The following is a 449708-nucleotide window of genomic DNA, read 5'->3' on the forward strand; positions in this document are numbered from 1 at the left end:
CCGGACGCGACCGCCCACGTCCGAGCGCTGCTCGAAGACTGTCACGTCTCGGCCCGACTCGGCCAGGTGCCGGGCGGCGACCAGTCCGGCGAGCCCGCCCCCAGCGACGACGACATCTGTCATACCTCCCAGTTCGGCCGCCCGGGACAAGAGCGTGCTGAAGCGGGACCGGACCACACTTGGTTGTCCCGTCCACAGAGAGAACCATGGAGACGACTGCGGCGTTTCGCGGCCTTATCTGCACGGCGTGTGGCGAGGAAACCGACAGCACGAGCGACCGCTGTCCCGACTGCGGCGGCGTTCTCGTCGGCGACTACGGCGTTCCGGACCTGACGCCTGCGGACCTGCCAGACACGACCGGACCCGGCCGCTACGAGCCGCTGCGGCCGTTCCCGCAAGACGCGACCGTGACGCTCGGCGAGGGGGCGACGCCGCTGGTCCCGGTTCCGGATCTGGCAGAGGAACTCGGCGTCGACTCGGTGTACGTCAAAGACGAGGGGCGCAATCCGACGGCCTCATTGGGCGACCGCAAGCTCTCGCTCTCAGTCACTGCCGCAGCGCAGCGCGGGGCCGAGCGCGTCACGACGCCATCGACCGGTAACGGCGCACAGGCCAACGCCGCCTACGCGGCCCGCGCGGGCATCGAATCGAAGGGGTTTGTCCCCTCGCGGTGTCCGTTCCTCAACAAGGCGATGGTGAACGTTCACGGCGGCGACATGCGCGTCGTCGAGGGCCGGTACGACGACGCCGTCTCGGCCTTCGAAGAGGAACGAGCCGAGGCGGCCGACGGCTTGATCCCGGTCGCGCCCGGCCATCCCTTTCGAATCGAGGGAGCCAAATCCGTCGCGTTCGAGACGGCCGACGACCTCGACTGGACGGTCCCCGACGCCGTGGTCCACCCCACCAGCCACGGCGAGACGCTCGTCGGCCTCGAACGCGGCTTCCGGGCAGCGGCCGACAGCGGGCTCACGGACTCAGTGCCACGAACCTACGCCGCACAGCCGGACTCGACGGCCGCCATCGCCGACGCCGCACGCGAGGGGGCGAGCGAACCGGCCACCATCGAGCACCCCGACACTATCGTCGGCCCGCTGGAGGTGCCCGACCCCGCCGCCGGCGCAGCGGCGCTGGACTCGCTCGACCGCTCGGGCGGCGACGGCGTCGCCGTCTCGGACAAGGACATCCTGGCCGGTGCCGTCGACGGCTGTGAGATGGGACCGGAGACCGGCGCGACCGGGGGGACGGCAATCGCCGGCGCGAGAGCGTTGGCTGACGAGGGAGCTTTCGACGATGACGACGTCGTCGTCCTCGTGAACCCCGTCGCCGGAAGCAAGGAGGCGGACCTGCTGCGCAGTCACCTCATGAGCCAGGGTATCTGAGGGCGCGGTCGGCCGGAACGCTGGCCGTCGTGGCACACCACCGCATACTTCGGTGTTGTTTAGCCCGTCGTGGCACTACCCAGACCCGATGCGCACCGCAGCGTTCAGCGAACTCACTGGCCCGGACGGCGTCTCGATTGTGAACCAACCGACCCCCGAACCCGGACGTGGCGAGGCGGTGGTCTCTGTCGAGGCGTGTGCGATCAACCGCCACGACCTCTGGGTTCTCGAAGGGGATTCAGCGATGGTCGACACGGATGACCTGCCGTTCGTCAGCGGCCTCGATGTCGCCGGAACCGTCGACGCCGTGGGCGAGGGCGTTACGGCTGTCGAACCCGGAGACCGTGTGGTGCTCTGCCCGAACGAGACCTGCGGGACGTGTCGCTACTGCCGTGAGGGGCCGGAGAACCTCTGTGAGAACTTCTCGCTGTACCACGGTGGCCTCGCCGAGGCGGCCCGCGTGCAGGCCGACCGCCTCGTCAGGCTCCCCGACGGCGTGGAGACGGTCGACGCGGCTGCCCTCCCGACAGCCTACATGACGGCCTTCCATATGCTCCGCCGGATTGAGGCCGGTCCGGGGGACCTGGTGTTCATCCCGGGCGTCACCGGCGGTGTCGGCGTCGCAGGCGTGCAACTCGCGTCCGTTCTCGGTGCTCACAGCGTCGGGACCTCGTCCTCACAGGCGAAACTGGAACGTGTCGAATCGCTCGGCCTGGACTACGCCATCGAGAGCACCGACCCGGACGAGATTCGAGCGGCGGTCACCGACATCGGAACCGTCGACGGCGTGCTCAATCACCTCGGTGGCGAGTACACGCAGCTCGGTCTTGACGTTCTCCAACGTGGCGGCAGCATGGCCGTGTGTGGACGGACGGCCGGTGGCACATCCGAGATCGATATTCCCGACCTGTTCCTCGGCCACAAACGTATCATCGGGAGTACGATGGGGACCCAGGGCGACCTGGAGCGACTCGTCGGCCTCGTCGCCGACGGCGACCTCACCCCGGAAATTGATGCAACGTACCCGCTCGAAGAGACCGGTACGGCGTTTGCGGCGATGCAGGACCGCGATGGCGTCGGGAAGCTCGTCGTGACGCCGTAGTCACCCCAGCGACCCGGGACGGTGTTTCTCCGGACCGATTCCGGTGGAAACGGGGCAAATGTGTGGCCGTCAGTTCATCTCTCAGTCTCCGCCGATCACCGAGCGACGATGACTGGAACGGGTGAGTTACGGAACACTTTCTGGGCGACGTTCCCGACGACCAGTCGATCGGCCAACGCGCCGCCGTGACTTCCGAGTACGACCGCATCGAAATCGTCGGCTCTATTCAGAATCGCCCGAGCCGGATGTCCCAGTTGTACCTCGGTGGTGATTTCGACATCGTACTCGGCAGCGATCTCCCGAGCGTCGTCGAATACCGCCTCCGAACGCTCCTCCGCGGCCGCTTCGATGTCGTCCGAAAGAGCCAGTGCCGTGGCCGCTCCCCCCAACGGTGACGGTCCGCCCACGACGTGTAAGACAGTAATCTCCGCCCCAGGGTGGTTCTCAAGGGCGTACTCGAGCGCCCGCTGGGCCATCTCCGAGTCGTCCATCGGAACGAGAATCTGTGAGATCATATCCCGACTACGATCAGGTGGCTGATAAAACGGTGGTGCGCTTGTCTCATACTGTTGGCTGTAACTATTTCAAGATATTCGCCACCCTGAGGTGGCGAAATTCTTCACAGATGTACAGCCGACAGTATCAGGATAAGCGACGTATTACTACTGTGGTGATCTTCTATCTCGCTACGGCTTTTGTCGGGTACTGTGTCGGTTGAACGAGGTGTGCGAGATGCAGCACGCGTACGCGGCATAAGATGATTCTCGAATGGACGACGCTACTTCGTGGTGAGAATCGAACGTAGTGTTAAATCAATAGCCTGTCAAACTGTGTCCATGAGCCGAACGATCGACTCGATTCTCGTGCCGACCGACGGCAGTGACGGCGCACGGATCGGTGCCCGGCGAGGTATCGATCTCGCTGCCACAATCGGTGCCGACCTCCACGTACTGTCAGCGGTTGACTCCCGTGACATCGAACCGGATCTGAATTCTGACGGGCAGACTGACCGGGAGCGTCTCCTCGAAGCGGAGGCAGAACGAGCGGTGGATTCCATCGCCAGACTCGCCCGGGCACATCTCTCTGGGCACATCACGACCGCTGTCGAGTCGGGCATCCCGTTTCAAGTGATCAACGACTACGTCGATACCCACGATATTGATCTCATCGTTATGGGGACACAGGGGCGGACAGGGTTCGAACGGGTTGTCCTCGGGAGTGTCGCAGAAAAGACGCTCCGGACCGCAGATGTCCCGATTGTCACGGTAACGCCGGACGGGGACATCGTCGAAATCGGCGACCAGCGGTACGACAACGTTCTGCTCCCGACTGACGGCAGCGAGGGCGCAGAACTCGCGATCGAGTGGGGAATCACGCTAGCTGAGGTGTTTGACGCAACGATACACACGATGTATTCCGTCGATACGAGTCGCTTCGGCGGCGTTGAGGGGGCAGCCGAGATTCACGACGCGCTTGAGCAGACCGGCCAGGAGGCACTCGAGACGGTCCATGAGCGTGCCAGAGATGCAGGCGTCAGTGTCGCGGGTAATATCGCAAGCGGCCCGGCTGCACGCGCTATCCTCTCCTACAGCGAGGAACACGATATCGACCTCATCGCGATGGGAACACACGGTCGATCCGGCCTCACGCGATATCTGACCGGAAGCGTCACTGAGACGGTTGTCCGTAATGCGGCTGTACCGGTCTGTTGTGTCCCGATGCAGTGACAGGTGTTCAGTCTCTCCCTACGATGCGCGCTGTCTCGACGCACCAGACGCGTGCTGTTTTGCAGTGGTGTACGCTTCCCGGACACGCTTGAACTCGTCCTCGTTGCCACCGTGGTCCGGGTGGACCTCCTTGACGCGCTCGCGGTAGGCCGATTTCACGTCGTCCAGCGACGCGCTCTGGGTCAGGCCCAGTTCGCTGAACGCCTGCACTGTCGGGTGTGGTTCCTCCTCAGGGTCCGGACCGAGGTTGACTTCGGGCGTCTCGAAGGGCAGGCGCGCGCCGAGGTAGACGCCGGGCATCTCGTGTTCGACCAGTACGGGAACAGTCGGCGACCGTTCGATGCGGTAGTACGCCCGGGCGTCGAACGTGATCGCCACGTCCCGTTTCGGCAGGTAGAAGGCGACGTGTTGCCCCTCGACGAAGTGGTTCTCGGCGAACTGCTCGTCGATGGCGGTGAGGTACTCCCGCAGCTCCGCCCGGCGTCGCATCTCTCCGCCGTCGGTCGCCTGCCGGTTCGGCCGCTCGGCCGGAAACACGCGGTTGGCGAGGACGAACAGCCCGGCGACGACGAGGGTTCCGGCGACACCGAGGACGAGCCCGAGGAGCAGCCACTCCGGTAGGACGCCCGGTTCTGTCTGCACGCCCCTCCGTTAGGCTCCAGTGGTAAAGAAATTCCCGCTCTCCGGTAGCAACGACTCCGAGGTCACCAATACCGAGCCACGGGAACGGCAATCTGGCTCAGCCGATATACCTGAGGTCCTCGTCGGCGGGCGACGGGGAGTTCTGCTGTTCCATCTCCTGAATTTTCCGGACGACCTCCTCCATCTCGTCGGCGCGGTCCTCAAGCGAACTGTAGTCGACCTCGAACCCGATGACGTCCTGAAGGATTTCGAGGACGGCCTGCGCGCTCTTGGGATCGACCAGGTAGCCCGACGTTTCGCCCATGAGACAACTGGCCGGCACGTCGCGGCGCTTGCTCAGGCCCAGCAGCAGGCCGGAGACGCCGACGATACCGCCCGCTGGTTCGTCCTCGCGGAAGGCCACGCCAGCGTCCTCCAGCGTTTCCTTGAAGTCTTCGGTCGTCGTCGCGCCGAGTACGTCGTACTCCTTGATGAGTTCACCGGTCGGGACGCCGCCGAGGGCGAACACCCGCTGGACGCCGAACTCGTCGGCGATGTCGAGGAACGTGTCGGTCAGGCCGTAGTGGCCCTGGTTGTCCTGCGCCTGGTGGTCCCCGGAGAGCACGAGCAGGTCCTGGCCCTCCTCTGGCGTGACAGCGTGGAACTCGGCGCAGGCGAGTTGTGCCTGGCCGTCATCGATGCTGACCTGCGGTGGGAAATGCGTCGAGTAGACGCGGCGGACGAGCTCGCTTTCGAGCTCCTCCAGCAGGTGTTCTGCGGCGAGTTTGCCGACGTGGCCGACGCCGGGCAACCCCTCGACCAGTACCGGCTCGTCGAGGTCGGGGTCCGCTACGCGCTCGATGTCGAATTCGTCCATACGGCTTATTCGCGGCTGCGGCGCTTAAGAGAACGTCGATACTCGCCGTAGCTGTCTTCGGGCGAGAACGGCGCGGGTGCACTGTTGACCGCCTCGAGCCCGCACTCCGGACAGGTGTCGTCCAGCGTGTACACCGGCCGGTCGTGTTCGGATTCCCAGGCGGCACAGACGCGGATGTCCGATTTCATCGGTGGTGAATCACTGGAGCGACGATCGACTTACTCGTCGTCTTCGCTGCGCTCGCGGTGGAACTGCCCCGAACCACCGTGTTGCTCGACGACCTTCGCGGCGCGGTCCGCACTCTCTTCGAGCGCGTCCTCGGCGGTCTTGTAGTCGGGCGCTTGTACCTGAATGCGGTACTCGGGTGAGCCGACGTAGGTCACTTCGAGTTCGATCTCGTTGGGGACCTCACCGTTGCCCTCCGCGGCCTGGAGCGCTTCCTTGATGACGTCGACGCCGTCGCTTTCGGGACAGGACAGGTCGACGTAGCCGGTGACCTGCACGTACGGCACGGAGACGTTGTTCCGGGCCGTCTGGACGATAGCGTCGATCTCCTCCTCGGAGAGGTCGACGTCTTCGAGGGCGTCGTTGCCGTGGATCGCCGCCGACTCGAACCCGTCGTACATCGAGCCGAACTCCGCCAGCAGCTCGTTGGCGATGGCGGCGTAGGTCTCGTCGTCTAAGTCCTCGCCGAAGGCCAGTTCCATCCAGTTGTCGGCCTTCTGCTCGTTTTTCCACTCCTGAATCTTCTCTTTTCGCTGGTGGTCGTTGACGTCCTTGATCGAGAGGTCGATCTGCTGGGCGCTCTCGTCGACGTCAAGCACCTTGGCAACGACTGTCTGCCCTTCGTTGACGTGGTCGCGGACGTTCTTGATCCATCCGCTGGCGACCTCGGAGATGTGACAGAGGCCGCGCTTGCCCTCGTACTCGTCGAGGTCGACGAACACGCCGAAGTCCTCGATCTCGTCGATCTTGCCGACGACGAGTTCGCCCGGTTCGGGCCAGCCGCTGTATTTCATCCTATCGGGCCTCGACAACGGCGGTCACTTCGCCTTCGATGTCGGCCTTGCCGCCCGTCGGGCGGGCGATAGTGTGGCCACAGACGGCGCACGAAACTTCGCTCGCGGCCTTCTCGAAGAGGGTCTGTTCGTTCTCGCAGTCGGGGCATTCGACGGTGATGAAGCTTCCTGCCATCGTTACTCCTGGAACTCCAGTCGGCCGGCGCGCCATCCTTCGCGGAGGTGGGCCTTCCCACACTCGCCACAGCGGTACTTGAGGTCCGTCTTCTTGGTGGGCTTGTCGCCACCCGGGACCTTCGAGAACTTCCCGTCGTTCCCGATACCGGAGTTGCGCTCGCGCTGGCGGTCGATCCACTTCATGCCGGTCTGACGGCCGCTACGGACTTTTTCGACCTCGTGTTCCTGGTGCTCGTTACAGTGCGGACAGTACGTGTTGAAGCGTCGTGGCATCTGCATAGATATCGGCCTTACCGAGCGATTTGACGTGGCCGCTTAAAACCCGTTTGGTTCGCACCTGCTGTGTGCCCCACAGTACCGTCCCTGTCACCGACTAACCGCCATATTCAGCCCGTCCGCGTTCCGCCACTGCTCCGGCTACTGGAACCGGGCTGACGGTCCACTAGATTCGATTCGGACTGCCCCGAACACACCTGATTCCGAACCCGAGAGCAGTTCGAGATTCACCGCTTCGCCAGCAGAGAGCGACCGGAGCTTCGTCGCCAGTTCGCTGTCGATGTAGTCCACAACCTCGTAAGTCTCGTCGGCTTCGACGTCCCGGAGTTCCATCCGTCCGTCGTCGTCCATCGGGCTGACGACGACCGAGGCCCGCTCGCACGACCGCTGCTGTTGTTTCAACATACACGACTGTCGCTATTCCGGATATATAAATATCCGCTATCAGGATGTTAACCATCTAAACACTATCGGCAAGAGTATAAGGTCATTCTAGTCACAGGTAGTTCACCTGTCGCCCGCTGTCGGCTAGTGCGCTGTGTCGCAATCGGCTTCGAAGTCACTAAGTACGCTGTTGGCAAAGGAACGGGCATGAAGAAGCTCATTATCCACGGCGACCCGGGGCTGCGAAAGGGCGGCCGCATCGAGTACGAGGACGAGGAGTACGAGGTGTTCTCAGTTTCGCGGCAGGGCGACTGGCATGGCCCGGACCGACCACAGCTCTGGTGTACCATCGGCTCGGAGGACGAGGAAGAGACGTTCAAACGCCAGGAGTACATCCCGATGCATCTGGACACAGACGACATCGAGGCCGAGGCCGTCACCGTCCTCCGCGAGCGCGCGCCGCCGAACGCCGAGTCCTGATCGGCCCGACACTGCGCGCTGAGTAACTGCCGTTCGCCCGCAGCAATCCGCTCTCCGTTTTCAGAAGTACTCCGGTCGCACCTGATAGATCGTGACGCCGCCGGCTCGTTTCGCTACGGTCACGCCCTGTAGCTGGTCGACAGTCACGTCACCGTAGCGGGCTCGTTCGGCCGGGCCGACGTAGACGTAGCGCACGTCGTAGGCTTCGAGGAGGCGACGCTGCTCGGCCGGCTCGCCCGTGTAAATCGTCGCCACGTCGTCGACGCGGCGGTCATACACCGTGTCGTTGCGGTACTGGGCCTCGTGAGTCCAGCCGGCGACGGTCGGCAGGCCGGTCAGGCTCGACGGTGCGCTTGCGCCCTCACCGTCGTCAGCATCCCACTGGTAGCTCGCCGGTGCGGCCGTGACGATGGTTGGCCGGCCCTGAGTGTTGTCGTCAAGCCACCGAATCGCCTCGGCTTCCTCGGGATGGTCGTCGTCGAGATAGGCCAGCCCGTCCAGTGTCGGATCGCCCGCGGCCTCGACGTGGTTCGAGAGGGCGAACATGCCGTACAGCGACGCCGAACAGACCAGCAGGGCGACGAACGTACGGACGCCGATGCTGGTCCATGCTCGCGCGCGGTCGTCGGTCGGCCGCCAGCGGGTGAGCAGCCACGCTAGCACGGGGCCGGCGGCGACCCCCCAGAGCACCCACACCTGCATGTACGTCTTGAAGACGGTGTTCATCCGGCCGATGTTCTCCCTGACGAAGACGAACTCGACGAGGAGAACGAGGCCCGCACCGGCGAGAATCAGCACGGCTTCGAAGCCAACGGGCCGGTCGCCGCCGTCAGCGAGCGCCGGAACCGCGTCGACGGTACGGTCAAGTGTCGGCGAGCGCGCGAACAGCCACGCGCCGAGCAGTAGCGGGACGAGCAGCCCGACCGCTGCGATGTCAAGTGTGGCCGCAAGCGCCGCCGTTCCGACGGTGACGAGACCGACGATACGGGCCGTGCTCCGGCCAACGGCACGGCCGGTCTGGGCGTACAGGTACAGCCAGAACGGGGCGACGAACAGGCCGTGAACGGCCAGGAGCTCCAGCAGTGAGGTTCGGTCGGGCAGGACGGCAATCTCGCGTCCGCTCGCCGGGCCGAGCCAGAACGGGAGCGACCAGAGCAGTCCCAACGCGATCACGACAGCAGCGACGGCCAACCCCAGTCCGATTCGGACGCCTTCCTGGCTCGCTCCGTTCAGCCGGAGCCGCTGTCCGACGTGCTTCGGGAGGAGCGTCGTCGGGTCGGCCGGCGCGACGGTGACCGTCAGCAGGGCCAGCCCGCCCATCGACGGGAACGACCAGGTGTTCGTCACGGCCATGATGCCGGCGACGGCCGGGAGCGCGCCGAAAAGCAGCGCGAGCCGGCGTCGGCGTTCCGCGGCCGGCGTCTGGTAGTAGCTGAAACAGAGCGCGGCGGCTAGCAACAGGAAGCCCGTGCTCATCATGTGGGCGTGCATGTCGCCGTTGAGCCAGGCGAACAGCGGGAACTCGTCGATGACCAGCGCAGCGCCGGGCTCGTACGTTCCGAAATCGGCCGCGCTGTCCTCGATGACGCGGCTCGCATCCCAGTAGCTGAACGAGTCCGGCCCCGCCGCGAGCCCCTCCAGTTCGTAGCCGGCCCGCTCGGCGACGGTCTGACTCAGCTCACCGGGCAGAAGCCAGATGACGAACTTGGCGGGTGTCGACAGATTGCTCGCGATGCCGACACAGAACGCTGTGAGGCCGGCGGCCAGTCGTCGCGGGAGGCCGCGTTCGCTCGCGACAGCGCCAGCCAGTCCGTACGCCGCCGTAACAAGCGTCGCGTAGAAGCCCGCCAGCGCGAGATTGTACGCGAACTGTCCCGCGGTTCCCGTTATTCTGGTGAGGATCGCCGCAACGAGGTGGCCGCCGTAGTAGTACGCGACCGGTTCGCCGGCGAACCACATGTCCTCTAGCGGGAGGCTGTCGGCCCGCACGAGCGACTGCAACAGGCCGAAATCGAGGAACTTCTCGCCGCCGATGGGGACGATTGCCGGGTCGAGCGCCCGGATGCCGACGAGAAACAGGAACGCGACTGTGAACACGCCGGCCGTCTCGGCGTACGAACGGGCGCTCGGTCCGCCGTCGGCCCGCCAGACAGCCAGCGTACTCACGGCGAGAACGGCGATGCCGAGCCAGACGCCCAGCGTCAACGAGAGGCGACCGACAAAATAGGTGATTATCCATAGTATCGAGACGGCGACCGGGACGCCGAATGCGAGTCCGCGGTCGGCGAAGCGAGGGAACAGCAGTCCAGCGACGGTCCCGCCAGCGTACAGTAACAGGAGGTAGAGGGCGAGCCAGGTGGCGAGGAGCCCGTATTCCATCAGTGAAGGGACCGGTTCGCTGGCCTATACGCTTTTTCGTTGCTCCCGGACTTATGACCTGATTAGGGACCGGTAGCTTCGAACTGTTTTTACTTCCGCCTGTCCGATTACTCGGCAATGTCGCCGACCGTTGGGGTTGTCCTCCCAGCCTACCGTCCCGACATGGACCAGCTCGGGACCTATATCGCCGCTATCGACGATGCCCTCAATCCGCGGACTATTGTCGTCGAACTCGATGCGCCACGAGACGGCGTCCCTGCACAGCTCCGTTCGCTCCCGGCAGCGGTCCACACTGTGCCCTACCGTCGCGGGAAGGGCGCAGCGATCACCGCCGGGTTCGAGCGACTGGAGACCGACGTGTTGGCCTTCGTCGACGCCGATGGGTCGACACCGGTCCGCTCGCTCGAACGGATACTGGACCCGGTCACCGACGGCCGAACGGACCTCGCTGTTGGCTCCCGCCGTCACCCGGACGCGACGGTCGCCACCCATCAGACGTTCGCCCGGCGGTTCCTCGGCGACGGCTTTGCGTGGCTCGCCGGCCGGTTGCTCGACGCGCGGCTGTACGACTATCAGTGCGGTGCGAAAGCCATCGACGCAGCCGCCTGGGAGCGCGTCCGTGACCATCTGTACGAGCCCGGCTTCGCGTGGGATGTCGAACTGATAGCTATCACCGCGGCGCTGGACCTGTCTATCGAAGAGGTCCCAATCGAGTGGGAGGACAAGCCCGGCTCGACGGTGTCTCCGATACGGACGTCGATAGACCTGCTTGAGGCACTGTTGACAGCCCGCCACCGGTCGAAGCAACTGCGCGATGATCGCTTCCACACGGCTCTGGCCGATCACCTCGACGAACCAACTGCCCTTGTCGAGAAAGACCGATGATGGACATCGAACAGCAGGTTCGCCGCGTCGTTCCCGACCGGTTCGAGTCACTCGTGTCGGGCGTCCGGTTCGGCCAGTTCGTCTCCGTCGGTGTCGTCGGCGCGATCAGCGACAACACGGTCCTCGCCGTACTTGGCCTGGCGTTCGGCGTCAGCGATATGTGGGCCAAAGCCGCCGGCGTCGAGACGGCCATTCTGGTGATGTTTCTCGTTAACGAACACTGGACGTTCGCCGGCCAGGGTGACACCGGCCGCCGTTCGTTCGCCAAACGGCTCGGGAAATCCCATCTGGTCCGGTCCGGCGGCGTCGCGGTACAGCTCGCCGTCTACTGGCTGCTTACGCAGTGGCTGACGGTTGAACTCGTCGTCGCCGGAACTGACCTGTGGTTTATCGCTGCGAGCCCGCTCGCGATTGGAGTCGCGATGCTGGTCAACTACGTCGCCGAGAGCATCTTCACCTGGCAGGTCCACGCGGACGAGTGAGAATAGCGCGTTACTAACTCACGGACGGCACTCGAATCACAACCCTTAATGAGGGGACCGGACTACGAGAAGGTAGCGGGATGGGATAGCCAGGAGATTCCGGCGGGCTCATAACCCGCAGATCGGTAGTTCAAATCTACCTCCCGCTATATTCTGTCGCTCACAAATCCGTGAGCGACTGGAGAAGTCCAGTAGATTTGACCGAGAGAACACCGAGCGATAGCGAGGTGGTCGCGTTGTTCAAATCTACCGCCCAATGTTCTCGCGCTGCAGACTGCTTTCAGCCTGTTCACCGCTATTGCTCCCTGCTGTACCCTTCTCCGGCCGCTGTGAGTGTTCGGTACAGCGTGGCGACCAACGCCGCGACGAGCAGCACGCCAAGGACTTGTGCAGCCGTATTCTGCGTCTCGAATGCCCACGGGAGCGACAGCGCTAAAAACCCGATAGAGACGATAAGTCCGGCGAGTGTCGTGACGGTGACTAACAGATACCGGGCAGCACGCTGAAATGAACCGCCGCGGTCCAGCGTAGCGAGCCCGTGTCGCTGTACCATCGCCCCCTCCAGCGCCAGCCAGAGTGCCAGCAGTGCGGTCACGCTGAAGCCGATGGTTCCAAGCGGGTCCGGAACCGCGACTCCTATTATATCGGCGATGATTCTGCCTGCGAGGACGAGTAGCCCGAGCGTCAGTGGCCCAAGCAAGACAAGTGAACTAAACAGCGCGGCGAAATCCTTTGTGAGGGACCGAATGGAGGGGGACACAACAGCCAGTGTCGGCTCAGGTTTTTGTAAGCCTACTGGTGACTACTGGCGGCTCGCCCTCGCCTCGCTACAGGAACCGTATCAACAGCCGCTCTAATCGTCGCCGTGCTCGTCGACGATGGTGACCTCGCCGTCGATGACCTGAACGTTGATCAGCGTCTTGGCGTCGTACCCCGCCTCGTCGAGCTTGTTCGTTCCGTCGGCTTTCTTGATGACACAGACGATGTCGCGGATGTCCGCGCCGATGTCTTCGAGCGCGCCTGTGAGTCCGGCCAGCGTCCCACCGGTCGAGAGCACGTCGTCGAGCACAAGCACCCGGTCGCCCTCGTACACATCGTTGACGTACATCTCGCTCTCGGAGTAGCCGGTCACCTGAGACAGCGATACCTCGCCGTCGAGTCCGTACTGGCGCTTGCGGACGACGACGAGTGGGATGTCGGTCATCAGCGAGACGGCTGTGGAGATGTGGATACCCATCGCCGCCGGTGTGACGATCTTGTCGACGTCGTCGAGTTCTGCCTTCCGAATGATCTTGATGACGATTTCGCGCAGAAGTTCCGGTCGAAGCATCGGGACCCCGTCGCTGATGGGGTGGACGAAGTAGTGATAGCCTTCCTTCTCGATAATTGGCGCTTCGAGTAGGGACTTCTTGAGTCGGTCCATGCCGTCGGTACTACAAGCCCGTACTAAAATTCTCCGTCACCGACTCAGTAGAGTGCCAGCAACTCACCGAGCGCTCGCATCATCGGCAGGAGGTGCGAATCACCCAGTGCGTAGTACTCGACGGTGGTCAGGAGTAGAAACACCGTCGCAACGCCCGTTGCGGCACCGAGAAGCACTGCACCGGCCTGCCCGGCTCGGTCTTCGGAGCGACCACACAGTGCCCAGATACCGAGTGGAATAGCGATTCCAAGCGCGAGCAGCGCGTGCAACTGGAACGCTTCGCCGATGCCGTTCACCGTCAGCGCGACGAACACTACGGTCACCTGCCCGCCGATCAACACTGTCCCCGCAACTGTCCAGAGGAACACGTCCCAGTGGTCCGCGAGGCTCCCGCGTACCGCTGGGAGCCGCACGAACAGATACACGCCGAGCGGATAGAGCGGGAACAGATACCGGGCAGTCACCTGCGCGTGCAGCGGCAAGCGGCTGTTGTACAGCAGGACGACGCCGACGAACGCCGTTATGGCGAACGCGTCCACGACACGGTCGGCGCTGAGCGTTCGGTCGGCCATCGACGAGGGCAAACGCAGCCGTCGGAGGACTGGAAGCGCGCCGAGCATAGCAACGAGTACCGGCGCAGATTCGAGCAGCGAGAGATTGACGGATTCCTCACCGGTGTTATCGAGCGCACCGTCCGCGCTTCCCGACCGCACGAACGCGTGGTACACGTCATCTGGTTGTTGCTGGAGCGTTTTGAGTCCCGAAACGAGTTCGCTGCCAAGCAGCAGCAGTGGCCGCACCCCGCTTTCCACAGTCCCGAGCAAGGGTGCCAGCGGCGTGAGCAATCCACCGGACCCGCCACTGCCGCCACCACCGCTCGTGCCGCCTGTTCCGTCTCCCCCGAGGGAGCCGCCACCGGAGATCAACCTCGGGGGTTTGATCGGCGACCCGGAGATGGCGATATTAGTGAGGATGAACGGCAGCAGGGAGAGGGCGAAGACGATGCCGATACGAGCAAGCGTTCGTGGGCTGTTGTCCGGGGCTGTCGGGATATCGACCAGTGCCAGGGCGACACAGAGCAGGAGCGCTTCCGGAGCGTGTACCCACGCGTACAATCCCACCAGCGCATATGCGAGCGCGCGGAAGGTTCGCCGCTGCGTGATAACCGGCCCATCCGCTGGCTTGCGGCTCCGATAGAGGCAGTACGCGATGCAGACGACCACCGTCCCGGTGACAGCGTGGCGCTTTGGCACCGTCGCCCAGAAGGCCAGCGGTGTCCCGGCTGTGAGCACCACGGCGCTCAGGAGCCCCAGCCGGCGCGTGTGCATCCGACTGAGAAGCCGATAGAAAACCACCGGTGTGAACGCCGCAATGAGGAGATGCGTCAGTTGCAGCGCGTACAGATGGGTTCGGCCGGCGTCGAGTGGCTGTGCCAGCGCGACGTTCAGCCCGAACAGTCCCAGCACGGCAACGGTACCGCCGTAGAGGACCCAGTCGCCGTCGGTGTAGTGACTGCACTGGACCACCAGTGCCAGCAGCGCGAGCGACCAGAGCGCGACCAGTGCAATCCGGAGTTCGACGACAGCGGTGAGCAGGTCGAGCACGAACACGGCCGGCAACGAGAGCACGATGACACCGTAGTTGCGCGCGTACCACTGGCCGCCGTACCTGCTCGCCCCCGGCGTATCGAGTCCGGGGCCGTAGGCCGCCTCGGTCATCGCTAGCTGTCCGTTCGAGAGGCTATACAACCCGTTCGCCAGCGTGTAGGAATCGTTTATCAGGAACGCCGTCCGCCACAACAGCCCGAACAGCACGACCGTGGCGAGAAACACAGCCAGGCCGAATCGGTCGCCAAACAGCACCGAATACACCGTCTCGCGGGTGTTCGACAGCGTGGGCGTCCGCTGTCGGAGACGCCCGACGAACTCCGTCGCCGTCATTCGACCACCGATATCGTGACGTTGCGCGTCGCCACCACGCCGTGACCAGCCTCGTCGCGCTTGCTCACGGTCACTGTTCCGTTGTACTGTTCGCGCTCTATTTCCCCGTCGGTGAACGTGTCCGACGCCAGCGTCAGCGCGTACGTGTCCCCAGCTGAGTCGTCCAAGAAGTGATTCGTCGTCCGCGTGTACCCCAGTTCCTCGATTGTGAGTTCGTAGACGAGTGTCGGCCGTCCGGTCCGATTCGCGAAGTGTACGCGGACCGGCGGCACGTTGAGGTAGTAGCTCGCCGCGCCGTAGGACCCTTTCTCAATCGTTACTTCCTCCGGCATTTCAACTGTGGAAACCGTGACGTTGCCCGATTCGAGCGCCACAGGATCTGGCTCCGTTGCCAGTGTCACGCCGGGGACCAGCGGGCCGGAGAGCAGTGTGACGCCGAGTATAATGGCTATCACACTGGTGATAACAGCCCGCGTTCTTTCCATTGTTACCAGTCACTAGATATCTGGGGATAAAAGTATCGTGACGACTTCTCGGGTTTGAGTCTAGGTCAGCGGCTCTGACACCAGAGGTTGTCCTCTGAGTGGTTGCCCGATCTATTAGAAGGGACTGAAAGGAGATTCCCATGTCTGAGATGACATAAGCACTGCAGCAAAGCGGGAGGGGAGCGAGTCGTAGTAGCCCAGTGTCTCGGGAGATCTCCGGCTTTAGGTCTGTTGTTATCAGAAAATGACACAGCGCTGCTGCTCAGTGGCTGAAAAACAAAGAAATGGTGGCGGATTATGCGTCAGGACCGGTGTCCTGTGCGAGCGTAGCAGAGGTGTCGCCTTCTGGCGGTTCGTAAACAACTCTGAGGTCGTACGAATCGGAAGCCGCGATCACCATACTATTTCCGGCAGAGACCTCACTTCCACTCGCTCCAAACGCATCAGAATCGTCCCAAGATTCATCTCCATCTTCAAAGTCTATATCCGATGAATCGAGCCCATTCGAGCCTGTAGCCTCTATTCCACTACCTCTAGTATAGAGGCTTCCAGCTTCAATAGTATCTCCACCGTCGTGGGTTACTGATAGGTATCCGTATCCATCATCGGCTTTTGAGGCATCGTAATCCCATGAGAAGCTAGCCTGTGGCGTGGCCTGCTGCGCCTGGTCACCGAGACCAAGCACAAAGGAGGCGATTACTGCGGCCAGAATGACCGTGATTGCGACCATCAGGATGACCCCGATGACCGGCGACACTGCGTCGTCGTCGTGGATGAGTTGTTTGATATCCATGGTTTGTTCGACGCACACCGCGAGTGTGACCCGAGTAGGAACCCCCTATACATCGAAGGATTTCCTTACCGGCTCGCGGGGTGTGCTGACTCAACCACATGAGATGTGCCCACTTATACACACAACACGTTTTAGCCGTTCAACGTCGGCTTGAAAGCCTTCAAGGCTGGCTGTACCGCCGAAATTCGATAGGCGGTGCGTGGATAGTTCAGCGGTAACTGAGACAAACGAAACAGCGCAAGCCGTGAAACAAACTGGGTGTGTCAGTCGTCCGATTCGGCTTCCTGTGCCACATACTCGGTCAGTGTCATCTCACGACCGGCGTAAGTGTGATAGCCCGCCGAGACGCTGAGTACGACCGCGATCAGCGTGGCCCAGACCAGCGGCGGAATTGCCGTGAACGGATAGACGCCGACCCAGAGGATCGTCACGATTGCCAGACTGACCGCGCCGAGCGAGAGGTAATACTCGCGCCAGGGGAACTCGCTTCCCGGCACGATTTCGAGATAGACGGTGAGTTCCTCCGTGTGTGCAGTCTTGGAGATCGTCCCGTTTTCATCGTCGTAGTCGATGATACCCGTTTCGTCCATCCGCGGGAGATGGGACTGCTGTAACGTGGTGTAAACGCGCTTCCGTTGCGCGCTCGTAACCTCGGTATCCGGGCACTCGTACTCCTGTGCGGCGACGTGTGACGCGAGGTCGCCGAGCTGTACTGGCCCGTCGTGTGCCCGTAGATACTGCAACGTGTAGCGACGCCGTTCGTTCTGCAGGACGTCGAATATCTCGCCTTTGGAAAGGTCAGCCTCCGTAGCGGAGTCCGACCGTTCTACCTGCTTACTCATATCATATTCTCCAGTTCCCCACCACCCATCGCAGGGAATACAGCCAAACTCAGAGTGTTCATCAGTTATAAACTCACGGATTTCACTGCCGGAAAAAACGATATGTCGCGAGCTTATGCGTCAGGTCCGGATGCAGTGGCGAGCGTTGCGGAGTTGTCGCCGGTAGCCGACTCGTAGACGACGCTGAAGTCGTAGCTATCGTCAGATACCATGACAGCGACTCTGTCTCCTGCAACGACTTTGCTGTTACTGCTGGCGTTGGCGTCTGGCCACTTATCATTGTTTGCGTCAATCTCATTGGCAGCACCATTGCCTGTGTCGAATCCACTTCCTCTGAAGTAGAGGTTGCTTGCCTTGATCGAATCACCGCCGTCGTGAGTTACCGTAACTTCGCCCTTGTCTGAGTCGTAATCCGTACTAAAGCTAGCCTGTGGAGCCGTGTTGCTGACCTGATCGCCCAGACCGAGGACGAATGTTGCGATAACGGCCGCGAGGATGACCGTGATTGCGACCATCAGGATGACCCCGATGACCGGCGACACAGCATCGTCGTCGTTGAAGAATCGTTTGAGTTCCATTGTTGTGTCCGCACGCATCAACAGGTCGCCCTGTTATGCCGTGCTTATCGAATCGTAGCTATGGAGATATATAAGTCTGCACCTGTATTATCAGAGACTGTAATCACCTCACCTGCTAACAACTATTTTGGGGTGTTTGAACCCAAATATCCCTGACTGTGCCCTCAATTATCACAGAAGATGTTTTTAGAACATCATGAAAGGACCAGCAGTGCCACCGTAACGAAGACCGCGAGGATGAGGATGCTGAGTCCGATACCGGCCCGCATCGGATGTACGAGGCTGTCGTCGTCGCGTAATCGGGCAATCACGTCGTTCGGGGAAGTCACTGTTCGCGTAACGACGGTCGTCGCCTGAACCACTGTGCGGTCCACGGCGGCATACAGTTCGGTCACGCCGACGACGAGGCCGCGGGAGCCATAGAAGACGGCGGGGTTGTACAGTTTATCAATATCCGGGACGCGGCCGAGCTTCGAGAGGGGCTTCTTTGTCACCGCGAAGCCGATCAGCCCGAGGACAGCGAGCACGACTCCTTCGATGAGATGGGGGATGGTGTAGGTCTCGTAGACGTGGTCGACGACGGCCCCGCTCGTCACGTCGAACGGAAGGATGGTGAACAGGGCTGTGTCGTACACACCGTAGATGATACAGAGCGCGGCTACGGACACCATGGCGACGCTCTGGAGACGGTTCGCGTCCGGCATGCTCCCGTCGTACTCGCCGTGGAAGAACGCGTAGTAGCCGAACTTGATGAACGACATGAACGTGCCGACGCCGCCCAGCAGCAGCATCCACTCGAGCGTATAGAACTCACCGAGCGGGAGCGGTCCCTTGCCGAAGGTGTAGTGGCTTCCAGAGATGATGATGCCCTTGCTGACGAAGCCGTTGAAGCCGGGGAAGCCGGCGATAGACAGCGCAGCGACGGAGAACGCCCCAGCGGTGATGGGCATCTCTCGCCAGAGGCCGCCGAGTTTCTTCAGGCTCTCCGTGCCGGTCCGGTAGATGACGACACCGGCGGTCATGAACAGCAGGCCCTTGTAGAGGATGTGGTTGAATACGTGCGCGAACGCGCCGGCCTGAGCGAGCGGCGAGCCGATACCGACGCCGGCGACCATGTACCCGACCTGGGACTGGATGTGATAGGAGAGGAGCCGCCGCATGTCGTTCTGGAACAGTGCGAACAGCGCGCCGAAGATGGCCATCGCACCGCCCATATAGGCGATGGCTTCGTGGCCGTTGGGGAACGCGCGGTACATACCGTAGACGCCGGTCTTGGTCGTGAACACGCAGAGGAAGACGCTGGCGGCGATGTGCGGGCGCGGATAGGTGTCGGGTAGCCATGCATGCAGGCCGATGAAGCCGACGTTGACGCCGATACCGATAGCTGCCAGCGCGGCGGCCAGCCCGGACGAAATACCGGCCGTCTCCGGGCCACCCGGTACTGATGCGAACAGGAACGTCTCCACCTCGACGTAGTGCCGGAGGATGGCGGCCATCAACAGCGTGCCGCCTAGGCCGTGCAGCAGTGCGTACCGGAAGCCGGCCCGGACCGCCTTGCCGCCGTAGTGCCACACCAGCAGCGTGCTGGTGACGGCCATCAGCTCCCAGAAGAAGATGAGTGTGAGCCAGTCGCCGGCGAACACGGCCCCGAAGCTCGTCGCAACATACGAAAGCGCGAACGCCGTCTGTGTGGTGTCGGCCTCACTGGCGTAGGAGTAGAGGACGGCGACGGCGGCGATGAGGCCGAAGATGATGCCCATCAGCCGGGAGAACGGGTCGACGTTCAGGAGGACGGCCTCAAAGCCAAGGAAGCTGTCTACATGGAGGTGTGCACCCTCAGGGACCACGACTGCCCATGGCACCGCCAGCGCCGGGACGAGCGCACCGACGGCGTGCCCGGCCCGCCGCGGGAGTCGGGACACGACGATTGCCAGCGCGAGCAGTATGACCACCGGCGGAACCGTCGTCAGCATCGACATTAGACGACCACCCCCGGGAGATTCTCGACGATAGTATCGACGATTTGCAGGAAGATCGCCGTGTGTGGCACCGTCCCCAGCAGGAGCGACAGCGTGGCTGCGGTGAGTATCGGCCCGAGCATAAACCACGTACTCTCGCCGCCGCGCCAGCCGCGGTCGTCCCAGCCGCCCGCGGGCGGGCCGCCGTGGTGTTCGTGTTCTTCGTGGTGCTTGCCGAGATGGTCGACGTGCTGTGGGTCCGGAACATCGCCCTCGTCGGAGTGACCGTCGGCAGCGCCCGATTCGTGGTCCTCACCGCCGTCGGCCCGAACCTCGTCTCGCCCGCCAAGTGGTCCCCCGATGAGCGGCTTCTCGTCGTGGCTCTCCGGCGACTCGAAGTACGCCTGGTAGACGATGGGCCAGAAGTACGCGATGTTGAGTACGCCCGAAACCAGCAAGGCTGCGGCGAAGATGAGCCCGCCATCGAGGCTCAACGCGCCGATGACGAGATACCACTTGCTGACGAACCCGGCGACCAGCGGAATCCCGGCCATTCCGGCCGCAGCGACGGCGAAGGCGGCCATCGTCAGCGGCATCCGCTTCCCGATGCCGGCCATGTCGCTGATGTCGTCGGTGTGGGTCTCGACGTGGATCGCGCCGGCACAGAAGAACAGGGTGAGCTTCATGAACGCGTGGGCGGGGATGTGGAGCAGGCCGCCGGTCAGCGCCTGTCCGTGGAGTAGACCCAGTCCCAGTACGATATAGGAGAGCTGGCTTATCGTCGAGTACGCCAGCCGCCGCTTGAGGTTGTCCTGTCTGAGCGCGATGATACTCGCTGTCAGGAGGGTAAAGGCCGCAATCGCGGCGAGCGGGAGGCCGACGCCGAGTTGCTCCATCGTTCCGGTTCCGTACACGTCGAGGACGACCCTGGCGATACCGAACACGCCGCTTTTGACGACGGCGACGGCGTGCAACAGTCCGGACACCGGCGTCGGCGCGACCATCGCGTCCGGGAGCCAGGAGTGCATCGGCATCAGTGCGGCCTTGACGCCGAAACCGGCCGCAAGCAGGGCGAAGGCCGCCCGCGCTAACGTCGGGTCGGCCGTCGCGAGCGCTTCGATACCGCCGGGCGTGAAAGCCGTCGTCCCGGCGAGGACGAACACGAGGACGGTCCCGCCCAGCACAGCGACGCCGCCGCCGAAGGTGTACGCGAGGTACTTCCGGCCGGCGGCGCGGGCCTCGTCTGTCTCGTCGTGGGTGACGAGCGGGTACGTCGACACCGTCAGCAGTTCGTAACAGACGAACAGCGTCAGCAGGTTCGACGCGAAGGCGACGCCGATAGCCGACGCGAGGCTGGCGGCGAAGGAGGCGAAGTATCGGGTCTGGGCGTGTTCGTTCAGCCCGCGCATGTAGCCGATGCTGTAGAAGCTCGTGACGATCCACAGCAGACTCGCGAGCAGGCCAAACAGCAACCCGAGCGGGTCGACGCTGAACGCCAGTTCGATTCCAGTGGCGAACTGTCCGATTGCGAACTCGTACTCTGTCCCGCTCAGGACGCCAGGGACCATGCTCGCAATGATCCCGAACTTCGCGAACGCGACGAATAGGGTCACCCCCTCCCGTACGTTTGGTCGGCCCTTGAGCGAGAGAATCGCGGGGATGGCCACCGCCGAGACGAGGATTGCCAGGATTGGGCGTAGCGAATCAGTCATTGGTTTAGAAGGGGTGGAAGTGTGTCCTCAAGCATTGCTTGTAACTCCGGTACGGCTGCGGTCAGCGCGACCGCGAGTGCGGCCGCGATGACGACGACGGCGATCATCCCGAACGAGACCGCCTGTCCGCTCCCGTCCGTCACGGGAGCCTCAGCAGGTGTCTCCTCCGAGTGGATGGTCGCCTCGGCGAAGTAGAGCCGCTCGACGAGGCGGGCGAAGTACGCGAGCGTCAGCAGGGTACTCGCGAGTAACACGGCCACGACGGGCCAGTTCTCGGCGTTGACCGCGCCGAGGACGATGTACCACTTGCCGACGAAACCGACCGCCGGCGGCACGCCGACCATCGCCAGCGAGAGCACGGCGAAGCAAAACGCCGAAATCGGGACGCGGCTCCCCATCCCGGCGTAGCCGTTCACCGTCGTCGCGCCCGTCTTACGCTCGATGACCCCCGTTGCCGCGAACAGCCCGCCTTTCATCACTGCGTGGCCGAGCAGGTGGACGGTCGCGCCGACGACGGCCAGCGGGGTCGCGATGGCGAATCCGGCGACGACGAGGCCGAACTGCGACACCGAAGAGTACGCGAGCATCCGCTGGACGCTGTCCTGTGAGACGGCGAGTGCGCTCCCCGCGATGATGCTCACGCAGGCCAGGCCGACCAGTGCCCAGCGAGCGACGGGCACGGCCGTCAGGAACTCAACGGTGAACACGGAAAACAGCAGGCGAGCGAGCGCGTACGCCGAAACCGTCGAGACGAGCGCCGAGATGAACGCGCTCACGGTGTCCGGCGCGTTCGCGTACGCGTCTGGCTGCCAGGTGTGCAGCGGGAACAGGGCGACTTTCACCGTCAGCCCGCCGATCATCAGCCCGAACGCGGTCAGGACGAGCGTCGAGTCGTAGGCCGCCATCTCCCCGAGTTTGCTCGCCAGATCGGCCATGTTGAGCGTCCCCGTCGCCGCGAGCAGGTAGCCAACGCCGAGCAGATACAGCGAGGCCCCGACGGTCCCGATGATGAGGTACTTCAGCGCCGCGACGGCGGCGCTCGCGTCCCGGCCACTGGCTACGAGGCCGTACGCTGCAAGCCCCGTGATTTCGAGGAACACGTAGAGATTGAACACGTCGCCGGTGACGGTCATCCCCGTCAGGCCGGCGACCAGCAGCAGGTACAGGCCGTAGAAGGCGTTCGAGTGCGGGCCGGCCTGTCGGGCGTACGCGAGCACGCCCAGTGACACGACGGCCACGAGCAGGGCGACGGCCCCGAGAGCCCGTCGACGACGAGTTCGATGCCGTACGGGGCGGCGAAACCACCGACCGCGTAGGAAACGGTCCCGCTCGTACTGACGGTCCACGCCAGCAGGCCGGCCAGACCGGCCTGGCCGACGAGCGTCAGCGTCGCGACTGGCCACCCTGCCCGGTCGCTCACGAGGCTGGCGACCAGCGGCACCGCGCCGCCGATAATCGGCAGGACCACCAGTAACACAGGGAGTTGTTCAATCATAGTAGAGCTGTTTGAGTTTATCTTCGTCCAGCGTCCCGTACTCGGTGTAGATGCGGATGATAAGCGCCAGCGCCACGGCGGTCAGGCTCACCCCGACGACGATAGCGGTCAGGATGAGGACGTGTGGCAGCGGGCTCACGTAGGGGCCGCCGCCCTCCTTGATTATCGGCGGATCCCCGCCGGCCCGGAACGCGAGCGTGATGAAAAACAGGAAGATGCCCGTCTGGAAGATGTTCATCCCGATGACCTTCTTCACGAGGTTCTGGGACTCGATGAGCATGTAGAGGCCGATACCCAGCAGGAGCATCACCGCGAAGTAGTTGTAGTGTGAGTTCAGCAGTTCAAACATTAGCTCTCATCCTCCGGTGAGTCGACGGCGTGGCCGAACCCGGCCGCGAGCAGGAAAAAGAGGCCGATGGCAACGCTGGCGACGATACCACCGATGGCCAGTTCGACGAGCTCGATGGCGTAAGCGACCACATGCGAGATGAACTGTTCGTACAGGTGGTATTCGAGGAAGTTCCCGCCCAGGAGCATCGTTCCCAGACCGATTGCTGCGAACGTGAGCACGCCGCCGGACGCGAGCGCGGCGACGACGCGGACGTCGAGCCACTCCCGGGCCGCATCGATGCCGTAGGCGAAGGCGAGCATCATCACGACCGACCCGGCGATGACCCCGCCCTGGAATCCCCCGCCGGGGGAGTTCGCGCCGTGGAACATCACGAACAGGGCGAAGGTGAGGACGAACGGCGACACCACGCGGACCGTCGTCATGATGATCGTGCTCTCGACGTACAGTCCGGTTCGCTCGTCGCTACTCATGCGAACACCTCCTGTCTGAGGACGGTCAGTGCCGCCACGCCGGCGGAAAAGACTACGACCGCCTCACCCAGCGTGTCGAATCCACGGTAGGCCGCGAGCACGGCCGTCACACCGTTTTTGACTTCCGTGTCCGCGTATGCGTTGTCGATGTAGTGCTGTGTTACCTCGCCGCTGACGACGGGGTTTGCCGCGCCCTCCGCCCCAACGGCGGGCAGCGACGGGACCGTCGCTATCATGACGACGACGAACGCGCCGACCAGGACGACGGTCGGGACGCTGATCGACTCGAACAGGCCGTTTTCCTGTGGCCGAACGGTGTTTGCCAGCGCCAGGATGAACAGGATCGTCATGATGCCGGCCCCGACAGCCGCTTCGGTCAGCCCCACGTCAGGGGCCTCAAGCATCACCCAGATAATGGAGATGCCGAGGCTGTAGGCGGCAAACGCCATCAGCGACGCCAGCACGTCACGGAGTACGGCCGCGCCGATAGCACAGCACAATACGAACACCAGCAACACTCCCTCGATGAGCGAGAGCGTCATGACTCGCCCTCCTCATCGCCGGCAGTCCACGGCTCGATACCCTGGTCCTGTGCCGCCCGTGCGACGGCGTGGGCGGCGGTGGGGTTCGTTAGAAACATAAACACCAGCAGGAAGACGGCTTTGATCGTCGCGAGGTCGGTCTGAATCGCGAGCGCGGCGGCCCCGATAGCGAGGACGGCACCCAGCGTATCGCTCTTCGAGGCCGCGTGCGTCCGAGTGTACACGTCCGGCAGTCTGACGATGCCGACCGAGGCGACGCCACCGAAGAACGCACCGACCAGTGCGAGTACGACGATCCCCCACTCCAGCGGCGTCATAGCACACCCCCGTGTTCGACGTTGAACTTCGAGAACGCTATCGAGAGCAGGAAGTTCAACAGGGCGTACACGAGCGCGATATCGAGGAACAGCGGCTTATCGAGCGCGCCGGAGACGAGCGCGATAGCGATGACGGTGTTCGTCCCCATCACGTTGACCGCGATGACTCTGTCGTGGTCCGTCGGCCCCGCGAACACGCGGTACAGCGACACGATAGCGAACAGGACGAACGCGCTGGCGATCGCCAGCAGCGCCGCCTCGAACTCAATCATCGTCGGCCACCTCCGGGTCGTCGATATCGCTCTCGATTGTGCCGTCGCCGTCCCCCTGCCCCCGTTCGCGCGGCGAGGGAATCGCTGCGGCCTCCCGGCCGTAGAAGACGAACCGGACGGCCCGTTCGAGGCCGCCGTCGAACAGGTCCTCGCGCGCACTTCCGGTGAGCGAGTGGATATCGAACGCCTGTTCGGAGACGCTGACGGTGAGCGTCCCGGGCGTCAGCGTGATGCTGTTTGCCAGCGTCGTCACCGGCCCGTCTCCCCAGATGGCCGCCTCCAGTTCGACCATCTCGGGGTCGATTGGCAGCGACGGGTGCAAGACGACGTAGGCGATTTCGAGGTTCGCAATCGCGATCTCTTTGAGGAGGTACGGGATGTAGAGGGCCATCCGGGCGAACTGCCCCGGAACCCGTGTCAGCGACGGCTGGCGACTGAACGCGATCGGCGCAAGCAATGCAGTGACGATAGTCGCCGTTATCGCGCCAGTGAGGAAATCCAGCGGTTTGTACGAACTCAACAGCAGATAAAACAGGTACGACGCCCCGAAAATGGTGAGATACTTCGGGAGCGTCGCGGCGCGAGCGAGCGCGGTCGACCGCGCCGGCCGCTCGACGGGTGCGGTCTCGACGTCGATATCGCCCCGGACGAGTTCGACTTCGAGCGGCCGGAGCATCGGCGTCGTGCCGCCCGGGTTGAACTCCGGATCGAGGACGACCCGTTCGATGCTGTGTTCGTCGGCGTAGGCCAGTATGACGTCGGCGTAATCGCCGGGGCTGAACAGGTAGCGGTCGGCACCGATGACGCCCAGTTCCACGTCGAGGTTCGACGGTGGGTCAGCACCCAGATCCTCGTCGAGCCAGACCTCGATGCGGTCGAGCAGGTCTTTGGCCTGGCCGAGTTCCGTCTGCGCGTCGGGGTCGACGGCGCGCGTGCTTGCGACGGCGACGAGATGCAGGGATACCTGTTGCTGTCCCTCTCTGGCCGCCGATTCGGCCTGTTCAATGGCGTAGGCGACGGTGTTACGGACCGTCACCGAATCGGCTACTGGCACGAGCAGGCGACGGGGTGGTAGTACAGTCACAGTATCTGTTTAGAAACTCCGAATAGCGGTTCGTCGGGCAGTACTGTCGTTATCGGACCGGAGCAACGGAACACGCAAAACTATTTCGTAATCGGTTACGCGGTCAGCCACGACTGGACAGATGGTCACCGATTTCGTCGGCGACACGAGCGCCGAGTCCCTCCTTGTCCCCGACGTACTCCGTGGCCGTGTCCGCGTCGACGAGCAGGGCGCGCGTCTCGTCGGCCCCCATCACGCTCGCGTCGTTGGCGACCACGAAAGTCAGCCCGGCCCGCTCGCGTATCTCGCGGGCGCGCTCGATCAGCGTCTCGTCGTCACCCTCCGTTTCGACCTTGAACCCGACGATAGGGAGGTCGGGGTGGGCCGACCGAACGGTGTCGATGAGCTTCGGCGTCGGTTGCAGCGTCAGCGTCAGTTCCGCCTGCCCGCTCTTGATTTTCTCCGGTGCCTGCTCGACGGTGTAATCCGAGATGGCGGCCGCCGAGACCAGCGCGTCGGCCGAGTCGGCGACCCGACGAACGGCCTCGGTCATCTCCGCGGCTGATTCGACCTGCTCGACGGTGGCGTACGGCACGTCTGGCCCGTCGTGGACGAGCGTCACGTCGGCCCCGCGGGCGTAACAGGCCCGTGCGACTGCCCGGCCGGTCCGCCCCGATGAGCGGTTCGAGAGCGTCCGCACCGGGTCGACTGACTCCGTGGTCGCACCTGCGGTCACGACGACGTGTTCGTCTGCAAGCGGCCGGTCGTCCGCGGCCCGTGCAGTCGCCGTGACGATGGCCTCCTCCGTTGCAATCTTGGCTTTCCCTTCCTCGATCCGCGGGTCCACGAAGTCGACCCCCCAGGACTCGACGCGGTCGATGGCGTCCAGCACGCCGGGGTGGTCGTACATCGGTTCGTGCATCGCCGGCGCGACGACGACCGGCACGTCCGCGCCGAGAGCGGTCGTCGCACACGTCGTCACAGGTGTGTCGTCGATGGCTCCCGCAACCTTCCCGACGGTGTTTGCCGTCGCCGGTGCGAGCAAGAGCACATCCCCCCAGCCCGAGCGCCCGCAGAGGTCGACGTGCTCGACACTGCCCGTGATTTCGGAAACAACCTCGTTGTCCGTGGCGAACTCGAGTGCCCACGGGTGGATGATGCCCGTCGCGCTGTCGGTCATCACGGCCCGGACGGACGCCCCCTGTCGTCGGAGTTCGTGTGCGAGCTCCACCGTCTTGACGGCCGCGATAGACCCCGACACCCCCAGGACGACGTTGACTCCGGTCAGCATACCTGCCGGTTCGCGGTGCGGGGGTAAAAGCCCCTGTCTCTCCGGCGGGCCTAGTCGCCGTCAGTAGCGGGCTGCTCGTTTCGCGTACCACTCCTGTCGCTGCTGGTACGTGGTCCCCCGTCGTGGGCGTTCAGCGCGAGGGTGAAGGCGGCTATCGCAAGCAGGACCAGTCCGAGCGCGACCACCGAGCTGAGCGAGAGCCCGGCCGACGTGGTCGGAACCGCGACCGGGATGAGCACGTACCTGACGAGCATCACGAGCAGGATAGCCCCGGTGAGGACGGCCGCAGTGCCGGTGACGTGGACGAACTCGCTGTCCGTCGTTTCGGCGTCCCGGCCCAGCTGGTGGCCGATACTGCTGGCGTGCGCGCCGGCGTCCCAGACCAGCAGCGCCGCCGCGCTCCCGACGAGAACGAGTATCGGTGCGAGTCCGCGCTCCGCTCCGAGCAGCGTCATGACGAACAGGAGTCCGCTCCCGGCCGCGAATCCCGCCACACGTCGGGACAGCAACTCCGCACCGACTAGTTCGGACAGCACCGTGACGAGTCCACGAAGGACGACGACCGAAACCAAGACGCCGAGAAGGACCACGGTCGCCGAGCCGTAGTGGCCGCCCCCAGTATAGGTCGGTGCTACCCGCCGGGTCACGCCAGCGGCCGTAAGGACCAGCGCGCCCAGCAGCAGCACCACTGGGAGCACGATACTGCCGGTCTGCCGCGCCAGCAACCGTCCGGGGTTGTCCCCCAGCCACTGTAGCAGCCACTGCCGGAGCCGTTCGACGACGAGGATACTCAGTAACGCCAGCAGTCCGGCTACAAGGGGGAGGTGGAGCGGACCACTGAGAGCGACCCGCAGAGACGGCCCGACCACCGGAAGGCTGCCGAGGAATCTGTCGAACAGTCCCTGCGCCGTTGGGACAAACGCGACGAGCAACTGCAGGCCCACGGCGGCTTTGACGTAGCGGTCGACGTCCCACCAGCTCGTCCCCAGCAGGTCCAGTCGCCCGAGCGTCCGGTCGGCCGTCGCCGTGGGTGCCGGAATCCACGATTCCAGCGTCTCCGTGACCCGGTCCAGCAACAACAGGGCGAGGAGGACACCAACCTGTAGCGTCACGAAGCCCACGAGCGGCTGGACCGAGAAGCCGGCAACGACACGGACGAGCACCCAGGGCAGCCTGACGGCAGCGGCGACGGCACAGACGATTGTGGCGCAGATACCGACCACCAGTACCACGAAACTCTCGTCGAGCATCGCCGTGAGTTCGTCCGTCGCGTCGGTCGGCGGCACCAGTCCGCTACTCGCGTCGATGACGACGAGTGTGGCGGCCAGCGGGAACCCGAGCGCCACGACGAGCGACCAGTAGTCAGTCGCCAACAGCGCGGTTCCACAGAACACGCCCGCGCCGATGACGACGGCAACGCTGCCGCCGGCGATGCGTTCGTGGGTATCGCTACGGAGCGCCCAGACCCCAGCTGCGATACAGAGCCCGCCGACGAAGCCGGTCAGGACTAGTATCGGGTCCACGACAGCGACGGCAAGGGCGAGCGAGACGAGCACCGCGACTGTTCCGGCCAGCGCCGCGCTCGATGCCGCCGGCCGACTGTCGAGTTCCGTCATGCCCACCGCTCCGTTGCGCGAATGAGGGCTTTGGCGAGCGGTTCCGCGGGCGTCCAGTCGACGACCCGAACCCTCCCTCGAAGGTCGTCGAGGCGGGCCGTTCGGTCGATTCGTTCGACGGTACTGCCCGGACTGTCCCCGGTCGTCATGTCCGGGCTGACGACCGTGACCGCGTGCCCGTACGCGGCGAGCCGTTTCGCCGCATCGGACGCCCGGTCGTCGAGCAGGGGCGTACAGAACACGACCTGTGACTCGCTCGGTATCGAGCGGTCGAGTGTCGCCACCGCGTCGCCGCCGTCGGCGATACCGTACCGGTCTGCCGTCTCGGTCGATGACGACATTCGCCGGGCGCCAGTGTCGAGCAGCGACGAACTGCGGGTCCCTGCCGACCCAGTGACCGACCCGCTCACAACCGTCTCCAGAAACGCCTCCAATCGCTGTTCCTGTGCCCGATTGGCCGACGGCTGGAGCGTCTCACAACTGTCGTAGACGGCGGCGCCCACGCGGTTGTCCATGTCCAGTAACGCCGAGCCGACCTGCTGGGCCGCGTAGGCACAGAACTGGACAGCCGTGGGCGTGCCCGTCTCGCCCGCAACGGGGTGTCGGGAATCCACGAGCGTGATGACGGTGGCCGCCCGCGTCTCCTTGAATTCGACTGTCGCCAGCTCGTTGGTCTTCGCGAGGCGGTTCCAGTCGACGCGGTTCATCGGGTCCGAGGACTGGTGCTCGCGGATGGCGTAGAAAGCGAGGCCGTTCCCGCCGGCGTCCGTCGGCACGCGTCCGGACTGGGAGAGCGTCTGGCCCGAAAGCGGGACGGTGTCCACACTGGCACTGCACGAGAGCGTCGTCTCGACGGTGACCTGCTCGGCGAACTCGACAGTCCCGGTCAGGTTCCGGCAGACGACCGCTACGTCGGTGAACGCGTGGTCGCCGCGTCGGGCTTCGACGGTGTAGGTGACCGAATCCGACGCTCCGGCTTCGAGGTGGGTGCCAAAGCGCGGGGAGCCGTCCACGACTTCGAGCCGCTCGGGGACGCCGTCGAGGACGCGAACGTCGGGCAGGGTCGCGTCCCCGTCGTTCGTGAGCGTCAGCGTCACTGTCACTTCCGAGCCGGGGAGCGGGTCGGCCGGTTCGACGTGACGCTCGACTGTGAGCGTCGGTTCGGGGTCGCCGATGGCCGCCTGATAGGCCGCGTACACAAGCGCCACCGCCGCGACCATGAAAATCGCCGGGTTCCCGGTGACGATTCCGGCCCCGCCGGCCACCAGCGCGGCCGAGACACCGACGTTGCGCTGTGTGGTCTCTCGGGTGCTCATGCACCCTCACCTCGCTGGAGCCGGCGTATCTCGGCTGCCGCAGCCTCGACTTTCCGGTCGAACCCCTCGCCGCTGGCCCAGTCCCGTAACTGCATCTCGATTGGCGGGTCAGGCGCGTCCGGACCGCCGAGGAAGGCGGCCGCCCGGCGGTCGTCCGTCCACGAGCCAGTACGGACGTCCCGGGCCGCCGCCTCCGTCGACATGTCCGCCGTTTCGACCAGCACCTGTCTCGCGGCCTCGCGGAGCCTGTTCCTGACTTCGGACGCATAGCTCGCTTCGAGGCCGTTGTAGGGGTCGACACGCCCGTCGATTTTCGCGAGTAACTCGTCGATATCCTCGCCGACCATATCGCCGGATTTCGCCTGTGTCGCCTCGGGTTCCAGCAGTTCGTCGAGCAGTTCTGCCGGCTCGTCGTCTGTACCGTCGTCACGATACGGGTCACGCGGCTGGCTCCCTTTCACTGGCGGGAGGTCCGACTCCTGTGTCAACACGACAGTATACAGACCGAAGAGGCCGATTACGACGGCTCCGATACTTGCACCGAGCCGGAGCCGTCTAGCCGTCCCGCTGCCGACATCTGGGAGGACTGAGGGAAAAGTAACGACGAACACCGCCCCGGCAAGTGCGACGAGTCCCAACAGCGTGTGCCGGACGAACTTGCGCCCCGGCGTCGGGCGTTCGACGCTGACGTCGATGGTTGCGCTGGCGGTCTCACCTTGTCGTGACTCTGAATCGCTCATCAGTCGTCACCTCCGCCGAGGAGCTGTCTGAGGGCGTTCCGGGCCGATTCGGCTCGGGCACCGGTCGCCGACCGCCCGCCGTACTCGACCTCGCGGAAGAGGGTTGTTAGCCGTCGAACGGGCTCTGCCGGAAGTCCGCTGTCGATAGCCCGGCGGGCGTACTCGCCGGGCGTCGCCGTCTCGGGGTCCGACACGGAGACGCGGTCGGCCAGTAGCGCCCATGCCTCTTGGATGGACAGGCTATCGATGTCCGGGCCGTCGTCCGCCTCTGCCGTCGATTCGGTGGCCGTCGACTGCCGCTGCTCCGAGTCCGACGAACCAAACAGCGGCGGGCTATCGACGCCACTTCGGACTGAGGCGAGGAAGCCGCCGGTCCCACCGAAGCCCCTGAGGGCTCTGAACGGCGCGACCGAGAGCGACCCGAGCGTACTCGGCAGGCCGGCGACCCCTCGCAGTGACATCGTGCCGACCGACCCGATTCCCGTCGCCAATCCGGTCAGGACACCGCCGGAGACGGCGCTGATACCGGCCCCGACTCGTGAGAGCGCCGACGACCCCGAGAGCAGCGCGGCGGTCGTTACCTTCGGAATCCGGCCGATGGTCCGCCCAACCGCGCCGTTCGAAACCGCCGAGACGACTGTCCCGGCCAATCTGTCGAGGAGCGGGTGCAGGAGGAATCCGGCGTCTGTCGACCCGTCGCGTTCCGGGTCTGATGCCGCCCGGATGACACCGACCGCGACGGCGCCGAACCCGCCGATAAGCGCCAGCCCGAGCAGTTTCACCAGAACTGGGGACCCGCTGTCTTCGCCCTCGCTGGCCGCCGGCGTCGCTGTCGCCGTCTCCGTCGGCGTTGGCGTCGCTGTCGCTGCCGGCTCGTCGCTCGTCCTCGGCGTCGTCTCTGCCCCATCGCTCGTCGCTACCGGCGTCGGCCCACTGTCGACGTCGTCGGGTGCTGTTCCGTCGGGCGTGACCGGCTCGCTCGCTCGGCTGTCGAGGGGACCGCTCGACTCGAACTCGACACCGAGCGCGCCGGGAAACAGCGCCGTGCCGAACAGGACAGCGACCGCACAGAGGAGGGCGAGGGCGGCACGAACCAGCTTTGTTGACACTGTAGCACCGTTTCCGGTGACAGGATAAATATTTTCCCTCACTGCTGGACTGTCCGAACAGAAAACCTTTCATCCGCTGTGGGTATAGCAGAACTACCTCTATGCGGACACTGACTCGCCGGATGCTGTGGACTCTCCTGCTCCTCCTCGCCGTCGACATCGCTGTGGTCGCGACCGCGGCGGTGCTCCTGACACCCTGGCTTGCGCCGGTGCGGGATGCTGTCGCGGCTCACCTCCCGTTCGGTGGGGCGTCGGCACGCATCGCCTGGTGGGTGGCTGTTCTCGCCCCTGCCCTCGTCGCGTTTGTCTGGGCACAGCTGCGATACACCAGAGCCCAGACAATGGCCGAGGTTGACGCTCGCATCGTCGGTCCCGAGGAGTACCCCGACCTCCACGAACGGGTGCAGCGGCTCGCGCAACTGGCCGACCTCACGCGGCCACGGATTGCCGTCGCAGACGCCGACGTGCCAAACAGCTTCGCCATCGGGACGCTCGGCGGCGCGACGGTGGTCGTCAGCGAGGGACTGCTGGCGACGCTCGGAGGTGACGAACTCGACGCGGTGCTGGCCCACGAACTCATGCACGTCGCCAACCGCGACGCGACCGTCATGACGCTGGCCAGTTTCCTCCCGTCGCTGACAAACGGCGAGTACGACCCGCTTGATGACCTCCTCCCCGGCGGGAGCGGGAGTCGCTATGCGCTCGGGCTGGTCGCGCTCGGCTTCGCGTACGTGTGCAGCGCCCGGGTGCTCGCGGCCCCCGTCGGAAGCCTCTCGTTCACGCTTGGTTTCCTGTTCCTGTTCGCGGTGACAGTCCTGTTCGGCGGCGTCGCGCTGGGCGTGTTCACTGCCCCCGTCGTCGTCCTCGGCCGGTCGCTGTCACGCGCTCGGGAGTTCGCCGCCGACCGGAGCGCGGCCCAGTTGACCGGCGATCCTGCCGCGCTCGTCGGGGCGTTAGAGACACTCGAAGGAGATGACGACCGCCCGAGGACCGACAAGCGCTCCGCGTACGCTGGCGTCCGCGGACTGTGCTTCCTCCCACACGGGTTCGACACGGCGGCGTCGAGCGATTCCCTGTCTATCGAAGCGCGGTCACACCCGCCGACAGCCGAGCGAATCGAACGGCTGCAGTCAGTTGCACGCTCGCTCGAAACGGGGTCAGTCTGAATCCTGATCGACGCTCGGGTGCATCGTCGGCTCGCCCGGCATCGGCTCCTCGAAGTACCGCCGCATGACTTCCAGTGACTCCTGTTCGCGTTTCTTGCGCTCCGCCTCGTCGATTTCCTCGCAGCCCGGCGGAACCGGGCGGTCGCGGCCGGTGAAATACCCCTCCGGTGCGGTCCAGTCGTGATAGAAGTCGATGTCTGAGTCCTCTATCAGTGTCAGCCCGACCTGTGCGCCGTGGCCCGCGGCGACGATGGTCTGGTGGTGCTGCTCGGCCAGCCGGCCGGCCGCGTACAGCCCCTCGATATCGGTCCGGCCCTGCTCGTCGGTCGAGATGAACTGCTTCGACCCGCGGTCGATGAGCGAGAGTTCCAGCCCCTCCAGATACGACGGGTCCGACCAGGACGCGGCGATGAGGTGCGTCGCGTCGTATGACTCGCCGTCGGTACAGGTTACCTCGAAGCCCTCCGCAGTTTCCGTCACCTGCTCGGCTTCGCCGTCGATGAACCAGACGCCGGCGCGCCGCGCCTGTGCCCGCATGAGTTCGAGCAGGAGCCGTGGGTTGATTCCCGCCGGGAACCCCGGGTAGTTCTCCAGGTGAGCATTGCGGTTCAGTATCGACTCACCGGTCGAGATAATCCGAGTCGACAGGTCGGCGCGAGCGGTGTATATCGCCGCCGAAAGTCCGGCGACGCCCCCGCCCACGATGATGACTTCTTCGCGGTCGGTTGGCATAGACAGATGTTTTCGATGGGGGCCAAGAAACGTGCCGGTTTGAGACCTATAGACGGAGAGCGGTCAGTAACGGCCCCGTCAAGGCACACACCGGGCGATACAGTTTCTGAGACTACCCGAAGCCTCATAACGATACACCTACTAAAGGCGTCGTAATGACCGACACCGTCGACGAGGTCGATATGCCGTACGACGATGACGCGTCTCAGCAACAGAAGATCGAGGCGCTGCAGGAGCGGCTAGAGGTGCTCGAATCGCAGAATGAGGAGATGCGCGACAAGCTGCTGGACGCGAACGCGGAAAACAACAAGTACCAGCAGAAGCTCGAACGGCTCACGCACGAGAACAAGAAGCTCAAGCAGTCACCGCTGTTTGTCGCGACCGTTCAGGAACTCTCCAGTGACGGCGTGATTATCAAACAGCACGGCAACAACCAGGAGGCCCTGACAGAGGTCACTGACGAGATGCGCGAGGACCTCGAACCCGACGACCGCGTCGCCGTCAACAACTCGCTCTCTATCGTCAAACAGCTCGACGACGAGACCGACGTTCGCGCTCGCGTGATGCAGGTCGACCAGTCGCCGGATGTCACATTCGCCGACATCGGCGGTATCGAAGAGCAGATGGAGGAGGTCCGCGAGACCGTCGAGATGCCGCTGAAGAGCCCCGAGATGTTCGAAGACGTCGGCATCGACCCGCCGAGCGGCGTCCTGCTGCACGGTCCGCCCGGCACCGGCAAGACGATGCTGGCGAAGGCCGTCGCCAACGAGACCGACGCGACGTTCATCAAGATGGCCGGCTCCGAGCTGGTCCACAAGTTCATCGGCGAGGGCGCAAAGCTCGTCCGCGACCTGTTCGAACTGGCCCGTCAGGAGGAGCCCGCCGTCGTCTTCATCGACGAGATCGACGCCATCGCGGCCAAGCGGACGGAGTCGAAGACCTCCGGCGACGCCGAGGTCCAGCGGACGATGATGCAACTGCTCTCGGAGATGGACGGCTTCGACGACCGCGGCGACATCCGTATCATCGCCGCGACGAACCGCTTCGACATGCTCGACCGCGCCATCCTCCGCCCCGGCCGCTTCGACCGCCTCATCGAAGTGCCCAACCCCGATGTCGAGGGCCGCAAGCAGATCTTCCAGATCCACACCCGCAGCATGAACGTCTCCGACGACGTGGAGTTCGAGGCGCTGGCCGAGGAGATAACGGACGCCTCCGGTGCTGACGTGAAGGCCATCTGTACCGAGGCCGGGATGTTCGCCATCCGCGACGATCGCACCGAGGTCACGATGGCTGACTTCCACAACGCCTGGGAGAAGATCCAGCAGGAGGAGACCGACGACGAGGACGTCTCCCGGACCTTCGCCTGATTCGGCCACGCTTCTATCGGATTTCCCGCCGTTTTTCCGAGTCAGCAGCCACCGCTCCGGCTCGCAATCGCGCCGCTGTTCCCGCCCGTTTCAGAACACAGTTACCACTCCGGTCCTGAACTGTTGCTATGGCCGTCGCAGACACACTCCAGTCGCGTGCCCGCGCTCGTCCGCGGCTCGTCACCGCTGTCGTCTCGGTCGTTGGCTACGCGCTCGTGTTCGGCGCGTTCGGTGGCGTATTACCCCTCCCCGAGTTCTCGAACGACACCGTCATCCTGCTGGGTGACGCAATCGCCGTCGTCAACAGTATCGCCTTGCTCGCAATCGTCGCCGGCGTCTACTTCATCAAGAACGACCAAGTACAGAAACACCGCGCAGCGATGCTAACCGCCTTCACCCTCATCATGGTGTTTCTGGCGCTGTATATTCTCAAAGTCGGCGGCGGCTTCGAGAAGGAGATCGTCGCCGAGGGGATCGTCTGGACGGCGTACATCGTGATGCTCGCCATCCACATCCTGCTGTCCGCGGTGTCCGTGCCCGTCGTCGTTCACGCGGTCGTGCTCGGGCTGACACACTCTCCCGCTGAACTCAGGGAGACGATTCACGCTCGCGTGGGCCGCATCGCCGTCTCGGCCTGGGGGCTGAGCCTCTTTCTCGGACTCGTGACCTACGTCATGCTGAACCACATCTACGGCTGGGTCCCCCGGTAGGCGACGACCCTCCCGGTGCGTGCGGTGGCGAACGATTTTGCCGGCCGCCGTCGTAGGCCCGGGCAATGACCACAATCAAGGACAGCGTCCACGACCACATCGAGATTCAGGGCGTCGCGGCGGCGTTGCTCGATACACCGCCGGTCCAGCGGCTTCGGCACATCTCCCAGCTCGGCACGGTGACGCTAGTCTACCCTTCGGCGAACCACACTCGATTCGAGCACTCGCTGGGTGTTTATCACCTCGCGGACCGGGCACTATCTCACCTCGGCATTGAGGGCCAGCAGGCCGAACGGGTCCGCGCCGCGGCACTGCTCCACGACGTGGGACATTCGCCGTACAGCCACAACGTCGAGGCGCTCATCCACCGTCGGACAGGCAAGTACCACGACGACGTGGACGAACTGCTCGGTGACGGTCCTGTCGCGCGGGTGCTCTCGGAACACGGCCTCAACCCGGACCGCGTGGCCGGCCTCGTTGCTGGCGAAGGCGAACTGGGCCAGCTCGTCTCCGGCGAACTGGACGTCGACCGGATGGACTATCTGGTCCGTGACGCCCACCACACGGGCGTGCCCTACGGGACCATCGACCACGAGCGGCTGGTCCGGGAGCTGTGTTTCGTTGACGGCGAACTCGTCTTGGACGAGGGGAACGTCCAGACGGCCGAGTCGCTTCTGCTCGCGCGGGCGCTGATGAACCCCACCGTCTACCAGCACCACGTCGCCCGCATTGCCAAGTCGATGCTGCGCCGGGGGACTGAGGAACTGCTCGCCGCGACTGACACGACGGCCGAGGCGCTTCGCCGATGGGACGACAACGACCTGCTCGTGGCGCTCCGACAGTGTGACGCGACGGAAGCGTACGCCCGGCGGCTGAGTCAGCGGGACCTGTACAAGCGCGCCGTCTGGGCGGAGTGGGGTGCCGTGCCCGACGAGATTCTGGCGGCCGACCACGACGCGGTCGGCGCGATGGAGCGGGCTATCGCCGACGAAGCGAACGTCGACAGCGACGCTGTCGTGCTCGATATCCTGCCCGAACCGTCGATGACCGAGTCGAGCAGCCGTGTCCTCGTCAACGGCGACGTCCGCCGGCTCGGCGAGCAGTCGACCCTGGTTAACGCCATCCGCGCCGCCCAGCGCGACCAGTGGCGACTCGGCGTCTACGCGCCGGCGGACGAGAGCGAGCGGGTCGGCGCGGCGGCGATCCGCGAACTCGGACTTGATCTCGACGGGGCCAGAGTCCGGGACGTGCGGACGGGTATCCATGCGACCCTCGATGAGTTTAACTGAGAGAACGGGCGAAGGGAGAGTATGATTCTCGAAGGGACGATTCTGACGGGCCGGTCGTTCGAGGCCGTCGAGGGCCGCGTCGTCGTCGAGGACGGGGAGATAACCGCCGTCGAGGAGACCGCGGTCGACAGCAACGACATCGTGGTGCCGTCGTTCGTCAACGCCCACACGCACATCGGCGATTCAATCGCCAAGGAGGCCGGAGAGGGGCTCTCGCTGGAAGAACTGGTCGCGCCACCGGACGGCCTGAAACACCGGTTGCTCCGCGATGCGAGCCGGGACGAACTGGTGGCCGCGATGGCGCGGACGCTGTCGTTCATGCAGCAGTCCGGGACCGGCGCGTTCATCGAGTTCCGGGAGGGCGGCGTGGAGGGCGTCCGCGCGATACAGGAGGCGCTGGACGGGTCGGACCTCGACAGCGTGATTCTCGGACGCGAGACGACCGATGCAATGGAATTAGCCGACGGCTTTGGCGCGAGCGGGGCCAACGACAGCGAGTTCGGGGCGGACCGGCGCGCGACCCGACAGGCCGGGAAGCTGTTCGGCATCCACGCGGGCGAGGTCGATAGCTCCGATATCAACCCCGCACTCGACCTCGACCCGGACTTCCTCGTCCACATGGTTCACGCCAAGTCGCTGCATCTCGAACGGGTCGCCGACAGCGAAATCCCCGTCGTCGTCTGCCCCCGGTCGAACATCGTGACCGACGTTGGCCGCCCGCCGGTCGAGGAACTGGCCGAGCGGACGACAGTCGCGCTCGGGACGGACAACGTCATGCTCAACAGCCCGTCGATGTTCCGCGAGATGGAGTTTACCGCGAAGCTGCACGACATTTCCGCCCGTGAGGTACTGCGGATGGCCACAGTCAACGGGGCCGAAATCGCTGGGCTTGGCGGCGGTCTGGTCAAGCCCGGGCAGCCGGCACGCCTGCTCGTTCTCGACGGGGATTCGGACAACCTCTCCGGGGCGCGAAACCCGGTTCGGGCTGTCGTTCGCCGGGCGGAGACGGCCGACGTTCGGCGGGTCGTCCACCCCGGGACGGAATAATTCTTATCACTGCGGGAATAGTATCCTTGGGCGATGCCCTCCACCACCGACCGCGCCCTGAGCACACCACTGAAGATACTCCTGTATGGCCTGCTCGGCGTCGTGTCGCTGATTGTCGTTCTTGCCGCTGTGAGACTCGTGTTCGGACTGTTCTGGGGCCTTGTCGGCCTCGCATTCGGTATCGTCTCCCTGGCGGCTACTATCGGGGTGCTGGCGGCTATCGGCTACGCCGTGTACTGGTTTGCGTCGAGACTCATCGGTCAGGACGAGGCGACGGCGTCGACCACTGACGTGTCACAGACGCAGGCCACGCACACAGCAGGTGCGCCCAGTGCCGACGAGACAGACTCCGTCGAACGACTCTCCGAACGCTACGCCAACGGGGAGATAACCGAAGCCGAACTGGAACGACGGCTCGAACAGGCCCTCGACGAACCGGCGCTGGATGGCTCCGGGGCAACAGAGTACGAACGGGACCGAGAGCTGAACTGAGCTCTATCCTGCTCGATTGTTGTATGTTGCCTGTTACCAAACTATATCCCTTCAGCCAGACAATAGTACAGCATGTACGACAGGATACTGGTGCCGACAGACGGCTCGCCGGGGTCAGAAGCGGTACTCACACACGCTGAAACACTTGCGACGACCCACGACAGCGAGATTCACGCGCTGTACGTCGTCGACACCGGCCGGTTCTCGACGCTCCCGCACGAACCGACGTGGGAGAGCGTCACCGATTCGCTCCACCGCGAGGGCGAGATGGCCCTGGACATGGTGGAGCGTCTCGTTGCCGACGATGTGACTGTCACGCGAGCCACGGCCGAGGGAAGCCCGAGCCGGGAAATCATCGACTACGCGAGCCAGCACGACTGTGACCTCATCGTGATGGGGACCCATGGACGCGGCGGCATCGACCGCCTGTTGCTGGGAAGCGTCGCCGAACGGGTCGTCCGGTCGGCCCACGTCCCGGTCGTCACTGTTCCGGTCGAGACGACGCCACAGGATATCTCGGAGGACGAACAGCCTACCGGCGTCCCACAGTGACGTGTCTCCTGTCGTCGCCCTCACTCCGTAACCGGACGGAGATGTTCGCAATCTCCCGCTGAAACGATTTTTGTCCCGGACTCTGTCTCGATGACGAGCGCGCCCGGGAACTGGATATCTACGGCTTCGCCCTCGATGGGGCCGCCCGGCGTCTCGACCCGGACCTGTTGTCCCAGCGTCGTCGCGTACTCCCGCCACGCCTCGACGACCTGCTCCGTGTCCTGGCGCAGCGAGTCGAACTCCTCCAGCAGTCGCTGGGTGAACAGCCGTCGGTCGACCGGCTCGTCGCGCTCGGCCGAGAGACTCGTCGGGTTCGCTTCGTCGGGCAAGTCCGCGGGGTCGACGTTCGCGTTGACGCCGATGCCCACGACGACCCACGAGACGCGGTCGGCCTCGCCTTCCATCTCGGTGAGGATGCCGACTAGCTTGCGTTCTTCCTCGCCGCGCCGGACGAGCACGTCGTTGGGCCACTTGATGCTGGCGTCGATGCCGGCCTCGCGGGCCGCCCGCGTCACCGCGACGGCCGCCGCGAGCGTGAACACCGGCGCGTGGGCCATCGGCACGTCGGGCCGGAACAGCACCGAGAGCCAGGCCCCGCCGCTCGGTGAGTGCCAATCGCGGTCGAGTCGCCCCCGGCCGCCGGTCTGTTCGTCGGCCAGCACTACGACGTCCGACGCCCCCTCCGCCGCGAGGTCGCGGGCACGAGCGTTCGTGCTGGGGATGCTGTCGTGGTACTCGACGGAGAACGGCGCGTCGAGGCCGTATTCGACCGCGCTCGCCCCGAACTCCGGTACCGAATCGAGGACGTAGCCCGCATCGTCGCTGCGGATCTCGAACCCCTCGTCACGCAGGGCTTCGACGTGCTTCCAGACCGCAGAGCGGGAGATGTCCAGTTCGTCGGCGAGGGTCGGCCCCGAGACAGGGCCGTCTGCCAGTGCATCGAGTACCCGGTGGCGTGTCTCGTTCATGGAGGGGGCTTCGACCGGCCGGAATAAAAGGCGTCTGCAGCGCGCGGCGGGCAGGCCGCTCGCTCACCCGATCACAAAGAGCAAGTCGCCCATGTCGACGGATTCGCCCTCGCTGACGGCTACGTCGTTGACAGTGCCGCCGCGTTCGGCGACAATGTCGTTTTCCATCTTCATCGCTTCCAGCACACAGAGGACGTCGCCGGCCTCGACCTCATCGCCTTCCTCGACGTTGACCTCCAGAATCGTCCCCTGCATCTCCGCGGCGACTTCCTGCCCTTCGGCGGCGGTGGCACTGCCGCCTCCGCTGTCTGAACTACTGCCGCCCCGTGGCCGCTGTGGCTGGCTCCCGCCGTCGGCGTCCACGTCGCCGACGTTGATCGGGGGTGCGCCGCGCTCTTCGAGGTCGACTTGGAACCGCTTGCCGTTGACTTCGACGGTGAACTCGCGTTCGACGACTTCCTCGTCCTCGTCTCCGTCGGATTCGGTGACTGTGCCCCACTGCTCCTGCGCCTCTTCGATACGCGTGCGGTCGAGGTGTTCGTCGAGGTACTTCGTGGTGTGTGTCCCGGTGACGAACTTCTCGTCGGTGAGCATCAGGCGGTGGAACGGAATGACAGTCGGGATGCCTTCGATGTCGAAGTCCTTGAGCGCCCGTTTCCCGCGCTCGATACACTCCTCACGGTCCCCGCCGTAGGTGATGAGCTTCGCGATCATCGAGTCATAGTCCGTGACGAGGTCGTCGCCCTGCCGGAGCGCGTCGTCGAGGCGGACGCCGATACCGCCCGGCGGGTCGTAGGTGTCGAGGCTGCCGCCGGTTGCGGGCGCGAAGTCGTCAGCGGCGTTCTCGGCGTTGATGCGGAACTCCATCGCGTGACCTTCGATCTCCACGTCGTCCTGCTCGAAGGTGATCTCCTTGTCCATCGCCACCCGCAGTTGCCACTTGACGATGTCGATGTCGGTGATCTCCTCGGTGACGCAGTGCTCGACCTGAATGCGGGTGTTAACCTCGAGGAAATAGAAGTTCGCCTCCTCGCCGAGCAGTTCCCCTTGCTCGCGGTCGGTGTCCTCTTCGACGAGGAACTCGACAGTCCCGGCGTTGTAGTAGTCCGATTCGCGGACGCCGCGGCGGGCGGCGTCGCCGATTTTCTCCCGGAGAGCGTCGTTCAGGGCCGGCGATGGCCCCTCCTCGATGACCTTCTGGTGGCGGCGCTGGAGCGAACAGTCACGCTCGCCCAGATGCCGGACGTTGCCGTGGTGGTCGGCGATGATCTGGACCTCGATGTGGCGGGGGTTCTCAAGATACCGTTCGAGATACACCGAATCGTTCGAGAAGTACGCCTCTCCTTCCCGCTTTGCGCTTTCGAGTTGTTCCTCGGCTTCCTCAGGGTCGTGGACGATTTTCATCCCGCGGCCGCCACCGCCACCCTCGGCCTTGATGGCCACCGGGAAGCCGTTTTCCTCGCCGAACTCGACGACTTCCTCGGGGTCATCGACCGGGTCGGTCGTCCCGGGGACGATGGGCACGTCGGCCGACTGCATGATCTTGCGGGCCTTCGTCTTCTCGCCCAGTGCCTCCATCGACTCGCTCTCGGGGCCGACCCAGGTGACGCCGTCCGTCTCCTGGACGCGCTCCGCGAAGTCGGCGTTCTCCGCGAGAAAGCCGTACCCCGGGTGAATGGCGTCAGCGTCGGCCTGCTTGGCCGCGTCGATAATCGCTTCCTGGTCGAGGTAGGAGTCTGCGGCACGGGCCGGACCGACGTTGTACGCCTCGTCCGCATACCGGACGTGACCGGCGTGCTTGTCGGCATCAGAGTAGACGGCCACTGTGCCGATGCCCAACTCCTCGCATGCGCGCATCACGCGCACCGCTATCTCCCCGCGATTAGCGACGAGCACCTTATCGAACATACGCCCTCATACTGAGAGTCGGCCCATAAAACTATGCGCAGATAGCGGCCAAAATTACATATATAATCATGTTAGTATGGAACATGACCACAAACCGACTCAGGGCGTCGCCGAGCAACTGACAAAAAACTGTCCGCGATTAGAACCGTTCGGCGCGGCCGGCAGCGCTCCAGGGGTCGGTCGGCGCGTCCGAGCGAACCCGAACGGACCGCTTCTGCGTGGCTTCAACGCGCCCGGAGAACGACCACTGTCTGCCGTCCCAGGAGTCACCGTCGTCTGCCGCCGCAGCCGCCGCGGCCGCTGCTGCCGCACGCTGGCGGTCGGTGAGGTGTGCGCCGATAGCGACGGCGATAGCAGCCGCTTCGGCCGTCGACGCGTCGTCGAGTTGGGCGGCGATTTCTGCGACCAGGTCTGCATCGACAGCCGAGTCAGTGTCAGCCGCCATCGTTACAGTGGGATGTTGCCGTGCTTGCGGTCGGGCTGGTCCTTGCGTTTCCCCCGGAGGAGGTCAAGGTCGTCGATGAGCCGCGGGCGGGTTTCCTGGGGTTCGATGACATCGTCGACGAACCCGCGCTTGGCCGCCGTATAGGGGTTTGCGAAGGCGTCGCGGTACTCGTCGATGAGTTGTTGCCGGCGGGCCTCCACGTCGTCGGCGTCTTCCAGTTCGTCGTCGTAGAGGACGTTGACCGCGCCCTTCGGCCCCATCACGGCGATTTCGGCGGTTGGCCAGGCATAGTTCATGTCTGCGCCGATGTGTTTCGACGCCATCACGTCGTAGGCTCCGCCGTAGGCCTTCCGCGTGATGACGGTCACCAGCGGCACGGTGGCCTCGGAGTAGGCGTACAGGAGCTTCGCGCCGTGGTTGATGATGGCGTTGCGTTCCTGGTCCTTGCCGGGCATGAACCCGGGCACGTCGACAAACGTGAGAATCGGGATGTTGAACGCGTCACAGAACCGAACGAAGCGTGCGCCCTTCCGCGAGGCGTTGATGTCGAGCGTGCCGGCGTTGACTCGCGGCTGGTTGCCAACGACACCGACGCTGTGACCGTCCATGCGGGCGAACCCGATGACGATGTTGCGCGCGAAGTCCTCAGCCACCTCGAAGAAGGAGTCCTCGTCGACGATACGCCCGACGACATCCGTCATGTCGTAAGGTTTCTGTGGCGCGTCGGGAACAGCCGATTTCAGTTCCTCGTCTCGGCGTTCGGGGTCGTCCCAAGGTTTGACCCGCGGCGGGTCCTCGACGTTGTTCTGCGGGAGATACGAGAGGAGGTAGCGGATGTCGTCCATCGCGTCCTTTTCATCGGCGGCCGTGAAGTGGGCCACCCCGGACTCGGAGGCGTGGGTCTTCGCGCCGCCGAGTTCGTCGAAGCCGACCTCCTCGCCGGTCACTGTCTCGATGACGTCGGGCCCGGTGATGAACATGTGGCTGGTCTCCTCGACCATGTAGACGAAGTCCGTGATCGAGGGGGAGTACACCGCGCCGCCGGCACACGGCCCCATGATGGCCGAAATCTGTGGGACGACACCGCTGGCTTGCTGATTGCGATGGAAGATATCGGCATAGCCCGCCAGCGAGTCGATGCCCTCCTGAATCCGCGCGCCGGCGGAGTCGTTCAGCCCGATAATGGGTGCGCCCGTCTCGATGGCCTTGTCCATCACCTTACAGACCTTCTGGGCGAACGCCTCGCCCAGCGACCCGCCGAAGACGGTGAAGTCGTGGGCGAAGACGTACACCCGGCGGCCGTCGACTTTGCCGTAGCCGACGACGACGCCGTCTCCCGGTACTTTCTTTTCGGCCATATCGAAGTTCGTCGAGCGGTGTTCACGGAGCGAGTCGATCTCGACGAAGGTGCCGTCGTCGAGGAAGTAATCGATGCGCTCACGCGCGGTGAGTTTCCCGCGGTCGTGTTGCGCCTCGATTCGTTCCTCGCCACCACCTCGTTCGGCCTCGGCTTTTCGTTCCCGAAGGTCCTCGACACGGTCATCGTGGCTCACGCGATATCACTTCTCCCGGACCGGAGCATATCCGACTCCTTGCGGGCATCCGAGAAAAGCGTTATCAAACTTAACCATTATTTCTCGTATTCGATAACGGAAACCGGCGGAGTTTTGAGCGACGGCCCGTTGCTTTCGCGCGTGAAGAACGTCACGGCCCGCCAGCACAACCCCTTTGGCTTCGACGCACCGTGTGAGCCGTTTGTGCCGGGGTACGGCGACGCCAACGCCCACTTCCACGTCATCGGTGACCACCCCGGCGTCCACGGTGGCGCAACGTCTGGCATCCCGTTTACCGACAACGCTGCGGGCGAGCGCCTCCAGCGGGCGCTCGTTGAGGCCGGACTGCTCGCCGAGGCTGGCACGCCGCCAACCGTCGAGAAGACCTACCTGTCGTACCTGTACATGTGCGGCGGCGACCGGCCGACAGACGCGGATTACGAAGCTCTGGAGCCGCTGTTCGACACGGAACTCCGGGCCATCACTGCCCACGTCCTCCTGCCTGTCGGCGAGCGGGCCACGCGACACGTGTTCGCGAACACGACCTCGGAGCCGACCGAATCGATCGACATGGACGCGCTGCACGCAACCGAGGTGCCCGGCAGCGGCTGGCTCGTCTACCCGATCAAAGAGCCCGCGGAGTGGAGCGACGACGACGAAGACGCCCTTGTCGACGTCCTAACTGCGCTACTGAAGACCGACTATCGCCGCGAGGCGGACCTCGGGCGGTTCCTGCCGAACGACGACCCGTATCTGGTCCGGTAGCGGTTCTATTGATTCTTACAGCGGCTCCGACGATCAGAAACAGTGGCTACAGCGCCCACTCGTCCGAGAGCGGTTCCGCGGACGCCCAGTACGCGTCGAACGCCTCGATAGCCCACTCGCGGACGGCCGGCGCGGTCGTATCGATCGACGCCTGTAGAACGCCGTTGTCGTCCCGCAACAGCAGATGGACCACGTCGTCGGCGATCATCACCGCAAGTGGCACACCGTCGGTTCGCACCCGGACTGACGCGTCCGGTTCGGCACGCAGCGATTCGAGTCGTTTCCGGAGTCGGTCGTCCGCCGCCAGTGCGTCTATCGCGCCGGGCGAGAACACGCCCGAGAACCGCTGTTCGCCGGCGGTGACCCGTTCCTGAACGACTCGAATCGCCTGGTCGTTGAACGCATGGGAGAACGTCCGGACTTCCTCGGCATCTCGAAGCAGGTCGAGCAATCGCTGGACCGGCGCGTTCGGGCGCGTCTGACTTGGAACGGTTATCGTGGCGTCGGCCAGATGTTGCAGGTCGAAGGCCATCGCATCGGTGGGGAGATACTGGACGATGTCGCGCAGCCGCTGCTCGGTTTCGAGGCTACCGAGGAGGTCGGTGAACCCGTTAGCAACGATGCGGCCCGTCGCCGTGGCGACGTACTCGCCCCCTGTTCGGCGAATCCACGACCGCTCTTCGAAGTCAGCGATGATCCGGCCGAGCGTCGCCTGTGACGCGCCGGTTTCGGCCGCCAGTTCCCCGCGTGAGTGTGGCTCCGTGGCCAGAAGCCGCAACACCTCGACCCGGTTTGACGAGAGCGCGAGGAACTCGATCTCTTCGAGCGCCGATTCCATACCGCCACGTTAGGAAGTCCGTCCTAAATCGCTTTCGTAGTCTGAAATAATTTCACACCGTGCACATCCGCCACGGGTGTTCGGCCGTTTCGCGTTATGTAATATTTTCTAAACGGGCCTATAAGTATCGATACCGTACTGTAGAGTACGATGATTCAGGTTTCTCCACGCGTTCTCTCTGTCGGCTGTGCAGTCATTTCAGAACCCAAATACGAGGTGGCGGTATGATTTCGCGCCGCACCCTCGCCCTCGCTGCGGTCGCCAGCGTCCTGCTCGGCGGGACCTTCGTCGGCGCGAAGGCCGGCCTGTCGTATCTCCCGCCGCTTCTGTTCGTCGCCCTCCGATTCGACATCGCCGCCGTCGTGCTCCTCGGCTACATCGGCGTGACCCGATCACGGGACGAACTGCTCCCGCGAACCCGTGGCGATGTGCTGGCGATTCTCTCGACGGGGCTATTCGCCCTCGGCCTCGCGAACGCGCTGCTATTCGTGGGCCAGCAGTCCGCCACCAGCGCGGTCGCCGCCATCGTGTTCAGTCTCAACCCGATACTGACGCCGGTGTTCGCCGCTATCCTGCTCTCCGACGAGCGGCTCTCGGCCCGCGGCGGCCTCGGCATGGTTATCGGCCTGCTCGGCGTCGGTCTCGTCGTCAGCCCCGACCCAGCGATGCTCCTGAGCGGCGGCATCGGCAAGCTCGTTCTGTTCGCCGGCGCGACCAGCGCCGCGCTGGGCAGCGTCCTCATCCGGTGGTCCGGCGGCGGCCTGTCGAGTACAGTCCGGACCGCGTGGGCGCTCCCCGTCGCCGCTGCGCTCTGTCACGCGCTGAGCATCGGCATGGGCGAATCGGCGGCCACGGCGGTCTGGTCTCCGACTGCGATAGCGGCCCTGCTGTACGTCGGTATCTTCTCCGGGGCAATCGCCTACATCGCCTACTTCGGCCTGCTCGATGTCACCGGTGCGATCCAGGCTAACCTCATCTTCTACGTGGTCCCCGTCGTGTCGACGCTCGGCGGGTGGGCCGTGCTCGGCGAGGCTATCACCCCGACTGCAGTGGCCGGCTTTCTGACCATCTTCACCGGGTTCGCGGTGCTTGGCAGCGAGTCGGTCGATATCCACGCACTGCTCCCGGGTACCACCGACGAGGGTGACACCGCCCCCGAGAGTCTCGGGATTGCGGACGAACCGCGCGGGTTCGAATCCGACTGAAATCGGCTAGTAGGGTGTCGTATAGCTGCTGTCTAGTTTAAATAGTTAGTACACCGAGTCCACCAGTCATAGAAATTCAGCAACGCATTCATACCGCCATCATGTGTCTACAATGGTGTGAATTTCAACGAAAACGGACGCATTCGACAGCTCTTGATACCGATAGGCGGATTGGCTCTGGTCATTCAGTCGATAGCGTTTGAATCTACGTTTGAAATCGTAGAAAGTCCCGGTGTTTCCGGGACCCTCAGAGACGTGCTGAGCGGTGGTCTGTTGCTGGTGGCAACGGTCTGCCTCTTCGGTGGCGTGTATCTACGTCTACGCGAAGCGTGACAGAGACACAGCCCTATGGTACAGTCTACTCAGACTCCCGCGGCCGAAAAATACCATTCTGTGAAAGATTGTCTGGACCCGCGTCGGACCACTGCGACTGTTTTTCGCAGCAACCGCACACACTGGGCGGTCACCGCGAACTGCCGAAAAGAAGGTCCGCCGGAAACCGATACCGTACGTCGGTTATATCGGCGGGATGATCGCCGGGTCCTCGGCGAGGAACAGCGTCTGCAGGCCGAGCGCCAGCGTCAGGATGACACCGAGGATGACCACCGTTCGGACCATCCAGAGCCAGGTCGGGCCGAACGCCCGGAGCCCACCCGTTCCCTGTCGGAGCTCGGCAACTGCGCTGGAGGAGAGCACCCAGCCGACGAACACCAGAACGAGCAGCACCGACAGCGGGAGGAACAGCTTGTACGCGAGCGTGTCGAACCAGCCGAACCACGCCAGGTCCCAGGCTGACGGCAGACCCAGAGCGAACAGCCCAACTCCGAGAATTGCCGACAGCTGCACTCGCGAGTACGGCGTGTTGTCGACACCGTAGGAGACTGCAACTTCGAGCAGGCTGATCGCGGAGGAGATCGCGGCGATGAGGACAACGCCGAAGAACACGATACCGAGGAGTCGACCCCCGGGAAGCTGTGGGAACGCCGACGCCATCGCGACGAAGATGGCGGACGGGCCGCTGGTGTCGGGACTGATGTTGATGGCGAAGAGAATCGGGAACACGACGAGACCCGCCAGCACACCGACGAGCGTGTTCGTCACGACGATGATGCCACCATCGACCGGGAGGCTCTCGTCGTCACCGATGTACGAGGAGTAGGTGATCATGGCTGCCATCCCCAGCGAGAGGGTGAAAAACGCCTGTCCAACCGCGAACGGGATCAGGTCGCCGGCGTTCGCCGCCAGCGTGGAGAAGTCCGGCGAGAGGAAGTAGCTGTAGCCAGCGCCTGCTCCCTCGAGTGTGGTGACCCAGGCCGCCATCCCGATCATGAGGATGACGATGCTGGGGACCATCACCTTCGTCGCCTTCTCGATACCGTCCTCGACACCCACTGCGACGATGCCGACACAGATTAGCAGGAACAGCGCCTGCCCGGCGACAGCTTCCGGCCCACTTGAGATGGCTCCGAAGTACTCCGCGGAGTTTCCGAAGTATGCGCCCGTCGCGCTACCGAGGATATACCGCATGACCCACCCTCCGACGACGTTGTAATACGAGAGGATCCAGAATCCCGTAAAGACGCCCAGGCCACCGACGACCCGCCACTGCTTGAACCCGAGTTCTGCGAACGCGTCGACGGCATTACGGTTCGTTCGCCGACCGATGATGAACTCCGCCAGCATTGCCGGGAAGCCGATGAGCAACACGGCGGCGAGGTAAAAGACGAGGAACACTGCGCCGCCGTTTGTCGCGGTCTTGAACGGGAACTGCCAGATGTTTCCGAGACCGACTGCGCTACCGATCGCTGCGAGAAGGAACCCGAGCCGTGAGGCCCACGTTTCTCTGTCACTCATTGTGATGCGGCATATTCTTTTGGGGTATAAAAACCACCGTGATTCCGGTTCGCAATACCATCCGATAGTATGACCAGTCTGACATCATTTGCGACGGCGAACAGCAGCAGCCGAGAGGTCCACACTGACACCTCCTTGCTGGTCATTTCTCGACAGCGCGGATATGTGGCTTCGAATACACCGATCTGCCAACATCCGGGATCTGTGTCTCAAATAATCAAAAACAAATCCACGGTGAAAATTGTTGGGTTTGATTCATGTTCGCCGCGTACTGTGGAACGTAGGGACCGAACCCCCGGTTCTCGGACAACAGACATGGACTATTCAGATACAGAGCGGATTGTTGATGAATCGCTCGAGTTCCCAGCGACGCATACGGCTGTGATTGAACAGATCGGTGCCATTGAAATAACGTCTCCCTCCGGTAACTCGGTGACTATTCAGGAGACGTTAGACCCGGTCGAAGAGGAGAGTTATCTGACCGCGGATGCGCTTTACACCTCGATTATCGGCAATCTCGACGAGACATTCATTGGACGCAAGTACTATGATGATCGCGGGGGATTGCAATCGGAACTGAGATCAGAGACGAATCTACCGTCTCCTTCTGACGATTGCTCCCGCTCATCCGGACCCCCGGTCGTCGTTCTGGACACGATATCGGTGGGTGACCAGGCAATCGCACTGATACCCTAAATAGTCAAACGTGAGTGGAGTGGTTCGTGCTGTCGGTGGAAGACGCTGTCCGACGGTCTAGCTAACAGTATCAGACCTCGCCGTACACCGGCACCGCTGCGCCGCTGGTCACGGTGGCGGCGTCCGAACAGAGGAACAACATCACGTCCGCGATGTCTTTCGGGTCGACCCACGTTTCGAAGTCGGAGTCGGGCATCATCTCGCGGTTCATCGGGGTGTCGATGACGCTCGGCATCACGGCGTTGGCTCGCACGGCCCCGAGGTTCTCCGCCGCGATGGTCTCGGTCAGGAGTCGGACACCGGCTTTCGATGCGCGGTAGATACCGTCGCCGTCACCGCCCTCCAGTGACGACCGCGCGGAAACTGAGACGATTGCGCCCTTGGTCTCCCGCAAGTGTGGAACCGCGTGTTTCGACGCCAGAAACATCGTCTTCAGGTTCACGTCGAACAGGAAGTCGAACGTGTCCACGTCCGTCTCGTGGATCGGTGTGCCACCCCGCCACGTTCCGGCGATGTTCAGCAAGTAGTCCAGTCGCCCGTGTTCGTCGACGACTGCGTCGACAGTCTCGGCGACAGCCTCCTCGTCGCTGAAGTCTGCCTGGTAGAAATCCACGCTGTCGGGATCGGACAACAGGAAGTCCTCGGTATTCGGTTCGATGATGTCGCTTCCACAGACGGTCGTCCCGGCTTCGAGGAACGCGTTTGCGACCGCGCTGCCCAGCGCCCCGCCGACACCCGTAACCAGTGCTATCTCACCGCCGAAATCAAATTCGACTGACATACATCTGTCAACGGATAGCAAGGGGATAAATGCCAATCCCCGGAAACGCGAGGACCGGGCCGGTAAACCGACGACGGGGTCCGCAGTAGCCGGTCTACGGCATGACGACGAGTTTGCCGAGGAAGCTGTCGTTCAGTACGTCGTTGTGAGCGGCCGGGACGTCGTCGAGGTCGTACCGGCGGGCGACGACCGGCGTTAGGTCGTCGTCGGCCATGAGCGTCGCCAGTCGGGAAAGCACCGCGCCGAACTCCGGTGTGTTGAACATCGAGACGTGGTGAACGCTGAGGGCTTTGGCCCGGCAGCGCGGGACGTTCTCGAACGTCGCCGCGAGGTCGGTGTTCCCGATAGCGGCGATTCGAGCGCCCTGGGCGGCCACCTCGGCATCGAATGCGAGATAGTCGTCGAGCCGGTGGTCGAGAATCACGTCCGGCGCGCCGGCGTTGACCACCGCGTCAGCGAGGTCATCACGGCTGTAGTCGAACACGTCGTCCGCGCCGAGGTCGGCTAGCTGGTTGTGGTAGGCCGGTGAGGCCGTCGTCGTGACCTGCGCCCCGTTCGCCGCAGCCAACTGGACTGCAACGTGGCCCACACCGCCGCTGCCGCCGTGAATCAGCGCCCGCTCGGCCGGTTCCAGCGAGCAGGCGTCGACGAGCGTCTGCCAGGCGGTGACGCCGACGAGCGCGACGGCCGCCCCCGCCTCGGCGGACACCCCGTTGGGGAGCCGCGCCAGATGCGATTCGGGAACAGTGACGTACTCCGCGCAGGTCCCCTGGAGCCAGTTCCCCAGCCCGGTCGCGAACGCCCGGTCGCCCTCGGTGACGGTGGCCACGCGCTCGCCGGTCGCGGCGACGGTCCCGGCACAGTCGGAGCCGGGTATCCAGGGCAGTTCGCCCGGCTCGTAGTCGCCGGCCCGGAAGTACGTATCGACCGGATTGACCGCCGCTGCCTCGACTTCGAGCAGGACCTCCTCCGGACCTGGTGTGGGTCGTTCGATGTCGTCGACGCGGAGCACGTCCGTCCCGCCGTACTCGTGGAATCGTACAGCACGCATTGGGGTATGCGTCAGGTGGTATCGGGAAAACCTTTCCCCACAGACTGAGCGGCCCCGAATACGCTTCTCAACATATCGCGGTATGTTGAGTGACAGCGCCGACAGCGAACGAGTTGGGTCAGTACTCATATCGGCGACTACGGAAGATATTATCAGAAAAACACAACTAACCAACGTTAGCCGTGCTGGGGCCGAAGGGTGTCCACAGTTGGTAGTAGCGTTTATCATCGGTGAAAATTGCGTAACAACCCTTTATTAGCACGTTTGCGTAGCACTGGATGATGGAATCAGATAGGGACTCGCCGCTCCCGAGTTTTATTGCTGGCAGTTACGCTGCTAGACTCGGGTTGGCGCTTTCATTCGCGATAATTGTTATTATCGCCGCCGGGGTCCTGACAAGCGTGCAGGCGTCCGCCACTCTCGAGGAAGACGTTGCGGACGACATCACGGCGCTGTCAGAGACGCAGGCCGCACAGTTGGACGAATGGTTGACGACATCGCAGCGGGATGTCCGATCAACGTCGCGACTCCCCGTGTTCACTGACGGGACGAACACGGAGAAACAGCAACGGCTGGAGGAGTTACGGTCCAACGAGGAACTCCCGCCCGGTGTCGTCGCAGTGCACTACTTCGACACCGAGACAAACGAGATTCGCGCCAGTTCGAATCAGGACTTCATCGGAGTCAACGCTGCCGAGCAGGGCGCACCGTTCGCTACGGACCCGCCGCAGTTCGACGGTCCCGACGACACGCATGTGACGGAGCCGTTCTCTGTCTCGGTCGTCGACCATCCGATAGTTGCCGTCGTTTCGCCGGTCCCCGGTGACGAAGACAGAGCGCTCGTGTACATGATCGACCTCCGGGAGAAGGCCGATCAGATATCGAACCAGCGCGATGGGTCGTTTACCACGGTCGTCAACACTGACGGCGAGTTCGTCTCCCACCCCAACACCTCGATGATCGGGTCGACAGCACCGATCTCGGAGATGGAGTCGAACCCGCTGGGGACGCTCGAACCCGGCGAGAGCGCCTTCCACGAAACGGACAGTATGCTGATGGGACTGAACCGACTCGAATCACAGGACTGGGTCGTTATGGTCCACGCTGATCGCCAGAACGCGTACGCCCTGAGCGACCAGATCAACTCCGACCTCATCGGGCTCATTTTGCTTGCCGTCGTCAACCTCGGACTCATCGGAGTCACGATCGGCGGAAACACGATCGCTTCGCTGCGACGGCTTTCGGTGAAGGCCGAAGCGATGGCCGAGGGGGAACTCGACGTCGACCTCAGCACGTCACGCGAGGACGAGTTCGGAACGCTGTACGCCGCCTTCGACAATATGCGGGCGAACCTCCGGATGCAGATATCCGAAGCCGAAACCGCACGGCAGGAAGCCGAGGAGGCCAAAGAGCAGGCACAGACGGCCCGTGAGGACGTCGAATCCGAACGCAACGAGATGGAGGCGCTGACCGGCCACCTCGAACTCAAGGCACAGCAGTACAGCGACGCGCTCGCCGCCGCCGCTAACGGTGACCTCACCGCACGGGTAGATACGGACAGTATGAACGAGGCGATGGCGGAGGTCGGCGAGGACATCAACACGACGCTGGATGCGCTCGAAGACACCATTGCCGACATGAAGGCGTTCGCGGCCAACGTCATCCAGTCCAGCGACCGCGTCAACTCGAACGCGGAGCGGGTCGACCAGGCCAGCAAGCAAGTGTCGAAGTCGATAAACGAGATTTTCGAAGGCACGACCGAGCAAAACGAGGGGCTGGAATCGGCGGCCGCCGAGATGCAGAACCTCTCGGCGACTGCACAGCAGGTCGCCTCCTCCGCTCAGCAGGTTGCCGACACGTCCCAGTCGGCCGCCGAAGTCGGTGAGGACGGCCGCGAAGCCGCCCAGGAGGCCATCGCGGAGATGAGCGCCATCGAGGACGAGACCGGCGAGACCGTCGAAGAGATCAACGCGCTCGACGACGAACTCGACGAGATCGGCGAGATCGTCGGCGTCATCACGAGCATCGTCGAGCAGACGAACATGCTCGCACTGAACGCCTCCATCGAGGCCGCCCACGCTGACGGTGACGGCGAAGGGTTCGCCGTCGTCGCGGACGAGATCAAGGGCCTCGCAGAGGAGACCAAAGAGGCCGCCGCCGACATCGAGCAGCGCATTGCGGGCATCCAAGAGCAGGCCGGCGACACGGTCGAGACGATGGAGTCGACCAGTAACCGGATTACTGAAGGCGTCTCGACGGTCGAGGAGACCGTCGACGCGCTGGAGACCATCGTCGAGTACACGGAAGAGGTCGACACCGGCATCCAGGAGATCGACCGGGCGACCGAGGAACAGGCCCGGACCGCACAGGACGTGATGGGTACCATCGACGACCTGACGACGATCAGTCAGCAGACGGCGACGGAGGCAGATACTGTGGCTGGCGCGGCACAGGACCAGTCCGCGTCCATCGACGAAGTGTCGGACTCCGCGACGGAACTCAGGCAGCGGGCTGACGACCTCGAATCGCTACTGGACCGCTTTACCGTCGAAAGCTCGGCCGGGACGGACACCGACAGCACGGCTGTGGTGGGGGACGACTAACAATGGCAACCATAACGACCTGGTTCACGCTGGGACTACTGGGTGAACTGCTCGGGACGGCCGTGCTGGCATACGGCTACACGCTCGTCCCCGAAGAGACGCGGAAGCGCTACCTCCTGTTGATAGCGATTCCCGGTATCGCCATCGTCGCCTACGCCCTGATGACGCTCGGCTTCGGAGCGATTCAGAGCCAGGGCCACGCAGTGTACGTGATTCGCTATATCGACTGGCTGTTGACGACGCCGCTCAACGTCTGGTTCCTGGCGCTCCTTGCCGGTGCAAGCCGGGAGGACACGGTGAAACTCGTCGTCCTGCAGGCGTTGACTATCGTCTTCGGGTTCGCCGGCGCGGTCACGCCATCGCCGGTCAGCTACGTGCTGTTCGCGGTCGGCGCGGCGCTGTTCGGCGGCGTCATCTATCTCCTCTACGGGAACATCGCGGTGGCTGCGAAGTCGACCCTGTCCGACATAGAGATCAGCCTGTACCGCACGCTCCGGAACTTCGTCGTCGTCCTCTGGATGGTGTATCCGGTCGTGTGGCTGCTCGGTGCGGCAGGAGTGGGCCTCATGGACGTCGAGACTGCGACACTCGTGATCGTGTACCTCGACGTGGTCACGAAAGTCGGCTTCGGCGTCATTGCCTTGCTGGCAATGATGGACCTCGGCTCAGTCGGCGAGAGTGCCGAGGAGCTGACGGCGGTTGCAGGGGACTAGCGAGGGGCGCGAACGAAGCGAGGGGCGCGAACAGAGTGAGCGGCCCTCGTTGTCGCGAGCGGGGAGGAACGATCCGCGAGCAGTGAGCGGCCCTCGTTGTTGCGAGCGGCGACGGAAGGAGCCGTGAGCACTGAGTCGCCCTCGAAAATGCGAGCGGGGAGAGCGACCCGCAAGCACTGGGTCGGCCTCGTTGACGCGGTCGGCGGCGGAAAACCCGCGAGCGGTCCCGACTTTGCGAGAAACTCACGGCACGTCGTTGTGTCGCCTCAGCAGTGCCGGTCTTTCAGGACCGGTCCTCATTGACGCCACCAGACGGTTCTGCTTCGTCAGTCGCGTCGGTTGCCTCGGTCTCGTCTACGCTATCGAGTGCCTCCGGAAGCTGGTTCTCAATCAGCCAGAACGTCAACCGGTAGACGCCGTAGCCGAGCAGGACGAACAGCACTAAGTCGATGAGATACAGTTCGACGAACTCGAGGAGCGAGATTTCGCTGAGCGCGAGGTCACCGGACAGGATAAGAAACTCCAGCGTGGCGACGACGAACAGCGCGGGTGCAAAGAGGATCACGAGTCCGATAACGAGAATTGCGAGCCGTTTCTGTGCGGGCGAGACAGGCATACCTACGGTATTGGCGTCCAGACAGATAGTTCTGCACGCCTACCCAGCCAGTACCGGGCGGCTACGTTACACGACAGCTGTCAGCGCAGCGAATAAACGGCGACCAGAGAACGACGCTACTGCACAACAGGGAACGCGCCCGGTCAGTGGATGCCCATCGCTTCGATCTGCTCCTGATACCGGTTGCGGATGGTGACCTCTGTCACTTGGGCCACGTCGGCGACCTCGCGCTGGGTCTTCTTTTCGTTACACAGCAGCGAGGCGGCGTAGATGGCCGCGGCGGCGTAGCCGGTGGGTGATTTCCCCGAGAGCAGGCCCTGCTCGGCGGTGGTGTCGATGATCTCGTTGGCCTTGGACTGGACTTCCTCGGAGAGTTCCAGTTCGGAGGCAAAGCGGGGCACGTACTGCTTGGGGTCGACCGGCTCCATCTTCAGTTCGAGTTCCTGGGCGACGTACCGATACGTCCGCCCGATCTCCTTCTGCTCGACCCGGGAGACGTCCGAGACCTCCTCCAGGCTCCGTGGGATACCTTCCTGTCGACAGGCCGCGTACAGACAGGCCGTGGCGACGCCCTCGATGGACCGACCGCGGATGAGGTCCTCGTTGAGCGCGCGTCGGTAGATGACCGACGCGACCTCTCGAACCGACCGTGGCACACCGAGTGCGCTGGCCATGCGGTCGATCTCCGACAGCGCGAACTGCAGGTTCCGCTCGCCGGCGTCTTTGGTTCGGATGCGTTCCTGCCACTTCCGGAGGCGGTGCATCTGGCTCCGCTTCTCCGAGGAGAGCGACCGACCGTAGGCGTCCTTGTCCTTCCAGTCGATCTGTGTGGTCAGCCCCTTGTCGTGCATCGTCTGGGTCGTGGGGGCTCCGACGCGTGACTTGGACTGGCGTTCGGAGTGATTGAACGCCCGCCACTCCGGCCCGCGGTCGATGTTCTCGTCCTCGATGACGAGGCCACAGTCCTCGCAGACGAGTTCACCACCGCCGTCGCTAGATATGGACTCCGACTCACACTCGGGGCAGGTCTGCTGGCCCGTGCTCTCGGACTCCTCCTCGCGTTCCTCCTGGTCAGAATCCCGCTGGCGCGTCGGCCGTTCCATGTGTTCTTTTACGGAGAAAAGCCAATCACGTATAAATGTTTGGGCGAGACCAACAGTTTTGCCTGATCTGGATGCTGGCCGCGGATGCTAGCTGGAATAATCATGTTAAATTTAGCTAGAACTGTCTATGTTTCGAACGAGCGGTGGGTGTAACCGGCTGACACACCCGGTTCACACTCCGCGATGATGCTGGAGCGCGGACGGATCGGTAGCAGTCGACCGGCATATCGCGCTCTTTTAGTCCGGGACTCTCCCACTCTGACGTATGAGCAAGGTCAATATCGGGCTTCGTGGCTGGCGCTTCGACGAGGACGTACTCGGGCCGGACGGACGGGTCCGGCCGCTCAAGACGATGGAACCGGAAACCCGCCAGCGGCTGCTGGTGCTCGCAGAGCGGGTCGTCGACCCCTGTGACGCCTGCTGGCTGATTCACGGCGACGAAGACATCGAGCAGTGCAACGTCGCGGATGCTATTTACGGGGAGCCGATGGGCGAGGTGGTTGTCTGTTCGGACCACGAGACGGATTTCATCTACTGGTTCCGCGAGGAGGGCGGCGAGGCCCACGCTGGAGAGACGGACCTGGCCTCGGCCTTCCACGAGTGGTTCCTCGACGGGAACCGCGCCCCCGAGGGATATGTCGGCCTCGAACACGTCGAGGAGGACCCGACAGCGCTGCCGGAGGCCCCCGACAGGGACGAAGCGATTCCGGGACTCGAAGAGGAAGTCGAGCAGATGGACGAGGAAGACCTCGACACAATTGATATGGACCTGAGCGACCTGGACGTATGATTTCGGTCGCCGTCGTCGACGCGGAGACGCCGGGCAACGTCGGCACCATCGCCCGGTCGATGAAGAACTTCGGCCTGTCGGAGCTGTTACTTGTCGACCCGCCGGAACTGGACCCCGATGGCGAAGCGTACGGCTTCGCCGGACAGGCCCGCGACGACATCCTCCCGAACGCCCGGACGGTGACGTTCGACGAGATCGTCGAGAACTACCACACCGTCGCCTGCACGGCGACGACGAACGAGGACCCCGCCAACCACGTCCGGTATCCGGCGACGACGCCGGCCGACCTTGCCGACTCGCTTCAGGATGTCGAGGGCGACATCTGCGTCGTCTTCGGCCGCGAACGGGTCGGGCTCTCGAACGACGAACTCGCACGGCTGGACGTCGTCTGCTCTATCCCGGCCAGCGCGTCGTACCCGGTGTTGAACCTCGGTCAGGCGGCTACAATCGTTCTCTATGAACTGCGTGAGCTAACTGTTGCCGAGACCCAGCACCCCGAGGAGCTGCATACGCTCGCCGAGACGCCGGCGGTCGAGGGCCTACACGAGGAGTTCGACCGATTCCTCGGCGCTATCGGTCACCCCGAAGAGAAACAGCACAAGGCTCGGCGGCTGTTCCGGCGGGTGCTCGGGCGTGCGCAACCGACCGGCCGGGAGACGAAGACGCTTCGCGGTCTGTTTCGGCAAGCCCGACAGCGAATCGAGCGTGCCGAAGACGACTGAGGGTCAGTCGAGCTTTTCAGACCCAGTGTCGGAGTCGAACAGCGAACCGATGACGGCGTCGTGGGCCTTCCGCAACCGGTAGTGTAAGGTCGGCGCGGAAATGTCGAGTGTCGCAGCCAGTTCCTCCGCGGAGCTCCCTCGAGGCCAGTCGTAGTAGCCGCGTGCGTAGGCAGTCTTGAGTGCGGCGGCCTGTTTCGGCGTCAGCCGGTCGCGTATCCGCGTCTGGAAATCCGTGGCCGTCGAGACTGGCTGGTCGACGTACTGCTTGCTCCGCAGTTCTGTCCCGGGCGCGATCTCTTGAATCGCCTCGACGACGGCGCGGACGTTGATGTCCGGTGCCATCTCCGCTGTGAACCGCAGGTCGCCGTCCGCTGCGACGGCCCGCCGCACGGCCCCGCCGTAATCTGCGAGCGTGTCGAGCGGCGATGCGGATATCTCGTCGAGCGCGACTTCGAGCAGGGGCGCTCGGTTCTCCGCCGCCGTTTCCACGACGGTACAGGACTCGACCGAGGGCGTCTCAGTGAGCGCCTGACACACCCGGTCAGTGTCCACACCGCTGATGCGAACGTAGTGGAGGCAGTTCCCGGAACTGGTCGGGACGCGCCGTTCGAGCGTAAACGAACAGTCGAGCATCGCTGAGAGGCCGGCGAAGGCGTCATCGGAGTCCGGCGTCAGGAATTCGAGTTCGACCGTTGTCGCCGCCAGCAGTGACTGCTGACTGTGGACTCGCTGGATAGAAAGCGCGATAAGTCGCCCTAGATCGGCCAGGATACTCGACTCACGACAGCCAATCGTGGCTTCTGTCGATGCATACACCATCAGGACGCCGTACGTGGTCTCGCCAGTTGTCAGGGGAACAGCCGCGACGGAGCAGCGGTCTGCGAGTAGTGGGCGGTCCATCCCGGTGTCCGAGGGCGTCGACACGTCGGTGATATCCTCGACGACCTGTACCTCGCCGGTGTCGATGGCATCGATGGCGAGACTGTGCTCGCCGGGCGAAATATGCTCCGGCGTTGCCGTGTCAATCCCAGCGGCGGCACTCAGTGTTATCCTCGTGGCACTCCCGCGGCTCCCGGCCCACACGGCCTGGTACAGGTCCGATTCAGTGAGATGCGTACACACTGCCGATTCGATTTCCTCACGCGTCTGTGTGTCCTGTAGCGCCTTCGCGATCTCTCTGCCCAGCACGTTGAGCCGCTGTGTCTGTTCGAGTTCGTCACGCTGTCGTTCGAGTTCGGCCTGTCGGTCTTTGTGCGCAGTGATGTCTCGGGCGACGAAAATGACGGTATCGAGGTCGTACGTGCGGCTTTCCAGCGGCGCGACCCGCGCCTCGAACCACCGCTTGCCACCGGGAAGCTGCAGTTTGTACTCCACAGATTGGAACGACCCGGTCCGCAGGGCTGCACGAACGGTCGCCAGTAGCGAATCAGCGGTGTCGTGGGGAAGAAACTCGTGTAGCGTCTGACCGACAAGCGTGTCCGTATCGTCGACCGTCACCATCGTCTCGGGATCGGTCGGACAGTCGAGAAATCGCCCTTCCGCATCAATGATGAAACTGGGGTCTGGGAGGGCAGTATTCAACGCGCTTCGCTGTTCCGTGTGGCGCTGTCGTTCGAGTTCGTAGCCCGCCCAGTCCGAGAGCAACCGGACGAACGTCAGATCCCACTGCGTGAACACTGTCTCGCGTGGTTCCAGCCCGTAGAAGCAGAACGTCCCGTACACGGCCCCATCGACGACGACGGGCGCGCCGATGTAGTTCGCGATTCCCCACTCCGGGTCAGCGAGGTCCGGCGCGTCCGCAGCAACGTCACTGATCGCGAGCGGTTCGCGGTGTTCGACGACGTGTCTGCAGTTCGGGAGGTCCTCGATGCTGGTCGTGCTGCCGGCTTCGAGGTCGGCAGTCGCCGGTGCAGTGACTGCCTCGAACACGTACTCGTCACCGTGGACCCGGGAGAGCGTCCCAAACGACGTATCGAGCGTCTCACAGCCGAGTTCTAGCAGCGCGTCGAGTTGTTCTGTGAATGTCCGGTTCGCGTCGGTACAGATATCGTAGGCCGCTTCGAGCACTGACTCCCGTTGCTTGCGGGCCGTGATGTCGATATGTGCGATGGACGCATACGTCTCCCCGTCGATAGTGAACGGGGCGGCGTACAACCGGAACCACCGTTGCGATGACGGGGCGTGACATGGATATTCAAGTTCGAACGTGGGTTGTTCGCCAGCGAGGACGGTTCTGATCCCGTCGGCTGCCTGTTGCCCGGTCGCGTCGTCAGCCATGTCAGCGACGTCGAGGTAGTTCACGCCCAGCGTATTCGGTGTCAGCTCTGTTCCGTTTGCCCGGCCGAACTCGCTCCACGTCTCGTTCGTCGAGAGGATCACCCCGGACTCGTCTACGATCGCAAACATGAGTGGTAGTGTATCCATGGCTGGCCCGTACAGGGCTGGGATATCATGGCCATCCATGACACTTGGGACCATGAGTCAAAGTGTGGCGGCGAGCTACTTAACGCCCGGTGTCTAGTTAGAATAGTAATATTTTCTCGGGGAACACGTCTGTGGTGAATACTATGCAGAAATCGAACTCCAGAGCTCTATTCGGGCTGATTTGAACACAAACTTGGCAAAACAACTACCAGATATTCACATACTAACCAATTACCGATTGACCCAGATATATCACCCATGAATCCGATTCGTCCCGATTTATTCTAGGGGCCTAGAGAGAGTGCTTAGGACAGTTACCGCTGTATCGAGGCACAGGATACTCAACATCTCACTATGGATTCCACTGCCAATCCGGTTCGCGTCGAACTGTTCGTCCGGTCCCTCTGTCCGGGAGATGCAACGCAACAACAGAACTACCTGATTGACCGGTTACAGGCTCTCGAGGACGCGGGCTATATCGAGGATCTGTCGATATTAATCTGGGGGCGCCGGATCGAACCGCGGCTCGCACAGCGGACTGCGGAGGGACGACACCTGTTGGAGCGGCTTTCCATGTTCGAACAGTGGGAGCGCGACGCCGATGCCTCGCTTGCCGCCTTCGACTGGGAGCACCCGCTGACGAACATGGTTTCTGACGAATCGGTCAGCGTGATCACGCTGCCGACGCTTGCCCTCGCCGAATACGTTGATGATGACCTCACGCACGTCGCCCCCTGTACGCGGGATGGAACGGTCCACCGCGTCACCGACCGTGTCAACCGTCTCGCGGATGCCGCAGACCTAGCCGACGAACTCGAGCACGAGCGTACCGTGGTACAATAGCGTTCGAACCGCCCCAAACCTGCCACGATAGCTGTCCCCATCCAGCACCATACCAATCAAAATGAATACGAAACAAACTGAGATCCCCGACTCGCTTCCGCTGGACGACCGACTGTCGCTCCTGTCGTCGCACTACCGGCGGTACCTCCTGTACGGGCTTTCACAGTACACGACGCCGGTTTCACTAGCCGTACTCACGGATACGGTGACCGAATTCGAACACGGGACACCGGCCGAACAGCACCGCGACGAGCGACTCAAGATTTACACGGCCCTCTATCACAACCACCTTCCGCGGCTGGTCGATGCCGGTGTCGTCCAGTACGACCAATCGGAAGATATGGTCGATATCGGGCCGAACGCGCCGGCCCTCGTCCCGTTGCTCGAGTCGACGATCGAACACGACCTGTCCGCGAGCGGTAATGGCCTCTCATCGAACGCCGTCGATATCGACTCTTTACGCCCCGAACGGAGCAATTAAGCCCGCTTCTGTATCTCCGAGCGCAACACGTCGCTAACTGTATCGCCGTCAGCTTTGCCACGGAGTGCGCCCATGCACTCGCCCATCAGCGCCGAGAACGCCCCCATCCCCTCTTCGGCGATCTGGTCCTCGTGGCGCTCGACGACCTCGACAACGGCGTCCCGGACCTCCGACTCGTCGACGCCGCCCAGTCCTTCCTGCTCGACGGCTTCCTGGGCCGTCAGCGACGGGTTCTCTGCGAGGGCTGTCAGGAGGTCCTCGATCCCCTCACGCGGCACGTCTCCGCCATCGACCAGCAGGATTGCGCCCCACAGGTGCTCGTCGGTGAGGTTCCCGACGGGCACGTCGTCGCGGCGGAGTTCGGTCAGCGTCGACTCCAGCGTCCCGGCGGCCAGCGTCGGGTCGACGCCCTCGCCTTCCACAAGCGCCTCGAACAGCGGCCACCGCTGGCCGTAGGCGACCTGTTCGGCGAGGCCGGAGCCGAGGTCGAACTCGCTCTCGTACCGGTCGACCTTCTGGGTGAGTAGCTCCGGAGTCTCGACTTCGGTCACGTCGGGTTCGACCGGTGGCACGTCCGTCTCGGGGTACATCCGGGCCGCGCCGGGGAGCGGTCGGAGGTACCGCGACGTGGCGTCCTCGTTCGCGTCCCGCGTCTCCTCGGGGACGCCTTCGAGCGCGGTCTCGGCCCGTTCGGCAACGGCGTCGATAGCCAGTTCGGCGGTCTCCGGGTCGTCGGCGACGATGGCGACAGCGTCCTCGGGACCTGCGCCGACGGCGTCCCGAAGTGCCTCGACTTCCGCCTCGGTGACGCCGTAGGCCGGGAGTTCGTCGGTGTGGAAGATGCCGCCCGCGCCGTGGCGCTTGGCGTGGTCGGACAGCTCCGTCCCGAGCCGGCGGTCGGGCTGAATCTCGCGGCCGACCAGGCCGTCGAAGCCCGAAAGCAGGAGGCCCTGTACCTCGCCGCCCGAGGAGAGCGCGCCTTCGATGACGCCCGACTCCGTGTCTTCGAACACCCCGGTCACGTCCTGTGGCTCGCCGACGGCGGCGTCGCGTCCGGCGAGTTCGTCGGCGATGTCCAGCAGTTCGACCTGCCGGCGGACCTCGTTGCGGACGAGGTCGTCGATGTCGTCGAGGCTCTGGACGCCCTTCAGTTCGATTCGTGCGCCCTCCTCGATGGAGACGTTCACGTCCTGTCGGATGGTCCCGAGGCCGCGCTTGACCTTCCCGGTCGAACGGAGGAGCATCCCGATTCGCTCGGCGGCCTCGCGGGCCTGCTCGGGCGAACTGATGTCCGGCTTCGTGCCGATTTCGACCAGCGGAATGCCGAGCCGGTCGAGCGAGAACCGGACACCGTCGGCGGTCTCCTCGACGCGCTGGCAGGACTCCTCCTCCAGTAGCATGTCCTCGATACCGACCGGGCCGGCGCTCGTCTCGATGGCCCCGTCGTTAGCGACCAGCATCGACCGCTGGAACCCCGTGGTGTTCGACCCGTCGACGACGATCTTGCGCATGACGTTCACCTGGTCGACGACGGACATATCCAGTAGCTGGGCGATTTCCAGCGTCGTCTCCATCGCCTCGCGGTCGACGCGGTGGGGTGGCTCGTCGTCCTCCTCGACGAGGCAGGTCGTGTCGTAGGCCAGGTACTCGAACTCCCGGTCGACCATGCTCTCCTCTAAGGCCGCCTGGTCGATCTCCCCGAGCTCGCTCTTTGTCGGGTGCAGATAGCGGGTAAAGGAGCGCTCGCTCTCCTCGGGTTCGCGGATCGTCGTCGGACAGTCACAGAACAGCTTCGTCGCGGTGTCGAGTTGCTGGTGGATCTCTAAGCCGGCGACGAGCCCCAGCTCCTCGTAGTCGTACTCGGTCATTGTCGAGGTGTCCGGGACCGGGGGCCAAAAAACGCACCCTTCCCGCGCTCGCCGCCGTGCTTTTGACGCTCTCTCCCTCACTGTCAGTATGCGCTGGCTGTCGACAGCCGCGGTGGCCGTTCTGCTCCTGACAGCCGGCTGTAACGCCTTCGTCGGCGCTGACACCGCCGATCAGGGTACTGTCACGCCGGCCCCGGTCCCGACAGCAGCGGAGTCGGACACGGCAACGATGCTGGACCCGCCGCCCGGCGTTACCACGGAGCGCCTCGAAAACGTCGCGCTCCTGTCCGCCGCCCACCGGCAGGCACTCAACGGCACTACCTACACTCTGAACGAACGCTACACCGAGCTCACAATCGGGAACGACAGCAGCTCCGTCCGGCGCACCGAGACTGTCGCCGTCGAATCACCGACGCGGTATCGCGACGAGATGGTCAGACTGACGACTGACTCGAACGGGACCGTCGAGCGGTACGAGCAGTCGACCTACGCCGACGGCACCAACTGGTACGAACGACGGGACGACGGCACCGTCGAGCGCCAGCGCGGCGAGGTCCGTTTCAGCCGCGACAAGTACGCTTACCGGACGGCGTTCTACCTGAATCGCTACGCCGTGGTCAACCAGAGTTCTACGACCGTCGTCACCAGTGACGGCAGCCAGGCCTACCGGATTCGCGGTTCGGGCGGTGAGATTCCGACTACAGAACGGCTGGAGGAACTCCGAATTGAACTGCTGGTCGAACCCGCGGGCCTCGTCCGCCGATTCAGCGTTTGGTATCGCACCGAAGACCGCATCGTCGAATACAGCTTCTGGTACGAGGACATCGGCGAGACGACGGCGGAGCGGCCGGCGTGGCTCAACGAATCAACGCCGATGAACTGAGTCGGGCCAGCACGCGGCACCGCGCATCCAGCGGCTAGAGACGGTCCGTTTCCGTTCGAACTTCGTCGGTTCCGGACGTGCTCCCGGCCCGGTCGTCGTAGTACTTCCGGCCGATGAAATCGTCGTCGAGGTTCCCGACGAGGGAGTTATACAGCCCCTCTGCGGACTGGTACGTGGCTTCGCTGGTCCGAGCCAGCACCTCACTCATTTCGACGGAGTCGCCGTTCTGGGCGACCAGCTCGACGTCGCCGAGCTGGTGGACGATAGTGGTGTGGTCGGCGGGGAACTCACAGGCCTGGTCGAACAACTGCAACGTTTCCGAGTAACGCATCTGTATCACATACTCCGTTTCATAATTAAAAAACATTATGAATTTGGATTGTTCGGTGATCACCCTCGCCGACCAGATCCGGTTGTTGAGGCGAGACCTGATATTTCGATCCACTTGCGCGGGAAAACATATCACACACCGTGACATACGTTTCCATATGACAGTCAGACCGGCAACTCCGGATGATGTGACGGCAATCAACCAGGTTGCGACGGCTGCCTGGGAGACGGATTACCCGTTGCTCACCCAGGAAACAGTCGAAGACGGCGTTGGCGACTGGTATTCGCCCGAGCAGATCGAATCGGAACTGGTCGAATCGCAGACGCTCTTGTTCGTCGCCGAGCGCGAGGGGCGCGTTGTCGGGTTCGCACACGCAACGTGGCACGAGACCGACCGCGTGGGGTACATTCTCCGGCTGTACGTCCATCCCGACTACAGGCGCGAGGGAATCGGCCGGACCCTGCTAGAACGGACCTGCGAGGAACTGTTCGAGCACGACATCGACCGGATCAACGCGATGGTCCTTTCGGCGAACGAGCCCGGAGCCGAGTTCTACAAGGGGTTCGGGTTCGAGTTCGCCGACGAGAGCGAAACCGAAATCGGCGGCGAGCGCTACCCCGAGAGCCGCTACGTCCTTGCGGACGAGTTGCGGGTCTAGAAGCATCAGCCGTGGTGGCCCAATGCTGTTTCCCGCGGTGACGGCTGTCCGTCGGCACAGAACCGACCAGAAAACAGAGACACAACAGGGGACACTGCTGTTCGCGGCTCCCGCTGTCGTCGCTCGCATTTCCGAAGGCTTCGCTCAGCCTTCGCTACTCCATCACGGCTCCTCACGTCGCCGTTCCGGTACGAGGGCCGCTCACTCCGTTCGCGCCCCTCGCTACTCGTCGCCGAGGATACCACGCTTCGTCATCTTCTCGGGGTCGAGCACGTCGTCGACCTCGTCCTCGTCGAGGTACCCCTCTTCGAGGACGACCTCGCGGATAGTCTTCTCCTCGGCGAGTGCTTTCTTCGCGACCTTGCTCGCCTTGTCGTAGCCGATGGCGGGGTTGAGCGCCGTCGCCAGCGCCATGCTCTGCTCGACGCGTTCGGCGCAGTGCTCGGCGTCGGCCTCCAGTTTGGCGACGAACTTCTCGCCGAACACCGCGCTGCTGTTGGCGATGAGCTTGGCCGACTGCAGGAAGTTCGAAGCCAGCACGGGCTTGTAGAGGTTCAGGTCGATCTGGCCCTCGGCAGCGCCGGCCGAGACGGCGGCGTCGTTGCCGACGACCTGCTTGTGGACCTGATTGACCGCCTCGGCGACGACGGGGTTGATCTTCCCGGGCATGATCGAGGAGCCGGGCTGGTTCTCCGGCTGGTCGATCTCGCCGAGACCGTTGCGGGGCCCGGACGCGAGCAGTCGGAGGTCGTTTGCGATCTTGTTCAGCGAGCCGGCGACCGTCCGGAGCGCACCGTGGGCCTCGGACATCGCGTCGTGGGCGGCCTGGGCCTCGAAGTGGTTGTCGGCCTCGCGGAACTCCAGGCCGGTTTCCTCGCTGATGTACGCCGCCGCTTTCGCCGGGAACTCGGGATGAGTGTTCAGGCCGGTCCCGACCGCGGTTCCGCCGAGGGCGAGTTCGGCGAGGCGACCGTGCGTGTCCTGCACCCGGGAGATTCCCTTCTCGACCTGCGTGCGGTAGCCGCCGAACTCCTGGCCCAGCGTCACCGGGGTCGCGTCCTGGAGGTGGGTTCGACCGGTCTTGACGACGTTCTCGAACTCGTCTTCCTTGGCTTCGAGTTCGTCGCGAAGCGTCTTCAGGCCGGGAATCACGTCCTTCTCGACGGCCTCCAGCGAGGCGACGTGCATCGCCGTCGGAATCACGTCGTTGCTGGACTGACCGAAGTTGACGTGGTCGTTCGGGTGGATCTCGCGGGTCCCGATGTCGCCGCCGTACAGCTCCGTGGCGCGGTTGGAGATGACCTCGTTGGCGTTCATGTTCGAGGACGTGCCTGACCCGGTCTGGAACACGTCGACGGGGAACTGGTCGTCGTGTTCGCCAGCGATGACCTCGTCGGCGGCCTCGACGATACAATCCGCCTTATCTTCCGGTATCGTTCCGAGGTCGCGGTTCGCCTGCGCGGCCGCCTTCTTGACGACGCCGAGCGCTCGGATGAACCGCCGCCCGAAAGTCACGTCGCTAATCGGGAAGTTCTCGACGGCGCGTTGCGTCTGTGCGCCCCAGTACGCGTCGGCTGGCACCTGCATTTCACCCAGACTGTCCTGCTCTGTCCGGTACTCGTCGGTCATACGTCCGGGGGGTGGTCCGCCCGGTCGTAAAACCCACCGGTACGAGTCGGGACACCACTCGGCACAGGCCTGGGGCTGCCGGGACAGTCGCTCACTGCGCACCACGGGTCCCCGGTCGGACAGCGGAGACCGTAGGGCTCAGAACCCGTGACCTGGATAAACGTGTATTATCATTCGGAAATATTAAGTAGAATCTCTCTCCACTTACCATGAGTTCGACGCCACAGAGACGTTCATGACTGATGCCCCCACAATGTCCGGTGACGGCGGTGTGTCGCTGCCGTCGTCGGCTGTCGGGGCCCGATGGGACACCGACGGACGTAACACATCGCGAACACTCGCAGCCGGTGTACCCGCCGCGTTGCAACCGCTCGCCCGCTCGGCACGACGACGGGATGGCACACCCGTCATCTGACGGTACCACGCCGCCTGCCAGCCTGTGTTGGTGCGACAGGCTGGCCGGGTCGCGTGGTTACGCGCGTGCTGGCTGGCGAGACTGTGTGACTGACGACACATCCGTCGGGACGATGGACGGCGAACTCACGTCGGCGAACCACTGAACAACCATGCGCGAGATACTCAGTAGACTCCTCGCCACCGGGGGTAGGCTCCGGTCGGCGGTATCGAGAGACGAATCGGACGGCGACCAACTGGCAACAGACGGGGGGGCGACCGTGAAGACGACCCGGGGCGACTCGCTCCGGAACTCACTGCCGGTCGAGTGGGAACTCGTCGAATCCGCCCCGTTCTGGCTCCCACCAGTCCTGTTTGCGGGCTTTTTCGTCTACGGCGCTATCGCCTGGAACTTCCTCCTGTCGCTGACCGATTACAACGGCCTCGGCGGTGCACAGTACGAGACCTTCGACCTCAGTATGTACAGCCGTATGCTGAACGACGGGGCGTTCTGGCAGGCGGCACAGAACACGGTGGTGTTACTCGTCGTGTTCACCGTTCTCTGTCTGGCGCTTGGCCTGTTCGTGGCCATCCTCATCGACCAGCAGATACGCTTCGAGAACACGTTCCGAACGATATACCTGCTCCCAATGAGCCTCTCGTTCGTCGTCACAGCGACGATGTGGGCGTGGGTGTACAACGCCCGCAACGGCGTGCTCAATCAGCTCCTCCGAGTGTTCAATCTCGAAGGTGCCATCGTGGGACTACTCCGTCCGGCCGGGGTCAACGCCGAGGTCATTCAGTGGCTCTCCTGGAACACGACCGCCTTGGCGGCGGTCATCTTCGCGCTCATCTGGCAGTTCAGCGGCTACGCGATGGTCGTCTTCCTCGCCGGCCTTCGAGCAATTCCGACCGAACACTACGAGGCCGCGCGGGTCGACGGTGCGTCGACGGTTCGGATGTATGCGCGGGTAATCATCCCGCAACTCCGTGCCTCCGCGGTGTCCGCGTCGGTGGTGCTGATGGTGTTCGCGCTGAAGGCGTTCGACTTCATCTACGCGCTCCGTGGCTCACAGCCGGGGGCGAACATGGACATTCTGGCGACGATGATGTATCGGGTCGCGTTCGACAGCCTCCAGTGGGCGTACGGGTCAGCCGTCGCTATCGTGCTGTTTGCCCTCGCGCTGCTGGTCATCGGCCCGTACCTCTACAGCGAATACCGACGGGGTGAACTATGAGTATCAGAGGCGGCAATTTCATCGACGAACTCCGCAGTACAGAGAACAGTCGTATCGGCCTGTATGCCCTCCTGCTGGCGGGTATCGCCTTCTACCTCTTCCCGGTAGAGACGGCCGTGATGACGATGTTCAAGACCGAGAGCGCGTTCGCCCGGACGCTCCCGTTCGCGCCGCCGGGCACTGACGGCTTCACGCTTGAAGCGCTCAGCACCGCCTGGAACACGCTCCGGCCGGGACTTATAAACTCGCTGTTGATGGCGATCCCGGCGACGATTATGTCTGCGCTGCTTGGAAGCCTGACCGCGTACGGACTGACGACGATTAGCTGGCGCGGCCAGGTCGGCGTGGTCGTTCTCATCATCGCGGGCATCTTCATCCCCTACCAGGCCGTGCTGGTCCCGCTGGCACAGTTCTGGTTCCAGGTGTTCCCCGGACTAGTCGAGGGTTTCGTCAACACTCTCTTCGGCTTTATTACGGGCGGCAGTTGGCAGTATCCGAGCCGTAACGGCTACGTGCAGTTGCTGCAGCTGTCGGTTACCCACGCGGCATACGGGATTCCGATCTGTACGCTGCTGTTCCGGTCGTACTACCAGAGCATCTCCGAGGAGATGATCGAGGCCGCTCGCCTCGACGGCGCGAGCGCGTTCAGCATCTACCGCAACATCATCCTCCCGCTGTCGCTGCCGATGTTCGCGGTGACGCTCATTTACCAGTTCACGCAGGTGTACAACGACCTGCTGTTCGCGCTGGTGCTCATCAACGAGCCGGCCTCGCAGGTGGCGACCCAGCGCCTCGCGGCGCTCACTGGCGGGGTCGTCCAGTCGTTCAACACCACGATGGCAGGCGCCATCGTCGCAGCACTTCCGACGCTGCTCGTCTACATCGTGTTCGGCGAACAGTTCGCGAAAGGCGTCGCTGGAGAGTAATCACGGAGGTATTCACAATGGCACAACTCACACTGGACGAGGTAACGAAGACGTTCCAAGACGACGACGGCGAAATCATCGCGGTTGACGAGGTATCGGTCGACATCGAGGACGGCGAGTTCCTCTGTGTCGTCGGCCCATCGGGCTGTGGGAAATCGACGACCCTGCGGATGATCGCTGGGCTCGAAGACATTACGCGCGGCGAGATCCGGCTGGACGGCCAGATAATCAACGACCAGCCGCCGGCCCGCCGGAACGTGGCGATGGTGTTCCAGTCCTACGCCCTGTACCCGCACATGACCGTGCGGGAGAACATGGCGTTCGGGCTGGAGGAATCGACGGACATGCCCGACGACGAGATCAACGAGCGCGTCGAGAAGGCGTGCAAGGATATGGGCATCTTCGAACTCATCGACCGCAAGCCCGGAGAACTCTCGGGCGGCCAGCAACAGCGTGTCGCGCTGGGGCGGGCTATCGTCCGGGACCCCGAAGTGTTCCTGATGGACGAGCCGCTGGCGAACTTAGACGCGAAGCTCAAAGCCGAGATGCGGACTGAACTGCAGGAGCTCCAGCAGGATCTCGACGTCACCACTGTCTACGTCACCCACGACCAGACGGAGGCAATGACGATGTCCGACCGCATCGCCATTCTCAACGACGGCGTCCTCCAGCAGTGTGCGACGCCGCTCGAGTGTTACCACGAACCGAACAATCTCTTCGTCGCTGGCTTCATCGGCGAGCCGTCGATGAACTTCTTCCCGACGACTCTGGAGGGGTCGACGCTACGGGGCGAGTGGTTCGAGTACGAACTCAGCGACGAGACGGTCGCCGAAGTCGAGGGGACGACCGACATCACGCTCGGCATCAGACCCGAAGACATCGAGTTCGTCCAGACTGACACCGGCCCGAACGTGTTCGATTCCACGGTCAACGTCGTCGAGCCACGCGGGAACGAGAACACGGCCCACCTGCAGTTCGACGAGTCGATGGACGACCAGTTCATCGCGACGGTCGGCGGCATGAAACAGCTCAAGGCCGGACAGCGCGTCAAAGTCCGGTTCCCCGAGAACGCGATTCACCTCTTCGACACGGCCAGCGGTGAAGCCATCCGGAACCGCACGCTCGACGAGATCGAAACGGTCGAGTCGGTCGTCTGAGCTGAAATCGTCCGCGGTCGTTTTTAGTGCGCTATTGGTCAGTCGTGGGTTTTCGCTGTCACGCCCAGCGGTCTAGCCCCGTCTGGACGACCGACTCGTCGATGCGCTCGAACCCGCGAGCGACCTCGTCGGCGTCGACCTCCCACTTATCGGTGACGAACGCGCGGGCGGCGTCGACGTCCGGCTCGATGCTGTCCGGAATCTCGTAGTCGTCGGTGACTTCGGGGTCGAGAAACAGGTTCCGGATGCGGTCGGCGTGGTCGATGTGTTCGTCCCGGGCTTCGAGAACGGCGTAGAGGTCGCCATGCTCGTGGAGTTCCGTCACGGCGGTCTTGGGACCGATACCGGAGATCCCCTCGTTGAAGTCCGTCCCCATCAGGATGGCGGCGTCGACCAGTTGCTCCCAGGTGAGGTCGTGCTGTTCGAGTGTCGCCTCGAAGTCCATCAGCTCGGGGTCGCCCTTCGACGTAATCTGGCGGAGCGTCATCGGCGCACCGAACAGGAGCGCGTCATAGTCCTCCGTCCCGACGTAGTCCACGTCGCCCCGCCGGGCCATCACCGACGCCTGCCCTTCGCCTTCAGCGGGGGCGTCGACGATAGGCACGTCGAGCAGTTCCAGCAGGTCCCGCGTCGTGTCGACGATGGTATCGGTCAGCCGCTGCGTGCGGGAGTCAAGCTTGGCGACGCGGGTGCTGTCACCCGCTTCCCGGGCTGCCTCCAGTTCGGACTCGTACTTCTCGCGTTGCTCGCGGCGTTTCTCGACCTCGTCGTCTTTGAGGTCCGTGACCGCGCCGTCGAAGACGAACACCGGCGTGAGGTCGTGTTCAAAGAACTTCGGTAGCCCCTGGATGACGCCGATGAGGTTCGCCACTTCCTCGCCGTCACTGGTGGTGTACTTCGACTCGCTGGTGAACTTCACCGTCGTCGTCAGATAGCGATAGAGCCAGTTGTGGGCGTCTACGGCGACGACGCTCCCGCCGAGGTCGCCGAACGACACGTCCGACAGCGCCGCGAGCGACCGTAAATCAGCGTTTCCCATTGGCAGGCCTTTGGCCGACAGCCGCTTGAATCTCTCGGAGATGGGACGACTCTACAGGCCAGTCGACTCGATCGGGCCGATCAGCCTGATGTGGTTGTCCGTCCGGACGGCGGTTCGGCCCAGTCGTCGAGGACCGACGGCGGGTCGGCGTCGGCCTTCGCCGCGAGAAACGACTCTTCCTCTGGCGAGAGATCGCGCTCCCGAAACAGGTCCAGACCGGCCTGATACCGTTCGGTACTGCGGTCGCCCGGCCAGACGAGGTCGAGTTCGGCCATCCCCGACTCCGCGCCGCTGAAGCAAAACCCGGCCCGGTAGGCGGCCTGGTAGGAAAACGGATTGTTGACACCGATGGACACGCGCTCGAAGCCCCGCTCCGTAGCGCGGTCCCGAACGAACCGGAGGAGGCGGGCACCGAGCCGGTCGCCCTGCCGGTCCTGCCGAACGGTGATATACCGGACACAGAGCGTGTCGGGGTCGGTCCGGTCGGCGTCGAACGCGGCCGCGGCCACCACGCCATCGTCCCCGACGACGGCCTTCCCGGTCGAGGTCATCACGAACTTGCCCGCGTACGCGAACTGCTCGTGATCTAGCCGGAGCCGGTGGCCGTCCTCGGGCCAGCCGAGCAGCGTGAACTCCATACACCGACACTGGGGCCGCCCACTGTAATCAGTGCTGGTCCCTGTTCTAAGGCACCAACCGCCGTCGTCGAATCCGGGAGAGCGAAGTGGCCGGAGCCGGAACTACCTGTATGAGCGTCTCGACGGTGGGGAACGGTCGTATCGAACTGTCCGCCCGGACGGCGCTGGTGGCCGTCGGCGACCTGCTGGCGATTGCCCTGTTCGTCGGTATCGGTGAGCTGACCCACGGCATCAATCCGATACTGAGCCCGGCTCGATTCGCTGGGACGCTGACGCCATTTTACGTCGGCTGGCTCCTCGTCGCCGGACTCGGGGGGCTGTACACCGCCGCGGCGACCGGAACGGTGCGGGCGGCTCTCGGCCGCACTATCGTGGGGTGGGTACTGGCAGTCGGTATCGCGCAGGGGCTCCGTTCGACGTCGATGTTCCCCGGCAATGCGGCAGTGACGTTCGCGCTCGTCTCCGTGCTCGTCGGTGGCACACTGTTGCTGTGCTGGCGCGGTGCGATTGCAGTCGCAAAATAAGCGGCCTGTAACAGAGCTGCGGTGTCGCTGACGGACTATCGCAGGTCGGCGACTTCGAGCGATTCTGTCGACTGAATCCATGCCTGGTGGTTCTCCCGGTCGTAGATTACGAACTCTTCGTCGCCGATGTTCAGTTCTGCGTATCGTCGTTCTTGCTCGTCGGTCGCGGCGTCCGTCGTGTTGTCCGTTGCGTTCGTGCTCATTGTCTCGTTTGGGAATCGGCGTTCCGTTTTTCTCCGATTCAACGTATCTTGGCGTACCTAATAAGCACATGGACCCAGTTATCATCGGAGAAAATAGGGGGCATTACCACACCATGAATCACCTAATCCAGTTCTCAAATTCTGAAAACAGGTGAGTCGGTGGGCTCTATCCCGAGAAACAGATAACCGTCACAGCAGACATCGCATCCCGGCCGGCAAACACCGCATTCCAGCTTTGTGGTGAAATATCATATCCTGCGTACGGCTGCGGGCCAGCAACAACAGGTCGTCCATGCCCTTATATTGTGAACCGTCCACAAGAATAGGCATATATTAATCTTTCCCCAAAATCCAACTCATAACTTATGAGTTTGTTACTCAGCGGGTACTGAATAAATTCTCAGGGGCCATTGAGTGTATTATCCCGTATTTTAGGGAAACATTCATATACTCCGCTATCGTAGACTGATTCATACTTATGACGGGATATTACGACATCATTCTTGGACTCATTCCGCTCGCCATGGCCGGCATCACCGCCTCTCTGTTCGTTGTCGGCTTCGAACTGACGACGGCGATTCCGCTGGCCTCTGTCGTAACAGTCGGCCTCATCGGCCACGCGATGTTCGTCCGTGCCCCCGTCGACCCGGTTCCAAACGACACGTCGACCCAACAGAGCCCGCAGTCGGACCCGCTACAGACTGCGGACTAGGCGCTTTCCTGTCCGTCTACTCTCCCGTTTTCGATAGATATCCGTAACCGGTCGTACAGATTGGCACCGCCGGGCAGTATAAGAGTCGGTCGCCCAAACGACGGAGTATGACGACAGATGCGACAGCGCTGTTCCTGCAGAGCGACGAAGTAGCTGACCTCGCTGAACCCACCGAGTACGTCGACGCCGTCAGAGAGGGGTATCGCCAGCGTGGCGAAGGTGCCCCGGCGACTCCCAGAACAACGCTGTTCTCGGACGAGCCCGCGGGAATGTTGACGGGCTATCTCGCGATTCTCCCCGACACCGGTGCGATGGGCGGGTACACCTACGCAGCCGGTTTCAGCGGGCAAGATGCACACTTCACGCTCCCGATTTTCGACGCCGACAGCGGTGACCCGCTTGCTGTCCTCGACGGTGCGAGCATGAACCCCCACAAGACTGGCGCGGCCGGGGCGGTCGGTGTCGACGCACTGGCCCGTCGGGACGCCAGCGACCTCGCAGTCATCGGCAGTGGCGCACAGGCTCGCGGCCAGGTCCGTGCGACGGCGACAGTCCGAGATTTCGACCGCATCGAGGTGTACTCCCCGACGGCCAGTAGCCGCGAGTCCTTCGCCGCGGAGATGAACGACGCGCTGGACCCGACAGTGGCTGCTGTCGCGTCCCCGGCCGCAGCAATCGAGGGGGCCGATGTCGTTATCACGGCGACCAGCGCGAGCGAACCGGTGTTCGACGGCGATCTACTCGAGCCGGGAACTCACGTAACCGCGATGGGCCAGTACCACCCCGAGAAGAACGAACTGGACGCGACGACGATCGAACGCGCCACGTACGTTCCGGACTTGCGCGAGCGGGTGACACAGGACGCCGGGTCGTTCATTAACGCCCTCGATGCGGGCGTCATTGACGAGGACCACGTCCACGCCGAGCTAGGTGATATCGTCGCCGGCAACGCGCCCGGGCGGCAGTCACCCGAGGAGATTACAGTCTTCGACTCCGGCGGCACAGCCATCGAAACCGTCGCCGCGGGCCACATGCTGTACGAGCGGGCGAAGGCAGAAGGCCGGGGTGAGGAGATCGATTTCGCGCCCGCGAGCAAGGCCCTGACCGGACGGTAGCGGCTGCAGGAGAATTAGAGGTACGGGCCGAGACCGAGGGCGTCTATCAGACTAATACCGGCGGCGAGTGCGCCGACGATGTAGCCGGCGATGGTTCCACCGTTCAAGAGTGGGAGTCCTGCGTGTGCGCGCCCCTTCAGCACCATCCACAGCAGTATCGCCAGGCCGACGTAGGACCCGAGCATCGCGGTCAGCGCCGGCAACGGGACGCCGAACACTGACAGTACGTCCGACGAGGCGAAAAAGGCGGCGCTGGCGACGAGTATCGACGGGATGATGGCGTCACCGAGACCGATAAACAGCGCGTCGCGCTCTAGCGGGTCGGCGTGAACGTCAGCAGTTTCGTCTGCTTTGCCAGTCTCTGTCGCGTCGTCGGGACGCTCCGCCGGCTGGCTCCCATCCGCAACCGCCGGACCGTCCGCGTCGGCTCCGTGTTCTGTGGTCGCCGGCTCCTCGGCCGCGTCGTCCGCCGCCGTTGCGTCGTCGTCAGTCTCGTCTTCTGCTACCGAATCCGCCGCCGTTGCGTCGAGATAGGAGTACGACAGCGTCATCGGGATCACGAGGACGACGGGGACCTTGAGGTCCATGACGCCCGAGGCCAGCGTGAGCATGTGCTCAGTCCCGTAGACGCTGATCGCATCGTACACGGCGAGTACAGTCAGCAGGACGAGCGCTGGCAACACCCCGAAACTGATGCCAAACAGGCCGGCTGCGGCAGCACCCATCACCGCACCGGCGGCGTCGATGACGTACCACTCGGGATAGACCAGCAGTGCCGTCCCCAGGCCCAGCGCCAACAGGACGGCAACGACGTTGAGGCCGGCGTACGTGAGCACCGGCGGGACCAGCACCTGAAACACGTACAGGGAGAGCCAGGCCGACGAGAAGACGATGAGCCCGCGAATGAGCTGGTCAACGTCGTAGCGGAAGGCAAGCAACATAACTGCCGTTGCGACCAGAATCGCCCCGACGTACATGAGGCTGTTCGTGGGGTCAGACGGGTCTTCGACGGCCTGGTACCCAGCCGATTCGAAGGGCTGGACCAGCGCCAGCGCGCCGAGTTGGACGAACAGGAAGATACCAGCGATAAGGCCACAACCGCCGAGGATTCGCCACCGTCGCTCCATGCACACACGTCCTGCAGGAACCGGTTTGAGCGTTACGAAGCAGATGTTGACAGACGTCGGCGGTTCGGAGGGCTCTTACCGCGCGTACAGGACTGTGCCGACCAGCGCTGGGAGATGCACGCTGTCGTTCGGCGAGACAGCGAGATACGGGCGCTCGACCGGACCGAACACGTCGACGACGGAGCCAACCGTCTGGAGTTCCTCGTTGACCACGTCGGTTCCCACGGACGCGTACTCGTCGTCGGGTGCCCGGACGACGGCCAGTCCCTGTGCGACCCGCGAGACAGTGCCGATGCGTTTCATTCACGTAGCGCCTGCATGTAGGCCGCCACAGCCCCGAGCAGGTCGCTTTTCGTCGCGTCGTCCGCGTCCTTGACGACGACTCGCCCGCGGGCTTCGTACTCGCGTGGATACGTCTTGTCCCGCTCGATGACCGCGTCGTAACCGACCTGCTGGACGGCTTTAGCGATCTCGTCGACAGTCGGGTCCTCGACGGCCAGATCCAGTGACACGCGACGCCCGTCGCTGCGCGAACGGTTGGCGTCGAGTGCCGCCGGCCAGATAACGTTCTCGACCATACCGGCAGTGGCCGCCCGTGGCATATATGGGTTATCGTCACCGGCGACAGTAGACGAAATGAAAATCAGATGAAGTATATGAAGAATCAAGCTTACATACCTCTGTAATCTATCCGTCGTATATGGTAAAGAAAGGGTTACTCGCTATCGCCGCCGTGGTGCTCCTCGTGGTCTTGGGGACGGGAGTGCTTGTCGGAGCACAGTTCGCGGGCGGGACAGCGGATACGACGACACAGACAACTGACTCACAGAGCGACGACGGTAGCGGTGGCTCAACGACGACGGCGACGGCGGGCAATAGCACTACGCCAACACCGACGCCAGGAGCAAACGGGACGGCGACACCGGCCGAGACTGCGACCCCGAAACAGGAGTCGATCCCGGCACGGAAGTTCAATGAACAGAACGTCTCCGACTACGTCCGGCAGTTCCTCAACGAGGAACGCAAGGCTGCAGGTGTCCCAGCGTTCGAGTCGGGACTCCGGACTGAAGAGGATCTGAACGAGATGGCAAAGGGCCACAGCGAGCAGATGGCCGTCGAAGGGCAGGCGATCCACAAGATCGACGGTGTCTCCAGCAAAGACCGATACGAAAACACCGGGCTCTATGACCGGTGTACGTTCGACTCTGCGGAGGGTGAGTACATAGAGCAACCGGACCGAAACCGGTTCGAGGCGGTTGAGCAGACAGTCGCCGGACAAACGTACGAAGAGGACGGCAAAGAGCGGTTCCACGCCACCGACAAGGAAGTCGCCAGAAAGATCGTCGACGACTGGATGGCGTGGCCGGACTACCGCGAACGGCTCACGCTCCGCAACGCTAATCTCGTCGGCATCGGCGTGGAGATAACCGATACCGGCAACGTGTACGCGACTGCCAACATCTGCGGATAGCGGTCGGACTGGACGACCGACGCGGCAATTGTTCTGACCACCGGGCTGCTCGTGAGTGCTGTCTTGCTGCCACCGTCCTCTCTCTGTTCAGATTCTACGCTTTTCGTCCAAATGCAAGCAGCGCCGTCGCTGTCTCGTTGTTCTCTGTGGTCGGGGAATCGCTGGTGGCAGTACTCAATCCGTCTATAGCGTTCCCCGGCATGCTGCTGCCCCTCATAGCGTGGCTAAACCAGTGGCTGTTCTCCTGCCCCTCACAAGACCCTTACACAACCGGTCTCACCAGCTATCATGCATCGCCGACAGTTCCTCTCAATCTCAGCACTTTCCAGCTCTCTCTCCGGTTGTGTTGAGTGGAATTTTGACGGTACTACCGAAAACAACTCTTCAGCACCGAAGGCGACAGAAACGCCGAACGACACTGCCACTGAAACCGGGACGCCGCCTTCCGATGTATCGACACCGGAATGTTGGCCGTCGATGTGTGCCGGATCGAAACTCGTGGCAGTCCAAGTCGCAGGTGATTTTTCGGGCGACGTTGTGCTAACTGCCACCTGTCAGAACAAGGAGTTTTCAGTTCAACCAGGCGAATCAGTCCGGATCAACCGCGAGGCGGACGCTGAGGTCTGTGGAATCAGATTATATATCGACGGCAAGCACGCATTCAGTGATAGGGTTAGCAGCCACCAAAGCCTGAACCTGACAGTTGATTCGAGTGGCGAAGTGACTGAAAGATGGGTCGTTCAGTAACGGACTGACAGGCCGCTTCAGCGCGGTACTTCAATCTGACCGTGACTCCCATTCACCCTGCCGGAAATTCGTGATCTGCTGGCTGAGAATAATCTTCCGTAACCCGGCAGTTCTCGAAGGGAAAAGACGCCCAGTTACCGCGCTACTTGTCGCTGCCTTCGGAGTCGTCGCCGCCGCTCTTTTGCTCTGCCAGCCAGTCCTCGTACTCGTCCTGCGGGACGACCTCAACGGTCCCGAGCATCTGTGAGTGACCAGAGCCACAGTACTCGGCACAGTAGAGCTGGTACGTGCCGGTGTTACCCGCGTTGGTTCGGAGACGGTTGTACTGGCCGGGGAACGCGTCGGATTTCAGTCCAAGTCCGGGAACGTGGAACGCGTGTAGCCAGTCAGTCGACGTAACCCGCAAGGATACGTCCTGATTAGCCGGTATCTTCATGTTCGTCGTGGTGGTCACCTCCGCCTCGCCATCCCAACTCGATTCGTTGTAGTAGAACGTCCAGCCGTACCGCTGGGCTTCGACGGTAATGAGTTCAGTGTCCTGTTCCTGTAGTTCGGCCTGGTCACCGGCCTCGGCGGTGACGTACGGGCTCGCCATCACCTGGTAGGAGGCGACCCCGACGAACAGGAGAATGATCGCCGTCGCGATGGTCCAGGTGACTTCGAGTCGGCGGTTCTCCTGCGTGGGAAGCGCCTCTTCCTGATTACGGAACCGCCAGACAGTGTAGATCAGAATCCCTTCGACGAGGACCGTAATCGGGAGAGCGACGTACAGGAGGTTCATGTTCAGCCCCCAGATGAGGCTATCCGTCGTCGAGTCCTGAATCTGTGCGGCGGCGGCCGGCTCGGCGGCGAGCGCGAGCAACGCAGCACCGAACAGAGCGACCAGACCGGCGCGTTTCCGGGTCATGGATGCGGCTTAGGATTTCGGGGATAAATAACTGCTGTCTTCGCCGCAGGCTCCCGATTTGTAGCGATAGGGCAGCGGAACGGCTCCGGACGGAGACAGCGGAATCGCGAGGTCTAAGTGGCCAGCATCGAAGGATACAATAATGGCAGAGAGCCGGACCTTCACCGGGCTGCTCGCCGCGACCGCCGTCGGCGTGTACTTGCTAGTTCTCGCCGGCGCGACGACAACGCTCACCGATGCGGCAGCAGCCTGTACTACATGGCCGCTGTGTGACGGACCGGTCGACGTGACGAACACGGCCCTGCTGGTCGCCTGGGGACACCGACTCGTCGCAGCCGCCGTCGGACTCTTCGTGGTGGCTGTGGCCGTTATCGGGCTCCGATCCAGCTGTCGCGGCCGCGTCAAGGCAGCTATCCTCCTCGGCACCGCGCTGTACCCGGTCCAGATAGCGCTCGGTGCCGTCGTCGCGACGAGCACCGAGACGGCGCTCCCCGGCGCCCACCTCGCTCTGGGGATGGGTATCTTCGGCTCGTTCGTGCTGGCTCTGGCGTGGCACCTCGAAGCTGAGACGGGCAGTGATGACGAGACCCCCGTGAAGAACCCGACACTCGCGCCGGAGCCAGCCGACGACGGTCCGGCACGGTCGCCGACGCTCTCCACCCGCGAGCGCATCGTCGAGACCGCATCGGCGTACTTCCGCCTGATGAAGCCCCGGCTGATGTGGCTCCTGTGTCTGGTCGCCGCGGCCGGAATGGCACTCGCCGCCGGGCAGACGCTCACTGTTCGGACGGTGTTGCTCACGCTCGGGGGTGGCGTCCTCTCTATCGGCGCGTCGGGGACGTTCAACCACGTTCTCGAACGGGACATCGACAAGCGCATGGACCGGACCTCGGACCGTCCCATTGCGACCCATCAGGTTCCGGTCCGGAACGCACTGACTTTCGGCCTGCTCCTGTCGCTCGCCTCGCTGTGGCTGTTCTGGCAGGTGAACGCACTCGTAGCGGTCCTCGGATTGACCGCGATTGTGTTCTACAGCGTCATCTACACGCTCGTACTGAAGCCCAACACCGTCCAGAACACCGTCATCGGCGGGGCCGCCGGCGCGCTGCCGGCGCTCATCGGCTGGGTCGCCGCTGACGGGTCGGTCGGCCTCCCGGGAATCGTCCTCGCCGTCGTCATCTTCCTCTGGACGCCAGCGCACTTCTACAATCTCGCGCTCGCGTACAAGGATGACTACGAGGCGGGCGGCTTCCCGATGATGCCGGTCGTCCGCGGCGAGACCGAGACGCGCAAGCACATCGTCTACTATCTCGGGGCGACGCTCATCGCAGCAGGTGTTCTGGGCGTGCTCACGCCGCTTGGCTGGCTGTACGCCGTCACGTCGGTGTTGCTGGGTGCAGTGTTCCTCTGGGCCGTCATCCTGCTCCACCGCGAGCAGACCGAAGCGGCGGCGTTCCGGGCGTTCCACGCGTCGAACGCCTACCTCGGGGCGGTCCTGATCGCCATCGTTGTTGATGCACTCGCACTATGAGTACCACGACAGCAACCTTCAGGGATGTAATCCCGGACACACGCTCGCTGGTGACCTGGGCAGCCGTATTGAACGCGGAGGCCATCCTCGTTCTGGGCTACGTCCTCAACACGGCCCAACCCGCAACGGATCCGTTCCTGCTGCTGTTCCCGTTCATCTGGCTCAACATCGCCGGTCTCGTTGTCCTGCGGGTACGCCCAGAACTGACAAGCCGCCGGCGAACACTCGGCAGTGCGGTTCTCGCCCTGGGCTACCTGCTCGTGCTGGGGTACGTCGGCGGCGTGTACGGCACAGGCGGTCAGGGAACTGGCCTCCGGCTGGTCACACAAGCCCCGCCCGGGTTCTCGCCGACGGTCGTGTTCAGCGGCGCAACCCTGAGCGTGGTGCTCATCCCGTGGAAGATCGCCGGCTATCTGGCGCTTTCGTACCTGGTGTTCGTGACTGCTGTCGATGCAAGTGGCGGCGCAGTGGGCGGCATCGTCGGCCTCTTTTCGTGTGTCTCCTGTGTCCTCCCGATTATCGCGTCGATACTGGGCGGGTTCGTCGGCGTCGGGGCGACGCTGTCACAGGCGGCACTGTCCCAGTCGTACGGCCTCTCGACGGTAGTGTTCATCACCTCGGTCGGACTGCTGTACGGCGTCCACCGCTTTGACGTGACGCTCGTCGGTCGGCTCCGAACGCTGGTCGACCGACCATAGAGCTTTCACGCAGACAGCCGTGAAAGCCGGTATGAGCTCTGTCGAAATCGAATACTGCGTCCCGTGTGGGTTCCGCGAGCGAGCAGTAGATGTTCAGCAGGCGATTTTATCCGGACTGGAGCTGGAACTCGACAGCGTTCGGCTCGTCATGGGCGACCACGGCGTGTTCAGAATCAGTGTCGACGACGAGACCGTCTACGACAAAGCCGAGGCCAGTGAGGAGTTCGACGTGGACGCTATCGTACGCGAGGTCCGGTCGCACGTCATGTAACAGGGTATCGTGATGTCAGTGGAATCCCGTGCCGGAGCTGCCATCGGTTTGCGAAGATCTACCGCACAACAACCTATTTATTGTTCTGCCGTGACATATTCGGCAAATGGCGACGAAAACTGAGTTCTGTGATCACTGCGAAGACACCCAACCAGTCGTCACGGACAAGCCGTGGCTTCCGGCCGTCTGTCTGAGATGTGGCCGTAACGTGTAGCCGATAGTCGCGCGAGAACGGAACTGCTTTCGGCCACCCGACCGGACGAGGGCGCATGGACGAGGTACTGGTCGCGTCGGATGTCGGGCGGCGCTACGGCGATACGGTTGCACTCGACGGCGTTTCGTTGACGGCGACCACCGGAGAGGTGCTCGCGCTGGTCGGTCCCAACGGGGCTGGCAAGACAACGCTGGTACGGGCGTTGACCGGAACGACAGACGCGACCGGCGAGGTTCGGCTGTTCGGCCAGTCGCCCAGAACGGTCGCCCGCGACCGAATCGGTCTGCTGCCACAGTCGTTTTCGCCCCACGAGCGGCTGACGGCGCGGGAGCTGCTGGAATACTACGCCGGTCTGTACGATGACACTCGCGATGTCGAAGCCGTCCTTGACGATGTCGGTCTGACCGACACTGCCAGCACGACATACGAGAACCTCTCGGGTGGCCAGCAGCGACGGGCCTGCGTCGCGACGGCGCTCATCAACGACCCGGACCTCCTTGTGCTGGACGAACCGACCACCGGCATCGACCCGGCCGGTCGGCGTGACCTCTGGCGACTGCTGGAGGGGCTTGCCGACCGCGGCGTGACGATACTCGTCACGACCCACTACATGGAGGAGGCCCAGCGGCTCGCGGACCGCGTCGGCCTCCTCGCCGACGGGACACTCATCGCACTCGACTCGCCGGACCAGCTCGTGGCCGAACACGGCGGCGACAGCCAACTCATCGTCGACGGAACCTTCGACGAGGCCGCCGTTTCAGCCATCGACTACCCGGCGGAGACAGCGATCCGGAACGGCCGGCTGGTCGTCTACGGCATCCGCCCGGAGTCCATCGGCAACATCACCGAGCAACTGGGCCAGGCGGGCATCGAGTACGACAGCCTCACCTGGAAACAGCCTGACTTAGAGGACGTGTACCTCGAACTCACCGGAACGGCTGTCGGCCAGCGCGGTGAACCGCGCCGGACAGAGCCGGCGGCAGGTGGTGTCCAATGAGCCGACTGGGGCGACTCGCATCGGAGACGCGCGCGGCGTCGCTGGCTTTCCTCCGGCGACGGACAGCCGTCTTCTTCACCTTCTTCTTCCCGGTCATCATTGTCGTCATCTTCGGCGTGCTAGTCCAGACCCAGCCGGGCGGCGGCGGGCTGTTCACAGAGCCGCCGAGCTTCTACGCGCCGGGCTATCTGGCCGTCGTCGTCCTGTTTACGCCACTCTCCCGCGTCGGTAGCGAGGTGGCGCGGCATCGGGACGGCAACCGCTTCGAGAAACTGGCAACGACGCCGCTGACCCGAACCGAGTGGCTACTGGCACAGACGTTTGTCAACGTCGTCATCATCGGCATCGCCGGCCTCATCATACTCGGCATGATGGTGTGGCTGACCGGCGCGACCATCCGCCCCTCTGTGCTCCTACTCCCCTTTGTCGGCCTCGGCGTCGCGCTGTTCTGTGCCGTCGGTGCGATGCTGGGCAGCCTTGCGGACTCACAGGACGGCGTCATCGCGGCGAGCAACGGCCTCGCGCTCCCGCTGCTCTTCCTCTCGGAGACGTTCGTCCCACAGACCCTCCTGCCCGCGTGGCTCCCGACCTGGCTCTCGCCGCTGACGTACTTCTCGCGTGGCGTCCGTGCGGCGACAACCGGAACCGGTGAAGCACTCGCCCCACTCGCCGTTCTCACAGTCTGTGCCGTCGTCGGCTTTGCCGTCGGTGCGCGGCTCCTCCCGCGGACGGACTGAGCACCGACGGGGCCTTTTACAAGCGTGCGACCGACGACAGCAGACTGGACAGCTCCGCTTCAGTCGCGTTCCCCGATTCGATAGCGTCTTGCGGGTCACGGCCCATCTCTTGGACAGTTTCGATGGCGCGGTCGGGGCCGTAGTCGTAATGATACACCAGCCACGCGGCGAGTACCTGTCCGGTGCGGCCGATGCCGGCCAGGCAATGAACGACGACCCGCTCTTCTGTCTCACAGGCGTCAACCAGGAACGGCAGAATATCGTCGTGGAGGCGGTCTTGGGGGATGAGTTGGTGGTCGGGAACCGGTACGTGGCGGACTGATGACGCTCCGAAGGCCTCCCGATAGCGCTGGATGTTGGCCCCAGCGTCGTCGAGCTGTTGTCCGGGAAGCAGACAGCAGACCCGCTCGATGTCGTGTGCCTGCATATGTGCGATCCAATCGTCGAGAGCGTCCTGATGCGTGGCGGCCGAATGCCAGCCCGGCGCACAGGACCCGTAGACGTACTCTTCGTTGGAGGCTGCAGGCGCGAAGCGGTGTGGATTCACGATGGGCATAGCACCCGTTACCCTGCCTATCCTACCGATACCCTTCACTCTACCCACCCAATTCTCAGCTGTGATTCTCTGAATAGAACACTGTCTCCGCCAGACTGCTTTCCAGCTCCGACCAGTTTCAGTGGCCACGTTTATACTGTCAGTTCCCCCTACGTCGAGACATGGTGACGTTTCTCGCCGGCGGGACGGGAACGCCGAAGCTCCTCGCCGGTGCCGACGACGTGTTTTCGCCGGCGGCGACGACTGTCGTCGCCAACACCGGCGACGATATCGAACTGGGAGGCCATCTCGTGTGCCCGGACCTCGATACCGTCCTGTTTCTCGACGGTGAGGTCCTCGACCGGGAGACCTGGTGGGGTATCGCCGACGACACCGCCGAGACACACAGTGAACTGACGCGGCTCGCCGACGCCGCCGGGCTGGATAGTGGTCCTCGATACCTCCCCGACGACGCGCAGACTGAGGGCCGAAGTATTGCCCGCTGGCGCCGCTTCTCCGGCGTTGCGGAGTTCATGCACATCGGCGACCGGGACCGCGCGGTCCACGTCACGCGCACCTCGCTCCTAGACGAGGGCCAATCACTCACAGCCGTGACGCGGACGCTCGCCGACGCGTTCGGGTTGGACCGGACACTGTTACCGATGAGCGACGACCCGGTCGCTTCCATCATCCACACGCCGAGCGGTCCGATGCACTTTCAGGAGTGGTGGGTCGGTCGGAACGGGGAGCCGCCGGTCGAAGATGTTGAGTTCAGGGGCGCAGAACGGGCCAGCGCGACGGATGCCGTCCTGACCGCACTTGACGATACGGTTGTCATCGGCCCGTCGAACCCCGTGACCTCGCTCGGGCCGATGCTCGCCATCGATGAGTTCGAGCAGGCGCTACACGAGACAACGGTCGTCGCCGTCTCGCCGTTCATCGAGGACACGGTGTTTTCCGGGCCGGCGGCGGACCTGATGGCCGGCGTCGGGCTGGAGCCCAGCACTGGCGGCGTGGCCGAGGCGTACCCCTTCGCTGACGCGTTCGTACTGGACGACGACGATTCCACGCTGCTCGACGTGCCGGTCGTCAGAACCGATACGACCCTCGACGACGCGGCCGACGCTGAACGGGTGAACCGTGCCGTCGAAACAGCTCTCTCGGAGGTGGCCTGATGTTCGAGCCGCGACTCGCCCTCGCGAGTCTGAGCGGCGAGGCCGACGCGTCGTGGGCCCGCACGGTCGAGTCCCACGTCGGGTGTGCGTTCCTCGGCGGTATCGCGCTCGACGACCGGACCCGCGAGGCCGCCCGAGCGATGACGGACCGCGACCGCTCCGAGTTCCTGCCCGATGACCCGGTCGCGTTCGTCGACGACCAGCTCGGCGCGCTTGCGGACGCACCACTGCGCCCGGCGTTCAACGTCCGGAGCGCGACGCTTGGCCCCGTCGAGCGTGTCGCCGCCGTCTGTCAGCGCCACGACGCCATCATCGAGATCAACGCCCACTGTCGGCAGGACGAGATGTGCGCCGCGGGTGCCGGCGAGGCGCTGCTCCGGGAGCCGGAACGACTGGCGGCGTTCGTGGAAACAGCAGCGTCGACAGGGGCGACGGTGTCGGTGAAGGGCCGTGCCGAACTCGATGGCGTCTCGCTCCCAGCCGTCGCTCAAGCCATCGAAGACGCTGGTGGAGACCTGTTCCACGTCGACGCGATGGACTCCGAGTCGGTCGTCGCCGACGTGGCCGACGCCACCGACCTGTTCGTCGTCGCGAACAACGGCGTTCGAGGGAGAGAGACGGCACGGGAGTACCTTTCGTACGGCGCTGACGCCGTCAGCGTCGGTCGCGCGAGCGACAAGCCGGAGACGCTCGACGAGATCCGAGCGACGACAGCGGAGTGGTTCGCGTCGGAGGTGCCACTGTGAGCGAACGGTCGGTTGCACAGAACGCCCAGCTTGCACTGCTGCTGGAGGTCTCCGGGACGCCGAAGCCCGGCAACGTCGACCGCGAGCGGGAGTACGATGACCTGCGGTTCGAGCATTTCATGGCCGGGGCTGTGGGGGCGCGGCCGGGGCTTGACCGCGCGGCTGCCGCCGACCCTATCGGTCCCGCGTTCGAGACAGCCGTCGAAGGGATGGCCGCCCAATCCGGCGGGAACACCCAGTTCGGGGCCCTGATGGTACTCACGCCCCTTGCCGCCGCGGCCGCGGACGGGCGACTGTCACCATCCGATGTCGATGCTGTGGTTCATGAGACGACCGTCGAGGACGCGGCGGCGTTCTACCGCGCCTTCGAACATGTCGACGTGGCCGTCGACGACCCGCCGGACGGACTGGAACCGCTCGACGTTCGTCGCGGGAGCGACGCCGTTCCGGACCTCCGGGCGCGCGGGCTGACGCTGCTCGACGTGATGCAGTCCAGCGCGGATGTCGATGGCGTGGCCGCCGAGTGGGTGTCCGGTTTCGAGCGCGTGTTCGAGGCCAGCGAGTGGCTACTGGAGGGGTCTGGCCCAGTCGCTGACCTCGCATCGGACGTGTTCATCGAACTGCTCGCGGCGGAACCGGACACCTTCATCGTCACGCGGCAGGACCGCGAAACCGCTGAGGAGGTCCAGCGACGGGCACAGGCTGTCCTCGAGGGTGCGGAAACCGCGACCGGCCTCGCCGAGGAGTTCGTCGAGCGGGACATCAACCCCGGAACGACTGCTGATCTCGTTGCGGGCGCGCTGTTCGTCGCGCTCGAACGGGGGCTCGAAGTGTGACCAGGGATTCCTCTGGAGATGGCGGCCCGGACTCCGGTGGCTCCGGGACGGAGTGGCCGGTCGCCCTTTCCGGCGTCTCCGAGACCGTCGTCACTACGCTTGGACCAAACGACCGCTGGAACGTCGCCGCACTGGGTGTCCATGCGCCGGACGGCGACGGACCAGCCACGGCGACGACGTGGGGCCGGACCCGGACCTGGCGGAACTTCCGGGAGCGTGGGGGCGGCTACGTCCAGTTCACGCGCGACCCGGTCGACTTCGCCGAGGCGGCGCTGTCGGTCCGCGAGGAAGACGTCCCTGTCCTCGATAGCGTGGACGCGTGGGTCGAAGTCGATGTGGAGCGGCGTGACTCTGGCTCGAAGGGGGACACCCAGTGGGTCGAATGGGCGCTACACCCCGTCGACAGCGCCGTCACGCGGCGGGTCGTGCCGACGACGAACCGCGGCCACGCCGCCGTCGTCGAGGCGACCGTCGCGGCCTCGCGACTTGACGTGCCCAGCTACGACAGCGAGACGCTGCTAGACCGTCTCGCGTACTTCGAGTCCGTGGTCGAAACGGCCGGCGGCGAACGCGAGCGAGCGGCTTTCGAGCGCGTACGCGACCTGATCGATGCCGAGTGGTAGGGACGCCGCACGGAATGAGGGGCACACAGGCGACACACGACGACCCGTGACAGACTGTGTCGCACTCTCGCGGACCCTGCCACGGCGACGTTCAGCGCACGGTAACGGATCGTTCCACCCCTACTGATAAACGTTCGCGTGCGTGGTCCGTTCCGAACCCTTTTTGAGTGCGACCAAGCAAGTAGCGCGCATGGCAATCAAACCCGCCTACGTCAAGAAGACCGGGACGCTCCTCATGGAGCGATACCCTGACGCCTTCGGTGCAGACTTCGAACACAACAAAGACGTCGTCGAGGAACTGACCAACATCGAGTCCAAGGGTGTCCGCAACCGCATCGCCGGCTACGTCACCCGGAAGATGAACAACCCGGTCGAAGCGTAATTCGGTTCTTTCTCTCTGTTTCTTGCCGGTGACTGAGCCGCTGCTGTATCGGCTCTGAACCCTTACTGCTCTGGCTGGGCGCGCTGGCTGTCGCTCTGTCGCTTTCGGTGGATAATGCCCTGCATGTTGGCGGTGCGGGCGGCGATGTCGCGGAACGACTCGCCGACGTCGCTGTCCTCATCAAGGACGAGCGGTTCCCCGGTCGCGCCCCCTTCCCTGACTTCGGGGTTGAGCGGGATCTCCCCGAGGAACGGCATCTCCGTCTCGTCGGCGAACTCGCGGCCGCCGCCGCTGCCGAAGATGTCGTGCGTGCCGCCACAGTCGGGACAGACGAACGACGACATATTTTCGACGATGCCAAGCACTGGCGTCTCGTGGCGACCGAACATCCGGAGCCCCTTCCGGGCGTCATCGAGGGCGACTTCCTCCGGCGTGGTGACGATGACAGCCCCGGAGACGGGCACTTGCTGGAGCATCGTCAACTGCGTGTCGCCGGTCCCCGGCGGCAGGTCGACGACCATGTAGTCGAGTTCGCCCCAGAGCACGTCGTCCCAGAGCTGCGTGAGGACGTTGTCGACCATCGGCCCGCGGAAGATGACCGGGTCGTCCTTGCCGACGAGGAAGTCCATGCTCATCAGCTTCATCCCGTGTTTCTCGACGGGGATGATCTCCTCGTCCTCGGTTGCGCGGGGCGATTCGTCGGCGTCGAGCATCCGCGGGACGTTCGGCCCGTACACGTCGGCGTCGAACAGGCCGACGCGGGCGCCGAGCCGCGAGAGGCCGGCGGCGAGGTTCACCGCGACGGTGGACTTGCCGACCCCGCCCTTCCCCGAGGCGACCGCGATGACGTTCTTGACCTTCGGCAGTGGGTCTTCGGCCTCCGGGACACCGCGGTCGACGCTCGCGGAGAGGTCTATCTCACGGTCGATGTCGCCCATCGCCTCGCGGACCTCGTTCGCGATGCTCGTCTCCGTCGGCGAGTACGGCGCACCGAGCGCCAGGTCGATGCTGACCTCGTCGTCAGTCACGTCGATGCTGTTGATCAGCCCGAGTGAGACGATGTCGGCTCCCAGATCCGGGTCCTCGACCGTTCGCAGGCGCTCGCGTACGTCGTCTGTATTCATGCACAGGAGTAGGTCCCGGAGGTGCGATAAGGATTGTGACCCGTCGAATGCGGGCAGCCCGCTGCCCCGGCCCCGCAACAGCGGATAAGTTCTAAGGTCACTCTCGCGTGCGCGAAGAACACATCTCTCTATGGATGTCGAAACACGTAGACGCTCTCCCCGTCCAACTCGGCGCGCAACTCGCCGCTGTCGTGGTCGAACACGAACCGCTCCGGCGTCCCGGCAAACGAGTGGAGCGGCATCCCGGTGTCTATCGTACCATCGGGAGCCACTGCGACGTGGGTTCGGCCGCTGAAGTCGGCCCGGAGCGTGCCGTCGTCCGTTTCGGTAACCGTGCCGGACCCTGCGAACCGTTCCAGGTGGTCACGGACCGCTGTTCGGTCGGTCGGGTCGACGCTGTTGCCGCCGTCAGTGATGCACCGACGCATACGCCGACATGGGCGCCTAGCGACGAATGTGTTGTGCTGGCACCTGACAAGTGCAGCGATGCTTGCGATTCCATGTCTCTGTGGGTATGTCCCGAAGTCACGCTGTCGGGCCCCTTCGTTGCGTTTAAATACAACCCCGGAATAGAATCGGATAGACTCGTGTAGGGGGACCGGCCCCCGAGTCCGCGTGCTGCGGGCGCGAGTGTCATAGAACGCGTGTCGTGGTAGCCAAGCCTGGCCCAAGGCGCAGGGTTGCTAACTCTGTGGCGTACAGCCTCCGGGGTTCGAATCCCCGCCACGACGCTCACCCATCAGTACCTACATATGAGTGCAGAAGACCCCAACGCGGGCGAGGACGCGGATGCCGAAGAGGAGGAGGACATCCGCTATTTCGTCCGTATCGGACAGACAGACCTCGACGGGACGAAATCCGTCGAGCGAGCACTGACAGAACTGAACGGTATCGGCCACCGGGCCGCCCGAATCATCACCCAGAAGGCGGACGTGGACCGGCGCGCGGTCTTCGGCAAGCTCGACGACGACGTCATCGAGCGCGTCGTCGACCACGTCGAGAACTTCGCCGACGAGGTGCCCGAATGGATGGCCAACCACCAGAAGGACTACTTCACTGGTGAGACCACCCACGAGACTGGCAACGACCTCCAGCTCACCCGCCGGCAGGACATCAACCGCATGAAGATGATCGACTCCTACCGCGGTGTCCGCCACAAGCGCGGCCAGAAGGTCCGTGGACAGCGTACCAAGTCCACCGGCCGGACGGAGGGGACCATCGGCGTCAACGTCGAGGCGATCAAAGAGGAGCAGGCTGAGGAAGCCGCCGCGGAGGATGACGAATAATGGCGCTTGGTTCGAACACGAAGTTCTACGAGACGCCGAATCATCCCTTCCAGGGCGAGCGAATCGCCGACGAGGCCAACCTCATCGGCCGCTACGGCCTGAAGAACAAAGAAGAGCTCTGGCGCGCACAGTCCGAGCTTCGTGGCTACCGCCGTGAGGCCCGGAAGCTGCTGGGCAGCGCCGGCGAGCACGAGACCGAGTCCGAGGAGTTCCTCGCTCGGCTCAAGCGCTACGGCATCCTCAACGAGCAGGACCAGCTCGACGACGTGCTGTCGCTCGACGTGACCGACGTGCTTGAACGTCGCCTGCAGACGGTCGTCTACCGCAAGGGCTACGCGAACACGCCCGAGCAGGCCCGCCAGTTCATCGTCCACGGCCACATCGTGCTGGACGACGCTCGTGTCACCCGACCCGGCATGACGGTCGAGACCGCCGTCGAGAGCTCGGTCGGCTTCGACGAGCACAGCTCGCTGTCGGACGAACTCCATCCTGAGCGCGCGGAGGCCCAAGAATGAGCGAAGAAACCGAAGACATCTGGGGCATCGCCCACGTGCACGCATCGTTCAACAACACGATTATCACCATCACCGACCAGACCGGCGCTGAGACGCTCGCGAAGAGCTCCGGCGGGACGGTCGTCAAGCAGAACCGCGACGAAGCGTCGCCGTACGCGGCGATGCAGATGGCCGAGGTCGTTGCGGAGAAAGCCCTCGACCGCGGCGTCGAGGGCGTCGACGTTCGGGTCCGCGGTCCCGGCGGCAACCTCCAGACCTCGCCCGGTCCGGGTGCGCAGGCGACGATCCGCGCACTCGCCCGAGCGGGCCTGGAGATCGGTCGCATCGAGGACGTCACGCCGACCCCGCACGACGGCACTCGTGCACCCAAGAACTCCGGATTCTAACCAATGACACAGGACTACGAGGTTGAGTTCGTCGAACGCGGCGAGCGCGAGGCCCGCATCCTCGTGCGCGGCATCACGCCGGCATTTGCCAACGGCATCCGGCGAGCGATGGTCGCGGACGTGCCGACGTTCAGTATCGACACCGTCCGCGTCATCGAGAACACCAGCGTGATGTTCAACGAGCAGATCGGTCTCCGACTGGGACTGGTCCCGCTGACGACCGACCTCGACGACTTCGAGATCGGCGACGAGGTGACGCTGTCGCTGTCCGTCGACGGGCCGAGCACGGCCTACTCCAGCGACCTCGTCTCCTCGGACCCGATGGTCGAGGCGGCCGACGACAACATCCCGATCATCGATCTCAAGGAGGGCCAACGTCTCGAAGTCGAGGCCGACGCCGTCCTCGACACCGGTCGGGAACACGCCAAACATCAGGGCGGCGTGGCCGTCGGCTACCGACACCTCCAGCAGGTGGAGGTCGTCGGCGACCTCGGCGAGTTCGAGGACGACGACCCGAACATCCTGCGTGGCGTCATCGAAGAGCAGGCGGCCGAACACGCCGCCGGCGACGCCACCAACGGCGAACTCGTCGCGACAGACGAGTTCGACAACGACCTCCGGAACCGCTACCCCGGCAAAGACGTCGAGGTCTCGGACGTGCCGAACGCGTTCGTGTTCCACGTCGAGACGGACGGGTCGTTCACCACCGAGGAACTGGTCCTGCGCGCGGTCGAGACGCTGCGTGACCGCGCGACCGAACTGAAAGACGCAGTCCAACTGTAACGACACAATGCCCCGACACACCCCACCACTACCGATGACCGCCCGCTCCCCGAGCGCGAGGACCGAAAGGGGTTTTACGGGGCACGCAAAACGAACAATCGCACGCAGGGATAGCCAAGTTTGGCCAACGGCGCAGCGTTCAGGGCGCTGTCCCGTAGGGGTCCGCAGGTTCAAATCCTGCTCCCTGCACTTTTCCCACAACGGAGGAATCATATGAGTAAGACGAACCCGAGACTCAGTAGTCTCATCGCCGACCTGAAGTCAGCCGCCCGCAGTTCGGGCGGTGCTGTCTGGGGCGACGTCGCCGAGCGCTTAGAAAAGCCACGGCGCACACACGCGGAAGTCAACCTCGGCCGTATCGAACGATACGCCCAGGAAGACGAAACCGTCGTTGTGCCCGGCAAGGTGCTTGGCTCCGGTGTCCTGCAGAAGGACGTCACCGTCGCCGCTGTCGACTTCTCCGGAACCGCCGAGACGAAGATCGACCAGGTTGGAGAGGCTGTATCACTCGAACAGGCAATCGAAAACAACCCAGAAGGCTCCCACGTCCGGGTGATCCGATGAGCGTCGCAGAATTCGACGCGGATGTCATCGTTGACGCCCGCGACTGTATCATGGGCCGCGTCGCATCACAGGTCGCCGAACAGGCTCTCGATGGCGAGACGGTCGCCGTCGTCAACGCCGAGCGCGCTGTGATCACCGGCCGAGAGGAGCAGATCACAGAGAAGTACAAGAAACGTGTCGACATCGGTAACGACAACGGGTACTTCTACCCCAAGCGACCGGACGGCATCTTCAAGCGCACCATCCGTGGCATGCTGCCCCACAAGAAGCAGCGTGGCCGCGAGGCGTTCGAGAACGTCCGTGTCTACCTCGGCAACCCGTACGACGAGGACGGCGAGGTCCTAGACGGCACGTCGCTTGACCGACTGTCGAACATCAAGTTCGTCACGCTGGGCGAGATCAGCGAAACGCTTGGAGCGAACAAGACATGGTAACGAACACGTCTGGCAAGAAGAAGACCGCCGTCGCCCGCGCGACCGTTCGCGAGGGCGAGGGCCGCGTGCGTATCGACTCGCAGCCGGTCGAACTCGTCGACCCCGAGCTGGCGCAGCTCAAGATGCTGGAACCGTTCCGCATCGCCGAGGACGACCTCCGCGGCGAGGTCGACGTCGAAGTGTCCGTCGAAGGTGGCGGCGTCATGGGGCAGGCAGACGCCGCCCGAACCGCCATCGCTCGCGGGCTCGTCGACCACACCAACGACGCCGAACTCCGTGACGCGTTCATGGAGTTCGACCGCTCGCTGCTGGTCAACGACGTTCGCCAGTCCGAACCCAAGAAGTGGGGCGGCCCCGGTGCGCGGGCCCGCTACCAGAAATCGTACCGCTAAGGTGATACAGGTATGATGGTACCGGTTCGGTGTTTCACGTGCGGTAACGTCGTCGGCGAGCACTGGGAAGAGTTCAAAGCACGCACCCGCGAGGCCGAGGAGCCCGAGAACCCGGAGAAGGTCCTCGACGAACTCGGCGTCGAGCGGCACTGCTGTCGCCGGATGCTCGTCTCACATAAAGACCTCGTCGACATCGTCTCACCCTACCAATGAACGCACAGGAAAGCCGCTACGAGAAGGCCCGCAAACTCGGCGCACGAGCGCTGCAGTTGGCTCACGGTGCTCCCGTGCTCATCGAGACGGAACACACCCAGCCGATACTCATCGCCGCCGAGGAGTACGACGCTGGCGTCCTACCGTTCACGGTCAACAGGAGTGATTAACGATGACGCTCATCACTGACATCCGACTCCGCCGCGTCCTCGACTCCCGCGGGAACGCGACTGTCGAGGCCGACGTTCTCACTGAGAGTGGGGGCTTCGGTCGTGGCAAGGCACCGAGCGGCGCAAGCACGGGCGAGTACGAGGCCATCGAACTCCCCGCTAACGAGGCCATCGCCAACGCCCGTGAGGATGCGCTCCCGCGGCTCATCGGCGAGGTCCACGCTGGGAACCAGCGTGACGTCGACGCGGCGCTCCACGCCGCCGACGGTACCGACGACTTCTCCGGCATCGGGGCCAACAGCGCGGTCGCCATCTCGATGGCGGCCGCAAAGGCCGGTGCCGACGTGCTGGGCGCACCGCTGTACCAGCACCTCGGCGGCACGTTCCGGGGCAACGAGTACCCGACGCCGCTGGGCAACATCATCGGCGGCGGCGAACACGCCGCGGATGCCACGAACATCCAGGAGTTCCTCGCGGCCCCCGTCGGCGCGCCGAGCGTCGAAGAGGCCGTCTTCGCCAACGCCGCGGTCCACCAGGAGGTCCACGACATCCTGGCCGACCGCGACCTGCCAGCGGGCAAGGGCGACGAAGGAGCCTGGGCACCGTCCGTTTCGGACGACGAAGCGTTCGAGATTATGGACGAGGCCGTCGAGACCGTCGCCGACGACTTCGGCTTCGCTATCTCGTTCGGCCTCGACGTCGCCGGCGCAGAACTCTACGACGCTGACGAGGACGGGTACGTCTACGATGACGGCGTCAAGTCCACCCAGGAGCAGATAGAGTACATCGCCGGGAAGGTCGAGGAGTACGACCTCGTCTACGTTGAGGACCCACTCGACGAGAACGACTACGAGGCATTCGCCGACCTGACCGCACAGGTCGGTGACCAGACGCTCGTCTGTGGCGACGACCTGTTCGTCACGAACGTCGAGCGCCTGCAGGCCGGTATCAACGCCGACGCCGGGAACTCCATCCTGATCAAGCCGAACCAGATCGGGACGCTCACCGACGCTGTCGACGCCATCGAACTGGCGACGGCAAGCGGCTACGAGTCCGTCGTCTCCCACCGCAGCGGCGAGACGGAAGACACGACGATCGCACACCTCGCTGTCGCCACTGACGCACCGTTCATCAAGACCGGCGCGGTCGGCGGCGAGCGCACAGCCAAGCTGAACGAACTAATCCGTATCGAGGACAACGCAGTATGAGCGGCAACGAAAAAGAAGGTCTCGACGCGTCCGATTCCGACTTCGACCCGTCCGACGAGGACGACGAAGCGGTCGACGCGGAGACCGAAACGGAAGCCGAACAGCCCGCCGACGACGCCGCAGAGGCGACAGAGGCCGAACCAACCGATGCCGACACGGAGGCCGACGAAGCGGCCGACGCCGACGAGGCCGCCGGCCCACAGCTGGACGAGGACGTCATGCCCGACGAGCAGTCGGAGGCCGACCTCCTCATCCCCGTCGAGGACTACCTCGGCGCCGGTGTCCACATCGGGACCCAGCAGAAGACCCAGGACATGGAGCGGTTCATCCACCGCGTCCGGACTGACGGGCTCTACGTGCTGGACGTCTCGATGACCGACGAGCGCATCCGCACAGCCGCGGACTTCCTGGCCAACTACGAGCCGGAGCAGATCCTGGCCGCGTCGTCGCGCCAGTACGGCCGGTTCCCGGCCGAGAAGTTCGCCGAAGCGATCGGCGCGCGCGTCCGCACCGGCCGGTTCATCCCCGGCACGCTGACCAACCCCGACTACGACGGCTACATCGAGCCTGACATCGTGGTCGTCACCGACCCGATCGGTGACGCCCAGGCTGTCAAGGAGGCCATCACGGTCGGCATCCCGGTCATCGCGATGTGTGACTCCAACAACACCACGTCGAACGTCGACCTGGTCGTCCCGACGAACAACAAGGGGCGCAAGGCGCTGTCGGTCGTCTACTGGCTGCTGGCCAACGAGACGCTCGACCGCCGCGGTGCCGAGCCGACGTACGGACTCGACGACTTCGAGTCCGACATCTAACGTCGCTGAACTGTTTCGTTTTCTCGCTGTCGAAGTGCGAGTGGCGATGCCAGTATCGCCAACACAAGACCTACCACAAGCCCCGGAGTAGGGCTGGCAAATGGCAGAGGGAGACACACTCGTTAACGCGATTATCGGTGCCGTCGCAACCGCTCTGCTGAGTGGATTCGTCCCGCTTGCGCCGCTACTCGGTGGTGGCATCGCCGGCTATCTCGAAGGCGGCGAGCGAGACGACGGCGTCCGTGTCGGATTGCTGTCCGGCGCCGTCGGGCTGGCGATATCGCTGGTCTTCTTCGTGGTCGTGTTCGTCTTTCTGGCCGCATTTCTGGCATTTGTGCCCGAAGCACTGGGCGTGTTCGGCGCGGTGGGACTGCTCGTGCTCGTCCTCGGAACAGTCATGACGGCCGCGTATTTCCTCGGCTTGAGCGCGCTCGGCGGCTGGCTGGGTAACTACGTCAAGCACGACACGACCATCGGCGACTGACTGGCCAGCCGCGCTGTCGGTAACTACATCACGGGGGACGCCACTACCGAGAACGCATATGCGTGAGTCGGTGACCAACGCCGGTATCGGGGCGCTCGTCACGGTTGCGCTGTCGTTCGTTCCCTTTTCGTCGGTGGCTGGGGGTGCCGTGGCCGCGGCGAACCACGGCGGCAGCTACCGGACGGGGCTCTGGCTGGGAACGCTGGCCGGCGTCTGCGCGATGGTTCCCTTGCTTGCCCTCTTTCTCCCAGCGCTGTACATCGCCGGCCTCCTCGGGTTCGGGATTCCGCCCGGCGCACCGGGGTACGACTTGTTTCTGGCGCTCGTGTTCACGTTCTTTCTGCTGTACACTGTCGGTCTCAGCGCTCTCGGTGGTCTCGGCGGCGTCTGGATATCGGCACACACCGACTGGGACCTAGACGCCAACCGCTGGCTCTGAATGCACGTGAACCGCCCGCTGCCCGACATTTGGCATGCCATTCAAGCGTGTCCGACACTAACGTCAGCCGATGTCAAAGACGCCGCCCGGACCGAAGGGCGAACCGCTGTTCGGCAGTAGCCGCACGTACGCTCGGGACCCGTTCCGGTTCATCTCGGCGCTGGAGCGAGCATACGGCGATGTCGCCCGCTTCGACATGGGGCCGATGGATACGGTCATGCTGTGTGATCCGACGGCAATCGAGCGCGTACTGGTCTCGGAGGCCGACCAGTTCCGCAAGCCCGACTTCCAGGGCGACGCGCTGGGGGACCTGCTAGGTGACGGACTGCTGTTGAGCGAAGGGGAGACGTGGGAGCAGCAGCGAAAGCTCGCCAACCCCGCGTTCTCGATGGCTCGGTTGTCGGGGATGGCCGACCGCATCACCGACCACGCGGAGGACCGGATCGCCGACTGGTCCCACGGCGACGTCATCGACGCCGAGCAGTCGATGACCCGGGTCACGCTGGACGTAATTCTGGACCTGATGATGGGCGTCGAGCTTTCCGAGCAGCGAGTCCGGACCATCGAGGAACAACTGTTGCCGCTTGGCCAGCGGTTCGAGCCGGACCCTATCCGGTTCGCCATGCCCCAGTGGATGCCGATGCCCGACGACGCCGAGTTCGACCGCGCCGTGCGGACGCTGGACGAGGTGCTGGACGACATCATCGCGGTCCGTGAAGAATCGCTTGGGACGGCTGAGGACGGCCCGATGGATTTCCTGTCGGTGCTCTTGCGTGCACGCGACGAGGGGAACCAGTCGCCCGAGCAACTGCGCGACGAGATGATGACCATGCTGCTTGCCGGTCACGACACGACGGCGCTGACGCTGACCTACACCTGGTTCCTGCTGTCGGAACACCCCGAAGTCGAACAGCGGGTCCACGAGGAACTCGACGACGTCATCGGCGACGACCGGCCGGGGATGGAGCACGTCCGCGAACTGGACTACCTCGAATGGGTGATTCAGGAAGCGATGCGGCTCTACCCACCGGTGTACACCATATTCCGGGAGCCGACCGAGGACGTGACGCTGTCGGGCTACGAGGTCGAGGCGGGGACGACGCTGATGGTTCCTCAGTGGGGCGTCCACCGCTCCGAGCGGTTCTACGACGACCCAGAGACGTTCGATCCGGAGCGCTGGAAGCCCGAACGAGCCAGCGAGCGCCCGCGGTTCGCCTACTTCCCGTTCGGTGGTGGCCCGCGCCACTGTATCGGAAAGCATCTTGCCATGCTCGAAGCACAACTCATCACCGCGACGACGGCTAGCCAGTACCGACTGGAGTTTCAGGGGGAGACGCCTCTGGAGTTGTTGCCGTCGCTGACCGCCCATCCTCGGCAGGAAATGTCGATGCGCGTGCAGGAACGGTAGCGCGGACTCCGATGTGACCACTCCGGTGTCGTCGTCGCCTCACAGTGCGGGATCGACGTGACAGGGACTTGGTCATCAGCTATTTACTGCAGAACCCCGTGTAAGCGTACAAGAACAGCGGACTGAACGTCTCTCCGGTGACCGATTTCAGCCGCGGTCACGGTGGGAGGGCCCCGTTCACAGCCGACTACTCGACCATCATGACACTGCTGCAGAACACCACTGGCGGCAATCGTCCCGCGCCGTTTGCAGTTGTCCTGCGACCGGACCTGTCCCGAGACAGTTCCCAGAGCCATATCACTCCGACTGCTCTTGAGCAGGGAACGATATCTATCCCGGCGCAATGGCCAGACTCGAACGGGATACCGAATGACGTCTGAGACCGCTGTCAACGGGGACGACAGGGTTCAGGTCCTCTACGTCGGCACCGATTCGGACGACGCCGAAACGCTGTCGACGGCGCTCGAACGCGAGAACGGCCGTTTCACGGTCGAAACGGTGCGCACTGCTCCCGAGGCTGTGGCGAGGCTGGCTGACGATACCGTAGACTGTCTCGTCTCCGACTACGACCTGCCCGAACGGAACGGTGTCGAGCTTCTGGAAACGGTCCGTGACGAGCATCCGACCCTCCCGTTTATTATCTACACTGCCCGGGGGAGCGAGGCGGTCGCCAGCGAGGCGATTTCGGCCGGTGTCACGGACTACCTCAGGAAAGAGCCGGGCACCGAACAGCATGTGGAGTTGACGAACCGAATCTTTGACGCCGTCGAGCATCACCGCTCACAGCAGGCGACCACCGAGCGGAACCGAGCGCTCCGGAGCTACGAGCGGATGGTCAACTCCATGCAGGAGGCAGCCTGTATTTACGATGCGGAGGGGCGGTTCGAAATCGTCAACGAGACCATAGCAGAGTGGTACGACACGACGCGCGCTGCGCTCGAAGGACAGACCAGTAGACTCGTTCCGCGTATTCGAACCGAGGGTGAGAGAGACCGCTACCAGGAACTGCTCGACGGAACGCGGGAGCAGCTTAGCGGCGAAATCGAAGCGGAGTTCCCCGGCCACGGACACGCGGTGGTCGCGTACCAGCTAACGCCGCTGGTCGTCGATGGTGTTATCGACGGCATCGTCGGCGTCGCTCGGGACGTCACCGACCGGAAAGAGCGCGAACAGAAGCTACTCCGGAACAAACGCGCGATAGACGAGGCCCCGGTCGGTGTCGTTATCACCGACCCTGGCCAGACGGACAATCCGCTGATCTACGCCAACGACCACTACCGCGACCTGACTGGCTATTCGCTTCCGGAGTTACTCGGGAAGAACTGCCGAATGCTACAGGGCGAGAACACCGATCCGGAGTCCGTCGCTACAATGCGGGACGCGATTGACGCAGAGGAGCGGGTGACGGTCGAACTCAGGAACTACCGGAAGAACGGGACCGAGTTCTGGAACAGGGTTCGGATCGCGCCGGTTCGAGACGACGACGGGACAGTCGTCAACTACGTCGGGTTCCAGCAGGACATCACGGAGCGGAAACGACGCGAGAAACGATTAGAGGAAACGTCGTCGCGGCTGGAAGCCCTCTTCGAGAATTCACCGGACATGATCGACGTGCTTGACGCCGACGGGACGATCTGCGACGTGAACCAGCGGTTCTGTGCGGAGCTGGGGTACGACGAGAGCGAGGTGATCGGGCGGTCGATCTGGGAGTTCGACCTGACGTTCGACGCCGAGGACGTGCAGACCCAGCTTTCCGGGTTCAGTGTCGACGAGCGCCGGAAGTTCGAAGGCCTGTACGAACGCCGCGACGGGTCGACGATGCCGGTCGAAGTACATCTGCTCCGACTCAGCCTCGACGGCAAGGACCGGTTCCTGGCGATCAGCCGTGATCTCACGGAGCGCAAGGAGCGCGAGCAGGAACTCGAACAGCAAAACGAACAGCTCGAACAGTTCGCCAGCGTCGTCAGCCACGACCTCCGGAACCCGCTGACTGTCGCTCGCGGCCAACTCGAACTCCTGCGAGAGGAATCCGATAGCGAGCATATCGACGCCATCGACGGCGCACACCAGCGGATGGATACACTCATCGACGACCTGCTCACGCTCGCACGCGACGGCGCGTCACCCGCTTCGCCCGTCGTGGTTGACCTCGAACCGTTCGTCCAGACGTGCTGGCAAAACGTCGACACGAAAGCCGCGACGCTCCGCACTGACATAGACCGGCCCATCCGCGCCGACGAGAGCCGCCTCAGACAACTGTTCGAGAATCTCGTCCGCAACGCGGTTGAGCACGGCGGTGACGGCGTGACCGTGACCGTGGGCGAACTGGCCGACGGCTTCTACGTCGCGGACGACGGTCCCGGTATCCCTGTGGCCGACCGCGGGGACGTGTTCGATGCCGGCTACTCGACGGCGGTCGAAGGGACCGGCTTCGGCCTGAGCATCGTGAAACAGGTCGCTGACGCCCACAGCTGGGCGGTCCGCGTCGGCAGCGGCAGCGACGGCGGCGCCCGGTTTGAGTTCACCGATGTCGACACTGTCTCTGAGTAGTATCCCGAGGGTCGTCCTGACCATCGACTCCGAAAACGCCTAACGCCCTGGGTGCACACGAGCGGGTATGGTCACGTCGAGCGCTCCCGGGAAGGTGTACCTGTTCGGGGAGCACGCGGTCGTCTACGGTGAGCCGGCGGTGCCCTGCGCCATCGAGCGGCGAGTGCATGTGACGGCAACCGAGATCGACGAGGGGTTGCGAATCCACGCGAACGACTTGCAACTGGACGGCTTTACCGTCGAGTACTCCGGTGACGGGGAGAGCCATCCGGACGTGGACGTCGCCGAATCGCTCGTCGAAGCCGGCATGGGGTACGTCAACGAGGCAGTGGCACAGGCCCGTGACGCGGCCGACGCGCCGGAAGCGGGCTTCGAGATTTCCGTCGAGGGCGACATCCCGCTCGGGGCGGGGCTGGGGTCGTCTGCCGCGCTCGTCGTCGCGGCGATAGACGCGGCGACCCGGGAACTCGGCGTCGAACTGCCGGCGAGCGAAATCGCCGACCGCGCCTATCAGGTCGAACACGAGGTACAGGACGGGCAGGCCTCGCGGGCGGACACGTTCTGCTCGGCGATGGGCGGGGCGGTCCGCGTGGAGGGCGACGACTGCCGGCGGCTGGACGGCATCGACACCCTCCCCTTCGTCATCGGCTACGACGGCGGGGCCGGCGACACCGGCGCACTGGTCGCCGGCGTCCGGACCCTCCGCGATGAATACGACTTCGCTGCCGACACCGTCACGGCAATCGGCGATATCGTCCGCGAGGGCGAAGCGGTGCTGGAAACGGGCGATTACGAGCGGCTCGGGGAACTGATGGACTTCAACCACGGACTGCTCTCGGCGCTGGGCGTCTCCTCGCGGTCGCTGGACTCGATGGTGTGGGCGGCCCGCGACGCCGACGCACACGGCGCGAAACTCACCGGAGCCGGTGGCGGTGGCTGTATCGTCGCGCTGGACGAGACGGACGACGCGCTCACGGCGCTGAAGTACACGCCGGGGTGTGAGGACGTCTTCCGGGCCGAACTGGACACCGACGGGGTCCGGCAGGAATGACGGCCGTCCTCAAACTCGGCGGGAGCGTCATCACGGAGAAAGACGAACCCGAGACGGTCGATACGGCCGCTCTGTCGGCGGCGGCGTCGGCTATCGCCGAATCGGCAGTCGGGGAGGATATCGTCGTCGTTCACGGCGGCGGGAGCTTCGGCCACCACCACGCCGCCGATTACGGTGTCAGCACGACCGCGGGGACCCACGACGTGGACGGCGTACAGGCCATCCACGGCGCGATGTGTCGGCTCAACGCCGCCGTCGTCGATGAACTCACTGGGCAGGGAGTTCCGGCTGTCCCGATCCACCCGTTCTCGGCGGCCACACGCGACGCCGACAGTGACCTTTCGCTGCCGACGGCGCAGGTCACGACGCTGCTCGACGAGGGGTTCGTCCCGGTCCTCCACGGCGACCTCGTCGCACACGCCGGTGCGGGCGCGACGGTTCTGAGCGGCGACGAACTGGTCGTCGAACTCGCGCCCGCTGTCGACGCGGACCGCGTCGGCGTCTGCTCGACTGTTCCCGGCGTCCTCGACGAAGACGGGACCGTCATCGACCGCATCGAGACATTCGAGGCCGTCGCATCGGCGCTGGGCGGGAGCGACGCGACGGACGTGTCGGGTGGGATGGCCGGCAAGGTCCGTGCGCTGCTCGCCCTCTCGGCCCCCGCCGTCGTGTTCGGGCCCGACGCACTCCCCGCGTTTCTCGCCGGTGAGAGCCCGGGAACGACTATCGCTGGTGATGACGACTGGTGAGACTGCTACTACTGTCGTCGACTGGCCCGTTCCAGAAAGCGATTTAGTCCATAGTGTGCCCAGGCTGGCTGATACAGGGTATCTCTGCCCAGGTCTGGCAGACTGATAGCTTAAATATCACTTCTTCGGCTGTCGTAACATATTTGTCCTCTGTTATCAATTATGCGACTATGTCTGCAGTAGGTCTGACCGACGTCTATCGATACGGAACGAGGTTTCTCGGGACATTGCTTGTCGTCGCCGGCGTCGGTGGCGGCCTCATCGCTGCAGGGTACGTGCTGATACAGAACGGCTCTCTCGACTCGTTCTCGGGGACGCAAGGCTATCGCGCGGTACTCGGCGTCGTCGTCGGTGCGCTCGGTGGGCTCCTGTTGCTCTCCGGCCTGCTCGGCCTGAGCCACAAGCTCATCGCCGACGCGACGATGGCGGGCACGCTCGCGGCCCAGACAGCACAGCGTGGTGCGAGTGACGTGGCAGCCGCCAGTCCACCAGCGAGCGACCAGGCAGCAACTGAAACTGCCGATGATAGCGCGTCCGCGGCGACCGAATCGGATTCGGAGTCGGAAGAACCGACGACGGAGTCGGCCGAGACTGAACCGGCGGTTTCTCAGGAGACGGAACCGGCTGCCGACTCAGCGACTGTCGAGCCGGCAACGGCCGAACCCGAGGTATCGGAGCCGGTCGCTGACTCCGAGCCGGACGCGGACTCGTCCGGAGACTCGGGGATCCACGCGTCCCAGGAACCCTCCGACCCATCCGACGGGACAGTGGCGTCCGCTACGTCCGACGCTTCGGCGGCCGGGACTGATGACGCACCGGTGACGGCAGCCGACGAAGATCCGCTGGCGGATGCTGACCCGGCAACAGCTGATGACCCGGTAGCAGGCGATGATCCAGTGACAGACAAGGACCTTCTGGACACCGACGACACTTCAGGACCACCGTCGACCGACGACACGATGGCCGCGGCGACAGACGACACGATGGCCGCGGCGACAGACGAAGACGAAGTGGAGACGGCCCAGAACGAACAGCTATCGAACCAACAGCCGGCGGAAAACGTTGCTGGACCGGAATCTGAAGCAGTGGACGACACCACTGCGGAGCCATCCCCGACGGACCTCGCCGGTGAGACGGAAACGGTAGAGCCCCAGTCTGAACCCAGCGAGCAGTCGGACCGCGACCTGCTCGCCGAGGACGCCGCCGAGGAACCAGAATCGAGCACGGAACCACAGGAGTGGACTCCGCCGGACCCTGCGGAGTTCGACACGCAGAGCGAGGAACCCGCTGCGGCTGACGACTGGGGAGCGGACGAACCAGTACCGGCCGACGACTGGGAAACCGAACCTGAAGCCGATACCGGACCCACTGCTGTCGGATCACCAGATGACGCCGAGGCGGACCAGCACGACGCCGTGACCGAGGACACCCGACTACTCGACGAATCCGGTAGGGCAGACACGTCCAGTGGCCCGCGGACGACGGACGACCTGTTCGGTGGCGGCACTGCTGACGAGCAATCCGATTCCCGGGCCGACGAGAGCGTACAGGGCGAGGTGGAGTCACAGGACGCGGACGCGACTGACGACGAGGACACGACGCTCGCGGACGACGGTGTCACTGGTTTCGACGTCTCCAGTGACGACGACCCGCTCTCGGACCCCTTAGACGACGAGTAGCGACGAACCCACACCGTTTTAAGAAGCGCCGTTGTAGTCCGGAGTAACCGAGCGCACGGCCGCTCGCGGACTGCGGTTCGGCGGCCGGCAGACGGCGGATGTAAGTTGCGGGACGGAAGTCCCTCCCACTGCGGTTGCACAGGCTACGGGCGTACCCGACTGGCCTGGAGCGCCGACGCGGATGAAGTCGCCTACATTGCAGATACCGTCGTTGCCGTGCCCCACCGGATGCCCGCGGCCGGCTTTCCACTCGGAGCTACAACCATGGAAGTCGAAATTGCGACAATTGGCGGTTACGAGGCTGTAGGCCGACAGATGACGGCCGTCCGTGCAGGGGACGACGTCGTCATCTTCGACATGGGCCTGAACCTCTCGAAGGTACTGATTCACGACAACGTCGAGACGGAACGGATGCACTCGCTGGACCTCATCGACATGGGTGCCATCCCGGACGACCGGGTCATGTCCGACCTGGAAGGCGACGTGAAGGCCATCGTGCCGACACACGGTCACCTCGACCACATCGGCGCGATATCCAAGCTCGCCCACCGCTACGACGCCCCCATCGTCGCGTCGCCGTTCACCATCGAACTCGTCAAACAGCAGATCAAGAGCGAGGAGAAGTTCGGCGTCCAGAACGACCTCGTCAAGATGAGCGCCGGCGAGACGATGTCCATCGGCGAGCGCAACGAACTGGAGTTCGTCAACGTCACACACTCCATCATCGACGCGATCAACCCCGTGCTTCACACGCCGGAGGGCGCAGTCGTCTACGGGCTCGACAAGCGGATGGACCACACGCCGGTCATCGGCGACCCCATCGACATGAAGCGGTTCCGCGAGATCGGCCGCGAGGGCGAGGGCGTCCTCTGTTATATCGAGGACTGTACGAACGCGGGTAAGAAGGGCCGCACGCCCTCCGAATCCGTCGCTCGTCGCCACCTCAAAGACGTCATGACCAGCATTGAGGACTACGACGGCGGCATCGTCGCCACGACGTTCTCCTCGCACATCGCCCGTGTCAAGAGCCTCGTCGAGTTCGCTGACGACATCGGCCGCCAGCCGGTGCTACTGGGCCGCTCAATGGAGAAGTACTCCGGCACGGCCGAACGACTCGACTTCGTCGACTTCCCGGAAGACCTGGGAATGTACGGCCACCGGAAGTCCGTCGACCGGACGTTCAAGCGGATCATGAACGAGGGCAAGGAGAACTTCTTCCCCATCGTTACCGGCCACCAGGGCGAGCCCCGCGCGATGCTCACCCGGATGGGCCGCGGCGAGACGCCCTACGAGCTAGACGACGGCGACAAGGTCCTCTTCTCGGCCCGGGTCATTCCGGAGCCGACCAACGAGGGCCAGCGCTACCAGTCCGAGAAGCTCCTGGGCATGCAGGGCGCGCGCATCTACGACGACATCCACGTTTCGGGCCACCTCCGCGAGGAGGGCCACTACGAGATGCTCGACGCGCTCCAGCCGAAGAACGTCATTCCGGCCCACCAGAGCCTCGAAGGGTTCGCACCGTACGTCGACCTCGCGGAAAACATGGGCTACAAAGCCGGGCGGGACCTCCACATCACCCGCAACGGCAACATGATCCAGCTCACCGAGTAAATCGATGTCCGAACGCCATCAGCAGGTCGAAGACGCGATTGTCGCCCGACGAGACCGGGTCAACGACGCCCTCCCCGAGGACCTTCCGGTGCAGAAGCCGGACCACCTCTACGAGGCGTCGCGTTACCTGCTGGACGCGGGCGGGAAACGGCTCCGCCCGACGGTCCTGCTGCTGGTCGCGGAGTCGCTGCTCGACGTCGACCCGCTGACGGCAGACTACCGTGACTTCCCGACGCTCGAGGGCGGGCAGGCCGATATGATGTCGGCCGCCCTCGCTATCGAGGTCATCCAGACGTTCACGCTTATCCACGACGACATCATGGACGACGACGCGCTCCGACGCGGGGTGCCCGCCGTCCACAAGGAGTACGACCTCTCGACGGCGATTCTCGCCGGCGACACGCTGTACTCGAAGGCGTTCGAGTTCCTGCTCGATACGGGCGCGGCCCCCGAGCGGACCGTCGAGGCGAACAAGCGACTCGCGACGACGTGTACCCGCATCTGCGAGGGCCAGTCCCTCGACATCGAGTTCGAGCAACGCGACGTCGTCACGCCCGAGGAGTACCTGGAGATGGTCGAACTCAAGACGGCCGTGCTGTACGGCGCGGCCGCCTCGATCCCGGCCACGCTGCTCGGGGCCGACGCGGAGACCGTCGACGCCCTGTACAACTACGGGCTCGACGTGGGGCGTGCGTTCCAGATTCAGGACGACCTGCTGGACCTGACGACGCCCTCTGAGAAACTCGGCAAGCAGCGCGGGTCCGACCTCGTCGAGAACAAGCAGACGCTGGTGACGCTGCACGCTCGCCAGCAGGGCGTCGACGTGGGCGACCTCGTCGACACGGACTCTGTCGAGGCCGTTTCGGAAGCCGAAATCGACGACGCCGTCGAGCGTCTGCGAGAGGTAGGGTCAATCGAATACGCCCGCCAGACCGGGCAGGACCTCATCGCGAGCGGCAAGCAGAACCTCGAAGTCTTGCCGGACAACGAGTCCCGGTATCTGCTCGAAGGCATCGCGAACTACCTCGTCGAGCGCGACTACTGAGCGCTCCGACAGTCCGTTTTTCCCGCGTCCTTCGACCCTGAACAGTGCTGGTCAGCAACTAAGACCGGTCAGCCCCTAGGCAGTCGTGTGACTCGGTTCCTCCTCTACGGCGGCAAGGGCGGCGTGGGCAAGACCACAGTTGCGGCGGCGACCGGTCACCGGCTGGCAACAGCGGGCCACGAGACACTGGTCGTCTCCACCGACCCCGCACACTCGCTGGCCGACGCCGTCGAAACCGACGTCGGCGGCGACCCGACGGAAATCAAGTCGGGGCTATGGGGTGTCGAGATCGACCCACAGACCGGTATCGACCGCTACCGGTCGCTGTTCGAGGCGCTGGCGTCGGAGTTTGCTGACGCCGGCATTCGGATGGACGAGGACGAAATCGCCGACCTGTTCACGACCGGCGTGATGCCCGGCAGCGACGAACTGGCGGCCATCGAGGGCATGGCGACGTACATCGAGAGCGACCGCTGGGACCGCGTGGTGTTCGACACTGCGCCGACCGGCCACACGCTCCGCCTGCTCGACCTCCCGTCCGTGATGGACCGCGGCGTCGCGACGGCGATGGACCTCCGGGATCAGGTCCGCCGGAAGGTCAACACCGCCCGGACCATGATGTTCGGCCCGATGGCGAACCGGCGCGACGACGGCCCGGACGACTTCACCGCGATGCGCGAGCGGATGGAGCGGGTCGGGATGGTCCTGCGGGACCCCGAACAGACGGCGTTCCGGGTCGTCACGATTCCGGAGACGATGGCCGTCCGCGAGACGGAGCGCTTGGTCGGGAAGCTCCGGGAGTTCGAGGTGCCGGTGACGACGCTGGTCGTGAACAAGGTCATCGAGGACGCCGGCGACTGTCAGCGCTGTCAGGGGAAGCAGGTGGTACAGCAAGAGTCTATTGCCGCGCTTCGGGAGTCGCTGCCCGACCTTGACGTGTGGACGATTCCCGACCAGTCCGGCGAGGTGACTGGTATTAGCGCGCTGGACAGGGTTGCGGAGTCTCTGGTGGATGTGAAGTGACCTGTAAAGACGAGCATCCGCGCGAGCGAAGGGAGCGCGGTTCACCGGAACCGAACTTAGTGAGGTTCCGGCCTTTTTCGCCCACGTTTTTCAAGGAGTGGTGGCGAGCATCGCGAGCCACCCGACGATGAAAAAGGTGGTCCGACGGCGTTTTGACCCTCCCAGTCGCAGGTCCCGGTAATGGACGACGAGCTGCGAGACCGAATCACGGAGGCGGCGGAGACGAACGCGCTCCTCAACGCGGTCAAACACGACAGCGAGGCACAGGTCGGGGCGATCATGGGGCCACTCATGGGCGAGAACCCGGAGTTCCGCGAGTACGGCGACGAGATTCCGGGCGTTATCGCCCCGGTCGTCGAGCGGGTCAACGGCATGGATGCCGAGGAACGCCGTGAGCGGCTGGCGGAGTTAGCGCCGGACAAACTCGAAGAACTGGAGAGCGAGGACGAGGGTGAAGACCACCCGCTGCCGGACCTGCCCAACGCCGAGGAGTACGACACCGTCCGGATGCGCGTCGCGCCAAACCCCAACGGGCCGTGGCACATCGGCCACGCGCGGATGGCCGCTGTCGTCGGGACGTACAAACAGCGCTACGACGGGGAGTTCATCTGCCGCTTCGACGACACCGACCCCGAGACCAAGCGGCCGGATCTGGATGCCTACGACGCAATTCTGGACGCAATCGACTATCTCGGCTTCGAACCGGACGACGTGGTCAACGCCAGCGACCGCGTCGAGACGTACTACGAGTACGCTCGCAAGCTCATCGACAAGGGCGGGGCCTACACCTGCTCGTGCCCGCAGGGTGAGTTTTCGGACCTGAAGAACAACGGCGAGGCCTGCCCCCACCGGGAGAAGGACGCCGAGACCACGCGCTCGGAGTTCGAAGCGATGGTCGACGGCGAGTACGACAGCGGCGAGATGGTGCTGCGGGTCCGGACCGACATCACCCACAAGAACCCCGCGCTGCGAGACTTCGTCGCCTTCCGGATGGTCGACACGCCCCACCCGCGCGAGGCGGCCGAGGAGTACCGCTGCTGGCCGATGCTGGACTTCCAGAGCGGGCTCGACGACCACCTGCTTGGCGTCACGCACATCATCCGCGGCATCGACCTGCAGGATTCCGCGAAACGCCAGCAGTTCGTCTACGACTACTTCGGCTGGGAGTACCCCAAGGTCATCCACTGGGGCCACGTCCAGGTCGACGAGTACGACGTGCCCCTCTCGACGTCAAGCATCGCCGAACTCATTGAGGACGGCGAACTGGCGGGCTGGGACGACCCCCGCGCGCCGACCGTCGCCAGCCTCGAACGGCGCGGCATCCGCGGCGAGGCCGTCGTCGACGCGATGATTCAACTGGGCACGTCCACCTCCAACGTCGATCTGGCGATGTCGTCGATCTACTCGAACAACCGCGACCTCATCGACGACGACTCGGACCGGGCGTTCTTCGTCCGGAACAGCGACGACCACGGCGGCCTCGTCGAGCGGCAGGTCGTCGGCGGGCCGGACGCCGGCGAACCGCCACTGCACCCGGACTTCGAGGAGCGTGGCCGCCGCGAGATTCCGGTAACCAGCGGGGTCGTCGTCGAGGGTGACGACCTACCGAGCCACGGCGAACGGATCTGGCTCAAGGGGTACGGCTGTGTCCGCCACACCCGCGACGCTTTCGAGTACACCGGCGACGACATCGACGCCGTCCGCGAGGAGGGCGTCGACGTGATTCACTGGGCACCGGCTGATGGGCCACAGGTCCGCCTCCGGACGATGGACGGCGACGTGTCAGGCGTGGCCGAACCGGGACTGCGCCACTACGACGCCGACGAGGTGGTTCAGTTCGAACGCATCGGCTTCGCCCGCCTCGACGAGGTCGCGGACGACCCGGACACGGAGTCCGTCGCGTACTTCACCCATCCCTGAGGCCGCCGTCACGACGACTCTGCGGTCGGTTCTTCGCCCTGTGTCTCGATCTCGACGCCGCTGAACTCGAACTGGGCGCCGCCGTCCTCGCTGTCGGTAATTTTCAGTTCCCAGCCGTGGGCCTCGGCAATCGTCTCGACTATCGACAGGCCGAACCCGGTGCCGTCATCGTTCGTACTGTAGCCCGATTCGAGAACGGCGTCGCGCTGGTCCGGCGGAATCCCCGGACCGTCGTCGGCGACGTAGAAGCCGTCCGGCGTGGCTCCGAGCGTTATGGTGACCGCCCCTGCCCCGTCGGCCGCTGGCCCGGATTCGGGAGTAGCACCGTCTCTGCCGTGTTCCACAGCGTTTCGTACGAGGTTCTGGAACAGTTCGACGAGGCGGTCGGGGTCGGCCAGTACGCGCTCCGGCGGGTCCCGAATCCGGCGCTCGGCCGCGCTCGTTGGCGCGGCGTCCCACGCTCGAGCGAACGTGTCTCGGAGCGACACCGGTTCGGGGTCGCCGATGTCACGCCCCTCGCGGGCCAGCGTCAGGGTGTGGTCGATGAGCGTCTCCATCCGATTGAGGGCGTCCGTTGCGGCCGTTATCGACTCGCGTACGTCCGCCGAAGCGTCCTGTGACGCCAGTTCCAGATGGCCGCTGGCGACCTGCAAGGGGTTCCGGAGGTCGTGGCTGACGAGGCTGGCGAACTCGTCCAGCCGCTCGTTCTGGAGTTGGAGTTGTCGCTCCCGCCGCTTCTGGTCGGTGATGTCCGTGATGACGGAGACGCTACCGACCACAGAACCACTGAGGCCGCGAATCGGGGCAGCAGCGAGGCTCACGTCGACGTGGCTCCCGTCTTTTCGCTGGAGTTCCGTTTCGTGGCCTGCCAGACGCTCGCCCTCGAGTACCTGCGCATGAAGCTCGATGGTCTGCCGTCGATTTTCGGCCGGGATAACGGGGACCGTTTCGCCCAGAACCTCGTCCGCAGACCAGCCGAACAGCTCTGTCGCGGCGGGGTTCCAGACCTCGACGACCCCGTCGGTGTCCATCGCCACAATCGCGAGCGGGGCGGCCTCGACGAGCGTCTCTAGGCGCTCGGTCGTCACTGCGAGTTCGGACTCGATTTCCTTTCGCTGTGAGATGTCACGGACGATGCCGACGCGGCCGGACTCACCGCTGGCCAGTTCGATGTCCGCCGCATCGACTTCACAGGGGACCTGTTCGCCGGACGCGGTCCGGATCAGGAACTCTCCCGGCTCGTCGTCCATCGGTTCGGTTTCCATCTGTCCCAGCACCGTCTCGAAGCGTTCGCCGACGAGACTGTCCTCGACGGTACCGACCAGTTCGGCGAACGGGTCGTTGTACGTGACGAACCGGTCGTGCTCGTCGAGGACGTAGACGGGTTCGCTGACGCCCTCGAAAATCGTCTTGTACTGCGCCAGCCGCTGTTCGCGCTGCTTCCGCTCCGTGACGTCCCGGAGGACGACGAGCCGGCCGACGAGCCCGTCGAACCGGTTGGTAAACGGTGACACTTCTAGTTCGACGAACCGCTGCTGGCCGTCCACGGAGAGCGCGAGTTCCGACCAGTCTGACTGCCCACTGTCGTCGACCGCGACTTTGTCCCAGGTTGGGATGACGGCGTCTACTTGCTGGCCCACGAGCGTTTCCTCGGGGCCAGCGAGGAGGGTTTCGGCCGCTGGGTTCGCGTGGCTGATACAACCGTCGACGTCCAGAACGAGCGTTCCATCGCCCATCTGCTCGACGATGGTCTCCTGGGCGGCTGGCACCGGGTCGAGTGTCTTGAACGTGTAGAGCCCGGTCGTCATCGCTATCCCGGAGACCCCCCAGGCGAAAATCGTGGCGTCTTCGGGTATCTGTAGGAAGTACTGCTGGGTCAGCGCAATGGTCCAGGGAGCCAGCGCCGCGACGAGGACGGCAGCGGCCTGTGTTCGGTACAGGTGTCGCGAGCGGACGAACAACTGAACGAGAACGACTGTCCCGGCGAGTGCCGCAATCAGAATCGTCGCCATGTGGGCGACGAACACCGCTGTGAGGCCGGTCCCGGGCGTCACCACCAGCGACCCCACGGAGCCGCTGGGCGGGAGGTCGAACAGCGATACGCCCGGAAAGACGAGCACGGCCATCAGCATCAGTAGATCAAGCGACAGTAGCCCGACGGCCCGGCGCGTCACCGCCCGGTCGAAGTCGGCGTACTGCAACGCGGCGTGCAGCCAGGAGATGGCGACTGCACCCTGCGCGATGGTCGCGACCTGTCGGGCAAGCAACTGGGTCGACAGCGTCGTCGCGGTGATGTCGACGGCGTAGCTGGCAGCACCGACTGACAGAGCGAGGTGAAACACCACCATCGGCGTCCCGCCAGGGTCCTCCCGCTTGCGCCACGCGAGCAGTGAAAACACCGCGGAAAGGCCCGTCAGGACCCACAGGGCCGTCACGAAGCGGCCGTACATCGTTCCAGTAACGATACTCCTATTCCCACTTTATCTTATCGATAGATGGGTATTATTAGTAAAAAATACGCTTGCCTGTAGTCGGTCTCCTCATTACCCGAATCATACCTTCTAACCCGACTGGGGCCTACTTGCAGTGGTTATTTTAAACTCTCGATGAGCTGAATTACTGTTTGTTGTCATATACCATGGTTAGTAAGATTTTTTACGAACTGCAACACTAGTGTCAAATGGGCACGAGGTGATGGCCAATGGCACTGCCAACAACCACACCGAGTTCCTGGATGCGCGGTCTTGACCTCCCGTCCCGCCTACTCGAAACCGGTAGCGACGACTACGAACTGTACGAAGAGGACGACGAGTTCGTCCTCAACGTCGAGCTCCCGGGCTTTGACGTCGAGGACATCGACGTCTCCTGGGACGACGGCATGTTGAACATCGCCGCCGAACGTGAGGACGAACAGCGCGGCGAGCGTCGGACGTACCACCGACGCTTCCGGTTCCCGAAGCGGGTCGACGACGAGGGTATCGCCGCGAACTACACCAACGGTATCCTCAAGGTGCGCCTGCCCGTCGAGGTAGGCGCGACGGCCCGCGGCAAGCAGATCGAGGTCGAAGGCTGACCGTCGGGCCACAGGCGTACCGCCCGAGAACCGAGCTTTTTCGCTTCGTTCAGAACGATGCAACTGACTGTCAGGCCACTCAAGAACAGAGAGCCGGGGAGTGGGATGGCAGTCATCGACCGGCAGCCTCCGGCGGACAGCGAGTTCAGCAGCGGTGACTTCGTTCGCCTGCAGGAACGCAGCAGTGACCAGTCGGCTATCGCGACCGTGTGATCCAGCGACTGTGGTGGCACTGGTCGGTGCTGAGGCGTCGTTGGACGCCCGCGATGCCGACGCCTCGCTCGACCACGGCGTCGAGAGCGAATAGCGTCGGGCTTATGTCCGCGACGGCCCGACTGTAGCCCGTGACAGATACCGCTCCCGAGTCGGTAACCGTCCAGCGGGATATCCCGTTCCACGAGATGGACGGCGTGACGCTGACGCTTGACCTGTACGACTCGCCAGCGGCCAGCGGCCCGAAACCGGTTGCCGTGCTCGTCCGCGGCGGCGCGTTCACGTCCGGCGACAAGGGCGAGTTCGCACGGCACGCGCTCGACCTCGCGGCGGACGGCTTCCTCGTCATTGAGCCCCAGTACCGCCTCGCGCCGGAGTGGACGTTCCCGGCGGCGTTGGTCGACGTGAAAGCCGCTATCGAGTGGGCCAGAACGGAGGGCGAGAGCTACGGCGCGGACACTGACCACATCGTCGGCGTCGGCCACTCGGCGGGCGCGAATCTCGTTGTCTTGGCAGCGCTGACGGCGGATGAACCTGGTTTCGAACCCGAACTGTACCCCGGCGCGTCCTCGGGACTGTCGGCTGTCGTCGGCTACGCCGGCATCTACGACTTCCACGCACTCGATAACGCCGCTGACGACGAAGCCGACGCGCCCCACCGCGCGTATCTCACCGGCGGACCCGACGACGAACCCGCGGCCTACGACCTCGCCTCGCCGGTCGGGCAGGTGAACACCGACGCCCCGCCGACGCTGTTGCTCCACGGGACCAACGACGACGTCGTCCCGCCAGCCCAGTCCGAGCTACTGGCCGACGCGCTCGGGCCGATGACCGATGTCGTCCACGAGACGGTGCCGTCGGATCACGGCTTCCCCTTCCACGGGGCGAACTACGATGACGTGTACGAACGGACCGTCGAGTTCATCCGGCGGGTCGGAGTCGGCGGTCCGGATACCGGTGACGCGGCCGGTGCAGGCGAGAGAACCGGCTTGCCCGGCGGCAACCTGCCGGGACCGGCCGACCGTATCGATGATCTCGGACCGGGGGACACTCGGGCCCGGATCGCCGCGACGGCCCCGGATTCTGACGGTCAGGTCGAAAAGTTAAGTAGCTCCCAAAAGTGAGATAAGATACCAATGGCCATAGATCCGGAGTTCGAGGAGAACCGCGACGTTGTCGAACAGCACGACGGACACGACGTTTGGGGGCCGGTCGACGAACCCGAGGAACTGGGTATCCACGGGACACACGTCGCCGTCGACTTCGATATCTGCATCGCCGACGGCGCGTGTCTGGAGGATTGCCCTGTCGACGTATTCGAGTGGGTCGACACGCCGGATCATCCGGAGAGCGAAATCAAGGCCGACCCCGCCCACGAGGAGCAGTGCATCGACTGCATGCTCTGTGTCGACGTGTGTCCGGTCGATGCCATCGACGTGGACCCGGGCCGCGCCGGTCGCATCTGAGCTATCGGACCCCCTGTTTCCGCGGGATTACAGCATTCCACACCCTAAATATAAACGCCCCATAGCTGTCAGGCTGTCGTCATACAGCGTGTTACCTGGATTCTACAACCCCTGAGACAGATACGCCTACCTGTCATACAGATTTGTAAACATACATTTATTATAGATTCTTGTGTGAGATACACTCACGAGGGTCGTGATACCATGCACACAGTCGTTATGACGAAAGGCGTTCCGGACTTCCGCGAGGGACAGGTATCGTTCGACGAGGATGGCCATCTCGAACGCGGGAAGACACCGACGGTGATGAACCCCAACGACAAGCACGCGCTTCGGGCGGCGTTCCAGACGAAAGTCCGCAACGGGGGGCACGTCTCGCTGATGAGCATGGGGCCGCCGGGATACAAAGAGGTCTTACAGGAGGGGATGCGGGACGTGTACGCCGACGACCTCTATCTCCTCTCGGACCGCGAGATGGGGGCCGCAGATACGTGGGCCACTGCGATGACTGTCGCCACTGGCCTCCAGAACCTCGACGACCAGCCGGACTTGGTGTTTGCCGGGTTCAAAACTGCTGACGGCGAGACGGGTCACACCGGCCCACAGACCTGCTGGTGTCTGGACTGGCCGATGATTACCCACGTCGTCTCGCTCGACATCGACGAGGACGCCGGTACCGTCCGGGCCAAGCGGCTGGTCGATGGCGACATCTCCGAGATCGAGACGGTCGAAGCGCCGATGCCGTGTTTCATCGTCGCTGACCCCGAGTTCGAACCGACCTACCGGAAGGCGAGCCACCGGCTGAACCACAAGGACCTCCGAGAGGAGACCCAGAAGCGGGCCGAAGAGTACGAGGACTATCTCACGGTCTGGGACCACGAGGACCTCAATCTCGACCCGGACTACATCGGGCTCGACGGATCCCCGACCATTGTCTCCGGTGTCGACCCGATTCCGAAGGCTCCCTCCGAGCGTGAGGCGACGATTATTGAAGCCGACGACAGCGAGGCGCTGGAGCCGATACTGGACGAACTTACGCCGTACGCGGTAGGTGACTGACCATGCCTGACATCGACCCCACGGAACACGAGATCGCCGAGCTAGGCCCGAAAATCAAGGACGTCGACGACGCGGACGAACTGCGGGCGATGCTGGCGCTGGAGGAAGACGGCGAGGATCGAGTCCCGGTCAAGACGCTCATCGAGGACCGCATCGAGAAAGTCGAGGACGAGGGCGACGGCGAGATGGACCCGGAAACCGTCGACCTCGCTGACCTCACGGTTGCCGACGTGGCGAACATGGTTCGAGAGGTCGACGACGGCGACGTGCTCAGAGACCTGCTCGAACGCGAGAAAGCGGGCCAGGACCGCAAGACGGCGAAGTCCCAGATAGAGAGCCGCATCGGGTCCGTCGAAGGGACCGAGGAAGCCGAGGGTGAGGAGACGGCGGAAGTCGAGTACGTTCCGCCGGAGGAGAAGTATCCCGAACTCGACCACCCGACCAACGACAAACAGTGGGTCGAAGGGACCGTCGGGGCAGAGTACCGCGACATGTGGGTGTACTGCGAGACCCAGGCCGGCGAACTCGTCGACGTCTCGAAGGAGATGCTCGGGAAGGCCCGGGAACTGATGGACACCTACAACGAGGACTACGATGAGGACGAGCGCGTGGTCGCCGTGCTCATCGGGGCCGACGCGAGCGACCACGTCGAGGACGTCATCGCCTACGGCGCGGACCTCGTCGTCTACCACGAGGACCCCCGTCTAGAACGGTTCCGTCACCAGCCATACACCGAAATCTTCTGTGACATGGCCCGGTCCGGTGGAGAACTGGCTGCGGAGGGCCGCGAAGAGGTGGCGTGGAAGGACTACCACGAGCCGCGCTACGCTGTCTTCCCGGCGACGAACAACGGCCGGGACCTCTCGGCGCTCGTCCAGGGTGAACTTGACTCCGGGCTGGCGTCGGACTGCTCGGGGCTGTACATCGAGAGCGCGATGATCTCCAACCCCGCGAAAGTCGGCACCGCCGGTGACAAGAAGGAGTTCGAACGGGTGTTGCACATGAAGCGCCCGGACTTCTCCGGGTTCGAGTACTCGACGATTCTCTGTATCGACAAGCCCAACCGGGACTTCCACCCGCAAGGGGCGTCGGTGATTCCGGGGAGCTTCGAGATGCCTGACCCAGATTACGAGCGCGACGGCGAGGTCGTCGACTACGAGATGGACCTCGACGAGGACTGGTTCAAAGTCGAGGTCGAGGAGTACGACCGCCTCTCGGGCGGTGTCGACCTCACCGGCAACGACGTCATCGTCGCCGTGGGTCGTGGTATCGGCGACGACCCGACGCGGGGCATCGAGCAGGCGCTGGACCTCGTGGACGCCTTCGAGGACGCCGACCTGGGGCTCTCGCGGGGCGTCATCACCTCGTCGTACTCCTTCGACGGTCACGTCGAGCAGTACGTCACCGAGGAGCGCCAGATCGGCGAGTCCGGACAGGAGGTCGAACCCGACGTGTACATCGCGGCGGGCATCTCCGGCGCGATCCAGCACAAGGTGGGCTGTGACGAGTCCGATACAATCATCGCCGTCAACACCGATCCGGATGCCGACATCCGGGACTTCTCGGACTACCTCATCGAGGGCGACCTGTTCGAGGTGCTCCCGCGGTTGACCGAGGCCGTCGAAGCCGGTGAACTCGGTGCGATGATGGAGGCCAGCGATGACTGACGCCTACGAGGAGTACGAGGCGGTCGTCGTCGGTTGCGGACCGGGCGGAGCGGCCGCGGCGGCGACCCTCGCACGGAACGGCGTGGAGACGCTGGTGCTCGAACGCGGCGTCGACGCCGGCTCGAAGAACGTCTCGGGCGGGCTCATCTACGCGGAGGAGTCGGCCCCTTACACCATCGACGGGCTGTTTCCCGACTTCCGCGAGGAAGCGACGGAGCGGCCGGTGACGGAGAACCTCATCCACAACATCGCCGGCGACAAGGTGAAATCCTTCGACATCGGCGACCTGCACCACCACGACACGGCGTGGGCCGACGCGGTGTTGCGCCGGAAGATGGACTCCTGGCTCGCCCAGCAGGTCCACGAGCGCACCCGGGAGACCGGCGGCGGCCTGCTGACCGAGGTCCACGTCACCGGCCTGCTCCGCGAGCGGGGCGAAATCGTCGGCGTGACGACCGAGGAACTAGACCCAATCAAAGCCGACCTCGTGGTGGCGGCCGACGGCGTCAACTCCGAACTCGCCCGGGACGCCGGGCTGATGGACTGGGAAGAGCCCGAGGAGTGGTTCCAGGGCGTGAAGGCGGTCGTCGACATGGAGCCCGAGGTCATCAACGACCGGTTCGACGTGGCTCCCGACGACGGCGCGGCCCACCTGTTCTCGGGCGACCTGTTCGACGGCGTCCGTGGTGGCGGCTTCCTCTACACCAATGAGTCCTCGCTGTCTATCGGCACCGTGTTCCACCTCGATTCTATCGCTGAGGAACGGGCGGAGCCCCACGAACTGCTCGACAGCCTGCTCACGCATCCGCTCATGGCCCAGTGGCTCGGCGACGAGTACGACGAGCGCGAGTACAGTGCGAAACTGGTTCCGGACTCGAAGAAGGCGGCCCATCCCTCCCCGCACAAGGACCGCCTCGTGCTGGTCGGCGACGCCGCCGGTCAGATGCAGGCTCAGGGCCCCATCATCAAGGGGATGAACCACGCGGTCACCGCCGGGGCGCTGGCCGCCGAGGCGTTCGCCGACGCGAGGGCACGCGGGGACACGTCTCAGGCCGGCAAACTGTACGAAAAGAAACTCCACGACGAGGGCGTGATGGACAAGCTCCGGCCAACCGGATACAAGGTGTTCGGACAGCTCGGCGAACTCGGCCCCGTCGACGACCTCTCGAACGCTATCGCCGAGTCCGCCGTCGGCCGGTTCGGGGTCCGCGCGGCAGGCGGACTGCTCGAACGGGCCTACTCGTCGCCGCGCATGGTGTCGATGATCCCCGACACCAAACTGCCCTACGTGACGCTGCCAACGGTCATCGCGGAGGAACTGGGCGAGCCCGTGACCGACGAGAACACCGTCTCGCCGCCGGACCTGGCCGACCGTATCGGCGACCTGACCTACGACGTGGGCGACCCGCACATCGAACTGGTCGACAAGTCCTTCGAGGCCTCGGGCACCGCCGTCACGGCCTGCCCGGTCAGCGCCGAGGACTTCGGCGGTGGCTGTTACCGCGACGAGATGGTCCAGACCAACGGGACCAAGGAACACCTCGTGAGCCTCGATACCCAGCCCTGCGTCGAGTGTGGCACCTGTGCCATCGTCGCCGACACCGAGTGGGAACACCCCGCCGGCGGCAAGGGCGTCGAGTTCAAGCAGGGGTGACCTGTTCGGTGATGAGCGGCCAGTACGACGACCGGATTCGGGCGCTCTCCCGCCGGGCCGAGCAGGTCCACGAGTCGCTGGACCCCGACCCGCCGGACGAGGAGCGAGCGATGGAACTGTTGCGTGAGGGGTTCGGTCCAACGGTGGCTCTGTACTGCGAGGCCCGGACCGGCGGGTCGTGGGTCCGGTTCTCCGAAGCGGAGTTTGAGCGGCTCGAACGGACGATGAACGACTGGCTGGACTGCTACGCCGCCTGCTACGGCGTGGAGTTAGCCGGCACCTACAGCGTCAGAGCGGCCGCAGAACTGCTCGTCGACACGCATAACGCCCGTGACGTGGCAGTCCTTCTGACCGGCGTTCCGGAGCAGTAGCGACCGTTTACTGGGAAGTACATGGTTTTTGATAAAGGATTAAGTACTGTCTCGTGGTAGCAGATACCATGGAGTTAACAGAGCCACTGCAGTTCGACCACGAGGACCGACGGGACATCTACGAGTACATCGAATCGCACGGGTCAGTTGAGCCACGAGCCGCACGGACGTCGCTGCAGATGGACCCGCGCCCGTTCGGCCATCACGTCGCGATACTCAAACGGGACGGCGTGCTGGCAGAAATCGACGGGGAACTCCGCATCGCGTACAACGACACCGTCGAGGAGGAGTTCGAGGCCGACGACATCGAGTTCACCATTCGGCAGGCCCGTCAGGAGGACCTGACCGGCCTTGTCGGGGCCATCCGAGCCGCTATCGGCGGCGGCGAGTACGTCGACGCGGAGACCGTCGCCGACGTGGTGGACAGCGAGGGCGTGCTGCTCCGGCACAACGAACTGGAGTCGCGCATCTTCTTCGTCGCCTGCATCGACGACGACGTTGTCGGGTGGGTCCACCTCAAACACCCTGAAGTGGAGAAACTCAGCCACACCGCAGAGCTAACGCTGGGCGTGCTTGACCGCTATCGGGGTCACGGCATCGGCTCCCAGCTGCTCGCCCGGGGCACCGAGTGGGCGGCGTCGAACGGCTACGAGAAGCTGTACAACTCTGTCCCATCGACGAACGAAGACGCGATCGAGTTCCTCGAAGGCCACGGCTGGGACACCGAAGCCGTCCGTGAAGACCACTACAAGTTCGGCGACGAGTACGCCGATGAGGTGATGATGGAGATCGACCTGTAGCGCGCTACGTCCGCCCCAGCGCCCGAATCGTCGTTCGAGCAAGCTCCCCGTCGACCTGCTGTGGCACAGTTAGCAGAAGCCGGTCGATGACAGCCCTGTCCGCAATTCTATCCCGTTTCTCCTGTGCCTGTTCCGGCGTCCCGGCGATGCCGAGGTCAGCCGTCATCTCGTCAGTGACGAGCTCCGTCGCCTCCCCGCGGTCACCCGCTTGCCAGGCGTCGGCGATGCGCTCCGCCCGGTCCGGATACGTCTCCGCGACAGCCCGGCGATACCCCTCGCCGCTGCCGACGTAGTAGGCGATGTGCTGACGGAGTTCCTCGGTCGCCCGCTCGGAATCCTCGTGGACCACCGCCGGCACGTACGGTGCGACGGTAATCTCGCTCGGGTCGCGGTCGGCATCGCGTGCCGTCTCCACGATGTAGTCGAACGCCGACTCCAGTTCGGAGAACGGGATCATGTGTGGGAGCCAGCCGTCGGCGAGTCTGGCGACGACTCGCCTGTTCGCCGGCCCGAGCGCGGCGTGGTACACCGGCACGTCGCGGTCTAGCGGCGGAACCCCCCTCACCGACGCAACCTCGCCGTCGTGGGTCACCCGCTCGTCGCTCGTCATGAGCTGTTTGACGATGTCGATGGTTTCGTGGGCGCGACGGACCGGTCGCTCGAACTCCATGCTGTGCATGTTCTCGATGGACCGGGCTGTACTCGTTCCCAGGCCCAGCACCGCTCGCCCGTCTGAGACCCTGTCGAGGGTCGTCGCTGTCATCGCCAGCACGGCCGGCGACCGCGAAAAGACGTTGAGTATCGCGCTGCCGATTTCGATGTCCTCTGTCCGTGTCGCAATGTCTGTGAGTTCGACGACGGAGCTGGCACCCCACAGTTCGTTCAGCCAGACCGAGTCGTAGCCCCAGTTTTCGGCCTCGACAGCCAGGTCGATTGTGCTGTGGTCCTCGACGCGTGGCACGACGACTCCCAGATGCATGGTGTAACCGACCGCTGGAACCCTAATAAAGAATCGTGTTGATAACTCGAAGCTGTTCTTCTCTACTCCGGCAGGCTCACTCCTGGCCGATCATGCGCTCCTGTTCCTGCCAGTACTCCTCGCGGAGTTCGTACTTCTGGATTTTCCCAGTCGCCGTTTCAGGAAGCGAGTCCCGGAAGTCGATGCCTGCGGGGACCTTGTAGCTCGCGACGCGTTCCCTGAGAAATTCGAGAATATCCTGTTCGGTCACGTCGCTGTCGGCCGTCGGAACGACAATTGCCATCGGCGTCTCGCCCCAGTCTTCGCTCGGAGCCGGAATGACTGCGGCTTTCAGGACATCGGGGTGATCGTACAGTTCGTCTTCCAGTTCGATAGAGGAGATGTTCTCGCCGCCGGAGATGATGATGTCCTTCCGGCGGTCCATGATCTGTATCATCCCGTCCTCGTCCCACGTCGCGAGGTCGCCGGTGTGGAAGTACCCCTCGACGCGGTCGTTGAACGCCTCCTCGGTAATCTCGGGCTTGTTGAGATAGCGGTCCATCACCTGGTTGCCCTGCACCACGACCTCGCCGATGGCCGTCCCATCGTGTGGCACGTCGGTGCCGTCCTCGTCGACGACCCTGATGTCGGTACACAGCGCCTCGGACCCCTGCTTGACCTTGAGTTCACGGCCCCGTTCGGCGATGCGCCGCGGGGAGTTGCTGGTCGTGATGATCGGGGCCGTCTCGGTCAGGCCGTAGATGTGGATGATGCGCCAGCCGAACTCGTCTTCGACGCGTTCGATAGTCGCCGTCGCCGGCGCGCTCCCGGCTGTCGCGATCCGCACGTCGCGGTCGCCCTGTGTCACGACGTCGCCGTCGTTAGCCCGGTAGTGCTGGATGAGTTTGTTCAGCACCGTCGGCGCGCCGCACATGAACGACACGTCGTACTCACGGACCCGGCGGAAGGTGTCCGCGGCGTCGAAGGTCCGCTGACAGACGTGGGTGCCGCCGGTCCCGGTGATGGCGTAGGTGTGGCCCCAGCCGTTGCAGTGGAACATCGGGAGCGTCCAGAGGTACGTGTCGTCGTCGCGTATCTCCATGTGCTGATTGAGCACCAGCGCGTGCCAACTCTCGGTCCGATGGGTTCTGACCACGCCCTTCGGGTCCCCCGTCGTGCCGGACGTGTAGTTGATGCTGGCGTCGTCGTCCTCGGCCATGTCCGGCCGGTCCGGTTCGGCTGTCGGCTGCCCGTCGAGGATACCGCTGTAGGCTTCCCATTCCCCGTCGATACGGTCGGGCTCGTAGCCGATGAACGTCTCCGCAGGGATGTCGTCCCGTACTGGCTGGACCTTCTCTGCGAAATCGTAGTCAGCGATTACCGTTGCGGCTTCACAGTCGTTCAGAATATACTCGATTTTCGCGGGATCGAGCCGGTAGTTCAGCGGGACGAACACCGCGCCGAGTTTGTTCGTCGCGTACAGCGTCTCGATGAAGTAGTGTGTGTTCGGCGCGAGGACGGCCACGCGACTCTCCTTCGAGACGCCCCGCTCCGACAGTGCGTGTGCCAGCCGATTGACCCGCTCGTTTACCTCAGCGTACGTGTACTCGGTACCGTCATGGGCGACAATACCGGTTACGTCGTCGTAGATGTCCGCTGCACGGTCGATGAAGTCGGTGGTGAGCATCTCGCGTTTCATGATAACATGCCTCACTTGTCGTATTCAAACCCAATTATTATTATATTTTCTTCGTGAACGGTTGACAGCCCTGATTAAATACCTTCGTGTGAACTACTACGGCTATCGGGAGAACAACAGTCTACGGCCACTCGTCCTCGTGGCCGTCCATCGGCGCGGGGACGACGCCGTCCTTCTGCGCCCAGACACGAGCGTGGTCCGGACACACTTTGCGGTTGGCGTCCCAGGGGATGTGGAGTTCGACCGCGGCCTCGTTCTCGCAGTCGTCCTCGGCACACCGAGTCATAGGAGCGCGACGGCGACCATGGTGACCAGTATCGACGCGGTTAGCAGGGCCTGGACGACGCCGGAGGCCAGCATTCCGGCGGTCGTCACGAGCGCGGCCTTCGCGCTCCCGCGAGCGTCCTCCTGCCGGTAGAACTCGACGACGAACACCGTGCCGGCGACCCCCAGCAGGATGCCGAGCGGGCCGGTGACGAAAAAGAGGACGAGCGCCACGAGGCCGGCCAGCACCGCCGTCCAGTTCGACGCCCCGCCGACGCGTGCGGCGACGGCACCGCCCGCTATGTCGACGGCCCACGTCAGCAGGCCGACCAGCGTCAACAGGACGAGCAGGACCGTCCCGGGTTCGGTCATCCCGCTTGCGACCCAGTAGAGATAGACGCCGGCGAGCGAGACGAGCGCGCCGGGGACCTGGGGCGTAAGGCTACCGATGACGCCGCCGACCAGGAGCACAAACGCGAGTACAAACAGCAGCGTTTCGAGGCCGAGCAGGCTCATTGGTGTCTATCGAGTTCCTCCTGTACCCAACCGTCGCCGTACAGACGCGTCAACCTTTCGACTATTCCGCCCAGCGTTCGCATACACTCCCGCTCAGAGACGAACGCCAGTTCCTCGGTAACGGCCGGCCACGGCTGCGCTTGCAAGACCTTTCGGACAAGCAGGCGCTCCTCCCGTGGCGAAAGCGCGGCTGGGTCGGCCGGGTCTGAGAGGTGTCGCCGGCTGAGTTCACGGAACGGCTTCGGGTTCGTGTCGAGAACCGACGCACCGCCGGGGACGCCGGCAACTAGCCGCCATTCCCACTCAGAGAGGGAGAGGGACGGTTCGCTGTCAGTCGCTCGTAGCACTGCCCGAACCACGTCGGGGTCGCAGTCGTCGAGCGAGTCTGACAGCACCGCCGCGATGCGGTCCTGAAACCATCCACCGTGTCGGGTCGAGAGCGCCGCCCCGTCGTCGGAACAGGGGTCCAGCATCACGACGGAGTACTCGCCACTGGTCGCGTTCCGCGAGGTGGCGAGGTGCACGGTACTGTAACCGTTGTCCGCCCAGAAGCGGACGAGTTCCGGCGTCGCACCGTAGCTGACCCCAAGCCAGTCCACTTGGTCGGCGAACTCCGTCTTGATTTCCGAGAGGAGTTCGGAGCCGAGCCCGCGGGACCGGACCGCGGCGTGGGTCGCGATGCGGAGGACCCGCTGGCCGACCGGAATCCCGGCGGCCTCGTCCCGGAGCTGCGTCGACAGCACGTCCGGGAGCATGTTCCCACGGACCCGCCCGCCCTCGTACATCGTGGCTCGCGTGTCTGCCGAGAGCCCGCCCTCCTGTGCCAGCAACGCCACCGCGACGACGTGGCCCCCGTGGGTCAGCGCCCGAACGGTGAGATTGGGCGCGTCGAGCAGCCGGGCCAGGTCCGAGGGTTCCGTCCGGTAATGTGCCAGCACGAGCAGGCCGAAGACCTCCCGGAGCAGGTGTTCGTCGGCGAGCAGGTCAGCCGTCGAGAGCCGGCGATACTGTACGCTCTCCGGCGTCGCATCCGCGATGAGTTGGTCGGCTGGCGGGCGGGCGTCCAGCAACAGCGCCCGGAACGCCCACACCTCCACGGGGTCGGCGTCGCTGTACCTGATCGGTGTCATCATCGACACGTCGGTAACCGTGTGGTCGCTCTCCGCGAGTCGATCCCGGAACCGCACGGAGAAGCCCCGGCCCGCCCCCTCGTAGCCGTGGACGGTCGTGGTAAAAGCGACCGCCGGAGCATCGAGGTACTGTTCGAGTCGCCGGACCGGCAGGGCCGCGGCCTCGTCGACGATGACCACGTCGGGGTCGTCCGGAAGTGCCGCGGCTTCGTCCGGCGGTGCGTACCACACACAGCCCGCCCCTGCAACGTCGAGCCGCTGTGGTCCGGATGCCTGGTCGCGCGTGAAATCAGCGCCGAGCGCCTCCAGCAGGTGTGCCGCCCGGGTGAACACCTCGCCGGTGCTCCGGTACTGCGGCGCGGTCACCAGTACGTCCCGCCCCTCGACGGCGAGGTTTCCGGCGGCCAGTCCGGCGGCGCTGGATTTCCCCCGGCCGCGGTCGGCCTCGACCACGACTGCCTCGCCCTCGTTCCGCAGCGTCTCGAACGCCTGGACTGCGTCCCGCTGGTCGTCGGTGAGACACTGGGCGTAGGTCTCGGAGCGGAACCACGAATCAGCGGGCGGTGTCGGTGCCGGAACCGGGCGGCTCGGTGGCGGGTCCGTCAGGCCGTCCTGCTCTATTGTGTCTGTGTTGGCGTCCACGATGGCGATGCCCCGGTGCGCTCGCAGCGTTTCGACGAACCGCTGGCGGAAGTGGCCGGTCACGTCCTCGACCCTGAACGGCGGGACCGCGAGGGAGCCATCGAACCCGTCCCGCTCCTCGGGCCATCGGTCCAGCGGCGGCGCGAGGAGAACGTAGAGGCCGCCGCCGTCGACCGCGCCGACGGTCCGCCCGACCGCGTCCGGCCGCAGTTCCTCGTGCGCATCGACGACGACGGCCGTCCGGGTCCGCCCGAGGAGTTCCTCGGCGCGGGACTGCTCGTGGTGTTCACAGTCGAGGAACGGCTCCGGCCCGACGACGGTCGTCTCAGCGCTGGGGATATCCGCAGCGTCGAGGGCTGCCCTCGCTCGCTCCCGCGTCCGGTCGGGGTCGCCCGCCAGCACGAGCAGTCGCCGCTCGTTTGCGCGGCGGGCCTCGGCTCGGAGCGAGCGCGCGATGTCCATACCGGTGGTGGCGGACGCGCCAGTATGGACTTGACGGTCACGGCGCTATCGAGGTACGCTTTTACCGGATCGGACACAGTCGCCGGCATGGCACCCCTCCAGACCCCGCTCTGCTCTGCGATAGGTATCGACCACCCAGTCGTACAGGCACCGGTCGGGAGCGTCTCCACACCGGCACTGGCTGCGGCAGTCGCGGACGCGGGCGGCCTCGGGATGCTGGCGATGTCGTGGCGCGACGCCGACGCGATCCGTGATGCGTACACGGCGGCCGCGAGCGCGACCGACGGCGTGGTCGGTGTCAACGTCGTCCTCGACGAGTCGACGGGCGTCCTGTTCCCGTCGGCCTGTCTCGACGCCTGTCTGGACGCTGGCGCGTCGGTGGTCTCCTTCTCCTTCGGCGATGCTGGGCCGTACATCGATCGGGTGCACGAGGCTGGCGGAACAGCACTGGTAACGGTCGCCAGCGCCGCCGAGGCCAGGGCTGCCGTCGATGCCGGTGCCGATATCGTGGTCGCGCAGGGCCGGGAAGCCGGCGGCCACGTCCAGAGCGACGTGACGACTTTCGCCCTGCTCCCGCGAGTGGCCGACGCCGTCGACGTACCCGTCGTCGCGGCCGGCGGTCTCGGCGACGGTCGCGGCCTCGCGGCGGCGCTGACACTTGGGGCTGACGGCGGCTGGTTCGGCACTCGGTTCGTGGCGACCACAGAATCGGGGGCACACGAGACCTACCGGGAACGCATCGTCGACGCGCCCGAGACGGCGACGCGGTTCACCGAACTGTTCGACCGGGGCTGGCCGGACCAGCCACACCGGGTACTCGAAACTGATGAGGTCAGGCAGCAGGCCGGTGCCGATTCAGGTGGGGAAAGCGACGGTAGCGATTCCGAACAGATCGCACAGATGCCAGACGGCGAGCCGATCAGTCGGCTTGCTGATATGCCCCCGCTTGCGGGCATGACCGGCGACGTCGAAGCCCTGCCCCACTACGCCGGTCAGAGCGCCGGCCTCGCACAGAACGTTCGGCCCGCCGGTGAGGTGGTTGCCCGTCTTGTCTCCGACGCGAGGGCTGCGCTGGCCGATGCGTCGGCGGCCGTAAAGTAGGCAGACCCACCGACAGCACCCGTGTGCCGGCCTGGCACGCGATTTCGGCTTCGAAAGCGCTTTTAGGGCCGGTGGCACAGAATGGGGTACAGCCTGCGCCGAGTTGATGATGCTCCCAGCCTTTTCAGGATACACACCATCACGGTGTGACGGGCCCCGCGGCCCGGACACGGCGGGGGAGCCTGAGCTCGCGCGCAGGAGGTGAACATACAAATGCCAGTATACGTAGATTTCGACGTTCCCGCGGACCTCGAAGACGACGCCCTCGAGGCGCTCGAGGTCGCCCGGGACACAGGCGCTGTAAAGAAGGGTACAAACGAAACGACCAAGTCCATCGAGCGCGGCTCCGCCGAGCTCGTCTTCGTCGCCGAAGACGTCCAGCCCGAGGAGATCGTCATGCACATTCCGGAACTCGCCGACGAGAAGGGTGTCCCCTTCATCTTCGTCGAGCAGCAGGACGACCTCGGACACGCCGCCGGGCTCGAAGTCGGCTCGGCCGCCGCAGCCGTCACCGACGCCGGTGAGGCTGACGCCGATGTCGAGGACATCGCCGACAAGGTCGAGGAGCTTCGGTGAGGTGACCTCGGATGAGCGCTGAGGAATCCGAAAGCAGCGGTTCCACGCCCGCCGAGGTTATCGAAGTCGTGGGCCGGACGGGGATGCACGGCGAGGCCATGCAGGTCAAGTGCCGCATCCGCGAAGGCGAGAACCAGGGGCGCATCATCACGCGCAACGTTCTCGGTCCGGTCCGCGAAGGTGACGTGCTCCAGCTCCGCGAGACGGCTCGCGAGGCCGACACCATCGGAGGGCAGTAACCATGCCCCGGACACGCGAATGTGACTACTGCGGCACAGACATCGAACCCGGCACGGGCACGATGTTCGTCCACAAGGACGGCGCGACCACGCACTTCTGTTCCTCGAAGTGCGAGAACAACGCCGATCTGGGCCGCGAGGCCCGCAACCTCGAATGGACCGACACTGCCCGCGGCGAAGCCGGTGCGGTCGAGACAGAGGTTGAAGACGAAGCTGAAGAGGCGGAAGCAGAGCCGGCAGCTGATGCCGAGGAAGCTGACGCAGACACCGACGAGGAAGCGGCTGCGGACGAAGCTGACGCCGACGACGCTGACGAGACCGACGCGGACGAAGACGTCGAGGACGAAGAAGCCGAGGAGGCTGAAGCGTAATGTCCGAGCACGAGCGCACGTTCGTGATGGTCAAGCCCGACGGCGTCCAGCGCGGCCTCATCGGGGACATCGTCTCCCGTTTCGAGGACCGCGGCCTGAAGATGGTCGGCGGCAAGTTCATGCAGATCGACCAGGAGCTCGCTGAGGAGCACTACGGCGAGCACGAGGACAAGCCGTTCTTCGACGGGCTCGTCGACTTCATCACCTCCGGTCCCGTGTTCGCGATGGTCTGGGAAGGTCAGGACGCGACCCGGCAGGTCCGCACCATGATGGGCGAGACTGACCCGGCCGAGTCGGCTCCCGGCACCATCCGCGGCGACTACGGCCTCGACCTCGGTCGGAACGTCATCCACGGCTCCGACCACGAGGACGAGGGCGCAAACGAGCGCGAAATCGAGCTGTTCTTCGACGAGGACGAACTCGTCGACTGGGACCAGATCGACGCGCCCTGGCTGTACGAGTAACGACAGATCGGCTGTCGCGTTTTTTCGAGCACAACCACCTTGAGGGCGGCGTCCGTACCGCTCAGTATGAGCCTGACGCTCTACCAGCTCGACGGCTGTCCGTACTGCGAGAAGGTCGCCGACCGACTGGACGAACTCGACATCGACTACGACAGCGTCTGGGTCGAGGCGCTGCACTCAGAACGTGACGAAGTGAAGCGGGTCTCCGGCCAGCGGGGCGTCCCGGTGCTGGTCGACGACGACCGCGGGGTCACGATGGCCGAGTCCGAGCGCATCCTCGAATTTATCGAGACGACCTACGCGCCCGAAGCCCAGTCGGTGTAGAGGTAGCGGGCGGCCGCGCCGAGGCTCGCAAATATCAGTGGGAGGAAGAACATCAGAATCAGGAGCCACAGCACCGCTGGCGCGGCCTGTCCCTCGCCCCCGCCGTCGAACATAACTGTCCGGACGAATACGAAGCTCCCGATAAACCCAGTGACGACGTAGCCAAAGCCGATGCCGGTCCCGACGAGCGCCGCCTCTTCGAGCAGGCTGTCCGACCGGGAATCGCCGCGGTAGCGTTCGAACAGTGCGCCGACGGTGAGCAGCGAGACGATTGGTATCAGGAAATAGACGATAGGGGGGATGCTCGCGTTCTCAACACCGTACAGGACGTTCCGCGCGGCCGAGCCGTACACCTCGGCACCTGTCGCAGTCACCAGTGTCGGCACATGATGGGCGTTGTACAGCACGAACCCGTACTGGATCAGCCGGTCCGACAGCTCCTGCAGGCCGACCTCCGGCGGGCCGACGAGAAACAGCAGCGTGACGAGCAGATACTCGACAGCCAGCGTCCCGGCGGCGACGCCGGCAGCCCGGAGCCACGGAAACGTTCGGAGGCTCTCAGCTAGCAGGTGACTCTCCGGCTGTGGCTGCTCGGCAGCGGCGGTCGGTGGCTCGTCCACCAGCGACTCGTCGACCGGCGCCCCGGCCCCCTCGTTGTCCGCCTCGTCGGTCCCGTGTTCAGTCACGTCTAGCCGTATCAACTTCAATGACGGAAAAAAGGGTTCCGGTGGTCGCTACTCCGACTCGAAGTCGAGCGCCGCGCCGTTGATGCAGTATCGCTTCCCGCTCGGCTCCGGTCCGTCGTCGAATACGTGGCCTAGATGACCGCCACACTCGGCACAGACGACTTCCGTTCGCTCCATCCCGTGGCTGTTGTCCGCCTGTGTCTCGACGTTGCCTTCCTGATACACGTCCCAGAAGCTCGGCCAGCCAGTCTCCGATTCGAACTTCCTGTCGCTATCGAACAGTTCTGTCCCACAGCCGGCACAGGTGAACACGCCCTCGTCTTCTACGTCGATGAGGTCGCTGCTGAACCGCGGCTCTGTTCCGGACTCGCGGAGGATTCGGTACTCCTCGTCGGAGAGAATTTCGCGCCACTCTTCGTCGTTGTCCGGGAGTTCTCCTTCGGATTCACTCATGCGCCACCGTATGCACCCCAGCGGTAAAAACGTGAAGCCAGGGGTGGGATTTGAACCCACGAACTCTCGATTACAAGTCGAGTGCTTGGACCACCCAAGCTCCCCTGGCGCGGTTGCATACCTGCGTTGTGTGGGGACCGTTTAGAGAGTATCGTTTTCGGTCGGCTTTTCGAGCTCGATCCGGTGTGGTGCGTAGCCGTGTGCTCGGTAGAACTGTCGGGCGGATTCGTTGTCCGCCATCGCCTCCAGCGCGAGGATATCCGCACCGGCTTCGCGAAGTAGTTCCTCCGCCGTATCGAGCAGTTCGCTACCGACTCCCTGACTCCTGTGGACCGGTTCCACGAAGATGTTCTCGATGATACCCCGCGTCTCGTCTTGTTCGTACCGGCCGCTGTCGATGGTCACCATGACGAACCCGACGATCTGCCGGTCTATACGGGCGATACGGACGTTCTCGGCGACAACGCGCTGTACGACAGTCTCCCGGACCGCAGTCCGGTTCCGGTCCCCGAACAGATGTGACCCGTGGGTACGTTGGCTCTCCGCCAGTCGGACCCACAGGTCGACGATGGTGTCCACGTCGTCCATCGAGGCGGTGGCGATTTCCACGGTGGTGCTCCGTGTCGTACGGTCAAAACAGTTCGGCTACGCCGCCGTATCCGTCCGCTGTGAGAGGCGGGGCCGGCTGGCGTGGGTCAGACGTCACGACAGTCCGCACAGAGGAGTTGCCCGTTGAACGACGCCAGGTCCCGTGTAAACGTGCTACAGGCGGAACAGATGCCCTGATTATCGAACGAATCCTCGACGGCGGACTGCATCCCGTCGGTGGTGGCTTCCTGCCCAGTTGTCGCAACCGGCGAGGGCTGTTCGACGACGTCTGTCGACTCGCTCTCTAATCGTGCAGTCGAGAGGATATCGTGCTCAGTCAGCGTCCCGAGCGGCTCTCCGTCAGCCGTTACTAGGAGGAACTCGGCGGACCGTGTCGCCATTCGGTCCCGGGCCGCCGGGAGTCCAGCATCGGGGCCAATTGTCGGAATGGATTCACGCATCACGTCGCCGACGGTGGCAGTCTCCGGGTCACCGCCGTCGACGATGTATGCCAGTACGTCTCTGTCCGTCGCGACACCGACCGGTTCGTTCCCCCGTAACACGAGAATCGGATGCTGGTCCTCTCGGATCAGCAACTCCGTCGTTTCGAGGAGGTCGTCGGACTCGCTTGCGCCGACGTACTCTCTGTTCATAACCTCCCGCACAGTGACCTCACCGTTCATGTGTCTAAGTACCACACGACCGGTCTAAAAGATACCTCCACTACGTTTATATCGCGTGGTTCACAACTTACTCGGTTGTCTCGGTTTCGATGGTAACGGCCTCGCCAGTCGCCCGACAGGTCTCTAACGCGTGCTTGGCGTCCATCCCGGCCGTAGCTGCCGTCCGCCCGCGTCCGACACCGACTTTCAACTCTACATCGACCGCGTCACGGACGTGGTTGATTGCGTCGTGGTAGTCCGCCTCGTCCAGGTCCGGACAGACCGCGATGACGTTGTCGCCGCCGACGAAAAACGACAACGAGTCGTGGGCTTCGCGCATATACTTCATGAGCGCCGCGTACCCCTGCTCGATCTGGATGAACGTGTCGAACTCGTTGAGCTGGTCGGTGTACTTCTCGGTGGCGTCGTCGACATCGAAATGCGCGAGTTGCACGTCTGTGGGCTTCCGGAACTCCTCGTCGATCGTCTGACCGCGTAGCACTTCTCGCCGGCCCTTGTCCTGTGCGCTACCGGCCTCCTGTAGCTGCTCTGTTGCCGTTCCCAGCGCCGAGACGGGTGTCGTTCCCGTCGCGACCGAGAGGCTCATCGTCACCGGGTAGCGATTGCCGACGGACTCCTGAATGAGTGCGTGTGCCGCCTCGTCCAGTCCGTTCGTCACGGCGATCATGTTGTCGAACCGCGAGAAGAAGATGTAGCCGTCGCGGTTCCCGAACAACTGTGCGAGGTCAGCGTACAACCGGGACTGGAGCGTCTGCAGGTCGACTTCACGGCGGGGCTCAGGCGTCACAGTCCACGGCCCGTAGTTATCAATCTGTATATGGGTGATCTGGGTGTTGGTCACTGTCCATCGTTCGTTTAGAAGCAACGGGTATTGCTCTGTCGAAATTAACCGGCAGAGTGGACTGAAGGCCGGTCCGGCCGGTGTCGGACTCCGGACATGCGAGCCGATTCAACGGGGGTCAGTCGGCACCGCGTCGGGGCGCTGTATCTCGACGGTCCCGACCATCGAATCGTATGTTACGATATCTGTTGCCGTCAGTTTCGGGAGGTGTTCGGTGAACAGTTCCTCGGTGAGTTCGTCCCTGTCAGTGTCAGGGACTGCCGCTGGCTCGATGTCACGCTGGGCCGCCAGAACCGCCGCCGCGAGGTCTGCTACGACAACCGGTTCACCGCGGTCTGCCAGTATCGAGAGCACACGACGGCGAGTGTCGTCCGACAACAGATCGGCAACAACCTCCTCGGGGAGTCCCTGCTCGGTGCGGTCGCCGCTTGAAGATGTCGTCGCCATACGCGACGCTACATCGGCCTCCCACAAGTATGTGTCGTGCCCACACACTTCGCAGTCAGGCCTGTTCGAGTCTGTACGGCCACCAGTCCGCTTCGCGCAGCGCGCGCCCGAGAGATTTGTGGAAGTCCGGGAAGTCTTCGAACTCCTCCTGATCGACGTATTCGAAGATGTCCGCCACGCTGACGACCGTCTCGTAGTCGATCCGAACCGGGTGGTCCCCGTACTGTTCGACGTATTCCTCGGCAGTCAGTGGGAAGTCCTCGTCCTCGTCGACTTTCTTCGCCAGCACAGCGTGGCCGTACTTGCGCCGGCCCTCGCTTCCTTCCTCACCGTCCGGATCGTGTGGCCAATCCATACGCGGTTCTCTGGACACTGGCACAAAAAGGGTTTCTCTCCCCGCCTACAGTTCGAAGCCGCTGTCGTTCCGGCTGCCACCCCGTCGGAGGAGCACGATGACGACGCCGAACAGGAGCAACGCACCGAGAAGTCCGCCGATGACCAGCACTGTACTGAGGCCCATGACCGTCGCCGGGAGCGGCCCGAGTCCGCCGTCACCGTCACCCGCGGGTTCGGTCTGGACTGCTGGCTCCGTTCCCGTCGGCTCTGTCTTCGGCTCGGCACCGCCGTTCTCGTCGGTCTGGAGCTGGCTCTCGGTTACTTTGATTTCACCGGCGTTGGCGTCGTTGAAGCTGATCTGGAACGTCCCCGGCGTCGTCACGACCGTCGACAGCGTCACGGTCTGTTCGGTGTCTGCCGGCACAGTCACTGAGGTCTGGTTGACGACCTCGTCGTCTACCCGCATCTGCGCGTCGTACGTGCCTGGGGCACTGCCGGCGTTTTCGACAGTCCCTCTGACGCTGACCCGATATCCGTCTGTCGCCTGTTCGCTGACGACTGACGTTCGTGTGACGGAGAACGACGGCTCAATTTTCCCGATGGCGTAGGCCGTCGTCCCTGCGGTATCCGCCTCGTAAACGATACGGTCGGGCTGCTCCGTGGCGACGGTCGTTTCGGCGGCTTTCCAGGATCCGTTGATGCGATGATACACGCGGACATCCTGTGGTGCTATTCCGGCTGACTGGAGTGTTGAGCGGTCCAGCGCGAACTGCATCGACGACGGCTCGACGCCGTCCGACGACCCGACAGTCACCACACCGAACACCGATGCGTCGTCACCGGACGGTACCGCAAGGTCTGCCGCGCTGGGATCAGTGTACTCGGTCACGTCCTGCGTGAATGCCTGCCGTGATGCGTTGACCGTCCAGGACTGGACGGCAAAGGATCGGTTCGTTTGTTCCGATACGTTCAGTTCGTAGGGTTCGTTCGTCGGGACTGTCCCACCGCGTATCTTGAGCTGCCGCGTAGTCGAGTCCGTACGCGTTGTCTCGACTAGTGCCGGCTTGACCTTGACTCGCCCAGCTGATTTCCCTGGGCTCTGGACCTTAATCCTGTACGTTCCGGGGGCATCGAACTCCAGTGCCCGCGTCCGCTCGACCGACGAGTCGGCGTCGACGACCACCCGTTCGGTCGCTCTAGTCGTGCCGTTTACTACGTACTCGATACCCATCGCACCGCCCGAACTGCCGGTGTTATGGACCGTTGCGGTAACGTTTACTGATTCACCGGCCAGTATCGTGTTCGCGTCTTTCGACGCGCCGGACACGAACAGACTCGGTTCAGCAACAGCGGGGCCCGCTACCGTGGCTGCGAGGAGGAGAGAGACGACACAGACGATTGGGAGGCCCGGAAGATGCTGTCTTGGGGACCTATCTTCACGTACCATTACACGGATATAATCCGGACCACCGACATAAAACCGCCCGATTGCTTCGATTCGGTAAACTGTGCCTACACATCGGAAGGCAGCGAATTCTGTCCACCTCTTCTGTAGGCTCTTAGACTGGACCGAACGTTGCTGTAGTTGCATTCGAACCAGAGCAAGACGGTCGCACTCACTGTGTGCGCTGCGACTTGCAGGGTTCAAACCGCCAGTACATACCGATGGCTCCTCGCGCATTTGCTCGGAGCAATACGGTGGGACTGGGATTTGAACCGAGCCAAGACGGTCCTGCTCACGCCGTTGCGAGGGCTGCGACTCGTCGGCTTCAAATCTCAGCTGGTGCACTTGCCACTCACGGTTTGTTCGTGGCAAAATACGGTGGGACTGGGATTTGAACCCAGGAATCCGTGAGGATACCTGCTTTCAAGGCAGGCGCAATAGGCCGCTCTGCCATCCCACCGCAGTCGGGCATACTGCGTGGGCCTTCTAAGACCTGTCGGTCTCTCGGACCACGGTCGGCTCGCCGTCGTTGTCGACAACACGGATTCCGAGGTCATCGAAGAACGTCATCGTCCGTTCCGGTACGACCCGACCAGCTCGGTTCCGGGCGCGTAGCAGCGGAACCATCGTTTTGAGATCCGATTGCGTTTCGAGGACCGGCGTTGACGGGAGAAAGTCCACGTCGAGGCCGGCATCCGCGGCGCGCTCGCCGATGGTTTCGACCGCCGGGGTGGCGTAGCTGTCCTCGAAATCTATCGGCTCGCCGAAACCCGCGTAGTAGACACGGCCGCCCTCAGCAGGGCCGAGTACCACGCCGCTGGATCGGAGTTTCATCGCCGCGCTGTCGATGAGTTGGCGGTTCAACAGTGCCGCTGTCGGTTCGACGGCGGCGACGGTTGCGACGTCTTCCCGGTTGAGGAGGTGTGTGACAGTGTTCCCGACCCGACCGGCGAACGTCGAGCCGACCTGTACCTCGAACCGGGCGTTGCCCGGTGATTCGAGGGCCTCTGTCACTGGCTCTCGCACCGCGGTCTCGGGGTCTACGCCGTCCGGGACCTGCTCCGAGGCACGGTAGTTCACCAACAGCTCGGCCCCGCTGATCTCCACCGCACGACAGACGTCGAGCAGCATGGCTTCGTACAGCTTGGCCGCCTCGGCGTCGTCAAAGAGGTCGCCCGCCAGGTCCTGTAACACGAACCCTTCGACTGGCGGATCAGCCAGTACAGTTACCGTAGTCATACTGTCTTCTCGGCCCGACTGTGATTAGTCGCTTGTGTTCCGACGCAGCTACAGAACAATTATAAGATGTGAGCAGTATTTGATAACTAAGAGAAACTATATGGAGCAATCCCAGACCTACAGATGTGACGGATGTGGGTCGGAGTACCGGGTTCTCGGGGAGCCACGACCCAAGATCGTATGCCGCGACTGCGAACGCGAAGCCACGTTGTCCGGGACTGCGGCGGCACAACGGGCGTACCATATCGGCTACACGCGGTATCGCGAAGCGCGCCGGCAGCTATCCGACGCGCTGGCGACCGTCGAAGACGGGGAGATGGCGCTCGCTCGCGGTGGGTTCGACAGTGCCGCGGCGGACTTCGAGGAAAGCGTCGAGGAGTTCACGACGACTGTTCGCGAAGCGGACGACGACTCGCTGACCGAGTTAGCGGAACGGGCGCGCAAGAAAGCGACCTGTCTCTGGCAGGCCGCCGAGTGGCTCAGCGGCATGACTTACGCCAGCGAACAGGGCGAATCGACACAGGCGAGCCAGTACCGCCACGACGCCGAAAACCGGCTACAGGCGGCAACTGAGTACGGGACAGTGTCGAGCCCGGAAGAGTTGCTCCAGACCGCTGAGACCGAAGTCCAGTCCGATACCTGACTACCGCCCGCGTCGGCCCTTCGTCTGCCGGTAGTCCTGTCCGAGCGTCTCGCTGAGGTGCTCCAGAAACGCTGTCCGTTCCGCATCGGTCTGTTCACTCGGCGGCATCATCGGAAGGATCTCGAATCCCCGACCGCGGATCGTCGTCGCGTGCCGGTCCTCGATGTCGAGTTCGTCCTCGCTCATCGTCGTGTATTCGAAGGCTAACTCTTCGAGGGGACGCTGGCCGACCGGTAGCAATATCTCGGGATTTATCATCCGTATCTCGCTGTTGAGATACGGTTCGCAGTTGACGACCTCTTCGTCGGTTGCGTCCCTTTCGGGATGGCGACAGCGGGTCACGTAGGTCAGGAAGGTGTTCTCTAACTGCGGCCTGTCGGCGTCCGGGTCCGAGCACATGTCGACTGCGGCGAGGATGTCGAGCAGTTCGCGCTCACTCTCGCCGGTGAACGGGATGCCGGACTCATCGGCCCCGGCCGCAGGCGAGTCGCCGAGGACGATGAACTCAGCGCCCACGTCCCCGTAGCCGTGGACGACGTTCTCTCGCGTCTCACACAGTGCGGGGCAGTTCTGGCACTCCTCGTCCATCCCGAACGGGTTCGACTTGGATTCCTGTTGGGCGTCCATCTTACTCGTCGTCGAGGGTCTTGGCGTGGGTGTCCGCGTCCTCGGGGTCGTTCTGCGGACTGGACGGGTGGTAGTCGGTGTCGTACTCGCCCGGTCGGTCGTCGAGCCGGTCGGGGTTGATGCGGCCGCCGAGCAGCATGAAGTCGAGGACCGTACAGGCCAGCATGGCCTCGACGACCGGGACCGCCCGCGGCGGCAGGACCGGGTCGTGGCGGCCGGTGACGGTAATTTCCTTGCCTTCGCCCGTCTCCCAGTCGACCGTCTTCTGGGTCTTGGGAATCGACACCGGCGCGTGCCACGACACCTCGCCGTAGATTGGCTGGCCGGTCGTGATGCCCCCCTGGATGCCGCCGTGGTCGTTGCCGACAGGCGTGGGGTGGCCGTCCTCACTAAACTCCCAGTTCTCGGTGTACTCGCTGCCCTTCGTCGTCCGGGCCTCGCGGCCGATGCCGTACTCGAAGTCGTTGACCGCCGGAATCGAGTACATCGCCTGGCCGAGCCGGGACGGGAAGCTATCGAACCGTGGCGCGCCGAGGCCGGACGGGACGCCGCGACATTCGAAGTAAATCGCGCCGCCGATGGAGTCGCCCTCCTTCTGGTGCTTGTCGGCCAGGTCGCGCATCTCCTTGGCCGCGTCGGGGTCGGCACAGCGGACCTCGTTTTCCTCGCTGTGTTCGAGCATGTCCTCGAAGGTCACCGGGCCGGCCTCGACGTCGCCGATCTGGCAGACGTGGGCCTTGATCTGGACGTCGTAGTCGGACTGTTCGAGGATCTGCTTGGCGACGCCGCCGGCGGCGACCCAGTTGACTGTCTCGCGGGCCGAGGACCGGCCGCCGCCGCCCCAGTTTCGGGTCCCGAACTTCGCGGAGTAGGTGTAGTCGCCGTGGGACGGTCGCGGAGCCGTAATGAATGGCTCGTACTTGCCCGAGCGGGCGTCCTTGTTCTCGATAACCATTCCGATGGGCGTGCCCGTCGTGTACCCGTCCTGAATCCCGGAGTTAATCGTCACCTTATCCGGTTCGCCCCGGGAGGTGGTAATCATCGACTGGCCGGGCTTGCGCCGGTCGAGGTCTTTCTGTATCTCTTCCGCTGAGAGTTCGACGCCCGCCGGGACGCCGGAGACGGTACAGCCCATCGCCTCCCCGTGGGACTCGCCGTAGGTCGTCATGCGGAACAGACGACCGAACTCGTTGCCGTTCATTACAGTGGTGTCGGGGTTGGGGGCATTTGAACCTTGTAGATGTGGCCGGTGCTTGTCCCGCTATAGGCGACGATAGCGTCGGTATCCCCGCTATCTACCGCTCGACGGCCGCGCCGAGCGAATCGAGCACGTCGAAGAAGTCCGGGAAGGACACGTCGACGTGTTCCGCGCCGGTCACAGTTGTCTCGCCGTCGGCGACGAGGCCGGCGACGGCCAGCGACATGATGATGCGGTGGTCCGCGCGGCCTTCGACGGTCGTGCCGATGAGGTCACTGTCCGCGCCGTAGACGAACAGTTCGTCCTGGTGTTCCTCCACCTCAGCGCCCATCTTCGTCAGTTCTTCAGCCATCGCGCTCACGCGGTCAGTCTCCTTGTACCGGACGTGCTCGGCGTCGGTAATTCGGGTGACGCCGTCGGCGGCGGCCCCAAGCGTCGCGATGGTCGGCAGGAGGTCCGGCGTGTCTTCGACGCCGACCTCGATACCGGTTAGCTCGGACTGCGTGACGGTGATTTCGCCGGTTTCCTCGTCCCAGTCGAGGTCGGCCCCCATCCGGTCGAGGATGTCGACGATGGCGGCGTCGCCCTGAGCGCTGGGGAACGCCGACGTGACGCGCAGGCCGTCCTCGGCGGCGAGCGCACCGGCCGCGAGCAGGTAGCTCATCGACGAGAAGTCCCCGGGGACGTTGTAGTCGCCGCCCGCTGGCGTGTAGGACTGACCGCCCTCGACGGTGAACCCGGTATCGGTCTTCTGGGCGTTGATGTCGAACGCGTCCAGCACCTCCAGCGTGATATCGACGTACGGCGACGATTTCAGCTCGGTCGTCAGGTCGATATCGATGCCGTCCGGCGAGACGGCCCCCGCCATCAGCAAGGCGGTGATGTACTGCGAGGACACGTCGCCGGGAATTTCGACCCCGCCGCCGTCGATGCCGCCGCCGACCACGAGCGGGGCCTGCCCGTTCCGGCGAGTCGATTCGGCGTTGCCATCAAGTTGTTCGGTGGCGTCGAGCAGTGGCCCCTGGGGACGCGACCGGAGGGATTCGTCGCCAGTCAGTACCGCGAGATTGTCCTGCAGTGCGGCTGTCGCGGTGACCAGTCGCATCGTCGTCCCGCTGTTGGCACAGTCGATCACGTCGTCCGGCGTCTCCGGCCGGCCGTCGAAGCCCGTGACTTCGACCGTCGACTCGTCTTCAGCCAGTGAGACGCTCCCGCCGTAGGCCTCGACCGCTCGCATTGTGGCCTTCGTATCCGCACTCACGAGCGGGTCGTGGACGACCGCGCCGTCGGCGTAGCCCGCAGCCAGCACCGCCCGGTGCGTGTAGCTCTTCGACGGCGGTGCTTGCGCCGTCCCCTCGACCGTCGATTCGGTAATCGTGATGTCCATGCCCGGTCGGTAGCGGGCGTTCGACAAGAGGCTACCGCTCTCTCACCCCACCGACGGTGGGAGCAACGACCTTGTGGCTGGCAGCGGTACCACCGCTATGGTCCCAGCGATGGACGGCGCGACCGTTGTCGTCACGGGTGCGAGTAAAGGTATCGGCGAGCAGATAGCCCACGCGGTAGCGGGAGCGGGCGCACATACGGTCATCTGTGCCCGCGACGCGGAGGCGCTCGAGCGTGTCGAAGCCGATATACGGGATGCAGGCGGCTCCGTGACCGCGATTCGGACGGACGTGCGCGACGAGTACGACGTGGAACGACTGGTCGAAACTGCCACACGAGACGGTGACGGCGCAATACAGTACGTTGTCGCTAACGCCGGCGTCTACCACGGAACCGCCGGCGAGACACCGCTTACCGAGGAATCCTACGCCGCCTTCGACGACCACCTCCGGACGAACGCTCGGGGCGTGTTCTCGACGATCCGCGAAGCCGTCCCACACCTCGGTCCGGACGCCCGCATCGTCGTCCCGACGGGCGTCGTCGCCCGCGAAGGGATGCCCGGATACGGTTCCTACGCAGTCTCGAAGGCCGCCGCGGAGGCCGTTGCCCGCGGGTTCGCCGCCGACCTCGACATCCCGGTCGGTGCAGTCGACCCCGGACAGGTCGCGACGGACCTCTCCGGCGACGGCGGACGCGACCCGGAATCCGTCGCCGAAATGGTCCTCTGGGCGCTCCGGGACGCTGACCCGTCAGCACTGGACGGCGGCGTCATCGACTGGGGCGACTATCGGTCGGCGACCCGGTGACCGCCACCGATGGGTTTATTAGCAACAGGCCGGTGATTGTAGATAATGTCTATTAACTCAACCTCAGTTTTTAATAACGCTGGCCGAATCTCCACCGCCGGCCTCGCGAGTGTTGTCGGCCTGGTGATCCTGTCCGGCGTCGCAGTCACCGGCGGGGCGAGTAAGGTTCTGGTCATCTCCTGGGTCGCGTTCGTGGCAATGGCACTGGGCGCGTGGCTTGGGGCGCGGGCCGATGAAACGAACCCCTACCGACTGGTCTGGGGCTACGGGCTCGCGAGCGGGGCGATGGTCACCTCGGCGGCCATGTTCCTCGTTCCACAGGCGATGGGACTGGGCGGCCAGGCCGGCGCAGCGCGTATCGGCGGCGTCGGCATCGCCGCCGGACTGGTCACCGGCTACGGCACCCACACTATCGGCCACCGGCTGACCCACGTCGAGACTGCCTTCGACATGACGACGCTCGCCATCGCTGCCCACGCGCTCTCAGCCGGGCTGGTCATCGGGCTGGTCTACGCCTCGATGCCCCAACTGGGTATCCTGCTCGGGCTCGCTATTGTCTCACACAAGGGACCGGCCGGCTACGCTGCTGCCCGGCGGCTCGGACGCAGCGGCAAGTCCGCCACCGCGCTGTTACTCCCCGCGGCCGGCGTCGGCCTGACGGCGATCCCGTCCGCGCTCCTGCCGGTCCCGGAGTCCGCCCTTCTCAACGCAGTTATCTTCGGGTTCGCCGCCGGCATCTTCCTCCACGTCGCGATGGACTTCCTGCCGAACTGCGAGGCCGGCAGCGAGATCGACGAGGTCTGTGAACTCCACGACCACTCCCACGACCTGCTCGACGAACTCCGTACGCACGCCGTCGCGTCGACGGTGGTCGGCGCTGCCGTCATCGTGCTGGCGTGGGTCGCCATCTGAACGCGTGTTCGTCGTCACCGCACGGGCATAGTCACGGACACACTCGTCCCGTCGGTATCGACCCGGATGTCGATATCGCCACCGACGTAGCTGACGAGCCAGTACGCGAACCACAGCCCCAGCCCGGACCCGTGTTCGAGCGGCTTCTCTTCCGCCGCCTCGATGACCCGCCGCTCTTGATCCGGGACCCCTGGCCCGTTGTCCACAATCGTCACTGTCGCTGTCGAGTCGTGGCGCTCCGTCCGGACGGTGACCCGCGGTGCCGATGCGTCGGAGTGCTTGATACCGTTCTCGATGAGTTCCTGCAACGCTGGGACTACCTTTGCATCTATCGCGGACGACGAGACGGAGTCGCTCTCGACGACGAACTCGGCGTCGGGGTATGCTGCGGCCAGCCCGTCCGTGATGTCACTGAGGACGTCTTCGAGTTCGCGCTCGACATCGTCGGTAAGCGAGTCCGCGAGCAGTTCCTGTACGTGGTGCGCTTTCTCGCTGATGTCGAGCAGGGACTGCACGTTCGCTTTGATCGTCTCGAGGTGGTCGAGAGCGGCGTCGTCATCCACTAACTCTGACAGAATATCCGCACGTCCACTGATCGTCGTTCCGTTGTTCCGGAGATTGTGCCGGAGAATCCGATGGAACACGGTGAGCTGTTGCTCGCGCAGTCGGCGACCGGTGATTTCGTCCTGCATCCCGACGAACCCCTGGATCGTCCCGTCCGCGTCCTGAATCGGGGCGATGGTCTGGTTGATGATGAACCGCTCGCCGGACTTGCGCTCGTTTACGATCTCGCTCGTCCAGACCTCGCCGCGACAGATCGTGTCCCAGAGCCGTTCGTAGAACTGTTCGCTCTGTTCACCGGACTTGAGTATCCGCGGTGTTCGACCGATTGCCTCTTCGGCGCTGAATCCGGTGAGTTCCTCGAACGCCGGGTTGACGTACTCGATGACGCCGTAGGTGTTCGTTATCAGAATCGCGTGGCCCGCATGCTCGACGGCGTTCCTGAACCGCCGGAGTTCGCTGTTTTGTTCTCTGAGGTCCGCAACGAGGTCCTCGGTGTGGCTGCGCCGGGCGAGGAGGTTCGCGATGGTTCGAAAGAGCGCCTGCGTGTCCAGCGGCGCTGTCATGATATCATCGACGACGAGTGGCTGCTCGGCCGCGTCGATATCGGGCAGGTCAATCCTGACTGGCGTCCCCTCACGACGCACCAGAATCACGGGGCAAAACACCGGATCTGCCCGGTGTTTGTACTGCTCTATCGACTCTCTGTACTTCGGAAACGACGACTCGTCGACGATGTGGAGGTCGACTTCCCGGAACTCGTCGTCCGTGATCGGCGTGTGGTGTTCGGCGACGACGGAGGCGAGTGCCTCCCGGTTGCCGTCGCCGGCCAGCAGTAATTGGACGTCGGCCATCGGTGGTTAGCGAGTGGATGAGCGTCCGCCGCTGTCTCCATGCCGTTCGGGCACGCCCTCGAACACGCCGTGCATCCCCGAGACGGGGTCGCCGACCTGAAGGCCGTCGGCGGTTATCTCGAACCGGCGGGGGACCGCCTCGAACCCGCCGACGCGCTTTTTCAGCGCGCCGACGACTCGCTGGAGTTCGCCCCCGACCTCGATGTAGTTCTCGAAGACGATGTTGTCGGCGAGGTAACTGACGTTCTCGCTCGTGGGTTCGTGAAGCCCCGTCACGTCCCTACGCTGGTCGATCAGGATCACAGCGGTGTTCCCGCGCGTGAGATGCTGTGTCAGGGCGTGGAGCCGCCGACGCAGTTCCACGTCGTCCTGTCCGTGCTTGATCGCGTTCTTGTAGCCCGCGATGCCGTCGATAACCACGAGTTCGGCCCCGCGCTCCGCGGCCTGTGTCTTCACGCGGTTCGCGAACTCCTCGGGCGACATCGCCAGCGACTCGATCTCCTCGACGAGAAGTGTCCCCTCGTCACGCAACTCCGAGAGCGGTATCCCGAACGTCTCACAGCGGTGTGTGAACGTGTCGATGGATTCGTCGAACAGGTAGGCAAGCGCCGGGGACCCGTCTGCCGCTGCGGAGGCCAGGAACTCCGTCGCCGTCGTCGACTTGCCGACGCCGGAGGGGCCACTGAGAATCGTCACCGTCCCGCGTTCGAGTCCGCCATCGAGGAGCGAGTCCAGTTCCGGCACGCCGGCGGAGAACTGCGTTGGGTCGAACGACCGCGTCCGCTGTTCCGGTTCGAGCGCGGGATACACTTCGACGCCGGATTCCCGGATTTCCATCCCGTGTGAGCCGTCCTGTTGGCCGATGCCGCGATGCTTGCGCAGTCGAATACGCCGACCCGCCTTCTCATCGCCGTAACTGAGCGAGATGATGCCGTCACTGAGCGACCGAAGCTGGCTGTCCATCTGATTGCTCGGCGTCTTGGTCGCCAGCACGGTCGTCTCCCTGTCTTGCAGAAAGCGCGCGAAAGAGATGATACGCTTCCGAAACTGGTACTCGGTCGGTTCGAGATACTGGAAGTGTGTGATCGGGTCAATGAGGACGCGGTCCGGGTCGACCCGCTCGATAGCCTCGCGGATATCCGAAATCAGGTGGCCGTCCTCGACGTCTCTGGGCTTGACCACGTCGTACGATTCGGCCTCCATGAAAAACTCCGAATCGGGGCCGACATCCAGAAACGTCGCGTCGGCGATATCGATGCCGAGTTCGGCAGTGTTCGCCAGTAAATCGGCAGCCGATTCTTCGGCGTGAATGAACAGCACGTCGTCGCCCGCTTCGAGCCCCGCTTCGAGAAACTGCGTGCCAAGCAGTGTTTTCCCGGTCCCGGGCGGTCCGATAACGAGATACAGCCGCCCTTCCACAAGCCCGCCTCTGAGAAGCGAATCAAGGCCTGAGATCCCGCTGGAAAGCCGCGTGAACTGCCGCAAAGGAGAGGGCATAGAGAGAGTATCGGATGGCGGGTAATAAGCATCTCGCGAGAACGCGGGCGTGCCAACCGAGGACAGTCCACGAAACACCGATTCGCGTCTCCTCGCTCTTTCGACTAACGTGAGCGAAAAAGCGACCACTCGCGCCGCTCGTGGTCGTCTTACTCCTCGTCGAGTAACTGCTCGGCCAGAATCGGGACAAACGTCCGCAATCCACCTTTTTTACCATCGGGTGTGCTCCCTGTGGTCACACACCACTCGATAAAAAACGTGGGCGAAAAAGCGACCACTCGCGCTGCTCGTGGTCGTCTTACTCCTCGTCGAGTAACTGCTCGGCCAGAATCGGGACGAAGGTGCCGATGTCGGTGACCATCCCGACTGCCTGTGCGGAGCCACGGTCGAGGAGCTGTGTCACCGTCGCGGGGTTGATGTCGACGCAGACGACCCGCGTCGTCGAGGGGAGACAGTTCCCGACGGCGACCGAGTGCAGCAGCGTCGAGAGCATCAGCACCATGTCGGCCTCGTGGGCCTGCTCCCGAATGGCGTTCTGGGCCTCGACGGCGTCGGTGATGGTGTCCGGGAGCGGGCCGTCGTCGCGGATAGAGCCCGCGAGAACGAACGGCCGGTCGTTTTCGATGCATTCGTACATCACGCCGGAGCCGATGGTGCCGGACTCGACGGCCTCCTCGATGCCGCCCTCGCGGATGACCTCGCTGATGGCGTAGATGTGGTGCTTGTGGCCGTGGCGGGGATGGTCAAGGCTCTCGGTGTCCATGCCTAGCGAGGTCCCGTAGATGTCGCGCTCGATGTCATGGACGGCGAAGCCGTTGCCGGCCGAGAGCATATCGACGTAGCCCTCCCGGACGAGGCGGGCGAGGTCCTCGCGCGCCCCGGAGTGGATGAGGGCTGGCCCACAGACCGCCATCACTTTGCCACCCTCCTTTTTCGTCTCTTTGATGGCGTTCGCGATCTTGCGGATGGTCGACTCCGAGGGCCGCTCGGAGGAGACGCCGCCCTGCATGAAGCCGAACGCGCCGCCCGAATCGCGGGGCCGCTCCGGCGGCTGGACCTTGATGCCGGTTTCGTCGGTGACGACCATGTCGCCCTCCTCGATAGCGTTCAGGACCTTGGTGTAAGCTCGGGGGTAGTCTCTCGGTTCCTCGTCGTCACCGTTCGACTGTTCCGAGGCGCGGTGCGCTTCGCCGTCTTCGACGACCACGGCGCAGTCCATCTCCATGTCCTCGACTTCGATCCACTCGCCGCTGTGGCGGATGAACGTCGGGTGGTTCGTCGTCGAGTAGAACCCGTGCGGGACGACCTGGTCGTCGGGTGCGGGGACGAGCGTGGCGTCTTTCGGGTCCGAGGGGTTGACGCCGTGCTGGTGGAGTTCGTGAACAATCGACTGCAGTTGGTCTTCGTCGTCAGCCTCGACGAGCATCCGGGCGTAGGACTCCTCGTCTTTGTGACGGCCGATATCGAACTCCTGAACGGAGAAGGAGCCGCCCAAATCCATGATGATGCCGAAACAGGACTGCATCATCCCGGAGTCGATGATGTGGCCCTCTAGTTCGACTTCGCGAGAGACGGTCATGGCCAAGACATGGAGACAGGTGTGTAAGACGGTTTTGGGTCTGCACCACTCCGGCGACCCGGCTACCGCCCGTCAACGTGTCGTTGCACGGCCCACGACTCCCCCTCGCTGTCCTCACATAGCCGCTCGAAGAACCGCTGTAGCCCGTCGGACTCTGTGGTCGGCAGGACGTGCAGTCGGACCGTCCCGTCGCGGACGGCAACGCGGAACACGTCGGTCGTCTCCTCGTCGCGGACCAGCCACAGCGGCATCGGCAGGTCGTGGAAATCACCGTAGCGGTACGGTCCGGCCTCGAGGATGTCGACGACTGTCTCGGCGAGTTCCGGCGTCGCCCGCTCCCGATCCGGGACAAGTCGGAACTCCGTCCCGCCCTCGTATTCGACCCCGCTCCCGTGGGGAAAGCGCCGCTGTGGGTGTGCGGGGATGCTGAACGAGGGGTCCGTGGTCATCTGTCACGTAGTTGGGCGCTTTCGGATTTAAATTCGCGGGCCATGCAGGGCTCGATGGTATAACCTCCCCTGCGTCTGTGGCGTCGATCCGACGCGGTCTAGCATGACCGGTGGCGAACTAAAGTCATGAGAGTGAATTGTCTTCGGAGTGAGGAATCAGTATGCGCGTTAGTCTGGCGGTGGTAGACCGTCTCGTCGCGAACGGCATCGATACCGTCTTTGGCATCCCGGGGAAGCAGTCCCTCCCGCTGAACGAGGCCATCGGCAAGCGAGACGACATCCGTTTCGTCGTGGCACGGCACGAAACTGCGGTCTCACATCAGGCCTGGGGCTATGCAGAGACGAGCGGGCAGATAGCGAGCACTGTTGTCGTTCCCGGTCCGGGCGATATGAACGCGATGAACGGCCTGAAAAACGCGCTGAACGACTGCACGCCGCTGGTGCACTTCGCCATCGAAACCGAGCCGGCGCTCCGGGGCGGGGATGCGATTCACGAAACCCCGCCGGACACCTACGACAACGTCGTCAAAGAGAACATACTACTGAAGAACCCCGAGACGACAGCGGCGACGATCGACCGAGCGGTACAGATCGCCAAGACACCTCCGAAGGGGCCAGTCAGAGTCGGACTCCCCAAGAATTACTTGCAGATGGACGTGCCAATCGCTGGTGCAAGCACACCTTCGGCTCCGTCCACCAGCACCGTCCCGGAGCAGGCGGTTGCGGAAGCCGCTGAGCACCTGCTCGCGGCCGAGATGCCAGTTATCATGGCAGGCGGTGGTGTGCGAGCGTCGGGTGGGACGGCGGCGCTCCGAAGCCTCGCCGAGCGACTTGACGCGCCCGTCGTGACGACGTACAAAGGCAAAGGCGTGTTCCCGGAGGATCACGACCTCAGTGCCGGTGTCCTGAGCGGGAGTGCAAGCCCAGAGCTACTGGACTGTCTCGCCGACTCCGACGCCGTACTCGCCGTCGGCTCCGACCTCGACGCACACGGGACACGCGGGTGGTCCGTCGAACTACCTGAGACGCTCGTTCACGTCACGATTGACGCCGACGACCTCGGCACGGGCTATGACCCGACTGTCGGCATCCTCGCAGATGCCGCGGACGCGATGACGGCGGTCGAGAACAAAATCGCGGCGGCTGATACCGCTCCTGCTACGAAGGCGGACGGCACCGAACGCGCACAGGCTGTCCGCGATGCCACTGCGCGTCGTATCGAACCGCTCGTGGATTCGGAACCACCGCTCACCTCCGTCCATGTGCTGCAAACTCTCCGGGACGCAGTCCCTTCGGATGCTATCACGGCCGTCGACGCCGGGGGGTTCCGCGTCTGGGCGCTGAACACGTTCGAGGCGTACGGGCCGCGCAGCTACGTCAACCCCGGATCGTGGGCGACGATGGGAACCGGACTGCCGTCGGCGATTGGGGCACAGCTAGCCAATCCGGACACGCCCGTCGTCGCGTTGACCGGTGATGGCGGCCTCATGATGTGCGTGCACGAGCTCCACACTGCGGTCGCCGAGGACCTCCCGATCACCGTCGTCGTCCTCAACAACGACGATTACGCGATTATCAGTGAGGAGGCCGGCCGGAGTTACGACCTCGACCACCAGGCGTACGGATGGGACACGACGCCGATTGACTTCGGAACCGTCGCTGCCGGAATGGGGATGGAAGCCGTGCAAGCCGACACGCCGTCCGAAATCCGCACGGCGGTTCGCGAGGCGGTGCAGACGGACGCGCCGACGCTCGTCGAGGTCAGGACCGACCCGACGGAGCCACAGGCGAGCGAGTGGATGAGCGAGTAGTGGATTTATCCAGCGGGAACGCCAAAAGCAGGTCATGTGTGGCCGCTACAGTTTGTTCTCTCCTCGCGAGGAAATTGAGACGCGGTTCGACGCCGAGTTTTCCTTCGACTACGGGTCGCGATACAACGCCGCTCCGAGCCAAGACCTGCCGGTCATCACTGCCGAGTCGTCCGGCACAATCAAGCGGATGGAGTGGGGACTGATTCCGTCCTGGGCTGACAACCGCACGGACCACGGGCACATCAACGCCCGCGCCGAGACGCTGGCGGAGAAACGTTCGTTCGCCGAGGCCTACGAGGCTCGCCGCTGTCTTGTCCCTGCCGATGGGTTCTACGAGTGGGTCGAGACGAGCGACGGCAAGCAACCGTATCGCGTGGCGCTGCCGGACGACGACCTGTTCGCGATGGCGGGGCTGTACGAGCGGTGGGAGCCGCCACAGCGCCAGACCGGACTGGGGGAGTTCGGCGCGAGCGGCGGTGATTCCGGCGGGGAAGACGATATCGTCGAGTCGTTCACGATTGTGACGACCGAACCGAACGACGCCGTCGCTGACCTCCATCACCGGATGGCCGTCATCCTCGACCCGGCTGAGGAGTCGACGTGGCTGCGCGGCAGCGCCGACGACGTGTCCACACTGCTTGACCCGTACGACGGCCCGATGCGGACCTATCCGGTTTCGTCAGCGGTTAACAGCCCAGCCAACGACTCGCCGGACCTCATCGAACCAGTCGGGTAGTGACGGCTGGGTAACGGCGCTACTCGCTCGGCGTGTTCTGGCGCTTGAACTGGTGCAACATCTTCCAGAGCGTCTCTTCTTCGACCTGGTTTTCGGCGGCGGATAGCTGGCGGTACAGGCCCTCAGAGACGGTAATCTCGGGCATTACTGGAACGCTCGTGTGGAGGCAACATAAGCTTCTGGAGACTCGGAACCGAGTGAATGTATCCGCCCCACAATATTCTGGGTACGTCGTTACGGGGGCTAATCGCCTTCTCCCGGTGTATGCAGTCGTACGCCCAGCGAGACGACGGTACTGTCGCGTCCAGTGTGACTGAGCTCATCGGCGACACGCCGCTGGTCTGTCTCGACAGCTTCGCGGACAATCTGCTCGGCAAGGTCGAAGCGGCCAATCCTTACTCCGTCAAGGACCGCATTGCGCTGTACATGGTCGAGGCGGCCGCCGAATCAGGCGACCTCCCCGCCGACGGGACGGTCGTTGAAGCGACCAGCGGCAACACCGGCATCGGGCTGGCCGCTGTCTGCGCTGCACGGGGGTATGACTGCGTGCTGACGATGCCCGAATCGATGAGCGAGGAGCGCCGGCAGTTGCTGTCGGGGCTCGGCGCGGACCTCGAACTCACGCCAGCTGACGGCGGCATGAGCGGGGCAATCGAGCGCGCGAACGAACTCGCGGACGCGCCGGGTACTGTCCGCGCCCGGCAGTTCGAGAACGAGGCGAACCCGCGTGCCCACCGCGAGACGACGGGTCCGGAGATATGGGCCGATACCGACGGCGACGTGGACGCCGTCGTTGCCGGCGTCGGGACCGGCGGCACGATCACCGGTATCTCGGAGTACATCGAGGAGGAGGTCGGCGCGGATCTCACATCGGTCGCCGTCGAGCCTGAACAGTCCAAACTGCTCTCGGCGGATGCCCCGGACAGCCACGACATCCAGGGTATCGGTCCCGGGTTCGTTCCGGACATCCTCCGGCGCGATCTCGTCGACGAGGTGCGGACCGCGAGCAAGGCGGAATCCATGGAGGCGACCCACCGACTCGCCAGCGAGGAAGGGATTATGGTCGGCATCTCCTCCGGTGCGGCGCTGCACGCGGCCGCGGAGTACGCCACCGAGAACCCCGACGAGACGGTGGTCGCCGTCCTGCCGGACACCGGTGAACGATACCTCTCGACGGACCTGTGGGACTAAGCGAGAACCGTCGCTGCGATGCGGCGAAAACAGCCTTCAGGCGACCCGGCCGAACGCCAGCGTGCCGCTGATGCTCTCGATGTAGGCTTCGACGACCTGCCCTTCTCGCGCTCCGGAGACGAAGATGGTGTACTTCCCTTTCTCGGCGACGCCGTCGCCCTCGCGGCCCGTGCCGGTGATCTTGACCTCGTAGGTCTCGCCCTCTTCGAGCGTGGGTCGGTCCTGCTGGGTGTTCGAACTCGCGCCCTTGGCGACCGGGCGGAACGCACCGCAGGCCTGACAGCGCAGCATGTCGACGCCGTCCTCGTTCTTGAGGACGGTGTCGGGCAGGCCACACTCGGAACAGGTGACGTACTCGGCGACGTACGCGTCGATGGCGGCCTCGAAATCAGCGGTGTCGAACGACCCGTTGTAGCGGGCTTCGCCGCCGTCGAACTGACCGTTGGTCCCGAACTCGCGCTGGATGGCTCGGTGGAGATGCTGGGCGTCCCGCGAGACTGCGTCGGCGATTGCCTCTAAGTTCGTCAGGCGTGTGAACGCACCGTCGGTCTGGCCCTCGGGGTCGGGAATCGAGAGCCGTTCGCCGGCTTCCCGGGGTTGGTCTGGTAGTACGTCGTACGCACGCTGTAGGGCGGACTCGTAGTTCATACATCTTAGACGGTGCTGGCACGTAAATGGATTCCGTCACATCTGTGATCTCCTATCGGCCAATGATATTAATACTGAGAGTGGATAATTGATTGACATGGATCAGCACGAACAGCCTGTGGAGACGCCGGGACTCGCGTCCGAGCGACTCGATACGCTATTACGGGCGCTGGCAGCCGAGCCCCGGCGGATGATATACACTTACCTCGCCGAACACGACTCGGCCTCAATCGCGGAACTCACTGACGTGGTCGTGGGCTGGTCCAGCGCGCGTGGTCGAGACACCGACGCCCGCAACTGGGACGATACCCGCACGTCGCTCCACCACCGCCACCTCCCTGTTCTCGATGACGCTGGCGTTATTAGCTACGACGCTGCCCAGCGGACCGCGACGCTGGCATCGCTGTCGCCATCCACGGCCGAGGTTCTGGCGACGATAACCGATCTGGATACCGCCGAGACAGACCACGAGGACTGATCGTGGGCCGATGACAGTTCGTACCCTCCTCCGACGCTTCGAGGACTCGGACGTGGAGATAACTGTGTACGGTCCGCCCGCAACGAAGACTGTGGTAGAGCGTCTGGCAACTCAGGGAATCGACGCCACCTGGCGGAAACTCCCGACTGGACACCAGAACGCGTTTGTCGTCGTCCGCCGCGACGGCGCGTTCGCCGGGACACCGCCACTCACAGCGCTGCAGGCGTTCTTATGTAAGCCGACGACAGAGCCCGACGACAGCAGGGTGCCTGACAGTGACCCGGACCGGCAACTTCTCTACTCGGCGCTCGCGAACACGCTCCTCGCATCGCTCACGCCGGCACAGTTGCTCGCAACGTCGCACGAGTTCGAGGACAGGGCCTACCGCGTCGGGGAGGGAACGCTTCGAGTGAGCTTCCAGTCGCTCTCGATCTTCCGCTCTCAGCGCGCCCGATACCAGACGCTCGCCAGCGACACGGACCTCGACATCCACGTTTACGGACGAGACGACTGGGAGCCGCCAGCGATTCCCGGAATCTCGTTCCATCCGCTCACAGACACCGTGCTCGAACAGGTGTGGCTGCTGGCGTTCGACGCCGCCGGCGACGACCAGAACAAGTGTGCACTCGTCGCCGAAGAAACCGAGGACGGACCGTTTCGTGGTCTCTGGACGTACAACGCACGGCTGGTCGACGAAATCATGACGGCGGTTGTGGCTGTCGACGAGTAGCAACTGACCACGAGTCGGCCCGGAAACACCCAGCGGATGCTATGCCGGACATGACAGCGGGACCCGAAGTCCGAGGCCATTACGCTCGATAGCCGTTCCGAAGGGCCGAGAGCGCTCCCGGAGTGTCTCACGAAGCCACTCAGCCACCGCTTCGTCGGCGCGTCCGACCTGTGTGTACGCGTTCTCGACCGGCGTGAGTTCGAGCGCGGCCAGCCGGCCGTCCTCGATATGGAGTTCGAACAGGAAGCTCCGGTCGTTGCGGTAGCCGTCCTTGACCGCGTAGTCGTCGACGAAATTACCGGTGTCGTACATGATGGGGCGACCGCGGTACACCTCGACCCCCTGGATGACGTGGGCGCTGTGGCCGTGGACCACGTCGGCCCCGTTGTCCACCAGCCAACGGGCGAAGGCCTGCTGTGTCTCGCCCGGTTCGGTCACCCAGTTCGGCCCCCAGTGAGCGGTGACGACGAGCAGGTCGGGGTCGGCGTCGCGGGCCGCCGCCAGCGCGCCCCCGACGCGGCGGCGAGTCAGCGGGTGGTTCGGGTCCAGCGGTGCGTATGCCGTGCCGGGACTGTCGCCGTCGGCGGCGTAGCTGGGTGACTGGTCAGTGACGGCGACGACGGCGATCGAGAGGTCGCCGATCTCGACGAACGCCGGCTCGAATGCTGTCTCGCTATCGACGCCGGCCCCGGCTGAGGCGATGCCAGCGTCGGCGAGGTGAGCCGGCGTGTCCGTGAGTGCCGCCGGTCCGAAATCGAACAGGTGGTTGTTCGCCAGTCCGGCACAGGAGACGCCGGCGCGGTCCAGCGCGGCCACGGCCCATTTCGGGCTCGCTCGGAAGTGGAACGTACGGCCGGGCCGCGGTTCGCCGCGGTCCGAGAGACAGCATTCGAGGTTCGCCACCAGCCCGTCGAGTGACTGGAGTTCGTCGAGCATCGACCCCCAGACGGCCGTCGGTCCGTCGGGGGCATCGCGCCAGCGTTCGTCGACGCTCCGGCCCAGCATCACGTCGCCGACGAACCCGAGGCGTAGTGACGCGTCCGTCGGGACAGACGGCGGACACGACACGTCCGCGTCGTCGTCGGCACCTAGACACCCCGAAACGGCGGTGAGGCTCCCGAGTGCGGGGCCGCCGCTGGCGAGGACGGTTCGGCGGGTCGGTGCCACAGTGAATAGAACATCGGCTGGGACCGCCTTGAATTTCAGTGACGTAAAAACCATCCAGGGTGTGTCGTATTGAGACACACTCCGGACGGTTACTTTTAGTTACCAATCCTCTATCCAGGTATGTCAAGCGACACTGCACGGGACTACGACGGGGACGAAGAGTGTACGACCACGGAGTCGTTCGCCGACCACGGCCTCGACGACGGCAGCGTCCTCATCAGCCGGACGTACAACCGAATCGCGGCGGACGGCGAACCCACGTTCGAACCGCCCTCGGAGTTTTTCGACACGCTGGAGGCGGCGTTCATCTGGGCCTACATCGGCACGATTGACGAACCTGGCGTCCCGCCCCATGTCGAAGCGGCCATCGAAGACGCTCGGGAGTTCACGCGCCAGGAGTTCGAAGACGACCCTGACGTGGACCTTCGAACGGACGTGATTCCGACGTTCTACCAGCAGGTCGCCGGCTTCCACTGCGCCTATCGAGATTAAAAGAGCAACCGCAGGCGGACTGTTGGGTGGACCGCTCTATTCGAGGTGGTGATAGTCGAGTTCGTAGCCGACGTCGACCGCCTCGCTGACTTCGTCGCTCGGTTCGGCGACGCCGCGAGTCGTCAGTTCGAGCCCGGTATCGCCGCGGTCTACGAGGATGTTCCGCCGCCACTCGGGGTCCACGTTGGGCGCGTCGGTGCGGTAGTGCGCGCCGCGGGACTCGTCGCGCTTGCGTGCGCTCAGCAGCAGGGCCTCGGCAACCGTGAGGCTGAAGAACAGATCGACGGCGAGTTCGAACGACAGGCTGGTCCGGTCGCCGTCGATACCGATGTCCCCAGTCCGTTCGCGAAGGGCATCGAGCGCGGCGAGGCCGTCCGACAGTGAGTCGCCGTTACGGAGAATACCGGCGTGCTCCCACAGCAGGTCGCCGAGGTCCGCGAGTAGCCCTCCGGGCGTCTCGTCTCCGTCCGACGCCGCCAGTTCCTGCAGCGACCGGAACTCGCGCTCGGCGATGGCACGCTGACCAGCCGGCAGGGCGTCGTCGCGGTCGTCGTCTGTCACCTGCGCCGCGACGTGGTCGCCGACGAGCGCGCCGATGGCGACCGTCTCCGCCAACGAGTTCCCGCCTAGGCGGTTCGCGCCGTGGACGCCTGCGACCGTCTCGCCGACAGCGTAGAGCCCACTGACGCCGGTTTCCCCGGTCTCGAAGTCGATGTCGACGCCGCCCATCGAGTAGTGGGCGGTCGGCGCGACTTCCATCGGCTCCTCCGTGATGTCGACGCCGAGGTCCATGAACCGCTCGTACATCCGCGGCAGTCGGGACTTGATGTACTCGTCGTCGCGGTGGGAAATGTCCAGATAGACGCCGCCGTTCTCGGTCCCACGGCCCTCGCGGAGTTCCTGTGCGATGGCACGGGCCACCACGTCGCGCGCGTCGAGTTCCATCTGGTCCGGCGAGTACTCCTCCATGAACCGCTCGCCGTCGGCATTGAGCAGCCGACCGCCTTCCCCGCGGACCGCTTCGGTGACGAGGCGGCCGTCCCAGTCCTCGCCGTAGCGGTCGCCGACCATCCCCGTTGGGTGGAACTGGACGAACTCCATGTCCATCAGCGACGCGCCGGCTTCGAGCGCCAGCGCCGGGCCGTCGCCGTTGTTCTCCTCGTCGCGCGAGGAGTGGCGGTTATACAGCGCGGAGGAGCCACCCGCCGCCAGGACGACGTGATCCGACTCGAAGAGGATGAACTCGCCGCTCTCCATGTCGTAGCCGGCCGCCCCGTAGACGCGGTCGCCGTCCGAGAGCAGCCGCGTGATCATCACGTTGTCGCGGTAGGGAATTTCGAGCGACTGGGCCCTGTCGACGAGCGTGTCCAGCATCGCCTCGCCCGTGCGGTCACCGACGAAGCAGGTCCGGCGGAACGACTGCGCGCCGAAGTAGCGCTGATTGATCTTGCCGTCTTCGGTCCGATCGAAGGGGGTCCCCCAGTCATCGAGTTCCCGGATGCGGTCGGGCATATGCTTGGTCGTCAGCTCGACTGCTTTCGGGTCGTTGATGAAATGGCCCTCGTCCAGCGTATCGGCGGCGTGAATCGTCCAGTCGTCCTCGGGGTCGAGCGATCCCAGCGAGGCGTTGATGCCGCCGGCGGCCCACGTCGTGTGTGCGTCGCCGTGATCCCGCTTGCCGATGACCAGCGGCTCGACACCGTTCTCGGCGAGTCCGATAGCGACCCGCGCCCCGGCAGCGCCAGCGCCGACGACCAGCACTGGTACCGACACCGTCTCGTAGTCGACCGCCGGGCCTACGTCGGTCGCCCGACCGTCGGCAGCCTGCTCGCCGTCAGCGGATGGCTTCTGTGGTGTCATCGTCTAACGTAGGGGCTGTGGACTTATCAGGGCTTCGCGCGCACGCGCACGAGAAAGCCGCCAGCGTTCAGTCACGATCACACATTCACGACTGCTGGCAGCGCAAGGCCGATTAGTCCTCGCCTGCCGTCACCGACCCGCCACCACCGGACTGCACAGTCGTCTCTTCCGCGCCAGTTCGATCCGCATAGACGATCTGCCAGCCAGTGACCCCCATGAACAGGAGCACGAGCGGCGAGAGAAAGCCGAAGAAGTAGTACGGCGCGTATTCCAGCGTCGGGACGCCGAGCGTCCCGGCCATGAACAGACCGCCGCTGCTCCACGGGATGAGCGCACTCGTGGTCGTTCCCGACGCTTCGATGGCTCGGGAGAGATTCTGACTCTTGAGCCCCTGTTCGTTGTACAGATTACCGAGCGTCATCCCCGGGACCACGATACTCACGTACTGTTCTGCTGCGAGAATGTTCATCGAAACAGCGGAAACAGCGGTCACGCCTGTGAGGCTCGCGACGTTGTGACAGAGTCGCCCGAGATGGTGAGAGAGGACCGCGAGCACGCCGGCTCGTTCGAGCAGTCCGCCCAGCGCGAGCGCGGCAATCGCAATCGTCACGATCCACGCGCCGCCGGTCAGCCCCCCGCTCTCTAGGAGTCCGTTCACGAGTTCCATGCCCGTCTCCGGCGCTGTTCCGGACTGTGCGGCCGACCAGGCGGCACCGAACCCGGTTCCCTGCACGAGCATCGAGGTTGCGACGCCAGCGAACACGCCCGTTCCGAGCGTCGGCAGTGCGGGGATGCCACGCAGCGCAAGCCCGAAGGTCACAACGACCGGTAAAAATACGAACGGCGAGACGACGTACGTGCCCTCGATTGCCGCCTGGATGGACGCAACCCGGTCAGTAGGAATGGCCCCAGCGGCCCGCAGTCCGAGGCCGGCGTACAGGAGGACGGCAATCGTGAACGCGACGAGCGTGCCGGCCCGCATCGCGTTGATGTGTTCGTACAGGTCCGTGTCTGTCACTGCGGCGGCCAGGTTCGTCGTATCCGAGAGCGGGGACTGCTTGTCCCCCGTGTAGGCCCCGCTGAGGATGGCACCGGCGGTCATCGGCTCGGAAATACCCAGTCCCGAACCGATGCCGATGAGCGCCACCCCGAGTGTCCCGGCCGTCGTCCAGGACGAGCCGACGGCGAAGGAGATTATCGCAGAGAGGATGGCCGCTACTGGGAGAAACACTGTCGGCGTGAATAGCTCTAAACCGAAGTACATGAGGCTGGGAATCGTGCCCGCCTGAATCCACGACGCGATGAGCGCGTAGACGGTGAACATGATGAGAATTACCCGCATGCCCATGAGCAGGCTGCTGGCGATCCCGTCGTACAGGTCTTCCCACGTCAGCCCGAGGTGATACCGTGCGAACAGGCCGGTGAAGGCGATCCCCCAGAACAGCGGGAACTGTGGGTCCAAGTCGAAGGCAATGAGGCCCACACTGAGGAACACAATCATTCCCGCAATCGGCACGAGAGCGGCACCCAGCGACGGCCGCTCAGACGGGTCGATATCGTCGAACAGCCGGGGTTCGAACTCGACCATCACTGCACCCCGTCGCGCCTAGCTGGCCGGACTCCGACATGGCTTTGGTTTGAAGCTGGGTGTTCCCGCCAGCCCTGTCGACACGCTCCGATACGCCTCTGCCGACCACCTGCGACGGCCCCGCGTGTCATATTTATATCGGCGATAACCACAGGTGGGTTAAAACAGGCTCCATTCCGGCGTGGGCGTGAGGATTGGTAGCTTACTACTGTCTGTCGACAGTGTGTGCGTCCGCCGGGTCGAAGCCGACTGTCACCGTGCCCGTCGGCGGGTCTTCGGCTCGTAACAGGATTTCTCGACCCTCCCAGTCGAGATGAACGCGCGTCGTCTCCCCGAGGAACTCCGCGCTCGTGACGGTCGCCGTCAGCGCGTTCCGGTCGGCATCGAGGGTAAGCCGCTCCGGTCGCACACAGAACGTGAGCCGGTCCCCGGCCGAGACAGCGGCCTCCGGGTCGCTGTCACCATCCAGGGCCACTGAGAGCGTCGTACTGTCGACCGTCACGTCCGCGATGGATCGTCCACTCTCGTCGCTGGAATCGTCAACCCTGTCGGTCGACCGAACTGCCGTCACCTCACCGCTGAGGACGTTGTTGTCGCCGACGAAGGTGGCGACGAACTCTGTCGCCGGCTCGCGGTAGATGGTCCGCGGCGGCGCGACCTGTTCCGGCGTCCCGTCTCGCATGACTGCCACGCGGTCTGAGACAGCTAAGGCCTCCTCCTGGTCGTGGGTGACGTAAATCGTCGTAATGCCCAGTTCCTGTTGAATCTCGCGGACCTGCACGCGCAACCGTTCCCGGAGCTTCGCATCCAGGGCGCTCATCGGCTCGTCGAGCAGGAGCACGTCGGGGCCGGGGGCCAGCGCGCGGGCCATCGCCACCCGCTGTTGCTGGCCGCCGGAAAGCGTGTCTGGGTCCCGGTCCTGCATACCGTCGAGGTCCACCAGCTCCAGCAGCTCACGAACCCGCGCTTCGTCGCTGCCGCCGCCGGGCGGGTCGGAGAACGAGAGGCCGTAGGCGACGTTCTCCCCGACGGTCATGTGCGGGAACAGCGCGTAGTTCTGGAAGACGACGCCCACGTCGCGGCCCTCCGGCGGGACGCCGGTGACGGACTCGCCGCCGAACCGGACTTCGCCCTGCGTCGGGTCCTCGAAGCCGGCGATGAGCCGGAGCGTCGTCGTCTTCCCGCAGCCGGAGGGGCCGACCAGCGTGAAGAACTCGCCGTCCCGAACGGAAAGCGACAGGTCCTCGACGGCGGTCGTCTCGCCGTAGCGTCTGGTGACGCCGTCGAGTTCGACGGCCGGCGGGGCGGTCCGGTTCACGGCAGCACTGTCCGACGGCGACTCCTTAGAACCCAACGTCGTCACCCCCCAGCCGGTCGATGAGCAGGAAGCTCGCGCTGGTGACAACGAGCAGGACGACGCCCATCGCTGTCGCGGGACCGAGACGGCGGCCGATGAACCGCTCGATGGCGATGGGCATCGTGAACTGGTTCGTTCCCGAGGCGAGGACAATCGTCGCCGAGAACTCCCCGATAGAGATAGCGAACGCAAAGGCGGCCCCAGCGATGACCGCTGGCCACACGAGCGGCAGTTCGATGTCCAGCAGCGCTCTGGCACGCGGCGCGCCGAGCGCGCGGGCGGATTCGACCAGCGTGTGGTCGACTCCCTCGAGTCCGGGCGCGACCGTCCGGACGACGAACGGGTAGCCGGCGACGGCATGGGCGGCGACGATGGCGAGGCCGCCGCCGACGGCGAGACGAGTGTCGCCGACTTCGACGCCGAAGACGAGGCCTCGGAGCAGGCCGAGGCCGACGACGATGCCAGACACGGCCAGCGGGGCCATCGCCACGGCGTCGACGAGCTTCCGACCGCGGTAGTCTCGGGTCGTGAGGACGGCCACGACGACGCCCATCGGCAGGGCAACGGCGAGCGAGGCGACCCCGAACAGCAGTGAGTTCCTGACCGCATCCCACGGCTGGACCTGGAACGCTGCGCCGGTCGTCTGGCGGTCGATGAGGAACTGATAGTTCGCCAGCGTCAGCCCCTCCGGGCCGCTGAGGCTGGCGAGCACCATGCTCGCTATCGGCGCGACGAACACCGCCAGCGCGACGACGGCGTAGACGGCGAGCCCCAGCCGGGGGAGCAGTTCCCGGACCGAGAACGACGGCGGTGTCAGCGGCCGCCGCGGAAGCGGTCGAATCCCCCGCGACCGGACAGTATGCTTGGCCTCGTACCGGAGGTACGCGTACAGCAGCCCCAGCGAGATGCCGAGTTCAATCAGCGCGAGGGCGGCCGCCTCGGCGTACTCCAGGTCTCGGATGAGCCGGTAGACGAACACCTCGACGGTCGCCAGCTGGAACCCGCCCAAGGCGAGGACGATGGGGAACGTACTGAAGGTGAACACGAACGTCAGTGCTGCGCCCATCAGCACCGACGGGTACAGCTGCGGGGCGACCACGTCGCGGAACGCTCGGACGGGGCTCGCGCCGAGGCTCCGGGCCGTCTCGACCGCACTGGCGTCGACGGACTCCCAGGCAGCGGTGGTCACCCGCGCCACGAGGGGCGCGTTGTAGAACGCGTGGGCGACGATGACCGCCTCCAGCGTGAACAGGAGGTTGACCTGTCCCAGACCGAGCGCGCCGAGGACGGCGTTCAGCGTCCCGTTCCGGCCGAACGTGGCGACGAAGCCGACGCCGACCATTATCGACGGCAGGACGAACGGGAGAATCGTCAGCGACCGGAGCGTCCGCCGGCCCGGGAACTCATACCGAGCGAGCAGATACGCCGCCGGCAGGCCGAGAGCGACGCTGGCGACGGTCGAGAGAGCCGCCTGATACGCCGTGAAGCCGATGACGCCCAGCCGCCGGTCCGGCGACAGTGCGTCCTCGATGACGCTCGCTATGGGTTCGCCGGCGAGCAACCGCGCCGGCTCTCCGAGGTAGAACGGGTCCCGCAGTATCGAGACGAACACCCGGCCCGTCAAGCGGCCGTCGACGAGGACGCTGTCGATGAACACCGTCGCCACCGGGTAGTAGAAGATGCCAAGCAAGAGGGCGATAGTTGCGACCGCGAGCCCGACGATTGCCCGACGCTCGATAGTGTTGCGGACGGTTCGGCCTCGCTTGCTGGATGGACTACTCGCTGTCTCTGTCATCTTTTCGCTGTCGGCACCATCCGCGCCGCCGTCGAAATCTCGGGCCACAGTCGGTCGTCGTTAGTTCGAGGCGAACTGCCGTTCCCAGTCGGAGATCCAGCCCGAGACGGAGCCCTTGAGTTCGTCGTAGCCGAACGTGACCGGCTCCGGGGGCTCCTGAGCCAGTTCGGCGTAGTCCTCGGGGAGGTCGGCGGATTCGGTCGCCGGGAACTGGACGTTCCGGACAGCGATTTCGCCCTGAATCTCCGGGCGCAGCAGGAAGCCCATGAACTCCCGGGCGAGGTCGGGCGTGTCCGCTCCATCGAAGACCGCCATCCCTTCCGGGTTGGCGTAGCCCTGGTCGTTCAGGAAGCGGATCTGGTGTTCTTCCAGATTGGCGTCGTTCTGGTCCGCGAACACCTGGTCGGTGGAGTAGGAGACGACCATCGGCGCTTCGCCGCCCGACCACGCGCTGTAGGCATCGCTCCAGGAGCCAAGCACCCGAACGTCGTTGTCCTGCAGGTCGCTCCAGTAGTCCAGATAGCCGTCCGGGCCGAACTGCTTGACCGTGTGCAGCAGGAACGCCCGGCCGGTAGCCGAACTGGCGGGGTTCTGCGTGATGAGGTCGCCGGCGTGTTCCTCGGCCAGCAGGCCGTCGAAGGTCTCCGGCGCTGTGGTCTCCGTGCCGTCGAACACCAGACTGATGTAGCCGGTGTCGTAGGGGATCGCCCGGCCGTCGGGGTCGAACTGCAGCCCCGGTTTGATGTCGTCCTGGCCGGCCACGTCGCCGACCCCGGCGAACAGCCCGTCGTCGAGGTTCTCGTCGACCCGGACGAGGTGGTCCGTGTTCAGCCCGAGGTACATGTCGGCCTCGATGTCGACGCCGGCGTTCCGGCGTTCGATGTAGTGGTTGACCTCGTTGCTCGGCGTCTGCCAGATCAGGCGGGCGTCGAACTCCTCCTCGAAGCGCTGTTTCACCCACGCGCCCGGACTCGTCGACGGCGAGTCGACGAAGGCGCTGTAGGTTCCGACGACGAGCGTTTCCTCTACATCGCCGGCGTCGCCGGTACTCGTTCCGGTCGCAGTCGACTCGTCCGTACTCGATGCCTCGGTGCTCGACTCGTCGCTACCGCCCAGCCCGGCACAGCCGGCAAACGAGACGGACACTGTCACACCGGCCGCTGTCAGGAAGGAACGTCTATCCATTACTCCGTGGTCACACCCAGTGGTACTTAACGCCGGTGTTCCCGAATCCTAACGCGTCACCCCTCAAAACACCGCAACAGCCGTTATCACCCCGCGGTACTGCAGGATGGTGACGGCGTTGTAAGCAACGACCGCGAGCGTCACCACGGCGAACAGGGCGAGAAACACCGTCGCGTTGTGTTCGGAGAGCAGTCGCCACCCGGCGACCAGCCACAGCATCGCCCCGAACTTCACCAGCCAGAGGCCCGCCAGCCCGAACTCCGCGAGCATCGTGCTGACGACGACGTTCCCCTCTTGCAGTCCGACCGTGAGCCCAGTCATCGTCAGGAGGATGTCCCCGACTGTTGCGACGAGGATGACGGTCCAGAGTACTGCATGTGTGTGCGACAGGTGGTGTTCCCACCAGAGTGTCACCGCACTCTCGTCCGTCTCCGGGTTCGCTTTGCCGGGCATCACCGACATATTGGACGGAAACAGCATGAATACTCGGGCCAGTCGTGTCGACGAAGGGACTGTTTTATTTTCGCCGTCGTGGAATCTCCCTCCAATGAATATCGTCGGCAAGTGCCCGCCGACCACAGCCAAGCTCGACGCCGCGGCCGACCGAGGCTTCGACAGCGTGGAACTCCACCTCCGGCCGTCGGACCTCGACGACGTCGGGGCTACAGCGGCGATGGTCAAACAGTCACCCGTCTCGGCGGCGTCGGTCCACACGCTTCACGCCCGCCCGGACGATCCGGAACCGTTCCGCCGGAGCGATGCGCTTGCCGAGCGACTCGACGCTTATCTCGTTGTCCACAGCCAGTACGCCCAGCACACGCACACCGCCCTGCTGGACAGCTACGACTTTGCCGCCCCCTGCGGCTACGAGAACAACCCTGGCGCGAGCCAGTTCTCGCTGGCGAATCTACTGCTCGACCGCAGCCACGATCTGGTGCTCGATACGGCCCACCTGTTCATGTCCGAGCCAGCGTATCTGGAGTCACTTTCGGACCTCTTGAAAAGCTACGGCGACCAGATTCAGGTCGTCCACTTCACCGACGGAACGCTGTTGAACGACGGCCTCCCCTTCGGCGACGGGGAGATACCCCTCGAACGAACAGCCGAAATTTTGGCTTCGGAGTTCGACGGCAACGTCGTGCTTGAGGTCATGCCCGACGACCAAGCCGACGCCCGCCAGCGCGTGCTGGAGTGGCTCGACTAAGCGGCGATGGCGGCCGTGGTCTGGGAAAAGGTCATTGAGACTGACGAATCCTTGTTCCGTCAGTGAATCATGGCTCAGACACACCTTTTTGCCAGTCCGCACCGAGTGTGGTGATACGACATGGCAACCGACGTGCTCGATAGGGCGTACGACGACCAGGCGCAGGCGCTGGACGCCGATGGCGAGATCGTCGACCCGGACCTCATCCCGGACCTCTCTGACGAGAAACTGGTTTCGATGTACCGCGATATGCGCTTTGCGCGGCAGTTCGACGAGCGGATGATAAGTCTCCAGCGGCAGGGTCGGCTCGGCACCTACTCCTCGCTGGCGGGCCAGGAAGGGTCTCAGGTCGGGTCGACGTACGCGCTGGCCGACGAGGACACAATCTTCTATCAGTACCGGGAACACGGCGCGCTCGTCGCCCGCGGGCTCCCCTGGGAGTACGTCCTCTACTGGATGGGCCACGAAGCGGGCAACGCCGCTCTCGGCGACGTGAACGTGTTCCCGCTGAACATCTCCATCGGTGCACACCTGCCCCACGCCGTCGGGTGGTCGTGGGCGGCAAAGCGAAAGGGCGACGAGCGCGCCGGTATCGTCCACTTCGGCGACGGGGCCACCAGCGAAGGGGACTTCCACGAGGCGATGAACTTCGCCGGCGTGTTCGAGACACCAACGGTGTTCTTCTGTAACAACAACCAGTGGGCTATCTCCGTCCCGCGGGAGCGCCAGACCGCCAGCCAGACGCTGGCGCAGAAGGCCGACGCCTACGGCTTCGACGGCGTGCAGGTCGACGGGATGGACCCGCTGGCGACCTACACCGTCACCGAGGCCGCACGGGAGCGGGCCGTGGGAGCCGACGGACAGGAGCGGGGACCCGTTTTCATCGAAGCCGTCCAGTACCGCTTCGGCGCACATACGACCGCCGACGACCCGGACGTGTACCGGGACGACGCGGAGGTCGAGCAGTGGCGCGAACGCGACCCGCTGGACCGCATGGAGCAGTTCCTCAGGAACTGCAATCTGCTGGACGACGAGAAGATCGACGTGATGGACGACACCATCGACGAGCAACTCGGCGAGATTATCGACAACGCGGAGGCTCACGCCGCTGAACCGACGGATCTCTTTACCGACGTGTACGCCGAGTCCACGCAGAACATCGACGAGCAGCAGGAGTACTTCGAGGCGCTCCGCGAACGCCACGGCGACGACGCCTTGCTGGAGTCAGAGTAGCCGACCGAGCCTGTTATTGCCGTCCCGTCGCTTCCGTCTACTGTGACAGAGTGGCCACCGGTGGACCCTGCCGACGCAACGGCCGTTGCACAGCAGCGTGACGAACTGGTCGCGGCGGTCCGGGACCACGCCGGACAGGTCGCCTACCAGCTCGCCCGGCTGGAAGGCGGCGACTACGGGCAGGCGGACATCGAGACCGACCGCGGCGAGTGGACCGTCAAGTACGAGGGCGGCGATCTGGAGTATCTGCGGTTCTCGCCGTCGCGCGGCTCGGACACGTACGTCATCTCGACCAAACAGCCACCCGAGCCGGAGCCGCTGGCCGCCGCACTCGCCGACTACGACGCCTTCGTCGAGGGGTTCAACGACTACGTCGCGTCGCTCGACGGCGTGCTCGACGACGTATCGACCGAGTTCCCGGAAATTGCCACCACCGACGGCGTCGTGGCCGAGCGCGACCGTGTCCTCGGCCGCATCCGCGAGATTTGCGACCAGATTGCCCGGGAACTCCAGCGCTACGAGGGCGGCGACTACGGGACCTTCACCGACCGAATCGGCGGCACGCGCTGGGAACTCAAATGGGACACCGACGGCGCGTCGTACCTCCGGGTCGGCGGGAGCAACGGGCTCTATCTCCTCTCGCAGTACGAACCGCCGTCGGCCGCCGACATCCGGGAGTACGCCCCCCAGTTCGCGGATTTCGTCGACGCCTACAACGACCACGTCGACGAACTGGAATCGGACCTCGGAACCGTTGAACTCTGAGTCGGAGCGGTCTGTCCTGCTCTCGGTAGCGTTCCGCTCGGTGAGCGTGTGGTGTGTCAATTCGGCCAGCGCTGTCATTTTCGCATAATCGCTTTACTGAAGTCGAATTACCGTAGAATACCACCGAACAATATGTCGGCAGGGTTTTCAGGGGGCCTCACCCAAGCCGGAGGTATGAGTTCGACCGAAACCGTCGACAGTTCGGCTGTTAGCAAGGGAACACTCGGTGAATACGCCGAAGCGATGGGGCCGTCCTGGATCGCGGGTGCAATCGCCGCCGGCCCGGCGACGATTGCCAGCCTCGTCACCGCTGGCGGTGCGTTCGGCTACAGTCTCCTGTGGGTCGTCGTCCTCTCCGCGGGGGCGGGAGCGCTGGCCCAGTACCTCGCGATGCGGCTGGGACTGCTGACCGAACGGGGCATCGTCGCCGTCGTCGAGGAGCACCTCGGCGACGCGTGGGCGTGGCTGCTGGTCGGCGACGCGGTGCTTGCGGCCGGCGTGGCACAGCTCGTAATCATGAAGACTGTCGCCACGGTCTCGGCGACGGTGACCGGTATCGACGCGCGAATCTGGGGCGTCGCCTGGGCGCTCATCCTCGCGGCGGGCCTGGCCGGCGGCGGCTACCGGTTCCTCGAACTCGCCGCGAAAGTCCTCGTCCTGCTCGTGGTCGTCGCGTTCGTCGCCAGTCTGTTCGTCGTCCCCATCGACGCCGGCGCGGCGGTGACCGGACTGATTCCGTCCGTCCCGTCCGGGAGCGCGCTGGTCGCGGCCGGCATCCTCGGCGGCGCGGTCCACATCACGCTCATCACGATGCACTCCTACACGATGCGAGCGCGGGGCTGGACCCGCGAGGACTACGACCTCGCGACGGTCGACGTGGGGGCGTCTATGCTGGTGGCGTTTGGCATCTACAGCCTCGCCATCTTCCTGGTGACGGCGAGCGTGCTCACTTCCGGCGACCTCACGACGGTCGGCGCTGCGGAGGCCCTCGGTCCATTGGTCGGCGACAGCGCTCGCTGGCTGTTCCTGCTCGGCCTCTGGGGCGCGGCCGTGTCGACGCTTGGCGGCAACACCATCGTCCCGCCGTTCCTGCTCGCCGACAAGCTCGGCTGGGGCACCACTATCGAGGACAGCCGCTACCGCGGGCTACTCGTCGCCGTCGCGCTGCTCTCTGCCCCGGGCGCGTTCATCGGCGGGAACGTGCTCGGCCAGCTCGTCCTCGTGCTTGCCCTCGGCACCGTCGGCACTCCGTTCGTCATCGCCCTTGTCCTCTATCTCCTGAACTCCGACGCGGTTCCGGAGTCGAACTCGCTGGCGGCGAACGCCGGCGGGCTGGCGCTCATCGCAGTTTCGGGCGGGCTCGCCGGGAACTTCGTCGTCGAACAGCTCGGCGGCGGCGTCGGCCCGCTCTCCGGGTTCGTGCTGGCGTTTGCCATCGTCCTCGGCCTCGCCATGGCCGGCCTCGGCGGGAAGTTCCTCCGGGAGGAACTCCTCGCGTGACCGGCGTTGGATTCCCACTCTCTGGGTCGACGCTCGTCACCGGTCCCTCCAACGCCGGCAAGACGCGGACGACCGCTGCCGCCATAGAGGCATGGCTCGACCGCGAGGGCACCGAGGGCGTTGTCGTCCTCGATTTCGCGCCCGAAATCGAACTGGACGGGACTGTATTAGGCGGCCGTCTTGATCGATTTATCAGCGTCCCGGAGTCGGTCTGGGTCGGCCGGATCGACGCCAGTGCGCCCCGCGCCGAGAGCGAGACGGCCGAGCAGGCGGTCGCACTCGCCCGGGAAAACGCCCGCCGTGCCGAGCGACAGATTGACGCGCTCCCGGAGAATCCCCGCGCGGTGTTCGTCAACGACGCGACGATTCCGTTCCAGCACGACGCCGCTGCGGTCAGCCGGCTCACCGAATACTGTAAAAAGGCGGACGTAGCCGTCCTCAACGCCTTCGACAGCGACGAACTGGGCGTCGATAATCCGGTGTTCCGGGCCGAGCGGGACGCGCTCGATAGGCTCCGGCGCTGGGCCGACCGGATCGTCGATCTGTCGTAGCGTCCCGTCGAACGGTGACCGGACGCGTCAGCGGCTGGCTACGACCCGCCGCGTTTCCGGAACCAGACGCGCTCGCCGACCGGATCTTCGTCGTCGCCGATGTCGAGCCGACTGACGAACAGGTCGCGAATGGCCATGGTGACGACGAGTTCAGTCGGCGCACCGGACTTGTTTTCGACGGTGACGACACAGTGGCCGTCTCGCTCCGCTATCTCGGTGATTGTACCGACGGTCCAGCTGTCGCGGTGGTGTGACGGTTCCTGCGCGTGAATGCGGTCGTGATTCATCGGGACTGCTGTGAGTTATCTCACCGGTTCCACTCGTAGAACCACCACGCGCCGCCGAGCACCATCAGGCCGATACCCAGCGTGGAGGTGGCCGGCTCAGGGATGATGAACAGTACGAGCCCGATGAGTACCATCCCGACCGGTTCGAGTTCGTCGAGATACTGGATGATGTCCATACGCGGTAGTTCACCCGCCTGCCGTATAGAGGTTCGTCCGGCTATCGGGGAGTGAGAACGAACCGGGAACGGCGACTGGATCAGCGGAAGCGGAACGTTTCGAGGTTCTCCGGCGCGAAGGTCCGGATGTTCTGGTCGTGGTACAGCGACGAGGAGAGGTCCTGTGTCGCGGATTCGTCGCCGTGCACGCAGAGGATTTTCTCGGGTCGGGGGTTCATCGTCTTCACGAAGTTTTCCAGCCCCTGTCGGTCGGCGTGGCCGGAGAAACCGTCGACTGTCTCGACGGTCATCTCCAGTGGGACTTTCTCGCTGCGCCCGCTGCCGCCGACGGGTACCTCGTCGATGCCGCGCTGGATTCGGTTGCCGAGCGTTCCCTGCGCCTGATAGTCGACGAAGGTAAGCGTCGAATCCGGGTCGGGGCCGAGCTGTTCGAGCCAGGACATGACCGGCCCGCCGGTGAGCATCCCCGAAGTAGAGAGGATGATAGCGGAATCGCCATCGGCGATCTCCTGTCGTTCCTCGTCCCCGCCGTCGATGTGGTTGAACTGATCGGCCAGGAACGGGTTCTGGTCTTCGTCGAAGATACGGTCCTGCAGACCGTCGCGGAGATACTCGGGGTAGGTCGTGTGAACGGCCGTCGCCTCCCAGATCATCCCGTCGAGGTGGACCGGCATCTCGGGGATGTCGCCGTTCCGCATCGCCTCTTCGAGGACGAGCATGAGTTCCTGTGACCGCCCGACGGCGAAGGTCGGAATGAGCACTTTCCCGTCGCGGTCGTAGGCGTTCTGGATGATCTGTTTGAGCTTTCGCTCTGAGTCTTCCTGATCGGTCTGGTAGTCGTTGCGGCCGCCGTAGGTCGACTCCAGCACGAGCGTTTCCACCCGCGGGAAGTCGTTGACCGCGCCGTCGAACAGGCGCGTGTCGTCGTAGTGGATGTCGCCGGAGAAGGCGACGTTGTACAGGCCGTCGCCGACGTGGAAGTGACACACCGACGAGCCCAGAATGTGGCCGGCGTTGTGCAGCGTCAGTTTGATGTCGGGCGCGATGTCGGTCACGTCGCCGTACTCCAGCGGGATGGTGTGTTTGATGGCTTCGCGGACCATCTCGGAGTCGTACGGCGGGGTCCGACCGTCGTCCGCGGCAGTGTCCAGATAATCCAGCGTCAGCAGGCCCATCAGGTCCCGCGTCGGCTCGGTGCAGTAGATTGGGCCGTCGTAGCCGTACTCGAACAGCAGCGGGACCAGCGCGGAGTGGTCCAGATGCGCGTGGGTCAGGACGACGGCGTCGATGCCGTTGGTCCCGGCCCCGAACGCCTCCGGAATGTCCAGATACGGCTGCTCGCCGTTGGCACCGGGCTTGTTACCGCAGTCGATGAGGATTCGCGTGTCCGGCGTCGAGAGGATAAAGGCGGCGCGGCCGACCTCTCGGCAGCAGCCCAGCGTCGTGATGCGGACGTACTCGTCGTCGGACATCGGCTCGCGGTGGATCTGCCGGCCGACGCGTTCGAGGATGTCCCGGCGGTCCTCGCGCTCCTGTTTGAGGAAGTTCCGGACGTTCTCGACCGTCGAGGACTCGATGGGGGGCGTTCGAACGACTTCGGGCGTCCAGCCGACCTCTTGCGTGATGTCACGCAGGGTCGAGCCGCGCCGGCCAATGACGACGCCGGGCTTCTGGGCCTGGACGACGACTTCGCCGGTGTCGGTGTGGAAATTCAGGTCCATGACGCCGGCCTCCTCGGGGATGAGTTCCCGAATCGCCTCCTCAGCCTCGGCTGGCGGGGCCAGTACGTCCGGGTCCGGGCGGACCGTGATTCGCTTGCGGAGTTTCGACGCGAGCCGGCGAACGAGGTCGCTGTTCGCGGCGAACTCCTTCGGGTCCCGCGTGTATATGACGAGTTCCGGTCCCTCGTACGTGACATCCGAGACGGAGATACGGCGCGGGACTTCCTCGTCGATCGTTGCCTTCACGTCTTCGAGTTGCTTGTCTACAGTGCTCATAGCTCAAAACGGGGTGTCATCCCGGTAGCGGGGCCGTCCACGGCTGGCGCGGGCCGACCTGGTGCCGCGGGATGTACGCTCTCTAATAAAGTCATCAGTTATCGGTGAGTTGCCTCCGGACGTGGAGAGATGTCCGGAAAACCGTCCTCTATTTCTCAGTATTCCCCTCGTGTTATAAAAGCCTTCGCAATACGGAGGGTAGGGGGCCGGACCGTGGTCGACGCGCTGTTGCCCAAAGGAGTAAACGCACACCGTGTGAGACGCCGCCATGCGACTGACACCGGACACAGTCCGCGACGAGTACGAATGGGTACAGGACCGTCGTAGCGACGTCGTCCCGCTGGTGAACGAAACGCGAGCCCATCTCGGGTCCCAGTTCGACGTCGACGTCGAGCCGCTCACAGACGACGCCTACACGGCCGCCATCGACGAGGTGTTCGCCGACGGCGACCGTGCGGTCAACGTCGCCGCGCTGGTTCATCTGCTTCGAGAACTGGACGTCGAGAGCGATTACCCGGGCTTCGTCGTCGACGAACTGCTGGGCCGTGAGCTGGCAGCGATGATTGCCGGCGAGCAACCGCTCCGGCTGCTCGCGGAGGCCACCTTCCACGTCGCAGATGTTCGGACGCACGGAAACGACGGGGAGGCGGCGGGCGCTGATGACCTCGACGCCGCACTCGCGGCCGGGGTCCAGACGCGGGTCCCGGGCTGGCCGTGGCAACAGACAGAGAGTCCGTTCGCCGTGGAGTGAGCCGTGGTCCGCTCTCGCAACCGAACGACTGGTCGAGGCGGTCAGCTACCCGAAAACGAGAACGAGGGCGTCGTCAGGAACGCCGTCTCGTACCCCTCGTGGCGGGACACCTGTGGCGGGGCGACGACGTCGACACCGACAGACGGCTCCTGGGTCGCCGTCTCGACGACTGCGCCGTAATGATACCCGAGTTCGGGGTGGACCCCAGCGGTCAGCGCGTCGTCGAACACCGTTTCGCCGTCGGCCTCAACACTCCCGTCGAGGGACATCATCGGGAGGGGAACGCGGTTGTACGGCGTCCGAGCCGAGACGGCGAGATACGACTCGCCATCGGAGAGGAACGCGGCGTCCTGTACCCACGTCACGGCGTACACGCCGTCGCTCCCTTTGTCCGTCCCGAGGACCGTTCCGGGCAGGGCCGACACTTCTGGGACCTGCGATGTCGGTACCATGTCCATGTTCATCAGGTCGACCGCCCCGCGCTCGCCCTGCGAGTCCGGGAACTCCTCGAAGGAGAGCTGGTCGCGGGTGGACTGTGCGAAGTCGAACTCGACCGTTGCCTCGCCGGCCTCGCCGAACCGACCGTCGAAGCCCCCAGTCGGCGTTCCCCCATCCCGTTGACGCGGACGGAAAGCTGGTAGACACCGTCGCCGTCGAGCGCGTAGTTGTCGCCGTAGTGAAAGCCCATGTTCTGGGAGATCATCGGCCACGGGGACTTGTCGGCGACCGTCTCGCCGTCGCGTTCGATGGTGATCGAGAGGCCGGCAGACACCGGCAGGACCATCTCCGTCTCGGGGTCCCAGATGGTCGCCATCAGGTGGACGCTGTCCTCGCTCCGGATGTCGACCTTCTCGGCCGTCGTCCCGGTGACCGTCCAGAAGCGGTGGGGAAAGGAGTAGCTCAGCCCGACCATGTACTCGCCTGCCTGTGCCATCCCAGCCATCCCCATTCCCTCAGCGTGGGTGGGGCGATACGTGGCGTCGGGGCGGTTCTCGACCAGCGGCGGGGCGCGTGTCGACTGGGAACTCAGCGAACCACACCCCGCCAGGACCGTCGTGCCGGCGAAAGCGGCACTGGCGAGGAACTCTCGGCGATTCATGGACCGCCTTTGGGTCCTCATCTGAAAGACCGTTCTGGTACGATAGCCGAATGTCGTGGCGAGACCGAAACGGCACAAGATATTTGCTATCGGTCGGTGCAATCCCGGCCGTGTCCTCCAGAATCGCCCGCACTGCGGTCCTCGGCTTCGTCGTCCTGACCGCGGGATGTTTCGGCGCGCCGTCGCCGGGGTCACCGGCCTCGTCAGAAACAGCGACGACCGCTCCGCCCCTGACAGGGACTGTCGAGTTCCATGACGGTCCGAAGGACCCGCCCGACCGACCCGCGACACTGAACGAGTCCTCCGCCCGTGAGTTCGTGTCCGAGTACCAGTACCGGACCGTCTACAACGGTCTGTGGCAGGGCGAACACACCGAGATGAGCCTCGATTGCCGCGTCGACAACGTCACCGAGCGGTCGTGGGGGTACGACGTCGTCATCACCTGTACAGGGTCGTCGACGACCGACCCGCCGGCCGGCTCAACGGCGACGGACGGCCCGATATCCGACTACTTCACCCAGTCGTATCGCTACAGCGTCAGCGCCGATGGCCTATCCCGTGAATCAGTCGAGAACCGCGACCCGGTATCCTGACGGCACCAGGCCAGTCAGGCCGGGTCGGCCGGCGGGAGCGCCCGCAGGGCACGCGGCGGGAGCAGGTAGTTCCCGCGCCGAGTGACTGTCATGTACTGGAGAATGCCGTTGTTAACCCGCTGGCCGACAGCCGAGTCGGTAGCGACGTCCGTTCCGTTCATCGCCTGTTTCGTCGCGACGAAGTCGGCGATAGAGCGCTGCAGCGAGAGGAAGTGCAGCCCCGCTTCGCCGCCGTCGGTCGAACTGAAGTCCCGGCGGAGGATGGTCGGTGTTCCGTCGTCCCTGACGCGGGACATCTTCTGTGCGTGACCGACGACGCCCTCCCGTCGGCCGCTGTCGACCACGTCCTCGGGACACTCGCCGGCACCGTTGTCGGTGCCGAGGTTCTCGCCGACGCCTTCGACCCTGTCCTCGTCAGCGTGGGCCGGACAGAACATCTTCGAGACGCGCTGGTCCCGAGAGTCCTGTTCGTACCACTGCTGGAGTTGCAGTCGGATCTTCGAGAGGTGCTGGGTCGCGCCACCGGCGAACGGTCCCGAATCGACCGTTACGCGGTCCTCGGAGGCCTGGTTTTCCTTGAACCCGGACTTGAACCCCATGAACAGCGGGGCCTCTTCGGGGACCGGGTCGGAGTCCGGAACCCCGTCGACGTCCTGGTTCTCGGCGGGCAGACCGGCGCCGACGAACCCCGTCCGTCGCTCTGCCTCGCGCAGGACGCCCTCGAAGGTAGCGCTCATCTCGTGGTCGTTCGCAGTGTCCCGATTCCCCTTCAGTGCTTCTTCGGCCTCGATGACGGCTCGCTCGTCGTCACTGGCGAGGTGCAGGAGCGCGTCGGGCGTGTCGAGTTCCGGGTCTTCGAAGGGGGCAAGCGCCATCGGCTCTGGCAGGTCGACGCCGGCTACGTCGGCTTCAAAGCGGTCGAAGTAGGCCGGGCTGTACCCGAGCGTGAACAGTAGCCCCTCGTTGCTCCACTCGTAGGCCTGTTCGAGGTCGCGGAGCGCCGTATCGACCTGCTCGCGGCCGGCATCCGTCGGCGTTCCGTCGCCGGTGTAATCCAGCAGCAGGAGGACGTGGTGGCGCGACAGTCGGTGGTTCCCGGCGTCGTCGGTCGCCAGCGACGCGTCCCAGGCGTGCTGACGCGCCGGGAGAGACGAGGGGTCGTCGGTTCCCTTGGGTACCGTCCCCGACCCGCGGTCGAGACAGGCGGCCAGCGCCGCGGTGCCGCCGATGGCGACGGCGCTCTTGGCGAACTCGCGTCGGGAAATTCCGCGTTCAGTCATCACCCACCCTATGGACTGCCCGTGCAATTGGGTTGTGGTACGGGACTCGAAATCAGCCACTGTCCGCGGATAGTCGAACTAGCTGCTCTCGAAGAGTCGGTCGAGTAACCGGGTGAAGCGGTCCGACAGGCGGTCGGGGGCCGTGGGGTCCACCGTCGCGAGCAGCTCGACCGTCTGGTCACGCCGACAGAGCGCCAGCGTCACCCGTCCACCGTCCCGACGCTTTTCGACGATATCGTGTTCGACCAGGCCGCTGAGGTGGTGTTCGAGCGTGCTCCGAGCGATGTCGAGGTGGTCGGCCACTTCGCCGGGGCGAGCGGCTTCGCGCTCTACGAGCGTGACAAGAACGTCTCTCGCCGTTTCGCGACGGAGGAAGGCGATGGCGTGGCGCTCCCAGGGGTCGAACGACGCCGTGTAGTAGTGCGTGCGCCCGTTGATCGACTCGCTGGTGATGCGGTCGAGTCGGCCCAGATGGTACTGTACCTGTCCCGTTGCGAGGTCCAGCGCCCGGGTTAGCTCCCGGAAGTGAACTCCCGGATTGGACTCGATGTGCCGGTAAATCCGCGCTCTGGTGTCGCTCATAGCCCCTCCTCGTCGAGGCGTTTCTCGACTGTCCGGGCGTAGTACACTGCACCGAGGACGAGGACGACAAAGAGGGTATCGAGCGCGTGTTCGAGGAAATGGTGGGTCGGTCCTGAGACCAGTGCGAATCCGGACAGCAGCGCGATGAGTGGGCGGGCAAACAGCGCGGCGAGTGCGAGCACAATCAACAGATACGCACGCGTCCCGCGCTGGCGGTACGCGACCAGGGCAAGCCCACACAGGACCGCCCCGGCCACAGCGGAGAGGACGACGACGGCGGCGATGTCCCAGCTCCCGGCACCGAGATGGCCCCCAATACTGAGCGGTTTCATCAGGCGTTTACTTCGGAACCACGGTGCCTCAGTCGTTCGGTTTTGCGCGACTTTTTTATCGGACCGCTGAGACGTGGCGGTATGGACTGCATCGGCTTCATCTGCGAGCCTGAACACCCGGTGTTCGGTGCCGTCGCAGAGCGGCTCTCCGCCCGGGGGTTCGACGTCCAGTTTCTCCGCCCCGGAAACCCGGTGGCCAGAGCCGATATCGACGACCTGGCCGCACTCGTCAACACGACGCTCCGGCCCGAGTCGTTCAGCGCCCTTCGCTACGCCGACAGGGTCGGCGTCGAGACGTGGAACGGGTTCCTGCCGACGACGGCGCTGGCCTGCCGACTCGTCGCCCTCCACGGGCTGGAGCAGGTCGGCTGTCAGGTCCCGACCGTCTGGTTCGAAAAGCCGGATCACGACTACATCGCCCGGACTCGCTACGCCTGGGACGGGATACCGGCGAACAGTGACGAGGGCGATTTCTACCAGGCCCGGGTTCGGGAGGAGCCGGTGGAGTACAAGTACTTCGCCGTCAACGACGGCCGCGAAACCCATCTGCGGGCGATTCAGGTCCGGTCGGAAGTGTCCGGGCTGGACCACGTCATCAGCGAGGAGACTGTCGAGGTGACGCTCGCGGCCCGCGTCCGGGAGTTGCTGGACCGCTTTGGCGCGCGGGCACTCTGTGTCGAGTTCGTCGAGAGCAAGGAAGGGTTCTACGCGCAGGCTGTCGACCCCGCGCCGGGATTCACCGGGACGGGAATGGAACGCCGTGTCGCTGACTCTATCGCCTCGCTGACGACAATCGGTGCCTGAGTGTCGGCGCGGGGTGCGTTTGACAGCGCTGGCTCTGTTACCAAGGCACAAGATTATACAGGTTCACCGACGTGGTAGCGACCGGAGCCTTTCATGAGCACGTTCGTCCATCTCATCGCGGACTACGGCCCGGCCGATCCGGCATTCTCGGAGGTCGTCCACCGTCTCACTGCCGCAGACCCGACGATTACCGTCCAGTCGACCGAGGTGCAGCCGTTCTCGACGGTCGCCACGGGGTTCTGGATCGCACAGCTGGGCGCTCACAATCCCTCGTTCGACGACCTGCTGATTTACTCGAACACCGCGCCACGAACCACGGAATCGACGCCGGAGCGGGCCGACACCGGCGGGCCCCTGTGCTATCTCGAACTGGACAACGGCGTCCCCGTCGTCGCCGTCGACGCCGGCTACAACCTCTCGTTTATCGCCGGCCGCGCGACGACCTTCCGCGAGATCGAACTGCCGGCCGACACCGGCCAGTTCCGCTCGCGGGACGTGTTCCCGCGCCGGGTCGCCGAAATCGCGAACGGGAACCGCTCCTCGCTCGGGGCGGAGCGCTCACTCGACGACGTCCCGGCCCCGCCCGAGTCCGTGGTCTGTCACGTCGACGGGTACGGGAACGTCAAGACCTCGATTCGAACCTCGGAGTTCGAACCCGGTAGTGACACAGTCGCTGTCGAACTTAACGGCGCATCCCGAGAGATCGTCGTCAGGGACGCTGTATCGGACGTTCCGGAGGGGTCCCTCGCTATCGTCCCGGGGTCGGCTGGAGGTGGCGACCCGTATCAGGAGCTGTTCTTGCGCGGCGGCTCCGCGGCATCGGCCTTCGGTACCCGGAGCCCGGAGACAGTCTCTCTATACGGGCGGAATAGAGCTGAGATCGACCTCCGCTACGATGGTCCTCGCGGCGCGAAGCGGGGCATCGAACTGGTCCGGTCGGCGTGCCAGCGGCTCACCACCCTTCGGGGAGTTTATTAGCTCCGTGGGCCACGACACACCTAATGAGTGGCGAGCAGGAACTCGGCATTACCGAGAGCAAGGAGCATTCACCCGGCGAGTGGTACGCCGAGGTCGTCCAGAAGGCCGGCCTCGCGGACTACGCCCCCATGGGCGGGTTCATCGTCACGCGACCACGCGGCTACGCCATCTGGGAGCGTATCCAGAACAACCTCGACGGCTGGTTCAAGGACACCGGCGTCCAGAACGCCTACTTCCCGCTGTTTATTCCCGAGAGCTATCTGGAGAAGGAGAAAGACGTCGTCGAGGGGTTCGACCCCGAGGTCGCGTGGGTGACCCACGGCGGCCACGATGAACTCGAAGAGCGCCTCGCGGTTCGGCCCACCAGCGAGTCCATCATCGCGCCGTTCATGGCCCAGTGGACCCGCTCGCACCGGGACCTCCCTTTGCGGTTGAACCAGTGGTGTTCCGTTGTCCGGTGGGAGGCCACCGAGACGAAGCCGTTCTTCCGCACTAAGGAGTTCCTCTGGCAGGAGGGCCACACTGCCCACGCCGACGAGGACGGCGCGTGGGAGGAGACGATGACTCGTCTAGACCAGTACGCTCGCCTCTACGAGGAGGTCATGGCGATGCCGCCGCTGAAGGGCCGCAAGCCCGAGCACGACAAGTTCCCCGGGGCACACACCACGACGACCATCGAGACGCTGATGCCCGACGGCAAGACCGTTCAGGCCGCCACCTCTCACTATCTGGGGACCTCCTTCGGCGAGGCGTTCGACATCACATACGCCGACGCCGACGAGGAGGAGAACACCGCCCACACGACCTCGTGGGGGCTGTCCTGGCGCGCGATGGGCGCGCTCATCATGACCCACTCCGACGACCAGGGGCTCGTGCTCCCGCCCGCGCTCGCACCCGATCAGGTCGTCGTCGTCCCCATCTGGCAGGAGGACAACAAGGACGAAGTCATCGACTACGCCGCCGACCTCGCTGCCGAACTGGACGAGGCCGGCGTCCGCGTCGAACTCGACGACCGCGAGCACCGCAATCCCGGCTTCAAGTACAACGAGCACGAACTACACGGCGTTCCTCTCCGAATCGAAATCGGTCCCCACGAGGTCGAGGACGGGGAAGCCACGCTGGTCCACCGGCCCGACGGTGAGAACGCGACCGTCGACCGCGAGAGCATCGCTGACACCGTTACCGACCACCTCGACACTGTCCACGCCAAGCTGTACGCCGACGCCGAGGAGACGCTGGAGGGCGAAATCCGCGAGGCTGAGTCCCGTGAGGAGATTCTGGGCACTATCGGCCAGCACGGCGGCTACGTGAAGTGTGGCTGGTGTGGCGACGCGGACTGTGAGGAACCGATCAAAGACGCTATCGCGGCCGAAATCGTGATGGTTCCCCTCGACCGCGACGAGGAGCCGATCCACGACGACTGCGCCATCTGCGGTGAGGACGCCGAGGAGACGGCGTACTTCGCGAAGAGCTACTGAGAAGGCGGGTGCTTACTCCGGTATCCGGTCCAGAAACGCGCCGGCTTCGGCCCGGCCCGTTTCCATGAGGTCCTCGATGAACCGAGGGTCGCGGTCGCGCTTCGAAGCTGCTGTCAGCTTTTCATCGAGTCCCAGTCGCCGTATCTCGATGTGTTTGAAATCGTCCGGGAGATACCCCTTTTCGACCCATTCGTTGACCTTCCGGACGAAGAACAGCTCCTGATTCAGCGAGAGATTCCCCGATAGTTCCTGCCGGCGGTCGGTGATCTCCGCAAGCGATGTCGGTCGGTCGTCGCGGGTCTGTGGCTCGATCTGGATGACCCAGATCTCGTCCGGTTTCGGTCGGTCGCTGGTCAGGAACTCCCGGATCGGTGGGTTCTGTGAGAACAGGCCGTCCCAGTGCCAGTGACCGTTCAGTTCGACGGCTTTGTACAGCAGCGGGAACGCGGCCGAGGCCAGCACCGTCCTCGCTGTGATGGCATCGTCGGTGAACGTCTCGAACACGCCGCTGTTGACGTTGACCGTGCCGACGGTCACATGCGGTGGTACCTCGTCGGCGAGACTGTCGAACTCGTCGAACTCGATGTGGCGGTCGAGCAGCGATAGGAACCAGTCGTGGCCGACCGCTCCTGGCGTCGCGTAGGGCGAGATGTCGGCCGCAGGGACCATGAGATTCTGTAGTCGCTTGCGCCAGACGAGCGACTCGTTCAGCAGGACCGAGGGCGGTGTCGTGGCGGCGACGTCACACCAGACGTCTCCCAGCAGCTTCTCGGCGTCGTCGGGGCCATCACTGAGCAGTCCGTACCAGGCCGTGACCGCACAGAGCGCGCCACCGGAAGTACCACTCAACCCCACGAGATTGTACTCGTTGTCGACAGTTGGTAGGAGTCGTTGCAGCACACCGGCGGTAAACGCACTGTGGCTGCCGCCGCCCTGACAGGCGATGGCGACGCTGGGTCCATGACCAGACATGGTTTAATTCATATACGAGGGGCTTGCATAGATAGTTGCCGGCCCACCGATACTGCCGGCTGTGAGCCGGTGAAGTGTCTTGCCACCTCTGGGTAGCGGGCATCTTCACTAACACAGCCGGCAGTATGAAGGAAGGATGGGGTCGGGGAGCGTGTGACATTTTCCTCCGTGCCCCCGATGACCACTGCTGTCTCTATGTATATAAATCGCCGTCAGACTACAGTCATACAAACGCCAAACGGCGAACAGATACCGTCGTGGGAACCGTGGATGTATCGCCCATTCTGGGTCATCAGCGGTGGGCCGACAGCCCCGACGTGATCGACCAGTCGGGATGCGGCGTCGGGGAGACAGCGAGCGACTGGTTGGGTGGTGCATTCGTCGGCGCGAGCGCAGAATATTAAGACCTTATATATTTCTCTGCATCGCTGCAATCGGTAAATATCCGGAACCAACACGGTTATACCTCGCCCTATGTTATCGGCTGTCATGGACGACGTGTTTGTCGGACGAATTATGTCATCGCCTGTCACCACTGTTGCTGCTGACGCGAACGCGAAAGCGGTCGCCAAGCGGATGCTCGACGAGAACATCAGCTCTGTTGTTGTCGTCGACGCTGACGGAGCGTTGTTGGGGATTCTCACCTCCACGGATTTCGTCGAAATCGCCGCAGAAGGTGGCGATACGACGGCGCTAGACGTGTCTGACTTCATGACGACGGAGCCGGTTACAGTAACGGCAAACGACCCCATCGAGGCGGCCGCAAGCCTGATGCTGGACCACAGTGTCCACCACCTCCCTGTCGTCGATGAGACGGAAGGAGTCGTCGGAATGTTGACGACGACTGACATGACGGCCTACGTTTCGGGTATCGAGCAGTCATCCGCTCCTGTGCTCAGCTGAACAGCGTGTGAACCGCCAGCCTGCGGACGACCGTTTATAAACCATGATACAGCCCCAACAATCGTTATAAATATATACTCCCTAATGTGGGGTTAAACAACACTAATACCATTAGGATTACCCTCTTATAGTGGCATCCCCAGTCGTGAAACACATGGTTGAGCGACAGACAGGTCTCTCTGCAGGCGACGCCGGGCTTGCAGATCCCACGGACGAACGGTCGAACTGTGGCGTCGGGGTCGTCATGGACCTCGACGGCCAGAGCGACCACTGGGTTGTATCGGACGGACTCGAACTCCTCGACAACCTCGAACATCGAGGGACGACAGGAGCCGAGCAAGATACGGGCGACGGAGCGGGCATCATGCTCCAGATCCCCCACGAGTTTTTCGCTGCCGAAGTCGACGCCGACCTGCCGCCTGCCGGCGAATACGCCGTTGGCACGCTCTTTCTCCCGAAAGACGACGAGGTCGCCGGGAGTCTGAAGGACCTCGTCGAGACGGAACTCGCCGCAGAGGGCCTGGACGTCCTCGACTGGCGCGACGTCCCGACTGACAACAGCGACCTCGGCGCGACGGCGCTCGAATCTGAGCCGGACATCGTCCAGTTTTTCGTCACTTCCGCGACGGGCAAGACCGGCGACGCCTTCGAGAATCAACTGTATATCGGCCGCCGGTCGCTCGAAAACACCGTCAAGGAAGCGAAACCACCGGGTCACGAGCGCTTCTATGTTGTCTCGCTCGCGACCGACGTAGTGGTGTACAAAGGCCTGCTCAAGGCCGAACAGCTCGAAGACTACTACCCTGACCTCGAAGACGAGCGGCTGCAGTCCACGTTCGCGATGGTCCACGCCCGCTTCTCGACGAACACGCTGGGCGCGTGGCACCTTGCCCACCCCTACCGCCGTGTCATCCACAACGGCGAGTTCAACACGATTCAGGGGAACATCAACTGGATGCGCGCTCGGGAGACCGACATCCAGAGCGACGAGTTTGAGGGCGACTTAGAGAAGATCAAACCGATCATCGACGATCCCGAGCAGTCAGACACTGCGAGCGTCGACAACGCGCTCGAACTCCTGCTTCAGGGCGGCCGCGACCTCCCCCACGCCCTCCGGATGCTCATCCCCGAAGCCTGGCGCGGCGAGATGAACGACGTGACCGGCGACCGGCGCGACTTCTATGACTACCACGCCTCGCTGGTCGAACCGTGGGACGGCCCGGCGCTCGTCGCAGCCACTGACGGCGACCGCATCGGTGCCGTGCTGGACCGGAACGGTCTGCGTCCGTGTCGCTACGACGTGCTGGCGGACAACACGCTCGTGATGTCCTCCGAAGCCGGCGCGCTGGAACACGACGCCAGCGAGATTCAGGAACGCGGCCGGCTCCAGCCCGGACAGTGTTTCCTCGCCGACCCCGAGGAAGGCCGCGTCATCCCCGACGCGGAAGTGTTTGAGGACATCACTGACGACAAGTACGGCGAGTGGGTCGCCGAGGAACAGGTCAGTCTCGACGAAGTCGCCGACCGCGAAGACAACGAGCCACAGGACCCCGCGGACGCGCTCCGGAGTCACCAGGCCATGTACGGCTACACGTACGACGAGGTCGACCATCTCATCGAGCCGATGGCCGAGAAGGGGAAAGACCCCGTCGGCTCCATGGGCGACGACACGCCGCTGTCGGTGCTTTCGCAGTTTAACCGCCCGCTGTTCACCTACTTCAAGCAGCTGTTCGCGCAGGTGACGAACCCGCCGCTTGACTACATCCGCGAGGAACTCGTCACCTCGCTGGAATCCCGGCTGGGCCATCAGCGTAACATCCTCGACGAGAGCCAGGGCCACGCCCGCCAGCTCGTGCTTGACTCGCCAATCCTCACTGACGAGGAGACGCAGTCTATCAAGGACCTGAACGCCAACGGCATGTCCACGAAGGTCATCGATATTACCTACAAAGAGGGCGACGACCTTCGGCAGGCCGTCGAAGACGTGCGGGCCGAAGCCGACGCCGCTGCCAAAGAGCACGACATCCTCGTGCTCTCGGACCGTTCGGCCAGCGAGGACCGCGTGCCGATTCCGAGCCTGCTGGCCGTCGGTGGCGTCCACCACCACCTCGTCCGCAACGGCCTCCGCAACCACGTCGGGCTCGTCGTCGAGTCCGGCGACCCGCGTGCGGTGCATCACTTCGCGACGCTCATCGGCTACGGCGCTGGCGCGGTCAACCCCTACCTGGCTTACCAGACCATCGAGGATCTGGTCGCTGGACCGGACGGCGCGGACCTCGCCGACGCCATCGACGCCTACATCACCGCCGTCGAGGACGGCCTTCTGAAGACGATGGCCAAGATGGGTATCTCCACCGTGGAGTCCTACCAGGGCGCTCAGATCTTCGAGGCCGTCGGCCTCTCCTCGGACTTCATCGCCGAGTATTTCGAGGGGACGACCTGCCGAACGGAGGGTATCGGCATCGAGGAGATCGAGGACGACCTCACCCAGCGCCACGAAATCGCTTGGAGCGAGGAAGAGCCGGAGATGCCCCGCCAGGGCGAGTACGAGTTCCGCTCGAACGGCATCCACCACCAGTGGAACCCCAACACGGTCGGCAAGATCCAGCAGGCTGTCCGCATGGGTGACTACGACACGTACAAGGAGTTCGCCGAGCTGGTCAACGACCAGAACGAGGAGCTCCAGACGCTCCGTGGCCTGCTTGAGTTCGACTCCGACCGCGAGTCCATCCCCATCGAGGACGTCGAGCCGGTCGAGGACATCGTCGAGCGCTTCGAGACCGCGGCGATGTCGCTCGGGTCGCTATCGCCCGAGATGCACGAGAACAACGCCATCGCAATGAACCGGCTCGGGGCCAACGCCAACACCGGCGAGGGCGGCGAGCCGCCCGAGCGGTTCGACACCGAGAAGGAGTGTACCACGAAGCAGGTCGCCTCCGGCCGCTTCGGCGTCACCTCGGATTACCTCGCGTCGGCCGACGAGCTCCAGATCAAGATGGCGCAAGGTTCGAAGCCCGGCGAAGGCGGCCACCTGCCCGGCAAGAAGGTCAACGAGATGATCGCCCACGTCCGGTACGCGACGCCGGGCGTCGGCCTCATCTCGCCGCCGCCGCTGCACGACATCTACTCCATCGAGGACCTCAAGCAGCTCATCCACGACCTCAAGGCCTCGAACCCCGAGGCCGACATCAACGTCAAGCTGGTCTCCGAGGACGGCATCGGGACCATCGCGGCCGGCGTCGCCAAGGCCAACGCCGACGTGGTCCACATTTCGGGCCACGACGGCGGGACCGGCGCGTCACCGAAGACCTCCATCAAGAACGCCGGTCTCCCCTGGGAACTGGGCGTCTCCGAGGCCAACCAGATGCTCCGGGCGACCGGCCTGCGCTCGCGCATCAAGGTGACCACCGACGGCGGCATGAAGACCGGCCGCGACGTGGCCGTCGCCGCCCTGCTCGGTGCCGAGGGGTACACCTTCGGGACCGCGTCGATGGTCACCTCCGGCTGCGTGATGGCCCGACAGTGCCACGAGAACACCTGTCCGGTCGGCATCGCAACCCAGAACGAGAACCTCCGGGAGCGGTTCCCCGGCGAGCCACAGCACGTCATCAACTACATGACGTTCGTGGCACAGGAACTGCGTGAGATTATGGCTGAACTCGGCTTCGAGACGATAGACGAGATGGTCGGCCGGCCGAGCGTGCTGGCACAGCGCGACGACGTGTCCCAGCCGAAGGCCCAGAAGCTCGATCTCTCGGGAGTCATCGCGGAGCCGGCCGACAACGACGGCCGCTACAAGCAGCGCGAGCAGACCCACGAAGTCGACGAACAGCTCGACTGGGACCTCATCGACGCCGCCGAGGACGCCATCTACGACGGTGATCCGGTCGCTATCGACACCGAGATCAACAACGTCAACCGTGCGGTCGGGGCAACCCTCTCGAACCGCATCTCCCGCGAGCACGCAAGTGACGGCCTCGCGGACGACACTATCCGGGTCGACTTCGACGGCACGGCCGGCCAGTCCTTCGGTGCGTTCCTCGCACAGGGCGTGACGATGGAACTGACCGGGACGGCCAACGACTACGTCGGCAAGGGGCTCTCCGGTGGGAAGCTCATCCTGAACACGCCGGACAACGCTCCCTTCGACCCGGCGGAGAACATCGTCATCGGCAACGTCGCGCTGTACGGCGCGACCCAGGGCGAGGCCTACGTCAACGGCATGGCCGGCGAGCGCTTCGCCGTCCGAAACTCCGGGGTCAAGGGCGTCGTCGAGGGCGTCGGCGACCACGGCTGTGAGTACATGACCGGCGGCGCTATCGTCGTGCTGGGCGAGACGGGCAAGAACTTCGCGGCCGGGATGTCCGGCGGCGTCGCCTACGTCTACGACCCCGACGGCGAGTTCGCAGAGAAGGCAAACACCGGCATGGTGTCGCTGGCTGATACGCTCGAAGGCAAGGACCGCCAGATGATTACCCGACTCGTCGAGAACCACGCCGCCTACACCGACTCCGACCGCGCGGCGGAACTGCTCGATGACTGGGACGCCGAAGTGGAGAACTTCACGAAGGTGATGCCCGACGCCTACGCCGAGGTCATCGCCGACCGCGAGCGCGACGACGTGCGCAACGAGCCGCCGGCCAAGGCCGCGCCGAGTGCCGAAGCCGCCGAGGCTGACTTCGCCGCCTCGACAGACGACTGAAGCGCCACTGTTCGACGTTTTGTCTGTCGTCAAGGGCGCTGTTTTTCCGCCACAATCGAGCCGCGTTCTGTGGTCGTAATGTGACACCGTGACAATCAATCGCTGGTCCTATAGCTGTCGGGCCAAAGTGCTGGACATGGTCCCCGTACAACCACCCGTCGTATCGCATCGGAGCACAGCATGAGTGACATCCCCGGTCCTGACCCCGATTCCGGGTCGGACATCGATATCGATGTCGGCCGTGGCCTCCGCATTGCCGTCAGCGTCGTTGTCGCCCTCGCTGTCGCAACGGCGCTGTTCGGTGGCTATCATCAGGTCCCCGAAGGCCACGTCGGCGTCCAGAAATCGTTCGGCGCGGTAACCGGCGATCAACTCCAGCCGGGCGCACACATCATCGTGCCTGTCAAGGACTCGGTTCAGGACGTGGAAATCCGACCCCGGACCTACACCATGGCCAACACTGAGGGCGAAGGCGACAGACCGTCACAAGCCGATGCGGTGACCGTTCAGACCATCAATGGGACGACGGTCGACATCGACATCACCGTCCGGTACAAGATCGAAGAAACAGACGCGTCGGGATTCGTCACCGAATGGCGGACCGTCGGCCAGGCGGAGGAGCGACTTATTCGACCGTCTGTCCGGTCGCAACTCCGGAATGAGGCCGCAGGTATCCAGACGAGCGAGATATACACCAACGACGGCCGCGAGCGACTCGGCGCGGCGGCACAGCAGAAACTCGAATCCGCGTTCGAGGGCGAAGCGCTCGTCCTCGAAGAAGTACAGGTTCGTACCGTTGACCTCCCGGACTCGTACGATCAGGCGCTCAACGACAAGGAAATCGCAAAGCAACGCGTCGAAGAGAAGAAATTCGAGATTCAACAGGCCGAACGCGACAAGGAACGGCAGGAGATTCAGGCCGAAGCCGACGCCCGAGTTATCGAGATTCGCGGTGAGGCGCTTCGGGAGAACCCAGTTGTGCTGAAACAGCAGTACGTCCAGAGCATCGACGATTCGGATAAGGTCATTCTGGCGACTGACGACGAAGGAACACCCATCATCCTGCAGACTGGCAGGAGTAGCGGCGGAAACACTTCCAGTGCCGATACGGGGTTCTCGACAAACGTGACGAACGCAACGGGCGGGAACTGACCGCAGGCAAGAAGGAGCGCCTCGTTCGTTTTTGTCCCGCTGTGCCGGGTACCTGTCGAGTCATGCAGTTAATTCCTGTCGGATAATAACCGCGTTCGACGGGGTGTGCACGACTCGGACGGTTACCGTGTCGCCCGACTGCAAGTCACAGTCCCCGCCTGCGATTCGGAAGATGATAACGTCACCAGGGCGGAACTCGTCTGTAACCAGTGCCCCGGTATCATCGGCACCGCGCTCCGTGAGCGAGCCAGTGCTCTCGTCGAAGAGATCATCGCCCTCGATGTTGTCACTCTGTGGCCGGTCACCGGATTTCGCCGGCAGATTGACTAACCGCCCGTGCTTTTCAGTTCCGTCACCGCTACAGTCGGCACTGACTGCCACTTCGATATCCGAGACACGGACGACATCTCCAGCAACGTGCGTGATACGGACGATGCCCCCGTCGAACCCATCCTGTGCGGCGAACTCACCGTCTGATTGGCCGATTACGGGCGCTGTATCATCCAACGTCTCCGCGAGGTCAACCGTCGCCATAGACAGCACTGCCGCGAGAACGACAGTTACCGCCACGAGAAGGATAACTGAAATGACCGAAGAGACAGCACGCAACTGACCCGTCACTGGGTCTGCTACTATCCGGTTACATAAAAACACCCGCAACGGGACTGGCGTGAGACGTCGTCTTGAACCGTACATTGCCGGTTCTATCATCGCATTCTGCGGAGAAACCGGTCGTCTTGCCGCCCCGGCAAACAATCGGTATCGACTGTCGGACCTGCGGCAGACTCCGGCGGTGAGCCACACTGTTTTGCTGATCCCGTCCGAGCACAGCGTATGGACAGCGTCCTCGTCATCGGCGGCGGCAGGTTCATCGGCCGACACACGGTCACCGAGTTCCGCGACGCGGGCTACGACGTGACGATGCTCACCCGCGGCCAGCGCTCGAATCCGTTCGCGAACTCCGATGTCACTCACATCAAGGGCGACCGGAACGAGCGGGACACACTCGAAACCGCCCGCAAGCAGATCGATCCCGACGTAGTCGTCGACTGCGTAGCGTATTTCCCGGAAGATGTCCGGGCGGCGACCGACGTGTTTGCCGACGTCGACGCGTACGTGTATATCTCAAGTGGTGCGGCCTACGGCGTCGAACGGACGCCCAAGCGGGAGGGGGAGACGCCGCTTGCGGGCTGTACCGAGGCGCAGGCGACAACCGACAGCGCGGAGACCTACGGGCCACGGAAAGCTGAAGGCGACCGCGAGGTGTTCGCCGCCGCGGAGGACGGCGTGCGGGCGATGAGCGTCCGGCCGACCGTCGTGTACGGCCCCTACGACTACACCGAGCGGTTCGCCTACTGGGTGGACCGCGTGGCCGAGTACGACCGAATTGTGGTACCTAGCGACGGCCTCAGTCTGTGGCAGATGGCCTACGTCGAGGACGTGGCGAGCGCGCTTCGCCTCGTCGCGGAGCGAGGGACGGCCGGCGAAGCCTACAACGTCGGCGACGAGCACGCGCCGACGCTCCGGGAGTGGGTTGACCTGCTCGCCGGAGTACATGACACGTCCGTCGAGACCATCGGCGTCGGCGAGCGTGAGCTCGCGGCGGCTGGACTGGACCCCGACGACTTCCCCATCTACCGCGACTCGCCGCATCTGCTGTCGACGGCGAAGCTCCGCGACCTGGGCTGGTCGTCGACGCCCCACGAGACGGCGCTGGCCGTGACCGTCGCCGAGCATCGGGAGAACGACCGAACCGGCCGGGAGTTCGGCCCGGACCGAGACACGGAAGCGACGCTTATCGACCGCCTGACCGGGTGATCACTACGCCCGGCGGAGCGTCGTGTGCTTGACCTCGTAGTCCTCCAAGAACGCGCCGTATCCGCCGACAGCGATGTGGTCTTGTCCGGTGTCGACGACCAGCGAGTTCTCGAACCCGAAGTCGCTGTTGTGCGGTTCGACGAGGTTCTGTCGGACATCGACCACCTCGCCGGATATCACTTCGAAATCGTCGTCGGAGCCTGTCGGCCGCGCGTACAGGTCGGCGACGACGGACTCGCCGGCCCGGAGCGCGAGCGTGGTCGTGAACACGACGGGGCGGAACATGTCGTACCGGGCCGGAAGCGATGGCGGCCGCGAAAGGAGGACCTCCTCACCTATCGGCCAGTAATTGCCCAGGTAGGAACCGACTAACACCGCCGCGACCGCCTCCTGCGTGAACGTGATCGCGTTCGTCTCGTCGTGGTCCCAGCTGAGCATCGTCGACGGCGAGACGAACCCGCGCTGCTGGTCCGTCGCAAGCAACGAGGGCGCGCCGTCGAGGCCGAGACGGACGGCGTTGGCGACGCCCTCCAGGTCCAGTTCCATCGTAGCCGCGTCGTAACTCGACAGCGTCAGGAGCACGAGGATGCCCCGCTGCCGGGCACGGCGGAGCGTGTCGCGGATCTCCGGGAGCCGACGGGCCGGGACCTGGAGCACGACCTCGCATTCGGCGGCTTCGATGTGCTGTTTCAGGCGCTTGATGATGGTCGGTCTGGATTTGACCACCTCGAAGGAGTTGTCGTCGGCCGAGTTGTCCTCGTACCGGGTCTGCACCGCCGTTTCCAGCGTGTCGAGTTCGCGTCTCAGCGTTCCGAAGGCCTCCGACGGGGGCGTCGCACGGATGACCGTCGGCGTCCGGTGGTCGTCGACGGTGACGAAGCCGTCCGCGGCCAGCGAATCACAGATGTCGTACACGTAGCTCTTGGAGACCCCCGCTGTTTCAGCCACCGTCCGGACTGTCGCCGGTCCCGTTTCGACGACAGCGAGGTAGGTTTCCGCCTCTGTCTCGGAGAGTCCGTACTGTTGGAGTCGGTCCCGGACGGCCGCGTTGGGTTGGCGTGTGGAGTCAGGCATAACTGTCCCGCTCAAACCGTGTTAGCTGGCTTCGTGTCATTGGATCGCTGTTTCAGATAGCATCACTGAGTATATATAATGATTTGTGGGCGTGCGAGCGGGCCGGCGTGCCTCTGGACGTGGCGGTTCTTTGATGTCCGGTGGCCAGCGGAAACACTGCGGAGTCGGTCGCGGGAACCGTCTCAGGAACGCTGCCGAACCTCGTCGAGCAGGTCGACGACGTCTTCCATGGTGGGGTCGCGGCTGGTGTTGTCGCCGTTGCCATTTCCGTTCCAGTTGTTGCCGTTGTTTCCGCTCCCGTTCCCATTGCTCTGACCGGGGTTGCCCCCTGACCCGTTCGGGAGGCCCGGAACAGGGTCCGGTTCGGTGATGCTCGCCGTGTTCTGGACGGTGAGCGTGGTCGTCGGGCCGTCCTGGCCGACAGTGAGTTCGTACTCGCCGGCTTCAACGACCTTCGGGGCGACTCCGAGCACGTCACCGGGGACGATTTCTAACGCCGTCAGGTCGGCGGTCACGTCCACCGTGGCTGACTCGCCGGAATCCAGCGAGACGCGCTCGTAGCCGAGCAGCCGGCGCATCGGCTGGAGCACCGAGCCGTAGGACTGGGTGTTGAACACCTCGACGATGTGTTCGCCGGCCATGTCGCCGGTGTTCGTCACCTCGACGCCGACGGTCACTTCGGACTGGTTGGCCGGGTTGCCGACGGTGGGCTGTGTGACCGAGACGCTCCCGTACTCGAAGTCGGTGTACGAGAGGCCGTGGCCGTACTCGTATATCGCGGTATTGTCCGTCCCACCCGTCGATGTCGGCTCGTAGCGGTTGTACTGCACGGGCGTGGTACCGACGTTCTCGGGCCAGCTGAACGGGAGTTTCCCGGACGGATTGTACTCGCCGACCAGCGTCTCGGCGATGGCGACCCCGCCGTCGCTGCCGGGCTGGCCGGCAAACAGGAAAGCGTCGAGCCGGCTGAACGTCTCCGGGGACCCCCGCGGCGCGCCGGCGAGCATGACGCCGATGATCGGCGTCGAATCGTCGGCGGACGCGACGACGGTATCCAGAAGCGCTTGCTGGGACTCGTCGAGTACCAGTTCGTCACGGTCGCCGAAGCCTTCGTTGTGGGTCCCCTCGCCGATAACGACGACCACGGCGTCGGATTCGGGGGTCGCCGACTCGACCTGTGACCGCTGTTCATCGGTGAAATCGAAATTCCCGTTCTCGTCGCTCTGCTGGTTCTCGCCGTCGCCCTCGCCGGCCCACCAGGTGGTGTTCTCATATGAGGTGGGGACGTGGGTGAGACTGCCGACGCGGGATCGCAGCTCTTCTTCGAGGAGATTCTGGCGGGGATACGGGCCGCCGGCGCTGGCCCCCTGCCAGCCCAGCGTCCAGCCGCCGTGTTGCATCAGCGCGCGGGTGTTGTTGCCGTCGCCGTCGACGCCGGGGCCGGTCAGCAGGACGCTCTCGTCGCCCGACAGCGGGAGCGTGTCCGCGTCGTTTTTCAGGAGGACCAGCGACTCCTTGGCCATCGTTTCGGCGGTCTCCTGTGCGCCGCCGAGCACGTTGCCGATGCGGGACTCGTCGACTGTCGGCTGCTCGAACAGGCCGAGGTCGGCCTTCAGTTCGAGGATGCGGCGGACCGCTTCGTCGATGCGCTCCATCGGAATCGCGCCGTCTTCGACGAGACCGACCACGGTGTCGATGAACTGGACCGGTCCCGGCGCGTCGCCGCCGTTGCCAATCATGTACATATCCACGCCGGCGTTGATGGCCATCTCGGTCGCCGTCTCGAAGTCTGGCGCGTAGTCGTGGTTCGTGAGCATCCGATTCAGGTCGTCCCAGTCCGAGACGACCATCCCCTCGTAGCCGTAGGTGTCGCGGAGCAGCGTCGTCAACAGCCAGTGGGAGGCGTGGGCCGGAACTCCGTTTATCGACCCGCTGTTGACCATCACCGTCCCGGGTTCGGACTCCAGCGCCTCCCGGTACGGCGGGAGGATGTTCGTCCGGAGGTCACGCAGCGACGTCGAGGCCGGTGCGCGGTCGTTGCCGTTGTTCGGGACCGAGTAGGCCGCGAAGTGTTTGACACACGCCGTCAGCCGGTCGTCGTCCTCAAGCGCTCGCGCCCGCGCTCGCGAGACATCTGCTTCGAGTTTCGGGTCCTCGCTGATGCCCTCGAAGAAGCGGCCCCAGCGGGGGTCCCGCTGGAGGTCCGTCGTCGGTGCGAACGTCCAGTGTGCCCCCATCGACGCCGTCGCGTCGCTCGTGTGCCGTTCGGCCTCCGCGATCAGACTCAGGTCGCGCGTCACACCCATGTTCAGCCGCTGGGGGAACACCGTTGCCCCCTCCAACAGGCCGTTTCCGTGTGTCGCGTCGACGCCGTAGAGGAACGGAATGTCGTGGTCGGCGTTGTTGAGGTTGTACTTCTGGAGAGCGTTGATGCCCTCGACCACGCTACTGGCGTCGAAGCTCGGCGGCTCGGCCCCACCCGAGAGGATCGACCCGACGCCGAGTTCGCTGAAGTACTCGCCGACCGTGTCGACCCCGAAGCTGTCGGGGACGTTTGATCCCTCCGGCTCCGCCTCGAAGGAGCTGATCGCGACCTGTGTCATCTGGGCCGCTTTCTGCTCCAGTGTGAGGTCGCCGATGAGCGAATCGACGTCCGGTTGCGCCGCGGCGGTCCCAACACCTGCGCCGGTGGCGGCCGCTGCCGTGGCCACACCGGTCGCTTTCAGAAATGTCCGCCGAGACGCCCGCATACCGTCGTCAGTCGTGTCATGTGCCATGACAGGCGCACCCAAACAGTGATGTTAATAATTGTTTTTGGAAAACTGGCGTGTAATTGTTGTCAAAAGATTTCGGTTACTGCACAGTCGGACCGCCAGTTGCACCTAAACTGTTTTCACGCGTGCCCGGAGACAGGCAACCATGTTCGAGAAACGCACCTGGATTCGCCTCCCCCGGAACGTCGTGGTCGGGCACGGAGTCCTCGGGCAGACGATAGAGGCCGTCAGCGAACTCCACCTGACTGGCCGGCCGCTGGTCGTCTCCAGTCCGACGCCGCACGATGTCGCTGGCAAGCAGGTCGTCGCACAGTTCGAGGACGAGGGGTACGACCCATCCGAGATCGTCATCGAAGAAGCCAGTTTCGACGCCGTCCAGCAGGTCATCGACCACGCGAGCGACATCGACGCGGGCTTCCTGCTTGGTGTCGGCGGTGGGAAAGCTATCGACATCACGAAGATGGCGGCCGACGACCTGGGACTGGGCTTCGTCTCGGTCCCGACGGCCGCGAGCCACGACGGCATCGTCTCCGGCCGCGGCTCTGTCCCCGAAGGTGATACGCGCCACAGCGTCGCTGCCGAACCACCACTGGCCGTCATCGCCGACACCGAGGTGCTGGCGGAGGCCCCCTGGCGGCTGACCACTGCTGGCTGTGCCGACATCATCTCGAACTACACTGCGGTTCGGGACTGGCAGCTCGCCCATCGCCTGAAGAACGTCCACTACTCGGAGTACGCCGGCGCGCTCTCCCAGATGACCGCCGAGATGCTCGTCGAGAGCGCTGACTCGATAAAGCAGGGGCTCGAGGAGTCATCCTGGATTGTCGTGAAAGCGCTCGTCTCCTCCGGCGTCGCGATGTCCATCGCTGACTCCTCCCGGCCGGCGAGCGGCGCAGAACACCTGTTTTCCCACCAGCTGGACCGACTCGTCCCCGACGGCGCGCTCCACGGCCATCAGGTCGGTGTCGGCTCGATCATGACCGAGTACCTCCACAGCGGCCAGAAAGGCAAGTGGCGAGACGCCAGAGACGCGCTGGCGGCCATCGGCGCGCCGACGACGGCAGACGAACTTGGTATCGACGACGAGACGGTGATCGAAGCGCTGACCACAGCTCACCAGATCCGCGACCGCTACACGGTGCTCGGGGACGGTATGAGCGAAGAGGCGGCGATCGAAGCGGCGACGGTCACCGGCGTTATCTAAACCAGTTCCGCGACCGCGACATCGCTTGAGTCGTCCCATCGAATCGACGCTTCGGCCTCAGCGACCGTCTCGGCGTCACTGCCGCCGGGCGCGGCCCTGTTGATTTCGGCGTCGAACACGATACTGAGTCGATACACCGTCTCGGCGTCCGGGTCTGCCTCGTTTCGCACACCACAGATGGTCGCCCGAACCGCGTCCCGAATGGTACACGAGACGCCGGCTGTTTCGGTGACGACTCGTTCGGCCGCTGCCGCCGGCCGCTCGGCCCCCTGTGTCTGTCCCTGTGGTATCTCCCAGGACCCGTCGGCGTCGCTGAGTAGCACGTCGCCCGACTCGTTGTGGACGAACGCGTGTACGTCCACCTGTCCTTCCCGTGAGCGCTCGACAGCACGCTGGTACGCCTCCGAACCCACCGAAAAGGTGGTCTGGTCCACCGGCGTCGAGCCGAACTCCTGTTCGAGCCGGGCGAGGCGTTCCTGCACCCGCGCTCGCGAGCGCTCGGCTATCTCCATACGAAACGGTGCTTCGGCAGCGTAATAAATCCGCCTGAACGCCCTCACAGTTTGAAACTACCCTGTGCGCCGGCTGTGATCCCCCGTAATACCGTCCGTCACAGCATTCGGCCGGACCTCTCAGACGTGCTCGTTGAGGAACTCGACGACAGCGGTGTAGGCCTCGATGCGGTTCTCCCGCTTGCTGATGCCATGTCCTTCGTCGTCGAAGACGAGCTTCTCCACGGGAACTCCCCGTTCGGCCGCCTGCTCGGCGATTTGCTCGGCCTCGCCGACCGGAACACGCGGATCGTTGGCCCCGTGGAGGACGAACAGCGGCGCGTCGATGCGGTCGACGTTGTTGATCGGCGAGATGGATTCGAGGAACTCCCTGTCCTCGTCGAGAGAGCCGTACTCGGCCTCGCGGAGTTCGCGTCGCCAGTCACCGGTGTTCTCCAGAAACGTCACGAAGTTGGCGATGCCGACCACGTCGACGCCGGCCGCCCAGAGGTCGGGGTACTCCGTCAACGCCGCCAGCACCATGAAACCGCCGTAGGAGCCGCCCATCGCCACGATTCGGTCGGGATCGACAGCCGAGTGATTGTGGAGCCAGTCGACGCCGGCCCGTAGGTCCTTTACCGAGTCCATCCGCTTTTCGACGTCGTCGAGGTGCGTGTAAGCCTTTCCGTAGCCGGTCGACCCGCGGACGTTGGGCTCGAAGACCGCGTACCCCCGCGAGAGGAAGTACTGGGTCAGACCGGAGAACGAGGGGCGGCGCTGACTCTCCGGGCCGCCGTGGATGTCGACGATGACGGGCGTGTCGCCGTCAGCACTGGCCCCGTTCGCACCGTTCGGCAGGGAGAACAGCGCTGGAACCTCTCGCCCGTCGAAGGAGTCGAACCGGACGACCTCTGGCTCGATGAACGTCTCGCGCGGGATGCCGGCCGTCGAAGCGGCTGTCCACTGCTCGCTCTCGCCCGTCTCGGTCTCGACGACGAACACGTTGGTGTTGACCGTCCGTCCGGTGACGCTAACGGCGAAACGCTCGGCATCGGGGCCCCAGGCGACGCCGCCAGCCAGCCCGCCCGGCAGGTCCGGCGTCGGGAACGTCTCGATGGTCGTCGGCCCCGTCAGTTCGCCGACGGTGAGTTCGTTGTAGCCGTCGACGTTGCGCGAGTACACGAGACGGCCGCTGTCCTTGTCAAGCGCGACGCCGTCGATGTTCCACTGGTCGTCCGAGCGCACGATGTCGAGGTCGCCGTCGACCGAGAGGCGGGCCAGTTCGAGCGTGTCGCTCTCGGCGTCGGTGACGAGATACACCGCATCGCCCTCCGGCCCCCACGACGCGCTCGTGTACCTGACCTTCCCCTCGTGTGGCGTGAGATGGCTGAGGTCTTCGCTATCGATGTCCAGCACGTAGATGTCCTGGTCGAAACTGGAGTGGGCTTCGCTGACCAGCAGGCGCTCGCCGTCGGGCGAGAAGCCACCCACCGAGAGCCAGCCGTCGCCCTCCCAGACCAGTTCCGCGTCGTCGCCGGTTGCGTCGCGGTCCTGCACGTAGATGTCGAAGACGGCTTCGTCGCGGCGGTTCGACGCGAACGCGAATCGTTCGCCGTCGGGCGACCAGCCGCCCCAGCGGTGTTTCGCGTCGGGCATCCCGGTGAGTTCGTGGACGCGTCCGTCCGCGTCGAGCCGGTATAGCTGCGCCCGCTCGTTCCCGCCCTCGTCCATGCCGAAGACGAGTTCCTGGCGCTCGGGCGAGTAGTCGACGAAGCTCACGGTGTCGTCATAAAAAGTCAGTTGCTCGGGCCAGCCCTGTGGCTCGGTAAGCGACCAGGCCTGGGCGACGCCGGTCGTATTCATCAGGAAGGCGAGCGTCCCGTCCGGCGCGAACGAACTGCCGTAGGCGCTCCGGACGTTCAGATAGCGAGAGAGGTCGTACGCGGTCACAACCGGAGGGAGGGCAGGGACCGGCAAAACCCTTTGTGGCGGCCGTGGTCTGATTCAGCGGAACGCGGCGGCTGTTATCCAGCTAGTCGCTTGAGTGGCTCCTCACCCTGCCAGCGGGCGTACGCGTACGAGGCGACGAGGAGGATGCCACCCAGTACGAGGAACGAGAGGGTCCGGGCGAGCGTATCGAGCCCCTGCGTGTCGTAGAGGAACACCTTGGTCGTCACCAGGCCGAGGACGACGACGCCCTGGAGTCGACGACTGCGGTCGTCCAGCGCGAGGCCAACCCCGACGAACGCGAGCCCCAGGACGGCCCACGCAACCGACAGCCCCGCCCCCGAAAGCTCCAGTCCCAGAAGCACCACCGCGAGCCCGGTCGCCGTCCAGACGTACGGCGCAGCCACCGAGAGTTCGCGGTCAGTGCTTGGCACCGTCGTCGATGCGCCGCCGAACCTCCGACCGAGCGCGTAGAAGACCGCGATTCCCAGCAGGTATGCGGCTGGTCGCCCCATCGCGGTCGCCAGCGGGTCCGCGAGCGAGAACGCCGGTAATTCGGTCGCGTCCACGGCGAGCAGTTTGGCGACGGTCCCGACGGCGACGAGGTGCCCGCCGATACGAACTGCCCTCGCGTCGCGGCGAGATCCGAGCGCCAGCGCCCCACAGAGCAGGAGGAGGAGCCCAGCGGTCGCGAGGAACGGGTCGGCCCCGAGGACGACGCTGACGGCGAGTAGCACGACGGCCAGCACCCCAGCCGCGCTGTCTTGCTGTCCGAGACGTGACTCCGTGACGGCGTAGACGCCGCCGAGAGCGAGTCCGACTGCGCCGACAGCCACCCCGTCCGGCGCTGTCGGGATGAGTCGACGAACGACGCCTTCCAGCAGGATCGCGGCGAACACGGCATTGAGCCCGGTCGTCGCTTCCACCAGTCGGCGGTGCCATCGGTCCGTTCGGTCGCTTGCACGGAGCACGTACACACCAGCGGCGTAGACGGCGAACATCGCGACGAGAACAGCGGTGGCAACCGCTTCGGGTGGCTCTAGCCTGTTCATCCAGGCGATGTGGAGCACGTAGGCCGGGAGGACGCTCCCGAGGACGAGCCGGCTCCACGGCCGGACGGCGGCGATGGTCACCAGCCCGGCCGTGAGAAGCACGACGTAGGCCGGCGAGACGACGAAGGACGCGGCGTCGAGTCCGACGTAGGCCGTGACGTATCCCAGCAGGAACGCCTCACCGGCAACGGCCGGCGCGTGGTCCCGCACCGAGAGAACCGCGGTGGCGGCCACGAGAGCCGTCAGGACGAGCAGGACCGCCCACAGCGGCGCTCCGATGGCGGCGCGGTACGACTCGAAGCCGTAGGCCGCGTAGACGCTGAAATACGCGATGGCGAGGCCGGTTCCCGCGACGAGCCGGCCCCATCGGTCGTAGCCCTGCCGCTCGGCGGCGTACCGACCGCCCGCGAGCAGTATGAGCCCGCCCGCTGTGCCGGTGAGCACACGCCCGAGGGGGCCGAGGTAGCCCGCTTCGATGGCCAGACGAATGAAGAAGACGACGCCGACCACCAGCGCGAGCCCGCCGACCCCGCCGAGCCACTTCATCCCGATGTCGCGCTCCCAGTTCCGCTCGTCGACAGGCGCGTCGCTGTCGGCTGTCTCGCCGGTCTCTGGCGCTGTCTCCGAACCGTGTGTGGCCTCCGATTCGGGAGCCGCCGTGTCCGCTTCAGTGGTTGCAGTTTCGTCCCCGACAGACGGAGGCGGGTCGGTGTCCAGTTTCGATTCCAGGGCGGTGATTCGTGTCTGGAGGGCATCGACCTCGGCGCGGAGGTCCCGTACTTCCGCTTCGAGGTCGTCATCATCGCTCATACACTGACACGTTGCAGAGTCGCTGTAATAAACATCCAGTCGAACGACAGTTCCGACGGCCAATCCGCCATCTGTCGCCGTCAACCGCGAACGGGTGGATTTTTGAGCGGCCACGTCGTCGCACCTGTATGCGTGTCGCGGTCGTCGCCATGGAGACGAGTCAGTACCGGGACACAGTGGGCCGGACCCGGCTGGAGCGGGTGGCTACCGAACTCGCCGCTGCCGGTCACGACGTGACCGTGTTCTGTTCGCAGTGGTGGCCGGGATTCGACAATCAGCGCGAGCGCGACGGCGTCACGTACCGCGCCGTCACCGTCTCGCCGACCGTCCCCTCCTTCTGTGTCCGCCTTCCGGCCATGCTCGCCCGGTTCCGCCCGGATGTCGTCCACGTTCACCCGACGCCGTCGTCGGTCGCACTCGCGGCCAAGACCGGTGCAACGCTGTCTCGCGCGCCGCTTCTCACGGAGTGGTATGGGGACGAAGACGTGCCCGAAAGCCGCCGGGCCAACCTCGCGCTCCGCGCGTCGGACTGTCTCGTCACCCCCTCCGAACTCGTCCGCACGCGGGTCCGCGAGCGGGGAGCGACGGCGGACCAGACCGCGATTCTCCCACAGAGCATCGACATGGATCTTGTCCGGGAAGTCGACCCCGACGAGGAGATCGACGTGGTGTACGCCCACCGGCTGGACGGCAGCGCGAACGTCGAGTCGCTGCTGCTCGGACTGGCGGAACTCAGACAGAAGGGTTGGTCGGCGACGATCATCGGCGACGGCCCGGAGCGGGAGTACTACGAACAGGAGGCGGCCGACCTCCGCATCGACGACCGCGTGACCTTCGCCGGCGCGTGCGACATCGAGGAGCGCGTCTCGATCTACAAGGGCGCGCACGTATTCGTCCAGACGGCGTTCCGAGAGTGTTTCGCAACGGACCTCCTCTGGGCGATGGCCTGTGGCTGTATCGGTATCGTGGAGTACCAGGCCGAGTCGTCGGCCCACGAACTCATCGAGCAGCGCGACCGCGCCTTCCGGGTGACGAACCCGCAGGAAATCGCCGACAAAATCGCCGAATCGGCCGACTTCGAGCGCCGGACCGTCGACGAGTCCTGTGCCGAGTTCGACCACGCACAGGTCCGTGCAGAGTACGAGGACCTGTACGAGTCACGTATCGAGGAGACCGGTCTTTTCTAATCGGAACGCCGTTCAGACGCGCTGACGACGGGGACAAATCGCCACCAGTCAGTACGGGATGACGCGGAACCCTTCGGGGAGCACCAGCCCGAACACGAGGAACAGCGCGGCCGCGATACCTGCCGCGATGAGAGCGTAGGGCGCTTGACTCCGGACGTGGACCATGTGGTCGCTCCCGCTCGTCGACGACGCCAGAACGGTCGTGTCGCTGATGGGCGAGGTGTGGTCGCCGAAGATGCCGCCGCTGAACACCGCGCCGAGGACGAGCGGGAGGTTCGCGCCCGTCGAGAACGCGAGCGGGATGGCGATGGGGAACATGATGCCGTAGGTCGACCACGACGAGCCATCGGAGAAGCTAACAAAGGAAGTCACGAGGAAGACGCCCACCGGAATGATGAACGCCGGCACGCCGCCGAAGACGTTCGTCACGAACGACGAGACGCCCAGTATCGTCACCGCGTTCTGGATGGAACTGGCAAACATCAGGATGACAGCCGCGAGGAGGATGCCCTTGAAGCCGACCATCATCGCATCGGTAGCATCGTCGTTGGACGGGATGTCGCCCTTCCAGCGATACAGCAGGAAGGCGAGGATGAGTGCCGAGAAGGACGCGAGACCCAACTGGACGCCGCCGATGTTGAACGCCCACGGGCCGCTCGGCGGCGTGATGAGCTGCCAACTGCCGAGCTGGAGCAGCGTGGCCCCCATCCCTTCCTTCCCCTTGACGTAGATGACGGGGCTGGCCCGCCAGAACATCGCGCCGAGGCCGACGACGATCATGGTGAGAATCGGCCAGGCGAAGTTCCGCCAGTCCGGCGTCGCGGTCTCTGACACCTCGTACTCGTCCATCTCCGCGGAAATCATCGGGTCGGCGTCGTCGCCGACGACTTTCCCCTCGTTTCTCGCTCGGGATTCCTCCGTCCCCATCCCGTAGATGTTTGGCACGACCTGCCACGCGACGAGTCCCGCGAGACCGAGCGCGATCCAGGAGTAGAAGCCGGTAAACAGCGTGTTGAAAAACAGCGGCCAGACGGCACCGGTCGCCGCGGTGACCTGCTCGCCGCCGGTGTTCACGAAGTTGGTCATGCCCGAGGGCAGCGTCCCCTGCTGCTGTGCCTCGACGAGGCCGCCTCCGATGAAGCCGACCATCGCCGCTCCCCACGTCGAGTAGAACGCGAGCCGGGACGCCGGGGACCCCGCTGAGTCGACGTAGTAGGCCAGTTTGGCCCGCGAGACGTCGAACTTGTCGGTCAGCGGCCGCATCATCGAGCCGACCACGAGGCAGTTGAAGTAGTCGTCGATGTGGATGGCGATCCCGGCCAGGAACGCGGCCTTCTCGGCGTCTGCGGCGGATTCAGCCCGCTCCACCAGCGCCTCCAGCACGCCCTGTATCGCCCCAGCTCGGATCATCAGTCCGATCAGCCCGCCGATGGCGAAGATGGCGAGCAGAACGTTCTTGACGTACCATTCCCCGAACAGCGGGGCCGTGGCGATGATTTCCGGCACGAGCTTCAGCCCGAAGAGCGCTCCGAGTACGATGCCACCGACGCCGACCGTCCAGGGACTCCCGTCTTCTGCCTGTGGCTGAACGGTCGCCACCTCACCGCCGGCGGTGATCAGATCGGACGGGACCCCGACAGCCTGGGGGTGTAATGCGCCGACCAGCACGCCTGTGATGACGATGCCCACGAACAGCCCGATAAGAGCGTCCCGGGTGTACCAGGCGAGACCGATGGCGACGAGCGCGGGCACGATCGACCACGGTCCAGCCGCGATTCCCTCAACCATGCCGGCAGGTCTAGGTGGCGCTATATTAAGGTATGTATTCACACCCGCGTCAGGGACGGTCCAGACGAAACCCGTTTGAGCGTCGGTCCCCTCCATTTGGTAGTGACAGTCGAGGAGCCAGCAGACCGAGACGAGGACTCGGACCCCGCAGAACTCGAACTCGACGCCGTCTACGACGCTATCGATGCCGTCGGCCGCCCACATCTGACGGCGACGGAGTTCTCCCGGAAAACGGACCTGACGCCAGACGAGGCCCGGGAAGCACTGGATCGCCTCGCCGACGACGGCGACATCGAGCGCCAGGACGTGTCCGAGGTCGAGTCCGTGTGGTACCCGGCGGACATCGCCGAGGTGACAGACCGCGAGCGCGTCGTTCTGTTCCCCGACCGCCGCGAAGTGGTCGTCGAACACCCCGACCAGTTCACGCGGGCGCAACTCTCACAGTTCGCGCGCCTGCAGGACACCAACCGTTCGGGTGGGTACGTGTACGAACTCCGCGAGGAGGACATCTGGGCCGCGCCACACGAGTCTCTAGATGCCCTCCTGACGACGATGCGGGACGTGCTGGGCGAGCGCTCGCCCCACCTCGAAGAGTGGGTGACGAGCCAGTGGGAGCGCGCCCGGAAGTTCCGCCTGAAGACCCACGAGGACGGCTACGTCGTACTCGAAGCCGAGAGTGACGACCTGATGGGCAACGTCGCCCGGCCGAAACTCGACGACGACCACCTCCGGGCCCCCATCTCGGATTCGGAGTCGTGGGTCAACGAGGACGCGACCGCCGAGATCAAGCGCACGCTGTACGAGGCGGGCTATCCGGTCCGGGACGACCGCGACTTAGAGACCGGCGACGCCATCGAGATGGACCTCCGCCTGCGCCTGCGGGATTACCAGCAGGACTGGGTCGAGCGGTTCACCGAGCAGGGGTCGGGCGTGTTCGTCGGCCCGCCGGGGTCGGGCAAGACCGTCGCCGCGATGGGGGCGATGGCCGCTATCAGCGGTGAGACGTTGATTCTCGTCCCCTCGCGCGAACTCGCGACCCAGTGGCACGACGAACTGGTCCGGCACACGACCCTGACCGACGACGACATCGGCGAGTACCACGGCGGCGAGAAGAACATCCGGCCGGTCACCATCGCAACCTACCGCACCGCGGGGATGGACCGCCACCGGAAGCTGTTCGACCAGCGCAAGTGGGGCCTCATCGTCTTCGACGAGGTCCATCACGTCCCCTCGCCGATTCACCGCCGGAGCGCGGACCTCCAGACCAAACACCGCCTGGGTTTGACCGCCACGCCGACCAGAGAGAGCGACGACGAGGAGGAGATATTCACGCTCATCGGCCCGCCTATCGGCACCGACTGGGGGAAACTGTTCGACGAGGGCTACGTGGCCGAACCCGAGGTCGAAATCCGCCTCGTCCCGTGGGGCAACGAGACGGAGCAGTCCGAGTACAGTTCCACGTCGGGCCACGACCGCCGGCAGGCCGCCGCCAGCAACACCGGGAAAATCGACGAGATACGCTACGCACTGGCTGAGAACCCGGCCGCGAAGGCGCTCGTGTTCATCGAGTACCTTGACCAGGGCGAGGCCATCAGCGAGGCCATCGACGCACCCTTTATCAGCGGCGAGACGCCACACGCACGTCGGGAGAAACTGTTCGACGAGTTCCGCCGGGGCGAACTGAACACGCTGGTCGTCTCCCGTGTCGGCGACGAGGGTATCGACCTGCCCGACGCCGAACTCGCTCTCGTCGCGTCTGGACTGGGTGGGTCCCGTCGGCAGGGCGCACAGCGGGCCGGACGGACGATGCGCCCGCCGGCGACGCCCGGATGGTTATTCTCGCGACACGCGGGACGACGGAGGAGGACTTCGTCCGCCGGCAGATGCGCCACCTCGCTTCGAAGGGCATCCGCGTGACCGAGACGGAGGCCGAGGCCGTCGAGCCGCCCGAAGTCGAGGAGTAAGCCAGACGCGCTGACTGTGGGTCGAGCTTATTCCGTGTCGGTATCGAGCCGGCGCGCGGTCTCGGCCACGTCCCGAATCTTCGCCGTCTGTTCTTCGTTCGTCGCCGCGAGGTCGTCCAGTTGTGCCGTCATGTCGTCGATGCCGCTCGACAGTTCGTCGATCATGCTGGCCACCTCCTCGGTCGACGCCGCCTGGTCGTCGGTGGCCGCCGAGACCTCCTGGATGCCCTGTGCTGCCTCGTTGACCGCCGACACGATCTCTTCGAGTTGTTCGGCCGCCGTCTCGACCTGATCGATGCCCTCCGTCACCTGCTCTGTCACGGTTTCGAGGCTCTCGACGGCGTCGACGGTCTCGTCTTGGATCTCTGTGACGGTGTCCTCGATCTGGTTCGCGTGTTCCTGTGAATCTCCGGCGAGCGTCTTGATTTCGTCGGCGACAACGGCGAACCCGTCGCCCGCCTCGCCGGCGCGTGCGGCCTCGATAGACGCGTTCAGCGCGAGCATGTTGGTCTGGTCCGCGATGTCGTTGATCACCTCGACGATGTCGTCGATCTCGTCGGCCTGCTCCCGGAGGCCGGCGATGTCTGTGGAAACCGTATCGACAGCGTCGTCGACGTCGTTCATCATGGCCGCGGCCTGCTGTGCGGCTTCGTTCCCGCGTTCCGCCTTTTCCTCGGCCGATGTGCTGGTACTCGCGACTTCTTCGGCGGTCGAGGCGATCTCCTCGATGGTTGCGCTCATATCCGCGACCTCGCCCGCCACCTCGTCCATCGACTCGGACTGTGTCTCGGCTGTGTCGGTGATTTGTTGGTTCGTCTGGGCGACCTCCTCGGCTGAGGCGCTCAGTTCGTCGATGGGCTGCTGGAGTCCGCTCTCGACCTCCTCCATCAGCGCCTGCTGGTCATCGATTGCCGATTCCAGACGCTGGCTGTACGAGTCGATGTAGGTGTCCATCGCCACCTGCTGATCGAGGTTGAGGAGTTTGAACACGGACAGCGCCCGCGCCTGCATCTCTTCGAGTGCCTCGTCCCGGGCGGCGTCGCCCGACTGTAGGTCCTCGACGATTGTCCGCAGGAAATGTTCGAAGTAGATGCTGTAGGCCCCGAGATAGATCTTCGGGCCGAGGTCGAGCATGTCGTGAATCTTCCCGATACGGGCCCGGTTCTCGAAGTACTGTTTGTCGTAGCTCCCGGCGACGAGGTCGCGGAGGTACTGTGACTGTGTGTTTTTGAGCTGGTCGACCGACTTGGTGGACCGCCCGAAAATCTCGATGGTTTCGTCAAACGATTCGAGGTGATCGTAGAAGTCGTCGACGACAGATTCGGCCCGGGCGTTCGTCTTCGCTTCCATCGCGGTCAGATTGTTGATGTCCGACTCGTCGAATCCGGTAAACTCCTTCCGCCAGCGTATCTCCCCGGCGTCCAGTCCGATACGATCGGTAAGCGTGCTACCGTCGACGCGGGACCTCTCAGATTCAGTGATACGTTTCCGAGAGCCCGTACTCTCGCTCTGGAATGCCATGGCGGGGAGTCGACCCACACAGGGGTTATATGTTCGCCCCTAATTCTCATCATTGAGAAATATAAAACAGAAAATCAAAATTTAGGGTTAGCAGTCACGTCCGGCGATTCTCTCCTTGCTGTTTGGCTATTCAAATCAGTCTTTGAATTTCTGTGGATCACTGGCCGCCTCAGCGACCCGAACCGCGGCAACGTTCTCCGGGACGTCGTGGACGCGAACGATGTCGGCCCCCCGTTCAGCCGCCAGCGTCGTCCCGGCGATGGTCGCCTCCAGACAGTCGCCCGCTTCCTGTCCGACCAGCCCGAACAGGGACTTGTGGGAGTGCCCGACCAGGATTGGACAGCCGAGTGCCTCGAACTCCGGAAGTCGGTCGAGCAGTTCGAAGTCCTCCGTGGCAGATTTCCCGAAGCCGATGCCCGGGTCGACGATGATCTGGTCGCGGTCGAGTCCGGCCTTTTCCGCGAGCAGGACGCGCTCCGTCAGCTGGTCGATGCAGTCCCCCACCACGTCGTCGTAGTGGATGTCGCTGTCGGGGTCGACCGGCGTCTCGATGGAGTGCATCACGACCACCGGCACGTCGTACTCGGCGGCGACGAGGCGCATCTCGGGGTCTTCGAGGCCAGACACGTCGTTCAGGATGTCTGCCCCGGCGTCGAGTGCTGCCCGCGCGACTGGGGCCTTCCGCGTGTCGACGGAAATGGCGACGTCCAGCTCCGAAAGCGCCTCGATGACCGGCACCACGCGGTCGATCTCCTCCTCGACCGGGACCGGTTCGGCACCGGGCCGGGTCGACTCCCCGCCGATGTCGAGGATATCCGCGCCGTCCTCGACCATTTGCTCGGCGCGGGCGACGGCGTCCTCGACGGCGTTGTACTCGCCGCCGTCGTGGAAGGAATCCGGGGTGATATTGCAGATACCCATAACGGCTGTGCCGTCATCCCAGGGATACGCTGCCGACGTGTCTGGCTCGGACTGTTGGATGGACAGCGCCCCCCGCAGTTCGTCGGCGAAGGACGCGAGCCCGTAGGGCTGGCCGTCCAGCTTCTCCGCGAGGCGCTTGTACTGGGCCATCGTCGCCATCATGACCACGTCGGTTGATTCCTCCTCTCGGCCGTCCAGCCCAGAGACGGCACATTCGCCGCCCAAGGACAGCAGTTCCTCCTTGAGATACTGGGCCTGTCGCGGCTGGACGCGGGTACGCAGGACGCGGTGGACGCCCTTCCCCCGCATCCGCCAGCCCCCGGTATCGGTGACGTGGGCGCTCTCGATGGTCTCGCGGGCCTCGGCCAGCGAGTCGACCTGCTTGGGGATCAGCGAGCGCGACCAGTCGGTCCGGGCCTCCCGGACGGCGTACAGCGACCCGGTCACGAGGACCGCATCACCGGAGTCCGCGGCGTCGAGTGCGATATCGAGCGCCCCGGATACGTCGTTTCGCGTCTCGATGGTGGCGTCGGTCGCGTTCTCAACGGCGGTCGCGACGACGTGGTGAGACTCCGCCCGGTCGACGTTGGGCTGGCAGGCGACGACGTGGTCCGGGTCCGGTAACGCCGCGGCGATGCGCTCGTGGTCCTTGTCGACCATCGCCCCGATGACGACGTGGAGGTCGTCGTAGTCGAACGAGGACAGCGTCTCCGCGGTGCGCTCGATGCTCCCGGGGTTGTGTGCCCCATCGAGGACGACCAGCGGCGACTCGTTCATCACCTCGAACCGACCGGGCCAGTGGGCGTTTCGCAGGCCGCGTTCGAGATCGGACTGCGAGACGTCCGCGACCTGCCGGCACAGTGTGGCTGCGATTCCGGCGTTCTGTGCCTGATGTGCGCCCAGCAGCGGGAGGGAGGTATCGACGCTCCAGTCCGGGCCGTCGACCGAGACCGACCCCTCCAGCCCCTCACGACCGCCGTAGTTCACGGATATATCGGCCTCGCTCTCGGCCGGGCTCTGGTCTGTCTCGACGGCGCTCCCAACGGTCACGACATCGTCGGTGAACTCGCGGACGGCCGCGAGCGCGTCGCCTGTCATCCCGGTCACCAGCGGATTGCCGTCCGGGGCGACGTGGGCCTTGTCGTGGGCGATTTCCTCGACGGTATCGCCGAGGATGTGGGTGTGTTCGAGCGTCACGGACGTGACGGCGCTTGCGACCGGATCGACCACGCTCGTGGCGTCGTACCGGCCGCCGATACCGACCTCCAGCACTGCAACGTCGACGTCCTGGCGGTCGAACTCCCACAGCGCCATCGCAGTCATCGTCTCGAAGAAGGTGGGCGAATCATTGGCCGCACCCTGCTCGGTCACGTACGTCTGAACCGATTCGACGAACTCGACGAGCGCGGCCTCGGAGAGCTTCCGGCCGTTGATACGGATTCGCTCGCGCACGTCGTCGAGATGCGGGGACGTGTACAGTCCGACATCGAGGCCTGCTTCCCGCAACGTTCGTTCGACCATCCGCGCGGTGGACCCCTTCCCGTTGGACCCCGCAATCTGGACGCAGCGAAGCCCCTCCTGTGGGTCACCGAGCGACGATAGCAGGTCCTGCGTGGCATCAGTACCGGGTCGCGAGGCGAACCGGCGCAACTCGAAGAGGAAGTTCGCGGCCTCGTGGAACTCCATGGTCGGGCTATCGGAGCCGCTCGCTTTAGCCTGTCGGACTGTTGCGTGTGTCCGGCGCGAAGACGCCCCGAACAGCCTGCTTACCCAACTGGTCTCCCACTGGCCTGCCGGCGACAGTTACGCCTGGTCGCTACGCTCGCGCGTGGCCCACCGACCGAGCGCGCTCGACAGAATCAGGAACGCGGCACCCAGCAGCGGTGCCGGGTCGATCTTCGCTTCCGGTCGCTCGTCCGTGTCCGTCTCAGTGGGCTCCGTCTCCACTTGCTCCAGAGTGTCCGTCTCGGTCTCTGACTTGGGAGCGCCAGATAGCTCCGTACCCGTCCCAGTATCCTGCCGCCGGGACTCGGACTCAGTCCGTGGCATCTCTGTGGCCAGCGACGTTTCCTGCGCCTCTGGAGCCGGCGTCTCCTCGGCGTCTTCTACCGCTGCTGTCGGCTCGAACTCCGTCTCGGCCGGTGATGGCGTGTCGACGCTCGGTTCAGCCGGTGGTGGCGTGTCGTCTGGACGTTCCGTGGCCCATTCCGACGCGTCCTCGTCGGTGCTCCCGGCATCGGTTCCATCGGCGTTGCGGCGGCGGTACCACCAGAGCCCAGCCGTTGCCGCGCCGAGCGCGATGAGGGACAGCCCCGTGCCGAGCAGCCCCCACTGTCGCCACAGCGACCCGAGGCGGTCCGTGAGACTGGGGCCGGAATCCTCGGCCCCGTCCGGCCCCGCCGGTCCCGGTGATGGGCCAGTAGTGGTATCGTCGACAACGGCGACGCCGGGAGCGGCGTCGAGCGCCGAGGCGATGGCGTCTCGCTCCACCTCGACTTCGAGAAACGTGGGTGCGTCCATACGTGACCCGTCGTCGGGCGACTATGTAAAACCCGCTCAGGCTATTCCCGGGCGGGCTCGTACTCGGTGTCGGTCGCCGCGGTCCGCGGTAGGTCGGTCTCCATGTCGACGGCGTCCAGCAGTTCAGAATCCGGGTTCTCTGACTCGCCGAGAAGCGCCTGCAGTTCCCGCTCGTACTCGGCCTCGGAGAGGTCCCCCTCGACGTACCGGCGCGTCAACGCCTCGTGTCGCTCCTCGACTGTCGGCTCCGGCGGTGCGAACACGTCGGAGAGGCCGAGCGACGCGAGCGGTGGCACGACTGATTCGAGACGGGTGAGCCCACCAGCGACACGCTGACTCTTCGGTACCGACGCCCGCCGGGCCAGCGCACGGACCAGCGCGACCGAGAAGACGATGTCGACGCCCACTAGGAGCAATGTGCCAAGCAGGAACCCGGCGAAAGTCTGGATGACCGCGCCGCCGCCGAGAAGCGCCCCGACTGTCGCGACGACACCGACGATTCCCAGCCCGACAGCGCCCAGCGTCGTCAGAACGACGGCGGCGAACAGAAGCAGCAGCCGGTTATCTCTCACCCAGTTCACACCAACGATAGCCGGAGGCCGTTGAAATGGTTTGTGTCAGCGCTCGTTCTCTCGCGACTCCGGATCGCTTTGGGGAATTTCGTCGGTCGCCGGCACGTACGAGCGGCCCGAAGCGGACCACCCGCCCCAGATCCACTCCCGGATGGTGAGCTGGCGCTTGGACCCCTGATCTCGCGCTGTTTCGAGCCGCCGTTCGGTCGTATGGAAGTAGTTGACGACGGTCACGAGCACGACGCCGCCGACGGAGTTGCCGAGAAGTACCGGGAGAACGAACTGCCAGAGGCCGACAGACAGCGCCAGCTCGCCGATGAACACCAAGTAGAACATCTCCGTCGCGGAGACGACGACGTGATAGAGGTTTCCGAAGGGAATCGCCAGGAAGGCGATGTAAATCAACACGAGCCGGGAGATGCTGTCCCGCAGCGAGTAGTCGACCCAGACGACGCCGGCGACGATGAGGCCGGCGAACACCGCCTTCGAGAACAGCGTTAGCTGAGAGGTCGCGATAGCTTTCTGGGCGAAGCCGGCGGCGGCCGCCGCCGCGTCGGCGGAGAGAACGTCGGTCGTCGCCAGCGCGAGCGCGCCGAGCATCCCGCCGAAGAGGTTCGAAATCAGGACGACGACCCAGATACGGAGCAGCGACGGGATGCTCGCCAGCCGTTCGAGGACGAGCGCGACCGGTGGGAGTGTGTTCTCCGTGTAGAGCTGATAATCCCCGAGAATGATGAAGACAAACCCGAGTGGATACAGGAGCGCGCTCAATATCGGGTCGCCGCCGGTCTTCGCGTACAATGACGCGTACAGCATGAACGTCACTGTGATAGCGAACCCGCCCGCGACGCCGGCGAAGAACATCTCGCGAGTCCCGACTGTCACCTCCTCGTCGGCCGCGACGATGATGCGCTGGAAGATCTCGTCCGCGGAGAACCGGTCACGGATGACACTCCCACCCGCTGGGGCACCGCTCCGAGAGACGTCCACAGCGTCGCGGACAGCTTCCTCCCTGTCGTTGTCGTTTGCCATCGGGAGCGGGTTCTAAAGCCTCGACAAAACCTCTTTCGTTGCCGGCTACCGGTTGCGCTGCGGTCCCGCTCAGTCGTGCCGGAACCACCGATAGACTCGTGCCACTCGTCTACCGAGGCTCAGACACGCTCTCGCTACCGCTCAGTCGTGTCTGAACGACCGCTGCCCGGTGAACACCATCGCCATGTCGTGTTCGTCCGCGGCCTCGATGACGCTCTCGTCGTTCTTCGAGCCGCCGGGCTGGATAACCGCCTCGATGCCGGCGTCGGCGGCCTCTTCAATGCCGTCCGGGAACGGGAAGAAGGCGTCCGAGGCCATCACCGCGCCCTCGGCGTCCTTCCCCTCGGCGTGCTCGTCGGCCTTCATCGCGGCCAGCCGGACGGCGTCGACCCGGGACACTTGCCCCATGCCGATGCCGACCGTTTCCGTCCCGTCAGCGAAGAGAATGCCGTTGGACTTGACGTGTTTGAGCGTGTGCCAGGCGAACAGCATCGACTCGATCTGCTCGTCGGTCGGCTCGCGCTCGGTGACGACTTCAAGATCGTCGACTGAGAGGTGCTGGGTGTCCCGCTCCTGAACGAGTCGGCCCCCAACGAGGGGCTTTTCGGTCAGGCTGTCGGTGACCTCGAAGTTCTCGGACCGACCGGACTCGCCCGTCCGGCCGTCCCCGGGGCTCACATCCAGCACGCGGAGATTCTCCTTCTCGAACAGTACATCGAGCGCGGCGTCGGTGTAGCCGGGCGCGACGACGACCTCCTTGAAGGAGTCGATGATCTGTTCGGCGGTGGCGGCGTCGCACTCGCGGTTCAGCGCGACAATACCTCCAAAAGCACTCATCGGGTCCGTCGACAGTGCCTTCTCGTAGGCGTCGGCCACGGAGTCGGCAGTCGCACAGCCGGCCGGGTTGGTGTGTTTGATGACCGCCGCGGCGGGCTCCTCGAACTCCTTGATGAGGTTCAGCGCGCCGTCGGCGTCGTTGTAGTTGTTGTACGACAGCGCCTTCGCACCCTCGTTGAGCTGGTCGGCGTGGACGACGCTGGCCTCCGAGACGGTCGTGTCAGTGTACAGCGCGGCGTTCTGATGGGGGTTCTCTCCATAGCGCAGACTCGATTCGAGGTCATCCGAGACGATGCGGCGGGCAGAGAAGTCTCCGCCCTCGTCGCCCTCTACTGAGACCGTGCCTGCATCCCAGTCGATGGTGACGCGGTCCTCGGCGAACCACTCGATGACGCGCGGGTAGGCGGTGAACTCGCCTTCATAGAGCACGCGCTCTTTGAGACTGTCCTCGTCGTCACCTTCGAAGACGGGAATCGGTTCCTGCGTGACGATGGGGCCGCCGTCGACGCTTTCATCAAGGACGTGGACGGTACAGCCCGTCACCTTCACGCCGGCGTCGAGGACCTGCTCGTGAGCGTTCGCCCCGGTGAAGTTCGGCAGCAGGCTTGGGTGGACGTTCAGCGCGGTCGGTGTCTCGTCGAGGAACGTCTCGCTGAGGACGCGCATATACCCGTCCAGCGTGACGAGGTCGAAGTCGTACTCCGAGAGCGCGTCGAGAACGCGCTCCTCGTGGGACTCGCGCGACTCGTCCGCGTCGTGCTCGACGACCTCGGTCGGGATGCCGCGCTCGGCGGCTGCTTCGAGCACCGGCGCGTCGGCGTCATTGGTCAGAACGACGGCGAACTCCGCCCCGCCCGGGGCGCGGTCCGCGATGTTCATGAGATTTCGGCCGCGGTTACTGGCCATACCGGCGAGTTTCATGTGGGACTGACCGACCGGACCGTGCAAAGTTGTTGCGAAACCCCCGGCCGGTCTGTGGCGTGCGACCGAGCCACATTAGCTATGTCTGTATTCTCGGCGTGTACCGGTTCGGTGCGCATTTGTAGCCCGCCGCCAACTCGCCCGTATGGCGAAGCTACGGTGTCAGCGCGCGGGTGCGGTCGCCGCCGTCGGTGGTGTCGTCTGGGTTGGCTGGGCCGTGGTGCTGTCCGCGACCGGTCAGACCGAAATGAGTACCTCCATCCTCGCCGGAACCGCCCTCTCCGCACTCGGTGTCGTAGCCGGTCACTATGCCATTGAGGATTTCTACGGCGCACGGATGAAGCGGCCAGGGACCATCGGTGCGTGGGCCGGCGGCCTCGGCGGCCTCGTTTTCGCCGTCGGACAACTGGTCCGCCTCCTCTCCGGTGGTGGCGAGGCGGTCATCGCGGTCGGCGTACTCGTGCTGGTCAGCGGGTCGTTACTGGTCACCGTCGGTCTCGTCAGGACGCGCATCCAGCCGCCGTGGCTGGGCGTGTTGCTTGGCCTCGGGACTATCGCGTTCCTCGGGTTCGAAGTCCAGCCAGCGGCGGCAACCGTCTACGGCCTCGCGTGGGTCGCACTTGGACAGGACCTCTATCGCTTTGACCCACCGGATGGCCGCTTTGGCGATGCCGACGGCGACTACGGCTGGCTGAGTTGAGGATTGGCCGCTAGCGGGACAATCTCTTCACTCCCTGTCGAAGGTATTTCGATGTGGATGAAAATATGGTTACTTGATATATGTCATCGGCTTCGGCAGCAGCGGCAGTTATTTAAAATTATTCTGGACTTAGATTGACGCAGCCGAGTAACCACAATATCAGGGGTGCGGACCTCCTCGCTCGCGAAGATATTGTAGCTCAAAAACCATAATATTCATTAGTAAGATATCCTATGTTAATAGTGTAATGCAAGCAGTACTACTAGAAGAGTTTCAGGAGCCGCTAACAGTACAAGAAGTCGAACGCCCCGAACCGGAGCCGGACGGTGCCGTCGCCGAGGTCATCGGCTGTGGTATCTGTCGGTCCGACTGGCACTGCTGGCAGGGGGACTGGGACTGGTTCGGGTACCGGCCTGACCCGCCACACGTCCTCGGTCACGAGCCGACAGGCCGGATTGTCTCTGTCGGCGAAGACGTCGAAAACATCGAGGAGGGACAGGAGGTCGCCATTCCGTTCAACTTCGCCTGCGGGAACTGCGACCTCTGTCGAAACGGGCGGGAAAACATCTGCGAGAACCACATCGGTCTCGGGTTCATGAACCAGGCACCCGGCGCGTTCGCCGAGGAGGTCCACATTCCCAACGCCGACCTCAATGCCGTTCCGCTCCCGGACGACATCGATGCGGAGTCAGCCGCCGGCATGGGCTGTCGGTTCATGACCTCGTTCCACGCGATGGCCCACCGCGCACCGGTCAGTGCCGGCGACGACGTTGTTATCCACGGCTGCGGTGGCATCGGGCTCTCGGCGGTTCACATCGCGAACGCCCTCGGCGGCAACGTCATCGGAGTCGACCTGATGGACGAGAAACTGGAGCGCGCGGAAGACCTCGGCGCTGTCGCCACCGTCAACGCACAGGCGGTCGACGACCCCGCAAAGGAGGTCAGGGACATCACTGACGGCGGGGCCGACGTGTCCGCAGACGCCCTCGGTATCGCAACGACCTGCCAGAACGCGGTGAACTCGCTCCGCAAAGGCGGCACGCACGTCCAGATCGGACTGACCACCAGCGAGGAGGCGGGGATGGTGTCGCTCCCGACCGACGAGTTCGTCGCCAAAGAAATCGATTTCAAGGGCTCACTCGGGCTCCAGCCATCGCGGTACAGCGAAATGCTGGACATGGTGGAATCGAGCAAACTCGACCCGACGGCGCTGGTCGAGGACACGGTCGACATCCACCAGGTACCCGACGAACTGGCCGCGATGAGCGACTACAACACGGTCGGTATCCCGGTCTGCAACGAGTTCAGCAACTAACGACGCGGCCTCCTCTTTCACCCGAATCCCCGCTCCCCACCTTTCTCGCCGTCACACCACGCCTCGCTGCCGCACCGCGTCGCGGTTGCGGGAGAACGACACGCTTTTTCGCGCCTCCCGCGCACACTCGGGTATGACCGAGAGAGGGCCACTGGCCGCCGTTTCGCCGCTCGACGGCCGATACGCCCGCTACACCGAACCGCTCGTCCCGTACGCCAGCGAGCGGGCGCTGATGCGCGCCCGCGTGGAAGTCGAAGTCGAGTATCTCATCGCGCTTGCCGACCTCGACGCCACGCCGCTGTCAATCGACGACGGCCAGCGCGCGACGCTCCGGGCGCTGTACGAAGGGTTCGACGACGAGGACGCGAGCGTCGTCAAGCAACTCGAAACCGAGGGCTACGGCGAGTACGCGGCGACCAACCACGACGTGAAGGCCATCGAGTACTTCATCCGGCTGGGGATGCCCGACGACCTCGACGCCGCCAACTGGATTCACTTCGGCCTGACCAGCGAGGACGTGAACAACCTCGCCCAGCGGCTGCTCGTCAAGCCCGCCGCCGAGGTGGTGCTGGTGCCCGAACTCCGCGAGATTCGGGATACGCTGGTGGAGATGGCCCACACCTACGCTGACGTGCCGATGCTGGCCCGCACACACGGCCAGCCTGCGACGCCGACGACGTTCGGCAAGGAGATGGCCGTCTACGCCTCGCGGCTGGGGCAGGCCATCGGTCGTGTGGAGCGTGCTGCTGAGGGCCTCTCCGGAAAGCTCGCCGGTGCGTCGGGAACCTACGCGGCCCACGTCGCCGCCTACCCCGACGTGGACTGGCCAACGTTCGCCGAATCCTTCGTCGGCGACCTCGGCCTGGAGCACGAACCGCTGACGACGCAGGTCAACCCCTGTGACGACCTCGCGGTCCTGTTCGATGCGCTCCGGGGCGCGAACAACATCCTGCTGGACCTCGACCTCGACGTGTGGCTGTACGTCTCGGACCGCTATCTCGGCCAGGAAGCCGTCGAGGGCGAAACGGGGTCCTCGACGATGCCCCACAAGGTCAACCCAATCGACTTCGAGAACAGCGAGGGGAATCTCTCGAAGGCCAATTCCGACCTCCACTTCCTCGGCGACTACGTCACGAACTCCCGGCTCCAGCGGGACCTCTCGGACTCGACGGTCAAGCGCAACATCGGGGCCGCCTTCGCCCACTGTCTCATCGGCTACAGCAAGTGCCAGAACGGGCTGGCGAAGGTCGTCCCCAACGAGCAGGTGATGCGCGACGACCTCGCCGCGACGCCGGAGATCATCGGCGAAGCCGTTCAGACGATCCTCCGGCGCGAAGGGTACGCCGACGCCTACGAGCAGGTCAAAAAGGCCACTCGGGGCCGCGAGGTCACCATCGAGGACTTCCACGATATGTTTGCCGACCTCGACGTGAGCGACGAGGTCCGGGCCGAACTGGAGGCGCTGACGCCGACCGATTACACGGGGATCGCGGCGCAGCAGGCCGACGACATCTGAGCGCCGCTGTCTCGCCGGTGCTGTTTTCGGGTCGACGTACCACCGCGGGGAACGCAACTATCACGAGTGTGGCCGCCTTCGTCAGGGGTAGATGGTCCTCGGCACTGACACCCGGGTCCTGACGCTCGCGTTCGCTCGGATGGCGGACGCGCTGGGCAACTCGTTTCTCATCATCGTGCTCCCCCTGTACATCGCCAGCGGACAGGTGTCGCTCGCCGGTATCGCCGGCCAGCAGATACTCGGGTTCACCCTCCAGACGGAGACGCTCATCGGTCTGGTGCTCTCCCTGTTCGGCCTGTTGAACAGTTTCGGCCAGCCTTTCACCGGGCGGCTCTCGGACCGGACCGGTAAGCGCCGGATTTTCGTCCTCACCGGGCTGGTGCTGTTCGCTATCGGCAGCGCGGCCTACCCGTTCCTCTCTTCGTACTGGGCAGTCCTCGCTGCGCGGGCGTTTCAGGGCCTTGGCGCAGCCTTTACGATTCCAGCGACGGTCGCGCTGGTAAACGACTACGCGGCGAGTGACGCCGAGCGCGGCGGGAACTTCGGCGTGTTCAACACTTTCCGGCTCATCGGCTTCGGGTTCGGGCCGATAATCGCCGGCGTCGTCATCACCGGCGGACTCGCCGCGAACGACGTGGTGACCTACCGATTCGCCGGCACCGCGATATCCGGCTTCACCGCCGCCTTCGCCATCGCCGTGCTGGGCGCTGTCGTGAGCTTCGTCCTCGTGTGGGCCCTGATTCAGGATCCACCGGTCGATGCCGAAGCGGGCAAAGACCTCTCGATAGCGATTCTGGACCGAGAGGGGGAGGGGCTCGATTCAGTGTTCGTCCTCGGTATCGGCACCTTCCTAATGGCGGCCACTATCGCCCTGTTTGCCACGCTCGAAGGGCCAATTCGGATGCGGCTGGACGAGTCGACCCTGTTCTTCAGCGTCCAGTTTGCCGCCGTCGTCATCGCGAACGTCGTCTTTCAGGTACCCATCGGCCGAGCGAGCGACCGGTTTGGTCGACGGCCGTTCATCGTCGCCGGGTTCGTCATCCTTGTTCCGTCGGTGTTCGCACAGGGTGTCGTGACAGGCCCGTGGAGCATGCTTCTGGCGCGGTTCGTCCAGGGCATCGCCGTCGCGCTCGTGTTCGCCCCGTCGCTCGCTCTTGCCGGTGATCTGGCCGGCGCGAGAGGGTCCGGGACGACGCTGTCTGTCCTGACAATGGCGTTCGGTCTCGGCGTCGCTATCGGGCCGCTGGCGTCGGGCCTGCTGTACAACTTCGGGTCGTTCAGCACGCCCTTCACTGCCGGTGCCGCGCTCGCGTTTGTCGGTCTCGTTCTGACGTACACACAGGTCGAGGAGACGCTGGCCCTCGGGCAGGAACCCGACCAGCCGACACCCCAGGACTGAGCCGGTGACGCAGCCACCCGCTCGGTCGGCCGCCAGCCCGGTGACGACTGACCGGAATGATTAGGATGTACGATTCCGTATAGTGTGGTATGTTCACAGACCGCTCGGATGCGGCGCAACAGCTCGTGGCCGCGCTGCGCCGGCGGGATGTCGTCGGCGATATCGTCGTCACGCTCGCACCGAACGGCGTCCCGGTCGGCAACGTGGTCGCTGACGCGACTGGACTTCCAATGGATGTCATCGTCATACAACGTATACGCGCGCCAAACCACCCTGAGTTGACTATTGGGGCCGTCGCGCCGGGCGGCTTCTCGTGGATTAACAGCCCGATGATGCGGTTCCTTGACGTGAACTGGGAGTACGTGCAGGAGGCGAAGACGCACGCGAGCGACACTGTTGAGTCACGAGCGGTCAACTACGGCGAGACGTGGGGGCCGCTTGACGTGGCCGGCAAACGGGTTCTGCTGGTCGATGATGGGATTCCGACGGGGCGGCGATGCGTGTCGCAATTCAGCGTCTGCGAAAGGCAGGTGCGAACGAGGTTATCGCCGCTGCCCCCGTCGCACCGCCGGACGTGCTCGATGAGGTGCGGCGGTGGGCCGACGACGTCGTCGTCCCGCTAAAACCGGCGGCGTTTCAGGCGACTTCGGACTACTACGAGGAGTTTGACAGCGTGACAGACGAAGACGCAACCACGGCGCTCTCCGACCTCGTCCAGCGGCGGTCGGCGTAGGTCGTGACTTTCCGACTCAGACCAGCCGTTCGACCGTCTCCCGCACGGCTCGCGCGGCCGTCCGAACCTCCGAGAGACGGACGTACTCGCGTTTCGAGTGGGCGACAGCACCCATCTCATCGCTCAGGTCGCCGGGACCGAACACCACGGTCGGCCCGTTGCTCGCGAAATACGAAGCTTCCGTCGCGGCCCGAACTGCCGGACCCCGCCGCCACTTGCTTCCTGCAGCGTGCGGACCAGTTCTGCGTCGGTGTCGGTCGCGAACGCCTCGGGGAACGGCGTATCCGGGCGGATGAGGTCCACGGTGAGGTCCATCGACTCCGGGAGCCACTGTTCGAGGTGGGCCTGCAGGTCGGCACAGAACGATTCGCTCGTCTCCGGCGGGACGCTCCGCCGGTCGAACGTGATGATACACTCTGCCGGGACCTGATTGGTCGCCTCGCCGCCCTCGACCATCGACGGGGTGAGAATGGGGTAGCCGAGCGTCTCGTGTTCGCCGGGGCCTTTCTTGTCGTCATACGACTCCATCGCCTGCAGAACCGGCGCGGCGGCCCGAATCGCGTTGTGGCCGCTGCCGGGGTCGGCGGCGTGGGCGCTCTCGCCGTGAATGGTGACCGTGCCCTCAAACTGGCCGCGAGCGGCGGTACACACGTCGAGGCCGGTCGGTTCGCCAACGATGTAGCCGTCGGCGCCGACTGTGTCTGCAAGGTGTGCGCCGCCGGTCTGTGTCGTCTCCTCGTCGGTAGAAATCGCCAGTGTGACCCGGCCGTCATCGGGCGTCACGGTGAGGAACGCATCCAGCAAGGCCGCGAGCGGGCCTTTCGCGTCACAGGCCCCGCGGCCACAGACGATGTCGCCGTCCCCATCGCCGCCGGTGCCATCAATACTCTCGTCTGGCCCCGGCGGCTCCGTCCGCCGCTCGTAGGGCAAATGCGGCGGCACGGTGTCGATGTGCGTGTTGAGCAGGATATGGGTCCCGTCGGTATCGCCACGGGACGCGACGACGTTACCGAGGTCGTCTATCTCCGGGTACTCGCCGGCGTCTTCGAGCGTGTCGACCAGTAACGAGCGCATGTCGTCGACGCGCTCGTGTGACGGCGTCTCGACGGCCTGCCGGTGGAACGAGGGGATGTCGAACGCCATTACCGCTCCATGCGGGTCACGTCCGCCAGCGTCTCGCGCTCGCGGACGACTCGCGTCTCGCCGCCCTCGAAGGCGATCTCCGCCGGCCGCGGCTGGGAGTGGAATTGGTTGGCCAGCTCGTAGCCGTACGCGCCGGCGTTGCCGATGGCGAGCAGGTCAGTCCGCTCGGGTCGAGCGAGCGGTCGGTCAGTGCAGAACACGTCGGCGCTCGTACAGCAGGGACCGCCGACCGACACCGGTTCGGCCTCCCGCTCCGGCGCGGTGACGTTCCGGATCGGGTGGTAGGAGCCGAACATTGCCGGTCGGATGAGTGTTGCCAGCGAGGCGTCGACGCCGACGACAGTTGCCGCCGGCGTCTCCTTGACCGTGTTGACCTCAGTGAGGATGCACTCGGCGTCGGCGACAACGTACCGGCCGGGTTCGAGTTTGACCTGCGCGTCGAGGTCCCCGACCGCCTCGCGGACCTTCTCGCCGACAGTATCCATGTCCAGCGGCTCGATAGTCTCCCTGTAGGGAACGCCGAAGCCGCCGCCGAAGTCGACGAAGTCCAGTTCCGCGCCGTCGGCGATGACTTCTCGGCCCATGTCGGCGACCTTTCCGATGGCCCGACAGTGGTCGTCGAGGTCGTCGTGAAGGACGCCGCTGCCGGCGTGGGCGTGCAGGCCGACGAGGTCGAACCGCTCGCGCACGTCGGCCGCGACCTCGGGCACCTCGTCGTAGGGAATGCCGAACTTGGCGTCCTTGCCGGTGGCGACCTTCTCGTGGTGGCCCGTCCCGATACCGGGATTGATGCGGATGGCGACCCGGCCGTTGTAGCCCCGCTCTTCGAGGCGGTCGAAGGTGTCCCGCGCGCCCCCCGTAATCGTCAGCCCGGGGTGCTCTGCCGCCAGTTCGACGGCACGGTCGAGGTCGCGGTCCGGCGGATTGACGGCCGTGTACTGGAGCGTGTTCGGGTCCGCGCCGGCGTCGATAGCCCGCTGGAGTTCCCCCCAGGCGGCACACTCGATGTCAGCGCCTGTCTCAAGCAGTTTCGACAGGACGGCCTGACCGGTGTGGGCCTTCGCGGCGTACATGACGTGGGCGTCGGGAAACGCCGCGGCGAACCGCTCGTAGTTCTCGGCGACGCGGTCGAGATCAACGACGTACAGCGGCGTGCCGTGCTCGGCAGCCACCGCCTCCAGACGCTCGTGGTCCCAGTCCGCGAGGCGGCGGACCGGCGGCGAGTCGTGGCTCATTGGGGAAACCACGGTGTCGGCGGCTAACAAGGGTTCCGTTTCGATACACACAGCGCCCCAACTGGCCATCTCTCTATCGGGCGACGGTCGGATGCGGACGGTGCTGCGCAACAATCGTCTGTCGGCGCGTGAGGACTCACCGGTATGTGAGCCGTGCCTGCCGATTCGAGCCAGCAGTACTGTTCCCGGTTACTCTGTGCGTTCTGTCGACCGTTCTCGAACGTGTACGACACCGTCGTTTGTCACATCAATGCGGAGTGGCACCTGCACCGTGTCCTGCTGAATCGCACCATCGACGGCGTCATCGACGAGTTGCAACAGATTCGAGGAGCCGTAATTGACCTCCACACCGGCCTCATCACAGGCGGCATACACCGTCGGTGGAATATCGTAGATATCGGTCCCGGCTTCGATGTCAACACAAACGGGTGCGGTCAGGGTGTTTGCGAAGGCGACCGTCTGGCGTGCTTTTTCGACGTTTTCTCTCGCATTGCGCTCGATACTTGAAATATTCGCGCGTGACGTGCCGAGCAACTCCCCGATATCGCTCTGACGGACATCGTTTTCGCGGAGCGCAAGTACCTCCGCTTGCCGGCGCGTTAGCACGCTCTCGTCCGCATCAAAGCCGACAGCAGCGAGCAGTTCGTCCGGGTCGATTCGTTCATCCATAGCCACAGGTCGGTAGCTGGACTGAAAACAACGTTGTTGCCAGCCGCGAGCGGCCATCCCTGGCCGTACTAAGTAAGGTGGACTGACCCTGAGCGACAGCACAGACTGCTGACTGCCGAGTTCACTGTTCGGTAACGGACACAGCGCCTGGCGACTGCCAGCGGGTCACGTCGCCGCTTGGGTGGCGTGCCATGACAATCGATTCGGCGTCGTGTGACCGGGCGAACCGCTTTACCATGGCCGTTTCGGTGAAGTCATCCGGGGCATCGATATACACACGTCTGGTCAGCCCATCTGTATGCAGTGACACCCATCCGGCCAGCGCCAGTTCGGTTTTGGGGTCTCGTGTCCCCGCAGCAGCGTCGGGCACCACTGCCCGGAACAGCCGCTCGTGCATCCCTGACGGGACGACGTATTTCGTCCCGTCGGGGGCGATGGACACGTTGGCGGCTTCAATCTGTCCGGGAGGGACTTGCGGGAACGGGACGCTCACATCAATCGAGTGAAATATTCACCGTCTTCGTCTGCGTGTAATGTTCGATCGTTTCCTCGCCGATCTCTCGACCGATTCCCGACTGCTTGTATCCGCCGAACGGCTGGCCTGCCGGGAAGTCGTTGTAGGTGTTGACCCAGATGTTCCCCGCTTCGATGTCTTTTGCACACTGGTGCGCCTTCGAGAGGTCTTCTGTGAGGACTCCTGCTGCGAGACCGTAGTCGACATCGTTAGCCAGTTCCATCATCTCATCGTACTCGCTCCAGCTGAACACTTCCTGAACCGGGCCGAAGATTTCTTCCTGGACCGGTTTGCTGTCGTGGTCAATCTCGTCAATAAGTGTCGGCGCGACGAAGCAGCCATCCGAAAGGGCTTCGTCGTCCGGCTGACTCCCTCCGGTGACGAAAGCGGCTCCTTCCTGTTCTGCCTCCTCTATGTAGCCCAGCGTCCGCTCGACCTGCTCTGCGGTCACTTTCGGGCCGAGGTCTGTCGCCTCCAGCAGTGGGTCATCTACAGTTAGGTCCTCGGCTGCAGCCGCAAGCTCATTCAGGAACTCGTCTTTGATGTCTTCATGGACGAACAACCGTGACCCGGCACAGCAACACTCACCGGTGTTAAAGAAGATTGCCGTAATCGTCGTCTGGACAGCCTGTTCCAGGTCTGCATCGGGGAACACAATGAGTGGACTCTTTCCGCCCAGTTCCAGCGTCACGTCGGTGATGGTTTCGGCGGCGCTTTGCATCACTTTACTCCCGATTTCTGTCGATCCAGTGAACGCTAGCTTCCGGATGTCAGGGTGTTTCGAGAGCGGCTCCCCTGCCTCCGGACCGAACCCGGTGACGACGTTAACGACGCCGTCGGGAATCACATCTTCCGTAATTTCCATCAGTTTGAGAATACTCAGCGGCGTCTCCTCGGCAGGCTTCAGTACGACGGTGTTACCGGCCGACAGCGCCGGGGCGAGCTTCCAGGCCGCCATCAGCAACGGGAAGTTCCACGGGATTATCTGTCCAACAACCCCATACGGCTCCCGGAGCGTCTGGACGTGCCGGCTGTCGTCAGTTTCAATGGTCCGTCCCTCGCCCGACCGAGCGAGACCTGCGAAATACCGGAAGTGGTCGATAACGAGGTCAATATCGATCCGAGCCTCGCTAATCGGTTTCCCGTTATCTAAACTTTCGAGCTTCGCGAACTCCTCGCTGCGCTCCGCAATGGCATCTGCGATACTATCCAGCATTGCCTGGCGTGCGCCTGTAGACATATCGCTATATGTCTCGTCGTAGGCGTCCCACGCGGCTGCAACCGCGCTATCAATATCCTCGGCTGTGCCGGCTTGCACTTCCGCAAGCGGTTCACCGGTTGTCGGGTCTATCGTTTCGAATGTCTTCCCGGCGCTACTCTGGACCCATTCCCCACCGATGTACAGTTCCCGCCGATCCGGCAGCACCTCGTTTGCCGCCTGTTCGTGACGCTTCTTTATCGCTGACTTCCGCTCGGTTGCGCTCTGCTGCTTGCTGTCACTAGACATATCTACGGCAAATATTTCATGCTATCAATACTTAAAGTTTCAGGGTGGTGTAGCCAGTAGCGATTACAAAAACTCAGAATTCGGCCAAAAAGAAACCACCATAGGTTTCACCCCACCTAATACACGCTCGATATGTCGCCTGTGAGACCGCTGGAGAGCGTCGTCAGGAACCGCTGTCGTCTTATAACTAAAATCACATACCGATACAGAAACGCTCGTTTCGGTCCAGTCCCAGAGGCCGATGTCCACGTTTCGAGGGCCGCTACTCCGCGCACCCCACTCTCTCTGCGTGCGTCTTCTGGCTCCATTGTTTTCAGTGTCTCCTCTCCATCGGCGACGACAACACCGCGGCGCGGACAGACCGCTCGGTCTGGACGAGTGCGGCCCGGCTCACACCGTTCGGGTGGCGTTCTCGCTGCCTGATAATGTTATCACACATTTATCATGTTCCCAATACAATCAAATCGCATGTCTTCCAGACTCGCCAGCGGCGGCCTCCGGGTCGCTACGCTCGCGCTCGTGTCGCTCGTTTTGCTATCGACTGTGACCGGTACCGTTGCCGCGCAGTCGTATCAGGGAGCAAACGGAACCATAATCATCGGACCTGGCGAGACGTACGACAGCGTTGAGGGGGTCGCCGGGACGGTCATCGTTCGCGGGACGGTGACCGGAGACGTCGAAACCGCGGCAGGGACCGTCCACGTCACCGAGACCGGCGAGGTGGGTGGGAACATCGAGGCTGCGGCGGGGACTGTCCGTATCGACGGCACTGTCGGCGGCAACGTCAGCGTCGCCGGCGGGACAGTCGAGATCGGCGAGACAGCCCAGATTGGCGGACACCTCGAAGCAGGTGCTGGCTTCCTCGCGATTCATGGGACGGTCGACGGGACCGTCCGTGCTGGTGCAGAGGAGTTCGTCCTCGGGCCGACGGCGTCGGTCGGCGGCGACGTCCGCTACGACGCAGCCACGTTCACCCGCGATCCCGAGGCCACCATCGGCGGGAGTGTCGTTCAGGACGAGAGCATCGGCGACAGCGCCGGGCCGGACTCCGGCGAGTTCGCGCTTCCGTCATGGATCGGTGTCGTCTACGGCCTGCTCGTAAACCTCCTGCTGGGTGCGATCCTACTGGCCGCCTTCCCGTCGTTTTCAGCGCGCGTCGCCGGACACGTCGCGGAGCGCCCGGCGAAGTCCGGGGGCGTCGGCCTGCTGACACTCGTCGCCGTGCCCGTCGTCCTCGTCGTTCTCCTGTTCACCATCGTCGGCATCCCGCTCTCGCTGGTCGGTGCCGTCATTTTCGGCGTCGCGGTGTGGGTCGCCGTCGTCTACGGCCAGTTCGCCGCTGGGTCGTGGGCGCTCTCGCTCGCTGACCGGGAGAACCGCTGGCTCGCGCTCGTCGTCGGCCTCATCGGGTTTGCAATTCTCGGTGCGATACCGGTTGTCGGGTGGGTGTTCGAACTGCTTGCGCTTTTACTCGGCCTCGGCGCACTGGCACTCACCCTCAGAGAGTCCTACCAGCGCCGTGGGAACGTCGCAGACGGGCGGCAAACGACACTTGACGAGGTCGACAGCGATACCACCGCGGCCTGAAGTCCGAGCGACACGCCGCCGTTGGCTCCCCTCCAGTCACTCAGCTTCGATACTCAACAACTCTTGACCGTGGCGTAGACTGTCTCAACTATCAGTCCGTCCACCAGATGCGCCCGCCGGACGAGGTGATGCCGAGAGCGCTCTCCACGGTCGAAACTCCATTGCTCGCGGGTCACTTCGCTCACCGTTCGCTTTACCGAGGGCCGCGCTTCGCGCGCCCTCGCTACTCCCGAAGCGCGTCTTCTCTCTCCGTCGCTTCCAGCGTCTCCTCCTCGACATCGGTCGCCACCACAGCGGGCTTGTACGCCCCGCCGGGAATCAGGTCGTTCTCGCCGACTGAAGAGTCGACGAAGCGCTGGAAGGCGCGCCGTTCCGGCGGCAGTTCGCCGTACAGTACCTCGTCCTTGACGAGATCGTAGACGGGAATCCGCGGCGTCAGGAGCGTGTTCTCACCGACAATCGAGCCTTCGCCAACGACGAAGCCGCTGGTGACGCGACAGCCAGCGCCCAGCGATACCTCGTCCTCAACGATGACTGGGGCGTTCTCGACCGGTTCGAGGACGCCGCCGATGAGCGTGTTCGCGCCGAGCTTGACGTTCTCGCCGATCTGGGCGCAGGAACCGACGGTGTCACAGGAGTCGATGAGCGTCCCGTCGCCGACGTACGCCCCGATGTTGACGAACGAGGGCGACATCATGATGCAGTCCTCACCGAGGTACGCGCCACGGCGGATGGTCGTGCCGTCCGGCGTGTTGCGGGTCCCGCGCTCGCCGAGGTCCTCAGTCTCCCGGAGTGGGAGCACGTCGTGGTAGTCGACGCCGCCGTACTCCCGGGCGACGGTCTCGCGCAGGCCGAAGTTCAGCAGAATGCCCTGCTTGACCCACGCGTTCGCCTCCCATTCGCCGCCGGACTTCTCCGCGGCGCGGACCTCCCCCGCTTCCAGCGCCGCGAGGAATTCATCGAGTACGGCGAGGTGGTCGTCGGTCGTGTCGGCCGCCGAGAGGCCGTCCTGTTTCCGTTGCCAGAGGTCGCCGATATCGGCTTCGAGGCTCATACCACCCGGTTGCGACGCCGGGGGCTTACCTATCGGGGTTTCGGGATGGGTGTGCTACCATGCCGCATTTTCCGTCTGTCGTTCTCTCAGTCGGACCCGCGGCCGGGGATGTACCCACATTCCCGGCACATACTGATGCGCGGTGCCGTCGCTTCGAATTCGCTGGAACATCGCGGGCAATCGGTCGCTGGTAGTTGTACGCGCTGGTTCGTAGCCATAGACGATACGCGGCAACTCCGACATATAAGGCTGACCGTGGTATTGAGAGAGGTATTCGAGTGTGTATTATCACATATTCATATTTTCCGAATACCGGGTGTCGATATGGTCGCCGCTCACCGATCCGTCGATAGTAACAATTGAAACGATTTACACACTGATCGCACTACAGTCGTCCGATCAGGTGTGCATTGATTTTCAACGGCTACTATAGAACCGCAATCAATTGCCGTGAGTAGACCACTGAAAACCGTTCCGTGTTTCCCCTCCGGTCTCCTTCAGGCGTCTACAACGTCGCCGAACTCGTACCAGCCGGCGTCGCGGCCGACGAGCCACGTCGCCGCATCGAGTGCGCCGGCAGCGAACACGCCGCGGTCCTCGGCCCGGTGGGAGAGCGAGAGGACTTCGTCGTTGCCGGCCAGCACGAGTTCGTGCTCCCCGCGAATGTCACCGGCTCGCCTGGCGAACACGCCGATTTCGTCGTCATCGCGCGGTGCGTGCCCTTCCCGGCCGTACACCGGCTCTACGTCGCGCTCCTCTTGGATCACGTCGAGGATACTGTTGGCCGTCCCCGACGGCGCGTCGACCTTGCGGTTGTGGTGGGTCTCCATGAGTTCGAGGTCGTAGTCGTCGAGCGTCCCGACGGCCTCGCTGACGAGGCGCTGGAGGACCTGAATTCCCTGCGAGAAGTTGGTCGCCTTCAGCAGCGGAACCTCCTCACTGGCGTCTCGCAGACTGGCCATCCCGTCCTCGTCGAAGCCGGTGGTTCCGACGACCATCGAGACGCCCGCTTCGACGCAGGCTTCGGCGACGGTCAGCGCACCCTCTGGGACAGCGAAGTCGACGACAACGTCCACGTCGTACTCCCGGAGCGCCTCGGCGGCATCGGCGAGGTCGACGACCGGGACGCCGTCGACCGCGTTGGTATCGCTGGTCGCAAAGCCGACCACGACCTCGCTGTCGGTGGCGGCCTCGATGACAGCGCCACCCATCTGGCCGGTGACGCCGTTGACCGCCACCCGCGTCATCGCTCGGCCTCCGCGTACTCGTCTTCGAGGTCTTCGGTTTCGAGCGTCACGAGCACGTCACGCAGGTGGTCGAGGTGTTCGTCGGACAGGCGGGTTAGCGGCGAGCGGAGATGTGCCGGGCCGTAGCCCCGAATCCGCATCGCTTCCTTGACCGGGATGGGGTTTGTCTCGACGAACATCGCGCGGAACAGCGGGCCGAGTTCGTGGTGGATCGCTCGCGCTCGCTCGAAATCGCCGGACAGCGCCGCACCGACCATCGCGCAGGTGCGCTCCGGTTCGATGTTGGCCGAGACGGAGATACAGCCGGTCCCGCCGACCGACAGCATCGGTAGCGTCATCCCGTCGTCGCCGGACAGCACCGCGAAGTCCTCGTCCCGCGTGCGTTCGATGATCTCTGAAATCTGTCCCATGTCGCCGCTCGCAGCCTTGTAGGCCTGGATGTTCGGGTGTGCGGCGAGTTCGACCGCCGTATCCGGGTCGATGTTCTGGCCCGTCCGCGAGGGGACGTTGTAGACGATCTGTGGCAGGTCGACGGCGTCAGCCAGCGTCGTGTAGTGGTCGAGGAACCCCTGCTGTTCGGGCTTGTTGTAGTACGGCGAGATGAGCAACAGCGCGTCAGCGCCGGCCTCGGCGGAGCGCCGGGACAGCTCCAGCGCTTCCTTGGTGTTGTTCGACCCCGAGCCGGCGATGACCGGCACGTCGTCGACGGCGTCGATGACCGCCTCGACGACCTCGATGTGTTCGTCGTGCGAGAGCGTCGCCGATTCACCGGTCGAGCCGACCGGAACGAGGCCGTCGACGCCGGCGGATTCGAGCCGCTGGGCGTCCTCTTGGAGTGTTTCGAAGTCGATACTGCCGTCCTGGTGGAACGGCGTGCACATAGCCGGGAACACGCCGCGGAAGTCGATAGCTGTCATTGCTGAGTGTGTGGTGTCGCTGTGGGTTCGGTTGTCCGGTCGGAAACGGTGCGATAGCCGGCCGATACCGCCGGCTGTTGTGTGTCAAACGTCCTGACCCGAGACGGAGTCGCCACGTCCGCCACGAGTCGCTAAAACGTCGGCTTGCGTTTCGCGCGGACGACGCCCTCACCGGGGAGCCACGAGGCGGTTCCGGACTGACGGCGTCGTCGCATGGTCGAGTAACCAAGCGTGACCGACTTAGCTTTTGTGTTCTCGCTGTCGCCTTTCACAGTGCATTCGAAGCCTTATCGAGTCGTCGCATGGAGACGGCGGGACCCCCATCGTGTGGCAGTACGCCAGCGTTTCCCTCGGCTTGTCTGGGAGACGCTGCTGGAGCAGGCCCGACTGCATTTTGGTATTTGCGTCCTGTCTGAAACAAGCGGTCAGAGGTGTACACATTACATTCTGACAATAACACATAAGTATCAGTCACAAAACACATACTGCAAGGTACATAATATCGGCAGGTATGCGTCGAAGACACTATCTTTTAGCCACCTCCAGCGTCTTCGGATTCGCCGGCTGTTCGAGTACCAGCAGTGATCCGACCGAGACAGCTGCAAAAACGGAAACCGAGAACACTGAGCAACAAACAGCTGGAAATACCGAAGAGATGACAGAGCGTCAACTCAGTGGTCACATTCGGCCAGCTGAGAGTCCTGAGTCCCCGGTAAAAGAACTCTCGTGTGAGAAGGGCAACTTCACTCGCCACCCGCCAATGTATGACGAAGGCTCCGTTCCGTGGGGAGATACCGGGTATGTATCACTACGGATTGATGGGACAGCGTTTGAATACGGTGACACAGCCCAAATTACGCTGACAAACGTGTCTGATCGCACCCTCTCTCTGGGTCTTAAGTATCTGTACCAGATCGAACTGCTCACTGAAGATGGCTGGCAAGATGTCCGTGGACAGACCGGGGACGATGAGTTTCAATACGTAGATATGGGTACCGAGGCAGCGCCTGGGCAGGTATTTGAATGGTCGCTCCGTCTGACCGAAGAGGGGGTTGTTCCTGACGAGAAGGATTTTACTGTGTGTCCTGAACTCGTCTCCGGTCGGTATCGGTTCGTCTACTGGGCAGTTACTCCGGTAGCAGTTGCGTTCGACCTCCAGAAGTAGACTGTTCCACGCTTGTCTGAGTGAAACACAGTGCTCACTGAGTGGACTGCACTCCTCGGTAGTAAAGCCGTCTTATTGACATATTCTATCCACGGCTAGAGCTGCTGAAGCGACAACAACTGGTTAGTTGGGGCATAATTACGCCGTTCTTTCACGTTTGTATCCCGAAAGCATATTCGGGCCGATAGCCAATACCTGATATGACAGTTTCCCAGCCGGGACAGCGCGTGGCCGTACTGGCCGACGCGCAAAACCTCTATCACACTGCCCGGAGTCTTTACTCGCGGAACATCGACTACGAGGCACTACTGGAAGAGGCCGTTGACGGCCGCGAACTGACCCGCGCAATCGCCTACGTCATCCGCGCGGATTCGCCCGAAGAGGAGTCGTTTTTCGAAGCGCTCGTCGACATCGGCTTCGAGACGCGCATCAAGGACATCAAGACGTTCCAGGACGGATCGAAGAAGGCCGACTGGGATGTCGGGATGAGTCTCGACGCGGTCTCGCTAGCGAATCACGTCGATACGGTCGTGCTCTGTACCGGCGACGGGGACTTCGCTCGTGTGTGTCGGTATCTCCGCCACGAAGGCTGTCGCGTCGAAGCGATGGGCTTCGAAGAGTCGTCCTCCGAAGACCTCAAAGCGGCCGTTGATGGGTTCATCGACATGAGCGACGATTCCGACCGGTTCCTGCTATAGCCGACCCAGTGTGTGGGCGGTCGCTCCGGCGCTGTCTCCACCACTGGCCCAACCGTAACCGGAATAGCTTCCTGTGGCTCGACAGGCTCAGAGCTACTTGTGCTTGGGTTTCGAAGGAAAAGGCTCTCGGCGGTTAGACCGGGCGACCGTCTTCTGACGTTCCAACGAGGAGGGCTCCGGCGGCCAGCCCAAGTGCAGCCAGCGCTCCGGCAGCGGCCGGGATGCCGATGTCGATTGCCCCTGTACCAAGGATGAGCACGGTGCTGATCGCCAGCAGCGCAGCGCCCAGAATCACTTTTCGCGTGTCTGTAGCCATGTCACCCGTCACTTGGAAGTCATCCGGTATAAATTTCCCCAAAATCGACGGAGGAAAGTATGGTACTAGGAAGCAATGCCCACATCTTTCCTGAGAGACGCCACCGCTCCGGCCCGGCAGAACGGAAATTCCGGCCCACCTGCATAACTGAAGCAGCAAACACATCCCCGTGTAGTTCCCCCGACCAGTTGGGTCACAGAGACGGCGTGTTGCCACATGCTGAGGATAGTCGGTACACCCTCGCGCTCGTCACGGAACTGGCGCGAGATGGAGACCCACTGCAGTTCCAGGCGTCGTGGTCGGATCGCTGACCGCGGATCGGATACAGAGGCACACGCCCCGTGTACTCGGGCCGGGGCGACTGACGGAGCGAACCAATGGCATTCCGGTTCGGGACTCCGTCACCCATAGGGCCGGACCGGTGATTCGGAACGGATTGGGGGAGTGGCATTCACCATCGCCACACGATTTCGGTCGGCCGTGGTTCGGGCAGCCACGGTCGGGCAAACATTTCCTTTCGGACTGCGTCGAACAGTGGCACGGACAGAACCGAAAGGCGGTTTATCACCCGGCATCGAACACGGGCAATGAGTAACGACGAGTTCCGCGGACTCCGGCGCGCGGCCGACTACCAGTTCGGCGGTGGCGGCGGGACAGCGCTGTTCGCCGGCGCTGACGCCCTCGACGTAACACACACCAGCTCCGGCCGTCCGCGGCAGGTCCATGCCACGGATGGCCGGATCGCTACGTACGGCGACGACGGGCGCTTTCGGCTCGGACTCGCCGGCGGGAGCAGACTCCTCGATGCCTTCGACGGGCCGCGACACCGCGTGGTCGTCGGCGACGAGAGCGAGCCCTTCATCCGTGAGGGCCGCAACGCCTTCGCGAAGTTCGTCCAGTCCGCCGACAGCGCTCTCCGTCCGGGCGACGAAGCCCTCGTCGTCCACGAGGACGGCTATCTACTCGCCGTCGGTCGCGCGGAACTGCCCGGCAGCGGCATGGACGACTTCGAGACGGGCATGGCCGTGAAGGTCCGGCAGGGTGCAGAGGACTGACGGGTTTGTGGCGATCACCCGGGGCGTGCCGCCCTCGTGGGTTGGCACTATCCAGGATGGTCGACAAGGATTAGTATGACAGAAAGCATTTGCTGCTCCCTTCGAGACGAGCGATATGCGCCGCCGCACGCTCCTCGCCGCGCTTGCGCTCTCCCCAGTCGCCGGCTGCAGTGCGCCCGGTGACGACACGTCGACGGACGATTCGACACCATCGACAGCCACAACGACGCCACAGGAACAGCCGACAACAGCAGTGACCAGTACACCGCAGGACACGCCGACACCGACACCAACGCCCCCGCCAGACGATCCAATTCTGTTTGTCGTCGACAACGATACCGACAGCGAGCAGACTGTCACGCTCACCATCACGAGAAACGAAACGGCGGTACTGGACGAGACGGCGACGCTGGCTGCCGGCGAGTCGGTCGAGTATGACCCGATGATCGGTGCGACCGGCGAATACACGATCACTGTCGAGGTTCCTGGCGGCCCCAGCCGGACCATCGACCGGCCTATCGGCCGGTTCGCGGTCAGAAACGGCTCGAACCACTTCGTCGACATCACCGCCGAGGAGATACGGATATACTGGGAGGAGTAGTCACAGCACCAGTCCGGACTGCAGCAGCCACACGAGAACCGTCACCGTCACCGCGCTGACGACGGTCGTCAGGAACACGGTCGCGCTGACGAATTCGCCCGGCGAGCAGTCGCCAGTCTGATGGCTGAACGCGCCGACGAGGATGATGGTCGTCACGCCGGTCGGCGTCGCCAACAGGAGCACGACCACCCGCGCGACTGTCTGGTTCTGGAACCCGATTGCGAGCACCGCGGCAAACGCGAGCACTGGCGCCAGCAGGAGTTTCAACGCGCTGGCGATCCCGACCGACCGGAAATCGCTGTCCCCGTCGACGTTCGATAGCTGGATGCCGAGAATGAGCAACATCACCGGAATCGAGGCGTTGCCAAGCAGTTCGAGTGTCTGCATCACCGTCGAGTCTGTGGGCGGCACCGCACCGATCCATCGGAGCGCGAGCGCGACAACGACAGCGTAGACGAGTGGGACACCGAACACGCGGCGCATGTCCGCCAGCGGGCTGCTGCCACTGCCCCGGGCGGCAATGTAGATGCCGAGCGTGTAGAGCATCACGCCCTGCAGCGCGGTCACGAGGACGGCCGTGCTGCGCCCGGTCGCGCCGAAGGCGAAATCCGCCAGTGGAATGCCGTAGTTCCCGGTGTTGGGAAAGATAGACACGAGGACAAACGCGCCCAGCAAGGGTTCCGAGTGGCCCGTGAGGCGACCGACACCCTCTGCGAGGAGGACCATTGCGGCGGTGAACAGCACGACAGCGAGGACGACGCTCAGAATCGTATTGCCGGCCAGCGAGGACGTTGTCAGGCTGTGGACCACCAGCGCGGGCGCGAGAACGTACACCGTGATGGTGTTGAGCGCGTCGGGGTCGGTGCCTTTCACCCGGCCGAGGGCGAAGCCGGCCGCAGCGACGGCGACGACCGGGAGGATGGCCGTAGCGAAGATCGTCAGCAGTGACACGGCGGGGATGGACGGGCGAGCCTTAGAATCGTTACGAAGCCGCGGGAGCGTGCCGGTTTCGGCCGGTCGACAGAACGGTACCGCGACGAACTTCGGCCCGAGCCCGGGTCGCTACGCTTTTCTGCCCTGCCCCGCCAGTCCTACGTATGTTTGGCGGAGGCGGCGGGATGAACCCGCGCAAGATGAAGCAGATGATGGAACAGATGGGCATCGACATGGAGGACATCGATGCGCAGGAAGTAATTATCCGCACACCTGACGAGGAACTCGTCTTCGACGACGCGGAGGTCCAGCTCATGGAAGCGCAGGGCCAGAAAACGTACCAGGTCGTCGGCGAGCCTGAGAGCCGCGAACTCGGCTCCGGCGAGGGCTCGGCCGCGGCGGCTGCGGATGATGCCGACGAGAGCGGTAGCGACTCCGGCGTCGACGAGGACGACGTCGAACTCGTCGCGATGCGGGCGGGCGTCGACGAAGACACTGCGCGAGAAGCGCTGGAAGCCAACGACGGCGACCTCGCCGACGCGGTCGACGAACTGGAGTAACGTGGCGTATCTCTTCGTCCACGAAGACCGCGAGTACCTGCTGGACCCCGGCGAGCGCTTCGAGTCCGACCTCGGTATTCTGGAGGTCCCCGAGGACGTGGAACCGGGCGATGTCGTCGAGACGCATCTAGGCACCGGTTTCACCGTCCGCCGACTGCGCGGCCCGGACCTGTTCACCCACCTCGAACGCACCGGCGCGCCGATGATGCCCCGCGACGTGGGGCTGGTCGTCGGCAAGACCGGCGTGGCAGCGGCGGACCGCGTCCTCGACGCCGGCACCGGGACCGGCATCCTCAGCGCGTACATGGGCCGCATTGGCGCTGACGTGGTCACCTATGAGCAGGACCCGGAGTTCGCCGAGGTGGCGCGACAGAACATGGAGATCGCTGGCGTCGCGGACACCGTCGAGGTTCGGACCGGCGACATCACCGACGACCTCGACGACCTCTCGGGCTTTGACGTGTTGACGCTCGACACCGAGGACGCCCCGACTGTGGTCGAGCGAACGCCGACGCTGCTGGACCGTGGCGGATCGCTGGCGGTGTACTCCCCGTTCGTGGAAAACACGCGCGAGGTCGTGGCGACGGCCACCGAGGTCGGTCTTGACGGCGTCGAGACGCTCGACACCATCCAGCGGGAGATGGACTTCGACGACCGCGGCTCCCGCCCATCGACCGGTGGCGTCGGGCATACCGGCTACCTGACATTCGCGCGGCGGCCCTGACGGCTTCTGTCAGGCTACCCAAACCCCTGTCGTTGGGGTCGACTTTAAACATGTAGTAGCACGTACACTGTACTGCATGAGCGAATCAGAAACGCCGATGGAGACGACAACCTGGCCAGAGCTCGCAATCGGACTCTACGACCGCCTGACCGGGCGCAACGCGGAAATAACGTACGACTTCGACGACATGGAAGTCGACGTCCCGAGCAAGGCCGGCGAGGACGCCGAGCACGCTCGCTGGCGAGTCGATGGCACGCTGACTATCACGACACGCGATAACGACTGACAGTGGTCACCACGGCGAAGGCGGTCGGCGATCTGTTCGACCAGGTCGAGCGAAAGCCGGACCTGCTCGTCGACGCCGACCTGACCGTCGAGCGCGACGGGGTCGCGTTCAGCGTCCGCGGGTACGACGACCTCGTCGCCGTCGACCTACCGTCTTTCGGGGCGGCGCTCACCCTCTGGCGGGACCGACCGGTCGAGGGAAGGGACGCCGCCGCGGCGCTGACTGTGGCCGGACTGACGGCTGAAATCCGCGTTCGTGGTGCGCCCGTGGCCCGCCTCGGCGCGGACGCCGTTCCGAGCTCGCTCGCGAAACGACTCGGTCTCGGGCCGATAGAACTGTTCCTCGACGGCACGCTTCTGGCGCTTACGCCACGGCGCGGATGAGGTCAAGCAGTTCGGACCGGTAGTCCGACGGCGTCCGCCGGAGCGCTTCCGGCGGATTCTCAATATCCAGGAGTGTCGCCAGCGACCGGTCGGGGTACGCGCCGGCGGCGATACGGAACCCCTCGCCGTGCCAAACGCCGACCCAGCCGGTAATCGACAGCGTCGCGTCGGCCGTTTCGAGGTCGAGTTCGGCGCTGTAGGTCCGGAGCCGCGCCCGGTCGCCGCTGTCGACGCGAACCCGCTCGCTCCGCCCGCGTTCGACGGACTCGAACCCTCTGTCGGCCAGTTCGTCGGCGAAGGCCGACTGAGCCTCCGAGCGGACTGTCGGGAGAATCACCGCCTGGCCGATACCCGGCGCGAGCGGCGGGGTAAACGACAGTGCGGTCGCGAAGAAGAACCGCCACTGGTGGTCGAGCCCGACCGCGTCCCGGACGGCTTCGCGTGTCTCGGCGGCGTCGTACACCTTCGTTGCCCCCTCGACGCGGGCCGTCGGCAACTGAAAGACAGTTTCGACGCTCTCGTCGACGAGCTCCCAGCCGCCGTCGCGCAGCCGGTCCGCGGGAACGTCCGGGAACGCGGGGTCAGTGGGCACGGTCCGGCCTCAGTGGTCGTCCTCTCGCCACTTGTGTTCGCACTCGGTACAGGTGAAAAAGCGCGTCTCGGACTCGTCGGCCGCGCGGATCTGTTTCATCTCGTAGAAGGCCCGCTCGTTGCCACACTCGGGACAGCGTGCGCCCGTCGTCGGTCCCATGTCTTCGGCGTCGACCTCGGAGGTGTCGACGACTTCCGACTCCTCCTGGCCCTGCGTGGTGACGGCCATCTCCTGTTCGGTCTCGGCGTTTCGAGCCTTTTCGTAGCCACAACTACCGCAGACCCAGCGCTCGTCGTCCGTTTTCATCATCGAACCGCATTCGTCGCAAAACTCCATTGTAGTACCACCGTTTGCCTGCCGACCGTGTTAAATACCCGGTTTCGCCCAGGCCGTTCTGTCGGTCCCCATCGCTGTGCAGTGCGGAAGCTTAGCAAAATCGGAGTGCCGACGGTATCAGTCGTTGCGAACCCACGCCGAACAGGGTTCCATGTCGTCCATGACCTCGCCGTTGAACGAACAGTACGGCTCGATGTCGCCGTCCTGCATCACGTATTCGAAGTGCCGGCAGTTCCCGCAGTAGGTGTCCGGTTCGCCCTGGTGGACCGCCGTCTCGGTAATCGCGTCGTGCCCCGCCGTCGCCGTGCCACCGTCGGTCGATGTGGACCCTTCCGGGCCGGCCTCAGCTATTCTCGGGTCGAGCGCGTTCTCGGAAGGGCCGGTTCGGTTCGTCCCACGCGACGCGGTGTTTTGATGGCCGGTGTTCGAGCCAGTGGTCGCCCGACGGTCCGACCGTCGCTCTGTCGCTGTGCCGCTGTCCGACCGTCGCTTGGACCGCGTGCTGCGGTCAGACTGCGTGCCGCCCGTCGGCTGTCGACTGCGGCCGTTGGCCGTGCGCGTAGTGCCCGAGTGCTGTCCGGTCCCACCGTCACTGACAGCGCCCTCGTCGGTCGCACTCGCTCGGTTCGTCTGCGTCTCGACCGTGCCGTCCGGGTCCTGTCCGAAAAACCCGATGCCGCCCAGTCCCGGCAGCGTCCGGGCTTCCTCGACGAGACGGATCGTCCCTTCCTCGGTCACTTCCATGCGTGCCGTCCCACCGGGGTCGTTTCGCGTCTTGAACGTCGCAAGCGACGCGAACAGGCACCAGAACGTCGTCACGATACCGGCGAAGTAGACGACGCCGGTGAGCAGTGCCAGCAGCGGGTCGCTGCTGGTCCAGCTGTAGGGATACAGCGACCGGAACAGCACGACGCCGACTGTTGCGACGCCCGTGCCACCGAGGGCGGTCAGCCGGATTCGACGACTGGCCGGTAACACCGCGAACACGCCGAGGATGACCGACGGCAGCCCGAGCCCGGCGATGACGCCGGCGATCCGCCTGGCTGCGTAGGCGTCCAGCCCGTATCTGTTTCCGATGCCGGTCGTTGCGAGCGCGATTGCCCCGACGAGTCCGGCAACACCAACGAGAAACAGGGCTGTCCCGACGAGTTGCTGGCGGCGCGATGCGACGCGCCCAACCTCCCCTTCGTACACGTCGGTGAGACTAGTCATGCAGTATACTACTGCTACATCCGATAAAACTACCCGTCAGACAGATGCATGACGCGGGCACGCGCGTGATTCACCAAGTGCGCGAGCCGTTCCGAAAGCACTAATCGGACCCACGGGAACAGTTCGGGTATGAGCGACGACGAAAGCGAGGACGCGGAGGAGCCGGCTGTCGAACTCGGCGACGGACCCGACGTTGCCGGTGCGCCGCTGGCCCGCGTCTCGGCCCGGCTCACCTGGGGCATCGAACACAGCACTATCGTCGACCGCGAGGGGGACACGACGATTCGGACGCCGGACGGCCCGCAGGAACTCGCAACGGTGCTCGAGGACGTCGACGTTCCGTACTTCGCCGACCGCCAGGAGTTCGAGAACGCGGTCCGGGACGTCATCGGGACCGGCCCCATCCCGACCGAGTGAGGGCGGGAGCGGACTTCTGTGGCACCAGCACGACCCATCCCAGTTACAACTGCTGTGATCTGTGCGGCGTGTGTTATCACCCCCTTATACTCGCGGTCCGATATCGCGTCGAACCACAGGCTTTGATAGCGTCTGTTGCGGAGACAGCGTGTGTTCCACAGAAGTGGCCTCTCCTGGAAAGAGCGTGCCGCCTTCGCTGTCTGGGGACTCGGGGTATTCATCGTCCTCCGGACTCTGTACGACGTATTCGGCGTGGCAGGGCGAGAACTAGCTATCGCGGCTGGTGTCCTGGTTTTTGGCTCGTTCTACAGCGTCTTCATGCCAGTCTGGCGGCGGTTCTCAGCGGAATGACTCACACGAAGAACCGGCGGGACAGACACAGCGGCGTCACCGTTCCGACGCAGTTGGATCCACTATCGTAACGCCACAACGCAACAGTTTGCTACCTGTTACCGCATATTTTCGAGCGCATACACCGTGTCGGAGATGAGCCATTCCGTCTCACAATCGGCGTGCTCGATACTGAGCGCGTTGAAGGTCTCTCGTCCGTCATCAACCGTTATTTCGAACGCTCGGCTACGAAGCGACTCGGGATGGGGACTCGGTGGGGACACACATCTCCATCATAGAGTGGGACCGATAAACGAGTCGATTCGCCGCGACAGGCCCATTACGCGCCGATTGGCCGCCGTCTGGCGATTGGTTATGAATCGCCCGACTCGCTCACTTCGGCTCTGCCGCGGTGCTTGCCGAACAGGTACGCGGCCACGACGAGTGCGAGGGGAACGACGAGAAACATCCCCATCGTGACGAGCATGACGACCATTTCAGTAGTACCGGGCATCCCGGGAAACAGGAGGAGGGCCATACGCCCCGTACATCCGCCTGTCTCAAAAGTCCAACTCAGGGTCCACTGTTTAGCGTCGGGTACGCAGACCGGGAATCGCGTTCTACCACCGGCAGCCCCGCGTTAGACGTGTGGCTCCGGGAGCAGGTCGTCGAATGCCTGTCCGTCCAGCCATTCGCAGAGCCTGACGAGCTGTTCGGTCGCGGCCTCGAACATCTCCGCCCCCTTCTCGGCCGTGGCGTCGGTCTGGTCGCCGAGAACACCATTGCCAGTGTTATCAGCGGCATCGTAGAAGGTCCGCGAACCGTACTTCTTTGTCTCCGCCGCCTCGACGCTCGGAATCCCGCCGTCCCGTGCGTCTTCGAGGCGGTCGTCGTGAACCAGTTCGGCGCGCAAGTGTTGGATCATGGCCGTCTCCTTCGGCCCGCCGTGTGGCCCGTTCTGCTCGAACAGGTCGTCCACGAGGTCCGGAATGCTCTCGTCCCACATCCACTCGATGGCGTACAGCACTTCGTCGTCCCGGAGCCGCCGGCCGACCTCCCGGAGGTGCTCGACGTTCCCGCCGTGGGCGTTCACGTAGATGACCCGGTCGATGCCGTGGTACGCCAGGTTCCGGGTGAACGACTCGACGTAGTCGCGAAACACCGGCGCGTCGACCCACATCGTCCCGTTGAACTGTCTGTGATGGGGGCTCACGCCGACGTTGATGGTCGGGGTGCAGAGGTAGCCAGTCCTGTCGGCGGCTTCTCGGGCGAAGGCTTCCCCGATGAGGTGGTCCGTCGCCAGCGGGAGATGCGGCCCGTGTTGCTCTGTCGACCCGAGCGGGACGAGCGCGAGCGACTCCGTCTCGAAATAGTCGCCGAGGTCCGGCCAGGTCTCGTCGGCAAGGTACATACCACTGCTGGTGACGGACGCGTCTTGAATCTGTGCTTCGCCACGGCCCCGCGGCGGGATTCAGGTAGCACGAAGGACTCAGTCGAACAGCTCGTAGACACGAGCCTCGTACGGCGCGAGCGTCACCGTTTCCGGGTTCTGGTCGTCGTGGTCGTAATTGCACTCTCGCAGCGTCGCATCGGCGTACTCGACCGGCAGGTCGAAGGTTTCCGTCGCGTCGTCGAAGTGCAGGACGACGAGGACTTTCTCGGTTCCCGAGTCCGTCGACAACGACCGCGTGAAGGCGAAGACGGTTTCGTGGTCGGGGAGCAGGTCGGTGTAGTCCCCGTACACGAGCACGTCTCTGTCGGAGCGTAACTGGATGAGCCGCTGGTAGTAGTTGTAAACGGAGTCCGGATCGGCCTGCTGGTCGGCCGCGTTGATCTCCCTGTAGTTCGAATTGACCTGAATCCAGGGGTCGCCGTCGGTGAAGCCGGCGTATTCCGAGTCGTCCCACTGCATCGGCGTCCGGGCGTTGTCGCGGGTCCGGTAGCCGACCACGTCTTTCACGTCATCGTAGTCGTCGACGCCCTCCCGGTCGAGTAGCTCTCGCGCGTGGTTGATGGCGTCCACGTCGCGGAGGTCGTCCATCGTGTCCCAGTCGGCGTTGGTCATCCCGAGTTCCTGCCCCTGGTAGATGTAGGGCGTGCCACGGAGCGTGAGGAGGAACGTTCCGAGCAGCTTCGCGGATTCCCGGCGGTAGTTCTCGGTGTCGCCGTAGCGTGAGACGCTCCGCGGCTGGTCGTGGTTCTCCCAGTACAGCGTGTTCCAGCCGTCCGCCGCCAGCCCGTCCTGCCAGCGGTCGACGATACGCTTCAGCTCCGGCAGGCTCCAGTCGCCGACCGACCACCGCTCGCCGTCAGCGTAATCCAGTTTCGTGTGCTGGAAGTGAAACGCCATGTCCAGCGGGCCGTCCGCGCCGGCGTACTCGCGGGCCGACTCGACGGTGAGCTGTGGCATCTCCCCGACGGTCATCACGTCATAGTTCGATAGCACTTCGTCGTCTAACGCCGTCAAGTACGACAGCATCTCCGGGCCGTCGATGAAATGCTCGGCACCGACCCACTCGCTGTCCGGATCGCCGTCGGGCAGCCCCTCGACTTTCGACAGAAGGTTGATGACATCCATCCGGAAGCCGTCGATGCCCTTCTCCAGCCACCACTCGATGGTGTCGAAGATATCCTGTCGAACGGCGTCGTTGCGCCAGTTCAGGTCCGGCTGTGAGGTGTCGTACAGGTGGAGGAAGTACTCGCCGCGCTCCTCGTCGTACTCCCAGGCGGAGCCCCCGAAGAAGGACTCCCAGTTGTTCGGTGGCGCGGGCTCGCCGTCCTCGTCTGTTCCGCCCTCGCGCCAGATGTAGTAGTCGTCGTACTCCGGGTCGCGCTGGCGGGACTTCCGGAACCACTCGTGTTGGTCCGAGGTGTGATTGACGACGAGATCCATGACGAGCCGCATGTCCCGGTCGTGGACCTCCTCAAGTAGCGCTTCCCAGTCGGCCATCGTCCCGAACTCGTCGTAGATGGCCTGATAATCGCTGATGTCGTAACCGTTGTCCTTCTGCGGGGAGTCGTACACCGGGTTGAGCCAGATGACGTCGACGCCGAGGTCGGCGACGTAGTCCAGGCGCTCGATGATGCCCTGTAAGTCGCCGACGCCATCACCGTCGCTGTCGTTGAAGCTCCGGGGATAGATCTGGTAGACGACTGCCTCCTTCCACCAGGCGCGCTCTGCGGTCATACAGAGGGGTAGCCTGACGTGTTGCTTAAATCCACGGGTTCATACAACACCCGTTGTAAACTTCTTGGCCCCGCCAATTAGAGATGGCCGTAGTACCGCTACAGTTCCAGCACCGTGTGTCGCGGCAGTTCGAGGTCGTAGCCGACTGCCGAGACCGTCTCGGTTGGCCAGTCGCCGGTCGCTGACAGCAGTTCGATGTCGTCGGCCGAGACGAGATAGGTATCCTCGCTCTTCGCGCCGTCGATAGTCGGGTTCCACGCGTACCCATGTGGCAACGCGACCTCGCCCTCGTGTCCGGGCGTGGCGATCCATTCCCGGCCGGCGAAGCCTGTCGCACCACCCTGGTGATGGTTCTGCCACTCGCCTTCCCAGCCGACCTCGGCGTAGGCGTTCTGGATAGCGTCGAACACGTCGCCCGCTGTGCCACCATCCTGCCCGGCTGCCTGTGTCGCGGCCAGCGCAGTGGTCTCGACGCGGGCGGCTTTGCGGGTTCGCTCCACGAGCCACTCCGGCGGGTCGAACGCGACCGCTCGGGTGGCGCTGACGTGGAGACCGTCCCGCTGGACGGTCACCGATATGAGCGCGTAGTCGCCGAGTTCAGTTTCGGTCGAGGTGTAATGGCGGTAGGATTGTGCCCGCTCGGCACTGCCGACGAGTACGACGGGCGTAGCGATGCCTCGGCCTTCGAGTTTCTGTCGGAGCACGGCGGTCACATCGAGTTCGGTGTGGGACGGCTCGACGTTCCGCGCGACAGCTTCGACTGCTTCAGCCGTGTCTCGCGCGAGGTCACGACACTGCTCTATCTGGGCCTCGGTCAGTGGCTGTCGGAGCTGTGTGGCGTCGACTGATTCGAAGCCGGGGACGTCGAAGTCCGCCGCCGCCGGGGTCGGGCTCGCTTCGGCGACAGCCTCGGCCAGCGACTGTGCGTGCCAGTCGAACGTTTCGACGGCCACATCGCTTTCGAGTTCCTCGTCACGTAGCCGCGGCGCTTCGATGTTGTCGGCAACGACCCGTACCTCGTCGCCGTCGTAGCCCGCGGCGGCGACGCCGATGTCGCCCTCCCGGTCGACGACGTTGTCGCCGCCTCCCGTAAGCCACGCGAAGGAGTTCGGTCGGGCGAACCAGACGGCTTCGAGTCCCGCTGCCCGGCGGTACTGGTCGAGACGGTCTGTAAGCGTCATACCCTGACATCCCTCCGGCCCCCAGTAAAAACCAGGGACAACACGCGGCGACAGGACCGGCGCCACAGGTCTCGCACAGCGGCAACTACGACACACACCGTTCGCTACTATCGCGCCCGACACCGCTCCTGATACTGCTGGCTGTAACTATTTCAAGAGATTCGCCACCCCGAAGTGGTGATATTCGTCACAGACGTACAGCCGGCAGTATGACTCACTCGGCGATGCCGCTGTCAGGGTCCCGGGACTGCAGCAGCGAGTACATGACCGACTGGAAGGCGTCGCTGTCGACGGACTCCACGACGTGGGTGTTCGGTTCGCCGTCAGTCACGCCGTTGACGTCGACGCTGGTGTACCCGCGGGTGAGTCCGTCGCGGTCGTCCACCGCGACGTGATACGTCGACACCTCCTCGCGGAGTTCCGGGTACGCCAGCAACGCGGCGGTGACGCTGTCCGGGAGTGCCGTCCATCCGGAATCGTCGGGGCCTTCGCTGTTGAACGCCCGGGCCTGCTCGGTTACCGACTCGAAGAACGACGCCAGTTCAGTGTCGAACGCCGACACCGCCTCGAACTCGGAGGAGCCAAACACTGCGTCTCGAAGACACACGCCCCAGTCGACGAGCGTCACCTCGAAGGCGTCGAACACGCGTTTGGCAGCGTCGGGGTCGACCCACAGATTGAATTCCGCGGCAGGAGTGACGTTCCCCTCACAGTTGACGTTCCCGCCCATCACCCACACCTCATCGACAAGCTCCGGAAGTTCAGGCTCGCGGGCGTACGCCAGCGCCAGATTGGTCAGCGGTCCGATACAGAGCAGTGTGATTTCACCCGGGGCCGCTCGACAGCGGTCGACGATCTCGTCGGGGCCAAACCCTGCCGCCGACTCGATACCGGTGTCGGGGAACACGTCCCCGCCGAGGCCGTCCTCACCGTGAATGTACGTCGCGTGTTCGAATTCCTTGAGAAGCGGCTGTCTCGCCCCTTCGTAGACGGGTACGTCGAGAGAATCGGCGAGTTCGAGCGTGTACTTCGCGTTCTCGACCTCTCTGTCGAAGGGCACGTTGCCGGCGACAACCGTGATTGCGTCGACGGTGACTCGGTCGCTGAGACAGGACAGCAAAATTGCCTGTGTGTCGTCGCCCGCGGTGTCCGTGTCGATGATGACGCGTCGCATACGCCCTCGTCGTATGGCACATATAAACCGTTCCGGGCCACAACTGCGTGCCACAGTTGTCTGTGCGTCACTCGATAGCGGTGGGTGAACGGCCAGCTGATACAATACTGCAGACCGCCGGAGTTACACCATTTCGAGGCGGTAGCCGCTGTCGTCACCGAGCGATTCGTACACGATGCGTGCGGCAGCGATGTCCTGAATCGCGAGCCCGGTCGAGTCGAAGACGGTAATCCCGGACAGGTCCTCGCGGCCCGGCGCGTTCCCGACGACGATCTCGCCGAGTTCGGCGTCGATATCCGACTCGTCGATTTCACCCGTGCTCCAGGGGACGTTTATCTCGCCGGAGTGGGTCGTCTGTTCGAAGTCGTCGATGACGAGGGTCGCCTCGCGGATGACCTCCGTGTGGAGTTCCTGCTTCCCTTCGGCGTCGGCACCCATGGCGTTGACGTGGGTGTGTTCCCCGAGGTCCTCAAGCGTGACGATGGGGTCTTCGACCGGCGTCACGGTCGAGAGAACATCACACTGGGCCGCCTCGGAAATCGTGCCGGCTCGCACGTCGAACTCGTCGCCGAAGGTGTCGATGAACCGCTGGACGCGGTCGTCGTCGAGGTCGCTGACGACGACGGATTCAATCGGTCGTACCTGCGAGATGGCCTCCAGTTGCGTGTAGGACTGGACGCCGGCACCGATGATGCCCAGCGAGGACGCGTCCTCGACGGCGAGGTGGTCCGTCGCCACGGCGGCGGCCGCGCCGGTTCGCTTCATCGTCAGCGTCGTGGCGTCCATCACGGCAAGCGGGAAGCCGCTCTCGGGGTCCGTGTACACGAGCGTCCCCATCACGGTCGGCAGGTCGAACTCGTCGGGGTTGTCCGGGTGAACATTCACCCACTTGATGCCCGACGCTTCCCAGTCGTCCGTTTCGAGGTAGGCCGGCATCGACCGGAAGTCCCCGTTGTGCTGTGGCAGGTCGATGTAGGACTTCGGCGGCATCTGCGCCGTGTCGTTTTCGTATGCGGCGAACGCGGCCTCGATGGCCGGCACGAGGTCCGCCATCTCGACGGCCGCCTCGATGTCCGTACTGGGGACGATAGTCGTCTGGTTGTCCTGTCGTGCTGTCGAATATAGTGAGTTGCTCATAGTGGTTCGAATCTGTGATATCGGTTTATTCGATCGCGCTATACTGATTCAATGTCCGTCTCGGCGCTCGTTGGCAATCCTAGAACGACCCCTGAGACAGCGTTTTGAGGTGGGTGAGACGGCCGCGGTGCTCCGCGTCGTCGAACGACTCGACCTTCGCGAGGACGCGACAGCCGACGATGTCTGTCTCGCCGTTCTCGAAGTGGAGACGGGTTTCGCCGACCTGTGCGACCAGCTCGCCGGATTCCTCGTCGAGTTCCGTGACGTACACCTCGATCTCCTCGCCCGCCGCGAACGTCGGCGTGGTCGTCCTGAAGGACATCCCAGTGAGGAATTTACTGAATATGCTCATAGACGGGTCACATCCTTGGATTTGCGGTCAGTGGTGTATTCGAGCCCGAAGCCGGTCAGTGCGGAGAGCAGGAACACACCGAACAGGAACCAGCCGTGGAAGACGTACGGCCACACCTGCACGGGGTTGACGACCATCGCACTGGTGAACCACTCGTACTGGTTCGGGAGGCCTTGCAGCGTCGCGAAGCCGATGAGCACGCCGCCGCCCCACGGGAAGATGTACCCGAGCGCCGAGGTGTTCGCGTCGAGGATATTCGCTCGACGGTAGCTGTTGATGTTGTACCGCTGGCCGATGCGGGCGATGTACGGCGCGATCGCGATCTCTGCGGCCGTGTTGATCGTGATCATCGAGTTGACGAGGGCAGTGCCGACCACCATCGTCGTTTCGGCCTTGCGAACGCCCGTTGCGACGTTTTCGAGGAGCCACTCCTGGATCGCCTCGAAGCCACCGCCACGGATCATGATCTCTGACCCGGCGACGATGAGCAACACGAGAACGATTAGCGGGAAGAACCCGGCTGCACCGTTGTAGATCGACCCGGTGACGCCAGCGTTTTGCGGCGCGACCACTTCCGCGATGGGAAGTGAGCCAGCCCAGCTTGCGGCCGAAGACGTTTCCGGGACCTTGAACAGCAACACGGCACTCAGCGGTGCGAGACCGAAGACGATGTTGAAGGCAACGGCGACGACGAGGCCCCACGAGATCGCCTCGACGATGTGTCGGCCCATGACTGCCGTCACAATGACGACGAGCATGGAAATGAGATGCAACAGTCCCGCCGGCTCGCTGTTCTGGACGAACAGGTCCTGTGCCTGCTGGGAGATGTCCAGCCCGGGCATCGCGTTCCCGGCGAAAACGTACGCCGCGAGCGCCAACACCGCAGCGATGATGGCGTACTTGAACCGCGAGGCGACGACGCCGCCGATGTCGGCGTCCTGTGTCACCGCACTCACGATTGTCGTATCACTGACCGGTGCCAGGTTGTCGCCGAAGACAGCCCCTGAGAGAATTGCTCCGAACAACAACACCGGATTCGCACCGAGCAGGATGCCGGCCGGGAAGAACAGCGCCGAGAAGGCGACTGCCGCGCCGTACCCGGTGCCGATACCGGTCGTGAAAAGCGCAGCGAGGATGAAGGTGGCGGCGGGGAACAGCGCGCCCCCGACTTCGGCCGCGTTCGCTGCCCAGACGAGTCCGCCGACGAAGCCACCTGCCTGCAGCGTGTTCGAGAACATCCCTGCCCAGAGCCACGCGACGACTGCCGTCGCGGCGACCCGCTTTGTCATCCCATCGAAGATGGTGTTCGCGTAGTTCTTCCAGTCTCCCTTGGCGAAGAACATCCCGACGATGAGCGCCACGAGCATCCCTGCGACGAGTCCAGTCGTGTCCCCGATACCGAACAGGCCACTCTGGACAATTGCCCACAGGATAAACAACCCTATGGGAATGACGCTCATCCACCGTCCGCCGTAGAACTCGATTGCTTCGACGTCCGGACCAGAGATCTCCTCGATCTCTGTCCCATCGCCACTATCCGTGTCTGACATGCATTCTGTGCCTCGTCAGATACACACGCAAAAGATCATGATAATAACTATCTCTCCGGTAACAAATCACGGGAGCCGCCTCTGGTGAAGTCTTGTCTCGTTCCGGCCGCTGTAGCTATATAAAAGTCCACTTCTATTGGATCCGGGACAGCGTCCTGACCTTATATATCGCACAAATCCCGGAAGACGGACTAATTTCGGGCGTGAGATTGTAAAATATACCTATGGGTAATCACACTCTCAGTAGCTATCACATCTACACATAATATCCACCGAACCAGTTCCACTATGTCCGGACCTTTTTATATCACTATCAAGTCCACAGTGGTATGGACAGCTCTAGCGGTCGTCGTCTCCAGACGACCGAAACCTCCCTTGCGATCATCGATGCGGTAAACGAGCTGGGGGAGGCTCGAATGAGTGAGCTTGCGGACCGGCTGGACCTCTCGACGAGTACCATTCACGTTCACCTCAAGACACTCTTGGATCAGGAGTATCTGGTCAAACGGGGCGAGCAGTACCGACTCGGTATGAAGCTGTTCCACCTCGGAGAGGGCGCTCGGACCCGAAACGAGTGGTACGAGGTCGCCCGTCGCAAAACACACGAACTCGCCGATAGCTGTGGCGAGGAGGTCACGTTCGCCGTCGAGGAGTACGGGCGTGCGATAACGCTGTTCAACGTCGTCGCTAACGTCCCGTCGAAAGGGTTCCAGGTGGGCCGGTACTACTACCTGCACAACTCGGCAGTCGGCAAGGCGATTCTCGCCGCGTTGCCGGAGACCCGAGTCAACGAGATTCTCGACCGGTGGGGGCTGCCCGCCGAGACAGAGTATACAATCACCGACCGCGAAACCCTCATGGAAGACATCGAACGCACGAACGAGCGCGGCTATTCGGTGAACGATCAGGAAGCGGTCGAGGGGCTTCGCTCGGTCGGCGTACCGGTCACCGCCCCACACGGCGGCGTCCTCGGCGCACTGGACATCTCCGGCCCGCTGTATCGGCTGCCGCCGAACGAAGAACTCGCGTCGATGCTGCAAGACGTCGTCGAGGAGTTGGAGTCAGAACTCGGAGTCGAATAGGCATTCGGTTGCGCTCGCGGTCCAGGAGGCGTTCAGCCGCGCTTGGGGTCACAAATGCTGAACAGGGACCGGGACGCTGGCTCTGACAGTACGGACCCGGCAAGGCGAAGCATGGATCGACGCCGTACCGTCGTCAGTACCGGCCAGCGTCTCTCGGGCCGAGAAGCGTGGCCTCGACTTTCCGGAGGTGTTCATGGAACGTCGTCTTCGCGATATCGAGTTCGTCGGCCAACTCGCTCCCGCTTACCGCCCTCGGGTAGTCGTAATAGCCGCGTTTGCGGGCCAGTTCGAACACTTCGCGCTGCTTGTCGGAAAGCTGCCGGACAGCCAATCCATCGCGTTCTCTGCTTCCGGTGGTCGCCGACGTGATCTGTGTGATGGTGATTGTTGCGTCTTTCTGTGCACACACGGCGTCGAGTTTCTCCTGTATCGTCGCCCGCGATTCGTCGATGGCGACCGTCCAGTACTCGGTCCCGTTGCGGATTCGAATCGGCTCCTGGTTCATGAACCCGTGTGAGACCAGCGCGTCGTGGATGCTCTCCTCGGGGCCGTACTCGACGAGCAGCGTGCTCGTCGCTTTGTTTACCGGTGCGGATATGCCGCCGAAGCTGCGACGGGTATCCATCTCTGTGACTGTCTCGGTGTGGTCGGACGCCCGAGTCGCCGCGACGAGTGCGTCGACCGCGTCCGCCGACTCCGCGTATGCGACGACGTGGGCCTTGACCTTCTCGTCGACCAGATACGCGGCGTTGACCAGCAGTCTGGCCGAGGTGGCCGCCGTCACCTCCCGCATCCAGCAGTCGGGATGCTCCAGTTCGAGTGTCAGCTGGAGACCGCCACTGGCCGAGTTAGCGGTCGCATCGGAGCCGTCAGCGCCCATCGTTCTCTCCGGGTCCTGAGACGTGACTGTGCTTGGTTGCGTTTGCTTTCACCACGGGGAATCGTCCTCCAGTGGTCTCACTGAGTGCCACACATGTAAGGCTCTGGTTTGTCAGTCACGTCGGCGATGTACATCAGTATGGACTTGCGGCGAAAATACGACGAAGGCACGCCCGCCGTTGTGCTCGCAGAGGGCGAGTTCGGACAACCGGAAGGCAAGACGGCCAACGGAATCGTCATGCACGGAGAGCTGTTCGACGCGCAGGCCGTCGTGGACTCGACGTGTCCGAGCCCCAACGCTGGAGCGGCCCTTGATTGGCCGGCTGCCGACGACGTGCCGGTCGTCGAAACCGTCACCGAAGCGCTGAACCGAGCCCCGGACGCAGCCGTCCTCGTCATCGGCGTTGCGCCCGCTGGCGGTGACCTTCCGGCGGCCTGGGTCGAGGCTATCCAGCGTGCGATGGAACGGGGCTGTGACGTCGTCTCCGGCCTGCACGTCTTCTTGAGCGAGCGCCCAGCCTGGACCGAGCGCGCACAGCAACACGGTGTCGACCTCGTCGACGTCCGGAAACCGCCGTCCGTCGCCGACCTGACGCTCGGCGACGGCCGCGGGAGCGAAGCCGACGCGGACGTGGTCCTGACGATGGGAACCGACTGTGCGGTCGGGAAGCGAACGACGACCTTCGAACTGTACCGGGCGGCGACCGATGCCGGGCTCGACGCCGGCTGGGTCGCGACTGGACAGACCGGCATCCTCGTCGGCGCGGACCGCGGTGTCGTCATCGACCGGGTTCCGGCCGACTTCGTTTCGGGCATCGTCGAGGACATGGTGCTCGACGTCGCAGCGGACCACGATATCGTGTTTGTCGAGGGGCAGGCCGCGCTCACGCACACCGCATACGGCGGGGTGACGCTCGGGCTGCTTCACGGGGCGGCCCCCGATGCAGTCGTGCTAGCCGACGACCCTTCTCGGGAGGCCCGGTCCCATTTCGACGACCTCACCGTGGCCGGCGTCGAAGCCGAACGTCGCGCGATTACCGACCTCGCGGATACGACAGTCGCCGCGCTCTCCACCTGGGGCGATCCGGAGGAAGAAGCCGCTCGGACAGGCCTGCCAGCGGCGAACACCTACGACGATGACGGCCCGGAGACACTCCTCACGGCCGTCCTGGAGGCGCTATGACCCGTATCGACCGCATCTCCGTCGAACCGCTCGATCACGAACTCCGCGAACCGTTCGAAATCTCGCTTGGCACTCGGGAGAAAGCGCGGAATCTGGTCGTTACAGTGGAGACAGATTCTGGCGTGGTCGGCCACGGTGAGGGGTCCCCGCTGCCGCCGGTGACCGGCGAGACGCAGGCGGCCGCCGTGGCGACCGCCCGGTCGGTTACATCGCTGCTTGAGGGAGCGTCTCTCGCCGATTACCGCGAACTCGTCAGTGACCTGCGGGCAGCCGTGCCCGGAGGGGTTTCAGCACTGTTCGCCGTCGAGACGGCACTGCTCGACGCCTACTGTCGCGACCGGGGCATCCCGCTCTCGGAGCTGTTCGGCGGAGCGCCGACCACAGTTACGACGGATATCACCGTTCCGATAGTCACGCCCGACGCGGCAGCCGAGCGAGCCACGCGCGCCGCAACTGCGGGCTTCGACCACATCAAGGTCAAAGCCGGCGGAGAGGTCGACGCCGACGTGGCCCGGACTGTCGCAGTCGCGGACGCCGCGCCCGACGCAACGATTACCGTGGACGCGAATCAGGGCTGGACGCCGAAGGCCGCAGCGACGTTTGTCGACGAGGTGACCGCGGCCGGGGTCGACCTCGCCCTGGTCGAACAGCCGACGCCGAAAGACGACATCTGCGGGCTTGCGAGGGCACGCGACAGACTCTCGGTCCCTGTCGCCGCGGACGAGGCCGTGTTCACGCCGGCAGACGCAACGGCCGTGGTTCGCGAAGGGGCTGCCGACGTGATCAACGTCAAACTCGGGAAATCGGGGCTCCTCGGGGCAGCGGCGATTGTGAACATCGCCGAGGCCGCCTCCCTCGACTGTATGCTCGGCTGTATGCTCGAAGGCGCAACCGGGATCGCGACGAGCGCCCACCTCGCCGCTGGGCTCGGTGCCTTCGATTACGTCGACCTGGACGGCCACCTGCTGTTTGACGAGTGTCCGCCGTCAATGTCGTTCGGCCCGCGTATCGATATCGACGGGCCGGGACACGGGGTTTCACCGCCGGCGGCTGTGTGTGACGCGACTGAACGCTGACGCTGTGTGGCGTTTCTCTACGCAAAATAGCGTCCGAGCGGTTACTCTGCCGACTCCGCCGCCTCTTCGACATCGGGACCGTCCTCGGAAGCATCGCTACCGGTTGTCGCTCCGTCTGCATCCCCGCCGTCGGTTGCCGCACTGTCCGCAGTGGCGGGGTCGTCGGCTGCTGCATCGGCCGCCGACTCGCTGTTGTCTGAATCGCTTCGTTCGTCAGCTGGCTCCGTAGTGTCAGTGTCAGCTTCGAGCGATTCGGCCATCTCAGCCATCGCTGCAGCGGATTCGTCCGGCCGGTCCAGCACCGCCTCGGTGTGCATCCGCATCTCCTCGCTGGTCCGGATCGTCCCGTCGACCGTCGCGTTCTCGTGGAGTTCGACGGTCGTCCCCGAGATGTCGCCCCAGATCTTCGCTCCCGGGCCGACACGGACGGTGCCGCTGCGAGTCGTTACGTCCCCTTTGATCTCCGTGCCCCGGCCGACCACGATATCGTCTTTCGCGCGGAGGCTCCCGAAGACGACCGTGTCACGGCCGACTTCGAGGGACTTCGCGCGGATGTTGCCGTGGAGCCGGCAGTCGTCGCCGACCGTTGCCGGCGTCGAGACGCGCCAGGCGTCGTCCGAGACGCTCGCACCGCGTGGAATCAGAACCGGGTCGTGCTCGTCACTGCCGTCGTCTAGCATCTCGTCGATTACTTCCTCGGCCGCGTCTTCCTCGCCGATGCGGAGGAGTTGCGAGAGGTAGACGAACAGGAAGACGATGGTCGGCATCGGATTGCGGATGACGATCCAGCCGTTCGCCTCGAACCCGTTCTCGATGTCCACGTCGTCGCCGATATCAAGGTCGCCCGCGACACGGAGTTCGCCGCCGATGTGTACCCGTTCGCCGATGTAGGCGTCTTCGCCGACGAGGACGTTGTCCGCGACGTCACACCACATGTCCAGCCGACAGTCACCTTCGGCTTCGATGTGGCCGCCAAAGCGGACCCGCTCGTCGGCGATGACTGTCCGCCCGCGTACGCCGAACTCCACGGTCGACTGGCCGCCGACGATGACGTCGCCGTCGGTCACCAGGTCGTGTTCCTCGACGGTCGTCCCGTCGGGAATGTCGAGTTCGGACAGCGGGTCGGAGCCGAGAGGCACGGTTACTATAGCGGTTCCGTTCGTATTAAACCCTCATGACGTGCATGACGGGCGTCTGACGCTGGTCCGACGGGAACGGCATTCCCCTCCGTAGTGCGCTGGTGACGGCGCAGTCAGTAACGGTCTGTTCGAACGTCGATAACAGCGAGAACGTGACAGCTGAACGGCCATAACGAACTAGTTCGCTGATACAGTGGCTCCGGTATGTTACTCGAACGCCGCCACCTCTCGCTTGCACTCGTAATGCTACTGACAGCGTCCGCCGGCTGTAGCGGGCTGCTGGGTACTGATTCGGGCACAGACGGTACGGACGCCGAAGTAACGGCGACGCAGATTGATGCCAACGGCCCCGCCCCCGGGTCGTCCGGGTTCGACGCGGCGGCCGTCGAACGCGGGCACTTCGAGACGCTGTCGAACTCGTCGTTCACCACCTCGCTGTCGTTCCAGCTCTCGACGGTCCGCGACGGCGAGAACCGGTCGGTGTTCATCAACCGGACCGTCGCTATCGACCGCGACAGCGACCGGTCGCTGGCGACGGGCGAACTGGTCCAGGCCAGCGGCGACACGCTGGCGACGACGACCTACACGGCTGACGGGACCACCGCCGAGCGTCGAGTCCTCACCCGCGGTGACGACACGAGGACGGACTACCGCTCGGCATCACCGCCGTACGATGGCCAGGTCCAGCCCGTCAACGAGAGCAGCGTCATCGACCGCTCGCTGCTGCAATCACTAGGGTCGGACATCAACTGGACCTACGCCGGTACCGAGACGGTCGACGGTGACAGCGTCTCGCGGTTCGAAGCAACCGGGAGCGACGTCACCGGCTTCGCTGCCGACGACGCCGTCTCGACGAACGTCTCGGCCAACGGGACGACACAGTCGGCCAGCGCGACCGTTCTCGTCGACGAGGACGGCGTCGTCCGAATGTTCGAGTACAGCGTGACAACTGAGCGGGACGGCCAGCCGGTGACGGTGACGCTGTCGCTCTCCGTCTCGCAGGTCGACGACACCATCGTCGCGGAACCGGACTGGCTGTCAAAGGCAGCGAACTGACGAACGACGGAAAAACTACAGGGACTGGCCGGCGCTGAACTGCCTGGCGACCCACTGTGAACTGTCGAGCGCCTCGACGCCGTCCTGAAGACGCGACAGCCGGTCCCTTGTTTCCGCTTCGTCCAGTTCAAACGCCCGCTCGATGGCGTCCGCAATCGCCTCGATGTCGTGCGGATTGACCGTCAGCGCGCCGTCGAGATGGGTCGCCGCGCCGGCCAGTTCGCTCAGCACGAGCGAGCCGTCGCCGTCGACACAGGCCGCTGGGTACTCGTGGGCGACGAGGTTCATGCCGTCGCGATGGGGCGTCACGACCGCGACTTCTGCGGCCCGGTACAGCCCGGCGAGCGTCTCGTTGTCGAGTTTGGCCTCGGTGTAGACGATGGGCTGCCAGTCGTCGGTCCCGAAGCGGTCGTTGACGCGCTCGACGGCATCGACGACGTCCGCTCTGTAGCGGCGGTAGGCGGCGATCCCCTCCCGGGTTCGGCTCGCCTTCTGGACGTACGTGAATTCTCTTCGCAGGTCCGGCCGCCGGTCCCAGAGGTGTGCCAGCGCCTCGATCCGTTCGGGGATGCCCTTCGAATAGTCGAGCCGTTCGACGCCGAGCGCGAGGCGAATCGACGTGTCCGAGCGGCTGCCGCCCAGCACAGTATCCCGGATACTGGTCACGTCAGCAGCCCGTGCTCGGTCCCGAACCCCCTCGACGTCGATTCCCAGCGGGTTCGCGACGGCTCGTGTCTTGTCACCGCTGCGGGTGACTATTCCGCCGTCCGTGTCGACGGTCGCCGCGGGGAACGCGCTGTCGACGCAGTGCAGGAACTGCTCGGCGTACGCTGTCGTGTGAAAGCCGATGACGTCACAGGCCAGCAATCCGTCGAGGAGCGCGTCGCTGTGGGGGCAGTGCCTGAACACCGACGGCGCGGGCCAGGGGATGTGCCAGAACTGCAACAGCGTCGTATCCGGTCGCCGCTGTCGGACCAATCTGGGCGCGAGCGCCAGGTGGTAGTCCTGGAACCAGACCGACTGGTCCGCGTCGGCGACCGCATCGACGGCCTCGGCGAACTGCTCGTTGACGGCGCGGTACTGCTCCCAGTAGGCGGGCTCGGCCCACATTCGGCCCGTGTCTTCGTGACAGAGGGGCCAGAGAACCTGATTGGCGTAGCCGTAGTAGTAACCCTGAACTGCCGCGTCGGAGAGGGGAACGCGTTTCAGGTCGTATGTGGGGGCAGACGGCGGGACTTCGACGATGCCCTCCTCGGCAACGGCCATATCGGCGTCGCCGCTGCCCCAGGCGACCCAGGTGCCGCCCCGTGACTGCATCACCGGGTCGAGTGCGCTCGTCAGCCCACCCGCCGCGGACTGGACCCGTATCTCACCGTCGTCGTCCCGCTCGTGGCTATACGGTTCGCGGTTCGAGACGACCACCAGCGAATCCGGAACTGCACCGTCTTGCGCGTTTACTGACAGTTCCGGGGCCATTTGCCTGCGGTAAGTGCTTCCCTGCCTTGAGACTGTCGTGGACTACTGACTCGTGTTTCCAACGTAACAAGTCCTCGGGCTTGTGACGCCTGTCCTCCATGTCTGACGGTAAGAGAAAACTTATACCGGAGGCCTCGAAAGAAAGGGGTGAAAGCCGAAAGGGCACCCGGGTAGGGGTACACGGACGTGCCATTTCGGCTCAACTCGGTTTATCTGGACACGAATTCGATAGCGACAGCTACGCTGTGGGACGTTGGTAGTGTGAAAGCGGTATGACTGGCTCGGTGAACAAGACAGAAGCACGTCCACTCCGTGGTGTCTGACAACAGATGGAATTTCACACCTGGGAACCGGTGTACGAGGATATCCTCGACGATTTCGGCTATCCTCGCGATGGCGACGAGCGTGCCCGCGACCGGTTCGGAGACCTGCTCGGCGACGACAGCACGTACGACCCGGCGCGACTCGAACTCGACGGCGCAATGGTTGCCGTCGCCGGGGCCGGCCCATCACTCGAAGCCGAGGCCGACCGGGTAGTCGATGCTGACGTGGTCTTCGCGGCCTCCACGGCCGCCGACCGCCTCCAGACGGAAGGTGTGGCCATCGACTGCATGGTCACGGACTTGGATAAGAACGCCGGTACCGGCCGAGAACTGACCGCCGACGGGACGCCGGTCGTCGCCCACGCCCACGGCGACAACATCCCCGCACTGGAGACACACATTCCGACTTACGACAGCGAGTTCGTCGTGCCGACGACGCAGGCGGCCCCCGCCCGGCCGGTCCGCAACTACGGCGGTTTCACCGACGGCGACCGCGCCGCGTTCCTCGCGGACCACTTCGGCGCTGCCGCGCTGGTGTTCCCCGGCTGGGACTTCGACGACCCGTCCGTGACTGCGGAAAAGCGACAGAAACTCCGCTGGGCCGAGCGCCTGCTCCACTGGCTAGAACAGCGCCGCGGCGAGCGCTTCGACGTGCTCGACGGCCGACGTGACGACATCGAGCCAGTCGCTACCGACTGAAAACGACGCCCCGACTCAGGGCGCTAACACGTCGATGGTCGTGTCGATAGTGTCCGGTTCGGCAGCGCGGGGGAACGAGATGTTGATCGCGTCCACGCCATCGATGTCTTCGAACTGTGTGATGTGGTCGCGACAATCCTCGGGCGTACCGGCGACGGCGATGCTGTCCAGTAGCTCGTCGCTGATCGCGTCGACGGCAGCCGCTTTGTCGCCCGATCCCCACTGCTCGGCGATCTCGTAAGCGGTGTCCTCGTACCCCTGGCGGGCCAGCGCGTCGCGGTAGAACGTCCCCATACCGCCGATGTAGAACGCGACGTGCTGACGGGCCAGTTCGCGGGCCTGCTCCCGGTCGTCCATCGCACAGCACGTCAGCGACAGCGTCACCCGCTGGTCTGACCGGTTGCGGTCGCCGAGATCCGCTCCGCGCTCGAAGTCTTCCAGTCGGTCTCGGAGGCCGTCGGCGGTCAGCATCAGCGCGTGCCAGCCGTCGGCGAAGCGACCGGCGAGTTCGACCGATTTCGGGCCGAGGCCGCCGGCGTCTACGGGCGGCGCGGGTTCGGGCGGCTCACAGCGCAGTCGGAACCCGGACAGCGAAAAGATGTCCCCGTCGTAGTCGACGGTCTCCCCGGAGAGCACCAGTTTCATGATGTCGACGGTCTCCCGCGTGTACTTGAGCGGATTCTCGAACTCACGGCCGTGCCAGCCTTCGATGACGATAGGGCCCGACGGGCCAACACCGGCGCGGAAGCGGCCGTCCGAAACCTCCTGCAGCGTCGCCGCAGTCTGGCCGAGCAGCGCCGGCGACCGCGAGTACACGTTCAGAATCGAGGACCCGAGACCGACCGTCGACGTGTGCTCGGCGATGCTAGTCAGCGTCGTCACCGCGTCCCGCCCCCACGTCTCCGGGAGCCAGACCCGGTCGTAGCCACTGTCCTCGGCCTGCTGACTCATCTCGACCAGCGTGTCGACCGACGGCTGTGCCGCGACCGGGAGATACACGTCTCGCGCTGTCATCTGTCGCCCTCCACGCGTCGAGCGATGACTGGCTGGACGCCTGTCAGCGACTGGAACGTACGTACCTGAGACATGGCTCGCAGTGCGGCCGCACGGGAGATAAAGCCACATGAGAGGGGGAGTGTCGCCCGTTGTCCGCGGTTTATTCACGGGACGGTGACCGGGTCGCCACGCCTCAGGAGGGGCTACCTGGTGTCGTCGTCGGCTACGGCCTGGCTTTCTACTTGGTGTCGCTGGCGCTCGAAGACCTCCCGGTGCCGTCGGCATCCTGCTCATCATCATCGCCGTGTACTGTGGCAGCGTCCTGTCCGAGATGTCCGTGCACTGAGCGGGGACCGGTCACGTCACATGTGAAGCTGTGAGTGGGCCCGTACCGGACGGCTGGACGCTCGACTCGGCGACCGGCTATATGAGGCCGCCGCTTCTACGGGTGCCTATGCCGTTCGACCCGGACCGCGTGACGACGATTACCTTTGACTCGTACAGCACCATCGTTGATGTCGAAGCGGCGCAAAAGGCCCTCGCCGACCGGGTGGACGACCCCCGGCCGGTGTCCCGGCTCTGGCGCTCCCGTTCGCTGGCGTACACCTTCCTCGCCAACCAGATCGACGCCTACAAGCCGTTCTACGAGATGAATCGCGATGCGCTCCAGTACGCGCTGGACGCCCACGGCGTCGACATCACGACGGAGGAGCGCGACGAGATTCTCGCGGTCTACCACGAACTCGACGTGTTCGACGACGTACGGGACGGCATGAACAGGCTCTACGACGCCGGCTACGACCTCTATGTCGTCTCGAACGGCAACCCCGAGATGCTCGAATCGATGGTCGACTTCGCCGGCATCGGCGGTCTGCTCGAAGACACCGTCAGCGCAGACGAGATCCAGACGTTCAAGCCGGCGGCCGAACTGTACCGTCATGCGGCAGAGAGAACGGGGACCGAAATCGAGGAAATCGCCCACGTCACCGCAGGCTATTTCGACGTGTACGGTGCGATGCACGCCGGGATGCAAGGCGTCTGGGTCAACCGCGATGACGGCCCGTGGGACGCCTTCGCCGGCGAGCCGGACCTGACCATCAGGTCGTTCCACGACCTCCACGACGAACTAGTCTGAGACGGGACAGTACCACTGTTGGGGTCTCTGTGTTGGTTCGCCGATAGAGCGTCAGTTTCCGTATATAACCAGGAAGACCTGAGCGGCGGCCTCTGACAACGTACTATGTTGCTACCCGCGCAGGAGATTCAACACTTCATCGACAACATCGGTTTCGACGGCGAGAATATAGTGCTCGTCAGGTTCCAGCACCGTATCAGCTCCTGCGAGGTCCGGTCCGCCGTCGAAATCAGCAGGCTACCGGCCGGGAGAGCGATTTCATCGAGGCGACGCCCAGCAACGGGGGCCGACGGGGAGACGCTCACCTCAATGATATCGAGATCGGCAGTCGGATAGACAAGCGTCCGAATATCCTCGCCGGTCAGTATATCAGCCGCGTGGTCGCCACCGAGATACTCGGGTAGCAGCGTCGCATCCACCACCTCGTCGTACTCCTGCTCCGTCCCCGTCTCTGCCCTCGCAATGGTCCGAATCGACGGAACGTACTGTTGGGCCTCCATACAGATTGCGAGGTTCGTGCCTGGTTCGTCAGTGAGTGCAGCGATAGCGTCGGCATCGGCCAGGTCGGCCTGCTCAAGAATCGACGGGCGTGTGGCGTCGCCGTGGATAACGGGGCCGAGATACGCATCGGACAACGCCGCAACACGCTCCTCGTCAGACTCGATTAGCAGTACGTCGTGACCCTGGTCCGCGAGATTCTCAGCGGTCTGTTTCCCGACACGGCCGCCACCGGCGATGACGAATCGCTTTGTTCGGGTCATTGAGAGATTGTTTAAAACGCGTCATCTTCAATGCCCCGGCGGTTCTAATGGACCGGGAACACAACCTGTCGTGCCGGGGGACAGGCTATCATAAGCCTTTAAGAAATCCACTTACCGTTCTTACAATAGAAGAACTTACCCCGGTAATCAAATGGACCGAAAAGAGTGCATACGGCGTACGATGGATGGCACGCCGAATAAAAACAGGACGCAATGAGTAAGAGCCAGACTCGATCACCCGAGGCTGAACTCGGGTTACTTGACGCGACGATGATTGGGATGGGAGCGATGATCGGGGCCGGTATCTTTGTGCTGACAGGACTGGCTGCCGAAATCGCTGGTCCGGCAGCGATTCTTGTCTTTGCGTTGAATGGCGTCGTAACAGCGTTCACAGGACTCTCGTATGCGGAACTTGCCGCCTCGATTCCGAAAAGCGGCGGTGGCTACGCGTTCGTGCGAGAGATATTCGACGACTTTGCCTCGTTCATCATGGGCTGGATGCTCTGGTTTGCCTACATGATTGCCGGGGCGCTGTATGCGCTGGGTTTTGCACCGAACTTTCTCGAATTGCTGCACGTCTATGGTGTGGTCCCGCCACCGGATCAAGTGGGGGCTGTCGCGGTTCCAGTCATCGACGCGGCGCTCCCGCTGGCCTTCCTGCTGGCGTTCGTGGCGGTACTCGGTTTGGTGGCGCTCAACGCCGTCTCGACGGCCGCCAGCGGCAGTGTCGAGACGATTTTCACCATCATCAAAGTCTCCATTCTGGTGGTGTTCGTCGCGTTCGGACTCGCGTCTCCGATGTTCTCCGGGGCCGAATTCCAGCCGCTGTTTCCACAGAGCAGCGGGGCGGCCGCGGTTCTGCCGGCGATGGGGCTAACCTTCATCGCCTTCGAGGGGTACGACCTCATCACCACCGTCACCGAGGAGGTACAGAACCCGCGTGAAAACATCCCCAAGGCGATATTCATCAGTCTCGCTGTTACGGTTGTCGTCTATCTGGCAGTTGTGACCGTCGCCGTCGGCACGCTCGGGGCTCAAGGACTCGCCGACGCCGGCGAGGCGGGCATCGCCACGGCAGCCACATCGTTCATGCCGACCGGATTACCGATTATCCAGAACGGTGGTGCACTCATTGTTTTCGGGGCCGTGTTCTCGACACTCACCGCCCTCAACGCAGTCGTCATCGCGTCGTCACGCGTGGCGTTCTCGATGGGACGTGAGGGACAGTTGCTCCCGTCGATCGGTCAGATTCACCACCGCTACGGGACGCCGTTCGTCGCAATCCTCGCCAGCGCAGTCGTGATGCTCGGGTCAGTGGCACTGCCGACACAAAGTGCTGGCAACATGTCGAGCCTGTTTTTCCTGTTGTCGTTCGTCATCGTCAACGTCGCCGTCATCAGACTCCGCAGGGAGCGCCCGAACATGAACCGGCCGTACGAGATGCCGTTCTACCCGGCGCCGCCACTGATTGGTATCGCGCTCAATCTGCTTCTAACAGGGGTGCTCGTGGAGTACCTGCTCCGAACAGATCCATTGGCGTTGGCACTCAGCATGGCGTGGATTCTGCTCGGAGCCCTCGTGTATTTCGCGCTTAAACGTGTGAGAGAGCAATCGGACCGCGAACAGGCGGCTGCCGCCACTGAAATAACACCTGAAGCTGAAGACTAACCATGACTAGTGACCTCGACATTATCATCGCTGGCGGTGGACGTGTCGGTTTCCAAACAGCCGAGATACTCGCTGACCGCGGTCACGACGTGACGATAATCGAACGCGATGACCGGATTGTCTCGGATATCGCCGATCAATGGATAGCGACTGTTATCCAGGGTGACGCGACAAATCCGGATATCATCGAACAGGCAGGCCTTGAGCGAGCGGACGTAATTGCCGCGCTTACGGGTGAAACAGGGCTAAATCTCGCGGTCTGTTTAGCTGCTGCAGAGTTGACACCCGACATCCGAACGGTCGCCCGTATCGACCGCACTGGCGGGGAGTCATACACCCGATTTGTCGACGCGGTAGTCTTCCCGGAACGGGCCGGGTCGAGGGTGGCAGCCAACGAAATCATAGGGAGTGATGTCCAGACGCTCGCCGACGTGACTGGCAACCTCGATATCATGCTCATCCGCGTTGCTGACGACGCCCCGGCCGCCGGAAAACCCCTCTCAGATGTCCGCTTTCCCGAGGGAACCCTCGTCGTGTCCGACGCGAACGGTGAGCGAATCGCTCGTGCTGACACGACCCTGACACCGGGGAGCAGCTACGTCGTCGCTGTCGAACCTGCTGTGGTCGATGAGGTCATGCATTTGATGCGTGGCTAGTGACCCGTGGTCGGTCCTATTCCCTGATGGAGAGAGCCGCGTGATTTCCTCGTTCCGATGAACAGCCACCGACGGCCAGTATTGTTGCACCGGACTGTGTGGGCATCGCTGCAGTCGGCCCAGTCGCGCCACCTACACACGCCGCGATAGCGACGCTCGCAACTCGCCGGCGAGTTCGCGGTGGCCGTCTTCGGCGAGGCTGTCGGCGACCACTTTCAGTGCTACCGCGGCGCCGCCGACGTAGAGGCTGCCGCTGTCTTTCTCGACGACTACCACGTCGGTCACCTCAGCGACGGCCCGGAGACTTGCCCGTGCGTCGTCGGTCAGGTCACCGAGCAGGAACGTCAGCGTCGCGCCGTCGTCGGTGCCGCCGGCGACCGTCTCGCCGAGGGCCTGATGCCGGGCCACCTCCCGCAGCGTCACGTCGGTCAGTTCCGCCACGGTGGGGCCGGGCTCAGTTTCGGCACGCGTCGTCCGCTCGTCGCCGAGCGCGTCGGCCACCTTGACCACGTCGTGGGTCTCGCGTGTGTCGTGCGTTCGGATGATGTGGGCCCCGCGTTCGACTTCCATCGTCGCCGCAGCCAGTGACACGGCGAGTTGGTTCTCCGTCTCGGGCTGGTCGGCCAGGTCACCGAGGAAGTCCTCGCGGTTGGTCGCCGTGAGCATCGGTCTGTCGAAGGCGCGGAACTCTCGGAGGCGGCGGAACATCTCCCAGTTGTCCTCGAACTCCTTGCCGTCGTACCAGCCGCCGAATGCCGGGTCGATGATTGTCTTGTCCGTGAACCCGTCCCGCTGGAGCGCCTCGAAGATGTCGTCGATGCTCTTCAGCGCGCCGGGCCGGGCCAGGTCCGGCGGACTGGCCATCTTGACGACCGGCATGTCGTGGTCTTCGACGACACCTTTCATCTCCGGGTCGGCGAAGCCACACACGTCGTTGATAAGGTCAAACCCGTGGCCGATGGCCTCCTCGGCGACCTCTGCGTACCGAGTTTCGAGCGACAGCGGCACGTCGGCGTCGAGTTCGTCGACGAGCGGCGCGACCTCTTCGAGCCGGTCTTTCTCCATCTCGACCGGCTTGGACTCGTACTTGGGGTTGGCCGACTGGAGGCCGACGTCGATGATGTCTGCGCCGGCGGGGACGAGGTTCTCCTCGATTGCGTCGGCGGCTTCCGCGGGGTCCAGATACACGCTCGGCTTGTACCCGGAGTTCGAACTCATGTTCAACACGCTCATGACGCGTGTCGGGTGCCCATCACCCACCGGGAGGCCGTCGATTTCGACCGTTCGCATACCGCTCCCTGAGGACTGTGGATACAAAGGTCCCGCGACATCGGCGGACCGACGACGCTATGCTACGTATCACTGACACGAGATCACCGCGTTTTATATATACGGTTGCATGAATTATACGGGATGGGTGGGGAGTTAATGGTCGCATTCGATCTCGATTCGTTCGAGGCCGTAACACAGCAGTTGATGGCTGCGGAGTCCGAGCGTGAGATATGCGAGATCGCAATGTCGGGGATTTCGTCTGTGTTCGACGTGCCACTCGGAGCGCTGTGGCTGTATGACAGCGACGCGTCGGAACTGCAGTTGGCGGCGTCGACGGAGCGGGCGGACGAGGTATTCGACTGGCCGGTCACCTACCGGCCCGGCAACAGTCTCTCGTGGGAGGCGTTCGAGCAGGACGAAGTTCGGACGTACTCGGAACTCGACGACGAGCAGCGCCAGTACAACGAGAACTCGCCCGTCAGCAGCGAGATCATCCTGCCGCTTGCCGAGTACGGCGTTATCAACATCGGGTCCCTCGCCCCCGTTACGTTTGACGGCGAAACGCTTCGACTCGCCCGGATGTACGCGACGCACGTCCAGGCAGCACTGCAAAAAGCCGAGCGCGAGCACGACCTCCGCGTCCAGCGCGACCGGATGGAACAGTTCATCGGCGTCGTCTCCCACGACCTCAGAAATCCCCTCCACGTCGTCGAGGGGCGACTCGAACTCGTGCGAGAGACCGGCGACCTGTCCCATCTCGAAGATGCGGAGGAAGGTGTGGCTCGCATGGAAGCGCTCATCGACGACCTGCTGACCCTCGCAAAGAAGGGGTATGCGGTCGAAGACCGAACCGCCATTTCGCTCGATACCATTGTCGAACAGACCTGGGAGATGGCCAGAACGGCTGACGCAACGCTGCGGGTCGAAGGGTCCGCCCCGGTGTTCGGTGACCAGAACCGCCTCAAACAGGTGTTCGAGAACCTCTTTCGGAACGCGGCGGACCACGCGGGCGACGACGTGACCGTCTGGGTCGGTCCGATTCTCGACGACGGGACAGCCGAGATAGACACTGCAGACGAGCGAACCGAGGGCCGCGTGACCGGCTTCTACGTCGCTGATGACGGGCCCGGCATCCCCTCCGATGAACTAGACTCCCTTCTCTCGGTAGACAGCTTTTCAGGGAGTGACACCGGCCTTGGCCTGTCTATCGTAACGCAGATAATCGACGCCCACGGCTGGGACATCTCGGTGACAGAGAGCAGGGCCGGCGGCGCACGATTCGAAGTGACTGACGGGACGAAACCAGTCTCACCGTTCCACTCCTGGTAGCGTGGAGACGGCGACTGACAGCGTCCGAACCGGGTCGACCGACAACGCCCGAATCGGGTATCAGTGCTGTCCACGACGGGATTGACAGATTTATTTGCTCGCCCGCTATATGGTACGCCAGTGCAGACTCCGGAACAGGACATCGAAGCCGTGCTGACAGAGTCGGGCCCGGATTACGAGGGGTTTCAGTTCGAGACACCGGGTGGGGGCCACCAGAGCGATGTCTACATGGTAACGCTACGCCACAAGGGCGAGGCGTACGAGGTGGTCGTGAAATTCAAGCCACAGGGCGATGTCCCGTTCGCCGTCGAACCCTGTCTCCACGACTTCGTCGCCGCCCGGACCGACGTCCCTGTTCCACGCATCCTCGTCTACGAGGACGACCCCGACGCCGACGTGCCGCCGTACTTCGTCACCGAACGCATCCACGGCGAGAACCTGGCCGAAGAGTTCGCCGGGCTTTCGACCGAGGACCGACGGCGGGTGCTAGCCCAGTCCGGTCGGATTCTCGGCGATATGCACTCTGAGATCGGATTCGAGGCGTTCGGCCGACTCACGCTCCACGACGACCGGATCATCGTGAGTGACTGGATGGGTAACTGGCGGGAGTACTTCGAGAGTCTCACCAGATCCCACCTCTCTCATCTCGACGGGACGCCCTTCGAGGACATGACAGACCGGGCGTGGGACTGTATCGAACCGGCCCTGAGTATGGTGCCCGAGGACGGCGTTCCGCGGCTGGTACACGATGATTTCAGGCCGGCAAATCTGATGTTCGAGCAGACGGAGGAATCGCCGATTACAGCTGTCCTCGACTGGCAGGACGTACTCGCAGCGCTGCCGGAGTACAACCTCGCACAGACCGAATTCCTCTTCATCGACTCGTCGTTTCAGGACCCGGAGCTGCGCGATTCGCTTCGGACGGTGTTCCACGAGGGGTATCAGGAGATGCGCCCGATGGAGTTCGACGAGGGCTACGAGCGGCGACGGCCCCTCTACCAGCTCTCGACGCTCCTGTGGCGGATGGCCGGCTTCGAGGCGGTCTTCGCCGACGAGTCCGGCCTCGCCGCCGCTCGTGCCGAAGCCCAGTACCGCCAGCAGTTCGAGCGGCTCGTCGAGGAGATACAGGCGGATTAGGCCGTCTCGGGCGATTGCCCGCTGTCGACAAGCTCCCACACAGACTCCCAGTCGAGTGTCGTCTGTGCGCCGGGTGACTGCGCTGCGAGCGCGCCACAGGCGTTGGCGACTGCGAGCGCCCGTTCCGGATTGGTCTCCTCTGCACTGGCGAGAAGGTACCCGGCGGCGAACGCGTCCCCCGCGCCTGCGGTGTCCACAGATTCTATGGGATACCCGGCGTTCGTGACTGTCCGGTCGTCGATATAGGCTGTCGCGCCGCAGTCCCCGTGTTTGACGACGACCGTCGGCACTGTGTCGAAAAGGCCGCTGTCCTCGGCGTGGTCGGCCTCCCGGTCGTTGCAAAACAGGAGATCCGCGTGTGAGAGCACCGCCGAGTAATCGCGGTATGGGAGCCGACGGCCGGGGTCGAAGCTCACCGGGACGTCCGCGGCCGCGGCGTCGCGGGCGAGCGTCGCAGCCGTCGCGGGGTCCTGGCCGGTCAGATGGAGGTGGTCTGCCTCGGCCAGGGTCTCGGCCGGGAGATCCGACGCACAGAACGCCTCGTTGGCCCCGTCGTTTCCAAGCACCGCGACGCCGCCGTTCTCGTCCACGATGAGGTATTTCACCGCCGTCGGTTCGTCCGACTCGACCAGTAGCGTCTCGACGCCGGCCGCCGCCAGTTCGCGCCGAGCCATGGTACCGTGGTCATCCCGGCCGACGCTCCCGAGGACCAGCGGGTCCGCATCAAGCCCGGCGAGTGCGACGGCCGCATTCGACGCGCTCCCTCCGCTGGACTGTGACCGGTCGGTGATGCGCCCCTCGCCGTCGGGCTTCGGGAAGTGGTCGACGTGGAGCGTCACGTCCCAGTTGACGTGGCCGGCACAGATGACGCGCATGTCCACCGCTGGGGGTGGCGTTGTGATAGCAGTTTCCCACTGATACGGGCTGGTGTCGCCCCTTCCCACTCCCGGGAGGGACATAGCGACACCAGCCCGTACGAGAGATATGCAGCATATTTAACATCGACCGGAACAGACCGGCGCACATGGTAATGGTCCCCGATAGCATCCTCCCGAGGAGTGGTTGGACCGGCATACGACTACTGCAGGTAGAGGTGACTGCGTGATGCGCCACGGTGTGGCTGTACTCGCCTGCTTAGTCGTCGTCGGCTCGCTTCCGCTGTCAGTCGCCGGCGCGAGCGTCAACGCGTCGATATCGAACGTCGAGGTGTCGCCGTCGTCACCAGCACCGGGTGAAACCGTCACGTTCGACACGACTGTCCGAAACCTAGAGAGTAGCGACGCGCCCCTCGAAATCAACGACATCGCGATCCGAAAGTCGGGCGGAAGAGGAATCACAGAATACGAACGCGTCTCGAATCTGGGCTCGATTGCGCCGGGCAGTACGCTGGAAGTACCCCTGACTGCATCGTTTGATTCGTCCGGCAGCAAAGACCTCCGCGTCATCGTGTACGGCCGTGACCGCGGGACGGGCGAGAACGTCGAACTCAGATACCCGGTGAAGCTAAACGTCAAAGAGCGTCACCCGCAGGTAGATATCACGGCCAACGACTCCGTCGCGGGCGTCGAATCGACCGGTGAAGTCACTGTCGCCAACGGGCTCGACACCCAGATAACGAACGTCGAAGTCGTCGTCGAGGGCGACGGCGTCGAGATGACAAAGAGCCGGACGGTCCGGTCCAGCGTCGCACAGAACGGGTCGATTACAGCCCCGTTCCGGTTCCGACCTGAATCCGCCGGCGAACACTCGCTGACTGCAACGATCAGCTACACCGTTGACGGGGATACCACTCGCAACACGACTCGGACGACAGTCATCGAGTCGGACCCGCTCCGGAACAGCGTGGAACTCGATACGACTGCAGTCGGTAGCGGCACCGACCGCGCGCTACGGGTCGCCGTCTCCAACGGGGGCAACGCTCCGCTTTCGGATGTCATGATCAGTGCAACGTCCGAGAACGCGTCGTTCCAGCGCGTGTTGCTTGAGAACATCTCGGCCAGTACGACCCGGCAGGTGCGACTGAACGCCACGATGGACGAGCCCCGGGCGGACGTCACCGTCACGGCCAACTACGAACTCGGAACCGAAACGGAGCAGACGACTACCGAAACGACGCTCCGGTCCGTCCCGGGAACGATAGATCTCACCGGTCTGGACGTGGTCAGACAGGGCGGTCGACTGCAGATTTCCGGAAGTGCAAGCAACGTCGGGTCGACGGATGCGGACAGCGTCCTCGTGAGTGTCGTCAATACTGAAACCGTCACTCCGGCGACGCCGAACCGCGACTACTTCGTCGGCACGGTCCCGGCCAGCGACTTCGTCTCCTTCGACGTGTACGCCCGAACGGAGGGGAACGTCACGTCGGTGCCACTGGAAGTGACGTACCTCGTCGACGACACGCGGAAGCGACAGACGTTCGACGTCGATCTCGACCGGTTGGGCGGTATGGCACCACAGCCGGAGCAGGACGGTGACAGCGAAGGTGGTGACCAGAACAGCATGCTGCCGGTGTTCGTCGCCGGTGGTCTGGCGCTACTGGTCGTCGTCGGTGTCCTCGTGCGCCGCTACCGCCGCAGTGACGACGATATCGAGGTATGACGGTCATCGACGCACAGGGACTGGTCAAGCGCTACCGTACCGGCGGCCAGACCCTCTACGCACTGGCGGGTATCGACTTCGCCCTCGAAGCCGGCGAGTTCGTCTCGATTATGGGCCCCAGCGGCAGTGGCAAGACGACCCTGCTGAACATCCTCGGACTGCTTGATACGCCGACGGAAGGGACCGTCTTGCTGGAGGGGCAGGACGTGACCGGACTCGGCGACAGCAAGCGGACCGCGCTCCGCAAGCGAACGATCGGGTTCGTGTTCCAGCACTTCTATCTCCTGCCGACGCTGACTGCCGTCGAGAACGTCGAGGTGCCCCTGCTGTTGGACAGTGACCCGAAAGTCACGAAACGGGCCAGAACGCTCCTTGAGCGGCTTGGACTCGGTGACCGACTCGACCACAAGCCCGACGAACTCTCCGGCGGCCAGAAGCAACGCGTCGCCATCGCGCGCTCGCTCATCAACAGCCCGAAGGTCGTTCTCGCCGACGAACCGACGGGCAATCTCGACAGCGAAACCGGGCGACAGATACTCGACGAGTTCCGCCGCATCGCTGACGAGGACGACGTGGCAATCGTCGCAGTCACCCACGACGACCTGGTCAACGAATACGTCGACCGGACCGTCCATCTGGTCGACGGCACCATCGGGAGGGAACGGAAGAATGGCGGGTAGGTTCTTCCCGGCCGCGCTGATGGCGCGGCGCAACCTCACGCGGACGAAGATGCGGTCGTTGCTGGCGTCGCTGGGTATCGTCATCGGCGTCGTTGCCATCGCTTCGCTGGGGATGTTCGGCGTCGCGCTCCAGTACTCGTTTACCCAGAACCTCGGCAACGTCGGCAACCAGCTCACGGTGTACCCGAACTCAGGCGAAAACATCACTGAACTCACCGAACGCGATATCCGTACGATCCGCAGAGAGGCAAGCCCGACAGCGACTGTCTCGCCGGTAAAGACTCGCATTGAGCCGGTGTCGTACAACCGCGAGGACGCAGTCAGGGAACAAATATACGGCGTCGAGGACCCGGCGGCGTTGTACGAGGCCAAGGAGGGACGGGTCTCGCCGTTCCGGTCCGGTGCCCTCGTCGGGTCAGACGTCGCGGAGGAGCACGACCTGCATCCCGGGAGCCAGATCACTGTCAACGGGACCAGCGTCCGTATCCGGGCCGTGCTCGAAGAGGGCGACCCGTTCTCCTCGACGAACCCCGACAACCGAATCATCATGCCGGCTACGTCGTTCAGCCAGCGTGGCTACTCGGAAGTGTACGTTATCGAGTCCACTGGGACGCAGGCCAACGAAACAGCCATGGGGATACGTAACTCTCTCAACGACCGCGAGGAGCGGGTCTTCGTTCAGGAACTGGGCTCTCTCGTCGATACCATCGAGGAGCAGTTCCAGATAATCAACACCGTCCTCGCCGGCATCGCATCGATCTCGCTGCTCGTCGCCGGTATCTCGATTCTCAACGTCATGCTGATGTCCACCGTCGAACGCCGGGAGGAAATCGGCGTCCTCAGAGCGGTCGGCTACCAGAAGCGGGACGTCCTCAAAGTGATGTTGATGGAAGCGACGCTGCTCGGGTTCCTCGGCGGCATCGCTGGTGTCATTCTGAGTGTCGGAGCCGGGCTGGCGATAAACCACTACGCCGTCGGCGATGCGATGGCGGTCTTCAGGCTGCCAAACGCCTGGTACGTCGGCGCGGCGTTCACCTTTGGGGTGCTGACGAGCATCGTCAGCGGCCTGTATCCGGCCTGGAAAGCAGCGAGCGAAGAACCGGTCGACGCGCTACGCGGTTAAATCGTCGCGTCGACACCCGGTTCTAGCAACGGGTCGGTTCGGTCGACCGACAGCGAGTCGAACTGTGCAAGCCAGTGCTCGTCGCCGCGCTCGAAGGCCTCCAGCGCGTCACCGACGGTGTAGGTCCGTTCGTCGTCCGAACACGGGAACACGCCCTCCAGGTCGTCGCCGTCGTAGATCGCCAGCGAGACGACTGGGAACACGACGACGTCGTCGACGCGGTCCATCCCGACGTAGCTCCGATTCCGTCGTTCGAAGGCCGGTTCGAGCGAGTGGCCGTTCTGGCCTGCCCAGTCTGTGAACTCCTCGTAAGTCTGGATGGCTTCCGACCGCTTGTCCTCCGCCATCGTCCTGATCCGCTGCCACTCACCGGCGACCATCGACTCGCTGAACACGCCATTGGCCTCCAGTCGCTTGACCCGATTGAGCACCTGCTGTTGAGCGTCGAACGTGCCGTAGGTATCTCCACGAAGATACAGTTCCGCCCGAAGATGTGTGTCCCCTGTCATAGCTTTCACATCGCTAGCTTCTCCAGAGACCCTCAAAACTCTTTCCCAGACTTACATGCTAGCATATAACATAATCTTGGAATAGAGAATCAGTGGTATGAGTGTCTCTATATACATAATATGGGGTATCTACCTGAATACGGAAGCCCCTTATATTATTAGTACGTCAACAATTATTTTCCTCTTAGGTCGATGTTAGTTTCGATATCTGTCGAACAAATTAGTGGCCTGTTCCTTTCAGTTGTGACGATCAATTCACAAATTTATAAGGAATCGTATACTTGTCTATTCGGGACTTTGGTGTTCAAGCATTCCCGTGATGACCTGTTCGAGGGCTCGCTGGCCAGAGGTTCCACATGTCTTGCTCGATCCCGCACCGGGGATGGTCGCATACGTGTCCGCTACATTTGCCGGTTCCGTGACCGGTGCGCCTGAGAATATTCGATAGCTGCCGAAATCGCAGCCCACCTTCGTCGAAAATACGGGTAGTCGCGTCCACGCCGCATTTGGACTCCTGTTGACCGCTCCAACCGCGCTGCTCGCGGGTCGCTACGTTCACGGCTCCGCCGTTCATTTTCGAGGCGCAGTGCGCCTCGCTCTCCCCGCTCGCTATTCGAGAGCCCTCACTACGTTCGGCCTCTCGCTGTTCGCGGCTCACCCCGTTCGCCGCTCACGTCTCGCAGTTTTCGCTTCCGCTGGTCGCTCAAACCGCGCTGCTCGCGGTTTCACCGCTCGCTATCCGAGATTCTCGCTCCGCTCGAATCTCGCTAGTCGTCAGCGTGCGCTTCCGCACCACTCGCAACGACCTCTAGCTCGCCGGCGTCCAGCTCTTCTTCGATTTCGCGAGCCGCCTGCACCATGTTCTCCATCTTGCCGCGGGCGACCTCGCGGGGCAGGAGCTTCACGCCGCAGTCCGGCGAAACGGTGAGTCGCTCCGGCGGGACGACCTCCAGCCCCTTCTTGATGTTCTCCTTGATCTCCTCGACGGACTCTACTTCGGCGGTGTGTGCGTCTAGGACGCCCATCGCGAAGTCCTTCGTGAACTCGTGCTCTTTGAACACGTCGAGCTGGTCGTAGTCGCCGTTGGCGAGTTCCAGGTCGTACTCGTGGACCGGGTAGTCCAGAATCTCGGGGTAGATGCGCGAGTAGTCGCCGTAACAGACGTGCAGGCCCAGCCGCACATCGTCGGGGATCTCGTCGACGATGCGCTCCAGACACTCGCCGACGATAGCGTGGTCGTCCGGCGTCGTGGCCAGTGCGGGCTCGTCGATCTGGATGTAGCGAGCGCCGGCTTCGACCAGCGCCTCGATCTCCTCGTTGACGAGGTCAGCCAGTTCGTAGGCCAGCTGTTCCTCGCTGTCGTACACTTCGTTGAACGACCAGTTCGCAAGGGTGTACGGGCCCGTAATCGGAACCTTGACGGGGCGTTCGGCGACCTCGTCGGTGAACTCGAATTCCTCGACGAGCCACTGCTCGCCGTACTCGACCTCGTCGGCGACGCTTGGCTTGTCGAAGTAGTTGTGGCCCCACACTTTCACGCGGCCGTTAAACTCGTAGCCGTCGATACGGTGGGCGAAGTACTCTACCATCTCGTTGCGGCGCATCTCGCCGTCACAGATGACGTCGAGACCCGCGCGCTCGTGTTCGTGGGTGATGAGCCGCGAGGCGTCGTCTTTCGATTCCTCCCACTCGTCCTCGCCGAAGTCGGCGTCCTCGTCCTCGAACAGCTCGCGGGCACGGTCGTGCCACTTGGGTTTGGGGTAGGAGCCGACGACGGTCGTCAGCAGGAAGTGGTCGTTCGGGTGGTCCGCCGGTTTGAACTGGTCTCGTGGTCCTGTCATCGTTTTATGCCTCCGCCGCCTCCAGATCCGCGGCGTTTGCGAGCGCTTCGAGCTTATCTTCGAACTTGTTCACCGGGAGATAGAACGTTTCCGTGTTCGCCGTCGCGTAGACGGTGTCGTAAGCAGTGTTGGTCTGCTGTTCGAACCAGTCGATGCGGTCCCGAATCGTCTCGGGGGCCTCGACCAGCGTGTTCTGGCCGTCGACGACGCCAAGCGCCACGTCGTCCTTGGTGCCGTACTCCTGCACGTTGTAGACGGTCTGGTCGTGGTTCGCAACGAGGTCGAAGCCGATGGCATCCACGTCAGCGTCCATCAGGTGCGCGTAGGCCTTCTCCTCGATTGCGCCCCAGTAGGTGTGGGCGACGACATCGGCGTCGGCGGCCGAGGCGACGGCGTCGATTGCCTCGGCAGCACGTTCGTCCTCGCCGTCGGCGGGCGTGTTCTCGACGAGCGACGGCTCAAGCAGGAACAGCGTCTCAATATCGGAGAACGCGGTCACTTCCTCGGCGAGGAAGTCGGCGATGGCGTCGAGGAACTCGGCGTCGTCGCCGTAGTGCTCGTCGGTCGCCAGGTCCGCAAGCGAGTACGGGCCAGGGAGCACAGCCTGCAGGCCGTCGTCGACGTGGTCGGCTGCGGCACCGAGGTCTGCGGCGACGTCGCCGCCGTCAGCACCGAGGTCGCCCTGCACGACCGGCTCTCGGTAGAAGTTGTTGTTGTCGTAGTAGCGGACGATACCTTTGGTCTCCACATTGTCGTGGACCGCGAGCGGGTGCGCGAGCATATCATCCCAGCGGAACTGGCCCTCGACGATGCGGTCGAGCCCGGCGTCCTGCTGGATGGAGATGACTTCCTCGCGCGCTTGGTCGTAGGCCGCGACGACCTCGCCGGACTCGTCGCCCGAGATGAGGTCGGTCTTCTGATGGCCTTTCAGATCTGCCAGTTCGTCCTTGGCCCAGTCCGGGAGCGGAAAGAGCCCAGGGGTCGTGGCGATTACCTGTGTCATTGCCGTGGAGTAGGAAATGACGGGCTTTAATATTTCCTATTCGATTAAATGCTCAGAAGTAATCAATCACGATAGAATCGCAGGACGACGAGCGCTTCGTATGGGTGTTTCTCACTCGCAAGCTGTTCGCTCGCCAGGCCGTATTCGCCCGCGTACTCTCGCACCGCCTCGGGGTCCGTGAGACTGCTGACGAGCATGAGCGCTTCGCCGGCCGGAGCTAGCACGCGCTCGACGGTTTCGAGAAACGGGTCGACGAGTCGGCGACCGTCGTCGCCGCCCGACAGCGCGTGTTCCATCCAGTCGTCCCACTCCTGTTCGGACGGCGTCGGCAAGTAGGGCGGATTGAACGCTACGAGGTCGAAGGCGTCCGTCCGGAACGGCTCGACGAGGTCGCCACGAACGACCGGGACGCCGTTTTCTGCCGCTTCTTGACAGGCCAGCGGGCTCACGTCGACGCCGACCGCCCGCGCTCCGGCGTCGGCGAGCGTCGCGGCGACGTAGCCGGAGCCCGTCCCCACGTCGAGGACGGTGTCGCCCGCTTCGACTCGTTCGCGGGCCGTCCGGGCCAGCAGGTCCGAGTCCTCTGCGGGCTGGTACACCGATTCGACGCCGCGCTGGTTGGCCAGCGACGGGCGTTCGGTGCCGCTCTCCTCGGCTGTCTCTCCCGCTCCTCCGGCGTCGGACTCCTCACCCATCTCAGACCTCCGGCTGGCCGACTTCGTAGGCGAGTGTCGCCAGCGTAGCGAAGTCGGCCGGCGTGAGCTTCCCGGCACGGGCACTCATAAGCTCCTCATCGGCGGCTTCGACTACCGCGTCGGGGTCGCCCAGCCCGGAGATGTGGGCCGTGTTTCGGACGGCGTTGCGCATCGTCTTCCGGCGCTGGGTGAACACTGCCTTCAGGAAGTCCATGAAGAACTCGTCACTGGGGACGGTGTAGTCGGGTTGCCTCGGCGTCGTCCGGACGAGCGCGCTGGTGACGCGGGGTTGCGGGTCGAACGCTTCCGGCGGCACTGTCTCAACAATCTCCGCGTCGGCGTAGTGGCCTGCTGTGACCGAGAGCCGCCCGTAGTCGTCCGTCGCGGGGTCGGCGGCCATGCGCTCGGCGAACTCCCGCTGGAACATCAACAGGAGCGGGCGCTGCTCGGGCAGCAGTCGGAAGGCGATCTCTGAGGACGCGCCGTAGGGTAGATTCGAGATGCTGGCGGTGAACTCAGGCAGGCCGATATCGAGCGCGTCGCCCTTGACGACGGTGAGGCGGTCCGCCGCGATTTCCTCGGCGAACTCCTCGTGGAGATGGGCCGCGAAGTCCGGGTCCCGCTCGATTGCGGTCACCGTCTCGGCCGCCGCGAGCAATCGGTCCGTTAGCGCACCCGGGCCTGCACCGATCTCCAGTACATGCGAGAGGTCAACGTCCGCGTCTGTCGCGTATTGCGGAATGCGGTCCAGTACCCGGTCGTCGACGAGAAAGTGCTGGTCCTGCCGGGTATCGGCCCGCTTGCCGGCCCGCCGGACGAGCGCGTCGGGGTCCCGAGCCCCTGTCTCGGTCGTGGTCATTAGCTGGCCGTAGCGGGTCGCGGTAGAAAAGGGTCGCCTTATACTGGTGGCTGTCAGCTTCGCTGCTTGCAGCCGACAGTGTTACGAGGACTGCTCCTCGCGCCGGACGAACAGCCGGTACTTCAGGTCGTCGTCCTGTAGCTCTTCGAGTATCCGCTCGACAAGTGTCTCTTTGGGGCTGTGGAGGCCGCTGACGCGCTCTTCGAGGTCTTCAAAGCTCTCGAAAGGCTTTCGCTTCCGCTCGTCGAGAAGCGTGTTCCGGAGCTTCTTCCCGATACCCGGCAGGAGGTTCAGCTGGTGGAGCCGCAGCGTGATCGGCTGGGCGTCGTTGTAGAAGTCGACGAACCGCTGTTCGTTCGCTTCGACGATTTCCTCGACGGCGTAGTCAAGCTCCGAGCGGGCACCGCTCGGGATATCCTCGAACTCGACTTCCGTCACGCGGCCGAACTCCGTCAGGTCGACGCGGTCACCGAATGCAATATCAACGTCCTTGTCGTCGAGCTGGAGCTCGTAAATGTAGAACTCCTCGACGTCGAGCGCGTACGCGAGCGGCTCCTTCTGGTGCTGTGGCCGGTCGTCTCCGGGCCGCCCGTGTGGGAGGACATCGAGGACAGCCGCCATCATAGAGTCGCCGCCGCTCTCCGATTCAGTCATGCCAGGCAGTACGACCACAGCACACTTAATGCCGGTGGATGCCCCGAACCGCGACACGGAGCGCCGTCGCTATTTTCGCTTCGGTCCAGCGGCAGCGGAAACTAGATCTCGACCGCGTAGCTGGTCGTCCGTGAAAGTAGGGATAGAGCGGCGAAGAGCCGAACTGACGATTGTCCTCGCTACGCGTACTGCTTGACGATGTTGAGAATCTCGTCGAGTTCGTCGCCATCGAGCGTGTACCGCTCCTTGGCGAACACGGCGCGGAGCTCGTCGCGGTCCAGCGGCCGCAGGTTCGCGATCTTGTAGGCCGTCGGCGTATCGACCTTTTCGAGCTCTTCGAGGTCTTCGACCAGCTGCAGCGACTCCTCGGGGTCGAGGACGGCAAAGCGGTTGACGTGCTCGATAGCCCGCTTGAGCTCGTAGCGCATCTCGCGGTCCTCCTCGGCCGCCCGCTCCATCTCGAGGTCTTCGAGTATCTCCTTGGTCTCCGCGACCGTCAGGAACTCCTCACTGACCTTCTCTTTGAATATCGTCATTCTTGCCGGCGCAGGTGCGCAGCGGTGACGATGATGGTCTTCGCCTTGCCACCGTCGACGATGTCGACCTTGTACGCGTCACCCTGCTTCCCTTCGACGGTTCCGGTCTGGCCGTCGAACCGCGGGTGGAAGCGGCCGTTCGGCACTGACGGGTCGATCTTGAGGTGGACTTTCTCGCCGTCGTCGAACTCTTCGACGGCGCGCTGTGGCGGCGAGGTGCCGCGGTCGCGGGGCTTGTTCTTGAGCTTGTCTCGTGTTCCTTCGAGGGGTCCGTTTGAACTAGGCATTCTTGCTCCTCGCTAATCCGGTCGCCCTAATAAAACGTGCGTTCCGCGACCGTCGCTGGTCACGCTCTTGCAGTCGCTACAGACCCGAGTGGAAAACTACAGCGGTGAGTCGATTACAGGCGGCCGGTGCTCTCGACGGAGACCGACTCGACGTCATCGACGTTCGCAAAGGCCTCTTCGACGGCTTCCGTCCCGCCGGTGTCGTCAGGGACGATGACTGTCGGCGTCAGCGCGACGAGGCCGAACGCGACGTCCTCGCGCTCGAACCCGTTGATCTTCGTTCCTTCCGGAAGCACGCCCTCGAGACGCTCCTGCAGGTCGTCGAGGTCGACTTCGGGGCTTTCCGGCATGACCTTGATCTTGGCTGCTACTTTCCCCATTGTTATGGCCCCATGAAGCCGCAGTCCGGGCATTTGTAGAGGTTGCTCTGCTTCCGGCAGGTGGCACAGCGGTAGATCTGCTGTCCACAGTCCGGGCACTTGAACGCGGCGGCGTTCGTGCCGGCGATGTTGATGCCACACGAGACGCACTTGCGCGCCTGTTTCTGTTGGCTCTCGCTCATACCACTCCGTATCCGACCGCGGCTTTTAACGATTGCCAAACGCGACCGCCACCGCGAGTGACTGCCATGGCCCTAGTTCCCGGGCAGGATGTCCCCGAGCGCAGCGCCGATTGCCATGGGGACGAACGCCACGGCACAGATGCAGGCCGACTCGTAGACGACCGCAGGCTCGGTCGACCACTCGACCAGCCCCCAGCCAGTAAGCAGCGCGACGGAGACGACGAGTGCCGTCCCGGTGACGCCGACGAGTCGCCGCGGGATGAATCCGAAAATCGGGTTCGCCACCCGAACGTCCTGAAACTCGGCCACGTACAGAATGGAGATGACTAGCCCGACAGCGATAGCGACTGTCGCGGCGAGATACAGCGGGTGCTGGGCGATGTGTAGCCCGGCGTCGACTGTCCCGCCCTCGACAGCCATGGGAATCCCGAACAGCAGCGAGCCGAGCAGCGCCTCCGCGAGGTCGGACCGGCCGAAGCCCCAGACGACCCGGCCGAAGGTCGCTGGCTCGTGGTCCTGGGAATCCGCGGCCGCGCGCATCGCGTCCCGGACCTGCCGTCGCTCGTCTTCGGAGTCGACGAGCTGTTCCAGCTCCTGAAGTTCGTCGAACAGGGCCGCAAATTCGTCGTCATCTCCATCCGGTTCGACCGGAGGGCGGTTCGACTGGCTCATCTGAACTCGGGCTCGCTATCTCGCGTTGGGACGTCCGGGTCCGGTTCGGCACCGGCCGTCGGGGTACCGTCTTCCCAGACGTAGAACCCCTCGCCGGCGACAGCGCCTCGCTGTCCGTCCTCGACCTTCCGGCGGAGCAACGCTGGTGGTTCGAACCGCTCGTCGAGCCGGTCGGCGAGGTCTTCGAGCGCGGTTAGCACTGTTTCCAGCCCGTGGCGGTCGGCCCGGACGAGTGGCCCGTCGCGGTCTGAATCGCCACGCTCGAACGTGCGGTCGATATCTCGAATCCCCGCGACGCCGTCCTCGACCATCCGAACAGCTTCGGCAATGGTAGCGAGTTCGAGGCGTAGCGCGGCAAATCCCGGCGTGTCGCGGACGACGACCGGCGACGCGTCCAGGCTCTCGACGAAGTCGGTGACTCGGTCGCGGGTCGCCGCCGTCGTCTGTTCGGCGATGACCACCTCGACAATAGCGCCGTCCGGCGGGTCAGCGAGGTTGAGGCCGACGGCCCGGTTCGGGCTCCGCAGGCCGGTCGCGACTGCGGTCACCGACATCGACGTGTCGCTGACGGCGATGAGCGTCTCATCCTCGACCATCGTCTCAGTTTCGGCGACCACTTCTCGGTGGCTGTCCGTCCCACCGTCGGTCGCGTCGATGACGATACCGCTGCCGCTGACGGCGCTTTCGAGTCCCGTGGTTCCGTCGATACCGGCCGAAACATCCCCGTTGAGTGCGTGCCGGATCTCGTCGACGCGGTCCATCACGTCCGTCGCATCCGTCCCCCGTAGACGTACCTCGTGGCCCGCACGGACACATCGCTGTGCGATATCCCGCCCTCGTCGTCCGGTACCGAGTACGGCCACAATCATGACTAAACCACTGTACGCTCCGGGTTAAGCCTTTACGCCACCGTCTGTCATGGTCCCGTCTCCGGTCCGTGTCGCTTGCTGACCAGACAGGTGGGCCGTGGGGCCGGCGGTACGTTTTTTTACAACACCGGTTGTATCGCCGGCCATGGATATCGGTGTACTGACGGTTCCACTGGGCGGACAGTCGCTTGACGAGGCGCTGGCGTACCTCGGCGACCTGGGCGTCGATGCGGTCGAACTGGGCTGTGGCGGCTGGCCCGGCGACGACCACCTCGACAGGCAAGCGTATCTCGACAACGAGGACAAACAGGCCGAACTGCACGACCTGCTCGACGAGCACGACCTTCGGGTGAGCGCGCTGGCGACCCACAACAATCCGCTCCATCCCGACGACGACCAGGCCGCCGAGGCCGACCGGGAACTCCGGGAAGCGATCCGGCTGGCCGACCAGCTCGACGTGAACACCGTTACGGGGTTCTCTGGCCTGCCTGCCGGCGGCCCGAACGACGAGGTGCCGAACTGGATCACCGCGCCGTGGCCGACCGAACACGCCGACGCCCACGAGTACCAGTGGCGCGTCGCCGACGAGTACTGGTCGGACCTCGCGGCCCACGCCGGCGCACACGACGTGGACATCGCCATCGAGATGCATCCCAATATGCTGGTGTACGAACCCCGCGGGCTGCTCGAACTCCGCAGGCGGACGAACGACCGAATCGGCGCGAACTTCGACCCGTCGCATCTATACTGGCAGGGCATCGATGTGACCGAGGCCATCCGCCTGCTCGGCGAGCACGACGCCATCCACCACTTCCACGCCAAGGACACGAAGGTGTACGAGTCAAACGCCCGGGAGAAGGGCGTGCTAGACACCGCGCCGTACACAGACGAAGCGGACCGGTCGTGGCTGTTCCGCTCTATCGGCTATGGGCACGACGAATCCCACTGGAAGGATGTGGTGTCGACGCTGCGGATGGTCGGCTACGACGGTGCGCTCTCCATCGAACACGAGGACTCACTCACTAGCGCACGCGAGGGACTGGAGAAGGCCGTCGACGTGCTCGACCGCGCCGTCTTCGAGACCCAGCCCGGCGACGCCTACTGGGCGGAGTAGCCGATACGGCCACCAGCACGACCGTTTCTGGCACTTACGCTTATATAGTGTCTGTGTGATACTACGACTGGACTACCGTATCCAGTGACACTTATGGACATCGAACTCACACACAAGCCCTCGTACACGCACGTCCGCGTTGCGCTCGACAGCGGCGAATCGATACTCGCGGAACCCGGCGCGATGGTCAGCCACTCGCCGACCATCGAGATCGAGACGACGACCAGCCGGGACGGCCTCCTCAGCTCCGCGAAGTCGATGCTCGGCGGTGAGTCGCTCCTAGCGAACGAGTTCACCGCGCAGGGCGGTTCGGGCACCCTGACCCTCGCGCCGCCGACACCGGGCGACGTACACCATCACGAACTCACTGGCGAGACGCTGTACGCCGTCGACGGGGCGTTCCTCGCAGCCGACCCGGATATCGACATCGATTCGGAGTTCGGCGGCATCAAGTCGATGCTGGCCGGCGCGAGCATCACGCCGCTGGCGCTGAAAGGGACCGGAAACGTCCTCATTGAGGCCTTCGGCGGGCTGGAAACCGTCGAACTCGACGCCGGCGAGTCCTACACAATCGACAACGACCACGTCGTCGCCTGGGAGGAGTCAGTCAACTTTGACGCCCACCGCGTCGGCGGGCTGAAGTCGACGCTGCTCAGCGGCGAGGGCCTCGTGATGGACTTCACCGGCCCCGGAACGGTCTGGTATCAGACGCGCGGCCTCGGCTCGTTTACCTCGGCTATCGCTGACGCGCTGCCCGGAACGGGTGACAACGACGGTGATGCGTCCGGTCTTGACGACTTCATCTGACTGTCGGAAGTCCGCTGGAGAACAGCCGCGTTCAGGAGAGTGCTTGCGTGATATCCGTCGACGACACCATGCCGACGTAGTCCTGATGCTCGTCGATGACGGGGAGGTGCTTGATGTCGTAGGTCGTCATCATCGCGGCGGCCTCGCCGAGTTCGAGAGAGGTCGTCACCCGCTCGACCGGCGACGTCATCACGTCGCCGACGGTCGCCGACGAGAGGTCCTTCCCGCTTGCGACGGCATCAACGATGTCGGTGGTGGTGATGATACCCGCCTCTGCCCCCGGCACGAAGATGCCGTTGATGTTCTGCGCTTGCATCTGCGTCGCGGCCGCTTTGACGGTTTCGTCGGCAGAAATCGTCTCTAACGGCGTCGACATGATATCCTCGATACGAACGGTCGTTTCAGTGGCCATGGAGTATCAACACGGGCATCCGGTTTTGGCTTTTCCCTCGGGGCGGCCCGCTGCCCTGCCGTCACCATGAGCGTTATTTCGGCTCCGAGTGAACAGCCGGCTATGACCCTCGATATCGGTATGCTCGGCTACCGCTTCATGGGCAAGGCCCACGCAAACGCGCTGGACCGCCTGCCCATGTTCTTCCCCGAAGCGCCCGCCGTCAACAAGGACGTGCTCGTCGGCCGCGACGAGGACGCGCTGGCCGACGCGGCCGACCAGTTCGGCTTCGACCGGACCGCGACCGACTGGCAGGACGTCGTCGACGAGGTGGACGTGTTCTACAACCTCGGCCCGAACCACGTCCACGCCGAACCGTCTATCGCAGCGCTGGAGGCCGGGACGCCGACGTTCTGTGAGAAACCGCTCGCGCCCACGCTCGATATGGCCGAAGAAATGGCCGAGACCGCCGCGGACGCCAGCGTGCCCGCGGGCGCGGCGTTCAACTATCGGTTCGTCCCGGCCATCCAGTACGCGAAGGGGCTCATCGACGACGGCGTCCTCGGGGAGATTCACCACTTCCGCGGGCAGTACCTTCAGGACTGGCTGGTCGACCCCGAGGCCCCGTGGTCCTGGCGCAACGACGAGGAGATGGCCGGCAGCGGGGCGCTCGGGGACCTCGGCTCGCACACGGTGGACCTGGCCCGGTTCCTGCTTGGCGACGCCGCCGGCGAGATAACCGACGTGAGCGGCCACCTCCAGACGTTCACCGAGGAGCGCCCCGTGGAGGGAAGCGACGAGACGCGACAGGTGACTGTCGATGACGCCTACAGCGCACAGCTTTCGTTCGACAGCGGCGCGATGGGAACGCTGGAGGCCTCCCGCGTCGCCAACGGCCACAAGAACGCCCACACCATCGAAATCGAGGGGTCGAAGGGCGCGATCAAGTTCGACCTCGAACGGCTGAACGAACTGCAGGTGCTGACCGAGGGCGACCGCGGCTTCCAGCAGGTGCTTATCACCGACGAAGACGACCCCTACGTCGACCACTGGTGGCCCCCCGGCCACGTCATCGGCTGGGAGCACACGTTCGTCCACGAGAATTACGAGTTCCTCTCAGCCGTGGCCGATGGCAGGCAACAGGAGCCGTCCTTCGCCGACGGCCTCGCCGCACAGCGAGTCCTCGACGCCATCGAACAAAGTGACGACCGCGGCGAGCGGGTCAGCCTGTAGGGCCGCGAACCGAAACCCCCTTTCGGCGGCCACTGGTAGGTCCTGCCATGCTCTCTATCGCGCTGGCCGGGAAGCCGAACGCCGGCAAGTCTACTTTCTACAAGGCGGCCACGATGGCCGACGTCGACGTCGGAAACTACCCGTTCACGACCATCGACGCCAACCGCGGCGTCAGCCACGTCCGAACGGACTGCCCCTGTCTCGACCGGGAGGAACGCTGTGGTGACGATAACTGCCGGGACGGCAAGCGCTACGTCCCGGTGGAGCTCATCGACGTGGCCGGCCTCGTCCCCGGCGCACACGAGGGCCGCGGCCTCGGCAACCAGTTCCTCGACGAGCTGTCGACCGCCGACGTAATTCTCAACGTCGTCGACGCCTCCGGCGGGACCGACGCCGAGGGCGAACCGGTCGAGGTCGGCGAGCACGACCCCGTCGAGGACGTGCACTTCGTCGAGGCGGAGATGGACCTGTGGCTCGCCAGCATCGTCAAGCGAAACTGGGAGTCCATCGAACGCCAGTCCCGCTCGCCGGATTTCAAGCTCGACGAGTCGCTCGTGGACATGCTGGCCGGCGTCGGGGCCTCTGAACTCGACGTGGCCCGCACCCTGCGGGACCTGGAGTACCCCGAGGACCCCATCGCCTGGACCGACGAGCACCGCGAAGCACTGGCGACAGAGATACGCCAGCGGACGAAGCCGCTCGTCGTCGTCGCGAACAAGGCCGATATCGCTCCGGAGGGAAACATCGAAGCCCTGCAGGAAGCCGCCGACGTGGTCGTGCCCGCGACCGCCGACGGCGAACTCGCGTTGCGCAACGCCGCACAGGCTGGCGTCATCGACTACGACCCGGGCGACCCGGACTTCGACATTGTCGGCGACGTGAGCGACCAGCAACGCGAGGGGCTGAACCGCATCCGCGGCGTCATGGAGGAGTACGGCGGCACCGGCGTCCAGGGCTCCCTTGACACCGCCGTCTACGATCTGCTCAACCATCTGACGGCCTACCCCGTCCAGAACGAAACGCACTGGACCGACGGCCAGGAGAACGTCCTCCCCGACGCGTTCCTGCTGCGCCAGGGCGCAACGCCCAAAGACCTCGCCTACGCCGTCCACTCGGACATCGGCGACGGGTACATCCACGCCGTCGACGCCCGTGAGAACCGGCGCATCAGCGATGAGACGGAACTTGAGGAGGGAGCGGTCATCAAAATCGTCAGCGACGCGAACTGAGCGCTTGGCTCACGACCACTCTCTCACTCTTACTCCGGCAGCAAGTCCTGTAACGTCGCCCGAATGTCTTCGCTCCCGGGGCTCTGTGGCACCTGCCCGAGCACGTCGCGTCCGAGTCGTTCCGTCGCCGCACCGACTGAAAGCCTGTCCAGCAGATTTCCGTACTTCAGCGCCAGCCGCGGCGACACGTCGAACAGCAGGTCACGCTTCCCGATGAGCGAATGGGTTATCGACAGAATTTCGACGGCGTTGTCGACGTACTGCTGTCTGGCGTCGTCGTCACCGTAGCCAGCCAGCGCAGCCAGCAGGAACCCCTCCAGTTCGGCCTCGCGGTCGTGCAGCGCTGGCGGGTCCGAGAGGACGGTCGTCCCGTCGGGCCGTTCCGGGAGCATACTCCGGCGCGGCGCATACGAGAGGACAGCACCAGTGGTGGGCGTGGTTGCAGCGGGCAGTGGTACAGACAGGCGCTTCGAGGGGTTCGTGTCGGTGAAGACGACGTGGAAGTTCGCCGGTTCGCCGCGCACCGGCTCGTCCCAGCCGTCTGGAACGTGCTCGTAGCCGCGCCGGAGCGCCTCCCGAAGCGTGCGCACAATCCGCCCGCCCTCGCCCTGGAGTTCCAGATGGAGCACGACGGGACCGTCGCCGCTCTCGTCGATGAGAGACCACAGGGCCGGAAGCGCGTCCGCAGCGCCAGCCGAGAGTTCGTAGCAGACGGCGTCTCGCTCTGCAGCCAGCAGCCGGGCGAGCGTGCCGCCGCGCCAGCCGGTCAGGTCGGCCACGTAGAACCACGGGATGGTGTGTATTGGGCCGACTGCGGCGTCGCCGGCCGCCGTGTCGATAGTTGGTGGGACGGTCTCCAGATAGCTATCAATAGTCGCCAGTTCGGGCGCGAAATACTCGGTCGTCGCCGGAGGGAGGTCGGTCGTCCGGCGACGGTGGTCGTCGAGTGAGGCCATAGGCGGTGTATGTCCGAGTGCCGGAAAACGGTGACGAGAAGGGAAACCCGTTTTTTACCCCGCCCCGAATCAGGTGTATGAACGTACGGACGATAGCCGACCTGGGGCCCGACGAACGGGCCGCTTTCTTCGACCGCGACGCCGGTGTCGACGCCGTCAGAGACGATGTACGCGATATTGTCTCGCAGGTCCACGAGGAGGGCGACGTGGCGCTCCGGCGCTTCGCCGAGGAGTTCGACGACGTGTCGGTGGGCAACATCGACATCACGGACGCCGCCGAGCGAGCCTACGAAGAAATCGACGACGACGTGTGCGACGCTATCGAGGACGCCGCGGCGAACATCCGCGCGTTCCACGAGCGACAGGTCCCCGAGGACTGGCGCGACGACTTCGAGGGGCGGGAACTCGGTCGGCGGTACCGGCCGCTTGACAGCGCCGGCGTGTACGCGCCCGGCGGCACGGCGGCGTACCCCTCCAGCGCGCTGATGGGCGTCATCCCGGCGAAGGTCGCCGGCGTCGAGCACGTCGCCGTCGCCACCCCGCCAGCCGAGGAGGTCAACCCCGTCACGCTGGCCGCCATCCACGTCGCTGGCGCTGACGCCGTCTACCAGGTCGGCGGCGCACAGGCCATCGCGGCGCTGGCCTACGGGACCGAGACGGTCAGCGCGACGGACATCGTCGTCGGCCCCGGCAACCGCTGGGTCACAGCGGCGAAGGCCGAGGTCCGTGGCGACGTTGCCATCGACTTCCTCGCCGGTCCCTCCGAAATCATGGTCGTCGCTGACGGCAACGCGGACCCGGAACTCGTCGCGGCCGACCTCGTTGCACAGGCAGAACACGACGAGAACGCCTCCGTCGTCGCCGTCACCGACGACGAAGGCCTCGCCGACCAGGTCGCCACCGCCGTCGACGAACAGGCTGACGGTCGCGAGCGCGAGGCGGTTATCCGCGCCGCACTGGACAACGACGCCTCCGGCGTGTTGCTCGCTCGCTCGATGAGCGAAGCCGTCCTCTTCGCTGAGGAGTACGCCGCCGAGCACCTCTCGATTCAGGCCGACAACGACGAGGCCTTGCTGGAGCGACTCCCGTCCGCCGGGTCCGTGTTCCTCGGCCCGTACAGCCCTGTTGCGGCGGGCGACTACGCCACCGGGACGAACCACGTCCTGCCGACCGGCGGTAACGCGCGGGTCACCGGCGGCCTCTCCGTGGACACGTTCGTCCGGTCGACGACGGTCCAGCGGCTCTCCGAGGATTCACTGGACGACATTGCGGATACGATTACGACCCTCGCCGAAGCCGAAGGGCTGGAAGCCCATGCCGAGAGCGTCCGCAAACGGTTCGAGGAGTAAAGCGGTTCCTGGGACTTTCTCGCAGGTCAACTCAGGACGTATCCCTCCGAGCCGTTCCACCGGCGTCACTGTTAACACGTTCGGGCGTGGATACTTGTGTATGAGCAGCACAGCGGACGACGGCGATCCGAACCTCGGAGGCGAGGACGTAGCCGTCACCGAGCAGGCAGCGGGCGAGGCACTGGACCTCCTCGAAAGCGAGGGAATGGACGTCGAAGAATCCGGGCTTCGCCTGTACGTCCAGCAGGGCGGCTGTGCCGGACTCTCCTACGGGATGCGATTCGAACACGCACCTGAGGAAGACGACGAAGTGTTCGAGCGAAACGGGCTCCGCGTGTTCGTCGACGACGCCAGCATCGACTACATCGAGGGGTCGGTACTGGACTACGAGGGCGGCCTGCAGGGGGCCGGGTTCCACGTCCAGAACCCGAACGTGGTCAGCGAATGCGGTTGTGGCGAGTCCTTCCGGACGTAGCTACTCTTCGAGTTCGAACGCCACGACGACTTCGGCCTGGTACTCGCGGCCCTCGACGCCGGCGATCTCGACGCCGAGTTCCTCCACCTCGACCCACTTGAGATTGTCAAGTGTCGCCTCCGCGCGTTCGATGGCGTCGTCAGCGGCTTTGTCGAAGCTTTCCGAACTGGTCCCGATCAGCGTGATTTTCTTGAAAACCATATGCGTGAGATTGATTCACACGTCCATGTCATAAAAGTACGGACAGGTCACTGAGACTGCCGGTCGAGCAACGTCTCGACGTGACCGACCACGCCGGTGAGGTGTGCGGTCCCCCAGATTGCCACGATGATGGCACCGATAGCGTCGAACACGAGGTCGAGCATCGTGTCGCTGAGACCGAACTGTGTCAGAATCGTGTCGTTCCCGGTCGCCGACGCGGCGAGCGTAATTGAGAACTCGATGACCTCCCAGAGCACGCCGAAGGCCATCACGAACAGGAGGAGGAACACGAACATGAACCGCGAGGGAATCGATATCTCGTCGGTGTGCTCGTCGAGCGCACGGACCGTCGTGTATCCGACCGCGGCGACGACCGACGACGAGAGGGCGTGGGTGAAGTGGTCCCACCACCAGATGGTGACGTAGAAGTTCTCTTCGGACCCAGGCAACCCGACAGTTCCGAGTGCGTGAAAGAACGCCGCCGACGTAATCCACAGCGTCAGCGCGGGGTCGAGCGTGATGCCGTAGTCCCGTTCCAGCAGCGCCGGGAGTTGTGTGACGAGGATTGCGACGCCCGAATTGACGATGATGCCGACGTTGCCCCGCTCGATACCGACCGCCAGGAGCCCGATGAGTGCGAGTGACAGGGCTCGCGAGAGCAGTTGTTGTGTCGCCGGACTGATTCGGAGGCGGTCACGGACCTTCATACGTCCGGCTGGACCTCCTCGGGGACGCGACTGGTCCCGGCCTGCTGTCGGACGTAGTACGCGAAAACCACGCCAGCGCCGATACCGGCGATGGTCGACGCGACGAACTCCCACATCACCGCTTCCTCGATGGCGTGTTCTGACACCGTCGGATCGAGGATGAAGGTGGTCCCGAAGAACTGGTCGGCCACCCAGCGGACGACCGCCCAGACGCCGGCGGTGGCCATCGTGGTGATGGCGACGAAGACGACGGCGAACCGGGGCGTCATCCGGACGGGGGTAAAGAGCTGGAGTTCGACGGCGAGGATGAGCGCGATGGCGGCGACCGAGAGGTAGGTCGCGAGATTACCGGTCAGCGAGAGCGTCGCAAACAGACGGCCAACGACGGGCGACGCCGCAAGCAAAAGGATTTCCCAGGGGAGCATGGCGTCCCGGTTACGCAATAGAACCGGCGGAAACAGCGCCAGTGCCGCGACGGCAGCCGCGAACCCGGCCCACAGCACGTCGGCCTGAACAGCACTCGTCACAGAAACGGCGGCGAGCATGGCGACGATGCACCACGCCGCGAGGGCGTTGACGCGCCTGTCCCGGAGCAACCGCGCTACGTCTCGGCTCATAGTGTCAGGTGAGCCGCGACTCGAAAAACCCTATCGACCGATGCCGGCGGCGTGGGCTGTTCAGATAGCCCCATACGCCATGGCATACGCGAGCGCAGCGATGGTCACCGCCGCCAGCCCCGTCACGACGGTCTCCAGCCAGTCGACGCCGTCACTGAACGGCCGGGTCGGCGCTCCGACGACGCCCAGTGCGAGGACGCTGAACACGAAGTGCGCCGACCGTTCGAGCGTCGGTGCGGGCAAGAACAGGACGGCCGCCCCGTAGCCGATTCCCAGCGCTGCCCGGGGGCGGACGAGTTCGGTCAGCGTGTATCCACGGAGGTGGACGTAGGTCCACACGGCGAGCCAGACCGTCGCCAGTTCGATAGCGAACGCCGCCAGGAGGTGCGTGGTCGGGTCGGGGTGGAGTATCACCCGCTCGGCGACGAGGGTCACGTCGAAGGGGTAGAAGAACGGGGGCGGGCCGCCAGTGAAGAGGTCACCGAACGGGTGGGTGAGCAGTCCAAGTAGGGCCAGCCCGGCCACCGTTCGGGGGCTGATATCGCGGGACTGTGCGACCGTGGCGACACCGAGCACGGCCAGGACGAACACGAGCATCACGAGTCCTGCGATGGGGCCGCTGAGTACGCCTGTGAGAACAGTCGCTGCGACGCCGATTGCCAGCGATGCAATTCGGGCGGGCCGTGATTCGGTCGCCCAGAGACCGGCCGCGACAGCGAGTGCCGCCCCCAGCAGGAGCGAGTGCGTCGGCCCGCGGTGGACGACGTTCGCGGTCTCCCAGAAGCCGTCCGCCGTCAGATTCTCGGCGGCTCCGACGAGCAGCCCGAAGGGGGCGTAGACGATGTCGACGTCGGGAACCGCGGCGAACAGGCCAGCGATGACGCCCAACTGGACCGCACGCTCGCGGGAGAGTCCAAGCCACCACGCGGCGAGGCCTCCGAGGGCGAACGCGAACAGCGCGTGCCCGACGAACATACGCCGAGTACGACGGCAATACGCTTAAACTCCATGTGTGACGGGATAGCGCGGGCCTCGGCCCGCTCAGGCCTCGGAATCGACTTTCGTCCAGCGTTCTTCGATGGCCGCGTTAGCCCTGACGACAGTATCGCCGTCGACCCGGAACCGCGTCTTCCGGAGTTCGATGGCGGCCACCTCACCGGTGGTGTCGCCGGCTGTGATCGTGTCGCCTGGGTTGAAGTCGGGGTCGCGGAGGAGGTAGACGCCAGCGACGGCGTCCTTGATCATCTCCGAGAGCGCGTAGGAGACGCCGAGCGCGAGGAAGCCGGTCGCCGTGCCCAGCGACGCGGCGATGACGGTCAGGCCGACGATAGAGAGGAAGGAGAGCGCCACGCCGAACCACAGGAACACGAGCACGATGACCCCGAGAAACTGTCGATAGACGGGTGACTCGCCGGGCAGCGACCGCTTCAGAACCGCCCGTACGACGACCATGATGGCTTTGATTCCCACTGCGGCGATTACGAGAAAGACGAACCCAGTTATGAGACGCGGGAGCGCGTCGACGACGTTCGTGACTAGCTGTTCGAGCGCTCGATTGATGACACCGACTTGCACGCCGGATGGTGGACGGAGAGCCCCCTAAGTGTTGGCGTCAGCCGACATTGTTGTGTCGCCGGGGTGACGGACCACCTCGTAGTCACCGTCCTCGGTAATACCGATGACAGCCCAGTCATAGGATACGTCTCGTCGAGTGAGACGGCGGCTGAGGTGCGTTGCCTCGCCCGTTCGTGTGACGAAACAGCGCAAGTCGCCGCTCTCGGGTATCGGGTCCTGCGAGTCGAGCACTGAGACAGTGACGACGCGCCAGTCGCGTTCCGCTCGCAGTTCGGTGCCAGTGCGCGACACGGTGTATCCGAGGTCGTCGAATATCGACCGGGCCTGCTCGTCGAGTGATGTGGTAACGGCCCCCATCTGAGAGTCAGTACCACCGGCTATCTGATAAACGTTCCCACTAGCTATGTGGCTGACAGTTCGGCCGGCGACACAGCCGTCGAAAAACGCGGAACAGCACGGGTCTGTCACCCGGACCCGACTGTTACTCGTGGGCCGCGTCCCACTCCTCAGCCTTGCGGAGGTTCGAGCAGTCGTTACAGCGGATGCGGCCCATCGAGTCCATCGCGTTGTTGAACGTCTCACAGTTGCTACAGAAATAGCCCCAGCGACGCTCGCGGTCGGCGTCGCGGTAGACGACGTGAAACGCGCCTTTCGTGCCGATGTCGCCGTCGCTCCTGTCGACGTACAGCGTCTCGCCGTCGGGACCTTCGAGTGCGTCCATACGTACGCATGACGGGCCAGCGGCTAAATCACTGCGGAAACCATTAATGACTGGTTCCCCTGAACTGTGGGTGTGAGTCCCCGGATCATCCAGTACTCCGACGTGGAGAAAGCGTACGATACACCCGAGCGAATCGGGCGATTTGCGGGGACAGTGGCCGCCGCTGACGGCCCGGATGCGCTGGTGGTCGGCACTGGGGACAACACCGGTCCGGGGGTGCTATCGCTGGTCACCGATGGCGAGCAGTCGCTGGACCTCTTTACTGCGCTGACACCCGCGTTCGAGACGCTTGGCAACCACGACTTCGACCACGGGCTCGACGCGACGCGGGACATCATCGCCAGGTCGCCCCAGACGTGGCTGACTGCGAACGTCGAACAGGACGGCGAGCGGTTCGCCCGACGACTGACCCGGCCGTGGGCGAGCCGGACCGTCGACGGGAAACAGCTCGGCTTCGTCGGCGTGACCGACCCCGACACGGCCGCAGCTAATCCACAGGCGACGACGCTGACGTTCACGGACCCGCTCGAAGCCGTCGCCGAGGCGGCCACCGCGCTTCGAGTGGACGGGGCCGACGTTATTGTCGTGCTCTCACATCTAGGCCGGACCGACGAGGAACTGGCCCGCACCTGCGACGTGGACGCCATTCTCGGCGGGCACGTCCACGAGCGCCGCATCGACCGCGTCGCCGGCACGCTGCTCACCAGACCGGGAGCCAACGGCAAGACCGTCGTCGAGGTCGACCTCGGTGGGCCGGAACCGACTGCGCAGTTCCGCGAGACTGCCGACGGTCCCATCGACGACCGCGTCGCGGAGGCTATCGAGGACAGACTCTCTGCGGCAGGACTCGACGAGGTCGTCGGGCACGTCGAGGAACCGCTGGACCGGAGCAGGGCGACGACCTACGGCGGCGAGTGCCGCCTCGGCAACCTCGTCGCGGACGCGTACCGATGGGCGACGGGCGCGGACGTGGGCCTCCAGAACAGCGGCGGCCTCCGGAACGACACGGTCCCGCTGGACGGGGCGCTGACGGTCGGCGATATGGTCTCGGTCGTCCCCTTCGAGGAACCCCTGACAGTCGCTGAACTGACGGGTTCGGAACTCCGGACGCTGTGTCGACAGGGCAGCGGGAGACAGGTCGAGTTCGGAGAACCGGACTGGTGGCACGCCCACCTCAGCGGCGTCGAACTGATCTGGAACGACGACACGCAGACTATCGAGCGACTGCGGGTGGACGGGCGACCGGTCCGCGAGGCCGAGACGTACACGCTCGCGACGAGCAACTACCTCTACTACACTGAGCGGGAGTTCCCGGTCCTGACCGAGTCCCACCGTGTCAGCGTCGCCGACGTGCAGTACGAGGCGCTGGCCGATTACGTCCGCCAGACGGATATCGCCCCGACCGTCGACGGGCGACTCACTCGTCGCTAGCGATTTAAACCTCGGCACGGTACATCTCGCCGATGCCACAGGTCGTCGTCCCAGTCAGATACCCGCTCTCGGAGAACTCCCGAGCCACGCTTGCGGAGGCCATTCAGATCGCCGACGAGGAGGACGCGGACCTCACCGTCTTACACGTTAATCTCTACCAGAACAGCCACCGGGTCGACCGGACGGAACTCAAACGTGCCGTCGAGCAGTCGTTCGGCCACGTCCCGCGGACGCGGTACGTCGTCCGGTCGGGGATGCTCGTCGAAGAGACGATTCTCGATGAGGTCGCCGCACAGGACGCCGACATTGTCGTCATCGGGAGCAAACAGGCGAGTCGCTGGCGACAGATGATCCGTCGGTTGGTTGACGACCCCGATGTCGAACAGTTCCTTCGCGAGGAACTCGACTGCGAAATCGTCACCGTCGAGCCGGATACCCCGTCTAGCCGTCACTCGTCGGCGAGGTCGTCGGGGTCCTGACGCGGCGGGACGGGAGAGTCACCAGTGGCCGTGTGGCTCCGGCCACCGTTGTTCAGTCCGCTCAGTCCGTCGTTGAGTGAGACGTTCATCTCCCCGCTGGTGTCGTCGAAGTACAGGTGCGAGTGCGGGTAGGCGATTTCGACGTTTGCGTCTTCGAGCCGTCGCCAGACGTTCGTCTGGACCCTCGAACGTGCGGCGAGCAGTTTGTACGGTTCAGTCACCCAGTACCGGAGCGTCAGCAACACGCCGTGGTCTGCGAAGTTGTTGATGTACACAGTCGGCGAGGCGGGGTATCGAGCCGCGCCGACGCGGATGTCCGGCCCGCCGGAGATAACGTTGTCAACTTCCCGAGCCGCCGCTTCGATGAGGGTCCGCGCGGCGGCGATGTCACTCTCGTACGTGACTAGGACGTCGAGTGACAGCCGTGTCCGTGAGTCCTCCGCCGAGTAATTGATAACGTCCCGCTGGCGGATCTCCCCGTTGGGGATGACGAGAAACGTATTGTCGAGCGTGAACATCTTCGTGTGTCTGAGCGTGATGTCCTCGACGAAGCCTCGCTGGCCAGTGTCGGCGAGTTCGATCATATCACCGATCTCGTAGGGCTGGTCGGCCAGCAGGAACATGCCGGAGATGTAACTGCCGAGGATCGGGGCGAGCACGACACCAACCACGGCCGAGAAGATAGCGACGGACAGACCGATATCCGTTAGCCGCAAGCCGTAGATGTTCAGAATGGTCAACAACGCGAAGATATACACACTGGCACGGATGCCGCGCAGTGCCGTTCGGGTGAGACTTGGCCGCCGGAACTGCTGGGCGACACGTCGCCCGAGTAGGCGGACGAGAAGCCTTGAAACGACGATTGCCAGCCCGACGACGATCAGGGACTCCCCGATGTTCACCACCCACATCGGAATATCGAAGGGCAACAGCCCACCGATGTCGGTAGCCACTTCGGTCGCGGTTTCGGTCGGTGTCGGAGTGGGTGTCTGCAAGGGCCAGACAGGGCCAAAACGCATGCCATGGAATCGACACCGCCCCGAGAAAAGGGTTCCCCTCCCGAACTACTTATACTGTCAGCTGTAACTATTTCAAGACATCCGCTACCCCGAGGTGGCGAAATTCTTCACAGACGTACAGCCGACAGTATTACCCCGCGCGGCCCGTCTGAAAAAACATGTCTTCCGATGACATCTCGGTGGTCCTCTCGGACGACCGACCACCGGTCGATACGCTGGCAGTCGGCGTCTCGGAGTACGGTCTGGCCGGCCTCACAGCCGTCGATTATCTCGCCGACCAGCATTCGATGCGCGAAGTCGGCCATCTGCGGACGCCGGAACCGCCGTTCATCACCCCATTCGAGAACGGAACGCCGAGACATCACACGCGGCTGTATGTCGACGAAGCAGCATCGTTTGCCGTCTTAGTCGGTGAGCGGTTCGTGCCGCCGGCCCAGGCTGGGTCGCTCGCTGAGGCAATCGTGACGGCTGGGCAAAAACTGGACGCTTCGAACATGACGATGCTCACCGGTGTCCCCATCGCACACGGCCCGGACGACCACGCCCCATTCTACATCGCAACGCCGGCGTACCAGGAAACGTATCTCGACGACACCGCCATCAGACCGATGGGGAACGGGTTCCTCGACGGATTGAGTGCGGAGCTTGTCACCCGAGGTATCGATGAGTCGTTTCCGACAGGCGTGTTCACGACGCCGACGCATCCGCAAGCGCCCGACGCCGCGGCCGCGATCAGACTGCTCACCGCGCTGAAAGAGACCCATGCAATCCAGATCGACACCGGCCCGCTGGAGGCCTTTGCCGCGAATATCGAAGCCCACTATCAGGCACTCGCAGAACGGCTGGACGCTGCCGATACCGACCTACTTCCGGATGACCGAATGTATATGTAATTGCTAAAATTTGGAACGTTCGTCCATATTCCCATGGATTAAAACTATATCAATTCCACATTGTGCGTGAACAATAAAACATTTCGCCGACACCTTTTTCAGCGTACAGCGCGTTCCTTTCCTTGATGACCTCCACCGAAATCTATACGACTAGCGCGGTCGACTCAGACCCACCGCCACAGACGCGGTCCAAGACATCGCTGTTTTGCCCCAACTGCGGCCACGAGAGCGCAGTAACGGGCGACTGGACAGCCGAAGCAACGGAACACAGTCTACAGCTCCGGTGTCCGGACTGTGACACCGTCGTCCAACAGCGGTAGGACCACTACGTAATTACTCCTCATCCTCTGTAGACGAGGAGCCGTCAAGACTCTCAGCGGGCGGATTCACTTTGATGAACTCAACGACGAGATACACCACTGAGACGACGGCCAGTATGAGCAAGAAACCCGCTTCTGAAGAACTCTGCAGACTCACTCCAAGGGTGGCGAGCGTTGCAACGAGTACGGCGGTACACCGACGGATCGTCTGGCGGAGGAGGGCAGTGTCGTCCATACGTGGCTTCTTCACTGCCAGCAACAAGAACCTTCGACCCCGATTTCCGTTGCCGGGGACTCGCCTTGCCGGATGCGGAAAACAGTAGTCCGCCTCATACTGTTGGCTGTGACTATTTTAAGATATTCGCCACCCCGGGTGGCGAAATTCTTCACAGACTTACAGCCGACAGTATCAGTACTCGTGGATTCCGTCGTCAGTGACGACCGTATCAAGCAGGTGCGTCGGCGTGGCGTCGTAGGCCGGGTTTGCGACCTCGAACCCCTCCGCGGGCTCCCGGAGTACCTCAGATGGTGACCGGATCTCGTTTTCGAAGGCGAAGGCCCCGTCAACGTACTTTGCGGCGGCCCCGACAACCGTCACCGGCACGTCGTTGTCCGCCGCCGCCGTTGCAATCGGATAGGTGCCGATGCGGTTGTACAGCGTGTCGTCGACGATGCAGTCCATGCCGACGAGCACGCGGTCGACCTCTGGCATGAAGTGCCCGGCGGCGCTGTCGACGATGAGCGTGACGTCGACGCCGTCCCGGTCAGAGAGGTGGCGGGTCATCTTTCGACCGAGGAAGCGTGGTCGCGACTCCGTCACGTACACCTCGAAGCTGTGGCCGGCCTCGATGGCGTCGTCGATGGCCGCAAGGACCGTCGAGGAGAAGTCGTGGGTCAACAGCACGTCGTCGTCGGCGATCTCCGACACGGCGCGTGCAGCGGCGCGGTCTTTCGACGACTCCACCGAGTCGACAACGTCGTCGATAGCCTCGGTAGTCAGTTCCTTGGCAGTCGCCACATCGTCGGGGTCCGCATCCGAGACAGTGGTCACGATTTTGTGCTGAGTGGTATGGAGGGAGGCATGGGAGGGGTTCGCCCGCCGGAGGGCGCTGCTGTTCCGGTCGAGCGAGCGGAGGTAGTCCTCGACCGTCGGGTACTCCCTGTCAGTCAGGTCCCGGAGCGCCTGGGCGGCTTTGACTGCGACCACGGAGGAACTGTGGGTCTGCATCTCCGAGATCTCCTCGACAGTCTCGTCTATCATACCGGTGGCTGTGAGTTGAACCGATATGTGTCTTCCCCTCGCCGTCGAACAGCATTTAACGCCGTCTCACATTAGGGGTGATAGACGGTCATGGGACGGTTCAGCACTGACACAGCCGGAATGACAGAGGGCATCGGCGTCGCCGTACTCATCGGACTGACACTACTCGTGACGGCTATCGTCGGGCTGAACGTCCTCGTCATCGAGGACGACGACAGCGGTGGCCCGCAGGCGAATTTCAGCTACGACTACGTCGAGGACAACGAACTGCTCATCGTCACACACGCTCGCGGCGACGAGTTCGAGGCGGGGAACGTCGAATTCGAAGGGCCGAGCAGAACGGTCACCTGGGCGCAGGTGGCGAACCGGGAGCCCGACGCGATGATTGGCCGGGGCGATATCGCACAGTTAAGCAGCGGGAACGCCTACGAGCGGCGGGTGGGTGCCCGGGACACGATTACGATATACCACAACGCGAGCGGGAACCGGACCCAGCTAGACCAGTGGGACGGCGCGAACTGACGGCGGTACTGCTGTAGACCAGTCAGTCCGCCGAAGCGACGGTCTCACGGTCGCTCTGTGCCGGCCGACCGAACCAGTCGTCGAAGGAGAGCGGCCCGGCACCCATCGTAAACACCGCCGAGGCCATTCCGAACAGCGTGATGTGTGCGAGTACCGGGTCGTCAGGCAGGCCGAACAGCGTCGTGGTGAACAGGACAAAGGAGACGGCCGCGGCCCCACGAGTCATGAACCCGAAGATCAAGACCAGACCGACCAGCATCTCGGTCAGGCCGGCCCCGAGCACCCACATCCCGGGGTCGACGGGGACGACGGCGGTGAGGTCGTACTTTTCGACGACCAGGAGCGCCTGGCCGGGGTCGGCGAGTTTCTGGAACAGTCCGAGGTAGATGAACGTCACACCCATGCCGACCCGGACGATGACCGGGACGTACTCGCGGTACGGTGCCGTCGCCGAGTCGAGAAAGCCCTTGAGATAGTGGACCGGGTCGACACGGCCGTAGTAGGTCCCGTCGGTGCTGGCGACCTGCTGGAGCATGTGGTCGGCGCTCGGGCGACCACCGCCCAGAATCAACAGTGCCAGAAAGGCCGGGACGTACTCCATAGCGAGAACGACGCCCGGGTCGACGGTCAGTGCCCACCCGTAAGTCAATAGCCCGATAGTCGTGACGATACGGGTCGCGAGCCCGAACAGGAGTGTGAACCCCAGCCCGATAAACAGGGCACGGACGAGCGGGTTCGTGGTCGGGTCAAACGTTACTGTGGGAGCGAACAGGTATCCCTGGAAGCCAGCGCCGACGAGCGGCAGCCCCACGCTGAGTCGGAGCATCCACGGGACGAGGTCCGCGTAGCCGACGAGTACGTCCCGGAGGATGACGATGTCCGCAATCGTCGGCCGAACCCAGAGGTACGTCGCGAGTCCGACGGTCACGGCCACGCCCGAGATGACGAAAACGGCCGCGTTCACCGGGTTCGACAGCACGGATATCGCAAACGCCACCGCGTCGAGGGCCTCCCCCGGCCCCCCGGTCACGTAGTCGACGTGCGCCGCCGCGGGTCGCGAAAAGAGAGTGAGAACGAGCGCGACAGTTCCGGCGAGACTCGGGATACGCGTCTTCATGCCTGACAATTCGTGGGCTAGCTACCTAATCCTTCGTTCGTTCCCTGCCGGTTCGACAGCCCACCTCTGTAGGCGGTGGAATTATATCTACGCCTCCACTACTTATACGGCAGTGAGCGTCAACATCGAGACACAGATCGTCGAACGCGGGGACGACGAACACGTCGACGCGGCGTGGCGGCTCAAGGAAAACATCCGCGAATCCGACGGGGTCCTGCGACAGCGGCGGGGGTTCTTTCGCGACGCCTACCGACGGTCGACCACCTATCTCTACATCGACCGGTCCAAGGACCGCCTCATCGGCTTCGCCGCGGTTCGACGCGACGGCTACATTCTCTTTCTCGCAGTCGACGACGAGTACAGGGGCCACGGCTTCGGCAAGCGACTCGTCGCCCGCGTCGCCGAGGACTACGGCAGCGTGACCTGTCACGCCCGGGCGACGAATCGGGAGGCTATCGGCTTCTACAAACACATCGGCTTCGAGATCCGGCGGCGCATCGACAACTACTACGAGGACGGCGGCGACGCCTACTACCTCAAGCTCGGCGAGGACTCGATTACGGACAAACTGTCGAAGTTCCTGCGTAGCTAAGCGAACGCTTTTCAAGGGACCTCCCCAACGAGGTAGCCGATGGAAGAGCGGACCCGCGCGTACCTCCGTGGCCGGTTCGGCGATCACTACCGACAGGCGTCCGTAACGCCGCCGCCGGCCGCGAACGAACGTGAATGGGGGTTCATTCCCTGGACCGACGGCCCCGGCGAGACGATGGTCCGCCATCGCTCGCTGCTGGACCTCGGCGAGATCGAGGACTTCCTCGGCCGCCGGAAGCCCCGCCACGTCTACTTCTCCGCGGGCCGCTACGACGAACCGAGCGCCTCGACGATGTCGGACAAGGGCTGGCGCTCCTCGGACCTCGTGTTCGACCTCGACGCCGACCACCTGCCCTCCGTGGTGCTTGGCGAGGACAGCTACGCCGAGATGCTCGCTAAGTGCAAGGACGCACTACTCAGGCTGCTCGACTTTCTGGAGGACGATTTCGGGTTTGAAGACCTGACGGTCGTGTTCTCCGGCGGTCGTGGCTACCACGTCCACGTCCGCGACGAGCGCATCCGTCACCTCGAACGGGACGCGCGCCGGGAGATCGTCGACTACGTCCGCGGTATCGGCCTGGAGTTCGACGAACTGGTCGACGAGGAGTCCGTCGCCGGCACGGCCGGCCGGTCCAGTCCGGCACAGAAGCGGACGCTCTCGACGGAGGGCGGCTGGAGCGCCCGCGCGCACCGCCACATGCTCGCTGTCGTCGACGACCTCCTCGCGATGGAGGAGGCGGACGCGCTCGAACAACTGCAGGAGTACGACGGCATCGGCGAGGGGAAGGCGACCGCGGCGCTGAACGCGGCCCGGTCGAACTACGAACAACTGGAGGCCGGCAACATCGACGTCCACCCCGCGTTCTACCAGCTGGCGAAGATTCTCCTGCACGAAGTTGTCGCGGCGGACAACGCGCCGATAGACGAACCGGTGACGACGGACACGAACCGGCTCATCCGCCTGCCCGGCTCGCTGCACGGCGGCAGCGGGCTGGAGGTTCAACGAATCGACCGCGACGACCTCGATGCGTTCGACCCGCTGGTCGACCCTGTCCCGGAGACGTTCCGGGGCCACGATATCACCGTTGAGGTGACCGACGGCGGCCTCGTCGAACTGGATGGCGATAGCTTTACACTGGAGGCGGGTAATCAGACTGTACCAGAGCACGTGGGCGTGTTTCTCATGGCCCGCGGGCGTGCTGAGAAGGGGAAGGAATGAACGTAGACGAACTCCAGTCCGTCCAATCGCGGGAACGCCAGACCGACCAGCTCCAGCAGCTGCGCGAGACGTTCTACGAGGACGCCGGGCAGTTCATTCAACAGCTTCGGTCGGAGCGCGACCGCGCGGCCGAGCGCGCCGAGGACCCGTTCGACTCGCCCGAGGTCAACCGCCTGACTGACGATATTAAGACTGCCGAACAGACCGTCGAAGCCGTCTACGAACGGCGCGTCGGCAAGATCGTGAAGATGGCGTCGCTGGCCGCGGCGGACATGCCGACCGAGGACGACGGCCTCACACGCGAGGAGCGGGACCTGTTCGAGACGATGGTCGAGGCTATCGAGTCCAACCGGGGCCACGTCCTTGACGTCATCGCGGGGGAAGCCCCGACCGGCGCGGTCGGCGACGAGCCGAAATCCGACGAGCGACAGGCCCCCGACCCGGAGCCACGCCAAACGGCGAACGAACCGGCAGCCGACACGGCCGACACGGCCGACCCGCCCGAGCCGCCATCGACGCCAGACACGGGTGTCGACGCGGCTGACATGATGGGCGGCGGCGGGGACCAGTCGGAGCCCGCGGAGGAACCCGACACACCGACGCCGCCGCCCGACCTGGATACGGGCAGCAATCCCACTGCCGACAGTCAGCCCGACCAAGCAGACGTGCCGGCCGCCGGTGACGACGTGCCAGTTCCTCCGGCCGAGCCCGGCGTTGAGTCCGACCCCGGCCCGGCGGCGGACCCGGCGCACGCCGACAGCGGACCGCAGTCACCAGCCGGTTCAGACACCGCTGGGACCGCCGACGTGGACCGACGGACGGTCCGCATCACGGACGACGTGGGCGAGATATTCGGCGTCGACCAGCGTGAGTACGACCTCTCGACGGACGACGTGGTGACGCTGCCGGCCGACAACGCCGACCCGCTGGTCGAACAGGACGCCGCCGAACCGTTAGAATAAGCCGACGCGATGGGCTGGAACAGGCCGCTGTGCGAAGTACCGCCCGACACTCTGTTCTGTGACAGCGATGGACTATTTGTGGACAGTCGTACAGTTGATACGTATGAACACGCACGTCCGCATCGTCGTCGCGCTGCTCCTCGGCGTCCTTGCGTTTGCCGTCACGACCGTCTCGGTGACCGCCGGCTTCGAACCGCAGATAGAGTTCTCACTGCTCATCGGCCTCCCGGTAGGCGTGTCGGCCGGTCTGACCGGACTGTTCGCCGGCTATGTCCTGCTGTGGCACCGCGACCGAGCGGCGGCGGGCGAACTCTCCGACCGCGCGGCCCGCCTCCGACTGGCCGCGTTGGCGACCATCGCGGACTTCGTCGTGGTCACTGCGGCCGGCGTTGCGCTCTACGTGTTCGGCAATAGGGGCCTCGGTATCAGCCTGCTCGTCGCGGGGCTCCCGGTGACACTGCCCCTCGCTGCCGCCGTCAGCTACGTCCTGGCCGGTGGCAGCCGTAACGAACAGGGCGGGCTCCGGACGCGGTAACCACGGTCGGAGCAGCAGATTCGGCCGCCGACGCTCGTTACGGCTCCGGGCGCGAGCCGAGCGTGAGTTCGACCGTTTCCTGTGTCCCGTCGCGCTCGATCAGTACGTCGACCGTCTCGCCGGGGCTGGTCTCTAGCGCGAGGAAGCTTCCAAGCGCCTGCCGCGTCGGCGTCGGCGTGTCGTTCATCTGTCTGACCACGTCACCGCCAGTGGGAATCTCCGTCCCCGAAATCGTCGTCTCCCCGTCGCTTCCTTGTAGGACGCCCGCCGCTGGCCCACCACTGACGACACGGGTGATGTACACCCCGGACCCGGGGTCTAAGTTGTTCGCCTCGGCGATCCGCGGCGACACGCTCTGGAGGCCAACACCCATGTACGGATGGTCGTAGTCGCCGGTCTGGATGAGCGACGGCACGACACGCTGGGCGAGCGGGGCCGAGATGGCAAAGGCGACGTTGTCGCCGCCGCCGGAGTTGATGACACCGACCACGTCGCCCTCAAGCGTGACCAGCGGCCCGCCGCTGTTCCCCGGGTTGACCGGTGCGTCGGTCTGGACCGCGTCCGCGATGGAGAAGTTGTTCGCGCTCTGGAGCGTGCGGTCGACGCCGCTGACGATGCCCGCGGACACCGAGCCGGAGAGGCCAAACGGGTTCCCGATAGCGACGACTTCGGTCCCGACTGTCGGCTCGGTCTTCACAAACGAGAGGGGCGTCACGTCCGGTGTCGCGCCGATGCGGAGGACGGCCAGGTCGCTGTACACGTCCGCGCCGACGACGGAAGCGGAACGCCAGCCGGTGTCGGCAAAGCGGACGTAGTACTCGTCCCCGCCCGCGACGACGTGTTCGTTTGTGACGATGTGTTCGTCGTCGATGAGGAAGCCGCTCCCCTGCCCACCACGCGAGTCTTCGGCGTACACCCTGATCGAGACGACGGCATCAGCGACCTCTTGATAGACGTCGGTGTAGACGCTGTCGGACTGCACGACCGCGTCGGCCGCCCCCGACTGGTCGGGGGCGGTACCGTCCGAATTGCTGCTGGTCCCGGGGCTCTGACAGCCAGCCGTGGCCGCGACGGCCGTCCCGAGGGCCCCTAACATCGCCCGGCGCGTGAAAGACTGTTTCATACTGGGGCGTAGGCCTGGGCTGCGAAAAAGGCACGGTCGAGTCTCTCTACCGCACCCGGGTGCTCGATTGCGGTGTGTCGTGACTTTCAGTTCGGCCCCGAAGACGGGCACAAACTACAATCGTCCCGATAGCATACGGGGGGGCATGGCAGAGGATTCATCGGGAACGAAAACGCCGACGCCGGGGTTCGTGTTGCCCGGTCTGCGATGTGGTGTCGAGATGGCACTCGTCGGGACAATCGTACTGCTCATCGGCCTCCCGACCGAGGAGCCGATACGGCTGGGAATCGTCTTCCTGTCGGCCCTACTGGCGATGACTGTGGTACTGTTCTGGGCGGTCGGCCGACATATGCGACGCTGGATCCGCTACGCACAGGGAAAGCCGACCCGGACGACGCCGTTCGACTGAGGGAAGTGTCTGAGCCAGGCCGGCCAACAGTGCGGCCGATGCCGGCTAGGTTAATAACAAAACTGGATTTATTTATTAATCAATCCCACTTAGAGCGCAGGTTTTAGCAGTTGAATTAATAAGAACGGGTAGCCTAGCACCGGTAATGACGGAGTCCGGCGGCTGTTCGGATGGCGATGGATGTAGTTGCTCGAATGCCGATAATCACCCGACAGCAACGGACTCGCACGATGGGAGCCACATCACACAGCTGTCCGTTCCGGAGATGGACTGTCCCTCCTGTGCGGGAAAGGTAGAGTCGAGCGTCCGCGAACTGGCGGGCATCGAGGCCGTCGACCCGCAGGTAGCGACGGGTCGGCTCACCGTCGAGTACGACGAGGCCGAGACGGACGTGGACGCGATAGCGGCGCGCGTCGAGGCGGCGGGCTACAGCGTCGCAGACGACGGCGGCGAGACGCTCCGGTTCGGCGTCCCGGAGATGGACTGTGCATCCTGTGCCGGCAAGGTCGAAAGCGCGCTGGGGAGGGTTGACGGTCTCAGAGCCGTCGAAACGCGTCCGACTACCGGGACGGCCGTCGTCACGTACGACCGGAACGCGACGACGGAGGGCGACCTCGTGGCGGCAATCGAGAGCGCCGGGTACGAGGTCACGGAGACGACAGGCGAGGACGACACGGCGACCGGGCAGACGGACGAAAACGGCTCGCTCTGGACCAGTTCGCGGGCGCTGAAGACGTGGGTCAGCGGCGTGTTCGTCGCCGTCGGCCTCCTCTTCGAGTTCCTGCTGGCCGGCGCGAACACGCAGGTCGGAAGCGTCTTCGGGTCGCCACTGCACGTCGCCGACGTTCTGTTTCTCATCGCGGTCGCGACGGGCGGCCAGGAAATCCTGCGTGGCGGCTACTACTCACTGCGCAACCGGAACCTGGACATCGACCTGCTGATGTCCATCGCCATCCTGGGCGCGCTCACCGCCAGTCTGGCCTTCGGCGAGGCGCTGTACTTCGAGGCCGCGACGCTGGCGTTCCTGTTCAGCGTCGCGGAACTGCTGGAGCGCTACTCGATGGACCGTGCGCGGAACTCGCTGGCGGAACTGATGGACCTCTCGCCCGACGAAGCGACGGTCAAACGTGACGGCATGGAGCAGGTGATGCCCGTCGACGACGTGCAGGTCGGCGATGTCGTCGTCATCAGGCCCGGCGAGAAGATACCGATGGACGGCGAGGTCATCGACGGGACCAGCGCGGTCAACCAGGCTCCGATCACCGGCGAGAGCGTCCCAGTCGACAAGACCGAGGGCGACGAGGTGTACGCCGGGACAATCAACGAGGAGGGGTATCTGGAAGTACAGGTCACGGCGGCGGCCAGCGACAATACCCTCTCACGCATCGTCCAGATGGTCGAGGACGCCCAGTCGAACAAGACCGAGCGCGAGCAGTTCGTCGAGCGCTTCTCGGCGTACTACACGCCAGTCGTCGTCGCCTTCGCCGTCCTCGTGACGCTGACGACCCCCGCCGTGCTCGGCGTGGCGTGGTCGACCGCCGTCGTGTACGGCCTGACCCTGCTTGTGCTGGGCTGTCCCTGTGCGTTCGTCATCTCGACGCCCGTTTCGGTCGTCTCGGGCATCACCAGCGCCGCGAAGAACGGCGTGCTCATCAAGGGCGGCAACCACCTCGAAGCGATGGGCGCGGTCGACGTGGTGGCCTTCGACAAGACGGGCACGCTGACGAAAGGCGAACTGACCGTCACCGACGTGATCCCGCTGAACGGGAACACCGAGGATGAAGTCCTGCAGTGCGCCCGTGGGCTCGAACAGCGCAGTGAACACCCCATCGGCGAGGCCATTGTCGCTGAGGCGGGGACCGCTGGCGTGGAGAGCGCCGATGTCGACGACTTCGAGAGCATCACCGGCAAGGGCGTCCGGGCGGACCTCGACGGGACGCCCCACTACGCCGGGAAGCCGGGGCTGTTTGACGACCTCGGCTTCGATCTCTCACACGTCCACGCCACTACCGATGGCGGTGTCGTCACGAAAACGGCCCAGCAGCTCTGTGAGCGCAACAACTGCATAGACTTGCTGGAAGACACTGTTCCCGAACTCCAGGCCGAGGGGAAGACGGTCGTCATCGTTGGCACGGACGACGAGATCGAGGGGATCATCGCGGTCGCCGACGAGGTGCGCCCGGAAGCGGAGGCCGCAGTCTCCCGGCTCCGCGACCTGGGCGTCGAACGGACGGTGATGCTCACCGGCGACAACGAGCGCACTGCTGGGGCTATCGCTCGGGAAGTGGGTGTCGACGACTACCGGGCGGAACTCCTGCCGGACGAGAAAGTCGCCGCTATCGACGGCCTCGTCGAGGAGTACGAGGAGGGGGTAGCGATGATCGGAGACGGTATCAACGACGCCCCGGCGCTGGCGAGCGCGACCGTCGGCGTCGCGATGGGGGCCGCCGGAACAGACACGGCCCTCGAAACGGCTGATATCGCCCTCATGAGCGACGACCTCTCGAAGCTCCCGTACCTGTACGAACTGGCCAACGACGCCAACGGCGTCATCCGCCAGAACATCTGGGCCAGTCTCGCGGTCAAGGCCGGCCTTGCACTCGCTGTACCGTTCGGCCTCGTCCCCATCTGGGTCGCCGTGCTCGCGGGCGACGCCGGCATGACGACGGCCGTGACCGGGAACGCGATGCGGCTCTCGCGAATCCGCCCGGACGAAAACGACGAATCCTAGCCCGGCCCGGTGTACTATTAAGTATGCGCCGGGAGTAGCGTGCATCCGACATGGAACTCACATGGTACGGCCATTCGACGTGGCACGTAACAGTCGACGACACCGAATTGCTCATCGACCCGTTCTTCGATAACCCCAAGACGGACACGGACCCCGAGGAACTGGACCCGGACTACGTGTTGCTGACCCACGGCCACGCCGACCACATCGGCGACGTGGACCGCTACGAGGGCTGTGGGCTCGTGGCCACGCCGGAAATCGTCGAGTACTGCGAGGACAACTTCGGTGACTTCGACGCCGTCGGTGGCATGGGGATGAACCTCGGCGGCACCGTCGAAATCGGCGACGCGTTCGTCACGATGCACCGGGCTGACCACACGAACGGCATGGAAACCAGCTACGGCGCGAGCGGCGGGATGCCGGGCGGGTTCATCATCTCCGATACGAAGCCGACACAGGTCAGCGACGCGGAGTCGACGACGTTCTACCACGCCGGCGACACCGGTCTCATGACGGAGATGCGCGACGTCATCGGGCCGTTCCTCGAACCGGACGCTGCGGCGGTGCCGGTCGGCGACCACTTCACGATGGGGCCGATGCAGGCCGCCGTCGCCGTCGACTGGCTGGACGTCGACCACGCGTTCCCGATGCACTACGACACGTTCCCACCAATCGAAATCGAAACGCAAGACTTCGTGAACGAGGTCAAAGGCACCGGTAGCGACGCCGAGGTCCACGTCCTCGACGGCGACGAAACGTTCGAACTCTAGTCCGGTCGTTCCACGTCGGTCACGGTAAACCGCGCGCCGCCCGCCTCGCTGTCATCGACGGACAGCGACCAGCCGTGTTCTTTCGCGATCCGGTTGGCGATGTAGAGCCCGAACCCGCTGTTTTGTTTCTCTGATGCGTACCCCGCTTCGAGCACCCGCTCCGGTGGCGAGACGTCGACACCAGGCCCGTCGTCCGCGACGAAAAAGCCCGAAGACGTGGCACCGACGCGAATCGCGACGTCGGGGCCGCCGTGTTCGACGGCGTTCGAGAGCAGAATCTCGAGAAACAGGCGCATCGACTCCGCGTCCGCCAGCAGTCTCCTGTCCGATGTCACTTCGAGCGATGCGGCTTCGAGCGATAGCGAACTCCACACGTCCCAGACGACCGTCGAGAGCCACTGTTGTTCGGGCTCGAACGCTGGCGAGTCGCTCGACGCCAGCGAGACGACCTTGTCGACGATACCGGAGAGCTGGTCGATAGAACGCTCCACAGCGTCGATGTGTTCGTCGTCGGCCTCGACCTGCGAGAGATGGCCGGTCGACACCTGGAGTTCGTTTCGGAGTTCGTGTGCGGCCAGCAGCGCCACCTTCCGGAGACGTTCGTTCTGTTGTCTGAGGAGACGTTCGCGCTCTTTCTGGTCGGTGATATCCTGCGTGATACCGATGAGGCCGATTAGCTCGTCGGTCTCGTCGTACCAGGGGATCTTCGACGTTTGGAGGTGTTTCCCCATCGACGGCGAGAACTCGTGGACGTCGAGGACGTCGGCCCCGTCGTTGATGACTTGCAGGTCGTCGCCGCGTGCTGCATCCAGATACGTCGCCCCGGCGGGGAGTCCGTCTTCGTCCCGCCGGCCGAGCAGTTCCGGCGGGGCGTACGACGAATCGTTGAGCAACAGATAGTGCCGGTCATCGTCTTTCACGTACAGGTGCTCGGAGTACCGTTCGAACATCGTGGCGAGAATCGTCTCCGGCCGGGAAGCCGGTCGGGCGGCCATCGTCTCACTGTCTTCGAGTGCTGCACCGACTGCGGCTGCCAGTTCCGGCGACCCAAGATCGCCGTCGACCGTCCGAATGTGGTCACCACGGTCCGCCTCACTGCCGTACATGATCACCGGGAGGTTCGGGTAGAGCCCGGTGGCTGCCGCCGCCAGATGACCGCCCGCCATCCCTCCACACGTCACCGGGACGACGAGGCAGTCAACCGCGGTACGTAGCAGTGTCGTATCGACGCATTCGGGCTCTGTCGTCTCGACCGTTGCGTCGATTGCTGCCTGTTCAAGTGCCGCCCGTAACTGCTCTCCGGCAGTAGTCTCGGCAGCGATGAGGAGGACTGTCGGCGGGGACATCAACACGCCCATGATTTGTCCCGGGATTGTAAATAAGTTTAGCAGTCATGTTGAAAATAAAACAGGATACAACAGCGGAACGACCCCTCCGGCCGATACTGGACACCGCTGCCCGAAGCAACCAGCCGACTTCCGGATTGCCCCGTTACGTGAACTGAAATGCTCGCTATAGGCCCATCTCATGTCACGATGGTTGTCTCCCGACCAGAGAACAGTGGCGTGATATTCGAGACAACGGGCCGTTGACGGGGCAGTCGATAGTCAATACTGACACACACTTGAAAGGATTCACAACATCCGAGTATCCGGGCGGCGTATAGTCAGGTGTGTCCGAAACGTACGTGTGCGCCCGATGCCAGGACGCCGTCGAGCGGAACTTCGAGGTTCGGTCGATCATCAGGACCTGCAGCGAGTGCGGCGAGAACGGTCGGTTCCTCCACAGGTCGCTGGTCGAGTCACTTTCCGAGATCGCCACAGAGGACCAGCCGGACGGCTGGGACCAGATGACACTGGACGAGCGGTTCGAAGCGGCGCTCAAAGAGGGGCTCATCACGGTCACACGGACGTAAGTCTGTGCCGCCACGCTGACGACTCCGTTCGGTTCTGACGGCGCCTAGTTCTGCCAGCGACCTGCTTCGGCGGCGTTCGTCAGTCGACCCGCTACCCGACGTCACTGTCGTCGGTTTCTCACACTGTTGGCTGTGACTACTGTACGATGTTCGTGGTGGCGAAATTCGGGACAGTCTCAGTCCCACTTCGCGCCGGGGTTCGTCACCGCGCCGTTCGCCGCGGAGCCGAAGTCGCTGTGGTACTTCGCCAGCACGCCGCTGTCGTACGTCGGTTCAGGGTCGTAGTCTTCGAGGCGCTGCTCGATCTCCTCGTCGGTGAGGTCGACCGACAGTTCGTGGTCGTCGATGTCGATGGTGACGGTATCGCCGTCCTCCAGCGCGGCGATGGGGCCGCCGACGAACGCCTCGGGGGCGACGTGGCCGATAGAGAAGCCCCGAGTCGCGCCGGAGAAGCGGCCGTCGGTGAACAGCGCCACGTCCTCAGCGTGACCCTGGCCGGCGACGGCTGAGGTCACGCCCAGCATCTCGCGCATGCCGGGGCCGCCCTGTGGCCCCTCGTTGCGGATACAGATCACGTCGCCGGACTCGACGCGGCCTTCCTGCACGTACTCCATAGCCCCCTCCTCCTGTTCGAACACGCGGACCGGACCCTCGTGATGGAGGTGGTCCTCGCCCGTGATCTTGATGACCGAACCGTCGGGCGCGAGGTTGCCCGAGAGGATGCGGATCGCGCCGCGCTCGTGGATCGGGTCCTCGACCGTGTGGAGGTAGTCCACATCGAGGTCTTCGACTGCCGGCGGGTCGATGTGTTCGAGTTCTTCCTCGATTGTGTTGCCAGTGACGGTGAGTGCGTCGCCGTGGAGCAGGCCGGCGTCGTTCAGCGCCTGCAAGACGACCGGGACGCCGCCGACCTCGTGGAGGTCGTTCATGACCTTCTCGCCGCCGGGTTGGAGGTCGGCGATCTTGGGCGTGCGGGCGCTGATCTCGTTGAACGTCTCGATATCGAGGTCGATGCCGGCCTCCGCCGCGAGCGCGAGCAGGTGGAGAACGGCGTTGGTCGACCCGCCGACCGCGACCTGCAGGGCGATGGCGTTCTCGAACGATTCGCGGGTGAGGAAATCCGAGGGGCTGCGGCGTTCCTGCACCACCTCGACGGCGAGTTCGCCGGCCCGGCGGGCCTCCTCGTAGCGGGACTCGTGTTCGGCCGGCGGAGAGGCCGACCCCAGCGGCGCGAAGCCGAGCGCTTCGGAGATAGACGCCATCGTGTTGGCGGTGAACATCCCGCCACAGGAGCCCGCACCGGGGCAGGCGTGGCGTTCCATCTCGTCGAGTTCGCCCTCGCTCATCTCTCCGTCGGCGACCGCGCCCACGCCTTCGAAGACGTTCTGGATAGTGACCTCGCGGCCGTCGTGCTCGCCGGGCATGATAGAGCCGCCGTAGAGGAAGACGCTGGGCAGGTCCGTCCGGATTGCGGCCATCATCATCCCGGGCATGTTCTTGTCACAGCCGCCGATGGTGACGATACCGTCAATGCGCTCGCCGAAGGTGACGAGTTCGACGGAGTCTGCGATTATCTCGCGGGAGATGAGCGACGCCTTCATCCCCTCGGTCCCCATCGAGATGGCATCGGAGATTGTGATGGTCCCGAACTCGATCGGCATCCCTTCGGTGTCGTCGATACCCTCGTAGGCAGCGTCAGCCACGTCGTCGAGATGGACGTTACATGGCGTGATGTCGGCGGCGGGGTTCGCGATGCCGATCATCGGCGAGGAGAGGTCCTCGTCGTCGTAGCCCATCGCGCGGAACATCGCGCGGTGGGGGCTTTCTCGTATCCCTCCGTCACCTCGGTACTCCGCAGGTCCGGGTCTTTTTCCGGACGTTCTTGCCGCTCCTGATTGCTCATATTTCACCGAGGCCATGGGCAACCTTAAATAACTTGTACTCACGCTAACGTCCCACATGAGAGCACGGCGAAACCCACCGGTGACAGCAGGTTCTTTTCCGTCGGGAACTTCCGCCGCGGTATGTCGACGGTCACGACCGCCGCGCGACTCCACTTCGGGTTTCAGAACCTCTCGCTCGCCCACGAGCGCCTCTACGGCGGCGTCGGGCTTGCCCTCGACGAGCCGCGGCTGACCGTCGAGGCGACACGAGCCGACACGGTCCAGTGTGACGACCCGGCGACCGAACCGTACGTCCGACGCGTCGTCGACGCGCTCGGCGTCCCCGGCGCTGCTGTCTCCGTCGAGGAGCGGTTCCCGCGACACGTCGGCCTCGGGAGCGGCACACAGCTCTCGCTGGCGACGCTCATCGCCGTCGTTCGGGCCTACGACCGGACCGCTGACGCACGGACATACGCGCCGCAACTGGGCCGGGGCGGCCGGAGCGGCGTCGGCGTGGCCGCGTTTGAATCGGGTGGGTTCGTCATCGACGGCGGGCACCCAACGGAGCGGTTCACGGCCGAACCCCCAGCAGAAGGTGACTGGGACGTGCCGCCGGTGCTGGCCCATCACCACGTCCCCGCACACTGGCGCTTTGTCATCGTCGTCCCGGACACCGACCCCGGCCAGAGCGGAGCAGCAGAGGACCAGAGCATGCGGCAGGCCGTCGAGCGCGCCGACCCCGGCATCGCCGACGAGATCTCGACGCTGTTGACCCGGCGGCTGCTCCCCGCGATTGCCACCAGAGACCACGACGACTTCGGGCAGGCCGCGGCGCGGCTGGGCCGACTCAACGGCGCGTGGTACGCTGACGAACAGGGCGGCGTCTACCGCCCGCCAGCCGGCGCACTCGTCGAGTCACTGGCGAGCGCCCCGGTCATCTCCGGGGCCGGCCAGAGCTCTTGGGGGCCAACCGTCTGGGGACTGACGACAGCGGACTACGAATCGGAGGCCCGTGACGCGGGTGTGCTGGCACTCGATGCGGCCGATGTCGACGGAACGGTTCGCGTTGTCGCGCCCCGGAACACCGGTGCGTCGCTGACTGAATAGGGACCAAGCGGCGGGCCGTTCAGTACCAGTCGCCAGAACTAACGACGATGCTTGCAGCCGCCAGTGCGGTTATCAGTCTCGGCAGCAAACCCCCGTCGATGACTGCACTGTTCTCACCGCTGGAACTCCGCGAGACGACAGTCCCGAATCGCGTCATGGTCTCTCCAATGTGCCAGTACTCCTGTGAGGCCCGCGACGGCCTCGCCACCGACTGGCACCGCACCCACCTCGGCTCTCGTGCCGTCGGCGGTGCAGGTCTGGTCATGACTGAAGCGACCGCCGTCGAAGCTCGCGGCCGTATCTCGCCGGAGGACCTGGGTATCTGGAGCGACGAGCACGCGGCGGCGCTGGAACCGATTACAGAGTTCATCACTGAACAGGACAGCGTGCCGGGCATCCAGTTGGCCCACGCCGGGCGGAAAGCCTCTATCGAACGACCGTGGGACGGCCACGACCCGCTCCAACCCGACGACGGCGGCTGGGAAGTCGTCGGACCGAGTGACGACCCCTGGCCGTACGAAGACGGTGAGGCTCCGCCGACAACAGCGCTCGATCAGGACGGCATCGAGGCAGTCATCGATTCGTTCCGCGCCGCCGCCGAGCACGCGCTCGACGCCGGCTTCGAGGTCGCAGAGGTCCACGCCGCCCACGGCTACCTCTTGCATCAGTTCCTCTCGCCGGTGACGAACCACCGCGAGGACGACTACGGCGGCGACTTCGAGGGCCGCACGCGACTGGTCCGTGAAATCACGACCGCCGTCCGCGAGGTCTGGCCCGACGACAAGCCGGTGTTCGTCCGTATTTCCGCGACGGACTGGCTTCCCGACCGCAATTCCTGGACCGTCGAGGACTCCGTGCGACTGTCGGACCGACTCGCCGACATCGGCGTGGACCTCATCGACGTGAGCGGCGGCGGCATCCACCCCGAATCCCGCCCCGACTACGCCGGCCCGAACTACCAGCTCCGGTACGCCGAGCGGATCCGAGAGGAAACGAAGTCGGACATCGCCGTCGGCGCTGTCGGCGGCATCACGACCCCCGAACAGGCCGAAGCCGTTATCGCTAACGACCGGGCCGATATGGCTATCGTCGGCCGCGAGCACCTCCGGGACCCGTACTTCACGATGAATGCCGCGAGGGAACTCGACGCGACCGACGAGATAGAGGGGCCGCCGCAGTACCGCCGCGCCTGGGGCTTCTGAACCTGTTTAGATCTTATCCAGGTCGAGGTCGACGGCGTACCAGTCGAGCGCGAGCAGGAAGGCCGCGCCGATAGCGGCGGCAGCGACGAACGCGATGAGAACGTCCGTCGAGAAGCCGACTTCACTCCGGACCTTCACGACCGGAGCGCGGAGTGCGCCGACGACGAGCGCGACGAGGAAGGCCAGCGTTGCCCGGCGGTTGTACTCCAGTGCCCGACGGACGACGCGTGCGATGGTGAACAGGCCGACCAGCCCGCCGACGATGAACGTCACGACCGGCACGGCGGTCGTTGTCACGTCTTCGGCTGGCCCGCCGGTGGCGAGCGCAATGAGCGCGTCCACGAAGTCGGCGAGCGCCATTGACATCCTGTCGTACTGCCCGAGGATGACGAGCAACAGCGATCCCGAGATGCCGGGCAGAATCATCGCGCTGACGCCGATCATGCCGGCGATGAAGACGAGTGCGAGACTGCCGCCGTCGGCGGCGGTGTTCGAGACGCCGGACACGTAGAACGCAAGCAGAAACCCGAGGACGCCGGCCCCTATCTGGAACGGCGACTCGACCGTGAGACTGCGCAGCAACACCACCGCGGAGGCGGCGATGAGGCCGAAGAAGAAGCCGAAAAGCAACGCCGGCGTCTCCTGGCTGGCGACGGTGACGATGTGTGTTACGATGACGACGGCGGTGCCGACGCCGGCGACCAGCGCGAGGAGGAACCAGATGTCGAGTTCGAGGAGTTCGGCAAACGCGCCGCGCAAATCAACACCGCCGTCTAGCGGTGTGAGAGCGCGAACGAACCGTATTACGCGGCCCGGCGTAACGGCGGTAATCGCGGCGATGAGTCGCTCGTAGACCCCGGCGATGAGCGCGATTGTGCCCCCGGAAACACCGGGGACCCCGTCCGCGCTGCCCATACAGAGGCCGATGAGAAACGTTCGAATCCACGCACGAAGCGGTGGCACCGAGCCCAGAACCGTCGGCGGGTCCTGGTCGGGAGGGGTGGTCATCACTGAACGCTTCCAGCATCACGCTCAAATTCCTTGTGGAGTCACGTCGTATTGTGCTGCTGTCACAACTGCGAGACTGCGGCTGAACAAGTGGCCCGCGACAGCGCTAGCTCCGCTTCGATAGCGTGAGCACGCCGTTCCTGAGTGTCTGGACCGCGCCGGCGGCCGGCAGGTCGACGTCGAACTCCGTCTGGAGGTGCGGGGCGTCGACGGCAACGATGGCTTCCGTCCCGATGATATCGACTGTCACATGGTCGTCGCTGACCTGAAGCGAGTCGAGGTCGACGGCGACCGTCCAGCCGTCGTCGTGGTCGGTGTGCGAGACGTGTAGCGGCGACCGTTCAGTTTGTGCGTCCATTCGTCAATCATGGGTATGTGTTACACACATAAAGGTCCACGTTCGGCGCGTGCCAAAGCTCGGTCAGACAGGAACGCTATCCTGCACGTCGCTACACAGCAGGGCCGAGATAGCCCCATGCCTGCAGGCGGTCCCCGTCGCCCTCTATCCACCGCTCGCCGATGTCGTCGCGGTAGTAACAGTTCGGAATGAGGATATCGTCGACGCGCCCGTAAGCCTGCTCCCGCGCCCCCTGCATCGTATCGCCTTTGCCCGTGACGACCAGCGGCATCCCGCTCTCGCCAGCCACGCGCCACTGCCCGTCGACCGCCGCTCCTGACTCGCTTCTCTCGCCGGTCGCGCGGTCCGTGCCCTCGACGGGCACGCGCTTCGCGTCCTCGATGTGGATGCCCTCGCGGCTGTCGGATCCGAAGACGACCGCGGCGTTGCGGGAGTTCTCGTCGTACGTCTTCTGGTCGTCGAACGGGAACGGCGGGAGGACGACCCGAACCGCGACCTGATACCCGCGGTGGACCTCCAGTTCGGGGTCGCGCCCGTTCGCCAGATCGAGGAAGAACTGGCCTGTTTCTGATTCGAACGACTCCTCTTGGAGCGTGATTGTGGGGTACCCGAACCGCGGCGTGAACTCCAGCGGATAGATACCGTCCTCGTTGACGATGCAGTTGATGTCGATGCTGCCGACGTACCCCTCGTCGGCGAGCCAGCCTTCCACCTTGCCGAGTGTCTCCGCGAACAGTTCGTTCCGGCCGGCCCAGAACATCGAAGTACCCATCTCGCCGGTCGAGGGACCGATGTTGCCCGGAAACAGCTTCTTGTGCTCGAAGTTGAAGTTGATCGGTTCGACGAACGACTCGCCGTTGAAGAAACCACAGACGGCGATTTCGACGCCCTCGACCTTCCGCTGGAGCTGGAACCCTTTCATCCGGTGGCCCCATGCCTTCTTGTACGCTCGAAGCACATCGACGATGTCGCTGCCGTCGTCCTCGTTCCCGACGTAGAGCAGTCGCTTGACGTTCTGGACTTCCCCGAGCGGTTTGATGACGTACGGCGCAGGGTTCTCCTGGACGTGCTTGATGCCGGCGTCGAAGTCCTCGAAGACGTGATGCTCGATAGTGTTGACACCGTGGTCTTCGAGGACCTCCATCGCGTAGCCGCGGTCCTCTTCGAGCGCATCTGTGTTGGGTGTCCCGCCAACGACGGCGTGGCCTTCGGCCCGGAGTTCCCGTGTGAGTTCACCGGTGCCGATGTCGCCGCCGACCCAGATGTCGTCGAAGACGACGACATCGGCCCAGCCGAGGTCGCCCCGCCAGTCGTCGGTCTTCGGTACGAACCCGTCGGCGATCTCCTGATCGCTGTCGGCTTCGATGTAGTACCGGACGTCGTGTCCCTCCCGGCTGACCTGCCAGGCGATGTCACCGATGAGCGCCGCGTCCAACGAACAAAAGAGGAAATTCGCCATGGCGCGTTTGCGGGCGGGTGCGGGGTAAACGTTTCCTGTCCTGTCGACCACAGGTCATCGCTATCGCGATGGCAGCGAACCGGCCAGTCATGCCCGGTTGCTCGATGCCCACTGATCTATTTAAATAAACCCACTTCCGTAAGCCGAACCGTTTTAGTCCCCATCTGTAAATCCCCACGTATGACACGCGACGAACTCGCGTCCGCGAGTGAACTGCTCGAATCAGCGGCCGAAGACACTGACAGCGACGAGGCGAGCGAGCGCCTCGCCGAACTCGCTGCCCAGCTCGACTCCCTCGCGACCGACGAACGCGGCCCGGACCACGGCCGACTCGCCCGCATCCAGTCGGCGCTCAACGACCTCAGCAGTGGCGACGCGGAAGACGTGACCGAAGCCATCGACGACGCCGACGACCAGATCAACGAGTACCGGTCCGACCTCGAAGGGGTCTGAGGCGGCGCTCCTGCGCCAACACACGGCTGTCCGGTGACTTTCTGCGACGGAAAGACGGCTTTCGAACCGATGAGTCGCTACGACTCGGTCGCGGTTTCCTCGTCGACCGGCTTGATCCGGTGTGTCGCGTCGTTGTTATCGTCCGGGGCCCGCAGATGATACGTGACTTCACGCGGCTCCGTATCGTCGACGTACGGTGTCTTAGCGTCGTGCGTGATACCCGCTGTTTCTCCTGGCTCCAGTACCCTATCAAACCGGCCGACAGGCGCGTAGGCGACGCGTGGGCCGGTTCGGTTGAGTGCGAGGACGTACCGACCTGCGGTGTCGCCCGTGTTCGTGACTGTTATCTCAAGCGTCGGCATGGCTGGCTCAGTGACACGCTCCGGTCCGTCGAGAGTAACGTCGAACGACGGCAACGGTGCTTCGAGTCTGTTCTGAACTGTCTTCGGCATCGTCCACTCCCCGCCGGGCCAAGACAGTCGGGCGTCGCTAGCTGAGCCGGTTTCGGGCAGGTCGAAGACCAGCGGCCCACCGGCCTCGGTGAACTGTCGGCCCCACTCGCCGTCGCGATACAGACCGTTCCTGAACGTCTCGGGGCTGTACGTCGACCCATCGAATCTGAGCGAGAACGCGCCCCGGTCCACTCCCGAGCCCTCGATGGTCGTCGTGAGCACGAGAAACTGGCCGCCTGTCGGTTCAACGCTGATAGAGTCAGTGCGAGGAATCACGACGCCTGGCGCCACCACGGCGTCCGTGACGGTCACACTGGGCGGCGACCCAATGTCGGTTTCGCTACCGCTTGGTGACGGCATCGGCGTCACTGTCCCGGTGTCCTCGGTTTCACCCTGACATCCTGCACCGGTGATAGCCAGTCCGCAGAGTGCCAGAACGCGACGGCGGTACATGGCTCTGCGTTGCCCTGCCCCGGATAAATGCTTTCAGAAGGTACGGGTTCAGTTTTGACCGACTGATTCCAGTTCGGCCCGGAATAGACCTGTCTCCTCGATCTGGGTAGTCTGTGTCGCTGATGAGGCAGGCGATGTCAGATTAAATAACATCTTAATTAATGTTTGTGACTAACCAAAAGCTTTTGACAATTCCATTGGTTTCAGTCAAATGTGTATCAGGTTGGGGGATCGGGTGGCGGTACCATCCCTACGTGGTGATATCAATGAGCAAATCAACGAATGGCCGAACGGCCCCTAAATCGATGCGTCACAAGCAAATACTCGATGTAGCGGCTGAGAACCCCGAGGCATCCATCGCAGAGCTTGCGGCCGAAGTACCGAGTGCAACAGCGGAACTGGTCGAGCGAGTTCTTGAGGAACACGGCGACCCGGCTGAGGCCGACGAGACGGAAACGGCCGCCCAGTCAGAGAGTGAACCGTCGACGGAGTCACAGTCATATCCAGCCCCTGCGGACCTCTCGTCGACAGAACGTGAGACGATCCGAGCAATCCAGAAACACCCCACCGCGTCCCAGCGGGACCTCGCGGAGAAGCTCGGCGTCACTGCCTCGACGGTGAGCAACCGCGTCAACGGGATCGACGGGTTCGACTGGGCGAACCGAGAAGCGTTCGCAAACGCCGTGTTCAGCGACGGAGAAGCCGAATCAGCGACGATCTCGGACGAGGCAGAAACCCAGACACCCGATACCCAATCGCCGGAGTCAACAGACAACCCCGACGGAGCCGACAATCAAGCGTCAGGCCCTGATACTGCGTCCGACGACGGCGACCGCTTGCCAACGGAAGTCGAGACAGCGGCCGGCGAAGTGAACACCACGCTGACTACGTTCCAGTCGACCGTCGAGGACCTCTCCGAGCAACTGGCCGAACTCGAAGGCCAGGTCGAAACCGTCACCGACGGCGGCGGCTCGCCACAGCCGTTTCAGGACCCCGAACTCGTCCACAAGGTCGTCCACGCGTGTATGGACTCCGAGAAGATATCCGAGGAGGAAGAGCTCCGGATTCTGGATTCGTTGCTCTAGTTGTACTCACGCCATCGGTGGCCACACTCTTGGCACTTGAAAAAGCGCGTCGGCGGTTCGTCGGCTGACCCGGTCTGTTTGATCGTGTACCACGCTTTCCCGTGTCCGCATTCCTCACAGGTCACGTCGTCAGCCGTCGGCTTGCCCTCGAAGTTCGAACCCTCCTCGGTCTCTATCAGTTCGTCGCCGCTCTGTTCGTCCGTGCTGACGAACTCGGCCGCGCGGTCCTCGTCTTTCGCGACCCGCGCGCCACAGGACTGACAGACCATCTCGTCACCGTCGCCGTGCATCATCGAGCCACAGTCGTCGCAAAACTGCATACACGCTCGTCGGATATCGAGGCAAAAAGCCGTTACTGCTCGTCCTCGATCTCGTGTTGCTCGGCGACGACCGGACAGTCCAGCAGCCGGACCGTCTCCATGTCGAGGAACTCCATGATCTCGGTCCCCTCGTTCGTGCAGTGTGCGTTCGGCGGTGCGGAGAAGTGTTCACACTGCTCGCAGTAGCGGTGTTTCGACACCTCCGCATACCGGCTCTCCGGCGTGGTCTCGCTATCGTCGTCCGCAGCGATTTCCGCCCACACCTTGTCCGCGTCGATGTGATCGACGTCGACCCGCTCGAATACGCTCTCACCGCTTCCAAAGGGGTCGTCGCCGCGGCTGTCCATTTCCGAAAAGGGGTCGTCCGGGTCGGGTGATGACCCGGAAAGGGGATTGTCTGATTCAGTTGCCGAATCCGAACGGAACTCTTCCGTGTCGACGGCCGAGAGCAGGTCGTCAGCATCGGTTGCATCGGGTTCCGCCTCGGACGCACCGTCGGCCGGTTCGTCGCTCGATTCGCTGCCCGGCCACCCGTCGTCGGGTGGCTGGCGTGCGTCTGTCGAGCCGTCCGCGTCGTCAGGCTCCGAACCGAGACGCTCGAACGGGTCGCCCTCGCGGTCGTCGCCCGGGTCAAGCTCCTCGAAGGGGTCTTGCTCGTCGTCACTCATTGGTCTCGCCCGGTTCAAGCTGTGCTGCGGCCACCAGCCGCGCCTTCGAGCGGATAATGCCGCCCTCGGGCCGGACGTCCGACACCGTCGTGTTGCAGTGTGGACACTGGGGTTCGGTCAACAGCCCGATCTCGACCTGCTCGTCACAGTTCGAACAGCGTGCCGTCGAGATGTTCTCCTGGGCCGCGGCGCGTTTCAGCCGGTCGACCGCTTTCTGATTCTGGTCCCGGCCGCCCTGGTCGTCGCGGAGGTCGCTGACGACCCAGGCGACGCGGGTGAGTTTGTCTTCGACATCGTCGAGTCGGCTGTCGATGTCAGCGACTCGCTCGTTCTCTGTTTCGAGCGACTCGGTCACGTCGCCCCGAAGCGCGGCGAGTTCCGCCTCGATATCTTCGATCTCTTGTGTGAGTGCATCGATACGGTCGAACTCCTCGTGGCCGTGGTCGGCCGGCGCTTTCGCGTCGGCCTCCCGTTTGACCTGCACGACGCGCTCGCGAACGTCTTCGATTTTCGTCTGAAAGTCCGCTTCGAGCGCGTCGAACCGCTCGGTGAGTTGGCGTTCCACCGTGTCGACGATGTCGGGGAGCTGTGAACTGACAGCGCTCTCGGTCGCCGCTTCGACTGAGCCGTTCAGCTTCTCGTCCACGGTCGCGGCGACGACGGCATCCAACTCGTCCGCCGATGGCTGAATGAGGTCGTCCATCCCATCGTCCGAGTCGGCCGCTGTCATATATGCGGCCAGCAGTTGCTCCATGACGGCGTCGCGAGGCACGCCGAGCGTCTCGGCCTGCTCGGTCAGCCACTCGTCTAGATCTGCAGATAGCTCGACGTACACTCCTCCGTCATCAGTCGACTCGGAGGACATTACGACACCCTTGACGAACAAGACTGATAAGGGTTTGTCGCCGATTTCAGATACCGAGAGCGGGAGCGAACCGTCAGCACGCGGCTCGTTGTCTTTTTCCGACAGTTACGGGCATCTCTGCTGCCGACTATCGCTACCGAATCTTGCGCACGTCGCTGATATCGAAGCCGGCATCGCCCAGTTCGGTCTCGAACTGCACGATGTCCTCGTCCTCTATCTGCGAGAGAACGCCGCGGAACTGCTGGACGACGAGGGTCCGGGCCCGGGTGGAACCGCCGGACTCCCACGCGAACTCCATCGTGCCGTGGGATGCGTCGACGAGCTGCCCGTGTCGGGTCGACGATATCGTCTCCGGATTGACGTGCAAGAGGATAAGGCCCCCCCACTGGTGGGCTGCCTTCTGGATTCCCTGGACGAGCGAGCTGACGTCCGACCAGCTGACTTCCTCGTCCGTCGCGCTAACGAGGTCAGACAGCGAGTCGATGACGACGAGATTGTTCGCCGCCACGTCGTTCAATACCATCCCGAGCGTGCCGAGCAGGTCATCCCGCTCGTGGCGCGCCCGGAGGTCGGTGATTGACGCGGTCTCCCTGGCGTACCACTCTCGCGGCACCGGACTGATGTGGAAGTACCGCTCCGAGAGGTCGTGAAACTCGACCGCCTGGCTTCCCTTGTCGACCACGTCGTCGTCCATCGCCAGCCGCATCTCGCTGACCAGTTGCGACTCGCTTGTTGTAAAGGAGATGTAGTGGACTTCGTCCGGGGCAACAGCGTCGGCCGAGCGGTCGCCGTAGTAGAGGTCGTGCAACTCCCCGTCCACCTGTTCGAGCCCGTTGATGAGTGCGCTCGTATGCATGAACTCCCGGGAGCCAGCGCCGGCCTCGCCGGACAGCAGGACGACGCTCCCGGCGGGCGCTCCACCGTTGATGATGGAGTCGAGCTGCCGGATTCCGAACGGGATTCGCTCCATACGTCCACCTACCTACGCGGTCGCTTAAACGCTTGGCCTGTCTCACTGTCGTGGTCGGGAGAGCGACAGCGAGCCCGGAGGTTACCGCCAGACGGCCCGACCGAGCCGCGTCTCCGAGAGGTCGAAGTCGAAGCGGTCCGTCCACAGCAGGCCGGCCCCCAGCAGCGCGGCCAGGCCGACAGGCACCCAGTTCGCATAAAAGAGGTTGATACCGCCCCACAGCAGGACGAAGCTCACCAGGTCATCGAGCATGAACGGGCAGTCCCGGAGCCGCTGTCGGAGCCCTGCGCGGTCGAACCCGAGGTCGAACAGCAGGACGGCGACCGATCCAGAGAGGAGCCAGCCGGTGTAGTTCTGCCACGGGACGCCGTAGAACTGGGGCATCTCGTAGGTCCAGAAACCGATTGCCACGGCGCCAGGATCGAGCACGAGGTCGACGAGCATGACCGTCGCCAGCGTCGCCAGCAGCCGAACCGCGGTTGACGCCGCCCTGTTGCCGAGCAACAGCAGGACGAGCAGGTAGGCGTTCAGGACCAGCGGGAAGAAGAAGACCGGGAGCCCGAACGGCACCTCGCCCAGCAGCATCGGGCCAAGGTCGACGCCGTACGTGAACTCGCCGTAGGGCCAGCCGGTCCGGACACCGACGAGTTCGATGCCGTAGGAGTAGAGCGTCAGCGCGACCAGCGCCAGCCCGGCCCGGCGGTCCACGAGCGGAAAGACACCGGCCACGAGAGGCAACCGCATCACGAACGTTCCGAACAGGACGAAGTAGGGGTTGAACGCGAGCGGGTCGGGCAACAGTCCCTCGGCGCTGGCAAGCAGGGTGACAGCGCCGACGAGCGGGAAAACGACGGCGATGGTAAAGCGGTTCTCGGTGACGAACTGGTCGAACTGCGCGGTCGCGTCGGTCCTTGTCTCGGGGAGCGTCCAGCCCGCTATGGTCCGGTCCTCGCCGCTACCCATACAGCATCACCCACAGCGCGATGAGTGTGAACACCATGCCGACGACGGTGTTGATCGCAGGATACCACCAGTACGCCTCGTCGATGTCGACGCCGATGCCGAGAATCCCGAAGACGAGGCCGGGGTAGACGAGCAGTAGCAGGCCGAATACCCAGTGCGTGTAGGTGAATACGAACGCGGCCGTGAGCCAGCACATCACGCAGTAGTAGTAGGTGTTTGACTCCCCGAGGAACGTCGCCGTCGTCTGGATACCGGCCTCGCGGTCGGGTTCGATGTCCGGAATCGCCGAGAAGGTGTGCATCCCCATCGCCCAGAGCCACGCGCCGGCGACCGCCGTCGCTGGCGGGGCCGCTCCTTCGATAGCGGCGTAGCCGATGACGCCCGGCAGGATGTACAGCCCGTTCGAGATGGAATCAAGGAACGGCGTCGTCTTGAACCGCAACGGCGGGGCTGAGTACTCGACAGAGAGCGCAACCCAGGCGAGCAGGGCCACGACCCCGAGCATCGGAAGCCCGAGGACGAACAGTAACGCGAGCGCGCCGCTTGCGACGACGATGGCTGTGACGGCGCTGTCACCGCGGTAGCTGACCTCTCGGCCCTCGTCCTTCTTGGGATTGTGTTCGTCGATGTCGGCGTCGAAGATGTCGTTGACCCCGTAGAGAAACACGTTCGCGGGGATAGTGAAGTACAGAAACAGGGCGACAGCCAGCGGCGAGAACAGTTCTCCCGGGCCGTCGGCCGCGTAGCTGACGCCGACGATGACCGGGCCGCCGAGGTACAGCCAGAACCGCGGCCGGGAGAGCCGCAACAGGTAGCCCACAAGCGTCTCCTTCGGCGGAATGACGGCGGTAATGCGGTCGGTCGGGAGTTCGGGCATTACTCAGGCGATATCCTCGATGAGCGCCTCTGCGGTGTGTTCGCCGCTGATGAGACACATCGGCACGCCGATGCCGGGCGTCGTGAACGACCCCGTGAAGTAGAGGCCGTCGACGGCCGACGAGCGGTTGTTGGGTCGCAGCAGGGCGGTCTGGCGGAGTGTGTGTGCCAGCCCGAGAGCTGTGCCCTCCGTGGCGTTGTACCGCTCGCCGAAGTCGGAGACGGCGAACTGCTTCTCGTAGACGATGCGGTCGCGCAGGTCGACGCCGGTGTTGTCAGCGATGTCGGCAAGCACCTTCTCGCGGTACTCCTCGCGGATCTCGTCGCCGTCGTGCAGGCCCGGCGCGATTGGGACCAGAACGAACAGGTTCGAGTGTCCGTCTGGGGCGACGGTGTCGTCGGTTTTCGAGGGCACACAGAGGTAGTACGCCGGGTCATCGGGCCACGCGGGCTCGTCGAAGATGTCGTCGAAGTGGGGGTCCCAGTCCGTCGGCAGGACGAGCGTGTGGTGCTTCAGGGGCTCCACGTCGCCCTCGACACCCATGTACATGAGGAAGGCAGACGGTGCGTACGTCTTGTCGTCCCAGTACTCGTCGTCGTACTGGCGCTCGTGGTCGGGCAGGAGTTCCCGTTCGGCGTGGCCGTAGTCGGCGTTGACGACCACTTCGTCGGGGTGGGTCGTGTCGCCGTGGACTGTCTCCACGAGGAATCCATCCTTCCGCCGGGAAATCTCGTCGACTTCGGCGTCGGTCTCGTAGGTGACGCCGAGTTCCTCGCCGAGTTCGACGAGGCCGTCGACGACCGCGCCGACGCCGCCGTCGGGGTAGTACACGCCGAGGTTGAAATCGACGTGGCTCATCATGTTGTACAGCGCTGGCGTCGTCCGCGGAGAGCCACCGAGGAAGACCAGCGTGTACTGCATGATCTGCTGGAGCTTCGGGTGCTCGAAGTAGTCCTCGACGTGGCCCTGCATCGAGCCGATAAGCTGGAGCCCGACCGGAGCGGCAGTCATCACATCGAGGTCAATCCAGTCGCGCAGCTCCGAGCGGTCCTCGTAGACGAACTTGTTCATCGCCGTCTCGTAGTGACGTTCGCTCGTCGCGAGGTAGTCTTCGAACGCCTCGCCCGCGCCGGGTTCGTACTCCTCGAACTTCCGGGCCATCTCGGCGTTGTCGCCGGTCACGTCGATCCGGTCGCCGTCCTTGAAGAAGATGCGGTAGTGCGGGTCGAGCCGCTGGAGGTCGTAGTAATCGCGTGGCTCTTTCCCGAAGTACGCGAAGAACCGCTCGAACACGTCGGGCATCAGATACCACGACGGACCCATGTCGAACCGGAACCCGTCCACCTCCAGCCGGGAGGCGCGGCCCCCGAGTTGCTCGTTTTTCTCCAGTAGCGAGACGTCCGCGCCTGCGTCCGCCAGATAGCACGCGGCGGAGAGGCCACCGATGCCGCCACCGACGACAGTTACGTCTTCACCGGACAAGTCACTCATTACTAGTATTGAGGGGCTGGACCGTCAATAAATGAGCGGCCAAACTGCATCGGTATGCCATTCGTGGCCATATGTCGGGCCGCCGAGCGGCTCAGTGGGAGACGTATATGGGGATGGGGGCCAGACTGACACGTATGGAACCTGACCTCGCAGCACTGGACGCATATCTCGATGACGCCGGCGTCGACGGCTACCTCCTCGATGCGGATTCCGAGGTGTCAGACCAGTACTACCTCTCTGGCTTCGACGCGCCGGACCCGTTCATCACGCTGTACGACGGCGACACACATCTCCTCTTCCCGCGGAGTCTGGAGTTCGGTCGCGCCAAGCGTGAATCGCGAGCCGAGACCGTCGAACGGTACGTGGACTTCGACCACCAGAAGAAGGTCGAGGAGTACGGTCCCGAGGAGGCAGTCTCGCACGTCCTCGCGGATTTCCTCGCGTCCTACGATGTGGACAGCGTGGCCGTACCCCCGCGGTTCCCGCTCCGGACTGCGGACGGCCTGCGCGAACGTGGTGTCGACGTGACGGCCGACACCGACGGCATCGTCACGGAGATCCGCGCGACGAAGACCGAGACCGAAGTCGACTACGTCCGGACGGCACAGCGGGCCAACGAGGCGGCGATGCAGGCGGCCGAATCGCTGCTTGAGGCGTCAGAGATTGCCGAGGACGACACGCTCGAAATTGACGGCGAGACGCTGACGAGCGAGCGGGTGAAAGAGGAGATCGAGGTGACGCTGCTCCGGCACGGCTGTTCACTGGACGAGACTATCGTCGCCTGCGGGGCGGACGCTGCGGACCCTCACGACTCTGGGAGCGGGCCGCTCGTCGCCCACGAGCCGGTTATCATCGACATCTTCCCGAAGGACAAGGCGACGAAGTACCACGCCGACATGACGCGGACGTTCGTCAAAGGCGAGCCAAGCGAGACGGTGCGGGAGTGGTACGACCTCACCGAGCGGGCGATGGAAGCGGCGTTCGATGCGCTGGAACCCGGTGCGACCGGCAAAGACGTACACGACGCTGTCTGTGACGTGTACGAGGACGCCGGCGAGCCGACGTTGCGTGACGACGACCGAACGGAGACAGGGTTCATCCACAGCACGGGCCACGGCGTCGGGCTGGACGTCCACGAGCTTCCACGGCTGGCACCGAATGGCGGCGAACTCGAACCGGGACACATCGTCACTATCGAGCCCGGCCTCTATGACCCCGATGTCGGCGGGGTCAGAATCGAAGATATCGCCGTCGTCACTGCCGATGGCTACGAGAACCTGACTGAGTACGAGATTCAGTTCGTCGTCTGAGCCGGTCGTTTCAGCGCCGTTCCATCTGGCCGCCACAGGACAGACAGGCCACGTTAGCGTCTCCAGTCTGGGAAGCAGTTTTATCCTGGCCTCCGTTGGTGACTGCGTTATCTTCTATCAAGATGTTCGTTACCATGACACATTATATTCCGCGGCTCCATCATGAACATTTATTATGGATGGGGCAAAAGGTGGTGATACTCAATGCTTGTATCCGATGTACGCCCCTCACGCGACCCTCACACTGCACTGCCCACAAACCACAGACGCCGGCCGACACGACCCCCAGGATGACAACACGAATCACGACCCCCCGAAACGACGACTCGTACCCGACAACCACGCTGCCCTTCGACGACGCGGAGAGCAAGTCCCGCCGCGCGCCGAAGATGTTCTCGCCGACCAATCACGCCACGATGGGCCAGTTCGACACTGAGGCCACGGACCCGCGGTAAGCTGGGACACAACGCATATCCCGCCGGCACGCTTCCGTGCCGATATGTCCGATTACACCACAGTATCGATTCCGAAGGACCTCGCGGAGCGCGTCGAAGAGACCATCGAGGGGACGAGTTTCTCCAGCACCTCTGATCTCGTTCGGTTCCTGCTCCGGAGTATCGTCGTCCAGCACCAGCGGGAAGGCGAACTGACCGAAGCGCAGTTCCAGGATATCACCGACCAGTTGCGGGACCTGGGCTACTTGGAGTAACCGCTCCGGAGACGGAACGCTACTGCGGATACTTTTCCGGAGGCTCGACGTCGAGAACCGTGACCTCCTGTTCCTGCCCGGATCTGTCGAAGGCTCCGAAGGCGTCGATATCCCACGGCGGGATGCCGACGAAGATCACCTCGTGCAGGTCGTCGGTCTTGCTGACGCCCATGTACCCGTCGGGGTGGGAAACGAATCGGCCCTGTGTCTGGCCGGCCGGCGTTCCAAGGTCGACGCCGAACACCGCCTTCACCGAGACCCCGGCTGAGGGGAGATAGAAGTCAGTGAACACCGGTGTCTCGTCCGGTAAGTCAGCATCCGGGAGTTCTCCGGCCGGCGTGACGGCCAGCGAAATCGTCACGTCGTCAGGTTCGGCCTCGCTGGCGAGCCGTAACAGCGTCTCGACGAGTCCGCGTGTGACGTAGACCACGCCACACCTTCGCACGGGCCGGGTAAAACAGCGTCGCTTCCGTCGGTTTAGCCGAGCACGAGCGACTTGAGGTTCTTCGCGTACAGGCCCGGCGTCCGGCCTCGCGACCCGCGGAGCGCGTACGCGATGTCCTCGGCGGCACCTTCCATCACACCCTCTCCGTGACCGACCAGGACCCGCTCGGGGTCCAGCCGGGAGAGTTTCTTCGGGGGGAACAGGCGCAACATTGGGTGGACACCGAGTCGCTCGTCACCGGCGAGGAAGTAGTCCGCCGCCCCGACTGCCTCGGGGACGACCAGCGTATCGTCCTCGTCGCCATACAGCGCGGCCTCTTGCCAGAACGTGTTCTTGATAATCTTGTGGACGCCGTAGTCCGTGCCCGGCAGTTGTCGGTGCATGCGTTCGACCGGCGCGTCGATGTCTTCCTCGACACCCGACATCCACTCGGGGATGTACACCGACACGTCGTGTCGGTTCGCAACGGCGGCGCTGTCGCGTTTGTGCCGGTCTAACAGGATGACGACGCCGGCCACGTCGCCGAACTCGGCGAACAGGTCGTCGATACCGTCGACGTCTATCGGGTCGACGACGAACACGCCGGCATCCGTCTTGAGGACGTGACTCGCCCGGACCATCATTTCGTCGGGATACGGAATGTAGCTCACGCCGCGCTCCCAGCGGTTCGTCTCCAGCCACGCCGCCGTTTCGTCCTGCGTGTTGGTTGGCATACGCCTCAGTACGGGCCTGACGTGAATAAATGGTCGAGAACGGGAAACTCGCGTGCTGGGGTTGTTTCGCCTCCGAAACGTCGTCCACAGCGGCTTTGTCGGTGGCGACCGAAGTGCCGATATGCTCTCCTCGCCCGCCTGGCTCACACTGGAGGTGAAGTATCCGGACCGTGCAACGGCGTTCTACGAGGCCTTTCTGGAACTCGACGTACTCTCAGAGAGCCCAGACGAGGCCGTGCTCGCGGCCGGCGACACCGAACTCAGGCTCCGCGCGCCGGGGACGGTTCCGCGCGGCGGGCTCCACACCCACTACGCACTGACCATTCCCGAGCGGGAGTACGACGACTGGTACGGCCGGCTGGACGAGCGCTTCGACCTGGTCGAACACACCTTCGGGGACGCGCGCTCGCTGTACTTCTACGACCCACAGGGCAACTGCGTGGAACTCGGCGAGCGGGCGGTCGACGGCGATGGCGTCACCGGCCTGTTCGAACTCGTCCTCGAAGTCGAGGACCTGTCCTCGGCCGTGGCGTTCTACACCTCGCTGGGGTTCGACATGGTCGACGACGGCCGCGACGAAGGCCGCGTTCGGCTCTCGACCGGCGACCTCGACCTGGAACTGTGGTCACCGCGGCTCGGCATCGCTGACGCCCGCGGCGGCGTTCACGTCGACTTCGGTGTCGTCGCCGAAGACCCGAAATCGACGGCCAGGGAAGTCGCTGACGACGCGCTTTCGGTCACCTCGGTCGAGGACGGCGTCCGAATCAGGGACCGGGACGGCCACTACCTGACGCTGGTGTCGGCGTAGACAACCGCCGGTGTCGGCGTAGCGGGCCAGTGGTACCGGGGGTGAATCCGCCGGAAGCGAATATAATGACTACCCCCGTATTAGTAGCTGTATAGACACCTCATAGGCAGGTTCTTTTCGTGTCGGCGGCCACGTTTCACCCGAGGATGTCCCCGACTGACTCCCGGGCCGAACAGGAAGCCCCTGCGAAGGCGACGCTGTTCTGTCCGGACTGTGGGCACCGGAGCAGGTACGACGGCGACTGGATGGTGGTCGAGCACCACGGCGGCACGCACTACCGCTGTCCGGACTGCCACGCCCAGATCACGACCCGACCGAGCCACACTGACAGGGGTTCGCCCCGGTTCTTCGACACCTACTGGCAAGCGTGGGACCGGGGTATCCGCGTGTGGCATGGACTGCTGCAGCGATTTCTCCCTCCGTGAGCGGCCTGGCCAGATATTGCGGCGTCAGGAAAACCGTTCCTCCCGCTATTTCCCATAGAACCGTATCGCCCAGAATAGGGCTGTCCAGAGGCCACAGCGCGTTCTGCGGCTCAATCCAGCCGCTCGGAGTCGATACTGACGCCCGGCGGCGTCACAACCAGAAAGCCGCGGAAGTGCATCAGTTCGCCGCCGGCCTCCCGGACCGGCCGGGCGAACCCGGCGGCGAGTTCGTTCAGGTCGCCTTCGACGTTGAGAACCAGGACCGACCCGTTTTCGATGGTGTTGATCCACTGCTCGGGCGGTTCCGACCCGTCGAGGACGCCCAGCACGACGCGGTTGCTGCCGGCCCCGTCACGGTCCTCGTCCATCTGGTCCTCCACGGCCTGCAGGTCCAGCCCCTCGAAATCGCTCATAGCCACATCCATGCGCGGACGGAGCAAAAATCCTCCCCAAACCGTCTGACGCGCGGCAGTCGCACCGGCGGCGGTCGTGACCGTGTGTCGTGTGCACATATCACCGCCCTATGGACAAGTATAAATAGTGGAAGCATCCAGTTACGGGTGCTTATGTCCAACAACGAGGGCACGTCGGAATCTCCGGCGGATCGAGTTCTTCCAGGGCACACTGGATTCCACGTCTGAGATAACAGACGCACGGATTTTCGACACCACGCTGCGCGATGGTGAGCAGTCACCACGCACGTCGTTCAACTACGAGGACAAACGCGAGATAGCTGCGCTGCTCGACGAGATGGGCACCCACGTCATCGAAGCCGGGTTCCCCGTCAACTCCGACGCGGAGTTCGAGGCAGTACGCGACATCGCCGAGTCCACGCGAGTGACGACCTGCGGACTGGCGCGTGTGGTCGAGAAAGACATCGAGGCGGCTCTGGATTCCGGTGTGGACATGGTCCACACCTTCGTCTCGACGTCGGACGTACAGTTGCAAGATTCCATGCACGCGACCCGTCAGGAGGCACTCGACACTGCCGTCGACTGTGTCGAGATGATCAAAGATGCGGGCGTCGAATGCATGTTCTCGCCGATGGACGCGACTCGGACTGACGAGGACTTCCTCGTCGAAGTCATCGAGGCCACGTCCGCGGCGGGGGCGGACTGGATCAACATTCCGGACACGTGTGGGGTCGCCACGCCGCGGCGGTTCTACGACCTCATCGAAATCGTCGACGACTGCACCGATGCCTACATCGACGTGCACACGCACGACGACTTCGGACTGGCGTCGGCCAACGCCATCTCCGGCTTTGAGGCCGGAGCCAGCCAGGCGCAGGTGTCGGTCAACGGGATCGGCGAACGTGCCGGCAACGCGGCCTACGAAGAGGTCGTGATGGCGCTGGAGTCGCTGTACGATGTCGACACCGGAATCGACACCACCCGCATCACAGAGCTGTCGCGGATCGTCGAGGAGAAGTCTGACATCGGGGTGCCGGCGAACAAGCCCGTCGTCGGGCGCAACGCCTTCTCCCACGAGAGCGGTATCCACGCCGCCGGTGTCATCGAGAACTCCGACACGTTCGAGCCGGGCGTCATGACCCCCGAGATGGTCGGGGCCACGCGCGAACTCGTGCTCGGCAAGCACACCGGGGCCCACTCGGTCCGGGAACGGCTCGTCGACGCGGGCTACGACCCGACCGAGGCGGAGGTCAGAGAAGTGACCCGCCGCGTCAAGGAGTACGGCGCGGAGGAACAGGTCACCATGTCGGTGCTCGAACGGTTCGCCGAGGAGATCGGCGTGACCGAGGAAAGCGAGGAGGTCCGGGCGTAGGCCGATGACCTCGCTTCCGGCCGTCACTACGAGTGAGCAGCTACCGGTGAGTATCCGGTTCCGAGCGGCTGTCCGCCAACAGCTATCACAGAACGTTTATTATTCGGGACGAACTGCATTTGGATGTGATGACCGCGGCTGCTGGGCGTCAGGTTCGACCACCCGCCAGCACCGCGACCGCTATTCTCGGCGTGCGTATTGTAGGGGCACTATAGCCCCTCATTTCACATTTTCACCCCCGGCCGAATCGATTCGCCTGAACACCACAGAGTCACCAGTCATGCACGCAGCATACACATCACCGCGGTATCGACCCCGAACACGAACAGACGGAGGGATGACACGATGAGCGAACGTGCATCCGTCCCCAAGGAAGCGGAAGAAACGGAGTCAGAAACAGAACAGGAGCCGGTCACGACGGGCGCGCAATCGGTCATCCGTGCGCTTGAAAACGCCGGGACAGACTACGTCTTCGGCGTCCAGGGCGGCGCGATCATGCCCGTCTACGACGCGCTGTACGACTCCGACATCAACCACGTCACGATGGCCCACGAACAGGGGGCCTCACACGCGGCGGACGCGTACGGAATCGTCACCGGCGACCCCGGCGTCTGTTTCGCCACCTCCGGCCCCGGTGCGACGAACCTCGTGACCGGCATCGCCGACGCCAACATGGACTCGGACCCCGTCATCGCACTAACCGGCCAGGTCCCGACGGAGTTCGTCGGCAACGACGCCTTCCAGGAGACGGACACGGTCGGCATCACCCAGCCGATCACGAAGGAGAGCTACTTCGCCGCCGACTCCGACACCGTCGGCGACGACGTCAGCGAAGCGTTCGCGCTCGCCGACGCCGGCCGGCAGGGGCCGACGCTGGTCGACCTCCCGAAGGACGTGACCCAGGGCGAAACCGAGGTCGAACCCGGCAGGCCGGAGACGCCGGAGACCTACGAGGTGCCCGAGGAAGCCGACGACGAGGACGTCCAGGAGGCCGTCGAGGCGCTGGCCGAGGCCGACCGTCCGGTCATCCTCTCGGGCGGCGGCGTCATCAAGGCGAACGCGTCGAGCGCGCTCCGGGAGTTCGCCAAGGAGTACGAGATCCCGGTTATCACGACGATGCCCGGCATCGGGAGCTTCCCCGAGGACCACGAACTCTCGCTTGAGTGGGCCGGGATGCACGGCACCGGCTACGCCAACATGGCGATTAGCAACACCGACTGCATGCTGGCCATCGGGACGCGCTTCGACGACCGCCTGACCGGCGGCGTCGACTCCTTCGCCCCCGACGCGGAGGTCATCCACGTCGACATCGACCCGGCCGAAATCAGCAAGAACGTCTACGCTGACTACCCACTCATCGGAGACGCCCGGAACGTGCTCCGGCAGCTGTTCGACGCGATGCCGCGTGCGCCGGACGCCGACAAGTGGCGCGACCAGTGCCAGACCTGGAAAGAGGAGTACCCGATGGACTACGACACGCCCGACGACGAGCCGCTGAAGCCACAGTACGTCGTCGAGCAGTTCTCGGAGATGACGCCGGACGACACTATTGTCTGTACCGGCGTCGGCCAGCACCAGATGTGGGCCTCCCAGTTCTGGGAGTACACCGAGCCCCGGACGTGGGTGTCGTCCCACGGTCTCGGGACGATGGGGTACGGCGTGCCAGCCGCCATCGGTGCCAAACTCGCCGCGCCGGACCAGGAGGTCGTCTGCTTCGACGGCGACGGCTCGTTCCTGATGACCGTTCAGGGCCTATCGGTCGCCGTTCGGGAGCAACTCGATATCACCTACGTCGTCCTGAACAACGAGGCGGTCGGGATGGTCCGCCAGTGGCAGGACGGCTTCTACGAGGGCCGCCGGATGGCCTCGGAGTACCCGTGGATCCCGCAGTTCGACAAGCTCGCCGAGGCCTTCGGCGCGCGCGGGTTCACGCTCGAATCCTACGAGAACGTCGAGGAAACGATACAGGAAGCACGCGACTACGACGGCCCGAGCGTCATCGACGCCCACATCGACCCCGGGGAGAACGTCTTCCCGATGGTCCCCAGCGGCGGTGACAACGGCCTGTTCGCGCTCAACGAAGACCAGCTGGACATGATCTAACAATGACTGGAGGAATGCCAGGCCCCGCGCCGGACGAACGGATGCGCCCGAAGGGCCGACGCAACACGCAGGGAATCCGCGTCGATCCCGAGGCCGAAGTGACCCACGAACCGCGCCAGGCGGTGCTGTCCGCGCTGGTCAAGCACCGACCGGGCGTGCTGTCGGAAGTGTCAGCGCTGTTCAGCCGACGGCAGTTCAACATCGAAAGCCTGACCGTCGGGCCAACGGTCGACGACGACACAGCCCGGATGACGATTCTCATCGAGGAACCGGAACCGGGAATCGACCAGGCGAAAAAGCAACTGCGGAAGCTCGTGCCCGTCGTCTCGGTCAGGGAACTCGAAGGCGAGGCCGTCCGTCGGGAGCTCGCACTGGTGAAAGTCAGCGGCGAGAAGCCAGACGACGTCAACGCCGTTGCCGACATGTACGACGGCCAGGCCGTCGACGCGTCGACCGACTCGGTCACCGTCGAGATCACGGGCAGCAAGCAGAAGATCGACGCCGCCATCGAGGCGTTCAAGCAGTTCGATGTGCAGGAGATCGTGCGAACCGGGGCCGCCGCACTGGAACGCGGCCCGAAAACACTAGAGAAAGATGTCTGACGAACTTACCACAACAGTCTACTACGACGAGGACGCTGACGTATCGACTATCGACAATGAGACCGTAGCCGTGCTGGGCTACGGCTCACAGGGCCATGCCCACGCGCTGAACCTCCACGAGTCCGGCGTCGACGTAATTGTCGGCCTCCGCGAGGACTCGTCGTCTTGGGCGGACGCCGAGGACGCGGGTCTCCGCGTCGAGACGCCCGACGTGGCCGCCGGCGAGGCGGACCGCGTCGTGATGCTCGTCCCGGACACGATTCAGCCGGCCGTCTACGAGGCCATCGAGGACGAACTGGACGCCGGAGACACGCTCCAGTTCGCACACGGCTTCAACATCCACTACGGCCAGATCGAACCGCCGGAGGATGTCGACGTGACGATGGTCGCGCCGAAGTCGCCCGGCCACCTCGTGCGCCGGACCTACGAGCGCGGCGAGGGGACGCCCGGTCTCATCGCGGTCTATCAGGACGCGACCGGCAACGCCAAGCAAGAGTCGCTGGCCTACGCGAAGGGCATCGGCTGTACCCGCGCTGGCGTCATCGAGACCTCCTTCCAGGAAGAGGTCGAGACGGACCTCTTCGGCGAGCAGGCTGTCCTCTGTGGCGGCGTCACCGAGATGGTCAAGGCCGGCTTCGAGACGCTGGTCGACGCCGGCTACGCGCCGGAGATGGCCTACTTCGAGTGTCTGAACGAGCTGAAGCTCATTGTCGACCTCATGTACGAGGGCGGCCACATGGGCATGTGGAACTCCGTCTCCGATACCGCCGAGTACGGCGGTCTCACCCGCGGTGAAGAGGTCATCGACCGCGAAGGGATGGAGAAAATCCTCGAAGAGATCCAGAACGGCGAGTTCGCTCGCGAGTGGATCAACGAGAACCAGGCCAACCGGCCCGCCTACAAGCAGTACCGCGACGCAGAACAGAACCACCAGATCGAAGCCGTCGGCGAGAACCTGCGCGACCTGTTCGCGTGGGGAGAGGACGCCGACGCAGAGAAGACAGAAGCCCCAGCAGATGACTAAGGAACACACGGATACGATGGACGGCGAACAGAGCGAATCGCGTACGACGATGGGCAGCATCGAGCACACCCACCCCGAGACGAACGGGACCTTCGGCGCGGTGTTTCGCCGCGGCCCGGTCGTGGCCGCCGACGGCGGCGAACGCGACGCGGAGGAGGAGACTGACGAGACGATGGAAGACATCGACCACGAAGCACCCGACGAGGGTGTCACCCGGGCGTACGAGCGCGGAACGGAAGGACGGGACGAGACAGTATGAGCCAGGGAACGCTGTACGACAAGGTATGGGACCAGCACAAGGTCACGACCCTGCCGAACGGCCAGGACCAGCTGTTCGTCGGCCTGCACCTCATCCACGAGGTCACCAGCCCGCAGGCCTTCGGGATGCTCAAAGAGCGCGGGCTTGAGGTCGCGCGCCCGGACCTGACTCACGCGACGGTCGACCACATCGTGCCGACCGCCAATCAGGACCGGCCCTACAGCGACGACGCGGCCGAGACGATGATGGCCGAACTCGAAGAGAACGTCCGGGACGCCGGTATCCAGTTCTCTGACCCAACGACGGGCGACCAGGGTATCGTCCACGTCATCGGCCCGGAGCAGGGTATCACCCAGCCCGGCAAGACCATCGTCTGTGGCGACAGCCACACCTCCACCCACGGGGCCTTCGGCGCGCTCGCGTTCGGTATCGGGACCAGCCAGATTCGGGACGTGCTGGCGACCCAGACCATCGCGATGGAGAAACAGAAGGTCCGCAAGATCGAGGTCACCGGCGAACTCGACGAGGGCGTCGAGGCCAAGGACATCATCCTCGAGATCATCCGTCGGCTCGGGACCGAGGGCGGCGTCGGCTACGTCTACGAGTACGCCGGCGAGACCATCGAGAACCTCGACATGGAAGGCCGGATGTCCATCTGTAACATGTCCATCGAGGGCGGCGCTCGCGCGGGCTACGTCAACCCCGACGAGACCACCTACGAGTGGCTCGAAGGCACGGACTACTTCCAGGAGCACCCCGAGAAGTTCGAGGAACTCAAGCCGTACTGGGAGTCTATCCGCTCGGACGACGACGCCGAATACGACGACGTCGTCGAGATCGACGCGAGCGAACTGGACCCCGTCGTCACATGGGGAACCACGCCCGGTCAGGGCATCGGTATCGACGATCCGATCCCGGAACCCGAGTCGCTGGCCGACGACAAGGTCGACACCGCCCGTCGCGCTCAGGAACACATGCGCGTCGAGCCCGGCGAGACGATGGAGGGCTACGACATCGACGTTGCCTTCCTTGGCTCCTGTACCAACGCTCGGCTGCCTGACCTGCGACGGGCGGCCCGCATCGTCAAGGGCCGCGAGGTCGCCGACGACGTGCGAGCGTTCGTCGTCCCCGGCAGCCAGCGCGTCCAGCGCGCCGCCGAGGAAGAAGGCCTGAAGGACATCTTCGAGGAAGCCGGCTTCGAGTGGCGAAACGCCGGCTGTTCGATGTGTCTGGGCATGAACGAGGACCAACTGGAGGGCGACGAGGCCTGTGCCTCCTCCTCCAACCGGAACTTCGTCGGCCGACAGGGCAGCAAGGACGGCCGGACCGTCCTGATGAACCCACGGATGGTGGCCGCTGCGGCCATCACCGGCGAAGTGTCTGACGTGCGCGACCTAGAGGAGGTGGCTCTGGCATGAGCGACCCCACTGAAGACATCCCGTCGGTCGACTACGTCGAGGGGTCTGGCATCCCGATTCGCGGGAACGACATCGACACGGACCAGATCATCCCGGCGCGGTTCATGAAGGTCGTCACCTTCGACGGGCTGGGCGAGTTCGCCTTCTTCGACCTGCGGTTCGACGACGAGGACAACGAGAAGGACCACCCGTTCAACGAGGAGCGGTTCCAGGACTCGAACGTGATGGTCGTCAACAACAACTTCGGCTGTGGCTCCTCGCGCGAACACGCGCCCCAGGCCCTGATGCGCTGGGGCATCGACGCGATCATCGGTGAGGGCTTCGCCGAGATTTTCGCCGGGAACTGTCTGGCGCTTGGCATCCCGACGGTCACTGCCGACCACGAGACGATCAACGCGCTCCAGCAATGGGTTGATGACAACCCCGACGGCAAGATCGAAGTCGACGTGCGGGCGGAGACAGTCACCTACGGCGACAACGAGATCAACGTCAGCGTCGACCGCGCCCAGCGCGAAGCCCTCGTCGAGGGCAACTGGGACACGACGGCGCTGATGAAGGCCAACCGGAACGCTATCGAGGAGACGGCCTCGCAGTTGCCGTACCTCGACCAGACGCGGTCAGATATCGAAGCGGACGATTAACGCGAGGTCGCCCCGCGACCTCGGTATGCGCGAACGGCAGTGCCGTGAGCGCAGCGCGATCATTTTCCGTTCACGGCCAGGTCGGTAATCCGACGGTCGTGCCACAGGAGAGGTCTGTCCCGGAGATGGCAAGACCAATAGCTGTGCGGGGCGCGTTCTTCCTGCATGGACCAGATTCGGGAGATACACATCGCGCCGCTGGGGCACGAACGCGACCGGATCGCCGAACCGATTCACCAGCACAACGCTGACGACGTGTACCTCCTCACAGCGACGACGGAGCCGTCACGGCTGACGCCGTACCAGCAGGCACTCGTCGAAGAACTGGACGCCAACGGCGTCAGTGTCGACCTGCACTGCGCGGATCTACACGACCTCTACGACGTGCTGGCGGTCGTGACGACGCTGACCGCCGACCATCCGGAAGATATCGTGCGCGTCAACGTCTCCAGCGGGCCGAAAGTGGCGGCTATCGGAAGCGCTATCGCGTGTATGGCGACGGCGGCGACGGCCTACTACGTCCATCCCGAGGAACACGTCCCGCCGATTTCAGCGGAGCCACTCACTCGTGGCATGGAGCGCGCGGAGGTCCTCCCGTCGTACCCCATCGAAGCCATCTCCCGCGATCAGGTCGCAGTACTGGACTATCTCAAGCGGACGAACACGAACACCTACACCGCCAAGAAATCAGACCTCATCGGGTTCGCCGAGGACGCCGGGCTTTCGTTCATCGACGACGCGGACCCGGCAAACGAGAAGGCGAAATTCGCGTTGCTGAACGCCAACATCGTCGACCCACTGGTCGAGGACGGCTACATCGAAGTCAACGATGTCGGCCGGACGAAACAGGTGGAACTGACCGAGACTGGCGAGAACGTCCTCCACGCCTTCCGACACAAACTCTGAGCTAAGCCACCCTCTGCCGTGACCGGCGCTTGGTATCGTTGTTTCGACAGTAGTGGTCCCTGCTGGACCGATAGTATCGATAGTATACTTTGTATCTGTAGTATCTACGGTATCAGTAGTTTCCATAGTGTTGTGGTAGTAAATACATATTAACCACCACAATACTCGGGTGCGCACGGTCCCTGGCGACGCGCTGTTCCCGTCGCTTCGGCCCTCCAGCAGTTCGATGCGCTCGCTGGGGAGCCGTGCCACCGCGCTGCCATCCCTGTCTCGGCCCCGAGCCATCGTCCGGCTCGCCGGGTCGAGACGGTCCACCGCTGACGCGTTCCACGAGTATGGCGGACCCCGGAGTCAACCGCTTCGGATCCGCTCCGGAAACTCCCGCTCGACGGACGCTGCCACCGCCCGAGCGCTACGTGTGAGACGGCGAACCGAACCACTTTCACCGGCCGACTACGTGCCTCCTGCTATGACACACGAGATAGCCGTTATTCCCGGCGACGGGATCGGACAGGAGGTCACACCCGCCGCGGTCGAAGTGCTTGAGGCCATCGACGCCGTCGACTTCGACTTCGTCGAAGGTGCGGCCGGCGACGCAGTGAAGGCAGAAACCGGCGAGGCGCTGCCCGAAGAAACGCGCGATCTGGCGGCCGACGCCGACGCGACGCTGTTCGGCGCGGCCGGCGAGACGGCGGCCGACGTCATCTTGCCCCTCCGGCAGGTCGTCGGCTCCTTTGCCAACGTCCGCCCGGCCCGCTCGTATCCGGGGCTCGACGCCGTCCAGCCCGACACCGATATCGTGTTCATCCGGGAGAACACCGAGGGCGTCTACAAGGGCATCGAGAGCGAAATCTCCGAGGGCGTCACCACCTGCACCCGGGTCATCACCGAGGACGCTTCCGAGAAAATCGCCGAGTACGGCTTCAGCTACGCGAAGGGGAACGGGTACGACGACGTGACGATTGCCCACAAAGCCAACGTCATGCGCACCACGGACGGCCTGTTCCTCGATACGGCCTCGGCGGTCGGCGAGGACCGGGACGCGTCCTACGACACCGCGCTGATGGACGCGCTCGCGATGCACCTCGTGATGAACCCGCAGGACTACGGCGTCGTCATCTGTCCGAACCTCGCCGGCGACATGCTGTCGGACCTCGCCGCTGGCCTCGTCGGCGGCCTCGGTCTGCTGCCGTCGGCCAACATCGGCGAGGAGAACGCGCTGTTCGAGCCGGTCCACGGCTCCGCGCCGGACATCGCCGGCGAGGGTATCGCAAACCCCTCGGCGATGATTCTCTCCGCCGCGATGTTGCTCGACCACCTCGGATACGACGAGCAGGGCGATGCTGTCCGGTCGGCCGTCGAGTCCGTGCTCGACTCGGGTCCCCGAACGCCGGATCTGGGCGGCGACGCATCCACTGAGGACGTGACCGCCGCGGTAATCGACGAGCTGTAGGCAGTTTTCTCGCGTTCTATCCGGGCAGAAACAAGCACGGTCCGATAGAAAGAGGTAAAACCGAAGCGAAACAATCACAGCAGAGAGAATGCTCCCGGCCGAGCGAAAGCGCACTATCGTCCAGTTGGTGACAGAGCGAGACGGCTGTTCAGTGTCGGAACTGGCCGCGGAACTCGAGTTTTCGAAGGCGACGATCCGCCGTGACCTCCGGGACCTGGAGTCGCAAGGCCGCATCAAGCGGTCCCACGGCGGCGCAGTACCGGCGTCCTCCGCCGGGACCGAACGACCGTACGGCCAGCGCGAGGTTGACCACTACGCGGAGAAACAGGCCATCGGCGAGCGAGCCGCACAGGAAGTCCGTGAGGGCCATGTGGTCTGTTTCGATGCGGGCTCGACGACGATGGAAGTCGCTCGTGCGATTCCGGACACCGACTACGTCGCGGCGACGAATATGCCGGAACTCGCCACCGAGGTGGCCGAGCGAGACGTCGATGCGAAACTCACCGGTGGAAGTCTCCGACCGCGGACCCGGGCGCTCGTCGGCCCGATGGCCGAGCGAGCCATCGGGCGAATGAACTTCGACCTGTTGTTTCTGGGGACGAACGCCCTCGACAGCGCCGCCGGGCTGTCGACGCCAAATGAAGACGAGGCGGCCGTCAAGGAAATCATGGTCGAGCGCGCCCGCCGGGTCGTGCTGGTCGCCGACGCGTCGAAGTTCGGCGACCGGAGCTTCGTCAGCTTCGCCGATCTGGACCAGGTCGACCTGCTGGTCACTGACGCCAGCCCGTCAGGGGCGCTCGCCACGGCACTCGCGGACGCCGACGTGACCGTCGAGGAGGTCAGCACATGATCGTCACCGTCACCTACAACCCCGCCGTCGACCAGACGATTCAGTTCGACGAGCAGATGGCTCCCGACCGTGTGATGCGGGCCGACGAGGCGCAGTTCGACGCGGGCGGGAAGGGCATCAACGCCGCGCAGTTGCTCACGGCCATGGACCGCCCCTGCGTCGCGACGGGACTGCTGGGCGGGTTCACCGGGTCGTTCATCAGAGAGACCCTGCAGGGCGACGGCGTCGAGACGGCCTTCGTCGACGTGGACGGAACGACGCGTCTCAACACCACCGCTATCGCGGCCGCGGAGGAGTACAAACTGAACCAGGCCGGGCCGACCGTCGGCGAGTCGGTCGTCGACTCGCTGCTCGAACGGGTGCGAGCGCAGTCCCCCGACCGCGTGCTCGTCGGTGGGAGCCTGCCGCCGGGGCTGTCCCCCGACGCTATCGACCGCATCGCGACCGGCGGCGACTGGGAGACAATCGTCGACACCGGTGGCGACGTCCTCCGGGAACTCGACGCCCAGTACGGACTCTGTAAGCCGAACCGCGACGAGCTCGGCGATGCAACCGGGGCCGATGTCTCCACGGTCGAGGGGTGTGCGGACGCGGCGGAGAAGTTCCGGGAGCGGGGCTTCGACCGCGTGCTGGCCTCTCTCGGCGCGGACGGCGCTGTCCTCGTCGGCGACGCGGGCAACCTGTACGCCGAAGCGCTGGACATCGACGTCGTCGACACCGTCGGGGCCGGCGACGCGCTCCTTTCGGGCGTCCTGAGCGCCTGGGAAGCCGGCGCGGACGACGAGACGGCGCTCCGGACCGGCGTGGCCGTCTCCTCGCAGGTGGTCCAGCAGGCCGGCACGGCCGTTCCCGACCTGGGCGATATCGACTCGCTCCGGGATGGCGTGACGGTCCGACGGCTGTAGCGGGCACAAAAGATTCGTAGAAAGCGGGGACAGCAATTCAGAACTTCTCGAGGTAGTCGTCGACGAATGCGCGCACGTCGGCCAGCGACGGCTGGTCCGCGGTCCGGACGAAGTAGCCGGCGACGGCGTTGCCGACGACGACGGCGGCCGCCGGCGGGAGGCCGGCGATGAGCGCGAGCCCCAGCCCGGCGTTGAAGTGGTCGCCGGAACTGGTCGTCAGTTTCGGGTCCGGGACGGCCGGGACGGCGACGCTATCGGTACCGTCCCCGGAGACGGCGACCGACCGCTCGACGCCGTGGCCGACGAACCAGGTCGGTTCCAGCGCCTCGAACACTGCCTCGGCGTCGTCGGCGAACGACCGCTCGGCGTCGCCGGCGTAGGCGTCCGCGAGGACACCCGTTTCGGCACGGTTCGAGGAGATCACCACATCAGTCACCTCGTCCAGCCGCCCGATGGCCTCCCGGCCGGCGCGCAGCCGGTCGGCGTCGAGCTTTCGCACGTCGCCGGGGTCGACAAGCACTGTTTCGGGCGGGTCGTCGATATCGCCCCACAGGTCACGGAGGCCGTCGAAGACAGTCGGCAAGTCCGGCGTCTCGGACCAGTAGCCAGTCCCTAACAGGCTCGCGCCGTCGAGCTTCTTGGCCAGTCGGTCGTGGCCGAAGGCCGCGTCAAGTTCGGCCCAGTCCAGCGACATCGTGTCGCCGATCTCGGTGAGCATGAGCTTCCCGTCGTCGAACTCGACGGCGTCGGTGACGCCGGGCTCGCCGATTGAGTGGAGGTCGTACTCGCCGAACTCCGCCTCGAAGGCGTCGTGGACCGGGTCGCCGTACATCCCGACCATCACGGGGTCGAACGACCAGCCGCCGAAGGCCCGCGCGAGGTGGCTGGTGTGGCCGCCGGTCCGGCTCCCCTGCTGGAGCCACTCGAAGGAGAGCGAGCTGTCGGCGGCGACGGAGCGGTCGATGCGGTCGCCAAAGCCCTCCAGCGTGGCGAGGCGCTCGTGGCTCTCTGGGTCGATGCGGTCCGCGACGACCTCCCGGACGCGGTCGAGGTAGCCGTCGAAGCCGAAGACGACCCGACCGGCGTCGATAGCGTCGGGAAGCGCGTCGCTATCGGGCAACGCTTCGTCTGCCGCGGCGACGGCTCGGCGCGTCTCCTCGTCCATGGCCTACAGGACGTCGTCAGCTGTCGCGTCCTCGAAGATGACGCCTTCGAGCTTGTCCAGGATGTCGTAGGGGTCGTCGCGCTGCCAGACGTTGCGGCCGACGGCGAGGCCGGCGACGCCGACGTCCATACAGTCCTCGACGAGTTCGAGGAAGTCCCGGTCGGAGGTCTTCGAGCCACCGGAGAGCAGGACGCGGTTGTCGGCCGCCGAGCGGACGGCGTGGGCCATCGCCTCCTTGTCACGCGGATACTTGACCTTCGTGAAGTCCGCGCCGAGTTCGAGGCCGATGCGGGCCGCGTAGGCGATGGTCGACGGACTGCGGTGCTCCTTGATGGCCTGTCCGCGCGGGTACGACCACATCGCAATCGGCAGGTCGTGGTCGCGGGCGTTCTCCTGCACCGGGCGGAAGTCCTCGAACATGTCGGTCTCGCGGTTGACGCCCGGATAGACGGTGTACCCGATGGCGTCGGCACCGAGCTCGGCGGCGTAGTCGACCGACCAGTTCTGTGGCGAGTACGGGTCGCCCATCCAGAGGTCCGACCCGCCGTTGAGCTTCGCCAGCAGGTTCACGTCGTCCTCGTAGCTCGGGTAGTACGTCTCGGCGAGGCCCTTGCCGACGGCCAGCGCCGTCACGGCGTCGTGGGTCGCCATCTCGAACACCTCACGCGGGTCGAGGCGCTCCTCGACGCCGCTGAACTGCTTGGGACCGTGTTCCAGCCCGTGGTCGTGGGCCAGCACGAGCGTCTTGTCGTTCCGTACGAGCGGTGAGTCACCCAGTGGTCGCATGTGTCGTGTTTCTACCGAGAACGACCATTAACAGTTTTCGGTTCTGATTTGTTACTACTGTTCGCGTTCGTTTTTGAGCGAGGGCGGGAATTAAGTGTGTTCCAGTGAAAGGTTCGGGTATGCCATCCGTGGAACTGGACGCCGAGACAGTGGACCGCCTCGACGACCTCCGCGTCGAGGACGAATCGTACGACGACATCGTGACGGAACTCATCAACATCTACGAGGCCGAGGAGCTAACGCTGTTCCACGGCGGCGACGAGTACTAACCCTGGGCCTGCTCGCAGACGGACTTCCAGCGCCCGTTCGACTCCAGTTTCTCCTGCAACTGCTCAGCGTACGCCTGTGCGAGGCGTGCCGCTTCTTCCTCCTGTTGTTTGTTGCCGCCGCCGGACCCACCCAGTCCAAGTGCGTCCTTGACTCCCGAGAGGAGGCCGCCCGAGCTCCCGGACTGGTCACCGCCCGGTCCGCCCATCGGCCCCTGGTTGGCGACCCGCTCCATCTCGGGCATGACGCTAGAGAGCTTCGAGGTATCGGCGACGATTCGAGCGGCGTCAGGGTCGCCCGGGTTCTCGATCTCGAACTCGACTGCAGTCATCACGAGCCCCCACTGCTGGCTGGAGAACGACGACGCTTTGACCTGTTCGTTGAACCGCTGGTCGACCGCCATCCGTTCGCCGGCGATGCGGTCGGTCCAGTTTGAATCGCTCATGGACTGGTGTTTGCGGGCCGGCGGTATGAGCGTTTCCCGCTCCGTGCGGTGTTCTACGGTAAAAAGCACCGTTTCTGGGCAGACTGTTACGTCTCCGGCCGACCCACTGCCACGTCTTATTGTCCTCAAAACGGTTCCAATATGTTAAGTTAGCTCACGATATACTTGCATCTCAATGACTACTGAGTTTGGGACAGGGCAGGCGACGGGGGACTCTGGCGATGCCGCAGCTATGGACGCCATACGGGAAGCCATGGACGCCATCTCGGCCAGCGAACCGGACTTCTGTCAGATTTTCTGCTCCCCGACATACGATTACGAGGCGGTGCTGTGGGGCGCTCGGAGTGTTGTCGGTTCAGATACCGAAATCGTGGGCTGTTCGTCCTCTGGAGAGTTCACTGAAGCCGGTTCGGGGAACGGAACTGTCACAGTCGGCGTCGTTTCGTCGGACTCGATACAGTTCTTCTCCAGCCTCTCGACCGAACTCAGCGCTGATCCCGAGCGCTGTCTGTTCGAAGCCGTTCACGACCTCCCCGCGAGCGAGGACCCTGCTGTCGATGGGTACCCGCATCGGACGCTCATCAACCTTCACGACGGCATGGCCGGAATCGGAAACAAAGTCACCCGACTCACCGAGCAGTACCTCGACGACGAGGAGACGCCTGTCGTCGGGGGGTCTGCGGGCGACGACCTCCAGTTACAGCAGACCCACGTCTTCCGGAACGACCGCGTGGAGACGGACGCCGTCGTCCTCGCGCTCATTGCCTCAGAGGACCCGCTCCCGGTGACAGTCAACCACGGCCACGAACCGATCTCCGAGGCGATGACGGTAACCCGAGCAGAGGGAAGCACCGTGTACGAACTCGACGGCAGGCCTGCGTTCGAGGCCTGGCGAGACGCGATTCGGGAGGATGCGATGGAGACGTACGATATCGATGTCGACGAGTTGGAAGCAGGGTCGGAAGACCTTGTCATGTTGCTCGGTCGCTACGAGCTCGGTATCGAGTCGGAGCCAGAATCTGACGCGGACGGACTCGCTTCCCGAATCAAGACCTTCATCGAGAGTAAACTCATCTCGACGACGGGATACAACATCCGATGGCCGGGCCATACAACCGACACCGAGGGGCCGCTGGACTTCGCTGTCACTGTCTCCGAAGGAACGGAAGTGGTGGTGACACATAGCAATAAATCCGACCAGGTGTATGCGGTCCGGAACGCCGCCAACAACGCTGTCAATGAACTCCGCGGCGGAAGCGTCGCGGGTGGGTTCGTCTACGACTGTGCCTGCCGTGCGATGATACTCGGCGACGACTTCGACGACGCTGTCGACACGATTCACAGCGCTATCGACGCGCCCTTCGCCGGCTTCGAGACCTACGGCGAAGTCTGCTCGGCCGACGAAGATTACACTGGCTATCACAACACGTCCTCAGTCATACTGCTGTTCCCGGAGTGACGACGACAAGCCTACTATCAGCGAAAAATAAACGCCACCCCCTGTTCCTGCCTGCTCAGACGCCGGACTCGATGGTAATTTCGGCGTGGAGTTCGTCCTGCAGCGCCGAATGGACGTGGCAGATGTCCTCAGCGAGTTCCACGATGTCCTGCTCTTCGTCGGCAAGTGACTCCTCGACCTCGACGTGGAAGTCGATGTACTCCAGGTCGTCGTCCTCGTCGAGACCCGCCGCGACTTCGACGTCGACGCTGCCGATGTCCTCGTGGCCGTACTTGTCTGCGGCGACGCGTAGCGCCGGGATGTAACAGGAGGCGTAGTCGGCGGCCAGAACCTCGTTCGGCGACGGACCGTTCTCGCTCAGCGCGTCGACGATAAGCTCCCATTCGCCGTTGATGACGCTTTCTACTGTGTATCCTTCCTCGCACGTACTCTCGACTTCGATATCTGCCATAGCACTCCTGTGGACACAGCCCTCCCCCTAAACATTTCCTGCGTGGCATTTCTGCCTGCGGACGCGAAACGCAGTGACTCACCAGCGTGGCACCGGGCTACCGCGGGTAGACCGGCTAGTCGGGCACTGCCGAAAGATAATACACCTCCAGTCCCTACAAATGAGCAATGGAACACCTCGCTCCGTCGAACGTGCCGGTGTACGCCACGCGGGAACACCAGCGCGAGATCTGGGAGCGGTGCCGGGACCGGGGACAACCAGTCCTCGCTGTCCGGGACGCGACCCGGGGGTTCATCGTCCGATACGATCTCCAACACCTGTCGTATGAGCTCTCGGACGCCACCGTTCAGGCGCTTCGGGACCGGGTCCGGTCCCGCCGACCGTACCCGACGACCACGGACCCGATATCGGAGACGGAGGGCGTCGGTGGCGAGGCCGGCCCGGTGTCCGGCGAACTCCACGCGGATACCGAACAGGCTGCCAGAGAATTGGCCTCGCACATCTCGGGGTTCGTGCTGGACCGGTCGAACTGGCGGTAGTACCGAAACAACCCGGCTGGGGATTTTTCCCACAGCCGTGCCTTGTGGTTGTATGGCAGTCGCCCGACACGAAACCGGTCCGTTCGCGGCCGTGAGTGCCCTTGCTTCGCAGGTCCATCCGGTGTTTATGCTGCCACCACTCGCGACCTCGCTGTTCGGTGGGTTGCTCTCCGGTGGGTTCTGGCCGCCGGTGGCCGCGCTCCACGCGGGTGCGATGTTCTTCGCCGTCTACACGGCTCACGTCAAGGACGGTTACGTCGATTTCCACGTCCGCGGCGAGGACGACGACCACCCGCTCACTGGTTCGGGCTGTCGCATGGCGCTGATCGGCGCAGCCCTCGGCTTCGCGCTCTGTACGGCGGCCATCTGGCTGCTGGTCGGTCCCGGCGCGGCGCTGTTGACGCTTCCGACCTGGGTCATCGGGTACACCCACGCGCCGCAGTTGGACATGAACCCCGTCGGCGCGACGATGGGCTACCCGACGGGCATCGCGCTGGCGTTGCTAGGCGGCTACTACGCTCAGGTGACGACGCTGACACCGCGAGCACTCGGTCTCGCGGCCGTGTTCCTCCTGCTGTTGACCGGCATCAAGATTATCGACGACGAGCAGGACTACGACTACGACCGGTCGATACAGAAACGGACCGTCGCCGTTGTCCTGGGCCACCAACGCGCCCGGCGGCTCGCGTTCGGCCTGTTCGGCGCGGGCCTCCTTGGAATTGTCGGGCTGTCCGTGGCATTGCCCGGGGTTCCGCCAAGCGCCGCGGCGGCTGCGCTCGTCTTCGGGACGGTTGCGGCTATCGCCCAACGAGGCGACCCCGAAACCGCGACGATGCTGCTGATTCGCGGGTCGTATCTCCTGTTGGCCGTCCTCGTCACTGCTGTCTGGTTCCGACCGCTAGCGTGAGTGTGGCTGTTCTGCAAGTCGCTCGCCTCGCAGCTAGCCGCAACTGCACTCGCTCGAACCACACCTCGTCGGTCAGCCTGAAATGTGTGTGAGCATGTGGGTCGCTGAGACGACCAGCGATATCGTCACCATCGAGACGGCCATGACGCTGGCGACAACCGGCGAGAGGTCCCCGGTGAGGCCACCGACTGCGAGCAGCACGGCGGCAATGATCGTACAGACCAGCAGGGCCAGATGGACGAATAGCCACGGACCGATACGTCGCAGTGAATCGAGCAGCGTCTCGACTCCCGACGGCTGTGTCGGCCGGACTCGCTGGCCGGGCTTGTAGTACTCTGTGGCAGTCCCGTAGCCCGTGCTTCCGCCACGAGTCTGGGTGGGCCGCTGTGTCGCTTTCGCCGTTGCCCCGCCCGTCGTCCCTGTGTCGACCCGCTGGTCGACGTACTGCTGTGCGATGTCACTGACACCGCCTGTGGCTGTTCCGCCGTCCGCGCCGCTGTCGACGTGCCTGTTGACGTATGCGTCGTGACCGAGCCGGTCGTATCGCGCTCGCTCGGCCTCGTCCGTGAGCACGTTCTTCGCCTGCGTGAGTCGCTTGAACCGTTCTCCCGCGGCGGGGTCGTCACTCACGTCCGGGTGATGCGCTTTCGTCTGTTCCCGGTAGGCGCGGACTATCGTCTCCTCGGTGGCATCTGGGTCCACCCCCAGAATACCGTAGAACGTCGCTTCCATACACACCCCTGTGTATTTATCCAGTTGGACTAGGCGTATAATAAGGTACCCACTCCCTCACGCTGCGATATCGCTCGTCTGTCGCCGAGTCGCCGGACTGAAACTGCGTGGTCACTACCGTCTCTGTATGGACGAAGACACCGAAGACTGGGAGACACAGTTGCAAGCGAACCGGGACGAAAAAGACCGGTTCTTCGCGGAGCACCGCCAATCCCCGATTCCGCCGGAGGACCGCGACGACTTCGACGGTCTCAGCTACTTCGACCCGGACCACGGCTATCGGGTCGAGGCGACGGTTACGGTCCACGAGACGCCGGAGTCAGTCGATCTGGAGACGAGCGACGACCGAACGGTGCGCTATCTCCACGTCGCGACGCTGTCGTTCGACCTCGACGGCGAGTCCCGCGAACTCCACGCGTTCCGGCAGGCCGCCGACGAGTCCCGGACGCTCTTTGTTCCGTTCCGGGACAAGACCACCGGACAGCAGAGCTACGACGGCGGCCGATACATGGAACTGGAACCCGACCGCGACCTGAGCGACGGCGACGAGATTACGCTGGATTTCAACCTCGCGTACTCGCCGTTCTGTGCCTATAGCGACACCTTCTCCTGTCCGCTCCCGCCGGAGTCGAACTGGCTCGACACCGCGGTGACGGCCGGGGAGCGGATCGACTGAGGCGTCTCTGCCGGCAGTCACGACCAACACCAAACGAATTGTTTACACATCGCCACGACCAAAGCAGTGTATGGCAACCGCGACCCGCGACAGTCCGATTCTGCAGGCCTTCCAGTACGGGTTTACGCTCTTCTCTGCGCTCTCACTGGGGGTGATTGGCCTGGGATTCGGATCGATCCTGCTTCTCACCATCGCATTTTCGCTGTCACTCGGTGCAGGAGTACAGATAACGCAAGTACAGACGCTGGTTCTCGGGCTGATAACGGTCCAGGGAATCGGCTGCCCGGTCATCGCGTACACGTACATCAAGCTCAGACCGGTGATCAGAACGAAGCTCCGCGAGGTGTTCTCTTACTCTGCGGACAGCGACGAGTTCGATATCGGTGTTTCTGTGCCGAGTTTCCGCGAGGCCGCCATCGTCGTGCTGGGCTACGCCAGCGCGATGGTCGGACTCGTGGTAGTAGCCGTCATCATCACGACGCTCGTCTCGATGTTCGGAATCGAAACGGCAACCAATCAGGCCGCGGAGATCGGCATGGAGAACCCCGATGTCCTCCTCCTGTTGATTCCCGCCTCGTTCCTCCTCATCGGTCCGGGCGAGGAACTGCTGTTCCGCGGGGTCGTTCAGGGCCGCATTCGGGACTACTTCGGCCCGATTTCGGGCGTCACCATCGCGAGCGTCATCTTCGCCGGCATTCATTACCCCGCCCTCAGTGGCGGGTCGGTCACGGGCAAACTTGTCGGGGTGTGTGCCCTCCTCATTCCGTCGCTCATCCTCGGTGCAACCTACGAGTACACAGACAACATCGTCGTTCCGTCACTCATCCACGGCGCGTACAACGCCACGCTGTTTACTGGCCTCTACGTCACCGTGAAGTTCAGTGGTGAACTCTCGTCCGCCGCGGGTGTCCTCAGTAACAGCGGGTTCTGACCGGCCCCTGCCCCAGCAGGCCCGTACTATAGTACGTTTGTAAATCATGTGATTGGTTGCCTGGCTTGCACACGCAAGGGAGTTGGTCTTTTTCATGATCGTGTGAAACCTAAAACAGTTCAAACGGGGCTTACAGTGGCGTTATATCCGAACTAACACTTTATCACGCTCTCGACTTTTTACCCAGTAGCAGAACCTGAATCGGAGATATTACTTTGAAATGACAAACGTCTTATTAGCGTTTTTGTACAACATTCAAACAGATGGTTGGTTCAGTGCGCGTCTTACATATCGATGACGAACCGGACTTTGCCGATCTAACTGCGGCATATCTCGAGCGGGCCATGGATTCATTCAGCGTCGACACCGCGATGCGGGTCGACGAGGTCATCACGGACCGCCCGCAGGACACGTATGACTGTATTATCAGCGACTACGATATGCCTGGCATGAACGGGCTGGAGTTCCTCGAACGGATTCGCGAGGACGCACCGAAGCTTCCGTTCATCCTCTACACTGGGAAGGGCAGCGAAGAGATCGCGGCCGAGGCAATCTCCGCAGGTGTCACGGACTATATCCAGAAGGAACCGGGAACGTCCCAGTACACGGTGCTAGCGAACAGGGTGCAAAACGCGGTCGAAGCCCGCAGAGACGAACTGCAAGTCACGCGTGGTCACCGCGCAATGAACGCGGCCTGGGACGGCATCAGCACACTGGACGACGAGGGTCGGTTCACCTATTTGAACGACGCCTACGCAGCCACGTTCGGCTACGAGCGCGACGAGCTTCTGGGCGAACACTGGCAGAAAATCCACTCGGCAGAGAGCCTCAAAACGGTCGATGATGAAATACTTCCGGCTGTCAACGAGAACGGGACGTGGACGGGTGAGACACTGCTCGAACGCGCCGACGGGACACAGTTCATCGGCGAGCACACCGTCGCGAGTATCGCAAATGACGGCTCCGTCTGCGTAGTCCGTGACCGGACTGACCGCGAAGAACTCGACAAACAACTGCGACACGAGCGCGAGCGGTTCCGGCTACTCGTCGATGCGGTCGAGAATTACGCGATGTTTCTGCTCGACCCCGACGGCCTCATCCAGTCGTGGAACGCCGGTGCGAAACAGCTCATGCAGTACGAGGAATCTGATATCCTCGGCGAGCACTTCTCGACGTTTCACACAGAGAAACAGGTGGCCGACGGCATTCCCGACCAACTGCTGCGAGAAGCCGGGGAATGCGGCAAGGCCACCGACCGCGGGCTCCGCGTTCGGAAGGACGGGAGCACGTTCTGGGCAGATGTGGCCATCACTGAACTCCGGGAAAACGGCGACTCCCGTGGCTTTGCGAAAGTGGTCAAGGACATCACGGAGGAGATCGAACGGGAGCGGCTACAGGCGACGGCCGAACGCTACCGAGAGAAACTCTACGAGGTCACGAACGATTTGGATCGCCGGTTCGAACAGCGGTTAGTCGACGTACTGGAACTCGGTGTCGAGTATCTTGCCGTCGACCAGAGCCATCTCGTCACAATCGACCCTGAGGCGGGAACACATGAAATAATCGCCATTAGCGGCGACCCGTCTCTCACTACCCCCGGCGACATCACGTCACTCTCCGAGACCTACTGCCGACGAACCGTCGAATCCGACGGTCTACTCTCTATCTACAACGCCGAGCGACTAGATCTGGATGACGACCCTGCATACCGGCGGTACGGTATCGGCTGTTACCTCGGTGCGAAAATCGAAGTCGACGGCGAGCTGTTCGGGACGGTCTGTTTCGTTGCTCGTGACCCCCGGTCGGAGCCGTTCAGACAGGACGAACAGGCCTTCGTCGAACTGCTCGCCCGCTGGCTCAAATACGAACTGAGCCGACGCGACGGACAGATCCAGTGGCCGCTAAAACCCTAGAATCTGGGAACGATACCGTGTCGGTCAGCGTCTCGGGCTGACCTAAGACCTGACCTATGGCGGGCAGGTCAGTCGTCGACTGAGGCCTGTTCGGACTGTCCGGTTTCGGATCCGGAATCGTATCTCACCTCCATGTACAGCAACGCGAAGATGGTGAGTGTTGCGACGGTCTGTACGGCAGCGGTCATCGGCGCCAGCGGAGCGAACATCGCTGCTCCCGCAGCCACCAGTAGCCCGGCGCGACTCGGAATCCTGAGTTGGCCAGAGAAGTAGTTGACAATGGCTGCCACGGCGGCGACGAGACCGATTCCCACGACGACGAACGTAATCGGTGTCGCCGGAACCGACCAGAACAACAGGCTATCGTTGACGACGAAGATGTACGGAAGAACAAACAGCGGCGCCCCGAGCACGAGCGACTTTCCGGCAGTCCGCCAGAAATTCCCGCCTGCGACCCTGGCTGTGACGAGGCAGGCGATGGCAACCGGCGGCGTCAGCGCCGAGAGAATCGCGAAGTAGAACACGAAGAAGTGCGCGGCGAGCAGGTCGACACCGGCCTCGGTCAGTGCCGGTGCGATCAGCAGCACGGCCGTGATGTAGGCCGCGACGGTCGGCATCCCGAGACCAAAGAGAAGCGCCGCGATCATCGCGAACATGAGCAACAGCGCGAGCACGCCTCCCGAGAGTTCAACGAGGCTGGAGGCGAACACCTGCGTGAATCCGGTGAGGTTCAATACACCGACGAAGATGTTCATCACGCCCAGCGATACCGCAATCGGGGCCGCGTTTTCCATTCCGCGACCCAGGCCATCCATAGTGTCCACGAAAAAGTCGCGAACCCCGTAGCCATCGCGAAAAAAGATCCCCTGGACGAACGCGGCCGGGAACGCGGACATTATCGAGAGGAACCCTGCGTACAGCGGATCGTACAGGAGAACGACCAGTGCGTACAGGAGAACGGCCAGCGGAACCCACAGCGCGAGCCCCTCGACGAGCAGGTTACGAACCGATATCTGACCGAAGGAAACAGCGGTTGTCGTTCGGCCGAAGATCCTATCGAGTGCGTTTTTCCGATCCCTGTCGACCGTCTCTACGTCGGTCAGTTCTTCCTCGTCAATCTCGCTCGTGAGCCCTTCTTTGACGGTTGTCAGATGAACACCGATAGCGACCGTTCCGTAGAATAGGAGTGCCGGCAGGAATCCGACGACGATAATCTTCAGGTAGCTCGTCCCGGTGATCTCGGCCATTATGAATGCCGCTGCACCCATGATCGGTGGCATAATCTGGCCGCCGCTGGAGGCCACCGCCTCGTAGGCCGCTGCGGTATCTCTGTCGAGCCCGTGGCGCTTGAGCAATGGGATGGTAAACGCGCCCGTCGTCGCCGCGTTGGCGGCCGCGCTGCCGTTGACCGACCCCATACCCATGCTTGCGACCGTCGTCATCTGCGCCAATCCGGACCGGACCCGTTTGCCGATCAGCGTTCCGACCTGGACGAAATACTCCAGCGCGCCGTACGCTTCCAACAGCCCCGCGAGGATCATGAAGATAATAATAAACGTCCCCGAAACCTCGACAATGACGCCGAAGACGCCGCTGCCGAACTCAACTGTCAGACCCTGCACCAGTCGTTCGGCCTGAACTCCATTGTGGTTCAAAATACCCGGGAAATACGGGCCATACAGCGCATAGACAAGGCCAGCTACGCCGACCAGCGACAGCATCGGACCGTAAACCCGCCTGCAAACATCCAACAACAGCAGGATGATCAACAGCCCCATGAACAAGTCGAGGTCGGTGTATATCCCGAGTTGCTCGTAGACGATGCGGTTGAAGGCCGTAAAGAGGTAGACGGCGACGACGGCCGAGAGAGCGGCCTCAAATAGCGTCGCGTAGTTTCCGAACCGCTCCCGGCGCGTCTCGGGTTCGGGGGTATACGCGAGGACAGCCGCCCCGACGAGCATGAATCCGAGGTGGGCGATCTTGTGTTGGTCCTGTTCGAACGGGAACAGCTGGGTGAACCAGAGGTGATAGACCGTCGAGGCGACTCCCAAGGCTATCAGGAACCCGTACTTGGCCATGCGTACCCGGGACGGGTCGACCCAGCTCCCGGTTGTGTGTTCCCCCGTCATGGCTGGCGTTGATGGGGTGGGCGGACGAGAGACGGGTCGCTCGCGTTACCCCTCATACTCCTCAAGTGTGGTCAGTCCGTCCTTCCAGAGGTCCTGCTCCTTGTAATACTTCTCAGCGCCGGGATGGACGGGTGCGTTCGGCGAGGGGAGTAAGAATTCCTGCGCGAAGTCCGGACCGGCGCGAGAGAGCACTGAACTCGCCTCACGGACCGCGTCGATGTCCTCCATGACGGTACGGACGAACTCATAGCCCAACTCCTCAGATACCTCGGCCGGGAAGATAGTTTCATAGCCGACGCCAACTGCCGGAATGGAGTCCATTCGAATGTCCTGCCTGTCCCAGAGGCCGGCCGGCGTTTCGATGTACGTGTAGGGCAGATCGGAGTTGGCTAAATCTGACTCGTCGAACTCCCAGTTGACGACCGCGACGTCGGCCTGTGCGCCGGCCTCCTGCGCCCACCCGGTCAGTACTTCACGGCTGACTCCGTAGACCATCATCATATCGAGACGGCCGTCAGCGAACTGTGCCCCCTGGTCTCCCCAGCTCATCGACTGGAGGTCGTACTTGTCCTCGACGTTGTCGATCCCGGACAGTCGGAACCCGTCAAGGCCCGCGAAGTAGTTCGTCCCGCCGCGCTGACCGAACGCCATCGAGACCGACCCGTCCTGGGGAATGTCCGACACCGACTCGATGCCTTCGAGTGCATCGTCAGTCCGCCTGACGAGGTAGTACTCCAGAGTCATGAACGGTAACACCTGCGTCATCGTCTTCCCGACCGGTTCCCCGTACGGGTCTCCGCCGCTGTTTGAGCGCGCGACTGCCCAGTCGGTACTCTGGGCGATATCGATGTCTCCCTGAGCGATCAACCGAGGGTTTGCGGCGGTCCCGCCGGTCGTCTGGGCGCTCATGCTGATGTCGTCGGACTTTTCCGAGAGCAGCTGTGCCATCGCTACCCCCGACGCGTGAGTCGCCGTCTCCGGCCCTGACGTTCCAATTGTCCAATTTGTACTGCCGCCACTGCCGTCGCTGCCGCCGCTGTCTCCACCACTGCCGTCGCTGCCACCGCTGTCTCCACCACTGCCGTCGCCGCCACTATCCCCGTCACCACCAGCGCCGCTACCGCCGTCTCCACTACAACCAGCGAGGCCTGCAAGGCCAGCGGCACCGACCATTTTCAAGAAGCTACGCCGCTCGGAAATCGAACCATCCTGATTGTTTCTGAACATTATCTAAGCTACAACTATGCTGTCAACCAATCTATATTTAAATGTTACTGCAAATATCTTTATCATACAGACATCGGCTGCGGAAACAGACAACGCACCCCGAGCAAATTTTCAAATCTCGGGCAATAGTGGCCACTCAGCCGCATTATCGAGACTGTGAAAATCTGAGAGATGTGACTCAACTCGACAGCCCTACTGTTGGGAATACCACTATCAACGATTCCCGAAGATCCGGCTAACAGGGTGTCATCACGGAGGAATCCATCTCAATGACACACCAGAGCCACTGTGTGTCCGTCCGTATTATGCCAAATGTTGCCACTAGTAGACTCGAAATGTACGCCCGGAACACTAACGTCCGGCATCATCCTCGGCGGTGTGCCACGTCAGCCGGCAAACCCTCGTGCCGGGCGGGTCGCCGGATACGGCGACCGATTGCGCGAGCGGCGTCAGCCGCGAGCGCGGGTGATTATGGCGTAATCACCGAACGCCCAGACGGTGCAACCGTCTGGCGGGTCGTCGATAGACGACCAAGTGCGGTATGAACCGCGGTCATGTCGCGTGCCCGGGTTCTCCGGGTCGTCATCGTCCCGGTGACGGGTCTCTGTCGGGGATTGAAGGCACGCACTAGCAGTTCGCCGGTCGCACACCTAAGGGTGACGTTCAGACGGCGTAGTCGTCCTCGCGCAGTTGGACGTACTTGCCGTTGCGGTAGGAGAACTTCCCCCACTTGTACCCGAGGACCATCTTAATGCCGTTGAGGCCGCCACGGAGCGCCGCGTCGGCCTTGATGCCACGGGCGTCCATCAGGTCGTTGGCGGTGGTAAAGGCCCGGTCCCAGTCGCCGGGCCGCCAGTCCCGGACCATGTCCGCGAAGGTAACGTTCCGGAGGATTTCGTCGCCGATGGCGTCGTGCCAGGCGTCGTTGTACCGTTCGAGGCGGTCGTTCGCGGCGAGGCGACCGGCTATCTTCCCGGTGCGAACGGCGACGTGATCGCCGCCCTCGTGGAACGCCGAGGTGGTCCCCATTGCCCCGCCGGCCACGGCGATGCCGGCACCCACCGGGGACTCTATCGGTCGGGTCGAGGAGATGGGGTACGTCTCCGTCCCTTTCGATTTCCCGCGGTCCTCGACGAGCGGGAAGTCCTCGAGATCGTACGCCTGGAACTCCTGTTCGAGCAGTCGCTCGATGTACTGCCGGCCCTGCGGGATGCTCTCGTCGCTCTCTCTGAGCAGGTCCCACTCGCTGCGGTCGTAGGCGTCGATGTCCAACCCGATGGGCATCGTGAGGCCGATGCGGGCGACGGGGGCGTCGTTCGGGAAAATCCACGGATACGCCGTGTGGCCGGGCATGATGCCCCACCAGAACTCGATGAACTCCGGCGTGAACAGTTCCTCGGGCATCCGTCGGTGCTCCTGATAGGCGATGTGGTTCGCCTTGTTCGAGGGCATGATGTCGGCCATCGTCTGTCCGGCCGGGAGGAACTGGTCGAGCGTGCCGCCGGTGATAGTCCGCTGTGGGCCGTCGGCGAGAATCACGTACTCGGCGGCGATGTCTTCGCCGTTGGCCAGCCGGACGGTGTGTCGCGGCGAACTCCTCAGGTCGGTCTCGACGCCGGTGACGCTGACGCCGACGCGGTAGTCCGCGCCCGCTTCCGTCGCCCGTTCGCGGAGCCAGTCGTCGAACCGCGCCCGGTGGAACGTGATGCCGAAGCCGTCGGCGCTGGAACTGATACCGGTCTCTGTGAGCGTCATCTCCGTTGAGGGGCCATAGAACTTCGCCCCGTCGAGTTCGCTCAGCACAACATCCTCGGGGAACTCCGACCGTGGAATGTCCATGATGTCGAACCAGTAATCGAGCAGCCCGGCGGCGTCCGTCGAGTCCGGCCCCGCCCCCTCGCGGTCGGCTCTGGGGACCCCCTTTTCGAGAAGGACGGCGTCGGCCCCGTGGTCGGCTGCAGCCTCGGCCGCCGACGACCCGGCCGGGCCACCACCCACAATGGCGACGTCTACGTGTTCCATACCCGCTACGGTGTCCCGCGCCCGCTAAAACCTATTGTCTTGCATCGAATCCGCGGTCTGACGACCCTCTGTGTCTGAACTGGAATGCACTGCGCGCTACGGTTCGGACGCTGCGTCGGCGAGTGACACGTCGTGTTGTTCCAGCCGTTCGACGGCCCGCTTGTACGCGTCGCTCTCCGCGAGCGCTGTCGCTCGGACAGCGTCAGCGACTGTGTCTCGTCGGTCGGCAAGTCCCAGGAGTTCCCGACGCTCCGTCTCGTATTCGCACCGGCGCTGAACTGCCGAGAGTACCGACACCAGGGTATCCCGGTCGGCAGGCTTTCTGAGATACGAATCGACGGGAATGTCCAGAATATCCACGTCCGGCTTGACGCTACTGATCATTACGACCGCAGGGGTAACTGACCGCTGTCGGAGCTTTTCGGCGACCGTTTCGCCGCTCAGTTTCGGCATCTGCCGGTCCAGCAGTACCGCATCGATTGAGTCGTCAATTCGCTGTAACCCTGTACGGCCGTCACCGGCCTCTATAACCTCGTATTCTTCCGGAAGCCAAAGTTTGTAGAGCTGTCTATAGTCCGTATCGTCATCGATCACCGCAACGCTCGTCGGTCTCCCCATTCCTTCGAAGTTCTACGTTGGTCATCCTACAAATATGCTAAGATATCGGTATACTATTAGTACAAATTTTACTAATCTAGACTGGTAATTCCCCCGTTCTCTAAATACTAAAATTCTAACAATATCTCCGGCGCGCGGTCAACAGACTGCCGGCACCGTTTTGAGGCCCCCGCGTGGAACAGCCGGTATGACTCCGCACGTCACAGGAGGGGTTCAATGGCCGACATCGTCGTGACCCGATACGACGTTCACGGAATGCCGGTCGACCAGTACGCGGCAGCGCTCCGGGAGCGACTGCCGGAGTGGGACATCGCCATCGCGGAGACGCCCGAAGCCGAGCGCGACCTGATTGCGAACGCAACGGTTCTGACCGGCAACGATGTCTCGCCGGACCTGGTCGATACTGCCGACTCGCTGAAGCTGTTTGCAGGGACATACGCTGGATACGACCACCTCCCGCTCTCGGAACTGGCCGACCGCGACATCGCGCTTACCACGGCCTCCGGCGTCCACGGTCCGAACGTCGCTGAGAACGTCGTCGGGTCGTGGCTCGCCTTCGCTAGGGGCTTTTTCACCGCCCGCCGCCACCAGCGCGACCACGTCTGGCAGTCGTTTCACACCGACGACTTCGCCGGTAGCCGGGTCTGTGTCGTCGGGCTGGGAGAAATCGGCGAGGCCATCGTCGACCGTGTGCAGGGGTTCGACGTGGAGACCGTCGGCGTCCGCTACTCGCCGGAAAAGGGCGGCCCGACCGACGAGGTGTACGGCTTCGACGAGATTCACGAGGCGGTCACTGACACGGAGTACATCGGACTCGCCTGCCCACTCACCGACGAGACGCGCCACCTCATCGACGAGGAGGTGTTCGAGACGATGCCTCCCAGCGCGGTGCTCACCAACGTCGCCCGCGGCCCGGTCGTCGACACCGATGCGCTGGTTACTGCGCTCCAGCGCAACCACATCGGCGGCGCGGCACTGGACGTGACCGACCCCGAACCGCTGCCCAGCGGCCATCCGCTGTGGGACTTCGAGAACGTCCTCATCACGCCACATAACGCCGGCCACACGCCGAGCTACTACGAGCGGCTGGCCGATATCGTCGCCGAGAACGTCCAGCGGGCAGAGCGAACCGGCGAGTGGGACGGACTCAGGAACCAGATTGCGCTGTGAGGGCTATCGCTGAACCGAACGCGATAGCCCTTACAGATAGCCGCGCTTGTTCAGCAGTTCGCCGTTCAGCACGCTCGCACCGGCAGCACCGCGCATCGTGTTGTGCGCGAGGCAGTTGAACTGGACGCCGTCGGTCGTCTCGCGGAACCCACCGACTGCGACGCCCATGCCGTCCTCAACGTTGCGGTCAAGGCGGGGCTGTGGGCGGTCCGGTTCCTCGAACACCGTGATGAGTTTCTCCGGCGAGGACGGCAGGTCGATACCGGTAGCCGACTCCATCGCGGCCTCGGCGTCGGCCGTGGAGATGTCCTCCGCGGTGTCGGCCCAGACGTTTTCGAGGTGGCCGTCGAGCGTCGGGATGCGGTTACAGGAGGCGGCCACGTCCATCTCGTTGCGGTGGACCTCCGCGCCGTCGAACGAACCCAGGAGCTTGCGCGATTCGGTCTCCATCTTCTGCTCTTCGCCGCCGATGTGCGGGATGGCGTTGTCGATGATCTCCATCGACGAGACGCCGGAGTAGCCCGCGCCGGAGACGGCCTGAAGCGTCGAGACACGTACGTCGGTCAGGTCGAACTCTCGGTCGAGGGTGGCCAGCGGCGGGACCATCGTAATCGTCGAGCAGTTCGGGTTCTTCAGGAGCGCGCCGTCCCAGCCACGTTCGTCGCGCTGGACTTCGAGGAGGTCGACGTGGTCGGCGTTGACCTCGGGGATGATGAGCGGCACGTCCTCGTCCATCCGGCCGTTCGAGGAGTTCGAGGAGACAGTGTAGCCGGCCTCGCAGAACTCCGGTTCGACCTCCGCGCCGACGCTCGACGGGAGCGAGGAGAAGATGAGGTCGACGTCGTCGGGTACCGAATCCGGGTCGGTGGCGCGGACCTCTAACCCGGCCACGTCCTCGGGAATCGGGGAGTCGACGCGCCACTTGGCGGCGTCCTTGTATGTCTCGCCAACGCTTGCGTCGCTGGCCGTCAGTGCTGCAATCTCGAACTCGGAGTGGGGGTCGAGCAGTTGGATCAGTCGCTGCCCGACTGCGCCAGTCGCACCGAGCACACCTACGCGTACAGTCATCGCTTGACACACGGCTGTGGGTGGTCAAAACAGTTTGGATACGGAGCGATACCGCTGCCTTCGTAGGATTACTCACCCTCGGTGTCCTCGAAGACCCACTCGATGACGCGAGCCTCCACGAGGTCCCGCTCTTCGACGTAGGGGTCGTCGCGGTTCGCCAGCGTCTCCTCGGCTTCGGCGCGCATCTCCGATTCGATCTCCGTGTGGTCCGGCTCGTCCCGGATGTCGTTCAGCAGCGCTTCGAAGTCTTCCCGGAGGTCGAAGGAAGCGCGAGCGGCGTTACACCGGGACAGCGGGCTCATCCCGGTCTCTAACACGAGGTCACGTACCGTCTCCCAATCGGAGTCACAGAAGTAGATGGACACCTCGCCGACGATGTCCTGCCAGGCGATGGGGTCGGCGTGCTTGAGCAGTGGGACCGCCCGCGGCGGCAGGTCCAGACGGGTCTTCGTGTCGGGATTCCCGCACAGACAGCAGGCCTTCTCCGTTTTCCCCGTGTACATGTGAGACAGTTGTGTCGGACGTATTTGGACCCATCGCAGTCGGGCGGTCGCTGGCCGGCTACACCGGAATGAATTCAGGGTCCACGTCGTTCAGGCGGTCGGTGTTCGAGACGAACTGGTAGAAGTCGCTGTAGAGGTCCGTACACTTCCCGTCGGCGTCGTAACGGAGTGTGTGCCAGTCGGCGACGACGGCGCAGTAGCGCTTCGCTCGCGTGAGCGCGACGTTCAGCCGCCGCGGCCCGTCGACCGGCCGCCCGAGGAAGCCGACATTTCCGTCGGCGTTGCTCCGGACGAGCGACAGCACGATGGCCGTCCGTTCGCCGCCCTGAAACGAGTCGATGGTGTCGACGGTGACGCTGTCCGCATCGTCAGTACGCTCCGTGAGTGTTTCACGAATGCGAGACACTTGTGCGCTGTACGGTGTGATGACGCCGATTTCGTTGGCCGGCACGTCCGACAGCAGGTCCTCAACGAGATGCGCGACGAGGCGGGCTTCGGTGGGATTGGACTTGGAGTGCCCGACGGTCTCGACCCGCCCGCCGACGTTGTACCCCTCTATCGCTGGCCGGTCGGGAAGCGGGTCGACGGCCCGCCCGTTCCGCAGCGTTCGGTCGTAGAACCGCCGGTTCGGGAAGTACGCGATGTCCCGGTGCATCCGGTACTGGGTCTGGAGCTGGAGGCCGACACCATCGTAGACGCCGCCGTCAGCGTAGAGATGCTCGAACAGCGAGTGGCCGTAGCTCGACGCCGGAGGTTCGTCGCTCGCGCTGTAGGGCGGGAGCTGTCGGTGGTCGCCGGCGAGCACGGCGCGGTCGGCCCGGACCAGCGGGATACACGACGCCGCACAGGTCGACTGCGTCGCCTCGTCGAGCACGACCAGATCGAACTCCCGGGAGAGCGTGGCGGCGCTGTTGTTCGTCACCGCTACCACGTCGGCCCGCCCGGGTACGTCGCCGTAGGCCCGCCGGACGACGCCGTTCGACGACTGGCCCGCGTTCACGCGGTCGAGGGTGTAGTCGCCGTCGCCGTGCTGGCCGTACGCGTGCAGCGACTGCGGGTCCGCCGTGTCGTCCGTCGACGACCCCGCCACGAGGTTGTCGACGGCCTGGTTCGAGTCGGCACACACTAGCACGTCCTCACCAGCCTGTGCGGCCCGTCGGACGATTTCGACCAGCGTCCGCGTCTTTCCGGTCCCCGGCGGGCCGTGAATACAGAACAGGTCGTCGGCAAGGAGCGCGTGCTCGACGGCCAGTTGCTGCTCCTGATTCAGTTCCGCGTCGAACTGCTCGCTCCGGGCGGCCGCCCCGTTCGAGAAAGTTATCGGCCGGTCGCCGGCGAGCACGTCCCGGAAGCGGTGGTCGGCCAGCGAGTCAATCGCCTCCCGTTCGCGGTCGAACGGAACGGGGTTGAGCAATGCTGTGAGCCCGTAGGTGGCGTCACCGTCGGTGAGCGCGCTTTCGAGCGTCGGTGCACCGTCGACTTCGGCCCAGTTCACGGTGAGCCAGACCGACCGGCCGCGGATGCGCTCGACCGTCGCCGCGACCGGAAACGGCCCGTCCGCTCGGGACCCGTCCACGTCGTGGACTAGCACCTCGTTTCCCTGGTGGATGCCGAAGACGGATTCCACGACGAAGGCCCAGTCGCCGTCCTGTCTGGCGGCGACGTCAGCGGGCGGGTCGACGCGGAACTGGTAATTCCCGTCGTCTCGACCCAGTGCTCGGAGTTCTGGAACCGCATCGCCACCAGCCTCGTACACCTCGTCAGGTGAACGCCGTTCGGCCTGTTCGCGGTTCTGTTGGCGGGTCGCTGCACGCTCGTGCTCGACGTGTGTACGCAAACCGTCAATCAGCTCCCCCTGCGGGATTGGATTCCGCGGCGGTTCGCTGTCGTCTATCGGTGAGTCGTAGGAGGGCGGGTACGTCTCCGGGACGTAGTCGGAGTGCCAGAAGCGGATCCGGTCGGCGAGTCCCGTGGCCCCGAAGTCGTCCGCGTCGACGAAGTCACGTTCGCCGTCGCGCTCGAAAACGAATATTCCGCCGTGAAGGGAGTGGTCGGTGAAGGCGACGAACTCGCCGGTGAGCCGCGCCGAACCCGGTTCGTGCAGCGGGATGCACACCCAGTCCTCCTCGGGGTGGGCGAGTCCGTCGTGGTGGCTCGCGAACTCGGCGACGGGCCGTGCGGGGATGACATCGCCGCGGTCGTCGAGGGCGTCGTCATCGGGGACACACAGCGTGGCGTCGTCGAGGTCGAAGGACCCGATGACGTGGTCGAACAGGAGCGACATCTACCCCCGATTGTGCCCCGCTGTCGTAAAACAGTACGGCCCACCTCGACAGCCCGTCACACCGGACAGGAACGTTTTAATCGCCGGACCGGCCACACATCGGTATGGATACCGCCGAGCGACTCGATCTGGTGACGCAACACACCACAGAGGTCGTCACCGAGGACGAACTGCGAACGCTGTTCGAGGAGAGCGACCCGTCGGCGTACATCGGCTACGCGCCGACCGGCGAGATGCACATCGGCCACTTCACGACGATGCGAAAGCTCGCGGACTTCCTGCGGGCCGGCGTCGACGTGACGGTCCTCATCGCGGACCTGCACGCCCATCTTGACGACAACAAATCGCCGTTCGACCTACTTGACGCCCGCTCGGCCTACTACGAGACGGCCATCGAGGGCATGATTGAAGCAGCCGGCGCGGACCCCGAAGACGTGACCTTCGTCCGCGGGACCGACTTCCAGCTCGACGAGGAGTACACGCTGGAGATGTACCGGATGGCCGCCGAAACGACTATCTCGCGGACCCAGCGCGCCGCCAGCGAGGTCGTCCGCGAGTCCGACAGCCCGAACCTCGGCGGACTTATCTACCCGCTGATGCAGACGCTGGACGTGAAGGCACTCGATGCTGACATCGCTTACGGCGGTGTCGACCAGCGCGGCATCTACATGCTCTCGCGCGAGATTCTGCCCGACCACGGCGGCGAGTCGCCGATCTGTCTGTTCGCCCCGCTGTTGTCGGGCCTTTCGGGCGGCAAGATGAGTGCCTCTGATGAGGCGTCGAAGGTCAACCTCACCGACAGCCCGGACGAGGTCGACGAGAAAATCGGGCAGGCGTACTGCCCGGCTGGCGAGGTCGAGGAGAACGGCGTGCTGGAGTACCTCAACCACCTCGTCTTCCCGATTCTGGACGTTCGCGGTGAGTCCTTCGTCGTCGAGCGCCCCGAGGAGTACGGCGGGGACCTCACCTACGAGAGCTACGACGAGGTCGAGGCAGACTTCGTCAGCGGCGAACTCCACCCTGCCGACCTGAAGCCGTCCGCCGCAAGCGCGATCTCGGACGTTATCGACCCGGTCCGGGAGCGACTGGCCGACGAGGACGAGCTACTCGCCGAGGCCTACCCCGAAAAGTACGGCGCGGAGTAACGCGGTCGACCGATGCCACCCGCCGACCCAAGCGCCGACAGTGACGAACCGGCGCGCTCGCGGGCCGCCGTCCGCCGGACCTACGAGGACATCGGCGACCACTTCTCGAAGACCCGCGAGTACGCCTGGCCGGAGGTCGAATCGTTCGTCGACGAGTGCGGCAGTGTCGGGACGGCGCTCGATGTCGGCTGTGGCAACGGCCGCCACGCGGAACTGCTCGCTGGGGTCGCTGACCGCGTCGTCGGCCTCGACGCCAGCCGCGCGCTCCTGCGGGCGGCGACCGACCGCGTCGGCGACAGCGTTGCGCTGCTGCAGGGCGATGCGACCCGGCTCCCGCTCACAGCCGGGTCCGTTGACCTCGCGGTGTACGTCGCGACGCTGCATCACCTCCCGTCGCAGGCCGCCCGCCGCGCCAGTCTGGACGAACTGGCCCGCGTCCTCGCGCCGGGCGCTCGGGCGCTCGTCAGCGCGTGGAGCACGGCCCACGACCGCTTCGACGCCGACCCCGACGCGGACGAGGGCTTTGACACGACCGTCGACTGGACGCTCCCCGGCGGCGAGACGGTCCCGCGGTTCTACCACATCTACGCGCCGGCCGAGTTCGAGCGCGATGTCGCCGACAGCGACCTCCGGCTCGTCTCGATGGAGCTGTCAAGCGGCAACTGTTACGGGGTCGTCGAGCCAGAAGGGAAACGCACTTAATTGCCTTCCATCTATGGATGTGTACGTTCGCACTCGGGCGAAACACAGTCCATCTGGTCTGTGCCCGCACGAGTGAGCGGCGGTGGTGAGCAAATCCCTCGGATTTGCGAACGACGCCGCGCGCGAACGCAGTGAGAGCGCGACGGTGGCGAGCGATTCCAGCGGAATCGCGAGGCACGCCGCGAAGACGCGAAGCGATGCGCGGCGGTGGTCTAGTGGTAGGACCTGAGCCTTCCAAGCTCATGGCCCGGGTTCAAATCCCGGTCGCCGCATCCTGCGAGGAACGGACGTGACGAGCGGATGCTGTACGGAGGGATTTGAATCACGCGAGACGAGTGCAACGAGTCTCGCCATCGGGTTCAAATCCCGGTCGCCGCATTTTGCTGCGAGTCCAGCCGCGAGCAGCAAATGCTGTACAGAGTGATTTGAACTACGGAAATCCGACCGACAGCGAGGATTTGCAGTCGAGTTCAAATCCCGGTCGCCGCATTCTACAGCAACAAAAACGGCCAGCCGAGGCGTTATCAGGCGTTTTGAACGTCGCCGAGGTCTCTCAGCCGCCTTTGAAGCCAACTGACGCCGTCACTCCGGTTCGACCGCAGCCTGCTCGAACTCTTGCCAGTCGTCGCCCATCCATTCCTGCAGGCGGTCGGTGACGCCGGCGAAGTCCTCGCCGTCTTCGAAGGATTCGACGACGACCCAGCCGTCGCCGTCGCGGTCGTAGCCGAGGCTGTAGCCGCGGTCGCCGTCGATGATGACGACGAACGCGGCCACCACGTCGAGGTCGGGGAAGAACCCGACTGGCGCGAACCCGTAGTCGTCGTGCTGGGCTTCGAGGGCCGAGATCTCGCTCGTCGAGAGCGGTCTGTCCGGCAGCGAGTCCGTCAGTTCGGTCATTACGTCGCAGTCGTGGGGAGAGGACTGAAAGCGTTTCGAGCGGGGCGCGGCCGGGGGACCTCAAAGTGTGAGGCAGACATAACTTCGGCCAACATTGAAGTATTATCATGACTTTTGTTAACATGGAGCTTCCTACGCTCCCGGCGGGAACGACCGTCGTACCATCCGGGATTGGCATCGGCGGACGATCATCGCCGGTGGAGACTGGCCACTCCACCGGCCACGTATCGCTTTGAAACTAACGGCAGACGGAGCAGCTGACACCTCACCCCCACCCCCACCACTTTCCCTGCTCCCGTTTTTCGAGGTGGTTTCGATACAGTAGTCCAAACGTTGACCTGATAGGGCCGGCGAGGGCCGGTGGGGTTTTCTGCCAGTACGTGTAGCGTCGGATATGGACGCCGCGCGGCTCCCTGGAACCAGCGGACCCGAGCAAATAGTCGCGCACGTCGACATGGACTGTTTCTACGCCGCCTGCGAACAGCGGCGGGAGCCGGCACTCAGAGGCGAGCCGCTCGTCGTGGGGATGGGCTACGAGAACGGCGCGACCCACGGGGCCGTCGCGACAGCGAGCTACGAGGCCCGGGCGTACGGTGTCGAGTCGGCGATGGCGATCTCTGAGGCGCTGGAACGGCTCCCACGGAAGGTCGACGCTGTCGACGACCCGGCCCTCGATGTCGAGGATGCTGGGTTCTACCGCCCGGTCGAGATGGACTTCTACGAGTCCGTCGCCGCGGATGTCCGGGACATCCTCCATGCAGAAGCGGCCGTCGTCCGCGAGGTGAGCATCGACGAGGCGTATCTGGATGTGACCGAACAGGTCTCCTGGGAGACCGTCGAGTCGTGGGCACAAGACCTGAAAGACACCATCGAATCGGAGGTGGGCGTGGCGGCGAGCGTCGGCGTCGCGCCGACGATGAGCGCCGCGAAGGTGGCCAGCGACCGCGACAAGCCGGACGGCCTAATCGTCGTCGAACCCGGGGCTGTCCGAGAGTTCTTCGATGACCTCCCCGTCGAGGACGTCCACGGCGTCGGCCCGGTCACCGCCAGGGAACTCGCCTCGCTCGATATCGAAACCGCGGGCGATCTGGCGGCCGCTGACCCGGAACTGCTTGCCGAGCGCTTCGGCGAGCGCGGCCGCGAGATACGCCGCTACGCCCGCGGCGAGGACGAGCGGTCGGTGACACCGAAAGGCGACCCCAAGAGCCTCTCGCGGGAGTCCGCGTTCACCGAAGCGACGGCCGAGATGGAGGCCAAGTGTCGGCAGGTTCGCACCCTCGCCGACGCTGTCGCCGACCGTGCACAGCGAAAGGGCGCGCGCTACCAGACCATCGGCATCAAGGTCGTGACGCCGCCGTTCGACGTGAACACGCGTGCCCGGTCGCTCCCCGGCCCGGTCGAGGAGCCCGACCTTGTCAGGCGCGTCGCGCTCGACCTGCTCGGCGAGTTCGACGACGACCCGGTTCGGAAGGTCGGTGTCCGCGTCTCGAACCTTGATTTCTCGGCCGGCGAGCAGGCCAATCTGGACGGGTTCGGCGGTGGCTCCGGAACCGAGGAGACGACCGATAGCTCCGTCGCCGACAACAGCTCGGAGACGGCTAAAGAACAGGACGAGGAAGGACAGGTCGGTCTCGGAACGTTCGGTGAGAGCGAGGCTGCCGGAGATACGATGGACGAAGATGGAGGCCCCGCTGACACTCACATTTCACTCCCGCCCGGCCAGACCACGCTCGCGGATTTCTAGTTAGGCGACACCGTGTTCCAGATTCTCCAGCAGTTTCCCGACGAACAGACCGGCTCGCGGAGAAATAGTGTCGTCTGCTGGGACTGCTGTCGGATGCGCGGCCAGCGTGTCGACGAACCGCTGGCTGTGGGTCATCGCGTGTAACATATCGACTACGTCGACCACCAGTCCTTCGTCGCTGGTGTCCATCCCGGCGTAGCGCTCTTTCTCTGCCTCGGAGTAGGTGATCGTCCAGGCCGGGCCGCCGGCAGCCGCGACGATGTCTTCGAGCGGTGCCACTTCGAGTGGACCGTCGTCACTCCCGACGTACACCGTTCCGTCCTCGACGAACGTCTCGTACCTGTCCATGGACAGCCCCAGCCGAACGAGTGTGTCAAGGTGTCCCACCACAATAGCCGTTACCCCGTCTCGGGCTGACTGGCACCGCTCACGGTCCGTTTCGCGTTCGCATCCCGTCGTACCCGGGACACTGTCGGTCAGCACAACCGGTTTACAACTGTCGTTTGTCAGGGAAGATATGGTCGAGTTCGGACCACGCGACCGCGAGGCGGTCTACAAGTCCATCTACTCGCGACGGGACATTAGACGATTTGCCGCGGACTCCGTTCCCGAGGACGTACTGACACGGGTCCTTGATGCTGCACACAACGCGCCCAGCGTCGGGTTCTCGCAACCGTGGGATTTCGTCGTGATCGAGGACGAGCAGACGAAATCAGCGGTCGCAGCGATTGCCGAACGGGCGATAGCCGCCGCACGCGAAGGCTACGAGGAGCCGCGCAAATCGGATTTCGGCCAGTTGAAACTGGAGGGGATAACCGATGCCCCGGTGAATATCTGTGTTACCTGTGACCCCACTCGCGCTGCGCCACACGTTCTCGGCCGGAACACGATGCGGCGAATGGACGTCTATTCGACGTGTCTCGCCGTACAGAACCTCTGGCTCGCTGCCCGTGCCGAGGGCATCGGTGTCGGCTGGGTCTCGTTTCTGTATCCCCACGAACTCCGTGCGGTGCTGAACATTCCACACCACGTTCAGCCTGTGGCCTACCTCTGTGTCGGCTACCCCGAAGACGGCTTCCCTGCTGAACCGGTACTGCAACGGGAAGGCTGGCGTAATCGCATCGACAGAACGGAACTGGTCCATTACGACGAGTGGGACCCCAGTCGGACGCCCGAAACGAAGTCATAGCGGCGTCGGTAACCGAAGCCCCGTCGGTAGCACACGAGAATTTGAAGCCCGAGCGAGCGAAACCTCGGACTGGCTTCGAACTGCTTGCTGCGTCCAGACCTGTTCCACAGCTGATGGGCGTCTGACGGAGAGTTATGGGGCCTGCGCGTCTCATTCGTGACAGAAACGCATGGCAGAGACCGAACAGATAACTGTCGCGACGACGAGCGCAGGGCCGGGTGGGACCGGGGAGCCAGGCGAGACCGTCAATCTCCCGGTAGTGGAACTGCTGACCGGCCGGGGATTCATCACCGGCAAGAGCGGGTCAGGGAAATCCAACACGGCGAGTGTCATCGCCGAGAAGCTGCTGGACAACGGGTTCGGTCTGCTCATCGTCGATATCGACGGCGAGTACTACGGCCTGAAAGAGGAGTACGAGATCCTTCACGTCGGCGGTGACGAGGAGTGCGACATTCAGGTCACGGAAGACCACGCCGGCAAGATCGCCTCGCTGGCGCTGGAACAGAACGTCCCTATCATTCTGGATATCTCGTCGTTCCTCGACGAGGAGGAGGCAGAGACGCTACTGACCGAGGTCGCCAAGCAACTGTTCGCGAAGGCGAAAAAGCAGAAACAGCCGTTCTTGATGCTCGTCGAGGAGTGCCACGAGTGGATGCCAGAAAAGGGGTCGATGGGCGAGGTCGGGAAGATGCTCATCAAGATCGGGAAGCGTGGCCGGAAACACGGACTGGGAATCGTCGGCATCAGCCAGCGCCCGGCCGACGTGAAGAAAGACTACATCACCCAGTGTGACTGGCTCGTCTGGCACCGCCTGACCTGGAACAACGACACGAAAGTGGTCGGGCGTATCCTCGACAACAAGTACGCCGACGCCGTCGAAGACCTGGACGACGGGGAAGCGTTCATGATGAACGACTGGGCCGAGCAGGTCAGCCGGGTCCAGTTCCACCGCAAACAGACGTTCGACGCCGGCGCGACGCCCGGCCTCGACGACTTCGAGCGCCCGGAACTCAAGTCCGTCAGCGACGACCTCGTCTCCGAACTGGAGACCATCAGCGAGGAACAGCAGGCGACGGAGAACCGCATCAAGGAACTCCGCGAGGAACTGGACAAGAAGAATTCCCGCATCGCCGAACTGGAAGCGGAACTGCAGGACGCCCGGGACCTCTCGCGGATGGCCGAGCAGTTCACCGAGGCGATGCTGAACCAGGCCGACGACTACAACCCCGGCCGGACGGCACAGGAGGAGATGCGCCGCCAGCGCGAACGGTTCGCCGAGCAACCCACGTCGGACGGCGACGCAGACACCAACAGTGAGGCGGACACTGACAGTCCCGACGAGCAGTCTCCGGAACCGGACGAGACGGCCGACGCCACGTCCGGCGGCGGGTTCGGCGACGCGTTCAGTGCCTTTGCCGAGGACGGGGCCGCGATGAACGGCGGCAGCGCCAGTGACGGTGCGGAGACGAACGGTAGCAGTGCGGACGCCGGAGCAGCGATGAACGGCAGCACCAGCGATGACTCAGCGACGAATGCCAGCACTGCGGACGCCGAACCGGTGTCGAACGGTCACGCCGACAACGCTGCTGCGGCGACGAACGGGGCCAGCGCGGACACCGGTGCGGTGGCCGTGCCAGCGAACGACCACACCGAATCGGACGGCGCTACTGAGGCTGATGACGAGGACCTGAGAGCGGCCATCGCTGAGGCCGTCGAAGCCGAGCAGTCGAGCGGGGCAACTGGGTCCGCTGAAGACGAGTCCACATCCGACTCCGAGGGGCCCGCCGTCTACGGCGACTTGCGAGCCGACATCGAGGAGTTAGACCGAAAGACCCGCCGAATGCTCGCGTACTACCGCGAGCAGGGCCCTGGAACGCCGCTGAACGCCCACTTCTCGGCTGGCGGCTCCGGCGACCGGACGGCGGCCTACGCGCGAAACAGGGAACTCCGACTCCGCGAACTGGTCGAACACGTCGGCCGCGGGAAGTACGATTCCCGGATTGCGGCGCTGGTTCGAGAAGAGAGCGACCGCCGACTCGACGACGATGAGGTAGAGTCGGTCGTCTCCCGACTCGAATCGGCGTTTCTGGACGGCAACGGCGACTGAAAAGGTAGTACCGCGATAACGGCGATTTTACAGTAGCGGTTCGACGAGGTCTTCGAGCGCCGCACGCGGGTCGTCGGCCTTCGCGACGCCGCTCGCTAGCAGGACGCCGCTCGCGCCGAGATCGCTCGCTGAGACGAGGTCCTCACCAGTCGAGATGCCGGCCCCACAGAGCACGTCCACGTCGCCGTTGACGCGGGCGGCGGCGTCGACTGCGCCGGTCACGATGTCCGGATCGGCCTTGCTGACGGGCGTGCCGGTGCCGATGAGTTCCGGCGGCTCGACGGCGACGCCGTCGGGGTCGAGCGCGGCGGCCGCGCCGATCTGTGCGGGGTTGTTCGCACAGACGATGGTTTCGAGGTCCGCGCGGTCGGCGGCGTCGAGCGCACCGTCGATGTCCGCGAGCTTGAGTCGGTTCTCGGAGTGGTTCAGGAGGGTCCCGACGGCCCCGGCGTCCGCGGCGGCCTCGGCGAGTGTACTGCCGGTGTGACTGCCGTGCTCGACGGCGCTGACGTGCTGGGCCCACGTCTCGACGCCGGTTTCCGCGACAGCGCCGATCTGTGCGGCCTGTGGCGCGACGGCGACGCGAACGCCGGAATCGTCGCTGACGTCCGCAGCGGCGGTCGCTACTTCGACTGGGTCACACGGGTACGCCTTCAGATTGACAAGGACGAACATACGAAACGCACCGGCTGCTGTCGGGAAATAGGTTGCGAAGCCGCCGTTTGGCGTGCCTACTACTGCGCCGTCGTTCCATCTCGGTCCACCGCTCGGGGATGACAATTATTACGCTTCGGCCGAGACAAGAAACGAGACAAGCCGTGACAGCAGGGGATGACGACACACCGACCGTTCTGATAGTTGAAGACGAGCAGCATCTGGCCGATCTGTACACCGATTATTTATCCGACCAGTATCACGTTCAGACGGCCTACAGCGGCGAGGAAGGACTGGAACTGCTGTCGCCCGACATCGACGTGGTGCTGCTCGACCGCCGGATGCCGGTCGTCTCCGGCAACGAAGTGCTCGCACAGATCGAGGAAAAAGGCCTTCGATGCCGCGTCGCGATGGTCACCGCTATCGACCCCGACTTCGACATCATCGAGATGCGCGTCGACGACTACCTCGTCAAACCCGTTACTCGCGACGACCTCCAAGAGGTTGTCGACCGACTGTACAAGATCCGGGAGTACAACGACAGACTCCGGACACTCACGTCGAAAAAGCTCAAGCGCAACGTCCTCCGCGTCGAGAAGACCGACCGGGAACTGCAGGACAGCGACCGGTATCAGGAACTTCAGGACGAGATCGAGCGTATCTCGTCGAACGTCGAGTCGCTCGCGGACGAACTCGACGTAGAGAAAGACGACCTCCAGTTGTAACCTAGTCCTTCCGCTTCACGACGTCGCCGAGCGTGTACTCGCCGTCGCTGCTGCCGCCGGACCACTCGGTCTCGTCGGCGCTACCGCCAGCGCTCAGGGAGATCTCGAGCGCGCTTTCGAGTTTCTTCTGGACGTCGTCGCTGGGCAGGGAGTTACCCTGTTCGAGCTTCCGGATCAGGCTCGCCTTCTCGTTGAGTTGCTTGGCGAGTTCCTCCTGGCTGAGTCCCTGGGACTCCCGGCCCTTGCGGATCCGGTCGTGGTAATCCTGTGCGATCTCGTCCATCTCGTCGAACATATCTCGACGGCGGCCACCGGACCCGCCACCACCCGAGGAACTCGACGAGGAGGACGAACTCGACGACGATGACGAGGAGGACGACGTCGAGTACTTCGTCGACGTGGACGACGTCTCCTCCGTCTTGACCTCCGTGCCGAAGTCGGTACACTCGTCACAGACGTCGAGTTCGGCTCCCTCGATTTTGACGCGGTTCGGAGACGAAACCTCCGTTCCGCACATCTCGCACTGAACCATACCGACGGCTTGGACGGGGCGCGGTTTGAATGTTGCCCTGCGCACGCTGGCGCGGGGAATCCTGTTCTCACGTAGACAGGCTTCCTGTTTCGATGACGTGACTTGCAGACATTCGCTGAAGATCAGCGGTGTCCGTAGCGGTCACAGTCTCCACAGGCGTTGATTCGGGCCATCCCAGCCCTAGTTCAGAAAACCCCCTTTGCAAGACGTTCATCGCTGCATTCGCATCCCTATCTGTCTCAAACCCACATGATGGACAGGAGTGTTCCCGGACCCAGATGGACTTCGATGACTCCACACCACACACCGCACATTCTTTTGTCGTCCCTGCCGCTTCGACCTGCACAACGTGCGTACCGTACACATCGCCCTTGTATTCAAGCAAAGTGATAAACTGTCGCCACGCCGCATCCTGCTTGTTCCGACCGTTTCCATCCGCTCGAAGCATACTCTGAACGTTCAAGTCCTCCACAAACACGGCATCGTACTCCTTGACGAGCCACGTCGTTATTTTGTGCTGGTAGTCCAGTACTTTCCGGTGGATGTCGCGTTTGGCCTTCGCCACTTCGACTCGCTGATTCTCGTAGTTGTTCGACCCATGTTCTTTCCGCGAGAGTTTGCGGTGCGCACGTCGGAGTCGTTCGTATTCGCCTTCGAGGTCGAGCCAATCCACGGTCTTCCCGTCGCTGGTATGGATGTAGTTCAAGATGCCGAGGTCAATACCCACGCTGTTGCTCGGGTTGAGTGAGTCCACATCGGGCTTCTCGGGCAAGTTAGCGTCGTCGATTTCCAACCCAAAGGAAACGAACCACTCACCGGTAGTCTCTTTCTTGAACGTGGCTTCCTTTATTGAGGAATCAGCAGGGATTGGACGGGAGTACCGTATTTTGACCCATCCGACTTTGCTGAAGCGAACGTACGCAAACCCGTCTTGGCCCCTCTTTTCATCGAGGTCGAAACCAGACTGGTTGTACGTCACGCTCCGGTAATCGGTAGGTGCTTGCCGTTTGAGACGACCAACGGTGTGCCCGTTCTCTTTTTGTTTACGAAGGTTCGAGAGGTTTCGGTGGAAGCGGGCAACGGTAGCTTGCGCGGCTTTCGAATACGTTTCCGCGAACACTGGCCATTTTTGCTTCCACTCAGGGAGTTTGTTGTTCTGGTCGAACTCACTCGGCTTAGCATCCACGGGGCTGTTCGTGTAGTCCCATCGGACGTGGTTGTATAGTTGGCGATGAATATCTACCTGATGTTCCAGTTCGTCCGCTACCCCTTCTGTCGGATAGGCACGGTAGCGGTAACTGTGTTCCATCGCTATCCTTGATTGTCGACATGTTTATTTAATGGTTTGTGACATGGAGTTTCGGCTTCATCCCCGTTCATGGTGTGTCGGGGGATTCGCCACGCTGATCAGTATAAATAGTGCACTGGTCGTTCTCAGCGGGATGCCGGTCCGTCAATTGCTGAGCCGATGTTCAGTCGAGCGCCCGCATCGCGTGATAGAACCGCTGGGCGGCGGTGACGTGGCCGACGACGGCGAACACGACCAGCAGCCAGCCGACCAGCGTCAGACCGGTCAGCGTGGTCGGGACGAACGCCGCGACGCCCGTGACAACGCCGACGAGCGCAAGCCGGTCGGCGCGGCCGAGCAGGCCGCCGTACACGCGGTCGAGGCCGACCGCCTGTGCCTGCGTCCCGAGGTAGGAGGTCATCAGAACGCCGGTGACGGCGGCGATGCCCAGTTCCCACTGGTTCACGCCGGCGGCGAGGCCGACGATAATACCGATGTCGGCGTAGCGGTCGAGGACGTGATCCAGCAGGTCACCGCCCGAGGACGCGACGTTCAGCTCCCGTGCAAGCGCGCCGTCCACGAGGTCGAGCCAGCCGTTCAGGAAGACGAGGACAGCTCCACCGAGATACAGCAGGGGTTCCCGCGCCGCGACGGCGTACACCCCGCCCGCTCCGAGGGCCAGCAGGAACGCGATGACGCTGACGCCGTTCGGGGAGAGCCCAGCGACCTTGGCGGCGCTGACGAACGGGCCGAGCGCGCGGTCGGCCAGCGGGCGGAACTTATCGAGCGTCATAGCCAGTCGATGTAGGAGACGGTGCCCGCACTGGGCTCGCGCTCGCCGTCCACGACGGCCCGGATTTCGCTCGCCACCGCGTCGGGGTCCCGGTCCGTCGTCTCGATTTCGCACACCGATTCCATGCCGTGCTCTTCGACGGCTTCCCCGAGAATGACATCGAGCGCTTCCGACTCCGCGTTCTCGTAGGCCTTCGAATCGTCGTCGCCGCGCTCACGAAGCCGCTCGACGATGGTTTCAGGGTGGGATCGCAGCACAATCACCCGGTCGGCGGCGAAATGATGCGCGAGGTGGGATTCGAACAGCACGTCGTCGCGGCCGTCGAGCCACTCGGACAATTTGTCCAGGTCCGCGACGAGGCTCCCGCGGTCCTCGTCGATGCCCGTCGAGAACCCCTCCTCTTTGATGACGTCGTTGAGGTGTAGAACGTCGAGGTCAGTGTCGAGGCGCTCCGTCGCCGTGGTCTTGCCCGTGCCCGGCGTCCCGGTGACAGCGACTCTCACGCCTCGACCACCTCGATGACTTCGTTCAGTACCGAGACGGCGCGCTCCGTGTCTTCGCGTGTCCCGCAGGTGATGCGGATACACTCGGGCAGCCCGAACGAGGAGCAATCGCGGATGATGACGCCCCGCTCCTGGGCGGCGTCCGCGACGGCCGACGCGTCGCCGACCTCCGCGAGAATGAAGTTCCCGGCGCTGTCCCAGGTCGGCGAGTCGAGTTCCTCGGAGAGGTACTCCCGAGCCCACGCGGCGGTGTCGACGGAGCGCTCGACGTGGTCGTCGTCGTCAAGCGCCGCCAGCCCGGCGCGACAGGCGAGTTCGCTGGCCGAAAACGGCGTGTTGATACGTGCGTAGGCGTCGGCCCATTCCTCGGGGACCACCGCGTAGCCGAGGCGAACGCCCGCGAGCCCGTAGGCCTTCGAGAACGTACGCAGGAGCGCGACGTCGTCACGGTCGTCGAGTAACGGCCGCTTGCTCGGCCGGTCGGAGAACTCCCCGTAGGCCTCGTCCACGACGACGAGGGTCTGTTCGTCGGTCTCCTCGGCAATCGTCCGGACCGCGTCGGTCGAAAACTCCGCGCCAGTCGGGTTGTGCGGACTGGTGAGGTAGACGATTCGCTCGCCGTCGTAATCTTTCAGGACGGTGTCGGCGGTCTGGGCGAAGTCGTCGGCCTTCGAGAGCGTGTACTCGTTGACCTCGCCGTGGTGATAGCGGGCGCTCATCGCGTAGTACGCGAAGCCCGGCGACGGGACGAGCACGTCCTGCCCGGGGTCGAGCATGGCTCGGGCGAGGCAGTCCAGCGCGCCGTCGCCGCCGTTGCTCAGCCACACCTGTTCGGGCGTCACGTCCCACATGGCCGCCAGTTCGTCGACGAGGTCGGCGTGGGAAGCCTTCGGATAGGAGTGCATCCGCTCGGCCGACCCGCGAATCGCTTCGACGGCGTCCGGACTTGGCCCGTACATGTTCTCGTTCGACGCTAGCTTCACCATGTCGCCCGGGTCGAGACCGAGTTCCCGGGCGACCTCCTCGATACCGCGACCTGCCCGATAGACAGTGTGAGCGGAGAGGTCCCGTGGTTCCATGGCTGTGCAAAACGGACGGGGCGGCTTAAGCGTGCTCACATCGGGCGTGGCCGTGGCTCCCCAGCCAGACCCGTAGAAATACGCTGGTGGGCTCCCGTGTGAAACCCGTCGAGGACGGGTAAGGCACGGAATAGCACGCTCCCCACCGAAGCCCTGTCAGTCAGTGGTAATGAGCGTTACGGTGATCCACCGTGCAGCCCCGGGACGCCGCCCCACCGAAAACGGTAACACACCATAGGCCCTGATAGCGTGCAATGCCGCTTCTCATCGATATTCGGAAACTCACGCTCATCACCAGACTCATTCAGGACGGGGCTGAGCAGGTCGCCGACTCGCTGGCGACACTGGCCGGCGTCGACGCCGCCGTCGAGATCAAGAGCCTCTCGTTCGTCCAGCCGGAGGACATCGCCACCGAAATGGGCGGCGGGACCATCTACAGCGCTCGCGTCCGGCTGACAGAGCCGCCCTACGGCGTCTTCCTGATGACGTTCGAGACCGAGACGGCCGCCGAAATCGCGGAGCTGATGACCGGTTCCAGCGTCGACGACGGGTTCACACAGCTCCACGAGTCCGCGCTCCAGGAGATGTGTAACATCCTCACCTCGGGCTTCATCGACGGCATCGCGAACACGCTGAACGCGACCATCAATATGGGGACGCCGACGGTCGTACAGGACGACGCGACCGAGATCGCCGACAAGGCCCTCTCGCACGTCCGGCGGGACTCGCTGACCATCGTGCTCGACTCGCTCGTCGACATCAAGGAGAGCGACGTGGCGTTCTCGCTCCGCATCTTCCTCATCCCCGACCCCGGTTCGTTCGTCCACCTCATCGACCAACTGGACTACGACACGGACCGCGAGACGCATATCTCGGCCGACACCGACGCGGTCAAAGAACTCGATATGTCCGGTGACGCGGACGCGCTCGATGCCTTCGATTCCTCGGAGTAACCACACCGAACCCACGACGTTGAAGAGGGTCGCGTCCAACCGCCGCATATGAGTGTCGTAAACGCGGCTGTCTTCGGGGTTCACCTGATATTCGCCGCGCTGTGGGCTGGCACCGTGTTGTTCATGACTTACGCCGTCCTCCCGACGGCGCTGAACGGCGACTCCTCGCCGGGACCGCTGTTGGCGATTACCGGGAAGCTCAAGACGGTGTCACGGGCGAGCGCACTGCTCCTGTTTCTGACGGGCGGGCATCTGGCAGCGACCCGCTACACCGCCGAGTCGCTGACGGGGACCGGGCGCGGCCACCTCGTCATCACGATGATCGTCCTGTGGTTCATCCTGGCCGGCCTCGTCGAAGTCGGGGCCTCGAAGCTCAGTGACGGCTTCAATCAGCAGAAGGTGCGCGAACCGGCCCGGAACGCACGCCCGTTCCTGCTGGGAGCGTCCGTTGTGTCGATTCTCCTCCTGCTCGACGCCGGCGCGATTCTCGGCCTGTACTGAACGGCCGGCATATCGGTTGCCGATCGCTGTGCAGACAGACCTGTATCAGCAGATACAAATCACCATCCGGCGTACCAGTACCCAATGTGGCCGTGGGGACATCTCGCCGTCGCCTACCTCGTTTACGTCGTCGACACTCGCCTTGACCCGACCCGTCGCCAGACGGCGGCGACGCTGACCGCGCTGGCAGTGGGGTCGCAGTTCCCGGACCTGATCGACAAGCCCCTCGCATGGACGTTCGGTGTCCTGCCGTCAGGGCGGTCGCTCGCCCATTCGGTGTTTACCCTCCTCATCATCGCTGTGGTCTTGCACCGACTCGCTGTCCGCTATCGCAGAACGGACCTCTCAAAGGCCTTCACGGTCGGTGCGTTCGCACACACGCTGACCGACATGAGTCCGACAGCGGTAGCGGGGCTGCTCGGCGGTGACCTGACACAGCTACAGTGGCTTCGCTTTCTGGTCTGGCCGCTCCGGCCACCGCCGCCGTACGCCAACGACACCTCCTTCGTCGAGCAGTTCGCCTCGCTCTCCGTCGAGCCGTACGTCCTGTTCCAGTTCGGGCTGTTCGGCCTGGCTGTCGCCGTGTGGATCGCCCACGGTGTACCCGGGCTCCGGTCGGTCACTCGGCGAAGCAAGGCTGTGTTCACGGACTTCGCCGATTAAAGCCGTTCGGAAACGTGGTCAGCACACTTCAGCGCCAGCGCGGCGATAGTCAGCGTCGGGTTCATCGACCCGGCGGTGACGAACACCGACGAGGACGCGATTGAGAGATTCGCCACGTCGTGGGTCTGCAACTGTGGGTTGACGACGCTCTTTTCGGGCTCGGTCCCCATCCGCGTCGTGCCCATGTGGTGGTACGCCGGCCCGGTGTCCGCCGGCCCGACCGTCCACGAGATGTCGACGCCCAGCTCCGACAGCACGGCGCGTTGAATCTCGTTCGCACGACTGAGCGACCGTTCCAGTCGCTCACCCCACGACCACTGGATATCTGGAACCGGATTGCCGTGATCGTCTGTCGTCGACGTGTCCAGCGTCACCCGGTTTTCCTTCCGCGGCGGCTGGCCGACCAGCCCGCCCATCGCGATGCTGTTGCCGTAGCTCTCGCGGAGGCTCGACAGCAGCGTATCGCCCCACTCCTCGCCGGAGAGCGCGAGTTCGACCGGCGACGGACCGGCGTAGTTCAGAAACTCCAGTTTGAGGGGTGACAGCGCCTCGTCGGTGGCCCTGACCACCGTCTCGCCATCCGCGACGCGCTCGACTGCCTGCCCGGGGTCGTCGTAGAACTGGTGGCACTCGCTCGTGAGAAAGCCGACGTGGTTCTGGCGTGTCTCCCGGTCGAGGGTGCCGCCAGCGCCGGCAAACAGGTGGTCCATGAAGTAGTGGCCGACCAGTCCCGAACTGTTCGCCAGTCCGTCCGGGTGGCCGTCGCTCTCCGATAGCAGGAGGAGTCGCGGCGTCTCGACGCCGCCCGCCGCGATGACGAACTCGCGGGCCGTCTGTCGGTGTTCGGTCCCGTCCGGTGTCGCGTAGACGGCTGCTTCGACGCGTCCGTCGGTGTCAGTAACGAGGCGCTGGACCGGCGCGCGGTCGATGACGCGTGCCCCCTCGGCCTCGGCGTCCTCGATGTGGACGCTGGCGTCGTATTTCGCGCCGGAGGGACAGACCGGCTGACAGGTCCCGTAGCCGACACACGGCCCCCGGCCGTCGTATGGTTCGGAGTTCCGGGCGTTGGGCACGGAGTGCATCGTGATGCCCAACCGCTCGCAGGCCTCAGCGAACAGCGAGTCGCTGTACGACGGCGGAAAGCCGGGCAACGGGTACGCACCGTCCCGCGGTGGTGCGAAGGGGTTGTCCGCGTCACCGGCGACCCCCAGCGCCCGCTCGGCATCGGCGTAGTACGGCCGCAGGTCGTCGTAGCTGATCGGCCACGCCGGGTCGTCGGTGTCGTGGCTCCCGTCGAAATCCGAGGGATGCAACCGCATCACCATCCCCTGCCAGTGCAGCGTCGACCCGCCGACCCCTTTCACTCGCGAGATATTCAGCGGGTAGTACCGCTCGCCGCTCGCACTGAACGCGTCGCGGTCGCCGCCCATCCCCCAGACTGAGCCGTGGCCGCCGGGCCGGATTGCCTGTTCCATCTGCTGCTCGCGCTTCGACCTGTCGAACCGCGGCCCGGCCTCCAGCACGACCACGTCGCGACCGTCGCTGGCGAGTTGGCTCGCGACGAGTGCCCCTGCCGGCCCGGCCCCGACGACACAGACATCCGCCCGCTCGGACGGCTCCCGGTCCATTTCAGCAGGAGTTAGGCAAGCCTAAACTTATACGTTGGCATCTCAGGTGCTGTGGAGAGTCTGCACAGCAACTGCGACGTATCCCAATTGTATCGCATCCTCTTTGCGCGACGTCACGGTCAGACGTATTCGCTCCACTGCGCGCGACCTCCCTGATTAGAATCCCGCCATGCCGGTTCAGTCACAGACTCGCTTCGCTCGTCGGTTCCCTGCACGGGCGTGGCGGGACTGAGCAAACGCGAAGCATTTGCGAACTACGCGAGACCCGCTGCAGCGGGTCTCGCGGGATTCGAACCGGAGCAAGACGGTCGTCTCGCTTCGCTCGCCGTTGCGACTTGCAGGGTTCGAACTCCGGGCCCGTCGACTCCTCACATCCGTTCGTCGCACGACGGGCGTGGCGGGACTGAGCGAAACCGAAGGTTTCGCGAGGGTCGCCACGGCCGCGAGTGTGTTTCGAGCGGACGCGAGAAACCACGAAGCGGGCGTGGCGGGATTCGAACCGGACCGAGACTCGCTCCGCTCGTCTCGTAGGGTTCGAATCTCCGGGCCGTTTTCACGGCTCGCTGTCGCTCGCCGGAAAACGGGCGTGGCGGGATTCGAACCCGCGTTCTAGGGGTTAGGAACCCCTCGCCCTGGTCCACTAGGCCACACGCCCTATCGGGTGGTCGATTGAGCGGTGAAAAATCCTTTCGTTATCACTACAGACCGCTGAAAACGGAGAAGTGGTCGAGATTACGTCTCGGTTTCCGTCGCCGTCTCGGTCGACTCGGCCGAGTCCACGGTGGATGCATCGGCCCCTTCTGCAGCGCCGCCCTCACGCATCTCTTCGAGTTCCTGCTCGACTTCTTCGCGCCCCTTCTGGAACTCGCCCATGGCTTCGCCGGTCGACCGCGCTAGTTTCGGAATCTTGTTCGCGCCGAACAGCAGGACGGCGATGAGGAGGATGACCATCATCTCCGTCGTCCCGGGCATCCCCGGGAACAGTACTCCGGATGTCCCTAACATTGTATCCGAAGGTTACGTGGTTGCTATTATAACCTTTTTGCTCAGGACGGCCTGGCAGGCGAGTCACTGCCGTCGAGGCCGACTCTCCAGTACTGTCTGGCGTGGCCAGCAGACAGACCGTTAGTCATCACCGAGCCGTGGCGGCTTAGTCTGTCGAAACGGCCTCGCCGGGAACCGACGGCGAGGCCCGACACAGGAGGAGTGGGGAATGGGTGTGGCTCGGAAGTGGCAACACGAGGCACTCGGTCTCTGACTTCCCGGTGTCGCTGGCTTGGGTTGGCACGTCGACAGATACACCGCAGCATGTCCACGGGACTGAGTCGATAGCTGGGGCTGTTCAGGTGACACGATTTCCGTAGCCATGTCCGGCGTCGGATTTGCCTGCGTGCGGGTTCGCACCCGCAGTACCGGCTACACGGTCCTGTCAATTTATTATATTCTGGTTAAGCCACTGCTCATACTGTCGGCTGTAAGTCTGTGAAGATTTCGCCCGGGGTGAGGAATATCTTGAAATAGTTACAGCCGACAGTATCACCAGCCACAGCGCCGGGCAGGTGCACTCTCCGCCCGGGGATATAACTACCGTCGGGCGCTCAGAGAGACCAGATGCCGGCCGATAGTCACACGATGGAAGTCAGGAGCGGGGAAGAGGTAACGATTCGACCGATCAAACCGGTCGGAGAGGACGTCGTTCGGGTCGATATCGAGGCTGATGGGGTGTGGCGACTCGATATCACGCGCGAGGGCGAAATCGCAGATGTCGTCACGACCCGTGACGCCGACGGGACACTCGCGGACCGCGAACTGCCGGAGTGGATCGACGAGGTCACCGCGAAGTTCGCGCAGTTCTGATTCGGGACTCGTCCGCGTCGGAAAGGGTTTTATCTGCCACGACCCAGGTCGCCAGTATGGTATCAGTCGGAGACGCTGCACCCGATTTCACGGCACCGATTGCCAATGGCGACGTTGATGAGATAACGCTATCCGAGGCAGTTGACGATGGGCCGGTCGTGCTCGCGTTCTTCCCGGGCGCGTTCACCAGCGTTTGCAGTCACGAGATGAACTCGTTCCAGGACCGACTCGACGAACTCACCGAGGCGGGGGCGACGCTGTACGGTGTCAGCATCGATACGCCGTTCTCACAGAACGCGTTCCGTGACGAACTGGGACTCGAGTTCGACCTCGTCAGCGACTCCGGGCGCGAAATCGTCGACGCCTACGACATTTCGATGGACTTCGAGGCGCTGGGCGTTCCGAACGTCGCCAAGCGGGCCGTCTTCGTTATCGACGAAGACCGGGAAGTCACGTACGCCTGGGTCAGCGACGACCCTGGCGTCGAACCGGACTACGACGAAGTTATCGACGCCGCCACCTGATCGCGCCGGTGGGGGATTTTTCGCTGTGGGTCGTTTGGGATGTGGTATGAGCGTTGATAGAGACAATGCCAGCGGCCGGATTTACGACCCCGAGGCGGACCACGCGTTCCCGGACGGGCGACTGAACGCAGTTCTCGACACTATTACGACTGACGAGGAGATCCAGGCGTATCTCGAAGCTCAGAACATCAATCCCGTCGCGCGCAAACAGTACAACGACCACGGCGCGAAACACATCGGTATCGTTCGGAACCGAGCACTGTGCCTGTATGACCTCCTCAAGCAGGGCGGCGTCGAGTTCAACGGTGCGGCCGACCACGGCCTCGACGAGGCTGACGAGGCTGTCATCATCGCACTTGCGACGACGCTCCACGACATCGGGCACGTCGTCCACCGCGATTCACACCCGTACTATTCGATCCCGCTGGCGGCTGACATCCTCGATGACATCCTCCCGGAGTTCTACGGCATCCGTCAGGCGGTTCAGGTAAAGGGTGAGGTTCTCCATGCCATTCTCTGCCATCACACCGAGGAAAACCCGCTGACGCTGGAAGCCGGCGTCGTTCGCGTCGCCGACGCGCTGGACATGGAGCGCGGTCGGTCGCGCATTCCGTACAAGCACGGCGGCCGCGGTATCGATACCGTCTCCAGCCAGGCCATCGAGACGGTTACGCTGAGCCCAGGCGACGACTATCCCGTCCTCGTCGAAATTTCGATGAACAACGCGGCCGGCGTCTACCAAGTCGATAATCTTCTGAAAGCCAAACTCAGGGACTCTGGCTTGGAAGAACACGTCCGTATCGTCGCGCTCAACACCCGGGAGGACGGCAATCAGATCGTCGAGCGAATCGAACTCTAAACCGGATCGACACAACGGTTTTGTACCGTGCTTCCCTAGCTATGTCTATGAGTCTCACACCCATGGATGAGCCACGGGGTGCCCGGGCCAGGACGGACGACGGCGACGTGCCGCCACCCTCGCTTTTGGACCGGGTCAGGTACCGCGTGCGCTCAGCCATTGAGACCATTTCGTTTGGGGAGAAATGTTCTGAGTGGCTTGATAGACGTGGTCGAGACAAGCCACAGTCGACGATTCACACCGATGGGTTCGCTGACGACGTCGTTACGCCGCCGGAGTGTCCGTCGATCAGCGACCTTCCGACGCGGTCACGACCGTTTACGTATCCGACCCGAAATCACACGGAAACCAACACTGTCGACCTCATCGCAGTCGAATCTGGAGACCAACTCACTATGACACATCCGGACAACTCTGCGGCGAAAATAACGTCCGATACTTGGATAGGCGTCGAACAGTAACCCGAGGACAGCCCTTCTTTTTGATTCAGCATCTCTCTCGTTGTAACGCTTTCATATTCGCTTTACACAGCACAGCAGTGACGTGTTTTCTGCACGCGCAGGAGTACTGTGGTTGTCGTAACTATCGACGGGTAAATATTGGTATATAATGTTAAAACTGGTATTATTATCGATTCTGATGCCAGGGCCGAGAACCTTTTTTAAACGTGAAAACTTGTTCCAGCCATGGTTGGCATTGGCCCATTCGGAACACTGGAGGTTGTTGGTCTGCTCGTCGCAGTAATCGGCTTAATACCCGTTCTCTCACAGTATCGCGAGGAGACCCGGTGGTTCACTGTTGGGTACGTTCTTCTTGTGGTTGGCATGGTCGCAACGAACCTCGAAGCGGTTGTTCTCGGCGATGTGCTAAACTTCGTTGAGCACGGCGTCGGTATCGGTGTGGCCGGTCTTACTTTCTCTCTGGCCGCCTATCTCCGTCGGGAAAACCGGATCAAGACTAAGGGATAACAATGGTCGGGATTGCACCTCTATTCGACGGTTTGGGCGCGCTCGGCTTTCTCGCTGCGACAGCGCTCGGATGGCTCAATTATCGAGACACTGAGGCCGAGTCGGCCTTCTGGCTGACGTTCAGCTTTGCATCGACGCTTGGTGCCGTCTGGACGGTCAGCCTCATGTTCGAGAAGGCCGGGATCTACGAGGAAGTGTTCAACCTGGCCACAGGCCCGCTTATGACATCGACTGTTGCCGTCTTCGCCATCGGGGGCACGGCCACCCTCTCGCTGGTCACAGAGATGCAGGAGCTGGTCGACGAGGCCGAGACGAAGCGACAGGAAGCGGAGCAGGCGAAAGAGAAGGCGACGAAGCAACGCAAGCAAGCCAAAGAGGCACAGCGTGAATCGGAAGAAGCGCGCGCAGAAATTGAGGAGCGCGAGGCGGAACTTGAGGATTTGACCGCAGATCTGGAAGCGACCGCCGAATCATACGGTCAGGCGATGGAACGGGCGGCGGCCGGCGACCTCACGGTCCGGGTCGACGCGGACAGTCGGAACGATGCGATGTCGCGCATCGGGACGGGGTTCAACGCGATGATGGACGAACTCCAGACCGTCATCGCCGAGATCCAATCGTTCGCACGGCAGGTTGACACGGAAAGCACAGAAGTCACAGGCGGCGCTTCGGATATTCGGTCCGCCAGTTCGGAGGTCGCTGAGAGCACTGAGGAGATTTCCGCCGGAACGGAAACACAGAACGAGAAACTCAACGAAGCGAGCAGCGAGATGAGCGACCTATCCGCGACGATCGAGGAGATAGCCTCTTCGTCGGAGGAAGTCGCCACCCAGTCGCAGCAGGCCGCAGAACTGGGGCAGGAGGGCGAAGAAGCGGCCGCGACAGCCGTCGAGAAGATGGCCACGCTTGAAACCCGGACTGATGAAACCGTCTCAGAAGTAACAGACCTCGAAAACGCTGTCGAGCGAATCGAGGAGGTTGTGAACCTAATAAACGATATCGCGGAACAGACGAACATGCTCGCGCTCAATGCGTCAATTGAGGCCGCGCGCGCCGGCGAAGCGGGTGAAGGATTTGCCGTTGTCGCATCCGAAATCAAATCGCTGGCCGGCGAGACTGCTGACGCGACCCAGGAAGTCGAGACGCTCATTGAGAGAATCGAGGACTCGACAGAGAGTGTCGCCAACGACATCTACGACACGCAGTCGGAGGTCGAGGAAACTCGGGAGACGATTGACGAGACAGCTACCGCACTGAACCGAATCGTCACCGAAGTCGAGGAGGCGAACAGTTCAATCCAGTCGATCAGCCAAGCCACCGATCAACAGGCTGATTCCGGACAGAAGGTCGTCACGATGCTGGACGAGGTGACATCGATCAGCGACCGGACAGCCGAGCAGGCACAGGAAGTGTCCGCGGCTACGGAGGAACAGACCGCGACGATTCAGGAGATCGCGACCAGTGCCGACTCGCTGTCAGACAGTGCAGAGCGACTGCTCTCGCTCGTCGCTCAATTCGACGTACAGGAACAACAGGCCCAGTCAAGGGCTGTGAGTGCGGAAGCTACGACGGACTAGCTGGGACGCAACCCTATAGATCGTACTGCGCGATGTTGCCGGAGCCACAGGCCGGGCAGGTCGAGCTATCCGTTTCGATGGTGGTTCCACAGCGTCGACACTCCAGATGTGACCGCTGTCGAGTCCCCACGACCCGGCGTAATCGCTCGATCATATTGCCAGACAGGGAGCCAGGCCCTATATAATCGGGTAATTCACGGTGAAAGTGAAAACCGCAGGACGTGACGCCGATCCTGATGGCCCGTCTGCCGAGCGTCAGACGCCGCTGTCCCACCGTTCAGCCTGTCCACTCCCCCAGTTACGCGCAGGTTAGCTCACGCCGGTCCCGCTTACCGGCTGCGTACAGAAGCGTCGGGAACAGCACGACTGCGAACAGCCAGAGCAGTGATTGGGCCACACTACCCCGGCACGCACGAAAACCGCGCTACTGTCGACCGGATGGTCCCGGACACTCGTCCGTCCGGGGCACGCCCAGATGTTTTTGTTCGCGCCGACGTAGCCACGCCCGATGACGGGAACAGCCGCAGCCGAGCCCACTGTGACGACGTTCACGTCGACTGTCGAACGTATCGATACGACCGCTGTCGTGCTAACGGAGACGTACTTCTACGCCGAAGGCGGCGGCCAGCCGGCGGATCGGGGAACTCTCGGTGGCGTTGAAGTCGTCGACGTCCAGCACCGGAACGGCGATATCGTCCACGAACTGGCCGAGCCGCCGGCGTTCGACCCGGGCGAGACGGTCGAAGGCCAGATCGACACGGCGTTTCGGACGTACTGTATGCGTGCCCACACGGCCAGCCACGTCCTCTACGGCGCTGGTCGCCGGCTGCTGTCGGACCTCGGCTACGGCGGCTTCGACATCAGCGCGACGGTCCCGGAAGACGCCGGTGACGACGACTTTGAGCCGGCTATCACCGGAAAGGTGCGGGTAGATTTCGAAACGACGACCGAAATCGACGACGAAACGCTCACCGAACTCGAACGGCTGACTAACCGCGCCGTCTGGGAGTCCTACGACGTGACCTGGGAAGAAATCCCGCGTGACGAGGCACTGGACCGCGACGATATCGCGTTCAATACGAAGACCGAAGAGGGAATCGAGGGCGAGACAGTCCGGGTCGTCACCATCGAAGACTGGGACGTGGCGGCCTGCGGTGGGACACACGTCGGGAACACGCGAGAGATCGGACCGGTGACGGTGCTCGGTCGATCCAATCCCGGCGAGGGGCTGACTCGTGTCGAGTTCGCCGTCGGGCCGCGAGCAATCCGTCAGCGGGCGACCGAACACGAGCGGGCGATGGCTGCCGCCCAGTCGCTGGATACGAACGTTGCCGAACTCCCGGATGCTGTCGATAGCCTCCAGTCAGAGCGCGACGACCTCCGGGACACGGTGTCGGCCCTTCGAGAGCGTCTCGTCGATTCTCGTCTCGCTGACCTGCGCCAGGACGCTATCGAAGCGGACGGGCAGAAGTGGCTCGTCGGCACAGTCACGGGTCTCGACGCGAACGGACTGGCCGACCGAGCGGAGCAAGCCGTCGGTGATGAGGTCGACGTGGCCGCGCTAGTGGACGCCGACGGCCAGTATCTGGGTGTCGCGACGACAGGCGGCGTCGATGCCGGCGCGGTGGTCGACCGAGTGACGTCGGAGTTCGGTGGCGGTGGCGGCGGGCGGCCGACGGTGGCACAGGGCGGGGGACTCGATGCTGAGGGGGACGATATCGTCGCGTTCCTCCGGGACGTGTCAGCGGCGCCAGACCACGGCGACTGACTCAATCGCCTCGGTTCGGCGTCCCGCTGAACCGGGCGACCTCGTTTCGCAGCGCATCCCGTTTCAACAGCGCGAACCCGACGAGGATACAGGCGAATCCGACACCCGTGTAGACTGTCGGTGTCTCACCGAGGAACAGCAGCCCAGTGGCGGCGGCGACGACTGGCGCGGCGTAGGAGACGAGGTTGATCTCGATGGGCCCGAGTCGCTCCAGCAGGTCGAAGTAGATGAGGAAGCCAAGCGCGCTGGCGACGATGACCAGATACAGCAGGGCCAGCACGGCTTCAGCAGTCCACTGGACGTCAGCTATCGACTCGGAGGCCCCGAGGCTGACGCCGTGCATAAGCACCGCACCGAGGAGCATCGACCACGCCTCCATCGTCTCGATCTCTAAATCGTCGTCGAACCGCCGGGTCAGCACGCTCCCGAGGGCGAACGACGTGGTCGCGAGGAACACCAGGAACAGCGACACGGTTCGCGGGTCGAGGAGGTTCCCCGGGTCGGGGTTGCTGAGAACACCGACACCGACGAACCCGATGAGCAGGCCGACGATACCCAGCGCCGTGAGCCGTTCGTCCGGGAGGAACGCGCGGGCGAACCCAGTCGTGAGAATCGGCGAGAGGCTGACGACGATAGCGGCGGCGGCGCTGGTGGTACCCTGCTCGCCGACGAACAGGAAGATGTGGTACGCGGCGATCAGGAGTGAGCCGCCGATACCCACAACGATCCAGTCGGTCCGACTCTTCGGGAGCCACTGGTCGGTAGCGTACACCGCGTAGCCGAGCATCAACAGCCCGGCGAGGTCGTACCGGAACGCCGCAAACAGGACCGGCGGGAAGTACTCCAGCCCGGCTTTGATAGCAGTGAAGGCGCTGCCCCAGGCGACGGCGAGCGCGACGAAGAGGATGGCGTTGCGGAACCGCATTTCCGGTCAGTCGGCCGCCTCGCCGCCGTCGCCCGGCTCGTACGTCTCTGCGATGGCGTCGAGGGCTTCGTGGTGCTCCGTGGTGTGTGGCGCGGTCAGCGGCGAGACACTGACCTTCCCGTCGACGACGGCACGGCGGTCGGTCCCCTCGGGGTCGGGAATGTCGCCCTCAGCCATGTGCTCCCAGATGCGGTCGTGGAGCGTCACGGCGTCGCCTTCCTGGACGGCGTCCATCTCGTACTCGTGCGAGGGTCGCGTGACCGTCATCTGTGCGTCGCCCCACTCGGCAACGGGGGCGTTGATGTTCAGGTAGTCACACTGCTCGAACACGCCGGCGTCGACGGCGTGGTCGGCGAGGTAGGTCGTCGCCCTGGCGGCCTCGCCGTAGCTGTCGCCGTTGGCCTCGATGTCCGCGAAAGCAGCGTCCTCGCGGACCGGAATGTACATCGAGACGGCCATCGCCGGCACGTCGAAGAAGGTGGCTTCGACGGCGGCGCTGACGGTCCCCGAGCGGCCGAGGACGTACGCCCCGAGGTTCGCCCCGCGGTTACAGCCCGCGACCACGAGGTCGGTGTCGGTGACGAGCGCTTCGAGCCCCGCCACGACGCAGTCCGAGGGCGTTCCCTCGACGGCGTAGCCGAGCTCGTGCTCGTGGACGGTCACTTCGTGGGAAATAGCTCGGCCGACCGCGCTCTGGTCCTCCGCCGGGGCGACCGCAGTCACGTCGCCGACTGTCGAGAGACCGTCGTACACCGCCCGGAGGCCGGCGCTCTCGATGCCGTCGTCGTTCGTCAGCAGAATCGTCGGCTCGTCCATACGCTCTGTCGGGCCGTCTGCGAGAAAAGCCCACCGCTAGCGGGCACGGTCGACGACCGTCTCGCCGTCGACGACGACGTTGTAGGCCTCCTCGTCGTCGTTCCAGAGCACCAGCGCGTTCTCGAAGGACAGCAGGTCGCCGTAGTCGGCTTTCCGGAGGTCCTCGTTCAGTATCGACGCCTCCGTGAGCACGGCGAAGTGGTCGACCTGCTGGCTCCCGTCGCCCAGCAGGTACAGCGGGTTGGCCCCCTCCCGTTCGGCGAGGTCGTGGCTGAGCTTGACGCCGAGGAAGTTCACCCGGTCGGTGACGTAGTTCTCGGCGTCGGCCATCGGCGCGTGGATGCCCCGGTCCGGCGTCACGTCGTGCTTTCGCTTGCCGTCGGTCCGGAGGACGCTGTAGGCGAACTGCACGTCCGTATTGACGAACTCGCCCGTTCCGCCCGCCGGGTCGTCGAGGCGCTGTTGCATCGTCGGCACTTCGATGTCGGGCTTGCGGTCGAACGACCACGATTCGCTGTCGGGGGACTGGTGGGGCCAGAGCCGCACCGTCGGCCCGTACACCGTCGCCGGGCCGCCGTCGGCCACCTCGCGCTCGACCTGGCGGAGCTGTATGGCCGTGTTCCGGTCAGCCGGGGCCAGCGCCAGCAACGTTCCGTCGTCGGCAAGCGCCTCGACGTACCGGTAGAGGGTCGCCGCCGCGTCGTCGAGTTCGCTGAGGACGTTGCCGAAGATGATGAGGTCGTAGCCCTCGGCGTTGTTGTCGCCGCCATCGCTATCGCCGCCGCTGTCATCGCCACCAGCCCCACCGCTGTCGTCGCCGGGAACCGGCGACGACGGATCGAACTCCTCGGCGACCGCCCGGTGAATCTCCCAGCGGACGTTCTGACCGCTGTCTTCCAGTAGGCTCTCCAGCACGTCCGCGGCGGCGCTCGGTTCGACCGCGTGGTAGTCGAGCAGCGCGTCGTCCGGAAGCAGGTCGCGCAGGGCGAGCGCCGGGCCGCCGACACCGGCCCCGACATCCAGAACTCGGAGCTGTGACGGGAGCAGGCCGTCGGCGGCGAGGTCCGCAAGGACGTACTTGGCCACAGCGTAGTAGTCGGGCAAGTGATAGACGGCGTAGCCAAGCGCCGTCAGTTCGTCGTACTCGACGGCCTGGCCCTGGAGATACCGCTCCTTGATGTCGCGGATGCGCTCACGGAGTTCGTCACCGCTGTCGCCGCTGTGCCACTCCAGTCCGCCCCACTCTGTCAACAGGTCGATGACCTGCTGTTCGTAGCGGTCGGGGAACCGCTCGACACCGTCGAAATCTACCGAAAGACGACCCTCAGGTGCCGGAGCGAAGGTCCCGTCGTCCTGTTCGACGATGCCCAAATCGAACGCCTCCTCCCGAAGCACCTGCTTGACGACGGCGGGGTGGGGCTGGCCCTCGACGTACTCGTGTAGCTCCTCGGGGTCCAGCGGTCGGACGTTGCGGAGGTACTGGGCGTTTTCGCGTATCTGCTGGCGTGTTTCCTGGTTCATGAAAGTTGCTCGTAGAGCCGTTCGAAGGTGTCCGCGTCGGCATCGGCGATCTGTCGGGCGGCGTCGGCGACCGCGTCCGCGCCGTCGAAGGCGTCCTGGATGTCGGCGTACACCCGCGGGTCGCCGCCGGTGACCTGCTCGACGAGGTCGAACAGGCCAGCCGAAATCGGCGTCTGAAACCGGTCGGGCACGTCGGCGGCGGCCATCGCGAACGCGAGCACGGCCGCGTGGGCACTGGCCTGGACTGTTTCCATGGCTTCGTCGTGTTCCGTCGCTGTCGTCTCGAAGCAGTTGTTGCCGGCCTCGGCGAGTGCGTCGACGACGGCAGCAGCATCGGGACCTGACGCGTCGTTGACGACGGCGACGTTGCCGGGCGCGTTCTCGGGGGCGAACAGCGGGTGGAGACTCAGTCGCTGGCCGTCAGGCATCGCGTCCTGCATCGCTGCGACGGGGCCGGCCATGCTCCCAGTCACATCGACGATTGCACCCGTAGCCAGCGGCGCGAACTCGTGAATGGCCGTCTCGGCGACGGGCATCGGCACCGCGATACAGACGACGTCGAAAGTCTCGGCCGCGTCGCTGGCGACAGCGCGCCCGCCGACCGCGTCGGCAGCGGCTTCGGCGGCCGACTGGTCGAGGTCGGTGAAGGCGACGGACGCGTCGGCGTGGGTCCGGACCGTGCGCGCGAACCACTGGCCCATCGCGCCGGCGCCAACGACGAGGACGTTCATCGGCCCAGCGTAGCCCGTCCCGTCTCAAAAGCCGTTCGGTCACACTCCCACTCACCGCGACTCCGCAGGTGACGATGGCCGGGTAGACAGCCGTCGAACAGCCCGCTGTGGTCCGGTTTCCCCCTCCTAAACGCTTATCTGTCGGCCCTGAGAGAACGGTGACATGAAGCGCGTTCGATTCCGTGATACCGCGGGGAACGTCCGGGGAGGCCGCTGGACCGTCGAGGACGGCGACCCCGTCGTCACCGCCGCCGCCGGACCGTACGGCCGTATCGCCTTTGGCGACGAGTCCTACGACCCCGACGAGGTAGACATCCTCCCGCCCTGTGAGCCGACGAAAGTCGTCTGTATCGGGCGCAACTACGCCGACCACGCCGAGGAGATGGACTCGGACCTCCCGGACAGGCCGATGCTGTTCCTCAAAGCCCCGAACGCCGTCGCGTCCCACGGCAAGCACCTCACGATGCCCTCGGGGAAAGAGCGCATCGACTACGAGGCCGAACTCGGCGTCGTCATCGGCGAGCAGTGCCGGAACGTCAGTGAATCGGGCGCGATGGACGTCGTCGCGGGCTACACCTGCGTCAACGATATCTCGAACCGCGACGACCAGCGACAGGAACAGAACTGGGTCCGCGGGAAGGCCTTCGACAACGCCTGTCCCATCGGCCCGCTTGTGGCCACGCCGGAACACGTCCCGGAGGACGCCAGCATTGAACTCCGACTGAACGGCGAGACGAAGCAGTCCTCCTCCCGCGAGCACCTCATCTTCTCAATCCCGGAACTGATCGCGGAGATAACGTCGTACATGACCCTAGAGCCCGGCGACGTCATCGCCACGGGGACGCCCGAAGGCGTCGGACCGATGGAGGACGGCGACGAAGTCGAAGTCGAAATCGAAGGTATCGGCACGCTCAAACACAGCGTCAAGATTCCGTAGGCGGCTGCCACACTAGTTCGGTAGTTATTCCACGACGACTGCGCCTCTCATCCCCAGGCCCTTATGCGGTTTACAGGAGTACAGGTAGGTCCCGGTTTCCGCGAAGGTGTGCTCGTAGGTGTTTCCTTCCTCGGCGACGAGTTCCGAGTTGAGCGGGCCATCGCCTTTTGAGACGATGTTGTGTGGCCCTCCCTCGCCGGTCCACTCCCAGCGGACGGTCGTCTCGGTCGAGATCTTCAGTGCAGGCGGGCCGAACGCGAACTCCCCACCGTTCCCTTCCACACCGGCCGTAACAGTTGCAGTGTCTGTGTCGGTGCGGTCGGCAATGGTGCCGTCGAAGTTACTCGCGGCTGCGAGCCACTCGTCGACAGTTGCATTGCCTGAAGACGGTGGCTCTTTCACAATAATCGCACCTTTCATGCCATCGTCGCGATGGGGTTCGGAGACGTAGCGGTACTCGCCGGGCTCCTCGAAGAAGTAGTGATACATCGTCCCGGACTGGGCGTTCGTCCGACCGCTGTCGAAGGTGCCGTCGAGCGCGACGACGTTCTGCTGGCCGCCGTGTCCCGTCCAGTCCCACCGAACGTTCGTCATTGGTGGAACTTCGATGGCTGGTGGGCTGAACGCCAGTCCACCGTCTGTCTCCTCGCCAAGCATAATTGTTGGTCGGGACTGCGGTCCGTATCTGCGGATCTCGCCGTCGTAGCTGTTGGCGTCGTCGAGCCAGTCGTCGAGGGACTCGGGTGTCGATTCAGGCGTTGCAGTTTCGGTCGCTGTAGCGGTTTCGGTTGCAGTCGCGGTCTCGGTGCCGGTTTCCGCCGCTGGCTCAGAGCTACTCCCCGAGGACACGCACCCGGCGGTAACGGCGAGGGCTGCCAATCCTGTGCCTGCGAGAAACTGTCTGCGAGTGGAGGGTCGTTGCATAGCAAGCTAGTTGTTGTTATTGGATGATAGAAAATGGGGTGTGCCCTTTCCAGATTCTGGAAACAAACGGTCGCCCTTTATCTGAGGGTGCTTTATATTCCCGACACTGGGTGGGAGCTGCTACCGGAGTATCGCAGGACTCCGGAGTCGCAGTATCCCACAGGTTTCACGTCGCTGCCCCGTCATATCGAAATCGAACCGCCCGCAGAACCACCCCCGACCGTCCACCTGAGAGGGTCCCTCCGTGGCACACAACGACGCGAGCGAGACACAGGCGCTGTTCGACGCCCTCGCCGACCCTGACTGTCGCGACATACTCAGGGTGCTCGACGAGCCGCTGCCAGCCAAGGAGGTCGCCTCGGTCTGTGATCTGCCCCAGACAAGCACCTACCGGAAGCTCGAACAGCTGAGCGAGGCCGAACTGGTCGCCGAGGAGACGGAGGTGCGCCCCGACGGCCATCACGCGACGGCGTACGTCCGGGACTGTGGCGGCGTGTTCGTTGGCGTCGATGCCGACGGCGCGTTCGAGATCGACGTTCTGCCGGCCGAGGAGCGGCCGAGCGAACGGCTCGCACTCCTGTGGTCGCGCGTCAGCGAGGAACTATGAACGGAGATATCCCACTCATCGTCATCGGATTCAAGACTGTGACAGTGTTGCTTGGCGGGCTCATCACCTACTTCGCAACCCGCGCGGCACTGAAAACGAGGGCGACCGGACTCACGTATCTCGCCGTCGGATTCGCGACTATCACCGTTGGGTCGCTCATCGCCGGCGTCGCAGACCAACTGTTCGGCCTGAGTACCAACGCTGCACTGATCTTCGAGAACGCGCTCACCGCGGTCGGCTTCGCGGTCATCGCGTACTCGCTGTACGTCACCAGTCGCTCCGCGCTAGTAAAGCGATAAAAACTGGCCGCTAACTATGGGTTATTCGACGACGACTGCGCCGACCATCCCGAGCGCCTTGTGCGGGACACAGTTGTAGAGGTAGGTGCCGGTTTCCTCGAACGTGTACTCGTAGGTGGTTCCTTCCTCTGAGACAGCCGAGCCCGAGTCGAGCGGGCCGTCGCCTTCGGACTTGACGTTGTGGCCGGCCCTTCACCGGTCCACTCCCAGACGACCGTCGTTCCGGTCGAGACTTTGATCGCGGGCGGATCGAAGGCGAACGCGCCGCCGTTCCCCTCGGCGCCGACTGCAACGGAGACCTCGTTCTGGTCAGTCATCACGACCGTGTTGCCGTCGAAGTTGGACGACTCACCGACGTAGTCCGCCACTTCGCTCGATGCTTCGACGGTCTCCATCCCACCGCTGCTCTCGGTGTCCATCTCCTCGGCTTCAGTGGTAGCCATCTCCTCTGCTTCGGTGGCTTCCGTTTCGCCGCTGCCACCATCGCCGCCGGATCCGCCACAGCCAGCAAGGAGTCCAGCGCCTGATACGGCTGCCGTCGTGCGGATGAACGTCCGCCTGTCGAGGTCGTCTGTCATGCAACTAGAGTTATGACTCTGCACTTATAAGGAAGTCGTTTCTGTCGTTTGGACGGGAACAATAATTGAGGTTTGTACCGCCCTGCGGTGTGGCGATACCAACACAGTTCGGACGGGGATTGATGCGGACTCGGGCCCACAGTACAGCCAATGGGAGTGTCCGTTCACAAATGACCGTCTGGCTCCGGGGCGACCACCTCCTCCGCCGGTCCGGCCCCGTCGACAACCGACCCGACGAGCCGGTGCTCCTGATAGAGGCGCAGTCGTTCGCCCGCAAACTGCCGTACCACCCACACAAGCTGATTCTGCTGTTCAGCGCAATGCGGCATTTTCGCGACGACCTCCGGGACGCCGGTCGGACGGTCCAGTACCGCCAGACGGAGACCTTCGAGGACGGACTGGCGGCACATTTCGAGGCCAATCCGGACGACGCGCTCGTAACTCACCGACCACAGACCGAGTCCGCGCAGGCGCGACTCGAATCACTGGTTGCCGACGCTGGCGGAGCGGTCGAGTTCGTCCCCGACGAACGCTTCCTCTGCCCCCCTTCGCAGTTCGACGGGTGGGTTGGGGACGGACGCTACCGCCACGAGGACTTCTACCGGTTCATGCGCCGAGAAACGGACTATCTGATGGCCGACGGCGACCCGGTCGGCGGCGAGTGGAACTACGACGACCAGAACCGGGAGACGCCACCCGATGAGTGGACCCCGGCGGAGCCACCGCTGTTCGAGCCGGACGACGTGACCCGGGACGTCATCGAGTGGGTCGAGGAAACGTTCGAGGGGAGCTACGACGAGCAGCCCTACGGCGGTGACTGGGCCGATCCCGACCCGTTCCGTTGGCCCGTCACTCGGCGGCAGGCCGTCCGCGCCCTGGACCACTTCGTTACGAGCCGACTACCGGAGTTCGGGCCGTACCAGGACGCGATGCTGGAGGACGAGTGGGCGATGAGCCACAGTCTGCTCTCCACGTCGCTCAATCTGGGACTCCTCGGCCCTGACGAGGTCATTGAACGCGCTATCGCTGCCTACGAGGACGGCGACGCGCCGCTGCACAGCGTGGAGGGGTTCGTCCGGCAGGTGCTCGGGTGGCGCGAGTTCCTCCGGCACGTCTACCGCCGGGAGATGCCGGACCTCGCCGCGGCGAACCAGCTCGGCGCGAGCGAGGCCCTGCCGGACTTCTACTGGGACGGCGACACCGACATGGCATGTCTCTCCGACGTGGTCGACGGCGTCCGGAAGCGGGGCTACTCACACCACATCGAGCGGCTGATGATTCTCGCGAACTTCGGTCTCATTTACGGCGTCGAGCCGGCGCAACTGAACCGCTGGTTCCACGCCGGCTACGTCGACGCCTTCCACTGGGTGACGACGCCGAACGTCGTCGAGATGGGGCTATACGGCGCGGGCGTGTTCGCCACCAAACCCTACGCCTCGTCGGCGAACTACGTGGACAAGATGAGCGACTACTGCTCGGGCTGTCCGTACTACAAGACGAAGACGACCGGCGAGGGTGCCTGTCCGTTCAACGCGCTGTACTGGGACTTCCTGGACCGAAACGAAGATACACTCCGGTCCAACCATCGAATGGGGCTGATGTACAGCCACGTCGACAACAAGAGCGACGAGGAACTCACAGAGATACGCGAGCGAGCCGCAGAGATTCGGGAAATGGCGGCCGCTGGCGACCTCTGAGCGCGACCGTGCCCCGCGAGCGCCGCTCGGCTACTCTTCTCCCTCCACCGCATCGGCCGCCTGCCGCTGTTGCATCTCGTGACGAGTGAACTGCGGCGACGACAGCGCCGATCCGCGGCGTCGGCGGAACGACCACGCGAGAATCCCAAGCACCGCGGCGCTCCCGCCCAGCGCGAGTCCGGCGGGCTGGAGCCCGTTCACGGTGTAGAGGTAGGCACTCACCGGCACGCCGGCGCTGGCGACGATACCGAGCAGGAGCCGCTTGGCGAGCACCCGGCTCAGTCCGTCGGAGTCTTCGAGGACGGTCTTGACGAGCAGTTCTTCGCGCTCGACCCTATCGAGTGCGTTCTCCATCTTCGGCGCTGTCCGCACCGCCGACCGGGTCGAGTCCGTCACCGTCTCCTGGATTTCCGTCTTGATCCGCTCCCGGAGATCGTCCCCAGCGCCCTGCTCCATGACGTACTCGGAGATGATCTCGATGAAGTCGAACTCGGGGTCGAGCGTCCGACAGACGCCTTCGAGGACCGTCGTTACCCGGACCACCAGCGCCAGGTCCTGTGGCAGGCGCATCGGGAACTCGTACAGTTGCGTCTCGAACTGGCCGACTAACTGTTCGATTCGGTACTCGCTGATGTCCTCGCCGCGGAACTGCTCGATCACGATGTCGAACGCCTCTCGCATCACCTCGCGGTCGGCCATCGGGTCCAGCGCGCCCATCTCGACGAAGGCGTCCATCACGCGGTCCACGTCGTCGGTCGCCAGCCCGACGTAGAAATCCAGCAGTTGGTCCTGTGTCCGGGGACCGAGGTAGCCGGTCATCCCGAAATCGTAGAAGACGAGCGTCCCGTCGGGCTGGACTGCCAGATTGCCGGGATGGGGGTCAGCGTGGAAGAGGCCGTCCTCGACGATCATCTGGATGTACACCTCTTCGAGCCGCCGGACGAGTGCCGGCCTGTCGATGCCGAGTTCGTCCAGACGCTCTACGTCGTCGATTTTCACGCCGTCGAGGTACGTCATCGTCAGCACGCGGTCCGTCGAGTGGCTCCCGACGACGTCCGGGATGGCGATGTCGTCGTCGTTTGCGAAGTTGTCGCCGATTTCACGGAGCATTCGCGCCTCGTGGCCGTAGTCCATCTCCCGGCGGACCGTCGTTGCGAACTCTTCGGTGAGATTTTCCAGCGTAAATGCCTGGCCCGGGTCCGCGCCGTAGGTGAGCACGGGCAGCAGCGTCGACAGCACGCGCAGGTCGGATTCGACGCGCGTTCTGATGTTGGGTCGAAGCACTTTCACGGCGACCCGCTGGCCGCCGATCTGTGCCTCGTACACCTGGCCCAGCGAGGCTCCCGAAATGGCTGTCGTGTCGAACTCTTCGAACAGCGCGTCGATGTCGTCGCCCAGTTCCCGTTCGATGACAGGCTCGATGGTGGCCCACGCGTCCGGTGGAACGTTATCCTGTAGCTCCGAGAGCACGTCCACGTACGCCCGCGGCAGGGCGTCAGGCCGGGTCGACAGCATCTGCCCGAGCTTGATGAACGCCGGTCCGAGGTCGACGAATGTGTTTTTCAGGTAACGAGCGCGCCGCATCCGTGTCTCGGGGGTCACTGACCGGGACCGACCGAACAGGAGGAACCGCTTGCGGTCCCGCCCCCACTGCCAAAGCAGCGGGACGAACTGCCAGACGATGACGAGCGCCCGCCAGAGCGCCCGGAGCCTGACGCCGACACCGCCCGGCTGTGACACTGTCCCTCCCGTCGGTTCGTCGGCGACACGCTCCTCAGCAGTCACTGTTCGTAGATGAGGCCCGGCGACAGATGAGTCTGCTGGAGACGGGTCCCGCTCAGCGACGGAGGAAGCCGAGCAGGCGATACTCCGAATCCGGCGTGTACCGGCGGAACGCGAGACTGTTTGCGAGCACCGACACGGACGAGGCGGCCATCGCGGCAGCGGCCAGCACCGGCTGGAGCAGTCCCAGCGAGGCAAGCGGAATCATCACGGTGTTGTACCCGAGCGCCCAGAAGAGGTTCTGCTTGATCTTCCCGAGCGTGGCCTCAGAGACCCGGATGGCCTTCACCACGTCGGCGGGGTCGTCCCGGAGCAGCGTCACGTCGCCGGCCTCGATTGCCACGTCGGTCCCCGAACCAATGGCACAGCCGACGCTCGCGGCCGCCAGCGCGGGCGCGTCGTTGACGCCGTCGCCGACCATCATCGCCTGATCGCCGTCGCTCTGGAGGTCATCGACGGCGTCGGCCTTGTCCTCGGGCAACACGTCGGCCATCACGTTATCGGGGTCGATACCGACTTCTTCGGCGACGGCGCGCGCGGTCCGCCCGTTGTCGCCGGTGATGAGCCAGACGCCAAGTCCGCGCTCTCGCAAACCGCTTACGGCGGCCTTCGCGGACTCTTTGACTGTGTCGGCGTCGGCGACGATGCCCAGGAGCCGGTAGTCCGGGTCCTTGTCGCCCTCGGTGTCGTCACCGCCTGCATCTTCGGCCAGCGCGACCAGCATCGCCGTCTTACCCTCGCGTTCGAGCGCGTCCATCCGCTCCTCTGCCGGGGCGGTGTCGACGCCGGCCTCGGACAGCAGTTTCCGGTTGCCGACGAGGACGCGACCGTGGCGCGTCGTCGCTTTCACGCCCTGGCCGGGGACGTTCTCGAACGTGTCGGGGTCTTCGACCTCGACACCGCGCTCCCGTGCGCCCTCGACGATGGCCTCGGCCAGCGGGTGCTCGCTGGCGTGTTCGGCGCTTGCGGCGACTTCGAGCACGAACTCCTCGCTCCGTTCGCGCTCGGGCTTGAGCGCCCCGCCGTCCGCAGCGGGACCGACGACCTCGACATCTGTGAGTTCCATCTCACCTTTCGTCAGCGTCCCCGTCTTGTCGAAGACGACGGTGTCGACCTCGTGGACGCGTTCGAGCACGTCCCCGCCCTTGAACAGAACGCCGTTGCGTGCGCCGATTGCCGTCCCGACCATCGTCGCAGCGGGCGTCGCCAGCCCCAGCGCGCAGGGGCAGGCGATGAGCACGGCGGAGGCGAACACGACGACGGCGAACTCGCTCACGCCGACGCCGGCCGGGCCACCCGCGGCCAGTCCCCACAGCGGGAGCGCGTCGACGACGGCGGCCAGCGTCTCCGGCGCGACCGCCCACAGCACCGCCCAGAGGACGGCGTTGGCGATGACTGCCGGGACGAAGTACGCCGAGATGCGGTCGGCGACGTTCTGGATGTCGGGCTGGCGGGACTGGGCCTGCCGGACCCGCTCGGCGATCTGCTGGATGGCGGTCTCCGAGCCGACCTTCGTCGCCTCGACTTCGAGGACGCCGTTCTGGTTCACTGTCGAGCCGATGACCTCGTCGCCCTCGCCTTTCTCGACCGGAACGGACTCGCCGGTCACCATCGACTCGTCGACCGCTGAGTCGCCGTCTACCACGACGCCGTCTGTCGGAATCTTCTCCCCGGGGCGGACTTTCAGCCGGTCGCCGACCCCCACCTCGTCGATGGGAATCTCTTCCTCGCTGCCGTCCTCGCGGACGACCGTCGCCGTGTCGGCCTCCATCTCGAGCAGTTGTTGGATGGCGGCCCCGGCCTGGCTCTTCGAGCGGGCTTCGAGGTAGTTCCCGAGCGTGATGAACACGAGAATCAGCGCGGCCGTGTCGAAGTACAGCCCCGTGCTCGCGATGAGGTCCGCCAGCGCGGCCACTGAGTAGACGTACGCCGTCGAGGAACCCAGGGCGATGAGCACGTCCATGTTCGCCCGGCCGTTGTTGACCAGCGCCTTGTAGGAGTTCTCGTAGAAGGGCTTGCCCAGCAGAATCTGGACCGGCGTCGCGAGCGCGAACGCAACCCATCCCTGTGGCACCCCCAGAACCGTCTCGTCGACGAGGCCGAGCGAGAACAGGTGGTCCGCCATGAACAGCAGGAGTGGGGCCGACAGCACCGCTCCGAACAGCGTGAGCCGGAGCTGTCTTCGCGTCTCCTCGTTACGTGCGGCGGCGCGGCGGTCAGCGCTGGACTGCTCACCGCCGGAGCCGTCACCGCCGTTTTCACTCCCGCTACCCTCTCTGACAGGCGTGTAGCCGGCGGACTCGATGGCGTCGTAGAGGTCCGAACGCGACACGTCGGCCGGGTTGTAGGTGACCTGACCTTCGTCGGTGGCGTAGTTCACGCTGGCTTCGATGACGCCCGCAGTCGCTTTCAGCGCCTCTTCGTTGGTGTCCGCGCAGTTCGCACACGACATATCGGTGATACCGACGGTCACCGTCTCCGTCGCGACGCCGTAGCCGGCGTCCTGGACGGCGGCGACAATATCAGCTAGCGATACCACATCGGGGTCGTACTCGACGCTCCCCTCGTCGGTGGCGTAGTTCGCGTCGACGGACGCAATCCCGTCCAACTCGCCCACCGACTCCTCAATCGTGCCCGCGCAGTTGGCACAGCTCATTCCCGTCAGTTCGAGCCGGGTGGTTCGGTCACTCATCTTGTCTTCCTATACGCCCCTCATGTTCATGCGGTTTGTGCCTTCGATCCGAAGGCCAGATTCGACTAATAGATTCAGAAGTAAACTCAAACAGCCGCTTAGATACTATCCTGAAGTACCACTCGCAGCTCAGACCCTGTCTTTCAGCGACTCGTACTGGTCGACGAACCGTTCCGCACAGGACCCACAGCAGAAGTAGTACCGCTCCCCGTCGAGCGTGCGCTGTTCGCCTTCCTCGTCGACGGAGTTGCCACACTCCGCGCAGTCGGGCGCGAACTCTGCCGTACCCAGTCCGACGGTCCACTCGCTGTCTGCGATCATCCGCACCTCGTAGCGGTCCACGTCCCCGAGGTCGACGTGTTCGGCGAGGAGTTCGCTTGCGTCAGACTGGGAGACGGTTGCCGCCAGCACCACCCGGCCGCCGGCGGTCCGATAGACACGCTCGACGGTGTCAGCGTCGCTGACCGCCGCAGCGATGTCGGCGGCCCGACCCGGCTTCGCGTCTACTTCGATCAGGACCGGCACGCCGGCCTGTAACAGTGAGCGGTCGACATCGACGGTAAACCCCTGTATCAGTCCCATTTCGACGAGCCGGTCGACGCGGTCGGAGACTGCAGGGGCCGAGAGGTCAACTCGTTCGGCGATGTCGCTGTATGGTCGCCTCGCGTCTTCGAGCAGCAACCGGAGGATTTCGTGGTCAGTATCGTCGAGTCCGGGCATATCGGACCAACTTGGAGCGTCGGTTTATGCGTTGTGTCCGCTTGTTCCTGTGCCAAAGATCGCGTTTCAGACAGGAGCAGTGCACTCGATTAGATTCGTCTAATTCTATAGTTAGATAGAAACTATTATATCCTTCTCCGACAGCAACCCACACATGGCAACTAACCAACCCTGTGGCGACCAGCCGTATAGCGTCACCCGCAGGCAGGTACTCAGTGCCGGCGCGGGGAGCCTCGCGTCCGGCTTTGCCGGCTGTCTGACCGGTGGCGGGACGGAAGCGGCATCGAACAGCAGCGACAGCACCAGTGGCGCGGACGGACCGGTCGCGGTGGCGTCTTTCTTCAGTTTCTACGACTTTGCCCGTAAGATCGCACGCGGGACGCCGATAACGGTCGAGAACCTCATTCCGACCGGACTGCACGGCCACGGCTGGGAACCGGACGCCGGCATCACGCGAGATATCATCGACGCGGACGCGTTCATCCACGTCGGCCCGGACTTCCAGCCGTGGGCGGACCGCGCGATTCAGACACTCAAAGACGACAACGTCGATACCGAACTCATCAACGTCCGCGAGGGAATCGAACTCGAATCGCTCGCGGCGAGTCTCGACCGCGACGAAGAGGGCGTCGGACAGAATAGAGCCAGAGACCCCCATTTCTGGCTCGACCCGCGGCGCGCGAAACAGTCGGTCGACAACATCACCGAGGGGCTGGTCGCGCTCGCCCCGGACGCCGAAGACACGCTCCGGGACAACGCCGAGACGTACAACTCTGAGGTCCTCGACCGCATCGACGCGGATTACGCCGAGATTTTCGACCGCGCCGAGAGGAACGTGGTCCAGCTCGCGGCACACAACGCCTTCCAGTACATCGGCTCGCGCTACGGCGTCAAGATGCGCCCGCTCGTGGTCAACCTCGCGGCCAGCGGTGACGTGAAGCCCTCGGACATCACCGAGGCGAAATCGGTCATCGAGGACAACGACATCCGGTACATCGGGGCCGGCGTCTTCGAGACGCGCAAGCCCGCAAAACAGCTCATCGCCGAGACACCGGTCAAAGCCTACTACCCGGTGACACCGTATGCTGGCGTCCGCAAGGAGTGGGTCGAAAACGACTGGGGATACGAGGAAATCGCCTATCGGATAAATATGCCGACGTTCGAGGTCGTTCTGGGTAACAAGGAACCTGAAGACGCTGGTCCCGACGGCTGGAGCGAGACCTGGCGGAACTTCGAATGAAACCGACAATGCGTTCACAACACAGAGACGATGCCGACGAAGCGCCGACCGAATCGAGCGAGAGCCAGCCATCTGTCGTCGAACTCGCGGACGTGTCGTTCGGGTACACGTCCACGCCCGTCGTCGAAGACATCAGTGTCAGTATCGACGCCGGGGAGTACGTCGCCGTGGTCGGCCCGAACGGCTCCGGCAAGTCGACGCTCATGCAGTTGCTGCTCGGCCTGCTGGAGCCCGATGCCGGGACTGCAGAGCTGTTCGGCGTCGACGCAACGGCGTTCGACGACGGCGCCAGAGTCGGCTACGTCGCACAGCGTGCTGGGACGAGCCGGGAAATGCCGATAACGGTCCGCGAAGTGGTGAAGATGGGCCGGTTCCCACACGTCGGGTTCGGCCGTCTCTCCGCGGCCGATTGGCGTATCGTCCACAGAGCCATCGACACAGTCGGGATGTCGGCGTTCGCCGACCGGCGAATCACCCAGCTCTCCGGCGGGCAGCGCCAGCGGGCGTTCATCGCCCGGGCACTCGCTGGTGAGGCCGACCTGCTCGTGCTGGACGAACCGACCGTCGGCGTGGACACCGAATCGGTCGACGCCTTCTACGGACTGCTCGAATCGCTCCACGACGACGGCATCACCGTCCTGCTCATCGAACACGACCTGCAGGCCGTCACCGAACACGCGGAGCGCGTCATCTGCCTGAACGGTGAAATCTACTTCGACGGTCCGTCGGCGGAATTCACCGACAGCGCGGCGCTGGCCAGAGCCTTCGGGACGGGTGCACAGTCGCTGACTGGAGGCAACGGATGACGCTCGCGCTGGCCGCCGGCGGCGTCTACGAGGCGTTCGTCCCGATCCTCGAACTGTGGTACTGGCTCCTGACACAGCTCTACCATCTGACCGGACTGGAACTCATCAACCCTGAGTACACATTCATGTACCGGGCGATACTCGTCGGGCTGTGCGTCGGCGTTATCGCGCCGCTCATCGGGACCTTCCTCGTCCACCGCCAACTCGCGCTCATCGGGGACGCACTCGCCCACACGGCCTTCGCCGGCGTCGCCGTCGGGCTGTTTCTCAACGGCGTCTTCGAGCTGGGCGTCTCGCCGTATCTGACCGCCGTCGTCGTGGCCGTCATCGCAGCGCTGCTCATCGAACTCATCTCCGAAGCGACCGACGCCTACAACGACGTTTCGATGGCTATCGTCCTCTCAACGGGATTCGCGCTGGGGACGGTCCTCATCAGCCTCAACGCTGGCGGACTGGCTGTCGGTATCAATCAGTACCTCTTTGGCAACCTCTCGACGGTGTCCGCCGAGAACGCGGTCATCATGCTCGGGCTGTTCAGCGTCATCGTCGGGACGGTCGCGCTCACCCGCAATCAGTTGCTGTACGTCACGTTCGACGAGACCGCCGCCGCCGTCGCCGGGCTCCCGGTCGCCTGGTACAACCGGATTATGGTGATGCTGACGGCGCTCGTCGTCGTCGGCGCGATGCAGATAATGGGCGTCATCCTCGTCGCGGCCATGCTGGTCGTCCCGGTCGCCGGCGCGACACAGGTGTCCCGGAGCTTCTCGGAATCACTGCTGGTCTCGATTGTACTGGCCGAACTGGCCGTCCTGCTCGGTATCGGTATCTCGTACTACGCCGGTGCGACAGCCGGCGGCGTCATCGTTCTCGTCGCCGTGGGGATCTACGTCCTCTCGGTCCTTGCCGGGAAAGTCCGACAGACGGGCGCTCCCGATGAAACGCGGGAACTCGACAGCATCAGTCACGACTGAACGACGCCTTTTACTGGGGTCGACCGTTGTAACTGAGAGCCATGGCTGGCGACTAAACGCTGACCTATGGGCGAGTCACTGGAATGCATCACAGTCGCTGCTCCCGCTCTGCCAGTGGACTACGTTGTCACCGGTGTATTCGACAATGACGTCGTAACAGTTGTCGTCGTCGAACGTCGTCTCCTCCGAGATATCGGTCCCGGCGATGGTCGTCGCTATCGTTATCGTGCCCTGTCTGTCCGGAAGCGCATCGTCCAGTTCCACGGTTGCGCCGTCTTCGTCAGCCGCGACGGTATGTGTCTCCTCGTACACTGTCTCGCGGTCGACCGTGACCGTGAATTCGAACTCCTGTGTCGTCGAACCGGTGTTCGTTAGCTGCACGCCGGCAAGTCGAGCGCTCGCAGGACTGAGCGCGGAACAGCCCGAGAGTGCGAAGAGTGTCCCTGCTGTGAGGACGGTGCGTCTAGAGGGCATCACACGGTATTGTTCAGCCGTCTTGCAAAAGTCTTCTCTCGGCCCAACTCAGCCGGCCCGGTCGTCTCAGACACCCATCTGCGCCGCGATGGACGAAACCATCGTTTCCCACAGCGAGAACCCCATCGTCACGCTCAGGGCGAAGTCTGCGGCGAAAAACAGGAAGAGCCCTGCGCCGACAAAGTGAGCTTTCCGCAGGTTGAAACGGTGGGCGAAACGGTGGAAGAACAGCGCGTTGGCGAGGCTCACCGGAATGATGGCGAGCATCTCACCGGCCCAGATGGCGCTGGGGTGGGCGCTGTACTGGGCGGCGAGCGTGATCGTAATGAGCTGGGTCTTGTCGCCGAACTCGCCGAAGGCCATCATCGCGAAGATGGGCAGGAAGCCGCCGAGTCTGTTCGGCACTTGCCAGTCGACGACGGGAACGCGAACGTCTAACTGGCCGCCGTCAGTAGTGAAGCCGGACGCGGGTTCCTGTTGCTCCGCGCCGGCCGCCGGGGCACTGCGGAGCAGTAGTATCGCGAATAGCAGGAACATCCCCGCGGTGAGGCTTTCGAGGACGATGCCGGGCAATAGCGACGTGATTGCGGAACCGAACCAGATCTCCAGTGCCGTCCAGCCGGCGAAGGCCGTCCCCGCCGCGCTGACGACGAGGAACGGGTTGAACCGCGTCGACAGGCCGGCGATGATGAACTGGACCTTCTCGCCGGGGAGGACCGCCAACTGCGCACCGGCCGCTATCGCGACCACTGTCAGCCACGTCGCGTCGCTCACGCCTGGCTCACTCCGTCTTCGCCCTGCGTATCCGGTGCGCGGACCTGAATCGCATCGGCGATGTGGTCCGGGAGCGACACTGACGACCCGCTCTCTAGCTGGACCGTCACCATCCCGATGGGGGCGACCTCCTCGACGGTCAACACGGTTCCCGGCGTGATGCCGGCGTCGGAGAGATACGTGAGTTCGCTGGGATCACGGTCCCGGACCCGTGCGACTTCGAGTCGTCCCCCTTCACTGTGTTCCGACAGCGCCGTCGCGGACTCGTCGTCGATGGGGTCCAGCGAGTCGCTGGGAATCGGGTCTCCGTGGGGGTCGAACTCCGGCTCGTCGAGGACCGCCGCGACCCGGCGCTCAAACTCCTCACTGATGTGGTGTTCGAGCACCTCCGCTTCCTCGTGGACTTCGGCCCAGTCGTAGCCCAGCTGCTCGGTGAGAAACGTCTCGAGCAGGCGGTGGTGGCGGATAATCTCCAGCGCCACCGTTTCGCCTTCCGGCGTCGTCCGCACGCCCTTGTACTTCTCGCGTTCGACCAGCCCGCGGTCGGCCAGTTTCTCGACCATACTGGTGACCGTCGGTGCCGTAACGTCCAGCATCTCGGCGATAGTAGACGGAGCAATCGGCGGGTCGCCGTCCCGCTCGAGGCGATAGATGGCCTTCAGATAATCCTCCATCTTGGCACTCAACATACACCAAATTAGACAAATCTAACTCAAAAGATTGGCGATTCCAACAACTTTGTGCGCACCGGACACATTCGACCGACCGCCGTCAGTCGTCAGCAGCGTACGTTTCTCGTCGGTTCCGTGTCAGGAGCCACAGGAACAGATAGCCGATGGCACCCAGAACGAACAGCGTTGCGGGGATGAGAAACGGTCCGAACGTCCGAACGAGCGTCTCGATCCCCGGCAAACCGACCATATACCGACTAGGGGCGTTGCCCTGATAAAGCTCAAGGGTCTGGCGGGTACGGCTACCACTCGTTTGTCCGGGAATCTCGCAAGTTATCGCACGAGACCGGTGAAGCGGCCGGAGCCGGTGTGGCCCGCTCAGATGAGGTCCTGATCTTCGAGCGAAGTCATGACGTCGTCGACGAACGCGTCGACGTTGTCGTATGGGAACTCCCCGTTGAGCTTCGTGTTCAGTTCCATCGCTGTCATTGAGAAGTCGCCGGACTCGAACTTCGTCGACGGGCCGCCCGGGAGTGCCGGAACGAGGTCCATCGGACTGGAGATGGGGTAGTCTGCTTCCTGGAACGCGTCAACGAACTGTGAGCGGAGGTCTTCTTTGTCAACCATGGTCGGATGTTGTGGGAGTATTATGATAAAAGGTTCGACATCGGTACACTTTCCCATTGTTTGGAGTTTATTCGGGAGTTACAACGGTACTAGGCACTCACGCCGCTGAATCAGTGTGGGGAAGTACGCGAACGACTCAACCCTGCAATCGACGCGACGGTCCCGTGTTGGTCACCGGACCCGACTGTCGTCGTCCGTATCGCGCCGGGCCAGTCGTTCGGCCGTCTCGCGATCCATCTCGTTGCGCTGATCGTGCTCGCTTCGGACCAGCGCGTATAGGACCAGCGGTGCGACCACCGCGAGCGACGCGACCACGAGGAACAGTCCGGTTACGGCGGGCATCGTCAGCCGAGGAAGATATCCGCCAGATCACTGCCCGCGGATCCGGTGTCACGGTACAACTCCGAGTAGCCGCAGTTCGTACATGTGACGACTTGGAACTGGTTCGTCTGGATGTCGAACATCTTCGAGAGGCCGCCGCCAGTGGTCGAGATGCTACCCACGTCAGTGCCGGTGTGGCCGCACTTCGGACAGCCGCGGTCGTCAGTGGAACGCGTGTTGGAGGGCATTACACGCTACCGTTCTCTCCCCAGGATAACAAATCTGGTGCCACTGTGACACGTACTCGGCTATCTGCTGGTGGTCGCAATAGCTACTCCAATCTGTCACTTCGTATAAGCGTTGAAAACGAGGCGGGCGAACGTAATGGTGCACTATGCCAGTTCCCACCCGCCTCAACGGAGGGAAACGCCCGGGTTATTTGTTTGTTATGAATTCCTCAATCCTGCATGGCTCAGCCAACGAATGCGCTCAATCGTCGGCCGGGATCGGGTCACCGTGGGACACTTCGTCGCCGAGCAGGTCCATGAACTGCGCGAGCCACTCGGGATGGTCAGGCCAGGCCTGTCCGGTGACGAGGTTGCCGTCGGTGACTACCTCGTCGACCCACGAACAGCCGGCGGCCTCGCACTCGGCACGACAGGCCGGGTACGCCGTCATCTCGTAGCCGTCCAGTACGTCGGCAGCGGCGAGAATCTGCGGACCATGACACAACGCCGCGACGGGTTTGTCCTCCTCGAAGAAGTGCCGGACCGCGTCCAGCACCTCGTCGTAGGTCCGGAGATACTCGGGTGCGCGACCGCCGGGGACGACGAGTGCGTCGTAGTCGCTGGGCGTCACGTCGGCCATCGTCGCGTTCAGGACGAAGTCGTGACCGCGGGACTCCATGTAGGTCTGGTCGCCACGGAAGTCGTGTATCGCTGTCTTGACCGTCTCTTCGGCCTCTTTGTCGGGACACACCGCGTCGACCTCGTGGCCGACCATCTGCAGCGCCTGGAACGGCACCATTATTTCGTAGTCTTCGACGAAGTCACCGACGATCATGAGGATGTCTTTGCCCATTGGAAACACCAGTCAAAGCTACGGTCGCAGTCGAAATAAAGTCGCAGGTGAATTACCAGTTTCGTGTCACCTGTCGAGCGATGTAAGCACCTGCTCGATATCCGCCAGTGAATCGATGACGTAGTCGGGCGTCACGGCGCTCCGTTCCAGCGACCGCTCGTTGGATACGCCGGTCCGGACGAGCACAGTCGTCATCCCGTTCCGCTCGCCCATCGCGATGTCCGTCTCCAGCCGGTCACCGACGATGAGACAATCCGCCGGCGCACAGTCCAGCCGTTCTAGCGCCGCCTGAACAGCAATCTCTGACGGCTTCCCGAGTATCCGGTCCGGATCCCGTTCGATGACTCCGGCGACGGCGTTGATTATCGCCCCGGAGCCGGGGACCGGGTCGCCGTCCTCGCCGGGGAACGTCCGGTCCGGGTCGGTCCCGAGGAAGACGGTGTCGTCGTCGACGGCCCGGAGCGCGTCGACCATATCGTGGTAGTGGAAGCCGTCCGTCCAGGAGGCCAGTAACACGTCGGTCTCGGCGGGGTCCTCGACTAAGCGTGCGTTCGTCCCTTCGACCAGACCGCGGAGTTGGTCGCTCCCGATGACGAACACGTTGTCCTCCGCGTGGGACCCGTTGAGGTACTCGCGGGTGACGACGCCGGAGGAACAGGCCTCACCCTCGCGGGCATCGACGCCCATCCCACGCAAGCGCTCGACGTACTCGCTCCCGTCGTGGATCGGATTGTTCGAAAAAAAGCAGATTCCCAGGCCTCGCTCCCTGAGCACGTCGATTGCCGACGCCGCGCCCGGCAACAACGTTTCTCCGTGGTACACCGTTCCGTCCAGGTCGACGATGACCCCCTCGACTGTCATTACCACCACTCGGGACCCGGCGGTGAAAAATCCGTCTCAGTCGTGCAGTTCGACGTCTGTCACTTCGAAGCGCGCCCCGCCGCTGTCGCTATCAGTCAGTGACACTTCCCAGCCGTGGGCCTCGGCGACCTGTTCGACGATAGCCAGGCCGAACCCGGTTCCGTCCTCCGTCGATGAGTAGCCCATCTCGAACACGTCGTCTGCGTCGTCCTCGACACCCTCGCCGTTGTCCGCGATGTAGAACCCGTCGTTGGATTCCAGCAGTCCGACCTCGATTTCGACGTCACCATCGTTGTGTTCGATGGCGTTTCGAAACAGGTTCGCCAGCAGGTCCTGCACGCGCCCGCTGTCGGCGGCGAGTTCCGTGCTCGACTCGACCGACATGGAGGCCTGTTCCGCCTCGATCCAGGTCCACGCAGTCGACGCCAGCGTGGATAGCTCCGTCTCCTTCGGATCACTGACAGTCTGGCCTTGCCGTGCCAGTGTGAGTACGTCCTCGATGATACAGCCCATCCGGTCCAGCGACCGGTCGATCTTGGCGATCAGTTCGGCCTCTTCGCTGTCGGCAGGCTCCCCGAGCAAATCGACCGCGCCCTGCGCGACGTTCAGCGGGTTCCGGAGGTCGTGACTGACGACGCTGGCGAACTCCTCTAACCGCTCGTTCTGGCGCTCCAGTTCGCGCTGGCGTTCGACGCGTTCAGTGATGTCGCGTGAGACCAACTGGAAGGTATCGGCTTTGCGGTGACTGTCGACGGGGATATACTGGTTGTGGTAATGCCGCCCCCCGACGGCGTCCTCGGACCGTGTCGCAGTACCGTTCTCGACCGCGCTTTTCCCGGCTTCGAGACGCTGGCTGGCCGCTTCGCTGTCCATCACTTCGCTCAGTTGCTGTCCGATGAGCGCATCGGGGTCAGCACCCAGTCTGCGTGCCATCGAGGGATTCACTGAGAGGAGGGTCCCGTCAGTCGTCAGGTGGACGATACCATCCGGCGAATCAGATACGAGCGATTCGAACTTCTTGCGGGTTCGCTCCTGTGAAACGACGTTCTCGATCCGGTTTGCAAGCCGACCGTACTGTTTGTCTTCGACGACTTCGAGTTTCAGGAGGTAGTCGGCGACGCCCGCCGCAATCGCCGCACTCGCCGTCTCTTCGTCTCCCCGCCCAGTCAGCAGAATGAACGGGATAGAGGGGTTTGTCTCCCTGATCTCTTCGAGAAGCTCCAGCCCGTCCATTTCCGGCATTTCGTAGTCACTGACGACGCAGTCGAACCCACCCCCGTCGAGTCGCTCCAGCGCTTCCGTAGCGCTGTTTGCAGCAACGGACTCGATGCCGTGTTGTTGCGTGAGCGTATCAGCGGTCATCTCCGCGAAAAAATCGCTGTCGTCAACAACAAGCGTTCGTATATTACTTTCAGATGTCATATGGGCGGCAGGGTCCTTGTTCCCCCAACGGTCTGTCCGTACTTATATTTCAAGGGAGCTAGGTTGCCCGCTGGTCCCGGCTAGGGCGGTACCGGTGGGGCAATCGAAACCCGAAGCCCAGGACTGTGATGGACTAACGGCTCTGCCTCACGATCAGATATGTCAACCAGTGGGAGTACTGACCCGGTCACAGTGGCGTCAACGCGGTCGAGTCGCCACGGGTCGTGGCCGACGCTCCCAACGAGATGCGTCCCGAAGCGCCCGGTTGTGAAGTACCGTTGTCGGTCGACGAGGAACGAGGCCAGTGAGTCCGGTGGAATCGCCACCGGCTCACCGCCAGCCGTGTACCGGCACTCGAACAGTCGCCGCTCCCCGGCGTCGAGGACCCGGCGACGGTCGGCCGTTGAGAGCGTTCGCGGGGTAGCGTCACCGACTGTGATGCGAAACAGCTCCGAAACCGCCGTCGTTGTCCGCCTGTCGTCACCGAACAGCGCCAGCACGCAGACCCCGCGCTGACCGGTCGGTCCGCGGACGTAGGTCCGAACCGTGAGCAACTCCGACGGCCCGGCGACCTCGATACCGAACGTCTCGACGCGGTCGACAGTTGCCCCAACGGCCGACACCCAGGCGTCGCCGTCAGCCGTCTTGACGGTGAGCCAGTCGGGGACTGTCGCCTGCACCGCTGTCTCGGGGACCGGCCAGTGACAGAAGCAAACGTCGTCGAGCGTGACCTGCAGCGGACGGAGGGCGACCACACCCTCACTGGGGCCGACACGCTAATCAGTGTACTGGGAGACCCCGTCGAGCCGGTGGAGTCGCCCCGCAGTCACCGGAATCTCGGCGCAGTAGTGGACGAGCGGCTCGCCGTCGGGCCTGTCGAACCCCGACGCGGCGAACAGGCCGTTCGTCCGAATGTCGGCTCGCCCCGCTTGGAGCGGCCACGGCTCGTGGTCGATGTCGGCGTAGTACACCGTGCCGTCGTCGCTCGCGGCGTAGAAGCGGTACCGTTCCACGAGGAACGACTCCACCGAGCCCGGTTCGGGTGTCGACGGCGGCTCAGTCGGCTCGTAGGTGGCGTGGAAATCCGCCGGCGGTGCGCGCGAACTGGTCCGACGGCTCCGGAACTCGACGCTGTCGCCGTCGGGCCGGACCTGCATCGATGCCCGGTAGTAGGACAACTGGAACAGCCGCCGGGCCAGCGTGACGCTGAGGCGGTCGTCGGCGTCGAGGTTGTAGAAGTACACCCCCGGCGTTCCGTCGGCGACCACGTAGGTCCGGAGATTTAGCTCGCCGAAGGACCGCCCGATCGGACTGCCTCGCGGCCTGATGTCCGCCATCTGGAACGGGACCACACTGAGCCACGCCTGCCCGTCGTACGTGTCGACAGCGAGCCCGTCCGGCAGCGTCGTCTGGACGATATCGGGCTCGACTGGCCAGTGCATGAACCCCACGTCCCGCCACGTCATCGTCAGCAGGTCCATATCTGGTAGTAAAGGCCAAACAGGTTTCTGCCTGTCGTGGGACGCGGTGACAGATAGCAATGAGTGCGTCCGGCCGCATCGGCGCTAGAACTTTGACCGCTCCGCCCCCAGCATCGTGCATGGAGTTCGAGGTGATCCAGGGCGACATCGCTGCACAGTCGGCGGACGCACTGGTCAACGCGGCGAACACGAGCCTGCAGATGGGCTCCGGCGTCGCGGGGGCGCTCAAGCACGCGGCCGGGTCGGGGCTGAATGACGAGGCCGTCGCGAAGGGACCAGTCGACCTCGGCGGTGTCGCCACGACCGACGCTTACGACCTCGACGCCGAGTACGTCATTCACGCCGCCGCGATGCCGCCGGGCGGCCAGTCAACCGCCGAGAGCATCCGCACGGCGACCCGGAACGTACTGGCGGAAGCGGACGCACTGAACTGTGAGTCGCTCGTTCTCCCGGCGCTCGGCTGTGGTATCGCCGGGTTCGACTTCGAGGAAGGTATCCGAATTATCTGCGCCGTCATCGACGAGTACGAGCCCGAATCCCTGACAGACGTGCGGCTCATCGCCTACTCCGACGACGACTTCGAAGGGATGCAACGAGTCGCGGCTGACGTTCGCAACTGACTGTCTGTCACAACAGGTGGACGCGCCCGGCACGCCACTCCCAGGCGACTTCCAGTACGATCCAGCAGACGAGCCATATCGCGGCGAAGCTAAACACCAGCCACGTCGGCCCGAGATACGACGTGGTATCGGCGACAGACTGTAGCCACGGATAGGCCTGTATGCCGACGATGAGCGTCGCGACGAGCCCCAGTATCCCGGTCATGTAGTGTTCGGCTGCATTGCCTATCGAGCAAACGCAGGCGTCACCGCCCGCCGTCTCCTCGAGTGTCTCGCTGCTCGGCCCCCGGGCGTTGGTCATTGTTACCTTTCCTCATGCTAGGTTTGATTTTACTGTGTCTTAACAATTTCGCCGGGATAAACCGCTGTCTGTACCCGTTTCAGGACACTCGCTCCGGGCGGCGAAACTCCCACGGGCGGACAGCCGACAGTATTATTCGTGGCCTGACACCCGAACTGGCTCGTAAGGGGTTTCCAGCCACTCCACGTCGCTCTCTGAGAGGTCGATTTCGAGCGCTGCAACCGCTTCTTCGAGGTGTTCGAGGCTACTTGTTCCGATAATCGGTGCGTCGACCCACTCCTTGTCGAGCACCCAGGCCAGCGCGATCTGTGCCATCGAGGCGTCGTACTCGTCGGCCAGTTCCTGCACGCGCTCGTTGACCTTGCGGCCATTGCCCTCGTAGTAGGGGTGTTCGCGAGCGTAGTCGTCCGTCTCGCCCCGGACCGTCTCCTCGACCTGCTCGTGCGGGCGGGTGAGATAGCCCCGGGCCAGCGGGCTCCACGGCATCACGCCGACGTTCTCTTTCTCACACAGCGGGAGCATCTCGCGTTCCTCCTCCCGATACAGCAAGTTGTAGTGGTTCTGCATCGTCTCGAACCGCTCCAGCCTCTCGCGCTCGCTCGTCCGGAGCGCGTCAGCGAACTGGTGGGCCCACATCGACGACGCACCGACGTAGCGCGCCTGGCCCCGCCGGACCGCGTCGTCCAGCGCCCGGAGCGTCTGCTCGATGGGCGTGTCGTAGTCCCAGCGGTGGATCTGGTAGAGGTCGAGGGTGTCCATCCCCAGCCGGGAAAGCGAGTTCGACAGTTCCTGCTCGATGGCTTTCCGCGAGAGCCCGCCGGAGTTGGGGTCGTCCTCGTCCATCTGGAAGTACCCCTTCGTCGCCACGACCTGCCCGTCGCGGTCGTAGTCGTCGAGGACGGTCCCGAGGACCCGCTCGGACTCGCCCATCGAGTACATGTTGGCCGAATCGAAGAAGTTGATGCCGAGGTCGATGGCCCGCTCGATGACCTCGCGGCTCTCGTCCTCATCGAGCACCCAGTCGCGCCACTCCGAGGTTCCGAAGCTCATACAGCCCAGACAGAGCCGGCTGACCTCCATACCAGTCGACCCGAGTGTCGTGTACTCCATGTTCCCCACCCCGGGCGCTCCGAGCAAAAAGGATGGGGCGAGCGGCCGGACTGCGGTGAGAAACCGTCCGTCAGAGCATGCCAGCCACGAACCCGAGACCCATCGTGACGAGCACGACGGCGGAGACCAACGGGAGGTACGGCGTGTACCGCTCGACGGCCGCCTCGTGCTGCTGGTAGCCAGCGATGAGCGCCATCGTCAGGCCGACGAGCGCGACGATGACCGTGGCCGCGTAGGCGCTCATCAGCTCCAGACAGTACGGCGAGCCGGCACAGAGGGCGATAATCTCGAACTCCTCCTCGTGGGCGAACCCCAGCAGGAAGGCGAACCAGGCGATGCCGAACAGCCCCCGGTCGGCGGCATCGTCCAGACCATTGTGCGCGTGGGAGTGGCCGCCGACGAGCGGGAGTCTGCCGAACACCCGCGACCATAGGCCGCCGCTGTCGTCTCCGTGCGAGTGGTTACTGCCGTGGGAGTGCCCGTGGTGCTGATGCTGATGGTCCTGCGAATTGGAATCAGTATGGGAGTTGGCATTTACTTCGCCATGCTCGTGGTCGTGGCCCGATGCCGCCTGGTGGTCGTGAGTCTCCGCCGCGTCGCCATGCCCGTGGTCGTGGCCGTACCGATACTCACGGATGCCAAGCACGATGAGCAGACAGCCGGCCACGATGCTCACCGGCCCGCCGATGTGGACGCCAGCGGCCAGTTCCAGCGGCTCGTTGGCCTGCGTGAGGTCGAAGTAGGCCTTGGCGTAGAAGAACGCGAACACCATCGCGATGCTGCTGACGAGGTGGCCGACGCCCAGCAGGAGGCTCGCCGCGAAGCCGGACAGCCACGCGTTGGACTGGTCGAGGGCGTAGGACGCGGCGACCGGCCAGCCGTGGCCCGGTTCGAGCCCGTGAACCGCGCCGAGAGCGATTGCCCCGAGAAACAGGCCGAGTGCCTCGCTGTATGCCATCGATGTACCACACCGACGCTACGGCCCTGCCTAAGGGTTGTTACTACGGAATCGGGGGCTGCGTAATACGGGGACCTTTGTGGCCGGCGACGGCAATCCGGGTATGCGAACGAGCGTCAACATCCCCGAAGGCCTTCTCGCGGAGTTCGACCGCGTCTGGCGCGAACAGGACCTGGAAAACCGCTCGCGGGCGGTGCGAGAGGCTATGGAGGAGTACGTCGAGCGACACTCACGGCTCGCGGCGATGGACGGCGACGTGGTAGCGCTGGTCGGGTTCGACTACCGCCACGCCGACGTGATTCGGGACCTCCACGCCGTCCAGCACACGTTTCAGGACGTGATTCTCAACACCAGTCACACCCATCAGGGCGAGTGGTGTCTCGAATCGCTGTTCTGTCGCGGCCCGGCCGAGCGGGTCCGGGACCTCACCTATCGGCTACGGGACTTCGACGCCGTCCGCCGAGTGAAGGTGATGGTCATCCGCGACGAGGCGGCGGAGCCACACGGCCACGGGTAACGCCTGCACTTCTTCCCTCCGTTCTACAGCGCTTCCGCGGCGATGCGGCCGATGTACACCCTTGCGGCAGCGTAGCCAGCGACCGCCACCAGCACTGCGCCACCGACGTGGCCGTAGGTCAGCAAGGTCGGGCTGTCGACCGCAAGCTTCGCCACCGTGGTCGCCGGGTGTTCCGGGAGGAGCACGGCCCCGCCGAACAGCACGAGAGTGAGCACGGAGAACAGCAACTGCGCCGGGCGACGGTTCTGGAGCGTGATGCCCAGCACGACACCGAGCGTCACGACGACGACGGTGACTGCGGTGATGAACAGCAGAATCGCCGCCGGGTTCGAGACGGCGATGCCGTTCGTCGACAGTAATGCGAGCCACAGTAGCACCTGTGCAGGGGCAAGTAACACCATTCCCAGGGCCTTCCCGTCGATGATGTCAAGTAATGACACTGGGGCCACGCGGAGCAGTTCCATCGTGCCGCGCTCGATCTCTTCGGTGACAGTGTCGACGGCAACCGATCCGCTGATGAACGGCGGGAGGAACAACAGCAGCGGAATCAGGATCGTGTAGGTGAACCCGAAGTACTGGCTCGCGCTGACAGTATCAGGGAGTGGCACGGGCGGCTGGTCGAGATAGGGCGTCCGCTCCAGTCGCTCCTGGCGCTCCAGCCCGCTGAGGACCCGGCGCACTTCGACGACGATGAGCGTCGACCGGATGCTCCCCTCCGGCACGACAGCAGTGACCGCTATCTGCTCCCCTGGTCCGCGCGTCGACGGGACGTAGTCGCCGCGCAGTATCGCGTCTACCCGTCGCTGATTGAACGCCCGCTGTGCGGCGTCCTCGTTCTCGAAGGCGGTGACGCTGGTCCCATCTTGTTCAGCGGCCGCGGCCTCAAGTTCCTTGCGGGCGTCACCGGTGACGGCCATCTCCACCTCACCGGCCGCGACCGAGCTGGGGTCGTACAGCGACGTGAGGCCGACGACGAGGAACGAGGAGAACCCCGCGACGAACAGCTGAATGAGCAGCGCCAGGACAATTGTCTTCTCGCGGGACAGCGACCGGATGTCCCGCCGGGCGACGACGACCCGCGGGTCACGCCAGAGAGGGCGGTCGTCAGACAAGGGTGCTCACCACCGCGAAGTTGTAGGCGAAATGAATGACGATAGCCACGGTTAGCCCACCGAGATAGGCCCGGCGACCGCGGCTCGCGCCCACCGAGGATATGGCCGCCGTCAGCGTGTGCAGCGCCAGTGGGAGCAGGAACAGCAGCCCCGCAACCCACAGCGGCAGGCCAGCAGGCAACGTCGCGCCCTGCAGGGCGGCTTCCCCGATGGGAAGGCTTTCGAGGTCAGAGAGTCTGGCGATGAGCAGCCCTTTCTCCCCGATGAAGAATCCGAGTCCTGAGAGCGCACCGATGCCGAGCGCCGACCGAAGCGTCCGCTCGTAACGGGCGTGCTCGTAGCCGGCGTAGACGTGCAGGCTCTTTGCCAGTTCTTCGACGATGACGATGACGCCGAGCACGAGCACGATGCCGAGCGACTGGTTCGTCCCGAAGACGTTCAGCGACACCGAATCGAGGACGAACAGGAACGCGATGGCTGCCAGTTCGGCGACGATGACCAGCGGCAACAGGACGATACTCATCTTTAGCGCGCTCCGGCGGGAGTTGATACCACCGGCCAGCGCATCGAGCACCTTCAGCGGAATCGGACGCTGGGTGAACATATCCTCTTCCCGGTACAGCCCGGCTCCCAGACCGAACAGCACTAGTCCGGTCAGTAGCGGCGGCGTCACCGAGAACACGAACGACGAGAGCCCGACGGACTGGCCAGTCAGGTCGAGCACGACCAGCGTCAGCGGCGAGATGAGCGCAATCGGCGTCACGTCGGTGAAGATGGCCGGAACGAACGCGTAGGAGGTCAGCGTCACCGTAATGGTCACCGTCACGAAGGTGAGTTCCTTGAACGAGCGGGCGAACATCGCCCCGCAGAACGTCGCCGAGAGGAACAGAACGACGAGCGGGACCACCGCCAGCACCGCGACGTAGCTCCCCGCCGGCGCGATGTTCCCGAACCGCAGCGCCGCGGTGATGAGCGCCGCTACGCCGACAGCACCCACGAAGTACGGGAGCGTCTTCCCGCCGATAATGTCCCCCCGCGAGGCGGGCGTCACCAGCAGGAGTTCGCCGCGGCGGTTCAGCCGTTCGGAGAGCATCGACGAGCCGTAGGCCTGGATAACGAAGTTCATCGGGACGATGTAGAGGAAGGCGAGCACGAGCGACTCGAAGGGGAACGGCGGCGAGATGTCCGAGGGGGTGCCACCCTGCACGTCGCCGGTCAACCGCGCGCCGATAGCGCCGAGGTTCGCACCGCTGCCGCCGGCGGTTCCGCCGTCCCCGCCGCCGGTTGTGGCTGACCCGCCAGTACCGCTCGTGTCCGACCCGTCACCGCTGCCGCCGGTACTTGTCCCACTGCCGTCCGAGGAACCCGACCCGTCACTGCTGTCGCCGCCTCGGGGGTCGAGCTGGCTGCTCCCCGACTGTTGCTCGTAGACAAGCGTCACAGAAACGGGGAACGCGGCGGTCTGGTTGTCGTCCCGAGCGAGTGTCTGGTCGTTGTACTGCGCCGTACTGTCGCGGAGTTCGGCCAGCGCTGCCCGTTCTTTCGCCGTCCGTGGAACGCTCTGGAGCTGGGTCCCCCGATACAGGAGTTCTTGCTGGCGTCGCTCGATGGCAGCGGGGTCCGGCTCACGGATGTCGAACGTCCGGTCATCTGCCGCGACGCCGTAGTAGGGACTGTTCTCCTCGACGCCGATCCGGTAGATGCCGTCGTCCATGCCCGCACCAGTGCCGCCGCTGACGGCTATCGCGGCGACCGCGCCCATCGCAACGAGGGACAGCGCCATTACGACGATGGTCCGCTTGTCGACGCCGCCGGCGTTTTTCGTCACCTCCCACTTCGCGACGCGCAGGAGCTTGTCGGGTTGCATCTACTCCGCGTCCTCCTCGACGTACCGCGTGCCGCGGGTCCCGGCCTCGGCGACGTTGAGGAACACCTCCTCCAGGCTGGACTCCTCCGTCCGTATGTCGACCACGTCGCCGCCCCGGTTCTCGGCCTGCCTGCGTGTCGTCTCAACTGCCTCCATGCTTTCGACGACGCGCTCGTAGGTGCCGTTTTCCTTGGCTGCGCCGGGCACGTCGACGGTGGTGTAGACGTGATACCGCGTGTGGCCGTACTCGGCCTGAAGCTGTTCGAGGTCGCCGCGGGCGACGATTTCGCCCTCGTTCATGATGACGACCCGGTCACAGATAGATTCGACGTGAAAGAGGTTGTGTGCAGAGAAAACGATGGTCTTGCCTTCCTTCGCCAACTGCTCCGTGAACTCGATGACGTAGTTCGTCGTCAGCGGGTCCAGTCCCGACGCCGGCTCGTCGTAGATGAGCACGTCGGGGTCGTTGATGAGCGAGCGGGCGATGGCGACTTTCCGTTTCATACCTTTGGACATGTCGCCGAGTTTCCGGTCGCGGTGTTCGAGTTCGAGTTCGTCCAGCGTGTCGTGCATCCGCTCCTCGGCCACGTCCGGGTCCACGTCGTAGAGGTCCGCGAAGAACTTCAGATAGGATATCGGCGTCATCTCCTCGTACAGCGGCGATTCCTCGGGTAGAAAGCCCAGTTGCTGGCGCATCTCCGCGGTCTCTGTGTCGAGCCCCGCTATCTCGGCGGAGCCGCTTGTCGGCTCCAGCAGGCCTGCGAGCATCTTCAGCGTCGTCGTCTTGCCGGCCCCGTTCGGCCCGATGATACCGAACACCTCGCCGCGGTCGACCGAAAACGAACTGCCCTGTACAGCGACGAAACCGCCGTACTCCTTCCGAATGTCCCGGGCGTCAATCATCTGCCGATTGGTTGTGAGTGAACTAACCTATACCTTGGCTCCGGTCTATTGCTTCTGATAATGGCACTCGAACTCGGCGGCAGCCGCGTTTCACTCGAGCAAACACCGGACGGGCGACGGCTGATCGTCCGCCACGACGTCGATGCGTCGGTCGACACCGTGTGGGATGTCCTGACCGACACCGACTGCTGGTCAGACTGGGGGCCGTCGGTCACAGCCGTCGAGACAGACACCCGATACATCGATGACGGGACGACCGGCCGCGTTCGCGCTGCTGGCGTGGTGTGGCTCCCGTTTGAAGTGACGGCGTGTGCGCCGTATCGCTGGACGTGGAACGTCGCTCGGCTCCCCGCAACAGGTCACTTCGCCGAGGAACGGGCTGCCGGCTCCGTCGTTGGGTTCGAGATTCCGCCGCTGGCGACTGGCTACGCTCCGGTGTGTGCCCGAGCGTGCCAGCACGTCGCTGCTATCGCACGGCGACGCGAGGCGTAGGCAGCGACCGCGTCGACCCGTCAGGGCTGTATCGGCGTCTTCGAGCGCGTGTAGGTGTCTTTCTCGGAGCTATCCGTTCTCGTGATGTCCGTAATTTCGAAGCGTGTCCCGCCCCCGTCGCTTTCGGTCACGTCGATGTCCCAGCCGTGGGCTTCGACGATGCGCTGGACGATTGCCAGCCCCAGCCCGCCTTCGCCGTCCGTGGTGGTGTAGCCGTCGTCGAGCACCGCATCACGCTTTTCGGGCGGGATTCCGGAGCCGTCATCGGCGACGTAAAACCCACCAGATATCTCGCCGACACGAATCGTCAGGTCAGCACTGCCACGTTCGATGGCGTCGTCGGACTTCGCTTGAGCGCTCGTGGACCCGTGTTCCACACTGTTCCGAAACAGGTTCTCGAACAGGTGACGGAGCCGATCCGGGTCGGCGTCGATGACGGCTGTCACTTCGTTTTCGAGCGTCGCGTCCATCGTCGGCACGGCCTCCCAGCAGCTATCGAGCAGTTCTGCCAGATCAACGGCCTCCGTATCGCTGATGACGTGTCCGCTTCGAGCCAGCGTCAGCGTCCGGTCGATGAGCGTTTCCATTCGGTCCATCGCTGTCGCAGCCGTCTCCAGCTGTTCCGAGTCGCGGTCCATTCGTTCGAGTTCCAGCTGACCAGATGCGACGTTGAGCGGGTTCCGGAGGTCGTGTGCCACGACGGCCGCGAACTCGTCGAGGCGTTCGTTGCGCTGCTCGATGGCCTCCCGATGGAGTCGCTGTCGCTCGGCCTCGACGGCTCGGGATATCGCGCGCGCTTCGAAGATTCCCATCATGAGGCCACCGAAGCCGCCGACGATAGCCGCAAACAGCGCCCAGCCGATGTCTTCACTTAGCGACCCCGTTGGCCAGGTTAGAATCATCGCCACATTCAACAGCAGAAAAGAAACCAGCCCCCCAGCGAACCAGACCCCGATACGCCGGTAGTGGTCCGGCTCGATCTCCGAGTTGCTGAGCCAGAACCCGCCGACGATGATCGCCGCTGCAAACGGAACGATTGCCAGCATACTGACCACGAAATCAGCAGTAACAAGCGCTGATAAGCCGGAATCAGAGAAATAAAAATAGTTAGCGACGCCTCCGAGGAGGAGCAGCCACCCGACTCCCTGAATAAGGGCTGGCAGGCGATCTGAGCGGCGATCTGGGTCTGTCACTTCCGCATCGATTTGTTAGACGTGCATTTACATCTGCTGGCCAACGGAACAGGTGTGCGGCGTATTTCCCAGCATTATCGTCGGTGTTACTGTCGGCTCGGCCTGTTTTCCTGCCAGCTACTGTTTGGTTACGCGTGCGTCCGATACTTTGTGGATGTCGTCGTCGATCCCGGTGCCGTCACAGTCGTCATTCGGACATCGATAGTGCCAGCCGTCTTCCGTCGCCGCTCGCTCGGTAAACCGGTCGCCACATTCGTCGCAGTAGAGCTGCCCGTCCGAACATGTGTCGCGGTGGAGTTCGAGTTCGAGTTCTGTGCCGAAGGTCCGCTTGCAGTTCCGACAAATATGAGGCATATTCGAAACTACAGATTCATCCCTTATAGCGATACCGGAACGTTCACGGCCGCTTCTTTCCGTTGACGGAAGGTTCAGGTCGGCCGCCGTCCGTCGGTTTTCGGCACCACATACATCTCACATCTTGGACAGTAATGGTCGACAGGGCCGAATAGCTATCGACACATCTCGGCCACAGCCAGTTCGGGACCAGCCCAGCCGCCGTCTTCCAGATACCGACAGCGATTGTGGGTGAGATAACCGCTAGGCTGTCGTCACGTCGATCCGCGTGCCGCCGGATTCGCTGCTCCCGACCGATACTGTCCAGCCGTGGGCGCGCGCCGCAGTTTCGACGAGGAACAGTCCGTATCCCTCCCCCTCCCGCGTCGTCCCGAAGCCCTGGTCGAACACTTCGTCGCGGTCCGCTTCGGGAATCCCCGGGCCGTCGTCGGCCACGTAGAACCCGGACTCGGTTGCACCGATGGTGACGGTTACGGGTCCCTCGCTGTGTGTGACCGCGTTGTCGAACAGTTCGCGGAGGAGCAACTGCAGTCGGTCGTTTTCGGCGTCGACAGACGTGTCAGTCACCACTTCCAGCGTCGCATTTTCGTAGCTCTCTGCGGCCCAGACCTCAGTGGCTACGTCAGAAAGCGAGAGCGAGTCCGTTTCCGAGACGGGACACGCGGTGCTCCCGATGCGCGAGAGATCGGTGAGCAGTGTCTCGACTCGGCGAACGGACCGATTCAATGCGTCTTCGTGGGGCTCACCGATGTCGAGTAGCTCTAATCGGCCCATAACGACGTTCAGCGGGTTCTTCGCGTCGTGAGAGACGCCGCTCGATATGTCGTCCCACTGTACGGCACCGACCCGCCAGTCGGTCGGCCACCGGGTCGCGTACGCTTCGAGTTTCGCGGCCAACAGGGATGCCGGCGTCTCCGCGGTCACGTAATCGGTGACGCCGGCCCGGAGCGCCTCGGTGACCCGGTCCGGTTCGGGGTCGCTCGCGACGAGGACAATCGGAATCTCGGCCCCGGCCGCTCGCAGTTCCTCGAACACCGCTATCCCGTCGTGGTCGCCGTCGTCACTGACGACGACACCTCTGACATCCCCGTCACTCAGCCGGTCCCGTACGACGCTCGTGTCTCGGACTGCCTCGGCTGTTGCCCCGTCCGTTGTCAGCGCCTCGGAGAGTGCCGCAGCTAGGTCTGTCGCTTCGGTACCGACCACGAGATAGACGGTCCCACGAGCAGGCGTCATCACCTGACACTACGAAAACGGACGACAAGAAACCGACGGTGCCCTACAGCAGGTCTTCGACGTGGTCGGCGACTTCCTCCGGCGTGTCACCGACAGGGACGCCGTTGTCCTCGAGCGCGGTAATCTTCGACTGCGCGGTCCCGGTACCGGAGCCGGAGACGATAGCGCCGGCGTGGCCCATGCGCTTTCCGGGCGGTGCGGTCCGACCGGCGATGAAGCCGGCGACCGGCGTGTCCATGTGCTCGCCAATGAAGCGCGCGGCCTCCTCCTCGTCTTCACCGCCGATTTCGCCGCACATCACGACGGCGTGGGTGTCGGGGTCGGCCTCGAACTGTTCGAGCGCGCCGATGAAGTCCGTCCCGATAATGGGGTCGCCGCCGATACCGATGGCCGTCGACTGGCCGATGCCGCGGTTGGTGAGGTTGTCGACGACCTGGTAGGTCAGCGTCCCCGAGCGGGAGACGAGACCGACGTTCCCCTCTGAGAAGATGTTCCCCGGGAGGATGCCGAGCTTGGCGACGCCGGGCGTGATGACGCCGGGGCAGTTCGGACCGACGAGATGCGTGTCGGTCTCCTGCAGTTTGCGGTAGACCCGGGCCATGTCCTGGGTCGGGATACCCTCGGTGATGGCGACGACGAGGTCGATGCCGTCTGCATCGAGTGCCTCGAAGCAGGCGTCACCGGCGAAGGCCGGCGGCACGAACACGACGGCGGCGTTGGCGTCTTCCTCGCGGGCCGCGCCCTGCACGGTGTCGAACACCGGGACGCCGGCGACTTCTTGGCCGCCGCGGCCGGGCACTGCGCCGGCGACGACGTTCGTCCCGTACTCAAGCATCTGTTCGGTGTGGAACTTCCCTTCTCCGCCGGTGATTCCCTGTACAACGACGCGTGTGTCTTCGTCGACTAGCACACTCATGCTTCCACCTCCTTTGCGTACTCGACCGCACGCTGGACGGCGTCCTCCAGCGTGTGCTCGACCGTGACCAGGTCCTCGTTCAGAATCTCCATCCCCTCCTCGGCGTTGGTCCCCGCGAGCCGGACGGTGACCGGCTTCGGAATCTCGTCGAACTGCTCCAGCGCCTGGTTGATGCCGTTGGCGACTTCGTCGCCGCGGGTGATGCCGCCGAAGATGTTGAACACGACCGAGTCGACGTTCTCGTCGGAGAACACCATGTCGAGCGCGTTGGCGATCCGGTCGGCCTTCGCGCCGCCGCCCACGTCGAGGAAGTTGGCGGGTTCGCCGCCGTAGTAGTCCACGAGGTCCAGTGTCGTCATCACGAGGCCCGCGCCGTTGCCGATGATGCCGACGTTGCCGTCCAGTCGGACGTAGTCGAAGCCGTACTCGTCGGCCTTCTGTTCGAGTTCGTCGCCCTCCGCCGCTTCCTCGCCCATCTCCGCGATTTCGGGCTGGCGGAACAGCGCGTCGCCGTCGATGTTCATGACAGCGTCGGCCGCGATGACCTCGTCGTCGGCCGTGATCATCAGCGGGTTGATCTCCGTGTCGGCGCCGTCGCGGTCGTCCCAGAGCTGGTACAGCGTCGTGAGGACGCTCGCCACGTCGTTTGCGACCTCGCGGTCGACACCGGCCTCGTAGACGACCTTCCGGGCCTGGAACGGGTGCATGCCGAAGGCGGGGTCGATGTGCTCCCGGGCGATGGCGTCGGGGTCCTCCTCGGCGACCTCCTCGATGTTGACGCCACCTTTAGTGGACACCATTGCGACGGGGCGGCCCTCGCCGCGGTCCATCGTCACGCCGACGTACAGCTCGTTGACGAAGTCGACGGCTTCCTCGACGAGCACCTTCGAGACGTGGTAGCCCTTGAGGTCCATCCCGATGATGTCCTCGGCAGCTTCGCGAGCCTCCTCCTTGGACTCGACGAGCTTGATGCCGCCGGCCTTGCCGCGGCCGCCGACGTGTACCTGTGCTTTGATGGCGACCGGATATCCGATTTCCTCGGCCGCGTCGACGGCCTCGTCCACTGTCTCGGCCAGCTGCGAGGCGGGCGTCGGGATGCCCGCGTCAGCGAAGACTTGCTTCGCCTGGTATTCGTGCAAGCGCATGTCATGCAGAAAGCCGAGCGGTGGCGATTTAAATCCGTCCGTTTCTCTTCCGGCGACCACGCGGAATCCGTCCCAGTTTACTGTGGGTGAGGATAGTGGTTCGGGAGCGCGCTGTAGCGCGATACGGCTGGTTCTGAAGCGACTCGGGATGCCAAGGAGCGTTCCGGCCGTCCCAACATCGAATCCAATCCGATAGACCCACAGCGCCACACTGCGAAGCGAGCGTATGGCCGACGACAGGCACGGGACCGACGACGTCGACGACGAGACGCTGGATGCTGTGGCCGAGGCGCTTCGCACCGCCGAAACTGGCGTCGCCCTCACCGGCGCGGGCGTCTCGACAGCGTCGGGCATCCCCTCCTTTCGCGGCGACGACGGTATCTGGGAGCGCCACGACCCGGCGGACTTCCACCGCCGTCGCCTCGACGCCGACCCGGCGGGCTTCTGGGCGGACCGAATATCGCTGCGGGAGGTCATCTACGGCGACATAGACCCCGAGCCCAACGCCGCCCACGAGGCGCTGGCGGCGCTTGAAGCGGACGGCCACCTCGACGCCGTGCTCACGCAGAACATCGACGGGCTGCACGACGCCGCCGGGACGGACCGGGTCGTCGAACTGCACGGAACCCATCGGCGCGTGGTCTGTGACGACTGCGGCCACCGTCGGGAGGCCGAGGCGGTATTCGAACAGGCCGCCGAAAGCAGCGACTTACCGCCGCGCTGTGACTGCGGCGGCGTCTACCGCCCGGACGTCGTGCTGTTCGGCGAACCCATGCCCGACGTGGCGATGCACGAAGGCCAGCGCCTCGCCCGGGACAGCGACGTGTTCCTGGCTGTAGGGTCGTCCCTGTCGGTACAGCCCGCGTCACTGCTTCCGAAAATCGCGGCGGAAGCGGGGAGCACGCTGATCGTGATAAACTACGAGGAAACGCCGCGTGACGCGAGTGCGGCGCACGTACTTCGTGCGGATGTCACGCAGGTCCTTCCGACGCTTGTCGAGCGGGTGTAACAGCGCGGAGGCGGTCTACAGCTCGACGCCGCCGGGAATCAGGCTCTGCCCGCGCAGGAGGCTCCCGTCGGGGTCGTAGACGAGCAGCGTCCGCAGTTCGTAGGTCCGTGACTCGTCTTCGCCGTCGGTGAGATGGACTGTAAACTGTGGGTCTTCTTGAGCGTCCGCCGCGGAAACGAGCGCGTCGATGTCCGCCGTCGGTGCTGTCGCCTCGAAAATGTACTCACCGGTGAGGCGGTTCGTCAGCGAAAGCACCCCGTCGCTTTCGGGCTGGCGGCGGAAGGTCACGTCGATCTCCTCGCCATCGAGTGTGCCGCCGTCTACTTTACTGAGGCGCTCGCGGAGCTCTCCTGTCGGCCCATCGTATACAATCGCGATCGTCGGGTCGTCGTTGTCGGTGGCCGAAGCCTGGATGTCGACGGTGAAGTAATCACGCCTCATTCCGGTGTTTACAGGTACGTGGCCCGGCCAAATGAACGTAACGGCGCACCGACTGTCGGTATCGGTAGCTTTTACCGGACCGGCCCACCCTCTGACAGTAGCATGGCCTGGGTGAAATCAGAGTACGCCGGCGAGTTCGCGGTGCTTGCGACGTGGCTCGTGGGACTGGCCCCGTGGTCGGTGTCGCTGTTCGAGATTGAGGGGGTAACTGTCGTCGGGCTTCGCTTTCTTCCGTTCCGGTTCCAGTTCATCTTCGGAGCGACGCTCCCCGGAGAGCGGCCGTTTCTCTGGGCGTGGCAGGTCGCCGCGTTCCAGGAGTCGGAGCCGCTTGCGCTCGCCGGGACACTCGGGGTCGCGGCCCTGGTCGGCTTCCTGTTCCCGCTCGGCCTCAGCCTCTATTACTACGCCGCTGAGGACCGCGTTGAAGCGGTTCTCCCTATGGACCCAGTGCGACTGTTCGGCGGGCTGCTTGGGCTTGTTGGCGTCCTCACGCTCGCGGCCAGCGGGCTGTTCATCACGTCGTTCCCCGGTATCACCGTCCCCATCGGGGCGCTCGTCGCCCTCGTGTTCGCCTATTTGCTGCTGACTGTCGACCGCGCGTGACAGCCAGTCCGGTCCCGTTCGTCCGACCGCTGGCGATTATACTCCTGATAATTTGGCGAGCGAATTTAAGTAGGTGGATACGATAGCAGAGGTATATTCCGCGGAGCACCGTGTGCTCCCCACTGAACCACCGATGTCGAACCCAGAATCTCCCGAACCCGGTGCCTTCGTTTCGGACCCGCTCGGCCACATCCAGTCGTGGCTCTCGCGGACCGCGACGGTGTTGAGCGGGTCAGCGGTTCCGACGGCAAACTACGACCCCAGCCGCCACGGGACGCTGGTCGAATTCGACGGTCTGAACGGCTATAACGAGGTCGAACGCTACTGGCTGAACGCCCCCTTCGCCTTCGCCTCTATCAACCACGACCCGGACCGCGACGAGCACCTGTATCAGGTCGTCGAGCCGTCGCTGACCGACATCGAGCGAGAACTGCTCGACCGTCTGTTCGAGGACATTCGCATCCCGCTTATCTACCGCGACGATGTCGACGCCGACCCGGAGCGCGTCCTCGCCGAAGAACTCGAAGCCAGGCTTGAGGAGTACGGCGTCGTCATCGAACCCGAGACGTTCTACCGCCTGTTTTACTACCTGCATCGCTCCTTCCAGGGCTACGGTCACATCGACCCTCTGATGCACGACCCGGACATCGAGGACATCTCCTGTGACGGGGCGAACCTCCCCATCTTCGTCTACCACGACGGCTACACGGACATCGAGACGAACATCACCTACGACGCCGACGAACTGAACGACTTCGTCATCCAGCTGGCCCAGCGCTCCGGTCGGCACGTCTCCGTCTCTGACCCCGTCGTCTCGACGACGCTCCCGGACGGCTCCCGTATCGAACTGGCGCTCGGCGAGGAAGTGACCCCACGCGGCTCCGCGTTCACGATCCGGAAGTACGCCGACGAGCCGTTCACGCCTATCGAACTGCTGGAGTACGGCACGTTCTCCGTCGAGATGCTGGCTTACCTCTGGCTGGCTATCGAGTCCAACAAGTCGCTCATCTTCGCCGGCGGAACGGCGGCCGGCAAGACCACGTCGATGAACGCGCTGGCGATGTTCCTCCCGCCCCGGTCGAAGGTACTCTCAATTGAGGACACCCGCGAGCTATCCCTGTATCACGACAACTGGCTCTCCTCAGTCACCCGCGAGCGACTGGACGATTCGGACATCACGATGTACGACCTGCTGCGGTCCGCGCTCCGGCACCGCCCCGAGTACATCATCGTCGGCGAGGTTCGTGGTGAGGAAGCTATCACGCTGTTCCAGGCGATGAACACCGGGCACACGACGTTCTCGACGATGCACGCGGACTCGGTCCAGACCGTCATTAACCGGCTGGAGAACGAGCCAATCAACGTCCCGCGGCCGATGGTTCAGAGCCTCGATATCCTCTGTGTGCAGGTGCTGGCCCGCTCGGGTGACGAGCGCGTCCGCCGTGCCAAAACGCTCGCCGAAATCGAGGGCATCGACCAGCGAACCGGCGAACTGGACTACTCGACGACGTACAACTGGCGGGCCACCGAGGACCGTTTCTCCGAGAACAACAGCGAGCTACTGGACGAAATCCGCGACGAGCGCGGCTGGACGCAGTCGGAGCTGTTGACCGAGCTCCGCAACCGCCAGCGGTTCCTCCGCTACCTCCAGTCCGAGGGCATCACCGACTACCGGAAGTTCACGGCGATGGTCAACAAGTACTACGCGGACAAGGAACAGGTCATGGCGAACATCGACGATGCGATAGCCTGACATGGCGCTGAACCCGCTCGGTCTGGCTCCGCTCGCCGTCGTCGTCGGGATTCTCGGGCTTATCGGCTACAGCACTGTCAACGAGCGCTTCGACCGCAACGTCACGCGGCTGTCCCGACGGCTCTTCGGCCGGTACGTGGGCGAATCGCCCAAACGCGAACGACAGCTCGAAGCCGCCTACATCGACGAGACCTATCGCGGGTACGCCGCCAGAACGCTGGTGTACGCCTGTGTGGGGGCTGTCGCCGGCGCTATCACCGGCGCGTACGCCATCGGCGGCTTTCTGCTTGTGCTACCGGCGCTAGTGAACCTTGCACAGGGGCTCCCCTCGACGATGGTGAACGCCTTCGGCCTGCGAACGTTCGAACTCGTGCTGACGCCGACAGGGACTCTCTACATCCTCATCGGCGGCGGCGTGCTCTCGGGCGCGGCGACGGCAGGACTCACGTACCTCTACCGCTGGGAGCGGCTCAAGAATCAGGCGGACGTGCGGAGCCGGAACATCGACGAGGGGATGGCCCGCACCATCGCCTTCATGTACGCGCTGTCCCGCGGTGGGATGTCCTTCCCGGACGTGATGCGTGTGCTGGCCCGCAATCAGGAGATCTACGGCGATACGGCGAAGGAAGTCGGCGTCGCCGTCAGGGAGATGGACCTGTTCGGCCGGGACATGATAACGGCGCTCAAACACGTCTCCCGGCGGACGCCCAGCGAGCAGTTCAAGACGTTCACCGAGAACCTCTCCAGCGTCCTCCAGAGCGGCCAGTCGCTGGCCCCGTTCCTCCGCGAGCAGTACGAGCGCCACCAGGAAGAGGCCGCCGAGCGTCAGGAGGACTTGCTCGAACGGCTGGCAACGGTCGCCGAGGCGTACGTCACCGTGTTCGTCGCCGCCGTGCTCTTCTTGATGACGATTCTCCTCGTGTTCGGCCTGACGACGACGGACACGCTCTGGCTGTTACAGATGATGGCATATCTCGTCATCCCGCTGGCTAACGTCGGGTTCATGGTATATCTCGATAGCAAGCTCCAGTCGCTGGGCATCGGGAACGGCGGGACGACGACTATTCTGGACAAGTACGAGACGGCGACGCTGGGGAAACCCAGTCTGGGGTCTGGCCCTCTCGGCCTGCCTGATGGCGGCGTCGTCCCGGCCGACGAGGCGAACTGGCTCAGACTCCGGTTCTATGACCGCGTCAAGTCGGTGCGGGAACTGCTCAGCTCCCCGATTCAGTCGCTGGTCTGGAACCCGGTGTACGTCCTCTATCTCACCGTGCCCGTCGCGGTAGTGCTGTTGCTCGTCCGTGCCCCACCTGCGTTCCAGGCATCGACGGTCAACATCCGTCTCCTCGACGACCTCGTCATCCAGTCAGTCCTGCTGATTCTGGGGCCGTTCGCGCTGGTGCGGTTCATCTACACGCAGCGGCTATCCCGAATCGAGGACGCGACGCCGGACCTGCTCGAACGGCTGGCGAGCCTGAACGAGGCCGGGATGACCGTCGTGGAGAGTCTCCGCCGGGTCCGCGGCAGTGACATCGGCGTGCTCACCCAGGAGATGCACCGCATCTGGGCCGACATCAGGATGGGCGCGAACGTCGACGACGCGCTCGTCCGGTTCGGCCGCCGGGTCCAGACCACGGCCGTCACGCGGATCGTGACGCTGTTGACCCACGCGATGCACGCCTCGGGCCAGCTCGGCCCGGTGTTCCGCATCGCGGCCACCCAGTCACGGGCGGACCTCCGACTGAAACGGCGGCGACGCCAGCAGATGCTCACCTACCTCGTCGTCATCTACGTCGCCTTCCTGGTGTTTCTGGTCATCATCGTCGCCGTGCAGGAGGTGCTCGTCCCGAGCTTGCCGTCCAGCGTGCCGACGCCGGCCGGGGAGTCGAACCGACTGGGCGTCAACGTCGACCAGTTCGCCCGCTTCGGCCGCGTCGACAAGGCCGCGTACACGCTCGTGTTCTTCCACACCGCGCTGATTCAGGCCGTCCTCACCGGCTTCATCGGCGGCCAACTCGGCGAGGGCACGCTCAAGGACGGCGCGAAACACGCCGCAATTCTGCTGGGTGTCGCGTACGTCGCGTTCATCCTGCTGTCCTCGCCTGTCGCCTCGATGACGGTCACCAGCCCCGCCGTTTCCGGCGACCAGATAACGGTCGAATCGGCGTCGCTGTCGGAGGGTGGATTCATCGTCGTCCGCCAGTTCGAGGAGGACGGCAGAGTGCTCGGGACCTCCGAGTACCTCCCTGCCGGAAGCCACAGTGACGTGCAGATCACCCTCGACAGACCGCCGTCGACCGGCCAGTCGCTCGTGCTCGTCGCCCATCAGGACACCAACGGGAACCAGCAACTCGACTACCCATTCGGCGACAATTCGGGGGCACCGGACCGGCCATACGCGTCCTCGACGGCTGGGGAGAACGTCACGGTCGAGTATACGGTCGAGTGACGCTGGATTTACGGTGCCGAATCGGGTAGGGTGCGCTGATGGAGTTCGCCGCCTTCGCCGACCGGGCCGAAGCAATCGAAGCCGAGAGCGCCGATACCGCGATAACCGAGGCGGTAACCGACCTGTTCACTGACGCAGGGTCGGACCTCCCGACGCTCGCTCGCTTCGTTCAGGGCCGGGTGTTTCCGGCCTACGAGTCCCGCACGCTCGACATCGGCCCGCGGCTCTGCTACGAGGCGATTGCCCGGGCGGCCGGCCAGAACGTCGGCGCTGACGACGTAGAGCAGCGCCTCGCTGACATGGGCGAAATAGGGGCTGTTGCGGCCAGCTACGACCTCGGCGGCCAGCAGGGACTCGCCGCATTCGGAGCAGGCGGGAGCGGGAGCGACGCACTGACCGTCACAGAACTCGACGACGAGCTACGGAACCTGGCGGCTGTCGACGGCAGTGGGAGCCAAGGGACGAAAGTCGATATCCTCTTTGGCCTGTTCTCGCGGTGTTCGTCGACGGAAGCCGGCTACCTCGCCCGCCTCGTCCTCTCAGAGATGCGTATCGGCGTCGGCGAGGGGACGGTCCGGGACGCCGCCGCGGCCGCTTTCGACGTGCCGGTCGAGGCCGTCGAACGGGCCGTGCAGGTGTCGAACGACTACGGTATGGTTGCCGAAGTGGCCCGCGACGAAGGGGAGTCCGGACTGGCGACCGTCACCCTCGAAATCGGTCGCCCCGTTCAGGCGATGCTGGCACAGGCGGGCACGGTCGCTGGCGCGCTCGAAGACTGGGACCGCGCCGCGGTCGAGTGGAAGTACGACGGCGCTCGCGTGCAGGTCCACTTCGACGGCGAGGACGCCCGGCTGTTCTCCCGGAACATGGAGGAAGTCACGGACCCGCTTCCCGAGGTCGTCGACACTGTCGAGTCGACACTCGACGCACCGGCAATTCTCGACGGCGAGGTGGTCGCAGTCGACGCCGACGGCGACCCGCTCCCGTTTCAGGAGGTGCTGCGGCGCTTCCGCCGGAAACACGACGTTGCCGCGGCCCGCGAGGACGTGGCCGTCCGCCTGCACGCCTTCGACTGCCTGCACGCCGACGGCGAGGACCTGCTCGATGCCTCGCTGAAGACGCGCCATGACCGCCTCGAATCACTCTTGCCTGCCGGGAGTGACGTTGTCTCGCGGATGTGGCTGTCCGACGACGCCGAGGAAATTGAAAATCTGGAGGCTGAGGCCCTCGCCGCTGGGCAGGAGGGAATCATGCTGAAAGACCCGACCGCAGCCTACTCGCCCGGCAAGCGGGGCAAGCACTGGCGCAAGCGCAAACCTGACGTGGAGACGCTCGACTGTGTCGTCACCGGCGCGGAATGGGGCGAAGGCCGCCGGGCGAACGTGCTTGGCTCGTTCGAGCTTTCTGTCCGAACCGACGACGGCTACGCTACCGTCGGCAACGTGGCGACGGGCATTACCGACGAGGAACTGGACGACCTGACGGAGCGCTTCGAACCGCACATCCGGCGAGAGGACGGCCGCGACGTAACCCTTGACCCGGCGATTGTCTTCGAGGTCGGCTACGAGGAGATCCAGGCCTCCCAGTCCTACGCCTCGGGCTACGCGCTCCGGTTCCCCCGGTTTCTCTCGGTTCGTGAGGACAAGACCCCGGACGACGCCGACCCGCTGGAGCGCGTTGAGCGGCTGGCGGCGTCACAGTAGCGCCGTCGGACTGGGACGGACCGACACGCGTAATGGCCGTCTCCGAGAACGACCGTACATGACAGTCAGACACGACGGCATCACCGCGGAGTGGCTCGGCTACGCGACGCTGCGGCTGGAAGGCGATGACACGGTCGTCTACTTCGACCCCGGCCGGTACGGCGTGCTCACCGGCGAGTGGGAGCCTGACACGCCCGGTATCGGCCATCCGCCGACGCAAGACTACGCTCCGAAAGACGGGGACATCGTCTGCGTGACACATATCCACCACTACGACCCCGACGGCATCCGCCGCGTCGCCGCTGAGGACGCCACCGTTGTCGCGTTCGAGGGTATCAACGTCCACGCGACCGACCGCGACCTCGACCGCCTCGCCGACCTCGACTACGAGGTCCGCAAAGTGTCGATGGAAGCCGACGTGCTGGTCGACGACGTACCTATCTGGACGATGCCGGCGTACAACCACGAGGACGGCCGGAACGTGAAAGACGACGGCAGCCCGATTCACCCGAAAGGTATCGGCTGTGGCTTCCTCGTTGCGCTGGACGACACCCGCGTGTTCTGGCCCGGCGACACCGACGTGCTGGACGGCCACGCCGAACTCGACGTCTCGCTGTTCGTCCCCTCTATCGCCAAGAACTACACCATGAACCGCCACGAGGCCGCCGATCTGGCCGAGGCGATGGACCCGGATCTCGTGCTCCCGATGCACTACAACACGTTCGAGTCGCTCGAAGCCGACTCGGGTGCGTTCGCCGAGGATGTCGCAAAACGCGGCGTTCCGGTCGTGCTGGACGAGAACTGACTGGCGAACCCGTCTTCGGCGACCCGAGACAGCAGACGGCCTATCTGTCAGTCAAAACAATATTGAAGGATTCAGCAGAACACCACCGACATGGAACGCGCCAGTGACCGAACAGGGGAAACACGTTCCCCAGCCGAACGAACGCCCTCGTTCGGTCACCTACTGCTCGTCTGGCTCCTTGTCGGGCCATCGCTGTGGTCCCTCGGTACCGCGGTGGCCGCTGCGATTCAGGCCGAACTGCCCCTGTCGACGATGGGGGTCGGCCTGCTGTTCGGAACGATAGTCGTCGTGTCGTTCTGGACCGCCGGCTTTCAGCCCTCACTCAGGGCCAGTTTCGGCTATTTTGTCGCGGAACTGAGTATCTATCTGGTCTTGGCTGTCGGGGTCGTTACGGTCTTCGTTCCGACCTTTACACCGTGGGTTACGATTGCTGTCCAACTCGTGTCTATCTGTCTCGCCGCGACGCTGGTGTTCACCCCGGTCGGTGCGAACATACGGAACTGGTTCCGGCGACATGTCCGCTCTCTGCTGAAACTACCGCCACAAGACCGGTCAGTCGATCACGACTGATGGATTCTCGACCGAGCAAACGCGGATTCGTTTTGCCGGTCAGTCGTTCCGGGTAGTACACTAATTGCGCACCGGCCTCACCACGACTGTTCCCGTTTTCCACTCGACAGAAAACATTTACCGAGTGACAGGAGATGGAATCCCAATGCCCTCCTCCCGTCGGCGATACCTTCGTGGCTGTGTGGCGACCCTCGGACTGGCGTCCGGTGGCTGTCTCGGTTCGAACGGGTACATAGAGACTTCACCGATTGGAACTGAGACGACACCGGAATCAGGGGCTGGGACGGCCGCCCACAAGCGGAGCGGGGAAACGGAACCGTTCGTCGCCTGGCAGCAATCACTCGGTTCACCGATCACTGCCCCGCCAATTAGTACGGGAAACGGTCTGTCCGTCGGGACTGAGTCGGGAACGGTCAAATCACTCGCAACTGCTGACGGGAGCCAACAGTGGATGTACGATGCGAGCGACCCCATCCGCGCGCAGCCGAGACGCGTCGGGAACACCGTATTCGTCGTAAGCGGGAAAGAGGGGCTGTACGAGGACCACATCGTCGTGGCACTCGACGCCGAAAGCGGTGCAAAGCAGTGGACGTTCTCGCCCGGGGAGTGGTGGCTGGAGTTGCTCGGCGCGACCGAGGAGATAGTGTACGTCGGGACCAACACCGATGCCCCGTCGAAGCAGGGACGGACGCTCTACGCGCTCGCTGTTGCCGACGGGTCGGTGCAATGGTCCGGGGAAATCGGGGACCAGTACGAGGGAGCGGTGCGCAACGGGGCGATATACGTGGCGTCGTACGGCCGGTTCTACGCGTACGACGCTGAGACCGGTGAGAAACGGTGGGCTACTGACGTTGCCGACTACTACTCTCGGACGATGGTCGCCACCGACGACATGCTCTGTTATGCCGCCGACGTGGACGAGACCCACGGAACGGTAATCGGCGTCGCCGCTGACACCGGCGAGACCGTCTGGAGACATGACGAAGGGTCCGTCGCATCGACGACGCTCCATGATGGGACGCTCTACGTCGGTGGTACACACGTCGCCGCGCTCGACCCGACGACCGGCGAGCAACAGTGGCGAGCGAAGCAGTCGGGCTCTGTCCAACAGGCCCCGGTTCAGAACGACGTCCTCTATGCAGGTGGTGACAAGATACGTGGCTACGACAGTAGCGACGGCGAACAGAGATGGACGTGGGAGCCCAACGTAGACGTTGAAGGGGTGGTGCCGGCAGCGGTCGTTTCCGACACCCTGTACGTGGACTCGTGGACGGACGGCGACCCGCGGAATCGATTCAAGTTCGCGGTCGATACGACGGCCGGAACGAAACGGTGGGCGTTCGATGTCGGGAGCAATCTGACCGATCTGTCCGTCGACGAAAATGGGGCCTATGTCGCCGCTGCCGATACCGTGTACGCGCTGGAATAGCCGAGAAAACGCCCCGCTGATGCCGTCTAAAGCAGCCCCATCTCGTCCAGCCGCTCGGGCAGGTACGTCTCAGTCACGAAGTCAAGCCCCCGAGAAGCGAGCGCCTGCTGTTCGGCCTTCTTGTTGATGTCGAGCTGGAGTTCTATCTGTTCCTCCCAGAAGTCAGTCTGGAAACGCGGGTCCTCAAGTTCACTCTCCAGGGCGTTGACGTCGGAGTCCGACAGCGGGTCCGTCGGCAGTTCGTACTCGACGATGTCCTCCGGGCGGATGCCGATGAACTGGGCCTCGGGGGTCGCCAGGTACTCCGAGAGGTGCGCACTCTTGATGGAGCCGTAGGAGACCGACCCGAAAATACGGTACGACCACGGGTCACCGTCAGTGAACACCGTGACCGGAAGGTCGAGTTCGTCGTGGAGGCGCTTGATGAGCCGCCGGGTCGCCCGCGCGGGCTGACCGCCGAGGTGGACGACCAGCGCGTCGTACTCGTCGTCGAAGCCGTTCTCGACGAGTCGGTCGCGCATGCCGCCGGTCTCCACGCAGAGGACGAACTTCGCGTCGTTGTCGAGGAACTCGATGGTGTCGGGGTTGTTCGGGATCTGGTAGCCGCCCTGTCCCACGTCGTCCTGACAGTGGATCTCGCGGTCGCCGCGGTTGGTCTGCTCGCGGAGGAGCAGCGGCCCCATCACCTTCGCACCGGACTCCTCCGGGCGCATGTGGAAGTCCTCGCGTTTGACGTCGGAGACGATTTCGAGGTCCTCGATGAGGTTGTTCGACTCGTCCTGCGTGTTGAACTGGGCCTCGTCGAGGTCCCAGGACTCCGAGAGGTAGTACAGTTCACGCAGGGTCGAGGAGCGGTCCTCCTCCAGTTGCTGGGAGAGGAAGTCGATGGTGTAGACGGCCTTCAGGATCTTTTCGGCCCCGGAGATCGTCTTGGCCGACCGCGTGGAGTTCCGGTCGCCGTACACCCAGACCTGCTCGTCCTCGTCGAAGACGATGTTCGATTTGGTCCGGGTGGGGATGGTCATCGTCGGCACCTCGCCGTCGGCGAACTGGTCGTAGAAGTCCGCCGCGAGGTCGATGAGTTGCTCGCGCGCTTCCTCGGTGTCAGGTGTGGTGTCTGAATCGGTGCTCATATCAGGCGTTCACCGTGAGTTTCTCCTCTTCGATGCCGTCGACCGAGACGGTGAACTCGGCCTCGCCGGTCACGCTGTATTCGAGGACGGCGGTTTCACCGGCCCCGACGGTCGGGGACCACTTGACGAACCACTCGCCGTCCATCTCGACGACCGTCGCGCCGTTGGTGACCTGCGGTTCGGCGGTGACGATGTCGGTCAGTTCCACGTCCGCGTTCGTGTCGTCGTTGTTCTCGATACGGACCCGGACCGTGTCGTCCTCGACCTCGCGCTCGACGAGGACGTTGTTCATGATGCGGGCCAGCGAGTCATCAATGTGTAGCTCGTCGTTGTCCGTGACTTCGGTGAGCTTTTCGGCCATCTCGGGCAGGATAGTCGCCAGCTTGTCCTGCTTCTCGCGGCGCTGTTGCATCGACCGACGCTTGTTCAGGTAGCTCTTGAGTTCGCGAGCAGCCTCCCGGATGGCGAGTTCGATTTCGTCTTCCATCTCGGGGACGTTGGCGATGGCGTCCTTGGACTCGCTGGTGAAGGGCACGTTCGTCGAGGCGACGTGGACCATGATGACGGCCGGCCCCTTCGGGATGCCCGAGCCGCCGGGCTGGTCGAGGTTGTAGTTGCGCCACCGGATGGATTTCACGACATCTGTGGTCGCACAGGCCCCGCGCTGGTACACCAGCGGCACGCGGTTGGCGAATCGCATCACGTCGACGGTCCCTTCGGCTTCCAGTTCACCGCCGTAGGCGATGCCGGCCTCGACGATGAACGGGTCGCCGCCGTGGACCGACGCGTCCCGCGTCGATGCGGCGTAGAAGTCCGCGTCGAACTCTTTCCGGAGTCCTTCCTCGACGAGTTCCGCGCTGATGGGGGAGAGACAGTCCGTCGGCGGCGCGATGATGTCCGTCTCGCGCATCGCCGACAGCAACTGACTCGCCGTATCGCGGTCGTCGGCGATATCTGAGACCTTCGGCGGCTCTTCCGGAACGCCCTCGGCGGCCGTCCAGAGCGCTTCGAGGACGTTTTCGCGGGCCGTCTCACCGAAGGTTGCGTCGTCCTGTTCCTCGGTCATGTCGGCCGCGCGGTCGATGTAGCCCCGGAGTTCATCGCGGGTCAGCCGGTGGCGGCCGTCGTCGTCGAACTTGTCGGCCAGTCGGCTCGCCAGCCCCTCGATGGCGGCGTCGTCCTTGCGTTTCGTCGTCACGTCGTCGACGAGGGCGTAGAGGTCACTCGACAAGTTGTCGCTGACGGCGTTCCAGGCCGCGTCGACGGCGTTTTCTCGAACTGTCGCGCCGAACGTCGTGTCGCCGTCCGCTTCGGCGTCTTCGGCCGCGTCGTCGACGATGGCTTCGACCTCGTGGTACGCGACCCGGTCGCGGTCGTGGATGGCGTCGGAGACGGCGGCGGCGAACGTCGCCGTGGTTTCAGCGCCCTTGTTCGCCACGGCGTCCTCGACGGCGGCCTCGATGTCTGCGTCCTCCCCGACTTTCGGCGGCTGCCAGGCCATGCCGCGGCCGTAGTGGCGGTCGTTGAAGTTCGCGATGACGCTGTCGGCCGTCTTCCCGCCGACGCGGGTGAACTCCTCCTGCATGAACCCCGACACGGAGTAGGAGTCCGTGGCTTCGAGCATCTTCAGGAGCGTCCCCAGTTCGACGCCGTGTGGGTGCGGGCGTATCTCCTCGGTCTCGTCGGGGAGTTCGGCGCGCTCGGCGCGTTCGAACTTCAGCGATTCGTCCAGCCCCGGCTCGTCGAACTCGATACGGGCGTGGGGGTTGACGACGGCCGTGTCCTGAATGTAGTCCCGCAGTGTCGAGCGGGCCCGCATATTGGCCTCCATCTCCAGTTCGATGCGCGTGCCGTGAGGTCGCTCCCAGGTCGTCGTCTCGTCGACGCTGATTTCGGGTTCGTTGGTGTCCGTGTCGACGATGAGTTCGAAGTACTGGGCCTCGTCTTGGCCCTTCGGCCGGGACGTGATTTTCGCCGGCTTGCCGGAGGTAAGCTGTGAGTAGAGCACGGCCGCAGAGATCCCGATCCCCTGCTGTCCGCGATTCTGCTCCCTGGCGTGGAAACGGGAGCCATAGAGGAGCTTCCCGAAGATTTTCGGTGCCTGTTCCTTCGTGATACCGGGGCCGTTGTCCTCGACGACCAGCTTGTAGTAGTCGCCGGACTCCTGAATCTCGACGTAGATATCGGGGAGAATACCGGCCTCCTCGCAGGCGTCGAGCGCGTTGTCGACGGCCTCTTTGACGGCCGTGACGAGCGCTCGGGCCTCCGAGTCGAAGCCCAGCATGTGCTTGTTCTTCTCGAAGAACTCGGCGATGGAGATGGCCCGCTGGGATTCGGCCAACTCCTCGGCGATCCCCTCGCCCTCGCCGAGTTGCGACTGATACGAGGTCATTGTCGTGCGGTACGTACCCGCGTCGGGGTTAAAAGGTAATCGCCACCGGAGTGAAAGTAAACCCTCCCTTTAAAATCGCAGTCCCGCGCGCGTGCGGGAGCTTTATACGTCCCCCTCTATTAGGACGGGTAAGTTCCTATGTCAGGAGAGTCTGATGAGTACGGCGCAAAGTCGATCCAGACCCTCGAAGGGCTGGAAGCCGTCCAGAAGCGACCCGCGATGTATATCGGGTCGACGGACGCTCGCGGCCTCCATCATCTCGTCTACGAGGTGGTCGACAACGCGATCGACGAGGCGCTCGCCGGCTACTGTGACAACATCGACGTAACGATTCACGACGACGGCTCCGTCTCTGTCAGCGACGATGGACGGGGCATCCCCGTCGATACCCACGAAGAGCACGGCCGCCCGGCCGTGGAGGTCGTGATGACGATTCTCCACGCCGGTGGGAAGTTCGACAACAAGTCCTACCAGGTCTCCGGTGGCCTCCACGGGGTCGGGGTGAGCGTGGTCAACGCACTCTCGAAGTGGCTCGAAGTCGAGGTCAGGCGCGACGGCGCGCTCTGGAAGCAGCGCTTCGACCACGGCAAACCGGAGTACGACCTCAAGAAGGTCCGCGACCTCGAACCCGACGAGGAGACGGGCACGACGGTCCGGTTCTGGCCGGATGACGAGATCTTCGAGACCGGCGAGTTCAAGTTCTCGACGCTGTCGTCCCGACTGCGGGAACTCGCCTTCCTCAACTCCGGTGTCGCCATCTCTATCATCGACGAGCGCGACGGCGAAACGGAGACGTTTGCCTACGACGGTGGCATCCGCGAGTTCGTCGAGTATCTGAACGAGACAAAGGACCCGCTCCACCGCGACATCATCTACTTCGAGGACGAGGAGGAAATCGCTGAGGGGCCGGTTCAGGTCGAGATTGCCATGCAGGGGACCGACGACCTGCAGGGCTCTATTCACGCCTTCGCCAACAATATCAACACGCGCGAGGGCGGGACACACCTCACAGGGTTCAAAACATCGCTCACACGGGTCGTCAACGACTACGCGACCGACAATAATCTGCTGAAAGACCTAGACGATACGCTCAAAGGCGACGACATCCGCGAAGGGCTGACGGCCGTCATTTCTGTCAAACATCCCGACCCCCAGTTCGAGGGCCAGACCAAGACGAAACTCGGCAACAGCGAGGTCCGGGGTATCGTCGAATCGGCGATGCACGACGGGCTTGCTACCTTCTTCGAGGAGAACCCCGACACGGCCGAGGCCATCGTCGGAAAGGCCGTCGAAGCCGCGAAAGCACGGAAGGCCGCACAGAAGGCAGAGGAACTCACCCGCCGGAAGTCGGCGCTCGACTCGACCGCACTGCCCGGAAAGCTGGCCGACTGCCAGACCCGGGACCCCGAGGAAGCCGAACTGTTCATCGCCGAGGGTGACTCCGCGGGCGGCAGCGCCAAACAGGGCCGCAACCCGGATTTCCAGGCCATCCTCCCCATCAAGGGGAAGATTCTGAACGTCGAGAAACACCGGCTAGACCGGATCTTGGAGAACAACGAGATACGGAACCTCATCACCGCGCTCGGGACCGGTATCGGCGACGAGTTCGATATCGACGACCTGCGTTACGAGAAGATCATTCTGATGACGGACGCGGACGTCGACGGGGCACACATCCGGACGCTCCTGTTGACGCTGTTCTACCGGCACATGAAGCCGCTGCTGGAAGCCGGCTACGTCTACGCCTCCCAGCCGCCGCTGTACCGCATTCGCTACCGCGGAAACACGTACGATGCAATGACGGATGCAGAACGCGACAAGATAATCGAAGAGAAGTGTGACGGCAACCCCACCCACGTCCAGCGGTTCAAGGGACTCGGTGAGATGAACCCCGAACAGCTCTGGGAGACGACGATGAACCCCGACAACCGGATTCTCAAACAGATAACTATCGAGGACGCCGCGGCCGCCGACAAGATGTTCAACATCCTGATGGGCGACGCCGTCGAACCGCGCAAGGAATTCATCAAGGAGAACTCGCCTGAAGCGGAGTGGGTCGACATATGAGCTCCGACGCTGACGACGCGAACGCCCCGGCAGAGCAGATCAAGCACGTCCGCATCGAGGACGAGATGGAGCAGTCCTACATCGACTACGCGATGTCGGTCATCGCGGGTCGGGCGCTCCCGGACGTTCGAGACGGTCTCAAACCCGTCCATCGGCGCATCCTCTACGCGATGCACGAGATGGGTGTCTCCTCGAACACTGCCCACCGGAAGTCCTCCTCAATTGTCGGCGACACGATGGGTGACTACCACCCGCACGGCGGCTCAGCCATTTACGACACGCTCGTCCGGATGGCACAGGACTTCTCCATGCGGTATCCGCTGATAGACGGCCAGGGGAACTTCGGCTCGATGGACGGCGACCCCGCGGCCGCCATGCGGTACACGGAGGCCCGGATGGACCCCATCGCCGAGGAACTGCTCGAAGATATCGAGAAGGACACCGTCGATTTCTCCAGTAACTACGACGACCGCCTGCAGGAACCCGACGTGCTGCCGTCGAAAGTCCCGAACCTCCTGTTGAACGGGTCCTCGGGGATTGCCGTCGGGATGTCGACAAACATCCCGCCGCACAACCTCGGCGAACTGGTCGACGCGACGGTCCAACTGCTGGAAAACCCCGACTGTACGGTCGAGGACCTGATGGAGCACATCAAGGGGCCGGACTTCCCGACCGGCGGCAACATCGTCGGCCGCGACGCCATCTACTCGGCGTACGCGACCGGCCGCGGCCGCTTGCGGGTTCGCGCCGAGTATGAGGTCGACCCCGAGGAGGGTCGCATCGTCATCAGCGAACTCCCCTACCAGGAGAACAAGGCCCGCGTCGTCGAGCGCATCGCCGACGACGTGAACGAGGGGAAAATCGAGGGCATCGCCGACCTCCGTGACGAGTCCGACCGCAACGGCGTCCGCATCGTCGTCGAACTCAAGCGCGGGGCGAACATCGACGTGGTCGAGAACCGCCTGCTCGACCACCATCTCGAATCCACCTTCGGCGTCATCAACCTCGCGCTGGTCGACGGCCAACCGAAAGTCCTCTCGCTGAAAGAGACCCTGCAGCACTACATCGACCACCGCCGCGAGGTCGTCCGCCGGCGCTCCGAGTACGACCTCGCCGAAGCCGAGGACCGCGCACACATCCTCGAAGGCCGGCTAAAAGCGCTGGAAAACGTCGAGGACGTGGTCGAACTCATCCAAAACAGCGAGGACCGCGACGCAGCCCGCACCGGGCTACAGAAGTCCTTCGAGTTCTCCGAGGAGCAGGCCGCTCACATCGTGCGGATGCAACTCGGCTCGCTCACCTCGATGGAAGCGACGGAAATCGAGGAGGAGTACGAGGACGTACAGAACACTATCGACTACCTCGAATCTGTCCTCAACAGCCGCGAGAAGCTCGACAGCGTCATCGCAGACGAACTGCAGGAAGTCAAAGACGAGTACGGCGACGACCGCCGGACGAGCATCATCGAGGACGAGGGCCAGGTCACCCACGAGGACCTCATCCCCGAGGAAGACTGCGTCGTCGTCATCACCGAGGACGACTACATCAAGCGGATGCCGGTCGAGAACTTCGATCCCCAGAACCGCGGCGGCAAGGGGATCATCGGGGCCGACCCCAAGGAGAACGACCGCGTCTCGAAGGTGTTCCGGGCCAACAGCCACGACTACCTGCTCTGTTTCACCAATCAGGGACAGGTCTACCGGCTCAAGACCTACGAGATCCCGGAAATGTCCCGAACCGCACGGGGCAAGTCCGCCATCAACCTCATCGACCTCGACGACGGCGAGGAACTGACCGCCGTCGTCTCGACCGACGAGTTCGGCGAGGACGAGTGTATCACGATGGTGACCCGGAACGGCTACGTCAAGCGGACCTGCTGTTCGGAGTTCGAGAACATCCTTTCGACCGGAATCATCGCCGCCAAGCTCGAAGACGGCGACGAACTCATCGACGTGGACGTCACCGACGGCACCGGCGACCTCGTCATCGCCACGGAGGCGGGGATGACTATCCGCTTCAGCGAGAGCGAGGTCAGCGAGATGGGTCGGTCCGCACGCGGCGTCAACGGCATCAAACTGCAGGGCGACGACAGGGTCGCGGCGATGGTCGCCACCGACGGCGACGACCGCCGCTCGCTGTTGACTGTCACGGAACACGGCTTCGGCAAGCGCACCAAACTCGACGAGTATCGGACCCAATCCCGCTACGGCAAGGGCCTCATCGACATCAAGACCGACGACCGCAACGGCCGGGTGTCGACCGCCAAGGCCGTCACTGACGAGGACCATCTGGTCATCATGTCCGAACAGGGCCAGATTATGCGTATCCGCGCCGGCGACGTGTCCCAGGTCGGTCGGAACACCAAGGGTGTGACGATTATGGGTCTCGAAGACGACGACCGTGTGGCAAGTGTGACGGTCGTGCCGGCGGAAAGCGGCGAAGAGACGGACGGCGCGGCGTCAAGCCAATAGTAGCATACTCGGCGCTTGCGCCGAGTTTCACGCGAATCGCTTCGCGATTCGCGCCTTTTTCGCCCACGTTTTTCGAGGAGCCGTCCCCGCAGCGAGCAAAGCGAGCGAGGAACGGCGACGATGAAAAAGGTGGTGGGCCAGACATACCCGTGTCGGTGTCGTACCCCGTTTATGGACTTGCCGCGGCATTTCTCACAGCACGACCGGGCGGCGCAGTTGCCGCTGGTGACCGAGGACGCGCAGGTGACGCTCGTCGAACCGATGGACCGTAACCGCAACAACGAGGTGTTGTCCGCGGTCCGGGAGCAAATCGCACCTGTTGGAGACCGGTCGTGGTTGGCGGCCGCCCGAAACGGCTCGACAATCCGGTGGTCGGCGTTGTTCGACCGTTTGCGCGATGCCGGGGCGTCGAAACGGCGGCTCGCACGAATCGAGACGCTTGCCGAGCGCTTTGACCGCCCCTACCCCTCCCTGCTGCGACTGCGTGTTAAACCCGACGTGGACCTCGATTTCGCGCCCGGCCAGTACGTGACGCTCAGGCTTCACGGCACGCCGCGGGCGTACTCGCTTGCGAACTCGCCCAGCGAGGACGAACTGGAGTTCTGCATCCGACTGGTCCCCGGCGGGAAACTGACCAGTGGGCTGTTCGAACACGTCGACGTCGGCGAGGATGTCGTCGTTCGCGGGCCGAACGGCGACATGGTACTGGACCCGCCATCGAGCCGGGATATGGTCTTTCTGGCCACCGGGACCGGCGTCGCGCCGTTCAAGAGCATGATCGACTACACGTTCGAGCAGGGGCGGGACGTGGTCGACGGCGAGCCCCGCGACATCTGGCTGTTTCTGGGCTGTGGCTGGGAGGACGACCTGCCCCACCGTGAACACTTTCGGCGACTCGACGCCGAGTACGACCACTTCCATTTCGTTCCGACGCTTACGCGCGAACCGCTGCTGACCGACTGGGACGGCGCGACCGACTACGTCCAGTCGGTGTTCGTCAACTACGTCGCAAACGACGCGCTGGAGGGTGCGGACCTGCCGGCGCGGTTCGACGCCGTTCGGGAGCAGCGCCCCAGTCCGGCGTCGACGCCCGCATCGATCCGTTGAACGTCGAACTGTACGCGTGCGGTATCAGTGCGATGGTATCGACGCTGGTCCGGGCCGCGCGAAGCGTCGGGATTCCCGAGTCCGAAATGCAGTACGAGGGGTTCGGATAGCTACAGCACGCGCTTGCCGAAGGCGCTGGCGACGAGTTCACAGCCCAGTTCGGCGGTGCGGTTGTGTTCGTCGAGAATCGGGTTCACCTCGACCATTTCCATCGAGCGCAGTTGGTCGTGGTACTCGGCGACGTACTCCATCGCGATGTGGGCCTCACGGTAGGAGACACCGCCGCGAACCGGCGTGCCGACGCCGGGGGCTTCTGTCGGGTCGAGCCAGTCGAGGTCGAGCGAGACGTGTATCCCGTCCGTCCCGTCAGTCGCGATTTCTAGTGCCTCCGCGACGACCTCCGGTGCGCCGCGGGTGTCGATATCCGACATCGTGAACGCGGTCACGTCACTCTCGTACAAACGGCGGCGCTCTCCGTCATCGACATCCCGTAAGCCGACGAGAACAACATTCTCCTCGCGCACCGCAGGGGTGTGGGCCCAGTCGTGGTCGGCAAATGCCCCGTCGCCGAGGACAGCCGCCAGCGACATCCCGTGGATGTTCCCGCTTGGCGTGGTCTCCGGCGTGTTGAAATCGCCATGTGCGTCAAACCAGATGACACCCAGTTCCTCACCATCACGGGCCGCGCCGGCAATGGTCCCGATACCGATAGAGTGGTCGCCGCCCAGCACGAGCGGGAACTGGCCGTCCATGAGCGTGGCGTCGACGGCCGTTGCCACGTCTTCGCACACTTCTTTCGTCTCTCTGAAGAACTTGGCTCGACCGGACGGGAGACCGCCCGCGTCCGGGTCGGATTCCTCCGGTCGCGGCACAGCGATGTCACCGCCGTCGATGCAGTCGATGCCGGCACTCGCCAACTGGTCGGCGAGGCCGCCGTACCGTATCGCTGACGGCCCCATGTCGACGCCGCGCCGGTCGGCGCCGAGGTCCATCGGAACGCCGAGGACGCGAACCTGTGTTTCCATACTCGTGCTTCGACGGGCCAGGACTAAATATCAGTGTTTGCCTGTTCTCCGATAACTTACGTGTAGGGCGCACAGACCAGTTCGATGCCTTCTTCGAAGCTGATCTCCGGTTCCCAGCCTGTCGCGTCGTGCATCCGCGAGAAGTCAGCGCAGGTGTCGTGGACGTACACGTCCTCGGGAATCGGGTTCTCGACGTACTCCGGTTCGATATCCGTTCCGAGTTCGTCGTTCAGCATCTCGACGACGGTGTTGAAGTCGTAGGCCTCGCCGGTCCCGAGGTTGTACACCCCGTTCAGTTCGTGTTCGGCGGCCAGGACGAGCCCGCGGACGATGTCGTCGACGTGGGTGAAATCGCGGGTCTGCTCGCCGTCGCCGTACAGCTTCGGTGCGTCGCCGCCGGCCAGGTCGTCGGCGAACTGTGCGATAACGTTGGCGTACTCGCCTTTGTGTTCCTCCGCGCCGCCGTAGCCCTGATACACCGAAAAGAAGCGCATCCCGGCCAGCGTGAGGTCGTAGTGGTTCTGGAAGTACTCCGCGTACGTCTCCCGGGCCATCTTCGAGGCCTCGTAGCCGGTGTTGACCGTCACGTCCATGTCCTCCGGCGAGGGTTCGGTCCGGCTGCCGTAGATGGAGGACGTCGAGGCGTAGACGATGGTATCACAGCCGTCGTCCCGGGCCTGCTCGACTGTGTTGACGAACCCCTCGACGTTCACGCGAGCGCCGTGGGTCGGATTGTCCTCGTGCATCGCGTAGGACGATAGGGCCGCGAGGTGGAATACCACGTCCACGTCGGTCGGCAGGTCGTCCGCAAGCACGCTCTGCTCGACGTACTCTACGTCTTCTGATACGTTCTCAGGCGTGCCAAGATAGCCGTCATCCAGGGCGACGACATCGTTGTTCTCGGCCAGTTTGTTTGCGAGGTTTGCCCCGATAAACCCCCCACCGCCAGTCACCAGAACGCGCTGATTTTCCATATCTGTGTCAGGTCAGCGCTGGAATAAAGTACTAACGTTTTCCGCGATTCTGGGACGGTTCCAGACGGTTTACCGTCGCATTTAAGGACGGCTGTACCGAACAACAGATTATGTCATCTATCGAACTGACACCCAGTCAAAAGAACATTCTGCAGGAACTGGTAAATCTCTATCGGGAAAGTGAAAGCGCTGTCAAAGGTGAAGACATCGCCGAGAAAGTCGACCGGAACCCGGGCACGATTCGCAACCAGATGCAGAGTCTCAAAGCCCTGCAGTTGGTCGAGGGCGTCCCCGGTCCCAAAGGTGGGTACAAGCCTACCGCCAACGCCTACGACGCACTCCAGATTCAGGACATGGACCAGGCCGCGGAGGTCCCGCTACGCCACAACGGCGAGCTCGTCGAACACTCGAACGTCGAGGAAATCGACCTGACTAGCGTCCACCACCCCGAGGAGTGCCGCGCGGAGATTCAGCTTCAGGGTACGATGTCCGAATTCCACGAGGGCGACTCGGTGACGGTCGGACCGACACCGCTGTCGAAGCTTCAGATTATCGGGACCCTCGAAGGGAAAGACGACACCAACAACAAACTCATCCTCGCTATCGACGATATGCGGGCACCGGCGGGCGAGCCGGAACACTAGTACGTGTCACTGGTCTTTTGAATTGTTTTCCTGCGGTCACCGGGGCCGCGACATACCGTACTTGCCACGAGTCTCGCTGGAAAATCATGCCCCCGCTGAAAGGGATTTCAAAGGGTTTGTATCAGTCGGTTGCGGAGTCTCCGGTATGACAGAGAACGTGGTCGTACTCGGTGCGGGGTACGCTGGTGCGGGGGCAATAAAGAGTTTAGAGGACGAGCTAGACGGTGTGACGGACGTCGATGTGACCTGGATTTCTGAGACGGATTACCACCTGGTCTTGCACGAGTCCCACCGCTGCATCCGGGACCCGAGCGTGCAGGAGAACATCGCCATCCCTGTCCACGAAATCAAGCAGCCGTCGACGTCATTTATTCAGGACGAGGTCGTCGGCATCGACACCGACGCCCAAGAAGTGGCCCTCGCCGACTCCGACACCGTCGAGTACGACTACTTGCTCGTTGGGCTGGGCTCCCAGACGGCCTTCTTCGGCATCGAGGGCCTCGAAGAGCACGCGCTGACGCTCAAGAGCCTCGACGATGCGCTCGACATCCACGACAACATCCAGCAGGCCGCTCGTGACGCCTCCACCAACGACCCCGCACAGGTCGTCATCGGCGGCGCTGGCCTTTCGGGCATCCAGACCGCCGGCGAAGTCGCCGAGTTCCGCGACGAACACAACGCGCCCATCGACATCAACCTCGTCGAAGGGCTCGACCAGGTCCTGCCAAACAGCGACCCCGAGCTTCAGGGTGCCCTGCGCAAGCGCCTGGAGGCCGCCGACGTGAACATCAACTGCGGGGAGTTCATCGGCGAGGTCGACGAGGAGACGGTGTACATCGGCGACGAAGACGAACTGGACTACGACGTTTTGGTCTGGACTGGCGGCATCACCGGCCGCGATTGTATGCAAGATGTCGACCTGGACAAAGACGAGCGCAACCACCGCGTCCACGCGGAAGGGAACTTCCAGACCGACGACGAGCACGTCTTCGCTATCGGCGACTCGGCGCTGATTGACCAGCCGGGCGACCAGCCCGCCCCGCCGACCGCGCAGGCCGCCTGGCAAGCCGCGGAAGTCGCCGGCGAGAACCTCGCTCGCGCCGCTCGCGGCCAGCCGCTGAAGACCTGGACCCACAAGGACAAGGGGACGGTTGTGTCGGTCGGCGAGAAAGCCGTCGCCCACGACGTGGTGAACATGCCCATCGAAACCTTCGGCGGGATGCCCGCGAAACTGCTGAAAAAGGCGATTGCCGCCCGCTGGATCAAGGACGTTACTGGCGTCGGTCGGGCCGTCAAGGCCTGGCCCGACATGTAGTACCTTTTTACTTCGTCGGGTGTCCTCACGCGCTCTTCGAGCGCGCTGCGGGCACCACTCCTCGCAAAAACCTACGCTAAAAACGACCGTCTCGCTCCCGCTGGTCGCGAGACGTGAAACCATTCGCCGGTGGCGCGCGGTATGCTATGTCACCTCACCGCACTGCTCCTGCACCACCGCTCGCTCCCGGCTAGCGGGTGTAGAGAACCCTAGCGTTCGATAGAGAGGCCGGCGTGCCACCCGTCGGCGTCGGCCTCCTCGACGGCCGCGTCCATCTCGGCGAGATAGGAGACGGCGAGGCTGGCGCATTTCGCTGCCTTGCGCTCGCCTTCGGTTCGGAACTCGCCGGTGACGCGGTTGGCGTACACCGTACAGACAGCGCCGGCCCGCAGGCCGTACAGGTTCGCGAGCGTGAGAATCGTTGCGGCCTCCATTTCGAAGTTGAGGACGCCGGCTTCCTGAAGCGCCGCGATGCGTTCGTCGCTGCCGCTGGCCTCGAAGTCCTCGAACCCCGGGCGTGACTGCCCGGCGTAGAAACTATCCGTCGAGCAGGTGACGCCGAGGTGGTAGTCGTAGCCGAGTTCCTCGGCGGCGGCGACGAGCGCCGAAACGATCCGATGGTCGGCGCTGGCGGGATAGTCCTCGCGGACGTACTCCTTGCTGGTCCCCTCCTGTCGTACTGCGCCGGTTGTGATGACGAGGTCGCCGATGCTGGCTTCCTCCTGGATTGCGCCACAGGAGCCGACCCGAATAAAGGAGTCAGCGCCGACGCGGGCCAGTTCTTCGAGTGCGATAGCGGCCGACGGACCGCCGATACCGGTCGAGGTCACGGAGATTGGCGTGCCGTCGTGAGTGCCCGTTGCTGTGCGGTACTCGCGGTGTTCGGCCACGATGTCGTGGTCGTCCCAGTAGTCGACGACCTTTTCGACACGCTCCGGGTTCCCCGGCAGCAGAACGCTGTCGGCCACGTCGTCCTCGCCTACTTCCAGATGGTACTGTACGTCGTCGTTCGGGTCTTCACTATCGCTTGTCATTTGTCGAGATGGTCGCTGGTGATTGTCGTCGGCAGAAGCTCCCCGAGCTCGTACACCGTCGGCTCGTCGCCGTCAGTGATGATTTCGAACGACTCGTCACAGAACTCGCTAAACGTCTGGCGGCACATCCCACAGGGAGTGACGCCGTCTCGCTTGCCAGAGGTGACAGCGACGCGTTCGAACGACCGGTGCCCGTCGCTGACAGCCGCACCGATGGCCACTTCCTCGGCGTGCAAGCTGTTGCTGTAGTTGGCGTTTTCGATGTTACAACCGGTGTAGACGCTTCCATCACTCGTTTCGAGCGCCGCACCGACGGTGTACTCAGAGTACGGTGCGTACGCCTCGTCGATGGCGTCTCTCGCTGCGTCGAGGAGGTCCTCCATGCACTGGGCGTCGAAGGGCCGTGTAGAAATTCTATCGGTCTCGGAAGCGGGCGGGCGTGCCTGCTTCGGGTTCAGGCGTCGGCTGCACTGACAGCGCCAACAGCGTCACGGACCGCCTGTGTGGTTTCCGCGACCAGCGCGTCGATGTCGTCGCTCTCTGCGTACACCCGAACGTACGGCTCAGTGCCGCTTGGTCGAACAAGCGTCCACGACCCGTCGTCGAAGGAGAGTCGGACGCCGTACTCCGTGGAGACGTCGGTCTCGGGGAACGTCTCGGGGAGGCTAGATTCGAGTCGGGCCATCGTCTCGGCCTTGGCGTCGTCGGGGCACTCGACGCTGACCTTCTCGTAGGGCCGCTCGGAGATGACGGCCCGCCTGTCGGCGACGCTCTCCTCGGCGAACAGGCGCGTCAGCACGGCCGCGCTGGCGACGCCGTCGATCCAGCCGCCGAAGGCGGTGTGAATGTGCTTCCAGGGTTCGGCGGCGAAGACGACTTCGGTTTCGTCGGTCGCATTCGCACGAACGTCGGCGATGCCGACGTGGAGCGAACCGAGGTGGATGCGCTCGACGCGGCCGCCGGCGGCCTCGACACGCTCGTCGATACGTCCGGAGGCGTTGGGCGTCGTCACGACCACCGGGTCCGAAACGTCCGCAGTACGCGTGTAGTGTTCGGCGAGCATCGCGAGTATCGTATCCTCGTGGATGACATCGCCGTCGGCATCAACGACGACGATACGGTCAGCGTCGCCGTCGTGGCCGAACCCGAAGTCGGCGTCGGATTCGGCGACGAACTCGCGGAAATCGGCCAGTGTCTCCGGCGTCGGCTTGCTCTCACGGCCGGGGAAGGTTCCGTCGACGTTCGCCTCCGTCGCCAGCACGTCGGCACCCAGTTCTCGGAGGACCTGCGGCGTCGCCACGCTGGCCATGCCGTTCCCGCAGTCAACGGCGACTGTCAGCCCCGACGGGTCGCCACCGAGCGACTCGGCGTAGTCGGCGACAGCGCCTCGATACTCGTCGAGGTAGTCGACCGACTCCGTGTCGCCCCAGTCGCGCCAGGCTGTCGGTGTCGAGCCGTCCTCGATTCGCCCTTCGATGCGCGTCTCGTCGTCGTCGCCGTACTCGGTGCCGTCTGCAAACAGCTTGATGCCGTTGTCGGTCGGTGGGTTGTGGCTTGCGGTAATCATCACGCCGTGGCGGCCCTGTGAGGCATACGCCAGTGCCGGCGTCGGCACGCGGCCGACTCTGACGACTCGCGCGCCGGCGCTTTGCAGTCCCGCGGCCATCGCATCAGCGAGCGCTGGCGAGGTCACACGACCGTCGTACCCCAGCACGAACGTCTCGCCGTCCTGCCCAGTCGCCTGTCCAACTCGCAGTGCAAGGTCCGGCGTCACCTTCGATACGACATCACCGCGGATGCCCGCGGTCCCGAACAGTTCCATACCGGCGATGCGGAAGCCGACCGTATAATTCTCTCGTTCGGACCTCACTTCTTCCCGATGAGGAATGTGTCGCCCTTGCCGTCGCGGACGACCCGTTCAGTCACAGCAAAGCCATGTCCCTCCAGCTGGCTCCGGATACCAGCCACGGAGTGGCCGCTGGCCTGAAGCCGGTCTTCGTGGACCTCACAGTAGACGAGGCGACACGACGGCTGGTTGAGTGTCGCCGAGAGACCATTGAGCACAGCGCCCTCCGTCCCTTCGACGTCGACTTTGATGGCAGTTGGTGCCGGCAGTTGGTTGTCGGCGATGAACTCGTCGCCGTGTCGCTTGCTAATTGTGATTGTCCCGTGCTCTTTGGCTGTCGTCACCAGCGAGTGCCCGGCTGAACCGACTTTTTCGAGCGTAATGGAGAGTTCGGCCTTACCGTCTTCATCAACCAGCGCGTGTTCGAACAGGGAGATATCGGCGCGGTTGTGCTGCATGTTCTGTCGCAAACGCTCGGCGTTGTCGGGATGTGGTTCGAACGCGATGACCGGGTTGTCGGTCACCTGCGATGCCAGACAGGCGTACAGGCCGATATTGGCCCCGATATCGTAGAACACGTCGTCGGGCCGGAGTTCCCCCAGTAGATCGGCGAGTACCGGCCGTTCGTCTATTTTCCAGAGGTCAGTAAACTCGTTGTAGGTTGGTATCAGAAACTCTGTGCTGACATCACCGACCGTGACCGCGTACGTGTCCCCGGCGAGGCGGTAAGAGAGAGACCGATAGCTGCCGTAAGCGTAATCGAGAGGTTTCCGGAATCCGAAACGAGACGCCATCTGAACGACGATATCGGAAGACATCATTGGAGAACACAATTCAGGCATGTTACGTATGCCTGTCGAATCAAGGTCGCTTGATTCGAGATATGCACACGCTCTTTTCAGACGGCGGTACCTCGGGCCACAGTTGCCCGTACCAGGGGTTCGAGCGCGCTCTTACGGAAGCCAGTCTCGGCATAAAAAACGGGTCCGATATCCGGGAAACAGCCCGTGTAACGCTTGTCGCTACAGCAGTTCGTCGAAGTCGTAGCCGTTGATGTCGACACCCTCGCTCGTGACATCAGCCAGGAAGATGCCGTTGCCGGACCCGGTGTCACGCTCGGCGGCGGCGTTAATCGAGGCGGCAGCGACTTCCTTGGCCTCTTCGTTGGTCATGTCTTCCTCGTAGCGGTCTTCGAGGGTCCCGTACGCGACGGTGAGCCCGGAGCCGGTGACAGTGTAGTCGTCCTTCATGACGCCGCCGGCCGGGTCGATGGAGTAGACGTGGTGGCCGTCGTCGTCGACGCCACCGAGGATAGGGTTGATGGCGAAGAAGGGGCCGCCCCGGGCGAAGTTGCCGGCCAGCGTCGAGAGGGCCTTCATGCTGATGTCCTCGCCGCGTCGTGCTTCGTAGAGGTTGACCTCGGCGCGAAGCGTCCGGATGAACGACTGTGCGCCGCCGACGCTCCCGACGAGGGTCAGCGCCGCCGTGGGGTGAATCTGCTCGACCTTCTGGACGTTCTTGTTCGAGACGAAGCGACCACCGAGCGAGGCGCGCATGTCAGTCGCGATGACGACGCCCTCGGACGTGCTGATGCCGATGGTGGTCGTCCCGGTCTTGTTCACCTTCTCCGAATCCTGTGCGGACTGTTCGGGGAGCTCGCCGACTTCGGGCGCGTACGGGTCGCTCTGGAACTCGTCAGCAGCCTGGGGTCCAGAAAGCTCCGGCCCCGGAGTCATATCTCGCATTACTGTGCGATACTAGTCGGGCGCTGATAAAACCTCTTTTCCTAGTGGGGCCTGACCGCCACCGTCCGGCCAGGCGGCTATCGGCTGCCCGCGTTACGCGCTCGCCTGGTCGTAGGCCTCGTTGAGTCCCGACACGGCCCGGTCCATCGGCAGTCGGAGACCGAACTGCTCCGTGAGCATCGCCACCGGCAGCAGCATGATGCCCAGCAGCAGGGTGAGTTGATACAGTGCGAACAGCGTTGCGGTGTACAGTCGAGCTACCATCTTCCTCGGTCGTTCCAGAGTGAGTCTGGTATATAAGTCTTGTCGCCGGATTTCAGTTACGGACTATCGATTGTGAAGAACTACTGGCCCGCTGTCTTGCGGTTTGCTGAAATGCCTGAGAAAACGGACGACTACCCGAACGACTCCCCGATCAGACATAATGGGAACGTGAGTCAGAGGGCTGGTTCACATAAGTTATAGAGATAGTAATGGTGACGTGCGCAACAGAAGCGAATCAAAACTATCGAATAGTCGGGCCACGAGAGCTAGTGTATGAACTACCTCGTGGCGATGGAAGCAGCCTGGCTGGTTCGTGACGTAGACGATATCGACGACGCTATCGGTGTCGCAGTGAGTGAAGCGGGGAAGCGGCTCAACGAGGCCGAGATGGACTACGTCGAGGTCGAGGTCGGCGCGACCGGCTGCCCGGCCTGTGGCGAACCGTTCGACTCGGCGTTTATCGCGGCCGACACGGCGCTTGTCGGACTGGTGCTCGAAATGGACGTGTTCAACGCCGAATCCCCCGAACACGCACAGCGGATCGCCAAAAGCGAAATCGGTGGCGCACTTCGGGACGTCCCGCTGAAAGTCGTTGAGGTGTTTGAGACCGAAGCCGACGAGGACGAAGCCGAAGCCGAAGCATAATCGCGCTCCACATGATTCGCCCGCCGCAGTAGCCGTGGGCTTTTTATATTACCTCTGGTAATTAGCGGATATGGACTTACCGACGCCACAGGATCTGCGGGAGCGCCGCAACGAACTCGGGCTAACTCAGAGCGAACTGGCGGAACGGGCTGACGTCTCTCAGCCCCTTATCGCTCGTATCGAAGGTGGCGACGTGGACCCGCGGCTGTCGACACTCCGGCGGATTGTGACCGCCCTCGAAGAGGCCGAAGGCGGTATCATCAAGGCCCGCGACCTGATGAACTCTCCCGTTGTTGGCGTCGCACCCGACGATTCCGTCCACCAGACGAAGGACCTGATGGACGAGAAAGGGTACTCGCAAGTCCCCGTCATCCGTGACGGGGCACCGCAGGGACTCATCGGGAACTCCGACATCCGCCAGCGACCCGAAGAGAACGTCGGCGACCTTCCGGTGGCTGAAGTGATGAACGAATCTATCGCGACCGTCGAGCCCGACGCACCCATCGACGAAGTCGATGCTTACCTGAACCACAATGCCGCCGTGATGGTCGTCGAGGGCGGGGAAACTATCGGTGTCATAACCGAAGCGGACATCGCGCGTACGGTCAGCTAACTCCGATTCTCAGATGCGCGAACCGCGATAGTGACTCCGTAATGCCCGTAGGAGGGGCTTAAAACCGAAAACGGTGTCAGGGGTATATGTCTATTCTCACCAATGAGAGACGTATCGACATGCCCAATCCCAGCGACCCACTGTATGCCGAACTCGAAAAGGCCCTCGAGAACGCTGAAAGCGAAGCGGCCAGATACCACATCCGGCAGGCACTCCAGATACGGATCGCGGAGGAGACCGCCGGCAAAGACATCTTGTCCGCCTGATCGGTTTCTGTCAGCTCTTCGAACCGCTCAGTCGGTGAGTTCGAGCCCGTGAATCGCGACCGCCTCGTCTCCGTCAGCTACCGTCCCAATCACGCGAGCGTCCTCGCTTTTCTCGACGATCTCGTCGGCGTCAGCTTCGGGGACTGCGGCGACGAACCCAGTACCCATATTGAACGTCCGGTGCATCTCTTCGTCGGTTACCTTGCCTTCCGCCTGAACGAACTCGAAGACGGGCTGGGCCTCGAAGGGGTCCGTGATCTCGTACCGGTGACTCCCCATCCGCGTGAGGTTCGTCCAGCCGCCGCCAGTGACGTGGGCGGCCGCGTGCGTCTCGTTGGCTCGGAGCGGCTCCAGTACCTCACTGTAAATCCGTGTCGGCGTCAACAGTTCCTCGGCGATGGTTCTGTCGGGGCTCGGTGGGAACGGGTCGGTGTACTCGTGGTCCTGCGTGACCGCCTCGCGTGCGAGCGTGAGGCCGTTGGAGTGGATGCCGGAGGAGGGCCAGCCGACGATGGCGTCGCCGGGCTCGGCCTCGCCAGGGAAGACGGCGTCTTTCGGTGCCAGTCCGGCGCAGGTGCCGGCGATGTCCAGCCCCTTGATGACGTCCGGCATCACGGCAGTTTCGCCGCCCACGAGCGCCACGCCGGCCCGCTCGGCCCCGTCCGGAGCCCCGCGCCGATGTCCTCGCTCGTCTCCTCGTCCGGCGTCTCGACTGCGAGGTAGTCGACGAACGCCACCGGCTCGACGCCGGTCGCGATGAGGTCGTTAGCGTTCATCGCGATGCAGTCGATGCCGATAGTCGAGTAGTCGTCGACGGCCTCGGCGACGAGGAGCTTGGTGCCGACCCCGTCCGTCGCGAGCGCGAGGTACTGGTCGCCGATGTCGACCAGCCCCGCGTAGTCACCCTCGAACTCGCCGGCCGCGCCGATGAGCGCCTTCGTTGCCGCCTCGCTGGCGTCGATATCCACGCCCGTCTCCGCGTAGGTCAGCCCATCCGCGTCTTCCTCGTCCGTGTCGTCGGTCTCGGGTTCACCGTCGGTCATACCCGAGAGCGTGCGTGGCGCGGGCAAAAGAGCGTCGTTCCGGCGGAGCGTTGCGCCCGCTCAGAGAACGAACAGCGCGCCGACTCCGAGCAGAATCGACGGAACCGTCACGGCGAGAAACACCGGTGTGCTCCATTCCCGGACCGTTCGGCCGTCGAGCGGACCGAACGGCAGCATGTTGAAGCCGGCGAGCAGGAGATTGATCTGCAGGCCCATCCGCGCGACCTCCCAGAGGAAGCCGCCCGTACTCGACAGGAGCGCCGCGACGAACGGCACGAGGAACACGACGGCGAGCGCGAGGTTCGTTACCGGTCCGGCGACGGCGATGAGGCCGTGTTGCTTCGCCGTGAGACGGCCACGATGAACGACCGCGCCCGGCGCGGCGAACAGGAAGCCGACGAGGCCGCCCAGGACTGCGAACCCGAGCATCCGGTAGTCGGCCTTGAACGCGGCGATCTGACCGAAGCGGACGGCGACGACCTTGTGGGCCAGTTCGTGCAACAGGAAGCCGACGCCGACGGTCAGCAGGCTGACGGCGAAC

At 64.1% G+C, this 449708-nt stretch carries 461 protein-coding genes, 7 tRNA genes and 12 pseudogenes (2 of these 480 running past the window's edge); 230 read left to right on the top strand and 250 right to left on the bottom strand.

Annotated features, from left to right (window positions below; all coding sequences use genetic code 11):
* A protein-coding gene (locus tag SG26_RS11435; protein ID WP_050037623.1) for an NAD(P)/FAD-dependent oxidoreductase crosses the window boundary here: on the bottom strand, window positions 1-123 show its start. 1131 nt of this gene lie to the left of the window's left edge; 123 of the gene's 1254 nt are visible here — the first part of the coding sequence; the start codon lies at window positions 121-123; its stop codon lies off the left edge, out of view.
* Between the two features lie 83 nt (window positions 124-206).
* Here SG26_RS11435 and SG26_RS11440 point away from each other — a divergent pair, with 83 nt between their 5' ends.
* Window positions 207-1379 (top strand): pyridoxal-phosphate dependent enzyme, encoded by a 1173-nt coding sequence (locus SG26_RS11440; protein ID WP_050037624.1) that lies wholly within the window; start codon window positions 207-209, stop codon window positions 1377-1379.
* Between the two features lie 88 nt (window positions 1380-1467).
* Window positions 1468-2481 (top strand): alcohol dehydrogenase catalytic domain-containing protein, encoded by a 1014-nt coding sequence (locus SG26_RS11445; protein WP_050037625.1) that lies wholly within the window; start codon window positions 1468-1470, stop codon window positions 2479-2481.
* 95 nt (window positions 2482-2576) lie between these two features.
* Here SG26_RS11445 and SG26_RS11450 read toward each other — a convergent pair whose 3' ends face one another.
* On the bottom strand, window positions 2577-2996 hold the full coding sequence (locus SG26_RS11450) for a universal stress protein (protein WP_014039673.1): 420 nt from the start codon (window positions 2994-2996) through the stop codon (window positions 2577-2579).
* Between the two features lie 321 nt (window positions 2997-3317).
* Here SG26_RS11450 and SG26_RS11455 point away from each other — a divergent pair, with 321 nt between their 5' ends.
* Window positions 3318-4208 carry a universal stress protein gene (locus tag SG26_RS11455; protein ID WP_014039674.1) on the top strand — a complete coding sequence of 297 codons (891 nt, stop codon included), beginning with the start codon at window positions 3318-3320 and terminating at the stop codon, window positions 4206-4208.
* 18 nt (window positions 4209-4226) lie between these two features.
* Here the strand turns inward: SG26_RS11455 and SG26_RS11460 are convergent, their stop codons facing one another.
* From SG26_RS11460 to SG26_RS11490, 7 genes are all read right to left on the bottom strand, one after another.
* Window positions 4227-4850 (bottom strand): J domain-containing protein, encoded by a 624-nt coding sequence (locus SG26_RS11460; RefSeq protein WP_014039675.1) that lies wholly within the window; start codon window positions 4848-4850, stop codon window positions 4227-4229.
* 97 nt (window positions 4851-4947) lie between these two features.
* Window positions 4948-5706: a proteasome assembly chaperone family protein gene (locus tag SG26_RS11465; protein WP_050037626.1), complete on the bottom strand. Its 759-nt coding sequence runs from the start codon at window positions 5704-5706 to the stop codon at window positions 4948-4950.
* Window positions 5707-5711: 5 nt separating this feature from the next.
* Window positions 5712-5894, bottom strand: coding sequence for an RNA-protein complex protein Nop10 (locus tag SG26_RS11470; protein ID WP_014039677.1), 183 nt, complete (start codon window positions 5892-5894; stop codon window positions 5712-5714).
* A gap of 30 nt (window positions 5895-5924) precedes the next feature.
* On the bottom strand, window positions 5925-6725 hold the full coding sequence (locus SG26_RS11475; protein WP_014039678.1) for a translation initiation factor IF-2 subunit alpha: 801 nt from the start codon (window positions 6723-6725) through the stop codon (window positions 5925-5927).
* A gap of 1 nt (window position 6726) precedes the next feature.
* Window positions 6727-6900 (bottom strand): 30S ribosomal protein S27e, encoded by a 174-nt coding sequence (locus SG26_RS11480; RefSeq protein WP_004518703.1) that lies wholly within the window; start codon window positions 6898-6900, stop codon window positions 6727-6729.
* Between the two features lie 2 nt (window positions 6901-6902).
* Window positions 6903-7181: a 50S ribosomal protein L44e gene (locus tag SG26_RS11485; RefSeq protein ID WP_004593654.1), complete on the bottom strand. Its 279-nt coding sequence runs from the start codon at window positions 7179-7181 to the stop codon at window positions 6903-6905.
* A 138-nt stretch (window positions 7182-7319) separates the two neighbouring features.
* Window positions 7320-7583 (bottom strand): hypothetical protein, encoded by a 264-nt coding sequence (locus SG26_RS11490; protein WP_004963586.1) that lies wholly within the window; start codon window positions 7581-7583, stop codon window positions 7320-7322.
* A gap of 186 nt (window positions 7584-7769) precedes the next feature.
* On the opposite strand from SG26_RS11490, the gene SG26_RS11495 reads away from it, so the two are divergent.
* Window positions 7770-8042, top strand: coding sequence for an HAH_0734 family protein (locus tag SG26_RS11495; RefSeq protein ID WP_004593652.1), 273 nt, complete (start codon window positions 7770-7772; stop codon window positions 8040-8042).
* Between the two features lie 60 nt (window positions 8043-8102).
* Here SG26_RS11495 and SG26_RS11500 read toward each other — a convergent pair whose 3' ends face one another.
* Window positions 8103-10421: a DUF2298 domain-containing protein gene (locus tag SG26_RS11500; protein WP_050037627.1), complete on the bottom strand. Its 2319-nt coding sequence runs from the start codon at window positions 10419-10421 to the stop codon at window positions 8103-8105.
* A 117-nt stretch (window positions 10422-10538) separates the two neighbouring features.
* Here SG26_RS11500 and SG26_RS11505 point away from each other — a divergent pair, with 117 nt between their 5' ends.
* The 3 genes from SG26_RS11505 to SG26_RS11515 all read left to right on the top strand — a co-directional run bounded on the left by SG26_RS11505 (window position 10539) and on the right by SG26_RS11515 (window position 11937).
* A complete protein-coding gene (locus SG26_RS11505) occupies window positions 10539-11306 on the top strand; it encodes a glycosyltransferase (RefSeq protein WP_014039681.1) in 768 nt (255 codons plus the stop codon).
* Complete coding sequence (locus SG26_RS11510) at window positions 11306-11788, top strand: GtrA family protein (protein ID WP_014039682.1); 483 nt, start codon at window positions 11306-11308, stop codon at window positions 11786-11788. The genes SG26_RS11505 and SG26_RS11510 overlap by 1 nt, the downstream gene beginning before the upstream one ends.
* 74 nt (window positions 11789-11862) lie before the next feature.
* Window positions 11863-11937: transfer RNA gene (locus SG26_RS11515), tRNA-Met, on the top strand.
* 146 nt (window positions 11938-12083) lie between these two features.
* On the opposite strand, the gene SG26_RS11520 is transcribed toward SG26_RS11515, so the two are convergent.
* The 21 genes and pseudogenes from SG26_RS11520 to SG26_RS11620 form a co-directional block, all read right to left on the bottom strand.
* The gene (locus tag SG26_RS11520) at window positions 12084-12548 is read right to left on the bottom strand and encodes a hypothetical protein (protein ID WP_050037628.1); all 465 of its coding nucleotides are present in this window, start codon (window positions 12546-12548) and stop codon (window positions 12084-12086) included.
* Between the two features lie 93 nt (window positions 12549-12641).
* Window positions 12642-13211, bottom strand: a complete 570-nt coding sequence (gene hpt, locus SG26_RS11525) for a hypoxanthine/guanine phosphoribosyltransferase (RefSeq protein ID WP_050037629.1) — start codon at window positions 13209-13211, stop codon at window positions 12642-12644.
* Between the two features lie 44 nt (window positions 13212-13255).
* The gene (locus SG26_RS11530) at window positions 13256-15151 is read right to left on the bottom strand and encodes a hypothetical protein (protein ID WP_050037630.1); all 1896 of its coding nucleotides are present in this window, start codon (window positions 15149-15151) and stop codon (window positions 13256-13258) included.
* Window positions 15148-15636 (bottom strand): hypothetical protein, encoded by a 489-nt coding sequence (locus SG26_RS11535; protein WP_050037631.1) that lies wholly within the window; start codon window positions 15634-15636, stop codon window positions 15148-15150. The genes SG26_RS11530 and SG26_RS11535 overlap by 4 nt, the downstream gene beginning before the upstream one ends.
* 295 nt (window positions 15637-15931) lie before the next feature.
* Window positions 15932-16429: a type IV pilin gene (locus tag SG26_RS11540; protein WP_050037632.1), complete on the bottom strand. Its 498-nt coding sequence runs from the start codon at window positions 16427-16429 to the stop codon at window positions 15932-15934.
* A gap of 263 nt (window positions 16430-16692) precedes the next feature.
* The gene (locus SG26_RS11545; protein ID WP_050037633.1) at window positions 16693-17271 is read right to left on the bottom strand and encodes a hypothetical protein; all 579 of its coding nucleotides are present in this window, start codon (window positions 17269-17271) and stop codon (window positions 16693-16695) included.
* 113 nt (window positions 17272-17384) lie between these two features.
* Window positions 17385-17849, bottom strand: coding sequence for a type IV pilin (locus tag SG26_RS11550; protein WP_050038278.1), 465 nt, complete (start codon window positions 17847-17849; stop codon window positions 17385-17387).
* 194 nt (window positions 17850-18043) lie between these two features.
* Window positions 18044-19828, bottom strand: a complete 1785-nt coding sequence (locus SG26_RS11555) for a Na(+)/H(+) antiporter subunit D (RefSeq protein ID WP_050037634.1) — start codon at window positions 19826-19828, stop codon at window positions 18044-18046.
* Window positions 19828-21519 (bottom strand): proton-conducting transporter membrane subunit, encoded by a 1692-nt coding sequence (locus SG26_RS11560; RefSeq protein WP_050037635.1) that lies wholly within the window; start codon window positions 21517-21519, stop codon window positions 19828-19830. The genes SG26_RS11555 and SG26_RS11560 overlap by 1 nt, the downstream gene beginning before the upstream one ends.
* Window positions 21516-23014: pseudogene (locus SG26_RS11565) on the bottom strand (monovalent cation/H+ antiporter subunit D family protein). The gene SG26_RS11560 and the pseudogene SG26_RS11565 overlap by 4 nt, the downstream one beginning before the upstream one ends.
* Complete coding sequence (locus SG26_RS11570; RefSeq protein WP_014039689.1) at window positions 23007-23363, bottom strand: cation:proton antiporter subunit C; 357 nt, start codon at window positions 23361-23363, stop codon at window positions 23007-23009. The pseudogene SG26_RS11565 and the gene SG26_RS11570 overlap by 8 nt, the downstream one beginning before the upstream one ends.
* Window positions 23363-23836, bottom strand: coding sequence for a Na(+)/H(+) antiporter subunit B (locus tag SG26_RS11575; RefSeq protein ID WP_050037636.1), 474 nt, complete (start codon window positions 23834-23836; stop codon window positions 23363-23365). Before SG26_RS11575 ends, SG26_RS11570 begins: the two co-directional genes overlap by 1 nt.
* On the bottom strand, window positions 23833-24378 hold the full coding sequence (locus SG26_RS11580; RefSeq protein ID WP_050037637.1) for a DUF4040 domain-containing protein: 546 nt from the start codon (window positions 24376-24378) through the stop codon (window positions 23833-23835). The genes SG26_RS11575 and SG26_RS11580 overlap by 4 nt, the downstream gene beginning before the upstream one ends.
* Window positions 24375-24695, bottom strand: coding sequence for a monovalent cation/H(+) antiporter subunit G (mnhG, locus tag SG26_RS11585; RefSeq protein ID WP_008310505.1), 321 nt, complete (start codon window positions 24693-24695; stop codon window positions 24375-24377). Before mnhG ends, SG26_RS11580 begins: the two co-directional genes overlap by 4 nt.
* Window positions 24692-24967, bottom strand: a complete 276-nt coding sequence (locus tag SG26_RS11590) for a cation:proton antiporter (RefSeq protein WP_005535719.1) — start codon at window positions 24965-24967, stop codon at window positions 24692-24694. Before SG26_RS11590 ends, mnhG begins: the two co-directional genes overlap by 4 nt.
* Window positions 24960-26003 carry a monovalent cation/H+ antiporter subunit E gene (locus SG26_RS11595; RefSeq protein ID WP_044952163.1) on the bottom strand — a complete coding sequence of 348 codons (1044 nt, stop codon included), beginning with the start codon at window positions 26001-26003 and terminating at the stop codon, window positions 24960-24962. Before SG26_RS11595 ends, SG26_RS11590 begins: the two co-directional genes overlap by 8 nt.
* A gap of 151 nt (window positions 26004-26154) precedes the next feature.
* Window positions 26155-27321, bottom strand: coding sequence for a bifunctional phosphopantothenoylcysteine decarboxylase/phosphopantothenate--cysteine ligase CoaBC (coaBC, locus tag SG26_RS11600; protein ID WP_050037638.1), 1167 nt, complete (start codon window positions 27319-27321; stop codon window positions 26155-26157).
* Between the two features lie 50 nt (window positions 27322-27371).
* Window positions 27372-28937: a hypothetical protein gene (locus SG26_RS11605; protein ID WP_050037639.1), complete on the bottom strand. Its 1566-nt coding sequence runs from the start codon at window positions 28935-28937 to the stop codon at window positions 27372-27374.
* Window positions 28934-30253: a DUF58 domain-containing protein gene (locus SG26_RS11610; protein ID WP_050037640.1), complete on the bottom strand. Its 1320-nt coding sequence runs from the start codon at window positions 30251-30253 to the stop codon at window positions 28934-28936. Before SG26_RS11610 ends, SG26_RS11605 begins: the two co-directional genes overlap by 4 nt.
* Window positions 30250-30993, bottom strand: a complete 744-nt coding sequence (locus SG26_RS11615; RefSeq protein ID WP_050037641.1) for a hypothetical protein — start codon at window positions 30991-30993, stop codon at window positions 30250-30252. Before SG26_RS11615 ends, SG26_RS11610 begins: the two co-directional genes overlap by 4 nt.
* Entirely contained in the window at window positions 30993-32102 is a 1110-nt protein-coding gene (locus SG26_RS11620) for a DUF4129 domain-containing protein (RefSeq protein WP_050037642.1), read from the bottom strand. The genes SG26_RS11615 and SG26_RS11620 overlap by 1 nt, the downstream gene beginning before the upstream one ends.
* A 101-nt stretch (window positions 32103-32203) precedes the next feature.
* On the opposite strand from SG26_RS11620, the gene SG26_RS11625 reads away from it, so the two are divergent.
* On the top strand, window positions 32204-33268 hold the full coding sequence (locus tag SG26_RS11625) for a M48 family metalloprotease (protein ID WP_050037643.1): 1065 nt from the start codon (window positions 32204-32206) through the stop codon (window positions 33266-33268).
* On the opposite strand, the gene SG26_RS11630 is transcribed toward SG26_RS11625, so the two are convergent.
* Window positions 33260-34000 (bottom strand): NAD(P)/FAD-dependent oxidoreductase, encoded by a 741-nt coding sequence (locus tag SG26_RS11630; protein WP_050037644.1) that lies wholly within the window; start codon window positions 33998-34000, stop codon window positions 33260-33262. The two genes, SG26_RS11625 and SG26_RS11630, sit on opposite strands and share 9 nt — an antisense overlap.
* Before the next feature lie 155 nt (window positions 34001-34155).
* Between SG26_RS11630 and SG26_RS11635 the strand changes: the two genes are divergently transcribed.
* From SG26_RS11635 to SG26_RS11660, 6 genes are all read left to right on the top strand, one after another.
* The gene (locus SG26_RS11635; protein WP_014039701.1) at window positions 34156-35370 is read left to right on the top strand and encodes a proteasome-activating nucleotidase; all 1215 of its coding nucleotides are present in this window, start codon (window positions 34156-34158) and stop codon (window positions 35368-35370) included.
* 128 nt (window positions 35371-35498) lie between these two features.
* A complete protein-coding gene (locus SG26_RS11640) occupies window positions 35499-36080 on the top strand; it encodes a DUF420 domain-containing protein (protein ID WP_014039702.1) in 582 nt (193 codons plus the stop codon).
* 65 nt (window positions 36081-36145) lie between these two features.
* On the top strand, window positions 36146-37369 hold the full coding sequence (locus SG26_RS11645) for an HD domain-containing protein (protein WP_050037645.1): 1224 nt from the start codon (window positions 36146-36148) through the stop codon (window positions 37367-37369).
* A gap of 21 nt (window positions 37370-37390) precedes the next feature.
* Complete coding sequence (locus SG26_RS11650; protein WP_050037646.1) at window positions 37391-38416, top strand: amidohydrolase family protein; 1026 nt, start codon at window positions 37391-37393, stop codon at window positions 38414-38416.
* A 33-nt stretch (window positions 38417-38449) separates the two neighbouring features.
* Entirely contained in the window at window positions 38450-38908 is a 459-nt protein-coding gene (locus SG26_RS11655; protein ID WP_050037647.1) for an SHOCT domain-containing protein, read from the top strand.
* A gap of 72 nt (window positions 38909-38980) precedes the next feature.
* Entirely contained in the window at window positions 38981-39460 is a 480-nt protein-coding gene (locus SG26_RS11660; RefSeq protein ID WP_050037648.1) for a universal stress protein, read from the top strand.
* A gap of 20 nt (window positions 39461-39480) precedes the next feature.
* Here SG26_RS11660 and SG26_RS11665 read toward each other — a convergent pair whose 3' ends face one another.
* The 4 genes from SG26_RS11665 to SG26_RS11680 all read right to left on the bottom strand — a co-directional run bounded on the left by SG26_RS11665 (window position 39481) and on the right by SG26_RS11680 (window position 44334).
* Window positions 39481-40428, bottom strand: a complete 948-nt coding sequence (locus SG26_RS11665; RefSeq protein WP_050037649.1) for a biotin--[acetyl-CoA-carboxylase] ligase — start codon at window positions 40426-40428, stop codon at window positions 39481-39483.
* A gap of 63 nt (window positions 40429-40491) precedes the next feature.
* The gene (locus tag SG26_RS11670; RefSeq protein WP_050037650.1) at window positions 40492-42336 is read right to left on the bottom strand and encodes an acetyl-CoA carboxylase biotin carboxylase subunit; all 1845 of its coding nucleotides are present in this window, start codon (window positions 42334-42336) and stop codon (window positions 40492-40494) included.
* 139 nt (window positions 42337-42475) lie between these two features.
* Window positions 42476-42781, bottom strand: coding sequence for a hypothetical protein (locus SG26_RS11675; RefSeq protein WP_004963491.1), 306 nt, complete (start codon window positions 42779-42781; stop codon window positions 42476-42478).
* 2 nt (window positions 42782-42783) lie between these two features.
* A complete protein-coding gene (locus SG26_RS11680; RefSeq protein ID WP_050037651.1) occupies window positions 42784-44334 on the bottom strand; it encodes an acyl-CoA carboxylase subunit beta in 1551 nt (516 codons plus the stop codon).
* A 141-nt stretch (window positions 44335-44475) separates the two neighbouring features.
* Here SG26_RS11680 and SG26_RS11685 point away from each other — a divergent pair, with 141 nt between their 5' ends.
* Window positions 44476-45099 (top strand): uracil-DNA glycosylase family protein, encoded by a 624-nt coding sequence (locus tag SG26_RS11685; protein ID WP_050037652.1) that lies wholly within the window; start codon window positions 44476-44478, stop codon window positions 45097-45099.
* A 46-nt stretch (window positions 45100-45145) separates the two neighbouring features.
* On the opposite strand, the gene SG26_RS11690 is transcribed toward SG26_RS11685, so the two are convergent.
* On the bottom strand, window positions 45146-45937 hold the full coding sequence (locus tag SG26_RS11690) for a winged helix-turn-helix domain-containing protein (protein ID WP_014039712.1): 792 nt from the start codon (window positions 45935-45937) through the stop codon (window positions 45146-45148).
* A gap of 224 nt (window positions 45938-46161) precedes the next feature.
* Here SG26_RS11690 and SG26_RS11695 point away from each other — a divergent pair, with 224 nt between their 5' ends.
* Window positions 46162-47142 carry a DMT family transporter gene (locus SG26_RS11695; protein ID WP_050037653.1) on the top strand — a complete coding sequence of 327 codons (981 nt, stop codon included), beginning with the start codon at window positions 46162-46164 and terminating at the stop codon, window positions 47140-47142.
* 516 nt (window positions 47143-47658) lie between these two features.
* Here the strand turns inward: SG26_RS11695 and SG26_RS11700 are convergent.
* Window positions 47659-48996, bottom strand: a complete 1338-nt coding sequence (locus SG26_RS11700; RefSeq protein ID WP_014039714.1) for a sodium-dependent transporter — start codon at window positions 48994-48996, stop codon at window positions 47659-47661.
* A gap of 315 nt (window positions 48997-49311) precedes the next feature.
* On the opposite strand from SG26_RS11700, the gene SG26_RS11705 reads away from it, so the two are divergent.
* The gene (locus SG26_RS11705) at window positions 49312-49692 is read left to right on the top strand and encodes a hypothetical protein (RefSeq protein ID WP_255355516.1); all 381 of its coding nucleotides are present in this window, start codon (window positions 49312-49314) and stop codon (window positions 49690-49692) included.
* Window positions 49693-49762: 70 nt separating this feature from the next.
* Here SG26_RS11705 and SG26_RS11710 read toward each other — a convergent pair whose 3' ends face one another.
* Window positions 49763-50473, bottom strand: coding sequence for an SDR family oxidoreductase (locus SG26_RS11710; protein WP_014039715.1), 711 nt, complete (start codon window positions 50471-50473; stop codon window positions 49763-49765).
* Window positions 50474-50567: 94 nt separating this feature from the next.
* Window positions 50568-51524, bottom strand: coding sequence for an NADPH:quinone reductase (locus tag SG26_RS11715; protein WP_050037654.1), 957 nt, complete (start codon window positions 51522-51524; stop codon window positions 50568-50570).
* Window positions 51525-51925: 401 nt separating this feature from the next.
* Here SG26_RS11715 and SG26_RS11720 point away from each other — a divergent pair, with 401 nt between their 5' ends.
* Complete coding sequence (locus tag SG26_RS11720) at window positions 51926-54127, top strand: methyl-accepting chemotaxis protein (protein ID WP_050037655.1); 2202 nt, start codon at window positions 51926-51928, stop codon at window positions 54125-54127.
* Between the two features lie 2 nt (window positions 54128-54129).
* On the top strand, window positions 54130-54840 hold the full coding sequence (gene sop2, locus SG26_RS11725) for a sensory rhodopsin II (RefSeq protein ID WP_050037656.1): 711 nt from the start codon (window positions 54130-54132) through the stop codon (window positions 54838-54840).
* A gap of 283 nt (window positions 54841-55123) precedes the next feature.
* Here the strand turns inward: sop2 and SG26_RS11730 are convergent, their stop codons facing one another.
* Both SG26_RS11730 and SG26_RS11735 read right to left on the bottom strand, forming a co-directional pair.
* Entirely contained in the window at window positions 55124-55456 is a 333-nt protein-coding gene (locus SG26_RS11730) for a hypothetical protein (RefSeq protein WP_014039719.1), read from the bottom strand.
* Between the two features lie 143 nt (window positions 55457-55599).
* Window positions 55600-56559, bottom strand: a complete 960-nt coding sequence (locus tag SG26_RS11735; protein ID WP_008310442.1) for a transcription initiation factor IIB family protein — start codon at window positions 56557-56559, stop codon at window positions 55600-55602.
* Window positions 56560-56824: 265 nt separating this feature from the next.
* Here SG26_RS11735 and SG26_RS11740 point away from each other — a divergent pair, with 265 nt between their 5' ends.
* Entirely contained in the window at window positions 56825-57349 is a 525-nt protein-coding gene (locus tag SG26_RS11740; RefSeq protein WP_014039720.1) for a hypothetical protein, read from the top strand.
* Window positions 57346-58071, top strand: a complete 726-nt coding sequence (locus SG26_RS11745; RefSeq protein ID WP_050037657.1) for an RNA methyltransferase — start codon at window positions 57346-57348, stop codon at window positions 58069-58071. Before SG26_RS11740 ends, SG26_RS11745 begins: the two co-directional genes overlap by 4 nt.
* Window positions 58072-58074: 3 nt before the next feature.
* Here SG26_RS11745 and SG26_RS11750 read toward each other — a convergent pair whose 3' ends face one another.
* Window positions 58075-60549, bottom strand: coding sequence for a bacterio-opsin activator domain-containing protein (locus SG26_RS11750; RefSeq protein ID WP_050037658.1), 2475 nt, complete (start codon window positions 60547-60549; stop codon window positions 58075-58077).
* A 300-nt stretch (window positions 60550-60849) separates the two neighbouring features.
* On the opposite strand from SG26_RS11750, the gene SG26_RS11755 reads away from it, so the two are divergent.
* Together SG26_RS11755 and SG26_RS11760 are read left to right on the top strand one after the other, a co-directional pair.
* On the top strand, window positions 60850-61338 hold the full coding sequence (locus SG26_RS11755; protein WP_050006915.1) for an HTH domain-containing protein: 489 nt from the start codon (window positions 60850-60852) through the stop codon (window positions 61336-61338).
* Between the two features lie 61 nt (window positions 61339-61399).
* On the top strand, window positions 61400-61819 hold the full coding sequence (locus SG26_RS11760) for a hypothetical protein (RefSeq protein ID WP_050037659.1): 420 nt from the start codon (window positions 61400-61402) through the stop codon (window positions 61817-61819).
* Here SG26_RS11760 and gatE read toward each other — a convergent pair.
* Window positions 61816-63687, bottom strand: coding sequence for a Glu-tRNA(Gln) amidotransferase subunit GatE (gene gatE, locus SG26_RS11765; RefSeq protein ID WP_050037660.1), 1872 nt, complete (start codon window positions 63685-63687; stop codon window positions 61816-61818). The two genes, SG26_RS11760 and gatE, sit on opposite strands and share 4 nt — an antisense overlap.
* A gap of 88 nt (window positions 63688-63775) precedes the next feature.
* On the opposite strand from gatE, the gene SG26_RS11770 reads away from it, so the two are divergent.
* Entirely contained in the window at window positions 63776-64570 is a 795-nt protein-coding gene (locus SG26_RS11770) for a hypothetical protein (RefSeq protein WP_050037661.1), read from the top strand.
* 34 nt (window positions 64571-64604) lie between these two features.
* Here the strand turns inward: SG26_RS11770 and SG26_RS11775 are convergent, their stop codons facing one another.
* Window positions 64605-64901, bottom strand: coding sequence for a hypothetical protein (locus SG26_RS11775; RefSeq protein WP_044951716.1), 297 nt, complete (start codon window positions 64899-64901; stop codon window positions 64605-64607).
* Window positions 64902-65058: 157 nt separating this feature from the next.
* Here SG26_RS11775 and SG26_RS11780 point away from each other — a divergent pair, with 157 nt between their 5' ends.
* Window positions 65059-65559 (top strand): GNAT family N-acetyltransferase, encoded by a 501-nt coding sequence (locus tag SG26_RS11780; protein ID WP_050037662.1) that lies wholly within the window; start codon window positions 65059-65061, stop codon window positions 65557-65559.
* A gap of 222 nt (window positions 65560-65781) precedes the next feature.
* Here the strand turns inward: SG26_RS11780 and SG26_RS11785 are convergent, their stop codons facing one another.
* Entirely contained in the window at window positions 65782-67188 is a 1407-nt protein-coding gene (locus SG26_RS11785) for a class II fumarate hydratase (RefSeq protein ID WP_014039729.1), read from the bottom strand.
* Window positions 67189-67754: 566 nt separating this feature from the next.
* Between SG26_RS11785 and SG26_RS11790 the strand changes: the two genes are divergently transcribed.
* From SG26_RS11790 to SG26_RS11800, 3 genes are read left to right on the top strand one after another with little or no spacing between them, the layout of a single operon-like run.
* Window positions 67755-68819, top strand: coding sequence for a carbohydrate ABC transporter permease (locus SG26_RS11790; protein ID WP_014039730.1), 1065 nt, complete (start codon window positions 67755-67757; stop codon window positions 68817-68819).
* Window positions 68816-69745, top strand: coding sequence for a carbohydrate ABC transporter permease (locus SG26_RS11795; RefSeq protein WP_014039731.1), 930 nt, complete (start codon window positions 68816-68818; stop codon window positions 69743-69745). Before SG26_RS11790 ends, SG26_RS11795 begins: the two co-directional genes overlap by 4 nt.
* 17 nt (window positions 69746-69762) lie before the next feature.
* Window positions 69763-70902: an ABC transporter ATP-binding protein gene (locus SG26_RS11800; RefSeq protein ID WP_050037663.1), complete on the top strand. Its 1140-nt coding sequence runs from the start codon at window positions 69763-69765 to the stop codon at window positions 70900-70902.
* Between the two features lie 58 nt (window positions 70903-70960).
* Here SG26_RS11800 and fen read toward each other — a convergent pair whose 3' ends face one another.
* Together fen and SG26_RS11810 are read right to left on the bottom strand one after the other, a co-directional pair.
* Window positions 70961-71941 carry a flap endonuclease-1 gene (gene fen / locus SG26_RS11805; RefSeq protein ID WP_014039733.1) on the bottom strand — a complete coding sequence of 327 codons (981 nt, stop codon included), beginning with the start codon at window positions 71939-71941 and terminating at the stop codon, window positions 70961-70963.
* Between the two features lie 80 nt (window positions 71942-72021).
* A complete protein-coding gene (locus tag SG26_RS11810; RefSeq protein WP_014039734.1) occupies window positions 72022-72579 on the bottom strand; it encodes a GNAT family N-acetyltransferase in 558 nt (185 codons plus the stop codon).
* A gap of 110 nt (window positions 72580-72689) precedes the next feature.
* Between SG26_RS11810 and SG26_RS11815 the strand changes: the two genes are divergently transcribed.
* Entirely contained in the window at window positions 72690-73103 is a 414-nt protein-coding gene (locus SG26_RS11815) for a DUF3054 domain-containing protein (RefSeq protein WP_014039735.1), read from the top strand.
* 35 nt (window positions 73104-73138) lie between these two features.
* Here the strand turns inward: SG26_RS11815 and SG26_RS21635 are convergent, their stop codons facing one another.
* Entirely contained in the window at window positions 73139-73306 is a 168-nt protein-coding gene (locus SG26_RS21635; protein ID WP_014039736.1) for a hypothetical protein, read from the bottom strand.
* A gap of 478 nt (window positions 73307-73784) precedes the next feature.
* Here SG26_RS21635 and SG26_RS11820 point away from each other — a divergent pair, with 478 nt between their 5' ends.
* Together SG26_RS11820 and SG26_RS11825 are read left to right on the top strand one after the other, a co-directional pair.
* Window positions 73785-74018: a hypothetical protein gene (locus SG26_RS11820; protein ID WP_014039737.1), complete on the top strand. Its 234-nt coding sequence runs from the start codon at window positions 73785-73787 to the stop codon at window positions 74016-74018.
* Between the two features lie 107 nt (window positions 74019-74125).
* Window positions 74126-75133: an ornithine cyclodeaminase family protein gene (locus SG26_RS11825; protein WP_014039738.1), complete on the top strand. Its 1008-nt coding sequence runs from the start codon at window positions 74126-74128 to the stop codon at window positions 75131-75133.
* 14 nt (window positions 75134-75147) lie between these two features.
* Here SG26_RS11825 and SG26_RS11830 read toward each other — a convergent pair whose 3' ends face one another.
* From SG26_RS11830 to srp19, 3 genes are all read right to left on the bottom strand, one after another.
* The gene (locus SG26_RS11830) at window positions 75148-76260 is read right to left on the bottom strand and encodes a presenilin family intramembrane aspartyl protease PSH (RefSeq protein WP_050037664.1); all 1113 of its coding nucleotides are present in this window, start codon (window positions 76258-76260) and stop codon (window positions 75148-75150) included.
* 75 nt (window positions 76261-76335) lie between these two features.
* Window positions 76336-76563 carry an H/ACA ribonucleoprotein complex subunit GAR1 gene (locus SG26_RS11835; RefSeq protein WP_050037665.1) on the bottom strand — a complete coding sequence of 76 codons (228 nt, stop codon included), beginning with the start codon at window positions 76561-76563 and terminating at the stop codon, window positions 76336-76338.
* A complete protein-coding gene (gene srp19 / locus SG26_RS11840) occupies window positions 76560-76838 on the bottom strand; it encodes a signal recognition particle subunit SRP19 (RefSeq protein WP_004593581.1) in 279 nt (92 codons plus the stop codon). The genes SG26_RS11835 and srp19 overlap by 4 nt, the downstream gene beginning before the upstream one ends.
* A gap of 122 nt (window positions 76839-76960) precedes the next feature.
* Here srp19 and SG26_RS11845 point away from each other — a divergent pair, with 122 nt between their 5' ends.
* Window positions 76961-77731, top strand: a complete 771-nt coding sequence (locus SG26_RS11845) for a CAP domain-containing protein (protein WP_014039742.1) — start codon at window positions 76961-76963, stop codon at window positions 77729-77731.
* 889 nt (window positions 77732-78620) lie between these two features.
* On the opposite strand, the gene coxB is transcribed toward SG26_RS11845, so the two are convergent.
* Window positions 78621-79385, bottom strand: a complete 765-nt coding sequence (coxB, locus tag SG26_RS11850; RefSeq protein WP_050037666.1) for a cytochrome c oxidase subunit II — start codon at window positions 79383-79385, stop codon at window positions 78621-78623.
* A gap of 142 nt (window positions 79386-79527) precedes the next feature.
* Between coxB and SG26_RS11855 the strand changes: the two genes are divergently transcribed.
* From SG26_RS11855 to SG26_RS11875, 5 genes are all read left to right on the top strand, one after another.
* A complete protein-coding gene (locus tag SG26_RS11855; protein WP_050037667.1) occupies window positions 79528-80916 on the top strand; it encodes a heme o synthase in 1389 nt (462 codons plus the stop codon).
* Window positions 80913-81614: a hypothetical protein gene (locus tag SG26_RS11860; protein WP_050037668.1), complete on the top strand. Its 702-nt coding sequence runs from the start codon at window positions 80913-80915 to the stop codon at window positions 81612-81614. The genes SG26_RS11855 and SG26_RS11860 overlap by 4 nt, the downstream gene beginning before the upstream one ends.
* 31 nt (window positions 81615-81645) lie before the next feature.
* Window positions 81646-81885 carry a SelT/SelW/SelH family protein gene (locus SG26_RS11865; RefSeq protein ID WP_050037669.1) on the top strand — a complete coding sequence of 80 codons (240 nt, stop codon included), beginning with the start codon at window positions 81646-81648 and terminating at the stop codon, window positions 81883-81885.
* 269 nt (window positions 81886-82154) lie between these two features.
* Window positions 82155-83096: an ABC transporter ATP-binding protein gene (locus SG26_RS11870; protein ID WP_050037670.1), complete on the top strand. Its 942-nt coding sequence runs from the start codon at window positions 82155-82157 to the stop codon at window positions 83094-83096.
* On the top strand, window positions 83093-83833 hold the full coding sequence (locus SG26_RS11875; protein ID WP_050037671.1) for an ABC transporter permease: 741 nt from the start codon (window positions 83093-83095) through the stop codon (window positions 83831-83833). The genes SG26_RS11870 and SG26_RS11875 overlap by 4 nt, the downstream gene beginning before the upstream one ends.
* A gap of 16 nt (window positions 83834-83849) precedes the next feature.
* Here the strand turns inward: SG26_RS11875 and SG26_RS11880 are convergent, their stop codons facing one another.
* Window positions 83850-84389, bottom strand: coding sequence for a dual specificity protein phosphatase family protein (locus tag SG26_RS11880; RefSeq protein WP_023843156.1), 540 nt, complete (start codon window positions 84387-84389; stop codon window positions 83850-83852).
* 161 nt (window positions 84390-84550) lie between these two features.
* On the opposite strand from SG26_RS11880, the gene cofD reads away from it, so the two are divergent.
* The 5 genes from cofD to SG26_RS11905 all read left to right on the top strand — a co-directional run bounded on the left by cofD (window position 84551) and on the right by SG26_RS11905 (window position 88130).
* Window positions 84551-85543, top strand: a complete 993-nt coding sequence (gene cofD / locus SG26_RS11885) for a 2-phospho-L-lactate transferase (protein WP_050037672.1) — start codon at window positions 84551-84553, stop codon at window positions 85541-85543.
* On the top strand, window positions 85543-86289 hold the full coding sequence (locus tag SG26_RS11890) for a tRNA-dihydrouridine synthase (RefSeq protein WP_050037673.1): 747 nt from the start codon (window positions 85543-85545) through the stop codon (window positions 86287-86289). Before cofD ends, SG26_RS11890 begins: the two co-directional genes overlap by 1 nt.
* Window positions 86262-87125, top strand: coding sequence for a triphosphoribosyl-dephospho-CoA synthase (locus SG26_RS11895; protein ID WP_050037674.1), 864 nt, complete (start codon window positions 86262-86264; stop codon window positions 87123-87125). Before SG26_RS11890 ends, SG26_RS11895 begins: the two co-directional genes overlap by 28 nt.
* Entirely contained in the window at window positions 87122-87748 is a 627-nt protein-coding gene (locus SG26_RS11900) for a DUF447 domain-containing protein (RefSeq protein WP_014039753.1), read from the top strand. Before SG26_RS11895 ends, SG26_RS11900 begins: the two co-directional genes overlap by 4 nt.
* 190 nt (window positions 87749-87938) lie before the next feature.
* On the top strand, window positions 87939-88130 hold the full coding sequence (locus tag SG26_RS11905; RefSeq protein WP_004516807.1) for a 30S ribosomal protein S17e: 192 nt from the start codon (window positions 87939-87941) through the stop codon (window positions 88128-88130).
* A gap of 62 nt (window positions 88131-88192) precedes the next feature.
* On the opposite strand, the gene SG26_RS11910 is transcribed toward SG26_RS11905, so the two are convergent.
* Both SG26_RS11910 and SG26_RS11915 read right to left on the bottom strand, forming a co-directional pair.
* Window positions 88193-89254, bottom strand: a complete 1062-nt coding sequence (locus tag SG26_RS11910; protein ID WP_014039754.1) for an Mrp/NBP35 family ATP-binding protein — start codon at window positions 89252-89254, stop codon at window positions 88193-88195.
* Window positions 89255-89382: 128 nt separating this feature from the next.
* Complete coding sequence (locus SG26_RS11915) at window positions 89383-89682, bottom strand: hypothetical protein (RefSeq protein WP_050037675.1); 300 nt, start codon at window positions 89680-89682, stop codon at window positions 89383-89385.
* Between the two features lie 218 nt (window positions 89683-89900).
* Between SG26_RS11915 and SG26_RS11920 the strand changes: the two genes are divergently transcribed.
* From SG26_RS11920 to SG26_RS12035, 24 genes are all read left to right on the top strand, one after another.
* Window positions 89901-89985 (top strand) — tRNA-Ser (locus SG26_RS11920).
* 21 nt (window positions 89986-90006) lie between these two features.
* Window positions 90007-90540, top strand: coding sequence for a 30S ribosomal protein S13 (locus SG26_RS11925; RefSeq protein WP_008310371.1), 534 nt, complete (start codon window positions 90007-90009; stop codon window positions 90538-90540).
* On the top strand, window positions 90540-91055 hold the full coding sequence (locus SG26_RS11930) for a 30S ribosomal protein S4 (protein ID WP_004593562.1): 516 nt from the start codon (window positions 90540-90542) through the stop codon (window positions 91053-91055). The genes SG26_RS11925 and SG26_RS11930 overlap by 1 nt, the downstream gene beginning before the upstream one ends.
* Window positions 91052-91441, top strand: coding sequence for a 30S ribosomal protein S11 (locus SG26_RS11935; RefSeq protein WP_004516802.1), 390 nt, complete (start codon window positions 91052-91054; stop codon window positions 91439-91441). Before SG26_RS11930 ends, SG26_RS11935 begins: the two co-directional genes overlap by 4 nt.
* Before the next feature lie 3 nt (window positions 91442-91444).
* Entirely contained in the window at window positions 91445-92224 is a 780-nt protein-coding gene (locus SG26_RS11940; RefSeq protein ID WP_004963344.1) for a DNA-directed RNA polymerase subunit D, read from the top strand.
* Window positions 92225-92328: 104 nt separating this feature from the next.
* Window positions 92329-92413 (top strand) — tRNA-Leu (locus tag SG26_RS11945).
* Window positions 92414-92437: 24 nt separating this feature from the next.
* Window positions 92438-92788 carry a 50S ribosomal protein L18e gene (locus SG26_RS11950; protein ID WP_004516800.1) on the top strand — a complete coding sequence of 117 codons (351 nt, stop codon included), beginning with the start codon at window positions 92438-92440 and terminating at the stop codon, window positions 92786-92788.
* Window positions 92785-93222, top strand: coding sequence for a 50S ribosomal protein L13 (locus SG26_RS11955; protein ID WP_008310363.1), 438 nt, complete (start codon window positions 92785-92787; stop codon window positions 93220-93222). The genes SG26_RS11950 and SG26_RS11955 overlap by 4 nt, the downstream gene beginning before the upstream one ends.
* Complete coding sequence (locus tag SG26_RS11960) at window positions 93216-93614, top strand: 30S ribosomal protein S9 (protein WP_004516798.1); 399 nt, start codon at window positions 93216-93218, stop codon at window positions 93612-93614. The genes SG26_RS11955 and SG26_RS11960 overlap by 7 nt, the downstream gene beginning before the upstream one ends.
* Window positions 93615-93626: 12 nt before the next feature.
* The gene (locus SG26_RS11965; protein WP_023843157.1) at window positions 93627-93827 is read left to right on the top strand and encodes a DNA-directed RNA polymerase subunit N; all 201 of its coding nucleotides are present in this window, start codon (window positions 93627-93629) and stop codon (window positions 93825-93827) included.
* On the top strand, window positions 93824-93997 hold the full coding sequence (locus SG26_RS11970; RefSeq protein ID WP_004516796.1) for a DNA-directed RNA polymerase subunit K: 174 nt from the start codon (window positions 93824-93826) through the stop codon (window positions 93995-93997). Before SG26_RS11965 ends, SG26_RS11970 begins: the two co-directional genes overlap by 4 nt.
* Window positions 93998-93999: 2 nt before the next feature.
* Window positions 94000-95205 (top strand): phosphopyruvate hydratase, encoded by a 1206-nt coding sequence (eno, locus tag SG26_RS11975; protein WP_050037676.1) that lies wholly within the window; start codon window positions 94000-94002, stop codon window positions 95203-95205.
* Window positions 95202-96023 carry a 30S ribosomal protein S2 gene (gene rpsB, locus SG26_RS11980; protein ID WP_050037677.1) on the top strand — a complete coding sequence of 274 codons (822 nt, stop codon included), beginning with the start codon at window positions 95202-95204 and terminating at the stop codon, window positions 96021-96023. Before eno ends, rpsB begins: the two co-directional genes overlap by 4 nt.
* 100 nt (window positions 96024-96123) lie before the next feature.
* Window positions 96124-96507: a DUF5518 domain-containing protein gene (locus SG26_RS11985; protein WP_014039759.1), complete on the top strand. Its 384-nt coding sequence runs from the start codon at window positions 96124-96126 to the stop codon at window positions 96505-96507.
* Window positions 96508-96565: 58 nt separating this feature from the next.
* Window positions 96566-96946 (top strand): DUF5518 domain-containing protein, encoded by a 381-nt coding sequence (locus tag SG26_RS11990; protein ID WP_014039760.1) that lies wholly within the window; start codon window positions 96566-96568, stop codon window positions 96944-96946.
* Between the two features lie 70 nt (window positions 96947-97016).
* Window positions 97017-98354: a cytochrome P450 gene (locus SG26_RS11995; RefSeq protein ID WP_050037678.1), complete on the top strand. Its 1338-nt coding sequence runs from the start codon at window positions 97017-97019 to the stop codon at window positions 98352-98354.
* Between the two features lie 369 nt (window positions 98355-98723).
* A complete protein-coding gene (locus SG26_RS12000; RefSeq protein ID WP_050037679.1) occupies window positions 98724-100904 on the top strand; it encodes a PAS domain S-box protein in 2181 nt (726 codons plus the stop codon).
* 67 nt (window positions 100905-100971) lie between these two features.
* Entirely contained in the window at window positions 100972-101955 is a 984-nt protein-coding gene (mvk, locus tag SG26_RS12005; RefSeq protein WP_050037680.1) for a mevalonate kinase, read from the top strand.
* Window positions 101952-102704, top strand: a complete 753-nt coding sequence (locus tag SG26_RS12010) for an isopentenyl phosphate kinase (protein WP_050037681.1) — start codon at window positions 101952-101954, stop codon at window positions 102702-102704. Before mvk ends, SG26_RS12010 begins: the two co-directional genes overlap by 4 nt.
* A 170-nt stretch (window positions 102705-102874) precedes the next feature.
* On the top strand, window positions 102875-104383 hold the full coding sequence (locus SG26_RS12015; RefSeq protein WP_050037682.1) for a hypothetical protein: 1509 nt from the start codon (window positions 102875-102877) through the stop codon (window positions 104381-104383).
* A gap of 264 nt (window positions 104384-104647) precedes the next feature.
* Window positions 104648-105994 (top strand): ribonuclease J, encoded by a 1347-nt coding sequence (locus tag SG26_RS12020; RefSeq protein WP_050038279.1) that lies wholly within the window; start codon window positions 104648-104650, stop codon window positions 105992-105994.
* 4 nt (window positions 105995-105998) lie between these two features.
* The gene (gene idsA3 / locus SG26_RS12025; protein WP_014039767.1) at window positions 105999-107039 is read left to right on the top strand and encodes a geranylfarnesyl diphosphate synthase; all 1041 of its coding nucleotides are present in this window, start codon (window positions 105999-106001) and stop codon (window positions 107037-107039) included.
* An 87-nt stretch (window positions 107040-107126) separates the two neighbouring features.
* Window positions 107127-108062 carry an ArsA family ATPase gene (locus tag SG26_RS12030; RefSeq protein WP_050037683.1) on the top strand — a complete coding sequence of 312 codons (936 nt, stop codon included), beginning with the start codon at window positions 107127-107129 and terminating at the stop codon, window positions 108060-108062.
* 180 nt (window positions 108063-108242) lie between these two features.
* The gene (locus SG26_RS12035; protein ID WP_050037684.1) at window positions 108243-109982 is read left to right on the top strand and encodes a glutamate--tRNA ligase; all 1740 of its coding nucleotides are present in this window, start codon (window positions 108243-108245) and stop codon (window positions 109980-109982) included.
* Between the two features lie 8 nt (window positions 109983-109990).
* Here the strand turns inward: SG26_RS12035 and SG26_RS12040 are convergent, their stop codons facing one another.
* A complete protein-coding gene (locus SG26_RS12040; RefSeq protein WP_050037685.1) occupies window positions 109991-112432 on the bottom strand; it encodes a PAS domain S-box protein in 2442 nt (813 codons plus the stop codon).
* Between the two features lie 251 nt (window positions 112433-112683).
* Here SG26_RS12040 and SG26_RS12045 point away from each other — a divergent pair, with 251 nt between their 5' ends.
* From SG26_RS12045 to SG26_RS12080, 9 genes are all read left to right on the top strand, one after another.
* Complete coding sequence (locus tag SG26_RS12045; RefSeq protein WP_023843159.1) at window positions 112684-113055, top strand: Hsp20/alpha crystallin family protein; 372 nt, start codon at window positions 112684-112686, stop codon at window positions 113053-113055.
* A gap of 57 nt (window positions 113056-113112) precedes the next feature.
* Window positions 113113-113268: a hypothetical protein gene (locus SG26_RS21150; protein WP_154020795.1), complete on the top strand. Its 156-nt coding sequence runs from the start codon at window positions 113113-113115 to the stop codon at window positions 113266-113268.
* 131 nt (window positions 113269-113399) lie between these two features.
* Window positions 113400-114392, top strand: a complete 993-nt coding sequence (locus SG26_RS12050; RefSeq protein WP_255355517.1) for an alpha/beta hydrolase — start codon at window positions 113400-113402, stop codon at window positions 114390-114392.
* A 12-nt stretch (window positions 114393-114404) separates the two neighbouring features.
* On the top strand, window positions 114405-114734 hold the full coding sequence (locus tag SG26_RS12055) for a ferredoxin family protein (protein WP_004593526.1): 330 nt from the start codon (window positions 114405-114407) through the stop codon (window positions 114732-114734).
* A 204-nt stretch (window positions 114735-114938) separates the two neighbouring features.
* Window positions 114939-115793, top strand: a complete 855-nt coding sequence (locus SG26_RS12060) for an electron transfer flavoprotein subunit beta (RefSeq protein ID WP_050037686.1) — start codon at window positions 114939-114941, stop codon at window positions 115791-115793.
* Window positions 115794-115795: 2 nt separating this feature from the next.
* Window positions 115796-117460: an electron transfer flavoprotein subunit alpha/FixB family protein gene (locus SG26_RS12065; RefSeq protein WP_050037687.1), complete on the top strand. Its 1665-nt coding sequence runs from the start codon at window positions 115796-115798 to the stop codon at window positions 117458-117460.
* Window positions 117453-119114, top strand: a complete 1662-nt coding sequence (locus SG26_RS12070; RefSeq protein ID WP_050037688.1) for an FAD-dependent monooxygenase — start codon at window positions 117453-117455, stop codon at window positions 119112-119114. The genes SG26_RS12065 and SG26_RS12070 overlap by 8 nt, the downstream gene beginning before the upstream one ends.
* 11 nt (window positions 119115-119125) lie before the next feature.
* Window positions 119126-119485 (top strand): hypothetical protein, encoded by a 360-nt coding sequence (locus SG26_RS12075; RefSeq protein ID WP_044951721.1) that lies wholly within the window; start codon window positions 119126-119128, stop codon window positions 119483-119485.
* Window positions 119486-119553: 68 nt separating this feature from the next.
* Entirely contained in the window at window positions 119554-120285 is a 732-nt protein-coding gene (locus tag SG26_RS12080; RefSeq protein WP_014039779.1) for a GNAT family N-acetyltransferase, read from the top strand.
* A gap of 4 nt (window positions 120286-120289) precedes the next feature.
* Here SG26_RS12080 and SG26_RS12085 read toward each other — a convergent pair whose 3' ends face one another.
* The 5 genes from SG26_RS12085 to tmcA form a co-directional block, all read right to left on the bottom strand.
* Entirely contained in the window at window positions 120290-121264 is a 975-nt protein-coding gene (locus tag SG26_RS12085; protein WP_050037689.1) for an LLM class flavin-dependent oxidoreductase, read from the bottom strand.
* 76 nt (window positions 121265-121340) lie between these two features.
* Window positions 121341-122942, bottom strand: a complete 1602-nt coding sequence (locus SG26_RS12090) for a class I adenylate-forming enzyme family protein (protein WP_050037690.1) — start codon at window positions 122940-122942, stop codon at window positions 121341-121343.
* A 121-nt stretch (window positions 122943-123063) separates the two neighbouring features.
* Entirely contained in the window at window positions 123064-123228 is a 165-nt protein-coding gene (locus tag SG26_RS21640; RefSeq protein ID WP_175055156.1) for a hypothetical protein, read from the bottom strand.
* Window positions 123225-123722 carry a DUF456 domain-containing protein gene (locus SG26_RS12095; protein ID WP_050037691.1) on the bottom strand — a complete coding sequence of 166 codons (498 nt, stop codon included), beginning with the start codon at window positions 123720-123722 and terminating at the stop codon, window positions 123225-123227. Before SG26_RS12095 ends, SG26_RS21640 begins: the two co-directional genes overlap by 4 nt.
* Window positions 123719-125956: a tRNA(Met) cytidine acetyltransferase TmcA gene (tmcA, locus tag SG26_RS12100; protein ID WP_050037692.1), complete on the bottom strand. Its 2238-nt coding sequence runs from the start codon at window positions 125954-125956 to the stop codon at window positions 123719-123721. Before tmcA ends, SG26_RS12095 begins: the two co-directional genes overlap by 4 nt.
* Window positions 125957-126043: 87 nt before the next feature.
* Here tmcA and SG26_RS12105 point away from each other — a divergent pair, with 87 nt between their 5' ends.
* The 6 genes from SG26_RS12105 to SG26_RS12130 all read left to right on the top strand — a co-directional run bounded on the left by SG26_RS12105 (window position 126044) and on the right by SG26_RS12130 (window position 129031).
* The gene (locus tag SG26_RS12105; RefSeq protein WP_050037693.1) at window positions 126044-127057 is read left to right on the top strand and encodes a nitronate monooxygenase family protein; all 1014 of its coding nucleotides are present in this window, start codon (window positions 126044-126046) and stop codon (window positions 127055-127057) included.
* Between the two features lie 213 nt (window positions 127058-127270).
* A complete protein-coding gene (gene rpl7ae / locus SG26_RS12110) occupies window positions 127271-127633 on the top strand; it encodes a 50S ribosomal protein L7Ae (protein WP_004593501.1) in 363 nt (120 codons plus the stop codon).
* Between the two features lie 11 nt (window positions 127634-127644).
* Window positions 127645-127872, top strand: a complete 228-nt coding sequence (locus tag SG26_RS12115) for a 30S ribosomal protein S28e (protein WP_004516764.1) — start codon at window positions 127645-127647, stop codon at window positions 127870-127872.
* 2 nt (window positions 127873-127874) lie between these two features.
* The gene (locus SG26_RS12120; RefSeq protein WP_014039785.1) at window positions 127875-128243 is read left to right on the top strand and encodes a 50S ribosomal protein L24e; all 369 of its coding nucleotides are present in this window, start codon (window positions 127875-127877) and stop codon (window positions 128241-128243) included.
* Window positions 128243-128707: a nucleoside-diphosphate kinase gene (gene ndk / locus SG26_RS12125; protein ID WP_008310318.1), complete on the top strand. Its 465-nt coding sequence runs from the start codon at window positions 128243-128245 to the stop codon at window positions 128705-128707. The genes SG26_RS12120 and ndk overlap by 1 nt, the downstream gene beginning before the upstream one ends.
* Before the next feature lie 66 nt (window positions 128708-128773).
* The gene (locus SG26_RS12130; protein ID WP_014039786.1) at window positions 128774-129031 is read left to right on the top strand and encodes a glutaredoxin; all 258 of its coding nucleotides are present in this window, start codon (window positions 128774-128776) and stop codon (window positions 129029-129031) included.
* Here SG26_RS12130 and SG26_RS12135 read toward each other — a convergent pair.
* The 11 genes from SG26_RS12135 to SG26_RS12185 all read right to left on the bottom strand — a co-directional run bounded on the left by SG26_RS12135 (window position 129004) and on the right by SG26_RS12185 (window position 135748).
* Complete coding sequence (locus SG26_RS12135) at window positions 129004-129717, bottom strand: hypothetical protein (protein WP_014039787.1); 714 nt, start codon at window positions 129715-129717, stop codon at window positions 129004-129006. The genes SG26_RS12130 and SG26_RS12135 overlap by 28 nt on opposite strands.
* A 48-nt stretch (window positions 129718-129765) precedes the next feature.
* Window positions 129766-130170: a peptide-methionine (R)-S-oxide reductase MsrB gene (gene msrB / locus SG26_RS12140; protein WP_014039788.1), complete on the bottom strand. Its 405-nt coding sequence runs from the start codon at window positions 130168-130170 to the stop codon at window positions 129766-129768.
* A gap of 35 nt (window positions 130171-130205) precedes the next feature.
* Window positions 130206-130279 (bottom strand) — tRNA-Thr (locus SG26_RS12145).
* Between the two features lie 32 nt (window positions 130280-130311).
* Complete coding sequence (locus SG26_RS12150; protein ID WP_014039789.1) at window positions 130312-130779, bottom strand: N-acetyltransferase; 468 nt, start codon at window positions 130777-130779, stop codon at window positions 130312-130314.
* A gap of 86 nt (window positions 130780-130865) precedes the next feature.
* A complete protein-coding gene (locus SG26_RS12155) occupies window positions 130866-131441 on the bottom strand; it encodes a CBS domain-containing protein (RefSeq protein WP_050037694.1) in 576 nt (191 codons plus the stop codon).
* Between the two features lie 67 nt (window positions 131442-131508).
* On the bottom strand, window positions 131509-132282 hold the full coding sequence (locus SG26_RS12160) for a GTP cyclohydrolase III (protein WP_014039791.1): 774 nt from the start codon (window positions 132280-132282) through the stop codon (window positions 131509-131511).
* 108 nt (window positions 132283-132390) lie between these two features.
* Complete coding sequence (locus tag SG26_RS12165; RefSeq protein WP_050037695.1) at window positions 132391-132729, bottom strand: hypothetical protein; 339 nt, start codon at window positions 132727-132729, stop codon at window positions 132391-132393.
* Window positions 132730-132784: 55 nt separating this feature from the next.
* Window positions 132785-133084 carry a DUF5785 family protein gene (locus SG26_RS12170; protein WP_004593490.1) on the bottom strand — a complete coding sequence of 100 codons (300 nt, stop codon included), beginning with the start codon at window positions 133082-133084 and terminating at the stop codon, window positions 132785-132787.
* A 45-nt stretch (window positions 133085-133129) separates the two neighbouring features.
* Entirely contained in the window at window positions 133130-134392 is a 1263-nt protein-coding gene (locus SG26_RS12175) for a PGF-pre-PGF domain-containing protein (RefSeq protein WP_014039793.1), read from the bottom strand.
* A 493-nt stretch (window positions 134393-134885) separates the two neighbouring features.
* Window positions 134886-134969, bottom strand: a tRNA-Ser gene (locus tag SG26_RS12180).
* 26 nt (window positions 134970-134995) lie between these two features.
* Window positions 134996-135748 carry a hypothetical protein gene (locus SG26_RS12185; RefSeq protein ID WP_050037696.1) on the bottom strand — a complete coding sequence of 251 codons (753 nt, stop codon included), beginning with the start codon at window positions 135746-135748 and terminating at the stop codon, window positions 134996-134998.
* 100 nt (window positions 135749-135848) lie between these two features.
* On the opposite strand from SG26_RS12185, the gene SG26_RS12190 reads away from it, so the two are divergent.
* Entirely contained in the window at window positions 135849-136391 is a 543-nt protein-coding gene (locus SG26_RS12190) for a hypothetical protein (RefSeq protein ID WP_050037697.1), read from the top strand.
* Here the strand turns inward: SG26_RS12190 and SG26_RS12195 are convergent, their stop codons facing one another.
* The 3 genes from SG26_RS12195 to aroA form a co-directional block, all read right to left on the bottom strand.
* Window positions 136392-137018, bottom strand: coding sequence for a uracil-DNA glycosylase family protein (locus SG26_RS12195; protein WP_050037698.1), 627 nt, complete (start codon window positions 137016-137018; stop codon window positions 136392-136394).
* Between the two features lies 1 nt (window position 137019).
* A complete protein-coding gene (gene aroC / locus SG26_RS12200) occupies window positions 137020-138219 on the bottom strand; it encodes a chorismate synthase (protein WP_050037699.1) in 1200 nt (399 codons plus the stop codon).
* A gap of 94 nt (window positions 138220-138313) precedes the next feature.
* Window positions 138314-139603, bottom strand: coding sequence for a 3-phosphoshikimate 1-carboxyvinyltransferase (aroA, locus tag SG26_RS12205; protein ID WP_050037700.1), 1290 nt, complete (start codon window positions 139601-139603; stop codon window positions 138314-138316).
* Window positions 139604-139700: 97 nt separating this feature from the next.
* On the opposite strand from aroA, the gene SG26_RS12210 reads away from it, so the two are divergent.
* Both SG26_RS12210 and SG26_RS12215 read left to right on the top strand, forming a co-directional pair.
* A complete protein-coding gene (locus SG26_RS12210; protein ID WP_174878657.1) occupies window positions 139701-140408 on the top strand; it encodes an SDR family NAD(P)-dependent oxidoreductase in 708 nt (235 codons plus the stop codon).
* A gap of 45 nt (window positions 140409-140453) precedes the next feature.
* Window positions 140454-141320: a ZIP family metal transporter gene (locus tag SG26_RS12215; protein ID WP_050037701.1), complete on the top strand. Its 867-nt coding sequence runs from the start codon at window positions 140454-140456 to the stop codon at window positions 141318-141320.
* Between the two features lie 14 nt (window positions 141321-141334).
* Here SG26_RS12215 and SG26_RS12220 read toward each other — a convergent pair whose 3' ends face one another.
* From SG26_RS12220 to SG26_RS12235, 4 genes are all read right to left on the bottom strand, one after another.
* A complete protein-coding gene (locus SG26_RS12220) occupies window positions 141335-142735 on the bottom strand; it encodes a PAS domain S-box protein (protein ID WP_050037702.1) in 1401 nt (466 codons plus the stop codon).
* A gap of 6 nt (window positions 142736-142741) precedes the next feature.
* Window positions 142742-144232: an ATPase domain-containing protein gene (locus SG26_RS12225; protein ID WP_050037703.1), complete on the bottom strand. Its 1491-nt coding sequence runs from the start codon at window positions 144230-144232 to the stop codon at window positions 142742-142744.
* Between the two features lie 298 nt (window positions 144233-144530).
* On the bottom strand, window positions 144531-145811 hold the full coding sequence (locus SG26_RS12230; RefSeq protein ID WP_050037704.1) for a TIGR00300 family protein: 1281 nt from the start codon (window positions 145809-145811) through the stop codon (window positions 144531-144533).
* A 62-nt stretch (window positions 145812-145873) separates the two neighbouring features.
* Entirely contained in the window at window positions 145874-146260 is a 387-nt protein-coding gene (locus tag SG26_RS12235) for a hypothetical protein (RefSeq protein WP_050037705.1), read from the bottom strand.
* Between the two features lie 161 nt (window positions 146261-146421).
* Between SG26_RS12235 and SG26_RS12240 the strand changes: the two genes are divergently transcribed.
* On the top strand, window positions 146422-148071 hold the full coding sequence (locus tag SG26_RS12240) for a thiamine pyrophosphate-binding protein (RefSeq protein ID WP_014039805.1): 1650 nt from the start codon (window positions 146422-146424) through the stop codon (window positions 148069-148071).
* Between the two features lie 34 nt (window positions 148072-148105).
* On the top strand, window positions 148106-148807 hold the full coding sequence (locus tag SG26_RS12245) for an SOS response-associated peptidase (RefSeq protein ID WP_050037706.1): 702 nt from the start codon (window positions 148106-148108) through the stop codon (window positions 148805-148807).
* A gap of 19 nt (window positions 148808-148826) precedes the next feature.
* On the opposite strand, the gene SG26_RS21975 is transcribed toward SG26_RS12245, so the two are convergent.
* Window positions 148827-148952 carry a hypothetical protein gene (locus tag SG26_RS21975; RefSeq protein WP_008310277.1) on the bottom strand — a complete coding sequence of 42 codons (126 nt, stop codon included), beginning with the start codon at window positions 148950-148952 and terminating at the stop codon, window positions 148827-148829.
* 119 nt (window positions 148953-149071) lie between these two features.
* On the opposite strand from SG26_RS21975, the gene cysK reads away from it, so the two are divergent.
* Entirely contained in the window at window positions 149072-149998 is a 927-nt protein-coding gene (gene cysK, locus SG26_RS12250; RefSeq protein WP_050037707.1) for a cysteine synthase A, read from the top strand.
* Between the two features lie 36 nt (window positions 149999-150034).
* On the opposite strand, the gene SG26_RS12255 is transcribed toward cysK, so the two are convergent.
* Window positions 150035-150646 carry a translation initiation factor IF-2 subunit beta gene (locus tag SG26_RS12255; protein WP_008310273.1) on the bottom strand — a complete coding sequence of 204 codons (612 nt, stop codon included), beginning with the start codon at window positions 150644-150646 and terminating at the stop codon, window positions 150035-150037.
* Between the two features lie 97 nt (window positions 150647-150743).
* Here SG26_RS12255 and SG26_RS12260 point away from each other — a divergent pair, with 97 nt between their 5' ends.
* Entirely contained in the window at window positions 150744-151124 is a 381-nt protein-coding gene (locus SG26_RS12260) for a hypothetical protein (protein ID WP_023843165.1), read from the top strand.
* Between the two features lie 10 nt (window positions 151125-151134).
* Entirely contained in the window at window positions 151135-151854 is a 720-nt protein-coding gene (locus SG26_RS12265) for a DICT sensory domain-containing protein (RefSeq protein WP_050006896.1), read from the top strand.
* 39 nt (window positions 151855-151893) lie between these two features.
* On the opposite strand, the gene SG26_RS12270 is transcribed toward SG26_RS12265, so the two are convergent.
* Window positions 151894-153021 carry a CapA family protein gene (locus SG26_RS12270; protein ID WP_050038280.1) on the bottom strand — a complete coding sequence of 376 codons (1128 nt, stop codon included), beginning with the start codon at window positions 153019-153021 and terminating at the stop codon, window positions 151894-151896.
* Between the two features lie 120 nt (window positions 153022-153141).
* Here SG26_RS12270 and SG26_RS12275 point away from each other — a divergent pair, with 120 nt between their 5' ends.
* Window positions 153142-153513: a hypothetical protein gene (locus SG26_RS12275; RefSeq protein WP_050037708.1), complete on the top strand. Its 372-nt coding sequence runs from the start codon at window positions 153142-153144 to the stop codon at window positions 153511-153513.
* A 36-nt stretch (window positions 153514-153549) separates the two neighbouring features.
* On the opposite strand, the gene SG26_RS12280 is transcribed toward SG26_RS12275, so the two are convergent.
* The 6 genes from SG26_RS12280 to SG26_RS12305 all read right to left on the bottom strand — a co-directional run bounded on the left by SG26_RS12280 (window position 153550) and on the right by SG26_RS12305 (window position 161751).
* Window positions 153550-155373: an L-aspartate oxidase gene (locus SG26_RS12280; RefSeq protein WP_050037709.1), complete on the bottom strand. Its 1824-nt coding sequence runs from the start codon at window positions 155371-155373 to the stop codon at window positions 153550-153552.
* 112 nt (window positions 155374-155485) lie between these two features.
* A complete protein-coding gene (nhaC, locus tag SG26_RS12285; RefSeq protein WP_050037710.1) occupies window positions 155486-156961 on the bottom strand; it encodes a Na+/H+ antiporter NhaC in 1476 nt (491 codons plus the stop codon).
* 205 nt (window positions 156962-157166) lie between these two features.
* The gene (locus SG26_RS12290; protein WP_050037711.1) at window positions 157167-158279 is read right to left on the bottom strand and encodes an ABC transporter ATP-binding protein; all 1113 of its coding nucleotides are present in this window, start codon (window positions 158277-158279) and stop codon (window positions 157167-157169) included.
* Window positions 158280-158304: 25 nt separating this feature from the next.
* On the bottom strand, window positions 158305-160161 hold the full coding sequence (locus SG26_RS12295; RefSeq protein ID WP_050037712.1) for an iron ABC transporter permease: 1857 nt from the start codon (window positions 160159-160161) through the stop codon (window positions 158305-158307).
* A 12-nt stretch (window positions 160162-160173) separates the two neighbouring features.
* Window positions 160174-161298 carry a thiamine ABC transporter substrate binding subunit gene (locus tag SG26_RS12300; protein WP_050037713.1) on the bottom strand — a complete coding sequence of 375 codons (1125 nt, stop codon included), beginning with the start codon at window positions 161296-161298 and terminating at the stop codon, window positions 160174-160176.
* Between the two features lie 63 nt (window positions 161299-161361).
* Window positions 161362-161751, bottom strand: coding sequence for a DUF5658 family protein (locus tag SG26_RS12305; RefSeq protein ID WP_151146797.1), 390 nt, complete (start codon window positions 161749-161751; stop codon window positions 161362-161364).
* Between the two features lie 94 nt (window positions 161752-161845).
* Here SG26_RS12305 and SG26_RS12310 point away from each other — a divergent pair, with 94 nt between their 5' ends.
* From SG26_RS12310 to SG26_RS12330, 5 genes are all read left to right on the top strand, one after another.
* Complete coding sequence (locus tag SG26_RS12310) at window positions 161846-162502, top strand: sugar phosphate isomerase/epimerase (protein ID WP_050037714.1); 657 nt, start codon at window positions 161846-161848, stop codon at window positions 162500-162502.
* A gap of 120 nt (window positions 162503-162622) precedes the next feature.
* Entirely contained in the window at window positions 162623-163735 is a 1113-nt protein-coding gene (gene pdhA, locus SG26_RS12315) for a pyruvate dehydrogenase (acetyl-transferring) E1 component subunit alpha (protein WP_014039819.1), read from the top strand.
* A 60-nt stretch (window positions 163736-163795) separates the two neighbouring features.
* Window positions 163796-164500, top strand: coding sequence for a hypothetical protein (locus SG26_RS12320; RefSeq protein WP_014039820.1), 705 nt, complete (start codon window positions 163796-163798; stop codon window positions 164498-164500).
* Between the two features lie 174 nt (window positions 164501-164674).
* Window positions 164675-166000 (top strand): divalent metal cation transporter, encoded by a 1326-nt coding sequence (locus tag SG26_RS12325; RefSeq protein ID WP_050037715.1) that lies wholly within the window; start codon window positions 164675-164677, stop codon window positions 165998-166000.
* Complete coding sequence (locus SG26_RS12330; protein WP_014039822.1) at window positions 165997-166551, top strand: hypothetical protein; 555 nt, start codon at window positions 165997-165999, stop codon at window positions 166549-166551. The genes SG26_RS12325 and SG26_RS12330 overlap by 4 nt, the downstream gene beginning before the upstream one ends.
* Window positions 166552-166589: 38 nt before the next feature.
* Here the strand turns inward: SG26_RS12330 and SG26_RS12335 are convergent, their stop codons facing one another.
* The 3 genes from SG26_RS12335 to SG26_RS12340 all read right to left on the bottom strand — a co-directional run bounded on the left by SG26_RS12335 (window position 166590) and on the right by SG26_RS12340 (window position 169011).
* Complete coding sequence (locus tag SG26_RS12335) at window positions 166590-166838, bottom strand: hypothetical protein (protein ID WP_050037716.1); 249 nt, start codon at window positions 166836-166838, stop codon at window positions 166590-166592.
* A 20-nt stretch (window positions 166839-166858) separates the two neighbouring features.
* On the bottom strand, window positions 166859-167014 hold the full coding sequence (locus SG26_RS21645) for a hypothetical protein (protein WP_008310249.1): 156 nt from the start codon (window positions 167012-167014) through the stop codon (window positions 166859-166861).
* 80 nt (window positions 167015-167094) lie between these two features.
* A complete protein-coding gene (locus SG26_RS12340; protein ID WP_050037717.1) occupies window positions 167095-169011 on the bottom strand; it encodes a beta-CASP ribonuclease aCPSF1 in 1917 nt (638 codons plus the stop codon).
* A 268-nt stretch (window positions 169012-169279) separates the two neighbouring features.
* Between SG26_RS12340 and SG26_RS12345 the strand changes: the two genes are divergently transcribed.
* On the top strand, window positions 169280-169762 hold the full coding sequence (locus SG26_RS12345; protein ID WP_050037718.1) for a hypothetical protein: 483 nt from the start codon (window positions 169280-169282) through the stop codon (window positions 169760-169762).
* Between the two features lie 41 nt (window positions 169763-169803).
* Here the strand turns inward: SG26_RS12345 and SG26_RS12350 are convergent.
* Window positions 169804-170861: pseudogene (locus tag SG26_RS12350) on the bottom strand (hypothetical protein).
* A 110-nt stretch (window positions 170862-170971) separates the two neighbouring features.
* Between SG26_RS12350 and SG26_RS12355 the strand changes: the two are divergent.
* Complete coding sequence (locus tag SG26_RS12355; RefSeq protein WP_225308119.1) at window positions 170972-171454, top strand: hypothetical protein; 483 nt, start codon at window positions 170972-170974, stop codon at window positions 171452-171454.
* A 14-nt stretch (window positions 171455-171468) separates the two neighbouring features.
* On the opposite strand, the gene SG26_RS12360 is transcribed toward SG26_RS12355, so the two are convergent.
* The 3 genes from SG26_RS12360 to SG26_RS12370 all read right to left on the bottom strand — a co-directional run bounded on the left by SG26_RS12360 (window position 171469) and on the right by SG26_RS12370 (window position 173648).
* Window positions 171469-172734, bottom strand: a complete 1266-nt coding sequence (locus SG26_RS12360; RefSeq protein WP_050037720.1) for a Dyp-type peroxidase — start codon at window positions 172732-172734, stop codon at window positions 171469-171471.
* Window positions 172735-172812: 78 nt separating this feature from the next.
* Window positions 172813-173316: a helix-turn-helix domain-containing protein gene (locus tag SG26_RS12365; RefSeq protein ID WP_050037721.1), complete on the bottom strand. Its 504-nt coding sequence runs from the start codon at window positions 173314-173316 to the stop codon at window positions 172813-172815.
* Complete coding sequence (locus tag SG26_RS12370; protein ID WP_014039830.1) at window positions 173313-173648, bottom strand: hypothetical protein; 336 nt, start codon at window positions 173646-173648, stop codon at window positions 173313-173315. Before SG26_RS12370 ends, SG26_RS12365 begins: the two co-directional genes overlap by 4 nt.
* Before the next feature lie 81 nt (window positions 173649-173729).
* Here SG26_RS12370 and SG26_RS12375 point away from each other — a divergent pair, with 81 nt between their 5' ends.
* The 3 genes and pseudogenes from SG26_RS12375 (at window position 173730) to proS (ending at window position 176908) form a co-directional block, all read left to right on the top strand.
* Window positions 173730-174452: a hypothetical protein gene (locus tag SG26_RS12375; protein WP_014039831.1), complete on the top strand. Its 723-nt coding sequence runs from the start codon at window positions 173730-173732 to the stop codon at window positions 174450-174452.
* Window positions 174453-174545: 93 nt separating this feature from the next.
* A pseudogene (locus SG26_RS12380) lies at window positions 174546-175324 on the top strand (S-adenosyl-l-methionine hydroxide adenosyltransferase family protein).
* A gap of 129 nt (window positions 175325-175453) precedes the next feature.
* Entirely contained in the window at window positions 175454-176908 is a 1455-nt protein-coding gene (gene proS / locus SG26_RS12385; RefSeq protein WP_014039833.1) for a proline--tRNA ligase, read from the top strand.
* A 12-nt stretch (window positions 176909-176920) separates the two neighbouring features.
* Here proS and SG26_RS12390 read toward each other — a convergent pair whose 3' ends face one another.
* A complete protein-coding gene (locus SG26_RS12390) occupies window positions 176921-177880 on the bottom strand; it encodes a patatin-like phospholipase family protein (protein ID WP_014039834.1) in 960 nt (319 codons plus the stop codon).
* A gap of 489 nt (window positions 177881-178369) precedes the next feature.
* Here SG26_RS12390 and SG26_RS12395 point away from each other — a divergent pair, with 489 nt between their 5' ends.
* From SG26_RS12395 to SG26_RS12405, 3 genes are all read left to right on the top strand, one after another.
* Window positions 178370-178783 (top strand): CBS domain-containing protein, encoded by a 414-nt coding sequence (locus SG26_RS12395; RefSeq protein ID WP_050006892.1) that lies wholly within the window; start codon window positions 178370-178372, stop codon window positions 178781-178783.
* A 154-nt stretch (window positions 178784-178937) separates the two neighbouring features.
* Window positions 178938-183485: a glutamate synthase large subunit gene (gene gltB, locus SG26_RS12400; protein WP_050037722.1), complete on the top strand. Its 4548-nt coding sequence runs from the start codon at window positions 178938-178940 to the stop codon at window positions 183483-183485.
* Between the two features lie 180 nt (window positions 183486-183665).
* Complete coding sequence (locus tag SG26_RS12405) at window positions 183666-184637, top strand: prohibitin family protein (RefSeq protein ID WP_050037723.1); 972 nt, start codon at window positions 183666-183668, stop codon at window positions 184635-184637.
* A 60-nt stretch (window positions 184638-184697) separates the two neighbouring features.
* On the opposite strand, the gene SG26_RS12410 is transcribed toward SG26_RS12405, so the two are convergent.
* The gene (locus tag SG26_RS12410; RefSeq protein ID WP_023843170.1) at window positions 184698-185258 is read right to left on the bottom strand and encodes a type IV pilin; all 561 of its coding nucleotides are present in this window, start codon (window positions 185256-185258) and stop codon (window positions 184698-184700) included.
* A 213-nt stretch (window positions 185259-185471) separates the two neighbouring features.
* Here SG26_RS12410 and SG26_RS12415 point away from each other — a divergent pair, with 213 nt between their 5' ends.
* Entirely contained in the window at window positions 185472-186455 is a 984-nt protein-coding gene (locus SG26_RS12415; protein WP_050006891.1) for an NAD-dependent epimerase/dehydratase family protein, read from the top strand.
* A 3-nt stretch (window positions 186456-186458) separates the two neighbouring features.
* Here the strand turns inward: SG26_RS12415 and SG26_RS12420 are convergent, their stop codons facing one another.
* Both SG26_RS12420 and SG26_RS12425 read right to left on the bottom strand, forming a co-directional pair.
* Window positions 186459-187529 carry a TrmB family transcriptional regulator gene (locus tag SG26_RS12420; protein WP_050037724.1) on the bottom strand — a complete coding sequence of 357 codons (1071 nt, stop codon included), beginning with the start codon at window positions 187527-187529 and terminating at the stop codon, window positions 186459-186461.
* A 182-nt stretch (window positions 187530-187711) separates the two neighbouring features.
* On the bottom strand, window positions 187712-190306 hold the full coding sequence (locus SG26_RS12425) for a glycoside hydrolase family 3 N-terminal domain-containing protein (RefSeq protein WP_050037725.1): 2595 nt from the start codon (window positions 190304-190306) through the stop codon (window positions 187712-187714).
* Between the two features lie 142 nt (window positions 190307-190448).
* On the opposite strand from SG26_RS12425, the gene SG26_RS12430 reads away from it, so the two are divergent.
* A complete protein-coding gene (locus SG26_RS12430; RefSeq protein WP_011222867.1) occupies window positions 190449-191507 on the top strand; it encodes an NAD(P)-dependent glycerol-1-phosphate dehydrogenase in 1059 nt (352 codons plus the stop codon).
* On the opposite strand, the gene SG26_RS12435 is transcribed toward SG26_RS12430, so the two are convergent.
* From SG26_RS12435 to SG26_RS12445, 3 genes are all read right to left on the bottom strand, one after another.
* Window positions 191504-192019, bottom strand: coding sequence for an NUDIX domain-containing protein (locus SG26_RS12435; RefSeq protein WP_014039844.1), 516 nt, complete (start codon window positions 192017-192019; stop codon window positions 191504-191506). The two genes, SG26_RS12430 and SG26_RS12435, sit on opposite strands and share 4 nt — an antisense overlap.
* 120 nt (window positions 192020-192139) lie before the next feature.
* A complete protein-coding gene (locus tag SG26_RS12440) occupies window positions 192140-193948 on the bottom strand; it encodes a S9 family peptidase (RefSeq protein WP_050037726.1) in 1809 nt (602 codons plus the stop codon).
* Between the two features lie 74 nt (window positions 193949-194022).
* A complete protein-coding gene (locus tag SG26_RS12445; protein ID WP_050037727.1) occupies window positions 194023-195807 on the bottom strand; it encodes a DUF2339 domain-containing protein in 1785 nt (594 codons plus the stop codon).
* A gap of 128 nt (window positions 195808-195935) precedes the next feature.
* Here SG26_RS12445 and SG26_RS12450 point away from each other — a divergent pair, with 128 nt between their 5' ends.
* Window positions 195936-196994, top strand: coding sequence for a glycosyltransferase (locus tag SG26_RS12450; protein WP_014039847.1), 1059 nt, complete (start codon window positions 195936-195938; stop codon window positions 196992-196994).
* 48 nt (window positions 196995-197042) lie between these two features.
* Here the strand turns inward: SG26_RS12450 and SG26_RS12455 are convergent, their stop codons facing one another.
* Window positions 197043-198782, bottom strand: a complete 1740-nt coding sequence (locus SG26_RS12455; protein ID WP_050038281.1) for a Na+/H+ antiporter NhaC family protein — start codon at window positions 198780-198782, stop codon at window positions 197043-197045.
* Between the two features lie 102 nt (window positions 198783-198884).
* Here SG26_RS12455 and SG26_RS12460 point away from each other — a divergent pair.
* A pseudogene (locus SG26_RS12460) lies at window positions 198885-200746 on the top strand (DEAD/DEAH box helicase).
* A gap of 27 nt (window positions 200747-200773) precedes the next feature.
* Here the strand turns inward: SG26_RS12460 and SG26_RS12465 are convergent.
* The 6 genes from SG26_RS12465 to purH all read right to left on the bottom strand — a co-directional run bounded on the left by SG26_RS12465 (window position 200774) and on the right by purH (window position 209070).
* Window positions 200774-202267, bottom strand: a complete 1494-nt coding sequence (locus SG26_RS12465; RefSeq protein ID WP_050037728.1) for a globin-coupled sensor protein — start codon at window positions 202265-202267, stop codon at window positions 200774-200776.
* Window positions 202268-202402: 135 nt separating this feature from the next.
* Complete coding sequence (folP, locus tag SG26_RS12470) at window positions 202403-204874, bottom strand: dihydropteroate synthase (RefSeq protein WP_050037729.1); 2472 nt, start codon at window positions 204872-204874, stop codon at window positions 202403-202405.
* Window positions 204875-204991: 117 nt separating this feature from the next.
* The gene (locus tag SG26_RS12475) at window positions 204992-205708 is read right to left on the bottom strand and encodes a hypothetical protein (RefSeq protein ID WP_050037730.1); all 717 of its coding nucleotides are present in this window, start codon (window positions 205706-205708) and stop codon (window positions 204992-204994) included.
* A gap of 41 nt (window positions 205709-205749) precedes the next feature.
* On the bottom strand, window positions 205750-206289 hold the full coding sequence (locus SG26_RS12480) for a hypothetical protein (protein ID WP_050037731.1): 540 nt from the start codon (window positions 206287-206289) through the stop codon (window positions 205750-205752).
* A gap of 36 nt (window positions 206290-206325) precedes the next feature.
* Window positions 206326-207312 carry a formate/nitrite transporter family protein gene (locus SG26_RS12485; protein ID WP_014039856.1) on the bottom strand — a complete coding sequence of 329 codons (987 nt, stop codon included), beginning with the start codon at window positions 207310-207312 and terminating at the stop codon, window positions 206326-206328.
* Between the two features lie 141 nt (window positions 207313-207453).
* Window positions 207454-209070: a bifunctional phosphoribosylaminoimidazolecarboxamide formyltransferase/IMP cyclohydrolase gene (purH, locus tag SG26_RS12490; RefSeq protein ID WP_050037732.1), complete on the bottom strand. Its 1617-nt coding sequence runs from the start codon at window positions 209068-209070 to the stop codon at window positions 207454-207456.
* Window positions 209071-209215: 145 nt separating this feature from the next.
* On the opposite strand from purH, the gene SG26_RS12495 reads away from it, so the two are divergent.
* The 6 genes from SG26_RS12495 to SG26_RS21980 all read left to right on the top strand — a co-directional run bounded on the left by SG26_RS12495 (window position 209216) and on the right by SG26_RS21980 (window position 214733).
* Window positions 209216-209770, top strand: a complete 555-nt coding sequence (locus SG26_RS12495; RefSeq protein ID WP_004963012.1) for a hypothetical protein — start codon at window positions 209216-209218, stop codon at window positions 209768-209770.
* A gap of 247 nt (window positions 209771-210017) precedes the next feature.
* Window positions 210018-211085, top strand: a complete 1068-nt coding sequence (locus SG26_RS12500; RefSeq protein WP_050037733.1) for a zinc-dependent alcohol dehydrogenase family protein — start codon at window positions 210018-210020, stop codon at window positions 211083-211085.
* A 133-nt stretch (window positions 211086-211218) separates the two neighbouring features.
* Entirely contained in the window at window positions 211219-212601 is a 1383-nt protein-coding gene (gene purB, locus SG26_RS12505) for an adenylosuccinate lyase (protein WP_050037734.1), read from the top strand.
* Window positions 212602-212692: 91 nt separating this feature from the next.
* The gene (locus SG26_RS12510; protein ID WP_050037735.1) at window positions 212693-214000 is read left to right on the top strand and encodes an MFS transporter; all 1308 of its coding nucleotides are present in this window, start codon (window positions 212693-212695) and stop codon (window positions 213998-214000) included.
* A gap of 89 nt (window positions 214001-214089) precedes the next feature.
* The gene (locus tag SG26_RS12515) at window positions 214090-214623 is read left to right on the top strand and encodes a phosphoribosyltransferase (RefSeq protein WP_255355519.1); all 534 of its coding nucleotides are present in this window, start codon (window positions 214090-214092) and stop codon (window positions 214621-214623) included.
* Window positions 214587-214733 (top strand): hypothetical protein, encoded by a 147-nt coding sequence (locus tag SG26_RS21980; RefSeq protein ID WP_255355520.1) that lies wholly within the window; start codon window positions 214587-214589, stop codon window positions 214731-214733. The genes SG26_RS12515 and SG26_RS21980 overlap by 37 nt, the downstream gene beginning before the upstream one ends.
* Window positions 214734-214749: 16 nt before the next feature.
* On the opposite strand, the pseudogene SG26_RS12520 reads toward SG26_RS21980, so the two are convergent.
* From SG26_RS12520 to SG26_RS12540, 5 genes and pseudogenes are all read right to left on the bottom strand, one after another.
* Window positions 214750-215876: pseudogene (locus tag SG26_RS12520) on the bottom strand (M20 family metallopeptidase).
* Window positions 215876-217111, bottom strand: coding sequence for a diaminopimelate decarboxylase (gene lysA, locus SG26_RS12525; RefSeq protein WP_050037736.1), 1236 nt, complete (start codon window positions 217109-217111; stop codon window positions 215876-215878). The pseudogene SG26_RS12520 and the gene lysA overlap by 1 nt, the downstream one beginning before the upstream one ends.
* A gap of 189 nt (window positions 217112-217300) precedes the next feature.
* Entirely contained in the window at window positions 217301-217837 is a 537-nt protein-coding gene (locus tag SG26_RS12530) for a Tfx family DNA-binding protein (RefSeq protein ID WP_079980824.1), read from the bottom strand.
* A gap of 64 nt (window positions 217838-217901) precedes the next feature.
* The gene (locus SG26_RS12535) at window positions 217902-218273 is read right to left on the bottom strand and encodes a hypothetical protein (protein ID WP_014039866.1); all 372 of its coding nucleotides are present in this window, start codon (window positions 218271-218273) and stop codon (window positions 217902-217904) included.
* A 1-nt stretch (window position 218274) separates the two neighbouring features.
* Window positions 218275-219801, bottom strand: coding sequence for an aldehyde dehydrogenase (locus SG26_RS12540; protein WP_014039867.1), 1527 nt, complete (start codon window positions 219799-219801; stop codon window positions 218275-218277).
* Window positions 219802-220269: 468 nt separating this feature from the next.
* On the opposite strand from SG26_RS12540, the gene SG26_RS12545 reads away from it, so the two are divergent.
* Window positions 220270-221388 carry a polymer-forming cytoskeletal protein gene (locus SG26_RS12545; protein WP_050037738.1) on the top strand — a complete coding sequence of 373 codons (1119 nt, stop codon included), beginning with the start codon at window positions 220270-220272 and terminating at the stop codon, window positions 221386-221388.
* Between the two features lie 223 nt (window positions 221389-221611).
* On the opposite strand, the gene SG26_RS12550 is transcribed toward SG26_RS12545, so the two are convergent.
* From SG26_RS12550 to dapA, 3 genes are all read right to left on the bottom strand, one after another.
* Window positions 221612-222442 carry a 2,3,4,5-tetrahydropyridine-2,6-dicarboxylate N-succinyltransferase gene (locus tag SG26_RS12550; protein WP_050037739.1) on the bottom strand — a complete coding sequence of 277 codons (831 nt, stop codon included), beginning with the start codon at window positions 222440-222442 and terminating at the stop codon, window positions 221612-221614.
* 497 nt (window positions 222443-222939) lie between these two features.
* Window positions 222940-223689, bottom strand: a complete 750-nt coding sequence (gene dapB, locus SG26_RS12555) for a 4-hydroxy-tetrahydrodipicolinate reductase (RefSeq protein WP_050037740.1) — start codon at window positions 223687-223689, stop codon at window positions 222940-222942.
* Window positions 223686-224606, bottom strand: a complete 921-nt coding sequence (gene dapA, locus SG26_RS12560) for a 4-hydroxy-tetrahydrodipicolinate synthase (protein WP_050037741.1) — start codon at window positions 224604-224606, stop codon at window positions 223686-223688. The genes dapB and dapA overlap by 4 nt, the downstream gene beginning before the upstream one ends.
* Before the next feature lie 511 nt (window positions 224607-225117).
* Here dapA and SG26_RS12565 point away from each other — a divergent pair.
* Together SG26_RS12565 and SG26_RS12570 are read left to right on the top strand one after the other, a co-directional pair.
* Window positions 225118-225771: a hypothetical protein gene (locus SG26_RS12565; RefSeq protein ID WP_050037742.1), complete on the top strand. Its 654-nt coding sequence runs from the start codon at window positions 225118-225120 to the stop codon at window positions 225769-225771.
* A 200-nt stretch (window positions 225772-225971) separates the two neighbouring features.
* Window positions 225972-226469 carry an NYN domain-containing protein gene (locus SG26_RS12570; RefSeq protein WP_004516675.1) on the top strand — a complete coding sequence of 166 codons (498 nt, stop codon included), beginning with the start codon at window positions 225972-225974 and terminating at the stop codon, window positions 226467-226469.
* 133 nt (window positions 226470-226602) lie between these two features.
* Here the strand turns inward: SG26_RS12570 and SG26_RS12575 are convergent, their stop codons facing one another.
* A complete protein-coding gene (locus tag SG26_RS12575; protein ID WP_008310160.1) occupies window positions 226603-226785 on the bottom strand; it encodes a hypothetical protein in 183 nt (60 codons plus the stop codon).
* Between the two features lie 587 nt (window positions 226786-227372).
* On the opposite strand from SG26_RS12575, the gene SG26_RS12580 reads away from it, so the two are divergent.
* Together SG26_RS12580 and SG26_RS12585 are read left to right on the top strand one after the other, a co-directional pair.
* Window positions 227373-227840: a PUA domain-containing protein gene (locus tag SG26_RS12580; RefSeq protein WP_050037743.1), complete on the top strand. Its 468-nt coding sequence runs from the start codon at window positions 227373-227375 to the stop codon at window positions 227838-227840.
* A 115-nt stretch (window positions 227841-227955) separates the two neighbouring features.
* Complete coding sequence (locus SG26_RS12585) at window positions 227956-228441, top strand: hypothetical protein (protein ID WP_050006881.1); 486 nt, start codon at window positions 227956-227958, stop codon at window positions 228439-228441.
* On the opposite strand, the gene SG26_RS12590 is transcribed toward SG26_RS12585, so the two are convergent.
* Window positions 228442-229392, bottom strand: coding sequence for an AEC family transporter (locus SG26_RS12590; RefSeq protein ID WP_050037744.1), 951 nt, complete (start codon window positions 229390-229392; stop codon window positions 228442-228444).
* A 146-nt stretch (window positions 229393-229538) separates the two neighbouring features.
* Between SG26_RS12590 and SG26_RS12595 the strand changes: the two genes are divergently transcribed.
* The 4 genes from SG26_RS12595 to SG26_RS12610 all read left to right on the top strand — a co-directional run bounded on the left by SG26_RS12595 (window position 229539) and on the right by SG26_RS12610 (window position 231327).
* Window positions 229539-229934: a nascent polypeptide-associated complex protein gene (locus tag SG26_RS12595; RefSeq protein WP_008310152.1), complete on the top strand. Its 396-nt coding sequence runs from the start codon at window positions 229539-229541 to the stop codon at window positions 229932-229934.
* Between the two features lies 1 nt (window position 229935).
* The gene (locus tag SG26_RS12600; RefSeq protein ID WP_004962944.1) at window positions 229936-230658 is read left to right on the top strand and encodes a methyltransferase domain-containing protein; all 723 of its coding nucleotides are present in this window, start codon (window positions 229936-229938) and stop codon (window positions 230656-230658) included.
* 76 nt (window positions 230659-230734) lie between these two features.
* Complete coding sequence (locus tag SG26_RS12605) at window positions 230735-230944, top strand: hypothetical protein (RefSeq protein WP_014039877.1); 210 nt, start codon at window positions 230735-230737, stop codon at window positions 230942-230944.
* A gap of 2 nt (window positions 230945-230946) precedes the next feature.
* Complete coding sequence (locus SG26_RS12610) at window positions 230947-231327, top strand: hypothetical protein (RefSeq protein ID WP_014039878.1); 381 nt, start codon at window positions 230947-230949, stop codon at window positions 231325-231327.
* On the opposite strand, the gene SG26_RS12615 is transcribed toward SG26_RS12610, so the two are convergent.
* The 3 genes from SG26_RS12615 to SG26_RS12625 form a co-directional block, all read right to left on the bottom strand.
* Complete coding sequence (locus tag SG26_RS12615) at window positions 231308-231919, bottom strand: hypothetical protein (protein WP_014039879.1); 612 nt, start codon at window positions 231917-231919, stop codon at window positions 231308-231310. The genes SG26_RS12610 and SG26_RS12615 overlap by 20 nt on opposite strands.
* A 9-nt stretch (window positions 231920-231928) precedes the next feature.
* Window positions 231929-232255, bottom strand: a complete 327-nt coding sequence (locus tag SG26_RS12620) for a transcription factor S (protein ID WP_005535365.1) — start codon at window positions 232253-232255, stop codon at window positions 231929-231931.
* 117 nt (window positions 232256-232372) lie between these two features.
* Entirely contained in the window at window positions 232373-233467 is a 1095-nt protein-coding gene (locus tag SG26_RS12625) for a hypothetical protein (RefSeq protein ID WP_050037745.1), read from the bottom strand.
* 129 nt (window positions 233468-233596) lie between these two features.
* Between SG26_RS12625 and SG26_RS12630 the strand changes: the two genes are divergently transcribed.
* On the top strand, window positions 233597-233884 hold the full coding sequence (locus SG26_RS12630; RefSeq protein WP_014039881.1) for a DUF5789 family protein: 288 nt from the start codon (window positions 233597-233599) through the stop codon (window positions 233882-233884).
* Window positions 233885-234034: 150 nt separating this feature from the next.
* A complete protein-coding gene (locus tag SG26_RS12635; protein WP_014039882.1) occupies window positions 234035-234235 on the top strand; it encodes a hypothetical protein in 201 nt (66 codons plus the stop codon).
* Between the two features lie 98 nt (window positions 234236-234333).
* Here the strand turns inward: SG26_RS12635 and SG26_RS21650 are convergent, their stop codons facing one another.
* The 9 genes from SG26_RS21650 to SG26_RS12670 all read right to left on the bottom strand — a co-directional run bounded on the left by SG26_RS21650 (window position 234334) and on the right by SG26_RS12670 (window position 242795).
* Window positions 234334-234498, bottom strand: coding sequence for a hypothetical protein (locus SG26_RS21650; RefSeq protein ID WP_023843175.1), 165 nt, complete (start codon window positions 234496-234498; stop codon window positions 234334-234336).
* An 89-nt stretch (window positions 234499-234587) separates the two neighbouring features.
* Window positions 234588-234752, bottom strand: coding sequence for a hypothetical protein (locus SG26_RS21655; protein ID WP_023843176.1), 165 nt, complete (start codon window positions 234750-234752; stop codon window positions 234588-234590).
* Window positions 234753-234854: 102 nt separating this feature from the next.
* Entirely contained in the window at window positions 234855-235625 is a 771-nt protein-coding gene (locus tag SG26_RS12640) for a creatininase family protein (RefSeq protein ID WP_014039884.1), read from the bottom strand.
* Between the two features lie 78 nt (window positions 235626-235703).
* Window positions 235704-237401 (bottom strand): alpha-glucosidase, encoded by a 1698-nt coding sequence (locus SG26_RS12645; protein WP_050037746.1) that lies wholly within the window; start codon window positions 237399-237401, stop codon window positions 235704-235706.
* Between the two features lie 98 nt (window positions 237402-237499).
* On the bottom strand, window positions 237500-238582 hold the full coding sequence (locus tag SG26_RS12650) for a Xaa-Pro peptidase family protein (RefSeq protein WP_050037747.1): 1083 nt from the start codon (window positions 238580-238582) through the stop codon (window positions 237500-237502).
* Window positions 238583-238796: 214 nt separating this feature from the next.
* The gene (locus tag SG26_RS12655) at window positions 238797-239756 is read right to left on the bottom strand and encodes a nucleoside hydrolase (RefSeq protein ID WP_050037748.1); all 960 of its coding nucleotides are present in this window, start codon (window positions 239754-239756) and stop codon (window positions 238797-238799) included.
* 123 nt (window positions 239757-239879) lie between these two features.
* Window positions 239880-240893, bottom strand: coding sequence for an alanine dehydrogenase (locus SG26_RS12660; protein ID WP_014039888.1), 1014 nt, complete (start codon window positions 240891-240893; stop codon window positions 239880-239882).
* A 79-nt stretch (window positions 240894-240972) separates the two neighbouring features.
* Entirely contained in the window at window positions 240973-241245 is a 273-nt protein-coding gene (locus SG26_RS12665) for a hypothetical protein (protein ID WP_050037749.1), read from the bottom strand.
* Window positions 241242-242795, bottom strand: a complete 1554-nt coding sequence (locus tag SG26_RS12670; protein ID WP_014039890.1) for a Na+/H+ antiporter NhaC family protein — start codon at window positions 242793-242795, stop codon at window positions 241242-241244. The genes SG26_RS12665 and SG26_RS12670 overlap by 4 nt, the downstream gene beginning before the upstream one ends.
* A 329-nt stretch (window positions 242796-243124) precedes the next feature.
* On the opposite strand from SG26_RS12670, the gene SG26_RS12675 reads away from it, so the two are divergent.
* Window positions 243125-243877 carry an IclR family transcriptional regulator gene (locus SG26_RS12675; RefSeq protein ID WP_050037750.1) on the top strand — a complete coding sequence of 251 codons (753 nt, stop codon included), beginning with the start codon at window positions 243125-243127 and terminating at the stop codon, window positions 243875-243877.
* Window positions 243878-244010: 133 nt separating this feature from the next.
* On the opposite strand, the gene SG26_RS12680 is transcribed toward SG26_RS12675, so the two are convergent.
* The gene (locus SG26_RS12680; RefSeq protein ID WP_050037751.1) at window positions 244011-244757 is read right to left on the bottom strand and encodes a helix-turn-helix domain-containing protein; all 747 of its coding nucleotides are present in this window, start codon (window positions 244755-244757) and stop codon (window positions 244011-244013) included.
* Between the two features lie 138 nt (window positions 244758-244895).
* Here SG26_RS12680 and SG26_RS12685 point away from each other — a divergent pair, with 138 nt between their 5' ends.
* Together SG26_RS12685 and SG26_RS12690 are read left to right on the top strand one after the other, a co-directional pair.
* Complete coding sequence (locus tag SG26_RS12685; protein ID WP_050038282.1) at window positions 244896-245939, top strand: DUF1611 domain-containing protein; 1044 nt, start codon at window positions 244896-244898, stop codon at window positions 245937-245939.
* Window positions 245936-247015: a dipeptide epimerase gene (locus tag SG26_RS12690; protein ID WP_050037752.1), complete on the top strand. Its 1080-nt coding sequence runs from the start codon at window positions 245936-245938 to the stop codon at window positions 247013-247015. Before SG26_RS12685 ends, SG26_RS12690 begins: the two co-directional genes overlap by 4 nt.
* A 41-nt stretch (window positions 247016-247056) precedes the next feature.
* Here the strand turns inward: SG26_RS12690 and SG26_RS12695 are convergent, their stop codons facing one another.
* Window positions 247057-248154, bottom strand: coding sequence for a polymer-forming cytoskeletal protein (locus SG26_RS12695; protein WP_014039895.1), 1098 nt, complete (start codon window positions 248152-248154; stop codon window positions 247057-247059).
* 204 nt (window positions 248155-248358) lie between these two features.
* Between SG26_RS12695 and SG26_RS12700 the strand changes: the two genes are divergently transcribed.
* The gene (locus tag SG26_RS12700) at window positions 248359-249210 is read left to right on the top strand and encodes a hypothetical protein (protein ID WP_050037753.1); all 852 of its coding nucleotides are present in this window, start codon (window positions 248359-248361) and stop codon (window positions 249208-249210) included.
* Between the two features lie 15 nt (window positions 249211-249225).
* Here the strand turns inward: SG26_RS12700 and SG26_RS12705 are convergent, their stop codons facing one another.
* Window positions 249226-250686, bottom strand: coding sequence for a trehalose-6-phosphate synthase (locus SG26_RS12705; RefSeq protein ID WP_050037754.1), 1461 nt, complete (start codon window positions 250684-250686; stop codon window positions 249226-249228).
* Window positions 250687-251015: 329 nt separating this feature from the next.
* Here SG26_RS12705 and SG26_RS12710 point away from each other — a divergent pair, with 329 nt between their 5' ends.
* On the top strand, window positions 251016-251708 hold the full coding sequence (locus tag SG26_RS12710) for a 6-hydroxymethylpterin diphosphokinase MptE-like protein (protein WP_050037755.1): 693 nt from the start codon (window positions 251016-251018) through the stop codon (window positions 251706-251708).
* A 15-nt stretch (window positions 251709-251723) separates the two neighbouring features.
* Here SG26_RS12710 and SG26_RS12715 read toward each other — a convergent pair whose 3' ends face one another.
* Window positions 251724-252722: a TIGR04024 family LLM class F420-dependent oxidoreductase gene (locus SG26_RS12715; RefSeq protein WP_050037756.1), complete on the bottom strand. Its 999-nt coding sequence runs from the start codon at window positions 252720-252722 to the stop codon at window positions 251724-251726.
* Between the two features lie 191 nt (window positions 252723-252913).
* Between SG26_RS12715 and SG26_RS22205 the strand changes: the two are divergent.
* Together SG26_RS22205 and SG26_RS12720 are read left to right on the top strand one after the other, a co-directional pair.
* Window positions 252914-253050 (top strand): annotated as a pseudogene (locus tag SG26_RS22205) (QacE family quaternary ammonium compound efflux SMR transporter); the annotation flags it as partial.
* Window positions 253051-253158: 108 nt separating this feature from the next.
* Window positions 253159-253839, top strand: coding sequence for a haloacid dehalogenase type II (locus SG26_RS12720; RefSeq protein WP_050037757.1), 681 nt, complete (start codon window positions 253159-253161; stop codon window positions 253837-253839).
* A gap of 111 nt (window positions 253840-253950) precedes the next feature.
* Here the strand turns inward: SG26_RS12720 and SG26_RS12725 are convergent.
* Window positions 253951-254600 (bottom strand): annotated as a pseudogene (locus SG26_RS12725) (potassium channel family protein).
* Between the two features lie 213 nt (window positions 254601-254813).
* On the opposite strand from SG26_RS12725, the gene SG26_RS12730 reads away from it, so the two are divergent.
* Together SG26_RS12730 and SG26_RS12735 are read left to right on the top strand one after the other, a co-directional pair.
* Window positions 254814-256268 carry an APC family permease gene (locus tag SG26_RS12730; RefSeq protein WP_023843179.1) on the top strand — a complete coding sequence of 485 codons (1455 nt, stop codon included), beginning with the start codon at window positions 254814-254816 and terminating at the stop codon, window positions 256266-256268.
* Between the two features lie 2 nt (window positions 256269-256270).
* Window positions 256271-256924: a TrkA family potassium uptake protein gene (locus SG26_RS12735; protein WP_050037758.1), complete on the top strand. Its 654-nt coding sequence runs from the start codon at window positions 256271-256273 to the stop codon at window positions 256922-256924.
* Between the two features lie 132 nt (window positions 256925-257056).
* On the opposite strand, the gene SG26_RS12740 is transcribed toward SG26_RS12735, so the two are convergent.
* The gene (locus SG26_RS12740) at window positions 257057-258214 is read right to left on the bottom strand and encodes a dihydropteroate synthase (RefSeq protein WP_014039903.1); all 1158 of its coding nucleotides are present in this window, start codon (window positions 258212-258214) and stop codon (window positions 257057-257059) included.
* A 138-nt stretch (window positions 258215-258352) separates the two neighbouring features.
* Here SG26_RS12740 and SG26_RS12745 point away from each other — a divergent pair, with 138 nt between their 5' ends.
* A complete protein-coding gene (locus tag SG26_RS12745; protein WP_014039904.1) occupies window positions 258353-259525 on the top strand; it encodes a HAMP domain-containing sensor histidine kinase in 1173 nt (390 codons plus the stop codon).
* Between the two features lie 120 nt (window positions 259526-259645).
* The gene (locus SG26_RS12750) at window positions 259646-260662 is read left to right on the top strand and encodes a phosphotransferase family protein (RefSeq protein ID WP_014039905.1); all 1017 of its coding nucleotides are present in this window, start codon (window positions 259646-259648) and stop codon (window positions 260660-260662) included.
* Here the strand turns inward: SG26_RS12750 and SG26_RS12755 are convergent.
* A complete protein-coding gene (locus SG26_RS12755) occupies window positions 260659-261537 on the bottom strand; it encodes a carbohydrate kinase family protein (RefSeq protein WP_044951743.1) in 879 nt (292 codons plus the stop codon). The two genes, SG26_RS12750 and SG26_RS12755, sit on opposite strands and share 4 nt — an antisense overlap.
* A gap of 229 nt (window positions 261538-261766) precedes the next feature.
* Between SG26_RS12755 and SG26_RS12760 the strand changes: the two genes are divergently transcribed.
* From SG26_RS12760 to SG26_RS12770, 3 genes are read left to right on the top strand one after another with little or no spacing between them, the layout of a single operon-like run.
* Window positions 261767-263260, top strand: a complete 1494-nt coding sequence (locus SG26_RS12760; RefSeq protein WP_050037759.1) for a hypothetical protein — start codon at window positions 261767-261769, stop codon at window positions 263258-263260.
* Window positions 263257-263940 (top strand): ABC transporter ATP-binding protein, encoded by a 684-nt coding sequence (locus SG26_RS12765; RefSeq protein WP_014039908.1) that lies wholly within the window; start codon window positions 263257-263259, stop codon window positions 263938-263940. The genes SG26_RS12760 and SG26_RS12765 overlap by 4 nt, the downstream gene beginning before the upstream one ends.
* Window positions 263930-265063, top strand: a complete 1134-nt coding sequence (locus SG26_RS12770) for an ABC transporter permease (RefSeq protein WP_014039909.1) — start codon at window positions 263930-263932, stop codon at window positions 265061-265063. Before SG26_RS12765 ends, SG26_RS12770 begins: the two co-directional genes overlap by 11 nt.
* Here SG26_RS12770 and SG26_RS12775 read toward each other — a convergent pair.
* The 12 genes from SG26_RS12775 to SG26_RS12830 all read right to left on the bottom strand — a co-directional run bounded on the left by SG26_RS12775 (window position 265060) and on the right by SG26_RS12830 (window position 273550).
* Window positions 265060-265572: an HTH domain-containing protein gene (locus SG26_RS12775; RefSeq protein ID WP_050037760.1), complete on the bottom strand. Its 513-nt coding sequence runs from the start codon at window positions 265570-265572 to the stop codon at window positions 265060-265062. The genes SG26_RS12770 and SG26_RS12775 overlap by 4 nt on opposite strands.
* A 767-nt stretch (window positions 265573-266339) precedes the next feature.
* Window positions 266340-267413, bottom strand: coding sequence for a methionine synthase (locus tag SG26_RS12780; protein WP_008310097.1), 1074 nt, complete (start codon window positions 267411-267413; stop codon window positions 266340-266342).
* 4 nt (window positions 267414-267417) lie between these two features.
* On the bottom strand, window positions 267418-268416 hold the full coding sequence (locus SG26_RS12785) for a 5-methyltetrahydropteroyltriglutamate--homocysteine methyltransferase (protein ID WP_050037761.1): 999 nt from the start codon (window positions 268414-268416) through the stop codon (window positions 267418-267420).
* 62 nt (window positions 268417-268478) lie between these two features.
* Window positions 268479-269111 carry a HemK2/MTQ2 family protein methyltransferase gene (locus tag SG26_RS12790; protein ID WP_050037762.1) on the bottom strand — a complete coding sequence of 211 codons (633 nt, stop codon included), beginning with the start codon at window positions 269109-269111 and terminating at the stop codon, window positions 268479-268481.
* Window position 269112: 1 nt separating this feature from the next.
* A complete protein-coding gene (locus tag SG26_RS12795; RefSeq protein ID WP_014039914.1) occupies window positions 269113-269970 on the bottom strand; it encodes a 16S ribosomal RNA methyltransferase A in 858 nt (285 codons plus the stop codon).
* Between the two features lie 81 nt (window positions 269971-270051).
* A complete protein-coding gene (locus SG26_RS12800) occupies window positions 270052-270624 on the bottom strand; it encodes a DUF655 domain-containing protein (protein WP_008310088.1) in 573 nt (190 codons plus the stop codon).
* Window positions 270625-270803: 179 nt separating this feature from the next.
* Window positions 270804-271160, bottom strand: a complete 357-nt coding sequence (locus SG26_RS12805; RefSeq protein ID WP_008310086.1) for an RNA polymerase Rpb4 family protein — start codon at window positions 271158-271160, stop codon at window positions 270804-270806.
* On the bottom strand, window positions 271157-271447 hold the full coding sequence (locus SG26_RS12810) for a 50S ribosomal protein L21e (protein WP_004593356.1): 291 nt from the start codon (window positions 271445-271447) through the stop codon (window positions 271157-271159). The genes SG26_RS12805 and SG26_RS12810 overlap by 4 nt, the downstream gene beginning before the upstream one ends.
* 113 nt (window positions 271448-271560) lie before the next feature.
* Window positions 271561-271827, bottom strand: coding sequence for an elongation factor 1-beta (locus SG26_RS12815; RefSeq protein ID WP_004593354.1), 267 nt, complete (start codon window positions 271825-271827; stop codon window positions 271561-271563).
* 2 nt (window positions 271828-271829) lie between these two features.
* A complete protein-coding gene (locus SG26_RS12820; RefSeq protein WP_004516620.1) occupies window positions 271830-272009 on the bottom strand; it encodes an HVO_2753 family zinc finger protein in 180 nt (59 codons plus the stop codon).
* 72 nt (window positions 272010-272081) lie between these two features.
* Window positions 272082-272681: a hypothetical protein gene (locus tag SG26_RS12825; RefSeq protein ID WP_014039916.1), complete on the bottom strand. Its 600-nt coding sequence runs from the start codon at window positions 272679-272681 to the stop codon at window positions 272082-272084.
* On the bottom strand, window positions 272678-273550 hold the full coding sequence (locus tag SG26_RS12830) for a 3-hydroxyacyl-CoA dehydrogenase family protein (protein ID WP_050037763.1): 873 nt from the start codon (window positions 273548-273550) through the stop codon (window positions 272678-272680). Before SG26_RS12830 ends, SG26_RS12825 begins: the two co-directional genes overlap by 4 nt.
* A gap of 145 nt (window positions 273551-273695) precedes the next feature.
* Here SG26_RS12830 and SG26_RS12835 point away from each other — a divergent pair, with 145 nt between their 5' ends.
* Both SG26_RS12835 and SG26_RS12840 read left to right on the top strand, forming a co-directional pair.
* A complete protein-coding gene (locus SG26_RS12835; protein WP_050037764.1) occupies window positions 273696-274664 on the top strand; it encodes a sugar phosphate isomerase/epimerase in 969 nt (322 codons plus the stop codon).
* A gap of 93 nt (window positions 274665-274757) precedes the next feature.
* The gene (locus SG26_RS12840) at window positions 274758-275471 is read left to right on the top strand and encodes a TIGR00266 family protein (RefSeq protein WP_050037765.1); all 714 of its coding nucleotides are present in this window, start codon (window positions 274758-274760) and stop codon (window positions 275469-275471) included.
* 31 nt (window positions 275472-275502) lie between these two features.
* Here the strand turns inward: SG26_RS12840 and SG26_RS12845 are convergent, their stop codons facing one another.
* Window positions 275503-275883 (bottom strand): cyclic nucleotide-binding/CBS domain-containing protein, encoded by a 381-nt coding sequence (locus SG26_RS12845; RefSeq protein WP_004962786.1) that lies wholly within the window; start codon window positions 275881-275883, stop codon window positions 275503-275505.
* Between the two features lie 102 nt (window positions 275884-275985).
* Between SG26_RS12845 and SG26_RS12850 the strand changes: the two genes are divergently transcribed.
* Together SG26_RS12850 and SG26_RS12855 are read left to right on the top strand one after the other, a co-directional pair.
* Window positions 275986-277095 carry a Gfo/Idh/MocA family protein gene (locus SG26_RS12850; protein WP_050037766.1) on the top strand — a complete coding sequence of 370 codons (1110 nt, stop codon included), beginning with the start codon at window positions 275986-275988 and terminating at the stop codon, window positions 277093-277095.
* A 47-nt stretch (window positions 277096-277142) separates the two neighbouring features.
* On the top strand, window positions 277143-278324 hold the full coding sequence (locus SG26_RS12855) for a redox-regulated ATPase YchF (protein WP_050037767.1): 1182 nt from the start codon (window positions 277143-277145) through the stop codon (window positions 278322-278324).
* A gap of 29 nt (window positions 278325-278353) precedes the next feature.
* On the opposite strand, the gene SG26_RS12860 is transcribed toward SG26_RS12855, so the two are convergent.
* Window positions 278354-279280 (bottom strand): hypothetical protein, encoded by a 927-nt coding sequence (locus SG26_RS12860; protein ID WP_050037768.1) that lies wholly within the window; start codon window positions 279278-279280, stop codon window positions 278354-278356.
* A 77-nt stretch (window positions 279281-279357) separates the two neighbouring features.
* On the opposite strand from SG26_RS12860, the gene hisD reads away from it, so the two are divergent.
* On the top strand, window positions 279358-280629 hold the full coding sequence (gene hisD / locus SG26_RS12865; RefSeq protein WP_050037769.1) for a histidinol dehydrogenase: 1272 nt from the start codon (window positions 279358-279360) through the stop codon (window positions 280627-280629).
* A 100-nt stretch (window positions 280630-280729) separates the two neighbouring features.
* Window positions 280730-281104: an iron-sulfur cluster assembly accessory protein gene (locus tag SG26_RS12870; protein WP_004516609.1), complete on the top strand. Its 375-nt coding sequence runs from the start codon at window positions 280730-280732 to the stop codon at window positions 281102-281104.
* On the opposite strand, the gene SG26_RS12875 is transcribed toward SG26_RS12870, so the two are convergent.
* The 7 genes from SG26_RS12875 to SG26_RS12905 all read right to left on the bottom strand — a co-directional run bounded on the left by SG26_RS12875 (window position 281105) and on the right by SG26_RS12905 (window position 284925).
* Window positions 281105-281305 (bottom strand): dodecin, encoded by a 201-nt coding sequence (locus SG26_RS12875; RefSeq protein ID WP_004593332.1) that lies wholly within the window; start codon window positions 281303-281305, stop codon window positions 281105-281107. It lies immediately after the preceding gene.
* Window positions 281306-281352: 47 nt separating this feature from the next.
* Window positions 281353-282012 carry a hypothetical protein gene (locus tag SG26_RS12880; protein ID WP_014039924.1) on the bottom strand — a complete coding sequence of 220 codons (660 nt, stop codon included), beginning with the start codon at window positions 282010-282012 and terminating at the stop codon, window positions 281353-281355.
* Window positions 282009-282629: a hypothetical protein gene (locus tag SG26_RS12885; protein ID WP_050037770.1), complete on the bottom strand. Its 621-nt coding sequence runs from the start codon at window positions 282627-282629 to the stop codon at window positions 282009-282011. The genes SG26_RS12880 and SG26_RS12885 overlap by 4 nt, the downstream gene beginning before the upstream one ends.
* A 60-nt stretch (window positions 282630-282689) precedes the next feature.
* On the bottom strand, window positions 282690-283604 hold the full coding sequence (locus SG26_RS12890; protein WP_050037771.1) for a metal-dependent hydrolase: 915 nt from the start codon (window positions 283602-283604) through the stop codon (window positions 282690-282692).
* A 66-nt stretch (window positions 283605-283670) separates the two neighbouring features.
* A complete protein-coding gene (locus SG26_RS12895) occupies window positions 283671-284204 on the bottom strand; it encodes a mechanosensitive ion channel domain-containing protein (RefSeq protein WP_050037772.1) in 534 nt (177 codons plus the stop codon).
* A gap of 24 nt (window positions 284205-284228) precedes the next feature.
* The gene (locus SG26_RS12900; protein WP_050006866.1) at window positions 284229-284561 is read right to left on the bottom strand and encodes a hypothetical protein; all 333 of its coding nucleotides are present in this window, start codon (window positions 284559-284561) and stop codon (window positions 284229-284231) included.
* Window positions 284562-284685: 124 nt separating this feature from the next.
* Window positions 284686-284925, bottom strand: a complete 240-nt coding sequence (locus SG26_RS12905; RefSeq protein WP_014039929.1) for a DUF5816 domain-containing protein — start codon at window positions 284923-284925, stop codon at window positions 284686-284688.
* Between the two features lie 72 nt (window positions 284926-284997).
* Here SG26_RS12905 and SG26_RS12910 point away from each other — a divergent pair, with 72 nt between their 5' ends.
* On the top strand, window positions 284998-286356 hold the full coding sequence (locus SG26_RS12910) for a bifunctional UDP-sugar hydrolase/5'-nucleotidase (protein WP_050037773.1): 1359 nt from the start codon (window positions 284998-285000) through the stop codon (window positions 286354-286356).
* Window positions 286357-286388: 32 nt separating this feature from the next.
* Window positions 286389-286835 (top strand): universal stress protein, encoded by a 447-nt coding sequence (locus SG26_RS12915; protein WP_014039931.1) that lies wholly within the window; start codon window positions 286389-286391, stop codon window positions 286833-286835.
* Here the strand turns inward: SG26_RS12915 and SG26_RS12920 are convergent.
* Window positions 286805-287854 carry a mechanosensitive ion channel family protein gene (locus SG26_RS12920; RefSeq protein ID WP_050037774.1) on the bottom strand — a complete coding sequence of 350 codons (1050 nt, stop codon included), beginning with the start codon at window positions 287852-287854 and terminating at the stop codon, window positions 286805-286807. The two genes, SG26_RS12915 and SG26_RS12920, sit on opposite strands and share 31 nt — an antisense overlap.
* Window positions 287855-288012: 158 nt before the next feature.
* Here SG26_RS12920 and SG26_RS12925 point away from each other — a divergent pair, with 158 nt between their 5' ends.
* Together SG26_RS12925 and SG26_RS12930 are read left to right on the top strand one after the other, a co-directional pair.
* Window positions 288013-288747: a proteasome assembly chaperone family protein gene (locus SG26_RS12925; protein ID WP_050037775.1), complete on the top strand. Its 735-nt coding sequence runs from the start codon at window positions 288013-288015 to the stop codon at window positions 288745-288747.
* 125 nt (window positions 288748-288872) lie between these two features.
* Window positions 288873-289067 (top strand): hypothetical protein, encoded by a 195-nt coding sequence (locus SG26_RS12930; RefSeq protein WP_014039934.1) that lies wholly within the window; start codon window positions 288873-288875, stop codon window positions 289065-289067.
* Window positions 289068-289080: 13 nt separating this feature from the next.
* On the opposite strand, the gene SG26_RS12935 is transcribed toward SG26_RS12930, so the two are convergent.
* Both SG26_RS12935 and SG26_RS12940 read right to left on the bottom strand, forming a co-directional pair.
* Window positions 289081-289302 carry a hypothetical protein gene (locus SG26_RS12935; RefSeq protein ID WP_014039935.1) on the bottom strand — a complete coding sequence of 74 codons (222 nt, stop codon included), beginning with the start codon at window positions 289300-289302 and terminating at the stop codon, window positions 289081-289083.
* Between the two features lie 174 nt (window positions 289303-289476).
* The gene (locus tag SG26_RS12940) at window positions 289477-290328 is read right to left on the bottom strand and encodes a translation initiation factor eIF-2B (protein ID WP_050037776.1); all 852 of its coding nucleotides are present in this window, start codon (window positions 290326-290328) and stop codon (window positions 289477-289479) included.
* A gap of 90 nt (window positions 290329-290418) precedes the next feature.
* Between SG26_RS12940 and SG26_RS12945 the strand changes: the two genes are divergently transcribed.
* The gene (locus SG26_RS12945) at window positions 290419-290850 is read left to right on the top strand and encodes a type IV pilin (RefSeq protein ID WP_023843188.1); all 432 of its coding nucleotides are present in this window, start codon (window positions 290419-290421) and stop codon (window positions 290848-290850) included.
* Between the two features lie 22 nt (window positions 290851-290872).
* Here SG26_RS12945 and SG26_RS12950 read toward each other — a convergent pair whose 3' ends face one another.
* Window positions 290873-291967, bottom strand: coding sequence for a DoxX family protein (locus SG26_RS12950; RefSeq protein ID WP_050037777.1), 1095 nt, complete (start codon window positions 291965-291967; stop codon window positions 290873-290875).
* A 112-nt stretch (window positions 291968-292079) separates the two neighbouring features.
* On the opposite strand from SG26_RS12950, the gene SG26_RS12955 reads away from it, so the two are divergent.
* From SG26_RS12955 to SG26_RS12970, 4 genes are all read left to right on the top strand, one after another.
* Window positions 292080-292559 (top strand): N-acetyltransferase, encoded by a 480-nt coding sequence (locus tag SG26_RS12955; protein WP_008310038.1) that lies wholly within the window; start codon window positions 292080-292082, stop codon window positions 292557-292559.
* A gap of 39 nt (window positions 292560-292598) precedes the next feature.
* Window positions 292599-293777: a DNA primase small subunit PriS gene (gene priS, locus SG26_RS12960; protein ID WP_050037778.1), complete on the top strand. Its 1179-nt coding sequence runs from the start codon at window positions 292599-292601 to the stop codon at window positions 293775-293777.
* Complete coding sequence (locus SG26_RS12965) at window positions 293774-294739, top strand: hypothetical protein (RefSeq protein WP_050006863.1); 966 nt, start codon at window positions 293774-293776, stop codon at window positions 294737-294739. The genes priS and SG26_RS12965 overlap by 4 nt, the downstream gene beginning before the upstream one ends.
* Window positions 294740-294842: 103 nt before the next feature.
* Complete coding sequence (locus tag SG26_RS12970) at window positions 294843-295274, top strand: hypothetical protein (RefSeq protein WP_044951753.1); 432 nt, start codon at window positions 294843-294845, stop codon at window positions 295272-295274.
* A gap of 37 nt (window positions 295275-295311) precedes the next feature.
* Here SG26_RS12970 and SG26_RS12975 read toward each other — a convergent pair whose 3' ends face one another.
* Entirely contained in the window at window positions 295312-296397 is a 1086-nt protein-coding gene (locus SG26_RS12975) for a S1C family serine protease (protein ID WP_050037779.1), read from the bottom strand.
* 145 nt (window positions 296398-296542) lie between these two features.
* On the opposite strand from SG26_RS12975, the gene SG26_RS12980 reads away from it, so the two are divergent.
* The 3 genes from SG26_RS12980 (at window position 296543) to SG26_RS12990 (ending at window position 300307) form a co-directional block, all read left to right on the top strand.
* Window positions 296543-296806 carry a hypothetical protein gene (locus SG26_RS12980; protein ID WP_014039944.1) on the top strand — a complete coding sequence of 88 codons (264 nt, stop codon included), beginning with the start codon at window positions 296543-296545 and terminating at the stop codon, window positions 296804-296806.
* 145 nt (window positions 296807-296951) lie between these two features.
* On the top strand, window positions 296952-299537 hold the full coding sequence (locus SG26_RS12985; RefSeq protein ID WP_050037780.1) for a heavy metal translocating P-type ATPase: 2586 nt from the start codon (window positions 296952-296954) through the stop codon (window positions 299535-299537).
* Window positions 299538-299587: 50 nt separating this feature from the next.
* Window positions 299588-300307 (top strand): metal-dependent hydrolase, encoded by a 720-nt coding sequence (locus tag SG26_RS12990; protein WP_014039946.1) that lies wholly within the window; start codon window positions 299588-299590, stop codon window positions 300305-300307.
* Here SG26_RS12990 and SG26_RS12995 read toward each other — a convergent pair.
* Window positions 300304-301653 carry a PAS domain-containing sensor histidine kinase gene (locus tag SG26_RS12995; protein ID WP_044952180.1) on the bottom strand — a complete coding sequence of 450 codons (1350 nt, stop codon included), beginning with the start codon at window positions 301651-301653 and terminating at the stop codon, window positions 300304-300306. The genes SG26_RS12990 and SG26_RS12995 overlap by 4 nt on opposite strands.
* A gap of 326 nt (window positions 301654-301979) precedes the next feature.
* Here SG26_RS12995 and SG26_RS13000 point away from each other — a divergent pair, with 326 nt between their 5' ends.
* On the top strand, window positions 301980-302222 hold the full coding sequence (locus tag SG26_RS13000) for a hypothetical protein (protein ID WP_023843189.1): 243 nt from the start codon (window positions 301980-301982) through the stop codon (window positions 302220-302222).
* A gap of 176 nt (window positions 302223-302398) precedes the next feature.
* Here the strand turns inward: SG26_RS13000 and ilvD are convergent.
* Window positions 302399-304125 (bottom strand): annotated as a pseudogene (ilvD, locus tag SG26_RS13005) (dihydroxy-acid dehydratase).
* A gap of 121 nt (window positions 304126-304246) precedes the next feature.
* Between ilvD and SG26_RS13010 the strand changes: the two are divergent.
* The gene (locus SG26_RS13010; RefSeq protein WP_050037781.1) at window positions 304247-305212 is read left to right on the top strand and encodes a beta-ribofuranosylaminobenzene 5'-phosphate synthase family protein; all 966 of its coding nucleotides are present in this window, start codon (window positions 304247-304249) and stop codon (window positions 305210-305212) included.
* Between the two features lie 98 nt (window positions 305213-305310).
* Entirely contained in the window at window positions 305311-306414 is a 1104-nt protein-coding gene (locus SG26_RS13015; RefSeq protein ID WP_044952183.1) for an NADH:flavin oxidoreductase/NADH oxidase, read from the top strand.
* Between the two features lie 6 nt (window positions 306415-306420).
* Here the strand turns inward: SG26_RS13015 and SG26_RS13020 are convergent, their stop codons facing one another.
* The 3 genes from SG26_RS13020 to SG26_RS13030 form a co-directional block, all read right to left on the bottom strand.
* A complete protein-coding gene (locus tag SG26_RS13020; protein WP_014039952.1) occupies window positions 306421-307422 on the bottom strand; it encodes a DUF368 domain-containing protein in 1002 nt (333 codons plus the stop codon).
* Between the two features lie 106 nt (window positions 307423-307528).
* On the bottom strand, window positions 307529-307780 hold the full coding sequence (locus tag SG26_RS13025; RefSeq protein WP_008310015.1) for a hypothetical protein: 252 nt from the start codon (window positions 307778-307780) through the stop codon (window positions 307529-307531).
* 91 nt (window positions 307781-307871) lie between these two features.
* A complete protein-coding gene (locus SG26_RS13030; RefSeq protein ID WP_050037782.1) occupies window positions 307872-309239 on the bottom strand; it encodes a phosphoribosylamine--glycine ligase in 1368 nt (455 codons plus the stop codon).
* Between the two features lie 180 nt (window positions 309240-309419).
* Here SG26_RS13030 and SG26_RS13035 point away from each other — a divergent pair, with 180 nt between their 5' ends.
* Window positions 309420-309692 carry a hypothetical protein gene (locus SG26_RS13035; protein ID WP_008310011.1) on the top strand — a complete coding sequence of 91 codons (273 nt, stop codon included), beginning with the start codon at window positions 309420-309422 and terminating at the stop codon, window positions 309690-309692.
* A gap of 77 nt (window positions 309693-309769) precedes the next feature.
* On the opposite strand, the gene SG26_RS13040 is transcribed toward SG26_RS13035, so the two are convergent.
* Window positions 309770-310597, bottom strand: a complete 828-nt coding sequence (locus SG26_RS13040; RefSeq protein WP_014039955.1) for a hypothetical protein — start codon at window positions 310595-310597, stop codon at window positions 309770-309772.
* 305 nt (window positions 310598-310902) lie between these two features.
* On the opposite strand from SG26_RS13040, the gene SG26_RS13045 reads away from it, so the two are divergent.
* Window positions 310903-311682: a winged helix-turn-helix domain-containing protein gene (locus SG26_RS13045; RefSeq protein WP_050037783.1), complete on the top strand. Its 780-nt coding sequence runs from the start codon at window positions 310903-310905 to the stop codon at window positions 311680-311682.
* Here the strand turns inward: SG26_RS13045 and SG26_RS13050 are convergent.
* The 7 genes from SG26_RS13050 to crtD form a co-directional block, all read right to left on the bottom strand.
* Window positions 311679-312002: a transcription factor S gene (locus SG26_RS13050; protein ID WP_008310004.1), complete on the bottom strand. Its 324-nt coding sequence runs from the start codon at window positions 312000-312002 to the stop codon at window positions 311679-311681. The two genes, SG26_RS13045 and SG26_RS13050, sit on opposite strands and share 4 nt — an antisense overlap.
* A gap of 32 nt (window positions 312003-312034) precedes the next feature.
* A complete protein-coding gene (locus tag SG26_RS13055) occupies window positions 312035-312670 on the bottom strand; it encodes a hypothetical protein (protein ID WP_050037784.1) in 636 nt (211 codons plus the stop codon).
* Window positions 312663-313535, bottom strand: a complete 873-nt coding sequence (locus SG26_RS13060; RefSeq protein ID WP_050037785.1) for a hypothetical protein — start codon at window positions 313533-313535, stop codon at window positions 312663-312665. The genes SG26_RS13055 and SG26_RS13060 overlap by 8 nt, the downstream gene beginning before the upstream one ends.
* 133 nt (window positions 313536-313668) lie before the next feature.
* A complete protein-coding gene (locus tag SG26_RS13065; RefSeq protein WP_014039960.1) occupies window positions 313669-314505 on the bottom strand; it encodes an HTR-like protein in 837 nt (278 codons plus the stop codon).
* A gap of 81 nt (window positions 314506-314586) precedes the next feature.
* Window positions 314587-315468 carry a bisanhydrobacterioruberin hydratase gene (cruF, locus tag SG26_RS13070; protein WP_014039961.1) on the bottom strand — a complete coding sequence of 294 codons (882 nt, stop codon included), beginning with the start codon at window positions 315466-315468 and terminating at the stop codon, window positions 314587-314589.
* Window positions 315461-316345, bottom strand: a complete 885-nt coding sequence (locus tag SG26_RS13075; protein WP_050037786.1) for a prenyltransferase — start codon at window positions 316343-316345, stop codon at window positions 315461-315463. The genes cruF and SG26_RS13075 overlap by 8 nt, the downstream gene beginning before the upstream one ends.
* A 3-nt stretch (window positions 316346-316348) precedes the next feature.
* Window positions 316349-317836, bottom strand: coding sequence for a carotenoid 3,4-desaturase (gene crtD, locus SG26_RS13080; protein ID WP_050037787.1), 1488 nt, complete (start codon window positions 317834-317836; stop codon window positions 316349-316351).
* A 134-nt stretch (window positions 317837-317970) separates the two neighbouring features.
* Here crtD and SG26_RS13085 point away from each other — a divergent pair, with 134 nt between their 5' ends.
* The 3 genes from SG26_RS13085 (at window position 317971) to SG26_RS13090 (ending at window position 319855) form a co-directional block, all read left to right on the top strand.
* Complete coding sequence (locus SG26_RS13085; protein WP_014039964.1) at window positions 317971-319146, top strand: Xaa-Pro peptidase family protein; 1176 nt, start codon at window positions 317971-317973, stop codon at window positions 319144-319146.
* Window positions 319147-319436: 290 nt separating this feature from the next.
* The gene (locus SG26_RS21660; protein ID WP_008309989.1) at window positions 319437-319601 is read left to right on the top strand and encodes a hypothetical protein; all 165 of its coding nucleotides are present in this window, start codon (window positions 319437-319439) and stop codon (window positions 319599-319601) included.
* Window positions 319602-319645: 44 nt separating this feature from the next.
* Complete coding sequence (locus tag SG26_RS13090) at window positions 319646-319855, top strand: ribbon-helix-helix domain-containing protein (protein WP_008309988.1); 210 nt, start codon at window positions 319646-319648, stop codon at window positions 319853-319855.
* A gap of 19 nt (window positions 319856-319874) precedes the next feature.
* Here SG26_RS13090 and SG26_RS13095 read toward each other — a convergent pair whose 3' ends face one another.
* Together SG26_RS13095 and SG26_RS13100 are read right to left on the bottom strand one after the other, a co-directional pair.
* Window positions 319875-320285, bottom strand: coding sequence for a hypothetical protein (locus SG26_RS13095; RefSeq protein WP_050037788.1), 411 nt, complete (start codon window positions 320283-320285; stop codon window positions 319875-319877).
* A gap of 47 nt (window positions 320286-320332) precedes the next feature.
* Window positions 320333-321013: a hypothetical protein gene (locus SG26_RS13100; protein ID WP_014039966.1), complete on the bottom strand. Its 681-nt coding sequence runs from the start codon at window positions 321011-321013 to the stop codon at window positions 320333-320335.
* Window positions 321014-321134: 121 nt separating this feature from the next.
* Here SG26_RS13100 and SG26_RS13105 point away from each other — a divergent pair, with 121 nt between their 5' ends.
* Both SG26_RS13105 and SG26_RS13110 read left to right on the top strand, forming a co-directional pair.
* Window positions 321135-321821, top strand: coding sequence for a VOC family protein (locus SG26_RS13105; protein ID WP_044952185.1), 687 nt, complete (start codon window positions 321135-321137; stop codon window positions 321819-321821).
* Window positions 321822-321967: 146 nt separating this feature from the next.
* A complete protein-coding gene (locus SG26_RS13110) occupies window positions 321968-322246 on the top strand; it encodes a hypothetical protein (protein WP_014039968.1) in 279 nt (92 codons plus the stop codon).
* A 110-nt stretch (window positions 322247-322356) separates the two neighbouring features.
* Here SG26_RS13110 and SG26_RS13115 read toward each other — a convergent pair whose 3' ends face one another.
* On the bottom strand, window positions 322357-322659 hold the full coding sequence (locus SG26_RS13115) for a DUF5779 family protein (protein WP_044951757.1): 303 nt from the start codon (window positions 322657-322659) through the stop codon (window positions 322357-322359).
* Between the two features lie 127 nt (window positions 322660-322786).
* On the opposite strand from SG26_RS13115, the gene SG26_RS13120 reads away from it, so the two are divergent.
* The 11 genes from SG26_RS13120 to pfkB all read left to right on the top strand — a co-directional run bounded on the left by SG26_RS13120 (window position 322787) and on the right by pfkB (window position 334192).
* Complete coding sequence (locus tag SG26_RS13120; protein WP_014039970.1) at window positions 322787-324031, top strand: LeuA family protein; 1245 nt, start codon at window positions 322787-322789, stop codon at window positions 324029-324031.
* A gap of 345 nt (window positions 324032-324376) precedes the next feature.
* A complete protein-coding gene (gene ilvB / locus SG26_RS13125; protein ID WP_050037789.1) occupies window positions 324377-326134 on the top strand; it encodes a biosynthetic-type acetolactate synthase large subunit in 1758 nt (585 codons plus the stop codon).
* A gap of 14 nt (window positions 326135-326148) precedes the next feature.
* The gene (ilvN, locus tag SG26_RS13130; protein ID WP_005535182.1) at window positions 326149-326736 is read left to right on the top strand and encodes an acetolactate synthase small subunit; all 588 of its coding nucleotides are present in this window, start codon (window positions 326149-326151) and stop codon (window positions 326734-326736) included.
* Window positions 326729-327760, top strand: coding sequence for a ketol-acid reductoisomerase (gene ilvC, locus SG26_RS13135; protein WP_050037790.1), 1032 nt, complete (start codon window positions 326729-326731; stop codon window positions 327758-327760). The genes ilvN and ilvC overlap by 8 nt, the downstream gene beginning before the upstream one ends.
* Entirely contained in the window at window positions 327753-328019 is a 267-nt protein-coding gene (locus tag SG26_RS13140) for a hypothetical protein (protein ID WP_023843192.1), read from the top strand. Before ilvC ends, SG26_RS13140 begins: the two co-directional genes overlap by 8 nt.
* Window positions 328016-329437, top strand: coding sequence for a 3-isopropylmalate dehydratase large subunit (gene leuC / locus SG26_RS13145; RefSeq protein WP_014039974.1), 1422 nt, complete (start codon window positions 328016-328018; stop codon window positions 329435-329437). The genes SG26_RS13140 and leuC overlap by 4 nt, the downstream gene beginning before the upstream one ends.
* Window positions 329434-330078 carry a 3-isopropylmalate dehydratase small subunit gene (gene leuD, locus SG26_RS13150; protein ID WP_050037791.1) on the top strand — a complete coding sequence of 215 codons (645 nt, stop codon included), beginning with the start codon at window positions 329434-329436 and terminating at the stop codon, window positions 330076-330078. Before leuC ends, leuD begins: the two co-directional genes overlap by 4 nt.
* A 165-nt stretch (window positions 330079-330243) precedes the next feature.
* On the top strand, window positions 330244-330984 hold the full coding sequence (locus SG26_RS13155) for a DUF6293 family protein (protein ID WP_050037792.1): 741 nt from the start codon (window positions 330244-330246) through the stop codon (window positions 330982-330984).
* A gap of 469 nt (window positions 330985-331453) precedes the next feature.
* On the top strand, window positions 331454-332437 hold the full coding sequence (locus tag SG26_RS13160) for an isocitrate/isopropylmalate dehydrogenase family protein (protein ID WP_014039977.1): 984 nt from the start codon (window positions 331454-331456) through the stop codon (window positions 332435-332437).
* An 88-nt stretch (window positions 332438-332525) separates the two neighbouring features.
* Entirely contained in the window at window positions 332526-333287 is a 762-nt protein-coding gene (gene glpR / locus SG26_RS13165) for an HTH-type transcriptional regulator GlpR (RefSeq protein ID WP_014039978.1), read from the top strand.
* The gene (gene pfkB, locus SG26_RS13170) at window positions 333284-334192 is read left to right on the top strand and encodes a 1-phosphofructokinase (protein WP_050006856.1); all 909 of its coding nucleotides are present in this window, start codon (window positions 333284-333286) and stop codon (window positions 334190-334192) included. Before glpR ends, pfkB begins: the two co-directional genes overlap by 4 nt.
* Window positions 334193-334229: 37 nt before the next feature.
* On the opposite strand, the gene SG26_RS13175 is transcribed toward pfkB, so the two are convergent.
* On the bottom strand, window positions 334230-335357 hold the full coding sequence (locus SG26_RS13175; protein WP_050037793.1) for a hypothetical protein: 1128 nt from the start codon (window positions 335355-335357) through the stop codon (window positions 334230-334232).
* Between the two features lie 3 nt (window positions 335358-335360).
* The gene (locus SG26_RS13180; RefSeq protein WP_004962592.1) at window positions 335361-336143 is read right to left on the bottom strand and encodes a class I fructose-bisphosphate aldolase; all 783 of its coding nucleotides are present in this window, start codon (window positions 336141-336143) and stop codon (window positions 335361-335363) included.
* A gap of 119 nt (window positions 336144-336262) precedes the next feature.
* Here SG26_RS13180 and SG26_RS21665 point away from each other — a divergent pair, with 119 nt between their 5' ends.
* Complete coding sequence (locus SG26_RS21665) at window positions 336263-336412, top strand: hypothetical protein (protein ID WP_008309953.1); 150 nt, start codon at window positions 336263-336265, stop codon at window positions 336410-336412.
* Here the strand turns inward: SG26_RS21665 and SG26_RS13185 are convergent.
* Window positions 336409-336855, bottom strand: a complete 447-nt coding sequence (locus tag SG26_RS13185) for a DUF5799 family protein (RefSeq protein ID WP_050037794.1) — start codon at window positions 336853-336855, stop codon at window positions 336409-336411. The genes SG26_RS21665 and SG26_RS13185 overlap by 4 nt on opposite strands.
* A 175-nt stretch (window positions 336856-337030) precedes the next feature.
* Here SG26_RS13185 and SG26_RS13190 point away from each other — a divergent pair, with 175 nt between their 5' ends.
* The gene (locus SG26_RS13190; protein ID WP_050037795.1) at window positions 337031-338314 is read left to right on the top strand and encodes an FIST signal transduction protein; all 1284 of its coding nucleotides are present in this window, start codon (window positions 337031-337033) and stop codon (window positions 338312-338314) included.
* A gap of 55 nt (window positions 338315-338369) precedes the next feature.
* Here SG26_RS13190 and SG26_RS13195 read toward each other — a convergent pair whose 3' ends face one another.
* Complete coding sequence (locus tag SG26_RS13195; RefSeq protein ID WP_050007744.1) at window positions 338370-338765, bottom strand: OsmC family protein; 396 nt, start codon at window positions 338763-338765, stop codon at window positions 338370-338372.
* A gap of 167 nt (window positions 338766-338932) precedes the next feature.
* Between SG26_RS13195 and SG26_RS13200 the strand changes: the two genes are divergently transcribed.
* Complete coding sequence (locus SG26_RS13200) at window positions 338933-339304, top strand: hypothetical protein (RefSeq protein WP_050037796.1); 372 nt, start codon at window positions 338933-338935, stop codon at window positions 339302-339304.
* A gap of 52 nt (window positions 339305-339356) precedes the next feature.
* Window positions 339357-340211 carry a UbiA family prenyltransferase gene (locus SG26_RS13205; RefSeq protein WP_023843193.1) on the top strand — a complete coding sequence of 285 codons (855 nt, stop codon included), beginning with the start codon at window positions 339357-339359 and terminating at the stop codon, window positions 340209-340211.
* A gap of 72 nt (window positions 340212-340283) precedes the next feature.
* Here the strand turns inward: SG26_RS13205 and SG26_RS13210 are convergent, their stop codons facing one another.
* Window positions 340284-340943, bottom strand: a complete 660-nt coding sequence (locus tag SG26_RS13210; protein WP_014039985.1) for a DnaJ domain-containing protein — start codon at window positions 340941-340943, stop codon at window positions 340284-340286.
* 127 nt (window positions 340944-341070) lie between these two features.
* Here SG26_RS13210 and SG26_RS13215 point away from each other — a divergent pair, with 127 nt between their 5' ends.
* From SG26_RS13215 to SG26_RS13225, 3 genes are all read left to right on the top strand, one after another.
* Window positions 341071-341619: a DUF1684 domain-containing protein gene (locus tag SG26_RS13215; RefSeq protein WP_050037797.1), complete on the top strand. Its 549-nt coding sequence runs from the start codon at window positions 341071-341073 to the stop codon at window positions 341617-341619.
* Window positions 341620-341689: 70 nt separating this feature from the next.
* Window positions 341690-342550 carry a CPBP family intramembrane glutamic endopeptidase gene (locus SG26_RS13220; protein WP_050037798.1) on the top strand — a complete coding sequence of 287 codons (861 nt, stop codon included), beginning with the start codon at window positions 341690-341692 and terminating at the stop codon, window positions 342548-342550.
* 263 nt (window positions 342551-342813) lie between these two features.
* Window positions 342814-344463, top strand: coding sequence for a PAS domain S-box protein (locus tag SG26_RS13225; RefSeq protein ID WP_050037799.1), 1650 nt, complete (start codon window positions 342814-342816; stop codon window positions 344461-344463).
* Between the two features lie 68 nt (window positions 344464-344531).
* Here the strand turns inward: SG26_RS13225 and SG26_RS13230 are convergent, their stop codons facing one another.
* The 4 genes from SG26_RS13230 to SG26_RS13245 form a co-directional block, all read right to left on the bottom strand.
* A complete protein-coding gene (locus SG26_RS13230; protein WP_050037800.1) occupies window positions 344532-346592 on the bottom strand; it encodes a TRAP transporter fused permease subunit in 2061 nt (686 codons plus the stop codon).
* 45 nt (window positions 346593-346637) lie between these two features.
* Window positions 346638-347819, bottom strand: a complete 1182-nt coding sequence (locus tag SG26_RS13235) for a TAXI family TRAP transporter solute-binding subunit (protein WP_154020796.1) — start codon at window positions 347817-347819, stop codon at window positions 346638-346640.
* A 663-nt stretch (window positions 347820-348482) separates the two neighbouring features.
* Entirely contained in the window at window positions 348483-349841 is a 1359-nt protein-coding gene (locus tag SG26_RS13240; RefSeq protein WP_050037801.1) for an NAD(P)/FAD-dependent oxidoreductase, read from the bottom strand.
* Between the two features lie 96 nt (window positions 349842-349937).
* Window positions 349938-350459, bottom strand: a complete 522-nt coding sequence (locus SG26_RS13245) for a response regulator transcription factor (protein WP_023843195.1) — start codon at window positions 350457-350459, stop codon at window positions 349938-349940.
* 216 nt (window positions 350460-350675) lie between these two features.
* Here SG26_RS13245 and SG26_RS13250 point away from each other — a divergent pair, with 216 nt between their 5' ends.
* Window positions 350676-351629, top strand: a complete 954-nt coding sequence (locus SG26_RS13250) for a D-2-hydroxyacid dehydrogenase (RefSeq protein WP_050037802.1) — start codon at window positions 350676-350678, stop codon at window positions 351627-351629.
* Window positions 351630-351659: 30 nt separating this feature from the next.
* Here the strand turns inward: SG26_RS13250 and asd are convergent, their stop codons facing one another.
* The 3 genes from asd to SG26_RS13265 form a co-directional block, all read right to left on the bottom strand.
* Window positions 351660-352697 carry an aspartate-semialdehyde dehydrogenase gene (gene asd, locus SG26_RS13255; RefSeq protein WP_050037803.1) on the bottom strand — a complete coding sequence of 346 codons (1038 nt, stop codon included), beginning with the start codon at window positions 352695-352697 and terminating at the stop codon, window positions 351660-351662.
* A gap of 68 nt (window positions 352698-352765) precedes the next feature.
* Complete coding sequence (locus SG26_RS13260) at window positions 352766-353200, bottom strand: hypothetical protein (protein WP_050037804.1); 435 nt, start codon at window positions 353198-353200, stop codon at window positions 352766-352768.
* Between the two features lie 58 nt (window positions 353201-353258).
* Window positions 353259-355484 (bottom strand): AAA domain-containing protein, encoded by a 2226-nt coding sequence (locus SG26_RS13265; RefSeq protein ID WP_050037805.1) that lies wholly within the window; start codon window positions 355482-355484, stop codon window positions 353259-353261.
* A 104-nt stretch (window positions 355485-355588) separates the two neighbouring features.
* Between SG26_RS13265 and SG26_RS13270 the strand changes: the two genes are divergently transcribed.
* The 3 genes from SG26_RS13270 to SG26_RS13280 all read left to right on the top strand — a co-directional run bounded on the left by SG26_RS13270 (window position 355589) and on the right by SG26_RS13280 (window position 357603).
* A complete protein-coding gene (locus SG26_RS13270; RefSeq protein WP_050037806.1) occupies window positions 355589-356629 on the top strand; it encodes a tyrosine--tRNA ligase in 1041 nt (346 codons plus the stop codon).
* Window positions 356630-356641: 12 nt separating this feature from the next.
* Complete coding sequence (locus SG26_RS13275; protein WP_014039997.1) at window positions 356642-357331, top strand: class I SAM-dependent methyltransferase; 690 nt, start codon at window positions 356642-356644, stop codon at window positions 357329-357331.
* Between the two features lie 201 nt (window positions 357332-357532).
* Window positions 357533-357603 (top strand) — tRNA-Gly (locus SG26_RS13280).
* 310 nt (window positions 357604-357913) lie between these two features.
* Here the strand turns inward: SG26_RS13280 and SG26_RS13285 are convergent.
* Window positions 357914-358228, bottom strand: coding sequence for a hypothetical protein (locus SG26_RS13285; protein WP_014039998.1), 315 nt, complete (start codon window positions 358226-358228; stop codon window positions 357914-357916).
* A 394-nt stretch (window positions 358229-358622) separates the two neighbouring features.
* Here SG26_RS13285 and dinB point away from each other — a divergent pair, with 394 nt between their 5' ends.
* Complete coding sequence (gene dinB, locus SG26_RS13290) at window positions 358623-359972, top strand: DNA polymerase IV (protein WP_014039999.1); 1350 nt, start codon at window positions 358623-358625, stop codon at window positions 359970-359972.
* Here dinB and SG26_RS13295 read toward each other — a convergent pair whose 3' ends face one another.
* Window positions 359973-360320 carry a hypothetical protein gene (locus tag SG26_RS13295; protein WP_044952195.1) on the bottom strand — a complete coding sequence of 116 codons (348 nt, stop codon included), beginning with the start codon at window positions 360318-360320 and terminating at the stop codon, window positions 359973-359975.
* Window positions 360321-360489: 169 nt separating this feature from the next.
* Between SG26_RS13295 and bluB the strand changes: the two genes are divergently transcribed.
* Together bluB and SG26_RS13305 are read left to right on the top strand one after the other, a co-directional pair.
* Window positions 360490-361161 (top strand): 5,6-dimethylbenzimidazole synthase, encoded by a 672-nt coding sequence (gene bluB / locus SG26_RS13300; RefSeq protein WP_014040001.1) that lies wholly within the window; start codon window positions 360490-360492, stop codon window positions 361159-361161.
* A 169-nt stretch (window positions 361162-361330) separates the two neighbouring features.
* Window positions 361331-363268 (top strand): helicase HerA domain-containing protein, encoded by a 1938-nt coding sequence (locus tag SG26_RS13305; protein ID WP_050037807.1) that lies wholly within the window; start codon window positions 361331-361333, stop codon window positions 363266-363268.
* A gap of 27 nt (window positions 363269-363295) precedes the next feature.
* Here SG26_RS13305 and tpiA read toward each other — a convergent pair whose 3' ends face one another.
* On the bottom strand, window positions 363296-363943 hold the full coding sequence (gene tpiA, locus SG26_RS13310; protein WP_008309909.1) for a triose-phosphate isomerase: 648 nt from the start codon (window positions 363941-363943) through the stop codon (window positions 363296-363298).
* 98 nt (window positions 363944-364041) lie between these two features.
* Between tpiA and SG26_RS13315 the strand changes: the two genes are divergently transcribed.
* The gene (locus tag SG26_RS13315; RefSeq protein ID WP_023843197.1) at window positions 364042-364647 is read left to right on the top strand and encodes a response regulator; all 606 of its coding nucleotides are present in this window, start codon (window positions 364042-364044) and stop codon (window positions 364645-364647) included.
* Window position 364648: 1 nt separating this feature from the next.
* Here the strand turns inward: SG26_RS13315 and SG26_RS13320 are convergent, their stop codons facing one another.
* The 5 genes from SG26_RS13320 to hisC all read right to left on the bottom strand — a co-directional run bounded on the left by SG26_RS13320 (window position 364649) and on the right by hisC (window position 368842).
* Window positions 364649-365179 (bottom strand): multiprotein bridging factor aMBF1, encoded by a 531-nt coding sequence (locus tag SG26_RS13320; protein ID WP_023843198.1) that lies wholly within the window; start codon window positions 365177-365179, stop codon window positions 364649-364651.
* Window positions 365180-365246: 67 nt separating this feature from the next.
* Window positions 365247-366488, bottom strand: a complete 1242-nt coding sequence (locus tag SG26_RS13325) for an RNA-guided endonuclease TnpB family protein (protein WP_050037808.1) — start codon at window positions 366486-366488, stop codon at window positions 365247-365249.
* A gap of 163 nt (window positions 366489-366651) precedes the next feature.
* A complete protein-coding gene (locus tag SG26_RS13330; protein WP_050037809.1) occupies window positions 366652-367260 on the bottom strand; it encodes a CDP-alcohol phosphatidyltransferase family protein in 609 nt (202 codons plus the stop codon).
* The gene (locus tag SG26_RS13335; RefSeq protein ID WP_050037810.1) at window positions 367257-367763 is read right to left on the bottom strand and encodes an adenylate kinase family protein; all 507 of its coding nucleotides are present in this window, start codon (window positions 367761-367763) and stop codon (window positions 367257-367259) included. The genes SG26_RS13330 and SG26_RS13335 overlap by 4 nt, the downstream gene beginning before the upstream one ends.
* Window positions 367760-368842 (bottom strand): histidinol-phosphate transaminase, encoded by a 1083-nt coding sequence (gene hisC, locus SG26_RS13340; protein WP_050037811.1) that lies wholly within the window; start codon window positions 368840-368842, stop codon window positions 367760-367762. The genes SG26_RS13335 and hisC overlap by 4 nt, the downstream gene beginning before the upstream one ends.
* 254 nt (window positions 368843-369096) lie before the next feature.
* On the opposite strand from hisC, the gene SG26_RS13345 reads away from it, so the two are divergent.
* From SG26_RS13345 to SG26_RS13355, 3 genes are all read left to right on the top strand, one after another.
* Window positions 369097-369795 (top strand): chemotaxis protein CheC, encoded by a 699-nt coding sequence (locus SG26_RS13345; protein ID WP_050037812.1) that lies wholly within the window; start codon window positions 369097-369099, stop codon window positions 369793-369795.
* A gap of 48 nt (window positions 369796-369843) precedes the next feature.
* Window positions 369844-370296, top strand: a complete 453-nt coding sequence (locus tag SG26_RS13350; RefSeq protein ID WP_008309881.1) for a hypothetical protein — start codon at window positions 369844-369846, stop codon at window positions 370294-370296.
* A gap of 84 nt (window positions 370297-370380) precedes the next feature.
* Entirely contained in the window at window positions 370381-370959 is a 579-nt protein-coding gene (locus SG26_RS13355; protein WP_050037813.1) for a metal-dependent hydrolase, read from the top strand.
* Here the strand turns inward: SG26_RS13355 and SG26_RS13360 are convergent.
* Entirely contained in the window at window positions 370956-372272 is a 1317-nt protein-coding gene (locus SG26_RS13360; protein WP_369804308.1) for a GMC family oxidoreductase, read from the bottom strand. The genes SG26_RS13355 and SG26_RS13360 overlap by 4 nt on opposite strands.
* Between SG26_RS13360 and SG26_RS22210 the strand changes: the two are divergent.
* Window positions 372159-372401: pseudogene (locus tag SG26_RS22210) on the top strand (hypothetical protein); the annotation flags it as partial. The gene SG26_RS13360 and the pseudogene SG26_RS22210 overlap by 114 nt on opposite strands.
* A 99-nt stretch (window positions 372402-372500) precedes the next feature.
* Here the strand turns inward: SG26_RS22210 and SG26_RS22215 are convergent.
* Window positions 372501-372587, bottom strand: a pseudogene (locus SG26_RS22215) (hypothetical protein); the annotation flags it as partial.
* Window positions 372588-372834: 247 nt separating this feature from the next.
* On the opposite strand from SG26_RS22215, the gene SG26_RS21155 reads away from it, so the two are divergent.
* Window positions 372835-373200 (top strand): hypothetical protein, encoded by a 366-nt coding sequence (locus SG26_RS21155; RefSeq protein ID WP_154020797.1) that lies wholly within the window; start codon window positions 372835-372837, stop codon window positions 373198-373200.
* On the opposite strand, the gene SG26_RS13365 is transcribed toward SG26_RS21155, so the two are convergent.
* A tRNA-Arg gene (locus SG26_RS13365) sits at window positions 373169-373242 on the bottom strand. The two genes, SG26_RS21155 and SG26_RS13365, sit on opposite strands and share 32 nt — an antisense overlap.
* A 77-nt stretch (window positions 373243-373319) precedes the next feature.
* Window positions 373320-373559, bottom strand: coding sequence for a twin-arginine translocase TatA/TatE family subunit (locus tag SG26_RS13370; RefSeq protein ID WP_014040012.1), 240 nt, complete (start codon window positions 373557-373559; stop codon window positions 373320-373322).
* A 639-nt stretch (window positions 373560-374198) separates the two neighbouring features.
* Between SG26_RS13370 and SG26_RS13375 the strand changes: the two genes are divergently transcribed.
* The 7 genes from SG26_RS13375 (at window position 374199) to SG26_RS13405 (ending at window position 380140) form a co-directional block, all read left to right on the top strand.
* Complete coding sequence (locus SG26_RS13375) at window positions 374199-374444, top strand: hypothetical protein (RefSeq protein WP_004515651.1); 246 nt, start codon at window positions 374199-374201, stop codon at window positions 374442-374444.
* A gap of 56 nt (window positions 374445-374500) precedes the next feature.
* Window positions 374501-374968 carry a peroxiredoxin gene (locus SG26_RS13380; protein WP_014040014.1) on the top strand — a complete coding sequence of 156 codons (468 nt, stop codon included), beginning with the start codon at window positions 374501-374503 and terminating at the stop codon, window positions 374966-374968.
* Between the two features lie 46 nt (window positions 374969-375014).
* Window positions 375015-375827, top strand: coding sequence for an HD domain-containing protein (locus SG26_RS13385; RefSeq protein ID WP_014040015.1), 813 nt, complete (start codon window positions 375015-375017; stop codon window positions 375825-375827).
* A gap of 62 nt (window positions 375828-375889) precedes the next feature.
* On the top strand, window positions 375890-376288 hold the full coding sequence (locus tag SG26_RS13390; RefSeq protein ID WP_050038284.1) for a hypothetical protein: 399 nt from the start codon (window positions 375890-375892) through the stop codon (window positions 376286-376288).
* A gap of 225 nt (window positions 376289-376513) precedes the next feature.
* On the top strand, window positions 376514-376795 hold the full coding sequence (locus SG26_RS13395; protein WP_050007372.1) for a hypothetical protein: 282 nt from the start codon (window positions 376514-376516) through the stop codon (window positions 376793-376795).
* Window positions 376796-376797: 2 nt separating this feature from the next.
* Window positions 376798-378372, top strand: coding sequence for a methyl-accepting chemotaxis protein (locus tag SG26_RS13400; protein ID WP_050037815.1), 1575 nt, complete (start codon window positions 376798-376800; stop codon window positions 378370-378372).
* Between the two features lie 508 nt (window positions 378373-378880).
* Complete coding sequence (locus SG26_RS13405; protein WP_050037816.1) at window positions 378881-380140, top strand: serine-tRNA(Ala) deacylase AlaX; 1260 nt, start codon at window positions 378881-378883, stop codon at window positions 380138-380140.
* 1 nt (window position 380141) lies between these two features.
* Here SG26_RS13405 and SG26_RS13410 read toward each other — a convergent pair whose 3' ends face one another.
* The 4 genes from SG26_RS13410 to SG26_RS13425 are packed head-to-tail and all read right to left on the bottom strand — an operon-like array spanning window position 380142 to window position 384133.
* A complete protein-coding gene (locus SG26_RS13410) occupies window positions 380142-381065 on the bottom strand; it encodes a DMT family transporter (RefSeq protein WP_014040018.1) in 924 nt (307 codons plus the stop codon).
* Window positions 381066-381071: 6 nt separating this feature from the next.
* Window positions 381072-381881, bottom strand: coding sequence for a 5'/3'-nucleotidase SurE (surE, locus tag SG26_RS13415; RefSeq protein ID WP_014040019.1), 810 nt, complete (start codon window positions 381879-381881; stop codon window positions 381072-381074).
* A 36-nt stretch (window positions 381882-381917) separates the two neighbouring features.
* Complete coding sequence (locus SG26_RS13420) at window positions 381918-383402, bottom strand: small ribosomal subunit Rsm22 family protein (protein ID WP_050037817.1); 1485 nt, start codon at window positions 383400-383402, stop codon at window positions 381918-381920.
* Window positions 383399-384133 (bottom strand): prephenate dehydrogenase/arogenate dehydrogenase family protein, encoded by a 735-nt coding sequence (locus SG26_RS13425; protein ID WP_050037818.1) that lies wholly within the window; start codon window positions 384131-384133, stop codon window positions 383399-383401. Before SG26_RS13425 ends, SG26_RS13420 begins: the two co-directional genes overlap by 4 nt.
* 163 nt (window positions 384134-384296) lie before the next feature.
* Here SG26_RS13425 and SG26_RS13430 point away from each other — a divergent pair, with 163 nt between their 5' ends.
* Window positions 384297-385070, top strand: a complete 774-nt coding sequence (locus tag SG26_RS13430; RefSeq protein ID WP_014040022.1) for a fumarylacetoacetate hydrolase family protein — start codon at window positions 384297-384299, stop codon at window positions 385068-385070.
* A gap of 24 nt (window positions 385071-385094) precedes the next feature.
* On the opposite strand, the gene SG26_RS13435 is transcribed toward SG26_RS13430, so the two are convergent.
* Window positions 385095-385919: a halocyanin domain-containing protein gene (locus SG26_RS13435; protein ID WP_050037819.1), complete on the bottom strand. Its 825-nt coding sequence runs from the start codon at window positions 385917-385919 to the stop codon at window positions 385095-385097.
* Between the two features lie 319 nt (window positions 385920-386238).
* On the opposite strand from SG26_RS13435, the gene SG26_RS13440 reads away from it, so the two are divergent.
* A complete protein-coding gene (locus tag SG26_RS13440; RefSeq protein WP_014040024.1) occupies window positions 386239-386601 on the top strand; it encodes a helix-turn-helix domain-containing protein in 363 nt (120 codons plus the stop codon).
* Window positions 386598-386900 carry a hypothetical protein gene (locus SG26_RS13445; protein WP_014040025.1) on the top strand — a complete coding sequence of 101 codons (303 nt, stop codon included), beginning with the start codon at window positions 386598-386600 and terminating at the stop codon, window positions 386898-386900. Before SG26_RS13440 ends, SG26_RS13445 begins: the two co-directional genes overlap by 4 nt.
* 21 nt (window positions 386901-386921) lie before the next feature.
* Here the strand turns inward: SG26_RS13445 and SG26_RS13450 are convergent.
* A pseudogene (locus SG26_RS13450) lies at window positions 386922-387478 on the bottom strand (halocyanin domain-containing protein).
* Between the two features lie 170 nt (window positions 387479-387648).
* Between SG26_RS13450 and SG26_RS13455 the strand changes: the two are divergent.
* Window positions 387649-389175 carry a cryptochrome/photolyase family protein gene (locus SG26_RS13455; RefSeq protein WP_050037820.1) on the top strand — a complete coding sequence of 509 codons (1527 nt, stop codon included), beginning with the start codon at window positions 387649-387651 and terminating at the stop codon, window positions 389173-389175.
* Between the two features lie 30 nt (window positions 389176-389205).
* Here SG26_RS13455 and SG26_RS13460 read toward each other — a convergent pair whose 3' ends face one another.
* The 3 genes from SG26_RS13460 to SG26_RS13470 form a co-directional block, all read right to left on the bottom strand.
* On the bottom strand, window positions 389206-390960 hold the full coding sequence (locus SG26_RS13460; RefSeq protein ID WP_050037821.1) for an AarF/ABC1/UbiB kinase family protein: 1755 nt from the start codon (window positions 390958-390960) through the stop codon (window positions 389206-389208).
* A gap of 52 nt (window positions 390961-391012) precedes the next feature.
* A complete protein-coding gene (locus SG26_RS13465) occupies window positions 391013-393649 on the bottom strand; it encodes a heavy metal translocating P-type ATPase (protein ID WP_050037822.1) in 2637 nt (878 codons plus the stop codon).
* A 129-nt stretch (window positions 393650-393778) separates the two neighbouring features.
* The gene (locus tag SG26_RS13470; RefSeq protein WP_014040030.1) at window positions 393779-394369 is read right to left on the bottom strand and encodes a winged helix-turn-helix transcriptional regulator; all 591 of its coding nucleotides are present in this window, start codon (window positions 394367-394369) and stop codon (window positions 393779-393781) included.
* Window positions 394370-394523: 154 nt separating this feature from the next.
* On the opposite strand from SG26_RS13470, the gene SG26_RS13475 reads away from it, so the two are divergent.
* Genes SG26_RS13475 through SG26_RS13485 form a run of 3 tightly spaced genes read left to right on the top strand, consistent with a single transcriptional unit; the run spans window position 394524 to window position 397386 of the window.
* A complete protein-coding gene (locus SG26_RS13475; RefSeq protein WP_014040031.1) occupies window positions 394524-395609 on the top strand; it encodes a metal ABC transporter substrate-binding protein in 1086 nt (361 codons plus the stop codon).
* A gap of 8 nt (window positions 395610-395617) precedes the next feature.
* Window positions 395618-396415 (top strand): metal ABC transporter ATP-binding protein, encoded by a 798-nt coding sequence (locus SG26_RS13480; RefSeq protein ID WP_050037823.1) that lies wholly within the window; start codon window positions 395618-395620, stop codon window positions 396413-396415.
* A complete protein-coding gene (locus SG26_RS13485) occupies window positions 396412-397386 on the top strand; it encodes a metal ABC transporter permease (protein ID WP_014040033.1) in 975 nt (324 codons plus the stop codon). Before SG26_RS13480 ends, SG26_RS13485 begins: the two co-directional genes overlap by 4 nt.
* Before the next feature lie 75 nt (window positions 397387-397461).
* Here the strand turns inward: SG26_RS13485 and SG26_RS13490 are convergent, their stop codons facing one another.
* From SG26_RS13490 to SG26_RS13535, 12 genes are all read right to left on the bottom strand, one after another.
* A complete protein-coding gene (locus SG26_RS13490) occupies window positions 397462-397860 on the bottom strand; it encodes a hypothetical protein (protein WP_023843204.1) in 399 nt (132 codons plus the stop codon).
* A gap of 66 nt (window positions 397861-397926) precedes the next feature.
* A complete protein-coding gene (locus SG26_RS13495; RefSeq protein WP_050037824.1) occupies window positions 397927-398634 on the bottom strand; it encodes a TMEM165/GDT1 family protein in 708 nt (235 codons plus the stop codon).
* Entirely contained in the window at window positions 398631-399323 is a 693-nt protein-coding gene (locus SG26_RS13500; RefSeq protein WP_050037825.1) for a metal-dependent transcriptional regulator, read from the bottom strand. The genes SG26_RS13495 and SG26_RS13500 overlap by 4 nt, the downstream gene beginning before the upstream one ends.
* An 82-nt stretch (window positions 399324-399405) precedes the next feature.
* Window positions 399406-399555, bottom strand: coding sequence for a hypothetical protein (locus SG26_RS21670; protein ID WP_008309829.1), 150 nt, complete (start codon window positions 399553-399555; stop codon window positions 399406-399408).
* 128 nt (window positions 399556-399683) lie between these two features.
* A complete protein-coding gene (locus SG26_RS13505; protein ID WP_050007366.1) occupies window positions 399684-399932 on the bottom strand; it encodes an MTH865 family protein in 249 nt (82 codons plus the stop codon).
* Window positions 399933-400103: 171 nt separating this feature from the next.
* Complete coding sequence (locus SG26_RS21675; protein WP_165353748.1) at window positions 400104-400274, bottom strand: hypothetical protein; 171 nt, start codon at window positions 400272-400274, stop codon at window positions 400104-400106.
* Window positions 400275-400276: 2 nt separating this feature from the next.
* Window positions 400277-400501: a zinc ribbon domain-containing protein gene (locus tag SG26_RS13510; RefSeq protein ID WP_050007364.1), complete on the bottom strand. Its 225-nt coding sequence runs from the start codon at window positions 400499-400501 to the stop codon at window positions 400277-400279.
* 241 nt (window positions 400502-400742) lie between these two features.
* Entirely contained in the window at window positions 400743-401333 is a 591-nt protein-coding gene (locus SG26_RS13515; protein WP_050037826.1) for a DJ-1/PfpI family protein, read from the bottom strand.
* A 66-nt stretch (window positions 401334-401399) separates the two neighbouring features.
* Window positions 401400-402194 (bottom strand): HAD-IIA family hydrolase, encoded by a 795-nt coding sequence (locus SG26_RS13520; RefSeq protein WP_050037827.1) that lies wholly within the window; start codon window positions 402192-402194, stop codon window positions 401400-401402.
* A 36-nt stretch (window positions 402195-402230) separates the two neighbouring features.
* Window positions 402231-403616, bottom strand: a complete 1386-nt coding sequence (locus SG26_RS13525; RefSeq protein WP_014040040.1) for a response regulator — start codon at window positions 403614-403616, stop codon at window positions 402231-402233.
* 80 nt (window positions 403617-403696) lie between these two features.
* The gene (locus SG26_RS13530) at window positions 403697-404371 is read right to left on the bottom strand and encodes a DUF2071 domain-containing protein (protein ID WP_050037828.1); all 675 of its coding nucleotides are present in this window, start codon (window positions 404369-404371) and stop codon (window positions 403697-403699) included.
* Window positions 404372-404392: 21 nt separating this feature from the next.
* A complete protein-coding gene (locus SG26_RS13535; protein ID WP_050037829.1) occupies window positions 404393-405097 on the bottom strand; it encodes a YqjF family protein in 705 nt (234 codons plus the stop codon).
* A 119-nt stretch (window positions 405098-405216) separates the two neighbouring features.
* Here SG26_RS13535 and SG26_RS13540 point away from each other — a divergent pair, with 119 nt between their 5' ends.
* On the top strand, window positions 405217-405717 hold the full coding sequence (locus tag SG26_RS13540) for a macro domain-containing protein (protein WP_050037830.1): 501 nt from the start codon (window positions 405217-405219) through the stop codon (window positions 405715-405717).
* 7 nt (window positions 405718-405724) lie between these two features.
* Here SG26_RS13540 and SG26_RS13545 read toward each other — a convergent pair whose 3' ends face one another.
* The 3 genes from SG26_RS13545 to SG26_RS13555 form a co-directional block, all read right to left on the bottom strand.
* A complete protein-coding gene (locus tag SG26_RS13545; RefSeq protein ID WP_050037831.1) occupies window positions 405725-406018 on the bottom strand; it encodes a hypothetical protein in 294 nt (97 codons plus the stop codon).
* Window positions 406019-406150: 132 nt separating this feature from the next.
* Window positions 406151-407128 carry an aldo/keto reductase gene (locus tag SG26_RS13550; protein WP_050037832.1) on the bottom strand — a complete coding sequence of 326 codons (978 nt, stop codon included), beginning with the start codon at window positions 407126-407128 and terminating at the stop codon, window positions 406151-406153.
* Window positions 407129-407198: 70 nt separating this feature from the next.
* Window positions 407199-408086: a hypothetical protein gene (locus SG26_RS13555; RefSeq protein WP_050037833.1), complete on the bottom strand. Its 888-nt coding sequence runs from the start codon at window positions 408084-408086 to the stop codon at window positions 407199-407201.
* Window positions 408087-408189: 103 nt separating this feature from the next.
* Here SG26_RS13555 and SG26_RS13560 point away from each other — a divergent pair, with 103 nt between their 5' ends.
* Entirely contained in the window at window positions 408190-408603 is a 414-nt protein-coding gene (locus SG26_RS13560) for a CopG family ribbon-helix-helix protein (protein ID WP_014040047.1), read from the top strand.
* Window positions 408604-408626: 23 nt separating this feature from the next.
* On the opposite strand, the gene SG26_RS13565 is transcribed toward SG26_RS13560, so the two are convergent.
* From SG26_RS13565 to SG26_RS13575, 3 genes are read right to left on the bottom strand one after another with little or no spacing between them, the layout of a single operon-like run.
* Window positions 408627-409715, bottom strand: coding sequence for an ABC transporter permease (locus SG26_RS13565; RefSeq protein WP_050037834.1), 1089 nt, complete (start codon window positions 409713-409715; stop codon window positions 408627-408629).
* Window positions 409708-411582, bottom strand: coding sequence for an ABC transporter permease (locus tag SG26_RS13570; RefSeq protein ID WP_050037835.1), 1875 nt, complete (start codon window positions 411580-411582; stop codon window positions 409708-409710). The genes SG26_RS13565 and SG26_RS13570 overlap by 8 nt, the downstream gene beginning before the upstream one ends.
* Window positions 411583-412485, bottom strand: a complete 903-nt coding sequence (locus SG26_RS13575) for an ABC transporter ATP-binding protein (RefSeq protein WP_008309802.1) — start codon at window positions 412483-412485, stop codon at window positions 411583-411585.
* Window positions 412486-412545: 60 nt separating this feature from the next.
* Here SG26_RS13575 and SG26_RS13580 point away from each other — a divergent pair, with 60 nt between their 5' ends.
* A complete protein-coding gene (locus tag SG26_RS13580) occupies window positions 412546-412977 on the top strand; it encodes an SRPBCC family protein (protein WP_050037836.1) in 432 nt (143 codons plus the stop codon).
* 20 nt (window positions 412978-412997) lie between these two features.
* Here the strand turns inward: SG26_RS13580 and SG26_RS13585 are convergent, their stop codons facing one another.
* The 5 genes from SG26_RS13585 to sucC all read right to left on the bottom strand — a co-directional run bounded on the left by SG26_RS13585 (window position 412998) and on the right by sucC (window position 417821).
* Window positions 412998-414023, bottom strand: a complete 1026-nt coding sequence (locus SG26_RS13585; protein WP_050037837.1) for a HAMP domain-containing sensor histidine kinase — start codon at window positions 414021-414023, stop codon at window positions 412998-413000.
* A gap of 264 nt (window positions 414024-414287) precedes the next feature.
* A complete protein-coding gene (locus tag SG26_RS13590; protein WP_004593153.1) occupies window positions 414288-414524 on the bottom strand; it encodes a hypothetical protein in 237 nt (78 codons plus the stop codon).
* Window positions 414525-414767: 243 nt separating this feature from the next.
* Window positions 414768-415760 carry a hybrid sensor histidine kinase/response regulator gene (locus tag SG26_RS13595; protein WP_050037838.1) on the bottom strand — a complete coding sequence of 331 codons (993 nt, stop codon included), beginning with the start codon at window positions 415758-415760 and terminating at the stop codon, window positions 414768-414770.
* Window positions 415761-415803: 43 nt separating this feature from the next.
* The gene (gene sucD / locus SG26_RS13600) at window positions 415804-416676 is read right to left on the bottom strand and encodes a succinate--CoA ligase subunit alpha (RefSeq protein ID WP_014040053.1); all 873 of its coding nucleotides are present in this window, start codon (window positions 416674-416676) and stop codon (window positions 415804-415806) included.
* Entirely contained in the window at window positions 416673-417821 is a 1149-nt protein-coding gene (gene sucC / locus SG26_RS13605) for an ADP-forming succinate--CoA ligase subunit beta (RefSeq protein WP_014040054.1), read from the bottom strand. The genes sucD and sucC overlap by 4 nt, the downstream gene beginning before the upstream one ends.
* 226 nt (window positions 417822-418047) lie before the next feature.
* On the opposite strand from sucC, the gene SG26_RS13610 reads away from it, so the two are divergent.
* Window positions 418048-418830, top strand: a complete 783-nt coding sequence (locus tag SG26_RS13610) for an NAD-dependent protein deacylase (RefSeq protein WP_014040055.1) — start codon at window positions 418048-418050, stop codon at window positions 418828-418830.
* Between the two features lie 15 nt (window positions 418831-418845).
* On the opposite strand, the gene SG26_RS13615 is transcribed toward SG26_RS13610, so the two are convergent.
* Window positions 418846-419271, bottom strand: coding sequence for a DUF5793 family protein (locus SG26_RS13615; protein WP_014040056.1), 426 nt, complete (start codon window positions 419269-419271; stop codon window positions 418846-418848).
* Between the two features lie 102 nt (window positions 419272-419373).
* On the opposite strand from SG26_RS13615, the gene SG26_RS13620 reads away from it, so the two are divergent.
* From SG26_RS13620 to SG26_RS13650, 7 genes are all read left to right on the top strand, one after another.
* Window positions 419374-419874 (top strand): TIGR04206 family protein, encoded by a 501-nt coding sequence (locus SG26_RS13620; RefSeq protein WP_050037839.1) that lies wholly within the window; start codon window positions 419374-419376, stop codon window positions 419872-419874.
* A 133-nt stretch (window positions 419875-420007) separates the two neighbouring features.
* Window positions 420008-421627, top strand: coding sequence for a type II/IV secretion system ATPase subunit (locus SG26_RS13625; RefSeq protein WP_050037840.1), 1620 nt, complete (start codon window positions 420008-420010; stop codon window positions 421625-421627).
* A gap of 1 nt (window position 421628) precedes the next feature.
* On the top strand, window positions 421629-424076 hold the full coding sequence (locus tag SG26_RS13630; protein ID WP_050037841.1) for a type II secretion system F family protein: 2448 nt from the start codon (window positions 421629-421631) through the stop codon (window positions 424074-424076).
* 38 nt (window positions 424077-424114) lie between these two features.
* A complete protein-coding gene (gene ligA / locus SG26_RS13635) occupies window positions 424115-425779 on the top strand; it encodes an ATP-dependent DNA ligase LigA (protein ID WP_050037842.1) in 1665 nt (554 codons plus the stop codon).
* Between the two features lie 58 nt (window positions 425780-425837).
* On the top strand, window positions 425838-426584 hold the full coding sequence (locus SG26_RS13640; RefSeq protein WP_050037843.1) for an MBL fold metallo-hydrolase: 747 nt from the start codon (window positions 425838-425840) through the stop codon (window positions 426582-426584).
* 90 nt (window positions 426585-426674) lie between these two features.
* On the top strand, window positions 426675-427154 hold the full coding sequence (locus SG26_RS13645; RefSeq protein ID WP_050037844.1) for a hypothetical protein: 480 nt from the start codon (window positions 426675-426677) through the stop codon (window positions 427152-427154).
* 145 nt (window positions 427155-427299) lie between these two features.
* Window positions 427300-428583 carry a PQQ-binding-like beta-propeller repeat protein gene (locus tag SG26_RS13650; protein ID WP_225308111.1) on the top strand — a complete coding sequence of 428 codons (1284 nt, stop codon included), beginning with the start codon at window positions 427300-427302 and terminating at the stop codon, window positions 428581-428583.
* Between the two features lie 26 nt (window positions 428584-428609).
* Here the strand turns inward: SG26_RS13650 and SG26_RS13655 are convergent, their stop codons facing one another.
* Both SG26_RS13655 and SG26_RS13660 read right to left on the bottom strand, forming a co-directional pair.
* Window positions 428610-429716, bottom strand: coding sequence for a DNA topoisomerase IV subunit A (locus SG26_RS13655; RefSeq protein WP_008309777.1), 1107 nt, complete (start codon window positions 429714-429716; stop codon window positions 428610-428612).
* A 1-nt stretch (window position 429717) separates the two neighbouring features.
* On the bottom strand, window positions 429718-432108 hold the full coding sequence (locus SG26_RS13660) for a DNA topoisomerase VI subunit B (protein WP_050037845.1): 2391 nt from the start codon (window positions 432106-432108) through the stop codon (window positions 429718-429720).
* Window positions 432109-432246: 138 nt separating this feature from the next.
* Here SG26_RS13660 and gyrB point away from each other — a divergent pair, with 138 nt between their 5' ends.
* The 3 genes from gyrB to SG26_RS13675 all read left to right on the top strand — a co-directional run bounded on the left by gyrB (window position 432247) and on the right by SG26_RS13675 (window position 437753).
* The gene (gyrB, locus tag SG26_RS13665) at window positions 432247-434175 is read left to right on the top strand and encodes a DNA topoisomerase (ATP-hydrolyzing) subunit B (protein ID WP_014040064.1); all 1929 of its coding nucleotides are present in this window, start codon (window positions 432247-432249) and stop codon (window positions 434173-434175) included.
* Window positions 434172-436646 (top strand): DNA gyrase subunit A, encoded by a 2475-nt coding sequence (gene gyrA / locus SG26_RS13670; RefSeq protein ID WP_050037846.1) that lies wholly within the window; start codon window positions 434172-434174, stop codon window positions 436644-436646. Before gyrB ends, gyrA begins: the two co-directional genes overlap by 4 nt.
* A 171-nt stretch (window positions 436647-436817) precedes the next feature.
* The gene (locus SG26_RS13675) at window positions 436818-437753 is read left to right on the top strand and encodes an FAD-binding oxidoreductase (RefSeq protein ID WP_255355525.1); all 936 of its coding nucleotides are present in this window, start codon (window positions 436818-436820) and stop codon (window positions 437751-437753) included.
* A 110-nt stretch (window positions 437754-437863) separates the two neighbouring features.
* Here the strand turns inward: SG26_RS13675 and rocF are convergent, their stop codons facing one another.
* Window positions 437864-438778 carry an arginase gene (gene rocF / locus SG26_RS13680; protein WP_050037847.1) on the bottom strand — a complete coding sequence of 305 codons (915 nt, stop codon included), beginning with the start codon at window positions 438776-438778 and terminating at the stop codon, window positions 437864-437866.
* A gap of 56 nt (window positions 438779-438834) precedes the next feature.
* Window positions 438835-439752 (bottom strand): NAD-dependent epimerase/dehydratase family protein, encoded by a 918-nt coding sequence (locus SG26_RS13685; protein WP_050037848.1) that lies wholly within the window; start codon window positions 439750-439752, stop codon window positions 438835-438837.
* Between the two features lie 110 nt (window positions 439753-439862).
* Here SG26_RS13685 and SG26_RS13690 point away from each other — a divergent pair, with 110 nt between their 5' ends.
* Together SG26_RS13690 and SG26_RS13695 are read left to right on the top strand one after the other, a co-directional pair.
* A complete protein-coding gene (locus SG26_RS13690) occupies window positions 439863-440396 on the top strand; it encodes an Rrf2 family transcriptional regulator (protein ID WP_004515710.1) in 534 nt (177 codons plus the stop codon).
* A gap of 145 nt (window positions 440397-440541) precedes the next feature.
* A complete protein-coding gene (locus tag SG26_RS13695) occupies window positions 440542-441711 on the top strand; it encodes an NAD(P)/FAD-dependent oxidoreductase (RefSeq protein WP_050037849.1) in 1170 nt (389 codons plus the stop codon).
* A 209-nt stretch (window positions 441712-441920) separates the two neighbouring features.
* Here the strand turns inward: SG26_RS13695 and SG26_RS13700 are convergent, their stop codons facing one another.
* From SG26_RS13700 to SG26_RS21680, 6 genes are all read right to left on the bottom strand, one after another.
* Window positions 441921-442745, bottom strand: a complete 825-nt coding sequence (locus SG26_RS13700) for a nucleoside phosphorylase (protein WP_050037850.1) — start codon at window positions 442743-442745, stop codon at window positions 441921-441923.
* Window positions 442742-443128: a cytidine deaminase gene (gene cdd / locus SG26_RS13705; protein ID WP_004962275.1), complete on the bottom strand. Its 387-nt coding sequence runs from the start codon at window positions 443126-443128 to the stop codon at window positions 442742-442744. The genes SG26_RS13700 and cdd overlap by 4 nt, the downstream gene beginning before the upstream one ends.
* A 71-nt stretch (window positions 443129-443199) precedes the next feature.
* Window positions 443200-444567: a phosphopentomutase/phosphoglucosamine mutase gene (locus SG26_RS13710; RefSeq protein WP_050037851.1), complete on the bottom strand. Its 1368-nt coding sequence runs from the start codon at window positions 444565-444567 to the stop codon at window positions 443200-443202.
* 44 nt (window positions 444568-444611) lie between these two features.
* Window positions 444612-445412 (bottom strand): FkbM family methyltransferase, encoded by an 801-nt coding sequence (locus SG26_RS13715; protein ID WP_050037852.1) that lies wholly within the window; start codon window positions 445410-445412, stop codon window positions 444612-444614.
* Window positions 445413-445613: 201 nt separating this feature from the next.
* Window positions 445614-446327, bottom strand: a complete 714-nt coding sequence (gene psmB, locus SG26_RS13720; RefSeq protein ID WP_369802651.1) for an archaeal proteasome endopeptidase complex subunit beta — start codon at window positions 446325-446327, stop codon at window positions 445614-445616.
* Window positions 446328-446429: 102 nt separating this feature from the next.
* Window positions 446430-446600, bottom strand: coding sequence for a hypothetical protein (locus SG26_RS21680; protein ID WP_004593118.1), 171 nt, complete (start codon window positions 446598-446600; stop codon window positions 446430-446432).
* A 273-nt stretch (window positions 446601-446873) separates the two neighbouring features.
* On the opposite strand from SG26_RS21680, the gene SG26_RS13725 reads away from it, so the two are divergent.
* The 3 genes from SG26_RS13725 (at window position 446874) to SG26_RS13735 (ending at window position 448124) form a co-directional block, all read left to right on the top strand.
* The gene (locus tag SG26_RS13725) at window positions 446874-447245 is read left to right on the top strand and encodes a DUF555 domain-containing protein (RefSeq protein WP_004515717.1); all 372 of its coding nucleotides are present in this window, start codon (window positions 446874-446876) and stop codon (window positions 447243-447245) included.
* 70 nt (window positions 447246-447315) lie between these two features.
* Window positions 447316-447858: a CBS domain-containing protein gene (locus SG26_RS13730; protein ID WP_004515718.1), complete on the top strand. Its 543-nt coding sequence runs from the start codon at window positions 447316-447318 to the stop codon at window positions 447856-447858.
* Between the two features lie 86 nt (window positions 447859-447944).
* A complete protein-coding gene (locus tag SG26_RS13735; RefSeq protein ID WP_014040074.1) occupies window positions 447945-448124 on the top strand; it encodes a hypothetical protein in 180 nt (59 codons plus the stop codon).
* Window positions 448125-448151: 27 nt separating this feature from the next.
* On the opposite strand, the pseudogene purM reads toward SG26_RS13735, so the two are convergent.
* Together purM and SG26_RS13745 are read right to left on the bottom strand one after the other, a co-directional pair.
* Window positions 448152-449167 (bottom strand): annotated as a pseudogene (gene purM, locus SG26_RS13740) (phosphoribosylformylglycinamidine cyclo-ligase).
* A gap of 60 nt (window positions 449168-449227) precedes the next feature.
* Window positions 449228-449708 carry the 3' portion of a site-2 protease family protein gene (locus tag SG26_RS13745; protein WP_050037854.1) on the bottom strand. The gene runs 194 nt beyond the window's last position, so 481 of the gene's 675 nt are visible here — the last part of the coding sequence; the start codon falls outside the window, past its right edge; its stop codon occupies window positions 449228-449230.

Origin of the sequence: Haloarcula sp. CBA1115, from assembly GCF_000827835.1 — an archaeon.
GTDB lineage: Archaea > Halobacteriota > Halobacteria > Halobacteriales > Haloarculaceae > Haloarcula > Haloarcula hispanica.

Bases quoted from the DNA above. Each gene is read 5' to 3' on its own strand.
- SG26_RS11440 (WP_050037624.1), top strand. From the start codon at position 207: ATGGAGACGACTGCGGCGTTTCGCGGCCTTATCTGCACGGCGTGTGGC.
- SG26_RS11445 (WP_050037625.1), top strand. From the start codon at position 1,468: ATGCGCACCGCAGCGTTCAGCGAACTCACTGGCCCGGACGGCGTCTCG.
- SG26_RS11450 (WP_014039673.1), bottom strand. From the start codon at position 2,996: ATGATCTCACAGATTCTCGTTCCGATGGACGACTCGGAGATGGCCCAG.
- SG26_RS11455 (WP_014039674.1), top strand. From the start codon at position 3,318: ATGAGCCGAACGATCGACTCGATTCTCGTGCCGACCGACGGCAGTGAC.
- SG26_RS11465 (WP_050037626.1), bottom strand. From the start codon at position 5,706: ATGGACGAATTCGACATCGAGCGCGTAGCGGACCCCGACCTCGACGAG.
- SG26_RS11470 (WP_014039677.1), bottom strand. From the start codon at position 5,894: ATGAAATCGGACATCCGCGTCTGTGCCGCCTGGGAATCCGAACACGAC.
- SG26_RS11475 (WP_014039678.1), bottom strand. From the start codon at position 6,725: ATGAAATACAGCGGCTGGCCCGAACCGGGCGAACTCGTCGTCGGCAAG.
- SG26_RS11480 (WP_004518703.1), bottom strand. From the start codon at position 6,900: ATGGCAGGAAGCTTCATCACCGTCGAATGCCCCGACTGCGAGAACGAA.
- SG26_RS11485 (WP_004593654.1), bottom strand. From the start codon at position 7,181: ATGCAGATGCCACGACGCTTCAACACGTACTGTCCGCACTGTAACGAG.
- SG26_RS11490 (WP_004963586.1), bottom strand. From the start codon at position 7,583: ATGTTGAAACAACAGCAGCGGTCGTGCGAGCGGGCCTCGGTCGTCGTC.
- SG26_RS11495 (WP_004593652.1), top strand. From the start codon at position 7,770: ATGAAGAAGCTCATTATCCACGGCGACCCGGGGCTGCGAAAGGGCGGC.
- SG26_RS11500 (WP_050037627.1), bottom strand. From the start codon at position 10,421: ATGGAATACGGGCTCCTCGCCACCTGGCTCGCCCTCTACCTCCTGTTA.
- SG26_RS11505 (WP_014039681.1), top strand. From the start codon at position 10,539: ATGTCGCCGACCGTTGGGGTTGTCCTCCCAGCCTACCGTCCCGACATG.
- SG26_RS11510 (WP_014039682.1), top strand. From the start codon at position 11,306: ATGGACATCGAACAGCAGGTTCGCCGCGTCGTTCCCGACCGGTTCGAG.
- hpt (WP_050037629.1), bottom strand. From the start codon at position 13,211: ATGGACCGACTCAAGAAGTCCCTACTCGAAGCGCCAATTATCGAGAAG.
- SG26_RS11530 (WP_050037630.1), bottom strand. From the start codon at position 15,151: ATGACGGCGACGGAGTTCGTCGGGCGTCTCCGACAGCGGACGCCCACG.
- SG26_RS11535 (WP_050037631.1), bottom strand. From the start codon at position 15,636: ATGGAAAGAACGCGGGCTGTTATCACCAGTGTGATAGCCATTATACTC.
- SG26_RS11540 (WP_050037632.1), bottom strand. From the start codon at position 16,429: ATGGATATCAAACAACTCATCCACGACGACGACGCAGTGTCGCCGGTC.
- SG26_RS11545 (WP_050037633.1), bottom strand. From the start codon at position 17,271: ATGAGTAAGCAGGTAGAACGGTCGGACTCCGCTACGGAGGCTGACCTT.
- SG26_RS11550 (WP_050038278.1), bottom strand. From the start codon at position 17,849: ATGGAACTCAAACGATTCTTCAACGACGACGATGCTGTGTCGCCGGTC.
- SG26_RS11555 (WP_050037634.1), bottom strand. From the start codon at position 19,828: ATGTCGATGCTGACGACGGTTCCGCCGGTGGTCATACTGCTCGCGCTG.
- SG26_RS11560 (WP_050037635.1), bottom strand. From the start codon at position 21,519: ATGACTGATTCGCTACGCCCAATCCTGGCAATCCTCGTCTCGGCGGTG.
- SG26_RS11570 (WP_014039689.1), bottom strand. From the start codon at position 23,363: ATGTTTGAACTGCTGAACTCACACTACAACTACTTCGCGGTGATGCTC.
- SG26_RS11575 (WP_050037636.1), bottom strand. From the start codon at position 23,836: ATGAGTAGCGACGAGCGAACCGGACTGTACGTCGAGAGCACGATCATC.
- SG26_RS11580 (WP_050037637.1), bottom strand. From the start codon at position 24,378: ATGACGCTCTCGCTCATCGAGGGAGTGTTGCTGGTGTTCGTATTGTGC.
- mnhG (WP_008310505.1), bottom strand. From the start codon at position 24,695: ATGACGCCGCTGGAGTGGGGGATCGTCGTACTCGCACTGGTCGGTGCG.
- SG26_RS11590 (WP_005535719.1), bottom strand. From the start codon at position 24,967: ATGATTGAGTTCGAGGCGGCGCTGCTGGCGATCGCCAGCGCGTTCGTC.
- coaBC (WP_050037638.1), bottom strand. From the start codon at position 27,321: ATGCTGACCGGAGTCAACGTCGTCCTGGGGGTGTCGGGGTCTATCGCG.
- SG26_RS11605 (WP_050037639.1), bottom strand. From the start codon at position 28,937: ATGACGGAACTCGACAGTCGGCCGGCGGCATCGAGCGCGGCGCTGGCC.
- SG26_RS11610 (WP_050037640.1), bottom strand. From the start codon at position 30,253: ATGAGCACCCGAGAGACCACACAGCGCAACGTCGGTGTCTCGGCCGCG.
- SG26_RS11615 (WP_050037641.1), bottom strand. From the start codon at position 30,993: ATGAGCGATTCAGAGTCACGACAAGGTGAGACCGCCAGCGCAACCATC.
- SG26_RS11625 (WP_050037643.1), top strand. From the start codon at position 32,204: ATGCGGACACTGACTCGCCGGATGCTGTGGACTCTCCTGCTCCTCCTC.
- SG26_RS11630 (WP_050037644.1), bottom strand. From the start codon at position 34,000: ATGCCAACCGACCGCGAAGAAGTCATCATCGTGGGCGGGGGCGTCGCC.
- SG26_RS11635 (WP_014039701.1), top strand. From the start codon at position 34,156: ATGACCGACACCGTCGACGAGGTCGATATGCCGTACGACGATGACGCG.
- SG26_RS11640 (WP_014039702.1), top strand. From the start codon at position 35,499: ATGGCCGTCGCAGACACACTCCAGTCGCGTGCCCGCGCTCGTCCGCGG.
- SG26_RS11645 (WP_050037645.1), top strand. From the start codon at position 36,146: ATGACCACAATCAAGGACAGCGTCCACGACCACATCGAGATTCAGGGC.
- SG26_RS11650 (WP_050037646.1), top strand. From the start codon at position 37,391: ATGATTCTCGAAGGGACGATTCTGACGGGCCGGTCGTTCGAGGCCGTC.
- SG26_RS11655 (WP_050037647.1), top strand. From the start codon at position 38,450: ATGCCCTCCACCACCGACCGCGCCCTGAGCACACCACTGAAGATACTC.
- SG26_RS11660 (WP_050037648.1), top strand. From the start codon at position 38,981: ATGTACGACAGGATACTGGTGCCGACAGACGGCTCGCCGGGGTCAGAA.
- SG26_RS11665 (WP_050037649.1), bottom strand. From the start codon at position 40,428: ATGAACGAGACACGCCACCGGGTACTCGATGCACTGGCAGACGGCCCT.
- SG26_RS11670 (WP_050037650.1), bottom strand. From the start codon at position 42,336: ATGTTCGATAAGGTGCTCGTCGCTAATCGCGGGGAGATAGCGGTGCGC.
- SG26_RS11675 (WP_004963491.1), bottom strand. From the start codon at position 42,781: ATGGCGGCTGACACTGACTCGGCTGTCGATGCAGACCTGGTCGCAGAA.
- SG26_RS11690 (WP_014039712.1), bottom strand. From the start codon at position 45,937: ATGGAATCGGCGCTCGAAGAGATCGAGTTCCTCGCGCTCTCGTCAAAC.
- SG26_RS11695 (WP_050037653.1), top strand. From the start codon at position 46,162: ATGATTTCGCGCCGCACCCTCGCCCTCGCTGCGGTCGCCAGCGTCCTG.
- SG26_RS11700 (WP_014039714.1), bottom strand. From the start codon at position 48,996: ATGAGTGACAGAGAAACGTGGGCCTCACGGCTCGGGTTCCTTCTCGCA.
- SG26_RS11705 (WP_255355516.1), top strand. From the start codon at position 49,312: ATGGACTATTCAGATACAGAGCGGATTGTTGATGAATCGCTCGAGTTC.
- SG26_RS11710 (WP_014039715.1), bottom strand. From the start codon at position 50,473: ATGTCAGTCGAATTTGATTTCGGCGGTGAGATAGCACTGGTTACGGGT.
- SG26_RS11715 (WP_050037654.1), bottom strand. From the start codon at position 51,524: ATGCGTGCTGTACGATTCCACGAGTACGGCGGGACGGACGTGCTCCGC.
- sop2 (WP_050037656.1), top strand. From the start codon at position 54,130: ATGGCAACCATAACGACCTGGTTCACGCTGGGACTACTGGGTGAACTG.
- SG26_RS11730 (WP_014039719.1), bottom strand. From the start codon at position 55,456: ATGCCTGTCTCGCCCGCACAGAAACGGCTCGCAATTCTCGTTATCGGA.
- SG26_RS11735 (WP_008310442.1), bottom strand. From the start codon at position 56,559: ATGGAACGGCCGACGCGCCAGCGGGATTCTGACCAGGAGGAACGCGAG.
- SG26_RS11740 (WP_014039720.1), top strand. From the start codon at position 56,825: ATGAGCAAGGTCAATATCGGGCTTCGTGGCTGGCGCTTCGACGAGGAC.
- SG26_RS11745 (WP_050037657.1), top strand. From the start codon at position 57,346: ATGATTTCGGTCGCCGTCGTCGACGCGGAGACGCCGGGCAACGTCGGC.
- SG26_RS11750 (WP_050037658.1), bottom strand. From the start codon at position 60,549: ATGGTCCCAAGTGTCATGGATGGCCATGATATCCCAGCCCTGTACGGG.
- SG26_RS11755 (WP_050006915.1), top strand. From the start codon at position 60,850: ATGGATTCCACTGCCAATCCGGTTCGCGTCGAACTGTTCGTCCGGTCC.
- SG26_RS11760 (WP_050037659.1), top strand. From the start codon at position 61,400: ATGAATACGAAACAAACTGAGATCCCCGACTCGCTTCCGCTGGACGAC.
- gatE (WP_050037660.1), bottom strand. From the start codon at position 63,687: ATGACCGAGTACGACTACGAGGAGCTGGGGCTCGTCGCCGGCTTAGAG.
- SG26_RS11770 (WP_050037661.1), top strand. From the start codon at position 63,776: ATGCGCTGGCTGTCGACAGCCGCGGTGGCCGTTCTGCTCCTGACAGCC.
- SG26_RS11775 (WP_044951716.1), bottom strand. From the start codon at position 64,901: ATGCGTTACTCGGAAACGTTGCAGTTGTTCGACCAGGCCTGTGAGTTC.
- SG26_RS11780 (WP_050037662.1), top strand. From the start codon at position 65,059: ATGACAGTCAGACCGGCAACTCCGGATGATGTGACGGCAATCAACCAG.
- SG26_RS11785 (WP_014039729.1), bottom strand. From the start codon at position 67,188: ATGACCGACGAGTACCGGACAGAGCAGGACAGTCTGGGTGAAATGCAG.
- SG26_RS11790 (WP_014039730.1), top strand. From the start codon at position 67,755: ATGCGCGAGATACTCAGTAGACTCCTCGCCACCGGGGGTAGGCTCCGG.
- SG26_RS11795 (WP_014039731.1), top strand. From the start codon at position 68,816: ATGAGTATCAGAGGCGGCAATTTCATCGACGAACTCCGCAGTACAGAG.
- SG26_RS11800 (WP_050037663.1), top strand. From the start codon at position 69,763: ATGGCACAACTCACACTGGACGAGGTAACGAAGACGTTCCAAGACGAC.
- fen (WP_014039733.1), bottom strand. From the start codon at position 71,941: ATGGGAAACGCTGATTTACGGTCGCTCGCGGCGCTGTCGGACGTGTCG.
- SG26_RS11810 (WP_014039734.1), bottom strand. From the start codon at position 72,579: ATGGAGTTCACGCTGCTCGGCTGGCCCGAGGACGGCCACCGGCTCCGG.
- SG26_RS11815 (WP_014039735.1), top strand. From the start codon at position 72,690: ATGAGCGTCTCGACGGTGGGGAACGGTCGTATCGAACTGTCCGCCCGG.
- SG26_RS21635 (WP_014039736.1), bottom strand. From the start codon at position 73,306: ATGAGCACGAACGCAACGGACAACACGACGGACGCCGCGACCGACGAG.
- SG26_RS11820 (WP_014039737.1), top strand. From the start codon at position 73,785: ATGACGGGATATTACGACATCATTCTTGGACTCATTCCGCTCGCCATG.
- SG26_RS11825 (WP_014039738.1), top strand. From the start codon at position 74,126: ATGACGACAGATGCGACAGCGCTGTTCCTGCAGAGCGACGAAGTAGCT.
- SG26_RS11830 (WP_050037664.1), bottom strand. From the start codon at position 76,260: ATGGAGCGACGGTGGCGAATCCTCGGCGGTTGTGGCCTTATCGCTGGT.
- SG26_RS11835 (WP_050037665.1), bottom strand. From the start codon at position 76,563: ATGAAACGCATCGGCACTGTCTCGCGGGTCGCACAGGGACTGGCCGTC.
- srp19 (WP_004593581.1), bottom strand. From the start codon at position 76,838: ATGGTCGAGAACGTTATCTGGCCGGCGGCACTCGACGCCAACCGTTCG.
- SG26_RS11845 (WP_014039742.1), top strand. From the start codon at position 76,961: ATGGTAAAGAAAGGGTTACTCGCTATCGCCGCCGTGGTGCTCCTCGTG.
- coxB (WP_050037666.1), bottom strand. From the start codon at position 79,385: ATGACCCGGAAACGCGCCGGTCTGGTCGCTCTGTTCGGTGCTGCGTTG.
- SG26_RS11855 (WP_050037667.1), top strand. From the start codon at position 79,528: ATGGCAGAGAGCCGGACCTTCACCGGGCTGCTCGCCGCGACCGCCGTC.
- SG26_RS11860 (WP_050037668.1), top strand. From the start codon at position 80,913: ATGAGTACCACGACAGCAACCTTCAGGGATGTAATCCCGGACACACGC.
- SG26_RS11865 (WP_050037669.1), top strand. From the start codon at position 81,646: ATGAGCTCTGTCGAAATCGAATACTGCGTCCCGTGTGGGTTCCGCGAG.
- SG26_RS11870 (WP_050037670.1), top strand. From the start codon at position 82,155: ATGGACGAGGTACTGGTCGCGTCGGATGTCGGGCGGCGCTACGGCGAT.
- SG26_RS11875 (WP_050037671.1), top strand. From the start codon at position 83,093: ATGAGCCGACTGGGGCGACTCGCATCGGAGACGCGCGCGGCGTCGCTG.
- SG26_RS11880 (WP_023843156.1), bottom strand. From the start codon at position 84,389: ATGCCCATCGTGAATCCACACCGCTTCGCGCCTGCAGCCTCCAACGAA.
- cofD (WP_050037672.1), top strand. From the start codon at position 84,551: ATGGTGACGTTTCTCGCCGGCGGGACGGGAACGCCGAAGCTCCTCGCC.
- SG26_RS11890 (WP_050037673.1), top strand. From the start codon at position 85,543: ATGTTCGAGCCGCGACTCGCCCTCGCGAGTCTGAGCGGCGAGGCCGAC.
- SG26_RS11905 (WP_004516807.1), top strand. From the start codon at position 87,939: ATGGCAATCAAACCCGCCTACGTCAAGAAGACCGGGACGCTCCTCATG.
- SG26_RS11910 (WP_014039754.1), bottom strand. From the start codon at position 89,254: ATGAATACAGACGACGTACGCGAGCGCCTGCGAACGGTCGAGGACCCG.
- SG26_RS11915 (WP_050037675.1), bottom strand. From the start codon at position 89,682: ATGCGTCGGTGCATCACTGACGGCGGCAACAGCGTCGACCCGACCGAC.
- SG26_RS11925 (WP_008310371.1), top strand. From the start codon at position 90,007: ATGAGTGCAGAAGACCCCAACGCGGGCGAGGACGCGGATGCCGAAGAG.
- SG26_RS11930 (WP_004593562.1), top strand. From the start codon at position 90,540: ATGGCGCTTGGTTCGAACACGAAGTTCTACGAGACGCCGAATCATCCC.
- SG26_RS11935 (WP_004516802.1), top strand. From the start codon at position 91,052: ATGAGCGAAGAAACCGAAGACATCTGGGGCATCGCCCACGTGCACGCA.
- SG26_RS11940 (WP_004963344.1), top strand. From the start codon at position 91,445: ATGACACAGGACTACGAGGTTGAGTTCGTCGAACGCGGCGAGCGCGAG.
- SG26_RS11950 (WP_004516800.1), top strand. From the start codon at position 92,438: ATGAGTAAGACGAACCCGAGACTCAGTAGTCTCATCGCCGACCTGAAG.
- SG26_RS11955 (WP_008310363.1), top strand. From the start codon at position 92,785: ATGAGCGTCGCAGAATTCGACGCGGATGTCATCGTTGACGCCCGCGAC.
- SG26_RS11960 (WP_004516798.1), top strand. From the start codon at position 93,216: ATGGTAACGAACACGTCTGGCAAGAAGAAGACCGCCGTCGCCCGCGCG.
- SG26_RS11965 (WP_023843157.1), top strand. From the start codon at position 93,627: ATGATGGTACCGGTTCGGTGTTTCACGTGCGGTAACGTCGTCGGCGAG.
- SG26_RS11970 (WP_004516796.1), top strand. From the start codon at position 93,824: ATGAACGCACAGGAAAGCCGCTACGAGAAGGCCCGCAAACTCGGCGCA.
- eno (WP_050037676.1), top strand. From the start codon at position 94,000: ATGACGCTCATCACTGACATCCGACTCCGCCGCGTCCTCGACTCCCGC.
- rpsB (WP_050037677.1), top strand. From the start codon at position 95,202: ATGAGCGGCAACGAAAAAGAAGGTCTCGACGCGTCCGATTCCGACTTC.
- SG26_RS11985 (WP_014039759.1), top strand. From the start codon at position 96,124: ATGGCAGAGGGAGACACACTCGTTAACGCGATTATCGGTGCCGTCGCA.
- SG26_RS11990 (WP_014039760.1), top strand. From the start codon at position 96,566: ATGCGTGAGTCGGTGACCAACGCCGGTATCGGGGCGCTCGTCACGGTT.
- SG26_RS11995 (WP_050037678.1), top strand. From the start codon at position 97,017: ATGTCAAAGACGCCGCCCGGACCGAAGGGCGAACCGCTGTTCGGCAGT.
- SG26_RS12000 (WP_050037679.1), top strand. From the start codon at position 98,724: ATGACGTCTGAGACCGCTGTCAACGGGGACGACAGGGTTCAGGTCCTC.
- mvk (WP_050037680.1), top strand. From the start codon at position 100,972: ATGGTCACGTCGAGCGCTCCCGGGAAGGTGTACCTGTTCGGGGAGCAC.
- SG26_RS12010 (WP_050037681.1), top strand. From the start codon at position 101,952: ATGACGGCCGTCCTCAAACTCGGCGGGAGCGTCATCACGGAGAAAGAC.
- SG26_RS12015 (WP_050037682.1), top strand. From the start codon at position 102,875: ATGTCTGCAGTAGGTCTGACCGACGTCTATCGATACGGAACGAGGTTT.
- SG26_RS12020 (WP_050038279.1), top strand. From the start codon at position 104,648: ATGGAAGTCGAAATTGCGACAATTGGCGGTTACGAGGCTGTAGGCCGA.
- idsA3 (WP_014039767.1), top strand. From the start codon at position 105,999: ATGTCCGAACGCCATCAGCAGGTCGAAGACGCGATTGTCGCCCGACGA.
- SG26_RS12035 (WP_050037684.1), top strand. From the start codon at position 108,243: ATGGACGACGAGCTGCGAGACCGAATCACGGAGGCGGCGGAGACGAAC.
- SG26_RS12040 (WP_050037685.1), bottom strand. From the start codon at position 112,432: ATGTACGGCCGCTTCGTGACGGCCCTGTGGGTCCTGACGGGCCTTTCC.
- SG26_RS12045 (WP_023843159.1), top strand. From the start codon at position 112,684: ATGGCACTGCCAACAACCACACCGAGTTCCTGGATGCGCGGTCTTGAC.
- SG26_RS21150 (WP_154020795.1), top strand. From the start codon at position 113,113: ATGCAACTGACTGTCAGGCCACTCAAGAACAGAGAGCCGGGGAGTGGG.
- SG26_RS12055 (WP_004593526.1), top strand. From the start codon at position 114,405: ATGGCCATAGATCCGGAGTTCGAGGAGAACCGCGACGTTGTCGAACAG.
- SG26_RS12060 (WP_050037686.1), top strand. From the start codon at position 114,939: ATGCACACAGTCGTTATGACGAAAGGCGTTCCGGACTTCCGCGAGGGA.
- SG26_RS12065 (WP_050037687.1), top strand. From the start codon at position 115,796: ATGCCTGACATCGACCCCACGGAACACGAGATCGCCGAGCTAGGCCCG.
- SG26_RS12070 (WP_050037688.1), top strand. From the start codon at position 117,453: ATGACTGACGCCTACGAGGAGTACGAGGCGGTCGTCGTCGGTTGCGGA.
- SG26_RS12075 (WP_044951721.1), top strand. From the start codon at position 119,126: ATGAGCGGCCAGTACGACGACCGGATTCGGGCGCTCTCCCGCCGGGCC.
- SG26_RS12080 (WP_014039779.1), top strand. From the start codon at position 119,554: ATGGAGTTAACAGAGCCACTGCAGTTCGACCACGAGGACCGACGGGAC.
- SG26_RS12085 (WP_050037689.1), bottom strand. From the start codon at position 121,264: ATGCATCTGGGAGTCGTCGTGCCACGCGTCGAGGACCACAGCACAATC.
- SG26_RS12090 (WP_050037690.1), bottom strand. From the start codon at position 122,942: ATGAAACGCGAGATGCTCACCACCGACTTCATCGACCGTGCAGCGGAC.
- SG26_RS21640 (WP_175055156.1), bottom strand. From the start codon at position 123,228: ATGACTCGGTGTGCCGAGGACGACTGCGAGAACGAGGCCGCGGTCGAA.
- SG26_RS12095 (WP_050037691.1), bottom strand. From the start codon at position 123,722: ATGAGCCTGCTCGGCCTCGAAACGCTGCTGTTTGTACTCGCGTTTGTG.
- tmcA (WP_050037692.1), bottom strand. From the start codon at position 125,956: ATGGACATCGCGCGCTCGCTCCGAGCCGAGGCCCGCCGCGCAAACGAG.
- SG26_RS12105 (WP_050037693.1), top strand. From the start codon at position 126,044: ATGGCACCCCTCCAGACCCCGCTCTGCTCTGCGATAGGTATCGACCAC.
- rpl7ae (WP_004593501.1), top strand. From the start codon at position 127,271: ATGCCAGTATACGTAGATTTCGACGTTCCCGCGGACCTCGAAGACGAC.
- SG26_RS12115 (WP_004516764.1), top strand. From the start codon at position 127,645: ATGAGCGCTGAGGAATCCGAAAGCAGCGGTTCCACGCCCGCCGAGGTT.
- SG26_RS12120 (WP_014039785.1), top strand. From the start codon at position 127,875: ATGCCCCGGACACGCGAATGTGACTACTGCGGCACAGACATCGAACCC.
- ndk (WP_008310318.1), top strand. From the start codon at position 128,243: ATGTCCGAGCACGAGCGCACGTTCGTGATGGTCAAGCCCGACGGCGTC.
- SG26_RS12130 (WP_014039786.1), top strand. From the start codon at position 128,774: ATGAGCCTGACGCTCTACCAGCTCGACGGCTGTCCGTACTGCGAGAAG.
- msrB (WP_014039788.1), bottom strand. From the start codon at position 130,170: ATGAGTGAATCCGAAGGAGAACTCCCGGACAACGACGAAGAGTGGCGC.
- SG26_RS12155 (WP_050037694.1), bottom strand. From the start codon at position 131,441: ATGAACGGTGAGGTCACTGTGCGGGAGGTTATGAACAGAGAGTACGTC.
- SG26_RS12165 (WP_050037695.1), bottom strand. From the start codon at position 132,729: ATGGCGACGACATCTTCAAGCGGCGACCGCACCGAGCAGGGACTCCCC.
- SG26_RS12170 (WP_004593490.1), bottom strand. From the start codon at position 133,084: ATGGATTGGCCACACGATCCGGACGGTGAGGAAGGAAGCGAGGGCCGG.
- SG26_RS12185 (WP_050037696.1), bottom strand. From the start codon at position 135,748: ATGACTACGGTAACTGTACTGGCTGATCCGCCAGTCGAAGGGTTCGTG.
- SG26_RS12190 (WP_050037697.1), top strand. From the start codon at position 135,849: ATGGAGCAATCCCAGACCTACAGATGTGACGGATGTGGGTCGGAGTAC.
- SG26_RS12195 (WP_050037698.1), bottom strand. From the start codon at position 137,018: ATGGACGCCCAACAGGAATCCAAGTCGAACCCGTTCGGGATGGACGAG.
- aroC (WP_050037699.1), bottom strand. From the start codon at position 138,219: ATGAACGGCAACGAGTTCGGTCGTCTGTTCCGCATGACGACCTACGGC.
- aroA (WP_050037700.1), bottom strand. From the start codon at position 139,603: ATGGACATCACGATTACCGAATCGACGGTCGAGGGGACGGCGCAAGCA.
- SG26_RS12210 (WP_174878657.1), top strand. From the start codon at position 139,701: ATGGTCCCAGCGATGGACGGCGCGACCGTTGTCGTCACGGGTGCGAGT.
- SG26_RS12215 (WP_050037701.1), top strand. From the start codon at position 140,454: ATGTCTATTAACTCAACCTCAGTTTTTAATAACGCTGGCCGAATCTCC.
- SG26_RS12220 (WP_050037702.1), bottom strand. From the start codon at position 142,735: ATGGCCGACGTCCAATTACTGCTGGCCGGCGACGGCAACCGGGAGGCA.
- SG26_RS12225 (WP_050037703.1), bottom strand. From the start codon at position 144,232: ATGCCCTCTCCTTTGCGGCAGTTCACGCGGCTTTCCAGCGGGATCTCA.
- SG26_RS12230 (WP_050037704.1), bottom strand. From the start codon at position 145,811: ATGACCGTCTCTCGCGAAGTCGAACTAGAGGGCCACATCATCGACTCC.
- SG26_RS12235 (WP_050037705.1), bottom strand. From the start codon at position 146,260: ATGACCACGGACCCCTCGTTCAGCATCCCCGCACACCCACAGCGGCGC.
- SG26_RS12240 (WP_014039805.1), top strand. From the start codon at position 146,422: ATGCGCGTTAGTCTGGCGGTGGTAGACCGTCTCGTCGCGAACGGCATC.
- SG26_RS12245 (WP_050037706.1), top strand. From the start codon at position 148,106: ATGTGTGGCCGCTACAGTTTGTTCTCTCCTCGCGAGGAAATTGAGACG.
- SG26_RS21975 (WP_008310277.1), bottom strand. From the start codon at position 148,952: ATGCCCGAGATTACCGTCTCTGAGGGCCTGTACCGCCAGCTATCCGCC.
- cysK (WP_050037707.1), top strand. From the start codon at position 149,072: ATGCAGTCGTACGCCCAGCGAGACGACGGTACTGTCGCGTCCAGTGTG.
- SG26_RS12255 (WP_008310273.1), bottom strand. From the start codon at position 150,646: ATGAACTACGAGTCCGCCCTACAGCGTGCGTACGACGTACTACCAGAC.
- SG26_RS12260 (WP_023843165.1), top strand. From the start codon at position 150,744: ATGGATCAGCACGAACAGCCTGTGGAGACGCCGGGACTCGCGTCCGAG.
- SG26_RS12265 (WP_050006896.1), top strand. From the start codon at position 151,135: ATGACAGTTCGTACCCTCCTCCGACGCTTCGAGGACTCGGACGTGGAG.
- SG26_RS12275 (WP_050037708.1), top strand. From the start codon at position 153,142: ATGTCAAGCGACACTGCACGGGACTACGACGGGGACGAAGAGTGTACG.
- SG26_RS12280 (WP_050037709.1), bottom strand. From the start codon at position 155,373: ATGACACCACAGAAGCCATCCGCTGACGGCGAGCAGGCTGCCGACGGT.
- nhaC (WP_050037710.1), bottom strand. From the start codon at position 156,961: ATGGTCGAGTTCGAACCCCGGCTGTTCGACGATATCGACCCGTCTGAG.
- SG26_RS12300 (WP_050037713.1), bottom strand. From the start codon at position 161,298: ATGGATAGACGTTCCTTCCTGACAGCGGCCGGTGTGACAGTGTCCGTC.
- SG26_RS12305 (WP_151146797.1), bottom strand. From the start codon at position 161,751: ATGCCCGGCAAAGCGAACCCGGAGACGGACGAGAGTGCGGTGACACTC.
- SG26_RS12310 (WP_050037714.1), top strand. From the start codon at position 161,846: ATGAATATCGTCGGCAAGTGCCCGCCGACCACAGCCAAGCTCGACGCC.
- pdhA (WP_014039819.1), top strand. From the start codon at position 162,623: ATGGCAACCGACGTGCTCGATAGGGCGTACGACGACCAGGCGCAGGCG.
- SG26_RS12325 (WP_050037715.1), top strand. From the start codon at position 164,675: ATGAGTTCGACCGAAACCGTCGACAGTTCGGCTGTTAGCAAGGGAACA.
- SG26_RS12335 (WP_050037716.1), bottom strand. From the start codon at position 166,838: ATGAATCACGACCGCATTCACGCGCAGGAACCGTCACACCACCGCGAC.
- SG26_RS21645 (WP_008310249.1), bottom strand. From the start codon at position 167,014: ATGGACATCATCCAGTATCTCGACGAACTCGAACCGGTCGGGATGGTA.
- SG26_RS12340 (WP_050037717.1), bottom strand. From the start codon at position 169,011: ATGAGCACTGTAGACAAGCAACTCGAAGACGTGAAGGCAACGATCGAC.
- SG26_RS12345 (WP_050037718.1), top strand. From the start codon at position 169,280: ATGCGACTGACACCGGACACAGTCCGCGACGAGTACGAATGGGTACAG.
- SG26_RS12360 (WP_050037720.1), bottom strand. From the start codon at position 172,734: ATGACTGAACGCGGAATTTCCCGACGCGAGTTCGCCAAGAGCGCCGTC.
- SG26_RS12365 (WP_050037721.1), bottom strand. From the start codon at position 173,316: ATGAGCGACACCAGAGCGCGGATTTACCGGCACATCGAGTCCAATCCG.
- SG26_RS12370 (WP_014039830.1), bottom strand. From the start codon at position 173,648: ATGAAACCGCTCAGTATTGGGGGCCATCTCGGTGCCGGGAGCTGGGAC.
- SG26_RS12375 (WP_014039831.1), top strand. From the start codon at position 173,730: ATGGACTGCATCGGCTTCATCTGCGAGCCTGAACACCCGGTGTTCGGT.
- proS (WP_014039833.1), top strand. From the start codon at position 175,454: ATGAGTGGCGAGCAGGAACTCGGCATTACCGAGAGCAAGGAGCATTCA.
- SG26_RS12390 (WP_014039834.1), bottom strand. From the start codon at position 177,880: ATGTCTGGTCATGGACCCAGCGTCGCCATCGCCTGTCAGGGCGGCGGC.
- SG26_RS12395 (WP_050006892.1), top strand. From the start codon at position 178,370: ATGGACGACGTGTTTGTCGGACGAATTATGTCATCGCCTGTCACCACT.
- gltB (WP_050037722.1), top strand. From the start codon at position 178,938: ATGGTTGAGCGACAGACAGGTCTCTCTGCAGGCGACGCCGGGCTTGCA.
- SG26_RS12405 (WP_050037723.1), top strand. From the start codon at position 183,666: ATGAGTGACATCCCCGGTCCTGACCCCGATTCCGGGTCGGACATCGAT.
- SG26_RS12415 (WP_050006891.1), top strand. From the start codon at position 185,472: ATGGACAGCGTCCTCGTCATCGGCGGCGGCAGGTTCATCGGCCGACAC.
- SG26_RS12420 (WP_050037724.1), bottom strand. From the start codon at position 187,529: ATGCCTGACTCCACACGCCAACCCAACGCGGCCGTCCGGGACCGACTC.
- SG26_RS12425 (WP_050037725.1), bottom strand. From the start codon at position 190,306: ATGGCACATGACACGACTGACGACGGTATGCGGGCGTCTCGGCGGACA.
- SG26_RS12430 (WP_011222867.1), top strand. From the start codon at position 190,449: ATGTTCGAGAAACGCACCTGGATTCGCCTCCCCCGGAACGTCGTGGTC.
- SG26_RS12435 (WP_014039844.1), bottom strand. From the start codon at position 192,019: ATGGAGATAGCCGAGCGCTCGCGAGCGCGGGTGCAGGAACGCCTCGCC.
- SG26_RS12445 (WP_050037727.1), bottom strand. From the start codon at position 195,807: ATGAGCGATGATGACGACCTCGAAGCGGAAGTACGGGACCTCCGCGCC.
- SG26_RS12450 (WP_014039847.1), top strand. From the start codon at position 195,936: ATGCGTGTCGCGGTCGTCGCCATGGAGACGAGTCAGTACCGGGACACA.
- SG26_RS12455 (WP_050038281.1), bottom strand. From the start codon at position 198,782: ATGGTTGAGGGAATCGCGGCTGGACCGTGGTCGATCGTGCCCGCGCTC.
- SG26_RS12465 (WP_050037728.1), bottom strand. From the start codon at position 202,267: ATGGCATTCCAGAGCGAGAGTACGGGCTCTCGGAAACGTATCACTGAA.
- folP (WP_050037729.1), bottom strand. From the start codon at position 204,874: ATGGAGTTCCACGAGGCCGCGAACTTCCTCTTCGAGTTGCGCCGGTTC.
- SG26_RS12475 (WP_050037730.1), bottom strand. From the start codon at position 205,708: ATGGACGCACCCACGTTTCTCGAAGTCGAGGTGGAGCGAGACGCCATC.
- SG26_RS12485 (WP_014039856.1), bottom strand. From the start codon at position 207,312: ATGGCAAACGACAACGACAGGGAGGAAGCTGTCCGCGACGCTGTGGAC.
- purH (WP_050037732.1), bottom strand. From the start codon at position 209,070: ATGAAACTCGCCGGTATGGCCAGTAACCGCGGCCGAAATCTCATGAAC.
- SG26_RS12495 (WP_004963012.1), top strand. From the start codon at position 209,216: ATGGCGAAGCTACGGTGTCAGCGCGCGGGTGCGGTCGCCGCCGTCGGT.
- SG26_RS12500 (WP_050037733.1), top strand. From the start codon at position 210,018: ATGCAAGCAGTACTACTAGAAGAGTTTCAGGAGCCGCTAACAGTACAA.
- purB (WP_050037734.1), top strand. From the start codon at position 211,219: ATGACCGAGAGAGGGCCACTGGCCGCCGTTTCGCCGCTCGACGGCCGA.
- SG26_RS12510 (WP_050037735.1), top strand. From the start codon at position 212,693: ATGGTCCTCGGCACTGACACCCGGGTCCTGACGCTCGCGTTCGCTCGG.
- SG26_RS12515 (WP_255355519.1), top strand. From the start codon at position 214,090: ATGTTCACAGACCGCTCGGATGCGGCGCAACAGCTCGTGGCCGCGCTG.
- lysA (WP_050037736.1), bottom strand. From the start codon at position 217,111: ATGAGCCACGACTCGCCGCCGGTCCGCCGCCTCGCGGACTGGGACCAC.
- SG26_RS12530 (WP_079980824.1), bottom strand. From the start codon at position 217,837: ATGGCCGCTCGCGGCTGGCAACAACGTTGTTTTCAGTCCAGCTACCGA.
- SG26_RS12540 (WP_014039867.1), bottom strand. From the start codon at position 219,801: ATGTCTAGTGACAGCAAGCAGCAGAGCGCAACCGAGCGGAAGTCAGCG.
- SG26_RS12545 (WP_050037738.1), top strand. From the start codon at position 220,270: ATGTCTTCCAGACTCGCCAGCGGCGGCCTCCGGGTCGCTACGCTCGCG.
- SG26_RS12550 (WP_050037739.1), bottom strand. From the start codon at position 222,442: ATGAGCCTCGAAGCCGATATCGGCGACCTCTGGCAACGGAAACAGGAC.
- dapB (WP_050037740.1), bottom strand. From the start codon at position 223,689: ATGACGCGGGTGGCGGTCAACGGCGTCACCGGCCAGATGGGTGGCGCT.
- dapA (WP_050037741.1), bottom strand. From the start codon at position 224,606: ATGACAGCTATCGACTTCCGCGGCGTGTTCCCGGCTATGTGCACGCCG.
- SG26_RS12565 (WP_050037742.1), top strand. From the start codon at position 225,118: ATGCGTCGAAGACACTATCTTTTAGCCACCTCCAGCGTCTTCGGATTC.
- SG26_RS12570 (WP_004516675.1), top strand. From the start codon at position 225,972: ATGACAGTTTCCCAGCCGGGACAGCGCGTGGCCGTACTGGCCGACGCG.
- SG26_RS12575 (WP_008310160.1), bottom strand. From the start codon at position 226,785: ATGGCTACAGACACGCGAAAAGTGATTCTGGGCGCTGCGCTGCTGGCG.
- SG26_RS12580 (WP_050037743.1), top strand. From the start codon at position 227,373: ATGAGTAACGACGAGTTCCGCGGACTCCGGCGCGCGGCCGACTACCAG.
- SG26_RS12585 (WP_050006881.1), top strand. From the start codon at position 227,956: ATGCGCCGCCGCACGCTCCTCGCCGCGCTTGCGCTCTCCCCAGTCGCC.
- SG26_RS12595 (WP_008310152.1), top strand. From the start codon at position 229,539: ATGTTTGGCGGAGGCGGCGGGATGAACCCGCGCAAGATGAAGCAGATG.
- SG26_RS12605 (WP_014039877.1), top strand. From the start codon at position 230,735: ATGAGCGAATCAGAAACGCCGATGGAGACGACAACCTGGCCAGAGCTC.
- SG26_RS12620 (WP_005535365.1), bottom strand. From the start codon at position 232,255: ATGGAGTTTTGCGACGAATGCGGTTCGATGATGAAAACGGACGACGAG.
- SG26_RS12625 (WP_050037745.1), bottom strand. From the start codon at position 233,467: ATGACTAGTCTCACCGACGTGTACGAAGGGGAGGTTGGGCGCGTCGCA.
- SG26_RS12630 (WP_014039881.1), top strand. From the start codon at position 233,597: ATGAGCGACGACGAAAGCGAGGACGCGGAGGAGCCGGCTGTCGAACTC.
- SG26_RS21655 (WP_023843176.1), bottom strand. From the start codon at position 234,752: ATGGCCCTCCTCCTGTTTCCCGGGATGCCCGGTACTACTGAAATGGTC.
- SG26_RS12640 (WP_014039884.1), bottom strand. From the start codon at position 235,625: ATGTACCTTGCCGACGAGACCTGGCCGGACCTCGGCGACTATTTCGAG.
- SG26_RS12645 (WP_050037746.1), bottom strand. From the start codon at position 237,401: ATGACCGCAGAGCGCGCCTGGTGGAAGGAGGCAGTCGTCTACCAGATC.
- SG26_RS12650 (WP_050037747.1), bottom strand. From the start codon at position 238,582: ATGACGCTTACAGACCGTCTCGACCAGTACCGCCGGGCAGCGGGACTC.
- SG26_RS12655 (WP_050037748.1), bottom strand. From the start codon at position 239,756: ATGCGACGCGTCATCATCGACACGGACACCGCGGGCGACGACACACAG.
- SG26_RS12660 (WP_014039888.1), bottom strand. From the start codon at position 240,893: ATGAGCAACTCACTATATTCGACAGCACGACAGGACAACCAGACGACT.
- SG26_RS12665 (WP_050037749.1), bottom strand. From the start codon at position 241,245: ATGAGCATATTCAGTAAATTCCTCACTGGGATGTCCTTCAGGACGACC.
- SG26_RS12670 (WP_014039890.1), bottom strand. From the start codon at position 242,795: ATGTCAGACACGGATAGTGGCGATGGGACAGAGATCGAGGAGATCTCT.
- SG26_RS12675 (WP_050037750.1), top strand. From the start codon at position 243,125: ATGGACAGCTCTAGCGGTCGTCGTCTCCAGACGACCGAAACCTCCCTT.
- SG26_RS12680 (WP_050037751.1), bottom strand. From the start codon at position 244,757: ATGGGCGCTGACGGCTCCGATGCGACCGCTAACTCGGCCAGTGGCGGT.
- SG26_RS12685 (WP_050038282.1), top strand. From the start codon at position 244,896: ATGGACTTGCGGCGAAAATACGACGAAGGCACGCCCGCCGTTGTGCTC.
- SG26_RS12690 (WP_050037752.1), top strand. From the start codon at position 245,936: ATGACCCGTATCGACCGCATCTCCGTCGAACCGCTCGATCACGAACTC.
- SG26_RS12700 (WP_050037753.1), top strand. From the start codon at position 248,359: ATGTTACTCGAACGCCGCCACCTCTCGCTTGCACTCGTAATGCTACTG.
- SG26_RS12705 (WP_050037754.1), bottom strand. From the start codon at position 250,686: ATGGCCCCGGAACTGTCAGTAAACGCGCAAGACGGTGCAGTTCCGGAT.
- SG26_RS12710 (WP_050037755.1), top strand. From the start codon at position 251,016: ATGGAATTTCACACCTGGGAACCGGTGTACGAGGATATCCTCGACGAT.
- SG26_RS12715 (WP_050037756.1), bottom strand. From the start codon at position 252,722: ATGACAGCGCGAGACGTGTATCTCCCGGTCGCGGCACAGCCGTCGGTC.
- SG26_RS12720 (WP_050037757.1), top strand. From the start codon at position 253,159: ATGCCGTTCGACCCGGACCGCGTGACGACGATTACCTTTGACTCGTAC.
- SG26_RS12730 (WP_023843179.1), top strand. From the start codon at position 254,814: ATGAGTAAGAGCCAGACTCGATCACCCGAGGCTGAACTCGGGTTACTT.
- SG26_RS12735 (WP_050037758.1), top strand. From the start codon at position 256,271: ATGACTAGTGACCTCGACATTATCATCGCTGGCGGTGGACGTGTCGGT.
- SG26_RS12740 (WP_014039903.1), bottom strand. From the start codon at position 258,214: ATGCGAACGGTCGAAATCGACGGCCTCCCGGTGGGTGATGGGCACCCG.
- SG26_RS12745 (WP_014039904.1), top strand. From the start codon at position 258,353: ATGGTCGCATTCGATCTCGATTCGTTCGAGGCCGTAACACAGCAGTTG.
- SG26_RS12755 (WP_044951743.1), bottom strand. From the start codon at position 261,537: ATGCGCGTCATCTGTGCCGGCCACGTCAACTGGGACGTGACGCTCCAC.
- SG26_RS12760 (WP_050037759.1), top strand. From the start codon at position 261,767: ATGCGCCACGGTGTGGCTGTACTCGCCTGCTTAGTCGTCGTCGGCTCG.
- SG26_RS12765 (WP_014039908.1), top strand. From the start codon at position 263,257: ATGACGGTCATCGACGCACAGGGACTGGTCAAGCGCTACCGTACCGGC.
- SG26_RS12770 (WP_014039909.1), top strand. From the start codon at position 263,930: ATGGCGGGTAGGTTCTTCCCGGCCGCGCTGATGGCGCGGCGCAACCTC.
- SG26_RS12775 (WP_050037760.1), bottom strand. From the start codon at position 265,572: ATGACAGGGGACACACATCTTCGGGCGGAACTGTATCTTCGTGGAGAT.
- SG26_RS12780 (WP_008310097.1), bottom strand. From the start codon at position 267,413: ATGACAGGACCACGAGACCAGTTCAAACCGGCGGACCACCCGAACGAC.
- SG26_RS12785 (WP_050037761.1), bottom strand. From the start codon at position 268,416: ATGACACAGGTAATCGCCACGACCCCTGGGCTCTTTCCGCTCCCGGAC.
- SG26_RS12790 (WP_050037762.1), bottom strand. From the start codon at position 269,111: ATGGGTGAGGAGTCCGACGCCGGAGGAGCGGGAGAGACAGCCGAGGAG.
- SG26_RS12795 (WP_014039914.1), bottom strand. From the start codon at position 269,970: ATGACCACGACCGAGACAGGGGCTCGGGACCCCGACGCGCTCGTCCGG.
- SG26_RS12800 (WP_008310088.1), bottom strand. From the start codon at position 270,624: ATGACTGAATCGGAGAGCGGCGGCGACTCTATGATGGCGGCTGTCCTC.
- SG26_RS12805 (WP_008310086.1), bottom strand. From the start codon at position 271,160: ATGACGATATTCAAAGAGAAGGTCAGTGAGGAGTTCCTGACGGTCGCG.
- SG26_RS12810 (WP_004593356.1), bottom strand. From the start codon at position 271,447: ATGCCTAGTTCAAACGGACCCCTCGAAGGAACACGAGACAAGCTCAAG.
- SG26_RS12815 (WP_004593354.1), bottom strand. From the start codon at position 271,827: ATGGGGAAAGTAGCAGCCAAGATCAAGGTCATGCCGGAAAGCCCCGAA.
- SG26_RS12820 (WP_004516620.1), bottom strand. From the start codon at position 272,009: ATGAGCGAGAGCCAACAGAAACAGGCGCGCAAGTGCGTCTCGTGTGGC.
- SG26_RS12825 (WP_014039916.1), bottom strand. From the start codon at position 272,681: ATGAGCCAGTCGAACCGCCCTCCGGTCGAACCGGATGGAGATGACGAC.
- SG26_RS12830 (WP_050037763.1), bottom strand. From the start codon at position 273,550: ATGATTGTGGCCGTACTCGGTACCGGACGACGAGGGCGGGATATCGCA.
- SG26_RS12835 (WP_050037764.1), top strand. From the start codon at position 273,696: ATGGATATCGGTGTACTGACGGTTCCACTGGGCGGACAGTCGCTTGAC.
- SG26_RS12840 (WP_050037765.1), top strand. From the start codon at position 274,758: ATGGACATCGAACTCACACACAAGCCCTCGTACACGCACGTCCGCGTT.
- SG26_RS12845 (WP_004962786.1), bottom strand. From the start codon at position 275,883: ATGGCCACTGAAACGACCGTTCGTATCGAGGATATCATGTCGACGCCG.
- SG26_RS12850 (WP_050037766.1), top strand. From the start codon at position 275,986: ATGACCCTCGATATCGGTATGCTCGGCTACCGCTTCATGGGCAAGGCC.
- SG26_RS12855 (WP_050037767.1), top strand. From the start codon at position 277,143: ATGCTCTCTATCGCGCTGGCCGGGAAGCCGAACGCCGGCAAGTCTACT.
- SG26_RS12860 (WP_050037768.1), bottom strand. From the start codon at position 279,280: ATGGCCTCACTCGACGACCACCGTCGCCGGACGACCGACCTCCCTCCG.
- hisD (WP_050037769.1), top strand. From the start codon at position 279,358: ATGAACGTACGGACGATAGCCGACCTGGGGCCCGACGAACGGGCCGCT.
- SG26_RS12870 (WP_004516609.1), top strand. From the start codon at position 280,730: ATGAGCAGCACAGCGGACGACGGCGATCCGAACCTCGGAGGCGAGGAC.
- SG26_RS12875 (WP_004593332.1), bottom strand. From the start codon at position 281,305: ATGGTTTTCAAGAAAATCACGCTGATCGGGACCAGTTCGGAAAGCTTC.
- SG26_RS12880 (WP_014039924.1), bottom strand. From the start codon at position 282,012: ATGAAGGTCCGTGACCGCCTCCGAATCAGTCCGGCGACACAACAACTG.
- SG26_RS12885 (WP_050037770.1), bottom strand. From the start codon at position 282,629: ATGAGCCGAGACGTAGCGCGGTTGCTCCGGGACAGGCGCGTCAACGCC.
- SG26_RS12890 (WP_050037771.1), bottom strand. From the start codon at position 283,604: ATGTTCGTCGGGCACGCGCTGTTCGCGTTCGCCCTCGGAGGCCTCGCC.
- SG26_RS12900 (WP_050006866.1), bottom strand. From the start codon at position 284,561: ATGGGGGCCGTTACCACATCACTCGACGAGCAGGCCCGGTCGATATTC.
- SG26_RS12905 (WP_014039929.1), bottom strand. From the start codon at position 284,925: ATGGACGCACTCGAAGGTCCCGACGGCGAGACGCTGTACGTCGACAGG.
- SG26_RS12915 (WP_014039931.1), top strand. From the start codon at position 286,389: ATGCCACAGGTCGTCGTCCCAGTCAGATACCCGCTCTCGGAGAACTCC.
- SG26_RS12920 (WP_050037774.1), bottom strand. From the start codon at position 287,854: ATGCGTTTTGGCCCTGTCTGGCCCTTGCAGACACCCACTCCGACACCG.
- SG26_RS12925 (WP_050037775.1), top strand. From the start codon at position 288,013: ATGTCTTCCGATGACATCTCGGTGGTCCTCTCGGACGACCGACCACCG.
- SG26_RS12930 (WP_014039934.1), top strand. From the start codon at position 288,873: ATGACCTCCACCGAAATCTATACGACTAGCGCGGTCGACTCAGACCCA.
- SG26_RS12935 (WP_014039935.1), bottom strand. From the start codon at position 289,302: ATGGACGACACTGCCCTCCTCCGCCAGACGATCCGTCGGTGTACCGCC.
- SG26_RS12940 (WP_050037776.1), bottom strand. From the start codon at position 290,328: ATGATAGACGAGACTGTCGAGGAGATCTCGGAGATGCAGACCCACAGT.
- SG26_RS12945 (WP_023843188.1), top strand. From the start codon at position 290,419: ATGGGACGGTTCAGCACTGACACAGCCGGAATGACAGAGGGCATCGGC.
- SG26_RS12950 (WP_050037777.1), bottom strand. From the start codon at position 291,967: ATGAAGACGCGTATCCCGAGTCTCGCCGGAACTGTCGCGCTCGTTCTC.
- priS (WP_050037778.1), top strand. From the start codon at position 292,599: ATGGAAGAGCGGACCCGCGCGTACCTCCGTGGCCGGTTCGGCGATCAC.
- SG26_RS12965 (WP_050006863.1), top strand. From the start codon at position 293,774: ATGAACGTAGACGAACTCCAGTCCGTCCAATCGCGGGAACGCCAGACC.
- SG26_RS12970 (WP_044951753.1), top strand. From the start codon at position 294,843: ATGAACACGCACGTCCGCATCGTCGTCGCGCTGCTCCTCGGCGTCCTT.
- SG26_RS12975 (WP_050037779.1), bottom strand. From the start codon at position 296,397: ATGAAACAGTCTTTCACGCGCCGGGCGATGTTAGGGGCCCTCGGGACG.
- SG26_RS12980 (WP_014039944.1), top strand. From the start codon at position 296,543: ATGGCAGAGGATTCATCGGGAACGAAAACGCCGACGCCGGGGTTCGTG.
- SG26_RS12985 (WP_050037780.1), top strand. From the start codon at position 296,952: ATGACGGAGTCCGGCGGCTGTTCGGATGGCGATGGATGTAGTTGCTCG.
- SG26_RS12990 (WP_014039946.1), top strand. From the start codon at position 299,588: ATGGAACTCACATGGTACGGCCATTCGACGTGGCACGTAACAGTCGAC.
- SG26_RS12995 (WP_044952180.1), bottom strand. From the start codon at position 301,653: ATGTCCCCGCCGACAGTCCTCCTCATCGCTGCCGAGACTACTGCCGGA.
- SG26_RS13010 (WP_050037781.1), top strand. From the start codon at position 304,247: ATGTCGACGGTCACGACCGCCGCGCGACTCCACTTCGGGTTTCAGAAC.
- SG26_RS13015 (WP_044952183.1), top strand. From the start codon at position 305,311: ATGACTGCACTGTTCTCACCGCTGGAACTCCGCGAGACGACAGTCCCG.
- SG26_RS13020 (WP_014039952.1), bottom strand. From the start codon at position 307,422: ATGACCACCCCTCCCGACCAGGACCCGCCGACGGTTCTGGGCTCGGTG.
- SG26_RS13025 (WP_008310015.1), bottom strand. From the start codon at position 307,780: ATGGACGCACAAACTGAACGGTCGCCGCTACACGTCTCGCACACCGAC.
- SG26_RS13030 (WP_050037782.1), bottom strand. From the start codon at position 309,239: ATGGCGAATTTCCTCTTTTGTTCGTTGGACGCGGCGCTCATCGGTGAC.
- SG26_RS13035 (WP_008310011.1), top strand. From the start codon at position 309,420: ATGACACGCGACGAACTCGCGTCCGCGAGTGAACTGCTCGAATCAGCG.
- SG26_RS13040 (WP_014039955.1), bottom strand. From the start codon at position 310,597: ATGTACCGCCGTCGCGTTCTGGCACTCTGCGGACTGGCTATCACCGGT.
- SG26_RS13045 (WP_050037783.1), top strand. From the start codon at position 310,903: ATGCGTCACAAGCAAATACTCGATGTAGCGGCTGAGAACCCCGAGGCA.
- SG26_RS13050 (WP_008310004.1), bottom strand. From the start codon at position 312,002: ATGCAGTTTTGCGACGACTGTGGCTCGATGATGCACGGCGACGGTGAC.
- SG26_RS13055 (WP_050037784.1), bottom strand. From the start codon at position 312,670: ATGAGTGACGACGAGCAAGACCCCTTCGAGGAGCTTGACCCGGGCGAC.
- SG26_RS13060 (WP_050037785.1), bottom strand. From the start codon at position 313,535: ATGTCCTCCGAGTCGACTGATGACGGAGGAGTGTACGTCGAGCTATCT.
- SG26_RS13065 (WP_014039960.1), bottom strand. From the start codon at position 314,505: ATGGAGCGAATCCCGTTCGGAATCCGGCAGCTCGACTCCATCATCAAC.
- cruF (WP_014039961.1), bottom strand. From the start codon at position 315,468: ATGGGTAGCGGCGAGGACCGGACCATAGCGGGCTGGACGCTCCCCGAG.
- SG26_RS13075 (WP_050037786.1), bottom strand. From the start codon at position 316,345: ATGCCCGAACTCCCGACCGACCGCATTACCGCCGTCATTCCGCCGAAG.
- crtD (WP_050037787.1), bottom strand. From the start codon at position 317,836: ATGAGTGACTTGTCCGGTGAAGACGTAACTGTCGTCGGTGGCGGCATC.
- SG26_RS13085 (WP_014039964.1), top strand. From the start codon at position 317,971: ATGGAACCTGACCTCGCAGCACTGGACGCATATCTCGATGACGCCGGC.
- SG26_RS21660 (WP_008309989.1), top strand. From the start codon at position 319,437: ATGACAACACGAATCACGACCCCCCGAAACGACGACTCGTACCCGACA.
- SG26_RS13090 (WP_008309988.1), top strand. From the start codon at position 319,646: ATGTCCGATTACACCACAGTATCGATTCCGAAGGACCTCGCGGAGCGC.
- SG26_RS13100 (WP_014039966.1), bottom strand. From the start codon at position 321,013: ATGCCAACCAACACGCAGGACGAAACGGCGGCGTGGCTGGAGACGAAC.
- SG26_RS13105 (WP_044952185.1), top strand. From the start codon at position 321,135: ATGCTCTCCTCGCCCGCCTGGCTCACACTGGAGGTGAAGTATCCGGAC.
- SG26_RS13110 (WP_014039968.1), top strand. From the start codon at position 321,968: ATGTCCCCGACTGACTCCCGGGCCGAACAGGAAGCCCCTGCGAAGGCG.
- SG26_RS13115 (WP_044951757.1), bottom strand. From the start codon at position 322,659: ATGAGCGATTTCGAGGGGCTGGACCTGCAGGCCGTGGAGGACCAGATG.
- ilvB (WP_050037789.1), top strand. From the start codon at position 324,377: ATGAGCGAACGTGCATCCGTCCCCAAGGAAGCGGAAGAAACGGAGTCA.
- ilvN (WP_005535182.1), top strand. From the start codon at position 326,149: ATGCCAGGCCCCGCGCCGGACGAACGGATGCGCCCGAAGGGCCGACGC.
- ilvC (WP_050037790.1), top strand. From the start codon at position 326,729: ATGTCTGACGAACTTACCACAACAGTCTACTACGACGAGGACGCTGAC.
- SG26_RS13140 (WP_023843192.1), top strand. From the start codon at position 327,753: ATGACTAAGGAACACACGGATACGATGGACGGCGAACAGAGCGAATCG.
- leuC (WP_014039974.1), top strand. From the start codon at position 328,016: ATGAGCCAGGGAACGCTGTACGACAAGGTATGGGACCAGCACAAGGTC.
- leuD (WP_050037791.1), top strand. From the start codon at position 329,434: ATGAGCGACCCCACTGAAGACATCCCGTCGGTCGACTACGTCGAGGGG.
- SG26_RS13155 (WP_050037792.1), top strand. From the start codon at position 330,244: ATGGACCAGATTCGGGAGATACACATCGCGCCGCTGGGGCACGAACGC.
- SG26_RS13160 (WP_014039977.1), top strand. From the start codon at position 331,454: ATGACACACGAGATAGCCGTTATTCCCGGCGACGGGATCGGACAGGAG.
- glpR (WP_014039978.1), top strand. From the start codon at position 332,526: ATGCTCCCGGCCGAGCGAAAGCGCACTATCGTCCAGTTGGTGACAGAG.
- pfkB (WP_050006856.1), top strand. From the start codon at position 333,284: ATGATCGTCACCGTCACCTACAACCCCGCCGTCGACCAGACGATTCAG.
- SG26_RS13175 (WP_050037793.1), bottom strand. From the start codon at position 335,357: ATGGACGAGGAGACGCGCCGAGCCGTCGCCGCGGCAGACGAAGCGTTG.
- SG26_RS13180 (WP_004962592.1), bottom strand. From the start codon at position 336,143: ATGCGACCACTGGGTGACTCACCGCTCGTACGGAACGACAAGACGCTC.
- SG26_RS21665 (WP_008309953.1), top strand. From the start codon at position 336,263: ATGCCATCCGTGGAACTGGACGCCGAGACAGTGGACCGCCTCGACGAC.
- SG26_RS13185 (WP_050037794.1), bottom strand. From the start codon at position 336,855: ATGAGCGATTCAAACTGGACCGACCGCATCGCCGGCGAACGGATGGCG.
- SG26_RS13190 (WP_050037795.1), top strand. From the start codon at position 337,031: ATGACTACTGAGTTTGGGACAGGGCAGGCGACGGGGGACTCTGGCGAT.
- SG26_RS13195 (WP_050007744.1), bottom strand. From the start codon at position 338,765: ATGGCAGATATCGAAGTCGAGAGTACGTGCGAGGAAGGATACACAGTA.
- SG26_RS13200 (WP_050037796.1), top strand. From the start codon at position 338,933: ATGGAACACCTCGCTCCGTCGAACGTGCCGGTGTACGCCACGCGGGAA.
- SG26_RS13205 (WP_023843193.1), top strand. From the start codon at position 339,357: ATGGCAGTCGCCCGACACGAAACCGGTCCGTTCGCGGCCGTGAGTGCC.
- SG26_RS13210 (WP_014039985.1), bottom strand. From the start codon at position 340,943: ATGGAAGCGACGTTCTACGGTATTCTGGGGGTGGACCCAGATGCCACC.
- SG26_RS13215 (WP_050037797.1), top strand. From the start codon at position 341,071: ATGGACGAAGACACCGAAGACTGGGAGACACAGTTGCAAGCGAACCGG.
- SG26_RS13220 (WP_050037798.1), top strand. From the start codon at position 341,690: ATGGCAACCGCGACCCGCGACAGTCCGATTCTGCAGGCCTTCCAGTAC.
- SG26_RS13225 (WP_050037799.1), top strand. From the start codon at position 342,814: ATGGTTGGTTCAGTGCGCGTCTTACATATCGATGACGAACCGGACTTT.
- SG26_RS13230 (WP_050037800.1), bottom strand. From the start codon at position 346,592: ATGACGGGGGAACACACAACCGGGAGCTGGGTCGACCCGTCCCGGGTA.
- SG26_RS13235 (WP_154020796.1), bottom strand. From the start codon at position 347,819: ATGTTCAGAAACAATCAGGATGGTTCGATTTCCGAGCGGCGTAGCTTC.
- SG26_RS13240 (WP_050037801.1), bottom strand. From the start codon at position 349,841: ATGGAACACGTAGACGTCGCCATTGTGGGTGGTGGCCCGGCCGGGTCG.
- SG26_RS13245 (WP_023843195.1), bottom strand. From the start codon at position 350,459: ATGGGGAGACCGACGAGCGTTGCGGTGATCGATGACGATACGGACTAT.
- SG26_RS13250 (WP_050037802.1), top strand. From the start codon at position 350,676: ATGGCCGACATCGTCGTGACCCGATACGACGTTCACGGAATGCCGGTC.
- asd (WP_050037803.1), bottom strand. From the start codon at position 352,697: ATGACTGTACGCGTAGGTGTGCTCGGTGCGACTGGCGCAGTCGGGCAG.
- SG26_RS13260 (WP_050037804.1), bottom strand. From the start codon at position 353,200: ATGTACACGGGGAAAACGGAGAAGGCCTGCTGTCTGTGCGGGAATCCC.
- SG26_RS13265 (WP_050037805.1), bottom strand. From the start codon at position 355,484: ATGTCGCTCCTGTTCGACCACGTCATCGGGTCCTTCGACCTCGACGAC.
- SG26_RS13270 (WP_050037806.1), top strand. From the start codon at position 355,589: ATGGATACCGCCGAGCGACTCGATCTGGTGACGCAACACACCACAGAG.
- SG26_RS13275 (WP_014039997.1), top strand. From the start codon at position 356,642: ATGCCACCCGCCGACCCAAGCGCCGACAGTGACGAACCGGCGCGCTCG.
- SG26_RS13285 (WP_014039998.1), bottom strand. From the start codon at position 358,228: ATGACCGAACTGACGGACTCGCTGCCGGACAGACCGCTCTCGACGAGC.
- dinB (WP_014039999.1), top strand. From the start codon at position 358,623: ATGGACGCCGCGCGGCTCCCTGGAACCAGCGGACCCGAGCAAATAGTC.
- SG26_RS13295 (WP_044952195.1), bottom strand. From the start codon at position 360,320: ATGGACAGGTACGAGACGTTCGTCGAGGACGGAACGGTGTACGTCGGG.
- bluB (WP_014040001.1), top strand. From the start codon at position 360,490: ATGGTCGAGTTCGGACCACGCGACCGCGAGGCGGTCTACAAGTCCATC.
- SG26_RS13305 (WP_050037807.1), top strand. From the start codon at position 361,331: ATGGCAGAGACCGAACAGATAACTGTCGCGACGACGAGCGCAGGGCCG.
- tpiA (WP_008309909.1), bottom strand. From the start codon at position 363,943: ATGTTCGTCCTTGTCAATCTGAAGGCGTACCCGTGTGACCCAGTCGAA.
- SG26_RS13315 (WP_023843197.1), top strand. From the start codon at position 364,042: ATGACAATTATTACGCTTCGGCCGAGACAAGAAACGAGACAAGCCGTG.
- SG26_RS13320 (WP_023843198.1), bottom strand. From the start codon at position 365,179: ATGGTTCAGTGCGAGATGTGCGGAACGGAGGTTTCGTCTCCGAACCGC.
- SG26_RS13325 (WP_050037808.1), bottom strand. From the start codon at position 366,488: ATGGAACACAGTTACCGCTACCGTGCCTATCCGACAGAAGGGGTAGCG.
- SG26_RS13330 (WP_050037809.1), bottom strand. From the start codon at position 367,260: ATGACGCTCGATAAGTTCCGCCCGCTGGCCGACCGCGCGCTCGGCCCG.
- hisC (WP_050037811.1), bottom strand. From the start codon at position 368,842: ATGGAACCACGGGACCTCTCCGCTCACACTGTCTATCGGGCAGGTCGC.
- SG26_RS13345 (WP_050037812.1), top strand. From the start codon at position 369,097: ATGCCGCTTCTCATCGATATTCGGAAACTCACGCTCATCACCAGACTC.
- SG26_RS13350 (WP_008309881.1), top strand. From the start codon at position 369,844: ATGAGTGTCGTAAACGCGGCTGTCTTCGGGGTTCACCTGATATTCGCC.
- SG26_RS13355 (WP_050037813.1), top strand. From the start codon at position 370,381: ATGTGGCCGTGGGGACATCTCGCCGTCGCCTACCTCGTTTACGTCGTC.
- SG26_RS13370 (WP_014040012.1), bottom strand. From the start codon at position 373,559: ATGCCCGGGACGACGGAGATGATGGTCATCCTCCTCATCGCCGTCCTG.
- SG26_RS13375 (WP_004515651.1), top strand. From the start codon at position 374,199: ATGCCGGCCGATAGTCACACGATGGAAGTCAGGAGCGGGGAAGAGGTA.
- SG26_RS13380 (WP_014040014.1), top strand. From the start codon at position 374,501: ATGGTATCAGTCGGAGACGCTGCACCCGATTTCACGGCACCGATTGCC.
- SG26_RS13385 (WP_014040015.1), top strand. From the start codon at position 375,015: ATGAGCGTTGATAGAGACAATGCCAGCGGCCGGATTTACGACCCCGAG.
- SG26_RS13390 (WP_050038284.1), top strand. From the start codon at position 375,890: ATGGATGAGCCACGGGGTGCCCGGGCCAGGACGGACGACGGCGACGTG.
- SG26_RS13395 (WP_050007372.1), top strand. From the start codon at position 376,514: ATGGTTGGCATTGGCCCATTCGGAACACTGGAGGTTGTTGGTCTGCTC.
- SG26_RS13400 (WP_050037815.1), top strand. From the start codon at position 376,798: ATGGTCGGGATTGCACCTCTATTCGACGGTTTGGGCGCGCTCGGCTTT.
- SG26_RS13405 (WP_050037816.1), top strand. From the start codon at position 378,881: ATGACGGGAACAGCCGCAGCCGAGCCCACTGTGACGACGTTCACGTCG.
- SG26_RS13410 (WP_014040018.1), bottom strand. From the start codon at position 381,065: ATGCGGTTCCGCAACGCCATCCTCTTCGTCGCGCTCGCCGTCGCCTGG.
- surE (WP_014040019.1), bottom strand. From the start codon at position 381,881: ATGGACGAGCCGACGATTCTGCTGACGAACGACGACGGCATCGAGAGC.
- SG26_RS13420 (WP_050037817.1), bottom strand. From the start codon at position 383,402: ATGAACCAGGAAACACGCCAGCAGATACGCGAAAACGCCCAGTACCTC.
- SG26_RS13425 (WP_050037818.1), bottom strand. From the start codon at position 384,133: ATGAACGTCCTCGTCGTTGGCGCCGGCGCGATGGGCCAGTGGTTCGCG.
- SG26_RS13430 (WP_014040022.1), top strand. From the start codon at position 384,297: ATGAAGCGCGTTCGATTCCGTGATACCGCGGGGAACGTCCGGGGAGGC.
- SG26_RS13445 (WP_014040025.1), top strand. From the start codon at position 386,598: ATGAACGGAGATATCCCACTCATCGTCATCGGATTCAAGACTGTGACA.
- SG26_RS13455 (WP_050037820.1), top strand. From the start codon at position 387,649: ATGACCGTCTGGCTCCGGGGCGACCACCTCCTCCGCCGGTCCGGCCCC.
- SG26_RS13465 (WP_050037822.1), bottom strand. From the start codon at position 393,649: ATGAGTGACCGAACCACCCGGCTCGAACTGACGGGAATGAGCTGTGCC.
- SG26_RS13470 (WP_014040030.1), bottom strand. From the start codon at position 394,369: ATGCCCGGACTCGACGATACTGACCACGAAATCCTCCGGTTGCTGCTC.
- SG26_RS13475 (WP_014040031.1), top strand. From the start codon at position 394,524: ATGGCAACTAACCAACCCTGTGGCGACCAGCCGTATAGCGTCACCCGC.
- SG26_RS13480 (WP_050037823.1), top strand. From the start codon at position 395,618: ATGCGTTCACAACACAGAGACGATGCCGACGAAGCGCCGACCGAATCG.
- SG26_RS13485 (WP_014040033.1), top strand. From the start codon at position 396,412: ATGACGCTCGCGCTGGCCGCCGGCGGCGTCTACGAGGCGTTCGTCCCG.
- SG26_RS13490 (WP_023843204.1), bottom strand. From the start codon at position 397,860: ATGCCCTCTAGACGCACCGTCCTCACAGCAGGGACACTCTTCGCACTC.
- SG26_RS13500 (WP_050037825.1), bottom strand. From the start codon at position 399,323: ATGTTGAGTGCCAAGATGGAGGATTATCTGAAGGCCATCTATCGCCTC.
- SG26_RS21670 (WP_008309829.1), bottom strand. From the start codon at position 399,555: ATGGTCGGTTTGCCGGGGATCGAGACGCTCGTTCGGACGTTCGGACCG.
- SG26_RS13505 (WP_050007366.1), bottom strand. From the start codon at position 399,932: ATGGTTGACAAAGAAGACCTCCGCTCACAGTTCGTTGACGCGTTCCAG.
- SG26_RS21675 (WP_165353748.1), bottom strand. From the start codon at position 400,274: ATGCCCGCCGTAACCGGACTGTTCCTCGTGGTCGCGTCGCTCGCGGTG.
- SG26_RS13510 (WP_050007364.1), bottom strand. From the start codon at position 400,501: ATGCCCTCCAACACGCGTTCCACTGACGACCGCGGCTGTCCGAAGTGC.
- SG26_RS13515 (WP_050037826.1), bottom strand. From the start codon at position 401,333: ATGGGCAAAGACATCCTCATGATCGTCGGTGACTTCGTCGAAGACTAC.
- SG26_RS13520 (WP_050037827.1), bottom strand. From the start codon at position 402,194: ATGACAGTCGAGGGGGTCATCGTCGACCTGGACGGAACGGTGTACCAC.
- SG26_RS13525 (WP_014040040.1), bottom strand. From the start codon at position 403,616: ATGACATCTGAAAGTAATATACGAACGCTTGTTGTTGACGACAGCGAT.
- SG26_RS13535 (WP_050037829.1), bottom strand. From the start codon at position 405,097: ATGGACCTGCTGACGATGACGTGGCGGGACGTGGGGTTCATGCACTGG.
- SG26_RS13540 (WP_050037830.1), top strand. From the start codon at position 405,217: ATGGAGTTCGAGGTGATCCAGGGCGACATCGCTGCACAGTCGGCGGAC.
- SG26_RS13545 (WP_050037831.1), bottom strand. From the start codon at position 406,018: ATGACCAACGCCCGGGGGCCGAGCAGCGAGACACTCGAGGAGACGGCG.
- SG26_RS13550 (WP_050037832.1), bottom strand. From the start codon at position 407,128: ATGGAGTACACGACACTCGGGTCGACTGGTATGGAGGTCAGCCGGCTC.
- SG26_RS13555 (WP_050037833.1), bottom strand. From the start codon at position 408,086: ATGGCATACAGCGAGGCACTCGGCCTGTTTCTCGGGGCAATCGCTCTC.
- SG26_RS13560 (WP_014040047.1), top strand. From the start codon at position 408,190: ATGCGAACGAGCGTCAACATCCCCGAAGGCCTTCTCGCGGAGTTCGAC.
- SG26_RS13570 (WP_050037835.1), bottom strand. From the start codon at position 411,582: ATGCAACCCGACAAGCTCCTGCGCGTCGCGAAGTGGGAGGTGACGAAA.
- SG26_RS13575 (WP_008309802.1), bottom strand. From the start codon at position 412,485: ATGATTGACGCCCGGGACATTCGGAAGGAGTACGGCGGTTTCGTCGCT.
- SG26_RS13580 (WP_050037836.1), top strand. From the start codon at position 412,546: ATGGCACTCGAACTCGGCGGCAGCCGCGTTTCACTCGAGCAAACACCG.
- SG26_RS13585 (WP_050037837.1), bottom strand. From the start codon at position 414,023: ATGCTGGCAATCGTTCCGTTTGCAGCGGCGATCATCGTCGGCGGGTTC.
- SG26_RS13590 (WP_004593153.1), bottom strand. From the start codon at position 414,524: ATGCCTCATATTTGTCGGAACTGCAAGCGGACCTTCGGCACAGAACTC.
- SG26_RS13595 (WP_050037838.1), bottom strand. From the start codon at position 415,760: ATGACGCCTGCTCGTGGGACCGTCTATCTCGTGGTCGGTACCGAAGCG.
- sucD (WP_014040053.1), bottom strand. From the start codon at position 416,676: ATGAGTGTGCTAGTCGACGAAGACACACGCGTCGTTGTACAGGGAATC.
- sucC (WP_014040054.1), bottom strand. From the start codon at position 417,821: ATGCGCTTGCACGAATACCAGGCGAAGCAAGTCTTCGCTGACGCGGGC.
- SG26_RS13610 (WP_014040055.1), top strand. From the start codon at position 418,048: ATGGCCGACGACAGGCACGGGACCGACGACGTCGACGACGAGACGCTG.
- SG26_RS13615 (WP_014040056.1), bottom strand. From the start codon at position 419,271: ATGAGGCGTGATTACTTCACCGTCGACATCCAGGCTTCGGCCACCGAC.
- SG26_RS13620 (WP_050037839.1), top strand. From the start codon at position 419,374: ATGGCCTGGGTGAAATCAGAGTACGCCGGCGAGTTCGCGGTGCTTGCG.
- SG26_RS13625 (WP_050037840.1), top strand. From the start codon at position 420,008: ATGTCGAACCCAGAATCTCCCGAACCCGGTGCCTTCGTTTCGGACCCG.
- SG26_RS13630 (WP_050037841.1), top strand. From the start codon at position 421,629: ATGGCGCTGAACCCGCTCGGTCTGGCTCCGCTCGCCGTCGTCGTCGGG.
- ligA (WP_050037842.1), top strand. From the start codon at position 424,115: ATGGAGTTCGCCGCCTTCGCCGACCGGGCCGAAGCAATCGAAGCCGAG.
- SG26_RS13640 (WP_050037843.1), top strand. From the start codon at position 425,838: ATGACAGTCAGACACGACGGCATCACCGCGGAGTGGCTCGGCTACGCG.
- SG26_RS13645 (WP_050037844.1), top strand. From the start codon at position 426,675: ATGGAACGCGCCAGTGACCGAACAGGGGAAACACGTTCCCCAGCCGAA.
- SG26_RS13650 (WP_225308111.1), top strand. From the start codon at position 427,300: ATGCCCTCCTCCCGTCGGCGATACCTTCGTGGCTGTGTGGCGACCCTC.
- SG26_RS13655 (WP_008309777.1), bottom strand. From the start codon at position 429,716: ATGAGCACCGATTCAGACACCACACCTGACACCGAGGAAGCGCGCGAG.
- SG26_RS13660 (WP_050037845.1), bottom strand. From the start codon at position 432,108: ATGACCTCGTATCAGTCGCAACTCGGCGAGGGCGAGGGGATCGCCGAG.
- gyrB (WP_014040064.1), top strand. From the start codon at position 432,247: ATGTCAGGAGAGTCTGATGAGTACGGCGCAAAGTCGATCCAGACCCTC.
- gyrA (WP_050037846.1), top strand. From the start codon at position 434,172: ATGAGCTCCGACGCTGACGACGCGAACGCCCCGGCAGAGCAGATCAAG.
- SG26_RS13675 (WP_255355525.1), top strand. From the start codon at position 436,818: ATGGACTTGCCGCGGCATTTCTCACAGCACGACCGGGCGGCGCAGTTG.
- rocF (WP_050037847.1), bottom strand. From the start codon at position 438,778: ATGGAAACACAGGTTCGCGTCCTCGGCGTTCCGATGGACCTCGGCGCC.
- SG26_RS13685 (WP_050037848.1), bottom strand. From the start codon at position 439,752: ATGGAAAATCAGCGCGTTCTGGTGACTGGCGGTGGGGGGTTTATCGGG.
- SG26_RS13690 (WP_004515710.1), top strand. From the start codon at position 439,863: ATGTCATCTATCGAACTGACACCCAGTCAAAAGAACATTCTGCAGGAA.
- SG26_RS13695 (WP_050037849.1), top strand. From the start codon at position 440,542: ATGACAGAGAACGTGGTCGTACTCGGTGCGGGGTACGCTGGTGCGGGG.
- SG26_RS13700 (WP_050037850.1), bottom strand. From the start codon at position 442,745: ATGACAAGCGATAGTGAAGACCCGAACGACGACGTACAGTACCATCTG.
- cdd (WP_004962275.1), bottom strand. From the start codon at position 443,128: ATGGAGGACCTCCTCGACGCAGCGAGAGACGCCATCGACGAGGCGTAC.
- SG26_RS13710 (WP_050037851.1), bottom strand. From the start codon at position 444,567: ATGGAACTGTTCGGGACCGCGGGCATCCGCGGTGATGTCGTATCGAAG.
- SG26_RS13715 (WP_050037852.1), bottom strand. From the start codon at position 445,412: ATGATGTCTTCCGATATCGTCGTTCAGATGGCGTCTCGTTTCGGATTC.
- psmB (WP_369802651.1), bottom strand. From the start codon at position 446,327: ATGACTCCGGGGCCGGAGCTTTCTGGACCCCAGGCTGCTGACGAGTTC.
- SG26_RS21680 (WP_004593118.1), bottom strand. From the start codon at position 446,600: ATGGTAGCTCGACTGTACACCGCAACGCTGTTCGCACTGTATCAACTC.
- SG26_RS13725 (WP_004515717.1), top strand. From the start codon at position 446,874: ATGAACTACCTCGTGGCGATGGAAGCAGCCTGGCTGGTTCGTGACGTA.
- SG26_RS13730 (WP_004515718.1), top strand. From the start codon at position 447,316: ATGGACTTACCGACGCCACAGGATCTGCGGGAGCGCCGCAACGAACTC.
- SG26_RS13735 (WP_014040074.1), top strand. From the start codon at position 447,945: ATGTCTATTCTCACCAATGAGAGACGTATCGACATGCCCAATCCCAGC.